Annotated in this window: 436 protein-coding genes, 5 tRNA genes, 2 other RNA genes, 2 pseudogenes, 3 riboswitches and 3 other annotated features (2 of these 451 only partly in view); of the genes and pseudogenes, 70 read left to right on the forward strand and 375 right to left on the reverse strand. The window is 42.0% G+C overall.

Features of this window, described 5'->3' with window-relative positions; all coding sequences use genetic code 11:
* The 5 genes from hisD to pepT all read left to right on the forward strand — a co-directional run.
* A protein-coding gene (hisD, locus tag FAY33_RS01650) for a histidinol dehydrogenase (protein WP_143319021.1) crosses the window boundary here: on the forward strand, window positions 1-480 show its 3' end. 822 nt of this gene lie to the left of the window's left edge; only the last 480 of its 1,302 coding nucleotides appear in the window; its start codon lies off the left edge, out of view; its stop codon occupies window positions 478-480.
* A 17-nt stretch (window positions 481-497) separates the two neighbouring features.
* Window positions 498-1,085, forward strand: a complete 588-nt coding sequence (hisB, locus tag FAY33_RS01655; protein ID WP_143319022.1) for an imidazoleglycerol-phosphate dehydratase HisB — start codon at window positions 498-500, stop codon at window positions 1,083-1,085.
* Between the two features lie 12 nt (window positions 1,086-1,097).
* Window positions 1,098-1,841, forward strand: coding sequence for a 1-(5-phosphoribosyl)-5-[(5-phosphoribosylamino)methylideneamino]imidazole-4-carboxamide isomerase (gene hisA / locus FAY33_RS01660; RefSeq protein WP_143319023.1), 744 nt, complete (start codon window positions 1,098-1,100; stop codon window positions 1,839-1,841).
* On the forward strand, window positions 1,841-3,118 hold the full coding sequence (gene hisIE / locus FAY33_RS01665) for a bifunctional phosphoribosyl-AMP cyclohydrolase/phosphoribosyl-ATP diphosphatase HisIE (protein WP_185967457.1): 1,278 nt from the start codon (window positions 1,841-1,843) through the stop codon (window positions 3,116-3,118). The genes hisA and hisIE overlap by 1 nt, the downstream gene beginning before the upstream one ends.
* 127 nt (window positions 3,119-3,245) lie before the next feature.
* The gene (gene pepT / locus FAY33_RS01670; RefSeq protein WP_143319025.1) at window positions 3,246-4,472 is read left to right on the forward strand and encodes a peptidase T; all 1,227 of its coding nucleotides are present in this window, start codon (window positions 3,246-3,248) and stop codon (window positions 4,470-4,472) included.
* Between the two features lie 28 nt (window positions 4,473-4,500).
* On the opposite strand, the gene FAY33_RS01675 is transcribed toward pepT, so the two are convergent.
* From FAY33_RS01675 to FAY33_RS01690, 4 genes are all read right to left on the reverse strand, one after another.
* On the reverse strand, window positions 4,501-5,508 hold the full coding sequence (locus FAY33_RS01675) for an ATP-binding cassette domain-containing protein (protein WP_143319026.1): 1,008 nt from the start codon (window positions 5,506-5,508) through the stop codon (window positions 4,501-4,503).
* Entirely contained in the window at window positions 5,505-6,206 is a 702-nt protein-coding gene (locus FAY33_RS01680; RefSeq protein ID WP_143319027.1) for a GTP-binding protein, read from the reverse strand. Before FAY33_RS01680 ends, FAY33_RS01675 begins: the two co-directional genes overlap by 4 nt.
* Window positions 6,203-7,456: an ABC transporter substrate-binding protein gene (locus tag FAY33_RS01685; protein ID WP_143319028.1), complete on the reverse strand. Its 1,254-nt coding sequence runs from the start codon at window positions 7,454-7,456 to the stop codon at window positions 6,203-6,205. Before FAY33_RS01685 ends, FAY33_RS01680 begins: the two co-directional genes overlap by 4 nt.
* Window positions 7,457-7,648: 192 nt before the next feature.
* Window positions 7,649-8,539, reverse strand: coding sequence for a LysR family transcriptional regulator (locus tag FAY33_RS01690; RefSeq protein WP_143319029.1), 891 nt, complete (start codon window positions 8,537-8,539; stop codon window positions 7,649-7,651).
* 443 nt (window positions 8,540-8,982) lie between these two features.
* Here FAY33_RS01690 and FAY33_RS01695 point away from each other — a divergent pair, with 443 nt between their 5' ends.
* The 11 genes from FAY33_RS01695 (at window position 8,983) to FAY33_RS01745 (ending at window position 19,978) form a co-directional block, all read left to right on the forward strand.
* Complete coding sequence (locus FAY33_RS01695) at window positions 8,983-10,434, forward strand: non-oxidative hydroxyarylic acid decarboxylases subunit C (protein ID WP_143319030.1); 1,452 nt, start codon at window positions 8,983-8,985, stop codon at window positions 10,432-10,434.
* 14 nt (window positions 10,435-10,448) lie between these two features.
* On the forward strand, window positions 10,449-10,655 hold the full coding sequence (locus FAY33_RS01700) for a non-oxidative hydroxyarylic acid decarboxylases subunit D (protein WP_143319031.1): 207 nt from the start codon (window positions 10,449-10,451) through the stop codon (window positions 10,653-10,655).
* A 51-nt stretch (window positions 10,656-10,706) separates the two neighbouring features.
* Window positions 10,707-11,078, forward strand: a complete 372-nt coding sequence (locus tag FAY33_RS01705; RefSeq protein WP_143319032.1) for a hypothetical protein — start codon at window positions 10,707-10,709, stop codon at window positions 11,076-11,078.
* 24 nt (window positions 11,079-11,102) lie between these two features.
* The gene (locus FAY33_RS01710; RefSeq protein ID WP_143319033.1) at window positions 11,103-12,830 is read left to right on the forward strand and encodes a methyl-accepting chemotaxis protein; all 1,728 of its coding nucleotides are present in this window, start codon (window positions 11,103-11,105) and stop codon (window positions 12,828-12,830) included.
* A 37-nt stretch (window positions 12,831-12,867) separates the two neighbouring features.
* A riboswitch (cobalamin riboswitch) is annotated at window positions 12,868-13,072 on the forward strand.
* A gap of 196 nt (window positions 13,073-13,268) precedes the next feature.
* A complete protein-coding gene (locus FAY33_RS01715) occupies window positions 13,269-13,733 on the forward strand; it encodes a hypothetical protein (RefSeq protein ID WP_143319034.1) in 465 nt (154 codons plus the stop codon).
* Entirely contained in the window at window positions 13,697-14,278 is a 582-nt protein-coding gene (locus FAY33_RS01720; RefSeq protein WP_143319035.1) for an ABC transporter substrate-binding protein, read from the forward strand. Before FAY33_RS01715 ends, FAY33_RS01720 begins: the two co-directional genes overlap by 37 nt.
* 11 nt (window positions 14,279-14,289) lie before the next feature.
* A complete protein-coding gene (locus tag FAY33_RS01725; protein WP_185967458.1) occupies window positions 14,290-15,345 on the forward strand; it encodes an iron ABC transporter permease in 1,056 nt (351 codons plus the stop codon).
* 23 nt (window positions 15,346-15,368) lie between these two features.
* Complete coding sequence (locus tag FAY33_RS01730; RefSeq protein WP_185967459.1) at window positions 15,369-16,121, forward strand: ABC transporter ATP-binding protein; 753 nt, start codon at window positions 15,369-15,371, stop codon at window positions 16,119-16,121.
* 120 nt (window positions 16,122-16,241) lie between these two features.
* Window positions 16,242-18,107 carry a TIGR03960 family B12-binding radical SAM protein gene (locus FAY33_RS01735; protein ID WP_143319038.1) on the forward strand — a complete coding sequence of 622 codons (1,866 nt, stop codon included), beginning with the start codon at window positions 16,242-16,244 and terminating at the stop codon, window positions 18,105-18,107.
* On the forward strand, window positions 18,091-18,801 hold the full coding sequence (locus FAY33_RS01740) for a TIGR03936 family radical SAM-associated protein (RefSeq protein WP_143319039.1): 711 nt from the start codon (window positions 18,091-18,093) through the stop codon (window positions 18,799-18,801). Before FAY33_RS01735 ends, FAY33_RS01740 begins: the two co-directional genes overlap by 17 nt.
* Entirely contained in the window at window positions 18,794-19,978 is a 1,185-nt protein-coding gene (locus FAY33_RS01745) for a ribonuclease E/G (protein ID WP_143319040.1), read from the forward strand. Before FAY33_RS01740 ends, FAY33_RS01745 begins: the two co-directional genes overlap by 8 nt.
* Window positions 19,979-20,003: 25 nt before the next feature.
* Here FAY33_RS01745 and FAY33_RS01750 read toward each other — a convergent pair whose 3' ends face one another.
* Window positions 20,004-21,188 (reverse strand): MFS transporter, encoded by a 1,185-nt coding sequence (locus tag FAY33_RS01750; RefSeq protein ID WP_143319041.1) that lies wholly within the window; start codon window positions 21,186-21,188, stop codon window positions 20,004-20,006.
* Between the two features lie 229 nt (window positions 21,189-21,417).
* Here FAY33_RS01750 and rplU point away from each other — a divergent pair, with 229 nt between their 5' ends.
* The 8 genes from rplU to rsfS all read left to right on the forward strand — a co-directional run bounded on the left by rplU (window position 21,418) and on the right by rsfS (window position 25,717).
* Window positions 21,418-21,726 carry a 50S ribosomal protein L21 gene (gene rplU, locus FAY33_RS01755; protein WP_143319042.1) on the forward strand — a complete coding sequence of 103 codons (309 nt, stop codon included), beginning with the start codon at window positions 21,418-21,420 and terminating at the stop codon, window positions 21,724-21,726.
* A 2-nt stretch (window positions 21,727-21,728) separates the two neighbouring features.
* Window positions 21,729-22,067 (forward strand): ribosomal-processing cysteine protease Prp, encoded by a 339-nt coding sequence (locus tag FAY33_RS01760; protein WP_143319043.1) that lies wholly within the window; start codon window positions 21,729-21,731, stop codon window positions 22,065-22,067.
* A 3-nt stretch (window positions 22,068-22,070) separates the two neighbouring features.
* Window positions 22,071-22,361, forward strand: a complete 291-nt coding sequence (rpmA, locus tag FAY33_RS01765; protein WP_143319044.1) for a 50S ribosomal protein L27 — start codon at window positions 22,071-22,073, stop codon at window positions 22,359-22,361.
* Window positions 22,362-22,522: 161 nt separating this feature from the next.
* Entirely contained in the window at window positions 22,523-23,803 is a 1,281-nt protein-coding gene (gene obgE / locus FAY33_RS01770; protein WP_143319045.1) for a GTPase ObgE, read from the forward strand.
* 14 nt (window positions 23,804-23,817) lie between these two features.
* Window positions 23,818-24,114 (forward strand): ribosome assembly RNA-binding protein YhbY, encoded by a 297-nt coding sequence (gene yhbY / locus FAY33_RS01775; protein ID WP_143319046.1) that lies wholly within the window; start codon window positions 23,818-23,820, stop codon window positions 24,112-24,114.
* A gap of 33 nt (window positions 24,115-24,147) precedes the next feature.
* A complete protein-coding gene (nadD, locus tag FAY33_RS01780) occupies window positions 24,148-24,765 on the forward strand; it encodes a nicotinate-nucleotide adenylyltransferase (RefSeq protein ID WP_143319047.1) in 618 nt (205 codons plus the stop codon).
* Window positions 24,762-25,355: a bis(5'-nucleosyl)-tetraphosphatase (symmetrical) YqeK gene (gene yqeK, locus FAY33_RS01785; protein ID WP_143319048.1), complete on the forward strand. Its 594-nt coding sequence runs from the start codon at window positions 24,762-24,764 to the stop codon at window positions 25,353-25,355. Before nadD ends, yqeK begins: the two co-directional genes overlap by 4 nt.
* Window positions 25,355-25,717 carry a ribosome silencing factor gene (gene rsfS, locus FAY33_RS01790; RefSeq protein WP_143319049.1) on the forward strand — a complete coding sequence of 121 codons (363 nt, stop codon included), beginning with the start codon at window positions 25,355-25,357 and terminating at the stop codon, window positions 25,715-25,717. The genes yqeK and rsfS overlap by 1 nt, the downstream gene beginning before the upstream one ends.
* 160 nt (window positions 25,718-25,877) lie before the next feature.
* Here the strand turns inward: rsfS and lexA are convergent, their stop codons facing one another.
* On the reverse strand, window positions 25,878-26,498 hold the full coding sequence (lexA, locus tag FAY33_RS01795; protein WP_143319050.1) for a transcriptional repressor LexA: 621 nt from the start codon (window positions 26,496-26,498) through the stop codon (window positions 25,878-25,880).
* A gap of 172 nt (window positions 26,499-26,670) precedes the next feature.
* Between lexA and FAY33_RS01800 the strand changes: the two genes are divergently transcribed.
* The 5 genes from FAY33_RS01800 (at window position 26,671) to FAY33_RS01820 (ending at window position 32,385) form a co-directional block, all read left to right on the forward strand.
* Complete coding sequence (locus FAY33_RS01800; RefSeq protein ID WP_143319051.1) at window positions 26,671-26,976, forward strand: LysM peptidoglycan-binding domain-containing protein; 306 nt, start codon at window positions 26,671-26,673, stop codon at window positions 26,974-26,976.
* 112 nt (window positions 26,977-27,088) lie between these two features.
* A complete protein-coding gene (locus tag FAY33_RS01805) occupies window positions 27,089-29,038 on the forward strand; it encodes a TetM/TetW/TetO/TetS family tetracycline resistance ribosomal protection protein (protein ID WP_143319052.1) in 1,950 nt (649 codons plus the stop codon).
* Between the two features lie 124 nt (window positions 29,039-29,162).
* On the forward strand, window positions 29,163-30,224 hold the full coding sequence (gene ytvI, locus FAY33_RS01810) for a sporulation integral membrane protein YtvI (protein WP_143319053.1): 1,062 nt from the start codon (window positions 29,163-29,165) through the stop codon (window positions 30,222-30,224).
* Between the two features lie 575 nt (window positions 30,225-30,799).
* Window positions 30,800-31,357 carry a GNAT family N-acetyltransferase gene (locus tag FAY33_RS01815; protein WP_143319054.1) on the forward strand — a complete coding sequence of 186 codons (558 nt, stop codon included), beginning with the start codon at window positions 30,800-30,802 and terminating at the stop codon, window positions 31,355-31,357.
* Window positions 31,358-31,788: 431 nt separating this feature from the next.
* Window positions 31,789-32,385 carry a 50S ribosomal protein L25 gene (locus FAY33_RS01820; RefSeq protein ID WP_143319055.1) on the forward strand — a complete coding sequence of 199 codons (597 nt, stop codon included), beginning with the start codon at window positions 31,789-31,791 and terminating at the stop codon, window positions 32,383-32,385.
* Window positions 32,386-32,475: 90 nt separating this feature from the next.
* Here the strand turns inward: FAY33_RS01820 and FAY33_RS01825 are convergent, their stop codons facing one another.
* From FAY33_RS01825 to ugpC, 10 genes are all read right to left on the reverse strand, one after another.
* The gene (locus FAY33_RS01825) at window positions 32,476-33,531 is read right to left on the reverse strand and encodes a tyrosine-type recombinase/integrase (RefSeq protein ID WP_143319056.1); all 1,056 of its coding nucleotides are present in this window, start codon (window positions 33,529-33,531) and stop codon (window positions 32,476-32,478) included.
* Window positions 33,532-33,785: 254 nt separating this feature from the next.
* Window positions 33,786-34,454 carry a hypothetical protein gene (locus FAY33_RS01830; RefSeq protein WP_143319057.1) on the reverse strand — a complete coding sequence of 223 codons (669 nt, stop codon included), beginning with the start codon at window positions 34,452-34,454 and terminating at the stop codon, window positions 33,786-33,788.
* A 501-nt stretch (window positions 34,455-34,955) separates the two neighbouring features.
* A complete protein-coding gene (locus FAY33_RS01835; RefSeq protein WP_143319058.1) occupies window positions 34,956-36,440 on the reverse strand; it encodes an LCP family protein in 1,485 nt (494 codons plus the stop codon).
* Between the two features lie 142 nt (window positions 36,441-36,582).
* Complete coding sequence (locus FAY33_RS01840; RefSeq protein WP_143319059.1) at window positions 36,583-38,193, reverse strand: NlpC/P60 family protein; 1,611 nt, start codon at window positions 38,191-38,193, stop codon at window positions 36,583-36,585.
* 91 nt (window positions 38,194-38,284) lie between these two features.
* Window positions 38,285-39,142: a Cof-type HAD-IIB family hydrolase gene (locus FAY33_RS01845; RefSeq protein ID WP_143319060.1), complete on the reverse strand. Its 858-nt coding sequence runs from the start codon at window positions 39,140-39,142 to the stop codon at window positions 38,285-38,287.
* 1 nt (window position 39,143) lies between these two features.
* Window positions 39,144-39,884, reverse strand: coding sequence for a glycerophosphodiester phosphodiesterase (locus tag FAY33_RS01850; RefSeq protein ID WP_143319061.1), 741 nt, complete (start codon window positions 39,882-39,884; stop codon window positions 39,144-39,146).
* A 25-nt stretch (window positions 39,885-39,909) separates the two neighbouring features.
* Window positions 39,910-41,292, reverse strand: coding sequence for an ABC transporter substrate-binding protein (locus tag FAY33_RS01855; protein ID WP_143319062.1), 1,383 nt, complete (start codon window positions 41,290-41,292; stop codon window positions 39,910-39,912).
* 46 nt (window positions 41,293-41,338) lie between these two features.
* Window positions 41,339-42,241 (reverse strand): carbohydrate ABC transporter permease, encoded by a 903-nt coding sequence (locus tag FAY33_RS01860; RefSeq protein WP_143319063.1) that lies wholly within the window; start codon window positions 42,239-42,241, stop codon window positions 41,339-41,341.
* Entirely contained in the window at window positions 42,241-43,107 is an 867-nt protein-coding gene (locus tag FAY33_RS01865; protein WP_143319064.1) for a sugar ABC transporter permease, read from the reverse strand. Before FAY33_RS01865 ends, FAY33_RS01860 begins: the two co-directional genes overlap by 1 nt.
* Before the next feature lie 11 nt (window positions 43,108-43,118).
* The gene (gene ugpC / locus FAY33_RS01870) at window positions 43,119-44,219 is read right to left on the reverse strand and encodes a sn-glycerol-3-phosphate ABC transporter ATP-binding protein UgpC (protein ID WP_143319065.1); all 1,101 of its coding nucleotides are present in this window, start codon (window positions 44,217-44,219) and stop codon (window positions 43,119-43,121) included.
* A gap of 469 nt (window positions 44,220-44,688) precedes the next feature.
* Here ugpC and glmS point away from each other — a divergent pair, with 469 nt between their 5' ends.
* Window positions 44,689-46,506 (forward strand): glutamine--fructose-6-phosphate transaminase (isomerizing), encoded by a 1,818-nt coding sequence (glmS, locus tag FAY33_RS01875; RefSeq protein WP_143319066.1) that lies wholly within the window; start codon window positions 44,689-44,691, stop codon window positions 46,504-46,506.
* A gap of 77 nt (window positions 46,507-46,583) precedes the next feature.
* On the opposite strand, the gene FAY33_RS01880 is transcribed toward glmS, so the two are convergent.
* From FAY33_RS01880 to FAY33_RS02150, 55 genes are all read right to left on the reverse strand, one after another.
* Complete coding sequence (locus tag FAY33_RS01880; RefSeq protein ID WP_143319067.1) at window positions 46,584-47,225, reverse strand: cytidylate kinase-like family protein; 642 nt, start codon at window positions 47,223-47,225, stop codon at window positions 46,584-46,586.
* 83 nt (window positions 47,226-47,308) lie between these two features.
* The gene (locus FAY33_RS01885; protein WP_143319068.1) at window positions 47,309-48,223 is read right to left on the reverse strand and encodes an RluA family pseudouridine synthase; all 915 of its coding nucleotides are present in this window, start codon (window positions 48,221-48,223) and stop codon (window positions 47,309-47,311) included.
* On the reverse strand, window positions 48,220-48,741 hold the full coding sequence (gene lspA / locus FAY33_RS01890; protein WP_143319069.1) for a signal peptidase II: 522 nt from the start codon (window positions 48,739-48,741) through the stop codon (window positions 48,220-48,222). The genes FAY33_RS01885 and lspA overlap by 4 nt, the downstream gene beginning before the upstream one ends.
* A gap of 10 nt (window positions 48,742-48,751) precedes the next feature.
* Window positions 48,752-49,840 (reverse strand): 3-dehydroquinate synthase, encoded by a 1,089-nt coding sequence (gene aroB / locus FAY33_RS01895; RefSeq protein ID WP_143319070.1) that lies wholly within the window; start codon window positions 49,838-49,840, stop codon window positions 48,752-48,754.
* A 158-nt stretch (window positions 49,841-49,998) separates the two neighbouring features.
* The gene (locus FAY33_RS01900) at window positions 49,999-50,520 is read right to left on the reverse strand and encodes a cell division protein SepF (protein ID WP_143319071.1); all 522 of its coding nucleotides are present in this window, start codon (window positions 50,518-50,520) and stop codon (window positions 49,999-50,001) included.
* Window positions 50,517-51,221, reverse strand: coding sequence for a YggS family pyridoxal phosphate-dependent enzyme (locus FAY33_RS01905; RefSeq protein ID WP_143319072.1), 705 nt, complete (start codon window positions 51,219-51,221; stop codon window positions 50,517-50,519). Before FAY33_RS01905 ends, FAY33_RS01900 begins: the two co-directional genes overlap by 4 nt.
* Window positions 51,222-51,233: 12 nt before the next feature.
* The gene (locus FAY33_RS01910; RefSeq protein ID WP_143319073.1) at window positions 51,234-52,673 is read right to left on the reverse strand and encodes an HlyD family efflux transporter periplasmic adaptor subunit; all 1,440 of its coding nucleotides are present in this window, start codon (window positions 52,671-52,673) and stop codon (window positions 51,234-51,236) included.
* A 101-nt stretch (window positions 52,674-52,774) separates the two neighbouring features.
* Window positions 52,775-53,194 carry a twitching motility protein PilT gene (locus FAY33_RS01915; protein WP_143319074.1) on the reverse strand — a complete coding sequence of 140 codons (420 nt, stop codon included), beginning with the start codon at window positions 53,192-53,194 and terminating at the stop codon, window positions 52,775-52,777.
* A gap of 89 nt (window positions 53,195-53,283) precedes the next feature.
* Window positions 53,284-54,252, reverse strand: coding sequence for a D-alanyl-D-alanine carboxypeptidase family protein (locus FAY33_RS01920; protein WP_347562639.1), 969 nt, complete (start codon window positions 54,250-54,252; stop codon window positions 53,284-53,286).
* A 13-nt stretch (window positions 54,253-54,265) separates the two neighbouring features.
* The gene (locus tag FAY33_RS01925) at window positions 54,266-54,661 is read right to left on the reverse strand and encodes a methylglyoxal synthase (RefSeq protein ID WP_143319075.1); all 396 of its coding nucleotides are present in this window, start codon (window positions 54,659-54,661) and stop codon (window positions 54,266-54,268) included.
* Window positions 54,662-54,677: 16 nt separating this feature from the next.
* Window positions 54,678-55,802 (reverse strand): FtsW/RodA/SpoVE family cell cycle protein, encoded by a 1,125-nt coding sequence (locus FAY33_RS01930; RefSeq protein ID WP_143319076.1) that lies wholly within the window; start codon window positions 55,800-55,802, stop codon window positions 54,678-54,680.
* Between the two features lie 2 nt (window positions 55,803-55,804).
* On the reverse strand, window positions 55,805-56,083 hold the full coding sequence (gene minE / locus FAY33_RS01935) for a cell division topological specificity factor MinE (protein WP_143319077.1): 279 nt from the start codon (window positions 56,081-56,083) through the stop codon (window positions 55,805-55,807).
* An 11-nt stretch (window positions 56,084-56,094) separates the two neighbouring features.
* Window positions 56,095-56,886: a septum site-determining protein MinD gene (gene minD, locus FAY33_RS01940; RefSeq protein ID WP_143319078.1), complete on the reverse strand. Its 792-nt coding sequence runs from the start codon at window positions 56,884-56,886 to the stop codon at window positions 56,095-56,097.
* Window positions 56,887-56,919: 33 nt separating this feature from the next.
* Window positions 56,920-57,588 (reverse strand): septum site-determining protein MinC, encoded by a 669-nt coding sequence (locus FAY33_RS01945; protein ID WP_347562640.1) that lies wholly within the window; start codon window positions 57,586-57,588, stop codon window positions 56,920-56,922.
* 18 nt (window positions 57,589-57,606) lie between these two features.
* The gene (locus FAY33_RS01950) at window positions 57,607-60,471 is read right to left on the reverse strand and encodes a penicillin-binding transpeptidase domain-containing protein (RefSeq protein ID WP_143319079.1); all 2,865 of its coding nucleotides are present in this window, start codon (window positions 60,469-60,471) and stop codon (window positions 57,607-57,609) included.
* Complete coding sequence (mreD, locus tag FAY33_RS01955; protein WP_143319080.1) at window positions 60,464-60,982, reverse strand: rod shape-determining protein MreD; 519 nt, start codon at window positions 60,980-60,982, stop codon at window positions 60,464-60,466. The genes FAY33_RS01950 and mreD overlap by 8 nt, the downstream gene beginning before the upstream one ends.
* 14 nt (window positions 60,983-60,996) lie before the next feature.
* Complete coding sequence (gene mreC / locus FAY33_RS01960) at window positions 60,997-61,893, reverse strand: rod shape-determining protein MreC (protein ID WP_143319081.1); 897 nt, start codon at window positions 61,891-61,893, stop codon at window positions 60,997-60,999.
* A complete protein-coding gene (radC, locus tag FAY33_RS01965; protein ID WP_143319082.1) occupies window positions 61,894-62,589 on the reverse strand; it encodes a DNA repair protein RadC in 696 nt (231 codons plus the stop codon). It abuts the gene before it with no gap.
* 50 nt (window positions 62,590-62,639) lie between these two features.
* Window positions 62,640-62,891 (reverse strand): DUF4321 domain-containing protein, encoded by a 252-nt coding sequence (locus FAY33_RS01970; RefSeq protein WP_143319083.1) that lies wholly within the window; start codon window positions 62,889-62,891, stop codon window positions 62,640-62,642.
* A gap of 89 nt (window positions 62,892-62,980) precedes the next feature.
* Window positions 62,981-64,261, reverse strand: coding sequence for a methionine gamma-lyase family protein (locus FAY33_RS01975; protein WP_143319084.1), 1,281 nt, complete (start codon window positions 64,259-64,261; stop codon window positions 62,981-62,983).
* Window positions 64,252-65,217: a tRNA (adenosine(37)-N6)-dimethylallyltransferase MiaA gene (gene miaA / locus FAY33_RS01980; RefSeq protein ID WP_347562641.1), complete on the reverse strand. Its 966-nt coding sequence runs from the start codon at window positions 65,215-65,217 to the stop codon at window positions 64,252-64,254. The genes FAY33_RS01975 and miaA overlap by 10 nt, the downstream gene beginning before the upstream one ends.
* Complete coding sequence (gene mutL, locus FAY33_RS01985) at window positions 65,214-67,145, reverse strand: DNA mismatch repair endonuclease MutL (protein WP_143319086.1); 1,932 nt, start codon at window positions 67,143-67,145, stop codon at window positions 65,214-65,216. The genes miaA and mutL overlap by 4 nt, the downstream gene beginning before the upstream one ends.
* A 21-nt stretch (window positions 67,146-67,166) precedes the next feature.
* A complete protein-coding gene (mutS, locus tag FAY33_RS01990) occupies window positions 67,167-69,818 on the reverse strand; it encodes a DNA mismatch repair protein MutS (RefSeq protein WP_143319087.1) in 2,652 nt (883 codons plus the stop codon).
* 28 nt (window positions 69,819-69,846) lie between these two features.
* Window positions 69,847-71,295, reverse strand: a complete 1,449-nt coding sequence (gene miaB / locus FAY33_RS01995) for a tRNA (N6-isopentenyl adenosine(37)-C2)-methylthiotransferase MiaB (RefSeq protein ID WP_143319088.1) — start codon at window positions 71,293-71,295, stop codon at window positions 69,847-69,849.
* Between the two features lie 63 nt (window positions 71,296-71,358).
* On the reverse strand, window positions 71,359-72,873 hold the full coding sequence (abc-f, locus tag FAY33_RS02000) for a ribosomal protection-like ABC-F family protein (RefSeq protein ID WP_143319089.1): 1,515 nt from the start codon (window positions 72,871-72,873) through the stop codon (window positions 71,359-71,361).
* A 283-nt stretch (window positions 72,874-73,156) separates the two neighbouring features.
* A complete protein-coding gene (locus FAY33_RS02005) occupies window positions 73,157-73,855 on the reverse strand; it encodes a flagellar motor protein MotB (protein WP_143319090.1) in 699 nt (232 codons plus the stop codon).
* An 18-nt stretch (window positions 73,856-73,873) separates the two neighbouring features.
* Window positions 73,874-74,680 (reverse strand): MotA/TolQ/ExbB proton channel family protein, encoded by an 807-nt coding sequence (locus FAY33_RS02010; protein WP_143319091.1) that lies wholly within the window; start codon window positions 74,678-74,680, stop codon window positions 73,874-73,876.
* A 156-nt stretch (window positions 74,681-74,836) separates the two neighbouring features.
* Window positions 74,837-76,081 (reverse strand): glutamate-5-semialdehyde dehydrogenase, encoded by a 1,245-nt coding sequence (locus FAY33_RS02015; RefSeq protein WP_143319092.1) that lies wholly within the window; start codon window positions 76,079-76,081, stop codon window positions 74,837-74,839.
* Between the two features lie 17 nt (window positions 76,082-76,098).
* A complete protein-coding gene (locus tag FAY33_RS02020) occupies window positions 76,099-76,647 on the reverse strand; it encodes a 5-formyltetrahydrofolate cyclo-ligase (RefSeq protein WP_143319093.1) in 549 nt (182 codons plus the stop codon).
* A complete protein-coding gene (locus FAY33_RS02025) occupies window positions 76,625-76,846 on the reverse strand; it encodes a DUF896 domain-containing protein (RefSeq protein ID WP_143319094.1) in 222 nt (73 codons plus the stop codon). The genes FAY33_RS02020 and FAY33_RS02025 overlap by 23 nt, the downstream gene beginning before the upstream one ends.
* Window positions 76,847-76,856: 10 nt before the next feature.
* Entirely contained in the window at window positions 76,857-77,720 is an 864-nt protein-coding gene (gene proB, locus FAY33_RS02030) for a glutamate 5-kinase (RefSeq protein ID WP_143319095.1), read from the reverse strand.
* A gap of 65 nt (window positions 77,721-77,785) precedes the next feature.
* Window positions 77,786-79,381: an FAD-dependent protein gene (locus FAY33_RS02035; RefSeq protein WP_143319096.1), complete on the reverse strand. Its 1,596-nt coding sequence runs from the start codon at window positions 79,379-79,381 to the stop codon at window positions 77,786-77,788.
* The gene (locus tag FAY33_RS02040; protein ID WP_143319097.1) at window positions 79,374-80,594 is read right to left on the reverse strand and encodes an NAD(P)/FAD-dependent oxidoreductase; all 1,221 of its coding nucleotides are present in this window, start codon (window positions 80,592-80,594) and stop codon (window positions 79,374-79,376) included. The genes FAY33_RS02035 and FAY33_RS02040 overlap by 8 nt, the downstream gene beginning before the upstream one ends.
* Window positions 80,595-80,612: 18 nt before the next feature.
* Window positions 80,613-80,999 carry a hypothetical protein gene (locus tag FAY33_RS02045; protein ID WP_143319098.1) on the reverse strand — a complete coding sequence of 129 codons (387 nt, stop codon included), beginning with the start codon at window positions 80,997-80,999 and terminating at the stop codon, window positions 80,613-80,615.
* 54 nt (window positions 81,000-81,053) lie between these two features.
* A complete protein-coding gene (locus FAY33_RS02050) occupies window positions 81,054-82,730 on the reverse strand; it encodes a polysaccharide biosynthesis protein (RefSeq protein ID WP_143319099.1) in 1,677 nt (558 codons plus the stop codon).
* Window positions 82,717-83,862 (reverse strand): DUF3048 domain-containing protein, encoded by a 1,146-nt coding sequence (locus FAY33_RS02055; protein ID WP_143319100.1) that lies wholly within the window; start codon window positions 83,860-83,862, stop codon window positions 82,717-82,719. The genes FAY33_RS02050 and FAY33_RS02055 overlap by 14 nt, the downstream gene beginning before the upstream one ends.
* Window positions 83,859-84,356, reverse strand: a complete 498-nt coding sequence (gene ybeY, locus FAY33_RS02060) for an rRNA maturation RNase YbeY (protein WP_143319101.1) — start codon at window positions 84,354-84,356, stop codon at window positions 83,859-83,861. Before ybeY ends, FAY33_RS02055 begins: the two co-directional genes overlap by 4 nt.
* On the reverse strand, window positions 84,346-85,362 hold the full coding sequence (locus tag FAY33_RS02065; RefSeq protein WP_143319102.1) for a PhoH family protein: 1,017 nt from the start codon (window positions 85,360-85,362) through the stop codon (window positions 84,346-84,348). Before FAY33_RS02065 ends, ybeY begins: the two co-directional genes overlap by 11 nt.
* Window positions 85,349-86,590 (reverse strand): sporulation protein YqfD, encoded by a 1,242-nt coding sequence (gene yqfD, locus FAY33_RS02070; RefSeq protein ID WP_143319103.1) that lies wholly within the window; start codon window positions 86,588-86,590, stop codon window positions 85,349-85,351. Before yqfD ends, FAY33_RS02065 begins: the two co-directional genes overlap by 14 nt.
* A 25-nt stretch (window positions 86,591-86,615) precedes the next feature.
* A complete protein-coding gene (locus FAY33_RS02075; protein ID WP_143319104.1) occupies window positions 86,616-86,882 on the reverse strand; it encodes a YabP/YqfC family sporulation protein in 267 nt (88 codons plus the stop codon).
* A gap of 140 nt (window positions 86,883-87,022) precedes the next feature.
* Complete coding sequence (gene rpsU, locus FAY33_RS02080) at window positions 87,023-87,199, reverse strand: 30S ribosomal protein S21 (protein ID WP_008975787.1); 177 nt, start codon at window positions 87,197-87,199, stop codon at window positions 87,023-87,025.
* A gap of 140 nt (window positions 87,200-87,339) precedes the next feature.
* On the reverse strand, window positions 87,340-89,946 hold the full coding sequence (gene alaS / locus FAY33_RS02085) for an alanine--tRNA ligase (RefSeq protein ID WP_243126570.1): 2,607 nt from the start codon (window positions 89,944-89,946) through the stop codon (window positions 87,340-87,342).
* A 228-nt stretch (window positions 89,947-90,174) separates the two neighbouring features.
* Complete coding sequence (locus tag FAY33_RS02090; protein ID WP_143319106.1) at window positions 90,175-91,035, reverse strand: lysozyme inhibitor LprI family protein; 861 nt, start codon at window positions 91,033-91,035, stop codon at window positions 90,175-90,177.
* A 128-nt stretch (window positions 91,036-91,163) separates the two neighbouring features.
* Window positions 91,164-91,640, reverse strand: coding sequence for a ribonuclease HI (rnhA, locus tag FAY33_RS02095; RefSeq protein ID WP_143319107.1), 477 nt, complete (start codon window positions 91,638-91,640; stop codon window positions 91,164-91,166).
* Window positions 91,641-91,655: 15 nt separating this feature from the next.
* Entirely contained in the window at window positions 91,656-93,257 is a 1,602-nt protein-coding gene (locus FAY33_RS02100) for an MBL fold metallo-hydrolase (protein WP_143319108.1), read from the reverse strand.
* 45 nt (window positions 93,258-93,302) lie between these two features.
* Entirely contained in the window at window positions 93,303-94,778 is a 1,476-nt protein-coding gene (spoIVA, locus tag FAY33_RS02105; RefSeq protein WP_143319109.1) for a stage IV sporulation protein A, read from the reverse strand.
* 141 nt (window positions 94,779-94,919) lie between these two features.
* Window positions 94,920-95,630, reverse strand: coding sequence for an ABC transporter ATP-binding protein (locus tag FAY33_RS02110; protein WP_143319110.1), 711 nt, complete (start codon window positions 95,628-95,630; stop codon window positions 94,920-94,922).
* A gap of 13 nt (window positions 95,631-95,643) precedes the next feature.
* Window positions 95,644-96,402 carry an ABC transporter ATP-binding protein gene (locus FAY33_RS02115; protein WP_143319111.1) on the reverse strand — a complete coding sequence of 253 codons (759 nt, stop codon included), beginning with the start codon at window positions 96,400-96,402 and terminating at the stop codon, window positions 95,644-95,646.
* A 2-nt stretch (window positions 96,403-96,404) separates the two neighbouring features.
* Window positions 96,405-97,481: a branched-chain amino acid ABC transporter permease gene (locus FAY33_RS02120; protein ID WP_143319112.1), complete on the reverse strand. Its 1,077-nt coding sequence runs from the start codon at window positions 97,479-97,481 to the stop codon at window positions 96,405-96,407.
* 9 nt (window positions 97,482-97,490) lie between these two features.
* Window positions 97,491-98,372 (reverse strand): branched-chain amino acid ABC transporter permease, encoded by an 882-nt coding sequence (locus FAY33_RS02125; RefSeq protein ID WP_143319576.1) that lies wholly within the window; start codon window positions 98,370-98,372, stop codon window positions 97,491-97,493.
* A 97-nt stretch (window positions 98,373-98,469) separates the two neighbouring features.
* The gene (locus tag FAY33_RS02130; RefSeq protein ID WP_143319113.1) at window positions 98,470-99,678 is read right to left on the reverse strand and encodes an ABC transporter substrate-binding protein; all 1,209 of its coding nucleotides are present in this window, start codon (window positions 99,676-99,678) and stop codon (window positions 98,470-98,472) included.
* Between the two features lie 127 nt (window positions 99,679-99,805).
* Entirely contained in the window at window positions 99,806-100,816 is a 1,011-nt protein-coding gene (locus FAY33_RS02135; protein ID WP_143319114.1) for an NAD(P)H-dependent glycerol-3-phosphate dehydrogenase, read from the reverse strand.
* Window positions 100,817-100,832: 16 nt separating this feature from the next.
* Window positions 100,833-101,474 (reverse strand): glycerol-3-phosphate 1-O-acyltransferase PlsY, encoded by a 642-nt coding sequence (plsY, locus tag FAY33_RS02140; RefSeq protein WP_143319115.1) that lies wholly within the window; start codon window positions 101,472-101,474, stop codon window positions 100,833-100,835.
* A 1-nt stretch (window position 101,475) separates the two neighbouring features.
* A complete protein-coding gene (der, locus tag FAY33_RS02145; RefSeq protein ID WP_143319116.1) occupies window positions 101,476-102,804 on the reverse strand; it encodes a ribosome biogenesis GTPase Der in 1,329 nt (442 codons plus the stop codon).
* Complete coding sequence (locus FAY33_RS02150; protein WP_143319117.1) at window positions 102,797-104,164, reverse strand: DUF512 domain-containing protein; 1,368 nt, start codon at window positions 104,162-104,164, stop codon at window positions 102,797-102,799. The genes der and FAY33_RS02150 overlap by 8 nt, the downstream gene beginning before the upstream one ends.
* Before the next feature lie 198 nt (window positions 104,165-104,362).
* Between FAY33_RS02150 and FAY33_RS02155 the strand changes: the two genes are divergently transcribed.
* Entirely contained in the window at window positions 104,363-105,541 is a 1,179-nt protein-coding gene (locus FAY33_RS02155; RefSeq protein WP_143319118.1) for a ribose-phosphate pyrophosphokinase, read from the forward strand.
* A 64-nt stretch (window positions 105,542-105,605) separates the two neighbouring features.
* Here FAY33_RS02155 and pgeF read toward each other — a convergent pair whose 3' ends face one another.
* The 32 genes from pgeF to FAY33_RS02315 form a co-directional block, all read right to left on the reverse strand.
* Window positions 105,606-106,454 carry a peptidoglycan editing factor PgeF gene (gene pgeF / locus FAY33_RS02160; RefSeq protein WP_243126571.1) on the reverse strand — a complete coding sequence of 283 codons (849 nt, stop codon included), beginning with the start codon at window positions 106,452-106,454 and terminating at the stop codon, window positions 105,606-105,608.
* A gap of 20 nt (window positions 106,455-106,474) precedes the next feature.
* On the reverse strand, window positions 106,475-106,819 hold the full coding sequence (locus FAY33_RS02165) for a YraN family protein (protein ID WP_143319119.1): 345 nt from the start codon (window positions 106,817-106,819) through the stop codon (window positions 106,475-106,477).
* Between the two features lie 22 nt (window positions 106,820-106,841).
* Complete coding sequence (locus tag FAY33_RS02170; protein ID WP_143319120.1) at window positions 106,842-107,483, reverse strand: ribonuclease HII; 642 nt, start codon at window positions 107,481-107,483, stop codon at window positions 106,842-106,844.
* A gap of 56 nt (window positions 107,484-107,539) precedes the next feature.
* A complete protein-coding gene (gene ylqF, locus FAY33_RS02175; protein WP_143319121.1) occupies window positions 107,540-108,382 on the reverse strand; it encodes a ribosome biogenesis GTPase YlqF in 843 nt (280 codons plus the stop codon).
* Window positions 108,383-108,391: 9 nt separating this feature from the next.
* A complete protein-coding gene (gene lepB / locus FAY33_RS02180) occupies window positions 108,392-108,943 on the reverse strand; it encodes a signal peptidase I (RefSeq protein ID WP_143319122.1) in 552 nt (183 codons plus the stop codon).
* A gap of 62 nt (window positions 108,944-109,005) precedes the next feature.
* Window positions 109,006-109,353 (reverse strand): 50S ribosomal protein L19, encoded by a 348-nt coding sequence (gene rplS / locus FAY33_RS02185; protein ID WP_143319123.1) that lies wholly within the window; start codon window positions 109,351-109,353, stop codon window positions 109,006-109,008.
* Window positions 109,354-109,492: 139 nt separating this feature from the next.
* Window positions 109,493-110,239, reverse strand: a complete 747-nt coding sequence (trmD, locus tag FAY33_RS02190; RefSeq protein ID WP_143319124.1) for a tRNA (guanosine(37)-N1)-methyltransferase TrmD — start codon at window positions 110,237-110,239, stop codon at window positions 109,493-109,495.
* 17 nt (window positions 110,240-110,256) lie between these two features.
* Window positions 110,257-110,766 (reverse strand): ribosome maturation factor RimM, encoded by a 510-nt coding sequence (gene rimM / locus FAY33_RS02195; protein ID WP_143319125.1) that lies wholly within the window; start codon window positions 110,764-110,766, stop codon window positions 110,257-110,259.
* A 125-nt stretch (window positions 110,767-110,891) separates the two neighbouring features.
* Window positions 110,892-111,119, reverse strand: coding sequence for a KH domain-containing protein (locus FAY33_RS02200; protein WP_143319126.1), 228 nt, complete (start codon window positions 111,117-111,119; stop codon window positions 110,892-110,894).
* Window positions 111,120-111,134: 15 nt separating this feature from the next.
* Complete coding sequence (rpsP, locus tag FAY33_RS02205) at window positions 111,135-111,377, reverse strand: 30S ribosomal protein S16 (protein ID WP_143319127.1); 243 nt, start codon at window positions 111,375-111,377, stop codon at window positions 111,135-111,137.
* A gap of 78 nt (window positions 111,378-111,455) precedes the next feature.
* Window positions 111,456-112,808 carry a signal recognition particle protein gene (ffh, locus tag FAY33_RS02210; RefSeq protein ID WP_143319128.1) on the reverse strand — a complete coding sequence of 451 codons (1,353 nt, stop codon included), beginning with the start codon at window positions 112,806-112,808 and terminating at the stop codon, window positions 111,456-111,458.
* Between the two features lie 11 nt (window positions 112,809-112,819).
* Window positions 112,820-113,170, reverse strand: coding sequence for a YlxM family DNA-binding protein (gene ylxM / locus FAY33_RS02215; RefSeq protein WP_143319129.1), 351 nt, complete (start codon window positions 113,168-113,170; stop codon window positions 112,820-112,822).
* 71 nt (window positions 113,171-113,241) lie between these two features.
* Entirely contained in the window at window positions 113,242-113,607 is a 366-nt protein-coding gene (locus FAY33_RS02220; RefSeq protein ID WP_143319130.1) for a VOC family protein, read from the reverse strand.
* 94 nt (window positions 113,608-113,701) lie between these two features.
* Window positions 113,702-114,991, reverse strand: a complete 1,290-nt coding sequence (gene serS, locus FAY33_RS02225) for a serine--tRNA ligase (protein WP_143319131.1) — start codon at window positions 114,989-114,991, stop codon at window positions 113,702-113,704.
* A 127-nt stretch (window positions 114,992-115,118) separates the two neighbouring features.
* Complete coding sequence (locus FAY33_RS02230; RefSeq protein ID WP_143319132.1) at window positions 115,119-115,964, reverse strand: pyridoxamine kinase; 846 nt, start codon at window positions 115,962-115,964, stop codon at window positions 115,119-115,121.
* Between the two features lie 8 nt (window positions 115,965-115,972).
* A complete protein-coding gene (locus tag FAY33_RS02235) occupies window positions 115,973-116,560 on the reverse strand; it encodes an ECF transporter S component (protein WP_143319133.1) in 588 nt (195 codons plus the stop codon).
* A 95-nt stretch (window positions 116,561-116,655) separates the two neighbouring features.
* The gene (locus FAY33_RS02240) at window positions 116,656-117,318 is read right to left on the reverse strand and encodes a thiamine diphosphokinase (protein ID WP_143319134.1); all 663 of its coding nucleotides are present in this window, start codon (window positions 117,316-117,318) and stop codon (window positions 116,656-116,658) included.
* Entirely contained in the window at window positions 117,315-117,977 is a 663-nt protein-coding gene (gene rpe / locus FAY33_RS02245; RefSeq protein WP_143319135.1) for a ribulose-phosphate 3-epimerase, read from the reverse strand. Before rpe ends, FAY33_RS02240 begins: the two co-directional genes overlap by 4 nt.
* A gap of 1 nt (window position 117,978) precedes the next feature.
* On the reverse strand, window positions 117,979-118,863 hold the full coding sequence (gene rsgA, locus FAY33_RS02250; protein ID WP_143319136.1) for a ribosome small subunit-dependent GTPase A: 885 nt from the start codon (window positions 118,861-118,863) through the stop codon (window positions 117,979-117,981).
* A 9-nt stretch (window positions 118,864-118,872) separates the two neighbouring features.
* Entirely contained in the window at window positions 118,873-121,029 is a 2,157-nt protein-coding gene (gene pknB, locus FAY33_RS02255; protein WP_143319137.1) for a Stk1 family PASTA domain-containing Ser/Thr kinase, read from the reverse strand.
* Window positions 121,026-121,769 (reverse strand): Stp1/IreP family PP2C-type Ser/Thr phosphatase, encoded by a 744-nt coding sequence (locus FAY33_RS02260; protein WP_143319138.1) that lies wholly within the window; start codon window positions 121,767-121,769, stop codon window positions 121,026-121,028. Before FAY33_RS02260 ends, pknB begins: the two co-directional genes overlap by 4 nt.
* A 15-nt stretch (window positions 121,770-121,784) precedes the next feature.
* Window positions 121,785-122,825, reverse strand: a complete 1,041-nt coding sequence (gene rlmN, locus FAY33_RS02265; RefSeq protein ID WP_143319139.1) for a 23S rRNA (adenine(2503)-C(2))-methyltransferase RlmN — start codon at window positions 122,823-122,825, stop codon at window positions 121,785-121,787.
* Window positions 122,826-122,831: 6 nt separating this feature from the next.
* Entirely contained in the window at window positions 122,832-124,160 is a 1,329-nt protein-coding gene (gene rsmB, locus FAY33_RS02270) for a 16S rRNA (cytosine(967)-C(5))-methyltransferase RsmB (RefSeq protein ID WP_143319140.1), read from the reverse strand.
* Window positions 124,153-124,869: a zinc metallopeptidase gene (locus FAY33_RS02275; protein ID WP_143319141.1), complete on the reverse strand. Its 717-nt coding sequence runs from the start codon at window positions 124,867-124,869 to the stop codon at window positions 124,153-124,155. The genes rsmB and FAY33_RS02275 overlap by 8 nt, the downstream gene beginning before the upstream one ends.
* Before the next feature lie 2 nt (window positions 124,870-124,871).
* Window positions 124,872-125,810 carry a methionyl-tRNA formyltransferase gene (gene fmt, locus FAY33_RS02280; protein WP_143319142.1) on the reverse strand — a complete coding sequence of 313 codons (939 nt, stop codon included), beginning with the start codon at window positions 125,808-125,810 and terminating at the stop codon, window positions 124,872-124,874.
* Between the two features lie 2 nt (window positions 125,811-125,812).
* On the reverse strand, window positions 125,813-126,304 hold the full coding sequence (gene def, locus FAY33_RS02285) for a peptide deformylase (protein ID WP_143319143.1): 492 nt from the start codon (window positions 126,302-126,304) through the stop codon (window positions 125,813-125,815).
* A gap of 16 nt (window positions 126,305-126,320) precedes the next feature.
* Window positions 126,321-128,549, reverse strand: a complete 2,229-nt coding sequence (gene priA, locus FAY33_RS02290; protein ID WP_143319144.1) for a primosomal protein N' — start codon at window positions 128,547-128,549, stop codon at window positions 126,321-126,323.
* Between the two features lie 35 nt (window positions 128,550-128,584).
* The gene (gene murF / locus FAY33_RS02295; protein ID WP_143319145.1) at window positions 128,585-129,955 is read right to left on the reverse strand and encodes a UDP-N-acetylmuramoyl-tripeptide--D-alanyl-D-alanine ligase; all 1,371 of its coding nucleotides are present in this window, start codon (window positions 129,953-129,955) and stop codon (window positions 128,585-128,587) included.
* A 110-nt stretch (window positions 129,956-130,065) separates the two neighbouring features.
* Window positions 130,066-131,532, reverse strand: a complete 1,467-nt coding sequence (locus FAY33_RS02300; RefSeq protein WP_143319146.1) for a UDP-N-acetylmuramoyl-L-alanyl-D-glutamate--2,6-diaminopimelate ligase — start codon at window positions 131,530-131,532, stop codon at window positions 130,066-130,068.
* Window positions 131,533-131,544: 12 nt separating this feature from the next.
* The gene (locus FAY33_RS02305; RefSeq protein WP_143319147.1) at window positions 131,545-133,215 is read right to left on the reverse strand and encodes a formate--tetrahydrofolate ligase; all 1,671 of its coding nucleotides are present in this window, start codon (window positions 133,213-133,215) and stop codon (window positions 131,545-131,547) included.
* Window positions 133,216-133,254: 39 nt separating this feature from the next.
* A complete protein-coding gene (locus tag FAY33_RS02310; protein WP_143319148.1) occupies window positions 133,255-135,999 on the reverse strand; it encodes a DNA translocase FtsK in 2,745 nt (914 codons plus the stop codon).
* Window positions 136,000-136,060: 61 nt separating this feature from the next.
* Complete coding sequence (locus FAY33_RS02315; RefSeq protein WP_143319578.1) at window positions 136,061-136,753, reverse strand: ATP-dependent Clp protease proteolytic subunit; 693 nt, start codon at window positions 136,751-136,753, stop codon at window positions 136,061-136,063.
* Window positions 136,754-137,219: 466 nt separating this feature from the next.
* Here FAY33_RS02315 and FAY33_RS02320 point away from each other — a divergent pair, with 466 nt between their 5' ends.
* Complete coding sequence (locus FAY33_RS02320) at window positions 137,220-138,551, forward strand: citrate synthase (protein ID WP_143319149.1); 1,332 nt, start codon at window positions 137,220-137,222, stop codon at window positions 138,549-138,551.
* A gap of 2 nt (window positions 138,552-138,553) precedes the next feature.
* Entirely contained in the window at window positions 138,554-140,863 is a 2,310-nt protein-coding gene (locus FAY33_RS02325) for a hydratase (RefSeq protein WP_143319150.1), read from the forward strand.
* A gap of 73 nt (window positions 140,864-140,936) precedes the next feature.
* Here FAY33_RS02325 and FAY33_RS02330 read toward each other — a convergent pair whose 3' ends face one another.
* From FAY33_RS02330 to FAY33_RS02365, 8 genes are all read right to left on the reverse strand, one after another.
* Window positions 140,937-142,544 (reverse strand): C40 family peptidase, encoded by a 1,608-nt coding sequence (locus FAY33_RS02330; protein WP_185967462.1) that lies wholly within the window; start codon window positions 142,542-142,544, stop codon window positions 140,937-140,939.
* A 226-nt stretch (window positions 142,545-142,770) separates the two neighbouring features.
* Window positions 142,771-143,568 (reverse strand): ABC transporter ATP-binding protein, encoded by a 798-nt coding sequence (locus FAY33_RS02335; RefSeq protein ID WP_143319151.1) that lies wholly within the window; start codon window positions 143,566-143,568, stop codon window positions 142,771-142,773.
* Window positions 143,569-143,570: 2 nt separating this feature from the next.
* Window positions 143,571-144,485, reverse strand: a complete 915-nt coding sequence (locus FAY33_RS02340; RefSeq protein ID WP_143319152.1) for an ABC transporter permease — start codon at window positions 144,483-144,485, stop codon at window positions 143,571-143,573.
* 138 nt (window positions 144,486-144,623) lie between these two features.
* A complete protein-coding gene (locus FAY33_RS02345; RefSeq protein WP_143319153.1) occupies window positions 144,624-145,643 on the reverse strand; it encodes an ABC transporter substrate-binding protein in 1,020 nt (339 codons plus the stop codon).
* A 216-nt stretch (window positions 145,644-145,859) separates the two neighbouring features.
* Entirely contained in the window at window positions 145,860-146,723 is an 864-nt protein-coding gene (locus FAY33_RS02350) for a YitT family protein (RefSeq protein ID WP_143319154.1), read from the reverse strand.
* Between the two features lie 144 nt (window positions 146,724-146,867).
* Window positions 146,868-148,382 carry a UDP-glucose--hexose-1-phosphate uridylyltransferase gene (gene galT / locus FAY33_RS02355; protein ID WP_143319155.1) on the reverse strand — a complete coding sequence of 505 codons (1,515 nt, stop codon included), beginning with the start codon at window positions 148,380-148,382 and terminating at the stop codon, window positions 146,868-146,870.
* Window positions 148,383-148,460: 78 nt separating this feature from the next.
* Window positions 148,461-148,976 carry a Gx transporter family protein gene (locus FAY33_RS02360; RefSeq protein WP_143319156.1) on the reverse strand — a complete coding sequence of 172 codons (516 nt, stop codon included), beginning with the start codon at window positions 148,974-148,976 and terminating at the stop codon, window positions 148,461-148,463.
* Between the two features lie 11 nt (window positions 148,977-148,987).
* Window positions 148,988-149,491, reverse strand: a complete 504-nt coding sequence (locus FAY33_RS02365) for a hypothetical protein (protein WP_143319157.1) — start codon at window positions 149,489-149,491, stop codon at window positions 148,988-148,990.
* A 155-nt stretch (window positions 149,492-149,646) separates the two neighbouring features.
* Between FAY33_RS02365 and FAY33_RS02370 the strand changes: the two genes are divergently transcribed.
* A complete protein-coding gene (locus tag FAY33_RS02370; protein WP_143319158.1) occupies window positions 149,647-149,997 on the forward strand; it encodes a NusG domain II-containing protein in 351 nt (116 codons plus the stop codon).
* A gap of 4 nt (window positions 149,998-150,001) precedes the next feature.
* Here the strand turns inward: FAY33_RS02370 and FAY33_RS02375 are convergent, their stop codons facing one another.
* From FAY33_RS02375 to FAY33_RS02410, 8 genes are all read right to left on the reverse strand, one after another.
* Window positions 150,002-150,889, reverse strand: coding sequence for a DegV family protein (locus tag FAY33_RS02375; RefSeq protein WP_143319159.1), 888 nt, complete (start codon window positions 150,887-150,889; stop codon window positions 150,002-150,004).
* Window positions 150,890-150,924: 35 nt separating this feature from the next.
* A complete protein-coding gene (locus FAY33_RS02380) occupies window positions 150,925-152,325 on the reverse strand; it encodes an ATP-binding protein (protein ID WP_143319160.1) in 1,401 nt (466 codons plus the stop codon).
* 21 nt (window positions 152,326-152,346) lie between these two features.
* The gene (locus tag FAY33_RS02385; RefSeq protein ID WP_143319161.1) at window positions 152,347-153,036 is read right to left on the reverse strand and encodes a response regulator transcription factor; all 690 of its coding nucleotides are present in this window, start codon (window positions 153,034-153,036) and stop codon (window positions 152,347-152,349) included.
* A gap of 15 nt (window positions 153,037-153,051) precedes the next feature.
* Entirely contained in the window at window positions 153,052-154,713 is a 1,662-nt protein-coding gene (locus FAY33_RS02390) for a Na/Pi cotransporter family protein (RefSeq protein ID WP_143319162.1), read from the reverse strand.
* Between the two features lie 96 nt (window positions 154,714-154,809).
* On the reverse strand, window positions 154,810-155,802 hold the full coding sequence (locus FAY33_RS02395; RefSeq protein ID WP_143319163.1) for a dipeptidase: 993 nt from the start codon (window positions 155,800-155,802) through the stop codon (window positions 154,810-154,812).
* A gap of 127 nt (window positions 155,803-155,929) precedes the next feature.
* Window positions 155,930-156,640 carry a GTP pyrophosphokinase family protein gene (locus tag FAY33_RS02400; RefSeq protein ID WP_143319164.1) on the reverse strand — a complete coding sequence of 237 codons (711 nt, stop codon included), beginning with the start codon at window positions 156,638-156,640 and terminating at the stop codon, window positions 155,930-155,932.
* Between the two features lie 27 nt (window positions 156,641-156,667).
* Window positions 156,668-157,507, reverse strand: a complete 840-nt coding sequence (locus FAY33_RS02405; RefSeq protein WP_143319165.1) for an Mrp/NBP35 family ATP-binding protein — start codon at window positions 157,505-157,507, stop codon at window positions 156,668-156,670.
* Window positions 157,508-157,682: 175 nt separating this feature from the next.
* Complete coding sequence (locus FAY33_RS02410; RefSeq protein ID WP_143319166.1) at window positions 157,683-158,255, reverse strand: folate family ECF transporter S component; 573 nt, start codon at window positions 158,253-158,255, stop codon at window positions 157,683-157,685.
* Between the two features lie 62 nt (window positions 158,256-158,317).
* Window positions 158,318-158,415: riboswitch (THF riboswitch) on the reverse strand.
* A gap of 158 nt (window positions 158,416-158,573) precedes the next feature.
* Between FAY33_RS02410 and FAY33_RS02415 the strand changes: the two genes are divergently transcribed.
* The 3 genes from FAY33_RS02415 to FAY33_RS02425 all read left to right on the forward strand — a co-directional run bounded on the left by FAY33_RS02415 (window position 158,574) and on the right by FAY33_RS02425 (window position 161,171).
* Entirely contained in the window at window positions 158,574-158,945 is a 372-nt protein-coding gene (locus tag FAY33_RS02415) for a CidA/LrgA family protein (protein ID WP_143319167.1), read from the forward strand.
* Window positions 158,938-159,630 (forward strand): LrgB family protein, encoded by a 693-nt coding sequence (locus tag FAY33_RS02420; RefSeq protein ID WP_143319168.1) that lies wholly within the window; start codon window positions 158,938-158,940, stop codon window positions 159,628-159,630. Before FAY33_RS02415 ends, FAY33_RS02420 begins: the two co-directional genes overlap by 8 nt.
* A gap of 227 nt (window positions 159,631-159,857) precedes the next feature.
* Entirely contained in the window at window positions 159,858-161,171 is a 1,314-nt protein-coding gene (locus FAY33_RS02425) for an IS4 family transposase (protein ID WP_243126533.1), read from the forward strand.
* Window positions 161,172-161,344: 173 nt separating this feature from the next.
* Here the strand turns inward: FAY33_RS02425 and FAY33_RS02430 are convergent, their stop codons facing one another.
* The 5 genes and pseudogenes from FAY33_RS02430 to FAY33_RS02455 all read right to left on the reverse strand — a co-directional run bounded on the left by FAY33_RS02430 (window position 161,345) and on the right by FAY33_RS02455 (window position 165,581).
* Complete coding sequence (locus FAY33_RS02430; RefSeq protein WP_143319169.1) at window positions 161,345-161,626, reverse strand: hypothetical protein; 282 nt, start codon at window positions 161,624-161,626, stop codon at window positions 161,345-161,347.
* Window positions 161,627-162,190: 564 nt separating this feature from the next.
* Window positions 162,191-162,811: a manganese efflux pump gene (locus FAY33_RS02440; protein ID WP_143319171.1), complete on the reverse strand. Its 621-nt coding sequence runs from the start codon at window positions 162,809-162,811 to the stop codon at window positions 162,191-162,193.
* A gap of 64 nt (window positions 162,812-162,875) precedes the next feature.
* Window positions 162,876-163,442, reverse strand: coding sequence for a signal peptidase I (lepB, locus tag FAY33_RS02445; RefSeq protein ID WP_143319172.1), 567 nt, complete (start codon window positions 163,440-163,442; stop codon window positions 162,876-162,878).
* Window positions 163,443-163,558: 116 nt separating this feature from the next.
* Window positions 163,559-163,927 (reverse strand): annotated as a pseudogene (locus tag FAY33_RS02450) (sigma-70 family RNA polymerase sigma factor); the annotation flags it as partial.
* A complete protein-coding gene (locus FAY33_RS02455) occupies window positions 163,923-165,581 on the reverse strand; it encodes a recombinase family protein (RefSeq protein WP_243126535.1) in 1,659 nt (552 codons plus the stop codon). The pseudogene FAY33_RS02450 and the gene FAY33_RS02455, both read right to left, overlap by 5 nt.
* A 109-nt stretch (window positions 165,582-165,690) precedes the next feature.
* Here FAY33_RS02455 and FAY33_RS19245 point away from each other — a divergent pair, with 109 nt between their 5' ends.
* On the forward strand, window positions 165,691-165,861 hold the full coding sequence (locus FAY33_RS19245) for a hypothetical protein (RefSeq protein WP_185967463.1): 171 nt from the start codon (window positions 165,691-165,693) through the stop codon (window positions 165,859-165,861).
* Between the two features lie 30 nt (window positions 165,862-165,891).
* Here the strand turns inward: FAY33_RS19245 and FAY33_RS02460 are convergent, their stop codons facing one another.
* The 7 genes and pseudogenes from FAY33_RS02460 to FAY33_RS02490 all read right to left on the reverse strand — a co-directional run bounded on the left by FAY33_RS02460 (window position 165,892) and on the right by FAY33_RS02490 (window position 172,963).
* Window positions 165,892-166,398 (reverse strand): cytochrome b5 domain-containing protein, encoded by a 507-nt coding sequence (locus FAY33_RS02460; protein ID WP_185967464.1) that lies wholly within the window; start codon window positions 166,396-166,398, stop codon window positions 165,892-165,894.
* Window positions 166,399-166,569: 171 nt separating this feature from the next.
* Window positions 166,570-166,845 (reverse strand): annotated as a pseudogene (locus FAY33_RS02465) (sigma-70 family RNA polymerase sigma factor); the annotation flags it as partial.
* Between the two features lie 164 nt (window positions 166,846-167,009).
* On the reverse strand, window positions 167,010-168,188 hold the full coding sequence (locus FAY33_RS02470) for a phosphoribosylaminoimidazolecarboxamide formyltransferase (RefSeq protein WP_143319174.1): 1,179 nt from the start codon (window positions 168,186-168,188) through the stop codon (window positions 167,010-167,012).
* A 10-nt stretch (window positions 168,189-168,198) separates the two neighbouring features.
* A complete protein-coding gene (locus FAY33_RS02475) occupies window positions 168,199-168,909 on the reverse strand; it encodes an IMP cyclohydrolase (protein ID WP_143319175.1) in 711 nt (236 codons plus the stop codon).
* Window positions 168,910-168,963: 54 nt separating this feature from the next.
* A riboswitch (ZMP/ZTP riboswitch) is annotated at window positions 168,964-169,046 on the reverse strand.
* A gap of 51 nt (window positions 169,047-169,097) precedes the next feature.
* The gene (locus FAY33_RS02480) at window positions 169,098-170,447 is read right to left on the reverse strand and encodes an ABC transporter permease (RefSeq protein WP_143319176.1); all 1,350 of its coding nucleotides are present in this window, start codon (window positions 170,445-170,447) and stop codon (window positions 169,098-169,100) included.
* The gene (locus FAY33_RS02485; protein ID WP_143319177.1) at window positions 170,437-172,257 is read right to left on the reverse strand and encodes a hypothetical protein; all 1,821 of its coding nucleotides are present in this window, start codon (window positions 172,255-172,257) and stop codon (window positions 170,437-170,439) included. The genes FAY33_RS02480 and FAY33_RS02485 overlap by 11 nt, the downstream gene beginning before the upstream one ends.
* The gene (locus tag FAY33_RS02490; RefSeq protein ID WP_143319582.1) at window positions 172,244-172,963 is read right to left on the reverse strand and encodes an ABC transporter ATP-binding protein; all 720 of its coding nucleotides are present in this window, start codon (window positions 172,961-172,963) and stop codon (window positions 172,244-172,246) included. The genes FAY33_RS02485 and FAY33_RS02490 overlap by 14 nt, the downstream gene beginning before the upstream one ends.
* A 260-nt stretch (window positions 172,964-173,223) precedes the next feature.
* Here FAY33_RS02490 and pyrB point away from each other — a divergent pair, with 260 nt between their 5' ends.
* Together pyrB and FAY33_RS02500 are read left to right on the forward strand one after the other, a co-directional pair.
* A complete protein-coding gene (gene pyrB / locus FAY33_RS02495) occupies window positions 173,224-174,147 on the forward strand; it encodes an aspartate carbamoyltransferase (RefSeq protein WP_143319178.1) in 924 nt (307 codons plus the stop codon).
* Window positions 174,141-174,566 carry an aspartate carbamoyltransferase regulatory subunit gene (locus FAY33_RS02500; RefSeq protein WP_143319179.1) on the forward strand — a complete coding sequence of 142 codons (426 nt, stop codon included), beginning with the start codon at window positions 174,141-174,143 and terminating at the stop codon, window positions 174,564-174,566. The genes pyrB and FAY33_RS02500 overlap by 7 nt, the downstream gene beginning before the upstream one ends.
* A gap of 74 nt (window positions 174,567-174,640) precedes the next feature.
* Here FAY33_RS02500 and FAY33_RS02505 read toward each other — a convergent pair whose 3' ends face one another.
* The 18 genes from FAY33_RS02505 to FAY33_RS02585 all read right to left on the reverse strand — a co-directional run bounded on the left by FAY33_RS02505 (window position 174,641) and on the right by FAY33_RS02585 (window position 192,648).
* The gene (locus FAY33_RS02505) at window positions 174,641-175,156 is read right to left on the reverse strand and encodes a GNAT family N-acetyltransferase (RefSeq protein WP_143319180.1); all 516 of its coding nucleotides are present in this window, start codon (window positions 175,154-175,156) and stop codon (window positions 174,641-174,643) included.
* Window positions 175,157-175,185: 29 nt separating this feature from the next.
* Window positions 175,186-175,857: an exonuclease domain-containing protein gene (locus FAY33_RS02510; protein ID WP_143319181.1), complete on the reverse strand. Its 672-nt coding sequence runs from the start codon at window positions 175,855-175,857 to the stop codon at window positions 175,186-175,188.
* A 106-nt stretch (window positions 175,858-175,963) separates the two neighbouring features.
* On the reverse strand, window positions 175,964-176,311 hold the full coding sequence (locus FAY33_RS02515) for a hypothetical protein (protein ID WP_243126536.1): 348 nt from the start codon (window positions 176,309-176,311) through the stop codon (window positions 175,964-175,966).
* A gap of 151 nt (window positions 176,312-176,462) precedes the next feature.
* The gene (locus FAY33_RS02520; RefSeq protein ID WP_243126573.1) at window positions 176,463-177,569 is read right to left on the reverse strand and encodes an ABC transporter substrate-binding protein; all 1,107 of its coding nucleotides are present in this window, start codon (window positions 177,567-177,569) and stop codon (window positions 176,463-176,465) included.
* A 17-nt stretch (window positions 177,570-177,586) separates the two neighbouring features.
* Window positions 177,587-177,838: a hypothetical protein gene (locus tag FAY33_RS19855; RefSeq protein ID WP_243126538.1), complete on the reverse strand. Its 252-nt coding sequence runs from the start codon at window positions 177,836-177,838 to the stop codon at window positions 177,587-177,589.
* A gap of 396 nt (window positions 177,839-178,234) precedes the next feature.
* Entirely contained in the window at window positions 178,235-179,275 is a 1,041-nt protein-coding gene (locus FAY33_RS02525; RefSeq protein WP_143319182.1) for a LacI family DNA-binding transcriptional regulator, read from the reverse strand.
* 123 nt (window positions 179,276-179,398) lie between these two features.
* Window positions 179,399-179,745, reverse strand: an RNA gene (gene rnpB, locus FAY33_RS02530) — RNase P RNA component class A.
* Between the two features lie 47 nt (window positions 179,746-179,792).
* Window positions 179,793-181,454 carry a nucleoside kinase gene (locus tag FAY33_RS02535; protein ID WP_143319183.1) on the reverse strand — a complete coding sequence of 554 codons (1,662 nt, stop codon included), beginning with the start codon at window positions 181,452-181,454 and terminating at the stop codon, window positions 179,793-179,795.
* 11 nt (window positions 181,455-181,465) lie between these two features.
* Entirely contained in the window at window positions 181,466-182,260 is a 795-nt protein-coding gene (locus tag FAY33_RS02540; protein WP_143319184.1) for a Nif3-like dinuclear metal center hexameric protein, read from the reverse strand.
* Window positions 182,247-182,945, reverse strand: coding sequence for a class I SAM-dependent methyltransferase (locus FAY33_RS02545; protein WP_143319185.1), 699 nt, complete (start codon window positions 182,943-182,945; stop codon window positions 182,247-182,249). Before FAY33_RS02545 ends, FAY33_RS02540 begins: the two co-directional genes overlap by 14 nt.
* Window positions 182,946-182,966: 21 nt before the next feature.
* Complete coding sequence (rpoD, locus tag FAY33_RS02550; protein ID WP_243126539.1) at window positions 182,967-184,172, reverse strand: RNA polymerase sigma factor RpoD; 1,206 nt, start codon at window positions 184,170-184,172, stop codon at window positions 182,967-182,969.
* Between the two features lie 39 nt (window positions 184,173-184,211).
* Window positions 184,212-185,981, reverse strand: coding sequence for a DNA primase (dnaG, locus tag FAY33_RS02555; RefSeq protein WP_143319186.1), 1,770 nt, complete (start codon window positions 185,979-185,981; stop codon window positions 184,212-184,214).
* A gap of 36 nt (window positions 185,982-186,017) precedes the next feature.
* A complete protein-coding gene (locus FAY33_RS02560; RefSeq protein WP_143319187.1) occupies window positions 186,018-187,028 on the reverse strand; it encodes a deoxyguanosinetriphosphate triphosphohydrolase in 1,011 nt (336 codons plus the stop codon).
* 89 nt (window positions 187,029-187,117) lie between these two features.
* Complete coding sequence (locus tag FAY33_RS02565) at window positions 187,118-187,948, reverse strand: AraC family transcriptional regulator (protein ID WP_143319188.1); 831 nt, start codon at window positions 187,946-187,948, stop codon at window positions 187,118-187,120.
* Between the two features lie 74 nt (window positions 187,949-188,022).
* A complete protein-coding gene (locus tag FAY33_RS02570) occupies window positions 188,023-189,726 on the reverse strand; it encodes a S8 family peptidase (RefSeq protein ID WP_143319189.1) in 1,704 nt (567 codons plus the stop codon).
* A 53-nt stretch (window positions 189,727-189,779) separates the two neighbouring features.
* Window positions 189,780-192,050, reverse strand: coding sequence for a SpoIID/LytB domain-containing protein (locus tag FAY33_RS02575; protein WP_143319190.1), 2,271 nt, complete (start codon window positions 192,048-192,050; stop codon window positions 189,780-189,782).
* Window positions 192,051-192,138: 88 nt separating this feature from the next.
* A non-coding RNA gene (gene ssrS / locus FAY33_RS02580) (6S RNA) lies at window positions 192,139-192,317 on the reverse strand.
* Window positions 192,318-192,366: 49 nt separating this feature from the next.
* Window positions 192,367-192,648: an HPr family phosphocarrier protein gene (locus FAY33_RS02585; RefSeq protein WP_143319191.1), complete on the reverse strand. Its 282-nt coding sequence runs from the start codon at window positions 192,646-192,648 to the stop codon at window positions 192,367-192,369.
* Between the two features lie 223 nt (window positions 192,649-192,871).
* Here FAY33_RS02585 and FAY33_RS02590 point away from each other — a divergent pair, with 223 nt between their 5' ends.
* Window positions 192,872-193,837 (forward strand): pectinesterase family protein, encoded by a 966-nt coding sequence (locus FAY33_RS02590; RefSeq protein ID WP_143319192.1) that lies wholly within the window; start codon window positions 192,872-192,874, stop codon window positions 193,835-193,837.
* A 43-nt stretch (window positions 193,838-193,880) separates the two neighbouring features.
* Here FAY33_RS02590 and FAY33_RS02595 read toward each other — a convergent pair whose 3' ends face one another.
* From FAY33_RS02595 to leuC, 5 genes are all read right to left on the reverse strand, one after another.
* A complete protein-coding gene (locus tag FAY33_RS02595; protein ID WP_143319193.1) occupies window positions 193,881-194,345 on the reverse strand; it encodes a YhcH/YjgK/YiaL family protein in 465 nt (154 codons plus the stop codon).
* A 105-nt stretch (window positions 194,346-194,450) separates the two neighbouring features.
* Window positions 194,451-195,338, reverse strand: a complete 888-nt coding sequence (locus FAY33_RS02600; protein WP_143319194.1) for a cell wall hydrolase — start codon at window positions 195,336-195,338, stop codon at window positions 194,451-194,453.
* Window positions 195,339-195,646: 308 nt separating this feature from the next.
* Window positions 195,647-196,120, reverse strand: coding sequence for a Cys-tRNA(Pro) deacylase (gene ybaK / locus FAY33_RS02605; RefSeq protein WP_143319195.1), 474 nt, complete (start codon window positions 196,118-196,120; stop codon window positions 195,647-195,649).
* A 135-nt stretch (window positions 196,121-196,255) separates the two neighbouring features.
* Window positions 196,256-196,744: a 3-isopropylmalate dehydratase small subunit gene (leuD, locus tag FAY33_RS02610; protein ID WP_143319196.1), complete on the reverse strand. Its 489-nt coding sequence runs from the start codon at window positions 196,742-196,744 to the stop codon at window positions 196,256-196,258.
* A gap of 13 nt (window positions 196,745-196,757) precedes the next feature.
* Window positions 196,758-198,023, reverse strand: a complete 1,266-nt coding sequence (gene leuC, locus FAY33_RS02615; RefSeq protein WP_143319197.1) for a 3-isopropylmalate dehydratase large subunit — start codon at window positions 198,021-198,023, stop codon at window positions 196,758-196,760.
* Between the two features lie 142 nt (window positions 198,024-198,165).
* Here leuC and FAY33_RS02620 point away from each other — a divergent pair, with 142 nt between their 5' ends.
* Window positions 198,166-199,065 (forward strand): LysR family transcriptional regulator, encoded by a 900-nt coding sequence (locus FAY33_RS02620; RefSeq protein ID WP_143319198.1) that lies wholly within the window; start codon window positions 198,166-198,168, stop codon window positions 199,063-199,065.
* Between the two features lie 65 nt (window positions 199,066-199,130).
* Here the strand turns inward: FAY33_RS02620 and ilvC are convergent, their stop codons facing one another.
* The 21 genes from ilvC to FAY33_RS02725 all read right to left on the reverse strand — a co-directional run bounded on the left by ilvC (window position 199,131) and on the right by FAY33_RS02725 (window position 225,694).
* Window positions 199,131-200,141 (reverse strand): ketol-acid reductoisomerase, encoded by a 1,011-nt coding sequence (gene ilvC, locus FAY33_RS02625; RefSeq protein ID WP_143319199.1) that lies wholly within the window; start codon window positions 200,139-200,141, stop codon window positions 199,131-199,133.
* A gap of 109 nt (window positions 200,142-200,250) precedes the next feature.
* Window positions 200,251-200,751, reverse strand: coding sequence for an acetolactate synthase small subunit (gene ilvN / locus FAY33_RS02630; RefSeq protein WP_143319200.1), 501 nt, complete (start codon window positions 200,749-200,751; stop codon window positions 200,251-200,253).
* Window positions 200,752-200,850: 99 nt separating this feature from the next.
* Entirely contained in the window at window positions 200,851-201,456 is a 606-nt protein-coding gene (locus FAY33_RS02635; RefSeq protein ID WP_143319201.1) for a metallophosphoesterase, read from the reverse strand.
* Window positions 201,457-201,460: 4 nt separating this feature from the next.
* The gene (locus tag FAY33_RS02640; protein WP_143319202.1) at window positions 201,461-203,419 is read right to left on the reverse strand and encodes a BMP family ABC transporter substrate-binding protein; all 1,959 of its coding nucleotides are present in this window, start codon (window positions 203,417-203,419) and stop codon (window positions 201,461-201,463) included.
* Between the two features lie 55 nt (window positions 203,420-203,474).
* Window positions 203,475-203,936 carry an SsrA-binding protein SmpB gene (smpB, locus tag FAY33_RS02645; RefSeq protein ID WP_143319203.1) on the reverse strand — a complete coding sequence of 154 codons (462 nt, stop codon included), beginning with the start codon at window positions 203,934-203,936 and terminating at the stop codon, window positions 203,475-203,477.
* A 111-nt stretch (window positions 203,937-204,047) separates the two neighbouring features.
* The gene (locus FAY33_RS02650) at window positions 204,048-205,274 is read right to left on the reverse strand and encodes a Zn-dependent hydrolase (protein ID WP_143319204.1); all 1,227 of its coding nucleotides are present in this window, start codon (window positions 205,272-205,274) and stop codon (window positions 204,048-204,050) included.
* Between the two features lie 24 nt (window positions 205,275-205,298).
* Window positions 205,299-206,804, reverse strand: a complete 1,506-nt coding sequence (gene preA / locus FAY33_RS02655) for an NAD-dependent dihydropyrimidine dehydrogenase subunit PreA (RefSeq protein WP_143319205.1) — start codon at window positions 206,802-206,804, stop codon at window positions 205,299-205,301.
* A gap of 16 nt (window positions 206,805-206,820) precedes the next feature.
* Window positions 206,821-208,188 (reverse strand): dihydropyrimidinase, encoded by a 1,368-nt coding sequence (gene hydA / locus FAY33_RS02660; protein WP_143319206.1) that lies wholly within the window; start codon window positions 208,186-208,188, stop codon window positions 206,821-206,823.
* 23 nt (window positions 208,189-208,211) lie between these two features.
* Window positions 208,212-209,381, reverse strand: a complete 1,170-nt coding sequence (locus FAY33_RS02665) for an ABC transporter substrate-binding protein (protein ID WP_185967465.1) — start codon at window positions 209,379-209,381, stop codon at window positions 208,212-208,214.
* Between the two features lie 28 nt (window positions 209,382-209,409).
* Entirely contained in the window at window positions 209,410-210,219 is an 810-nt protein-coding gene (locus FAY33_RS02670) for an ABC transporter permease subunit (RefSeq protein WP_143319207.1), read from the reverse strand.
* Between the two features lie 11 nt (window positions 210,220-210,230).
* Entirely contained in the window at window positions 210,231-211,046 is an 816-nt protein-coding gene (locus FAY33_RS02675; protein ID WP_143319208.1) for an ABC transporter permease subunit, read from the reverse strand.
* Window positions 211,047-211,048: 2 nt separating this feature from the next.
* Complete coding sequence (locus tag FAY33_RS02680; RefSeq protein ID WP_143319585.1) at window positions 211,049-211,858, reverse strand: ABC transporter ATP-binding protein; 810 nt, start codon at window positions 211,856-211,858, stop codon at window positions 211,049-211,051.
* Window positions 211,859-211,970: 112 nt separating this feature from the next.
* Window positions 211,971-213,122: an iron-containing alcohol dehydrogenase gene (locus FAY33_RS02685; RefSeq protein WP_143319209.1), complete on the reverse strand. Its 1,152-nt coding sequence runs from the start codon at window positions 213,120-213,122 to the stop codon at window positions 211,971-211,973.
* 18 nt (window positions 213,123-213,140) lie between these two features.
* Window positions 213,141-214,466, reverse strand: a complete 1,326-nt coding sequence (locus FAY33_RS02690; RefSeq protein WP_143319210.1) for an aminotransferase class III-fold pyridoxal phosphate-dependent enzyme — start codon at window positions 214,464-214,466, stop codon at window positions 213,141-213,143.
* A 261-nt stretch (window positions 214,467-214,727) separates the two neighbouring features.
* On the reverse strand, window positions 214,728-215,888 hold the full coding sequence (locus FAY33_RS02695) for a PucR family transcriptional regulator (RefSeq protein ID WP_143319211.1): 1,161 nt from the start codon (window positions 215,886-215,888) through the stop codon (window positions 214,728-214,730).
* 43 nt (window positions 215,889-215,931) lie between these two features.
* Window positions 215,932-218,067 carry a ribonuclease R gene (gene rnr / locus FAY33_RS02700; protein ID WP_347562642.1) on the reverse strand — a complete coding sequence of 712 codons (2,136 nt, stop codon included), beginning with the start codon at window positions 218,065-218,067 and terminating at the stop codon, window positions 215,932-215,934.
* A gap of 121 nt (window positions 218,068-218,188) precedes the next feature.
* Window positions 218,189-218,422: a preprotein translocase subunit SecG gene (gene secG, locus FAY33_RS02705; protein WP_143319212.1), complete on the reverse strand. Its 234-nt coding sequence runs from the start codon at window positions 218,420-218,422 to the stop codon at window positions 218,189-218,191.
* 90 nt (window positions 218,423-218,512) lie between these two features.
* Window positions 218,513-219,685, reverse strand: a complete 1,173-nt coding sequence (locus FAY33_RS02710; RefSeq protein WP_185967467.1) for a hypothetical protein — start codon at window positions 219,683-219,685, stop codon at window positions 218,513-218,515.
* Window positions 219,686-219,815: 130 nt separating this feature from the next.
* Window positions 219,816-222,236: a phenylalanine--tRNA ligase subunit beta gene (pheT, locus tag FAY33_RS02715; protein WP_143319214.1), complete on the reverse strand. Its 2,421-nt coding sequence runs from the start codon at window positions 222,234-222,236 to the stop codon at window positions 219,816-219,818.
* A gap of 21 nt (window positions 222,237-222,257) precedes the next feature.
* On the reverse strand, window positions 222,258-223,277 hold the full coding sequence (gene pheS, locus FAY33_RS02720; RefSeq protein ID WP_143319587.1) for a phenylalanine--tRNA ligase subunit alpha: 1,020 nt from the start codon (window positions 223,275-223,277) through the stop codon (window positions 222,258-222,260).
* A 41-nt stretch (window positions 223,278-223,318) separates the two neighbouring features.
* Window positions 223,319-223,565, reverse strand: a binding site (T-box leader).
* A gap of 56 nt (window positions 223,566-223,621) precedes the next feature.
* On the reverse strand, window positions 223,622-225,694 hold the full coding sequence (locus tag FAY33_RS02725) for a methyl-accepting chemotaxis protein (RefSeq protein WP_185967468.1): 2,073 nt from the start codon (window positions 225,692-225,694) through the stop codon (window positions 223,622-223,624).
* Window positions 225,695-226,137: 443 nt separating this feature from the next.
* On the opposite strand from FAY33_RS02725, the gene FAY33_RS02730 reads away from it, so the two are divergent.
* Window positions 226,138-226,446 carry a helix-turn-helix transcriptional regulator gene (locus tag FAY33_RS02730; protein ID WP_143319216.1) on the forward strand — a complete coding sequence of 103 codons (309 nt, stop codon included), beginning with the start codon at window positions 226,138-226,140 and terminating at the stop codon, window positions 226,444-226,446.
* A 66-nt stretch (window positions 226,447-226,512) separates the two neighbouring features.
* Here FAY33_RS02730 and FAY33_RS02735 read toward each other — a convergent pair whose 3' ends face one another.
* The 9 genes from FAY33_RS02735 to FAY33_RS02775 all read right to left on the reverse strand — a co-directional run bounded on the left by FAY33_RS02735 (window position 226,513) and on the right by FAY33_RS02775 (window position 234,700).
* Window positions 226,513-226,704, reverse strand: a complete 192-nt coding sequence (locus tag FAY33_RS02735; RefSeq protein WP_143319217.1) for a hypothetical protein — start codon at window positions 226,702-226,704, stop codon at window positions 226,513-226,515.
* A gap of 49 nt (window positions 226,705-226,753) precedes the next feature.
* Window positions 226,754-227,341 (reverse strand): hypothetical protein, encoded by a 588-nt coding sequence (locus FAY33_RS02740; RefSeq protein WP_143319218.1) that lies wholly within the window; start codon window positions 227,339-227,341, stop codon window positions 226,754-226,756.
* Between the two features lie 24 nt (window positions 227,342-227,365).
* On the reverse strand, window positions 227,366-227,830 hold the full coding sequence (locus FAY33_RS02745; RefSeq protein ID WP_143319219.1) for a hypothetical protein: 465 nt from the start codon (window positions 227,828-227,830) through the stop codon (window positions 227,366-227,368).
* A gap of 301 nt (window positions 227,831-228,131) precedes the next feature.
* Entirely contained in the window at window positions 228,132-228,725 is a 594-nt protein-coding gene (locus tag FAY33_RS02750) for an accessory gene regulator B family protein (RefSeq protein ID WP_143319220.1), read from the reverse strand.
* Complete coding sequence (locus tag FAY33_RS02755; protein WP_143319221.1) at window positions 228,725-228,886, reverse strand: cyclic lactone autoinducer peptide; 162 nt, start codon at window positions 228,884-228,886, stop codon at window positions 228,725-228,727. The genes FAY33_RS02750 and FAY33_RS02755 overlap by 1 nt, the downstream gene beginning before the upstream one ends.
* Window positions 228,887-228,962: 76 nt before the next feature.
* Complete coding sequence (locus FAY33_RS02760; RefSeq protein ID WP_143319222.1) at window positions 228,963-230,306, reverse strand: sensor histidine kinase; 1,344 nt, start codon at window positions 230,304-230,306, stop codon at window positions 228,963-228,965.
* On the reverse strand, window positions 230,293-231,081 hold the full coding sequence (locus FAY33_RS02765) for a LytTR family DNA-binding domain-containing protein (protein ID WP_143319223.1): 789 nt from the start codon (window positions 231,079-231,081) through the stop codon (window positions 230,293-230,295). Before FAY33_RS02765 ends, FAY33_RS02760 begins: the two co-directional genes overlap by 14 nt.
* A gap of 138 nt (window positions 231,082-231,219) precedes the next feature.
* Window positions 231,220-232,968 carry an ABC transporter ATP-binding protein gene (locus FAY33_RS02770; protein WP_143319224.1) on the reverse strand — a complete coding sequence of 583 codons (1,749 nt, stop codon included), beginning with the start codon at window positions 232,966-232,968 and terminating at the stop codon, window positions 231,220-231,222.
* Window position 232,969: 1 nt separating this feature from the next.
* Window positions 232,970-234,700 (reverse strand): ABC transporter ATP-binding protein, encoded by a 1,731-nt coding sequence (locus tag FAY33_RS02775; protein WP_143319225.1) that lies wholly within the window; start codon window positions 234,698-234,700, stop codon window positions 232,970-232,972.
* Window positions 234,701-234,821: 121 nt separating this feature from the next.
* Here FAY33_RS02775 and FAY33_RS02780 point away from each other — a divergent pair, with 121 nt between their 5' ends.
* Window positions 234,822-235,724, forward strand: coding sequence for a LysR family transcriptional regulator (locus FAY33_RS02780; RefSeq protein ID WP_143319226.1), 903 nt, complete (start codon window positions 234,822-234,824; stop codon window positions 235,722-235,724).
* Here the strand turns inward: FAY33_RS02780 and FAY33_RS02785 are convergent.
* Window positions 235,703-236,593 carry a radical SAM protein gene (locus FAY33_RS02785; RefSeq protein ID WP_143319227.1) on the reverse strand — a complete coding sequence of 297 codons (891 nt, stop codon included), beginning with the start codon at window positions 236,591-236,593 and terminating at the stop codon, window positions 235,703-235,705. The genes FAY33_RS02780 and FAY33_RS02785 overlap by 22 nt on opposite strands.
* A 140-nt stretch (window positions 236,594-236,733) precedes the next feature.
* Between FAY33_RS02785 and FAY33_RS02790 the strand changes: the two genes are divergently transcribed.
* Window positions 236,734-237,570, forward strand: a complete 837-nt coding sequence (locus tag FAY33_RS02790) for a YihY/virulence factor BrkB family protein (protein WP_143319228.1) — start codon at window positions 236,734-236,736, stop codon at window positions 237,568-237,570.
* 43 nt (window positions 237,571-237,613) lie between these two features.
* Here FAY33_RS02790 and FAY33_RS02795 read toward each other — a convergent pair whose 3' ends face one another.
* The 4 genes from FAY33_RS02795 to FAY33_RS02810 form a co-directional block, all read right to left on the reverse strand.
* Window positions 237,614-239,107 carry a carboxypeptidase M32 gene (locus FAY33_RS02795; protein ID WP_143319229.1) on the reverse strand — a complete coding sequence of 498 codons (1,494 nt, stop codon included), beginning with the start codon at window positions 239,105-239,107 and terminating at the stop codon, window positions 237,614-237,616.
* 84 nt (window positions 239,108-239,191) lie between these two features.
* Complete coding sequence (locus FAY33_RS02800) at window positions 239,192-240,262, reverse strand: 5'-3' exonuclease H3TH domain-containing protein (protein WP_143319230.1); 1,071 nt, start codon at window positions 240,260-240,262, stop codon at window positions 239,192-239,194.
* 35 nt (window positions 240,263-240,297) lie between these two features.
* A complete protein-coding gene (locus tag FAY33_RS02805) occupies window positions 240,298-240,531 on the reverse strand; it encodes a hypothetical protein (RefSeq protein ID WP_143319231.1) in 234 nt (77 codons plus the stop codon).
* Window positions 240,532-240,555: 24 nt separating this feature from the next.
* Window positions 240,556-241,053 (reverse strand): macro domain-containing protein, encoded by a 498-nt coding sequence (locus tag FAY33_RS02810; protein ID WP_143319232.1) that lies wholly within the window; start codon window positions 241,051-241,053, stop codon window positions 240,556-240,558.
* Between the two features lie 175 nt (window positions 241,054-241,228).
* On the opposite strand from FAY33_RS02810, the gene FAY33_RS02815 reads away from it, so the two are divergent.
* Window positions 241,229-241,672 carry a chemotaxis protein CheW gene (locus tag FAY33_RS02815; RefSeq protein WP_143319233.1) on the forward strand — a complete coding sequence of 148 codons (444 nt, stop codon included), beginning with the start codon at window positions 241,229-241,231 and terminating at the stop codon, window positions 241,670-241,672.
* A 73-nt stretch (window positions 241,673-241,745) separates the two neighbouring features.
* Here FAY33_RS02815 and FAY33_RS02820 read toward each other — a convergent pair whose 3' ends face one another.
* From FAY33_RS02820 to ruvA, 7 genes are all read right to left on the reverse strand, one after another.
* The gene (locus FAY33_RS02820) at window positions 241,746-242,198 is read right to left on the reverse strand and encodes an NUDIX hydrolase (protein ID WP_143319234.1); all 453 of its coding nucleotides are present in this window, start codon (window positions 242,196-242,198) and stop codon (window positions 241,746-241,748) included.
* A 134-nt stretch (window positions 242,199-242,332) separates the two neighbouring features.
* The gene (locus tag FAY33_RS02825; RefSeq protein WP_347562643.1) at window positions 242,333-243,757 is read right to left on the reverse strand and encodes a penicillin-binding transpeptidase domain-containing protein; all 1,425 of its coding nucleotides are present in this window, start codon (window positions 243,755-243,757) and stop codon (window positions 242,333-242,335) included.
* A complete protein-coding gene (locus tag FAY33_RS02830) occupies window positions 243,747-245,072 on the reverse strand; it encodes an FtsW/RodA/SpoVE family cell cycle protein (RefSeq protein ID WP_143319236.1) in 1,326 nt (441 codons plus the stop codon). The genes FAY33_RS02825 and FAY33_RS02830 overlap by 11 nt, the downstream gene beginning before the upstream one ends.
* Window positions 245,073-245,079: 7 nt before the next feature.
* Window positions 245,080-247,257 (reverse strand): DUF3656 domain-containing protein, encoded by a 2,178-nt coding sequence (locus tag FAY33_RS02835; RefSeq protein ID WP_347562644.1) that lies wholly within the window; start codon window positions 247,255-247,257, stop codon window positions 245,080-245,082.
* A 75-nt stretch (window positions 247,258-247,332) separates the two neighbouring features.
* Window positions 247,333-247,701 carry a cell division protein ZapA gene (locus FAY33_RS02840; protein ID WP_143319237.1) on the reverse strand — a complete coding sequence of 123 codons (369 nt, stop codon included), beginning with the start codon at window positions 247,699-247,701 and terminating at the stop codon, window positions 247,333-247,335.
* 82 nt (window positions 247,702-247,783) lie between these two features.
* Window positions 247,784-248,782, reverse strand: a complete 999-nt coding sequence (ruvB, locus tag FAY33_RS02845; protein WP_143319238.1) for a Holliday junction branch migration DNA helicase RuvB — start codon at window positions 248,780-248,782, stop codon at window positions 247,784-247,786.
* Between the two features lie 21 nt (window positions 248,783-248,803).
* Window positions 248,804-249,412, reverse strand: coding sequence for a Holliday junction branch migration protein RuvA (gene ruvA / locus FAY33_RS02850; protein WP_143319239.1), 609 nt, complete (start codon window positions 249,410-249,412; stop codon window positions 248,804-248,806).
* Between the two features lie 154 nt (window positions 249,413-249,566).
* Between ruvA and FAY33_RS02855 the strand changes: the two genes are divergently transcribed.
* Window positions 249,567-250,661, forward strand: coding sequence for a ribonuclease H-like domain-containing protein (locus FAY33_RS02855; protein WP_143319240.1), 1,095 nt, complete (start codon window positions 249,567-249,569; stop codon window positions 250,659-250,661).
* 1 nt (window position 250,662) lies between these two features.
* Here the strand turns inward: FAY33_RS02855 and FAY33_RS02860 are convergent, their stop codons facing one another.
* Both FAY33_RS02860 and FAY33_RS02865 read right to left on the reverse strand, forming a co-directional pair.
* Window positions 250,663-251,472: an AraC family transcriptional regulator gene (locus FAY33_RS02860; RefSeq protein ID WP_143319241.1), complete on the reverse strand. Its 810-nt coding sequence runs from the start codon at window positions 251,470-251,472 to the stop codon at window positions 250,663-250,665.
* A gap of 28 nt (window positions 251,473-251,500) precedes the next feature.
* Window positions 251,501-252,046, reverse strand: a complete 546-nt coding sequence (locus FAY33_RS02865; RefSeq protein ID WP_143319242.1) for a DUF5662 family protein — start codon at window positions 252,044-252,046, stop codon at window positions 251,501-251,503.
* A 213-nt stretch (window positions 252,047-252,259) separates the two neighbouring features.
* On the opposite strand from FAY33_RS02865, the gene FAY33_RS02870 reads away from it, so the two are divergent.
* Window positions 252,260-252,457 (forward strand): cold shock domain-containing protein, encoded by a 198-nt coding sequence (locus FAY33_RS02870; protein ID WP_143319243.1) that lies wholly within the window; start codon window positions 252,260-252,262, stop codon window positions 252,455-252,457.
* 121 nt (window positions 252,458-252,578) lie between these two features.
* Here the strand turns inward: FAY33_RS02870 and hslO are convergent, their stop codons facing one another.
* From hslO to FAY33_RS02930, 12 genes are all read right to left on the reverse strand, one after another.
* Complete coding sequence (gene hslO, locus FAY33_RS02875) at window positions 252,579-253,460, reverse strand: Hsp33 family molecular chaperone HslO (RefSeq protein ID WP_143319244.1); 882 nt, start codon at window positions 253,458-253,460, stop codon at window positions 252,579-252,581.
* A complete protein-coding gene (locus tag FAY33_RS02880; RefSeq protein WP_143319245.1) occupies window positions 253,457-254,221 on the reverse strand; it encodes a class I SAM-dependent methyltransferase in 765 nt (254 codons plus the stop codon). Before FAY33_RS02880 ends, hslO begins: the two co-directional genes overlap by 4 nt.
* A gap of 73 nt (window positions 254,222-254,294) precedes the next feature.
* The gene (locus FAY33_RS02885) at window positions 254,295-254,804 is read right to left on the reverse strand and encodes an SEC-C metal-binding domain-containing protein (protein WP_143319246.1); all 510 of its coding nucleotides are present in this window, start codon (window positions 254,802-254,804) and stop codon (window positions 254,295-254,297) included.
* 84 nt (window positions 254,805-254,888) lie between these two features.
* Window positions 254,889-257,450: a transglutaminase-like domain-containing protein gene (locus FAY33_RS02890; protein ID WP_143319247.1), complete on the reverse strand. Its 2,562-nt coding sequence runs from the start codon at window positions 257,448-257,450 to the stop codon at window positions 254,889-254,891.
* 26 nt (window positions 257,451-257,476) lie between these two features.
* Window positions 257,477-258,241: a DeoR/GlpR family DNA-binding transcription regulator gene (locus tag FAY33_RS02895; protein WP_143319248.1), complete on the reverse strand. Its 765-nt coding sequence runs from the start codon at window positions 258,239-258,241 to the stop codon at window positions 257,477-257,479.
* A complete protein-coding gene (locus FAY33_RS02900) occupies window positions 258,220-258,987 on the reverse strand; it encodes a copper homeostasis protein CutC (protein ID WP_143319249.1) in 768 nt (255 codons plus the stop codon). Before FAY33_RS02900 ends, FAY33_RS02895 begins: the two co-directional genes overlap by 22 nt.
* Before the next feature lie 36 nt (window positions 258,988-259,023).
* Window positions 259,024-259,992, reverse strand: coding sequence for an oligopeptide/dipeptide ABC transporter ATP-binding protein (locus FAY33_RS02905; RefSeq protein WP_143319250.1), 969 nt, complete (start codon window positions 259,990-259,992; stop codon window positions 259,024-259,026).
* Between the two features lie 11 nt (window positions 259,993-260,003).
* Window positions 260,004-260,993 carry an ABC transporter ATP-binding protein gene (locus FAY33_RS02910; RefSeq protein WP_143319251.1) on the reverse strand — a complete coding sequence of 330 codons (990 nt, stop codon included), beginning with the start codon at window positions 260,991-260,993 and terminating at the stop codon, window positions 260,004-260,006.
* Between the two features lie 10 nt (window positions 260,994-261,003).
* The gene (locus tag FAY33_RS02915) at window positions 261,004-261,909 is read right to left on the reverse strand and encodes an ABC transporter permease (protein WP_143319252.1); all 906 of its coding nucleotides are present in this window, start codon (window positions 261,907-261,909) and stop codon (window positions 261,004-261,006) included.
* 2 nt (window positions 261,910-261,911) lie between these two features.
* Window positions 261,912-262,850: an ABC transporter permease gene (locus FAY33_RS02920; protein WP_143319253.1), complete on the reverse strand. Its 939-nt coding sequence runs from the start codon at window positions 262,848-262,850 to the stop codon at window positions 261,912-261,914.
* Window positions 262,851-262,946: 96 nt separating this feature from the next.
* Window positions 262,947-264,596 (reverse strand): peptide ABC transporter substrate-binding protein, encoded by a 1,650-nt coding sequence (locus tag FAY33_RS02925; RefSeq protein WP_143319254.1) that lies wholly within the window; start codon window positions 264,594-264,596, stop codon window positions 262,947-262,949.
* A 392-nt stretch (window positions 264,597-264,988) separates the two neighbouring features.
* Complete coding sequence (locus FAY33_RS02930; protein WP_185967469.1) at window positions 264,989-266,662, reverse strand: S8 family peptidase; 1,674 nt, start codon at window positions 266,660-266,662, stop codon at window positions 264,989-264,991.
* Between the two features lie 170 nt (window positions 266,663-266,832).
* Between FAY33_RS02930 and FAY33_RS02935 the strand changes: the two genes are divergently transcribed.
* Window positions 266,833-268,509: a S8 family peptidase gene (locus FAY33_RS02935; protein WP_143319256.1), complete on the forward strand. Its 1,677-nt coding sequence runs from the start codon at window positions 266,833-266,835 to the stop codon at window positions 268,507-268,509.
* Window positions 268,510-268,525: 16 nt separating this feature from the next.
* Here FAY33_RS02935 and mscL read toward each other — a convergent pair whose 3' ends face one another.
* The 7 genes from mscL to FAY33_RS02970 all read right to left on the reverse strand — a co-directional run bounded on the left by mscL (window position 268,526) and on the right by FAY33_RS02970 (window position 273,049).
* Window positions 268,526-269,050 (reverse strand): large conductance mechanosensitive channel protein MscL, encoded by a 525-nt coding sequence (gene mscL, locus FAY33_RS02940; RefSeq protein WP_347562654.1) that lies wholly within the window; start codon window positions 269,048-269,050, stop codon window positions 268,526-268,528.
* A gap of 185 nt (window positions 269,051-269,235) precedes the next feature.
* Window positions 269,236-269,994: a glucose 1-dehydrogenase gene (locus tag FAY33_RS02945; protein WP_143319258.1), complete on the reverse strand. Its 759-nt coding sequence runs from the start codon at window positions 269,992-269,994 to the stop codon at window positions 269,236-269,238.
* Window positions 269,995-270,186: 192 nt separating this feature from the next.
* Entirely contained in the window at window positions 270,187-270,561 is a 375-nt protein-coding gene (locus tag FAY33_RS02950) for a DUF1634 domain-containing protein (RefSeq protein WP_143319259.1), read from the reverse strand.
* Window positions 270,558-271,391 carry a sulfite exporter TauE/SafE family protein gene (locus FAY33_RS02955; RefSeq protein WP_143319260.1) on the reverse strand — a complete coding sequence of 278 codons (834 nt, stop codon included), beginning with the start codon at window positions 271,389-271,391 and terminating at the stop codon, window positions 270,558-270,560. The genes FAY33_RS02950 and FAY33_RS02955 overlap by 4 nt, the downstream gene beginning before the upstream one ends.
* A 17-nt stretch (window positions 271,392-271,408) precedes the next feature.
* Window positions 271,409-272,128, reverse strand: coding sequence for a GntR family transcriptional regulator (locus FAY33_RS02960; protein WP_143319261.1), 720 nt, complete (start codon window positions 272,126-272,128; stop codon window positions 271,409-271,411).
* 101 nt (window positions 272,129-272,229) lie between these two features.
* The gene (locus FAY33_RS02965) at window positions 272,230-272,562 is read right to left on the reverse strand and encodes a rubredoxin-like domain-containing protein (RefSeq protein WP_143319262.1); all 333 of its coding nucleotides are present in this window, start codon (window positions 272,560-272,562) and stop codon (window positions 272,230-272,232) included.
* Window positions 272,563-272,683: 121 nt separating this feature from the next.
* Entirely contained in the window at window positions 272,684-273,049 is a 366-nt protein-coding gene (locus FAY33_RS02970; protein ID WP_143319263.1) for a molecular chaperone Hsp90, read from the reverse strand.
* 508 nt (window positions 273,050-273,557) lie between these two features.
* On the opposite strand from FAY33_RS02970, the gene FAY33_RS02975 reads away from it, so the two are divergent.
* On the forward strand, window positions 273,558-274,775 hold the full coding sequence (locus tag FAY33_RS02975) for a 6-phosphofructokinase (protein WP_143319264.1): 1,218 nt from the start codon (window positions 273,558-273,560) through the stop codon (window positions 274,773-274,775).
* A gap of 206 nt (window positions 274,776-274,981) precedes the next feature.
* Window positions 274,982-276,658: a sensor domain-containing diguanylate cyclase gene (locus FAY33_RS02980; protein ID WP_143319265.1), complete on the forward strand. Its 1,677-nt coding sequence runs from the start codon at window positions 274,982-274,984 to the stop codon at window positions 276,656-276,658.
* A gap of 74 nt (window positions 276,659-276,732) precedes the next feature.
* On the opposite strand, the gene FAY33_RS02985 is transcribed toward FAY33_RS02980, so the two are convergent.
* The 3 genes from FAY33_RS02985 to FAY33_RS02995 form a co-directional block, all read right to left on the reverse strand.
* Window positions 276,733-276,816: transfer RNA gene (locus tag FAY33_RS02985), tRNA-Leu, on the reverse strand.
* Window positions 276,817-276,956: 140 nt separating this feature from the next.
* A tRNA-Leu gene (locus FAY33_RS02990) sits at window positions 276,957-277,040 on the reverse strand.
* A 47-nt stretch (window positions 277,041-277,087) separates the two neighbouring features.
* Window positions 277,088-277,171, reverse strand: a tRNA-Leu gene (locus FAY33_RS02995).
* Between the two features lie 157 nt (window positions 277,172-277,328).
* Here FAY33_RS02995 and FAY33_RS03000 point away from each other — a divergent pair.
* Window positions 277,329-277,412, forward strand: a tRNA-Leu gene (locus tag FAY33_RS03000).
* A gap of 57 nt (window positions 277,413-277,469) precedes the next feature.
* Window positions 277,470-277,542 (forward strand) — tRNA-Asn (locus tag FAY33_RS03005).
* A gap of 175 nt (window positions 277,543-277,717) precedes the next feature.
* Here the strand turns inward: FAY33_RS03005 and FAY33_RS03010 are convergent.
* Window positions 277,718-277,921 carry a hypothetical protein gene (locus tag FAY33_RS03010; RefSeq protein WP_143319266.1) on the reverse strand — a complete coding sequence of 68 codons (204 nt, stop codon included), beginning with the start codon at window positions 277,919-277,921 and terminating at the stop codon, window positions 277,718-277,720.
* Window positions 277,922-278,090: 169 nt separating this feature from the next.
* On the opposite strand from FAY33_RS03010, the gene FAY33_RS03015 reads away from it, so the two are divergent.
* A complete protein-coding gene (locus tag FAY33_RS03015) occupies window positions 278,091-278,393 on the forward strand; it encodes a transporter (RefSeq protein WP_143319267.1) in 303 nt (100 codons plus the stop codon).
* A gap of 63 nt (window positions 278,394-278,456) precedes the next feature.
* On the opposite strand, the gene FAY33_RS03020 is transcribed toward FAY33_RS03015, so the two are convergent.
* The 5 genes from FAY33_RS03020 to infC all read right to left on the reverse strand — a co-directional run bounded on the left by FAY33_RS03020 (window position 278,457) and on the right by infC (window position 280,584).
* The gene (locus FAY33_RS03020) at window positions 278,457-278,744 is read right to left on the reverse strand and encodes a hypothetical protein (protein WP_143319268.1); all 288 of its coding nucleotides are present in this window, start codon (window positions 278,742-278,744) and stop codon (window positions 278,457-278,459) included.
* Window positions 278,745-279,134: 390 nt separating this feature from the next.
* Complete coding sequence (locus FAY33_RS03025) at window positions 279,135-279,314, reverse strand: hypothetical protein (protein ID WP_143319269.1); 180 nt, start codon at window positions 279,312-279,314, stop codon at window positions 279,135-279,137.
* Window positions 279,315-279,478: 164 nt separating this feature from the next.
* Window positions 279,479-279,835, reverse strand: coding sequence for a 50S ribosomal protein L20 (gene rplT / locus FAY33_RS03030; protein WP_143319270.1), 357 nt, complete (start codon window positions 279,833-279,835; stop codon window positions 279,479-279,481).
* A gap of 29 nt (window positions 279,836-279,864) precedes the next feature.
* The gene (gene rpmI, locus FAY33_RS03035; RefSeq protein ID WP_013272956.1) at window positions 279,865-280,062 is read right to left on the reverse strand and encodes a 50S ribosomal protein L35; all 198 of its coding nucleotides are present in this window, start codon (window positions 280,060-280,062) and stop codon (window positions 279,865-279,867) included.
* A 27-nt stretch (window positions 280,063-280,089) separates the two neighbouring features.
* Window positions 280,090-280,584 (reverse strand): translation initiation factor IF-3, encoded by a 495-nt coding sequence (infC, locus tag FAY33_RS03040; protein ID WP_143319271.1) that lies wholly within the window; start codon window positions 280,582-280,584, stop codon window positions 280,090-280,092.
* A gap of 349 nt (window positions 280,585-280,933) precedes the next feature.
* Here infC and FAY33_RS03045 point away from each other — a divergent pair, with 349 nt between their 5' ends.
* Complete coding sequence (locus FAY33_RS03045; protein ID WP_143319272.1) at window positions 280,934-281,347, forward strand: EamA family transporter; 414 nt, start codon at window positions 280,934-280,936, stop codon at window positions 281,345-281,347.
* Window positions 281,348-281,411: 64 nt separating this feature from the next.
* On the opposite strand, the gene FAY33_RS03050 is transcribed toward FAY33_RS03045, so the two are convergent.
* From FAY33_RS03050 to FAY33_RS03080, 7 genes are all read right to left on the reverse strand, one after another.
* Window positions 281,412-281,726 (reverse strand): DUF1540 domain-containing protein, encoded by a 315-nt coding sequence (locus FAY33_RS03050; RefSeq protein WP_143319273.1) that lies wholly within the window; start codon window positions 281,724-281,726, stop codon window positions 281,412-281,414.
* Window positions 281,727-281,841: 115 nt separating this feature from the next.
* Window positions 281,842-283,803 carry a threonine--tRNA ligase gene (gene thrS, locus FAY33_RS03055; protein WP_143319274.1) on the reverse strand — a complete coding sequence of 654 codons (1,962 nt, stop codon included), beginning with the start codon at window positions 283,801-283,803 and terminating at the stop codon, window positions 281,842-281,844.
* A gap of 80 nt (window positions 283,804-283,883) precedes the next feature.
* Window positions 283,884-284,099 (reverse strand) — a binding site (T-box leader).
* Between the two features lie 67 nt (window positions 284,100-284,166).
* Window positions 284,167-285,078, reverse strand: a complete 912-nt coding sequence (locus FAY33_RS03060) for an AEC family transporter (protein ID WP_143319275.1) — start codon at window positions 285,076-285,078, stop codon at window positions 284,167-284,169.
* Between the two features lie 17 nt (window positions 285,079-285,095).
* Window positions 285,096-286,166: a branched-chain amino acid aminotransferase gene (locus FAY33_RS03065; RefSeq protein WP_143319276.1), complete on the reverse strand. Its 1,071-nt coding sequence runs from the start codon at window positions 286,164-286,166 to the stop codon at window positions 285,096-285,098.
* Window positions 286,167-286,435: 269 nt separating this feature from the next.
* Window positions 286,436-287,584, reverse strand: coding sequence for a lactaldehyde reductase (gene fucO, locus FAY33_RS03070; RefSeq protein WP_143319277.1), 1,149 nt, complete (start codon window positions 287,582-287,584; stop codon window positions 286,436-286,438).
* A 156-nt stretch (window positions 287,585-287,740) separates the two neighbouring features.
* Window positions 287,741-288,310 carry a TetR/AcrR family transcriptional regulator C-terminal domain-containing protein gene (locus FAY33_RS03075; RefSeq protein ID WP_143319278.1) on the reverse strand — a complete coding sequence of 190 codons (570 nt, stop codon included), beginning with the start codon at window positions 288,308-288,310 and terminating at the stop codon, window positions 287,741-287,743.
* A 63-nt stretch (window positions 288,311-288,373) separates the two neighbouring features.
* The gene (locus tag FAY33_RS03080) at window positions 288,374-289,048 is read right to left on the reverse strand and encodes a YoaK family protein (protein WP_243126540.1); all 675 of its coding nucleotides are present in this window, start codon (window positions 289,046-289,048) and stop codon (window positions 288,374-288,376) included.
* 181 nt (window positions 289,049-289,229) lie between these two features.
* Here FAY33_RS03080 and FAY33_RS03085 point away from each other — a divergent pair, with 181 nt between their 5' ends.
* Window positions 289,230-290,630, forward strand: coding sequence for an MATE family efflux transporter (locus FAY33_RS03085; RefSeq protein WP_143319279.1), 1,401 nt, complete (start codon window positions 289,230-289,232; stop codon window positions 290,628-290,630).
* Window positions 290,631-290,696: 66 nt separating this feature from the next.
* On the opposite strand, the gene nrdG is transcribed toward FAY33_RS03085, so the two are convergent.
* The 19 genes from nrdG to coaBC all read right to left on the reverse strand — a co-directional run bounded on the left by nrdG (window position 290,697) and on the right by coaBC (window position 310,807).
* The gene (gene nrdG / locus FAY33_RS03090) at window positions 290,697-291,215 is read right to left on the reverse strand and encodes an anaerobic ribonucleoside-triphosphate reductase activating protein (protein ID WP_143319280.1); all 519 of its coding nucleotides are present in this window, start codon (window positions 291,213-291,215) and stop codon (window positions 290,697-290,699) included.
* 9 nt (window positions 291,216-291,224) lie between these two features.
* Entirely contained in the window at window positions 291,225-293,351 is a 2,127-nt protein-coding gene (nrdD, locus tag FAY33_RS03095; protein ID WP_347562655.1) for an anaerobic ribonucleoside-triphosphate reductase, read from the reverse strand.
* A 117-nt stretch (window positions 293,352-293,468) separates the two neighbouring features.
* Window positions 293,469-294,089, reverse strand: coding sequence for a flavodoxin family protein (locus FAY33_RS03100; RefSeq protein WP_143319282.1), 621 nt, complete (start codon window positions 294,087-294,089; stop codon window positions 293,469-293,471).
* Between the two features lie 15 nt (window positions 294,090-294,104).
* Complete coding sequence (locus FAY33_RS03105; RefSeq protein ID WP_143319283.1) at window positions 294,105-297,254, reverse strand: SNF2 helicase associated domain-containing protein; 3,150 nt, start codon at window positions 297,252-297,254, stop codon at window positions 294,105-294,107.
* A gap of 23 nt (window positions 297,255-297,277) precedes the next feature.
* Window positions 297,278-299,047 carry an arginine--tRNA ligase gene (argS, locus tag FAY33_RS03110; RefSeq protein WP_143319284.1) on the reverse strand — a complete coding sequence of 590 codons (1,770 nt, stop codon included), beginning with the start codon at window positions 299,045-299,047 and terminating at the stop codon, window positions 297,278-297,280.
* 136 nt (window positions 299,048-299,183) lie between these two features.
* Window positions 299,184-299,741: an elongation factor P gene (gene efp, locus FAY33_RS03115; protein WP_143319285.1), complete on the reverse strand. Its 558-nt coding sequence runs from the start codon at window positions 299,739-299,741 to the stop codon at window positions 299,184-299,186.
* A gap of 111 nt (window positions 299,742-299,852) precedes the next feature.
* Window positions 299,853-300,281 carry a type II 3-dehydroquinate dehydratase gene (gene aroQ, locus FAY33_RS03120; protein ID WP_143319286.1) on the reverse strand — a complete coding sequence of 143 codons (429 nt, stop codon included), beginning with the start codon at window positions 300,279-300,281 and terminating at the stop codon, window positions 299,853-299,855.
* A gap of 62 nt (window positions 300,282-300,343) precedes the next feature.
* Complete coding sequence (locus FAY33_RS03125) at window positions 300,344-300,856, reverse strand: YqeG family HAD IIIA-type phosphatase (RefSeq protein ID WP_143319287.1); 513 nt, start codon at window positions 300,854-300,856, stop codon at window positions 300,344-300,346.
* Window positions 300,857-300,863: 7 nt separating this feature from the next.
* Complete coding sequence (gene nrdR / locus FAY33_RS03130; RefSeq protein WP_143319288.1) at window positions 300,864-301,316, reverse strand: transcriptional regulator NrdR; 453 nt, start codon at window positions 301,314-301,316, stop codon at window positions 300,864-300,866.
* Between the two features lie 84 nt (window positions 301,317-301,400).
* On the reverse strand, window positions 301,401-301,661 hold the full coding sequence (locus tag FAY33_RS03135; RefSeq protein ID WP_143319289.1) for a YlmC/YmxH family sporulation protein: 261 nt from the start codon (window positions 301,659-301,661) through the stop codon (window positions 301,401-301,403).
* 61 nt (window positions 301,662-301,722) lie between these two features.
* Window positions 301,723-302,553 carry a DUF975 family protein gene (locus FAY33_RS03140; RefSeq protein WP_143319290.1) on the reverse strand — a complete coding sequence of 277 codons (831 nt, stop codon included), beginning with the start codon at window positions 302,551-302,553 and terminating at the stop codon, window positions 301,723-301,725.
* On the reverse strand, window positions 302,553-302,894 hold the full coding sequence (locus tag FAY33_RS03145) for a DUF4190 domain-containing protein (protein WP_143319291.1): 342 nt from the start codon (window positions 302,892-302,894) through the stop codon (window positions 302,553-302,555). The genes FAY33_RS03140 and FAY33_RS03145 overlap by 1 nt, the downstream gene beginning before the upstream one ends.
* Before the next feature lie 147 nt (window positions 302,895-303,041).
* Window positions 303,042-303,938 (reverse strand): MetQ/NlpA family ABC transporter substrate-binding protein, encoded by an 897-nt coding sequence (locus FAY33_RS03150; protein ID WP_143319292.1) that lies wholly within the window; start codon window positions 303,936-303,938, stop codon window positions 303,042-303,044.
* 44 nt (window positions 303,939-303,982) lie between these two features.
* Complete coding sequence (locus tag FAY33_RS03155) at window positions 303,983-304,648, reverse strand: methionine ABC transporter permease (RefSeq protein ID WP_143319293.1); 666 nt, start codon at window positions 304,646-304,648, stop codon at window positions 303,983-303,985.
* Window positions 304,638-305,660, reverse strand: a complete 1,023-nt coding sequence (locus tag FAY33_RS03160) for a methionine ABC transporter ATP-binding protein (RefSeq protein ID WP_143319294.1) — start codon at window positions 305,658-305,660, stop codon at window positions 304,638-304,640. Before FAY33_RS03160 ends, FAY33_RS03155 begins: the two co-directional genes overlap by 11 nt.
* A gap of 359 nt (window positions 305,661-306,019) precedes the next feature.
* Entirely contained in the window at window positions 306,020-307,423 is a 1,404-nt protein-coding gene (pepV, locus tag FAY33_RS03165) for a dipeptidase PepV (RefSeq protein ID WP_143319295.1), read from the reverse strand.
* Window positions 307,424-307,440: 17 nt separating this feature from the next.
* The gene (locus tag FAY33_RS03170; protein WP_143319296.1) at window positions 307,441-307,893 is read right to left on the reverse strand and encodes a GatB/YqeY domain-containing protein; all 453 of its coding nucleotides are present in this window, start codon (window positions 307,891-307,893) and stop codon (window positions 307,441-307,443) included.
* 39 nt (window positions 307,894-307,932) lie between these two features.
* On the reverse strand, window positions 307,933-309,522 hold the full coding sequence (locus FAY33_RS03175; RefSeq protein WP_143319297.1) for a peptide chain release factor 3: 1,590 nt from the start codon (window positions 309,520-309,522) through the stop codon (window positions 307,933-307,935).
* Window positions 309,523-309,586: 64 nt separating this feature from the next.
* Complete coding sequence (gene coaBC / locus FAY33_RS03180) at window positions 309,587-310,807, reverse strand: bifunctional phosphopantothenoylcysteine decarboxylase/phosphopantothenate--cysteine ligase CoaBC (RefSeq protein WP_143319298.1); 1,221 nt, start codon at window positions 310,805-310,807, stop codon at window positions 309,587-309,589.
* 84 nt (window positions 310,808-310,891) lie between these two features.
* On the opposite strand from coaBC, the gene FAY33_RS03185 reads away from it, so the two are divergent.
* A complete protein-coding gene (locus tag FAY33_RS03185; RefSeq protein ID WP_143319299.1) occupies window positions 310,892-311,662 on the forward strand; it encodes a type III pantothenate kinase in 771 nt (256 codons plus the stop codon).
* A 104-nt stretch (window positions 311,663-311,766) separates the two neighbouring features.
* Entirely contained in the window at window positions 311,767-312,543 is a 777-nt protein-coding gene (sigG, locus tag FAY33_RS03190; RefSeq protein WP_143319300.1) for an RNA polymerase sporulation sigma factor SigG, read from the forward strand.
* 58 nt (window positions 312,544-312,601) lie between these two features.
* Here the strand turns inward: sigG and FAY33_RS03195 are convergent, their stop codons facing one another.
* The 8 genes from FAY33_RS03195 to FAY33_RS03230 form a co-directional block, all read right to left on the reverse strand.
* The gene (locus FAY33_RS03195) at window positions 312,602-313,474 is read right to left on the reverse strand and encodes a DUF3298 and DUF4163 domain-containing protein (protein WP_143319301.1); all 873 of its coding nucleotides are present in this window, start codon (window positions 313,472-313,474) and stop codon (window positions 312,602-312,604) included.
* A gap of 2 nt (window positions 313,475-313,476) precedes the next feature.
* Complete coding sequence (locus tag FAY33_RS03200; RefSeq protein WP_143319302.1) at window positions 313,477-313,971, reverse strand: RNA polymerase sigma factor; 495 nt, start codon at window positions 313,969-313,971, stop codon at window positions 313,477-313,479.
* A 111-nt stretch (window positions 313,972-314,082) separates the two neighbouring features.
* Window positions 314,083-314,823, reverse strand: a complete 741-nt coding sequence (sigE, locus tag FAY33_RS03205) for an RNA polymerase sporulation sigma factor SigE (RefSeq protein WP_143319303.1) — start codon at window positions 314,821-314,823, stop codon at window positions 314,083-314,085.
* A gap of 29 nt (window positions 314,824-314,852) precedes the next feature.
* Window positions 314,853-315,746 (reverse strand): sigma-E processing peptidase SpoIIGA, encoded by an 894-nt coding sequence (locus tag FAY33_RS03210; RefSeq protein WP_143319304.1) that lies wholly within the window; start codon window positions 315,744-315,746, stop codon window positions 314,853-314,855.
* Window positions 315,747-315,938: 192 nt separating this feature from the next.
* Window positions 315,939-318,578 carry a valine--tRNA ligase gene (locus tag FAY33_RS03215; protein ID WP_143319305.1) on the reverse strand — a complete coding sequence of 880 codons (2,640 nt, stop codon included), beginning with the start codon at window positions 318,576-318,578 and terminating at the stop codon, window positions 315,939-315,941.
* A gap of 66 nt (window positions 318,579-318,644) precedes the next feature.
* Window positions 318,645-318,861, reverse strand: a binding site (T-box leader).
* 33 nt (window positions 318,862-318,894) lie between these two features.
* Entirely contained in the window at window positions 318,895-319,710 is an 816-nt protein-coding gene (locus FAY33_RS03220; RefSeq protein WP_143319306.1) for a hypothetical protein, read from the reverse strand.
* Window positions 319,701-320,930: a DUF5716 family protein gene (locus FAY33_RS03225; RefSeq protein WP_143319307.1), complete on the reverse strand. Its 1,230-nt coding sequence runs from the start codon at window positions 320,928-320,930 to the stop codon at window positions 319,701-319,703. The genes FAY33_RS03220 and FAY33_RS03225 overlap by 10 nt, the downstream gene beginning before the upstream one ends.
* A gap of 16 nt (window positions 320,931-320,946) precedes the next feature.
* Complete coding sequence (locus tag FAY33_RS03230; RefSeq protein ID WP_143319308.1) at window positions 320,947-324,519, reverse strand: DUF5717 family protein; 3,573 nt, start codon at window positions 324,517-324,519, stop codon at window positions 320,947-320,949.
* A 142-nt stretch (window positions 324,520-324,661) separates the two neighbouring features.
* On the opposite strand from FAY33_RS03230, the gene FAY33_RS03235 reads away from it, so the two are divergent.
* On the forward strand, window positions 324,662-325,819 hold the full coding sequence (locus FAY33_RS03235) for an NADP-dependent malic enzyme (RefSeq protein WP_143319309.1): 1,158 nt from the start codon (window positions 324,662-324,664) through the stop codon (window positions 325,817-325,819).
* A gap of 39 nt (window positions 325,820-325,858) precedes the next feature.
* Window positions 325,859-326,383 (forward strand): DUF4364 family protein, encoded by a 525-nt coding sequence (locus tag FAY33_RS03240; RefSeq protein WP_143319310.1) that lies wholly within the window; start codon window positions 325,859-325,861, stop codon window positions 326,381-326,383.
* A 268-nt stretch (window positions 326,384-326,651) separates the two neighbouring features.
* Here FAY33_RS03240 and FAY33_RS03250 read toward each other — a convergent pair whose 3' ends face one another.
* From FAY33_RS03250 to FAY33_RS03305, 12 genes are all read right to left on the reverse strand, one after another.
* The gene (locus FAY33_RS03250) at window positions 326,652-327,611 is read right to left on the reverse strand and encodes a D-2-hydroxyacid dehydrogenase (RefSeq protein ID WP_143319312.1); all 960 of its coding nucleotides are present in this window, start codon (window positions 327,609-327,611) and stop codon (window positions 326,652-326,654) included.
* Between the two features lie 38 nt (window positions 327,612-327,649).
* A complete protein-coding gene (locus FAY33_RS03255) occupies window positions 327,650-328,393 on the reverse strand; it encodes an amino acid ABC transporter ATP-binding protein (protein ID WP_143319313.1) in 744 nt (247 codons plus the stop codon).
* Complete coding sequence (locus FAY33_RS03260; protein WP_143319314.1) at window positions 328,394-329,194, reverse strand: amino acid ABC transporter permease; 801 nt, start codon at window positions 329,192-329,194, stop codon at window positions 328,394-328,396. It lies immediately after the preceding gene.
* Between the two features lie 112 nt (window positions 329,195-329,306).
* The gene (locus FAY33_RS03265) at window positions 329,307-330,179 is read right to left on the reverse strand and encodes a transporter substrate-binding domain-containing protein (RefSeq protein WP_143319315.1); all 873 of its coding nucleotides are present in this window, start codon (window positions 330,177-330,179) and stop codon (window positions 329,307-329,309) included.
* Window positions 330,180-330,246: 67 nt separating this feature from the next.
* A complete protein-coding gene (gene yihA / locus FAY33_RS03270) occupies window positions 330,247-330,846 on the reverse strand; it encodes a ribosome biogenesis GTP-binding protein YihA/YsxC (RefSeq protein ID WP_143319316.1) in 600 nt (199 codons plus the stop codon).
* A 12-nt stretch (window positions 330,847-330,858) separates the two neighbouring features.
* Window positions 330,859-333,177, reverse strand: coding sequence for an endopeptidase La (gene lon / locus FAY33_RS03275; RefSeq protein WP_143319317.1), 2,319 nt, complete (start codon window positions 333,175-333,177; stop codon window positions 330,859-330,861).
* Window positions 333,178-333,253: 76 nt separating this feature from the next.
* A complete protein-coding gene (gene clpX, locus FAY33_RS03280; protein WP_143319318.1) occupies window positions 333,254-334,555 on the reverse strand; it encodes an ATP-dependent Clp protease ATP-binding subunit ClpX in 1,302 nt (433 codons plus the stop codon).
* Window positions 334,556-334,644: 89 nt separating this feature from the next.
* On the reverse strand, window positions 334,645-335,232 hold the full coding sequence (gene clpP, locus FAY33_RS03285; protein WP_143319319.1) for an ATP-dependent Clp endopeptidase proteolytic subunit ClpP: 588 nt from the start codon (window positions 335,230-335,232) through the stop codon (window positions 334,645-334,647).
* A gap of 81 nt (window positions 335,233-335,313) precedes the next feature.
* A complete protein-coding gene (gene tig / locus FAY33_RS03290; protein ID WP_143319320.1) occupies window positions 335,314-336,600 on the reverse strand; it encodes a trigger factor in 1,287 nt (428 codons plus the stop codon).
* Window positions 336,601-336,698: 98 nt separating this feature from the next.
* Window positions 336,699-339,689, reverse strand: a complete 2,991-nt coding sequence (locus tag FAY33_RS03295; protein WP_143319321.1) for a GGDEF and EAL domain-containing protein — start codon at window positions 339,687-339,689, stop codon at window positions 336,699-336,701.
* Between the two features lie 3 nt (window positions 339,690-339,692).
* The gene (locus FAY33_RS03300; RefSeq protein WP_243126542.1) at window positions 339,693-341,138 is read right to left on the reverse strand and encodes an extracellular solute-binding protein; all 1,446 of its coding nucleotides are present in this window, start codon (window positions 341,136-341,138) and stop codon (window positions 339,693-339,695) included.
* 14 nt (window positions 341,139-341,152) lie between these two features.
* Window positions 341,153-341,713 (reverse strand): DJ-1 family glyoxalase III, encoded by a 561-nt coding sequence (locus FAY33_RS03305; RefSeq protein WP_143319322.1) that lies wholly within the window; start codon window positions 341,711-341,713, stop codon window positions 341,153-341,155.
* Between the two features lie 229 nt (window positions 341,714-341,942).
* Here FAY33_RS03305 and FAY33_RS03310 point away from each other — a divergent pair, with 229 nt between their 5' ends.
* Window positions 341,943-342,392 (forward strand): CYTH domain-containing protein, encoded by a 450-nt coding sequence (locus tag FAY33_RS03310; RefSeq protein ID WP_143319323.1) that lies wholly within the window; start codon window positions 341,943-341,945, stop codon window positions 342,390-342,392.
* Between the two features lie 78 nt (window positions 342,393-342,470).
* Here the strand turns inward: FAY33_RS03310 and FAY33_RS03315 are convergent, their stop codons facing one another.
* The 39 genes from FAY33_RS03315 to FAY33_RS03505 form a co-directional block, all read right to left on the reverse strand.
* Window positions 342,471-343,469: a beta-methylgalactoside transporter gene (locus tag FAY33_RS03315; protein WP_143319324.1), complete on the reverse strand. Its 999-nt coding sequence runs from the start codon at window positions 343,467-343,469 to the stop codon at window positions 342,471-342,473.
* A complete protein-coding gene (locus FAY33_RS03320; protein WP_143319325.1) occupies window positions 343,466-345,022 on the reverse strand; it encodes a sugar ABC transporter ATP-binding protein in 1,557 nt (518 codons plus the stop codon). The genes FAY33_RS03315 and FAY33_RS03320 overlap by 4 nt, the downstream gene beginning before the upstream one ends.
* A 72-nt stretch (window positions 345,023-345,094) precedes the next feature.
* Window positions 345,095-346,210 carry a galactose ABC transporter substrate-binding protein gene (locus FAY33_RS03325; protein WP_143319326.1) on the reverse strand — a complete coding sequence of 372 codons (1,116 nt, stop codon included), beginning with the start codon at window positions 346,208-346,210 and terminating at the stop codon, window positions 345,095-345,097.
* A gap of 149 nt (window positions 346,211-346,359) precedes the next feature.
* On the reverse strand, window positions 346,360-347,388 hold the full coding sequence (locus FAY33_RS03330) for a galactose ABC transporter substrate-binding protein (RefSeq protein ID WP_143319327.1): 1,029 nt from the start codon (window positions 347,386-347,388) through the stop codon (window positions 346,360-346,362).
* 15 nt (window positions 347,389-347,403) lie between these two features.
* Window positions 347,404-348,366: a substrate-binding domain-containing protein gene (locus FAY33_RS03335; protein WP_143319328.1), complete on the reverse strand. Its 963-nt coding sequence runs from the start codon at window positions 348,364-348,366 to the stop codon at window positions 347,404-347,406.
* Window positions 348,363-350,129, reverse strand: coding sequence for a sensor histidine kinase (locus FAY33_RS03340; protein WP_143319329.1), 1,767 nt, complete (start codon window positions 350,127-350,129; stop codon window positions 348,363-348,365). The genes FAY33_RS03335 and FAY33_RS03340 overlap by 4 nt, the downstream gene beginning before the upstream one ends.
* Window positions 350,129-351,745: a response regulator gene (locus FAY33_RS03345; protein WP_143319330.1), complete on the reverse strand. Its 1,617-nt coding sequence runs from the start codon at window positions 351,743-351,745 to the stop codon at window positions 350,129-350,131. Before FAY33_RS03345 ends, FAY33_RS03340 begins: the two co-directional genes overlap by 1 nt.
* A 31-nt stretch (window positions 351,746-351,776) precedes the next feature.
* Window positions 351,777-352,412 carry a precorrin-8X methylmutase gene (locus FAY33_RS03350; protein ID WP_143319331.1) on the reverse strand — a complete coding sequence of 212 codons (636 nt, stop codon included), beginning with the start codon at window positions 352,410-352,412 and terminating at the stop codon, window positions 351,777-351,779.
* Between the two features lie 12 nt (window positions 352,413-352,424).
* Window positions 352,425-353,960, reverse strand: a complete 1,536-nt coding sequence (locus FAY33_RS03355; protein ID WP_143319332.1) for a cobyric acid synthase — start codon at window positions 353,958-353,960, stop codon at window positions 352,425-352,427.
* Window positions 353,953-355,053, reverse strand: a complete 1,101-nt coding sequence (locus tag FAY33_RS03360) for an aminotransferase class I/II-fold pyridoxal phosphate-dependent enzyme (protein WP_143319333.1) — start codon at window positions 355,051-355,053, stop codon at window positions 353,953-353,955. The genes FAY33_RS03355 and FAY33_RS03360 overlap by 8 nt, the downstream gene beginning before the upstream one ends.
* 32 nt (window positions 355,054-355,085) lie before the next feature.
* On the reverse strand, window positions 355,086-356,084 hold the full coding sequence (gene cbiB, locus FAY33_RS03365; protein ID WP_185967470.1) for an adenosylcobinamide-phosphate synthase CbiB: 999 nt from the start codon (window positions 356,082-356,084) through the stop codon (window positions 355,086-355,088).
* Between the two features lie 15 nt (window positions 356,085-356,099).
* The gene (locus FAY33_RS03370) at window positions 356,100-356,489 is read right to left on the reverse strand and encodes a bifunctional adenosylcobinamide kinase/adenosylcobinamide-phosphate guanylyltransferase (protein WP_143319334.1); all 390 of its coding nucleotides are present in this window, start codon (window positions 356,487-356,489) and stop codon (window positions 356,100-356,102) included.
* Between the two features lie 17 nt (window positions 356,490-356,506).
* On the reverse strand, window positions 356,507-357,301 hold the full coding sequence (locus FAY33_RS03375) for an adenosylcobinamide-GDP ribazoletransferase (protein ID WP_143319335.1): 795 nt from the start codon (window positions 357,299-357,301) through the stop codon (window positions 356,507-356,509).
* Window positions 357,302-357,454: 153 nt separating this feature from the next.
* The gene (gene hydF, locus FAY33_RS03380) at window positions 357,455-358,651 is read right to left on the reverse strand and encodes a [FeFe] hydrogenase H-cluster maturation GTPase HydF (protein ID WP_143319336.1); all 1,197 of its coding nucleotides are present in this window, start codon (window positions 358,649-358,651) and stop codon (window positions 357,455-357,457) included.
* A 31-nt stretch (window positions 358,652-358,682) separates the two neighbouring features.
* Window positions 358,683-360,098, reverse strand: a complete 1,416-nt coding sequence (hydG, locus tag FAY33_RS03385) for a [FeFe] hydrogenase H-cluster radical SAM maturase HydG (RefSeq protein ID WP_143319592.1) — start codon at window positions 360,096-360,098, stop codon at window positions 358,683-358,685.
* Between the two features lie 94 nt (window positions 360,099-360,192).
* The gene (locus FAY33_RS03390) at window positions 360,193-360,444 is read right to left on the reverse strand and encodes a TM1266 family iron-only hydrogenase system putative regulator (protein ID WP_143319337.1); all 252 of its coding nucleotides are present in this window, start codon (window positions 360,442-360,444) and stop codon (window positions 360,193-360,195) included.
* Between the two features lie 168 nt (window positions 360,445-360,612).
* Window positions 360,613-361,158 carry a bifunctional adenosylcobinamide kinase/adenosylcobinamide-phosphate guanylyltransferase gene (locus tag FAY33_RS03395; protein WP_143319338.1) on the reverse strand — a complete coding sequence of 182 codons (546 nt, stop codon included), beginning with the start codon at window positions 361,156-361,158 and terminating at the stop codon, window positions 360,613-360,615.
* Window positions 361,155-362,237, reverse strand: a complete 1,083-nt coding sequence (gene cobT / locus FAY33_RS03400; RefSeq protein ID WP_143319339.1) for a nicotinate-nucleotide--dimethylbenzimidazole phosphoribosyltransferase — start codon at window positions 362,235-362,237, stop codon at window positions 361,155-361,157. Before cobT ends, FAY33_RS03395 begins: the two co-directional genes overlap by 4 nt.
* Entirely contained in the window at window positions 362,234-363,625 is a 1,392-nt protein-coding gene (locus FAY33_RS03405; RefSeq protein WP_143319340.1) for a cobyrinate a,c-diamide synthase, read from the reverse strand. Before FAY33_RS03405 ends, cobT begins: the two co-directional genes overlap by 4 nt.
* The gene (cbiT, locus tag FAY33_RS03410; protein WP_143319341.1) at window positions 363,609-364,190 is read right to left on the reverse strand and encodes a precorrin-6Y C5,15-methyltransferase (decarboxylating) subunit CbiT; all 582 of its coding nucleotides are present in this window, start codon (window positions 364,188-364,190) and stop codon (window positions 363,609-363,611) included. The genes FAY33_RS03405 and cbiT overlap by 17 nt, the downstream gene beginning before the upstream one ends.
* Window positions 364,191-364,193: 3 nt before the next feature.
* Window positions 364,194-365,651 carry a precorrin-6A reductase gene (cobK, locus tag FAY33_RS03415; RefSeq protein ID WP_143319342.1) on the reverse strand — a complete coding sequence of 486 codons (1,458 nt, stop codon included), beginning with the start codon at window positions 365,649-365,651 and terminating at the stop codon, window positions 364,194-364,196.
* A complete protein-coding gene (gene cobJ, locus FAY33_RS03420; RefSeq protein WP_143319343.1) occupies window positions 365,644-366,378 on the reverse strand; it encodes a precorrin-3B C(17)-methyltransferase in 735 nt (244 codons plus the stop codon). The genes cobK and cobJ overlap by 8 nt, the downstream gene beginning before the upstream one ends.
* Window positions 366,375-367,412: a cobalt-precorrin 5A hydrolase gene (locus FAY33_RS03425; RefSeq protein WP_143319344.1), complete on the reverse strand. Its 1,038-nt coding sequence runs from the start codon at window positions 367,410-367,412 to the stop codon at window positions 366,375-366,377. The genes cobJ and FAY33_RS03425 overlap by 4 nt, the downstream gene beginning before the upstream one ends.
* Window positions 367,409-368,176, reverse strand: coding sequence for a precorrin-4 C(11)-methyltransferase (cobM, locus tag FAY33_RS03430; RefSeq protein ID WP_143319345.1), 768 nt, complete (start codon window positions 368,174-368,176; stop codon window positions 367,409-367,411). The genes FAY33_RS03425 and cobM overlap by 4 nt, the downstream gene beginning before the upstream one ends.
* 2 nt (window positions 368,177-368,178) lie before the next feature.
* The gene (gene cobI, locus FAY33_RS03435) at window positions 368,179-368,856 is read right to left on the reverse strand and encodes a precorrin-2 C(20)-methyltransferase (protein WP_143319346.1); all 678 of its coding nucleotides are present in this window, start codon (window positions 368,854-368,856) and stop codon (window positions 368,179-368,181) included.
* Window positions 368,857-368,887: 31 nt separating this feature from the next.
* A complete protein-coding gene (cbiD, locus tag FAY33_RS03440) occupies window positions 368,888-370,066 on the reverse strand; it encodes a cobalt-precorrin-5B (C(1))-methyltransferase CbiD (RefSeq protein WP_143319347.1) in 1,179 nt (392 codons plus the stop codon).
* A 69-nt stretch (window positions 370,067-370,135) separates the two neighbouring features.
* The gene (locus tag FAY33_RS03445; RefSeq protein WP_143319348.1) at window positions 370,136-370,357 is read right to left on the reverse strand and encodes a small, acid-soluble spore protein, alpha/beta type; all 222 of its coding nucleotides are present in this window, start codon (window positions 370,355-370,357) and stop codon (window positions 370,136-370,138) included.
* 81 nt (window positions 370,358-370,438) lie between these two features.
* A complete protein-coding gene (locus FAY33_RS03450; RefSeq protein WP_143319349.1) occupies window positions 370,439-370,630 on the reverse strand; it encodes a PspC domain-containing protein in 192 nt (63 codons plus the stop codon).
* A 21-nt stretch (window positions 370,631-370,651) separates the two neighbouring features.
* On the reverse strand, window positions 370,652-371,542 hold the full coding sequence (locus tag FAY33_RS03455) for a hypothetical protein (protein ID WP_143319350.1): 891 nt from the start codon (window positions 371,540-371,542) through the stop codon (window positions 370,652-370,654).
* Window positions 371,539-372,273, reverse strand: coding sequence for a DUF1700 domain-containing protein (locus FAY33_RS03460; protein ID WP_143319351.1), 735 nt, complete (start codon window positions 372,271-372,273; stop codon window positions 371,539-371,541). Before FAY33_RS03460 ends, FAY33_RS03455 begins: the two co-directional genes overlap by 4 nt.
* On the reverse strand, window positions 372,270-372,590 hold the full coding sequence (locus FAY33_RS03465; protein WP_143319352.1) for a PadR family transcriptional regulator: 321 nt from the start codon (window positions 372,588-372,590) through the stop codon (window positions 372,270-372,272). The genes FAY33_RS03460 and FAY33_RS03465 overlap by 4 nt, the downstream gene beginning before the upstream one ends.
* A 43-nt stretch (window positions 372,591-372,633) precedes the next feature.
* A complete protein-coding gene (locus tag FAY33_RS03470) occupies window positions 372,634-372,873 on the reverse strand; it encodes a PspC domain-containing protein (protein ID WP_143319353.1) in 240 nt (79 codons plus the stop codon).
* Between the two features lie 238 nt (window positions 372,874-373,111).
* On the reverse strand, window positions 373,112-374,152 hold the full coding sequence (locus FAY33_RS03475; RefSeq protein ID WP_143319354.1) for a TRAP transporter substrate-binding protein: 1,041 nt from the start codon (window positions 374,150-374,152) through the stop codon (window positions 373,112-373,114).
* A 63-nt stretch (window positions 374,153-374,215) separates the two neighbouring features.
* A complete protein-coding gene (locus tag FAY33_RS03480; RefSeq protein WP_143319355.1) occupies window positions 374,216-375,289 on the reverse strand; it encodes an ABC transporter substrate-binding protein in 1,074 nt (357 codons plus the stop codon).
* 24 nt (window positions 375,290-375,313) lie between these two features.
* Window positions 375,314-376,363 (reverse strand): ABC transporter permease, encoded by a 1,050-nt coding sequence (locus tag FAY33_RS03485; protein WP_143319356.1) that lies wholly within the window; start codon window positions 376,361-376,363, stop codon window positions 375,314-375,316.
* Window positions 376,364-376,365: 2 nt separating this feature from the next.
* Window positions 376,366-377,889 (reverse strand): sugar ABC transporter ATP-binding protein, encoded by a 1,524-nt coding sequence (locus FAY33_RS03490; RefSeq protein WP_207705998.1) that lies wholly within the window; start codon window positions 377,887-377,889, stop codon window positions 376,366-376,368.
* 206 nt (window positions 377,890-378,095) lie between these two features.
* Window positions 378,096-378,884 carry a response regulator gene (locus FAY33_RS03495; protein ID WP_143319358.1) on the reverse strand — a complete coding sequence of 263 codons (789 nt, stop codon included), beginning with the start codon at window positions 378,882-378,884 and terminating at the stop codon, window positions 378,096-378,098.
* Window positions 378,885-378,891: 7 nt separating this feature from the next.
* Complete coding sequence (locus FAY33_RS03500; RefSeq protein WP_143319359.1) at window positions 378,892-380,373, reverse strand: sensor histidine kinase; 1,482 nt, start codon at window positions 380,371-380,373, stop codon at window positions 378,892-378,894.
* 134 nt (window positions 380,374-380,507) lie between these two features.
* Window positions 380,508-381,734: a D-alanyl-D-alanine carboxypeptidase family protein gene (locus tag FAY33_RS03505; RefSeq protein ID WP_143319360.1), complete on the reverse strand. Its 1,227-nt coding sequence runs from the start codon at window positions 381,732-381,734 to the stop codon at window positions 380,508-380,510.
* A gap of 184 nt (window positions 381,735-381,918) precedes the next feature.
* Between FAY33_RS03505 and FAY33_RS03510 the strand changes: the two genes are divergently transcribed.
* Window positions 381,919-383,256: a polysaccharide deacetylase gene (locus tag FAY33_RS03510; protein ID WP_143319361.1), complete on the forward strand. Its 1,338-nt coding sequence runs from the start codon at window positions 381,919-381,921 to the stop codon at window positions 383,254-383,256.
* A gap of 74 nt (window positions 383,257-383,330) precedes the next feature.
* Here the strand turns inward: FAY33_RS03510 and FAY33_RS03515 are convergent, their stop codons facing one another.
* From FAY33_RS03515 to lgt, 35 genes are all read right to left on the reverse strand, one after another.
* Window positions 383,331-384,284, reverse strand: a complete 954-nt coding sequence (locus FAY33_RS03515) for a GTP-binding protein (RefSeq protein ID WP_347562645.1) — start codon at window positions 384,282-384,284, stop codon at window positions 383,331-383,333.
* Between the two features lie 16 nt (window positions 384,285-384,300).
* Entirely contained in the window at window positions 384,301-385,470 is a 1,170-nt protein-coding gene (locus FAY33_RS03520) for a CobW family GTP-binding protein (protein ID WP_143319362.1), read from the reverse strand.
* A gap of 181 nt (window positions 385,471-385,651) precedes the next feature.
* Window positions 385,652-385,837, reverse strand: coding sequence for a FeoB-associated Cys-rich membrane protein (locus FAY33_RS03525; protein ID WP_143319363.1), 186 nt, complete (start codon window positions 385,835-385,837; stop codon window positions 385,652-385,654).
* Between the two features lie 99 nt (window positions 385,838-385,936).
* Window positions 385,937-386,956 (reverse strand): LCP family protein, encoded by a 1,020-nt coding sequence (locus FAY33_RS03530; RefSeq protein ID WP_143319364.1) that lies wholly within the window; start codon window positions 386,954-386,956, stop codon window positions 385,937-385,939.
* Window positions 386,957-387,018: 62 nt separating this feature from the next.
* Complete coding sequence (locus tag FAY33_RS03535) at window positions 387,019-387,672, reverse strand: HAD family hydrolase (protein WP_143319365.1); 654 nt, start codon at window positions 387,670-387,672, stop codon at window positions 387,019-387,021.
* An 86-nt stretch (window positions 387,673-387,758) separates the two neighbouring features.
* Window positions 387,759-389,666: a fructose-specific PTS transporter subunit EIIC gene (locus FAY33_RS03540; RefSeq protein WP_143319366.1), complete on the reverse strand. Its 1,908-nt coding sequence runs from the start codon at window positions 389,664-389,666 to the stop codon at window positions 387,759-387,761.
* Complete coding sequence (gene pfkB / locus FAY33_RS03545; RefSeq protein ID WP_143319367.1) at window positions 389,666-390,583, reverse strand: 1-phosphofructokinase; 918 nt, start codon at window positions 390,581-390,583, stop codon at window positions 389,666-389,668. Before pfkB ends, FAY33_RS03540 begins: the two co-directional genes overlap by 1 nt.
* Before the next feature lie 255 nt (window positions 390,584-390,838).
* The gene (locus tag FAY33_RS03550; RefSeq protein ID WP_143319368.1) at window positions 390,839-391,693 is read right to left on the reverse strand and encodes a MurR/RpiR family transcriptional regulator; all 855 of its coding nucleotides are present in this window, start codon (window positions 391,691-391,693) and stop codon (window positions 390,839-390,841) included.
* Between the two features lie 68 nt (window positions 391,694-391,761).
* Window positions 391,762-392,667 carry an EamA family transporter gene (locus FAY33_RS03555; protein WP_207705991.1) on the reverse strand — a complete coding sequence of 302 codons (906 nt, stop codon included), beginning with the start codon at window positions 392,665-392,667 and terminating at the stop codon, window positions 391,762-391,764.
* Between the two features lie 327 nt (window positions 392,668-392,994).
* Window positions 392,995-394,164, reverse strand: a complete 1,170-nt coding sequence (locus FAY33_RS03560; protein WP_143319369.1) for a cyclopropane-fatty-acyl-phospholipid synthase family protein — start codon at window positions 394,162-394,164, stop codon at window positions 392,995-392,997.
* Window positions 394,165-394,317: 153 nt separating this feature from the next.
* Window positions 394,318-394,911 (reverse strand): 4'-phosphopantetheinyl transferase superfamily protein, encoded by a 594-nt coding sequence (locus FAY33_RS03565; RefSeq protein WP_143319370.1) that lies wholly within the window; start codon window positions 394,909-394,911, stop codon window positions 394,318-394,320.
* A gap of 75 nt (window positions 394,912-394,986) precedes the next feature.
* Window positions 394,987-396,285: a phosphopyruvate hydratase gene (gene eno / locus FAY33_RS03570; RefSeq protein ID WP_143319371.1), complete on the reverse strand. Its 1,299-nt coding sequence runs from the start codon at window positions 396,283-396,285 to the stop codon at window positions 394,987-394,989.
* 17 nt (window positions 396,286-396,302) lie between these two features.
* Complete coding sequence (locus FAY33_RS03575; protein ID WP_143319372.1) at window positions 396,303-397,940, reverse strand: FAD-dependent oxidoreductase; 1,638 nt, start codon at window positions 397,938-397,940, stop codon at window positions 396,303-396,305.
* 12 nt (window positions 397,941-397,952) lie between these two features.
* Window positions 397,953-398,516 (reverse strand): alkyl hydroperoxide reductase subunit C, encoded by a 564-nt coding sequence (gene ahpC, locus FAY33_RS03580; RefSeq protein ID WP_143319373.1) that lies wholly within the window; start codon window positions 398,514-398,516, stop codon window positions 397,953-397,955.
* A gap of 175 nt (window positions 398,517-398,691) precedes the next feature.
* Window positions 398,692-399,777: a tryptophan--tRNA ligase gene (gene trpS, locus FAY33_RS03585; RefSeq protein ID WP_143319374.1), complete on the reverse strand. Its 1,086-nt coding sequence runs from the start codon at window positions 399,775-399,777 to the stop codon at window positions 398,692-398,694.
* A gap of 54 nt (window positions 399,778-399,831) precedes the next feature.
* Entirely contained in the window at window positions 399,832-402,276 is a 2,445-nt protein-coding gene (locus FAY33_RS03590) for a homocysteine S-methyltransferase family protein (protein ID WP_143319375.1), read from the reverse strand.
* Window positions 402,277-402,297: 21 nt separating this feature from the next.
* A complete protein-coding gene (locus FAY33_RS03595; RefSeq protein WP_143319376.1) occupies window positions 402,298-402,948 on the reverse strand; it encodes a vitamin B12 dependent-methionine synthase activation domain-containing protein in 651 nt (216 codons plus the stop codon).
* A gap of 74 nt (window positions 402,949-403,022) precedes the next feature.
* Window positions 403,023-403,880, reverse strand: coding sequence for a methylenetetrahydrofolate reductase [NAD(P)H] (gene metF, locus FAY33_RS03600; protein WP_143319377.1), 858 nt, complete (start codon window positions 403,878-403,880; stop codon window positions 403,023-403,025).
* 72 nt (window positions 403,881-403,952) lie between these two features.
* The gene (locus FAY33_RS03605) at window positions 403,953-404,825 is read right to left on the reverse strand and encodes a protease modulator HflC (RefSeq protein ID WP_143319378.1); all 873 of its coding nucleotides are present in this window, start codon (window positions 404,823-404,825) and stop codon (window positions 403,953-403,955) included.
* Window positions 404,822-405,814 carry an FtsH protease activity modulator HflK gene (gene hflK / locus FAY33_RS03610; protein ID WP_347562646.1) on the reverse strand — a complete coding sequence of 331 codons (993 nt, stop codon included), beginning with the start codon at window positions 405,812-405,814 and terminating at the stop codon, window positions 404,822-404,824. The genes FAY33_RS03605 and hflK overlap by 4 nt, the downstream gene beginning before the upstream one ends.
* Window positions 405,815-406,120: 306 nt before the next feature.
* Window positions 406,121-407,026: a hypothetical protein gene (locus tag FAY33_RS03615; RefSeq protein ID WP_143319379.1), complete on the reverse strand. Its 906-nt coding sequence runs from the start codon at window positions 407,024-407,026 to the stop codon at window positions 406,121-406,123.
* Between the two features lie 11 nt (window positions 407,027-407,037).
* Complete coding sequence (locus tag FAY33_RS03620) at window positions 407,038-407,364, reverse strand: helix-turn-helix domain-containing protein (RefSeq protein ID WP_143319380.1); 327 nt, start codon at window positions 407,362-407,364, stop codon at window positions 407,038-407,040.
* A 62-nt stretch (window positions 407,365-407,426) separates the two neighbouring features.
* A complete protein-coding gene (gene ftsZ, locus FAY33_RS03625) occupies window positions 407,427-408,764 on the reverse strand; it encodes a cell division protein FtsZ (RefSeq protein ID WP_143319381.1) in 1,338 nt (445 codons plus the stop codon).
* 118 nt (window positions 408,765-408,882) lie between these two features.
* Window positions 408,883-409,608, reverse strand: coding sequence for a cell division protein FtsQ (locus FAY33_RS03630; protein ID WP_143319382.1), 726 nt, complete (start codon window positions 409,606-409,608; stop codon window positions 408,883-408,885).
* Entirely contained in the window at window positions 409,605-410,855 is a 1,251-nt protein-coding gene (murA, locus tag FAY33_RS03635) for a UDP-N-acetylglucosamine 1-carboxyvinyltransferase (protein ID WP_143319383.1), read from the reverse strand. Before murA ends, FAY33_RS03630 begins: the two co-directional genes overlap by 4 nt.
* A gap of 69 nt (window positions 410,856-410,924) precedes the next feature.
* Window positions 410,925-412,076, reverse strand: coding sequence for an FtsW/RodA/SpoVE family cell cycle protein (locus FAY33_RS03640; protein WP_143319384.1), 1,152 nt, complete (start codon window positions 412,074-412,076; stop codon window positions 410,925-410,927).
* A 42-nt stretch (window positions 412,077-412,118) separates the two neighbouring features.
* The gene (gene murD / locus FAY33_RS03645) at window positions 412,119-413,465 is read right to left on the reverse strand and encodes a UDP-N-acetylmuramoyl-L-alanine--D-glutamate ligase (RefSeq protein WP_143319385.1); all 1,347 of its coding nucleotides are present in this window, start codon (window positions 413,463-413,465) and stop codon (window positions 412,119-412,121) included.
* Window positions 413,466-413,477: 12 nt separating this feature from the next.
* Window positions 413,478-414,446, reverse strand: a complete 969-nt coding sequence (mraY, locus tag FAY33_RS03650) for a phospho-N-acetylmuramoyl-pentapeptide-transferase (RefSeq protein WP_143319386.1) — start codon at window positions 414,444-414,446, stop codon at window positions 413,478-413,480.
* Window positions 414,447-414,521: 75 nt separating this feature from the next.
* Complete coding sequence (locus tag FAY33_RS03655; protein WP_143319387.1) at window positions 414,522-416,282, reverse strand: penicillin-binding transpeptidase domain-containing protein; 1,761 nt, start codon at window positions 416,280-416,282, stop codon at window positions 414,522-414,524.
* A 75-nt stretch (window positions 416,283-416,357) separates the two neighbouring features.
* Window positions 416,358-418,544 (reverse strand): penicillin-binding transpeptidase domain-containing protein, encoded by a 2,187-nt coding sequence (locus FAY33_RS03660; protein ID WP_347562647.1) that lies wholly within the window; start codon window positions 418,542-418,544, stop codon window positions 416,358-416,360.
* A 40-nt stretch (window positions 418,545-418,584) separates the two neighbouring features.
* Entirely contained in the window at window positions 418,585-419,070 is a 486-nt protein-coding gene (locus tag FAY33_RS03665; RefSeq protein WP_143319389.1) for a cell division protein FtsL, read from the reverse strand.
* A gap of 18 nt (window positions 419,071-419,088) precedes the next feature.
* Window positions 419,089-420,027 carry a 16S rRNA (cytosine(1402)-N(4))-methyltransferase RsmH gene (rsmH, locus tag FAY33_RS03670; RefSeq protein WP_143319390.1) on the reverse strand — a complete coding sequence of 313 codons (939 nt, stop codon included), beginning with the start codon at window positions 420,025-420,027 and terminating at the stop codon, window positions 419,089-419,091.
* The gene (gene mraZ / locus FAY33_RS03675; protein ID WP_143319596.1) at window positions 420,024-420,449 is read right to left on the reverse strand and encodes a division/cell wall cluster transcriptional repressor MraZ; all 426 of its coding nucleotides are present in this window, start codon (window positions 420,447-420,449) and stop codon (window positions 420,024-420,026) included. Before mraZ ends, rsmH begins: the two co-directional genes overlap by 4 nt.
* A 315-nt stretch (window positions 420,450-420,764) precedes the next feature.
* Window positions 420,765-420,917, reverse strand: a complete 153-nt coding sequence (locus FAY33_RS03680) for a Spo0E family sporulation regulatory protein-aspartic acid phosphatase (protein ID WP_243126545.1) — start codon at window positions 420,915-420,917, stop codon at window positions 420,765-420,767.
* Window position 420,918: 1 nt separating this feature from the next.
* Window positions 420,919-421,797 (reverse strand): prolipoprotein diacylglyceryl transferase, encoded by an 879-nt coding sequence (gene lgt / locus FAY33_RS03685; RefSeq protein ID WP_143319391.1) that lies wholly within the window; start codon window positions 421,795-421,797, stop codon window positions 420,919-420,921.
* 206 nt (window positions 421,798-422,003) lie between these two features.
* Here lgt and ychF point away from each other — a divergent pair, with 206 nt between their 5' ends.
* From ychF to FAY33_RS03700, 3 genes are all read left to right on the forward strand, one after another.
* A complete protein-coding gene (gene ychF, locus FAY33_RS03690; protein WP_143319392.1) occupies window positions 422,004-423,101 on the forward strand; it encodes a redox-regulated ATPase YchF in 1,098 nt (365 codons plus the stop codon).
* A gap of 137 nt (window positions 423,102-423,238) precedes the next feature.
* Entirely contained in the window at window positions 423,239-423,907 is a 669-nt protein-coding gene (locus tag FAY33_RS03695; protein ID WP_279231695.1) for a formate/nitrite transporter family protein, read from the forward strand.
* A 115-nt stretch (window positions 423,908-424,022) separates the two neighbouring features.
* Window positions 424,023-424,826, forward strand: a complete 804-nt coding sequence (locus tag FAY33_RS03700) for an MBL fold metallo-hydrolase (RefSeq protein ID WP_143319394.1) — start codon at window positions 424,023-424,025, stop codon at window positions 424,824-424,826.
* Between the two features lie 51 nt (window positions 424,827-424,877).
* Here FAY33_RS03700 and FAY33_RS03705 read toward each other — a convergent pair whose 3' ends face one another.
* Entirely contained in the window at window positions 424,878-425,816 is a 939-nt protein-coding gene (locus tag FAY33_RS03705; protein ID WP_143319395.1) for an AraC family transcriptional regulator, read from the reverse strand.
* Between the two features lie 149 nt (window positions 425,817-425,965).
* Between FAY33_RS03705 and FAY33_RS03710 the strand changes: the two genes are divergently transcribed.
* Window positions 425,966-426,703, forward strand: a complete 738-nt coding sequence (locus FAY33_RS03710; RefSeq protein ID WP_143319396.1) for an SDR family oxidoreductase — start codon at window positions 425,966-425,968, stop codon at window positions 426,701-426,703.
* A 41-nt stretch (window positions 426,704-426,744) separates the two neighbouring features.
* On the opposite strand, the gene FAY33_RS03715 is transcribed toward FAY33_RS03710, so the two are convergent.
* The 16 genes from FAY33_RS03715 to FAY33_RS03790 form a co-directional block, all read right to left on the reverse strand.
* On the reverse strand, window positions 426,745-428,232 hold the full coding sequence (locus tag FAY33_RS03715) for a glutamate synthase subunit beta (RefSeq protein WP_143319397.1): 1,488 nt from the start codon (window positions 428,230-428,232) through the stop codon (window positions 426,745-426,747).
* Window positions 428,233-428,245: 13 nt separating this feature from the next.
* Window positions 428,246-432,805 carry a glutamate synthase large subunit gene (gene gltB / locus FAY33_RS03720; protein ID WP_143319398.1) on the reverse strand — a complete coding sequence of 1,520 codons (4,560 nt, stop codon included), beginning with the start codon at window positions 432,803-432,805 and terminating at the stop codon, window positions 428,246-428,248.
* A gap of 403 nt (window positions 432,806-433,208) precedes the next feature.
* Complete coding sequence (locus FAY33_RS03725; protein ID WP_143319399.1) at window positions 433,209-433,475, reverse strand: HPr family phosphocarrier protein; 267 nt, start codon at window positions 433,473-433,475, stop codon at window positions 433,209-433,211.
* Window positions 433,476-433,574: 99 nt separating this feature from the next.
* A complete protein-coding gene (locus FAY33_RS03730) occupies window positions 433,575-434,204 on the reverse strand; it encodes an epoxyqueuosine reductase QueH (protein ID WP_143319400.1) in 630 nt (209 codons plus the stop codon).
* Window positions 434,205-434,274: 70 nt separating this feature from the next.
* Entirely contained in the window at window positions 434,275-435,417 is a 1,143-nt protein-coding gene (gene rpoD, locus FAY33_RS03735; protein WP_143319401.1) for an RNA polymerase sigma factor RpoD, read from the reverse strand.
* A 105-nt stretch (window positions 435,418-435,522) separates the two neighbouring features.
* Window positions 435,523-436,425, reverse strand: coding sequence for a YegS/Rv2252/BmrU family lipid kinase (locus FAY33_RS03740; protein ID WP_143319402.1), 903 nt, complete (start codon window positions 436,423-436,425; stop codon window positions 435,523-435,525).
* Window positions 436,426-436,430: 5 nt separating this feature from the next.
* A complete protein-coding gene (gene mutY, locus FAY33_RS03745) occupies window positions 436,431-437,525 on the reverse strand; it encodes an A/G-specific adenine glycosylase (RefSeq protein ID WP_143319403.1) in 1,095 nt (364 codons plus the stop codon).
* A gap of 2 nt (window positions 437,526-437,527) precedes the next feature.
* Window positions 437,528-438,505 (reverse strand): biotin--[acetyl-CoA-carboxylase] ligase, encoded by a 978-nt coding sequence (locus FAY33_RS03750; RefSeq protein ID WP_143319598.1) that lies wholly within the window; start codon window positions 438,503-438,505, stop codon window positions 437,528-437,530.
* A gap of 5 nt (window positions 438,506-438,510) precedes the next feature.
* Window positions 438,511-438,819, reverse strand: coding sequence for a DUF6637 family protein (locus tag FAY33_RS03755; protein ID WP_143319404.1), 309 nt, complete (start codon window positions 438,817-438,819; stop codon window positions 438,511-438,513).
* Between the two features lies 1 nt (window position 438,820).
* Complete coding sequence (argF, locus tag FAY33_RS03760; RefSeq protein ID WP_143319405.1) at window positions 438,821-439,756, reverse strand: ornithine carbamoyltransferase; 936 nt, start codon at window positions 439,754-439,756, stop codon at window positions 438,821-438,823.
* 85 nt (window positions 439,757-439,841) lie between these two features.
* Window positions 439,842-440,990: a patatin-like phospholipase family protein gene (locus tag FAY33_RS03765; protein WP_143319406.1), complete on the reverse strand. Its 1,149-nt coding sequence runs from the start codon at window positions 440,988-440,990 to the stop codon at window positions 439,842-439,844.
* Between the two features lie 81 nt (window positions 440,991-441,071).
* A complete protein-coding gene (locus FAY33_RS03770; protein WP_143319407.1) occupies window positions 441,072-441,998 on the reverse strand; it encodes a stomatin-like protein in 927 nt (308 codons plus the stop codon).
* 1 nt (window position 441,999) lies between these two features.
* Window positions 442,000-442,440 carry an NfeD family protein gene (locus FAY33_RS03775; RefSeq protein WP_143319408.1) on the reverse strand — a complete coding sequence of 147 codons (441 nt, stop codon included), beginning with the start codon at window positions 442,438-442,440 and terminating at the stop codon, window positions 442,000-442,002.
* 116 nt (window positions 442,441-442,556) lie between these two features.
* Entirely contained in the window at window positions 442,557-443,336 is a 780-nt protein-coding gene (locus FAY33_RS03780) for an RNA methyltransferase (protein WP_143319409.1), read from the reverse strand.
* A gap of 14 nt (window positions 443,337-443,350) precedes the next feature.
* On the reverse strand, window positions 443,351-445,261 hold the full coding sequence (locus FAY33_RS03785; RefSeq protein ID WP_143319410.1) for an NAD(+) synthase: 1,911 nt from the start codon (window positions 445,259-445,261) through the stop codon (window positions 443,351-443,353).
* A complete protein-coding gene (locus FAY33_RS03790; RefSeq protein WP_243126547.1) occupies window positions 445,258-446,634 on the reverse strand; it encodes an MATE family efflux transporter in 1,377 nt (458 codons plus the stop codon). The genes FAY33_RS03785 and FAY33_RS03790 overlap by 4 nt, the downstream gene beginning before the upstream one ends.
* A gap of 168 nt (window positions 446,635-446,802) precedes the next feature.
* Between FAY33_RS03790 and FAY33_RS03795 the strand changes: the two genes are divergently transcribed.
* Window positions 446,803-447,243: an Rrf2 family transcriptional regulator gene (locus tag FAY33_RS03795; protein ID WP_143319411.1), complete on the forward strand. Its 441-nt coding sequence runs from the start codon at window positions 446,803-446,805 to the stop codon at window positions 447,241-447,243.
* Window positions 447,244-447,399: 156 nt separating this feature from the next.
* Here the strand turns inward: FAY33_RS03795 and FAY33_RS03800 are convergent, their stop codons facing one another.
* From FAY33_RS03800 to FAY33_RS03835, 8 genes are all read right to left on the reverse strand, one after another.
* Entirely contained in the window at window positions 447,400-449,766 is a 2,367-nt protein-coding gene (locus FAY33_RS03800; protein WP_143319412.1) for a ribonucleoside triphosphate reductase, read from the reverse strand.
* 135 nt (window positions 449,767-449,901) lie between these two features.
* Window positions 449,902-451,173 carry a GTPase HflX gene (gene hflX / locus FAY33_RS03805; RefSeq protein WP_143319413.1) on the reverse strand — a complete coding sequence of 424 codons (1,272 nt, stop codon included), beginning with the start codon at window positions 451,171-451,173 and terminating at the stop codon, window positions 449,902-449,904.
* 13 nt (window positions 451,174-451,186) lie between these two features.
* The gene (locus FAY33_RS03810; protein WP_185967471.1) at window positions 451,187-451,954 is read right to left on the reverse strand and encodes a tetratricopeptide repeat protein; all 768 of its coding nucleotides are present in this window, start codon (window positions 451,952-451,954) and stop codon (window positions 451,187-451,189) included.
* Window positions 451,955-451,988: 34 nt separating this feature from the next.
* Window positions 451,989-452,426: a dUTP diphosphatase gene (locus FAY33_RS03815; protein WP_143319415.1), complete on the reverse strand. Its 438-nt coding sequence runs from the start codon at window positions 452,424-452,426 to the stop codon at window positions 451,989-451,991.
* A 22-nt stretch (window positions 452,427-452,448) separates the two neighbouring features.
* Entirely contained in the window at window positions 452,449-453,036 is a 588-nt protein-coding gene (scpB, locus tag FAY33_RS03820; RefSeq protein WP_143319416.1) for an SMC-Scp complex subunit ScpB, read from the reverse strand.
* Window positions 453,029-453,850: a segregation/condensation protein A gene (locus tag FAY33_RS03825; RefSeq protein WP_143319417.1), complete on the reverse strand. Its 822-nt coding sequence runs from the start codon at window positions 453,848-453,850 to the stop codon at window positions 453,029-453,031. The genes scpB and FAY33_RS03825 overlap by 8 nt, the downstream gene beginning before the upstream one ends.
* A gap of 83 nt (window positions 453,851-453,933) precedes the next feature.
* Window positions 453,934-454,839 carry a metallophosphoesterase gene (locus tag FAY33_RS03830; RefSeq protein ID WP_347562648.1) on the reverse strand — a complete coding sequence of 302 codons (906 nt, stop codon included), beginning with the start codon at window positions 454,837-454,839 and terminating at the stop codon, window positions 453,934-453,936.
* Window positions 454,840-454,862: 23 nt separating this feature from the next.
* Window positions 454,863-455,081: a hypothetical protein gene (locus FAY33_RS03835; RefSeq protein ID WP_143319418.1), complete on the reverse strand. Its 219-nt coding sequence runs from the start codon at window positions 455,079-455,081 to the stop codon at window positions 454,863-454,865.
* A 93-nt stretch (window positions 455,082-455,174) separates the two neighbouring features.
* Here FAY33_RS03835 and FAY33_RS03840 point away from each other — a divergent pair, with 93 nt between their 5' ends.
* On the forward strand, window positions 455,175-455,438 hold the full coding sequence (locus tag FAY33_RS03840) for a helix-turn-helix transcriptional regulator (protein ID WP_143319419.1): 264 nt from the start codon (window positions 455,175-455,177) through the stop codon (window positions 455,436-455,438).
* A gap of 45 nt (window positions 455,439-455,483) precedes the next feature.
* Here FAY33_RS03840 and FAY33_RS03845 read toward each other — a convergent pair whose 3' ends face one another.
* A complete protein-coding gene (locus tag FAY33_RS03845) occupies window positions 455,484-456,809 on the reverse strand; it encodes a serine hydrolase (RefSeq protein ID WP_143319420.1) in 1,326 nt (441 codons plus the stop codon).
* Between the two features lie 180 nt (window positions 456,810-456,989).
* On the reverse strand, window positions 456,990-457,694 hold the full coding sequence (locus tag FAY33_RS03850) for an NUDIX hydrolase (RefSeq protein ID WP_143319421.1): 705 nt from the start codon (window positions 457,692-457,694) through the stop codon (window positions 456,990-456,992).
* A 410-nt stretch (window positions 457,695-458,104) separates the two neighbouring features.
* Between FAY33_RS03850 and FAY33_RS03855 the strand changes: the two genes are divergently transcribed.
* Window positions 458,105-458,767, forward strand: coding sequence for a phosphatase PAP2 family protein (locus FAY33_RS03855; protein ID WP_347562649.1), 663 nt, complete (start codon window positions 458,105-458,107; stop codon window positions 458,765-458,767).
* A 31-nt stretch (window positions 458,768-458,798) separates the two neighbouring features.
* Here FAY33_RS03855 and FAY33_RS03860 read toward each other — a convergent pair whose 3' ends face one another.
* Together FAY33_RS03860 and FAY33_RS03865 are read right to left on the reverse strand one after the other, a co-directional pair.
* Window positions 458,799-459,818 (reverse strand): glycosyltransferase family 2 protein, encoded by a 1,020-nt coding sequence (locus FAY33_RS03860; protein ID WP_143319422.1) that lies wholly within the window; start codon window positions 459,816-459,818, stop codon window positions 458,799-458,801.
* Window positions 459,815-460,567 carry a type II CAAX endopeptidase family protein gene (locus tag FAY33_RS03865; protein ID WP_143319423.1) on the reverse strand — a complete coding sequence of 251 codons (753 nt, stop codon included), beginning with the start codon at window positions 460,565-460,567 and terminating at the stop codon, window positions 459,815-459,817. Before FAY33_RS03865 ends, FAY33_RS03860 begins: the two co-directional genes overlap by 4 nt.
* 211 nt (window positions 460,568-460,778) lie before the next feature.
* On the opposite strand from FAY33_RS03865, the gene arcC reads away from it, so the two are divergent.
* Window positions 460,779-461,373 carry the 5' portion of a carbamate kinase gene (arcC, locus tag FAY33_RS03870; protein WP_143319424.1) on the forward strand. It continues 341 nt past the right edge of the window, so only the first 595 of its 936 coding nucleotides appear in the window; it begins with the start codon at window positions 460,779-460,781; the stop codon falls past the right edge of the window.

Genomic DNA, 461,373 nt, shown 5'->3' on the forward strand with positions numbered 1-461,373 from the left:
ATGGAACTGGCACAAAAAGTGTTGGCACAAGCGGAGAAATTTGCAAATGAATTATCCCGCTCCGAGATAATCAAAAAATCTCTGGACCAATATGGCTATATTCTTGTGGCTGATTCCATGGCTGAGGCAATTGATGCAGTGAATGAAATTGCACCGGAGCATTTAGAGATTGTAACCAAAAATCCCTTTGAAGATATGACAAAGATCAGCCATGCAGGAGCCATCTTCATTGGAGAATACAGTTCAGAGCCTCTGGGAGATTATTTTGCAGGTCCAAACCATGTTCTTCCTACCAACGGAACAGCAAGATTCTTTTCTGCTTTAAGTGTTGACGATTTTATAAAGAAATCAAGCATTGTTTATTACTCCAAAGAAGCACTGAAAGAAGTTCATAAAGAAATTGAAGCATTTGCCAATGCGGAATCATTAACTGCTCATGCCAACTCCGTAAAGGTACGCTTTGAAGAATTGGATTCTTAATAGAGAGGACGAAGAATATGGGACGAAGCTGTGAAGTTTCACGAGTAACCAGGGAAACAGACATTCAGATCCGTCTGAACCTTGACGGCAGCGGAAAGGCAGAGATTCATACGGGGATTGGTTTTTTTGATCATATGCTTAACAGTTTTGCACGCCATGGTTTTTTTGATCTGGAACTATCGGTGAAAGGAGATTTAGAAGTAGATACACACCACACCATTGAGGATACGGGAATTGTTCTGGGAACAGCCATTAAAAAAGCTCTTGGAGACAAGAAGTCCATCAAACGTTATGGGAGCATGATTCTTCCCATGGATGAGACCTTGATTCTCTGTGCGGTTGATTTGTCAGGAAGACCGTTCTTTCAATTTGATGTTCCATTTACCGTAGAACGGGTGGGATCAATGGAGACAGAGATGGTAAAGGAATTTTTCTTTGCGGTTTCTTATGCTTGTGAAATAAATCTGCATATTAAAAAACTGTCAGGAGAGAATAATCACCATTTAATTGAAGGCATTTTTAAAGCATTTGGAAAAGCATTTGACGAAGCAACCAGGGTGGATGAAAGAATTATCGGAGTTTTATCTACAAAAGGGACATTATAGAGGAGAATCCATATGCAGCTATATCCAGCGATTGATTTAAAAGACGGGAAATGTGTCCGTCTGAAACAGGGAGAATTTAAGGATATTACCGTATATTCTGATAAACCGGAAGAAATTGCACAGTTGTGGCAGTCTCAGGGCGCTACATATCTCCATCTTGTGGATTTGGATGGTGCCTTAGCTGGTCATTCCGTCAATGAAGATGTAATAAAACGTATTACAGATGCGGTTTCTATTCCAATTGAGATAGGAGGAGGAATCCGGAGTGAAGAAGCAATTGAGTCCATGCTTTCTCTTGGTGTATCCAGAGTCATTATTGGAACAAAAGCGGCAGAGAATCCGGAATTTATCCGTGACATGGTGGGTAAATTCGGACAGGAGCGCATTGTTGCAGGGGTAGATGCCAAAAACGGCATGGTAGCAGTGGAGGGCTGGGAAAAGTTAAGCAATCTTTCTGCCTCAGAACTTCTTTCTCAAATGAAAGAATATGGAGTAAGGCATGTGGTATATACTGATATTGCGAGAGACGGTATGCTATCGGGACCCAATGTGGAATATACAAAAAAATTGACAGAAGAGACAGGAATGGATATTATCGCTTCCGGCGGAATGTCTTCTATGGAAGATTTAAAGCAATTATATGAAGCAGGGGTACAGGGTGCCATTATTGGAAAAGCACTTTATGAAAAACGAATTGATTTGCGTGAAGCGGTTGATGTTTTTGAAAGGCAGAACCATCAGGGGAGGACAAATTGATGGAATCTAAAAAACTGATTGCAGGTTTTGGTATTTTACAAGGCAGGGCGGTTTCATTGCATGATTTTAAAACCTGCTATGAGGAAGATTTGCTGACACTTGCACGCTATTTTGGTGATAGCGGTGCTGATGAACTTTTTCTCTATGATTTATCCGAGACAGAAGAAGATCATGAAAGAACCATAGGATTGATGAAAGAAGCGGCAAGATTATCCGACATACCAGTTATTGCAGGCGGAAAGGTCAAACGTCTGGAAGATGTGAAAAAATATTTATATGCTGGTTCCAAAGCTACATTTCTTAATGTATCAGTTGATGATAATGTAGACCTGATGAAAGAAGCGGCAGACCGGTTTGGAGAAGATAAGATTTATGCCTATCTGCCGAACCCTTCTTATCTTACGGGAGTCAGAGAATATACTCAGCTTGGTGCATCTGTAATGGTGTTAGGCGGGCTGGAGATGACGAAAGAGGTCACGGATGCGATTACTTCCTGCGAAGAACGTTTTTTACTTATGGGAGAGCAGCGTCTGACTTCGGATTGTTTAAAGATTCACAATGTGGATGGTTTTATCACCTCCATGGAAAATGATTGTGTCTGCATGGATTTAAAACAGGAATTAAAGGTTCAGGGGGTTGAAGTGGATACCTTTGAAAGTGCCATTGCATTTGAGGAGTTTCAGTTAAATTCTGAAGGTCTGATTCCTGTCATTACACAGGATTACCGTACAAAAGAAGTCCTGATGCTGGCTTATATGAACAAAGAAGCTTTTGAAGAGACATTAAAGACTGGCTGTATGACTTATTATAGCCGCAGCCGCCAGTGTCTTTGGAAAAAAGGGGATACCTCCGGTCATTATCAGTATGTGAAGTCTTTATCCTTAGATTGCGACAACGATACGCTTCTTGCCAATGTGAATCAGATTGGAGCTGCCTGTCATACAGGAGAGAGAACCTGTTTTCATAAGAACCTGTTTAAGAAAGAATATCAGGATTCCAATCCCCTTAAAGTATTTGAAGAGGTTCTTCAAGTAATTCTTGACCGTAAGGTTAATCCTAAGGAAGGTTCTTATACCAACTACTTATTTGATAAAGGGATTGATAAGATACTGAAAAAGCTGGGTGAAGAAGCAACGGAAATCATTATTGCTGCTAAGAACCCCAATCCAGAAGAAGTGAAGTATGAGATTTCAGACTTCTTATATCATATGATGGTTTTAATGGCTCAAAAAGGGGTGACATGGGAAGACATTACAAGGGAACTTGCCAATCGGTAAATCTCTGGGATTTTACTATTGCCGGGGAATCGTAGACACTGGGATTTCTCTATGATATAATAAAATAATTGTAATGAGGGAAGTCTATGGAAGAACACGAATAAACGAAGAAAAAGAGGCGATAGTGATGTCAGAAGTATTAAACCATTTTTTGAACTATATTTCCTTTGATACTCAGTCAAAGGATGAAGTTGAGGCAATACCAAGTACAGAAAAACAAAGAGTGCTGGCAGAAGAACTGGCAGGAGAACTCCGCAGAATGAATGCAACGGATGTGATGGTTGATGAACACAGTTATGTTTATGCAACCATTCCAGCTACAGTGGACAGATCCCTTCCTGTCCTGGGTTTTGTATCTCATATGGATACTTCCCCGGCTTATTCTGGAAAAGAGGTAAAACCTCAGATCATAAAGAATTACGATGGGACTGATATTCTCATGAACAAGGAAACCGGGCTGACCATGAAAATAAGTGATTTCCCGGATTTATTAAAATATAAAGGTCAGGATATTATAACCACAGACGGAACCACGCTTTTGGGTGCGGATGATAAAGCAGGCGTTGCCGAGATCATGACCATGGCAGAGCATCTGTTATCCCATCCGGAGATTCCTCACGGAACCATTCGTATCGGCTTTACACCAGATGAAGAAGTAGGAAGAGGCGCGGATCTTTTTGATGTAAAAGGATTTGGTGCTGATGTGGCTTATACAGTTGATGGAGGCGGTCTGGGTGAACTGGAATACGAAAACTTTAATGCGGCTTCAGCAAAGGTACAAATTAACGGCGTAAGCATTCATCCAGGTTCTTCTAAGGGGAAGATGAAGAACGCTCTTTTGCTGGCTATGGAATTTCACCATATGCTTCCTGTTTTTGAGAATCCCATGTATACAGAAGGATATGAAGGGTTCTTTCATCTGGACTCCATGGGGGGAACAGTAGAAAGTGCCCATATGGATTATATTATCCGGGATCACAGCAAAGAGAAGTTTGAAGAAAAAAAGGTTTTGATCCAGCAGATTGCGGATTATCTCAATGTCCGTTACGGAGCGGGTACCATTGAGTTACTGCTAAAAGACAGTTATTATAACATGAAGGAAAAGATAGAACCTCATATGTATCTGATTGATATTGCAAAGTCTGCAATGGAAGATTTAGACATCGAACCTCAGATCACTCCAATTCGGGGAGGAACAGACGGAGCACGTTTGTCTTATGCAGGTCTTCCCTGTCCAAACCTTTGCACCGGAGGTTATAATTTCCACGGGAAATTTGAATTTATTCCGGTACAGTCCATGGAAAAAGTGGTAGAACTTCTTCTTAAAATTGTAGAAAAGTTTGCTGACAGATAAAAAAGAAAGGCGAAACCGCCTTTCTTTTTTATTCCAGAATCTCGCAGGATAAAGTACTTCCTTTTCTAAGCTCCTGTCTTGCATGCTGTATCTTTGAATCCATTGTTTCAAGTTCAGCCAACAATCTTTTTTCTTCTTCGCTGGTTTCTATGACTTTGCTGATACCACCATTTTTAATGATGATCCGTTTATCTGCCATAAGCGCCAGAAGTGGATCGTGAGTTGCCATTAATACAATCTTATCCGAAGAAACTAACAAATCTAATGCCTTTTTCCGGTCAATTCCAGCATTTTCAATCTCATCAATCAATACAATTGGAGAAGAACTTAAGATGGCAGTATCGGCAATCATAAGAGCTCTTGACTGTCCGCCGCTTAAGCTGGTAACCGGAGTGTTTAAATCGAATTTCTCTCCAGCGAGATTATTTGCAGATTTAATAATGTTATCAATAACAGACTGGGGGTCTTCTACCAGCCGGCTGACTGCGTGCATGTTTAAGAATTCCTGCACGGTCAGGTCCATAACAAAGTTCATATTTTGAGAAAGCTGTGCCACCAGGCGGTTATTGGAAGAAAATCTCCATTTGTTATCCGGAACTTCTCCATTAATTAAAATGCTCCGTCCGGTGGGGGTATCGTTTTGTGCTGCCCATTCAATATCAGCCAGAAGACGGCTTTTCCCGGAACCAGTAGGTCCTACAATGGAGATAATCTGTGAGGTGAGAGCCGTCAGCTCTTCAAATCCTTCCGGTGTTCCGGATTTATCATGACCAGCAACAATGGTCAGGGACATGACCTGGCTGGTAGCCTGGTTAAGACCTAGAAAAGCCTGCATCTGCTCGATATATACTGGAAAATCCGAGAGAATCTTTTCTTTATCAATTGCCTGGTCTTCTAATTCTTCTTCTGTAAAATGATCCAGATACTTAGAAAATGTATTCTTCTCATACCCGGAGATATCAAGCTTATTCTGTTCAAAGTAAGAAGAAGCAAAAGGATAATCCGTTAATATTTGTTCCAATGTCAGGTTTATCATGACTTATCAGCCCCCAAATCAATTTTTTTGATGTTGCCCATCTGATAGGCTTCTCCGATTCTCGTTTCGCCAAGGCAGTAAGAGCACAGGGCAGATGGCATGGCAAAACGAAGTTTCATGCCCTGAACGGATTTAATATCCTGGCTTTCATCGTATAAAAGACTGCCCAGTTCATACGCACCTTGTCCGGTAAGTCCGTTGACGTGCATGGTAACTGCCCGTGGATTGACGGAGCTTACGCAGGAGGCAAAGACTTCCCGTTCTGCCTGGGATACAATATCTCCTTTTGTAATGACTACAAAATCAGCAGCCTTTAACATTGGGCCAATCTTTTTTGGAGTGTTAATGCCTGATAAATTATCAATGACACAGACCCCTTTAATATCTTTTAAATAAGGGGAGCATCGGTTACACAGACCGGCAGATTCCGTAATGAGAAGATCCAGGTTTTCCTGATTGCCCCAATTTACGACTTCCTCAATGTTGGAGGCAAAGAAATGATCCGGGCAAAGAGCGCCAGACAATCCCTTTTTCACAGGAATTCCTGCTTTTTCATATGCCAGGTCATCGTCTGTGTATAAACAGTCAAACTTTACAACGCCTACTTTGATATTCCTTCTGCTGTAAGATGCAATTACTTTTAAAATAATCGAGGTTTTCCCAGAAGAGGGAGGTCCCGAAAAAATAATCAGATTCATAAATTCTCCTTTTCTGAAGCCTGATAGAATTTAGCCTCTATGGTTTTTATCAGTTCGCCGATATCGTGATTGTGGATAAAGTCCCAGCCAATCCACATGAAATTCTGATCCTTGGTCAGGTGATTGTCAACCAGTGGGTTTGTGGAAGGGAATTTTCCGCTGGCGGAAAGAACTTCTCCTACTTCCCTGGAGTAAAGGAAATCCACAAAAGGTTTTACCTTATCTTTGTTCTTTGCTCTTGCAAGAAGAAAGATAGGGCTGATAATTGCGCCGTCTTTTGGCCATACGGGGCGCATGGGGCTCTTTTCATCTACCATACTGGCAAAGAAGTAAGGCGTAACGGTTATAGCCGGAGCTTTTAAGTCGCCTTTTGCCATATGGGACTTTACCATCTGTGCCGGATGCATGCTGCGCAGAAGGGCTTTGCCCATTTTCTCAACGCCTTCTTCTCCATAATACCGGTAGATATGAAGCAAAAAGGCATTAAACATATCTAAGTCTTTCATTGGAAGACTGATGCTGTTTTCGAATTCCGGCTTCATTAAATCTGCCCAGCTCTCAGGCATGGGGCGGTCGCCCAATACCTTTGTATTCACCATGAAGATGGCAGCAACCACGCCGATAATGGCATATTGTCCTTTGGGATCTTTTAAACAAATCTCTTCATTGTCGAAATCAGAATTGATCTTATCCAGCCCTGAAATATCCTCAAATTCTCCAGCTTCCCGGTAACGTCCCATGAGACCTTTGTCAAAGAACAGATCAAATCCTGCGGATAAATATAAGTCAGAGAGGGCATCGGCATTACCGTTTGCAGCAACAACCCGTTCTTTTACATCATCGAGACCTAAATTGGCAGATTTTAAGTTATAGTCAACCGTATAACCAAGAGAATCTTTTTTACTTTCCAGCCAGCCTTCAAACTTTTCCATAAGAGGAAGCCGGATCGGGCAGGGAAGAACACCTTCAATCCGGATATCGCCGCCGGATTCTTTTTTCATGGGAGCAAGTCCGGTTGAAGTATCTGGTGCTGTTTGTTCAATTACTTCCGTCAGTTTCTGGATAAAAGCATCCGGATTCAGTTTTCTCATGTTAAGTGCCATGGCAAGTGTAACGGTTTTACCAAGAGTTTTCCTCATAACAGGATTATTTAGTTGTTCAAAGCCGTTGGATACAAAAAAGCTGATGGTCTCCGGGTATTTTTCTGTAATATCATATATAGTATCTGTAACTTTTACATAGTTTGACATAAGATCTTCCTTTCTATATTAAAAAATAAATGTTCCCTGCTTCATGTGCTGTTATCATAACACAAGTATGACCATTTGTTTGTTGTAAATACAACGAAGCTTTCAAGGATTGTTGATACAAATTATTATGTATCATAATAATAACCCTCAATTTCTTATAAGAAAAGAAATTAAGGGTTTTGAAAAAAGAAATTAAAGATTTTTAAAAAATTTCAATAGAACGCTGGATTTTTCATATAAAGTGGGATTATCATTGCCAGGGCATAATTTTGCAATGCCAATCTGTGTCTTCACTGCATTTCTTATGCGGAAATAGGTAAGCTGGGGAAACATCTGCAAATTAGCCAGTTGTCTCGGCAGAATAGCACAACCGCCTTTTTGCACCAGAAGAGGATAAATCATCATATGTCTTGGAAATGTCCCTGCAAAATCTTTTTTAAATCCAATGCTGTTTAACTGGACTCTCGCTAATCTAAATATGTCAGAATCGTTTGTAATGGTATAGATATGTTCTAACTTTACTCCTGCCAGATCAATCTCACTCCCCTGCTCAAACGGAAATGCTTCTTTGTTGCAGATTAAAACCATCTCGTCTGTAACAAGAGGAACCGTTTCATATTGGGTCCGGGAAAGAGAATCCAGACGGCAGATCGCAGCATCAATCTCTTTTTGGAATAATTGTTTTAGCAGATGGTTCTGGTCAGATTCCTGTATGTCCAGGGAATAATTACTGTAACACTCCTGAAATCGGAGAAGCGGTTCCATGATTCCGCTTTCAGCCAGACATGGAATAGTACCGATGGATAACTGGCAGATACATGGAGAAATACCGTATTTGTTTAATTTAAACCGCAGCTCATGAGAGAACTTACGGATGTTAAGCGCATATTCCAAAAAAATATTTCCTGCTTCCGTCAGTTCTGCTTTGGTATTGCTTCTTATAAACAATACCACACCCAGTTCATTTTCGATTGCTTTAATGTGTTTTGATAAAGCTGATTGTGAAATATAGATGCTGTCAGCGGCGGCTGAAAAATTTTTGTATTCAGCTAATGCCAGGAAATCATCAATCCATTTTGTCATACGTATTGCCCCCCTCCTGCTTTAAATATCGTATAAAGCAGTCTGTATAATTATATCGCGACAAAAAATGCGGTTTTAAGGGAAATTTTGTCACCAGATACATTATAATACAGAATGAGCAGAAGTAGAATACGAATTTACTTTTTCTTTTGACATTTTCGAATGATTCATCATAACTGTTTCGACAAAACACGACATGGTATTTTCCCTGTTTCTGTTGGTTTCCTCTATATTTTTCTTATTATATTCTCTTTTTTTGTCTGAATGAACAGTCTCTAAATATTATGAAATTATCCTTTTCTATTTTGGAATATTGTAATTCCTTTTTCGAATTGCAAGCCTGTTTTTTTGTGTTTATAATCAAGCCAGTTGATATCCGGTTAATTAAATACCGGATATTGTAATAGATAAACCTTCAAATAACAGTAACAGGAGGAAGTATCATGGCAAAAGTATACCAGGATTTACGCAGTTTCCTTTCCACATTGGAAGAAAACGGCCAGTTAGTACGAATAAAAGATGAAGTTAATCCAGAACCAGACATTGCTGCGGCTGGCAGAGCGGCAGCGAATATTGAGAATGCACCTGCCGTACTTTTTGAAAAAGTAAAGGGATATCCATATCGTGTAGTTACCAATGTCCATGGTTCCTGGGCAAATCATGCCCTTATGCTTGGAATGGATAAAATGGCTACAACAAAGGAACAATTTCATGAGATAAACCGCCGTTGGGACCGATTTCCTGTAAAACCCGATGTCCTTACCAGATCTGATGCACCTTGTAAGGAGAACACCATTGAAGATCCCGATAAGGTGAATCTATTCGAGATCCTGCCTCTTTACCGGATTAATGAGCAGGATGCAGGCTTTTTCCTTTCCAAAGCCTCTATTATTACAGCAGATCCCAATGAACCAGATAACTTCGATAAGTTAAATGTCGGTACTTACCGAATTCAGGTAAAGGGGAAAAACCGTGTAGGAATTCAGGCTCTTGCATTCCATGATATTGCGGTCCAGTTAGAAGCCGCAGAACGGAAAAATGAAAAGGTTCCTATCTGTATTACCGTAGGAAACAGCCCACTGGTAACTTACATGGCTTCCACTCCGGTTATGTACAGCCAGAATGAATATGAATTTGTAGGAGCATTGCAGGATGGGGTGCCAACCCAGATCGTGAAATCGGATCTTTATGACAATCTTTATGTTCCTGCAGGGTCAGAAGTGGTTTTGGAGGGATACATAGAACCCCGCGTCCGTGAAGTAGAAGGTCCTTTTGGTGAATTCCCAGGTTCTTACTCCGGTTCCAGGCGTCAATGCGTGATAACAATTACTCATGTAACTCATCGGACCAATCCAATCTTTGAGAATCTCTACCTTGGTATTCCGTGGACAGAGATTGACTACTTAATGGCGCTGAATACATCAGTTCCCCTTTATCAGCAGATTAAACGGGATTTTCCAGAAGTGCAGGCAGTTAATGCCATGTATACCCATGGAATGGGTTGTATTATTTCAACCAAAGTCCGTTTCGGAGGTTTTGGAAAAGAGGTGGCATTCCGTCTTCTTTCCACTCCCCATGGAGGTTCATACAGTAAAATCATCATTATTGTAGATGAATTTGTGGATCCGTTTAACCTGCCTCAGGTTATGTGGGCGGTTACAACCCGTGTTCGACCGGATAAAGATGTGGTGGTCATTCCCAACTGTCCTGGAATGCCTCTGGATCCTTCGTCTTATCCTGCTGGAATTCATTCCAAGCTTATTATTGATGCTACCACACCAAAAGACCCGGAACCCAACCCCCGTGAAGTGGAACTGTTAAAGCCGCCAGCCGGCTATGGGAACTATGAAGCGCTGATCCGCCAGTTGATGTCCAGTCAGCAGCCACAAAAGTGAAAGGAGAACAGATCATGAAATGTCCCCGCTGTGATGGAAATAAGATTGAAGTAATTGCAACTTCACCAGTAGGCAATGTATGGGAAGTGTATGAATGTATGGACTGCTTTTATTCCTGGCGTTCAACCGAAACTCCTCATGTCCACGAAAAATTCAAACTGACAAAAGAGCAGATTGAGACTCTTCCGATGATCCCGCCCATTCCTCCACTTGATGAATGACGCTTTGTGGATTATTATGTGAGAAATAAAATATAGAAAGGCTATATTACGATGATAGAGGAAACTTATGGAAAAGGAAAATACCGTATTAATTTAAGTGTCCATGCTACCAGTGGCTTTGGTCTTGCTGTGTTTATAAGAGGAGGGGACAGACCTCATCTTGGAGGAGTTGCCCTGGCTTCTCCTGGTGCACGACTGGAAGGAGAGGCCTTATCCAGTTGTGATCTGTGGACAATTACCGTCCCCGGTCATAAGGATTCGGAACTGGCACAAGATGTGGCAAAAAAAATATGCAAAGCATCAGGTGAACCTGTATCCGTAAGCCTGGGAGTGCATATACAGGATGCAAAAGAAAGTGATATCAAACAGATATGCGAAAATACAGATAAAGTAGTCGCTCTTTTTTTAGAAAAATATCTATAAAGAGTACAGATAAGAGGGATAAAGATGGGTGAGAATAAAGCGTCAAAAGTTTTGTTGAAAAGTCTTTCCGTGAAAGGGAAGCTGATTGTAGGATTTGGGATTGTATTTGCAATATTACTGGTGTCTCTTGGGACTTCTGCATTAAGCATAGCAAGCATAGGAAAGGAAGTTCAGATGTATTCCAGATATACCTATCCTCTTACCAGTTATAATCTTTCTGCACAGGTTCATATGGTTTCTGTACAGCGTTATCTGGTTATGGCGATTTTTGATAAAGAATCAGGAATGGACTATCAGGAATCTCTTGCCCTGTCTGATCAGAGTGTAGAAGGCTTTAAGAAAAATATGGAAGCATTTGCTGCTCATCAGCGCAGCGGGGCAAATAAAGATAATATTGCCCAGGTGATGCAGCATGTGACTGAGGCAGAAGAAGCCCGTAAAGAGATTATTGATCTGATTAAGGATCCTTCCAAAAAAGACACGAAGAAAGCTTACGATATATTTCAGAATAAGTTTGTTCCAGCCTTCAACCAGATTTCCCAGATCATGGATGATATGAATGCGGTTGGTACTCAGAAAGAGGCAGTACAGAGCCAGACTACAAAAATGATTGTTTCCCGGTCATGGGTGATTCTGGCAGTGGTTTTAGTCAGCGCCATTCTGGCTACCATTGGTGTGATTATAGCGCTGGTACGTGCAATTTTAACTCCTGTAAAAGAGATTGAAAAAGTTTATGAAGAAATGGCAAAAGGAAATCTTCATTCCACGATTGACTATGAAAGCAATGACGAATTAGGGCGTATGGTGGAAGGAATCCGGAATACCAATGAGAGACTGACTGCCTATATTGAGGATATTATTGAGAAACTAACCCTTCTTTCCAGGGGAGATATGCGTATTTCCATGGATTTGGATTACATTGGAGACTTTGCTGTGATCAAACAGTCTCTGATAGAGACAACAGCTTCCCTTAATTCCACTATGCTGGTGATACAGAATTCTGCAGATCAGGTCAATACAGGAGCAGGACAGGTTTCTGATGGGGCACAGGCGCTTGCTTCAGGTGCAACAGAACAGGCAGCAACCATAGAAGAATTAACATCAGCCATTCAAAGTGTTACTGAAAAAGCTGAGAAAAATACAGTTTCTGTACGAAAAGCAACAGAATATGTGGCACAGGCAGGGCAGGGTGTAAATAAAAGTAATGACCGCATGAAGAATTTAAATACGGCAATGCGGGAGATCGGAGAATCTTCCGAAGAAATCTCCAAAGTCACAAAGCTGGTAGAAGACATTGCGTTTCAGACCAATATACTTGCTTTAAATGCAGCCGTAGAGGCAGCACGTGCCGGAGAAGCCGGCAAAGGATTTGCTGTTGTTGCAGATGAAGTAAGAAATCTTGCAGCCAAATCTGCTGAAGCGGCAAAACAGACGGCAACACTGATCCAGGAATCAAACCAAAAGGTTGCAGAGGGAGAAAAGATTGCCAGTGATGCTCTTTTACTTTTAAATGAGGTTGCCGGGAAAGCCACATTGGCAGATGAAGCGATTAAGGAAATTGAAGCGGATTCCATGGATCAGACCAATTCCATCGTGCAGATCAACCAGGGCTTGTCACAGGTGTCCTCTGTTGTCCAGACCAATGCAGCAACCGCAGAAGAAAGCTCTGCCTCCAGTGAAGAACTGACCGCACAGGCTCATATATTACGTGATGAGCTTTCAAAGTTTAAGCTGACGGGTAATCAGGCTTGACATTCCAGGACAGATCAGTTATCATACCAATAAATTTGTAGTTTCATAGAAATACGGTTCAGCCTTTTGCTGATTAATAGAGAAGTCAGGTGAGATTCCTGCATAGTCCCGCTGCTGTGATAGTGTGGATGTTTTATGGAGTATTCCGGCCACTGAGAGAGATCTTGGGAAGGTTTAAGCATCCGCTGATGAAGAATCAGAACACTTAAGTCAGAAGAACTGCCGTATTTTTTAATGATTTCCTCGCGGATGACGATGGGAACAGCATGATAGAATCAATTCAGGGATGGCAAGATGTTATTTTGGTATGTCTGATTTTGAATTGTTGTTCGATAAAACGCCCCTAGTATTTGCGAATCAGGCAGATATCAGGGGCTTTTTATTTGCATAAATATAAGACATTACCAAAGAGTAAGGAGAAAGAAATGAAAAAAAAGTTTGATTGCCCTGACGATTGCCCTGGCACTGCTTACTGTAGGTTGTTCCCCAGCGGGCACCGTCAGCAAAAACACGGTGGAATCGGTTTCAGCGGAAACAGTATCACAGAAAGAAGTAAAAGCAGATGATTATGAGGAAGTAGTTATTCAAAATGGAGACAGAACGATTACCTTTTCATCCATGCCGCAAAAAGTATTGTGCTGTAATCTTTACAGTGCCGAAAATATGGTAATGCTTGGACTTGAAGATTACATAGCAGGAAAGAATGTACCTGCAAGTAAGGCGGAAGCACCACTTCCCGAACTGGCAGAGAAGTTTTCTTCAATTCCGGAAGTAGAAGTATCTCATGAAAATGCAGTGGCACTGGATACCGATCTGATTATTGGTCAGATCAGTGCATTTCAGGAAAGCAAATGGGGCAGTTATGAATGTTTGACAGCAAAGGCATTAACTGCTACACCATAACCGGAACCATTGAACCGGATGAAACCATCGAACACGTTTATCAGGATATTGAAAATCTCGGAAAAATATTCAAGGTAGAGGATCGCGCAGAGGGTTTGATTCAATCAATGAAACAGGAAATCTCCGGCATACAGAAGGCTGCATCCGGTGTAGAGGAAAAAGATAAATTAAAAGTATTTGTATTAGACAGTTTTAAAGGAAATGAGATTTATACAACATCAGCAGGACTTCAAAGCAATCTGATTGAACTGGCAGGAGGAATTAATTCTACCAGAAATATGGCAGATTCCCGCTGGTTTAACACCAGTGTAGAGACACTTGTAAAGGCAAATCCAGATGTCATTATCTTTAATGATTACGGGCAGCAGTCCATAGAAGATAAGATCTCCTTTGTAACCTCCAACCCAGCACTTTCTGATGTTACTGCTGTAAAGAATCAGGCATTTTTAACCATGCCTTTGGTGTCTGTAATGCAGGATATCCGCGGGGCAAATGCCTGTAGAACCATTGCAGAGTATTTATATCCAGACCTTATGGAACAATGAGGCTGATCAATATGAAAGAGTTCCGGGGAATACTTTTGTTTCCATTATTAATTGCGGCTCTATTTGCTACTATTGTGTTTGTAATTGCAAAAGGGTCTACGGATATTCCGTTGTCTACTGTATATGGTATCTTAACGGATCAGATTTTTCACGGGGGAAAGGAACTGAAAGAGGGATTATGGGCAAGGCCGGATTACCAGATCATCTGGAACATCCGGCTTCCCAGAGTGCTGTTTGGTGCTCTGTGCGGTGCAGGTCTTGCCCTGTGTGGTGCAGTCATGCAGGCACTTGTACTTAATCCGATTGCGGACCCATATATTCTTGGAATCTCCTCTGGTGCATCATCAGGAGCGGCTTGTGCCCTTCTTCTCCCCATTCCTTTCTTCCATGGACCGTATCAGACTGTAATTATGGCGATGGCAGGGGCTTTATTGTCCTCTGCGTTTGTCTATACCACGGCAAGGATTTCCGGAGGAGGGACCTTGCGTCCTGTCACTTTGCTCCTTTCGGGAATGGCTGTCAATGCGGTCATGAGTGCGGTTACTGGCTTTCTTATTTTTGCAGCAAAAAGTTCTGAAAGTATTGCCGCTGTATATAACTGGCAGATGGGTAGTCTGGCAGCAGCCCAGTGGACCACTTTGCCAGTTCCCGCCTTGGGAGTTTTGTCAGGAATCTGTATCTGTGTATTTCAATCTGGAAAATTAAATTTGATGATGATGGGAGATGAAGATGCAGCGGCACTTGGACTTTCTGTAAAACATTTTCGTGTGGGTATGTTTATTATCTGTTCTGTTATTGTTGCTTCTCTCGTTTGTGTAACAGGAATCATCGGATTTGTAGGTCTGGTTGTGCCTCATGTAGTGCGGATGCTGATCCGTTCCAGCAACAACCGGCTTGTTCTTCCTCTCAGTGCACTTTTGGGAGCCATTTATCTCTTATGGGCGGACAGTGCAGCACGAAGTGCATTTCATGCAGCAGAACTGCCCATCGGTGTTATTACAGCTTTTGTAGGCGCTCCATTCTTTTTATACTTAATGGTGAAAAAAGGGTATGAAAGTAAGGATTAGGCTGAAAGGATAAAACATAAGTGATGAAGATAGAATATCAGAATATAGGAGTTACCCTTGGGGGAAAAACAATCCTTTCCGGGATCAGCCTGACTGCAGAGCCTGGAAAAATAACAGGAATTGTGGGACCTAACGGATGTGGAAAATCAACTTTATTAAAAACAACCCTGGGCATTTATCCCAGGGACAGCGGAGACATTCTCTTAAATGGAACTTCATTAAGCCAGATAAGCGGTGCTGAAAGGGCAAGGCTCTATGGATATGTGGGGCAGGAGAATAACAGTATTTTTGATTTCTCTGCATATGAAGTTGTTTCCATGGCAGTTCACAAAAAAAGAACCAATAGAAGAAACAAAGAAAATGACATTGTTATGAGTGCTCTGGAACAAGTGGGAATTGTTCATCTGAAAGACCGTAATATTAAAAATCTCTCAGGCGGAGAACGTAAGCTGGTTTTTATAGCCAGAGCTTTTGCTCAGGAGGTAGATACCATTCTGCTGGATGAACCCACCAATCATTTGGATATTAAGCACCAGTTATTTATTCTGGATACATTAAAACAAAGCCGGAAAACTATTTTAATTGTTCTTCATGATCTCCGGCTGGCGGCTCATTACTGTGATACTCTTTATCTGATGGATCAGGGAAATGTTCACTCTTTTGGCTCACCAAAAGAAGTTCTTTCCAAACAAAAGGTACGCCAGGTGTTTGACGTAGAAGGAGCAGTCTCTGATAAGGGAGAGGGAGCTTTGGATTTTGATCTTAAAATGGGCTGACTTTTTAAAGATGATTGGATTGGTGTTGATTAATCCGGGAAAGTCCTTTATAATTATTCCGTATATCATTATGGATTAATTATAAAATGTGATCGTTTCACATGTAAAAAAGGAATCAGAATGAAAAAATTAGCGTTAAGTGATGAAATTTTATTAAAGATTGAGAAGCCCGCCAGGTATATTGGCAACGAAGTGAATATGGCGAGAAAAGACCCAAAAGCGGTAGATATCCGTTTTGGTATGTGTTTTCCTGACGTCTATGAGATTGGTATGTCCCATTTGGGGATGCAGATTTTATACGATATGTTTAACCGCAGGGAAGATATTTATTGTGAACGGATTTTTTCTCCGTGGACGGATTTGGATCAGATTATGAGGGACCAGAAGATCCCTCTTTTTGCGTTAGAATCACAGGATCCCATCAAAAATTTTGACTTTATCGGAATCACGCTTCAATACGAGATGTGCTATACGAACATTCTACAGATTCTTGATCTCGGTCAGATTCCGTTTCACAGCAAAGACCGGGGGGAGGATGACCCGCTGATTATAGGGGGAGGACCCTGTGCATATAATCCGGAACCTCTGGCTGAGTTTTTCGACTTGTTTTATATCGGAGAGGGAGAAACCGTTTATTTTGAACTGATGGACCGCTATAAGGAAAATAAGAAACAGGGCGGAACCCGGAAGACGTTTCTTGAGATGGCAGCAGAGATTGAAGGGATCTATGTACCTTCATTTTATGATGTGGCATATAAAGAAGATGGCACCATAGAAAGCATAATACCTAATAATCCCCATGCAAAAGAGAAAGTAAGAAAACAGCTTGTAACAAGCTTAGATGATGCCTGGTATATTGAAAAACCAGTTGTTCCTTTCATAAAAGCAACTCAGGACAGGGTGGTATTAGAGATTCAGAGAGGCTGTATCAGAGGCTGCCGTTTCTGTCAGGCAGGTAATGTGTACCGCCCATTGAGGGAACACAGTCTGGAATATCTAAAGGATTATGCCTATAAGCTTTTAAAGAGTACCGGACATGAAGAGATTTCTTTAAGTTCTCTAAGTTCCAGTGATTACACCTATCTGGAAGGAATCGTTAATTTTCTTATTGATGAATTTAAGGATAAGGGTGTGAATATTTCCCTTCCTTCCTTAAGGATTGATGCGTTTTCTCTGGACGTTATGAGTAAAGTTCAGGATATAAGAAAGAGCAGTCTGACTTTTGCACCAGAAGCAGGATCTCAGCGACTTCGTGATGTTATTAACAAAGGGTTGACGGAAGAGATTATTTTAAAAGGAGCCAGAGAAGCATTTGATGGCGGCTGGAACCGTGTAAAGCTTTACTTTATGCTGGGACTTCCTACTGAAACCGTTGAAGATATGGAGGGAATTGCAGAACTATCGGAAAAAGTGGCAGAAGAATACTACGAAATCCCGAAAGATCAGAGAAATGGAAAAGTCCAGGTGGTTGCAAGCTCCTCATTTTTTGTTCCTAAACCGTTTACACCATTCCAGTGGGCAAGAATGTGCACCAAAGAGGAATTTTTGGAACGGGCTTATATTGTTAAGGACAAGTTCCGTACCATGCTGAATAAGAAGAGTTTAAAATACAATTATCATGAAGCAGACTTAACTGTTCTGGAAGGTGTTCTTGCACGTGGGGATAGAAAAATTTCATCGTTAATCGAAGAAGTTTATAAAAATGGTGCTTTGTATGATTCATGGTCCGAGCATTTTAAAAACGATATCTGGATGAAAGCATTTGAGACCTGTGGTCTGGATCCGGACTTCTATACAGTAAGAGAAAGAAGTCTGGAAGAAATATTCCCCTGGGATTTCATTGATTCGGGTGTAACAAAAGAATTCTTAAAAAGAGAATGGCAGAATGCCATCGGCGAAAAAGTAACTCCTAACTGCCGGCAGCATTGTACGGGCTGTGGAGCAATGAGTTTCAAAGGAGGAATCTGCTATGAAGATAAGATTTAAATTTTCAAAACACGGACCGGTAAAGTTTATTGGACATCTGGATATCATGCGTTATTTTCAAAAAGCCATGCGAAGGGCAGAGGTTGATATCAAATACAGTGAAGGATTCAGCCCTCATCAGATTATGTCTTTTGCTGCTCCTTTGGGAGTAGGTCTTACCAGCAATGGAGAATATATGGATATCGAAGTAAATTCCATGTCTGATACAAAAACTATGCTGGAACAGCTCAATGCAGTTATGGTGGAAGGAATTAAAGTTACCGAATGTCATATTCTCAGTGATCAGGCGAAGAATGCCATGTCCTTAGTAGCAGCAGCCGACTATACTCTTGCGTTCCGGGAAGGAAAAGAGCCTGATAACCTGGCAGAATTTTTTAACGGTCTGAAAACATTTTTAGATCAGCCTCAGATTCTCATAACAAAGAAGACAAAAAAAGGAGAAAAAGAGGTTGATATTAAACCATGGATTTATGACCTTTCCGTTGAAGATGAAACAATCTTTATAAAAGTCTCTGCTGGCAGTTCTGACAATTTGAAACCGGAACTGCTTATGGAAGCCTATTATAACTGGTTAGGAAAAATAATGCCGGAGTTTGCCTTTGAGATTCAAAGGGAAGAGGTTTATGGAGATGTGGGCGATGAAGAAAAACGTGTTCTTTTGCCTCTGGGGCTGATCGGAGAAGCCTGTGAGTAAACTTGTTATAACGAGATGGAACGGTGCAGTTATTACCCTTCTTCATTCTGGAAAAGAGGCAGTTCAGATTTACATTGAACCGGAGGATGAGAAGCCTGTTCTAGGTAATATTTATATTGGAAAAGTAAATAAGGTTGTTAAAAACATCAATGCAGCTTTTGTTGATATTGGCAAAGGGCAGATGGGGTACTTAAATCTGGGTGATGGCATGGTTCAATATTCTGACGGACGTCTGTGTGACAGAATGCTGCGTCAGGGAGATGAGATTCTGGTTCAGGTGGAGCGGGATGCGGTTAAATCCAAAGCCCCTGTTCTCACGGGGAATCTAAACATTACAGGCCGCTATTTTGTAGTAACATCCGGAAAAAAACACATTGGTTTTTCTTCTAAAATTACAGACCAATCATGGAAGTCTACGATGAAGGCCAGACTCTCAACCATAAAAGGGGATAACTTTGGCATTATTGTCCGAACCAATGCTTATAATGCTTCTGAGACAGAACTGGAAGCAGAATTGAAGCGCCTTTCTGAATGTCTTGATAAAATATATGAAGATGGAAAGTTCAGAACCTGTTTCAGCCTTTTGCATAGTGCAGAGCCTGCTTATTTATCCGGGTTGAGAGACAGTTTAAAGTCTTCTCTTGAAGCTGTTATCACAGATGAAGAGGATATTTATGAAGCAGTAAGAACTTATTTAAACCAGAATCAGCCAGAAGATTCCAGCCTTCTGATCCGATATGAAGACTCCCTTCTTCCTCTTTCTAAGCTATACCGGATTGATAAAACCATGGATGAGGCATTAGGGAAAAAGGTATGGTTAAAGTCTGGGGGATATCTGGTAATTGAGCCTACAGAAGCCCTTACGGTTATTGACGTAAATACTGGGAAATATTCAGGTAAGAAACAGCCCCGTGATACCATTATGAAGATAAATCTGGAATCGGCAGAAGAAATCGGGCATCAACTGCGCCTGAGAAATTTATCGGGAATTATAATTATTGATTTCATTGACATGGAGACTGAGGAAGATAAGAAACTTCTGGTAGCCAGATTAACTGAGATTTTCTCAAAAGATCCGGTTCAGACTACGGTTGTAGAAATCACAAAGCTGAATCTGGTGGAAGTCACCAGAAAAAAAATCAGAAAACCTCTTCACGAACAGGCAGCACAGATATAAAAAAACGGATAGGTGATTGAAACAATCAGCCTATCCGTTTTTTTCTGTTATTTCTGAAATTGATGATGGAAAAGATCATTACAAAAATCATATTAACACTCAAAATACCGATTGCGGCAACAATACCCATGTGATCAGCCGCACCACCTACCATCTGTGGAGCAATGATACCTCCAAGTGCAGAGATTGCTGTCAACAGAGACATTCCCGCGGTAGAGCCTTTAATAAGAGGACCTGCGTTGGCAATACAGGTGGGATAGATTCCAGAAAGAAAGAATCCCATTCCCAAAAGGGCAAACGTGATAAATGGAAGGCTTTTGCATGTAATCAACAGGAAGAAACACAATGCGCTTCCAAAAGATAAAATAAGAATCATAAGACTTTTTTCCAGTCTTTTTGACAGAGCTGCGCACACCAGCCGGCCAGCCATAATGACCAGCCAGGTAAAGGATACCAGAGTTGTAGCATAACTCAGGCTCATAACACCGGTATTTTGCAGATAGGTCACAAACCAGCCGTTGATACAGTTCTCAATGCCCAGATAAAAAAATAAAATTAAAGCAATGCAGTAAAAAGGAAAAGATTTGAGGAAAGATCTCGAGTGATCCTTTTCCTCTGGTACTGATTTGTCTTTTTTGCTGGTTGTTTTTAAAAGCGTATCATCCATGGTGCCATAAGAGATGGCGGTTGTTGCAGTCAGAAACAAAATGACATATAAAATTGCTTTCCAGTCAAATCCCAGCCTCATCAGTACGGCTGTAAGAAAAGGAGCAAGAAATGCACCGATTGCAAAGCTGCAGTGAAGCAGATTCAGTTTTCCAGTGGCTTTATCCCCGAAGATGTCATTGACCGCACCATTATTTAAAATAGTAACACTTCCACGTACCAATCCATACACCAGCATGGTTCCATATATTACGGGAAAAGGAGGAAGTATGCTTAAAATCAGCAGACACACAGGCGCTAAAAGGGTGATGAAAAAGATTGCCGGTTTCCTTCCTGTCCGGGATACAATCATGGGAAATAAAAAACTGGCGCTTAAATTGCCGATTGCCATTCCGGACAGCAGACTGCCTGCAGCCAGAAAACTGATCCCAGCCTCTTTCATGATCGAGGGCAGAATTGCTCCAATAACAAGAACCGCCATGCCGCTGACCGCATATCCATAGCAACAGCGGAAAAAAATGTGATTAGATCTGTCTGTTTTCATAGATAATACTCCTTTGCAGTTTCAAATACTTCTATTATACTAAGAGTGACCGGGAATAACAAGAAGAAACTTCCATGGAAAGAAAATTATAGATTATTTTATGATAAAAAATATTGACATAACTGCTATGGAATGTTATATTAAACAAGTATGCCGCACAATGAGGTTAAAAGTTTTCATATTTTATGAAACACCGAAGTTGGCGAGTAATGATAATAGGAGGTGCCATATGTACGCGATTATTGCAACAGGTGGTAAGCAGTACAAAGTAGCGGAAGGCGATATCATTAAAGTTGAGAAGCTTGGTGTTGACACTGGTGAAGCTGTCACATTTGACCAGGTTCTTGTTGTGAACAATGGAGATTTATCAATTGGCTGCCCGACTGTAGCAGGTGCTACCGTAACAGGTACAGTTGTAAAAGAAGGCAAAGCAAAAAAGATCATTGTTTACAAGTATAAGAGAAAAACAGGATACCATAAGAAAAATGGTCACAGACAGTCTTATACACAGGTTAAGATCGAAAAGATCAATGCTTAATTATGATAAGAGTAACCGTATTTGTTGATTCAGAGCAACATTATACAGGAATTAAAATGTTGGGACATGCCGGTTTGGCGGATAACCATCAGGACGGACAGGAACTTGTCTGTGCAGCGGTTTCTGCGCTTACCTTTAATATGTCTAACAGTGTAGAGCAATTTACAGAAGATTCCTTTGAAGTGGATCAGGAAGAAAAGACAGGTACTTTTCATTTCCGTTTTACCTCGACCGTGAGTTCCGAATCACAGCTCCTTATGAATTCTCTTATATCCGGTTTGCAGGATATTGAGGAGGAATATGGAGAACCATATATTAAAATCCTATTTAAGGAGGTGTAAGCTATGTTGAAAATGAACCTTCAATTTTTCGCTCATAAAAAGGGTGTTGGTTCTACAAAGAACGGTAGAGATTCCGAGTCTAAAAGATTAGGTGCCAAAAGAGCTGATGGTCAGTTCGTATTAGCAGGTAACATTCTTTACAGACAGCGTGGAACTCATATTCATCCAGGCATCAACGTAGGCCGCGGCGGTGATGACACATTATTCGCTAAGGTGGATGGTGTTGTTAGATTTGAGAGAAAAGGCAGAGACAAAAAGCAGGTTTCTGTTTATCCAAAAGTAATTAACGAATAATTGGACCGGCTTCATACCTTGACGTATGGAGCCGTTTTTTATCTCATGGGTAATTTTCCTATGAGATAAAAGCCCTCTGGGTATATTTCGTTTTGATAAAGCGGAAGATATCTAATTGAAACCTGTATTTTTAATAGAATAGAAAGGAAACAGGTGAATGAATGTTTGCTGATAGAGCAAAAATATATATTAGATCCGGTAAAGGCGGCGACGGTCATGTCAGCTTTCGGAGAGAACTTTATGTTCCGTGTGGCGGACCTGACGGTGGGGATGGCGGCCGTGGCGGAGATATTATTTTTGAAGTAGATGATGGTCTGAATACCTTAACTGATTTCCGACACATTCAAAAATATGCTGCAAAAGACGGTGAAGCTGGTGGAAAACGCAGATGCCATGGAAAAGATGGACAAGACCTTATCATTAAAGTGCCGGAAGGCACGGTAATTAAGGAATTTGAATCGGGAAAAGTAATTGCGGATATGTCTTTGGGAAACCGCAGAGAAGTTATTTTAAAAGGTGGAAGAGGCGGGCAGGGAAATATGAATTTTGCAACGCCTACCATGCAGGCACCTAAATATGCACAACCCGGACAGGCCTCCCAGGAACTATGGGTACAGCTTGAATTAAAGGTGATTGCAGATGTGGGTCTGGTTGGATTTCCAAATGTTGGAAAATCTACACTGCTGTCAAGAGTCAGCAATGCAAAGCCAAAGATTGCCAATTATCATTTCACAACCTTAAACCCTCATTTGGGAGTGGTAGATCTTGATGGCGGCGGATTCGTAATGGCTGATATTCCCGGACTTATTGAAGGCGCTTCCCAAGGCGTAGGACTGGGACATGATTTCCTTCGTCATATCGAACGAACAAGAGTTCTGGTTCATGTTGTGGATGCAGCATCTACAGAAGGCAGAGATCCCATTGCGGATATTCATGCCATTAACAAAGAGTTAGGTGCTTATAATCCAGAGCTGCTTGAACGGCCCCAGATTATTGCTGCCAATAAGACTGATGTTATCTTTGCAGAGGATGAAGATCCTGTTGAGAAGCTGAAAGCTGAATTTGAACCAAAGGGTATCAAGGTTTATCCTATATCTGCGGTAAGCGGAAAAGGGATAAAAGAACTGTTATATGCTATTAGTGAAATGCTGAAAACAGTGAATTTATCACCGGTAATCTTTGAAAAAGAATTTGATTTAAAGGGACTTGCCAATATATTACTTCCTTATTCTGTAGAAGTAACAGAGGATGGTGTTTATGTAGTGGAAGGACCACGGATTGATAAGATGCTGGGATATACGAATCTGGAATCAGAAAAGGGATTCCAATTCTTCCAAAAGTTCTTAAAGGATAACGGAATACTGGAAGAACTGGAACAGGCCGGAATTAAAGAAGGAGATACGGTTCGCATGTATGGTCTGGAATTTGACTATTACAAGTAAACAAGGAGAATATTATGACAAGTAAGCAGAGATCCTATTTAAAAGGATTGGCGATGAATATAGATCCGATTTTCCAGATCGGGAAATCAAGTCTGACACCGGAGATTACAAATGCCATTATCGAAGCTTTGGAGGCAAGGGAATTAATAAAGATAACTGTGCTTAAAAACTGCATAGATGATGGAAGCAGTATCGCAGCCGTTCTTTCAGAGAGAACCCACTCCGAAGTTGTTCAGGTAATTGGAAGGCGTATTGTCCTTTATAAACGGGCAAAAGAGGAAGCAAAAAGAAAGATTGAGCTTCCAAAGTAACTCCTTTATTTTAAAACCACGGAGCCAAAGATTATGGGTAAAATAGGAATTATGGGTGGAACATTCGATCCGATTCATAACGGTCATATCATGCTTGGAGAACAGGCGTATAAAGAATACCAACTTGATGAAGTTTGGTTTATGCCCTCTGGGCATCCGCCCCATAAAAAAAATCATCATGTAACTGCTCCCCAACTGCGCCTTGCCATGACCGGAAAGGCCCTTCAGGGACGGCAGGGGCTTTTCTGTTCAGATTTTGAGGTGAAACGGGAAGGGAATACCTATACCGCACAAACATTGCGGCGGCTTCATAGAGCTTATCCGGAACATGAATATTACTTTATTGTAGGTGCAGATTCTCTTTATGAAATTGAGAACTGGTATGAACCGGAACAGGTGTTGTCATTGGCAGTTATTTTGGCTGCTTCAAGAAAATATGAGGATGAAGATCGTTCCATGGGTCAGCAGATTGATTATCTGACCTGTAAATATCATGCAGATATCCGTAAACTTCATTGCAAAGAGATGAATCTTTCTTCTGCTGAGCTGCGTGATAAAGTTTTTAAGGGAGAATCCATTAATCCGTATGTTCCTGCAAGTGTCGTGAATTATATTCAGGTTCATGGATTATATCAGGAGATAAAAACATGAAAGAGTTAATCTTTAATCTGAGAAAAGATCTGATGGATAAGTTAAGTCCACAAAGGTATGAACATACAATTAGTGTATCATTTATATCGGTTGCTCTTGCAATGCGGTATGGAGGTGATCTGGAACGTTCGGAATTAGCAGGGCTTCTTCATGATTGCGCAAAGTTTTTTAAAGATACCGAACTGGTAACACGATGCAGGGAACAGCAGATTCCGTTAACTGCAGACGAAACCAATGCTCCGGCGGTACTTCATGCACTATATGGAAAATGGCTGGCACAGCATAACTATAAAATTGAAGATGTACAGGTACTTGATGCCATACGATGGCATACCACCGGGCGACCAAAGATGTCTTTATTGGAAAAGATTATTTTCGTTGCGGATTATATTGAACCAAGACGTGATAAGGCTGCAGACCTGGATTTGGTTCGGTCCATCGCTTTTGTAGATTTGGATGAGTGTGTTTATTTGATTTTAAGGAGTACTCTGGAATATCTAAGAGGAAAAGAACGTTTTGTGAATTCTATGTCTGAACAGGCATATGCTTACTACGAGCAGATTCACAAGGAAAAGAAGGGAGAGCAATAATGAATCAGTCAGTTGAGATGGTGAAAGCAGCATATAATGCGTTATCTGATAAAAAAGGCGAAGATATCAGTATTATTGATATCCGTAATGTATCAGTTGTAGCAGATTATTTTATTATTGCCAGTGGTACAAATACAAGCCAGGTACAGGCAATGGTTGATAATGTGGAAGAAGAGCTGGGCAAAAAAGGCTTTGTCTGCAAGCAGATGGAAGGATACCGGACTGCAAACTGGATTTTAATGGATTATGGTGATATCATTGTCCATGTGTTTGATCGGGATAACCGTTTATTCTATGATCTGGAAAGAATCTGGAGAGATGGAAAGACGATTGAGATGAAAGATTTGGATTCAATGGAATAAGTCTGAATGAAAAAGCGGCTTAAGTGTAAGCCGTTTTTTATGTATCAGTGAATAAAATATATCTTGTTTTAAGCCGGCTGTACTGGTTGACATAAAAATATTATGTCAACCAGTACAGCCGGCTTTCGTATGCCACAGGGATTTGTTCTTTCTGCAGTTTTTAGTGGATACCAATGCGGAAAAGCCCAATAACTTTTCCCAGAATCTCCACATGGTCTACAATAATCGGTTCCATAGAATCGTTTTCTGGTTGAAGTCTATAGTGTCCATCTTCTTTAAAGAAACGCTTGACAGTGGCAGAATCATCTACCAGTGCAACCACAATCTCTCCATTGGCGGCAGTGGGACAGTGCATAACAATAATCTGGTCCCCTTCCAATATGCCTGCATTAATCATGCTGTTGCCTCTTACCTTTAACATAAAGGTCTCTTCGTTGGGAAGCAGATCAGAGGGTATTGGATAGTAATTCTCAATATTTTCCTCAGCATAAAGAGGCTGACCGGCTGCGACTGTTCCCAATACAGGGACATTCACGACCTCTCTGCGGGTAAGATTAAAGCAGTCATCAATAATCTCAATGGTTCTGGGCTTTGTCGGATCTCTTCTTATGTATCCCTTTTCTTCCAATGTCTCAAGATGAGAGTGAACGGAAGAGGTAGACTTTAAATGAACTGCCTCGCAAATCTCCCGGACTGCGGGGGGATAACCCTTCTTTAATATCGTCTCTTTTATATATTCTAAAATTTCCTGCTGCTTGGGTGTAATTTTCTCTTGTGCCATCGCACAGCCTCCTCAATCCTTTATCATTAACACTATAGTAACATATGTTCGAACAAAATGCAAACCTTTGTTCGAAAAAGCGGAAAAGGAATTGACAAACATATGTTTGGGTGCTATTATTTCCATATAACAAGAACACATGTTCTTAATTCGTTTTACAGGAGGCATCCGTATGATAAAAAAGTTTATTATCTTGTTGCTTATGATGGTGTTGGGATCAGGAATACTTGGCTATTCCATGGGGAATCAGCCCGCTGAGGCTATGGGCGCGGAAGCAGTAGAGAAGTATTATACCAGCATTCTGATCAAGCAGGGAGACAGTCTATGGAGTATTGCAGGAAAGTATAGGGAACACAGCGGCTTAACAGTGGAACAATATGTAAAGGAACTAAAGAATATGAATGGATTAAAGGAAGATGTGATTCACAGTGGTCATTATTTGACAGTTATGTACTTTACTCCAGGTGAGAATCCCTAATATGTTGCATTACACTTAAATTTGTTGATTTTTTAAGAATAATCACTTAGAATAAATACAGTGCCTTTAGATTTCTTCTAAAGCATGATTTTTCAGAAAAAGGTTGATAAAAATGAAAATAACATTTGGCATCCTGGCTCATGTTGATGCGGGCAAGACTACGTTTTCTGAACAAGTTCTTTATAAAGAGAAGGTAATTAAGACCCCTGGCCGTGTTGATACTAAAAGTTCATATCTGGACCATGATGAAATCGAAAAAGCAAGAGGAATTACGATTTTTTCTGACATTGCTGTTTTTACCCATCACAGCAATACTTACTATCTGGTAGATACCCCAGGGCACATGGATTTCTCGTCAGAGATGGAGCGAACATTGGAAATTATGGATTATGCCGTGTTGGTGGTCAATGGCTCTGACGGCATACAGGGACATACGGAAACTATATGGAATCTGCTGAAACGTTATGATATTCCAGTCTTCCTGTTTATTAATAAGCTGGATCTGGATTCTTCTTCCTATGAACGAACAATATCTGAGGTTCAAAATCAATTTTCAACCAACATCCTTGATTTTAATCAGGTTCATCTGGAAGCTGGAGGAGAGGGAACCTTTACGGATGATCTGATTAATAATCTTTCTGAGGATAAGGAAGATCTGCTGGATCAATGGTTGGAAGGTACTGTTCAATATGAAGATTTGCTCGAAGTCTTAATTTTGCGGATAAAAGAGAGGAAGTTGTTTCCGTGTTTTGGCGGAAGTGCTCTGAGCGGAACAGGAATTGATTTATTCCTTCACGCTTTTTATGAATTTGCGAAGACTTCTTATAAATCCAATGATACTTTCAGTGCCAGAATCTTTAAAATCCGCTATGACAATCAACAGGAACGCATGGCTTTTATGAAGATTCTAGGTGGATCTCTTAAAGTCAGAGATTCTATTCTTGGATCTGAGAAGGTCCATCAGATTCGTATTTTTAATGGAGAACGGTTTCAGACCGTTTCTCAGGCCTACGCTGGAGATATCATTGCAGTTACTGGATTAGAAAGCACATTGGCAGGACAGGGGATTGGTGCCTGTTCAGATAATGCGATACCCGTCCTTGCCCCGGCACTTCAGGCAAAGGTGCTTTATTCGAAGGATATACCGAATCAGTCTGTTATAAAGATCTTTCATCTTCTTCAAGAAGAAGATCCGTCATTAAGAATGGACTGGGAGGAGTCTCTACAGCAATTAAAGGTTAATTTTATGGGTAAGATACAGTTAGAGGTGCTGGAGCAGTCTGTATTAACACGTTTTCAGATACCGGTAACTTTTGGACCGCCAGAAGTTCTGTATATGGAAACCATTCGGCAACCAGTCACTGGTTATGGTCATTTTGAACCTCTTCGGCATTATTCAGAGGTTGCATTTCGTTTAGAACCTGCACCAAGAGGTGCTGGTATTCTATTTAAGAGTCAATGTCATGTGGACCGGCTTGGAATCAATTACCAGAATCTTATTTGCACCCACGTATTTGAAAAGAATCATAAAGGAGTCTTAACAGGCGCGGTGCTGACTGATGTTAAGGTTATCCTAATTGATGGTATTTCCCATATTAAACACACGGAGGGCGGAGATTTTCGGGAAGCTGTCTATAGGGCAATCAGACAGGGGCTTATGAAGGCGGAATGTATGGTATTAGAGCCATATTACAGGTTTCGGCTACTAGTACCAGAGGAACTGTGCGGAAGATTATTAAACGATATTTTAAGACGTCATGGTACATTTGAACCGCCAGTCATTGAGGAAAAAGGGCGAGCTGTTATAGCAGGAATCGGACCTGTATCCTCTTTTATGAATTACGGAGAGGAACTAATGATAATGTCCGGAGGAAGAGCAGGCATTTCTATGACATTTTCTCATTACGATATCTGTCATAATGAGGAGGAAATCATTGCTGACAGCCAGTACAATCCAGACGCAGATATTGAGAATCCATCTGGTTCTGTATTTTGCCAAAAAGGAACTTCTTTTGTGGTGAATTGGGATGAGGCAGAACAATATATGCACACACTTCGATGATAACTGGATCTATAGATTGATTTATGGTAATAAATTTAAAAACATGGCAATACTTATATTGAGTTCAAATAAAAAATCAAGTTTTCCTACCTACTAAAGTATAAGCAGAAAGGTATCAAAATGTATGAATTTAGAAAAACAGAAAGCATTTATTATTCATTGTATATTCGCCTTTATTTTATTAATCATTTTATATGTTGGACTTAAATATGTATTCCCTCTTTTAATGCCATTTGTGATTGGACTTGTGATTGCAATGTCATTTCGAAGATTAATTGATCTATTAAGTGAAAAAACAAAAATTAAAAGGGGTATCATTTCAATCTTAGTGTTGTTGGTGTTTTATAGTATCGTAGCATTAATTCTTTCTTTTATTGGTGCAAGCTTTTTTGGATATATTAGTAATTTGTTTTATGAACTTCCAACCATTTATAAAGAAACCATTCAACCTTCTTTACTTGCTTTTACAGATAGTTTATCTGAGCGTTTTCCAAGTGTAAAAGTTTATATGGATGATTTCATTAACAACATTGGTCAATCAATTTTTGCATATATTTCTAATATTTCTGCTAAAGTGGTATCTGTTGTAACAGGTCTGGCAGGACAAGTACCTAATTTATTAATAAAAGTACTTTTCACAATTGTTTCTTCCTTCTTTTTTACAATTGATTATTATAAGATAACTAGATTTCTGGTTCGTCAGTTCGGTGAAAAACGCAAAGGAATTATGCTTCAATTAAAAGATAATGTGATTGGCTCTCTTGGAAAATTCATTAGAGCTTATGCGCTGATTATTTCCATTACATTTATTGAATTATCCATAGGCTTTTTAATTATAGGGATTCCGACACCATTTCTTATTGGATTTGTAGTTGCTATCATTGATATACTTCCGGTTCTTGGGACAGGAACTGTATTACTGCCATGGTCAATTATTGCTTTTTCTATGGGAGATACCCGTGTTGGACTTGGAATGTTGATTCTTTATATCTTTATAACAGTCATAAGACAGATCCTTGAACCTAAAATAGTAGGACAGCAGATTGGTCTTCATCCAATAGTAACTTTAATCCTAATGTTTGTAGGTGTCCAATTGATGGGAATTCTAGGATTATTCATGCTTCCTATTATTGCTACGATTCTGGTGAAGCTTGACAAAGAAGGCAGTATCCATATCTTTAAATAGTTAAGAAGAATCCTTATCTAATAGTTGAACTGCTTCCCGTCAAGTAGACAATTAAAAAAATATAAATCTTTTCTGCCAGCAGGTTGATATGCTCCCTTCTAGGTAGACAAGTTTTATTATTTCACTTGTCTACCTAGAAGGGAGCATATCAAGTTCCAGGATAAGGATTCTTCTTAATGTTTTTAACATGAGATTAAAAAAGTTCTTTACAATCAATTAACTTTATAACTTAAAATCAGCGACAAAATCTTTAAGTACCTAATTTCCTTGTACATGGTGGTCAGAGGGAGGGTGTTGCTAATTAATAAAAACGACAGAACATAGCAAACGACATTAAGCTGCGGATCTTATTTGTCGTTTTTTTCTTTTTGTAGACCGGTGATATTTATCAACAATTTGATTTATCACTACTTTTCACGATGATAAAAAATTATATTATCCTAATAAGTAAAATGAATATAATTAAGTGAAGAATATATTACTTAAAGTATAGGGGAACGCAAACTTTTCATTATATTTATGATATATGGCATGGTATGTAGAAAATTTATATTTAGTATTGGAGGAACAAACATTTGAAGCATAAAGGAACACAAGCAATAAAAACTACACGATTGACTTTACGGAAACTCGAACTTACTGATGCGGAAATGATGTTTAACAACTGGGCAAGCGATGATGAAGTTACACGCTTTTTGCGATGGGACGCACATAAAACAATAGATGAAAGTAAAAACATGATTCAAATGTGGGTTAGCAACTATCAATCTGATTCCACTTATTACTGGGGAATGTATCTAAAAGACGGTGAAATGATTGGCTCAATTGGTGTCATGATAACCTCAGAATATGATTTTAAGGCTGAATTAGGTTACAAGATTGGTAGCCGTTGGTGGGGGCAGGGATATACTAGCGAAGCGGCAAGTGCAGTTATCGATTATATGTTCAAAAATACGGATATTGAACGAATTGAAGCATATAACTCGGTAGAAAATCCTGCTTCAGGAAAAGTGATGCAAAAGGTTGGAATGCGCAAAGAAGGTTTTTTACGACACAACTATAAAACTCGTGACGGCTTTCAGGATTGTACTATATTCGGAATAATACGTAATGAATGGGAACAAACAAAATAAGCATTTTGTGAAATGAGCTTGGAAGAGTATTTTGGCAAAATGAAAAACAGTTTAGCAAATGTCAATTTGTAGGGAGTAAGACCTTTCCATTATATTCTTTTAATCGTTTCATGAGGAAAAATTTCTGTTATAAAAATCGAAAACTTGACAATTATCAGATTTATACTATACTATTAAGTGTATGTGATTTAAAATCCTATTATATTTTAAAAATAATAGCTAAAATAAGTTGTGTTAAAGAAATAAATTCAAATTTTATTTTGTTATAACTTATTTGGAATACATTTTATTTTAGAAGTGTATTTTATTTATGAATTTATATTTTGTTATGTTAAATCACATTCAAATTTAGGTAACAGATAATCATCATTAAATCATAAGATTTTAGATGATTACCATAATATATTTATAAATCAAGGAGGCTTACAACTATGGAAAATACTGAAGTTATTAACGTTGAGTTAAGAAAAAGTACCAGAAAGGGTGATAATAATCAGTTAAAAAGAGAAGGCTATTTACTGGGAAACATATCTGGTAAAGGTGTTGATTCAATCTCAATAGCTGTTAAGAAAGATGTATTTAGAAGATCAATGAAAAAGCATGGCAGGAATGGCATTTTTAAACTGGCTATTCCTGATGGTCAGAGTTATACCGTAATGGCAAAAGAAATACACATTGAACCTATTAAGAACGAAATCTCTCATTTGGATTTTCAAATAGTATCTTTTTCAGAAAAAATCAAACAAGAAGTGGCTATAAAACTTACCGGAGCAGAACTTCTTGAGTCAAAAAGATTGTTGATCAACAGTACCATAGATTCAATTATACTGGAGGGCTTACCCCAGGATATTCCCGATGAAATAGTAATTGATGTTTCTAATATGGAGGCTGGTGAAAGTATTCAATTTAGTGATATTAAACTTCCGAAAGGACTTACCTCAACGATTGATCCGGAACAAAAAATGATAACAGTTGTTGGCTCTAAGATACGAGAAGCAGCTGAAGGTGAAGAAGATACCGAAAGCTAAGAAGGAATAACGGCATTTCATATGGATTTTAAGTGGTATCAGGATATTGAAATGAATGAATGTTTATTTGAGAGAAACATCATTTTATATTCAACTTTCTCTTAATTTCACTTTGTTTCTGGCACTTCTACGTCGGTCATCCTCTATAGCAGCGTAGTGCTTTTTCGTTGTGTTAACATCAGAATGACCAAGAACATCGGCAACCAGATAGATATCACCGGTTTCTTTATATAAGCTGGTGCCATAAGTGCTGCGGAGTTTATGAGGTGTTATCTTTTTAAGCGGAGTTACCAGTTTGGAGTATTTTTTCACCAGATTCTCTACACTCCGGACTGCAATACGTTTTTTCTGAAGGGAGAGGAAGAGCGCGTTTTCATGACCTTCTTCCGCAATGATCTGTTTGCGTTCTTCCAGATAGTCCAGGAGTGCATCCTCAACTTCAGAACCAAAATAAACCATAACCTCTTTTCCGCCTTTTCGAATAATGCGTATTCCGCCATTTTTTAAGTCAATATCATTAATATCCAGGCCAACACATTCTGAAACACGAATTCCTGTGCCTAAAAGCAAGGTTAAAAGTGCGAGATCACGAATCTTTGTTTTTGCGTGATAAGACTTTTGCTTATCAGTAAGGGCTTCCCCATTTTCCACTTGATCAAGCAGAAGCGCAACCTCATCTATATCCAGCCGAATAATTTCCTTTTCATGAAGCTTTGGCAATTGCACAAGTGCTGCAGGATTGTTTTGAAGGCGTTCATTCCGGTAATAATAGTTATAGAAACTTTTAAGTGATGAGATTTTTCTCATGATTCCTCGTTCTTTATTGGTTATTTCCTTATTTTTCTCATTGAAGCGATATTTTAAATATTCCATATATTCTTCAATATCAACTACCTTAAGGTTATCCAGATGATCCAGGGAGATGGCTTTTGTTTCCAATTTGTTTAGGAAAGAATTTTCCTTTTGTAAAAAATCAAAAAACACCTTTAAGTCGTATGCGTAGGCAATTCTTGTACGGGAAGAGGTTCGGGGTTCAATTCCACGAAAGAAATCACCGCAAAATGGGGGGAGTTCTTTTATTAAATCACGTAAGTGTTTTACATTTTCAATGTCCTTTTGTTGATGATAAGATAAAGTGGAAGTCATAAAATCCCTCGTTTCTTTATGTTTGTATGTGCAGAAAGCGTATTACATAAATAAGTCGCATTGTGATTATTGTCTTATAAAAGAGTGTAAAGTACATTGTGTATATAGGTTAGGTAATGAAGCATAGATACATGAAATTATATTAAGCCTTAAATACAAATAATTGGTTGTAACGTTCATCCCTTCCCCCAACTATTCGTTAAACTAGGCTTTCGCGAATAGTTCGAGAGAAAAGCGTCATATCTACAAACAGCTTATTCATACCAGTCAATCCAATTCTCACCGCAATATTCTTCTATAAGTTTAACAACTCTAGAAATATATTTTTTAGATGCATCCGTTTCATTATTTGCCGGATACCATATATTGGCTTGACCAAATCCAAATCTATTTTCTTTTGTCCTTGGTGCCCACCAGTCAGTCTTTTTGAATCTAACACTCCTAGGGAGTAAGACAACATTCTCTTTTTTTCCTAAAATATTATACCATTTAGTAAACACTTCGCCATCTTCATACTGTAACTTTACTGCCTGATGCTTTCGATAGACCGTGGCATGTTGATACCAGCCGACAATATGTGAATCTGTTTTCTCGTGCCCACGGTCCGGCTTTGCACAAAAAATGACCAATACGTCTTCAACAGATGAATCATCTACCATTCCCGCACAGCCTTCTATATTCTCAATACGTAATTCATTGTGCTGCTTTTCGTCAAATAATTTATCTGGTTTTCTATTAAACTTTGTTTCCACATACCCATAACAATAATGGCATCCGTCATCTGCGTCAATAGGATAAAAATTGTGTACTTCTCCCCCAGCCTTATGTTCTGTAATATAGGAGCCCCCGTTCACCGGAATGTCCTGATCAGTTACTCCCTTATAGTATTTCATCCATGCAATATTACATAATAGAATTCTCACTTATACTCCCCCATTCTTATACATTCTTATATAATGTATTTTGGTGATTGTAAGGAACGCGGCATTTAGATGTGTGTAGCTATAGTTCTGATCCGGTGCTACCTATGCTTCCATAGTTTTGTCGGAAAATTTTTGGTTATAAAAACGTTCATTGTAACTCTGCTGTTTTCACCATGAACTTTATCATATTTAGCGCACTATCTCTTACATCTATTTATGTGCTATAACAATGAACCGTTATATAAAATATTATATCACATGTTCAAAATAAACTCCAATAATCTGTGTAATTTATCTTTGGTCTATTTTCACGATTCACTTCATACATCATTTCTTACTACAAGTTCAAAATCATCTATGACCAATGCGTATTCATAATTTGTTAATTAAAATCATTAAAAGTCATACCAATAAAACAAAACCCTAATAAGTATATGAAAACTAAATAGACCAATCGATCAGTTTTCAGACATCATAAGGGTTTTGTTAAACAGTTAAATCTTAAAAACCTCCTGGTCCAACCACTTCCTGAACTGGAACTTCTGATGATTCGGCAGGTGTCTCTCTTGATTGCATTGTTTCATTACTCTTTTCTTTTTTGCTTTCATCTGTTTCCTTTATATGAGCTCCAGGACCTATAAGACTTCCATCGTCATTGGTTGCTGCGTTGGCAGGTTCCTGTTTTGTTGTCTCTGGATCTATGCCCTCTGTCTCCGTAGAAGTGGTTTCCGGCGCAGTTTCTTCTTTTATCTCCTCAGAGGACGCCGTTTCCTGTACTGGTGTTTCTTTTGGGGCTGAGGAAGCTTTCTTTTTCTTGCTGCCACTCCCCCCTCCTGTTGGCGCGTTTTTGCCTGGTTCTGATAAACCGGTTTCTTTTGCTATTCTGGCACTGATACTTTTTACCGTCCCTGATGGCGTATAATCCGTCAGATCGTATAAAAATTGCTGAAGCTGCACCACATTGCTTTCCAGCGTGGTGGCAACAACGCAGTCCATTCTGCCAATTCTCATTGATGTACGGGAAAATGGAAAACCGGCTGTTTCCCCAATGTGGTACTTGCTGATTCCTTTCATGATGGGCAGAATGTCGTCAACACCAATAGTCGTTGATACCTGGGGAAATACAGCGGAAACCAGGGTGCTTCTGGTTGCAAAGTCCGCGTTTTTGGCTTTTTCCATTGCAAGATTCACTACTTTTCTCTGCCGTTCTGTCCGGTTGTAGTCAGTATCCATAAGACGAAGTCTGGCATATGCTACTGCTTGTACCCCATCCAGGTGATTCATACCTGCATGTTTTAGCTGATAAGAACCAATCCCTGTTGAATTAACCGTTTCGGTAATAAATCCGTTTATGTAAGCAAACTCTGAATCCGTGATTTCAAGATCAATTCCTCCTAAAATATTAATGGCATCTGCTACTGATTTCCAGTTAAAGGTAGCATAATCATCAATATTTAGATCCAGATTTTCATTTAATGCTTCAATCCCCTGTTTGTGGCCTCCTTTAAAGTAAGCTTCATTAATTTTATGAAATGTTCCTTTTTTGTTGATCTTTAAATAGGTATCCCGGTAAACAGATACCAGTTTTATCTCACCAGTGGCTTTATTAATATTGCAGAGCATGATTACATCGGATAAAGCACCTTTGTCCAGTTTTCCATCCCTGGAGTCTACTCCAAAAATGGCAATGGTCCAAAATCCTTTTTGGTGAGTCCGCTGTTTAAACACAAAAAAAGCTCCTAAAAGAAGGATGATCAAACAAATGATTTTGAAAAGAAAAAGACGTCTTTTATTCTTTTTCTTCCTACGCTTTTGTGAATGTTTTTTCTGATTGCTTTTTTGATCCGTATAGCGGGATCTGGGGTTTCTTCCATCTCCCTGGCTGTAATATGACCTGTTTCCTCTTGAAGCCGGCTGAGAGTGATTTCTTGCATTCCCCCGCTTTTTCCGGGCACGCATCCGGTCTAATTCATCCTCATCATTCATGACTGAATATCTATCCTTTCCTGGAGCTTGTCTTAATATAGTTTTGAAATTGAGAAGTGTACCGATACACCCCAAATGATTTTAGGCATACTAGTTTATTTTACCAGAAAACGGATAGATATTCCTTGCTTTTCTCTTAATTTTATTCTTCCACCAGTTTTCGATAATAAGACCAGTCGGCTTTCATGGTTGTTACGGTTACATTATCAACCAGAGCGCTTGATTCATGTATAACCGTCATATCTCCATTGCTTTCCCAGCACAGAAACATAACAACATGCCCTTCCGTTCCTGTTCTTACAATAATATCCCCCGGCTGCAGATCTTTTCTCTGAATACCTGTTCCAAGGGTTGTCAGACCTGCTGTGCTTTCAGAAGAAAGATGTTTCTGGAGAGCAGACCAGTATATCCAACTGATCCAGCCAGAGCAATCCAGTCCTTTTAAAGACCTCCCCTTTTCATCCGGAGTAACAGGTGCACCAAAATGATTTTTATCATATCCAGGAGAACCTGGTTTTCCGCCCCAGTAATAGGGCACTCTCCCTACAGAAGATAAGGCATAATGGATTAACCTGCGCCTCTCTTGAGATAGAGATTCCGGCAGATGGTTCATATAATTATCTATTTCCTCATAGCTAAGGGGACTGGAAATAAAGGAGGGGGTTAAAGTCAGACCATATGCCTCCATCCAGTCCTGGTCAGCCAGATTTTTTGCAACATTTTTATTCTCCTGTGTCCAACCGGTCCAACCGGCTTCTTTCGGTTCCATATTACCGATGGAATCCAAAGAAAACAGGCTTTTAGATGACTGGGATAAACCAGTAATTACGGCTTTGATATGTAGATCTGCGTGTCCATGGCATATGGGAAGTTCATGGACGTTCTCTGTCTCCATTGGTTTTGATTCTTCTATGGATTCTACTTCTGTTGTAGGAATTCCAGGTCCCATTTGTCCGGTTCCTTTAATGGATTCTGGTTCTTCCTTTTTCACTTCTCCTGATTCATCATTGCTTTCCAACGGGAATTCGGAAACAGCAGATGTTTCTGGAAGAAGCTCTTTTGCTGCCTGAGCCGGAGAAGCAATGCTTTTTAAAGGCAAATCAACGATTTCTCCGTCCAGAGATCCATCACAATAATAGATATCGCTAATGGAATAGCTTAAGCTATGGGACTTCTCCCATAGCTGCATGGAGTACTCTAAAAAGCCATCATATTCCTGTGGAGCATGATAATAAAAATAGGTATTAGCCATGGACAGAATTTCCTGAATATTTGATCTGGGAGAAATCCTTTTCCCGTCTTCGTCATAAAAGGAAATGTCCACTTTATGAAAAGAAACTCCTTGAAAAGATTGGGAAGGCAATTGCAGCTTTGCTGCAAGCTGTTCCGGACGTTCCTCTGCCAGTTGGTAGATGGAGGAAATCCATTTTGAATCTTTTTCTGACATCACTCTGGTGATTTCCTCTCCAAGACTGATCTCCTGACTGTCTCCCTCTCCATAAAGGGAAGCCAGATTAAAAGAGGTAAGAGACGGAATATAAGATGCAGGTGCATCCTGCACAGTTTCTGAAACGAAATCAGAAACTGTTGCTGACGGCTTTTCAGCCCTTGACAATTGATGATCTGGAGCGGTAATTAATGGTTTATCGTAAAAGGAAATATAAGATTGGGAAAATCTGCAAAGGCTGACTCCCAAAAGAGCCATTATCATGGCTGCTGATATCTGTATGTTCATCGTTTTTTTTCGTTTCATCTACTATCGTTCCTGTAAAAATTTTCTAAAATAGAATATAGCATAATAAAACGGTAAAATACAGACAAAAAGATTTAATAGTTTATTAAGATTAGCTGCTAGCTGCTGCCTCTGAAAGAATCAGGGCTTCGATCGCATATGCTACACCGTCTTTTTCGTTACTTCTGGTAATCAGACGAGTATGTTTCTTTACCAGTTCAGAGGCATTTCCCATGGCAACGGTATATCCAATTGGCAGCCGCAGCATGGATAAATCATTTTCACTGTCTCCTATGGCTAGAATTTCATTTGGTCGAATTTTATTTCTTACTGCGTATTCCATAAGGGCAGATCCTTTTTGTGCTTTTGCATGAGTTAATTCCAGATTGTTTGGAGCGGAAGAAGCAATGGATATTCCCTCTTCTTTTTCAAGGAGTAAACGGATCTCCTGTAAAAACTTCTGGTTTTCATGGACAACAGACATTTTATAAATATCCGTGTCAGAACTTAATAGTGAAGATTCTGTTGTGAAAGCAAAGCGGCTTTCAATGGTTTCGAATGTGTGCTCCTCCGAAAGCATGGAAAGAAAAATATGATTTTCAAAACTACGTTTAAGTTCTTCACGGCTGGCAGTGGTGGTACTGCCCTCTTCTGTCATAAAATCATAAATAACAGAATAAGGACGGCATATATTTAAAATGGCATGAACCTGGCTTTTTAGTAAAGGCTGGTTTCTAAGCTTTTCTCCATTTCGATCAAAGACGGCGGCGCCGTTCATACAGATGATATCACAGGAGATGCCTGCTTTTTCAAGAGGTTCATAGGCATCTGGGTAGTTTCTTCCTGTGCATACGACGATGCCCACCTGTTTTTGTTCCAGCGCCTTAATTGCGGCAATATTTTTTGGAGAAATTTCTCCCAATGGATTTAACAGCGTTCCGTCCATATCCGAAGCGATTAATCGAATCATATTAAGTTCCTTTCTTATTCTGGTCTACTACATTTCTGGCAACATCAGGGTAATTGGTTATGATTGCAGAAACCTGCTGCTCTGCCAGGTAGTTCATCATAGGTTCATCATTTACAGTCCATACATGAAGGGGAAGCTTGCTTTTCCTGGAAGCTTTGATCAGTTTATCATTTTTCAACTGATATACCGGTGGATGAAGTGCATCCGCTCCGATTAGTTTTGCGTAGGCGGTTATATGAATCCACCCATCCGAGTATAAAAGTCCGGTAACTGCATGAGGATTTAATCTTTTGACTTTTACAATACTGGGATGGTGAAAGGAAGAATAGATTACTCTATCTTCCATTCCCATATTTTTTACCAGCTTCAAAACTCGTTTTTCCATTCCTTTATAACGGAACAAGCCTGTCTTTAATTCAATGTTAACAGTGAGGACGGTTGGTTTTAAGAGGTTTAAAACTTCCCACAGTTCAGGTATAACTGCATTTTTATACTCCGGATGAAGTTTATTGCAATGGAAGGATTTTAATTCCGCTAATGTAAAATCTTTTACATATCCAGTTCCATCACAGGTCCGGTCAATGGTTTCGTCGTGAATCACCACCAGCTTTTTATCTTTTGTCATCTGTACATCCAGTTCGATTCCATCTGCCTTTTGTTTGACTGCAAGCTCAAACGCCTCCAGGGTATTTTCCGGCGCATAAGCAGAAGCACCTCTGTGTGCCCAAACCTTTGTCTTCATTTGCTGATATCCCTTCTAAGTGTCTTTAATTATTTAATAAGTTATAATCCGCAATGGATTTATTTATGCTTTCTGCCATTTTTTTCACCGTATTTTCTGGTGTTTCATGGTTGTTGATCATATTTTCAATCTCTGTCTCCACAATCTGTCTTGCTTCCGGGAATACGCTTAAAAGTCCGCCTGCAGACTGGGGGGTGGAGTCATGGAGCTGATCAATGGCTGTTTGAAACTGAGGATATTTTGAAATGTTATCTTTAAAAACAGGCTCGTCATGAGCAGCTGTGGTAACAGGAAAGTATCCGGTCTGGGAGTTCCAGTATGCCTGACTCTCCGGAGATACAAGAAACTTTGTGAATTCCCATACTGCTTTCTGTTTTTCCGGATCTTCGTTATTTAATGCCCATAAAGAACCGCCTCCGATGGATACGCCACCCTTATCATCATCACTGATTTTAGGGAAATATGCAGTACCTACTTCAAATTTTCCATTAACATCATTTAAGATTTGTTTTAAAGATGCAGTTGAACCTAAAGTCATTGCAGATTTCCCTGCACTGAAATCAGCAAGTCCAGCATCTCCTCCTCTTCCCACATTGGGAGCATATCCTTCATCGGACAATGCTTTCCATGCGGTTAAAGCAGCAACACCTGCTCCGTTTTTATCAAAATCAACGGCTGTAGCAGCGGCTTCCCTTCCATTTCCATTGTCTGCATATGCAGCCTGCTGCTTGGACATAAACTGCTCAAAAAACCAACCGTAGATTCCAAGAGAAATTACTTCTCCTGCACCGCCTTTGTCCATAAGATCATTTCCCACCCCTGCAATCTTTGGAAAGCTATCAGGAATTTCAGAAATTCCAGCTTTTTCAAAAATGTCCTTGTTATAATAAAGAATGGGGGTCGAGGAGTTAAATGGCATGGAATACAGTTTAGCATCCACAGTATAATAAGCAGCAATGTTAGGCTCCAAAAGACTTAAATCCCATTGATCTTTGTCGATTAAATCCTGCATTGGAACTACCCAGCCGGAATCAATCATAAACCTGGTTCCAATGTCATAGATCTGCACCAAGTCAGCTCCCATACTGCCGATCTGTGCACTTTTCAGTTTGTTGATCGCATCATCATAACTTCCCTGATATTGGGCAGTTACATGAATATTAGAAGTGTTTTCCGTATTGAATTTTTCTACAAGTGTATTAATTGCATCTCCATTTACACCGCCCATAGAATGCCAGAAGGTGATTTCTGTATTACCAGCGCTCTTTGTTTCTTCCGTCTCAACCGCTTTTGCAGACGATTCACCAGAACTTTGTGCGTCTGTTCCTGCTTTGGCTCCACAGCCAGAAAGAAGTCCTGTTGCTGCCATCATGATAGCCATACTTAAAGCGAATGCTCTTTTTTTCATTTTCTTTCCTCCAGGTTGAATGATATCATATTTATTCTGAACCAGGTCAGCCCTTTACAGCTCCTGAGAACATTCCTCTGATTAACTGACGCTGTCCGATCACAAAGATGGAAATGGAAGGAACAATAATCATGACGACTCCTGCCACCATCATCGAAATGGACTGGGAATCAACACTGTCTAACATTCCAATTCCAATCTGAACGGTTCTCATGCGGTCGGAACCTGTTACCAGGAGCGGCCACATGTACATATTCCATGCATTTATAAAGGTGTAAACAGCCATTGCCCCAATTGCTGATTTTGTAAGGGGAAGCAGGATGCTGTGAATAAATCTTAAGTTGGAACAGCCATCAATTTTAGCTGATTCATATAAAGAAACCGGAAACGTTTTATAAAACTGCCGGAACAGGAAGATTCCCATGGCAGAAGTTAAATAGGGAATAATAAGTACCTGGTAACTGTCAAGCATTTTAAGTCCGCTAACAGTCAGGTAATTGGAGATAATGGTGGCTTCTCCTGGAATCATCATGGTTGCGAGTACAATCATAAATAAAATATTTTTCCCTTTAAAATTTAGAAACGAGAAGGAAAAAGCTGCCAGAGAACAGGAAATGATCTGCCCTATGGTAATGAATCCGGCAACCAGAAAGGAGTTTATAATAAATCGTCCCAAAGGAATCTTAATCATTGCCTGATGATAATTCTCAAGAGTTGGGTGAACAGGAATCAGGTTCATACTGGTTGTAAACAACTCTCCCGAAGGCATGAAAGAGATGCTTACTGCGTAAAGGAGAGGAAGCAGTATAAAGACAGCCATGATAATATTGGCGGTAATAAGAACCAACCGTTCTGCTCTTTTTCGAACCAGCGCTTTTTTACTAGCAGAACGTTTTAACTCCTCCAATGCACGTTTATCTTTTGCTGTATTTTGTATTATGGACTCCATCAGTAGTTTACCCCTTTCTTTTCTAACCGAAACATGCACAAGGTAAGAATCATTATAATCAGGAACAAAAGAACCGACTGTGCCGCCGCGCTGCCAAAGCGGTAATTAAAAAATGCATCCCGGTAAATCGAATATACGATTAAATTCGTAGATTCTCCCGGTCCTCCCTGTGTCAGGACTTTTACCTGACCAAATGATTGAAAGGACTGAATGATATTAACCACCAGTGTATAAAACATAATGGGGCTTAATCCTGGAAGTGTCAGATGAAAAAATTTCTGAAAGGAATTTGCTCCGTCTACCGATGCCCGTTCATAAATAGTTTCATCAATGTTACTTAATCCTGCACTGAAATAAAGAAAGTTGATGCCGCTGTTTAACCAGGCAGTAAGTAAAGCCACACATACCAGTGCATATTTCGGGTCGCTGATCCAGTTAATATTCCATCCCAGGATCTTATTAACGATTCCGATAGAAGGATGAAGCATGATTTTAAATATCATGGCAGCCGAGCTGGAGGCAATTGCCATGGGCAGTGCATAGGCAGTGCTGAATATGCGAATTCCGGGAAATGTTTTATTGCATAAGACAGCTCCTGATAATCCCAGCAACATGCTGACCAATACAACAATAACAACAAATATACCCGTTACCAGCAAGCTGTTAAAAAAAGAAGCTGATTGTAACAGTTCCTTATAGTTACCCATTCCAACAAAAAGCTTTGCCTGTCCCATTTTATTGGTTTTAAATAAACTTAGATACAGGGTTTTAAAAAACGGATAAAACAGGAATAATGCAAATACCAGCATGGCTGGAATAAGATAAGCATAGGGACCTGTCCTTCTCAGTGCTGTTTTTATGTTCATAAGAAAACTCCTTAACGGTATAATATATTCTGATCCTGATCCATATCAAATAAGTAGATCCGGTCCATATCCACATAGACGAAAAGACTGTCTCCTGCTCCTGCCTTCACACCAGGCTTTAACCTTGCACAGACTTCTGAACGCTTTATCTGCCCATGCAAAAGAATCTCAGATCCTAAAACTTCCCGGATCTCTACATCCAGGCTGAGCCTATGTTCTTTTTTCCCATCTTCATGAAGATCCTCAGGTCTTATTCCAAGCCAGACTCTTTTTCCGATATAACCATTTTCCATTAACCGGCTGGCGCAAAAATCGTTTACAGGTAATCTCTCACTGTGAAATTCCAGCCAGACCCTGTTCTCTTTTTGTTCCACCCAGACGGGAATGAAATTCATGGAGGGGGAACCAATAAAGCCGGCAACAAAGCGGTTTATGGGATTGTGATAAATCTCGTAAGGAGAAGCAGCCTGCTGAAGCTCTCCCTTATTCATGACCACAATCCGGGTTCCAAGAGTCATTGCCTCTGTCTGGTCATGTGTTACATAGATAATGGTTGCACCAAGATTCTTATGTATTTTAGAAAGCTCCACACGCATTTGAGTTCGCAGCTTTGCATCAAGATTTGATAAGGGTTCGTCCATCAGATAGGCTTTCGGCTGCCGGACAATGACGCTGCCAATGGCAACTCTCTGTCTCTGTCCTCCGGATAATGCAGATGGTTTTCGGTCAAGCAAATGACTGATATGGAGAATATCTGCCGCTGCCCGCACTCGTTTGTCGATTTCTTCTTTTGGCACCTTATTCACTTTTAATCCAAATGCAATGTTTTGATAGACAGTAAAATGGGGATATAGTGCGTAGGATTGAAAAACCATGGAAAGATTTCTTTTCTGAGGGCTTGTCATATTCATAAGCTCCTTGTCAATCCATAGCTCTCCATCTGAAATATCCTCAAGTCCTGCAATCATTCTTAAAGTAGTTGATTTTCCGCATCCAGAAGGACCTACTAATATAAGAAATTCCTGGTCTTTAATTTCCAGGCTGAGATTTTTAACTGCATCCTGCCCGTTTTTATAGGTTTTGTAAATATTAATTAAAGATAGATCTGACATTTTTTCACTTCCTTTTCTTCAATCCTGTCTTCATTGTATGGGACAGATGTAAAATAAAAAAGGAACTTTTCGTAAAAAGGATGTAAATCCTGGTATTGACTCACAAACCAACAAAGGATATAATAAACTAAATTTATGAAGGAGGCATAGATTCTTAATAGCAAAGCTAAGCGCCAGGCACCTTTTGATACGAACGGGAACGTTTTTTATGAAAACGGTATGAAAGGTTAACGAGGTGAAAGGTTATCGAAAATTCGGCGGATGCCTTTCCATGCCCTCTCCGGGCGTGTGATCCATCGTGAAATATGCGGGTAACTGCAAAACAAGCACGTTGGAACCGGAGTGACACAGCATACAACAGGATAAAACGAAATGAGACGCTGCCTTAAAGGATAAAACAGACAGCCTGCTTTTATTTGCCATTTTATGGTAACAGCTTATATTGAAACGATAAGGAGATCAAACAATTATGTGTGGAATTATTGGATATACAGGACCTTTAGACTCAAAGAAGATTTTACTGGAAGGTCTTTCCCAACTGGAATACCGGGGCTACGACAGCGCAGGAATTGCTCTTTGTATGGAAAATTCCCATATCCGGCTGGTACGTCATACCGGAAAAGTATCGAATTTAAAAGAATGCAGCAAGGACATTACAGAAGTATCCCACTGCGGGCTCGGCCATACCAGATGGGCAACCCATGGAGGCGTTACCACAGAAAATACCCATCCCCATCAGGCAGGAAAGATTACTTTAGTCCATAATGGCATCATAGAGAATTACCACCAGCTTACTACTGATTTCCATTTGGAGGGAAAGCTTCGTTCAGAGACAGACAGCGAGGTAGCTGCCTGGGTGCTTGATTCGATCTATCAGGGAGATCCAATCCGGGCAATTGCAAAGTTTGTGACCTATTTAAAAGGCTCTTACAGCTTCTGTATGATGTTTGAAGATCACCCGGGTGAAATCTATGCCATCCGTAACGTAAGTCCTCTGGTAGCGGCATATACACGTTCTGGTTCCTTTCTGGCATCAGATCTGACCGCTCTCATCCCCTATACCAGACAATATTTTGTAGTTCCGGAGGATCACATTGTAAAACTGACTTCCTATCAGGTCTCTTTATTTGATTTAGATCAGAAAGAGCAGCTTCCAGAATTTTTAGAGGTAAACTGGAATATGGAATCAGCCATGAAGAACGGATTTGAGCATTTCATGCTGAAAGAAATTCATGAGCAGCCCGATGCTTTGAAAAATACCATTCTTCCCCGTTTGGTAAAGGGGCTTCCTGATTTCCAGGATGATCAGATACCAGACCGTTTGTGGAAAGAATGCAGCCAGATTCATATTGTGGCGTGTGGTACTGCCATGCACGCAGGAATGGCAGCCAGGGCATTGATGGAGCCGCTTTTGAGAATTCCGGTTACCGTCTCCATTGCTTCGGAATTCCGCTATGAAGAGCCGCTTGTAGATAAGAATACACTGGTAATTATTATCTCCCAGTCAGGAGAGACAATTGATACTTTAGCAGCCATGAGACTGGCAAAGAATTATGGTGCTGCCACATTATCCGTGGTTAATGTAAAAGGGTCAACCATAGCCAGAGAAAGCGATTATGTATTCTATACTCATGCAGGTCCTGAGATCGCCGTTGCCAGCACAAAAGCATATTCCGTACAGTTGGCTGCCCTGTATATGATTGGCTGCCGTATGGCTTATGTGAGAGGCTGCTACAGCCAGGAAGAAGCAGAAGAATTTATAAAAAATCTGCTGGATGCAATTCCGGCAATGGAATCCATGATTGAGAAGAAGGAAGAAATAAAAAATCTGGTATCTCATCTCATTCAGAAACCAGATGCTTTTTTCATTGGACGGGGGCTTGATTATGCTTTTTCCTTAGAAGGAGCATTGAAATTAAAAGAGATTTCTTATATTCATGCAGAAGCATATGCTGCAGGGGAATTGAAACATGGCACCATTGCCCTTATTACAGATGATGTTCCCGTAATTGCCATTGCTACCCAGGAAAAGGTGTTTTCAAAAACCATCTCTAATATCAGGGAAGTAAAAGCAAGAGGTGCTTTTGTTATTTTACTGACAAAAGAAAAAGCAAAGATTGAAAAAGGTGTTGCAGACATACAGATCAATATTCCAGACATTGGCGACAGCTTTACTGTATTCCCTATTGCAGTGATTTTACAGTTGATTGCCTACTATGCCTCTGTTGGTAAGAACCTGGATGTGGATCAGCCAAGGAATCTGGCGAAATCTGTAACTGTAGAATAAAATATCATGAATAAAAAGTAAGTAATAAAGCGGACATTTCAGTTATTCTGAAAATGTCCGCTTTATTACCTTTATGATTACTGATGATTATTTAACAATTCCGTTTTTGCAGAAACAAATTCTTTTATCACCTTCACAGCACCATCTACCCCCACAGCGCTCTGATTGATGCAAAGATCATAGTTTTTCCTGTTCCCCCATTTTTTATTGGTATAATAATTATAATAGCTGGAACGCTTTTTATCTGCTTTTACCATGTAATCTTTTGCTTTTGCGTCATCAAGATGATGCAATTCTTTCAAGGACTTTACCTTATCCGGTTCATCCGCAGAAATAAAGACAGACACAAGATTTTCATACTCTGCCAGTGCATAATCCGCACATCTGCCTACGAACACACAGGATTTCTCTTCTGCCAACTGCTTTATAACTTCAAATTGTGCTAAAAACAGTTTATGGTCAATGGGCATATCAATCTGGCCGGAAGTATTAAAACCAAATGAATAAGTATCCATAACCAGAGAATACAGTAAACTGTTGGTGGGCTTTTCCTCATGTGCTTCAAAAAGGTCTTCATTCATGCCGCTTTTTTTAGCAGCAATGGCATATAATTCTTTATCATAACACGCTGCACCTAATTCTTTTGCCAGACGTTCACCAATAACCTTCCCGGAACTTCCAGACTGCATCTCAATTGCAACCACTGGGTGTTTGCTCATATTGATCCCTCCTTCTTGTTCTTTATAATCCTATTATACACGGAAATCACTGTAAAAACCACAAAAACCACTCAGACATTCCTCTAAGTGGTTCTTAATTTTCTCAATAGATCCTCAAAATAATCAGGTAAGGGTGCTTTGAATTCCATATACTCTCCGCTTCTGGGATGTACGATTCCAAGAACTCCGGCATGTAAAGTCTGTCCAGTCAGACGAAACGGACATTTTGCAGGTCCGTAAACGGAATCTCCCAGGAGAGGATGACCAATGCTTGCCATATGAACACGGATCTGATGAGTCCGGCCTGTCTCAAGCTGACATTCCACATAGGAAAACTGAGCAAACTGTTCAAGAACACGAAAATGTGTGATTGCATCTCTTCCATTCTTCTCATTAATACTCATCTTTTTCCGATCTACGGGGTGACGTCCAATGGGCGCATGAATGATTCCTTCATCCTCTTTTAGACGTCCATGAACAATCGCATAGTATTTTCTCGTAATGGAATGTTCTTTTAGCTGGCTGGCAATGGAATTATGGGCCATGTCATTTTTACAGACAATCAGAACTCCGGTTGTATCCATATCAATGCGATGGACAATGCCAGGACGCATCACCCCGTTAATTCCGGAGAGATCACCGCGGCAGTGCGCCATAAGACCATTAACAAGAGTTCCGCTATAATGTCCGGCGGCAGGATGAACCACCATTCCTTTGGGTTTATTAATCAGTACAATGTCTTTGTCTTCGTATATGATATCAAGATCCATCTCCTCCGGCGTTATCTCCGGTTCTACCGCCTCCGGGATGCATAGCACAATCTGATCTCCAGAATTTACTTTATAGTTGCTTTTTGTTGTCTTTTGATTTACAAGTACACTATCATCCTTTAAAAGTTTCTGCAGATAGGAACGGGATACTTCACTGCATTTTTCAGACAAATATCGGTCAATCCGTATTCCCGCATCTTCTGCTGTTACAGTAAACTCCAGATTCAATTCTCTGCCCCTTTCTTCTTACCAATGGACAAACAGTTTAAATCTTCTTCTTTATAAACAAAGAAAAAGAACATCATAAAAAAGAACATGGAAACAGTAACATAACAGTCTGCCACATTGAAAATAGGAAAATCAATTAATTTAAAATAAAGAAAATCCACCACATAACCTCTGGTAAAACGGTCAATCATGTTTCCAACAGCACCTGCAGAAAGAAACATGGCAATCAGGTGAAGCGGGAAATACTTTTTACCAGCAGGCATACGGATAATTGCAAATAAAGCGGCTGACAGCACAACAAGTGCTACAACCAGAAAAAAGAACTGCTTTCCCTGAAACATCCCAAAAGCAGCCCCTCTGTTTTCGGAATATAATAACTCAAAAACACCATCCCAGATCTTGTAGGTGCTCTGGTTCATAAGATGTTTAACTGCAAGAAGCTTTGTCCATTGATCCACACCAATGGCTATTAAAAAACCAATAATTAATCCACAGATTAGTTTTGTCTTCTGATTCATGAAACTCTCCTTATTCTAAAATTGGTATAAGCCCATCCGCCATCTCTACTTCTGTAACGGATTTATCAACGTAGGCTTCTCCAATCTGTTTTAACAGAATAAACCGTATAATACCGGAATCCATCTTTTTATCACTCTTGGTGAGCAAAATAATATCACTGGCATCAAGTCCCCTGACCGAAACAGGCATATGAAATTCTTCCATGATTTTATAAAGAGAGGAAAGTTCAGATGGAGAAATCATTCCTCTATTGATAGAGATTGCCATTGCACCGATACATCCAAGCCCTACGCAGTGACCATGCAGTAATTTAAAATCTGCCAATTTCTCAATGGCATGTCCCAGCGTATGTCCCAGATTTAAAAGGGCGCGGTCTCCCTGTTCAGTAGGATCCTTTTCAACCACTTCCCGTTTGATGTGATTGCTGATTTCCACCATTCTCATAAGGGACTGACTGTCTTTATTCCAGATCTGGGCAGCATGTTCTTTCAGCCACTTATAGTATTCCTGATCACGGATTAATCCATGCTTGATTACTTCCCCCATTCCAGAAGAAAACTGATCATCAGGAAGAGTCTTTAACGTGGAGATATTGGAGTAAACCAGTTTAGGCATGTGAAATGCACCAACCATGTTTTTATAAGCATCAAAATCAACTCCTGTTTTCCCTCCAATGCTGGAATCTACCTGGGAAAGCAGGGTTGTCGGAACCTGGATAAAAGAAATCCCTCTTAAATAAGTAGCTGCAGCAAAGCCGCACAAATCACCAACCACACCACCGCCCAGAGCAAGAAGATAGTCATGACGGTCAAATTTATTTAAAATCAGAGTCTCGTATAAATTACGGACTGTATCCAGATTTTTGTTCTCTTCTCCAGCCGAAAAAACGAATGGGAATGTTTCCTGGCAACAGGAAGAGACAATTGATTCCACCTCTTTTAAATAGAGGGGCGCAACATTAGAATCGGTAACAATGCAGACTCTGCGGTCTTCTAATTGAAATCTTTTCAACTCTTGCTGCAGTCCTGCAAAGGACTGTTCCATAACAATATCATACATAGCGGTTCCATTGACGTGAACCGGAATTCTGTTTTCCATAAAGCGATTCCTCCGTCGTACATTTTAAATTCCTACATGATGGAAGAAAGCAAACAACTTTCCCACTCACTGCCCTCTGACAGGCTGTTAAGTGTAAAATGGAAAATTGTCTGCTTGTACCATTCTGAATAATTCTTTATTCCTTTTAGGAAACGCTGCTAAAGGTGCAGGTTCATCCCACCCATATCTAAGCTTCCGTTATTTAACAGGTCCTGGAAATCACCAGATAACTCAACTGATTCTGGAGTAGCTATGAATATGTAATTTGATATCTTCTGCAGATTCCCATTCATGGAATAGGTGGCACCTGAGGTGAAATCAATGATTCTCTGAGCAACTTCTGTATGAATCCCTTCCAAGTTAAGAACAACCGCTTTTCCAGACAACATGTGATCACATATCTCCTTCGCATCTTCAATGGAGGTAGGTTTCACCATAGATACTTCCATTGTTCTTGACTGTTTCATAGGAACTACCTTGGGAGAACGGGACAGGAAGCGAGGTTTCTGCTCATATTCCTCTTCATCATCGTAGTAATCATCCTCGGCTTTTTTAGAAAAGAGTGTCTTCTTTGCAGGTTTTTCTTTTTCCTCTTCGTAATCATCATCCAAGTAATAATCGTCATCATCATCTGTATCATTCAAGCGCATGCTATCCATCAGTTTGCCTAAAATGCTCATACTTCATTCTCTCCAATCTTATATCTTGTACCGAAAATTCCAGTACCGACTCTAACAAGAGTTGCACCTTCTTCTATGGCAACTTCATAGTCTCCGGTCATACCCATTGAGAGCATATTCATATTAACATTATCAATGTTTTTGCTTTGCATGTCAACATATAATTGTCTTAATTTTTTAAAAACAAAACGATTTTCCTCAGAATTTTCTACAAAAGGTGCAATAGTCATGAGACCTTTTATCCTTATATGGGGGAACGAGGCGATTTTACGAATTGCGGGTTCGACTTCCAGCATCTTGAATCCAAATTTACTTTCCTCTTCTGCCACATTTACTTCTAAAAGGATATCCACTATCAGATCTTTTTTTGCGGCTTCTTCTTCAATTTGCTCCGCCAGACGGACAGAATCTACACTATGAATTAAGACTGCTTTCCCAACCACCTGTTTCACTTTATTACGCTGCAAATGACCAATCATATGCCAGCGAATGTCTGCAGATAGTTTTTCGTGTTTTTCACACAATTCCTGGACTTTATTTTCTCCGAAATCCCGGATTCCGGCACTGTATGCTTCTTCAATCATGGAAACTGGTTTTGTCTTGCTGACAGCCACCAGGGTTACTTCCTCCGGATCTCTTCCTGCTCTTTCGCAGGCAAGTAAAATCCGCTTTTTAACATCTAAAAGATTTTCCAAAACCAAATTAATCACCTCTTATTGATATATTAATTCCCCTTCGTTGACGGACTCTGCGTTTAAAACAATATGATCATAGACAGACAGTCCATAAGTCATGTTCTTTTTAATTGTATAATATTCATCATTGGATGACAGAATATCAATCTGCTTAAAAACAGCATACCCCTTATTGATGTTGTATACACCCTGTAAAGATGCACTTGGGCCGAGCTGATACCGATCTGTGGAATTGGGCTTAACAATATAGTCTCCTGCTTTCAACCCGTTTTTTTCATCTGCTTCAATGTAATAATTATTTCCTTCAGAATAGTAAATTTCTGTTGGGACAAAAACCACAGAAGTTCCTGACTGTGCATAAACTTCCTTATTAAACCCATTTTCCGTGCTGTCTCCTCCCGGGGTCATATAATCCGTCGGTACCAGTAAAAAATCCTTCTTTGTCACGGAACTTACTGGGATCTTAAGACCATCTGCACGGTCTGAAATAATTTCAAAATTAACATAGCGGTCAGAAGCAAATTGAACCATGTATTTATCAAAGTCCAATTTTCCAAATGTTTTGCCATCGGTACCTGAAAACACAGAGAAGTTTCCAGAAATCTTTAAATCCTGATTCGGAAATTGGACAGAAAGGCTTGTCTTGTCTCCGTAAACTTTCGCATCCTCATCGGTTAAAGGGAAAATCACGGACCATAAATCAGAGGTGATGACTTTATAAACAGGCAGCCCTTTTTCAATCAGACTTCCGGATTTTGTTATGGATCTTTTGTACTTGCTGCGGTCAAATACACTTTCTGATATTGCAGATGGATCCAGTGTTTCATAGGTATCAATACCGTATGAAATTATACCGGCCTGGTCTGTTCTTACCTGCTGGAAATTGACGCCAGCCTTGTCCATCTTATCTCCAAGACCGTCCAGGGTATTAAAGTTCATGTATTCCAGAACTTCTGCGTCCAGGGACAACTTGGTGTCGTAAACAGAACGGAAATGATCGCTGTCATAAGCAAGGCTGAAACCAGTTAATTGCTTTTTTAGTCCTGATAAATTCTCGGGTTTTAATGCCACCTCGTCCTGTCCATTTTCTGCAAGAAAGGCTGCAATCTTTCCAGTTTCATCAATGGAGTACACCCGGGTTCCATTGGAAGCCCGCTTGCCCTCTCTGACATAGTAATTCACATATCCGGAACGATCTGTGGTCTTTACCTCTTCCTGCCGGAGTATAATGCCTGTCTGTGTTTTGTTGTTGACAATACTGCCTTCCTGTACTTCATAAAATTGTACTTTATCTCTTCGAAAGTAAGCGGTCACACTGAACACCATATAGACGAAAATCAATGCAAAGATAATCATGCCAATATTAAGATTAAGAGGCTTTCGGTACCGGATGATCTTTTTATTCTTTTTCGGGTGGACAGTTCTTTTTTTCTGCCGGGGAGTCTTCTGTCTTGCCAAGTTAGCGCCTCCTTTCCCTCTACACATTATAAAAGGAAATTCCTTAAATTTCAAGAAAAATAAAGGGGACCGACATGCAGCCCCCTGTTTAAGATCTATGATTATAATGAAACAATCACATCGGCCTTAGCATTCTCCGGCAAATGTTCTATATCTGCCGAAATGCTGAGAACAAACGTTACGTGATACTTTTCACCGATTTTTTCCAAAGTTGCAATGGTTTCAGATACATCTTCCCCTTCTAAACAGGACAATTTTAAGAAACTGTCAAGAAACATCATTTCCAAATCATGATCCTGGGAGATAATTCCACAAATAAAACCTATGAATCCCTCACTTGATGTGATCGGATACTCATTCACATTAATAAGGCGAATTTTGTTGCTTAATTCATACATGTGTTTAGAACTTTTATCCAAGTATACGATGGAGCCTTTTGAGTTTGTTACAGCGAAGTTGGCTCTGTCTAACAGATGCTTCGTCTTTCCCTTACCCTTTTTTCCAGCTATAATCTGAACCATAGCAATCTCCTCCCTACATTATATAATTTGTATAAAAAGTCTATTCGGATTAATGTAATTATAGTACAAATCCATAGGAAAGGCAATGACTATTCTACAATTTTATTTAACATATTTGTCATGTTATCATATAGACCAACATGATTAGGAGCTTTTAATACTACAGAAATATATTCGCGTTTAGAGGAATCAGAACTTCCCATAATCAAACAGCTTCCAGCCGCCTGAGTTGTTCCCGTCTTTCCGCCAAGGGCAGTAAGACCAACTGGCATCTTCCGCTCTCCGGTCAGATACCAGTTGGTATCTTTCCAAGTTACATTGACCGGCTTTCCTGAATCATGCTGATAGGTGGTGGTATATTTTTCTGTTCCTACGATCTTCCGGAATTCTGGATATTTCATCGCTTCATTAAAAATTAAATACAGGTCATAAGCAGTTGTATAGTGATTTTCATTGTTCAGTCCATGAGGATTCATGAAATGGGTGCCGGTTGCTCCAATTTTTATAGCTTCTTCATTCATCATCCTGGCAAAAGCTTCTTCTCCTCCTGCAAGATGTGTTGCAATCGCAGCCCCCGCATCATTACCTGATGGGAGCATAAGACCATATAAAAGCTGTTCTAAAGTCAGCTTATCTCCTGGCTTGATTCCACAAAGGCTGGCACCGGATTCTGTAATAACCGCATCACTTGTAACAGTGACTTTATCCGTTAGGTTTCCGTATTTTAAGGCAACCAATGCTGTCATGATCTTTGTAGTGCTGGCAGGATACATACGCTCAAATGGGTTCTTGGCAAACAAGACTGTCTTATCCGAAAGATCAAAGACTGCGGCTGCCTGGGCAGTCACTTTGCTGTCTTTGTCTGAAACATCATCAGGAACAACACAAAGATCCTGGGCAAAGGCTGCTGCTTTTGCCTGATCATTGTCGGATTGATACAATTCTGTTCTTTCCGAATAAATATAGGGATCGTCAAGTCTGCTGAAATTCGTACAGCCAGTTAAACATGCAACCGTTAATAAGATGCATCCTGATGTTACAAACGCTTTTCTCTTCACAAGCATTCCCTCATCATTTATACATTTCACGCCATTCCAGATCACCACGCTCTAAAGACTTAATTAAAAGTTCTGCTGTAGCCAGATTCGTAGCAAGTGGAATATTGTGCATATCGCAGGTTCTCATAATATTTACAATATCAGGTTCATGAGACTTTGGTGTAAGCGGATCTCTTAAGAAAACAACCAGATCAATCTCATTATGCTCAATCTGGGAGCCTAACTGCTGTTCTCCGCCCAGATGTCCTGCCAGATACTTATGGACATTAAGATTGGTTACTTCTTCAATCAGACGTCCTGTAGTTCCTGTTGCATATAACATGTGTTTACTTAAAATACCTCTGTAAGCAATGCAGAAATTCTGCATGAGTTTTTTCTTTGAATCGTGCGCAACTAATCCTATATTCATAACGATATACCTCCTTTTAATTACCCATTTTTCGTTGCAATCCAACATTCAGCACCAGTCCCATACCCATAAATATACTAATAAGAGAACTGACTCCCGAACTGATAAACGGAAGCGGGAGGCCTGTATTAGGGAAAATCTGTGTAGCCACAGCAATATTAGCAAATGCCTGGAAACCAATTAAAGCAGCCATGCCGGTACCGATCAGCTTACCGGATAAATCTCTGGCACGTGCAGCCATATAGAGGCATTCAAATACAACCAGACCAATAAGTAAAATGACAATGATGCTGCCTCGAAACCCCATTTCTTCACCTATAATTGCGAAAATGAAGTCGGTTTCTCCGGCTGATAAGAAATTCCCATCTTTGACTGATGCGATGGTCGTATTAAAAAGTCCCTTGCCTTGAAGCTGGCCGGAACTGATTGCCATAATTGAATTTTTTTGCTGGTACAGATTTTCAGCATATTGCTCTGCATGTGGGTAAATCCATGCGAGAATTCGTCTTGCCTGATAGTCATGAATAAAAGGAATTAGTCCCTTTGTCAGCAGGAAAATAAAAAGCGCAACTGCCGGAACCGCAACTGCAAGAACTCCAAAAATCCACCGGTAACTAATGCCCGCAGAATACACCATACAAAGAATAATGATGGTAACTACCAGGCTGGTGGATAAATTCGGTTCTGCAAAAATAAGGCCTATAGGAATGGCTGCAAGTCCGGCAGCCATTCCTATCATGACCGGCATATTCATCTTCTCCTGGTGTTTGTTCCAATACCAGGAGAAAAATATAATCAATCCAATTTTAACAAATTCGGAGGGCTGGATCCGCCCGATGCCTGGAAGGTTAATCCATCTGGTGGCACCTCCGGCAGTATGTCCCATAACAAGAACTGCACCCAGTAAAAGAATGCAGCCTGCATAAACCAAAGCGTACAATTTTGTAATATGATGGTAGTCTATGATGGATATTCCAACAGCCAGGGCAAATCCAACGGTGACCCCAATAATCTGTTTGGTCACGGTAGCTGAATCCTGGTTGGATGCACTGGCTACTACAAGAATTCCAATCACAGAAAGTGCAATCATATATATAATTAAACGGTAATTATAGTGCTTAAAATTAAATTCTGAAAACATAATTAGTATATCCCCTTATCAGGTACATCACGGATAGGGATGTTGGCATAAAGCACCGGTGTAAAACGCTCACAATCCGACTGCTTCTGCTTCTTCATCTGTATCTCTATTCTGTCGGAATCAATATCCATGTATCTTGATACTACACGGATCATATCGTCTTTTATCATCTGCATAATCTCAGGAGAACAGTCCGCCTTGTCCGCAACCAGCAAAAGCTTCAGACGATTTCTTGCAATTTCTCCTGAATTCTTCTTGCGGAATACAGGAAACAGGCTCATATCAACCCCTCCTATGCTCTCTTTAAGAGATTGGAGAGTTTGAAAAACAGACCTTCTCTTGTAGCTGGATTCTGTATGGGGATATTTTCCCCGATAATCCGTTTGCAGATATCCATATAAGCCTGTCCAGCCGGAGTTCCCATACCTACAAGGGGTTCTCCCTGGTTTGTGGAAATGACGATGTCCTCATCATCCGGTACAGCTCCAATAATATCAACTGCAAGAATATCCATGACATCATCCAAAGACATCATGTCCCCGCGTTTGACCATATCAGCTCTTATCCGGTTAACAATCAGTTCAATGTTTCCCATATCGGCAGCCTCCAAAAGTCCGATGATACGGTCTGCATCCCGGATGGCAGAAACTTCTGGTGTTGTAACAACAATAGCTCTTCCTGCTCCCGCTATGGCATTTTGAAAGCCCTGCTCAATTCCAGCAGGACAATCCAGAAGAATGAAGTCAAAGTCTTCCCTTAAATCGTCAACCAGCTTCACCATCTGACCTGGAGTAACAGCAGTCTTGTCCCTCGTCTGTGCGGAGGGAAGTAAAAATAAATTCGGGTATCTTTTGTCTTTAATCAGGGCTTGCTTCATTCGGCAATTCCCTTCCACCACGTCTACTAAATTATAGACAATACGGTTTTCCAGACCCATTACAACATCAAGGTTGCGCAGTCCGATATCTGTATCAATCAGAACTACCCTTTTTCCAAGAATCGCAAGTCCGGTACCGACGTTGGCAGAAGTTGTTGTCTTGCCTACCCCGCCTTTTCCAGAAGTGATTACGATGATTTCACACATACAATATCCTCCTGTTTTATACCTCTTTCTATTTTACCTTAATTTACGGAATATTTCCATACTTTTTTTCATTGGTTTTATAATGACTTTGTTATTTTCTAAGTAAGCCTTCATAGGACCTCTCCCAAGGCGCTTTCCCCTTCCGTCAAGACCAGAGGTACAGTCAGCGATCCGAAGCTGTGTAGGAGCCATCTCAAGTGCCGTAATAAGGGCTTCTTTGTTACCAGCTACACCGGCACATACAGTACCAGTCAGTCTTCCCAGCACAACCACATTGCCTTTGGCGATCACTTTTGCGCCTTTGCACACATCACCAATAATAACAATGCTGGCTTCTGATTCCAAAGTCTCTCCGTTTTGCAGATTACCTTTAAAGAACTGTCCTGTTTGACAGGATAATTCCATCAGTTTCTCATTCAGTGCCTTTTCACATCGTTCCAGACGGTTTGCATCTGTATCCATCAGACAGATAATCTCCACATTGGAGTTTTCTGTAATCTGATTGACGATTGCGAATTCTTCTTCTGAAGTCAGTTCCCGTCCCTCTAAGGTCAGGGTCATTTGTACAGATCCCCAGAATTTGGAGTTGTCTCCAAACTTTTTCCCGATATCAGAAAGAAGCTGAGGGAAAGGGATATCCGGGTCCAGGATGACAATCATACCTGCTCTGTTGCTCTTAATCACTACGGTATTATGCATCATATTCACCTCTTATCCTAGTTAATCGCGAATGTTAACTTTCGCTGCATCCAGGGCACCCGCATTGACAATGGATTCCAAGTCTGTATAGCCATAATAATACTTATAGACGTTCTTCGCTATATTAGCTGCATTGGATGAGGAATAACCATAAGGAATATTCACGGTAACGCAGATCTCCGGATTGTCATATGGTGCATAAGAAATGAAGAAAGCATGGTTTGGTTTGTTGCGGGCTTCCTGAGCGGTGCCTGTCTTACCTGCAATCTCCACTTCAAGGTCAGCAAACAACCTCTTTGATGTACCACTTGCAATCACTTCTCTCATTCCCTGTTGTACAGTATCCCACGTTGTAGCCGCCGCGTCAATATGAGAAGAAATCTTAGGGGTATAATCTTTTATCAGATTACCTTCAGAATCCGTTGTTTTGTCCAGCAGGCTAAGTTCAAATACAGTTCCCCGGTTTGCAATGGCTGCCACATATCTGGAAAGCTGTACATTGGTATAGGCATGGCTCCCCTGTCCCATGGCAGAGCGCTCCGGAGAATCTTTTGAGATCTGAGGATCAAGTTCTGCAATTTCCACGCCTGACTTATGGTCAAGTCCAAACTTCGTTGCATATGAGCGCAGAGCATCAAGACCAACTTCCGGTGAATAGGTTCCATTTGCACCCAATGACAGACGATGTCCTAAATCTGCAAAGAAGATATTGCAGGAATTTTGTATTCCTCCAACAATATTAAGAGGACCATGGTAGCCAGGATAAATCCAGCATTTAATTGGAGGTTCCACATCACGATAGATACCGGTACAGTTAATGGTCTCATCAATTGTAATTGCATGTTCTTCCAATGCTGCGACTGCTGTAATTGGTTTAAATGTAGAACCTGGTGCTTTTCTCGTCTGGGTTGCATTATTATAAAGCGGAAGTGACATATCCGCCTGAAGCTGGCTGAAATAAGCACCGTCTCCAATCCGGTTATTATCATATCCCGGATAAGAAACCAGGGCAAGCACTTCTCCTGTTTTATCGTTTGTTACAACAACTCCTGCATTACAGGGAGACAATGCCAATTGTGCCGGAGTGATCTCCAGATTATATAACTTTCTCAGTAAAAATGTGTACGCATCCCCGGTTGCCAAAAGCTCAGAACGATCTTTTCCATCATCCTCTAATACGCCCTGCTCATATAATGCCAGACACAATTCCTGACCTGTTATGGTGTTGTCGTTAATCAGATAACGGTATATCCTTTTTGTAAAATTACGGTCACTTTCTAAATTATCAAGCACATAATTGACAAGCTGTTCAAAGGTGTCATCAGCGCTGGAATATTTAGAGCCTGTCTCCAGTTTTGTAGTATCCACCCATCCGTTAGCAATTCCATAATAGAGATAGTCTCTGAGACTGATCTCATCCGCTTTCCATGCCTGGTATTCTTCACTGGAAGTATCAATGAGATCCTCTTTAATAATTCCAACAGTAGGTCCTGACAAATAGGAATATATGTAGAACATATATGCTTTCATATCTTCCGGCAGGTCCTGCATGACAGTAGAATGACTGCTCATCAGTTCATTCTTTAAACTTGTAAATATCCTTGTCTGCGAATACGCATACTTCCCGTAAATAGTTTTTTCTATCTCTGAGGCATCTTCCCTCTCAAGGATCTTCAGGGAAAGCACATTGTTATTAATAAGCTGGTAATAGGCATCCTTAACCGGAATCTTCATATTGGAGCCATCGGTAGACGCGCCTGCCTGATAATCTTCATTCACAATGGTTTTAATCAATACTCCGGCAAGAGACTGTTCAATAAGGTGATAAATTCCTTTTTGCAGTTCTGCATCAAGTGTAAGGTAGACATCATTTCCCGCAGAAGCATCGGTTGCATCTTTGGTTTCACGGATTCGTCCAACGCTGTCTTTATAGATAGTCTTTCTCCCTTTTGTTCCTTGAAGATCATGCTCCATGGTATATTCAATTCCTGTCCGTCCCACGATATCGTTGATGTCATAATCTTCTTTTTTCTGCTGAAGACCTTCTAACTGTTCCTCAGGAACTTTTCCTGTGTAGCCAAGCACCGGAGCAAAAGGAATGCTGTCATTATAAGCCCGGATGGTGGTTTCCTCCACACTGACTCCCTGCATATCACTGATGTGCTCCAAAATATCTGCAACCGTTTCCTCGGATACCTGGGTTGAGACGGTGGTTGATTCATACTTCCGGTAAGACATCAGGCGCAGAGAATACTTAATATTAATGATATCAAGAGCTTCCTGATCAGTTAAAGTTAAGGCATGTCCATCTTCATCTTTTAAATCCATAAGACCATTGTCCTTTTTCGCACGCTCAAACAATTCCTGAGCACTTAAATTAGAAGGATAAAGTCCTTTTGCATCATCCAGATCTTCCACTCTTTTTATTCCATAATAATCCCGTAAAAAACGTTTTCTGGCTGCTTCTGAGGCTGATGTATAAACCATCTCTCCATTGGAATCAATAGCAGTTTCAAACTTTCCCTGGACCATCTCTCCGTGGCGGCTAAGAATCTGTACCAGTTTTAAGTACATATTATTCCTGGAAACAGGATCTTTGTATGCACCAGTATCCTGAATAGCGACAGAGTAGGCAAGCTTGTTATATGCTAAAACCTTCCCCTTGCGGTCGTAGATATTACCTCTGGTTCCAGCCGTTGTTATAGTTTGTTCCGTCAACTGCAGATATTCGTTCAGCGCCTTTTCTCCATTGATAATCTGCATATGGAATAATTTGCTGATCAGACCGGCATACATGGCAAAACAGATGACTCCCAGAACGAAAAGCCGTGAAATCATCGCTTTCTTTAAAAATTCTGTTATGATTTCCAATAAATCTCTAAACAATATTCGAATCCCCTTTTTTTCCTATTTCTTCCAAATGGCGGTTCAGAATCAGGAATACCCGATAAAGAAGCAATGTTGTCACAACCGTAAATATGATTTCCGGAAGTACAATATTGATAAAATAATATCCGATCCGTATCTTTTGACGGATCAGGAAGCGGAAAACATAAATATAAAAGTTGTAAACCAATTCATTTAATACACTAAGTATTAATGGAAGGGTAATGTAATCCTCATAATAATATTTCGTGCAGATCCCATTGACGTATCCGACAAATAGAAAAATCAATGTATAAAAGCCGAAGGGACCTGTGTAAAACAAATCCATCAAAAGTCCTGCCAAAAGTCCGTAATACATCCCGGCTTCTTTCCCATGCATAAAGCCAAAGGAAAAAGTGAGAATCAGAAGCAGATTGGGAGAAGCTGATAAAAATGGCAGCAACGGGAATATGCAGCTTTGGACGGTAAACGCCAGTATAATCAGCAGTATATTGAAAATTATACGTCTCATGTTACTCCTTTTCGCTATTGAGCGGTACTTTCTGCCGTCTGTGGTTCTGCAGAAGGTGTCTCTGTGGAAGCATCTTCCTTCATCATATCTGATTTTAATTTGGTAATGACCAATACTTCCTGCAGACTGTCAAATTCTGCAGCCGGAATGAGATATCCAGACTTGGTGACATTATTGGTATCATTGGTAATATCAGCGGCATAGCCAACCAAAAGACCAGGAAGGAAGACAGAACTGATATTGGAGGTCACAATTTTGTCCCCATCTTTTAAATCACTTTCTTTTAACACATTGGTAATTCTAAGTCTGCCTTCTTTAAACAGCGTCAGATCTCCGGCAACAATGCAACTGTCACCAGATTGCATTGCCATACCGCTCACACGGCTGGAATCGTCGATTATGGAACGGACGGTTGCATAGTTGGCACCCACATCGGTTACAATTCCGACCAGACCGCCTCCTGCCATCACATTCATATCCACAGCGATGCCGTCTTTTGATCCTTTATCAATCCGGAATACCTGAAACCAGTTGCTGGAATCATTGGCAATTACTCTGGCACCTACCTTTTCGTATTGACCGTATTGCTGGTCTAAGTCATAGAGTTTACGAAGGCGCGTAAGCTCCATCTCTTCTGACTGAAGTCTGGTATTTTCTTCCGTCAACTGTGTGATAATATCTTTCATTTCCTTGTTCTCTTTTTGTGCATTGTGCATCTTTGTCAGATCTGCGATTCCGTCATAAATAGTGGAACCCGCAGAATTAACTCCTGATTGTACCGGAATCAGAAAGTATCCCACTCCGGTCCGAAGCGGGGTCAGCCATTCATCATGAATGGAAGTCAAACCAATCAAAAGAACACAAAATACGGTTAAAGATATAAGAACATACTTACTACGCTTTGATTCCATCTATAAAACTCCCCGTTCTTTCAAACTGATATAGGAATTATCTCCTATAATAATATGGTCCAACAGCCGGATTCCCAACAGCTCTCCAGCTTCTTTTACCCGTCTTGTAAGATGAATATCTTCTTTGCTGGGAGACGGATCTCCGCTTGGATGGTTATGAACAAGTACCAGACTGACAGCATGGTACTTAACCGCTTCAATAAAAATCTCCCTAGGAGAAACTACGGAAGCATTCACCGTTCCCTGAGAGATCATTACGTCCTTAATCAGGACTCCTTTTGTATTTAAGAACATTACATAAACCTGTTCCTGCTCTCTGTGGCGCATGTCCTCCATAAAGTAATTGACAATATCCACAGGATGATGGAAAGAAACTGTCTCCAGGCTGGCTGTCTTCTTCCATATTCTCCGGGAGAGTTCGCCAATGCACAATAACTGCGCTCCCTTGACTCTGCCAATTCCTTTAATCTGCATAAGTTCCTGCATGGAAAGGTGCAAAAGCCCTAAAATACCCTTTCCCGGATAATTTAAGGCCAGTATCTTTTGTGCCAGCATCAGGGAATTCTCTTCTCTGGTGCCTGTACGGATAATTACGGATAAAAGTTCCGCATCGCTTAAGCCCTGAACCCCGTCATTCAGACATTTCTCATAGGGTCTCTCATCCGTTGGGATGTCTTTCATGGTTATACGTTTCATATGCCTCCTGACGGTTACTCTCCAGGTACGAAAAAAGACATATGTAAGAATCAAATGAATCGATACATAATGAGTGCTGCTGCAACTCCTATAATGCCGGCAAGGGTTATCTTGATGTTAATACCAAAAGTAATAACCAGAATACCAAAGTTCACCACAAGAGGAGTATCAAATCCAAAGGATTGTCCGGCATTCAGCCAGGACAACCAGGATATCCCCTGAGTAATGTTCCCGATAAATCCGCCCAGAACAACACCTGCAAGCATAAGAAGAAGCAGTACCCAGCAGTTTTTTTGCTTCATCTGCTCTGCTACCCCTTTTGATTTAATGGCAGGAATCTCCATACCTATCAAAACATTTTAACATAGATTTCCATTTGTGTACACCTTTTTTATAAATCAATTAATCCACTTTCAAAAAGCTTCTGTAAAGACATAAGGATCCCAAGTTTTGCATGGTACCAGGTAAGTCCCCCTTGAAAATACACCGCATATGGAGGTTTAATGGGACCATCTGCACTTAATTCTATGGAAGATCCCTGGACGAATGCTCCTGCAGCCATAATAACTGGCGCATCGTATCCAGGCATATCCCATGGTTCCGGGGACACAAAACTATCTACCGGAGCGGCAGCCTGAATTCCCTGGCAAAAAGCAATAACACCTTCTGCCGTTCCAAAAGTAACTGCCTGGATAATGTCATGACGGGATTCTTTTCCATTGGGAACCACATCAAACCCCAGCTTCTCATAAACATTTGCCGCAAAAACAGCTCCCTTTAATGCACTTGCAACAACAGTTGGTGAAAGGAATAATCCCTGGTAAAAAGACTGGTTAAGCCCAAGGCTGGCTCCCACCTCCTTTCCAAGACCGGGTGCAGTCAGACGGTAAGAAGCCCGGTCAATACACTCTTTCTTTCCGGCGATATATCCGCCAATAGGAGCAAGACCTCCTCCCGGATTCTTAATAAGAGAACCAACAATCATGTCCGCTCCAACGTCAGACGGCTCCATTCGTTCCACAAATTCTCCATAACAATTGTCCACCATACAGATTACATCCGGTTTTATGTTCTTTACAAATGAAATCAGCTCGCCAATTTGGGTTACAGAAAATGTTGGTCTGGTATCATACCCTTTGGATCTTTGAATTGTAATAAGTCTGGTTTTTTCATTTATTGCCTTTTTAATTGCATCATAATCAAAAGTTCCATCGGAAAGAAGTTCTACCTGGCGGTAGGAAATCCCATATTCCTTCAAAGAACCAGTGCTTTCCCGGATTCCGATTACTTCTTCCAGCGTATCATAAGGTTTACCCGCAGGAGAAAGCAGTTCATCGCCTGGACGAAGATTTCCAGATAATGCAACAGACAGCGCATGGGTTCCGCTGATTAAATTGGGTCTCACTAAGGCAGTCTCCGTATGAAAAACGCTTGCATAAACAGCTTCCAGGGTATCCCGTCCCAGGTCATTATAGCCATATCCGGTTGTAGCTGCGAAATGAATGTCGCTGACCCGGTTGTCCTGCATAGCCTTTAATACCTTCATCTGATTGTATTCTGCATTTTCATCAATCCTGTCAAAACGATCTTTTAACTTTGCTTCTATCTTCTTTCCAAAGTTCAGTACAGCCTGACTGATTCCAAGTTTTTCATACATTGTATCTATTTCCATGTTGCTCTTTTCTCCAATCCATACTGTTTATCAACTATTTCCATCATCTCTGCAAGTGCCTTATCCGGGTGGTATCCATAATCCGGAAGAGAAATCCATGTTACATCTTTTTCCCGTTTAAACCATGTGATCTGACGCTTTGCGAAATGTCTTGTATCTCTTTTCAGGAAGTAAATGGCTTCCTCCAGAGAACAGGTTCCATCCAGATAATCAAGGATCTCTTTATATCCAAGTCCCTGCATGGAAACCAGCTCTCTGGTACAGCCCATAGACTTTAATCTCTCAACCTCTTTCACCAGTCCCTGTTCCACCATCTGGTCCACCCGGCTGTCGATCCGCTTATAGAGTGTATCACGGTCCATATTTATTACAAAGTATAAAAAGTCATAGGGAGATTTCTTTTCCCGTTCCCGTTTGTTGTGTACAGAAATCTGCTCACCTGTCTGACGATAGAACTCAATGGCACGAATAACCCTTTTTACATTGTTCGAATGAATCTGTTCTGCGGATTCAGGATCAATATTTCTGAGAATCTGATGAAGATACTCTCCGCCCTTTTCTTTTGCCAATGCTTCCAGTTCACTTCGCAGGGAAGAATCCTCTTTTGTCTCCGTAAAATCTATGTCATATAATAGTGCCTGGATATAAAAGCCGGTTCCTCCTGTCACAATGGGAATATGTTCTCTGGAATAAATCTCGTCCATCGCCTTTTTTGCCATTGACTGAAATATGGTTACATTAAATTCCTCCTGCGGCTCGAGCACATCAATCAGATGATGGGGAACACCTTCCATCTCTTCTTCTGATATCTTTGCAGAACCAATATCCATGTGACGGTATACCTGCATGGAATCCGCACTGATAATCTCTCCGCCAATAGCTTTTGCAAGATTAATTGATAATGCAGTTTTTCCGACTGCTGTAGGTCCAGTTAAAACAATCAGTGGTTTCATCACACAATCCTCTTGAATTTCTTTTCCAGTTCATATTTACTCATGGAAATAATGGTTGGCCTTCCATGGGGACAGGCATAAGGATTCTCAAGTCCCAGAAGCTGATCAATTAACTCATTGGCTTCTGCAAAGGAAAGACGGTTTCCGCCTTTTACAGCGGCTTTGCAGGACATGGTTGCAACCCGGTCATAAATAATGTCAGGATTGCTGGCAGCCCCTTCTTCTGACAGTCCGTCAATCATCTCAATAAGCAACTCTTTTTTTGCAATGGAGAATAAATTGGCAGGAACACCTCTGACCGCATATTCCCTTCCTCCAAACGGCTCAATCTCAAATCCCATCTGGGTAAAGTAGGTTAAGTGCTGCTGCAGAAGAACTTCTTCATTCCGGTTAAGGGTCAGTATAATCGGAGGACTGACCAGCTGGGAAGTATACTCCCTGGTTTTAAGTGTTGCCATTGTCTTCTCATATAAAACCTTTTCATGTGCAGCATGCTGATCAATAATATAAAGCTGTTCGTTAAACTCAACCAGCCAGTAAGTATCAAATAATTGTCCAATCAGTTTGTGCATGGAGCGGGCTTTTGGTTCTAATAATTTCCCATCAAAAAGATCCATCTGACCAGCTTTTGTCTCTTCTTGTTTTAATTCTTTCTTGTGATCACTTGCCGGAAGAGGGTTAGAAGCGGCAGATTGAGGGAGCCAGTTTTTCAGAAGATCATCCGGTTCTTTTACCTGTTCCAAGATTGGAGTCTGGGGAATCAGCCGTTTCTGAAATTCAGGCACAGAAGGACTCTCATTTATCTCCTTTGCGGCGGCCTGTTGCTGCATCGCCATGAGTCGTCTCTTTTCAAACGGTTCCGGAGCGGGTTCCAGCTTCTTTCCCGGCATATGCAGAGCATTCTCTTCTTTTCTTTTCTCCAGCTCCACCTCAGGAATCAGTTCCTTATGGGCAAGTGCATTTGCAACCGCCTGATACACCATATGATATACCATGTCTCCATCCCGGAAACGCAGCTCCATCTTTGTAGGATGAACATTGACATCAAGCGTCTCCGGCTCAATGGTAAAGTGAAGCATGGTAAATGGATACTTATGCTGCATCATAAATGGCTTATAAGCTTCTTCAATGGCACGGCATATAATACTGCTTTTAATATACCTTCCATTGATAAAATAATTTTCATAATTTCGGTTTCCTCTTGCAATTACAGGTTTGCCAATGTACCCCCGAATGGATACTTCCGGTTGTTTCACGGATACTTCCAACAGGTTGGAGGCAATCTCCCTGCCAAAAACCGTATAGACAATATCTTTTAAATTATGATTTCCAGAAGTATGAAGCTTATTCTGGTTATTCTGGATAAACCGAATCGAAATCTCCGGATGGGACAGAGCCAGTTTTTCCACCAGGTCGGATACATGTGCGCCTTCTGTCATCGGTGTTTTTAAAAACTTTTTTCTGGCGGGTGTGTTGTAAAACAGGTTTCTGGCAATAAATGTCGTTCCCTCCGGAGCACCGATTTCTTCCAGATTACGTTCCTCGCCGCCCTCAATCTGGTAACGGGTTCCGGTCAGACCTACACTGGTCTTTGTAATAAGTTCTACCTGGGATACTGCAGCAATACTTGCCAGTGCCTCTCCGCGAAAACCTAAAGAAGAGACTGTAAATAAATCCTCTACGGATTTGATCTTACTTGTGGAATGGCGAAGGAACGCCAATGGGACTTCCTCTTTTGAAATTCCGCAGCCATTATCCGTTACCCGGATAAAAGAAGTACCGCCTTCCTTGATCTCCACGGTTACGGCAGTTGCTTTTGCATCAATCGCATTCTCCAGCAACTCCTTTACAACCGAAGCAGGCCGTTCAATTACTTCACCGGCAGCAATCTTATTAATGGTATTTTGATCCAGTACAGTTATATTAGGCATGACATCAGCTCCTTTTTCTTGTTACCAGCGGTTTTTCAGCTTTGTCTGTAAACGGTATAAGGTATTGAGCGCATCAATGGGAGTCATGGTGCCAAGTTCCAGATCTTCCAGTTCTTTAATAATGTCATTGTCTTTTACAGTGTCAAACAGTGAAATCTGTTGTAAATCCACTTCGTCTGGCTTTGGAACGACTTTTCTCTGGGGAAGGTTGCTGTTACCTTCAGCAATCTCCTTGGCTTTTACCGTAATATCTGCATCACTCAATTCCGCCAGAAGCTCTTTTGCTCTGGTTATGACAGAATCGGGAACACCTGCCAGCTTGGCTACCTGAATACCGTAACTTTTATCGGCACCGCCTTTTATGATCTTTCTTAAAAAGACGATATCATCTCCCTGTTCCTTTACTGCAATACAGTAATTGTTGACCCCGCCCATGGTTCCTTCTAATTCAGTCAGTTCATGGTAATGGGTTGCAAACAGAGTCTTTGCTCCAAGAATCTTGGAGTTGCTGATATGTTCCACAACTGCCCATGCAATGCTGAGACCATCAAACGTGCTGGTTCCACGTCCAATCTCATCAAGAACAATCAGACTGTTCTTTGTTGCATTCCGAAGAATATTGGCAACTTCCGTCATCTCAACCATAAACGTACTTTGACCGGAAGCCAAATCATCCGATGCTCCTACTCTTGTAAAGATGCGGTCGCAGATTCCAATATTGGCTTCTTCTGCCGGAACAAAACTCCCGATCTGTGCCATGAGAACAATGAGTGCAGTCTGCCTCATATAGGTTGATTTACCAGCCATATTGGGACCTGTTATAATAGATAAACGGTTTTTGGCATTGTCCAGATAGGTATCATTGGAAACAAACAGATCATCTCTCATCATCTTTTCAACAACCGGATGCCGTCCGTTCTTTATATCAATCAATCCCTTTTCATTGATGGAGGGCTTTATATAATTATTCTTTGTTGCAACTGTAGAAAGAGAGGTAAGTACATCAATTCCCGCAACAGCTCTTGCTGTTTTCTGAATACGCAATACCTGATCAGCAACAGAATCTCTTACCTGGCAAAACAACTGATATTCCAGGGAAAACAGCTTATCCTCCGCTCCAAGAATCACATCTTCCAGTTCTTTTAGTTCATCGGTGGTATAACGCTCGGCATTGGCAAGGGTCTGTTTTCTCACAAAATAGTCAGGAACAAGGTCTTTAAAGGAATTAGTGACTTCAAAATAATAGCCAAAAACTTTATTAAACTTAACCTTTAAATTCTTAATTCCTGTCTTTTCTTTCTCCCGTGCTTCCAGTTCAGCCAGCCAGTTCTTTCCCTCTGTTTTTGCGTGGCGAAGTTTATCCGCCTCTTCCTGAAAACCTTCTTTTATGATTCCGCCTTCCCTTATGGTAATAGGCGGATCATCCACAATTGCCCTTTCAACCAAATCTTTAATGTCATCAAGCGGGTCCAGTTCATTGTGTAGCTCCATTAACATATCACTATTAAATTCACCTAAAATATTTTTAATATGAGGAAGCATTTCCAGAGAGTTTTTAAACGCAATCAAATCCCTGGGGCTGGCTGTCTTATAGCTGATTCGCCCAATCAACCGCTCCAGGTCATAAATAGGATTTAAATATTCACATATTTCTTCTCTTGAAATGTAATTCATATTCAGCTCTTCCACCGCTGTTTGTCGTTTTATAATATCTGCTTTGTGGATGAGGGGCTGTTCAATATAGGTGCGGAGAAGTCTTGCACCCATAGCTGTCTTTGTTCTGTCCAGAACCCATAAAAGACTTCCCCTCTTTTGCTTTTCTCTGAGAGTTTCCAAAAGTTCCAGATTTCTTCTGGTGGAAGTATCAATGATCATGAACTGACTGGTGGAATAAGGGGTAATGGTGGTGATATGGGATAAGCTGTTTTTCTGTGTCTCATACATATATTGCATCACAGCACCGGAAGCAATAATCCCAGTGTCATAGTCCTCAAGCCCAAGTCCAGAGAGAGAGCCTACCTTGTAGTGCTCTTTTAGAATGTTCCGACAGATTTCGTCCGAAAAGAAATGATTATCCAAAGAAGAAATAACTGCGTGATAACGGTTTCTGATCTCTTCGATATCAACTCCGGAAACATAAAATGCCTCGTTGCAGATAATCTCTGAGGGGGAAAATTTATTGATCTCATCGGTTAACTCCCGGTCAGATCCTACCTCAGTCACAAGAAAATCTCCAGTAGTAATATCAGTAACTGCAATTCCAAACGTTTCCCCTATGTAAACAATTCCCATTAAGTAATTGTTTTTTGTTTCATCAAGAGCCATTGCACTTGTGACTGTACCAGGAGTGACAACACGGATCACTTCTCTTTTAACCAGCCCTTTTGCCTGCTTTGGATCTTCCATCTGCTCGGCAATTGCAACTTTGAACCCTTTTTGAACCAAACGGTTTAAATAGGTCTCTACGGCATGATGAGGAACGCCGCACATGGGTGCACGTTCCTCTAATCCGCATTCTTTTCCTGTTAGTGTAATCTCCAATTCTCTGGAAACAGTAACTGCGTCATCAAAAAACATCTCATAAAAGTCTCCCAGCCGATAAAACAGAAGACAATCCGGATATTCTTTTTTTGTTTCCAGGTAATGGGTCATCATTGGTGATAATCCAGCCATGGTACTTTGTTTCCTCTTTTCTCTATGTTTATGCTCTTAAAGTTCCCATATAATAAAATCCTTTGGATTCATCCAGATACACATCCACGATCTTACCGATAAGAGAAGGGTCTCCTTTAAAGTGCACGGTTGTATTATTCCCCATCCGTCCAGTCATAAGGCCTTCCCCATGATCATTTACTTCTTCAACCAGTACCTTCTGTACGGTGTGTTCATCCTTTCCGCATACCTCGGAAGAAATTCTCTGTACTTCAGTCAGTAAGCGGTCAAAACGGTTCTTCACGTCCTCGTCTGCAATCTGACATTCCATTTTAGCTGCCGGAGTTCCGGTACGTTTGGAATAAATAAAGGTAAATGCACTGTCAAAACGCACTTTTTTAACAACATCAAGTGTCTCTAAAAAGTCTTCCTCTGTCTCTCCGGGAAAACCAACAATAATATCTGTGGTCAGAGAAATATCAGGCATGGCTGTCCGGATCTTTTCCACAAGCTCCAGGTATTTTTCCTTTGTATAACTCCGGTTCATAGCTTTTAGAACACGGCTGCTTCCTGATTGGAGAGGAAGATGAATATGACGACAGACCTTCTTCGAATTCTTCATGGCTTCAATCAACTCATCAGAAAGATCCTTTGGGTGAGAGGTCATAAAACGGATACGCTCCAGCCCCTCAATCTTGTCCACTTGCGTGAGAAGTTCTGCAAAGCTTACGGGTTCATCAAGATTCTTTCCATAAGAGTTCACATTCTGTCCCAGAAGCATGATCTCAACAACCCCATCTTCAGAGAGTCTGGTTATCTCGTCCACAATATCTTTGGGATTACGGCTCCGCTCCCTTCCTCGCACGTAAGGAACAATACAGTAGCTACAGAAGTTATTGCAGCCAAACATAATATTAACCCCTGATTTGAACGGGAATTTGCGGTCCGTAGGAAGATCCTCTACAATGCGGTCTGTTTCCTTCCATATGTCAACTACCATCTTTTTCTTATCCAGACGCTCTGCCATCAATTCCGCTAATTTAAATATGTTATGAGTACCAAAGATAATGTCCACAAAGCGATAGCTTTTCTTTATCTTTGCAACCACTTCTTCTTCCTGCATCATGCAGCCGCAAAGAGAAATCATCATATGAGGATTCTTTTTCTTTAAACTGTTTAAATATCCCAAACGGCCATAGACCCTCTGATTTGCATTCTCCCTGACTGTACAGGTATTATAAAGAACAAAATCCGCTTCTTCCGATTCTGTTTCCACAAAACCGATTGCTTCTAAAATACCCTGTAGTTTTTCAGAATCCCTGGAATTCATCTGACAGCCAAATGTAGCAATATGGAAAGTAAAAATTTCTCTCCCGGCAGCCTCTTTTATTTTTTCAAGCAGAGCCTTACAATATTCCATAAAAAAATACTGTCTTGCAGGTTCATCCAGTGGTGCATATTGGCAGGCATCATCATAAGTCATATTTATATAATTCATCTACTTAACCTCTTAATTTTATTCGATTTTTCCATTATAGCATAAATAATATTGATTGCAAAGTTAAAAATCCACTTGTTCCAGAAGCACCTTACCCGTAGCAATTTTTCCAGTAAATACCTCATCATGCTCCACAAATAGCATTGTTGGCTTAAACTGCTGAATCAGATTTTCAATCTGAATTCTGGAATAAACATCTATAAAGTTCAGCGGTTCATCCCATATATAGAGGTGGGCTCGTTCACAAAGACTCCGGGCAATCAGTACTTTTTTCTTCTGTCCTTCACTGTATCTTTCCATTGGCATTTCAAACTGTTCCCTGGATATATCAAGTTTTTTCAAAACTGATTTAAAAAGAGACTCTTCGATTCTGCATTCCCTTGCATAGTCAGTCAAACTCCCCGTTAAAAAGGAGGTATCCTGGGAAACATAAGAAATCTTTAGTCCGCTTGCGGTCTCTAAGGTTCCCTTGTATTTCATTTTCAGATCCAGATGTTCTTTTTCCAGAACCAGCTTCAGTATCGTGGATTTTCCGCTTCCATTTCGCCCTGCAAGACAGACTCTCTGCCCTTGTTCCAGATCAAATGTTACCGGCCTGCACACTGGTTTTTCAAAAAAAGGAGTCACTTCTTTCAACGAAAGAATCCGGTTCGTATGGTGAATTTCAGGATAAAGTTTTAATGATTCTGCTTCTTCCACGTTTTTCAAGAGATTTTTCTTTTCGTTAATTGCCCGTTCCTGCCTATGTTCCAGATTCTTTCTTCGCATCTGCATACGCCTTGACTTCTCTCCCACGTATGCTCTTGTGTCAATGGATTTTTCATGGACAGCAGACTTTTTACCAAGTTTCGTGGATTCTGCCTGATCTGCCCATTTCTTTGACTGTTTTGCGGCTATTTCCAAATGACGGACTTCTTTTTTCAGTCTCTCTTGTTCTGCCTGTTCATATTGATCGGTCTTCTGTTTGTTTTCATACCAGGTACTGAAATTTCCCCTCTGAACTTCTATATTTGTTTTATTAATAGAAAGAATGTGATCAACACAATCATCAAGAAACTTTCTGTCATGGGATACAAGAATAAAGCCATTTTTACTTTTTAAGTATCTGCTTACTGCTTCTCTTCCTTCCACATCAAGATGATTGGTTGGTTCATCAATTAAAAGAAAACTGTTTTCCTTTAAAAACAGTGCTGCCAAAAGAACTTTTGTCTGCTGTCCCTTTGATAACGTAGAAAAAGGACGATACAATATTTCTTCCGAAACCTGCAGACGGGATAATTCCCTTTTGATCATCCATATCTCCCCAGATTCCAGCAAAGAATCCACAATATCCAGAGTATTCCTTTCCTCATCTGGTATGAAAAATGGGAAATACTCAAATTTTACGCTGGAATGAATCTTCCCTGTATACGGATAACGTTTCATCAGCAGATTTAAAAACGTAGTTTTTCCTCTTCCGTTCCTTCCGGTGAACCCGATTTTCCAATCCGTATCAATTTGAAATGTCACATGCTCAAAGACAGGCTCATAGCTTCCATCATAGGAAAAAGACAGATCCGTAACTTGTATTAATGACATAAACAACCCTCCGTAGCTGTCTCATGACAGCATCTGTATAAAGTGATTGCAAGATATCAGATTCCATAGCTGCAGATCCATGATGAAGAAATACCGCACAAAAAAAAGAGCCTGAGAACGGAGTGATATCCTTGCAAGATTAACACAACAAAAAAATATGGTACCCATACTTTTTCATTATGCAGTTCCTTTCGCAAGAATTATAACTCCATTCTTTCACCTCTCTCTGTCTAAACTATTCTTAGCCTATCATATAAGGCACAAAAAGTCAAACCTGTAAATATCAATTTGCACTGCCCGTAATTGTAATCTCAACTCTACGGTTTTTGGCTCTTCCTTCATCGGTATCGTTGGTAGCAATCGGATTATAATGGGAGTTGCCTTCAATTGACATCTTCTCTGCCTGCAGCCCCATGGAAGTCATATAATTGAGGACAGTAACCGCACGGTTTACAGATAATTGCCAGGAATCCGCCTCATTGGCTGCATCCCTATTCCCCAGGTCAGCAGTATTCCCTGTAATGGTAATGTGATTAATATCCGGATAGATCGCCTCTAATGTATTGGCTATCTCCTCAATAATCGGCTTGCTTCCCGGTAATAAAACAGCGGTATCCGGTTTAAACAGCATCGCATCTTTCATACGGATGGTAATGCTGGAACCACTTGAAGTCACGTCAATGGTCTGATCCAAATCCCGTTCTTTTATGTAAGCCTGTAAGCTTTTATAAACACTTTCCAGATTATCAGTAGAAATATTCCCTCCACCGGCACCAACCCCGGTTCCGGCTTTTGAAGCACCATGATTCAGCGCCTGCTCCAATCCCTGAGACATTTCCTTTACTTTTTGAGAATCAACGGAACTCATACCATACATGATAATAAACAAAGCCAGGAGCAAGGTAATCATATCGGAATAAGTAAGAAGCCAACGGTCTGAATTTTCTTTTTCAGGTTCTGGTTCAATTCCTCTTCTGCCCATCTTTCATTCCTCCTTTGTTTAATTCTCAATTCCCTGTTTGTATTTTTTTCCTCCATCTGAAAATGCCTGAAAATAAAGGGCAAGTTCATTCTCAATATTCCGTGAGGTGCTTCCTCTTGCAATCATACAGACACCATCCACAACCATCTCTTTTTGAATATGCTTTCTCTTTAACTGAGTCTTTAATTTGGTGGCAATAGGAAGGTAAACGATATTTGCCAAAAAAACACCGTAAAGAGTCGCAATAAACGCAGTACCAATGGAACCAGCAAGTTTGGAAGGGTCATCAAAACCTGATGCCAGTACCATAATCAGTCCCATAACCGTACCAATAACACCCATGGTAGGAGAAAATCCTGCGGCTGCATCAAACACGCTCGCTTCAATACTCCTTTGCTGCACATAAGCTCTGATATCGGATTCCAGAGTATACTGTATGGCTTCCGGGGTCTTCATCTCCTGGATCAGAACCAGTCCTTCTTTCAGAAGAAGATATTCCTCCTGGTTCAGCTCCGGATCACGGCTGATATCTTCCAGACAGGTTACTCCGTCGGTCCTGTACCTCGTGGCAATCATGGCAATCTTGGATATCATCCGTTCCATACTGCCGGAATGGGGATGATTAAAACTTTTTACCATAGCTTTTAAAGCCATACCAATGTCATTCAGTGAAAAGGAGGCTGTCACGCATCCCACTGTTCCTCCAAATACGATGACGAAAGGACTAAGTAAAAACAACGATGATATGACACCATGTTCCAGCACATAACCTGTTAAAAGAGCTGCCACACCAATAATAATTCCAATAATCAGCGAAAAATCCATAATATTCTCCTTTGTAACCACTAATATGATTTATAAATTTATTTTATCACGTTATGTGGAATTAAAACGCTAAAAAAATGCTAATTTTGGTTTCACTTTTTGTAATAAATATCAAATATTCCTCTCATTTGTAACTCAGAGAAGATATTTTCCTCATTACGGACGAACCTGACCATTTCCATAAATAATATATTTGGTGGTTGTGAGTTCTTTCAATCCCATCGGGCCTCGTGCATGAAGTTTTTGGGTGCTGATGCCAATCTCTGCACCAAAACCAAATTCAAATCCGTCTGTAAATCTTGTGGATGCATTGACATAAACGGCTGCGGCATCAATTTCATTGAGGAATTTCTGCGCATGATCGTAATTGGAGGTAATAATCGCCTCGGAATGTCCTGTATTATAACGGTTAATATGGTGAATCGCCTCTTCCACAGACCCTGCCACTTTTAACGATAAGATATAATCTAAATATTCTGTTCCCCAGTCTTCTTCACTTGCCAAGACAAAATCAGGAACAATGGAGCACGCCTCTTCATCAGCCCGTATTTCAACAGACTTAAGAGACAGCCGTTCTTTTAAAAGAGGGAGAAAACGAGGCGCAATGTCTCTATGGATAACAAGTGCTTCACAGGCATTGCATACACCTATTCTCTGTGTCTTCGCATTGAAAATAATATCCAGCGCCATATCAAAATCTGCTGAGTCGTCCACAAAGATATGACAGTTTCCGGTTCCGGTTTCAATAACCGGTATGGTGCTGTTGTCCACCACAGCTTTTATTAATCCGGCACCGCCTCTTGGGATTAATACATCCACATATTCCCGAAGAGACATGAACTTTCTCGTCACTTCCCTGTCAGTATCTGTAATAAGCTGGATAGAATCCTCAGGAAGACCCGCATCCTTAAGTCCCTTTTTTAACCATCTTACAATTTCAATATTGGATGCAAGAGCATCGCTTCCGCCTTTTAAAATCACAGCATTTCCAGATTTAAAACATAACCCGAAAGCATCTGCGGTTACATTGGGTCTTGCTTCATAGATAATCCCAACAACGCCTAAAGGAACTCTCTTCTGACCGATGGTAAGCCCATTGGGTCTTACCTTCATGGAAAGAACTTCTCCAACCGGGTCTTCTAAAGCGGCAACGGACAAAAGACCGTCTGCCATAGCCCTCACTCTTTCTGAAGTCAGCTTCAAACGGTCTACAAGCCCTGCACTCATACCTGATGCTACTGCTTTATTCACATCCGTTTCATTGGCAGCAAGAATCTCTGTTTCTCCCTGAAGCAAAGCTTTTGCCGCAGACTTTAAACCTTCATTCTTTTTTTCAGAACCAAGGATATTTAATACACCTGTAATATCTTTTGCTTTTTTTCCTATCTCAACAATGGTCATAGAATTATCCCCCAATCTTATTTCAGCGGCGTAATAATCCGGTCTACCCTTTTGTCATGGGATTCGGCCGGAATCTGGTCAAATATCTGAAAATCATATGCGATCGCCAGACGGGGATGGGACGGCTCATCTTCAAAAAACCGGTCATAATATCCGCCTCCATATCCCAGACGGTTTCCCTTTTTATCAAATGCAATTCCAGGGACTACCACAGGGGCATGAGGATCACATAATTTTAAACAAGTCGCTTTTGGTTCCATGATTCCCATGGTTCCCTCTTCTAGATCCTTCTTTCCGCTTATTGCGTAAAAATCCATGCGTTTTCCTGTGACTTTCGGCACAGCTATGTATTTGCCCTGTTCCAGCAATGTCTCCATGAATTCCCAGGTTCCTGCTTCTCCATGAAAAGATGCATAACAGTACACACAAAATGCCTGCCGGATCTCCAAAAGATTCAAAAGTTTTTGGCAGATGATGTCATTCCAGACATTCTGGGTTTCTGCATCAAGTGCCAGCCTCTGTTTTTTGATAGATGCTCTTATCTCATTCTTTTTCCACATTTCCATATTTTTTACCCAGATCAGTTACTGTACCGTCTTTTTCCTGAATTGAAATGTTATCTAAATTTCCTCTTAAACTTCTGCGGATTGATTCAATATATTCTTTTCGTAACGCAGCCTGTTCCGCTGTCTCCGCCTCGCTAAGTCCCACTGACTTGGATTTATGGTAAAGAACATTAATACGGTCAATTTTCTCCTGATTCATCTGTTTCTCCTTAATACTCGTAATTAATATAGTTCATCAAATCAAAATCATGGTTAGGATGGGCAATAAACAAAGTTCCCTTTTCTTCTCCAGACATGATCTGTTGTATTACTTCTACCTGATCTCCATTGGCAATAACCATATCAGAACCGCCATCCGTTGCAATCCGCGCTGCAGCCAGCTTGGCTGCCATTCCTCCTGTTCCAACGTCACTTCCGGAAGTGGATTTCCCCATCAAAAGAAGCTCTGGGGTGATTTCCTTTACCAGTGGGATAAACTTTGCATCTGGATTCTGCCTTGGGTCATCGGAATACAGACCATCTATATCAGACAGAAGAATCAGAAGATCTGCTCCGATTAATGCGGCTACAATCGCAGACAGCCGGTCATTATCTCCGAAGTTATCCACAAGAGGAATCTCAGAAGTAGAAACAGTGTCATTTTCATTGACAACCGGAATGGTTCCCAGTTTTAAAAGTTCATCAAATGTGTTTTGTGCATTGTAACGGTTGGTGTCATGAATCATGGTATTCTTTGTCAGAAGAACCTGTGCTGCAATCTGATTATATTCTGCAAAAAGTTTCTGGTATACCATCATAAGCCTTGCCTGGCCTACTGCTGCAAACGCCTGTTTTTCTGCAATTGTATCCGGTTTTGCCTGATGTCCCAGTGCCTGTCTTCCTGCAGCAATTGCACCAGAAGAAACCAGCACAACTTCCTTGCCTTCTCCCTTTAAATCGCTGATTACCCGGATGAGCTTTTCAATCTTTAACAGATTTAAATCTCCTGTATGGGGATGGGTCAGGGAGGAAGACCCGATTTTAATTACAATCCGTTTCTTATCTTTTAGCTTCTGGCGCTCTATGATGCTCATTTTTCCATCTACTTTCTTTCGTTGTTTTCATAAATATCTTACCTCATTTTTTATGATTCGTCAATTTATACAGAAAACCTTTGAAATCTGGAAGCAATGGCTTCGGCAACCTTTATTCCATCCATGGCAGCGGAAGTGATGCCTCCTGCATAACCAGCCCCTTCCCCACAAGGATAAACGCCCTTTACCCTGCTTTCAAACAGCTCATCTCTTGAAATACGCACAGGAGAAGAAGTCCGGCTCTCCACCCCTGCTAAAATGGCATCTGGTCTGGCAAATCCGTGAATTTTCCGGTCGAAGGCTTCTATCCCTTCAATCAGGGACTTGGAAAGGTAAGGAGGAAGAAATCCGCTGATGGAGGCAAATTCATACTGCCCTTTTACTGCCGGTTCCACATTTCCAAAGGATGCAGAAACCTGATTCTTTTTAAAATCTTCATAAAGCTGAACCGGTATTTTTCCACAACCGCTTAAATAAGCAGCACGTTCCAGCTTTCTTTGATAAGAAACGCCGCTAAGAGGACCTTCTGCACCAAAATCATCAGGGGTAACGGTAACAATCAAAGCACTGTTGGCATTAACTCCTGCTCTGTCATGGTAGCTCATTCCATTAACAGCAAGCATCTCTTTTTCTGATGAAGCATTAACAACATATCCTCCAGGGCACATACAAAAGCTATATACCCCTCTGCCATTGGAACTTTTGTGCGTCAGTTTATAATCGGCAGGTCCCAGGAGGGAATGGTTTTCAGGACCATACTGGGAAGTATTAATGCTTTCCTGGGGATGCTGAATTCGAATACCTACCGCAAAGGATTTGGATTCCATTGGAACCCCTCTCTTTTCAAGAACCTGGAAAGTATCTCTGGAACTGTGGCCAATGGCAAGCACCAGTACCCGGGTAGGAATTTCTTCCTGTTCCTGAGTCACCACATGGGATATCTTACCAGAAGTCAGAATAAAATCTGTGACCCGGCAGTTAAATCGTACTTCTCCGCCAAGGCGGTTGATTTCTTCTCTCATTCTTTTTACAATGCCGCTCAGCACATCCGTACCGATGTGCGGTTTGTTAATATAAAGAATGGAGGGATCCGCACCGAATTCTACAAATAGTTCCAACACTTTTTTATTTCTCATGAAAGAATCTTTCACCAGGGTATTTAATTTTCCATCAGAAAATGTACCGGCTCCGCCTTCTCCAAACTGAACATTAGAGTCTGGTTTTAACGTTCCGTCTTTCCAAAATTCATCGACTGTTTTTCTCCGCTGATCCACTGATTCTCCCCGCTCTAAAATAAGAGGACGGTATCCATTTCTGGCAAGCATGACTCCGCAGAACAGCCCTGCCGGACCAGCACCAATAATAACAGGACGCTCTGGCATTTTCTCAGAACCAGCAGGCGGGAACGCGTATTCTTTTTTCTCCACGGATAAAACATTGACATTCTTTGCTCTATGTATAACAGCTTCCTCATTTGGCATATTCACGTCAATGGAATAAATAAAATGAATTTCATCTTTTTTTCTGGCATCAATGGATTGCTTTATAATCTGAAATGATTTAATTTCTTCTGATGGAACTCTTAATATTTTTGCAATCTTTGATCGCAATGCCTGTTCGTTGTGATCAATTGGCAGCTTTAACTGATTGATTCTAATCATTTTTTCCTCTTCCTGCATGTGTTCCAGCTAATACACCGGTAGTCCATGCCCACTGTAAATTGTATCCGCCGCAGATCCCGTCAACATCAAGAATTTCACCTGCAAAATACAATCCTTTTATTTTTTTTGATTCCATGGTCTCCGGGTTAATTTCTCTGGTGTTGATTCCTCCGCTGCACACCTGTGCCTGTTCATAATTATTGGTTGCAGTTATGACTGTCTTCATTTCCTTTAATGTATTGGCAAGTTTTTTTATCTGTGCCTGGGAAAGTTCTTTTACAGTACCTGATTTTATCCCCGATTCCTGCAGAAGGACCGGAATCAGTTTCAAATTCATAATTCCATTTAAAAAGTCCACTACAGAACGGGAACCAAAACGCTTCTTCCTTTCCATAAGCAGCTCTTCAGTCTCCGTCAAACTTATAACTGGCAATAAATCAAGTTCTGCTTCCACCTTTTTTTTATCATGGACTGCTCTCGCAGCAAACCGGCTAATCTGAAAAACCGGAATCCCGGATATTCCATAATCTGTAAACTGCAGTTCTCCCCGGTCTGAAGCTGCCTTTTGCCCATCTATTTTTAATGTAACAATTCCTTCCGTCCGCACCCCTGACACCTGTTTGTACCATTTTTCCTGGCACCTGAGCTGTACCAGTGCCGGCAGAGGTAACACGACATGATGCCCCAGGGCTTTGGCAAGTTCATAACCGCTGCCATCTGACCCTGTTTTGGGAGCTGCCATGGAACCTGCTGCCAGGATTACCGCATCAGCCCGTTTTTTTCCGTCGGATGTTAAGAGGGTTAAATCAGACCGAATCTTTTTCACTTCACATTCTGTTATAATTGACACTCCTAAGCGCTCCAGTTCAAATAAAAGTCCGTTAAGAACTGTCACTGCCTGACCGGAATAGGGATAAACATAACCATTTCGTTCTGTAAACATAATTCCCAGATTTTCAAAAAAAGAAAGCGTCTGATCTACCGGGAATTTTTTCAAAACAGTCTGTGGAAATTCCGGCTGAGCGCTGCGATAAGCACCTTCTGGAACCACTAAGTTTGTCAGATTGCATTTTCCATTTCCCGTGGCTAAAAGTTTTTTCCCAGGCTTCTTGGAATGTTCGATGATTGTAACAGAAGCTCCCGATCGGGCAGCCATAACGGCCGCCGTAAGACCGGAAGCACCTGCTCCTACAACGATTACTTGTTGTTTCATAAATCCTCCTGTTATTCTTTAGCTTGTATAGGATTCTAAATAATTAAACACTTCTATCATAGAAGTGAACCAGATGCCTTCCATCAGCTTTCCCCGCTCTTCTTCAGGGAAATCAGTAACTGGCATATGAGTATAAAGACAGATTGTTGTCTTGTCCTGATAGAGGACGAGTAAATATCCGTCCTCTGATACAAGATAATATTTTTCTTTCCCTTTTGCATTGGCAGGCTTCACATCTTCCTGATTTATCACAATCTGCGCTTCTGTCACCGTTTCGGTTTCCAAAGTGGCACCAGGCAGTGCCTCCTCCGGCTTCACACTGTCTTTTGTTATGATAAAGCCAACTCCCAGACAGATGGCAGATGCCGCAACAAACAAAAGAAAGCAGAACATATACTTCTTCATGAAATGATACCTCCTTCAAGTAAGTATAGTATCTGCCTTCTTTCCCATTTTTAATCACAATAAATGGAATTTTCTTGCAATATCCACGATTCTTCTGCCTCCGGGCAGGCTGTTCAGTTCTTTTTCGTCAATGCAGCGAAGCTTCAAAAGTAAAACCCCGTATACTGCCATCGCTATTATAATAGCAGCGATAACCCCCAGAAAATTGCTCTTTGAGATCAGATGAATCAGAACATATATTCCATACGCAGCCGCTCCCATTACAGCAGAAGCGAACAGCGGAAGTAAAAATGTCTTTATAACCTCCTGCCTGTATCTTAAATACTTTCCAATTGCCAGGCCATTAAAGATACACATGGTAATGGCAAATAAAACATTGGAATAGAGGACTCCGTATATTCCCATTTTAAACACAAAGAGCATTACACACAGAATTCCCACATGAAGGATAAGAGAAATAACAGCATTCTTCAGTGGAGTCTTCATATGATTGATTCCCTGAAGAACAGCATTGGTAACCGTGGAAAGTGAGAAAAATGCCACGGCGGAAGATCCATATACCATCATGCTAATTAAGGCAGTATTATCGCTTTTTGCAAACAGCAGATTACAGATCGGTGCAGCCAGTACTGTCAGCCCTATTGTGGAAGGAATGGAAATGATCATGGAAAAGCGAATGACCATGGAAACCTTCCGGACGATCTGTCCTCTGTTTCGTTCCGCAACCGCCTGTGACAAAGAAGGAATCAGCGCTGATGCCAGAGAGTTGGCAATGGCAACAGGAATATTAAAAAGCAAACGGTATTTGCCCGAATAAACACCCCAGTTCGATGCAATCTCAGAGGCATCCATGCCAAGAGCCGACATGCCAATTCCATAAATGCTGTTGTCAATTACAATGCTGATATTATAGGCAACGCTGCTTAAAACAATGGGGAAGACTGTCAGAATTAAAATTTTTGATATACTCTCGTAGGTCTCCCGATATCGACTACGGTCTCTTCTCGCCTGTTTTTTTATAACCGGCCTGTAATTGAACAAAATAAATGCAAGGAACAGTAAAGCAGCGAATGCACCTACGCCCGTTCCAATGGTTCCACCTGCCGCACCAAACGCATAAGAATATTCCGTTGCTCCATGAAGTATATTGGATTTAAGACCTGCCTCAAAAAGTTTTGCTGCAGCATATATGCTGACGGCTGCATTGACAATCTGTTCAAAAACCTGAGAGATGGCAGTGGGGAGCATGGTTCCCAGTCCCTGGAAATACCCTCTGATAACACCAAGATAAGCAATAATCCAGATAGTTGGAGCCAGAGTCTTTAACGCATAGCTTGTATAGGGCATTTTTAAGAACTGATTGGCAAACACATCTGCTCCGAACCATAGAACCGCCGCTCCGAGTCCGCCCACTACTGTTCCATAAAACATGGACACCTTCAGTACCCGAAACGAATTTACATATTCTTTTTTTGCAATCCTCGTAGCAACCATTTTAGATACAGCAGTTGGAAGGCTATAAGAGGATACGATTAAAAGAATGGAATAGATTGAAAACGCGGAACTGTAATAGCCATTTCCTTCATCCCCAAGGATACTTGCCAGAGGAATGCGGTAAAACATTCCGATAATGCGTACAACAATTCCTGCAACTGCCAGAATCGTTCCCTGAATGAGGAAATTCGATGCTCCCTTTTTCTTTATATTTTTTCTAGTACTATTGTTTTCCATAAAATTCCACATTGGGAGAATCCTGTGCAGAAATAATGCAAACCCAGGTTTTACCCTGGTTCAGGATAATCTCATTATTCTCCATGTCGTAATAATGTGTGGGTCCAAATTCATTGTCTTTAGACCACTTAACCGGTATTGCTCTTCCTTCGGTAATAAATGTTCCAAAAGAATCACTCTGAACATTAATATTTAAATAATCTGTGGTAGCGTAATGAGCGGTGGGGCAATATTGTAAAATAATATTCTTCACTTTTATCTGCCCTTCATCTCCCTTATGTGCTGCCCCGTATTGGAACCGGTAATAAAGACCATCATCTTCATGATATTCAAACCAAGGTTTATTAAGCTTGTACCCAGGATAAACCTTATAGGCATCTTTTACATCTTTTGCATTCTCCAGGGTCACCTCTTTCCCTGTTTTTGCAAACTGGTAATGTCCCTTGTAAGAAGAATCAAATTCCTGGGAAAATCCCATCTCTTCCATGGCTTTTTTCAACCTCTTTCCGCTGGTATAAGCGTTATGAGGGGCTTTTTTATCCTTTGACCGGAAATACGCAACATTTCCAATTCCTTCAACTCCATTAATGTGATCCACATTGACAAGGTATGGTTTTGCAAATGTACTTTGACCATAATGGGCATATATTGAATCAAATTCACGGGCAAAGTATGTATAATAGGTTCTGCAGCTTCTAACGGAACCGATGCGTTCCAGATTATCATAGTCTTCAATCAGTGCCATATACCGGTTCATACCGCCCTCGGCAGGTGCCTCATAAACAACACCTGCCCGGTTTATGCCGTATTGAGGGAGTGCTTCTTTATCATTGCTCATCATAACAGCGACAGGTCTGCGGTTTCCGATTGCTGTATCTACCATTTCACCGGTTAGATAACTTCTTATTTTTCCATCTTTTTCCTGTCGTTCAGAAAAGGTATAGTAATCTCCGGGGCTTTCTTCCTCTGTCTGATTGGCAGGCGCAGAGCTATTTATAATAATTTCTTCCGTGCTTACCTCTTCAGTCCGCGGTTCTGTTACAGATACTGCTTCATATCGTTTTGTACAGCCAGATAAAAATGCAGAAGACAGCACCAGAAAAGCAAGCCCAAACCATACCCTTTTTATCATCTCACGTATCCCCTCCGTTTTAAAATCTCATCCTGTTTCTTTTCCATGACCAGGCGTTCTTCATCCTCCATATGGTCATAGCCAAATAAATGAAGCATACTGTGCGCCACCAGAAATGCCATCTCCCTGGTCTGGGAGTGACCATATTTTACAGCCTGTTCTTCTACTTTGTCAACAGAGATTACAATATCCCCCAGTAAAAGCTCCCCTGTCTCCGGATTAAAAGAATCAAAAGCCATCTGTTCCAGAGCTTCAAAATCAGAGGGAGACTGGTACTCCACCATAGGAAAAGAAAGAACATCCGTAGGGTTGTCTATATTCCGGTATTCCCTGTTAATCTGCCGGATATCTTCATTATCTGTAATGAGCACATTGACCTCCGCTTCATAGGGGCAATTCTCATAATCCATAGATTCTTCCACCACCTGGTTAATAATATCCTCATATGGAATCTCCAGCTTTTTTTCTGCTTCGTATTCAATATTAATTGTCATAATGTGCCTTTCTTCCTTTGACATTCCTGGTCTTTTTATCTTCTGCCTTTTTCTTTGATTCAAATTCATCGTAAGCCTGTACAATTTTTTGAACAAGAGGATGACGTACCACATCGCTGCTTGTCAATTGACAGAAACTGATGTCTTCAATCCTCTTTAATATTCTCATTGCCGTATCAAGTCCTGAAACTGCTCCTGTTGGAAGATCCTTCTGAGTCTGGTCTCCAGTAACAATAACCTTGGAACCAAAACCAATTCTTGTAAGAAACATCTTCATCTGTGCAGGAGTAGTGTTCTGTGCCTCATCAAGGATAATATAAGCGTTGTCAAGGGTACGTCCTCTCATATAAGCCAGGGGTGCCACTTCAATCAGCCCTTTCTCCGAATTATGGAGAAAACTTTCCGCACCCATGATCTGATAGAGCGCATCATAGAGAGGTCTTAAATAAGGATCAATCTTGCTTTGAAGATCGCCAGGCAAAAAACCCAGCTTCTCTCCCGCTTCAATAGCTGGTCTTGTCAATATAATCCGGTTTACTTCCCCGTTTTTAAATGCCTGGATCGCCATCGCCATTGCAAGGTAAGTCTTGCCTGTTCCTGCAGGGCCAATTCCAAACACAATCATCTTCTTTCTGATCTGATCCACATACTGCTTTTGACCAAGAGTCTTTGGTTTTACTGGTTTTCCGGCAATGGTCCGGCAGATAATATCCTTATCTATCTCCAGAATCTGGTTGTCATTCTCAGAAAAAGACAGGGAGAGGGCATAATCTACATTCTGTTCTGTAATGGTATTCCCTCGTTTGGACAGTTCGATCAGATTGCTGAATACACTTTTTGCTTTTTGGACCATCTGCTCTGGTCCTATAATCTTAATGGCACCATCTCTTCCAATTATGGTAACGTGAAGTGTCCGCTCAATCTTTTTTAAGTAGTTGTCAAACTGTCCGCATACATTCTTCTCGTGTTCTACTGGGATATCTATCATTGTCTCAATTACGCTCATCTGATTGATTTGTCTCCTCCGGTTCTACTTGTTGGATCTCCAGACCTTCCTGCCGCCCCACAGGCTCTTCCGTAACAAAGTCTATGGCGATCTGGCACAGAGATTCATTATCTAGTATTTTAACATGATTTTCCAGAATTTGTACCCCTTTTTCCAATAATTTTTTTTCGTACTCCTGATTCATCTTATCAGCAAGTTCCTGCTTCTCATTGTCCCTGTAAGGACGCTCATAGGAAATGTATTCTTTTGCCGTTATATTGCCTACATAAATGGGGAGGTAAAAATTCTCAAACAAATGAAGTTGATTCTCTTCCATAGTCCGTTTCCAGCTGGTTCCTTTGGGTTTTGGAAGCATGAGCATAAAAGAGGAATGGAAGGCTTTTATATACCTGCCCTTACGCACTCTTCCTGTCTCCACGTCTATTTTACGATACAAAGGGATCTGCCTGGTAAACTGGTAACTGGTTTTAGCATATATATCAGCATCAGAATGAATATAGTGGGTGTTTATGACTTCTTCACTGTCTCCAATAATCGGTATAGCACCATGGACCAATACCTGTCCTTTGGTAATCTCGTCACCAATCGAAACCATGGGAATTCCGCTTCGGACAATCATGGAAGTAATAACACCATCTTTTTCTGCCACAAGGTTACTTGGGGTTTCATCCTTTACAGGGACATGAGACAACACTTCATTTTCCTTTATCTTAACCAAAAGCCTGGTTCCTGATACCCTTGCCGATACCCAGGTGATTTCTGGAAAAGCAGTTCGAAGGGACTCTTCCAGATTGTCGCAGTCAATCTTTGATTTTCTCATTCCATAGTTTATCTGCTGGGACTCGCAATATTTTAGCAGAGTGTCGTATGTATACATCCGGTTTCCATCAAATTCAATATCCCAGATAAATAAAGAAAGGACATATAAAATCAGAAAAAAACCAAAAAATCCGACACCATAGAATTTGCGTTTTCTGTTACGATATAAAAAAAAAGGAAGTCCAAACTTTTTTAAAATCCTAAGTCTGACCTTCGATTTACGGACAAGGGGCTTTATTTTCCGAAACCCTGGAACAGTCATGAAAAATTGATAAGTCTGACCGGAATTAACAACTTGCCATAATTCAATTTCATGAACCGTACACATATTTAAAAACCGTTCCGGTGAAAACCCGGACATTTCTATAAAAAGATAACCGAAAAAACGGCGGCTCAGCCAGTCAATCACGTTCTTACACCTCCAACTCCCTGCATCATTCGAATTCCAGGGATTTTATAAATCCATTGATTTTCATTTCTTCATTGGTGTAATACTCGATCATCAACCGGCTTCCAGAGATGATTACACGGCAATTCTTTGCCTGGAGCTTAATAGAGGAATCCGTATACAGGATAATACTCCGGTAATTTTCAATTACAACACTTCGGCGCCCGAGAAAAGACACAAGCACCTCTCCAAGAACGACATCTTTGGGGAGTTTTAAGGTGGAAGCAGCTTTTTCCTTTGATTCTTCCAACATATCTTCTCTGCCCTTCTCTCTTATATTCCTTTATACTATATGCAAAAAAGGAAGGGAAAATTCTATATTCTGTATGCCTGCAAAACTAGAAAAAACCCCTGGTTATGCCTTAGCCAAACCAGAGGTTCATCTTTTAACAATTAGTTATATTTACGTTTTCTTGCAGCTTCAGACTTTTTCTTACGTCTTACGCTTGGCTTTTCGTAATGCTCTCTCTTACGAATTTCCTGTTGGATACCTGCTTTAGCACAGTTTCTTTTGAATCTGCGTAAAGCGCTATCTAAGGTCTCGTTGTCTTTAACGATTACATTGGACATAGCTCACACCTAACCTCCCTCCAGTTGTGTACTTGTGCATAATACAACTGTTTGGGTATTTTATAGCACTGATATGATTATAGCATAATTTTGCCATACGTCAAGAAAAACTTTCATAATTTTTCGTATTTCAACAACAATTAGCTTAACTGCTGGGCAGCCACTTCCACTGCTTTCTGCAGGCACTGATCAACGCCGGAAGGATCTTTTCCTCCTGCCTGCGCCATATTGGGACGACCGCCGCCGCCGCCGCCCACAAGGGCTGCAATGGCTTTAAGGAGATTACCTGCATGAGCTCCCTTTTTCTGAGCTACTTCGGTTACTGCCGCCATAAGATTTACTTTTTCTCCCTGGACAGAAGCAATTACAATGACACTTTCTCCCAGTTTATCCTTTAACTGGTCTCCTAAATTACGGAGTCCGTTCATATCCACATCCATTACTTTTGTCGCAAGAACTTTAATGCCGTCTATCTCCTGAATCTGCTCAGTCACATTACCGAGAGAATCTTTTGCCAGCCTGCTCTTTAATTTCTCATTCTCAGAATGAAGCATTTTGATTTCTTCCAGAAGAGATTCAATCTTGGAAGTAAGGGAAGACGGAGTGGTCTTGGCTGCTTTAGCAGCTTCATGCAGCTCTCGTTCTGTCTCTTCATAATAGCGCATAAGCCCATCACCAGTTAAAGCTTCTATTCTTCGAACACCTGCAGCAATACCTGCCTCGGAAAGAATCTTAAATGAGCCCACTACACCAGTATTGGAAACATGGGTACCGCCGCAAAGCTCTGTGGAGAAATCTCCCATCTTCACAACCCTTACGCTGTCTCCATATTTCTCACCAAATAATGCCATTGCGCCAGATTTCTTGGCTTCATCCAAGGACATAATTTCGGTTTTTACCGGAAGTGCTTCTTTTATCTTCTCGTTGACAAGAGTTTCTACTTTATTGATCTCGTCTTCTGATAAAGAAGAGAAATGTGTGAAGTCAAAGCGAAGTCTGTCTCCATCAACGAAAGATCCTGCCTGTTCCACATGTTCGCCGAGTACAGTTCTCAATGCTTTCTGGAGAAGATGTGTGGCACTGTGGTTCTTCCCTGTATTCTGGCGGTTCTTTTCACAAACTTTCAAGGTGATTTTGTCACCAGTCTGAAACATCCCCTTAACCATCTTTCCAACATGGCCAACTTTGCCGCCTAACAGATTAATGGTATCTTCCACCTGAAACTCACCGCTGTCGCTGATGATGGAACCCACATCTCCCTGCTGTCCGCCCATGGTTGCATAAAATACGGTCTCTGCAGTTATTAAAGTTCCGGCTTCTCCGTCTGTAAGCGCTTCTACCACCTCTGTTTCTGAGGTAAGTGCTGTAATAACAGAATCACAGACTAACTTGTCATATCCGACAAATTCAGTGGTAAGAGAAGGATCAACAGACTGATAAACAGTAACATCGGCACCCATATAATTGGTGGTCTTTCTTGCATTTCTTGCAGTCTCCCGTTGCTTCTGCATCGCAGACTTAAAGCCTTCCTCATCTACACCAAATCCTTTTTCAGAAAGAATCTCCAGAGTCAGATCAAGAGGAAATCCATAGGTATCATACAGCTTAAATGCCTCTTCTCCTGAAAGGACAGTCTCCTTGCCTTTTTTCATGGACTCTTCCAGTTCTCTTAAGATTGCAAGCCCCTGATCAATGGTCTTGTTAAATTTGTCTTCTTCCTGAGTGAGAACTTTTAAAATCATAGCCTTTTTCTCTTCCAGCTCCGGATATCCATCCTTTGAAAGATCGATCACAGTTGCAGACAGATCAGCAAGGAATTTACCTTCTATGCCTAAAAGACGTCCGTGACGTGCAGCCCTTCTAAGAAGACGGCGAAGTACATAACCTCTTCCTTCATTAGATGGCATAATTCCATCAGAAATCATAAACGTGCAGGAACGCACATGATCAGTAATCAGGCGAAGGGATACATCCACATCAGAATCCTTTTTGTATTCCGTATGAGCCAGATCTGCCACACGGTTTAAAAGTGCTTTTATTGTATCTACATCAAAGATAGAATCCACATCCTGAACTACAACAGCCAGACGTTCCAGTCCCATACCGGTATCAATATTCTTCTGCTGTAATTCTTCATAATGTCCATGACCGTCATTCTCAAACTGAGTAAAAACGTTGTTCCATACTTCCATATAGCGGTCACATTCACAGCCTACGGTGCAATCAGGCTTACCACAGCCATACTTCTCTCCCCTGTCATAGTAAATCTCAGAACAGGGTCCACAGGGGCCTGCCCCATGCTCCCAGAAGTTATCTTCTTTTCCAAACCGGAAAATCCGTTCCGGTTCAATTCCAATATCTTTATTCCAGATATCAAATGCCTCATCATCTTCCAGATATACAGAAGGGTAAAGTCTGTCAGCATCCAGACCAACCACTTCGGTCAAAAATTCCCAGGACCAGTGAATGGCTTCATTCTTAAAATAGTCACCAAAGGAAAAGTTACCAAGCATCTCGAAGAAAGTGCCGTGGCGTGCGGTTTTGCCTACATTTTCAATATCTCCTGTCCGAATACACTTTTGGCAGGTTGTCACTCTTTTTCTGGGAGGAATCTCCTGACCTGTAAAATACGGCTTAAGCGGAGCCATACCTGAGTTGATCAACAACAAGCTGTTATCATTATGAGGAACCAGGGAGAAGCTTTTCATCGCCAGATGTCCCTTACTCTCAAAAAATTCAAGGAACATTCTCCTCAGTTCATTCACACCATAGTTCTTCACGTTACTGTCCTCCGTTAGTTATATTGTCTATTCTGACAAAATGCCGCCAAATCCGGCATTCATTGATTTTGGTATTTTCCATCTAAATACACAATATCATTTATCTTACTATCCTATCATATGGTTTTTTATTTATCAAGATGTTCCAATGGAATTTTTTTCATTCCAGAAAAAAAGCACGGCTTTCGCCGTACTTTACTGATCCGCAGAAGAAGATAGCACATTCATGTATTCTTTTACAAGTTCATATGCCCTTGCTCTGGTAGACTCCGTCAAAGATGCCGTATATTCAAGACCTTCCAGGGTTCCACCGCTATGTTTTTTCGCTGCTTCCTCCGCCTTTGTATCCCGGGTCTTTAACCATGCCTGCTGGGATTCTTCCAAAGATTTCTTATCTTCCTCAGACAATCTTTTAGAAATTGCATCATAGATGGTATTCTGCTCCAAATTCCATAATTTCAGTTCCTCGGCAGCAAGCGCTTTCATGGAATAAGTGGTTGGGTCCGTGGATTCTTTTCTGATCTTGCTGATCTGTTCATCCAGACTTTCCAGATGTTTCTGGTAATAAGCCGCGCCTTCAGAGGGAGAAGGTTCATTGAAAAACTTAACCTTGGCATCGGGATTTTTAGGGGAAATAACGGTTTCCGGCACTGTTGTCTGGACCTTTGGCTCCGGAGCGATCTGTGGTTTTTGTTCTTCTTGCTGGGAAACGTCAGATCTCCTCAATGAAACTTTGTTCTCTAAGGGAGTGTTATCCGGTTCCGCTATTACGGTATTTTCATTGTCTTCTTTTGAATCAGCAACCCTTTGGTTTGTATTTTCGTTAGAAACAGAAGCATGCACCTCTGGCTTGCCAGCAGTTGAAAAAGATTCCTGACCGGAATACTTCTGTTCTTCCCTGTCTGAAGCTAATTCATCATTGGGCATTATCTGGTTCTCCAAAGAATACGGTGTAACTTCCTGATTTTTTATAAAATTGGTGGTGGCAGTTGTCACAAGCACACCTGCCACCAGAATACTACCAATGGTTATCCATATTCCGCTGTTTTTATTCATGAGCGATCATCCTAACATGATTTGATGAAGTTACCATATCACAAATAAAAAGGAAAGAAAATAGGAATCCGCATTTAGTAAGACATCGTAAGAGATATGTAAGTTTTTGACATCCCTTCTCTTTCTTTTTATATTCCCTCATCAACCAAAAGATTATCTCCGTCTGCCGCAGCAGTTGCCAACTGATCACACCGTTCATTCTGCGGATGGCCGGCATGTCCTTTTACCCAGTGGAATGTCACATCATGAGGTTCTTTGGCTTTTAATAATCTTTTCCACAGATCAATATTCTTGACAGGACCGCTTTTCCCGCGTTTCCAGTTATTTTTAATCCAGTTATCAATCCAGTGCTGATTAAAGGCATCAATCACATATTTCGAATCTGAATAAAGTTCTACCTGGCATGGTCTTGTTAAAGCTTCCAGACCTGCGATTGCTGCCATTAGTTCCATCCGGTTGTTGGTTGTCTTTACATAACCTGCGGACATTGTTTTTTCATGAAGCTGTCCTTTTGAATCTGTAAATTGCAACACCGTACCGTAGCCGCCCGGGCCATCTGGATTCCCCCTGGCAGCTCCGTCTGTAAATAATAATACTTTTGTCACGTTATGTTTCTCTCCTTATCTGTCCCATTTATCACATAATGAATTAATCTGATCTGCAAATTTTGCCAGATCTTTATTTGCTCCGCCCTCATTATGACGAATAACTTGTAAAAGTCTTTCTCCTGCAGCAAACAGCCTTCCATATACACCTGCAGGTTTCTTAAAGGGTTCCAGTGCTCTCACAACTTCAACACCGTCTGCTTTTTTCAGCCATTTTCCGCTTGCCAGATCATAAATGGATCCCGAATGAGGAGCTGTTACCTGAAATCCATATTCTTCTTCAAGAAGCTGTTCAAAAGAATTGCAGACCCTGTCATCTCCATGAACCAGAAATACTTGTTTGGGTTTCTCTTCAAACGCATTCAACCAGCCAATCAGTCCTTCCATATCTGCATGGGAACTCATCCCGTCCATTCGCTCTATTTGGGCTTCCACCTGAATGGTCTCACCAAACAGCCGGACCTCTCCTGCACCATCAATAAGAGTTCTGCCAAACGTCCCTGACGATTGGTATCCGGTAAAGACAATGGTGCACTGAGGTTTCCACAAATTATGTTTCAGATGATGCCGGATTCGCCCGGCATCACACATCCCCGCTGCCGATATAATCACTTTTGGCTTAGGATTAAAATTAATGTTTCTGGAATCTTCACTGGTAACAGAAAGCTTAAGTCCCGGAAAAGAAATTGGGTTAACCCCGCGTAATACCAGTTCTTTTGTCTCTTCATCATAGCAGTCCACCAGATTGTCTTTAAAGACCTGCGTGGCTTCTACGGCAAGAGGGCTATCGACATAAACATTAAATCCATCATGTCCGGTAACCCTCCTTTCTTCTTTAATGCGTCGGAAAATATAAAGCAGTTCCTGGGTTCTTCCCACCGCAAAGGCAGGAATCACCACATTTCCCCCTCTGTCAAGGGTTCTCTGCACAATATCTGAGAGAACGGATACATGGTCTGGAACAGGCCCGTGCAACCGGTCACCATAAGTACATTCCATCACTACATAATCCGCATCTTCAATATACTGGGGATCCCGTATTAAAGGTTTGTTACGGTTTCCGATATCACCAGAAAAAACAATCTTCTTAAAAACTTCATTCTCGTTGATCCAGACTTCAATAGAAGCTGAACCAAGGAGGTGCCCCACATCAATAAAACGAATTGAAAGCCCCTCCTCCAGTTCTGCTCTTTCATTATAAGCATAGGAACGAAACTGTTTTAAAACACCTGTTACATCATTAATTCTGTATAACGGTTCCTCTTCCGGTAACCCGGCACGTCTTGCCTTCCGGTTTCTCCATTCTGTCTCGGACTCCTGAATATGAGCGCTGTCTTTTAGCATAATTCCACACAAATCAGCGGTTGCTACCGTGGAAATTACTTTCCCCCGGAAACCTCTCGCATAAATAAAGGGGAGCATACCTGCATGGTCAATATGCGCATGGGTTAAAAAAACGTAATCAATCTCCGCATAACTCACCGGTAATTCTGCATTCTGAAATCGATCAATCCCCTGCTCCATACCGCAGTCCACAAGGATCTTTAAACCGGCAGCTTCCAGATAATGACAGCTCCCTGTTACCTCGTGGGCTGCACCAATGAACATCAATTTCATACCAGCCCTCCTTTTGTATCTGTTTTTTCGTATTATACCATTAATTTAGATAATAATGCAAATCATACCGCCATTACTATCATTAATAATTTTTTGGAGGGTATCCTGGAGTTTTAATTGACAGTCTTCTGTCAATTGAGACACTTTTGCTTGTATGCCGTCTTCCACAATTTGTTCAATGGACTTTCCAAAAATATTGGTACTCCAGATTCCTTCCTCACTGTCCCTTGCATTTTCCTTAATATAGGCAATTAAATCCTCTGCCTGCTGTTCGCTGCCTACAATGGGTGCAATTTCTGTCTGGATATGGGCTTTGATCAAATTAATGGAAGGTGCTTCTGCCCGCATCTTTACGCCATATTTATTGCCATGTTTAATAACTTCTGGTTCGTCAAGCATGATCTCAGACCGTTCTGGTGTTACAACCCCATATCCTTTTAAACGTACCTGGCTCATTGCCTGGTTCACCTTTTCATACTCCGCTTTCATTTTGGCAAGCTCACTGAGGGTCTGCATAAGCTGATATTCACCTTCAATGGGAATCCCTACATAGTCGCTTAAAATCTGATAATAATAACTGTCATCCACATCCATGCCTACGGCAACGCTGCCGTCTGCCATGTTCATGTTCTGAACCTTGATGGCGTGAATACTTTCCACCGCTCCATCATAAATGTCACTTGCGACATCTTTCATATGGGTTACTTTTTTTACCATGTTCTTGGTAGCATCAATAACCTGGGCTTTCAGCCAATGGGTTGCAGGGAGAATCTCAAGCCACTTTGGGATGAAAAAATCCATCTCTGTTACCGGAAATTCTTTTAAGACCCGTTCCAGAATGTTATTTACGTCCTCTTTCTTTAACTGTTCACAGTTAATAGGAAGAACGGTTACGCCGTATTTCTGGCTCATTTCTTTGGAAAGTGCAGTTGTTTCCTCTGAATAAGGCTTTGCAGAATTTAAGAGAATAACAAACGGTTTTCCAAGGCTTTTCAATTCCTGTACCGTTCTCTCCTCGGCTTCTATGTAATTCGGGCGTTTCAGTTCCCCAATGGAACCATCAGTGGATATAACAATACCAATGGTTGAATGGTCATTAATGACTTTTCTGGTCCCTATTTCCGCCGCTTTTGTAAATGGAATCTCGTAGTCAAACCATGGCGTTTTTACCAGACGTTCTTCATCGTTTTCCACATGACCAGTTGCCCCCTCTACCATAAAGCCTACGCAATCAATCAAACGCACTTTGGTTTCAATTTCGTCACCAAGACGAATGGTTGCTGCCTCCTTCGGAATGAATTTAGGCTCTGTGGTCATAATCGTTTTTCCTGCCGCACTTTGGGGCAGTTCGTCCCTTGTCTGAGTTTTCTGGTGTTCATCCTCCATCCCAGGTAATACCATCAATTCCATAAAGCGTTTGATGAAGGTTGATTTTCCAGTCCTTACCGGTCCCACCACTCCGATGTAGATTTCTCCATTGGTCCGGGCTTTAATATCATTGTATACGTTATAATTGTCCATAAAGATTCCCCCTTCTGTGCTGTTACACTATATGCAAAGGAGGAAAGATTATTCCGTTTTCATAAGTTCAAACATAGAAAAAACTCCCTGCACACGGATGGTTTATAAAAACCATATACAATGTACGGGAGCGTTTTTTCTTTATTCACTTAAATAAGCCTTTTTAACAGAAGCATTATTCATAAGTTCTTTTGCATCTCCATTTAATACAATACCGCCTGTTTCTAAAACATAAGCACGGTTTGCAATGGACAACGCTTTTTTTGCATTCTGCTCCACCAGCAAAACTGTTGTTCCTGATTTGTTAATTTCCTGGATGATGTCAAAAATCTCACTGACATAAATAGGAGAAAGACCCATAGATGGTTCATCTAATACAATTACTTTGGGATGGCTCATAAGCGCTCTTCCCATAGCAAGCATCTGCTGTTCTCCACCGCTTAATGTTCCGGCGGGCTGATTTTTTCTCTCCAAAAGTCTAGGAAAGCGTTTATAAATCATCTGAAGGGTTTCTTCGATCTCATCTTTATCCCGTCTGGTATAAGCACCAAGCTTTAAATTCTCATATACACTTAAAGATGCAAACACACGGCGTCCTTCCGGAACATGGGCCATTCCCATGCCTACAATTTTATCTCCGCGTATTTTTGTAATATCATGACCATCAAATTGTATGGTTCCGGAAGCTGCCTTTATAAGACCAGTTATGGTATGGAGGGTAGTGGTCTTTCCAGCGCCATTGGCACCGATTAATGCCACAATCTCGCCTTCATTCACTTCAAAGGAAATTCCTTTCAGTGCCTTGATAATACCGTAATATACTTCCAGATTGTTCACTTCAAGTATTGCCATGTCATAAGCCTCCTTATTCGCCCAGATATGCTTTAATGACTTCCGGGTCATTTAACACATCTGCTGTTTTACCCTGGGTAAGAACCTGACCAAAATTCAGCACGGTCAGCCTCTGACAAATGCCGGAGACAAGCTTCATATCATGTTCAATCAGCAAAATAGTCATATCAAAATTATCCCGGACAAACCGAATGGTATCCATAAGCTCAGTCGTTTCATTGGGATTCATTCCTGCCGCAGGTTCGTCTAAAAGCAGAAGTTTGGGACCAGTGGCAAGGGCACGGGCAATCTCCAGCTTTCTCTGTTTTCCATAAGGAAGATTAGAGGCCAGAACATTTTTTTCTTTATCCAGATCAAATACTTTCAAAAGCTCAATCGCCTTTTGATTCATTTCCTTTTCCACTTTATAATAGGCAGGAAGACGAAGGATACCGGCAACAGTTGAATAAGGATACTGGTTATGAAGACCAGTTTTTACATTATCAAGTACGGTAAGATCCTTAAACAGACGGATATTCTGGAACGTTCTTGCGATTCCCGCTCTGTTAATATCCACTGTCTTTTTTCCTGTAATATTCTCTCCATCTAAAAGGATGGTTCCTGCATTTGGCTTGTATACACCAGTCAATAGATTAAAGATGGTTGTCTTTCCTGCTCCGTTTGGACCAATCAGACCGTACAATTGTCCCTTTTCAATGGTAATACTGAAATCATCAACGGCACGCAAGCCACCGAAAGAAATACCAAGACTTTTAATTTCCAGCAATGCCATAATTACACCCTCTTCCTTTCTGCCTTGTTCTTATGAAAATACCGTTTTCTGAAGTCAATCAGCTTCGGACTCCAGTTAAAGATCATCAAGGCAATGAGAACGATGGCGTAAATCAGCATTCGATAAGCATTCAATCCACGCAATAACTCGGGCAGCAATGTGAGAATCACAGCAGCAATCATAGATCCCCGGATATTACCAATTCCTCCAAGTACTACAAACACAAGAATCATAATGGACTGGTTATAGCCAAAGTTTTTTTGTGTAGCAGTAAGAGAAGACAGATTATGGGAGTACAACACTCCTGCAACTCCTGCAAGAGAAGCGGATATGGTAAAAGCCATAAGCTTATATTTCGTAATATTAATACCAATGGATTCTGCCGCAATACGGTTATCACGAACAGACATTATGGCACGTCCAGATCTGGAATGAACCAGATTGATTACAATTAGCAAGGTAATAATCACCAAAATAATTCCAATTAAAAAAGTGGAGTTTTTAGGCGTTCCTGTAATTCCCTGAGCACCGTTTAAGATAATGTTCCCATCACTTTCCATGTTCAGTGCCATGGCATTCTTCATGGAAAAATGAAGTCCTTTGGAATCTTTGCCTATATAGATAACATTGACCACGTTCTTAATGATCTCCCCAAACGCAAGGGTTACAATTGCCAGATAATCTCCTCTCAGTCTTAATACAGGAATCCCAACAACAATTCCTGCCGCTGCTGCTGCTGCTGCACCGATGAGAAGCGCAAAGAAAAAACGAATTCCCGCATTAGGTATGGTCTCAAGCATGGAGACAGAGAATAGAGCGCTGGTAAATGCACCGACACACATGAAACCAGCATGTCCCAGACTTAACTCTCCAAGTATTCCTACTGTTAGGTTTAAAGAAATCGCCATAATGGAATAAATGCAGAGAGGCACCAAAAGACCTTTCATCAAACTGCTGACCTGACCTGCATTTACCAATGTCTGGACAATGATAAAAGCGGCAATGACAATTCCATAGGTGATCATATTGCTCTTTAATGTTTTACTTAAATGAATCTTCTTTTGATTGCTTTTTTCCATTTGTTCCACCTATACTTTCTCGCTCATCTTCTTACCTAGTATTCCAGTAGGTTTAACAAGAAGAACAACAATAAGAACTCCGAATACGATGGCATCGGATAACTGGGAAGAAATATATGCCTTACTTAAATTCTCAATAATTCCCAGTAAAAGTCCTCCGATTAAAGCTCCAGGTATGGAACCGATCCCACCAAATACTGCAGCAACAAATGCCTTAATTCCTGGCATAGAGCCTGTATAAGGTGTTAATGTTGGATATGCAGAGCATAAAAGAGCGCCAGCAATCGCAGCCAGAGCAGAACCTATCGCAAAAGTAAGCGCAATGGTTCCATCTACATTGATTCCCATTAACTGCGCTGCGCCCTTATCCTCTGATACCGCTAACATTGCCTGTCCTGCTCTTGTCTTTTTAATAAAAGCAGTCAGACAGATCATAATCAGAATACAGCTAACGATTGTAACAATTGTCTCACCTGAAATAGTCAGCTTTCCATCAGCCAGTTTTAAAGCAGGAACAGTTACTACAGAAGTAAAAGATTTCGGATTGGAACCGAAAACAAGCAGTGCGATGTTCTGAAGCAGGTAGCTCACACCGATTGCCGTAATCAGAACTGCAAGAGGACTTGCCATACGCAAAGGCCGGTAAGCGACACCTTCGATGACCACACCCAGAACAGTACATAAGACAACTGCAAGTAAAACGCCCGCAACCGGACCAAGGCCCATCGTGCTGACGACTGTGAACACCACGTATCCTCCAATCATAATTACATCGCCATGAGCAAAGTTCAGCATCTTGGCAATGCCATATACCATGGTATATCCTAAAGCAATGATTGCATATACACTGCCCAGGCTTAAACCATTAATAAAATAGGATATGAAACTCATCATACCAACGCACCTCATTTGTCGTTTATTTTAAAAAGAGGGTCGTCCCTTGGACGACCCTCCATTGGGTCATTTACCAAATAATTATTGCTTAAAATTACATTGCGTTATAGACACCATCTACAATCTTAACCGCTTTTGGTGCTTTTTCCGGTTCTCCATCAGCAGTCCATTTCATGTTTTCACCTGTTAAACCGTTGATTGTGATTTCAGTCATGGCTTTCTTAAGACCATCACAAATAGCAGAAGCATCCATATCTGGAGTTAAAGCAGCTTTTTCAGCCGCAGCTTTAATTGCATAAACTGCATCGTAAGCATCTGCTGCAAACTGGTTTGGAGTCTCTTTATACTTTTCTTTATAAGAAGTTACAAAATTCTGTGTTAAATCATCTGTAGCATCTGCTGCAAATGGAGTTAAAAGCATAACATCTTCTGCCAATGTCTTGTCAAAATTCTCTACTGTCAAAAGACCATCCAGTCCGTCACAGCCAAAGAATTCTGTATCAAATCCCATCTGTTTTGCCTGAGCAAGGATCAGGGCTGCCTGAGAATAGTAAATAGGAAGAAATACTAACTCAGCACCAGAATCCTGTGCTTTCTGAAGCTGAACAGAGAAGTTCGTGTTGTTATCAGCCGTAAAAGCTTCATCCGCAACAACTTCGATTCCCTGATTCCCCGCTTCAGAAATAAACTTATCATGGATACCACTGGAATATACGTCAGAACTATCATATATCATTGCAACTTTCGTTGCCAGTTTATTCTCACCAATATATTGCGCAGAAGCAACTCCCTGATTAGGGTCAGAGAAACATACACGGAACTGATTCTCAAACTTTGTACAGTCTACAGCAGAGCCAGATGGAGTTAACTGAAATAAATTATCATTGTTTGTCTCGGTACCCAGTGCAATTGTAGGAGCAGAGGTAACAGCACCCACTAAAATCTGAATGCCCCAGTCTTTTAACGTATTATAAGCATTGACTGCTTTTTCAGTGTCACCTTCGTCATCCTGAAAACTGTAATCAATCTTAGCTCCGTTGATTCCACCGTCTGCATTGATTTGGTTAACAGCAAGCTCTGCACCGTTTTTAACAGCCTGTCCATAAATTGCAGTGCTCCCTGTAATTGGTCCAATACCACCGATTTTAAATACGGCTTCATCAGAAGCGCCTGCTTCTGTCTTATCACCTGACTGAGCTGCAGATGAATTGGTATCAGGACCTTTTCCCCCACAGGCAGTCAAGGATGCTGCCATAGCAACTGCCATGGTAACACTCAATAACTTCTTTAAAGATTTTTTCATAATCCATTCCTCCTCATGAAATGTTTTGATACACAGTCCCTCAGACTGAATATACATAGTGTTAATAATAGAATGGCTTTAAAAAAATGTCAACTGCTTTTCCTTTAAAACGCAAAAAATAAGTTATTTAATTTTCCCAGGGCAGATCCGAACTCTCGATGGTTTTATCTCTGAGCATCAGATCTTTAACCGCATCAGATGCAGATTTATCATAAAAGAGAACCTCATTAACCTGTTCTACAATGGGCATGGAAATATCAAATTTCTTAGACAGGGCAAGTGCTGCTTTTGCAGAATAGATTCCTTCTACAACCATGCTAACTTCTTCTGTTGCTTCCGCCATTGATTTTCCCTGTCCGATTAAGATGCCGGCTCTCCGGTTTCTGCTGTGCATACTGGCACAGGTTACAATCAGATCCCCAATACCGGAAAGTCCGCAGAATGTCTGGAATTTGCCGCCCATGGCAGTGCCGAGTCTTGATATTTCTGTAATCCCTCTTGTAATGAGAGCCGCTTTTGTATTATCTCCATATCCCAGGCCATCTGCAATTCCCGCTGCTAAAGCGATAACATTTTTTAAAGAGCCACCAATCTCAATGCCCTGGATATCAGGGCTTGTATATACACGAAAAACTTCATTCATGAATATCTCCTGAATGTATTCCGCTGTCTTTCTGGTACGGGCACCTGCAACACAGGTTGTGGGCAGCCCTTTGCTCACCTCTTCCGCATGACTGGGACCAGACAAAACAGCAACATCAGCCATAGGAAGTTCTTCTTCCAGAATCTCAGAAAGCGTCATCAGCGTAACTTCTTCAATTCCTTTTGCAACATTTACAATCACCTGACCATAACGGCAGAAAGGCTTCATCTTCTGGGCTGTAGAACGGACATAGATTGACGGAACCGCTGTAACAAGAATATCCTGCCCGGTCATAGCCTCCTCCATGCTGTCTGTAAAGATCATATCATCGGGAAGAACCAGCTCGGGAAGTGTATGATGCCGTCTTTGATCCGTCATCTGCCGGATCTCTTCCGGAATCGCAGACCACACTGTCACCTCATGATGATTATTATATAGAAGAGATGCCAAAGCAATTCCCCAGCTTCCTGATCCTATGATTCCAATTTTCCCCATTTTTTCTCACCTCATTTTATTTTTTACCAAAGTTTGCAGATATTTTATTCTCTGTACCACGGACAAGACGGCCAATATTGGCACGATGTCTCCAAAACGCCAATCCGCTTATGACTGCCGCAACTATGTAAAATTCCGGAAGCAGCCCTGGTGCCAGCCCATAAGCTCCCATACCCGCAAAAACAGCCAGCCATACAAACAGAATGGTTGCAACGATTAAAGAACCAAGGGAAACATAACTGGTAACAATAACAATGACAAGAAAGGCAATGATACACAACAGCGTCATCCGAAGATCTGACGCAACAATTAAACCTGCTGTAGCAGCAATTCCTTTTCCACCTTTAAAATTAAGGTAAAAGGGATAATTGTGTCCTAAAATCACACCCAGACCTGTATATAGAATGAAAAGATATATCATCTCCGGTTTATCGGCAAAGATGACACGGACAAGAAGGCAAGGCAGAAGTGCTTTTAGAAAATCTCCAAAAAACACCACCGCTCCTGCTTTTGGTCCCATAACTCTTAAAGCATTGGTTGTACCTGAATTTCCACTTCCGTGTTTACGGATATCCATCTTATGGACTCTTCCGTAAAAATAACCTGACTGTATTAATCCAAACAAATAGCCTGCTAAAAGACAGATGATTCTTTCCATGTTATTGATCCTTTCCGCTTCTTTCTCTGTAAATAAATTTAAGCGATGTTCCCTTAAAACCAAACGCTTCCCGAATCCGGTTTTCTAAATACCTGGTGTAGGAAAAATGTGTCAGTTCTTTATCATTCACAAATATTACAAATGTCGGCGGTTTTACAGCTACCTGAGTAATATAATAAAGTCTCAGCCGCTTTCCCTTATCAGACGGTGGCTGCTGGAGAGCCACTGCTTCTGTCATAATCTCGTTTAACACTCCAGTGGCGACCCGAAGGGTCTGATTCTGCCTTACCATATCAATTAGCTCATACAATTTATTCATTCTCTGACCTGTTTTTGCAGAAATGAATATATATTCAGCATAAGGCATAAAGGACAAGGTATTCTTAATCTTATTGGTATATTCGTAAATGGTCTTGTCATTTTTTTCAATGGCATCCCATTTATTCACTGCGACAATAATTCCTTTTCCACGCTCATGGGCAATCCCTGCAATTTTGGCATCCTGTTCTGTGACGCCTTCTTCTGCATCAATGACAACAACCACCACATCTGCCCGTTCTACTGCCGTTACTGTACGGATTATACTGTAACGTTCCAACTCTTCTTTAATCTTATTCTTTCTTCTAAGACCAGCCGTATCAATAAATATATATTCTGTTCCATTGTGAAAAATCTCTGTATCCACTGCATCTCTGGTTGTTCCTGCAATATCGGAAACAATTACCCGGTTTTCACCTAAAAGCTGATTGATAATGGAAGATTTTCCCACATTGGGTTTCCCAACAATGGCGATACGGGGGCGGTCATCTTCCTCATCTTCTGACTCCGGTTCCCCAAAGTGCTTGATCACCTCATCAAGTAAGTCTCCAAGACCAAGTCTGGAAGCCGCCGATACTGCAAACGGATCTCCAATCCCCAAATTGTAGAACTCATAGATATCATTGCCGAACTTTTGGAAACTGTCTACCTTATTCACTGCCAGTACAATAGGCTTTTTAGACTTCCTTAACATATCAGCAACTTTAGAATCTGAATCCACCAATCCCTGACGAACATCCACAATAAATACAATGACATCCGCTGTCGCAATGGCAATCTCCGCCTGCTCACGCATTTGAGACAAAATCACATCACTGCTGTCCGGCTCAATTCCTCCGGTATCAATTAATGTGAAATTCCGGTCAAGCCAGGAACAATCTGCATAAATTCTGTCTCTGGTTACTCCTGGCGTATCCTTAACAATTGAAATGGTATCGCCCGCTAAAACATTAAACAGCGTAGACTTTCCCACATTGGGACGGCCTACGATGGCAACTACTGGTTTACTCATATATTATCTCCTTTAATTCGTATCCATCATAAGAAGCTTCATTCTCTTTTACAGAACCTAAAACAGCCTGCACAAAATCCTGACCGCTTGATTTTACAATATCTACCTGTACTTGTAAAGCCTTTTGTACATCGGTTCTTGTGATATCATCAAGAAAAACCTCTTCGCCGCTTCGAAACATACACTCTGGAAGCAAAAGTCTGCTTCCCAGCTTCTGATCCTTAAGCTGATTAATTAAATCCTGCCCAGTAATCAGACCGGCAACGGTAATCTGTTCTCCAAAGAATACATTGCGAATGGTATAGACATGTATCTTTCGTCCCGGAAACTTGTCCATAACTTTTCTTGCATGGCTTTTGATATAAGGCGCAGCCAGTTTTCCAGTGGCGATGGAGATTTCCTCCGATACTTCGTCTTCTTCTATAACTTTAAGAGCGGCTGTTACCTCTTCTTCTAAAATGCGGATCATACCTACTCCGTTTTCCAATTGGATATATCCATCATATTGGGACGCTGGCGGGATCGGCAATTCTGCCAGAATATAAAATTCATCACTTGCATGAATGAAATGACTGCCGTGTTCTTTATAAAGTTTACTCTGCCACCGACCTACAATGTCTAAAACTTTTTTCGCGTCTTCCTTTTGAAAAGCTTCTAATGGATATAGCCCTTCCCGGTACTTTGATACGCCTACAGGAACAATGGAAATACTTTCCATATATGGAAGATACTCTGACAGATCTCTTATGGTACGCTCTAGTTCCTCTCCGTCATTCACACCCTTGCACAAAACAATCTGGCCATTCATGGGAATTCCCGCGTCATAGAGCTGACGTATCTTTTGAAGTGCTTCTCCTGCAAAGCGGTTATGCAGCATCTTGCATCTTAAGACCGGATTGGTGGTATGGACGGATATATTAATAGGAGCAAGCTTAAATTCTATAATCCGTTTAATATCGTGATCGCTCATGTTGGTAAGGGTTACATAGTTCCCCTGGAGAAAGGAAAGTCTGGAATCATCGTCTTTAAAATAAAGAGTTTCCCTCATTCCAGGCGGCATCTGGTCTATAAAGCAGAAGATACAATTGTTTTTACAGGACCGGTATTCACTCATTAAACCGTTTTCAAAGGTGATTCCAAGATCCTCATATTCATTTTCTATCTCTAATTCCCATTCTTCTCCATTCATCTTCCTTACAACCATTAAAATGGATTCACTGTTTATATAATATTCATAATCAAAGATATCTTCCAGTACTTTGCCGTCAATGGAAAGAACTATATCTCCTGGTTCCAGCTCCAACTGCTCGGCAATAGAGCCCGGATCAATCGCTTTAATAATATGTCCTCTTTCGCTCATATTTTTACCTTTCTATCACTATCTTATATATCATAACAAGATTGTTTCTCTTTGTAAAGGAACCCTTTTTTGTTTTTTTCACAAAAATATAACAAAGGTTATTGACGCATTCTGTCATTCAATGGTATAAAAGGGGTAAGATTAGAAAACAGGCAGATTTTTATCTGGCTGTTCATTCATTATGGAGGAATCTTTGTCATGGCAAATGATTATGTATTTAAAGATCAGCTTCCTGTTGCACCTTTAAAGATTGCAGCTTTAGAAAGCTGTCAGGAACTGGCACAAAAAATTAATGACCATATTATTGGTTTTCGGAAAAATGATATTGAGGAGCTAAAGCGCAGAAAAGCAGATCTGCTCTATCGGGGATATGACGTTAATTCCTACCTTCTCAATTGTTCCTGCCCACGTTTTGGCAGCGGCGAAGCAAAAGGCATTATAAAAGAATCTGTCCGCGGTACAGATATTTTTGCAATGGCTGATGTAACGAATTACAGCATTCCCTATACTGTGAACGGTTACATCAATCATATGTCGCCAGATGATCATTTTCAGGATTTAAAACGGATCATTGGTGCAGCCAGTGCAACCGCACACCGTGTAAGCGTAATCATGCCATTTCTCTATGAAAGCCGTCAGCATAAAAGGACAAACAGGGAATCCTTAGACTGTGCAATGGCTTTAAAAGAGCTGATTGACATGGGAGTCAGCAACATCATTACATTTGATGCCCATGATCCCAGAGTTCAGAATGCTATCCCACTGAATGGATTTGATAATTTCATGCCCACCTATCAGTTCATCAAAGCTGTGCTTAAGCGTTATCCGGATTTAAAGATTGACAAAGAGAATCTCATGGTGATCAGTCCTGACGAAGGAGCTATGGACCGGGCTGTCTATCTGGCCAATAACTTAAGCCTTGACATGGGCATGTTTTATAAGCGAAGAGACTACTCCCAGGTTATAGACGGACGCAATCCAATTGTTGCCCATGAATTCCTCGGTACTTCTGTAGAAGGCAAAACAGTCTTGATCGTTGACGATATGATCTCGTCTGGGGAAAGTATGCTGGATACAGCCAAGGAACTAAAAGAACGCAAAGCAAACAAAGTAATTGTATGCTGTACATTCGGATTGTTCACCAACGGTCTTGAGAAATTTGATGACTATTACCGGAAAGGCTACATTGACTGTGTGGTTACTACTAATTTAAACTACCGCCCACAGGAATTATTTGACCGGGAATGGTATGTAGAGGCGGATATCAGCAAATATATTGCTGCAATCGTGAATTCTTTGAATCATGATGTATCCATCAGCACTGCCCTCAGTTCCACCGATAAAATACAGAAACTATTAAAAAAATATCGGGCATAACTTAAAAGCTGCAGCACATGAAAAGCAGAAAGCCATTCATGTGCTGCAGCTTTTTTTACACATCTTATTCTGAAACACAGAGAAATGCAGCAAGGTTTCCTCTCTCATTTCCGGTTGTCCGGTGGGAAAACAGATAATCAGAATTACAATGTGTACAAATATCTGTAACCTGTATCCGTTCTTTTTTTAGACCTGCTTCTAAGAGAATTATCTCATTGGCTCGCCAAAGATCCAGCAGATATTTTCCATTCTTCTTCTGCTCAAGAATATCTCCCCAGTATTTCTCCTGAAATCCATTTTTAAATTCCTCAGCAACTTCAGTACCTACTTCATAACAGGTCTTGCAAATACTTGGACCGATACATGCAATCAGATCTTCTGGTTCAGTTCCAAATGCTTCTTTCATCTTTTTCACGGTTACTTCACCCATGCGGTTTACTGTACCGCGCCACCCGGAATGACTCAGTCCAATCGCTCTATGTACCGGATCAAGAAAATAAAGAGGAACGCAATCTGCATAAAAGGTTACAAGAGTAATTCCTGGAACATTGGTGATCAGTCCATCTACATCTTTGTATTCCCGCTCCTTTACAATTCCCTTCCCAGCATCAGATTCCGTGACCTGACGGACATTGGTTGTATGGGTCTGATAGGACAAAACCATTCGTTCCGGGTTCACATCAAGCGCTTTCCCCATCCGTCGATAATTCTCAAGCACATGTTCCGGGTTATCACCTCTTGTAAACGTAAAATTCATCGTAGCGAACTTTCCCTGGCTTACGCCCCCCATCTTTGTTGAGAACCCATGTTTTACCATGCCTGTCTGTTCTAACATGGGAAAAGACAGGTAAGGAACATGATTTTTAATTTTATTATTAAGTACTTTTTCCAGTCCCTTTCGTTTCCACATCATATCCATCCAGCTATCCTCCATTAAAATGCGTCCTGTATCAAACGAATGTTCTGCCCTGTAATTGCAACAACATCAAACCTGCATGGAATTTCCTGGGACAGATGATGATGGTACAGGTAACCTCTTGCTCCATTTCTGATTCTCATCTGTTTTTTTGCATCCACTGCTTCCGCAGGATCTCCCTTAGAAAGGTTCGATCTATACTTAACTTCAATAAAAACAAGATAAGACCCATCTTTTGCAATAAGATCAATCTCTCCCTGTTTATCCCTGTAATTCTTCACCAGTATTTCATATCCCAGCTTCTGCAAATAGGAAGCTGCAATCTCTTCCTGCTTATCTCCTATGGCTCTGGTATTTGTCAAAGACGCCTCATCCTTTCCCTGATCACCCACAAAAATTCTTGATGAAAGTACGTCTGTGAATCGGACATGGACCCAATTCCTTTAACACACTGATATGGGCAGCCGTTCCATAACCTTTATGTTTTCCAAAATTATATTCAGGAAATAATTGGTCGTACTCTTTCATCATATGATCTCTTGTAACTTTTGCCATTACACTTGCAGCAGCGATAGACACACTTTTTGCATCTCCCTTTATAATGGATACCTGTTCCATGCTAAGACCAGGAATGGTTACAGCATCATTTAAAAGAATCTCAGGTTTCATATCTAACTTTCCAACAGCCAGCCGCATTGCCTCATAAGTTGCTTGAAGAATATTGATTTCATCAATGCGTTCTGGTCCAACCACTCCAACTGCATAAGACAGAGCTTTGTCCTGAATCTCCAGATACAGCTCTTCCCGTCGCTTTTCAGACAGTTTTTTAGAATCATTTAAATAGAGGATCTGACAATCCTTTGGAAGAATTACAGCCCCTGCCACTACAGGACCAGCCAAAGGTCCTCTGCCAGCTTCATCAATGCCGCAAATTAAAATGCGGTCTTCGTACTGGTGTTCATATTCTCTCATTTTATCCAGGCGTTCCAGTTCTTCCTGAAGTTTCTCTTCTGTTAATTTTCTCATTTATTCTACTCCCAGTGCAGTGAAAAATAGGGCTGCTCAAAGAGCTGCCCTGTGTTTTAATCGGAAGGAAATTCCAAAGTCATACGACCCAGTTTTCCGTTTCTGAAATCATCAATTAACAAATGGGAGGCTTTCATAAGGTCAAGCTCCCCGCCTTTTGCAAGACAGGATCTGGCCCTGGCAACCTCTTCCAGAATCTGATATGGTTCTCCCTGTCCGACTGTATAACGGTCCAGAAGCACTTTGGGGTATTCCTTTTGAATAAAACGGATCAATTCAACTGCCAGCTCATCTTTATTCAAAATCTGATCGTTGATGGAACCGATAAAAGCCAGTTTTAAACCAACCTGCTGATCTTCAAATCTAGGCCATAGAATTCCGGGAGTATCCAAAAGTTCCAGACTTTTATTTAAACGAATCCACTGGTTTCCTTTTGTAACACCTGGCTTATTACCAGTCTTTGTGCATGCTTTACCAGCAAAAGAGTTAATAAAAGTGGATTTTCCCACATTAGGAATTCCTACTACCATAGCCCGCACCGGTCGATTTAAGATTCCCCTTCTGCGGTCTCTTTCAATCTTCTCCTTACAGGCTTCCTGAACGACACCATTAATCTGCTTTAATCCAGAACCATTCTTTGAATTCACTTTTACAACGTGACAACCCTTTGCCTGGAAATACTCTGACCACGCATTATTAAAACGCTCATCTGCAAGATCAGACTTGTTAAGCAGCACCATCCTTGCCTTACCGGCTCCCAGTTCATCAATATCAGGATTCCGACTGCTTAAAGGCACTCTCGCATCTACAAGTTCTATAATTAAATCAATTAATTTAATATCTTCTTTCATTGCTCGTTTGGCTTTGGTCATATGACCTGGATACCATTGTATATTCATAACATTCCTCTATTTCGAACGAATTAATTCCATTTTCACAAAGGGCAGAACCCGAATCCAGACTTTTCCCTGGATCTGACTGCCGCTTACATTGCCTATATTGGAAAACCTGCTGTCTTCACTGCTGTCTCTATTATCACCCAGCAAAAAATATTCATCTTCTCCCAATCTTATGGGCTTTTCTGCCAGTCCCGAAAGAGAAACTCTTCCAAGTCCAGACGGTTCTTTTAGCTTCTCACCATTAATATAAATCTCATCGTATTTAATCTGCACAGTTTCCCCTGGCAGACCAATGACACGCTTTACATTCATCTTCTGGTCATCTCTTTGAAATACTACCACATCAAATCTTCCCGGGGTTCCAAAATCATACGCAAGACGATCCATTAGCACCACATCCTCCGACGAAAGAAGGGGATACATCGAATGACCTGCAATCACAATCTGAGTACCGTAAGCATAGACCAGAAACCATGCAAACGCAATCACTACAATAATGTCAACAATCCAGTTGACAACATGGCGGAGCTTACTATTGTCTTCACTATGATAAAAATCCATATCAAACACCCCACCTACTAAAGAAAGGGACAATTTGCATTGTCCCCTCGCCTGTTCCGGAATTATCTAACTAATTCTTTAACCTTAGCAGCTTTACCGATTCTGTCTCTCAAGTAATTCAGTTTTGCTCTTCTTACTTTACCCAATCTTACAACTTCAATATTGTCTACGGAAGGGGAATGTACTGGCCATGTCTTCTCAACGCCGATACCGTTAGAATTCTTTCTTACGGTAAATGTTTCTCTTGCGCCGCCGTTCTGTCTTTTAATAACAGTACCTTCGAAGATCTGGATTCTTTCACGGGTTCCCTCTTTGATCTTGTTGTATACTTTTACAGTATCACCAACGTGGAACTCCGGTACGGACTGCTTTAACTGAGCTGCTTCGATATTCTTAATAATTTCGTTCATTGTGTGAACCTCCTTGATATTATTTGATGTTCTTAATACTTCATCTAAGAATCCGTAACAGAGGACCATCTCCTTGTCATCACAACATTCTACATTTTATCATAAAGGACTTTGGAATGCAAGTCCTTTCTATCCTAAATTATGCCCGGTTTTCCTGGTCATTTTCAAGCTTTTTCAAATATTCTGACTCTTTTTTTGAAAGAACCGCATCCTTTAAAAGATCTGGTCTTCTCTCTAATGTCCGCTTAATTGACTGTTCCCTTCTCCAGGCATCAATATTCTTATGATGACCGGACAAAAGAACCTCGGGAACACGCATTCCCTTATACTCTTCCGGTCTTGTGTACTGCGGGTATTCCAGCAGATTATCATGAAACGATTCAAACTCTGCGGAAGTGTCGTTATTCAAAACTCCAGGTACCAGTCTGGAGATGCAGTCAATCATAACCATAGCCGGAAGTTCTCCTCCAGTCAGCACATAGTCCCCAACCGACACATAATCGGTTGCAATTAATTCCAGTGCTCTTTCATCAATTCCTTCGTAATGACCGCACAAAAAAACAAGATCTTCTTCCTTGGCAAGTTCCTCTGCAATCTTCTGGTTAAACACACGGCCCTGAGGGGTCATATAGATGACACGGGGCTTCTTGCCCGTTCTCTCGCAAAGGGCATCGTAAGCATCACAAATAGGCATCGGCTGCATGACCATCCCTGCTCCGCCGCCATAAGGCGCATCATCCACATGGCGGTGCTTGTCCGTAGAATATTCCCGGATATCAATGGCTTCAATGGATAATAAGCCTTTTTCGACTGCTCTTCCAATGATGCTGGTGTGAAGTCCATTTAAAACCATATCAGGAAACAGGGTCAATATGTGATAATTCATCTGTTCTATCCTCCATCTTAATCCAGAAGTCCTTCCATGATGTGGACAATAACCGTTCCTTTTTCTATATCTACCATGCGCACACATTCCCGAATTGCAGGAAGCAGAACTTCTCTGCCTTCTGATGTTTTCACTTCATAAACATCATTGGCTCCTGTTATTATCACATCGGTCAAAGTTCCAAATTCTGTTCCATCTTCTAAAAGAACCTTTAATCCGATTAAATCAACAATAAAATTCTCGTCCGGACCGAGTTTTACTGCCTGGTCTCTTGTTACAAGTAAATCTTTCCCTTTATACTTTTCTATATCATCAATGGAATCATACCCTTTAAATTTCAGGATCACCATGTTTTTAAAAAATTTCACGCCCTGGATTTCTAAATCCATCTGCTCTCTGCCAGTATCTAAAATCACCTTTTTCAAACTTTTAAAACGACTGGCATCATCTGTGGTAGGATAAACCTTTACTTCTCCTTTTACCCCATGGGTAGAAGAAATCACTCCAACTCTCAACAAATCGTCCATCTATCTCTCCATATCATACAAAAGAAACCGGATATTACTACCCGGCTTATCTTTGGATATCTGCATACTGCCTTAGGAAGAACAAAAGAAGACCGTCTCCACGACAGGTCGGCGGTCTTTTCAAATTACTGAATCTCTACAGTAACCTTTTTGTCTTCTTTGGAAGCTGCTGCTTTTATTACAGAGCGAATCGCTTTTGCAATTCTTCCCTGCTTGCCAATAACCTTACCCATATCGGAAGGCGCAACCGTAAGCTCAAGGATGATTTCATCATCCTTTACAGTCTCAGTAACAGCAACCTGATCGGGACTATCAACCAGTGCTTTTGCAATTACTTCTACTAATTCTTTCATATGCTTCACCTCTCACTACTGGATACCGGCGATCTTTAAAAGCTTGCTTACAACTTCTGTTGGCTGAGCACCTGTTGCTAACCACTTCTTAGCGTTCTCTTCGTCAAACTTGATTACGCTTGGTTCTGTGTTAGGATCATAGTAACCAATTTCTTCGATAAATCTGCCATCTCTGGGAGATCTGGAATCTGCAACTACAATTCTATAAAAAGGAGCCTTTTTCTGACCCATTCTTTTTAATCTCATCTTTACTGCCATTGTGAAATTCACCTCCTTAAACCTTGGATTTTAAAACTATCTATAGCCAACGCAGTAACCTGCCTTGCTAACAAACAACTAAAACGGTAATTTCAGCTTGCTGAGCAATCCGCCTCCATGGCGTTTGCCCCCTCCCATTAAACCAGGAAGCTGTTTCATCATCTTTTTCATCTGATCGAACTGTTTCACAATCCGGTTTACTTCGCCAATGTCTACACCGGCACCGCTTGCGACCCTCTGCTTTCTTGAAGCATTCTTCATAAGTTCCGGGTTCGTCCGTTCTTTTGTTGTCATGGAAAGTATAATGGCTTCTACACGGTCCATGGCTTTTTCGTCAATATCCATATCTTTCAACTGACCCATGCCCGGCATCATGCTCATGATGCTCGCCATTCCTCCCATATTCTTAACCTGATTCATCTGCTCTAAAAAGTCGTTATAATCAAACTCTGCTTTTCGAAGCTTCTGTGATAATTCCTTTGCCTTTTCCTCGTCCACCTGGATCTCTGCCTTCTCAATGAGAGAAAGAATATCTCCCATACCAAGAATTCTCGAAGCCATACGATCGGGATAGAACTGTTCTAAATCAGAAAGTTTTTCTCCCATGCCGACATAAAGGACCGGTTTACCGGTAACTGCACGAATGGAAAGTGCCGCACCGCCTCTTGTATCACCATCTAATTTTGTAATAATAACGCCGTCAATTCCAATCTTATCATTGAACATTCCGGCAACATTAACCGCATCCTGCCCGGTCATTGCATCAACCACCAATATGGTTTGATCAACTTCCACCGCTTCCTTAATCTCAATCAGCTCATTCATCATATCTTCATCAATATGAAGGCGGCCTGCTGTGTCAAGAATTATTACATTCTGATCATTTTTTTTAGCAGAGGCAATCGCTGCCCTTGCAATGTCTGAAGGCTTGTGGTTTTCTCCCATGGAGAATACCGGAACCCCTTGTTTCTCTCCGTTAATCTGGAGCTGTTTAATCGCCGCAGGACGATAAACATCGCAGGCGACAAGCAGCGGTTTTCTGCCCTTTGCTTTCAACTTCCCTGCAATCTTAGCAGTCGTTGTGGTCTTACCTGCGCCTTGAAGACCTGCCATCAATATAACGGTCATATCGGTGGCTGGCTTTAACTGAATCTCTGTGGTCTCAGATCCCATCAGATTAACCAGTTCTTCATTTACTATTTTTATAACCATCTGTCCTGGAGTCAGGCTGTTCTGGACATCCTGTCCAATTGCCCGCTCCTGTACAGCACTGATAAACTGTTTTACAACCTTAAAGCTTACATCAGCCTCTAATAAAGCCATCTTTACTTCTTTAAGAGCTGCTTTTACATCAGCTTCGGACAAACGTCCTTTGCCTCTTAAATTCTTAAATACATTCTGTAATTTGTCGGATAAGCTCTCAAAAGCCATCTAACGCCCTCCTAATGAGCTTCCAGCTCGATGATTTCGCCCGATATCTCTTCGATGCGACGGATCAGATCCATATTCCTGCTCTCAGAAAATTCTTTGGTCAGGCTTTGGATTTCTCTGGCCAGTTTTTTTGTCTGATCAAACTTTTCCACAAGATGAAGCTTTTCCTCATAACCGTCCAGAATCTTATTGCACCGTTTAATAAGGTCATGAACCCCCTGACGGCTGATTCCCTGTTCCTCTGCTATCTCACTTAAAGACAGATCATAAAACACCACATCTTCGTAGATATGTCGCTGGTGTTCTGTCAGAAGTGCTCCATAAAAATCATAAAGCAATCCCTGTCTTGCAATCTTTTCCATATCATCACCTGTGATATCATACAACACTTTTTCCCTGGTGTCAAGTATTTTCTCTTTACACCAATTCTTCTTTATCTGGCAGGAACAAGCTCAATCCAGTAACCATCCGGATCCGTAATAAAATAAATGCCCATTCCCGGATTTTCAAAGCAGATTACACCCATTTCCTGATGTTTTTTGTGAAGCTCCTCAAATTCATCTACATGAAATGCCAGGTGGAATTCACATTCACCAAGGTTATAAGGTTCTTTTCTGTCTGTAAGATAGGTCAGTTCCAATGTAAAATCGCTTTTCCCATCTCCCAGATATACCAGCTTAAAGGAACCATCCTCTGCGACTTTCTCTCTTACAGGAGTAAGATTCAGTGCATCCTTATAAAACTTTAAACTCTTTTCCAGATCTAAAACATTGAAATTAAAATGGTTAAATTTAATCATACTTTTATTCTCCTTTTCTATTTTAAATAAGGGCTGCTGCAAAATGAAGATCGGAATATAGTTATCTGCATTCTGCAACAGCCCTTTAACAGGACTATTTCTTTGGCACAAGTGCTTTCATTCCGCCCATATATGGCTGTAATGCCTCAGGAACTCGAACAGAGCCATCTGACTGTAAATTATTCTCCAGAAATGCAATGAGCATCCTTGGCGGAGCTACAACAGTATTATTAAGGGTATGAGCAAAATATTTCTTGCCATCTTCCCCTGCAATACGAATCTTCAATCTTCTCGCCTGGGCGTCTCCCAGATTGGAGCAGCTTCCCACTTCAAAATACTTTTTCTGTCTTGGAGACCAGGCTTCCACGTCAACAGACTTCACCTTTAAATCTGCCAGATCACCGGAACAGCATTCCAGAGTTCTCACCGGAATATCAAGAGACCGGAATAAATCCACGGTATTCTGCCATAACTTGTCATACCAGTCCTTGCTTTCTTCCGGCTTGCAGACAACGATCATCTCCTGCTTTTCAAACTGGTGAATTCGGTATACGCCTCTCTCTTCCAGTCCGTGTGCGCCCTTTTCCTTACGGAAGCAGGGGGAATAGCTGGTAAGTGTCTGTGGAAGCTTTGTCTCTGGAAGAATGGTATCAATAAATTTTCCGATCATGGAATGTTCGCTTGTACCAATCAAATACAGATCTTCTCCCTCTATCTTATACATCATGGCATCCATCTCGGCAAAACTCATAACACCAGTTACCACTTCACTGCGGATCATAAAAGGAGGGATACAGTAAGTAAATCCACGGTTAATCATGAAATCTCTTGCATAAGAAATAACAGAGGAATGAAGCCTTGCAATATCACCCATCAGATAGTAAAAGCCGTTGCCTGCCACTTTTCTCGCACTGTCAAGGTCAATGCCGTCAAAGCTCTCCATGATCTCTGCGTGATAGGGAATTTCAAATTCCGGTACTACCGGCTGTCCGTAACGCTGTACTTCCACATTCTCACTGTCATCTTTTCCAATAGGAACACTTGGATCAATGATATTCGGAATGGTCATCATGATCTTTTTAATTCTTTCCTCTAACTCACGTTCTTTTTCTTCCAGAGTTGCCAGATGATCAGAAGCATCGGTTACTTTTTTCTTCATCTCCTCTGCTTCGTCCTTCTTCCCCTGTCCCATTAAGGCCCCGATCTGTTTGGAAAGTTTGTTGCGCTCTGCTCTTAAGGCATCCCCTTCCTGCTTTGCCGCACGGTTCTGCTCATCAAGTGCAATGACTTCATCCACCAATGGCAGCTTGCTGTCCTGAAACTTATTTTTAATATTCTCCTTTACAAGTTCAGGATTTTCTCTTACAAACTTTAAATCTAACATGGTATTCCTCCTGGTTTCTTAATCAATATTCTTTTGCGGAAACAGATCCACATCATAATCTGCCGTTGATTATACTACAAAAAAAGGGCAAAGAAAAGCCCCTTTCCTAAATTATCCTCTTACAACTTCATTCCCGATGCCTGATAAGCAATGAAAGCAACTCCTCAAAACATACTCCATTTTCTTTTGGTATGTTTAACTCATCGGATTTTAAGATACACTGCTTTACAAAACCGGCTGCTTTTTTTACACTTTGTTTCAATGGAATGCCTCTTACTGCCTGTGCCGCAATAATACTGGAAAAGACATCTCCCGTACCAGGTCGTTCACTTCCAACTCTGAACGAACGAAGGAAATGAGTGGTCCCATCCACTTCCAGCACTGCATTGGTTAAGTATCTGCCTTCATTGATGCCGGTAATCACAACCGCTTCCGGACCAAGCTTTTGTATCTCAAGTGCCATCTCTCTAAGCTCCGCCCTCTTCCAGCCATCTTTTTTATATTCACATCCAGTTAAAATACATGCCTCCGTTAAATTAGGAGTTACAATGTCCCCCAGACAAACCAGATCCTTCATTCTGCTGCACATTGTTTCGGTATAGGTCTGATATGCTTTTCCGTGGTCACCCATGATCGGATCTATAATCACCTTTGTGCCGGAAGCAGAGAAATCCTGGATCATATCAATCACAATCTGAATCTGGGCTTCTGATCCTAAAAATCCGCTGTAAATTCCATCAAAAGTAAGATTCAGTTTTTTCCAGTGTTCGATATAATCTGGCATCTTCCCGGTATAATCATCGAAAAAATAAGTTGGAAATCCAGTATGGTTCGATAGAATCGAAGTCGGCACCGGACAGCACTGTATTTTTAACGCGGAAAGAATGGGTATGACTACGGTCAGGGAACAACGGCCGTACCCGGAAAGATCATTGATGACAGCAATCTTTTTTTGTTGTTTATCTGATGTCATAAAAACTCCTAATAAATTTTTGAGAACAAGCCGGCTTTAACCAGGGCATTCCGAACAGGCAGGTAAATCAGTACAGATACAATTAATGAGGTTACTGCATTCACAGACGTTGCCGCTATGTTCCATGCAAGAGCAACCTGGGCGGCAGGTCTTCCAAGAATCAACAGCTTATAATAATAACCGATCAAAGGATCAAAGATCACATTAAATAAAAGTCCCCCTGCTGCTGCCAAAACGGTCCAGATAAGAATATGACTTTTATCTGATGATCCCCCTATTTTTCCTATCTTATGAGCAATCAGACCGGTAATGCAACCAATGCATAATTTTAAAAGAAAAGTTTTTGGCGCATATACAATATAAACCGGGTCTAAAAGGTCCCCTATAGTCATTCCAACAGCTCCACCAAGACCGCCATATAACCCTCCAAGCAGCAATGCCCCTAAAACACAGACCGCATTTCCAAGATGAATGGAAGTGGCATCTCCTCCGGGCAGAGTGATTTTAAACTGCAAAAAAGTAAACACCACATAGGACATGGCTGCAAACAATCCGGTAAGCGCAACTTTATAAACTCTTTTACTGGTAGTATTCATGAATCATTTCTCCTTTGCTGCATTTATTGATCCATATCTTACCATGCAGGTGGAGTGATATAAATATCCAGTTTTGACTTTTTAAGTCATACCAGTTAGTCGCAGGACTCTACACAGATTAAAACTCCGGAATCAAACTCTATCTTTCCTGCCGGCTCGGTCAGTTCATTGCTGATACACAGACTGGTCCCAATGGATATATTCTTCTTAAAAAGAGGATATTTAAACCCGGTTAACGTGATTCCTCTCACCTCCTCGGTTAAAGGAAGAAAAGAAATATAGGTTCCAAAAGACTTGTCCTCTTCAAACACATAAGTTTTGTCTATTACCATTATCCGGTTTTTTTCATCCACAATCCAGGCTTTAATTCCCTGTTTTAAGCAAAAATAAAGCAGATGAAGATTCCCCAGGAAATGGTCCTGCCTTCCACCAGTAGCCCCCAGAAGAACAAGCGAAGTACATCCGGACCGAATGGCTGTGTTAATAGCAAGTTCTGTATCAGTCTCATCTTTTTCCGGCTTATGAATCTCCCAGATGGATTCAGGCGTACGGCTTTTATAATCATGGAGAAGCGATTGGTCTGCTGAATCAAAATCTCCTACGATTGCATCTGGTTTCAGTGAAAGTTCAAAAACCGCATCCAGTCCACGATCCACGGCAATGATCTGATCAAACTCTTTTCTATTTAAATAGTCCTGGGCAAAAGAAATATTCAAAGGACCTCCTGTTACAATCAACCCGGTACGATCTTTTTTCACTGTTCATATTCCTCGAAGATCTTTAAAAATTCTTTGGTTTGCTCAACTGCATCTCCTTTAAAGATTGCAGAACCTGCTACAAATACATTGGCACCAGCCTCAATCAGTTCCCGAAGATTGCTGCATGTTACACCGCCGTCAACCTGAATATCCGTGTTTAGTCCCAGTTCATCACACATCTTCCGCAGCGACTTAATCTTCTTTAAGGTATAGGGGATGAATTTCTGCCCTCCAAAGCCTGGATTTACAGACATAATCAGAACCATATCCACTTCTGGCAAAATACATTCAAGCACAGACAAAGGCGTAGCAGGATTTAACGCCACCCCCACTTTGAGTCCCGTCTCTTTTATCTGATTTACCGTACGATCCAGATGAGTACATGCCTCCGCATGAACACAAATCAAATCAGCTCCCGCAGATTTCATCTCACTGACATACCTTCCTGGTTCCCCGACCATCATATGAACATCAAAGATTCGATCTGTACAGCTTCTTAAACTGCTGATTACCGGCATTCCAAATGAAATGCTTGGCACAAATGTGCCATCCATCACATCCAGATGAATATAGTGAGCACCTGCTTTGGATACATCTGATACCTGCTGTCCAAGATTCTTAAAATCCGCAGCCAGTATTGAGGGGGCTAGTTTTAACATGTTAATATCTCCTTTTTTCTTTCAATTCCTCATAGAAAAGCCGGTAATTATCATAACGTACCTGGCTGATCTTTCCTTCTTTTACAGCTTCTTTCACACCACAGACTTTTTCTCCAATGTGAACGCAGCCAAGAAATTTACAATTTTCCTCAAATGCTTGAAATTCCGGAAAATAATTTTTTAAATAACCGCACTCCATATCTTCTATATACATGGAACTAAATCCTGGAGTATCCATCATATAAGTCTGAAAGCCCATTTCAAAAAGTTCTGAGTGCCTGGTCGTATGTCTTCCTCTTTGTATTTTTTCACTGATGGCTGCAGTCTCCATCTCAGCCTGTGGATATAAAAGATTGGTAAGAGAGGATTTTCCAACACCAGAAGGACCTGCAAGAACTGTGGTTTTCCCCTTGATCAAGGTTTTTATCCTCTCAATTCCTTCCCCACAGTCTTCACAGGTACTTGTAAAATACACGGGATATCCGGCTGTTTCATATATTTCTTTCAAGTTTCTCATCGCGTCTTCACAAGATAAATCAACCTTGTTAAAGCAGATATTCACAGGAATCTCCTGAACCTCCATCATAACAAGGAACCGGTCCAGAAGATTAAAGTTAGGCTCTGGCTGGGTTACAGAAAATATAACCAGAGCCTGGTCCACATTGGCAACAGCGGGTCGGATCAGTGCATTTTTACGAGGAAGTATCTTATCAATATTCCCCTTTTGTTCCTTTTCGTCTAAAATGGAGATCTCCACATTATCTCCTACCAAAGGCTTTACATTCTTGTTGCGGAAAATCCCTTTTGCCTTACATTCGTAAATATTTCCGTCAAAGCCGTGTACATAGTAAAAGCCTGCAATTCCTTTCAATATTTTTCCTATCATATATCATCCTTACGATTGAGGAACTGGAATGAATGTAATCGAATAAGAATTAATCACTTCTCCAGTCTCTACATTTACGATCTCTACAACTCCGCTTGTTACACCGTATGCTCCTTCTATATTCTTAAAGGATACAGGAAGCAGCTGATCTCCATTCATGGTTACAGGTCCCATAAGCTCCCTTACCTCATCCTTGCCATTAACGGACTGGCGCAGTTGTATCTTCAGTGTAAGCTGAGTACTGCCCGATCCTGGACCAATAATATTTTGAAGAGAGTACGATTTATCAATGGAAGCCAAATACTTATATTTTGCCTGCTGGGCTGTTCCGCTGCTGACCACAAGATTCACGGCTGTTCCTGCTTCTACCTGACTTCCTGCTTCTGACGATTGGCTGATAACCATTCCCCTGGCTATGGTTTCAGAAACAGTCTCAGTAACCGAACCTTCCACCAGCCCTGCATCCGCAAGCATTTCGGCGGCAATTTCACGGTTCTGCCCTGTAACATTGGGCACTGCTACCGGATTCACAAGAGCAGGACCTATACTAATTACAAGCGTTACCGTATCATCCTCTTTTGCCTCACTGGGACTGTAACTGATCACATAACCTTTGGTTACGCTTTCGCTGTTTTTCTGCTCCAGTTTCACTGTAAATCCTTTTTCCTCAAGAGTTTTTTTTGCGGTCTGTCCTTCCATCTTTTCAAGCCCCAGCTTGGTCAGATCCACCATGACGTATTCCGGTCCCTTGCTGACAACAACGTAAACTGCTGAATATTTATCTACAACTGTTCCCGCAGCCGGATCCTGAGATACGATGTCTCCTTCTGGAATTGTATCCGAAAACTCATAGTCACTGGTTTTCATATACAGACCACCGCTTTCTTTCAGCTTCTGCGCTGCAAGATCAGCGGTCAAACCGAGAACTTCCGGCATTTTTACACTTTTCTCTCCCAAAGCTTCTTCTACTGACGCATTGGGAGGTGATTCAGAAGTTTTTGAAGAACCGGATCGGAACAGCCCGCCTATTTTAGCAAATACAACCATTAGAATAATTACAATAATAATGGCAACAGCCACTCCGGCAGCGGTGAGAAGTTTTTCAATCTTTGGATTAATATCTTCTCCTGATTCCTCTTTCTGACGCTGCTTGGGAGACTGCGCATTCTTATTTCTGCCAGAACGCCGTTCCCCTCTTTGATCTTTGCTGTAACCACCAGATAAATCAGGAGACTGGTCTGGATGGATTTTTCTGCCGGAGCGGATCTGTTCCAGTTCCGGTTTCCCAATGATTACAGTCTGGGAATCGTCCACATGAGGATTATGTAAAACGAAATCCCCATCCGGTTCAACCAGAGCACGGCGCAAATCCGCTATCAGCTCGTGCATGCTTTCGTACCGGTATTCCGGTTTCTTCTCTGTGCTTTTAAGAATAATATTTTCAAATCCAACTGGAATGTCTTCATTATAATAACTGGGAGGTGTAATCGGAGTCTCCAAATGAGCAAGAGCTACAGTTACCGTATTATCTCCCTGAAAAGGAACTCTGCCTGCCACCATCTCATACATGGTAATTCCAAGAGAATACACATCACTTCTTACATCGCTGTATCCCCCTCTTGCCTGCTCCGGGGATATGTAATGGACTGATCCTACAGCTGTGGCACTTAAGGTCTGTGAAGACGCTGCCCTGGCAATACCAAAGTCTGCAACTTTTACTTTTCCATCTCTGGCAATAATAATATTCTGTGGTTTAATATCTCTGTGTATAATTCCCTGTTCATGGGCAGCCGCAATTCCCTGAGCCACCTGCATGGCAACACCAATGGCTTCTTTTGTATCAAGACAGCCTTTTTTTGAAATATAATTCTTTAAAGTAATTCCTTCGATCAGTTCCATTACAATATAATGAAGACTGCCTTCATCCACAACATCATAGATATTTACAATATTTGGATGGGAAAGACGTGCAGCCGCCTGGGCTTCCATCTTAAATTTACTGACAAATCCACTATCTGAACTAAATTCTGATTTTAATAATTTTATGGCAACAGGGCGGTTTAATTTATGGCACAGGGCCTTAAACACATACGACATGCCTCCGGAACCAATCTGTTCCAGTATCTCATATCTATCCTGTAAAAATGTGCCAGGTCTTAGAATCATAAGCTTCCCTCCCCGCCAACTTCCGGATCAATTAAAACAACTGCAATGTTGTCTTTCCCACCATTATCATTGGCTACTGTTATCAATTTCTCGGCCTTTTCTTTCAATTCCAGTTCCGAACAAATAATCTCTTCCATCTCAGCATCCTCAAGCATGTTGCTGAGGCCATCGGAACACATGAGGATATAATCCCCCGGTTCCAGGCTGACTTCGAAAAAGTCGATCTCCAGCTTATCTTCTGTACCAACTGCTCTTGTAATAATATTCTTTTTTTCGCGGTAATTTTTACTTCCCCGCTCCATCTGCCCCAGTGAAACAAGTTCTTCCACATAGGAGTGGTCTTTTGTAATCTGCTTTAACTGATTCCTGATCAGGTACAGACGACTGTCTCCCACGTTGGCTACATAAGCGGTAGAATCCTCAATTACAGCCGCCACCAAAGTGGTTCCCATGCCATTTAATTCTGTCTTCTGATGGGATTCCTGATACAGCATGTGATTCACTTGTTCAATGCCTTCACGAAGAAGGGATATTACCCCAGTATCTTTGGTATTCTCAAAATATTCTACCAGATGTTCTGAAATATATCTGGAGGCGTAATCGCCGGCCTGATGACCACCCATACCGTCCGCAACCAGAAAAAGATTAGGCAGCACACCCACAGACCTGTCAGATGCGTATACATAATCCTGATTGGCTGTACGGACTCTTCCAATATCGGTCATAGCGCAAACCTTCATCTTTATCCCCTTTCCTTATTGCTCCTGATTAATAAAGCTTTTTCTGAGCTGTCCGCAGGCACCGTTAATATCGCGCCCCATCTCTCTTCTTATAGTAACATTAATTCCGTTTTTTTCAAGATGATTTTTAAAATCCAAAATTGCTTTCCGTTCTGACTGTACATAATCCCGTTCTTTAATAGGATTGACCGGAATCAGGTTCACATGTCCATGCATCCCCTTTAAAAGCGTGCAAAGAGCCGCGGCTTCTTTTAGATTATCGTTCACTCCGCTTACCAGACTGTATTCAAAGGTAAGTCTGCGCCCAGTCTTTTCAAAATACGTCTTACATGCTTGCAATACCTCCGTAAGGGAATAACGGTTTGCAACCGGCATGAGACTTTTCCGCACCTGGTCATTGGGTGCATGAAGAGAAAGTGCGAGGGTGATCTGCAAATCTTCCTCTGCCAGTTTAAGAATTCCCGGCACAATACCGCAAGTCGATACTGTAATATTACGCTGACTGATATTAAGACCATTCTCATCAGTAAGGAGACGGATAAACTGAATTAAATTTTCATAGTTATCCATCGGTTCGCCAGACCCCATCACAACGACATTGGATACTCTCTCCCCTGTAAGCTTCTGAATCCGGTATATCTGGTCAAGCATTTCGGAAGCAGTCAGATTCCGTTCCAGACCGTCTAAAGTCGATGCACAGAAACGGCAGCCCATACGGCAGCCCACCTGGGAAGAAATGCAGACAGAATTGCCATGTTTATATTTCATTAAAACACTTTCGATTATATTTCCATCAGAAAGACCGAATAAATACTTTCTTGTACCATCTATAGCTGATATCTTTTCCTCTACAACTGTAAGGGAGGTAAATGCTGCTGACTGCAGCAGTTTTTCTTTCAGAGATTTTGAAAGGTTTGTCATCTCATCATAATCAGAAGCCAGTTTTTTATGCATCCATTCATAAAGCTGTTTTGCACGGAATGGTTTTTCTCCAATTGACTCCATATAGGATGTTAATTTCTCCAAATCCAGAGATTTTATATCTGTTTTTTCCATCTGATTTTACCTTTTTATAAATGCCGAAAGAAAGAATCCGTCACAAGGATTAATTCCCGGCAATAACTGGACGTACCCCTGTTCCATGGTATCCGACTGAACCATCTTTCCCATTTTTCCAGTTAAATCAATGGGATCATAGGAAAACTGGTTCAGAAACCAACGGACATTGTCTTCGTTCTCTTCATGATTAATGGTGCAGGTGCTGAATATCAATTTCCCGCCTGGTTTGACATATTGCTGAACCACGGAAAGAATCTCCCGTTGAAGGGCAGCCAAAGATGAAAGATCCTCTGGTTCCAGCCGGTACTTAATGTCCGGTTTTCTACCAATTACACCTAAACCGGAACAGGGCAGATCTGCAATTACAATATCAGCCTTTCCTATCGATTCTTCATCCAGTATCAGAGCATCCTGAACCTTTGCCCTTATGTTGGTAAATCCACACCGCTCAATATTCTCCTGAATCAGAGACACTTTATAATCTGTTAAATCCCGCACTTCCACCATGCCTGTTTCATGAAGCTGATCTGCAAGGTGAATGCTCTTTCCTCCAGGTGCGCCGCATACATCTATGATATAGTCGCCTTTTTCTGGTCCGGCAACTTCTCCAACAAAAACAGAACTGAGATCCTGAACCTGAATGGAACCATTTTGGAATGCCAGAAGCCCCTCCAGATGGTCATATCCTTCCAGATACAGCACTTGTTCTGATATTCCGGATTCGGTTACAGTTACACCCTGTTCTTGCAAACTGTTTAAAATCTGTTCTTTGGAAGCCTTTGTTAAATTACAGCGCACAGTCAGCCTGCGATTCTTTAAAAAAGCAGCCATCATAGTTCCTGACACAGCTTCTCCATAGGATTTCTTCCATCTGGAAACAATCCATTGGGGCATGGAATAGCGAACCGAATCATCGGGCCATTCTATGTTTTCTTTATTTCTTGAGATATTTCTAAGAACACCATTAACAAAACCCTTTAAACCGGTAAACTTTCTCTTTGCTGCAAGCTTTACTGCCTCGTTGCATACAGCGGAATCCGGAACCCGGTCCATATATAATAATTGATAAACCGACATCCGCAAAACTGTGCGAATGACAGGCTTCATCTTCTTAACTTTTGTACTGGAAAAAGAATCAATGACATAGTCAATCTGGATCAGATATTCCAGCGTTCCTTCCACAGTCCGGGATATAAATGACCGCTCCGCCTTATCCAGATACTGGAACTTGTTCAGTGCCTGCCGCAGAATAATATGGCTGTAACCGCCCCGTTCCAGTATCTCCATAAGAATATCATGAGCGATCTCCCTGCTGTCTGTCTCTTTAGTCATCGCTTCTTCTTCCTCCAAATAAAAATACAAGCCTTGCAAGCTGCAGTACGGTTGCCGCTAAAGCAGCCACATAGGTAAGAGCTGCAGCTCCCAGAACTTTTCTGGTATGCCCCAGTTCTTCACTTCCCAGGATTCCAACTTCTCCTAACAGCGTAACAGCTCTGCGCGAAGCATTAAATTCCACAGGAAGAGTTACAAGCTGAAACAGAACAGCCAGAGAAAATAAAAGCAGTCCGATATTAACCAGAGGAGAGCCAACTCCGCCAATAAAAAAGCCTAACAGGATAATCGGAAAAGCTGCCTGGGAACCAATATTGGCTACGGGCACAATCACACCTCTGAATTTTAAGGGAATGTATCCGTTATGATCCTGCATTGCATGACCGCATTCATGAGCCGCAACTCCAATGGCTGCAACAGAAGTAGATCCAAAAACAGTATCGGATAAATTCACAGTCTTACTTCTTGGATCGTAATGATCCGTTAACTGCCCGCTTACCTGCCGGACCTGGACATCATAAATTCCCTGAGAGGACAACAGGCGCTTCGCAGCTTCTGCACCCGTCATTCCTGACATGCTTCTTACTTTTGAGTATTTCCGGTAAGTGCTGTTTACTCTGGCTGATGCAGCCATGGATAAAATTGCTCCAATGATCACAAAAATCAAAGTCGGGTCGTAATAGTACCCCATCATTCCTCCAAAAAACATAATCAGACACTCCTTTCAAAAACAGTTCCTTCCACAATCTGGTATCCGCGTAAAAATGCGCTGATATCCATGCGCTTTTTTCCTTGTAACTGCAGTTCTCTGATAGACAAACCACCTTTTCCAGTCTTTATGATCAGATGATCACGGTCAACTACCACTGCCTGACCGAAGATTCCTTCATAATCCTGTTCTACAACTGTTGCCTCCCAGATCTTTAACACTTTCCCATTCCAGCTGGTATAGGCACTGGGCCAGGGATTCAAGCCCCGGATGAGCCTTTCAATGGTTTCCGCGTCCATAGACCAGTCAATATCACCCATGGATTTTTTTATTATGCCTACATAGTTATGCCGGGATTCATCCTGAGGGATACGGACTGCAGTCCCTTCCTCCAGCTTTTTTAATGTCTTTACAATCAATACACCGCCTACGGCACTTAATCGGTCATGGAGAGTTCCTCCCGTCTCTTTCGGGTCAAGAACCACCACTTCCTGATCCAGCATATCTCCCGTATCAAGAGCTTCCGCCATCATCATAGTGGTAATTCCACTTTCTTTTTCTCCGTTAATCACTGCGTACTGGATCGGAGCCGCTCCCCGGTATCTGGGAAGCAGGGAAGCATGAATGTTTATACAGCCGTACTTTGGAATGTCCAGAATGCGTTTTGGCAGGAGCTGGCCAAATGCAGCCACTACCATAGCATCCGGAGCAAGGTCTTCCATGATTTTTATAAACTCCGGATCTTTTGCCTTTACCGGCTGATAAACAGGAATTTCATACTCCAGAGCCTGTACCTTAACAGGAGGCATCTGAACCTCTTTGCCTCTGCCCTTTGGTTTATCTGGCTGTGTCACAACAGCGACAACCTCATGCCCTGCTTCTACTAACGCTTTTAAAGCAGGTACAGAAAAATCAGGGGTTCCCATAAAAATAATGCGCATACTTATTCCTCAACCTCCATCTCTTCCAGAACATCAGAGACATCTTCTAATTCGCCTTCCACTTTGTCTACGTATAAGTCTCCGCTTAAATGATCACATTCATGACAGATGGCACGGGCTAATAATTCTTCTCCCTCTAATTCAAAGGGATTCATCTCAATATCAAAAGCTCTTACTTTCGCATAATTAGGTCTGGTTACGGTCCCGGACTTTCCCGGAACACTCAGACAGCCTTCTGGTCCGGTCTGACTTCCGGAGGTCTCTATAATCTCCGGATTGATGAGAACATACTGATTGCCGTCGTCCACATCAATGACAACAATCTGTTTTAAAACTCCCACCTGAGGAGCTGCAAGACCGACTCCGTTGGCTTCGTACATGGTTTCAAACATATCTTCAACCAATTCTATGATTCTTGGTGTGATTTCCTTTACGGGTTTGCATTTTTTTCTTAATATATCGTCTCCAATGGTTCTAATCTTTCTAATAGCCATCTTAATATCCTCTCATTTATGAAAAATCATATTGTATCATTATCTGGTTAAATAATTCTGGATGTGTTTCTGAAAAACCGTCAATCTGATCCCTGATTTTTATTAGTATATCATAGTTTTCATGTTTCAAGTATAAAATTTTTCTATATATATCATTAATTTTGTATACAGAAGCCTCTGCCGGACCGATTATCTGTGCCTTTGCCTGCTCCGCCTGAGGCGTAATAAAATCAGCCGTCTTTGAAGAAGCCAGAGTTAAAATTTCTTCTCTGGCAGAAGAAAACTGAATGGTCAGTAATACATTTTCAGGTGGATATTTCATGAGACGCCGGTATGCAATTTCCTGCTTGTAAAAGGTTTCATAGTCCTGTTTAGCGGCGGTTACAATGCTGTAATGCTCCGGACTGTATGTCTGAATGATCACATCCCCATGTTTTAAATCTCTTCCCGCCCTTCCTGCTGCCTGGGTCAAAAGTTGAAAGGTTCTTTCTGCTGAACGATAGTCCGGTGTATTTAATGAAAGGTCCGCAGCCAGCACTCCCACCAGAGTTACATTAGGAAAATCATGACCTTTCACGATCATCTGGGTTCCAATCAGAATATCTGCTTCTCCCTCGGCAAATGCAGTTAAGATCTTTTCATGTCCACCCTTCTTCTTCGTGGTATCCAGATCCATACGGAGAACCCGGGCAGTTGGAAACATCTTTTTCGTCATCAGTTCGATTTTTTGTGTTCCAACTCCAAAATTAGCAATATAAGGGGAACCACAGGCAGGACATTTATCCGGCATCGGTACAGAATGGCCGCAATAATGGCAGACAAGACGGCTGTTATGATGAAGGGTCAGTGTCACATCACAGTGGGGACAGCGTATGGCTTCTCCACAGGAGCGGCAGGAAACAAAATTGGCATAGCCTCTCCGGTTCATAAACAGCATGATCTGCTCTTTTTTCTCCAACCGGTCTTTCATAAATGTCTGGAGAGATCTGCTAAATATAGATTTGTTTCCCTCTTTTAACTCCTGTCTTAAATCTACAATGGATACCTCCGCAAGGGTGCTGTCTTTTTTTGCCCGTGTTGTCAGATGAAAAAGCTCATATTCTCCTCTTAATGCCTTTGTGTACGCTTCCAAAGATGGAGTCGCTGAACCAAGCACTAAAGACGCTCCCTGAAGAGACGCTCTTTTTTCGGCAACCTCTCTTGCATGATATCTGGGTACCACTTCACTTTTATATGCTCCCTCGTGTTCCTCGTCAATAAGAATCAATCCCAGACGGGAAAACGGAGTAAAAAGAGCGGAACGGGGACCGATCATAATGTCAATCTCCCCTTTTCTGGCTCTCTCAAACTGATCGTAACGTTCTCCTGCTGATAGTCTGGAATTAATAATTGAGACACGGCTGCCAAATCTTCCATAAAAACGCATAACAGTCTGATAAGTCAGGGCAATCTCCGGAATAAGAACAATCACCTGCTTCTGATCCTGAATGACCCGGTTTATTAATTCCATATAAACCTCTGTTTTGCCGCTTCCCGTTACCCCGTGGATTAAATAGGTTTTTCGGACATTGTCAGAATAGTCCCGGCAAAAGCTGTCAACGATCACCTGTTGTTCCTGATTTAAACAGATTCTGGCTTTTTTTTCTAACTCCATGTTTATGGGATTGCGGTATACTTCCTCGGATTCAATGCGTACATATTTTTTCTCTACTAAAGGTTTTAAGGTAGCTGCAGAAAGATTCATCTGATTGGAAGCAATCTCATATGGAATCATCGGATTCTCTATAAATGCTTCAAATAAGCGGACTCTGGCTTTGTAACTTTTTTTCTCTGCTTCCTCCAACGCCTTTAAAAGCTCAGCTTTTGACAAAAGACAGCGAAGCACCTTTTTTTCTTTTGGTTTAATCTTTTGCTTAACCGGGAGCACCGTTTTCAAAGCCTGATTCATCGTGGAACCATACTGTTCTTTCAGCCACCAGGCAAGGGAAATAAGCAGGGATTCTGCGGTTATACTGTCCGTCACAACCCCTGCTACTTCTTTAATTTTATCCCTGTCATAATCTGCATTGGAAGTAATACCCACTACATACCCTTTTCGCATGGAATTGCCTTTGCCAAAAGGGATCAGAACCAGTGAGCCCACAACTACCTCTTCATAAAGCTTTTCGGGTATCCGGTAATCAAAGATTCTATCAACTTTTTCATGAGAAATATCAATGATAATCCGTGCATATCGTTCTGCCATGCCTTCACCTGTTTCTATCTTATATCTTTCGTTTGTCAATCTAAATGGAACTGATCCGCCACCTGGGTAAGTTTCATACTGTTCGAGCCTTTAAAGAGGACACCGTCTCCCTCTTTTAATTCCTCTTTTAAATAAGCAACTAGTTCTTCTGGGTTCATAAATTCTTTTACCAGAATATCCGGCGATTTTTCTTTTACCGCCCTTGCAATCTCTCCGGCTAACGCTCCCAGTGTTACCACTTCCTGAACCGGATGTCTGACAATGTATTCTCCGATCTCATAATGGTATAAGGGCGCATCCGGTCCCAGTTCCTTCATATCCGCCAGAACAGCAATCTTTCTTCTTATTTTTGTTATGGAATTTAAAACCTCTAATCCGGCTTTCATGGAAACAGGACTTGCATTATAAGTATCATCAATAATGGTCATTCCACCCGCTTCATAAATCTGCTGTCTGTTCTTAAACCCAGCAAATCTGCTAAGGCAGTCAGCCGCTTCCTCCAATCCAATACCGCATTCGGCTGCAACAGCCAGAGAGACCAGGGCATTCAATACGTTGTGGCTTCCCATAACCGAAAGCCTGACAGGAACTCTCTGATCTTTGCACACTGCAGTAAAGACAGGAAACCCTTCTTCTAAATGAATGTTTTCTGCCCGGTAGTCAGAATTGCTGTGAGTGCCGTAATAGACTGTCCGGCATCCTGCTTTGGCTTTTGTATCCCTTAGCAGGTCGTCATCTCCATTAAGAAAGAGGATGCCGCCTTCTGTAAGCCCATCCTGAATGGTAAGCTTTTCTTTATAAATATTCTCCCTTGAACCAAGCTGTTCAATATGAGTTACACCGATATTCGTTATGACAGCCATCTGAATTCTGGCAATTTTAGCAATCACTGTCAGCTCTTTGGGTTCACTCATACCCAGTTCAATCACACCAATTTCATCCTGCGGCAATATCTCAGAAATGGTAATGGGAACTCCCACCTGGCTATTGTGATTTCCAGGAGTTTTATAGACTTTAAAACGGGCAGAAAGCGCACAGGCGACCATTTCTCTGGTGGTGGTTTTCCCCACGCTGCCTGTTATGCCAACCAAAGGAAGCGTCAGACGCTCCCGATAAAAACTTCCAATTGCCTGCAGCGCTTTTTTTGTATCTTCTACCCTGATCCATGGCTTTTCTGAATCCATGGAGTCATGTTCACTGGTGAGAGTTGCCGCTGCCCCCTGATCCAATGCCTGTTTAATAAAGCGGTGTGCATCCACACGTTCACCAATTAAAGGAACAAACAGGGAATTTTCTTCGTTATTTCTGGAGTCAATGCTTATATGTTCCAACACGGTATGCTCGCTTCCACACAGAAGCCGGCCCCTTGTTGCTAAAAGTATTTCTTTTACTGTTATATCTACCATTATTTCCTCCATTTTCTGTACATCTAAACTGCACAGTCCTGCCATTGTTTCGTGGAAAAGCCGAAAGCCACAATCCAGCTTCCGGCGTTTTCATTTCTATTTTATTGATTTTAACGATTTAAGGTCTCTACCACTTTCAGCACTTCTTCCCTGTCTGAAAAATGATGCCGGACACCATTCATCTCCTGGTAGTCCTCATGACCTTTTCCAATAACAGCGATCATATCACCTGGTTTTGCATTCATAATGCTGTATTCAATGGCTTCTCTCCGGTCAGGAATTTCTATAAAGCTTCCACCAGTCTTTTCAAGGCTTCCTCTGATGTCTGCAATAATATCCTCGGTCTTTTCAAACCTGGAATTATCCGCAGTTATAATGGTAAAGTCCGCCAGACGTCCTGCGCTGTCTCCCATAGAATAACGTCGGTCCTTCGCCCGGTTTCCTCCGCAGCCAAAGACACAGACAAGGCGTTTGGGCTTATAGTCTCTCAAGGTTGTAAGAAGGCTTTCCATGCTGACTGCATTATGTGCATAATCCACAATTACAGTGCAAAGATCAGAAGTATATACGATCTCCATCCGACCATTCACACTTAAATGTTCCAAACCATGGCAGATTCTTTCTTTTGGAAGATCAAGAAAGCTTAAAACACTGACAGCACCAAGGGCATTGGCAACGTTGAAGCGCCCTGGGATGTTCAATCTCACAGAAAGGGGGTACCTCCCTTTCACATCAAACTCCACACCCACAAAATCGGTCTGGGACACATAATGAATATTGTCTGCTTTAAAATCCGTATTTTCTTTATCCAGGGAAAATGTATAAAGATCACATGCCGCATCCGCTGTTACCTGTTCAAAATGGGAGTCATCCCGATTCATGATCCCGGTTTTTGAGCAGTGGAAAATCCGTGATTTATAACGAAGATATTCTTCAAAATCTTCGTGTTCATCCGGGCCGATATGATCCGGGGAAATATTAGTAAAGAGACCATAATCAAACATAATTCCATCTACCCGGTGCATCTTAAATGCCTGGGAAGACACTTCCATCACCATGTACTCACAACCGGCATCTGCCATGCTGCGAAATGCCTGATGAAGTTCATAGGATTCTGGAGTCGTATTTTTTGTAGGTGTCACCGTCTGATCTATGACGATTCCAGTGGTTCCGATCATACCAACCTTTTTTCCGCAGGCTTCCAAAATGGTCTTGATCATATGGGTGGTGGTGGTCTTTCCTTTGGTCCCGGTCACTCCAATTGTAATCATCTTCTCAGCCGGATATCCAAATCTCGCCGCCGAAAGTTTTGCCAGAGCTTCCCTTGCATTATGTACAAGAATAACAGTCACTCCTGCCGGAACTGTTACCCGCTGCTCAACCACCACGATCCTGACTCCTGCTTCCACTACGGAAGGAATGAATTCATGGGAATCTATTCTGGTTCCTTTCATACATACAAATACGGCGCCTTCTTTTGCCTTTCTGGAGTCATAGATCACTTCTTCTGCCTGCACATCAAGATCGCCCTGTATGAGCTCATATTCTAAGTCTTTTAACCATTCACTGAATTTCATAGAACCTCCCAATCAGAACAATCCGGTGATTATTCCATCGTTATTAATATCAATACTATTTGCTGCCGGCTTTTTTGGAAGTCCAGGCATCGTCATAATTGCACCCGTTAAAACCACCACAAAACCAGCTCCTGCACAAACAAACGCATCCCGGACCGTAATTTCAAAGCCTTCCGGACGTCCAAGTTTCGTCTGATCATCAGAAAGGGAATACTGTGTTTTTGCCATGCACACAGGCAAATTGCCAAATCCCATTTCTTCAAATTTTTTAAAGGCTCTTTGGGCAGCCGGTGCATATGTTAAATCCGCTGCACCGTAAATCTCTCTGGCAATGGTTTTAACCTTTTCTTTTAATTCCATTTCATCTGGGTAAAGAGGGGCAAATTCACTCTTTTTATGTTCCAGTGTGTGAAGCACTTTTTCTGCCAGCTCCACTCCTCCTGCTCCACCTTTTTCCCATACTTCCGAAAGGGCAAACTCACAGCCCCTTTCTTCACAGAAAGTCTTGACAAACTCATATTCTGCCTGGGTGTCTGTAAGAAAAGAATTCAGGGTAACAATGACTGGGACTCCATACTTGTGCATATTTTCAATATGCTTTTCAAGATTGACAATTCCTCGTTTGAGAGCCGGAATATCTTCCTCATTTAACCGGTCCTTTGGTATTCCGCCATTATATTTCAGAGCTCTTATGGTTGCTACCAGCACAATGGCATCCGGCTTTAAACCTGCTTTGCGGCATTTAATATCCATAAATTTCTCTGCGCCTAAATCAGCACCAAATCCAGCTTCCGTGATTACAATATCCGCCAGCTTCATAGCTGTCTTTGTAGCGCGTACGCTGTTACAGCCATGTGCAATGTTGGCAAAAGGTCCTCCATGAACAATGGCGCCCGTATGCTCTAATGTCTGAACCAGGTTGGGCTTTAAAGCGTCTTTTAATAAAACTGCCATAGCACCTACTGCTTCCAGTTGAGCGGCTGTCACAGGTTCTCCTGCATAATTATATGCTACAATAATCTTTCCTAGGCGTTCTTTTAGATCTGCCATATCATCTGCCAGACATAAGATAGCCATAATCTCTGATGCTACCGTAATAACAAAATGATCTTCTCTCACAAACCCGTCTGCTTTGGCTCCAAGCCCTATCACTATATTGCGCAATGCACGGTCATTCATATCCAGACAGCGTTTCCAGAGAATCTGACGGGAGTCAATATTAAGAGCGTTGCCCTGTTGGATGTGGTTATCCAGCAAAGCTGCCAGAAGATTGTTGGCAGAAGTAATGGCATGAAAATCACCTGTAAAATGCAGATTTAAATCTTCCATGGGAACAACCTGGGCATAGCCGCCTCCTGCCGCACCGCCTTTGATTCCAAAACAAGGTCCAAGAGATGGTTCCCTAAGTGCCACAATAGCCTTTTTCCCCATGGTTCCAAATGCTTCTCCCAGACCAACTGTAGTGGTAGTCTTTCCTTCGCCTGCAGGAGTCGGATTAATCGCTGTAACCAAAACAAGTTTCCCATTATTTCTTTCTTTTACCTGATTCCAAAGCTCATCAGACAGTTTTGCCTTGTATTTCCCGTAAAATTCCAAATCATCTTCTGTAATTCCATAAGATGCTGCAACCTCTTTAATTGGTATCATTCTGGCTTCCTGTGCGATTTCGATATCTGTCTTCATCTGTATGATCCTCCTTTTATGTAATGATATCGTTCTATATCAATACCCCTGCTCCAATAACTCCTCAAATTCTTCTGTACTCATCAGTACTTTTCTTGGCTTTGTTCCTTCTTCTTCGCCTACCACTCCGGCTTCCGCCAATTGATCCATAATTCTGGCAGCCCGGTTAAAGCCAATCTTAAACATTCGCTGCAGCATTCCGATAGAAGCCTTATCTTTTTCAATAATAAATTTACCTGCCTGAACAAAGTATTCATCCCGGTCACTTCCCCCGCCTTTTGCATCTCCCTGGACGGGTGCCGAGGCAATCATACTTTCCACTTCCATATCATAAGATGGAGTCATACCTTGTTCGGTTAGAAATTCCACCACTTTTGAAACTTCTGTATCCGATATAAAAGCACCTTGTACCCGCATAGGTTTGGGATAACCGGCCGGATAAAAGAGCATATCTCCTTTTCCAAGAAGTTTTTCTGCCCCGTTCATATCAATGATGGTTCTGGAATCCACACCAGAAGAAACAGCAAATGCAACCCTGGAAGGCACATTTGCTTTAATCAGTCCTGTAATAACGTTGACAGACGGCCGCTGAGTCGCAATGACCAGATGAATTCCGGCTGCTCTTGCCAACTGTGCAAGACGGCAGATCGCATCTTCCACCTCTCCCGGAGCAACCATCATAAGGTCTGCAAGCTCATCAATAATAATAACAATCTGCGGCATCTTTTTCGGTTTGTTTTCATCCTCTATCTCTTTCAGGCTTTCCACTTTCTTATTATAACCCTTAATTTCCCGGACATTGTACTGGGCAAACTTGTTATACCGGTCCGTCATCTCAGCCACTGCCCAGTTAAGGGCGCCAGATGCCTTTTTCGGATCAGTAACCACAGGAAGAAGTAAATGGGGAATTCCGTTATACACACTCAGCTCCACCACTTTCGGGTCCACCATAATCAGCTTTACATCCTCTGGATCAGCTTTAAAAATAATACTCATAATCAAGGTATTAATACACACTGATTTACCAGAGCCTGTGGCACCTGCAATTAACAGATGGGGCATCTTTGCAATATCCGTAACAACTACCTGTCCTCCAATATCCTTTCCAACTGCAAAAGCAATGCTTGATGGATGAGTCTTAAAGTTGTTAGCTTCCAGAATATCCCGCAGATAAACCACATTATTCTCCTTATTGGGAACTTCGATTCCCACCGCTGACTTTCCTGGAATCGGTGCCTCAATCCGGATATCTGCAGCGGCAAGGCTTAGCTTAATATCATCTGCCAGACTTACAATCTTACTGACTTTCACTCCCTGCTCCGGATGAAGTTCATATCTTGTCACAGAAGGTCCACAGCTAATATTAGTTACAGTAACTCCAACTCCGAAATTCTGTAGTGTCTGCTGAAGTTTAATGGCAGTCTTTCTATATTCCTGATCAGAAAATACGGCTGCTTTTCCTTTTTTCAGCAGAGTAATTGGAGGAAACTTATATTCCGGCTTGGCAACCTCTTCTTTTTGCTTGATCTGCTGGGTAACACTTAAATCTCCATTCACGGCTGCTTCTTCTCGTTTTTTAACCAGCTTTTTCTGCAATGCCTCTGTATCCGTATCAATCACTTTACCGGAAGCAGTAACAACCTGCTTTGGTTCTTCAGGGATGGAAAACACTTCTTTTTCCTCTTCCTGTTCACGCTCAGGTTCCTCCGACAGAATCTCCATCTCCTGCAAGGTCCGGTTGTCTTTCTTCCTATATATAGACGGTTCTTCCACTTCCGGCATCACAGGTTCTTCTTCCCAGTCATCCGGAACGAACGGAACCATATCTTCTTCTTTTTCCATCTCTTCTACAGGGGAAATGCTTCCCGAGAAAATGTCTGCAAAATTCCGTGGTTCAACCTCACCTGCTGTTACAGCAGCCAACTGACCTGCATGAATCTGAGGATCACCGGACAGTTCTTCCGTCTCTGAACGATCTTCCTCCATCAGCTCCGCTTCAAAATCCAACGACATTCGTTCAGAAAAATCTTCCGAATGTGCATCAGACAAATCTGTGGCTCCCAGATTTACCCCACGAAGCTTCTGTTCTTCTCTCCGGCGTCTTCGCTCCTCCTGCCGCTCTGCATGGATTTCTCGGTGTACATCAAGATTCTCTCTTGCATGCTGATAAGCTTTTCCACCGCTTTTTTTCACGATATTGACAAAGGAGCGTTCCGTAATGCAGACAGCGGAAATGATCAAAAGAACCAAAATCACCAGATAAGCGCCAACCACGCCAATCACTGCTGTCAGCCCCTCTGCCAGCAGTCCGCCGATCAAACCGCCGCCTCTGCCATCCGCAGAAGATTCCATATAAATATCAATCAGTGACGTTCCTCTGCCATCGCTCATACCAAACAAAAGCTGCAAAAAACCACACAAAGAAACCAGCGCCAACAAAAAAGACGCTAGTTTAAATGTTGCTCTGGGATTCCCCTGGTTCGAAAAATAAAACGCAGTGCCCGCAAATAAAATAACCGGTGCAATATATCCGATTCCTCCAAAGATGCCAAGCTGCACACTGCGTAAAAAGCTTCCTACGATACCGCATAACCCAAAATTGCTTAAAAAGAGGATTGCCGCAGCGGCAAATGACATCATAATAACGATTTCTGAGTGGATGAATTCCGGTTCTGGCAGGACCACTTTATTCTTAGAGCTGTTATTTACTGCTCTTTTTCTTCTTCCGCTTGTCCCTCTTGTCCCCTTTTTTTCTGTTGTCTTCTTTTTTGTAGTCTCAGGCACAATACTTCCCCCTTCTATCCATTGGTATCAGTATACAAAAAAATCGGGGAAATTGCAATGATTAACAGGAAGCAGTTTCCATCAAATCGTATAATTTTTGCAGCGCATCTTTAATTCCGCCCACTTCATCAATCAATCCTTCTTTTACGGTTTCTTCTCCAACAAGCATGGTTCCAAGGTCTCTTGTCAGCATCTCTGTGTTTAGCATAAGACGTTTTAACTGGTCATAGGCGATTTTTGCATGTCCGGAGACAAAACTTAAAATACGATCCTGAATCATCTCAAAATATTCATAAGTCTGGGATGCACCAATTACCATCCCTGTCATGCGGACTGGATGAATCATCATGGTTCCTGTAGGAACAATAAAAGAATAATCTGTACAGACAGCCAGAGGAACCCCAATGGAATGGCTTCCGCCAAGAACCAGGGAAACCGTAGGAATACTTAAGGATGCAATCATTTCTGCAATTGCAAGTCCTGCATCCACGTCTCCACCAGAGGTATTGAGAAGAATCAGCAGCCCTTCCACGGAATCATCATCTTCAATCTCAGCTAATTTAGGCAGAATATGATCATATTTTGTTGCTTTACTATTACTGGAAAGATTCTCATGACCTTCAATTTCTCCAATAATGGATAGCAGATGGATTTTACGCTTATTGGCGTTGTCATCCAAGGTCATCTGACCATATTCCTCCAGTTTCTGGTCCTCTTTCTGCTCTATATCTTTTTCGGTTTTCTTTTCATCCAGATTTTCTTTCTGGTTGTTATCTGTGGAAAGATTTTCATTATTTTCGTTGTTTTGATTATTTTCGTTATTCTGGCTATTTTCGTTATTCTCATTATTTTGAGCCTGATTCTGATTGCTATTTTTATTTTGATACTCTCTCACCTTAAAAACCTCCTGTTTGATCTGATTTTGGTAGTTTCCTTATGATGTGGAGAAAACAGCAAAAATATGCTTGCATCCACCAAAACATAAGATCAATGTCGAAAATTGTCTGTCTTTGTTCTTTTGACTAACAATATTTTAATTGTGATCATAACAAGTTATTGACTTTGATACTTTTCCATGTTAAACTATCAAACAATAAAAAAGCCAGTTACATTCGATTGCCAATGAAGGCAGCGCCGGAGATTCCGTATGCGCTGCTTTTGTATAAAAGTATTCCGACCCTGAGCTTTGGCTTAATCTGAAAAAAAGGAGAGAGCATCGTATGAACAACCTTTTCATTGCACAAACGTTTGGTAAGTCATCCAATTACACCGATATTCCCAATCATTTATTTAAGGAACATGATGTAAAAAAAGGACTTCGAAACGAAGACGGAACCGGGGTTATTGTAGGTTTAACCCGTGTATCCGATGTTGTAGGCTATGAATATCAGAATGGGGAAAAAGTGAATGTTCCCGGAAAATTATACTACCGCGGAATCGAGATCAGCGATCTGGTTAACGGGAAAGGCAATGACCGCTACGGTTATGAAGAAACTTCCTTTCTTCTACTCTTTGGATATCTTCCGTCAGATAAGGAATTAAAAGACTTCACAACAGTTTTACAGCAGTTTTATCCTCTCCCCAACGAATTCTTCGAAAGGAATATGCTTCGTACACCATCAAAGAATCTAATGAACAGTCTTCAAAAAAGCATTCTTGCTCTTTATGATTATGACAATGATCCGGATAATACCGATCCCTACCAGATCCTTTTAAAAGGAATTAATATTCTGGCAAAACTTCCAACCCTTGCTGTATACGCATATCAAAGTAAAATTCATTATTACGACAGGGAAAGCCTTGTTATTCATTATCCGAAACCAGAATATTCCATTGCAGAAAACATTCTCTATCTGCTGCGCCACGATGGAATTTTCACTCCCCAGGAAGCCAGCCTTTTAGATGTGATGCTTATGATTCATGGAGATCATGGCGGTGGAAACAACTCAACGTTTACCAATGTTGTGATTTCTTCTACGGGAACGGATATCTATTCCGCAATCTCCGGTTCCATCGGATCTTTAAAAGGTCCCAAACATGGCGGTGCAAATATCCGATGCAGCGAGATGCTGACTGCTGTTAAAAATGAGATCGGACTCCAGGCAACAGAAGCCCAGATGAAAAAAGTCCTTCAAAGAATCCTTTCCAAAGATTTTTATGACAATTCAGGTCTTGTATATGGTCTTGGCCACGCAGTGTATACTATGTCTGACCCTCGTGCAGATCTGTTAAAGATATGCTGTGAAAAACTGGCAAGGCAAAAGGACCGGGTAGAGGAATATGAATTCCTTGCAAAATTTGAATCTGTTGCCAAGGCCTATCTTGCAAGAAACGGAAAAACACTTTCTAATAATGTAGACTTCTACAGCGGTTTTGCTTATAATATGCTGCAAATTCCAGAGGAGATGTATACTCCCCTGTTTGTCTGCGCAAGAATGGCTGGCTGGCTGGCACATAACATAGAAAATAAGATGTACGACGGAAGAATCATGCGTCCGGCAACCAAATACGTGGGTGAAACAAATCCCTACATAAACAGAGAGGAACGATAATTATGGTAAACTTATATGAAGGCGGAGCTTATCTTTTAAATGGTACAGAACTGATTCCGGAACATGAATCCCAAAAAGCTGCCGCAATAACAGGAAAAGAAATCAATAAAGAAGAAGCAAAAAAGGGAACCATTGCCTATTCCATTTTACAGGCACATAACACAACCGACAACATGGAACATTTAAAGCTGCGCTTTGATTCCATGGCTTCCCATGATATTACATTTGTAGGAATCATTCAGACAGCACGGGCTTCCGGACTTAAGGAGTTTCCTATTCCCTATGTTATGACCAACTGCCATAACTCCTTATGTGCGGTAGGCGGTACTATTAATGAGGATGACCATGTATTTGGGCTTTCTGCTGCCAAAAAATACGGTGGAATTTTTGTTCCTCCCCACATTGCAGTTATTCACCAGTATATGAGGGAAATGATGGCAGGATGCGGCAGGATGATCCTTGGTTCTGACAGCCATACCCGTTACGGAGCATTAGGAACCATGGCAATTGGAGAAGGCGGCGGCGAACTGGTAAAACAGCTTCTTTGTGATACTTATGATGTGGCTTATCCCGGTGTTGTGGCAATTTACCTGACTGGAAAACCTTCTCCTGCAGTGGGTCCTCACGATGTTGCCCTTGCAATCATTGGAAAAGTATTTAAAAATGGCTATGTAAAAAACAAAATTATGGAATTTGTAGGTCCTGGAGTAGCTTCTATGGATACTGATTACAGAAACGGTGTTGATGTTATGACAACAGAAACCACCTGCCTGTCTTCTGTATGGAGAACCGACGAAGATACAAAAGCATATTTAACGCTTCACGGCAGAGGCAATGATTATAAGGAGCTTAATCCGGCTGACGTCACCTACTACGATGGGGTTGTTACCGTAGATTTAAGCGCAATCAAACCGATGATCGCACTTCCATTCCATCCAAGCAATACCTATGAGATTGACGAATTAAACAACAATCTGGAGGATATTCTCCGGACTGTAGAAAAAGAAGCAGCTCAGTTTACGGAAAACTCTGAGGCAAGCCTGTCTCTCACCGATAAAATTGTTAACGGTAGATTAATGGTTCAGCAGGGAGTTATTGCAGGCTGTGCAGGAGGTAATTATACGAATGTCATGATGGCAGCCCATATTTTAAATGGCAAGAACTGCGGCAACGATGTATTTAACTTATCCGTTTATCCATCTTCCCAGCCTGTCTATATGGATCTGGTGAAGAAAGGTGCCATTACGGAATTAATGGCTACTGGTGCCACCATCCGTACAGCATTTTGCGGTCCCTGTTTTGGTGCTGGAGATACTCCTGCCAATAATACCTTAAGCATTCGTCATACTACAAGGAACTTCCCAAGCCGAGAGGGATCAAAGCCTGGAAGCGGTCAGATCTCCTGCGTTGCCTTAATGGATGCCAGATCAATTGCTGCAACCGCTGCAAATGGAGGTTATCTGACCTCTGCCGAAGAATGTATGGATAATTATGAAGTTCCTGCTTATGAATTTGATCCTTCTTCTTATGAAAGAAGGGTTTATCAGGGCTATGGCAATCCCCAGGGTGAATCTGAGCTGGTAAACGGACCAAACATTAAAGACTGGCCTGCAATGAGCGCTCTGACTGAGAACATTCTGCTTCGGGTATGTTCAAAGATCATGGACCCTGTTACTACTACCGATGAACTGATTCCTTCCGGCGAGACTTCCTCTTATCGTTCGAACCCTCTGGGTCTTGCAGAATTTACTCTTTCACGGAGAGATCCAGAATACGTGGGACGTTCAAAAAAAGTAAATGAACTGGAACAGGCACGAAAAAGCGGCACTTGCCCATTAACCGTAAGTGATGAATTAAAGGATGCGTTTGAGGCTCTTCGTCTTTATTTAAACAATCCTGATTTAAGTGCTTCTGAAACAGAAATAGGAAGCATGATCTATGCGGTGAAACCTGGCGATGGATCTGCCAGGGAGCAGGCTGCAAGCTGCCAAAGAGTTCTTGGCGGTCTTGCCAATATTGCTCACGAATATGCAACCAAACGTTACCGCTCCAATGTTATGAACTGGGGAATGGTTCCATTCCTTCTTGATGAAGATCCCGACTTTGAAGTAGGTGATTTCATCTACGTTCCTGGCATCCGGACTGCTCTTGACGGAGATATGGAACATATTCCAGCTTATGTAATCAGGAATACAAAAGGCAATCCAATTCATGAAATGAAGCTTCACATCGCAGAGATGACACCAGAAGAACGGGCAATTGTTAAATCCGGTTGTCTGATCAATTATAACCGGGAAAAAGCAGGAAAATAAAATAAAGCAAAAACAGAAAAGCCCCTGAGAAGACTGGAATTACCAGTTCTCTCAGGGGCTTTCTTTTCACATGCTAATTGCCGATTATATTGCGTATCTTTACTGGTTTACGGTAATTCCAGGTGGAAATCTTAATACCGCTGCGCCGGCTGGCGGCATGTACAATCTGTCCATTGCCAATATACATGGCTACATGATTCACCGTTCCACGGCTGTTGGCATAGAACAGCAGATCTCCCGGCTTCATCTCAGCCGAAGTAATGGATTTCCCCATATTAGACTGGGCACCGGAATAATGGGGTAAACCGATTCCAAATTTGGAATAAATGGACATGGTAAACCCGGAACAGTCCGCGCCTTTTGTAAGGCTGGTTCCTCCCCATACATAGGGGTTGCCAAGGTATTGGAGGGCATAATTGACCATCTGGGTTCTGGCAGAAGTCTGTGCATTACTCTTTTCTTCCAAAGGTGAAAACTTGATTGCCTGGGGAAGTGCATAACGCACGTCAACAAAGTCAGAAGATACATAAGCATTGCTGTCCTCTTCCAGCTCAATCTCAACCCAGCCGTCGATCTGCTTTAAAACCGGATATCTCTCATTATTGGAAACCTGGGTCCAGATCTTGGATTCTGTGGTTGGCTCTGAACGCGCATTGAGCATATCTGTATTGACAATTGCCATCAGCTCTGCCACCTGTAACGCTTCATCTTTGGCTGCCTGCCCGGTTAAAATATAATCAGATTTCACATAGCCAGTTATACTGCCTGACTGAATCTTATACCAGCCATCATCTGTAGTCTCTAAAATATTACCTGCAGCTTTACTTGGCATCTTCGCAATGATTTTCCCATTCTCATTGGGTTCTTCCCTTACATTCAAATAGTTATCAACATCGGAAATACCAATATTCTTATAATAATTAAATACCATTGCCTTTAAATCCAGTTTTCTCGCTTCATTAAGGGAATATTCCAGCTTCACATATTCAGAGGACAGATATCCGGATGCAATCTGAATCCAGCCATCGGTCTGACCAAGGACTTCATACCTCTCATTGATAAGAGCCTGTCCAACCGGGTTAGAGCTTTTGGAGGGTTCCTGTCTGATATTCATGCTGTCCGCCTGAATAATGGCTCTTAATTTCACAAGGTCTTCCGCCTTTTTCTTCGCTTCATTTCCTGTCAGCACATATTCAGAATGGATATATCCCTCTATGCCGCCTGAAGATATCTTATACCACTCCTGATCCGTTTTCTCCAGAATCTCACATGCCCCGTCTCCCTGAAGCTTTCCAATGACATCTGCATCGGTGCCTGGCTCTTTTCTGACATTCAGATAACCAGTTGCTTTTACAATTCCCAGCTCCTTATAAGAACTGATTACTCTCTCCCGCTCTTTTGCTTCCTTTTTTATCTCTTCCGGCGATTTACCGTCTTCCCTGGCTGAGGCCTCCAGGGAATCCACTGCGTCTGAAGGGCTGGCATCAGATGCAGTCGCAGGACCCACAGGAGCCGTCTTATGATTTCTGATTGCAGATGCTCCCCCCGCAATGATAACGGCTGCAAAAAGGACACCTGCACCTCCTACAATCAAAATCTTTTTATAGTCATTCTTACTGCGCTTCTTTCTTGCTTTATCCAAACGAATCACATAATCTTTTTTATCACTGTTATTTTCCATGTTGTGTATTCTCTCCATCTCATGTTTACTACCGGAATATTGATTCAGACCATGGATCATGAGTCTATTCGCCTAAGTATAGCATATTCTGACAGGATTTGCGATATTGGACATATAAAAAAAGTATTAAGATTCTATTACATTTTGAAACATATTGTACCATTATTTCGATTCTATACAAAAAAATGTGGGGTACTGCTGACTGGTCAGCTTTCACCCCACATTTTTATTTTGCCAGCATCATTCGGTCATTGGTAAATTCTTCGCCGCTTGCTTCTTCAAATTTCTTTAACAGATCTTCCACTTCAAGATCTTTCTTCTCATCTCCTGATATGTCGTATATAATACGGCCTTCGTGCATCATAATGAGCCGGTTGCCGATCTGGATGGCATCCTTCATATTATGAGTGATCATCAGTGTAGTAAGATTCTGCTCTTCCACAATTTCTTCGGTGATCTCAAGAACCTTTCTGGCAGTCTTCGGATCAAGTGCTGCTGTATGCTCATCTAAAAGAAGAAGCTTTGGTTTTTGCAGTGTTGCCATCAAAAGCGTGAGTGCCTGTCTTTGTCCTCCCGATAAAAGTCCTACTTTATTGGTCATACGATTTTCAAGTCCAAGCCCAAGTTTTGTCAATGCTTCCTGATAAAATGATTTTTCACTGATTTTAATTCCCCAGGCAAGACTTCTTGCTTTTCCTCTGCGGTAAGCAAGAGCCATATTCTCCTGAATCTCCATTCCAGCCGCTGTTCCCATCATGGGGTCCTGAAATACACGACCAATGTACTGGGCACGCTTAAATTCAGGAAAACGGGAAATATTGACCCCATCAATCTCAATCTTTCCAGAGTCAATGGGATACACACCGGCAATCATATTAAGGGTGGTTGACTTTCCAGCTCCGTTTCCGCCTATTACCGTAACAAAATCACCTTCGTTCAGATGAAGATTGATTCCATTTAATGCTTTTTTTTCGTTTATTGTATTTTTGTTAAACGTCTTTTTTACATTTTTAATATCCAGCATGATTATTCCCCTCCTTCTGTATAGGACGCTTTCAATCGCCATTTTCGAATAATAACAGGGACGCAGAGTGCAACTGCTACAATCACAGCAGATAAAAGTTTCATATCATTGGCATTCATTCCCATTCTAAGCACCACGGCACGAATGACAAAATAAATGACAGAACCAACTACGGCTGAAACCAGCTTGCTTCCAAAAGAACGAAGCTTTCCCATAAGCACTTCGCCGATGACAATCGCTGCAAGACCGATAACAATGGCTCCTGTTCCCATTCCAATATCCGCATATTTCTGACTTTGACTCACCAGGCCGCCGGAAATACCCACCAGACCATTGCTGATCATAAGAGCCAGAAGCTTTGTCGTGTTGGTGTTTACACCCTGAGCACGGATCATGGCTTCATTGTTGCCGGTTGCTCTCATGGCACTTCCGATCTCAGTTCCAAAAAACCAATACAACAGTACAATAATAACGACTGCAGCACCGACTCCAATCACTAAAGCAGCAGACTGCTTTCCAAGTCCTGTTACATCAATAAACTTTGAAACAACCGTATCGGTCTTTAAAAGGGGCACATTGCTTTTTCCACTCATAATTCTTAAATTAATAGACCAAAGACCAATCTGAGTCAAAATGCCTGCCAGAATTGCAGGGATTTCAAAGACGGTATGTAACAATCCGGTAACTGCACCTGCTGCCATTCCCGCAATTCCTGCCACAAGCAAAGCAATCCATGGGTCCATCTTGAAAACAAGAACCATAACCGCACATACACAGCCACCCGTTGCAAAACTTCCGTCAACCGTCAAGTCTGCTATATCCAAAAGTTTATAGGTAATATAAACTCCCAACACCATAACACCCCATAAAACACCTTGTACAACTGCATCCTGTAAGGATACCAGCAAACCACTCATTTATTATTCCTCCACTTATGTTCTCTTTTCCAGGCATAAATGCCTTACATAAAAAATGTCAGTTTCATCTCTTATGTAAAGCATCTATGAGGAAGAGGCGGACGATTCTTCCTATGTCCGCCTTATTCCCGTAAATTTTTATTTTATGTTGGAAACATCAATTCCCAATGTCTTTGCAGTCTCCTGGTTAACAGAAAGCTTGCATTTTTCTAATGAAAGGTATTCGATTGGCATTTTGGATATATCTTCCCCATCCTTTAAAATCTTTACTGCCTGCTCTCCTGTTAAATAACCCAGTTCAAAATAATCAATTCCATAAGTGGCAAGTCCTCCTGCATTAACCATTCCTTCTTCACCGCAGATGGTTGGAAGCCCATTCTCATTGGCAATCATGGCTACCGTTGTCATGCCTGCCGCAATGGTATTATCCGTGGGAGCATAAATTGCATCTACGTTCCCTACCATAGAGGTAACTACAGTCTGGATCTCATTCGAACTGGATACGGTATAATCTACGGCTGTCATCCCGGCAGCTTCAATGGCTTCTCTCGCCATATTTGCCTGAATCTCGGAGTTTGACTCAGAAGAAGCATAGAGGATTCCCACTTTTTTTGCCTCTGGAAGAATCTTCTTTAAAAGTTCAATCTGTTCTTTTACCGGAGTTAAATCAGAAGTACCGCTTACATTGTTCCCAGGAACTTCATTGCTTTCTACAAGCTCAGAAGCCGCAGGATCTGTGACAGCCGTAACCAGAACCGGAATATCACTGGTCGCTCCAGCCACTGCCTGTGCTGCCGGGGTTGCAATGGAAAGAATCAGGTCATTGCCATCGTTAACAAGCTTACTGGCAATGGTCTGACAGGTAGACTGATCCCCTGCTGCATTTTGCTGGTCCACTGTATAATTAATTCCTGCATCATCAAGAGCTTTAATAAATCCTTTGTTTGTTGCGTCAAGAGCTGTATGCTGTACCAACTGAAGAACACCAATCTTATACTGCTTTCCTTCTGCTGTTTTCCCCTCACTGGTTACACTTTCCTCTGATGCGGTTGTATCTGCCTGCCCGCCCTTTTCTCCCTGTGGGTTACCACATGCAGTCAGGGACATCATCATAACACCGGCAAGAATCAGTGACAATACTTTCTTCGTTTTTTTCATAATCGGGTCTCCTCTACCATCTAAAATCTTGTCCTGTTTTGAACTTATTTGGTATCATACTACAAAAAACACGCCTCGTCAATTTTATTACTTTAATTTTATGTATTTTTAAAGTGCTAAAGTGCTTTTTTGTAAAAAATGCACGAAAAGACTTTTGATAATTTTGTATTATTACCATTAAAAAAGACCGGAATGCATCCACACCCGGTCTTTCGGTTAATTAGTCAGGAACCCCTTTCCAATAATTTCACTGGAATTGGAAATCAATACAAATGCGGTAGGTTCCACCCTGCGTATGTAATTTTTAAGTTTCATTGCCTGAGAACGGTTCATTGTGGTTAAAATCACCGTCTTCTTATGATGACTGAATGCGCCTTGCGCCTCATAAACAGTGGCACTCCGGTTTAGTCCATGAATAATGTAATCACAGATCGGGTCCGGTTGATCACAGATAATGCTGAAGCATTTACACAAATTAATATTCTCTATAATATCATCAATAACCAGTGATTTCGCCATCAGTCCCAGAGATGAAAACAAACCGGTCTGAGGACCAAATACAAAATATGCCATAATCACACCTGTCACATCCACCAGTAAAAGAACCGTTCCAATATTAAAGCTGGTATAGCGTTTTAATATCATGGCGATGACATCAGTTCCGCCGCTGGAAGCACCTACATGAAACAGAATTGCCGAACCGACTCCGGGCAAAAGAATTGCAAAAATCAGTTCCAGAAGGGGTTCTGTGGTAAGAGGTCCTGTCACAGGAAATAGCCGTTCCAGAAAATATAAAGAAACAGACATCAGAATCGTGGCATAAACCGTCTTAATTCCAAATCCATGACCCAGGAACACAAATCCCAGCACAAGTAAAATAAGATTTGCAATATTGGTAAACTGACTGGCTGACCAATGGGTCAATGCACTGATAACGGTCGCAAATCCAGTAACACCTCCAAAGGCAAAATTATTAGGAAATTTAAAGAAATAAACTCCTATTACCATAACCCAGATACTGAATGTAATCAGCCCATATTCCGTAAGAGTTCTCAGTGATTTGTTTTCTATCTGCTTCATGACTGTCTTTTTTGTCTCCCTCCGGCTCATCATGTCCGGTCTATTCATTCATAGTGAGTCAAGATCTTTCTGACTCCCAATAGAATATACCTCAAAGGGAAACGAATTACAAACATCAATCTGTCTGAACATATCACAACATTTCTATTGTGAAACAGGAGTAAACCCAACTGCAGTCAGAAACCTTCCAAATCCTTTGTGCCCTTCCTCATTGCACTTATAGACTCCTGCATCTTCTAATACCTGCTCGAAGGCAAGTCCAACTTCCTGTTTTAAGATTTCCTCTGCCTTGTCTTTGGTGATGGTTCCATATTTTGGAAGAAAATTTTCTACCCAGTCCCCATGTTTTTTAATTTCTTCTCTTGACCGGATATCTTTTCCTTCTGTTATGTATTCTGCGAGCAGAGTCAGCTCACTTTTCAGCCTGGAAGGAAGGACTGCAAGACCCATAACTTCAATCAGTCCAATATTCTCTTTCTTAATATGGTGAAGATCCTGATGGGGATGGTATAAACCCAGAGGGAATTCTTCTGTTGTTATATTATTTCTTAATACCAGATCCAGTTCATATAAGCCATTCTTCCATCTGGCAATAGGCGTAATGGTATTATGGGGTTCTCCGTCTGTTTCGGCAAAGACAAACGCTTTCTCATCGGTATAGCCTCTCCATACACCTAAAATCTTTGTACCAAGTTCGATCAGCTCCTCTGGATCTTTGCTTCTTGTCCGCAAAACAGACATGGGCCATCTTACAATTCCAGCTTCAACGTTCTCAAAACCTGCGATTTTATAAATCTTCTCTAAGGGAGCTTTTGCCATTGGAAACTCGTAGTTTCCGCCCTGAAAATGATCATGGGATAAAATAGAACCTCCTACAATAGGCAGGTCCGCATTGGAGCCAAGGAAATAATGGGGAAACTGTTTTACAAAATCAAACAGCTTTACAAATGTCTCCTGCTCAATCTTCATTGGAACATGCTGTCCGTTAAACACAATGCAATGTTCATTATAGTAGACATACGGAGAATATTGAAATCCCCATTGACTGTCATTGATGGAAATACGAACAACGCGGTGATTGCTGCGACCAGGGTGGTTTATTCTGCCAGCATATCCTTCATTCTCTATACAAAGCTGGCACTTGGGATACCCGCTTTGCTTTGTCAGTTTTGCAGCGGCAATGGCTTTTGGATCTTTCTCAGGTTTTGACAGGTTTACCGTTATATCCAGATCCCCGTATCTGGTATGGGTAATCCATCTCATATCCTTTTTAATCCGGTATCGCCTTATGTAGTCAGAATCCTGGGACAGCTTATAGTAATATTGTGTAGCCGAAAGAGGCGATTGACTATACAACTCCCAAAACCGTTTGTCCACGTCACTGGGTCTTGGCATCAGGCAGTTCATTAACCGGGTATCAAACAGATCACGGAAGGTAACCGTATTCTCTTTTAAAAGACCACGCTCCCATGCGTAGTCCAGCAATTCTTTTAAAACAGCCTCCAGATCAACTTCTGAAACTTCTTCTTCCGGTTCTTTATACTCATCAAGCTTCAGCACATCAAGAATCTGATTGACCGCATAATATTCGTCTGCTTCTTCTAATAATCCTGTAGATCGTCCATACTGTACCAGCTTTTTTATTGCCAAACAAATCATCCCACTATTCCTCCCATTTCCCTTTGTCCCTAATTATATCCCCGACGATCTGGTAAAACAATAGAATATCTTTTGATCTTACTGCAATTTTTTAAGATATTGGCTGACACGCACCACAATCAAGTTTCCTAATATGCCGATTACAAGTCCTGCGGCTGTTCCGGCAGCCAAAAGAACCGGAAGGTAATAAAATACCCCTGCCTGCTTCACAATCCATGCTGCCATACATATCTGCCCAATGTTGTGGGCAACACCTCCCGCAATGCTGATTCCTACAGTTCCAAGCCACTTCTTTTTCTTTAAAACAATCATAACCACAATGCTTAGAAAAAAACCGGCAAGGCTGTAAAAGACTGCAAACAGATTGCTGAAAGTAAATCCGGTCAGAATAATTCTTACAAAAGCAACCGCCACAGTCCCCTTTGCTCCTATGGTATAAAGACCTACCATGGTTACCAGATTGGACAGTCCAAGTTTTACTCCTGGAATTCCAAGAGAAACAGGGATTAACGTTTCAACAAAGCTGAGAACAAAGGCAAGTGCAATGAGCATCCCATAAAGTGCTGCCATATATGCGGTCCTTTTTCTCTTCATAAATACCGTCCTCACTGGGGAGAAGCCTGAGTCAGACAATCCTTTACGCCATTTACAAAGCCAAATAAATTAATGCTCACGGAAGCTACAGAATCCGTATAACCTTCTGAGTTAATCAGTCCGTCTACCCCCTGATGCTCCAAAACATAATTTACCACAGATTCTGCCTGCTCGTGCCATTTTGGTCCGTTCTCTGTCATCTGATAATATCCGTCCATGGAAAGCCTGCTTTTTTTTGTTCCATCTTCCTTTATGCAGTCCCAGGTAAGACTAGTAATGGTACTGTCTTTTACCGTTAATGAAACCTGGTCTTTAAATCCATTCCCATCAAATTCCGGGGATTCATAAGAATACGTTCCATCACTGGTTCCTGTCAGGTGACGTCCTGCAGCCACACGACTGTCTATGGCTTTATACAGGGGATCAGACCCAAAGACAGTTGCTCCTGCCAAAAGAATCATTACACCCAGCCCGATCAGCCCATTTCTTCTGATTTTTACATTTCCTTTTTTCATAGTTCCCTCCCAGCTCATTAAGTTTGATTATATTTTAACATAGTGTATCCGCATGATTCAATGGTTTTATTGATTATTTATCCTTGGAAAGAAAAGAAATTATATGATATAATAAAAAAATCTGTTTTTAGAAAAGAAAAGAAGGACCTTACGATATGAATATAAAGCATTACAAAAAAGAACTTATGCTGGCAGTCGGAATCCTGATTATAGCCGGAATCCTGTTTTTTGCAAATCAGATTATATTTTCTAAACCAGCCAAAAATGCGGTAATATCTGTTGATGGCGAAGTGGTGAAGACCCTGAATCTAAACAAGGATGCAGACATGACCATCACCGGATATTCAGGCGGAACCAACCGTATTATCGTTAAAAATGGAGAAATCCAGGTATCTGAGGCTTCCTGCCCGGATAAAGTCTGTGTACATCAGGGCTGGGTAAAGCATACGGGCGAAAATATTGTATGCCTGCCCAACCATATGATTGTTCAAATTGTGGGAGATTAATTGCCTATGGGGTTCTCCTGTCACCAAAAAAGAATAAGGCAACAGTTCCCGGTCCGGTGTGGGAACCGATCACAGTTCCTACACTGTTAATCACCACAGGACCAGATAGATTTGCAAAGCGCTCTTCAACCAGTTTTGCCACTTCTTCTGCATCATTTTCACAGGCGGAATGGGAGATAAAACATTTTCCCTTATAATTGATTCCCTGGTCTGCATGCAGTTCCATCATTTTTACAATCTCCTGAATGGCACGCTTCTTTGTCCTGATCTTCTGGACTGCAACCAGTCGTCCGCTGTCATTGATATTCAACAGGGGACAGATGTTAAGCACGGTACCAAGCATTGCAGAAGTGGCAGAAATGCGCCCTCCTCTTTTAAAGCTTGTTAAATCGGTAGAAAAGAACCAGTGATGCACAAAAAGCCTGTTATCCTCTGCCCAGGCTGCGGCATCTGGTAACGATATCTCCTGATCCCTTAAATCCGCCACTTTATCTACAAGAAGCCCGTACCCGGAAGAGGCCCCAAGGGAATCAATGATTTCTATGGTTCTGTCCGGATATTTCTCTTTCATCTCTTCTCTTGCTACACATGCAGAATTATGGGTTCCTGATAATCCGGAAGAAAGAGTCAGATGAAGAATGTCTTTTCCCTCTTTTAGAAATGGTTCAAAAAAATTACAATACTCTTCTACATTGACCTGGGAAGTCACAGGTGCGGCACCTTTTGCTATCCGGTTGTAAAACTCCTCAAACGAAACGCTTTCTCCCAAATCATCGGGATAAGTCACTCCGTCAATTGTATAATGAAAGCAAACATAAGGAATCTGGCGCTGCTTAAAATATTCTCTGCTTAAATCTGCAGTCGAACAACAGGTCAAAACAAATTTACCCATTCATACACCTCCTGTTAACATTTGCTTTCATAGTATCACACTTTTACTTCATTGGGAATCCTTACTATAAATTCTGTTCCCACTTCAAGCTCTGACTGTACGGTAATCGTTCCATGATAGAAATTTACAATATGTTTTACAATGGACAGACCCAGTCCTGTTCCTCCCTGCCGTTTGCTTCTTCCTTTATCCACACGGTAAAACCGTTCAAAGATCCGTCCCAAAGATTCCCTGGGAATTCCCATTCCATTATCTTTCACCTGGATAATCACATCACGGTTTTCTTTTGTCACTTTTACCCATACTTTGCCACCTGGTTTGTTGTATTTGACTGCATTGGTAATAAGGTTGCCCAACAATTCCTTTATCTGCTGACCATTGGCATAAATACACAAAGGTTTACAGTCCAGGTGAATGGTTACTTCATGGGAATCAGAGAGAGGTTTCAATGATTCGATGATGTCATCCAGAATAATAGAAAGCCGGATGTCACTTTTTAAAACTTCCGTTTCTTTTGTCTCCAGCTTAGAAATCATTAAAATGTCATTAATTAAATTATTCATATTAACTGCTTCTTTTTTGATTCTCTTAACAAACTCCTTTTTCTGCCCTTCCTCTTCAATGATTCCGCTTTCCAGAAGCTCTGCATAACCCTGAACGGAAGTGATGGGAGTCTTTAACTCATGGGAAGCGTTACTGAAAAATTCCTGGCGGATCTGTTTTTCCATCTCGATCTGATTGAGATAGTCTTTTACATTCCTGGACATCTTTGTGGTGGTTTCTGCAATAATATTGATCTCCGGATATTGATATGTTTCAAAGGACAGATCCGTATAATCACCGTTTACCTTTAACATCTCCTGTGATATCTCTTTTAAAGGCTTTGTAATGGAGCCGGCAAAGCTGTCCGCAGAAAAAGCAGAATACAAAATCGCCACAAGAAAACTAAGCCACACAGCAGGAAGCAGAAGCAAAACATATTCTTTCATTCCTGTATAAGGTATTGCCATGCGCAAAATATAATCAGATTCACTGGAATGGATCGCCACATAAAGCATGGTTTCTTTCAGAGTATCCGAATAACGCCTGGAATATCCAACCCCTTCTTCTTTTGCCTCCTTGACTTCTTCCCTCTGGGCATGATTATCAAGAGAAGAAACCGGCACATCTCCTGTATCAGCAACAACCGTTCCATCTGAACGGATAATGGTAAACCGGCTCTTTTTTTCATTTAATACCCTTTTCAGTTTACCGACTTCCGACGTTATATCTCCATTATAATCCAGAACTTTATCAATGGCATCTAAGGTATAGCGCATATCTTTTCTGGAGTTTTTTAAAAGAGCACTGCTGGCTGCAATATAAAATATAAAAGTACTTAACAGCAGGACTACTAAAATAACCTGGAGAAACTTTGCAAATATTGCCTTTCTCATAGGAAACCTCCGTTCCACTTTTTATTCTTCTGTTTTCATGAAACGGTACCCTACGCCGCGGACTGTCTTGATGCAGGCACTGCCTTTCTCTCCCAGTTTCTGACGCAAAGTTCGGATGTGCATGTCCAGAGTTCTTGTTTCTCCATCATAATCATAGCCCCATATCTGATTAAGCAGTTCGTCTCTTGTGACCACCTTATTATGATTTTCCATCAGATATTGAAGCAGTTCAAACTCCTTTAAGGTCAGCTCCACCTTTTTGCCATCGCAGTAAACTTCCCTGGTTTTTTTATTCAGATTCAGATAATAAAGATCCAGTACGTCATCAACCGCATTGGCTCTTGTACTCCGCCTCAAAAGACTTCTGATTCTGGCAGCAAGTTCCATAACCCCAAAAGGTTTTGTCATATAATCATCAGCGCCGCCATCAAGACCTGCCACCTTATCAAACTCACGGTCTTTTGCCGTAAGAACTAAAATGGGAAGATCCTTTAAGCATTCAATTTTACGAATCTTACGGATTGCCGTCAATCCGTCCATGCCTGGCAGCATTAAATCAAACACAGCAAGAGAAGGGCGGTCCGTTTCAATCTGCTTCAAACATTCCTCCGCCATCTCAAATGCAGCCACTTCATAGCCAAATCCTTCTAAAGCAATCTTTATTAAGTCTCTGATATTGTCATCATCTTCAATTACATAGATTTGTTCCATATGCCCTTCCTTTCTCTACATTTCCTCTCTTACATAACCAGCCACATTATGTGCATGGTCTGAAATACGTTCCAGATTGTTTAAAGCATCTAAGAAAATAACCCCGCTCTCAGGCCGGCAGATCTTTAAAGATAAGCGTTCAATATGACGCTCTCTAAATTCTTCTTCTAAGTTGTCCACAATCTCCTCGCTTCGGACAACTACACGAACTTCTGACATATCTGAGGCTTTCCTGGCATCAATCGCATGTTGAAGCGAGCTTCGGACAGCCAAAAACATTTCCTCCAGCTCCTTGTCCGCCTCCCGGGAAAAAGAAATAGCCCGGCGAGATTTTTCAAGAGCCAGCTCCGAAAGATTCTCACAGTGATCACTGATGCGTTCAAAATCGCTGACCATATAGAAAAGGTTCTTCACAATTAAATGCTGTTCTTCGTTTAATGACTGATTACTGATCTTGATTAAGTAATCCGTGAGTATCTTCTCATATTCATTAATGGCCTGTTCCATCTTTTTGACTTCTGTGGCTTCACTTGCAGCGTTATCCAGTAAAACATGGGCTGTAAAGTCGAAATTCTGAAGCACAGCATATCCCATCTCAACCGCCTCATGGCTGGCACTTTCTATGGCAAATGAAGGTGTTTCAAGAATTCTGCTGTCCAGATGGCGTTTCATCCGTTCTTTTAAATCTGCCGAAGCCAGGTTCGACTGCTTGTCTTCCCTTACAAGTATTCCCGATAATCGAACCAGACAACCTGCAAAGGGGAATAAAAAAATGGTGTTAGAAACATTAAACATGGTATGAAATATGGATATATTCACGCTGGTCACCGGAGAAAGGGCAAAAACAGGATTCATCCGGAATACACCAGTCATGATAACGCCAAAGATCAAAGCTCCTGCCACATTAAAAAGGAGATGGATCATTGCCGCCTGTCTGGCTGTACGATTTGCTCCAAAGCTGGAATGAATGGCGGCAGCACAGGAGCCAATATTCTGCCCCAGATTGATAAATACTGCAGTCTGCCAGTCCACCATCCCATTCAGTGCAAGCACCTGCAGGATGCCTACGGATACAGAGGAACTCTGAAGCAGACCGGTAACCAGAAGTCCGGCAAGAATTCCCAAAAACGGATATCTTCCCATGGCTGAAAATGTATCCAGAAAAAATGGATTTGTTCGGTAATACCCAGAGGAAACGGACATAAACTGAAGCCCAATAAACAAAAGGCCGAATCCCACCATCACCTCCCCGATCTGCTTTCTCTTTTCTTTCTTTGAAAGGAAACCCAAAAGTGCCCCTGCCACAATAAGAACAGAGGAGAACCATTCAGGTTTCAGCATCTCCCCCCACTCATTCATGGACACAATCCAACTGGTAACAGTGGTTCCAACATTGGCACCCATAATAATTCCCACCGCCTGGGAGAGATTTAAGATTCCTGCATTGACAAATCCCACCACCATAACTGTGGTTGCAGAACTGCTTAAAATAATAGCAGTAATTCCTGTACCCATCAGTATTCCCATAACCCGGTTCCCGGTCAGTGCGCCTAAAAACTGCTGCATCTTATGGGCGGCTGATTTTTGAAGCCCATCTGCCATTCTGTCCATTCCATAGAGAAACACTCCAAGTCCTCCTAAGAACTGGATCAGTCGTTCCAAGTCTTCCATCGACATAGTATTCCCCCCGATCTTACTGCATGTCTTGTAAGTACTATATCAAATCTATGTAAAGTATCCTATATCAAAGAGTAAAATCTCTGTAAATTTTTATCATTGTAAAATTTCTTTGTATACACGGAGAACATTTTTATAAAAAACAGCTTCTATTTCACTGTCTGAAAATCCAGCTTTTTTCATGGCCGCTTCCAGCATCGGCAGGTCTTCTGGAGATTTCAGTTCCAAGTCTCCCCCAATTCCATCAAAATCAGAACCAAGTCCGATACACTGGATTCCCCCCACCTGTTTTATATGCCTGATATGAGAGATCATATCTCTGACTCTGCTGATCTCATGCTCTCCTTTTTTCCAATCATAAAGAAAGGCAGCACAATAATTAAGTCCCATGACACCCCCTCGCTCAGAGAGCCGTCTGATCATGTCATCCGTAAGGTTTCTTGGACAGGAGGTAACGGTTCTGGCATTGGAATGGCTGGCTACAAACGGTTTATTCGTATATCGGAATACATCTTCGATTCCTGCATCTGATAAATGGGATACATCTACGATGATTCCTAAATCCTCCATCTCCTTTAAGAATTCGATTCCTTTTTCTGTAAGCCCATGTTCTGTATCCGGCTCAAAAAATCCCACTCCGTTTTCTTCCCATATGCGGTTTGGATGGGCAAGTTCATTCTTATAATTCCAGGTAAGTGTCATCATTCGGACACCCAGTCTGTAAAAGTCTCTTAAGAAAGCAAGTTCTCCCTGACAGACGCCGCCTTCTTCAATCGTCAGCATTGCGGACATCTTTCCTTCCTTCCGGTTTCGTTCGATGTCATCATAAGAAGTAACCACACCAATCAGTTCTTTCTGTTGTTCCATTTCCGTATAAAAAAGATCCACAAGTTTCATGCAATATTCAAATGGCCGTTCATGACTGGATAATTCTGTAAACAGGGCAAAATTCTGAAGATAATAGTCTCCCTTTTTCATCCGCTCCAGATCAATGTGACAATCATTTTTTAAAAGGGAATAGTCTTTTCCCTCTTCTCTTCTATAAAATAACTCTGAAATAGTATCACAGTGCATATCTATCACTTTCATACATTAAACCCTTTCCTGTCTCATGATTTTTGTATACGCAGAAGGAGCAACCCATAATGAGCCACTCCTTTTGTAACTATGCAAATAGTAACGCTGTTATGTTACATTTTAACAAAATATTCTATTGTTATTTTGTAATTGCAATTCCCTGCGCTTCAATCTTCTTTCTGATATTAAGCATCCGTTCGTCCGTATTGGCAATGATATCTGCACATTCCCGCAGTTCTGCACTGATCTCTTCCGAATGATCCTGCATTTCTTTTTTATACTTTAACTGATGATCAAGACTTGCCCAAAAATCCATGGCAATGGTACGGATCTGAACCTCCACCCGCATCCACTTTTTCTGTTCGGAAAAGAAAACAGGAATCTCCACAATCATATGATAGCTGCGGTAACCATTGTTCTTAGGGTTGGAAATATAGTCTTTTATGGCAATGATATGAACATCATCCTGTCTGGTAAGCATCTCTGCAACTGCATAGATGTCATCAACAAAAGAACAGATCACACGGACTCCTGCAACATCATCAAGATGTTCCATCATGGATTCCAGGGAAACCGGATAACCTCTGCGCTGAAGTTTTTCCACAATACTGATAGGTTTTTTCACTCTGGATTTTACCATCTCAATCGGATTTCTGGAATTCCTTACAGACAATTCATCGTTTAAAACTTCTAATTTTGTTTTAAGTTCCCTGATTGCGCAAGTATACATCATCATTGCTTCCTGAAATTGATATGCCTGCTTGATTAAAGGATCCGGAACCTGAACCAGGTTTGGGACATTTACAATGGACTGAATCAATTCACTATTAGGGTTCATGCTTATATTCATCTTTATACCTCGTGTTAAAAAAGATTATTAAGCCTTCTCCGCCGCCACAACAGCAGCATCAAGCCAGGGGGCATCTAAGTACTCAACTGTGCCGCCATCCACTGCAGCGGCGATCTTTGGTTCAATAGGAATCTTGGCAAGAACAGGCAGCTTATGCTCTTTCGCCACCTGATCAATATGGCTTTCTCCAAATACTGCAATTTTCTTTCCGCAGTCCGGACAGTTTAAATAACTCATGTTTTCAACAAGTCCCAAAATAGGAATATTCATCTTCTTTGCCATATTCACTGCTTTTGCAACAATCATAGACACCAGTTCCTGGGGAGATGTTACAATCATAATACCATCAAGGGGCAATGACTGGAACACAGTCAGCGGAACATCACCCGTTCCCGGAGGCATGTCCACAAACATATAATCAATGTCCTGCCATAACGTCTGCTGCCAGAACTGCTTTACTGTTCCTGCAATCACCGGACCTCTCCAGATCACCGGATCTGTCTCATGATCTAATATAAGATTGGCTGACATCACTTCAATTCCTGTTGCCGTTGTTGCCGGAATCATCAAACCATTCTGTGCCATTCCCACGCCTGCATCCGAGAGACCAAATGCTTTTGGAATGGAAGGACCGGTAATATCCGCATCCAAAATGGCTGTTTTATATCCTTTTGCTTTCATGCGGACAGACATCATGGTGGTGACCAGTGATTTACCAACACCGCCTTTTCCGCTTACAATACCAATTACCTTTTTTACTGAACTGTCGGCATGAAGGGGCTCTAAAAAACTCTTTGGTCCTTCCTGTCTGACTGCACAGCTTTCTCCGCAACTATTACAATTATGAGTACAATCTGCATCACTCATGATTCATTCCTCCTAACGAAAACCATATCAACAATTAGAGGGAAGTTACATAAACTTCCATGGCACATCTTAAATTATAGTATGAAAAAAGAATTCTGTCCATGGATTTTATGCAGACTGCTTTAAATTATCTGGCAGAAAAGCCTGTGACTTCAACGAAATCACAGGCTTTTTCTCACTTTGTCTTAACAGTCCAAGGCGTCTGAATCATACGAAATACGCCGATTCCGCCTAATGCTTTAATCACCGTATAAAATACAATGGAATCAATGGGCCACATAACAAGATTTTTCAATGCCCTTGCAGGTAAAAGGATCATAAACCCTTTTCCGTAAAGAATGGATAAACATAACGTGTTCAAGAGCACATTACAGATTATCATAACCACCAGCTTGGAAATCAAAACCCGCTTTAAGGTTATGGTCCTCTTGTAATAGAGGCAGCCATACAGGATTCCTGATAACAGAGTTACCAGTGTCAGTCCCGGGAAAAAAGCTCCGTTAGGCTTCATTAAATATTTCAGCACGTCCAAACTTGCTGAAAAAAGACCGCCTACTACGGGTCCAAAGAGATACGCGATCATCCCATTTGGAATTGATGCAAAGCCCAGCCTGATATAATTGCCAAGATTAATGGAAAACATTCCAAGAATGATTGCAATTGCACCAAACATGGCGGCAGTGGTAATGGTTCTTACATTCTTTAATTCCCTGTAAGAATCGGTGAACAAAGTAACGAATTTTTTCATAAAAAAATACCTCCTTTGCAGACCTCAGACTACAACCGGAGATAATCGTACTTATCTTCTGATGCAGCGGGATGCAACTCGTGTACCGCAAGAAAATCTTTTCGTCCAAATGACAACTCCCTGTTCATCCGGCACTTAACGCACACAAGTCTACTCTGCGACTTTTCTATTTTATTTATAACTTCACCAGTATATCATAGATTCTTAAAAATGCAAATATTTTTTCGGAACTTGCAGAAAATCATTTGACAAGCTGCAAAATTAAGTTTAGGATAAACCATAGCTGAGAATTCGACAAAAAACGCAGGAGGCGTAGCTATGAAATACTTAAGACAATTCAGCATTATTCTTCTTATTTCTTTAATAGGAGAAGTCATCCATTTATTTATCCATCTCCCTATCCCCGCCAGCATTTACGGCTTGCTGATTATGCTGATCGGGTTAATAACAAAACTCATTCCTTTAAATGCGGTGGAAGACGCCAGCATATTTCTGATTGAAATCATGCCCGTCATGTTTATCCCTGCAGCGGTTGGACTTTTAGATTCCTGGGGTATTCTTGGACCTATTTTAGTTCCTTTTATTGTGATTACCCTGTTTTCCACGATTGCGGTCATGGCGCTCACGGGAAAGGTGACACAATTTTTTATCCGGATTGACAAAAAAAGGAAGGAAAAAGACCATGAGTAATACAGTAAACAGTTTTTTATTTTTCGGTGCGGCAATCAGTCTTTTGGGATATGAACTGGGTGTTCAGTTAAAAAGAAAATTTAAATCTCCCATTTTTAACCCATTATTAATCTCCATTCTAGTGGTCATGGGATTATTGTCTCTGTTTAAAATCAAATATGATGTCTACAACCAGAGTGCAAAATACATCAGCTATCTTCTTACACCTGCTACCATCTGCCTGGCGGTTCCTTTATACCGGCAGATTGAACTGCTGAAAAAACATTCTAAAGCGATTATCGCCGGAACACTGACAGGCGTGCTCACTACCATGAGTACCGTGCTTCTTCTGGCACTTATCTTCGGGTTGAATCACCAGGAATATGTTACTTTCCTGCCAAAGTCTATTACAACGGCAATTGCCATGGGTGTCTCTGAAGAAATGAAAGGATTTGTTACCATTACTGTTGCCAGCATTATTATTACGGGCATCCTTGGAAGTATTATTGCAGAAACGGTCTGCCGGATCTTTCGCATAACAGAACCGGTTGCCGTGGGGATTGCCATTGGTTCCGCAGCTCATGCCATTGGAACAACAAAAGCACTGGAAATAGGCGAAATTGAAGGTGCCATGAGCAGTCTGGCGATTGCAACCTCAGGACTTTGTACTGTAATTTTTGCATCTATATTTGCAAATTTTTTATAAATTGTTCTTTATAAGCCTAAAAAAAAGAGGTCACAGACCCAATGTCATTAAGTTAAGATGAATAATTAAGATCTCTATATCAGAAATGGTATGGGGGTCTTTTTTATTTTGTAAAAATACTTGACATTATGATTCAAATGTGCGGCCGCTCTCGCTACTGATTAATTTAATTAGTTGCGAGAGCGGCCCTTGTAATTAAGAAACAGCTTAATTTCGAGGAGGAATACATGATGTCATACTTTATTGAAAACACTACAAAGTTACTTGAAACAGTGGTATCAGAATTAGCAGATAATCCATCACTTTTTCTTAGAAATCCTAATGCTGATTTTTCAAGAAACAGAAAAATTGATTTTAAAACTTTCATTGGAATCACTATGAATTCCGGGGGCTGTACAATGAGCAAGGAATTACTAGACTTCTTTGATTTTAATGTAAATGCACCTACCGTATCTGCTTATTCGCAGCAACGGTCTAAGGTTTTACCCGAAGCATTTGAATTTATATTTCATGAATTCAATTTGAAAAATCAAAGTAAAAATAAGAAGCTCCTCGCCGGCTATCAACTGCTGGCCTGCGATGGGAGTAATCTAAGCATTGCCTCAAATTCAAAAGACGCTGAGACTGCATGGAAACATAATCAACTCGGCGGTATTACAAATCACCTTCACCTAAATGCCTTTTATGATGTTTTAAACCGAGTTTACACAGATGCAATTGTTCAAACAGCGTCAGAATATCATGAACAGAGAGCCTGCATCCGAATGCTGGAACGGTCTGCAGAAGAACAAGTGATACTTGTTGCAGATAGAGGGTATGAAAATGATAACATCATAGCTCATGCAATAAACAAAGGATGGAACTTTGTGATTAGAATGAAAGATATAAAAAGTAATGGGATTGCATCTGGCTTAAATCTACCCAGCAATAATTCTTTCGATACGGATATCGATATGACACTTACAAGGAGACAAGCTAAAGCTAAAAAACAAGCTGGATATAAATTTATGCCCACTGTTCAAACCTTTGATTATCTTCCGATTGGAAGTTCTGAGGACTATCCATTGTCATTTAGAATTGTAAGATTTAAAATTTCAGAAGATTCTTATGAATTGGTCATTACAAATCTTGATAGATTTCGATTTCCACCCAACAAACTGAAAGAAATTTATCAGTTACGATGGGGAATTGAAACATCTTTTAGAGAACTAAAATATGCGATTGGATTGACAAGTTTTCATTCTAAAAAAGTAGATTATATCAAACAAGAAATATTTGCTCGATTAACACTTTATAACTTTTGCGAATTAATTACATCTTATGTAGTGGAGCAGCGTAATATATCTGGCAAAACAAAACAGGTGAACTTTACCATTGCCATTTACATTTGCAGAGAATATCTGAGAAGGAAACGCCAATTAAGTCCACCTGATGTGATTAAGCTCATAGAAAAACATACATTACCAGTAAGACCTGGACGGCGAGACCCTCGGAAAGTCAAAGCCCAAGCTTCCGTCAGTTTTCTATATAGAGTAGCATAACCAACAATGATTATATATGTTTTTTGGCAGATGAGCAATCTGTCTTTTTGTAATACAATAAAAAAGAGATTTTGCAATCTGATGATAATATATCATCTAAACAAAATCTCTTTTCAATGTCTGTCATCAAAATAATACATTAACTTAATGACATTGGTCACAGACCTCTTTTTTTAATAAGCTCCAAACCTTGAAGCAAGCGTTGCAAACGCTACAAAATATAAAATAGTACATACTACGGATAAGATAACAGAAACAATCAGATATGCTCTGCTTAAATTTTTTCGGTTCTCATTTCCATCAGCAAATGACCACACCAATGCCATGATAAAGTTAATACATGGGATTGAAAATACAATCAAAGTGATTACAAACTGTCCCATAGATAATACACTTTTGTTTGGATCTGTTGATACAGAATTCTGGGTATAACTTACATTGTTCTCGTTTTCCATACTAATCCTCCTTGGTAAAATGTTCCTTTTATTAACTTCAACAGTATACCATAGATATTCCTGATTGGATAGTTCAATTTTATTATTTCTACAATCCTCTTCCCTGTAGCATGTTTAAAAGACGAAACATTAGGCTTTTTTCATAAAAAACATAAGGTTCCCGGTAAGGGAAATATAACTTCATCCTTATTATATAGACAATCAGAGAAAATACAACACTGGAAACCAGTAATATTGCTGCAAGCTTTTTATTTCCTCGTTTAAAATATCCAATACGGATTTCATTGAGGATACATAAAAAAAGAAAGGGTGCCGATGGGTTAAAATAAATGGAACCAGACAGATCACCTTTTGCAAGACGTAAGATTGATCTGGTTCCTCCACAGCCCGGACAGGGAATTCCAAACAGTCCCCGAAAAGCACATACACCGCCTGTAAATATATACAGTACAGTACAATAAACGCAAAAAAGAAATAGTAAGAATAAGCTGACCTTCGTTTCTTTTGTAATTTTCATAATTATATACCGGAATATTCCGCATTCCTTCCTTTGTTTTCAATCATTTATAACTTCCCAAAAGCCAGAAACAAAAATAATATTCCGCTTACCCAGGACAAATCCCAATTTTTTCTTGCTGCAAGCTCATGTCCCAGAAACAGTCCGACATACATGACACAGATTCCCATTAGGAGGGATATAAGAGAGGTCAGACCTGGGGGCATCAATAAAAATCCCGATAAACCGCCAGCTACCAGACTGTCAATGGACATGGCAAAAGAAAACATCACGGTCTCCTTCCACGACAAAGATTTGGATTCATCCCAGTCTGCTGCCATCGGATTGCCATAAATATTAATAATAATACTAAGACCGGAAATCGAGAATGTCAGATCTTTGCGCACATTCACATGTTTATTAATATATTTTTTTATTGAATAATCCAGAAGTTTTATGATACCAAGAAAAAACAGGCACGCAAACCCCAGCCCCTTTGCAAAAGCTTCCGGCACAAGTTCACTCATAAAACTGCCAAACAGCAGGGCTGCACCCAGACAGCCGCTGCAGATAAGGTTTACTGCAATAACCTTCGCCGGTGAGATCCGCAGCCGGTTTGCCCCATAAGCAATGCTTGCAACAAAACTGTCCGTAGAAAGTGCAAGAACCAGAATCAATATATCACGCATATGCCACTGAACTTACCTTTTTCTTTTAATATATTCACTTCTGCCTTGTTTGGGACCCAAAAAACTACCGAATCATCTTAATCCCGGGATAATACCGGACAAGCACCTTGGCAAGAATCTTATTCTTCGGCACATATGGATCAGGCCAGTATCTGGCATCTGCGGAATTATTCCGGTTATCTCCCAGCATGAGATAAGACCCTTTTGGTACTTCAAAATGATAATCTTCCGTTTCCATATATTCTGACAGATATGGCTCCTCAAGCGGTTTTTCGGACTGATTGATGTATATTTTATTATTCCGGATATCCACAGTCTCTCCCGGAAGGCCCACAATTCTCTTCACCAGATGGATCTTCTTGGAAGCTGGCCCTGTTGCATGATCGAATATAACAATATCACCTCTTTTGGGATCTTGTCCAAAGGTGTATGCCAGCCGGTATCCAAATACACGGTCTCCGGTCATTATGGTTGTTTCCATGGAACCAGAGGGCACTCTGCTGTTGGCAATGATAAACGTATTGATACAAAATGCTATGACAGAAGCCATAACAATGATTTTAATCCATTCAAAAAGTTCTTTTTTCCAGTTAAGGGGTTTCTTTTCCTGGTCATTCTTAATCTCATCCATCTTACACTTGTCCTTTTCCTGATTATTTCCTTTATTGTACCAAATATAAAATTATGGTTCAAGCTTAATTTGGTACAGGGAAAAAGCAGGGATTAAAAGTATCCCTGCTTTGCAGCCTACACTCCATACTTTTTCAGTTCTGATCGCAGCCGTTCCAGCGCCTTTTTTTCAAGCCTGGAAACATATGATCTGGAGATTCCCATTAATTCAGCAATTTCCCTCTGGGTATATTCTTTTCCGCCCAAAAGACCATAACGCATACCAATAATGGTCTTCTCATTGTCTTTGAGACAATTGTCAAAGGCCTGGTACAGTTCTTTAATATCCTGCTTTAAAATAATGGTTTCCAGAGCTTCTTTATTTTCCATTTCAATTACATCAACAAGGCTTACAGTTTCTCCATCCTTGTCTACGCCGATGGGTTCAAACAAAGAAACTTCTTTTGAATATTTTTTATTTGCACGGAGAAGCATTAGGATTTCATTTGCTATGATCTCCTGACGGCTCTTCCGCTCCAAAAAAATATAGATGGACATTTTCCCCATCCCAGACTGCTTTTTTTACCAGGCTGCGGATTGCCATACGTTTTTGCTCTACATCCATAATATCCACCATACTCTTAAAAGAAGAAAGGATTTCTTTTAAAAGTTTTTCCTGACCAGAAGGCAGTATTTCTTCCGATACGGTTGTTTCCATCTGAATGATACTCTTTTGATATTTCTCTTTTCTTTTATGAAGCAGCTCTATCTGTTTTACAATGTAATCCTCTGCAGCAGTTCCCTCTGCCCTTTTTAAGGCTGATACCAGACCTGATATTTCCTCTTCTACAGATATTTTTTCTTCCTTTAATTGAATTACATTCATCTCAAGCGATTCCTTGTCCTCTTGAAGCGTCTTTCTGCCTTGATTTAGCTGCTGTAAAAACTGTTCTTCATCTTCCGGTATCTTCTTGATTTCCTGTACCACCAGTTCATCCAAAGCATTTCCTCTGGCATTTTTCATATTACAGCACTGCATACGGCTTTTTTCCTTCATGGAGCACAAGTAAGAATAGGTCTGCTCCCCATTGGAATTCTTTCGACCTGATAACTTGGGACGCATATAACTGCCGCAGGCACTGCAGAATAACATTCCTGACATAAGAGCCACATTGCTGCGGGGCTTTTTATAGTTCTTTGATTTATTCCTCTCCAGCATCTTCTGAACCTGAACCCAGGTAACGCCTCTGATGATCCCTTCATGTTTTCCAACTGCTACAATCCATTCCTCCATCTCCCTCATCTCATGAGTCTTTCCAGGCTTTTGAATGGTTCTGTTATATGCAATCACTCCATAGCTGCCATCAAATTGTTCCTTCTCCCCAAATAAATCCACCTTTTTTTCTTTTAGATAGGCGTATGCCTGCGGATCGGCTATCATATAAACAGGATTAGTCAGAATTCCTTTTATAGCAAATCGGCTGAATTGCCGGTTGTATTTTGTCTTATATCCATTCTGGATTAAATATGTTTCCGTTCTGGTTAAAGACCCAGTCTCCAAAAATTTTTCAAAAATCAGCCTTACCAGGGCGGCTTCTTTGGGTAACAGCTTTAATTGATACATTTTTTTTGATTTACCCTCAATTGTGATGGACGAAACACTTTCTGATTCATAACCTGTAGGCGTATTTCCTCCCAGCCATCTTCCGCTTTTTGAGAGTTCCAGCATATTATCCCGAATTCGTTCCGCAATGGTTTCTCGCTCTAACTGGGAAAAAACAGAGGCAATATACATCATAGCCCTTCCCATAGGCGATGCCGTATCAAACTGCTCCTTAATAGAAATAAAAGAAATATGAAGATCATTGAGTTCTTCAATCAGACTGGCAAAATCTCCGATATTACGGCTTATCCTGTCCAGGCGATAGCAAACGATAGCAGTAAACTTCTTCTTTTCTGCCTCTTTCATCATCATCTTAAACTGGGGCCGTTCCAGATTGCCGCCGGAAAACCCTTCATCCTCATAAATATAAGCACTTTTGGCACAGGCACTTCCATAGTGTACTGAAATATACTGTCTGCATAATTCTATCTGATTTCCAATGCTTTCTCCCTTTCCGGTAAATTTAGACTTTCTTGAGTAGATTGCAAACTGATCCATATCTCCCCTCCCGCTGTCAGATAATCCTTTCGGGCAAACTCCTTTTCTCCACATACCGGACACGCCAGACAACATACATTGTATTAATTACATTTAGAAAGTATCTATCATGAACATGATCCCATATCATCCAAAAAACAAGGAAGATCAGAAAGAATTAGAAAAAAAAGCAGCCATCCTGCATAGCCAGGCTGTCTTACAATATGTAAAACAACTCTCCTGTCCCACCAGTCAGAAACAGGATCTCATTCATGCGGTTACCGGTCATACCCGTTCTTGAGACGGGTGTGACCGGACGAGTTCTAATCTGTTACTCCGTTTCTGCTGCCAGTGTTCCCACTACCGGAAGTACGCTTAACACCATTGCACCCGGGTGGCACATGGCAAATTCATTGCTCAAATCCCTTCCTGCACTCAGTCCGAAGAAATGATTCCCTCCTGCCCATAGAGGATTATCCGTTACATTATAAACCACTCCATTGACCGCCACATAGGCAGGTGCACCATTTTGTCCATTGTACTGCGCAAGCTCTTCCAATGTAAAAACCCTGGTTTCTGGTTCCGGTTCCGGAATCAGGGGTTCTTCTGGCTCCGGCTGTTCTGGCTCTTCCGACGGCAACTCAGGTTCTCCCACTTCCACAGCCGCCTGATTAATCTGACTAAAGTACTGGATATGATTTTCCAGCATAATGACTTCACTGCTTATATGATCCAATACGTCATTATTGTTATACAGATTTGATCGGATTTTTTCCACATCAGAGTTGATCATCCTTAAGCTGTTGCCTACATAGTTCAAAAATAGTTCCAATTCCATATCAATACCTCCATAAAATACAGAGCTCTGTCATCTTTGTCCTTATTTCTCTGCTGATACTGCTATATATATGAAAAACAGACCTGATTATTCTATAAATGAAACCATCTTATCCACAAATATAAAAAAGCAGAGTAGCAATTGAGACAATGAAACCATGAGCCGCTGTGACAGGATAGCATTTTCCACACATTTGGCTGCATATGTGGCTAACCTGGAGCCTCTGTCTGGATGGAAGGTATTAACGGCTTTAATCAGTCCGATGGTTCCCACAGAGAGAAGATCTTCCATATCATAATCTGTATTTTGATATTTTTTTGCTACATGGGCAACCAGACGCATATTGCGCTCGATGAGTGTGGCTCTTGCCTCCTGATCCCCTTCCTGGTATCGTTCCAGACACTCTCGTTCCTCTCGCGCAGTTAAAGGTTTGGGAAAAGTTTTCACAGAAAGCCACCTTAAACTTACTTACTCTCATTTTATGCTCTCCTGCCCATGAAAGTGCTTTTACAATAAATATTGGCTGGTACTTCTTTTTTCTCCTTCAAAAACACAAAAAAACAACCAGACAGGAGGCAAAAAACAATGGAAAAGCCTGTCTGGTTGTTTTATTAATGGTGGAACAGCCGGATTCCGGTAAATGCCATAGCCATACCATATTTATTACAGGTTTCAATTACCTGGTCGTCACGGACAGAACCGCCAGGCTGTGCTATATAAGTTACCCCACTTTTATTTGCTCTGTCAATATTATCGCCAAAGGGGAAAAATGCGTCAGAGCCTAAAGAAACGCCGGTAAGCTGGTCCAGCCACGCCCGCTTCTCTTCTTTTGTGAATACAGGGGGCTTTATCTGAAAGATTTGCTCCCATCTTCCATCTGCCAGAACATCCATATATTCTTCTCCAATGTAAACATCAATGGCATTATCCCTGTCCGCTCTTTTAATTCCCTCCACAAAGGGAAGGTCAAGAACCTTGGGTGCCTGGCGAAGAAACCAGTTATCTGCTTTGCTGCCCGCAAGTCTTGTGCAGTGAACTCTCGACTGCTGTCCTGCTCCGATTCCGATTGCCTGTCCGTCTTTGACATAGCAGACAGAGTTGGACTGGGTGTATTTTAAAGTAATCAGTGAAATAATCAAATCTCTTTTGGCATCGTCCGGAATATTGTGATTGTCCGTAACAATTTCCTTTAAAAGCTCTTCATTGATCTTTAACTCATTCCTTCCCTGTTCAAATACAATCCCATAGACCTGCTTTCTCTCCAGAGATTCCGGTACATAAGACGGATCAATCTCAATTACATTATAATTCCCGTTTTTCTTCGCCTTTAATATCTCAAGAGCTTTCGGTTCAAATCCAGGGGCAATCACGCCATCAGAAACTTCTCTCTTAATCAGCTTTGCAGTATCCACATCACAAATGTCAGACAGGGCAATAAAATCTCCAAAAGAAGACATACGATCCGCTCCCCTTGCTCTGGCATAAGCGCTTGCAAGAGGCGTAAGCTCTTCCATATCCTGGACCCAGTAAATGTTCTTCAACACGGAATTGAGGGGAATTCCTACTGCCGCTCCTGCAGGGGAAACATGTTTAAAGGAAGTTGCTGCAGGTAGCACAGTGGCTTCTTTTAGCTCTTTTACAAGCTGCCAGCCGTTAAATGCATCCAAAAAGTTAATATATCCAGGACGTCCGCTTAATACTTTAATCGGAAGCTCAGCTCCCTCCTGCATATAGATTCGGGACGGTTTCTGATTGGGGTTACAGCCATATTTTAATTCTAATTGGTTCATTCTCATTCTCCTATTGATTCTTGTTTACGATCCTGGTTTCATAGGAACGGGTCTTTATATCCATGTATCTCACAAACAGGGATACTTTATTCTCTTCATTTAAGCTTTCCCATATCATTTTAGTAAATGTATCAATATCATCATCCATACCCACCAGCCTGGGTTCCCCCTCAAAACTTTTTAGGGGATTTCCATCATGTAAGTAGGTGTGAATGAAATGTCCCTCTCCTGCTGCTGGATTCTCATAAGTAAAGGTATAGCGATTGCATGAATCAGGATTTCCATGATTGCTTTTAAGGATAGACATGGCATAATAAAAACCGCCATCTACATGAAGCAGTCCAGATATACGGGGGGTGTAATTAGGGCAATCCGGCTCAAACCGTCTGGAACGAAGAGACTGCTCAAAGGTAAGTCCTTTCGTTAATCCCTCGTAAACCGTATCCGTCTGATCTCCATTGGTTACAATGGTTTCATTCCCCAATACCCGTACCGGTGCATAAATAATAAGACTTGGGTCAGTGAGCCTGGCAGGATCAAACGCCTGGGTGCGGATTCCTTCCCCATCTTCCACAAATACACGGTTCCTGCTGTTCTCACTTCTACCCATAATAAAATACGCAGACACAGCCTTTGTTCCATCCGGTGTTCTTCCAATCACAATTCCTCTTCCCGGATAACAATTGTTTTTTAAGTCGTCTTTTAAAGAAATCAAATTCATATAATTTGGTCCTCCTTCATCGCTTGCACGCAAAAAACCGCCTGGGCATCCCAATAGCGGTGCCCAGGCGGTCGGCTTTAAAATGTATCGTGCTCCCCGTGGTTATCTCCACTTATCCGCCAGTCGCACGACCTTGTTAAACATCATATCGTATCCTTATATAAAATGCAAGTATTTTTTGCACTTTCCTAATCGTTGCGTATTGCTGCCAGCGGACTTAGCTTCATGGCTCTCAGTGCAGGGAAAAAGCCTGCTGCCATTCCAACCACAACAGCAAATCCAATTGCCATCATAGTCAGCCAGAGAGGAATTCTCGATAATCCTCCTGCAAGATCGGTCATATGACCGGAGACAAATTTATTAATAATAAAGGAAACACTGTAACTGAATATAATTCCGGTCACGCCTCCCATAAAACCAATAAAGCCTGACTCCAGAAGAAACATATTTCTGATATTGTTCATATCACATCCCAGAACCTTTAAAATACCAATCTCTTTTGTTCTCTCATAGATGGACATCATCATGGTATTGGCAATTCCAATCGCTGCGACAAAAAGAGAGACTGCTCCAATTCCGCCTAAAAGCGCCTGGACCATCTTTGCCTGCTTCTGGGACTGTTCCAGCCATTCCATATTACTATTTGCCTGAAATCCCATATCAGTAATGATTTTTTGTACCTCTGTCACATGGCTCATATCATCTACCTGGACAACTGCCTGATTATAAATAAAATAATTATAAGGCTTTCCTTTTTTTGTTGTGGGCTGGTTAGGAATTGGCTTTTTCTTAAAAACCTGCTTTAACTGGGTTTTTAATGCGTCAATATCCGTATACACATCATAGCTGTAAGTGTTATAATCTTCCTCACCACCTTCTACCAGACCACTGGCTGGAAGCAGGTATTTCTTTGGTGGTTTTACCGGGTTTTTTTCATCGGAAGCTCCCCCGCTCTGGGACTGATAATATGCGTCCATATCAAAAATAACAAAAAGAGGACGATTCATGAAATCAATATCCGGAATGCTGGAAGGATCATCATAATAATTCTTATTGCTTTTCGGATTGGAAAATCTTCTTGCAACCATATTGCCAATAACCAACTGAACTTCTTTTTTGCCTGCCTCTGGTAGTTTCCCCTCTTTCAGCGGAATGTTTTTCAAGTATTCCTGGGTAACTCCTATCAGGGTTATATTGGCCTGATAAGCACCTTGTTTGATCAGGATATCCGACTCAAGCAGCGGTGATACAGAGGTGACATATTGAATTCCTTCAAACTGTTTTATCACATCATCGGTCATGTAGTCCGGATCTTTTCCTCCATCTGCCTGACCACCATTGGAATAAATAGATATCTCTGTCAGACTTCCGGAAGAAGCAATCTGTTCCATGGTAAGCTGATTAAAACCAATTCCCAAAGATACCATAACCACAATGGAAGCAGTCCCGATCAAAACACCCAGTACGGTTAAAAACGTTCTCAGTTTTCTGCGCCTTAGATTGTTGACACTCATGGTCAGCAAATCGCTAAATCTCATCCTCTACGCCCTCTTCTGCTTCTGCCTTTTTCATTTTACGCTTCTTAAGAATAATCACTGCACCGGTAAGTCCTGCCGCCAGAATCACAATTACAGCACCAATAATAATTCTTCTGTATCTGGCAATTCCCTGTGGAGCTGCATCTGCCGGAGACACTCCAATATCTTCCATACCGGTATCAATGTCCGACGCTTCCGTGACTGTAAGCGTAATTTCTTTTTCAATGGGATCACTGACCACACCATTTTCATCTTCATAGGTAATTAAAACCTTAATCTTTCCATCGTCTGCAGTGGCTGCGGAGCCAGTGACCATGGCATCTACGTTGCCAGTCTCGCCTGGCTTTATATTTCCAACATAAGTGCTGGTCTGCTGAATGGTATCGCCTACAAAATTAACCATAACATTATAAAGAAGAACCTTACCTGTATTATTAATAGGGAACATCACATTTGTTTCTGATCCTACACTGATGCTGTCTGGCATAATATCAATAGTACCGGTATTAAGGCGTGCTTCCTGCCTGACAGGAATGTTTACAGAAACCTTCTCTTCTGCATTCTTAAATTCAGGGCTGTCGTACTTCTCATTGATGGTGAGGCTATAGGTCCGTTGGTCAACCCAGGCTCCTGCACGCATCTTCACCTTAACATCCGTAGTCTGACCTGCCCCCAGAGAATTTACCACAATGGCCGAAGAGCTGGAATCCGTGGTGAATACAGCACTGTCTGAAACCTTTTCTGATTCCAGACTAAAAAGAATATTGCTGGCAGCCACATTCTCAGAAGCATTTTTCATATACAGCGTCAGTTCAAATTCATCACCTGCGTAGACAGTCTCCGGATTGGTCTTAAATCCATCTACAATCAGCCTCGCTTTTGTTCTGTCGTTGGCATTGAATTCTTTTGTATCTTCTTCCTTTTCTTTATTCTGTATCTTGACATAGAAAGTCCCCTGTGCCTTCTGAACATCTCCTTCTGTACTGTCCCGGTATTCAATGGTAAAGGCAATGGGATAATATCCGCTGTATACTTCCTTCCGGATGCTTAAGCTGTAAGGCACTGCCACAGTCTCTCCGCCGCCAATCCGGTCATAGTGCTTTGTATAATTCCCATCATTGATATCAAAAGGGAATTTGGTGCTGTCCTGATCAAGAGTCATGCGGATGTTTACATCAAATGCTGTAAGCTCTGAGGAGTTCCTTACATTCATGTTGTAATCCATGACACTGGGATAGGTTCCAAAAGGAGTGCTCTGGTTCTCTCCCAGTTCAAACTGAATGGTTCCGTCCGTACTTCCTGATGCAGTGGTGCCTGAGGATTTGGTGATCCAGATATTAACTCTTTCCCGTCTGAACTCATCGCCGCCGGTTTTAATTAAAAGGGGAACGGTATAATATCCCTCGGAGAGATCCCGCCTCACCCTTGCCGTAAGGGAAAACGTCTTGGAACTGTCCTGTTTTACGGTTCCTAAGATTTTAGCATCAAAGGTGCTGGAACTGATCTCAAAAGGAAACATGGAGCCATTGCTGACTGCGGTCTCTTCAGCAGCATCGGATGTTGCTTCAAATTCATCTCTCGCAACGCCTTTATCGAACATGACTGCAACACCTTTTAAATCATACCCTGCTTTATTGGTAAAAATAAGATTCAGGGTTGTCTTCTCCCCTGTTTTTCCAGATAACGTTTTTCTGGCATCAATATATGTATTCTGGCTCACATCGTACTGGGCAAATGCAGAACCGGGAACGGCTGAAATAATCATGACCAACGTAAGCAGCCACAAAACACCCTTTCTAACTTTGTTCATTTTTATTGTCCTCCTTTGTGTCTTCATGATGCTGCTCCTCAATCTTAAATATTTTTCCGTCTACGATATGGAATTGTCTGTCTGCAAATTTTGCAATATAGTTATCATGAGTAACCATGACCAGGGTCTGATTCTGTTCCCTGACAATCTTCTGCATGAGATTCAGTATTTCTTTTGTAGTCTTGGAATCCAGATTGCCGGTGGGCTCATCCGCAAATATAATCTTTGGATCGGCAGCAAGCGCCCTGGCAATTCCCACTCTCTGCTGCTGGCCTCCAGACATCTCATTTGCCATATGCTTCATTTGCTTTTCAAGTCCTACAAGCTTTATATATTCTCTGGCCTTTTCGTTCCTGGTTTTTCTTGGAACCCCACGGAAGGAAAGAGGCATTGCCACATTCTCTTCTGCATTTAACGTCTTAATCAAGTTATAGGACTGGAAGATAAAGCCTACATGCTTTCTGCGAAAAGCAACCAGTTGGTTCTCTGTCAGTTTTTCTATGTGATGACCGCCTATGACGATCTCTCCCTTTGAAGGTTTTTCAAGACCTGCCATCATATTAAGGAGCGTGGATTTACCGGAGCCGGAAGGACCGACTATCGCACAGAATTCTCCTTTATATATGGTAAAGTCCACACCGTTTAGCGCATAGACTTTGGTATCTCCAACTTTGTACACCTTAAAAAGATTTTTTACTTCAATCATCGGTGTCTTTTTTTCCGCCAATACAGTTACCTCCTAACATTCTTTTGCACTCACATTATACAACATGCTTTCGCTGTTGGTCATAGGTTATTTTCTTAATCTTCCTTACATCTTCCTTACAGCACCAAAGGAAAAAATTGGTTTTTTCCTTTTAAAAAGGATTATAGCATAATTTTAAAAAAAGTGTGGAAATATTCCAGTGAATACTATATAATGGGATAGAATTTGAAATCATAACTCAGTGGATAAAGGAGATTCTTATGAGACATTTACTTAACCCGTTAGACTTTAGCGCGGAAGAAACCGGGAAGCTTTTAGATCTGGCAAAAGATATTGAAAATAATCTTCCCAAATATTCCCATGTATGTGATGGAAAAAAATTAGCGACTTTATTCTATGAGCCAAGTACAAGAACCCGTTTAAGTTTCGAAGCAGCAATGCTGAATCTGGGGGGTAGTGTACTGGGCTTTTCTTCTGCTGATTCCAGTTCTGCCGCAAAAGGGGAAAGTGTTTCCGATACCATCCGGATTATCTCCTGCTACGCAGACATCTGTGCCATGAGACATCCCAAAGAAGGTGCTCCTTTAGTAGCCGCCAGACATTCTGGTATTCCGGTCATCAATGCCGGAGACGGCGGACACCAACACCCCACCCAGACACTTACTGATCTGCTCTCTATCCGTTCTTTAAAAGGCCGTTTAAATGATTTAACCATTGGATTATGCGGTGATCTTAAATTCGGGCGCACCGTTCATTCTCTCATCAACGCACTGGTTCGCTACGAAAACATTAAATTCGTCTTAATCTCCCCTCCTGAACTGCGTATTCCGGAATATATCCGGGAAGATGTATTACAGGCCAATCATATTGAATTTGTTGAAATGGACAGTCTTGACGATGCCATGCCGGATTTAGATATCCTTTATATGACCAGAGTTCAAAAGGAACGTTTCTTCAATGAAGAAGATTATATCCGTTTAAAAGACTGCTACATTCTGGACACGAAGAAGATGAAACTGGCGAAAGAAGATATGTATATTCTTCACCCTCTCCCAAGGGTTAATGAAATATCTGTAGAAATCGACGAAGATCCAAGAGCCGCTTACTTTAAGCAGGCGCAGTATGGGGTTTATGTGCGAATGGCTCTGATCATGACATTACTGGAGGTAGAAAAATCATGTTAAATATAAGCGGATTAAAAGAAGGGATTGTATTAGATCATATTGAAGCCGGAAAAAGTCTGGATATCTATTATAATCTGGGACTGGACAAGCTGGACTGTCAGGTGGCAATTATAAAAAATGCCCGGAGCAACAAAATGGGAAAAAAAGACATCATAAAGATCGAAGGTGGATTAAACCACATTGATTTAGATATTCTGGGCTATATTGATCATAACATTACGGTTAATATTATCCGGGATAACGAAATTGTTGAAAAAAAGGCGCTTAGCCTTCCTCAAAAAATCACCAATGTTATTCCCTGTAAAAATCCACGCTGTATTACCTCCATCGAACAGGGGCTGCCCCAGATCTTTTATCTGTCCGATGAAAAAAAGGAAACTTACCGCTGCATGTACTGCGAGGAAAAATATACAAAATAGCAGAAAACCCGGTGAAGCTGATCTTATGTCAGCCTGTGCACCGGGTTTTGAATTTCAGAGTTAAACTGCTTTTCTTATATTCTTTTCAATAGGATATCCCTGAGAAATCCCCCATATTTTTCTTTTGTTGCCATTACTTCATACCCCTGACGAATCGCATTGTTTTTGCTGAACTGGTTATCCGGATGAATGGTACACATCAGATACTGGTATCCTCTTCGTTTTAACTCTTCTTCTCCCTCCAGCATCAGCCTGTACTGCAAACCATGTCCACGGTACTCCGGAAGAATGGCAACCGATTCCATATGGGCAACTTTGGGAAGCTCTTCTTCTGAAATCCCTATATCCTTCCCCATATTTTCTTCTCCTGCCCCGGGAAAAGCAACGAAAAGCACTCCTGCCAGTGCTCCCGATTCCTCTTCCACCGCCTGATATCCCAAGCCATTCCCTTCCTCTAACAGAAGCCGTAGATTCTCAGGATCATCGGCAACAAACCAGTCTTTATTGTTGATTTCCAGCCACACAGACTGAATCACATCAGCCATTGCCTTATAGTTATGTATATCTGCTCTTTTCATTACAAAATTCATTCACAAACCTTTCTCTCTAAAACGAACAGCTACGCATTTTTAGTAAACCGGCAACTGGGGTAATTGGTACAGCCATAAAAATCCCCAAATCTTCCGCTTCGTTTTCTAAGTTCCGATCCGCATTGAGGACAGATTTCTGCAGCCTTTTTCTCTCTGGGAAGCTTTCCCATCCGCTCAAAGCATTGCTGATTCATTGCACAATCATTCAACGCCCTGTGAGCACCCTGCGTATCAATATGAAAATAAGCAGAAATATCAACAAGCCGGTGACGTCTGAGCTGGGGCAGACACTCTCTTGCCATAAAAAGTGTATCCACATAATCGTTGACCACTTCTTTCTCCAACAACTCTTTTGCAGCTTTATAAATAAATGGGAGATCAAAAGACTGAATATTATGTCCTACTAAAACCTCTCCTTCAATAAAAGAAAGGAAGTCCGGAAGCACTTCGTGAAGCATGGGTGCAGAACGGACCATATCATCGGTAATTCCATTGACATTAGTGGCTCCCGCCGGAATATGAGTCCCGGGATTCACAAGAGAGGTGAATTCTTCCACCGGCTTTTGTCCCTTTACCTTGATTGCTGAAATTTCAATAATGGTATCTTCCTGAACACTGATTCCTGTTGTCTCCAAATCAAAAACAACATAATCTGTTACATATTCATTCAAACGCCTGCCTGTTATCTGTCTGACAGCCATAGTCTCCTCCGATCTGTATAATAGATATTGTTATGGATTATAACGCCTCTATTATACCGTCAGAAGAGGAATCCTTCAAGCTTCCCTGGAAAATTCTTTCTTTTTCTTATCCTTTTACCGCTCCCGCCATCATTCCCTCTACAAAATATTTCTGAAATGCCACAAACAGAAGAAAGATAGGAATAACAGAAAAAACAGATCCCACAATCAGAAGGCGAAAGATGGTTCCTGCTACCACAACCGAAGTCAGTGCCGGTATAAAATAAACAGATTTAAAGAAGTCTGTTCTTTTCATCAGTTTACTGTTGAGCAGTGTTGCAAATAACATGGGAAAGGGAATTAACAAAGCAAGGGTTCCCAACATATACTTAAAGCTGTTCCATAATGCTTTTACAAAGATCTTATCCGACAGCAGTCGGGCATAATTATCAAATCCCACCCACTTTTCTTTCAAAACATCCTGAAAGCTCAATAAAATGCCATTATAAACTGGAACAATCCAAAACAATAACACGGTTAATACAAAAGGACAGAGAAACACATAAGGAGCAATCTTTTTTTTTAAAGAATTTTTTTCATTTTATATCCCTCTTTTTCAATACAAACTACTTTTCTTTAAATTCGTTATCCAAAGTTTCCTGGGATCTTTTCAGTGCTTCTGTTACATCTACTCCATCTTCAAAAATACTGTTAAGCGTTACATTGCAGAATTCATTATTAATAGAAGGGTATTTTTCATCCGTATACGCCTGCAATATGCCGATACTGTCCTTGGTTTTAAGCAGAGGATCAAAGGGCGCATTGGAAAAATACTGGATATACTGATTATCTGGATTCTGTGTCAGTTCTTCGTCTGTCCACACAGCCGTATTAACCGGATCAAAACCAAGAACATTCCAGACTTCCCTGTTGGATTCTTCTGAGAGATTAATAAAAGCCATAACCTCTGCCGCCAATTGCGCATGTTTACCTGATTTTATAATGGCTGTTCCAGTGCCTCCTCCTCCAATGGTTTTGACTTCCCCGTCATTTTCATTCCATACGGGCACATTGGCAATTGCAACCTGCTTCTTTAAATCACCGATATAATTGACGTATCTGGAAGTCTGCCAAAACGGCATGATCTGAACCGCATATTCCCCAGAGTTATAAAACGGATATGCCTCTTCATTGTCCGGCTGCCCTCCGGGAATGGTGGCAAATGCTCCAGTCTGCTGCATTCCTTTTATGTACTCCAGAACTTCTGTCATCTCTTTGCTGGTCAGATTAAGCCTGCCATCCGGATCAATATAATCTCCTCCTTTTTGTGCCAGCATAAGATTCACCATCCACTGAGCCGACGTCTCCACACAGGAGAAGTATTTTCCCGTAACTTCATGATACTTTACACCCGCTTCTTTAAACTGATCCCAGATTTTTATCTCCTTATAATCAATTCCGGCTTCTTTTAACAGCGTTTCATTATAAAAAGCCACCGTAGTTCCCACATGAGTCGGCAGCCCATATTCTTTCTCAGCCTTGGTATAGATGTCCAATCTTGATTTTACAATATTTTCTCTATATGGATCTAGGCTATTGTTCAGCTCCATAAGACCAATGTTTCCAACCATAAATGCCGGAAACTTTCCAAGCTCAATATCCACCACATCCGGTGCTCCCTCTCCCGATTCCAGAGCAAGAGATAATTTGTTGTGCATATCATCATAAGGCATGTTACTCAAAACCAGTTTCACCTTTTTATCCGGATGGGCTTCATTCCATTTTCAGCCATTGCAACATAAAAATCCTGATGAAGTTCGATGAACGTCCAGACATTTAATTCTGTCACATCATCCCCTCCCACTTCCATGGATTTCTTTCCGGCGGATGACACGCCTTTATTGGAAACAGCCGCATCCTCTGATTTTCCATTGCCGCAACCAACCATTACCGATGCAGTCAGCCCCATACACAGTAAAAATGCTAATCCCCATTTTTTCATTTATAAACCTTCCTTTCCCCAATCACTCTACCAATCCAGATCCGTATAATCCGGATGTTTTCTTTTCTGCTTCATCCTCCTTCCTTCTTAGGTTAAACGTTTAATATGCTATATAAATATTCTGATTATTGATTGTATATTCTGATATTTTGATCGTCATTATCACTATTAAAAGCTGTAATAATTGTATAATATCACACACTTTTTATTATGTAAAGTATATATGCACAATACAGTTGTAGTTTTAATCGTTTAACAATGTAGACTTTTCACATATATTGTAATAATTTGTAGCATAGTCACATGGATGCTTTTTCCTTCTTCCCATTAAAAAAGCAGGGAGGTTATCTGGCAAAATCCAGCTACTCCCCTGCTCTAATTATATTCATTGATTCATTATGTAATGTCTTTTACTGATTCCCGGACAAGCCGCTGGCATTCCACGTAGCAGACATTCTCAGAATCCGCATCCACACTGCCACCTTTTAAAAGCTCAATCATCAGCTGGCTGGCTTTATATCCGATATCATGAAGAGGAAGGCGGATGGTAGTAAGAGGAGGACGATAATATGCGGACAGTTCCCGATCATCGTATCCAGCCAAAGAAATATCTTTCCCTGCTTTAAGCCCCAATTCCTCCATTCTGTCATAAACTCCGCCAGCCATCAAATCATTCATGCAAAAAATTGCGGTTACTTCTTTTTTCAAAAGCAGATCTGTGCACCGGTATCCAGACTCTCTGCTCCAATCTCCTTCTGCTATCAGTCCGGGATCATATAAAATCCGGTTTTGAAAAAGAACCTGCTGATATCCAATCAGCCTTGCCTGGGAATGCAGACTATCCGTTTTTCCTGTTATTACACCGATTCTTCTATGGCCCTGTTCCACCAGATATGTGAGTATCTCCGATGCGCCATGAACATCATCGACAACAACAGAGGGAATCTTATTGCTTTTGGAATATCCATAAGCCATGACTGCAGGAATCGGCAGTGTTTCAGGGATACAGCGAATCACCCGTTCATGAGCTGCAACATAGATAATCCCTTCCACCTGTTTCTCCATCAGTTTTTTAATCTCAAGCCTGACTTGTTCATAATACCCTTCCTGATCGTAATAGGTATCATTGTACTTTTTAAATAATCTTAAATTTGTCAGCAGAATCTGATACTCCTGTTCCTGACAATAGTGGGTAACCCCATCAATGATATCTGGAATGCTGAATATGGTCATATCCTCTGCAATAACACCAATGCTTCTTGTCTTTTGGAGCTTTAAATTTTTTGCAACAATATTGGGAGTATAATCCAGCTTTTCAGCCATCTCCAATACCATCTTTCTCGTCTTCTCGCTTGCCCCAGGTTTATGATTCAATATATTCGATACTGTGGCAACGGATACACCGCAGCATTTTGCCAGTTCTTTTATTGTCGCCATGGTCTGCCTCCAGATGCTTTTCTATTAATTAACTCAGATTTTCTTCTGATTGTCAAGAGCATAAAAAAGGTCATGAGAGGAAAATCCCATGACCTTTATAATGTCTGATATGAAAATTTTAATGTTCTGAGTAAGACGATAAGCCGGGTTATGTCATTGAATGGCCATCTATCTAGGCCTGCCGTCACCAGCAGGCTCAAGCGACCTACCCGGGAGCAGACGGGCAGCCTTATGCTCCCTGTTCGGTCTTGCTTCGGATGGGGTTTACATGGCCTCTCCTGTTACCAGGAGAGCGGTGGTCTCTTACACCACCTTTCCACCCTTACCGCATAAAGCGGCGGTATATTTCTGTTGCACTTTCCCTGGAGTCACCTCCGCCAGACGTTATCTGGCATCCTTGCCCTGCGAAGCCCGGACTTTCCTCACCTGCAGCCTTTCGGCTCAGCAGCTGCGACCATTTGTCTTACTCAAAACTATAATAGCTTATCACATATTTTTAACTTTGTAAAGCAATACCTTAAACCCTGAAACAACTTCCTCCAATAAATTCACGGACAATGGAGTTGCGTGGAATGTCTTCGCTGTTTACCCCAAGAAAATAATCCAGGAATTTCAAAAGCCGTTTTGCTTCCATATATTCCGGTGACTCTCTTGGAATTCCAAAAAGCAGAGGCTCTGCAAACTGTTTAAGAACCGCAAGTTCATAAACAGTAGCCGAATTAAACATCATATCTGCCGACTCCTGGAAAGGAAAGATATAGGATTCTTCTCCATGGCGGACTCCCGGCCACATCCGGATGGTATCCTGGGCAGAAGCGCCTCGTGTTCTGGCATCTCTTACCATTCTGCGGATCAGACGGCAGTCTGTGGTAGGAATCCGGTTGTGCTCATCAATATTAAGCTGAGTCAAAGCGCTCACATAAACTTTAAATTTACTTTCTTCCGGAAGGGAATAAGACAGCTTGTCATTGAGACAATGAATTCCTTCAATCACCAGGATATCATCTTTTCCAAGTTTCAAATAATCTCCATGGTATTCCCTGACACCTGTTTTAAACTGATATCTGGGCATTTCCACAGTCTTTCCTGCAAGAAGATCGACCATATCCTTATTAAACTGCTTAATATCCAGACTTTCCAATACCTCAAAATTGTAGCTTCCATCGGGATTTTTCGGACTGTCCACCCGGTTTACAAAATAATCGTCTGCTGCAATTGGGTGAGGAATCATTCCCATTGCCTTTAACTGCACCGATAAGCGATGGGAGAATGTAGTTTTTCCAGAAGATGACGGACCTGCAATCATAACGAACTTCTTACTTTTATCGGAACCAATCCGTTCCGCAATTTCCGCAATTTTCTTCTCCTGAAGTGCTTCCTGAATCAGGATTAAATCACTAATATTGCCTTCTGCAATCTTTTCATTGAGCGCACCTACATGGGAAACATGAAGCCGTTCTCCCCACTTCACACTTTCTTTTAATACCTGGTAAAGTTTATGCTTTTTTTCCACTTCAAAGGGAGGAATCTCTTTTGGTTTTTCTTTGGTGGGAAGCATCAGCATAAATCCTTCATCAAACAAAATCAGATCAAACACTTTAATATAACCGGTATTCTGTACCATGTATCCATAGTAATAATCTTCAAAACTGCCGATGCTGTAAATATTGACCCGGGAAACCCGGCGATAACGGAACAGACGTTCCTTGTCATACATCCGGTGCTTATGAAACAGATCAATCGCATCGTCTGTATTCTCACTTCTCTTCATAATGGGGATTTCCTGACTTACATATTCTTTCATCCGTTTTTTTACCCGTTCTATCAATTCCTCTGTCAGAACAAACTCCCCATGGGGTTCAATATAATATCCCTTGCCAATTGTAAAATCAACCGTTACCTTTTCCACCTTTTCTGTACCAACCACATCATAAAACGCTTTCATCATAAGAAAGATCGCACTTCGATGATAGGTCCGTATTCCAGGCTGGTCATTGGCTGTGAAAAAATGAAGATTGCAGTCAAACTGAACCGTCTTATGAAGTTCTCGCAACTTACCGTTTACGCTGACCAGCAAAATATCATTTTCATATTGGGGCTGATATTCCCATGCTATCTCCTGATAGGTGGTTCCTAAAGGGTATTCCTTTGCAATTCCCTGAATCGTAACAATTGCCATATGCTGCCTCCTTATATCAATGTCTGAGGAAATAGGACACCAGCCTTTTTAATGGTCAATGATGTGACCTGATTCTTTAAATAATTCTCCATAAAATCAAGAAAAAGGTATTCCAGCCCATAATGACCGGCATCAATCACTGCCATATGGCTGGCTGCCGCATCAATCCCGCTGTGATGCCCTATATCTCCTGTTATAAGCACCTGTGCTCCTGCTTCTAAAGCAGGAGCAATCATGCTTTCTCCTGATCCGGGGCTGATAGCCACAAAATCAACAGCCCCTTCCAGAGCACTCTCTCCATATATAGTAACAAACGGAAGAGCAAACCGCTCTTTCACGAAACCAGCCAACTCCCGTATTGTCATTTTCTTTTTTAAAAATCCGGTTCTGCCAATGCCGTAGGCATTCTCACCCAATGTGCCTTCCAGTTCTAAAATGTTTGTTCCTGTCAGGTCCAGCTTTTTTGCCGCTGCGTCTGCCATGCAGCCAGGGGCAGAATCAAAGTTGGTATGCATGGCATAGCAGGATATATCATTTGCAACCAGTTTTAAAACCCGTCTTCCTATGAAATCGGTATCACTGATCTTCTTTAATGGTTTAAAAATCAGTGGATGATGAGTGATGAGCATATCAGCTTCCCACAGGATTGCTTCTTCTATGATTTCATCGGTGGCATCCACTGCAAGAAAGACTTTTTTCACTTCCTTATTGCATCTTCCTGCCAAAAGCCCTACATTATCCCAGTCACATGCACAGTTTAAGGGCGCCAGATGTTCCAGTTCTTTCATTAAATCATCGCATCTCATCTTGTGCCTCCTTATTCCATGACAGCTCTTTTTCAAGCTCTGCTATTCTCTTTTTTGCTGACTCACTGTCTTTTACAGTAAGTTCTCTGAGAATGGTGTTTATCTGTTCTTCTTCTTTTTCTAAATACTCTTTCAGCACCGAATCTTTTGATCTGAGTAAATCAGATCCATACCGATATGAAATTTCCCTGTCATCTGAGGTCAGCCCTTGTCTTCTCACTGCCCCCATCACAATATAGTATTTTCCATCTTCCTTTATCATAATCTCCTGTTCCACGGAAAATGACTGTTCCATCAGAAACTTTCTCATCTTATGAAGTTCGGACTGAGGGGAGAATACCCAATAAGGAATGTGATCCCATAGTCTTTTTCCCTGCTCCAGAATATGTATCATCAATTCCCCGCCCATTCCGGCAATGACGACACAGTCTGCTTCATCTTTTTCTAACATTAAAAGTCCGTCGCTTAAACGGACTTCAATGGCTTCAGTAAGGCCAGCTTCTTCAATATGGGACCTGGCCCTTAAAAGAGGTCCAGGTCTTACATCCATGGCAATGGCGTGTTTCGCCTTTTTTTCCTGCACCAGATGAATGGGAATATATCCATGATCGGTTCCAACATCAGCAATCCGGCTTCCTTCCGGCACAAATGAAGCGATGGTTTCCAAACGCTTTGATAATTTCATCCTGAACTCCGCCTTGTATCTTTAATCATCCAGATAATCTTTCAATTTCTTGCTTCTGCTGGGATGGCGCAGTTTACGCAATGCTTTTGCTTCTATCTGTCGTATTCGTTCTCTTGTAACATTAAATTCTTTTCCAACTTCTTCTAAAGTCCTGGGTCTGCCGTCATCAAGTCCGAAGCGCAGTTTAAGCACCTTTTGTTCTCTTTCTGTAAGCGTGTCCAGCACTTCCATCAACTGTTCATGAAGCATGGTAAAGGTGGCTGCATCAGCAGGAACCATCACCTGGTCATCCTGGATAAAATCACCCAGGTGACTGTCTTCTTCCTCTCCAATTGGTGTCTCTAAGGAAACAGGTTCCTGAGATACTTTCATGATTTCTCTGACACGTTCCACCGGCATATCTGCCCTGGCAGCAACTTCCTCGGGCACCGGTTCCCGTCCAAGCTCCTGTAAAAGCTGTCTGGAAACCCGAACCAGACGGTTAATGGTTTCCACCATATGGACCGGAATCCGAATCGTACGCGCCTGATCCGCAATGGCTCTTGTAATTGCCTGTCTGATCCACCAGGTTGCATAGGTACTGAATTTATAACCTTTTCTGTAGTCAAACTTCTCTACAGCCTTAATAAGACCAAGATTGCCTTCCTGGATCAGATCCAGAAACTGCATTCCCCGCCCCACATAACGTTTTGCAATGCTGACAACCAGACGAAGGTTTGCCTCTGTCAGCTTTTGCTTTGAAATATCATTGCCCAGTTCTATATTCTTGGCAAGCTCAATCTCGTCTTCGCTGGAAAGAAGAGGAACTTTTCCAATTTCTTTCAGATACATTCGGACAGGGTCTTCTACACTGACGCCTTCAGGAACAGATAAGTCGATACTTTCCATATCAATCTCTTCCTCTTCCTCAATATCCTCCTCCACAAAAAGGTCTTCATCAAGTTCTAATTCTTCCGCATTGATCTGAAGAACATCCACTTTATTCGAATCCAGAAAATCAAAGATCTGATCCAGCTTGTCCGAATCCGGCTTATCTTCAGCAAAGAAATCAAGAATCTCCTGATTCTCCAGCACATTCCGTTTCTTTTTTGCCAGCAGCAAAAGCTTTCCTAACTTTTCCTCAAATTCCGCAGCTAATTCTTCTGTCTTCTTTTCTGTAATCTGCTCCTCTTCGGTTTTTCCTGACCCCACCATCTTATCTGCTGTCTTCTTCACATTTTCGTCCATGTTTTTCCATCCTTCCACAGCCTGCCTATAGTGTACACCCTAATCAAGCGAAATATGCAAATCCTTTAATGCAGCCTGTTCCTTTATAATTCTTTGCAGTTCTTCAATTCCTTCTGCACGACGGCTTGCATGATCCAGACTGTTCTTCTTCACTTTCATAATCGTTTCCGAAAACGCTTTTTTCTGTTCTTCATTATTCAGGGACTCTTTTAAGCTCGCATGAAAAAGACCTGCGACTGCCCGGTATTGATCATCGTCATTAATGAAATGATTTAAAATCTCAGCCGGATTTAAAGTTCCGGCAGCGTGTCCGTCAAAAACCATCCGTGCCACCTTATAATACAGTTCTTCTATAAAATCTTCCGGAGTAATTACCCCTTGAATCTTATCAAATAGTACCGGATCTTCAATCAGCCAGGTAAGAAGCAGCCTTTGAGACTGTTTCACCCCATCTTCCTTATCCTTCTTTTTCTGGCCCTTTAGACCTGTCTCCTCTCTGCGGTAAGACTGATTTACCGGTGATAGAGATGCTCCAAGTCGATTAACCAGACGTTTCAAATCTTCATAATTAATAAAATATTCTCTGGAAACGGCTTCCAGATAATTATCCCGCTCCAGTGCTTCCGGAAATTCCAGCAGTTTTTTTGCAACCTGATTATAAAATTCGGTCTTCTGTTCGGGATCATCCATCTGATAATTTTTTCTTAAAACCTGGATTTCAAACAGAAAACTGTTCTGGGCTTCTTCAATTCTCTGACGAAAGGCATCTGCTCCCATATTCTTAATGAATTCATCCGGGTCCTTATAAGGCTGCATATTCAGCACTTTTATAGATATCCCCGCCTCTTTTAAAATGGGAATTGCCCGCAGAGCTGCCTTGGTTCCTGCACCGTCGCTGTCATAGGTGAGAACAACTTTATCCGTGTATCGTTTTAAAAGCTGGGCATGCTGGGTTGTAAATGCCGTTCCAAGAGACGCCACCGCATTGGTGAATCCAGCCTGGTGCATGGCAATTACATCCATATAACCCTCACAAATCAATATGTACTTTTCCCTGGAGGTCCTGGCATAATTCAGCCCATATAAGTTACGGCTCTTATCGAAAAGTTTTGTCTCAGGGGAGTTTAGATACTTTGGCTCTCCGGCACCCATAACCCGTCCTCCAAATCCAATGACCCGGTTATTCACATCCATAATTGGAAACATAACCCGGTTCCAGAACTTATCATAAGTTCCCCGCTCTTCAATCGTTGCCAGACCTGTCTGTTTCAGTATATTATCATCGTAGCCTTTTCCCTTTAAGTACCGATACAGATCATCACTTGTTTTGTTGGAATACCCAAGACCGAAATGGACAATCGTTTCATCTGTCAACTGCCTGTCTTTTAAATACTGGTATCCGGCTTCTCCCTGAGGTTTTTTAAGCTGGTAATAGAAATAGCTGGCAGCCAGTTTATTAATATCCAGAAGGGTAGCTCTTAAATCTTCCTGTGCTTTTGCTTCTTTGCTGTACTCCGGCGCCGGAAGTTTCACACCAGCTCTGTCTGCTAATACTTTTAATGCTTCGAAAAAGGAGTAGTTTTCATATTCCATAACAAAAGTTATGGCATTGCCGCCTGCACCACAGCCAAAACAGTAATACATCTGCTTCCCCGGTGAAACGGAAAAAGAGGGGGACTTTTCATTATGAAAAGGACACAGACCAAAATAGTTACTGCCTTTTTTCTGCAGCTTCACATATCCTGAAATCACATCGACGATGTCATTTTTCATCCGGACTTCTTCAATTACATCTTCCGAATATCGCACGAAGCCTCACTCCTCCTTCCACAAACTCAATTCTGTTTAAATGGCTTTCCATGCTTTCGGAACAAACAATTTTTCAAATTTATCAATGGCATAGCTGTCGCTCATACCAGCAATATAATCACAGACCGCCCGTTCTTTACTGGCTCCATCTTTATCCTTAAAATAGCGGTATTCCTCCGGAAGTCTGTCAGGTTGATCCATATAATACTGGAACAGCATGACAATCAGATTCTGGGCTTTGCCTTCTTCCGCTTTTGGAATCTCATTTTTATAAACATTGTTAAACATCCAGGTTCGCAGTCCCTGCATGGCTTTTTCCATGTGAGGGGACATAATAATTTCATTCTTTCCAAGGCTGTTGCCAATAATGTCATGAATCAGATTATTCAGCCTTTCCCTGACGCTGTGTCCCAGCACATCTGTATAACATTCAGGAAGTTCCTCTTCCACAAACATCTTTGCCCGTATGGCATCGTCAATATCATGATTGATATAGGCAATCTTGTCAGACAAACGAACGATACAGCCTTCCAGCGTGGAAGGCTTACCACTGGTCCGGTGATTTAAGATTCCGTCTCTCACTTCCCATGTCAGATTCAGACCCATACCGCCTTTCTCCAATACTTCCACCACACGGACACTCTGTTTGTAATGTTCGAATCCTTCCTTACAGATCTTATTAAGAACCGCTTCCCCGGAGTGACCAAAAGGAGTATGTCCCAAATCGTGTCCCAGAGCAATGGCTTCTGTCAGATCCTCATTCATACGAAGAGATTTGGCAATGGTTCTGGCAATCTGAGATACTTCAAGAGTATGGGTCAGTCTGGTGCGGTAATGGTCGCCCTCCGGCGCCAGAAAAACCTGGGTCTTATGCTTTAATCTGCGAAATGCCTTGCAATGAATGATCCGGTCTCTGTCCCGCTGATAAGAAGTCCGGATATCACAGGCGTCTTCCATACGTTCCCTGCCTTTACTGTCCTTGCTCAAAGACGCATAAGGGCTTAAATATGCTTCTTCCCACTTTTCCGTGGATTCTCTGATATTCATTCACTCACATCCTTTGCCCAAAGTTATGTTACATTATATCATATTTTCTGTGATTTTAATACCCTATATTGAAATATTTGCAATTCATATCACCGGTTTCCGGATATGTTTTTTCTATAAGCGCTGGGCAGGCAGCCATACCGTTTTTTAAATGCTTTTGAAAAAGATCTGCTGTCCGGAAAACCATGATTCATGGCAATCTCGCCGATCTCATGATCGGTTCCTACCAATTCTCTGACCGCATATTTCACACGCAGGTCAATTAAGTAAGTGCGATAATTAACCTGCGCATATTTTTGAAAGATTCTGGATAAATAGGTGGGGCTGAATCCAAAGCGCCCTGCAACTTCCTCAAGCTTTAACTCCTGATCATAATTGTCCCGCATATACTGCGTAACATCAGAAAGCTTATCAAGCTGCTTTTTCTGCCTGATAACTTCTTTATCCATGGTTTCCGTCTTAAATTCTGTGACCAGAAGGTACAGCAATTCATAAAAACGGCTCTTTACCTGTAAGCGGTAACCATAATCCTGTTTTTCATAGATAGAAAACATGGAATTGACCAGATCTGTAAGCATCTTATTAGAAACTTCATCCTTTTTTTCAAAATTAATATATCCGTCTTCTCCCAGATATTCTTTAAACGTATCCCCAGGAATCTGTAATACCACCGTTGTGTTCGGTTCTGGACATGCAATGGAGTGAATCTCATTGGAATTCACCAATACAAAATCCTGTCTGCCAAGAGGTAAATGGCGGTTGTTAATATAAAAATCCATCCGGCCTTCCTGGACCAGGAATATCTCCACGGAATGATGCCAGTGTTTTGTGACCTTATAATTACCTTCTCTGCCTTCAAAGACAAATAATTTAAAAGGCAGATCATCATTTGGAATAATCAGTTCATACCGAACGTCCATCAGACACCTCCCGAAAAAGTTCTGCTCTTATTATAAATCATTTTCGATAAATTTCCAATGGATTTTCCAATATGCTACACCGGAAGACTGTCACTGACACATAAGACCCCATAACCCAGTTCCGGATTTGGATACTGCTCGATTCCAGGCAGTTTTCTTGTTCCCCGGATCAAATATGCCTTTACCTTTTCCCCGAATAAAAACGGATCTCTGCCGTCTACAATTCCCCACTGCATTAAAAGAGCAGAACTTCCTGTAACAAAAGGGGTTGCAAAAGAAGTTCCCGTAACCGTATCATATCCTCCTCCCGCTTTTGCAGCAATAATTCCTACTCCTGGCGCCGCCAGATCTGGTTTTACCTGATTGGTTCTTCTGGTATAGCCTCTTCCTGAGAAATCAGCATAAGACTGGAACGTGTCATCATAGGCACCTACAGAGATCACTTTTGCTGCGGTGGAAGGAATGGTCAGTGTGGTTTCCGGTGTTGCCCGCAAAAAACGGGTGGACTCATTTAGCACGCCTGCTGATGGAAGCCACAGATCATATTTCCCCTCTACAATCTGCCTTGGCGTCAGACGGAATTTCCAGATTCCGCTTTCTATGTAAGTATCAAGAGGGATGAAATCCATATAGATCTCCTGAGCCACACTGTAAGGTCCCGGTTTTCCGTAATACAGTAAAATCCGGGTATCCCTGTAATTAATGGTCTGGGGACCAAGCCGGCTGCTAATGGGACCAATCACTTCCCCGGAAGGTGTAATAATGCTGATGTCAAAAATATCTGCATACGATTTCCATAGCTGAACGCTGAAACTCTGCTGGTATCCACCCACACCTAATTCCACCTCTTCCGGTGCCGCCATGGTCAATGCACCGGAGATATGCCCGCCTGCCACACCTTCGTTGCCGGTTCCTGCTACAATTACAGTTCTTCCGTAATTGGAAATATCATCAAGAAATGTTTCTAAAAGGCTGGTACCGTCATGGGAACCGTAAGTATTTCCAAAACTCAGATTAATGGCAACCGGCATCTGCATCTCCACCGCTTCTCTCACCACAAAATTTACTGCTTTCATCAGCTCCGTTGTCCTGGGGAATCCGCCTTCCTGCGGTATGCCAAGTTTTACAACCAGGAGAGGACTTTCATAAGCAATTCCTCTGTACTGCCCTCTGTTCTCTCTGCCGTTTCCCGCCGCAATGGATGCAACGGCCGTTCCGTGACCGCTTATATCCACAGAAGGCACCAGCGCTCTTGCACCTGCCCGGCTTCCGGTTGCCAGTGCTTCGTTGATTTCCTCTGCCGTAAATACCCGGTCAAGAGTCTGGTCCCACAGCTTGACAATTCTTGTGGTTCCATCTTCATTACGAAAATCCTGATGGTAATAATCAATTCCAGAATCAATAACAGCCACCAAAACTCCTCTTCCATTGAGAATGCTTCTTCCCTGTTGGACCAAATTGACGCAAGAGGCCGCTTTTGCCTGGTTAATAGCAAAAAACAGCCTCTTTGGTTTTTCCACATATTCAATTTGCGGCAGACGGCTCAGGGTATCTATATAAGATTCCGGAACCCTTAATATAGCATATTCATTGAGCATAGGCTCTACCACAATTCCCACTGCCGAAAGCCCGCTTATGTCGCCGGAATATTTTACAATCACATCCCAGGCATTCTCTTCCGGAACATATCCTACATTTAAATTACCCGATTTCTCCCGCTCCTCAGGGGTGGAACTGAGGGCAAGATTCAGCAGATTCTCCAGCTTCTGATCCTGCATATGTTATTCCTGTGCTTTTTTATCATCCTACGCAGGAATCACCGATCTCATGACTATCCCTGATCCGCTTCTCTTACCTCTGCCCCGTTATAGAAAAACTTCAGAATATCTTCATAGGTTTTCCCTTCCTTTGCCATTGCCTGTGCCCCATTCTGGCTCATACCCACTCCATGTCCGTATCCTCCCCCGGAGATATGAAATGTTGTAATGTTTTTATCATCAACCCCAAGATTATCAATGGCAATGTAAGCGCTTGGCAGGGAATCAAAATTCTTCATTGTGCTTCCATCTTTTTTAGTGAGAACCATATATTTGTTCCCCAGCCTTGCTCTCACCTGACCTTCTCCGCTGATGGTCATCACACCTTCAGAACCTTCAACCCGAAGTTTTTTTACGATTCCACCAACCCCTCTTTCTGTAACGGTTATATTCAAAATAGAACCTACTTCTGTAATCTCTTCCTCCAACTGGCGGTTGGTCACCGTGGTCTCCCACCGGTACATGGGATAAGAAGAGTCATAGGAAGGATATTCTTTGTTCTTTATAAAAGTTTCAAAATCCCCATTGGTAGACAGATTCAACACACCTCTGTTATCCTGTAAAAGACTGCCATCCAGATAAGGGAAACGGGAAGGGTCGCCTCCCCAGATACTGCCGTCTGTGGTGTGACCGCAGGACGTGGAAAAATAAAATGCCTCTATAGGAGTCTGGTCATAAAATAATAATTTGCCATAGGTTTCCTGAACCGCTTCCTGGGTCTTTGACCCGGTAGGAAGATTATTATATACCTGGAACCTGGTACTGTCATCCACATGTGCGCCGTACCTGCTGTAGGAATTGCTCTGAATCTGGCGGTAAGCATAAGTCCTGGCACAAACAGCCTGGGCTTTTAACGCTTCTTTGTCATAACTGTTAGGCATCTCACTGGGCACCACTTTTGTCAGATAATCTTCCAGATACAGTTCATTGACAAGAAGAAGACCTTGCTGGTCTTTGCGAATCTCAATGGTTCCGTTATAGGACGGAGTCCCATAGGATCTGGTGATAGAATTAACAGCAATGGAATCTCCCGGCTCCACAGGTTCGGCAACTATTCTTCCGTCTTTCAGACGATCATCCGAAGGGGAAATAACAACCTCTGCTCCAGCAGGAAGTGAGACATTCCCATCTCCATAAGTCAACACAAGACCGCTTTTTGCAGACAGTGTCACTGACGGATGGAAAATCGACTGGAAATCAGAATTCATCAACAAAACCCTGATGCTCTTTGCATCAAATTCCCTTACCAGCAAAGCAGCACACAACTTCCCATGGGCTACAACAAAATCCTGAATGTCATAGCCTACCAGAACATCAGAAATGGATCGTTCTTCAAACTGTCCATACAGCCGGTATACTTTAAAGTCTTTATCCAGTTTCAGGTTTCCATAACCCTCAATTTCAATGGAATTATCTTTCACTGCCAATACTTTTCCGGAAATTCTTTTTTTCTTCATGGTGACTTTTAAAAGGGTTCCCTTTTTCATTGTCACATCCGCCAGATTATTGGCAAAATCCTCTGGCCGCCCCATGGAAGCATCGAAAGGCAGATTCCTTTCTACGGATCCCAGGTGCAGTAAAACTGTGCCAGGCTCTGCCGTTGTAAGCCAGACGTTTTTATATGTAACGGTATCTGTAACTGCCTCTCTCATGGCAATGATCTCATCGCCTCTGACCACCACTTTTACTTCCCAGTCAAGATAGGAATCCAGACTGATTCCTTCAAAACGATAATTCCCCTGGCTTGTGTAAGCCGTCCAGGGAGTCGCTGCGGGTATATTGGTAGGTGTACCATAAAGGAGAACATTCAAATCTTTTACATTGCCCTCTTTGTCAAGAGATTTTCTCAGTTCTTCATAAAGGTTCCACCACTGATCGGCAGATACCTGCTTATTCTTTTTCTTTTTCCCTGTTTTAAAATCTTTTCCCGAACCCGGAACCAAAGATTCCGCAAGGTTTCGTGCATCCTGGTAGGTCAGAAAGCCTTCTGCAGTTTCTTTTCTTGCAGGCACCTCTTTCTGATCCAAATAACCTTTTGCGTAAAGGTAACTCATATATTTTACATACCAGTTGTCCTTTTCCGTCTTAGAAAAATAATCCTGCTTTTGATCCGCCAGCGTCTTCTCACAACTTTCCCGGTCTATAAGAAGCAGAACTGCGGATTTATAAGCAAGTCCTCTTGATATTCCTTCCGGTTCCGGTTCATTAATCAAAATAATCACAATGAGAAACAAAACCAAAAGAGGAATTCCCACAATAAATCCAATAAATGTCTTTTTATTCATGTGCTCCTCTTAATCCATCCTATTTTCTTATACTCAATCATCCTCTGAGTAAAGTTAAAGCAGCGATCGCTCGCTGCTTTTTTTCTTTGGTAACCCCAAAATGCCGGTTCTTACTTATTGACGCCTAGCTTTGCTAGGTGGGCGACCTCACTCAGATTTCTGCCTTCCACTGCAATGGAGGCCTGACATCCATCTGAAAATATTGGAATCCCAAAAGTCATAATGTAGGTTCAAAAAAGGTAAGAGTATCGCACATTCCAGGAATTACATTCCATTACTTCTATGGCATTTAGTATACACCAATTTAATTTAATTTTCAAGTTCCTTTTGTTGTCAGTTTTGGATTTACATTTCTGCCCATCAGTCTGGCATGATCCACATAAAGTTCCAGGTGTTTTAAAAGAGGTTCACAGGAATCTTCCTGGATCATCAGCTCCAGTCCTTCAACTGTCGCCAAAGAGAGTACGGAAAGCAATGACTTTGCATTGACTATACTATCACCGCACACCAGTAATATGTGTTCTTTAAATTTACTGGCAATGGCAACAAATTCCAGAATGGAATCCATCCCCCAAAAGCCAATCTCCACCTTCCTCATCTTTCGTATCCTCCTGACTGGTTGATCTAGGGCGTGTAGATTGAATCAATGAGTTTTCAACCATGCCCTAACAGCAAAAAAATCTTTTATACAAGTAGAGACCTAGTATAGCATACCAGAAAATATTCTGCAAATCAAAAATCGTTTCTCTTGCAAATTTTCTATATATTGTTTATATTTATAATATGTTTTGCATTTTGTACACAAAGAAAGAAGGGACATTATGATACATATTTCACAGGATGGAACCGGAGATTTTAAAACCATTACAGATGCTTTGAATTCTCTTCCAAAAAACAACACAACCGAACAGATTCTTTATATTCATAAAGGGATTTATGAAGAACAGATTACAGTAAGCGTTCCATTTGTAACTTTTGAAGGAGAGGATGCCGATAATACGATCCTGTCTTATGGTCTTTATGCCAGAATGCTCATGGAAGACGGAGAAAAAAGAGGAACCTTCCGTACTTACTCCAGTCTCATTGACACACATGATTTCACAGCAAGAAATCTCACATTTGAAAACAGTGCGGGAAAAGGCACTGACGTGGGACAGGCACTTGCCCTTTATGCGGACGGGGACCGGCTGGTTTTTGAAAACTGCCGTCTTTTAGGAAATCAGGATACTCTGTTTACCGGACCTCTTCCGGAAAAAGAAATGCAGGTTAACGGATTTATCGGACCAAAACAGCATGATCCCAGAATCAATGGACGCCAGTATTACAAAAACTGTTATATTGAAGGAGATATTGACTTTATCTTTGGAAGTGCCACTGCATATTTTGAAAACTGCACATTTTTTTCTAAATACACTGGAAAAGAAATCAGCAGCTATGTTACTGCCGCTTCAACTCCAAAGGGACAGAAATACGGTTACGTTATGGATCACTGCCGTTTTGAAAGCAATTGCCCGCCTGATAACGCTTATCTTGGACGCCCATGGCGGGAATATGCAAAGACAGTTCTGATCCATTGCTTTATGGACGATCATATTTGTAAAGAGGGCTGGCATGACTGGGGAAAAGAAGCCGCTCATGAGCATAGCTTTTATGCAGAATATAAAAGTTATGGTCCCGGTGCAGTCATGGAGAAACGGCCGGACTGGATTCACCATTTAAAAAATGAAGATCTTCCCACCTACACAAAGGAAGCTGTGTTAGGCGGCAGTGATCACTGGAGACCATAAAAAAACAGGATTCGGTCACTCACTCTGGACCGAATCCTGTTTTTTAGTTTTCCCTGATCTTAACAATTACTTTTTTAATTGGTGCAGGCTCTCCAGCCGCTGCCTTTGGCTTATGACCATCCCATGGATTAAATATCATATATTCCCCGGCCTTTACAACTACCTTTAAGCCCGGATTTTCATTGTCGTAAAATACAACATCTTTTTCTTCGTTATAAGGTACTTTAACATTCAACTCTTCAACGGGTGCATATGTCATAGTCTCAGTACCGGATATCATATATTGAATATCGGAATAATCACGATGTGTCTCGTATTTTGCCTCTTCCCAGGGAAGGGTTGTATACTCAACTACGTTCGCATAAACATTCTTACCGTCAATCTCATACTTACCTGGTGCCAGGCTCTCTAAATCGGTATTCTTAAGAAAATCAATTGCTTTTGCATATCTTCCTTCTACTCCAAGGTTTCTGTAAAAATCAAGGTTCTTTGTTAAATCAAAAATCATAATATTACTCTCCTTTTGTGTATAATATCCTTCCAATACTGTCCTTTTTCAGGATTCAGCCAGACAACTATAGTATACACCTAAAGCGGAGATTTTCACAATGCTTTATTTGAAAAATTCGTGATTTTCATGCTGAAATAAATAAGTCAGTCTGGAATCAAACCAACGGACTGCTCCATTTTTTGATCCTCTCCGGTTCATAAAAAACAATGCACCTTCGGAATAATCCTCTCCTGACAAAGCCCGGTCAACACACTGCCTGGTATCCTCTGTCACTTTCACGGTATTGATTCTGCCGTTTGATACTGGGGAGAACTGGGAAGGGGAATAAACAACTCCTCTTACCGTATCCGGAAATTTACCGCTTTTCACACGGTTTAATATTACATTCGCTACAAGAATTTTACCCTTGTTATCGCATACCCCTGCCTCTGCCTGAACGATCTTTAAAAGGACCTGATAGTCATCCTGTGACACAGACATGGCATGGACCGCCTTTTCTTCTTCGGCCTTTCTGGCTGCCTCTTCTGCTGCTTTTCTTTGTTCTTCTGCTATTCTAGCCGCTTCTTCTGCCTGCCGTTTTGCCTCTTCTTCTTCAGCGATCTGGGTATGAACCAACTTGATACGGGCCTGGGATTCCTCTTCCAGCTCCTGTTTCTGAACAACCTCTTTAACCAGTAAGTTACCGGCTAACTGATGCGCTTGCATTCTGGCTTCGGTAAGCGTAATTTGTACTTTTGCTTGTGTAGCTGTTTCCTCTTCTTCAACCGTTTCTTCTTGTGTATCGGCGCCTGGAGCTGGCGTTTCAGCAAATGCCGTCAACGCATTTTTACCGCCGCTTCCAAATCCTGTCGAAGTAAACGCAACAACAGTAATGACAGCCGCTCCCGTCATAAAAACCGCAGACGAACGGTACATCTTCTTCGTGACTTTTACAGCCATTCCCCTGAAGAACTGACATATCTGTTGAAGGATAGAGCGTAGTGTAAGCATACATACTCCTCTTCTCTTATCTCACTTGCCATGACTGGGAGTTTATTTCCCAGCCGTTTCCGGGTGACAGCCGTAATTATAGAAGAAGCATGTTAAAAAAGTCAATGGGGATTTAACAATTTTGTGATATTTTAACTTTTGACTTTTTATGCGTTTTTATTTTTTAGAAGTATTGCACTATTTTTCATGCCATTTCAGCCTGTTTTATATGTTATTTTTCCTTTTACATTTTACAATAGTATTACATTTCTGTTAACTATTCACGTTTCCAAGAAAAGCCAGTCCACTGGTTTTATGTTTTATGTAAACTAATCCTGTGTTAATGATGCAAATTCACCTTTAATAAAGTCTATGAGAGTCTGTGGAGACACCATAATCTGCTGTCCCCTCATGCCTGCGCTGATCGCAATTTCAGAATAATCCAGAGCGGATTTATCTATAAATGTAGGAAAATGTTTTTTCATGCCGACTGGAGAACAGCCGCCTCTGATATATCCTGTAATTTTCTGCAGATCTTTCATGGGAATCATCTCTACTTTTTTATCGGAAGCAGCCTTTGCCGTTTTCTTTAAGTCCAGTTCCTTATCCACAGGAATGCAGCAGACAAGAAACCCTGTTTTTTCTCCTTTTAATACAAGCGTTTTAAAAACGCTGCCATGATCCACTCCCATCATATCCGCCGCATGACTTCCAGATAAGTCATGTTCGTCTACCTCATATTCCCCGGTATGATAAAAAATACCTGCTTTGTCAAGAATTCTCATTGCATTTGTTTTAACCATAAATTTACACTCCCTGTATTTTTTTCTAATTATAATACTGTTTTTCTATAATTTCAATGACAAGGAGGAAAGGAGTCCATAAACATCAGATACAAAATCTGACATTTACGGACTCCTTTTCCATGGAAAATACATCTATTTCTTCTTATTAATATAGGGAAACAATCCACCTGCTGAAATTATCTCCTGCATAAAGGGAGGAAACGCCTGACCTTCAAAGGTTTCCCCTGTAGTCTTATTGGTAATGATTCCGCTGTCAAAATCCACCGCCACCTCATCACCTGCTTTAATTGCCCTTGCCGCCTCAGGACACTCTATAATAGGAAGTCCAATGTTGATTGCATTGCGATAAAAAATCCTTGCAAATGTTTCGGCAATTACGCAACTCACTCCCGCACATTTGATCACAAGCGGAGCATGCTCCCTGGAAGAACCACATCCAAAGTTCTTATTTGCGACAATAATATCACCTTTTTTAACAGTTTTTATAAAATCTTTGTCAATATCTTCCATGCAGTGCTTTGCCAGTTCATTCCCGTCTGTAATATTCAAATACCGTGCCGGTATAATAACATCCGTATCCACATTATCCCCATACTTAAAAACAGATCCATGTGCATTCATCTCTGCATTCCTCCTATAATCCTAATTCTTCCGGTGCTGAAATATGACCGGTCACTGCACTTGCAGCCGCCACTGCAGGACTTGATAAGTACACTTCTGATCCCACATGTCCCATGCGCCCTACAAAATTCCGGTTTGTGGTAGAGATACATCTCTCCCCATCTGCAAGAATTCCCATATAACCGCCAAGACAGGGACCACAGGTCGGTGTGCTGACTACTGCTCCCGCCTCAATAAATATCTCTAAAAGCCCTTCCTTCATGGACTGCAGATAGATCTCCTGTGTGGCAGGAATAACGATACAGCGCACATTCTTTGCAACTTTATGCCCTTTTAATATGGCTGCTGCAATCCGCATATCTTCCAGCCGTCCATTGGTACAGGAACCGATCACTGCCTGATCCACCCTTATCTCATCAAAGGTGCCAAAGGTTCTGGTATTTTCAGGAAGGTGGGGGAATGAAATAGTTGGTTCTAACTTTGACAAATCTATGGTGTACACTTTTTCATATTCCGCATCTTCATCCGCTTCATAAACTTTAAAATCCCGTTTGGAATGATCCTTTATATATTCAACCGTTAATTCATCCACTGGGAAAATTCCATTTTTACCACCGGCCTCTATTGCCATATTTGAAATGGTAAAACGATCATCCATGGAAAGATGTCTGATTCCCTCGCCGGAAAACTCCATGGACTTATAAAGTGCACCATCCACGCCGATCATGCCTATAATATGAAGAATTACATCTTTTCCTCCAACCCATTTCGACGGTTTTCCTACCAGTTCGAATTTAATTGCAGATGGAACTTTAAACCAGGCTTTTCCAGTGACCATACCTGCTGCCATGTCTGTACTTCCCACTCCTGTGGAAAAAGCCCCCAGTGCTCCGTAAGTACAGGTATGGGAATCCGCTCCAATCACCACATCTCCGGCAACTACCAGACCTTTTTCCGGAAGAAGGGCATGTTCAATTCCCATCTGGCCAACATCAAAATAATTGGTAATGTCATGGGTACCTGCAAAGTCACGGCAGCATTTGCAGTTTTCTGCAGACTTAATGTCTTTATTCGGAATAAAATGATCCATGACCAGAGCAATCTTATCTTTATCAAAAACGGATTCCTTCTGGAACTTTTCCATCTCTTTAATTGCAACTGGCGACGTAATATCATTACCCAAAACCAGGTCTAAATTCGCTTCAATTAACTGTCCAGCTTTCACCTCTGAAAGCCCCGCATGAGCCGCCAGAATTTTCTGGGTCATCGTCATTCCCATAGTCTGATCCTCCTGTTGGTTCCTTAGAATGAACCTCTGTTATTTTACTGCTTTACATTCTAACATACTTATTGATATAATAGAAATACATAATATGAATATTTACTATAATAGTTAGTTATAGGATGAGAGGGAAAGGAACATGGAACAAAATTTATCCCAGTACAAAATCTTTTATGAAGTTGCCAAGGCTGGCAACATCTCCAAAGCAGCAAAAGAATTATACATCAGCCAGCCGGCTATCAGCAAATCCATTAGCAAGCTGGAAGGAAATCTGGGTGTCTCTCTTTTTACCAGAAACTCCAGAGGGGTACAGCTTACAGAAGAGGGCAAGCTGCTGTTTATTCACACAAAGTCAGCATTCGAAGCCCTGGCACAGGGTGAACAGGAATTAAAGCGTATCAAAGATTTTCACATTGGACACTTGAGAATTGGTGTGAGCAATACTCTCTGTAAATATATTTTGCTTCCTTATCTAAAGGGCTTCATTGAGAAATACCCTCACATTAAAATTACCATTGAAAGCCAGTCAACTGCTCAGACAGTCACCATGCTGGAGCAACAGAGAATTGACCTTGGTCTGATTGCAGAACCATCTAACCGACGCCCCCTTTCCTTCACTCCTGTCATGGAGATTCAGGATTCCTTTGTTGCAACAAAGTCCTATCTTGATAATCTTTATTTGAGAGAGGGAAAGGATGCAGATCTGTTTCAAACCGGGAATATCCTTCTGCTAGACAGAAACAATATGACCAGAAAATACATTGATGAATATCTCAATGAAAATCAGATTGTTCCCAATCAGATTCTGGAAGTTACCACCATGGACATGCTTATTGAATTTGCTAAGATCGGCATGGGAATCGGCTGTGTGATAAAAGATTTTGTTCAGAACGAACTGGATCAGAAAAAACTGATTTTAGTGCCTGTTAAAACAGAGATCCAAAAAAGAACTGTAGGATTTGCTTATAATTCCGGCACAATGTCAACGGCAATGGAGAATTTCTTCGATGCCATGAAGGTAGAAATCAAAAGATCATAAATAAAAAGCAGGAAACCGGATAATTCATCCAGTCTCCTGCTTTTTATTTTCTATCTCCGATGAAATTAGTTATCAATCAGCTTGCCGCCATCATTCCAGCTATAAAGCTTACGAAGTTCAGCGCCAACTTCCTCTAATTTATGAGATGCTTCTTTGTTTCTCATGGCATGGAAATGAGTTCCGCCAACCTGATTCTCTAATAACCAGTCTTTTGCAAATGTACCATCCTGAATATCAGTCAGTACCTGCTTCATGGCTTTCTTTGTCTCGTCTGTGATGATCTTTGGTCCTGTGATGTAATCACCGTACTCAGCAGTGTTGGAAATAGAATATCTCATTCCTGCAAATCCGCTTTCAAAGATTAAGTCAACGATCAGTTTCATCTCATGAATACATTCAAAGTAAGCATTCTCTGGTGCATAACCAGCTTCAACAAGTGTCTCAAAACCAGCTTTCATAAGAGCACATACACCGCCGCATAACACTGCCTGCTCTCCAAAAAGATCTGTCTCTGTCTCCACTTTAAAGGTAGTCTCTAAAACACCTGCTCTGGCACCGCCTAAAGCTAACGCATATGCAAGGGCTTTGTCGTTTGCCTTACCAGTATAATCCTGATGAACAGCAACCAGACAAGGGGTTCCTCTGCCCACTAAATACTCGTTCCGTACTGTATGTCCAGGTGCTTTTGGTGCGATCATGGTAACGTCAACATTCTTTGGTGGAATAATCTGTCCAAAGTGAATTGCGAAACCATGAGCAAACATCAGCATATCCCCGTCTTTTAAGTTTGGCTCAATGGATTCCTTGTAAAGAGCAGCCTGCTTCTCATCGTTGATGAGGATCATGATGATATCGGCTCTCTTTGCTGCTTCTGCTGCAGTATAAACGGTTAATCCCTGTGCTTCAGCCTTAGCCCAGGAACTGCTTCCCTCGTAAAGTCCAACAATGACATCGCATCCGGACTCCTTTAAATTAAGCGCATGGGCATGACCCTGGCTACCGTATCCAATTACTGCTATGGTCTTACCTTCCAATAAAGATAAGTTGCAGTCTTCCTGATAGTAAATCTTTGCCATCTTTTTATTTCCTCCTCAATCAATTGACTCGTAATGTATTTTGTTAAAGGAACCATGCCGACGACTCTCTGTCCGCCTTTGGCAATACCTCTAGCCAGCAAAATTGCAGTTATGGCAGAACACGAATGTCGCCAGACCCTCTTGATAAACCGGTCAGACCGGTTCGGGCCAATTCTAAAATCTCATAATCTTCAAGCAGGTTAATGAGCGCATCAAGCTTTGACTGATCCCCTGTGAGCATAACGGTTAAAGAATCTTTCCCCACATCCACAATGGTTGCTCTGAATATATCAGCAATCGCACTTACGGCCTGACGTTGTCCGGAATTAGCACGGACCTTGACCAAAATCAGTTCTCTGAATACAGAACTGCCTGGCTTTAATTCTTTTATGTCCCTGACATCTTCTAATTTCCTCAGTTGCTTTTCAATCTGGTCTAATATCTCCTGATCGCCGATGGACACCACTGTCATTCTGGAATATCTCTCATCCGCGGTCACACCTACTGTCAGACTTTCGATATTATAGCCACGGCGGCTGAATAATCCAGCTACCCTGCTTAATACGCCAGAGGTGTTATCAACCAACAATGATAATACGATTCTTTCCATCCTTATCCCTGCCTTTTTGTATAGTGATTTTAATAATAACAATGGTTGTTCTATTTGTCAATTAAATAAAAGGAATGTGTATTATAATTTAAAGTTATATCATACACAGGTGGGATAATCAATGATGTAATATTCATAAGCATTGATTACAGTTGTCTCCCCATATCGGTCTTCCCGCTTAAACCCCTTCCCATAATTGGCATGAACATGACCATGAAGAAAATACTGGGGCGCATACTTATCCAGCAGATCCTTAAAGCAGGAAAATCCTGTATGAGGCAGATCAGGCAGATCGTTAAGCAGATAAGCCGGCGCATGGGTGACCAGAATATCAAATCCTTTATTCTTTTTGATCTTCCACCACATCCGGCGGATTCTCTGCTCCATCTTCCGTTCTGTGAACTGATTGGGCGCATCCGGTATGTATTCCATGGAACCTCCCAGTCCCATGATCCGCACTCCGTTAAAGGTGACAATGTTGTCTTCAATGCAGACACAGCCTTCCGGCGGACAGTGGGAGTACTGGCAATCATGGTTTCCACGGACATAAAACACCGGAGCGCGGGAAAATGTAGCAAAAAATGACAAATATTCCGCTCTTAAATCTCCGCACGAAATGATTAAATCAATGTCTTTGATCTTTTCCGGTGCAAAGAAATCATACAGTGACTTGGACTCCTGATCAGCCAATACCAGAATTTTCACGCTCTTACTCCTCCATATCTATTTTCTCGTAAATTGCCTGGCCCTGGAGACGTACCAGAGACCGTGCTTCTTCTGTAAGTTCTTCATAGTCAGGGATTTTACCGACTACGTTTTCTGCCAGCCAGTTCATGGTTGTAATCTCTTCGGGAGTCAGACTCTCTCCTTCTTTGCAAGGAACTTTTCCAGTCTGGGAATAAATGGTTCCAACAAAGGGCTGAAAACTCCCTGCACAGATAGAGTGCTTTAAGAAATTAAGCAAACGTCTGGTTCCATGAGGAAGACTATTGGAACAAATAACATCAATCACATCTGCCGACATTCCCCACCAGTAATTAATTGCCTGTTTTCCCTTCAACTCCTTCCGGTCAGAAGCACCATGACAGGTAATATTCACCATCTTTTCATAGAACTTTCCCCAATGGCACAAAGGTGATGCCAGATTTTTTAAAGAGCCGTCCGGAAGCTTCTGATGAAGCCCGAATTCTCTGCTGGGGGTCTTTGGGGTGATCATATCATCACCAGATATAAATGTAATTCCTTCCTTCTCAAGTTCTTCATGAGGATCACGGTTCTTGACTCTGGACCACTCTAAATGAACAAGTGAATAGGGATTGATCATCTTTGCTCCAAGGGCAAAGGCGTTGATGTTGGCAATGGTGCCGTAGATGGGATAATCTGCTATATATCCCAGCTTGTCATCTCTTGACATGGAGGCAGCCAATGCGCCCATAAGGAACTTGGATTCATACATTCTTCCATAATAGGTACAGATAGAAGAATAGGACATATTCACAGAACAGTTAAATATCTTTACTTCCGGGTGGTCAATGGCGGTCTTTACCGATTGGTTAATCATGGTGGAGGCTGTTGTAAAGATCATATTACAACCTGCTTCCAATGCTTCTTTTAAAGCCTTTTCCGTCTCTTCCTTCGAATCTGCATGAAAAAACGCCATGGTCTGTAATTTATGGTCAAATGCCTGCTCCAGGTACATTCTTCCCAGTTCGTGTCCATAGGTCCAGCTTGAAGTTTCCGCTGACTTGGCATGAATAAAACCAATCTTTAACATATGAGGTTCAATCATCTGGAAAGGAAGAAGCCAGTTTATAATCTTTAAAGGACCGTTCTCCCCTATCTCCTCTGCGTCTTCCGGCTGGTCAAGCAAAGCGATCTTATTCCCTCTGGAAGCAAGAAGCAGCTCATCCTTAATCTTAACAAGATCCCTTTTCATCTGTCTCTCTACCCGGTCTTTTACCGTCCGGTATCCAAACAGTTCCACATATATAAGGAAGGCATCGGAACAGGTCATGTCATAATCATCACCGCCAAAGGCGTGAAATGCCTTGGAAAAGCGATCATAGGAGGACTTAAACACAATTCTGTCCTCGTCGCCCCACTGCTCCCCTGGCTGCTTATTCATTGCCTTTATAAGCTTGTCATAGCTTCCCTCTTTGCTGAACCAGATATCAATATTAAAGGACACCTGATAAAAGTCCAGGAATTCATAATACAGCCGGTTGTTTAAATCATCCGTTCTTCTCGGAATCAGACGGATTACAGAAGCCGCAATGCTGAATGCCCCCACATACTTCAACACGCTGACCCGCTTATTGCCTTCCTGCACATAATACTGATTCATGAACTCATAGACAGCAATGGGATCATGAATTCCTTCTTCAATCTGATGATCGTAAAGGTATGCCCATTTCGCGCCAAATTCTGACTTTTCAGAAAGCAGCGGCATGAAATTATTGGCAAAAGCACTGGTTCTGCCTTCTGTCTTTGTCCCCACAATCTTCTCAAGCGGAATATCCATAATTCCAAGATTCACTTCTGAAACAATATCCGTATAAGACAAAATATCTTCAAGAACCGGAAGATACGGATATTCCCCCTTTGCTACAGAAGCCTGATACTGCCTGCGCCCTCTTCTTACAGCCCCCACATAATCATATAGTGCCATCCGCTCGCTTCTCCTCTCCTTCGTCACTGCGGTTTCTTGTGAAAATGCTTATTAATTACAGATTTCTTACTTTAAATTCCCGTTCCAGTTCTCTCTTCTGATCCTTTTTGGCAATGTCCTCCCGTTTGTCATAGAGTTTCTTTCCTCTTGCAAGTCCGATTTCTACTTTGACAAGACTTCCCTTAAAATACACCTGGAGCGGTACCAGAGTGTAACCTTTTTGTGCAATCTTTGCATCCAGCTTGCCAATCTCTGCCTTGTGCAGCAAAAGCTTTCTCACCCGCAAGGGATCCTTGTTAAAAATGTTGCCTTTTTCATAAGGGCTGACGTTCATACCATAGACATAAACTTCTCCCTTTTCAATCTTTATAAAAGATTCCTTCACGCTGCATTTTCCCATGCGCATGGACTTTACTTCTGTACCAGCCAGCTCCACACCGGCTTCGTACTTTTCATCAATGAAATAATCATGATATGCCTTTTTATTGTTGGCTATGAGTTTTATTCGTTCTCCCAAATCAATAACCTCCGTTGTTACGTTTCATATATGATACTACATTGTTTATTCTAAGTAAAGGTCTAATGGCGAAAAAGGAAACTGCCCCTAAGGGAGTTTCCTCTTCTATTCTTACTGCCTGTCAATATGTAAAATTGTATTTAACAGTACATTTGCCCCTTTCAGGCAGTTCTCCACAGGTGTGTATTCAATCTCACAATGGCTGTGTCCTCCCACACTTGGTACAAAGATCATGGTAGTTGGAATGAGATCAATAACAAACTGGGCATCATGACCGGGACCGCTGTAGATTCTCCGGTTGGAATAGCCGCATCCCTGAGCACTCTTTTCCACGTAATCAACCAGCTCTGAGGTAAAGCTTACGGTCTTTCTCGCCCAGGCTTCTTCGTAGGTTACCTTACATTGTTCCACTGTACCTGGAATCTTTTTGATGACTGCAAGCACCTGTTTGATCACTTCCGGGTCCTGGTGTCTGGCATCCAGGGTGAATCGGACTTCATCCGGAATAATGGTGTGAATGTTGGGATGTGCAGAGATCTTACCTGTGGTATACACCAGCTTGCCATCTAGCTGATCCAGTTCATCATGAAGATACTGAATGGTCTTTACAGCTGCGTAAAGGGCATCTTTACGGTATTTCATGGGCGTGGTCCCTGCATGGCCTGCCTGACCGGTAAAGGTAAACTCATAATTGATCATTCCACAGACCCCTTCTACAATCCCAATGTCAATTCCCTCTGATTCCAGGACCGGACCCTGTTCAATGTGAAGTTCCACAAAAGCTTTGGCACTTGAAGAACTCAAACGGTTTTCTTCTTTTCCTTTAAATCCGCTTTGGTCAAGAGCCTCAGAAAACGTATATCCAGGAAGGTCTTTTGCTTCGGAAGCCAGCATGGCAGCTTTGTCAAACTTTCCGCAGATGACACCGGAGGACATCATAGCCGGTTCAAACCTTGCTCCTTCTTCATTGGTCCAGACCATTACAGTAATCGGATGTCGATGAGGAATGTTCTCTTTTACAATGGTTTCTGCCACTTCCATTGCGGTTAAAACACCTAAAATCCCGTCATAATTCCCTCCCTGACGGACAGAATCCATATGGGAGCCGGAGTAAATAGCAGGAAGATTTTCTGTTCCCGGAATGGTTGCGTAGATATTTGCCATATCATCCGTAACCACAGAAGCTCCAATGGCTTCCATGCGTTTCACAAATTCTTTTCTTGCGGCAACTGCTTCCTCTGATAAAGAAAATCTGGTAATCCCACCATTTCCCGTGTCACCAAACTGACCAAAGGTTTTAATTTTATCTTCCATTCTATCATAATTACACTGAATCATCTTCTCTTCCTCCTTGAACACAGATTATTTTTTCTTTTTCACTCTGGCACCTGGTGAAATTGCATTTGCAGGGCATACCAAAGCACAAAGATGACAGCCCACACACTTTTTCCCATCCATCACAGGCTGCCCGGTTTTCTCATCCTGCCTTAATGCCTGATGCCCGCCATCATAGCAGGACAGATAACATCTTCCGCATCCAATACATTTTTTACGGTCGAATTTAGGATAACATATGGAATCCCGGTCCAGTTCATCGGTTGGTATGGTGTGGACAAGAGATTTTCCTACAATCTCGCTGATACTTTTATAACCATGGGAACTTAAATAATGTTTCATCCCTTCAATCATGTCCTCAATAATGCGGTATCCATATTGCATGACTGATGTGGTCACCTGAATGTTCTCACAGCCAAGAGCCATAAATTCAAAGGCATCCCTCCAGGTTTCAATTCCTCCCATTCCGCTGATGGGAATGCTGGTAAGCCCTTTGTGGGTCTTCATGGAATGAATGAAACGGAGCGCAATGGGTTTAACGGCTTTTCCTGAATATCCGCCCACGCTGGTTTTTCCTGCTACAAAAGGTCCCGATACAAAAGTATCTGTATCAACATTCATAATGCTTTTAATAGTGTTGATGGCAGCAATTCCATCCGCTCCTGCTTCTACTGCGGCGAGTGCAGGAATCTCCATATTACCAATATTCGGCGTCATCTTTGCCAGAACCGGCAGATGAGTTCCTCTTTTCACAGCCCTGGTATAAGCAGCCACCAGTTCCGGATTCTGTCCCACATCGGATCCCAGCCCGTCTGCTGCCATGTGAGGGCAGGAGAAATTACATTCGATCATATCCGCTCCAGCTTCCGTAACAGCTTTTGCAAGATAAGTCCACTCTTCTTCGGTCTGCCCCATGATGGACGCAACAAAGATTTTGGTTTTATAGTCTCTTTTCAAATCCCGGATAAAGGAAAGGTTCTCTTCTAATGTGTGATCGGAAATCTGTTCTATATTTTTAAATCCCACAAAAGGAACGGCTTCTTTCTTCATTGCGTCAAATCTAGGTGAGACTTCATTCGGCACAAAGACTCCGATGGTTTTAAATGCCACACCAGCCCATCCCATATCAAATGCTTTCGCCACCATCTCATAATTACTTCCTACCACAGAAGAGGACAAAAAGAATGGATTTTCACAAGGTATTCCGCAGAAATCAATGGAAAGATCCACCTCAGCCAGATCTTCTTTTTCATAGGAAGCAATCTTTTCAAATATTCCTTTCACCGGCACCGGATTGCTGATCTTTCCTTTCAGACAGGCAGACATACAAGGCGTATCTTCACATGTTTGGCACGGGAGTTCTTCCGGCTGGCGGTTTGCCGCTCCTGTTTTATTCTCAAACCGGTAGGAACGAATGATTTTATCCACTTCCAGTTCATATGGGCATGCCTTCCTGCAAGGTGCCTCATTGCATAAAAGGCACCCTCCAGTCTCCTCTAATAAGGAAGTTTCTTTATATAATAACTGATTCATATGATCACTCCAGACTCTATTTTTGCGGTTTTCGTTTTACATAGGTTCCAAATCCCGGAGTTCCTACAAATTCCCCATTGTCATATACCAGATGTCCTCTTACATACGTCTGCACCGGATATCCGTGTACCTTGATTCCTTCCCATATGGTGTGGTCGCAGTCTGAGTGCATGTTATCTGCGGAAATGGTCACATCCTTATCCGGGTCATAAATAACAATATCTGCATCCTTTCCAACGGTCAAAGAACCCTTTTCGCTGCATCCAAAGATCTTTGCGGGATTGGCGGCACAAAGTTCAACAGCCCGGTTAAAGCTGATTTTGCCTTCATTGGCTTTGGACAGCATATATGGATATAAATTCTCGATTCCTGCACAGCCGTTTGGAATCTTTGTAAAATCATCTTTTCCCCAATCTTTTTCATAACTCTGGAATGGGCAGTGATCGGTTGCTACTGTATCAATGCTCCCATCCATAATTGCTTTCCAAAGAGCGTCCTGGCTTTCCTGCGCCTTAATCGGAGGAGAACATACGAAATTGCGTCCGTCTTCTCTTTTATAGACATCACTGGTGAACTCCAGATACTGAGGGCAGGTTTCAATATAGATCGGATGCCCTTCCCGCTTTGCAGCAACGGCTGCCTCTAAACCTTCTTTATTTGCCATATGGACGATGTAGAGAGGTGCTTCCACAGACTTTGCCCAATGTACGGCACGTTTATCTGCCTCTGCTTCCACATACTCTGGTCTGCTTAAATAGTGATACCAGGCAGAGGTTTTGCCTTCTGCAAGAAACTGCTCAATGTTTAAATCAATCACATCGGGGTTTTCCGCATGAATGTTGGTAATGGCTCCTGTTTCCTTTGCTTTTCTTAATATACGGACCAGGGTTCCGTCATCGACCATCATGCCTTCTTTTTTGTATACAAGGAAACATTTAAAACTGGTGATTCCGTAATCCACAGCCGCTTCAAACTCATCTAAAATAGTTCCTCCATTCAGATCGGTAATACAGCAGTGAAACGCATAATCCACACACGCCTCGGGATCGCATATGTTTTTTCGTTCCTCAACCGTTTCCACAAGCCCTTTTCCTTTTCTCTGGATGGGATAATCAAAAACTGTGGTTACTCCGCCGCATGCCGCTGCCCTGGTTCCGGATAAATAACCGTCTGAGGAAACTGTTCCGCCAAAAGGCATTGCCAGATGGGTATGAACATCAATGGCTCCAGGTAAAACCATTTTCCCGGATGCATCTATTACTCGTTCTGCTTCTATTGTCAGATTAGTTCCAATACATTGAATTTTTCCGTCTTTTACTGCAATATCACCTGTAAATGTCTCTTCCGGTGTTACAATTGTTCCATTCTTAATCAGTAAATCCATTCTTTTTCCTCCTTGACGTTCTGTTATTGATTTACTTTATATACAAGGACTAATCCAGATCTCTGATATACCTGGGCTACTGCAATCAAATCCATTCCTCCGGCATTGGCTGCAATCAGGTTGGCATCCCAGGTTACTCCAAAATCAACCTGACCAGAATTAACTGCAGTTGTTTCTCCAATGTCTCCGCCGCCTGGTGTAATGGTTACATTTAATCCGGCATCTTTATAATATCCTTTGGCTTCTGCCACATAATATCCCATAAACTGTGCCTGAGGCAGCCATTTTAACTGAATGGATATATCTGTTTTTTCCGGTGCTCCCAGTTCTTCCCCGCTCATGGCAGCTTTCCAATAGGAGGTATCCCTGAAATCATCCAAAGTTAAGGTCTGTAACTTCTGTGCTGCTGCACTGTCATCTAATTTGATGTACTGTTTTGCCAGATCAAGGGTCTGCTGGAATGCTTCTTCATCCATGTTGCCAAGGTCTGTTACTTTGTTTCCTTTTGTATCCGTTTCCACCAGCTTTACAACTTCTTCTGCCATATAAGCCTGATGGTCACTGGATACTGAAGAACCTGCATGAAATACGATCTCTGCCGCTTCTTCCGGATTGGCACAGGCATATTCCCAACCCTTCATGGAAGCACGGACAAAGGCTTTTACGGTGTTTGGATTTGCCTCTGCAAATTCTCTTGTGGTAAAGATGTTATCTTCCAGCATGGCTACGCCTTCATCATTCATATCAATGGTCTTGACCGAATCTCCGTAAGCATATCCGCCTTTGTAAGTATTTTTTACAAGGCCCAGCTCATTAAAAGTCATTGCAGAAGCCAGCAAGATGGAGTCATCATCAAAACCGTCCATATCAAATGCCTGACTTAAAAATGATGTATCCTGCCCATATTTGGTCAAAAGAGCCTGAACTTCATATTCATTTCCAAGTCCCCAGTTTCCTATCTTTCCTTTGCTTGCAGCATCGGCAATCACTTCCTGTGCTGTGGCATCTGCCAGATAATATTCTCCGCCTGTTTCTGTTTTTGGTGCGGCGGCTTCTTTTGATGTTGTGCTTTCTGCTGCCGAAGTTTCCTGAACGGTTTCACTTTCTTTGTTTCCTGCACAACCCGTTACTGCTGCAGTGGTAAGGGCAAGAGTTACTGCCATTGCGGTTAAAGTTTTTGTCTGTTTTTTCATAAATGATTCCTCCTCATATTGGTTGTGACTATTTTCTTCCTTTCAGCAAAGCACTTTCTGCTGCAAGCAATATTCCATACAAAATGATTCCCATGGCACATGCCACCACAATGTAGGCCCAGGCTGTTGCATATTGGGCAAGCACAATGTTTTCACGGATCTGTCTGCCTACTCCAATGATAAATTCAGCAAAATATTCGCTGACTAAAGCACTGATGATGCTGGCTGGTACACTGACTCTCAAAGCTACAAATATATAGGGAACACTGTTTGGAATCCTCAATTTTAAAAACACCGTTGTTTTCCCTGCCGCATAACTCTTCATCAAATCCAGGGAAAATGGTTTTAATTCATTCAGCCCTCTGTATGCGTTGATGCACATGGCTGCGGTACAGGTGATGGTAACTACAATCATTTTTGCTAACATACTTCTTATGTTGGCATCTTTGCTGAAATCCTTTGTTAAATTGTTTAAAATCGGAGCAATTGCAATGATGGGAACTGCACTGACTGCAGAAGCAATGCTAAGACCTCCTGCTCCCCATTTTGGAAAAAATGTTGCAATAGCACCCAACAGATATCCAAAAACAGAACCAAATAATAATCCTCCCATGGCTACAATCATGGTTGCCTGCACATTCTTCCAGACAGCCGGACCATTATCCATAACAATCCGAAGGATTCTGCCAGGTAAAGGAAGGGTAAATGTGTCTGCTCCGATTATTTTGTGTAAAATCTGTGTCTGCCAGAAAATCAGCAAAAGGATACCGAACAGCACAGGATAGAGCACTGTTTTTGCAGACTGTTTATCCCATTTAAAATGTCTTTTTCTCTTCATGTCCTCTCCTTCTACTTTTTCTTCTTTTTCTTATAGGGGGATATGGTCTGTTCCAATAACACCATAACGTAAAAACTTGCAATTCCTATTACTGCACTTAAAAATACAATCTGCCAGAATATATAAATAGTTGTGGCGTGTTTTAAAGACTGGGACAGTGCAGTTCCAAGTCCAGCTCCGCCCTGAAGGGTATCCACAAGAATGGCGGCTGTAATTGCCATTGGTGCAGAGATCTTCAATCCGGTAAAGAAATAAGGCAGGGAAGACGGAATTAACAACTTCCGGTATATCTCATATCTGCTTGCTGCAAGGGAATACATCAGTTCATGTTTTTCCTTTGCAACGGACTGAAATCCGGCTAAGGTATTGGTTGCCACCGGATAAAAAGTTAAGATGGCGGCAATGATGATCCTGCTTTTGTCAATATCTTTGGTGATGGCAAGAACAATTGGTGCCATACCAAGAATGGGAATCATCTGGATCATCATCAGATAAGGAAATAAAATCTTTTCAAGCGGTAAGAATAAACTCATGAGAAGGGCAAGTAAAAATCCTGCTCCTGCTCCTATGACAAAACCAGTTCCTGCCCTTAAAAGCGTGATTCCTGCATTGCTTAACACCATCTGAAAGGCAGTCTGGGTTCCATTTACCTTCTGTGTATCAAAGACCGAATCCAGAATCTGATACAGGTGGGGGAGCACATTCTCAGGAGTTCGTTTGGTTCCCTCTATTACGGCTGCGCCTATTTCCCATACAACAATAAGTCCAATCACCCAAACAAGGGTTACCATGTATCTGGAGGACAGTATCTTTTTCATCTGAGTCATACTTATACCCCCTCAAAGCTGTTTCGAACCTTAGATACGAGAGCATTAAATTCCGGAGTTTCCTTCATTTCAACAGGTCTTGGTCTTGGAAGGTCAATATCCACAACTGCCGATACACGGCCAGGGTGCGGGGAAAGGACCACCACACGGTCTGAGAGATAAACCGCTTCCTGAATATTGTGGGTTACAAATAAAATGGTCTTATTGGTCTTCTGCCAGATCCGGAGTAAATCTTCGTGAAGCTTTTCTTTTGTAAATTCATCCAGCGCGGAAAATGGTTCATCCATTAACAGAATCTCAGGACGAATTGCAAGAGCCCTTGCAATGTTGACTCTCTGCTGCATTCCACCGCTTAATTCGTGAGGGTACTTTTCTCCAAATTCCATAAGCCCTACCAGTTCAAGCATCTTCGTAACTCTTTTTGTTCTGTCTTTTTTTGGCATGCCCAGAAGCTCCATAGGCATACACACATTTCTGCGGACCGTTCTCCACTCATACAGAACCGGTGACTGGAACACAATTCCGTACTTTTTTTGCAGGCGGATCTCCCTGGGCGTCAAACCACGAACTGAAATGGTTCCAGATGTCTTTTCCTGTAAATCGGCAATGGTTCTAAGCAGGGTGGTCTTTCCACAGCCTGATGGTCCAAGAAGGGAAATAAATTCTCCCTGTTTGATCTCCAGATTCACATTGCTTAAAGCCACAATCGGTTCTCCCCCGTCTTTATCCGGGAATTTTACACTCAGATTTTCTATCTTAATCTCTGTTTCCCTTGGAAGAGAGGCATCTCTTTCTTTAAATTCTTCATCCATGATTTCTGCATTCATCATTTTAATCCTCCTGTTATGCAAACAAGGACGTAAAGCTTTTGCCTTACGCCCTTGTAAGTTTTGAAATATTTGTAGGAAGTCTTATGATCTAAATCTAAAACAAACTACCGTATATGGTTAATATATCTTCTTTTGATATCTCTTTTCTGGAATTAGAAGGACTTCCGCTTGCCATTGCGTCCTCTGCCATCTTTTCTGCAACAGCTAAAAATTCTTCTTTTTTAATTCCATATTCATAAAGCGTTGGGATCCCGCACCGGTTGCAAAGCTGATCCAATGCCTGTAAAAAAGCTTCACTGGCTTCCTTTTCTCCCATGCTCTTGTCACACACACCAATCGCCTTTGCCATCTCTGAAAACCGGTCATAACAGCCATCGGTCACATAAGATAAGCATTTGGTAATGAGCATGGCGTTTGATATTCCATGGGGAACATGGAATAATGCACCAATTGGACGGCTCATTCCGTGAACCAGGGTTACAGACGCATTGTTAATACACACGCCGGCTTCAAAGGCGGCTATTGACATCTCTTCCCTCGCCTTTGAATCACTTCCTTGCTCATAAGCCAGAGGCAAATACTGAAAAATACGTTTCATTGCAGATAAGGCAAAGAGATCGGTCAAAGGATTTGCCTTTTTGGAGATGTATGACTCCACCGCATGGGTCAGCGCATCCATACCTGTTGCTGCGGTAATGCTCTTTGGAGCCGTCCGCGTAAATTCCGGATCAATGATTGCCACCTGGGGAAGCAGATCTTCTCCCTTTAAAAGCATTTTTATCCCTTTTTCCTTATCCGTAATAATCGTGAATTTCGTTGTCTCGGAACCAGTTCCTGCTGTGGTTGGGATCAGAACCAGAGGAGGAAATTCCCCGGTGATTTCTTTTCCCATATAATCTGCGATGGAACCCTCTAGTACTGCCATGGCCGCAATTGCCTTGGCACTATCCAAAGGACTTCCTCCGCCGATTCCAATCAAGAAATCACATCCGGACTCCTGATATTCCTTTACTCCTGCAAGTATCATCTCATCCGTAGGTTCACCAGTAATATCATTAAATATCTTATATTCCACGTTCCACTGGTCCAGATAATTGGTGAGGATTGATACGGTTCCCATCTTTGTAACTATTTTTCCTGTTACAATAAACGCTTTCTTTCCCAGTTTTTTTATTGCTTCTTCACTGCTCTTTAGCGCATTGTCACCAAGAATGGTTCTTCCTGGTAGTGTAAATTGAGCTGCCATCCTCCACCTCTTTCCGGATTATAAAAATTCCTTATCTACGATTGCCAGTACCTCTTCCACTTTGACCAGTCCTTCTTCCAACTGCTCTTTTGTGATGATTAACGGGGGTGCAATCAAAATCATATTTTCGTGGGTATAAGTCATAAATTTCCGTTCTTTTAAAAGGCCAAGAATCTTTCCCATAATTCCTTCCGGATCCTTTCCGTAAGGTACCAGTGCCTCTTTTGTTTCCTTGCTCTTTACCAGCTCAATGGCAGAAAAGAGTCCAATATAACGAACATCTCCCACACAGGCATAGGTTTTTTTCATATCTTCCAGCCTTTTTCCAAGAATCTGTCCCACACGGTTTACATTTCCTAAAATATCCGCTTCTTCATAGTAGTCGATACACGCAACACCTGCTGCGCAGGAAAGTGGGTGACCGCTGTATGTAAGTCCGCAGGATAATAAATTCTCATCAAAGTAGGAAGCAATTTCCTTGCTGACTGCCACTCCTCCAAGAGGAACGTATCCACAAGTAACACCTTTTGCAAATGTCACAATGTCCGGCTTGATATCAAAGTGTTCAAAAGCAAACATCTTTCCTGTTCTGCACCAGCCGGTCATAACTTCGTCACAAATCATTAAAATACCATATTGATCGCAAAGTGCCCGGACACCTGGTAAATATCCTTTTGGAGGAATGATGATTCCGTTCGAACCTGTAATGGTTTCCAGAACAATCGCTGCAATGGTATTGCCGCCTTCATACTGAATCTGTTCCTCTAATTTTGCCAGATAGTAGGCAGTTGCCTGTTCCTCTGAGTCAAACTCAACAGCTTCCCGGTAAACATATGGATCAAAAAATTTAACAAATCCAGGAACTCCAGGTTCCAGAGTATATCTTCTCGGTTCACCAGTTAAATTACCTGCTCCAAATGATGATCCGTGATAACTTCTGTAACGGCTGAAAACTTTATTTTTTCCGGTAAACATTCTTGCAATCTTTACCGCATTTTCATTGGATTCCGCTCCTGCATTGGTAAAGAATACTTTTCCCATGTTATCCGGCATCAGCTCAATGATCTTTTTGGCAAGTTTCGCTCTGGATTCTGCCCCGTAAGACGGTCCTACAAAACAATACTGGTCAACCTGATCTTTAATTGCCTGCCCAATCGCCTTGTTTCCAAAACCCAGATTCATGTTCACAAGCTGGGAAGACATATCGCTGTAGCGGTTCCCTTCATAATCCCAGAAATAAATGCCATCTGCTTTTTCTACTGGAATTGGATTTAAATTCTTTTGTTTGCTCCAGGACTGCAAGTTATATTCTTTTAATGTACTTTTGATTTCTTCACCATTCATGATCATTTCCTCCTACAAAAAAAGCAGCGGACCGATGGCTTTATAGCATCGTCGCTGCACTTGTTATTGATATGAGAAGTAAAATACGATTTGTTCCCGCTGTATTTCCTTCTGTCTTTGACATGGTAGTATTATAATCACATCAAACCAGGAAATGCAACCAGCAAGTGAACAAACATAATTGTGCAATCGCACAACCAATCGCCTTTTTCATGGAGTTGAGCGTTCCTGCAAATGGGATAATTTGGGCATAAACCCATATCAGAGAATATCTCCAATATAAAACCCCAGATAGAACTTCACCTTGTCCTCTAATTCCAGAGGGTTGAAACCTGTAATCTTCTCAATTCTCTTTAACTGATTGGTTACGGTATTGCGGTGAATGTACAATTTTTCTGATACCAGTTGAAGACTCCCGTTGTTCTCCAAATAAGTTTTCAACAGAATCGTCAGTTCTGTTTTATTCTCTCTGTCATATGCCTCCAGCAAACCAATGGTATCATTGTAAAAACTTCTTAACAAAGTTTTTTCCTTTACTCCATACAGTATTTTGTATACACTTAACCGATCGTAATAAAGAACCGCATCCTTCTGTTTTTCCGCCATTTCCATGGCTGAAATGGAACGTTCAAAATTCTGCTCCTGGTTATAGATTCCAGGCTGATTGGAGCTGATTCCCATATGAATCATGGTGTCATTTTTTTCTTTTTTACCAAATTCCAGAAAATCTCTTACAAAGCTCTCAATCTCTTCATCTGTATAATCCACCAGCACAAATACAAGGTTCTCCTGATAGGTAAAGGAAATAAATAATTCATGAATCTTCCTTGCAAGTTTTTCGGCATATATGGTCAGCCGTTCTAAATATTCTTCAAAATGTACTTCTTCTCTTTTCTCTGCCAGTACGCTGATGAAACAGAAAGAAGAATTTCTTTTATAACCATAACGCTCCATCTGAAGAATCTGGGACTCTAAATCGCCAACGTGAAAAATAATATTCTTAATGGTGGTTGCCATACTGTTTTCCACATTGTCGTTCATCATAATCCGCCGGCAGAAATCCCTTGTCATATCAACCATCCTGGTCTCCCAGGGAATGGTAAACAGAGGCATATTTATTTCATCGCAGTAAGCGGCAACTTCTTTTGGAATCTCTTTTGTATGAGGACCTAGATTCACCACAAATGCACTGACTCCTGAGGCATGAAGTTTTTTCGCAAACTCCAGCAGCCAGTCCTCTGACTGGTTTAGAATTCCGGCTGTAAACACCAGCTCATAACCATGCAAAAAAGGGCTGACTGCATCGTCTTCAATGATATGAACCCACTGAACCAGGTTATTCATCCCATTCCTTCCGGCAACCAATTCCATCTTATATAAGAAATATGCGTTCTTTACTAACTTTTTTACAACGATTGCCATAGAAATCTTCCCTTCTGGGATAATTTAATAAACCATGCCATTTTTAAGAAAGGTCATTGGCAGGAATAAAGTCAATGGTACGAAGAAGCTTATCCGTGTTTGCCACAACAACCCGGATGGGCTGACCTAATTTATAAGTCTTTCTGGTCATCTCTCCCACAAGCTCGTAGTGCTCTTCATCAAAATGGTAATAATCATCCTGGAGCTGGTTCACATGAATCAGTCCTTCCACTGTGTTTGCCAATTCTACATAAAGCCCCCAGTTGGTCACTCCGGAGATGACTCCATCAAACTCTTCTCCTATATATCTTGACATATATTCACACTTTTTCAGCTTAATGGTCTCCCTCTCTGCTTCATCTGCTCTTCGTTCCATTGCAGATGTCTGGACAGATACCTGACCTAAAATCTTATCATAGTGTCGGATTCTCTTCTCGCTCAGCCCTGCCCTTAAATTCTCCTTTATAATCCGGTGAATCTGCAGATCCGGATATCTTCGGATTGGAGAAGTAAAATGGGTATAATACTTGGCAGCAAGACCAAAATGCCCGGTATTGGTTACGGTATACTTCGCCTGCTTCATGGACCGGAGCGCAAGACGACTGATTAAAGCCTCTTCCGGGGTATCCTCTGCATTAGCAAGAAGCTTCTGAACTTCTTTTGGGTAAACATCACCGTTATGAAGCCGGATGGAATATCCAAAGTTATTGATTAACAATGCCAGGCTCTTCATCTTTTCCGGGTCTGGATTATCATGGGTCCGGTAAAGGAAGGGGATCTCCTGCCAGAAGTAATCTTCTGCTACGGTTTCGTTTGCCATCAGCATAAAATCTTCAATAATCTTAGTGGCTGCGTTGCGGTCATAAGGTTTGATGTCCACAGGTTTTCCACGTTCATCAAGAATCACCTTTGTCTCAGGGAAATCAAAATCTATGGACCCTCTGTTTTTTCTTTTTTCCCTTAATATATCCGCCAGTTCCTTCATCTGCAAAAACATGGGCACAAATGCCTCATATTCTTTCATTGTCTCTTCATCCTGATCCGTTACGATGGCATTGACTGCAGTGTAGGTCATTCTCCTGTCTACACAAATCACAGTCTCTGCAATCCTATGGCCAATGACGGTTCCGCTTTCATCAATATCCATGATGCAGCTTAATGCCAGACGGTCTTCTCCCTGGTTTAAGGAGCAGATTCCGTTGGACAGCTTATGAGGCAGCATAGGGATTACACGGTCAACCAGATAAACACTGGTTCCCCGCTTTAAAGCTTCCTCATCAAGGGCACTGTGCTCTGTCACATAATTCGTCACATCTGCAATATGGACGCCTAAGGTATAGACATTTCCTTTTTTAGAAACAGTAATGGCATCATCAAGATCCTTGGCATCTTCCCCGTCAATGGTAACGGTCTGAAGATTTCTCAGATCAAGCCGTCCCTGCATGTCCTTTCCATCAATGGAATCCGGTACTTCCGCCACCTGCTTCATAACTGCGTCCGGAAATTCTTCCGCAAGACCGTAAGCCCGGACAATGGAGAGAATATCTGTTCCCGGATCGTTAACATGTCCAAGAATCTCCGTAATAATTCCTTCCGGCTTCTTGTCCGGTCCGCCAAAATCAGTTACTCTCACCACTACTTTATGTCCGTTTACTGCCCCTTTATCTTTTCCCTGGGGAATAAAAACATCCTTTGACAACTTCTGGTTATCCGGAATCACAAATCCAAAGTTTTTATTCTTCTGATAAAAACCAATGATTTCACCATTGGCATGTTCCAATACTTTAATAATATGACCTTCCGCCCGTTTGCCGTTTCCAGATTTACTCTCTACCCCGATTAAAACCGTATCCCCATGAAGGGCTGAACCAGTTTTATCTTCCGGAATGAATACATCCTGATCCATTCCTTCTACGGAAACAAATCCAAAGCCTTTTGGATGTCCTGAAAAAACGCCTGCAATAGAACCCAACTCCGGTTTCCCGTACTTTCCCTTTTGTGATATACCGATCTTGCCTTCCGCCAGCAGTGCGTCAAGCACTTCCTTTAATTCTTCCTTCTGATCCTTTGGAATGTTAAGGAGAATTGCAATCTCCTTTAATTTCATCGGTACATAGGCAGGGTCTTCCAACAGCGCTAAAAGCATGGCTTTACGCTGCATTAACTGCTCTCCTGTCATTTCTTACCTCTCTTTATTTTTTCTTTTTATATGCTTATTTTCATTTTTCTCTTTTTTTAATACTTTATCCAATTATGCGAAAAAAACACCCTTGTTCTCATACCACAAGAGTGTTTAATCTTTACAGTATATTCAGATTCAGTACCAATGACAAAATGAAAAAGAGAAATGCTCCGTACTTTGTAAACTTCTCTAAATTTCCTTCCATGGACCGACCCTTGTTCCGTCCCCAGTAAGTATCTGCCATACCGCCAATGGCACCAAGTCCCTGGCTCTTTCCTTCCTGTAACAGGATAATCGCTGATAAAGCGATACATATAATAACAAAAATGATTGATAATATAATCCTGATCATGTCTTCCACCTCCTATAATCAAACAAAAACATCATACCATAATCTTCCCTTAAATACAAGCCACTTTTATTATTTATGACTGATTAAACCTTATCCCATGGACTGCTTCCTGTTATAATAAAACTCTTCCAGCCGAAGAAGTTCATTATATTTTGATGTGGATTCTCCTCCTGATGGTGCACCAAATCTGATATAATCCGCACCTGCTGCAACTGCCAGATCTGCAACAAAGGATTCTTCTGTTTCGATCAGATCACTGGTTATGACAACCTTCTGTCCGGCACATTTTGCCTGTCTGACCCGGTTTAACGTCTCAGTTACCGTGCCTGCCCGACGCATACCAATCACTGCTGCATGGGAACAATCCAAATCCTGAAAGGCAAGACAGATCCGGTGTCCCAACATTCCCTCCACCTGTTTCCTTTCTTTTTCCGCCTCTCCGCTAAGACCGTTAAAGAGAAAAGAAATAGGGAATCCATCCGCAAGTCTTAAATAATAATCCATCATATCCTTCTGGTCTCTGTTGATTTGAATTCCATTATGTCTGCTTTCTTTAAAAAAACAATACACTCCATCTTCTTTTTTATATAAATGGTCTGCCTCTGCCCAGATTCCAATCTTAACATCAATTCCAGGCTCATAACCTGCACATACAATCGCATTTTGGATATAATGCAATGCCTCTTCTCCATGTTTTAAATCTGCTGCAAAACCTCCAAAATCTCCTGTAGAGATATCAAATCCATCTTTTAATAATATTTTTTTTAATGCCTGATAAACTTCCGTTCCCATACGAAGATGTTCTCGAAACGAAACTGTATTCTGGGGAATCACCATCAGATCCTGAAAATCAATCCCTTTTTCTTCTGTTTCACCGCCACAGATCATACTAAGCATAGGAACAGGAAGAATGGGAGCTTTCGTTCCTCCCAGATATCGGTAAAGCGGTAAAAACTGTCCTGCTCCTGCTGCTCTTGCAACTGCCATGGAAAGAGCCAGTACACCAGCACTTTTGCCATATTCCCTTAACAGCAGCCGATCTATATCCGCCTGACCGGAGGCGTCCCGGAGAAGAACGGTCTGTGTCAAACATTCCCGGATCTTTTCCTCTTCTGTTTTGGCTTCTGTTTCTCCCGGGGCAGATACCATCGCTCTCCCATGTGCGCCGTTTCTCAGAATTACTTCTGCCTCAATCCCCGGATTTGCCTGTGAATCTATAACCATTCTCCCTGTTACTTCTATAATATCCAGATTTCTTTCCAAACTTTTTGCCTCCCTGTCATTTCCATCTTTAACAAAAGGATTGACCGGAATATCTCTATCCATGCAAACGGAATGAAAAAATGCCAGAGTTGGATCTCCAACCTGGCATCTTCCCTATTTCATATCTGGCTTATGCACGAAGCTCGATTCCCAGCCCCTGCAATCCATTCAGAATCTTTTTCATGACTGCAGACACTTCCTGATCTTCCAGTGTATGGTCTCCAGCACGAAATGTGATAGAATAAGCAACTGATTTATAGCCGTCCCCAATCTGTGCTCCTTCGTAAATATCAAAAAGTTCATAGTTTTCCATGATTTTACCGCCACGCTGTTCGATTACGGTTTCAATCTGTCCTACCATAACCTCTTTTGGTACTACCATGCTGATATCTCTGGTCACAGCAGGGTATTTTGCGATTCCTACATATTTGCGGTCAAAATCTGTAAACGGAATCATAGATGGCATATCAATGACAGCAACATAAGTTCTGTCCCCGATTTTATATTGATCTGTAACTTCCGGATGTATCTCTCCCAGATATCCAATGGTTACACCCTCATAAATGATATCAGCAGCCCTACCCGGATGAAGAAATGGCTTTTTGGCGGCTGGCTGATAATGAGGTTTCTTGTGCATGCCGGTTTTATCAAATAATTCTTCCACCACGCCTTTCATATCAAAGAAATCCCCGTCTCCATAAAATCCAAAAGTCATCTGCATCCTCTCATCCGGCAGTTCAGTAAGGGGAATGGACTTTGGAAGGTAGATATTTGCCAGCTCATAGAGCCGCACATCCTTATTACGGCGGTTATAGTTGGTAGAAAGGGAGTTGAGCATTCCATGAAGCGGAGAAGTCCTCATCACACTAAAATCTTCACCAAGGGGATTTAAGATGTTGACGGTCATTCGGAGAGGGCTGTCTTTTGGCAGTAAAAGTTTATCAAAAACTTTAGGGCTTTCAAAAGAGTAAGTCATTCCCTGTGAAAATCCACAGAACTCTGCCACATCTCTTGCGATTTCTTCCACTCTTAATTTATAGGAAAGTTTTCCTGTCGTAGCCTCTCCATTGGGAAGAGATACTGGAATCTTATCATATCCGTAAAATCTTGCCACTTCCTCCGCAAGATCAGCCATACACTCCAGATCCTGACGGAAGGTTGGAATCACAATCTGGGAAGCAGCTTTGTCGTATCCAAGTTCCAGCTTCTCATAATATTCCAGCATGGTTTCTGCGGAAATATCAGTTCCTAACAGCCGGTTCATCTTCTCCGGTTCAAAAGGAATTCTCTTTTCTTCTCTCTTTGCTGGATAAAGATCAATTACTCCACCAACCACTTCCCCTGCTCCCAGTTCTTCGATTAACTGACAGGCACGATTCATGGCTTCCATGGCATTATTGGGGTCAAGACCTTTTTCGAACTTACCAGAAGCATCCGTTCTCAGTCCCACCTTTTTGGAAGACAAACGAATGTTGGTTCCATCGAAGCAGGCGGACTCAAATACCATCGTCTTTACATCGTCTGTAATTTTGGTATTTTCTCCTCCCATGATCCCTGCGATTCCGATTGCTTTTTCTCCGTCATGAATCATCAGAACCGAATGGTCCAGTTTTCTCTCCTGTCCATCGAGCGTCTGGAACGTATCCCCATCGTTTGCACAGGCAACCACGATCTCGTGACCTGCAAGCATGTCATAATCAAATGCGTGCATCGGCTGACCATACTCTTCCATTACATAGTTGGTAATATCCACAATGTTATTAATCGGACGGATTCCACACGCTGCAAGACGTCTCTGCAGCCAGACCGGGGATGGTGCGATCCGAATATTTTTTACGACTCTTGCACAATAACGAGGACAAAGGCGGCTGTCTTTTACAGTCACTTTTAAATAATCTTCCACCTTCTCCTCATTGCCTGTCTCCGTTATAATAGGAGGCTGAAACGATTTACGGAATGTGGCTGCTGCTTCTCTTGCGATTCCCACTACGCTGTAGCAGTCTACACGGTTTGATGTGATTTCATACTCGAATACAGAATCCCGAAGTCCCAGAAGTTCAATGGCATCTGCACCAGGTTTCGCATCCTCCGGCAAAATATAGATTCCGCTTTCCGGAGCATCAGGATACATGTCACTTGTACATCCCAGTTCTTCAATGGAACACATCATGCCGCAGGATTCAATTCCTCTTAACTTTCCTTTTTTAATCTTGATACCTTTTTCCGGCAGGGGACCGCCGTCATGACCGCCTGCCACTTTTCCTCCATCTAATACAACAGGAACTTTATCTCCTACCTTAACATTGGAGGCACCTGTTACAATCTGAACCGTCTCAGATCCTGCGTCCACCTGGCACACAATCAGTTTATCCGCATCGGGGTGGCGCTCAATGGATAAAATATGACCAACAACGATCTTCTCTAAATTTTTATCCAGACATTCAAATCCTTCAACCTTTGTTCCAGTCAGTGTCATGGCATCTGTGTACTCCTGAGGTGTCACATCTAGATCTGGAACGTATGCTTTAATCCATGATAATGGTGTATTCATTGATTCTCTCCCTTTCTGTTCCTAAAACTGCTTTAAGAATCTGATATCATTTTCGTATAACAATCTCATGTCGTCAATTTCATATTTCAGCAATGCGATTCGCTCTAAACCAACACCAAATGCGAAACCAGAATATTCATCAGGATCAATCCCGCTCATAGACAGTACATGAGGATGAACCATTCCACAGCCTAAAATCTCAATCCAGCCAGAGCCTTTGCAGAAACGGCAGCCTTCACCCCCGCATTTAAAGCAGGTTACATCAACCTCAGCACTAGGCTCGGTAAAAGGGAAATGATGAGGACGGAATTTTACTTTTGTCTCCGGCCCAAAGAGTTCCTTTGCAAATTCTGCAAGAGTTCCCTTTAAATCTGCAAATGTTATGTTTTTATCAATCACCAGACCTTCAATCTGATGGAAAGAAGGGGAATGGGTGGCATCCACTTCATCAGAGCGGAATACTCTTCCCGGTGCAAGCATTCTAATAGGAAGTTTTCCTTCTTCCATGGCACGAACCTGTACAGGAGAAGTCTGGCTTCTTAAAACGATGCTGTCGCTGATATAAAATGTATCCTGCTCATCTCTTGCTGGATGATTTTTCGGAATATTCAGCTTTTCAAAGTTGTAGGAATCGTATTCCACCTCTGGTCCTTCCATGACTTCATAACCCATTCCTACAAAGATTCTCTCCACTTCTTTCAAAGCAATGGTATTTGGATGAGAATGACCAACTTTGCTTCGTTTTGCAGGTAAGGTCACATCAATGACCTCTTTTTTCAATCGTTCCTGTCTTGCTTTTTTCTGCAGAGCCATCATGGTCTCTTCTAACTTTCCCTCGATTAAAGAACGGGCATCATTAACAAGCTGCCCTACCTTTGGCCTGTCTTCCGGGGCAACATCTTTCATGCTCTTTAACACATTGGTCAATTCACCCTTTTTTCCAAGATAAGCAACCTTAATCTCATTGAGTTTTTCCAATGCCTCGGACGCTTCTATCTGTTTTAGAGCTTCCTGTTTGATCTTTTCCAATTGATCTTTCATCATGTTCTCCTTCTTATTATACTAAAAAAAGCCCCGCCCCAAAAAGGGACGAAGCTATATTCGCGGTACCACCCTGCTTCCTGTGTGAACACAGGCACTCAGTATACTTAACGTGTATAATCCGTCATAACCTACCCGCCAAAAAGTCCTAATTGCACCTTACTGGTTTCAATTATGCTGCTTCGGTGCGAAATTCGATCTCTTATCTGAACTTAAAAGGGCTTACAGCCGATGACCCTCTCTCTCTGAAAGAAAATAAGTATCTACTAACACCATCTTTGCATTTTCATGTATATTGTCGCATTTCTTATTATTGTAATGAGAGATAACAAAAATGTCAAGGACTATTTTAACTTAAAACCTGAAACAACGGTGTTCAGCTCTTCTGCAATTCTTTCCTGTTTTTCAGACATCTTGGATATATCTGTTACAACATCATAAGCCTTTTCAACGGTGGAAAGTACCATATTGCTGTTTCCTGCCGTTGTCTGTACAGATTCTGAAACATTTTGTATGGCATCCCGGACTTCCTGCATTACATGACTGATGTTCTCTGCCATCTCTGCAATTTCATTGGAAATCTCTTCGATGGAAACCGCATCACGTCCATACTGCTGTCCAACATCCACAAAATTGTTGTAATCAGGAGTAACCGTCTCTTTCAAGAATCTCAGCGTTGATTCTGAACCATCAAGCATCATGGCAAATGCTTTCTGTACGTCTTCAATGGTCCCCTCAATTTCTTTTACGATATCAGAAGTATCTTTTGCCAGTTTGCCGATCTCCCTTGCTACAACAGCAAACCCTCTGCCTTGCTCCCCAGCTCTTACCGCTTCAATTGAGGCATTAAGAGAAAGAAGATTGATCTGAGATGCGGTATTGGATATAATCCTTGCCATGTCTCCAATCTTTTCTACTACCTTGGCATTCTCTACGGCAAGAACCAGATCCTGTTCCCGTTGTTTCGAAATCACAGTAGCACTTTCATAAGCATCCCGGCTGTTCTTCTCTATGACCCGTGCCCGTTCCATGATCTCACTTGCCATTTTACTGCTTTTACCCGTTTCCTCTGCAAGCACCTCAACGGAAGAATTCACCTCAGACATAGAAGCATTTACTTCCTCTGTTGCGGCGCTGGAAGACATCATCGCTTTATCCACATCTCCCATATAATCCTTGATATCACCGAACTGGTGCAGCAGATCATCAGAAGCAGCATTCAATCGGATGCTGGCATCGGTAACGCTGCCTGCCTGTTCAGAAATCTCTTCAATCACAGATTTATTGCTGTTAAACATATGGTTTAAAGAGCTGCTCATCTGACCAAGTTCATCTCTACTTTTTGCTTTCAAAGGTTTAATTGTAAAATCTCCTTCTGCCAGTGAACCAGCAAACTTCTTCACTCGCTTTAAGCCTGAAGCAATAGCTGTTACCTGGAGAAGAACTGCTACAACACAGAGTACCAAAGCAACCCCACTGAGCTGTAACAGCTTCGCATTAAGTGCAACAATCGGTTCTTCCAGTTCTGACTGAGGCATCTTAATCATAATCACCCAGTTAAGATCAGGAACCTTATCATAGTAAAGATTATAGGTTTCTTTTCCTTCAACGTAGGTAACGTTTCCTCTCTCATTGGAAATCATGGTCGCTCCTGCGGCTGCAAGAGATTGATTCTCGTCCTGAGTAATGTTCACACTATTTGTGACCTTGTCCGCATCTGTCCCGCAAAGATAGGTGCCTGATGCAGATGTCAGCATTGCAGTTCCATTCTTGCCAACCCGAATGGACTGGATTAAACTGTTGATATCGCTAAGCTGCATATCAACGGTCACCGCACCGACAAACTTGCCGTTTGGATCATAAATAGGTGCCGTACAGGATGCCATAGTGGTGTTTAAGGTAGGGTCGAAATAAGGGTCTGTTATAATGACTTTTTTCCCACCACTGGCTGCGAGTTTATAATACTCCTGATTAAAATAATCATAGTCGGCATTGCTGTATTCGTATGATAACTCCGTCTTGTCTCCGTCTTTATGCCAGTAAGGTCCTACATATTTTTGCTGGCTGTCGTAAACATTTGGTTCAAACCATATGCCGCTTCCAAGGATTAAATCGTTCCCCCTGATAATATCCGTAATTGCAGCACCGTAAGTATCAATCTCTGTTGACTGGTAGGAAGCACCTACTACATGTGCAATATTTGTAGCGGTTGTCTCTACCTGATTCAGATAATCATTGATGCTATTAACATTGGCCTTAAGTTCTGACTGCATTGTGGAATTGCTTTGCTCTGTGATTAAATTACGGCTTGTGGATTCACTGATCCTTGTTAGTAATGCTAACGCTAATACCACTACAGGCAAAATTCCAAGTAACATCTTGATTCCAATACTTCTAATTCCAATTTTCCTTCCCATACTATTCTCTCCTGTATTCGTATTTTCGACCTTACGCTTCATCTGTCGACACGAACTATCAATAAGATAACACTTTGACGGGTTAAAATTTCAGACCAGCAGTATTGCAACAGAAATCTTAACATTGCAAATTCCATCTTCTATTTTCTAATTTTTTAAGCTTTATAAAGTTATTATTACAAAATACAGAGGATAATTCTATGTATCACATAGTAAAACCATATAGTGTTGAAAATTCCCAATAGACCAGAATGGGAGCACCAGATGTTTTCTACGTTTTATTATTCACTATCTTTTTTGGATTCTCAAGATCTATAATAGCAACTGCTATTTATTATACTATTCATAGTTTAATTATGCAATATAATTATTTTACATATTTTAATCGTGTATTTTATCTTTTCTATTGTCATACAATACATGTATAAGGAGAGGTGAAAAACATGGAGCATAACTATATAAATAAGCGGATTACAGAACTACGGATTAAAAAAGGGGTAGCGGAGCATAAGATGAGCATTGAACTGGGGCACAGCAGAAGTTACATACAAAGTATTTCCAGCGGCAGGAGCCTCCCCTCTATGACTGAATTTATCGCGATCTGCGATTACCTTGGGGTGACCCCAAAGGATTTTTTTGACGACGAAAATTCCAATCCCCCTTTAATAAGGGAAGCCATTGATAAACTGAAACTGCTTTCCAACAGCGACTTACTTTTAATTCTTACAATGATCAACAGACTTCAATCTTAATCCCGCCGTCTAAACAAACAAAAAGCCCCTGCTTGTGCAGGGGAATTCTCTTAATGCTCCCAACTTTCATGAACCAAGCATCCGGTCGGATGTGTTGGTTCCGGATGGACTCAAAAGTTCTATGCTCCCTTTCAGACTTCCGAGATCTGGTACCGCACCCAATAGCTGACCATATAATTCATCCATTGTTCCTCTGGTCATCATACCGCAAAAATATCCATATAAATCCTCAAAATTTTCTTTTCTTGTTTTAGCCATTATTACCTCCCACTATCCCTATACAGCACCTCATGTCAACATCCAATCCTTAGCAAGTCTCCATCTTCTTATTCCCACATAAAACTACACTCTTCCTGATCTGTGACAAACATTTTAACCAATCTCCTCTCTTTTCAAAAGGACAATTAAACATGGTCATCAATGTCTTTTCTCCAAACGGATATATGGTCAGCACATTATAAATATTTTCATTCAAAGCATTGCTGATAAATTCCATCCAGGCACTTGGAGTTGGATTATCTGGCTCTGAACCAGTTTCGAGACAAACACTCATGGGTTGAAAACGCTTTAAAACACGATACATATCTTCAATTACTGCCTCTAACTGATCTGTATTCACGCTTTTTTCAATTAAGTTAAAGCAGAAATTAACCGATCCATCCTCATTCGTCTTTATCACATCCGGACGCTGTTCTGAAAAATACTTCCGCTTAGCATCCTCTGGTTTCATATCTCTAAATGTAACAGGAAGAGAAACTCCCAGTTCATCATTGAATAACATTGTTTTATGAAACTGAATTAATTCTCCATCAACATACATCCCTGTTTCAATACTTGTAAAACGGTTAATCCACTCAAGATGTCTGGCAGCAACTACTTTTTCATCATCTAACATTATTTTTCCTCCGTAAATATTATACTATTCTTCCTCAACCAACACATGTTTCTCTGACTCATTCTGGTTTTTAGGAAAAATATTACTCTCTGGTTCCTTAGCAAAAATGCCATTTTGTTCTGCTATGACAGAAGACTTTGCCATATTTAAAAAAAGAAGTATGAGCATTTCTATAATAAGCAGTATTCTTTTTATCAAAGTTCCTGACTTACTTTTCTGACAGTCCGATTTATAAGTATATCTTGGAATGAGTACCAGTTTTTCCTGTATGATCTTGCACTTAACATTCCTGCTATCTTTGGCAGCCAGGGCATACAACAGATTCTGGCTTTTTTTCAAATAGTAAAAACGATTCCAAAAATAAAGATCTCCGTAAAGAATATCTGTGTCAAGCTGGTACTTTTTTATCTTTTCCGTTCCATCTTCTCTGCGAATACAACAGCTTGCTCTATATTGATAATAGCTTTCATTTAATCTTTTTGTCCGCACCTTCTGGTCATCCTTTCATTTCCGCCGCACTTTTTTTCATATAAATATTATTCTACATCGAAAAAAAGTATTTTCAACACAAGTTCCAAAATTGTACATATTAGGTGCCGAAATTTGCACAACCTTGTACGAACTCTCTGGAAGGATCAGGAAAAAGCAGGATTATATGACACTTATCTAACGAATATAAACGGTTTTTCATAACCTGTTCACAGACAATTTTTCTGTTGCTTGATTACAGCAAAACCTGTTTTTGTATAACAAAGACCACCAGAGAATTTCTCTGATGGTCTTTGTTACATCATGTTACATCATGAACACAATCCGTTCTATTCTTAAACACCCCATAAACCAACATAAGAGACAAGATAACATGACTGATTCCAATCACGATAGATGCTCTTAACCCAAAATACCAAAATCCCATACCAATTACAGCTTCTAACAACCAGACAACTCTGCTTCTAAGTCGGTAATGAATGGTTTCCAGCTCGTCCAATGGCTTGTTCTTATCTGGAGCAGGCGCATATCTAAAGATCAGTGCTCCCGAAATCACAAGACACATGGGCGGCAATAAGACAGCTAACTCCCCAGTTATTGTCCGTTCCACCAAACAAACAAGTACAATTAAAAATGATGATACGACGGTACAGCCACCGTTTGTTTTAGAATGATGCCCACCGCAATAGGCTCTTAAAGGCAGGTAGCTAACTAAAAAAAGAAATACTATGACAGGAGCATTAAGTAAAATTGCAATTAAAATCGCAATTAATAAATTAATCGTTTGATTTATCATCACTTCATACGCGTAATTATACAAAGCACGCTGTTCATCCGTCAATACTTTCTTTTCTATTTGCCAGCTAACAATAATCTCTGATAAACGGCGAATCATTAAAACTTTCTAAAACGTTTTGCATCTTCAGGTACATCCGGCTGATGATGAAACCAATAGCAAGCGACATTAATTGTGTAAGCAGCAAGAGCAAGAGCACATACATTTGCAATTTTTACAAATGAAAATTTACCACTCAAAAAACTTATCCACCTTTTCATATTTGACCACTCCTTTTTTTCTTCATCATATACTTAAAAGCATCTTTTTTCAAGCCTAATTCCAAAATTATACATCTTAAGTTCCAAAATTTGCATCTTCTACATTTCCGAATGTAGATACAGTAAGCGTAGTAATAAAGATCCCGTCTCTTTCTTCCAGATTTAAAGAACCACCATACTTTTCGGCGAGAGAAGATACAATTCCAATCCCCAAACCGTGGTGCTTGGAATCTTCTTTTGTAGACAACAATTTTGTGCCTTCCTTCTTCGCAGAAATAGTAAAACTATTTTCTATATAAAAAATCAGAAAGTAATTCGTACCCATAAATAATTTTACATTAATATTTCTATTGTTTATATTACATTTCGCTGCTGCCTCTATAGCATTATCCAATAGATTACCAAACATTGAAATTATATCTGCATCCGAAATAAAATCTATTTTTAGAAATTTCTCTACAAAAAGAGAGATTTCAACACCAAGTTCTTTCGACTTTGAGACTCTTTCAGAAAGAACCGCATTCAAGACAGGACTGCCATTATATATAATAATATCTGTTTCTTTTTGTATCTTTCCTTTTAACTCATCTATTATTTCAACTATCTTTTTATTCTCTCCGTCCAAAGCCAAGAATCTAAAACTATTAAAATACGAATTAATATCGTGCATAAAGAGCCTATAATGTTCATTGATTTTCAAAATATTTTGAAAATACTCATTTTCCATCTCTTTCTTCACGGTTATAAGTTCAGCATATTTAACCTTATTCATAACTTCTGTATATCTCTCTAAAATTATAAATATTGCCGCATTACTTAAATAAAGCAAAATAGCACTAATACATACGAAAGCTTCAATTGCAACTGAATAAGAAAAATCAATAAAAGAGAAACTGGTTAAGATCATTAGAGTCAAAATTGGAACAATAAGTAAATACCAAGAAATAATGTTATCATTTCTTATGTTTAGCTTTTTGATATATTTTTCGATATATAGAATAAATAACATTCCAACAATATATTCTACTAATAGAAAGTATACTCCTCCCGCAGTAAACCAGGGAGGTATGTAAAACGGAAGAACATTTGACATGAAGCGGTATAAAAATTCAAACACTACTTCTCTACCACCTACAAAAGTGAAAAATATAATCATATAAGCTATTGCATTTGTTAGTGACACCTTAAAAGTTACCACAATATATACGTAAGAAAAAATTGGTACAGTTATAAGATTTAAAGGTATGTTTCCAATAGCATTCTCAAAAAATATCAATAACCCAGTAACGACACTGGCTATGATTCTTCTTTTCCCAACCCACTTTTGTTGAAAAATGGCAGAGAAGAAGCGGTAAAGCATATAAACATCAGCCGCACAGAAGAACAGTCTGCTGACTGACAGCATATCATTTCCCATCATAATCGGATTCCTTATATTTGGACAGCATAAAAGCTTCCTTTAACTGGTTAAATTCCTGGGATTTACTCCTTGCGATCTGAAAGGAATCTTCCACGTTCTTTAGTTTCAATATCTTACTGGTGCAATAAACCAGATACTTTAAGTTCACAAGATAACTGTCGTGGGGATATCCAAATCCATGACTTTTCAGTTTTTCATAGATCTTCTCTAACTTTTCCGGAATCCGGATATCAGGCAGCAGACCATTTTCATCCGGTTTTACACCGTAGATTCTTAAAGATGTTTCTGAAAGGTGCACTCTGGTGTTTTTCTTATACTTTTCAATATAAACAATATCATCTGCTCTTAAAAACAGTCTTTCCCGATTCATATTAGCCGTAAGAAAAGGAGCCTGACTGAACTCAACCATCTTATCTAAAGAATCCTTTATGTAACGGTCCATAATATCTTCCCGCATGGTTTTCATAATATAACGATACGGCTGTACTTCAAAGCTGCGTGGAGATGGTTCTACAAATCCTGTGTAGAATACTAAAATCACATTATTATCCAGTTCACGAATACGGATTGCAGTCTCTTCTCCATCAATGCCCTCCATCTGGACATCAAGAAATACGATCGAGAATCGAGTGCTCTTCATTGCCTCTAACAGCAACAGACCAGAATCATATTCATGAATTCTGATTTTTTCTACTTCAGGCATATTCTTTTCAATACGTTCCGTTAAACGTTTCCGATCTCCTGCATTATCATCACAGATTGCAATCTCAAACATAATTCTACCCCTTTGTAAAAGTCGATTTACCTAAATTATCGGTTAATTTTCATTGATTCATAAGAAAAAGTAAATAAAAGATGCCAGAAAACGATATAAAATACAATCTTCCGGCACCTGTCTGACTATCATTCTTTTTTACGATACAGCAAACTGGCTATTATAAAGCTGTGCATAAAATCCATCCTGAGACAATAGGTCTTCATGGGTTCCCTGCTCAATGATATGCCCATCCTTCATAACCAAAATAACATCAGCCTCTTTGATTGTGGACAAACGGTGAGCAACGATGAAGCTTGTTCTGCCTTTCATCATTTTGTTAAATGCCTTTTGAATCTTTATCTCTGTTCTGGTATCAATGGAAGATGTCGCTTCATCAAGAATTAACATTGGCGGAAGACACAGCATCACTCTGGCAATACACAGAAGCTGTTTCTGACCCTGGGACAGATTTCCTCCATCTTCTGTAATGACAGTATGATAGCCTTCCGGCATTCGCTCAATAAAACTGTGAGCATGGGATTCTTTTGCTGCAGTAATTATCTCCTGGTCTGTTGCGTCCGGTTTTCCATAAGCAATATTCTCCCTGATAGTGCCCGATTTTAACCAGGTTTCCTGTAACACCATACCGTAATTGGTCCTTAAGCTTTCTCTTGTTATATGCCTGATATCAGTTCCATCAACCTGAATGGAGCCTGAATCCACATCATAAAAGCGCATCAGCAGATTGATCACCGTACTTTTCCCACATCCGGTAGGACCTACAATCGCAACCCTCTGCCCGGGCTGAACCAACAGATTCATATGCTCAATCAGAGAAACTTCCGGGTTATAGGAGAAGTTCACATCCTGTAAAAGTACCTCTCCTCTGGCATCTTCTAAAACAACTGCATCTTTATCATCGGCAATCTGAGGTTCTTCATCAATCAGCTCAAACACCCTTGCTGCACAGGCAAGTGCATTCTGAAGTTCTGTAACGACACCAGATATTTCATTAAAAGGTTTTGTATACTGGTTAGCATAATTTAAAAAGCTGGTAAGCTGCCCCACTGTTAACAGTCCATTGACCGCTGCAAAAGCACCTGCAATCCCCACACACGCATAGACAAAGCTGTTTACAAAACGGGTTGAGGGGTTGGTGAGAGAAGAAAAAAATGTAGCCTTTAATCCCCATACACGCAGGGTCTCATTAATGGATTCAAACTGATCCTGAGCTTCTTTTTCATGACCAAATGCCTGCACTACCTTTTGATTACCCAGCATCTCTTCTATAAGGGAAGTGAGTTCTCCCCGGGTCCTGGACTGCATCTGAAAGAGATGATAAGTTTTTTTAGCAATAAAACTGGCTGCAAACAGAGAAACCGGAGTTACGATGACCACTACAGCAGCAATAATGGGATTAATGTAGAACATAAAGAATAATGTTCCAATTATGGTTAAAACACCGGTAAATAATTGGGTGAATCCCATTAATAACCCATCCGAAAACTGATCAATATCTGCAATGATTCTACTTATTATATCACCATGCGAGTGAGAATCAATATATTTCAGAGGAAGAATCTCTAATCTTTTAAACGCCTGGGTTCTTATGTCTTTTACTACACGATAAGAGATCCAGTTGTTGCTGTGGCTCATAATCCACTGAAAAACGGCTGTCAAAAGGATTACAACTCCCATTTGCCTTAAAACCACCCACATGCCCGGAAAGTTAACATCGCCCTTCCCCACAATGCAGTCAATGGCACGGCCGATAAGAATCGGTACATAAAGAGTGAGAAGCACCGTAAAAAGTGCACAAAGCAGGGAAGCAGCAACAGCCCATTTATAACGGGCAATACAATCCAATACCCGTCTGATGGTTGATTGATGTTTTTTAATTCCCATATTACTGTACCTCCTTTTCGGATAACTGGGATAAACAGATCTCCCTGTATACTTCACATGACTGCAGTAACTCTTTATGAGGTCCGCACCCTACCATCTTTCCATCATCCAGAACAATGATCTGCTCGGCATTCTTTATGGTAGAGGCCCTTTGTGACACGATAAATACCGTCATATCTTCCGTTCCTTCTTTGATGGCTTTACGAAGTCTCGCATCTGTAGCAAAATCAAGAGCAGAAGCACTGTCATCCATAATAAGTATCTGAGGGTTCTTCACAAGGGCTCTTGCTATTGTAAGTCTCTGCCGCTGTCCACCTGATAAGTTTTTGCCCCCTGCCTGAATTATGAAATCAAGACCTTGTCCCTTTTCTTCCACAAAATCTTTTGCCTGAGCGATTTCAAGAGCCTTGAAAATCTCTTCATCTGTAGCATCCTTTTTGCCCCACTGCATATTTTCCCTGAGAGAACCTTTAAAAAGAACTGATTTCTGAGGTACCATACCAACCATTTCACGGAGCTGCCCCAGAGGATATTCTCTTACATCTCTTCCGCTTAACCGGACAGAGCCTTCGGTTACATCATAAAACCTGGGAATGAGATTAACCAATGTGGTTTTTCCTGATCCCGTACCACCGATAATTCCTATGGTTTCACCAGTCTTCACCTGAAAAGAGATATCACTGAGAGCTGGAGCTTTGGAACCGGAATAGACAAAATTCATATGATCAAATACGACCTTTTCTGACTTGGGTTCCTCTTTTATTAAAGCGTGGCTGGTTTCTACAATTCCGGGTTTTTGTTTAAATACAGTACTGATCCGGTTTGCACAGGCAAATGATTTGGAAATGGTGATGATTAAATTCGCAAGTTTCACCAGCTCTATAAGAATCTGAGACATATAATTTACCAAAGCCACAACCTGCCCCTGGCTAAGCGCCCCCTGCTCCACTCTTCCTGCACCAGTCACAATTAAAACAATAATTCCAAGATTTATAATGACATAAGTAAGAGGATTCATAAGTGAGGATATTTTTCCCACAAAAACCTGGAACTCAACAAAAAGGCTGTTCTCTTTTTCAAACCTCCGGACCTCATCCTCCTGTCTGTTAAATGCACGGATTACACGAACTCCCAAAAGATTCTCTCTGGCAGTGAGAAGAACCTGGTCCAGTTGCTTTTGTACTTTCTTATATAATGGCATACTAAGAATCATAATTCCAAATACAACCAAAGTTAAAACAGGAATTGTCACTACAAAAACCATCGCTGCTCTGGCATTAATCGTGAAAGCCATAATCATTGCGCCAAATACCACAAAAGGAGATCTTAAAAACAGGCGCAGGAACATATTCACTCCTGACTGTACCTGATTTACATCACTGGTCATTCTGGTAATCAGAGTGGCAGTACCCATGGTATCAATCTCCTGATAGGAAAGACTGTTGATATGCTTAAACAGATCATTTCTTAAAGAAGTTCCGAAACCAGCCGCTGCTTTAGCTGCAAAATACTGGGCAGTTATGGAACAGGCAAGTCCAATAAGCCCAAGAAGAACCAGCAGACCACCCATTCGCAGGATATAGGAGGTGTCCTGATTTTTAATCCCCACATCAATGACTTTTGCCATCACAAGAGGTACCAATAATTCAAAACTGGCTTCCAGAAGCTTAAATAAAGGCCCCAGAATGCTTTCCAGTTTATACTTTTTTAAATACTTTAGGAGTTCCTTCATTCTAAATTCCTCCGCTTTACCGATGATATATTTTAGGAATATTATATTGTATTATTATACCAAAATGATATAATAATACAAGTATTAATAGCGAAACAATATAAATTAAAGGATGTGCCAAATGAATCCAATTAATTCAAAACAACTTTATTATTTTATAACCGTTGCAGAGACTGGCAGCTTTACTGCCGCCTCAAAAAAACTCGGTTTGTCGCAACCTCCCTTAAGCAAACAGATTATGCTGCTTGAAGAAGAACTTGGACAAAAACTGTTTGAGAGAGGTCACAAAAAAACTGATCTTACACAAGCAGGATCCTTCCTCTATTCCCGTGCCAAAGATATTTTGTCTATGATGGAAGGACTTACAGAAGAACTTCTTCATTTTCCTTCTTCTGCCAGAGGAATCTTAAAGCTTGGAACCATTTCCTCCTCAGGGAATGTTCTTCAAGTTTTTTTAAAAAAGTTCTGTTCTTCCCACCCCAATGTAAAATTTGAAATTATAGAAGGAAACACCTATGAACTGATGGAAAAGATGAAAAACGGGATTATTGAATGCGCCATCGTGCGAACACCGTTTCAATCAGAGGGCTTTGAATGTATCTACGGACAAAAGGAACCTCTTATGGCTGTTGGAGCACCTGGTTTCTTTTCAGAACTATCATCTGGAGATATACAATTAACGGAACTTTCCGGGAAACCGCTGATCTATTACCGCCGTTTTGATTCCATTATCTCCACTGCTTTCCAAAACATTGGTCTGGAACCCAATACATTCTGCCGGAGCGATGATGCAAGAACCTGCCTGCAATGGGCGGAAGCAGGACTTGGAATCGCCCTGGTCCCCTTTTCCATCAGTCAGATGGAACAGCATGACGGTCTTGCCATCCGGCAGATTCAATCAGAATATACCCAGACTCAGATTGCCGCCGTATATAAGAAAAATGGATATGTATCCAATATTGCCAGAGAATTTATTACTTGTTTTGGGGAACAGATCTGCGCTCAATCGAACAGACTTAACTGACTGATCTCATAATTCTTCCGGTAAGCGTGAATGATATCCGTCATCTGATACAGGATGCCATAACGCTGGCACTCTTCTGAAAACACTTTCCACAGCTTTTTATGAGCCGGACTTGTACATTGGTAGCTGTTCTTATATTGCTGAATGTATTTTGTCACCAGGTCCTCCTGAGGAAATGCCTCCCGCAGACGGTCAAAATACCATTCTCTCTGATTGCCGCGGAGTGTTACCCCAAAAGAAGGGTAGATAAAATCTGCACCTGTTTCATGAGCACCTTTGATAAGAGAGCGGATATTTTCCTCATTGTCTTCTAAAAAAGGAAGAAGGGGCATCATCAAAATCCCTGTAAATATTCCTTTATCTTTTAAAGACTGTATTAAATCAAACCGTTCAGAAGGAGAAGACACATGGGGTTCAATTTTACCCGCCATACTGTCATCTGCTGTTGTAATGGTTATTTTGCATAAAACAGGGGAATGCTTCATAATTTCAGACAACACGTCAATATCCCTCTCTAACAATTTACTCTTCGTAGCAATTGCGGCTCCAAAGCCAAGGGAGTCCAGGAGTTCAAGGGCATTGCGTGTCAGTTTTAATGTTTTTTCAAAAGGATTGTATGGATCACTCATAGCTCCGGTTCCCACCACACTGGATCTGGCTTTGCGCCTTAATTCATCCCGGATGATGCGCAGGGCATCTTCTTTTACCCGCACCTTATCAAAATGATCAATACGGTAACACTCGGAACGGCTGTCACAATAAATGCAGCCATGACAGCATCCTCTGTAAATATTCATGTTATAATCAATTCCAAACCACTGGTCGCTTCCAGACCTGGTAACGATGGTTTTTGCTGGAATGCACTCCATTACTTCCTCCTTTTTTCCTTCTAAAAGCAAAAAATGCAATGCCTTGATCTTTTTTTTGTCCCATGGTAATATTCATATAGCAGTAAGCTTGCTTGCTCTGTCTTTCACAGAAAACAGAGCATCAATGGAAAGGAGATCTTATGGTTCAATTTCTTTTACGCTGTAAAGGCATTTATGATAAATATAGCAAAGATGAGATGACTGTGTATGCTGCACAGGCTTCCTTTTTTTCAATTATTGCTGCATTTCCTTTTATGATGCTTTTGCTGGCTCTGGTGCAATTCATTCCACCGATTACAAAAGCCAACTTATTGCAGCTTGTCATTACCATTATTCCAAATACCATGCAGATGAACAGCATCATCGTGACAGTTATTGACGATCTTTACACTACCACTCCCCTGGCGGTTCTGTCTGTTTCCGCAGTGGCTGCAGTCTGGTCTTCTTCCAGAGGAATGCTTAGCATCGAACGGGGGCTTAACCGGGTCTACGGGCAAAGGAAAAAAAGAAATTATCTTGTAACCAGGATTATATGCGCGGGATATACCATCATTTTCATGGCAATCTGCATCTTAACTCTGGTCCTTCTTGTTCTTGGAGGAACGATACAGAGCTTGCTGGACCGCCATCTTCCCCTTCTGGCAGAAATCACACAGTATATCATTACATTTCGAACCATGTTATTTTTCATTCTTACCTTTTGCTTTTCAATGCTCTACACTTATGTTCCATCAAAAAAACAGAGTTTTTGCAAACAACTTCCCGGAGCTGTCTTTTCCACTCTGGGCTGGATGGCTTTTTCTGCTTTGTTCTCCATTTATTTTAACAACTTTGGTAATTATTCTGTTATGTACGGAAGTCTTGCCGCAATTGTCCTGTTAATGCTTTGGCTTTATACCTGTATCTGTATTCTTTTTTTCGGAGCAGAAATCAACGAAGCCTATTCAGAATATGTCAATGAATCAAAAAGCAGATGATAAAAGGGCATCTTTTGGACGCCCTTTTATCAAATGTTGCTTATCATAACTCATATAGTTTCCCGTATTTTTCTTTTAAGTACTGGATAAAATAACCGGGGTTAAAATCCTCACCTGTCACATCTCTTAATATCTCACGGCTGGTCTTTAATTTCCCATATTTGTGAATATTATCTCTTAAATAGTCACGGATGACACTGATCTTTCCAGTCCGAAGAAGTTCTTCAAAATCCATCTCTTTTTTCATATGATAATAGAATTGTGCTCCAAAAGCATTGCCAAGGGCATAAGATGGAAAGTATCCAAAGGAGCTCTGAGACCAGTGAATATCCTGAAGAATTCCTTCTGAGAACTTTTCGGGGCGCACACCCAGATATTCTTCGTATTTATCCGCCCAGATCTGGGGAAGCTTCTTTAAATCAATCTCATCATTTATAATCATCTTTTCAATCTCATAACGGATCATAATGTGAAGACTGTAAGTCAATTCATCCGCCTCAGTTCTTATAAGACTGGGTTCTACTTTATTAATTGCCTCAACAAATTGTGTTCTGGAGATATCCTTTAGCTGATCTGGATAGAGTTCCTGCAATTTGCCATATAATGGTTCCCAGAATGCACCGTTTCTTCCGATAATATTCTCAAAGAACCGGGATTGGGATTCATGCATCCCCATAGAAGTTCCCTGTCCAACTAAAGTCTGGGTAATATCATCTCCTATTCCCAATTCATAAAGACCATGTCCAGCTTCATGGATGACAGAGAACATGGAACTATCCATCTTATCATGATAGCTTGTTGTAATACGGACATCACGGTTATGAAGATTGGTAGTAAAGGGATGGGCACTTATGGAAAGAACTCCTTTTTTAAAGTCAAAGCCCACGTACTCAGCAAGAAATCCTGCCATCTTTTTCTGTTTTTCCACAGGATAATTGCCAGTTAAAAAAGAAGCATCAATGGTCTTTTTGCTTTCCGTGATCTTTTTAAGAAGCGGAACGATCTCTTCTTTAAGCTGTCCAAAAAATTCATCAAGAAGCTCCGTATTAAAATCCTTTTCATTCTCAGCCAGCATCACATCATATAAAGGCTGATTCTCTTTTTGGCGGTAACTGGCAAATTTTTTCTTAAAACTGATCACCTTTTCAAGAGTCGGTGCAAAAGAGTCAAAATCCTCATCGGTTCGGGCTTTTGACCAGACCTTTGCCGCTTCTGCTACCAGTTGGGCATTCTCTCTGTATTCCTCAGAAGGAATGCAAATCAGATTCTCTCTCTCTTCCTTTGCCGCTTTTACAATGGCACGTTCCACAGGGAAAAGACCTTCTTCTTTCTCACAGGCACTGATGGCATTGCCTATCTCTTCTCCTGTAAGAATTCCATAGTATTCTCCGGAAAGAGTTCCGATCACTCTTGCTGTATAAGAGCCGGCATCTTCCGGCGCAAGGGTTTCATTATCCCACTCAAAAAGTATTAAAGCCGTCTGTAATGCCATGGTTTTTTCCAGTAAAGAGGTCAATCTTCCATAATTCTTATTCATAGTTTGTTCTCCTTTATCAAATACAGACATATTCCCTATGAGTGTGTCCAAAGAGTCCAAAAAAATACTTTTGCCTCATCACATTCATGCTCCAAATATAGATGCTTCTTTTATGTCAAGTTTTTTCAGCCAGGCAAGAACCCTTTCTTCATCAAAGGATTCCGCTGTAAAAGCAGATAGTTCCAAATCAATCGGAATATCTGTCTTAATTGTAGCCAGAGTTTTGGACAACATTGCTGCCTTTTCCCCACATAATTCTTCTTCACTGGTTTTTGTCAGTGCCTTAAAAGGAGAACGGGAAATTCCCAGTTCCTGTTTCCAGAAATCCTGTAATTCCTTTAAACGTTTTTTATCATTCTCCACTTCATGTATGGCACGATAGATCTCTTCCACTGTCCCATACTCCCGAAGCAGCGGAGGAACTGCACTGCTTACCCCTTTCACTCCCGGAATATTATCAGAAGAATCCCCCTGGATTGCTTTTAAGTCCACAATCTGCTCCGGTCTGACCCCTTCTTCATATAAAACAGTGCGGGAGGTGTATTCAAATACCTTTTCTGGAAGATTAACCTGTTGTTTCTTCACACCATAAAAGGTATAGTATCTCTGGTAAAGCTCGTCTGCTTTTTCCTGACGGGACTGAACCATCCACGCACGCACATTGTATTCATCGCTTACCAGTTGCAGATAATCGTGGTCTTTTGTTAAGACAATCATGGGAATCTCTTCTCGAAACTTCATAACAAGACTTCCTGCATAATCATCTGCCTCATACCGGTCACTGTAAAGCACTTTAAAGCCCACATCTTCCAGTATTTCTTCCATCAATACAAACTGGCTCTTTAAAGGTTCTGGTGTGACTCCTCTTGTCCCTTTGTATTCTGGATATAATTCCCTGCGAAATGTATCCCTTGTTTTGTCAAACACAAAAGCAATATGATCCGGCTGCTGCTTTTTCATCAGAGAAACCACCATCTTTAACATGCCGAATATGGCGTTTGTATATGTGCCGTCTTTAGCATGAAGAATCTTTTCATAATGCCTCTGCTTTTCCTCCTCTGTCTTGGCAAACATAATCTCCCTGGGCAAAACCGCATAATAGCATGTAGACAGCATTGAGGAACCATCAACAACAATAAATTTTCTTTCTGACATGTAATTCTCCATTCTTTCACCGGTTCATTTAAGGATCAAGTGAAATAATCCAGCAACTCCATTTCACTTTTCGAACCGGAACGTTTCATAATCTCCCGACGTTCCTGAGAAGATAATCCTTTCCAGAGTTTCTGCACTCTGGGATCGGAAAATCCAATATAAGGAATCTCATTCACATCACATTCATAAGATGACAAGTAATGATTAAGGGCGCTCCATTCCACATAAAATGTATTAATACTGCGGCTCAACGAGCTTACTTTTGCCATATTCCTTCCTCCCGGATTAAAATGCTATTTCACCTTTTCATAATTCCAGATCTGAACTTCGCCTTTGTAGCCTTTAAATACCCGTTCCAATATTTCCTTTACAATCTCCCAGTCACCGCCGGCATTGCCGCAGCCCATTTTGAAGGGAAATGCAACTTTTTCCTGTTTACTTCTTACATCAACAAAATCCCGGATCTCCTGCACTGCCTTTTCTAAAGCTTTATAATCTGTATAACGACCACTCTTACCGTAATCATCCTGTCCATACAGATTGGCAATTAAAAACCAGCGATCGCCCTGCTTTACCGGTTGGGCAGAAACGCGGCCCAGCAATTCTGAGGTCTTCCCGCCTGACTGATCCTGCCATTGTTTCGTTAATATTCTATATGTTTTCTCAACTTCCGGAAACATCTTTTTAATCTGCCCGTTAAGCCCGCGTTCAAAAACTCCCTGGCAATTTACCTGATGGCAGATGATATCTGCGTCAGAAGTGAATATATCTCCTTCATAGTACTTTATCATTTTTTCCCTCCTAACGAATAAAATCCGATACCTCTTATCATTATACCCCGGTTTTCCGGTTATTCATAGTCTATAATCACGTTTTAAAACATATTTTTCCTCAAAAGCCGTTGAACTATATGGAAATAAGTTATATAATGACAACTAAAATACAAAGGAAAAGGTGAATATAGAAATGAAGAGTGACATTAACTGTCCATATATCTTATTTACACTGGCTGAATCACTTTACTGCATAAACGGTGAACATGTATCAACAATTGTACAGGTCTCTGACTATACCCCGATTCCTGCGGCTCCCCCTGATGTTATGGGAATGTTCAAACACAGAAACCAGGTGATACAACTGCTGGATCTGTGTAATACCCTTGGAATCTCATCAGATTCTTCCCAAAAGATGGCTCTTATATTAGATAACACCCGTTGGGGAATTGTAGTTGATGAAATTATAGCGGTGGAAGAACTTACCATAATCGAAGACAGAAGCCAGTCAACGCTGGTGAACCCCTCCTCCTTAATCAGGAATGTCATGGAAAGTGAAAAACGGAACGGTCTTATCTTTGAATTAAATGCAGAGAACTTACGGACCAGATTAGAAGGACTGGAAGGCTCTTATTAATCATACATACTGCTTGGAATATATAAGAGCCGTAAAAGTCTTATTCACTTTTACGGCTCTTATCCTCATCTCTTCAGAAATACTTTTTATTGCCCCATAAATTGCTCTTCTTCAAATCCAGATATTCATTATAGGCTTTCTCCAATATCTGCTTTTCATTGGAGAATTTAAGAAGATGATAGGCTTCATGAAACTTATAATATCCCGAATCAATAAAATATTCTTCCCGCTGTGGTTTACTGTAATAGCTGTCAGCCATCATTAGATACCAGTGTACATCCTTTTCCACCATATCCTGGGGTGTGTTAAAAGAGTACCGGCTCTTGCCGATGTACTTGATAATGGACGCACTGACTCCTGTCTCTTCTTTTACTTCCCGCAGTGCCGTCTCCTTATACTCTTCACCCGCTTCTACCGTTCCCTTTGGCAAAACCCAACCTTCATATTTGTTTTTATAATTCTTATACAAAACCAGAATTTTACCTCGAAAAATAACCACACCGCCACAACTCGTTGCTTCTATCATTGCAATTCCTCCAGAGTGAACCGGATATTCATCAAAATTCCGATTTTGGTGTGTCTCATAGACTGGCTATAGTATACCTCTTTTTGTCCCTATATGCAAGACTGTAATCTTCGAAAGCAATATCATATCTTTCATCATCTGGAAAAATATAAGTCAAAAAGCCCTCTGGCTATAGGAGCTGCTGCCTTTCCGCCCGAACCGCCTTCTTCCACAATTACGCTGACAACCACTTTCGGATGCTCTGCAGGGGCGAATCCGATAAACCATGCGTGGGTTTCTTTTCCTGTTTCAAACTCTGCGGAACCGGTCTTTCCTGCTACTGTATAGGCATCTGTCCGAAGCGCAGAACCGGTTCCATCCGTTACCACTGCCCTCATAAACTCAGTCAGACCTTCTGATTCTTTCGCTGTCATCAGATTGCCATAAGCTTCAGGCATAAACTTTTTAATCACATCTCCGCCGTCATTTTCCACACGGTCAAGGAGATAAGGCTTCATCAGAGTTCCTCCATTTGCAATGGCTGATGTGATCATGGCATTGTGTATCGGGGTTATCTGAGTCTGTCCCTGACCAATCGAAGTCTGGAGAATCTGCCAGGTATCGGCACCGGAAGCCATGGAATAAGAACTCCTGCTATATGCCACAGGAAGATCCAGACTGGAATTAAATAAAAGCTGGTCCGCTGTACTTTTTAAATTAGTCAGATTGAGAGATAAACCAAGATTCGCAAATGCTCCATTGCATGAATTAGCAAATGCCTGTTGGAAATTCTGATGACCATGAGCAGTCTCATGGTAACATTTAATTGCATATTCCCCGTTTCTGTAGATTCCGCTGCAATCAAACGTATAATCCCTGTAATTATCGGGATGCTCTTTCATGTATTCCAGTGCTGTCACAACTTTAAACGTTGACCCCGGGGGATACAATCCCTGGGTAGCACGGTTTAGGAGCTGACCGGAAGTATTCTCCTGCGCGATAAGCTGATCCCAATCCGCAAGAAGGGTATTGGGATTATAATCCGGCTTTGAAACCATGGCCAGAATCTTTCCTGTATCCGGTTCCATGACCACCACAGCACCATTCCGTTTTCCGAGGGCATCATAGGCTGCTTTTTGCAGAGCCACATCAAGGGTAGATACCACATGATCTCCCTGATTTTTGACAGAAGATAATTCATTGACAGCCTGTTCTATGATGTTTACATGGCTGCTTAAAAGGTAAAAGTTGGAAAGCGATTCCAACCCGGTCTTTCCTTTTGAAGAATATCCTACCACATGGGCAAAAAGAGCATCAAAGGGATAAACTCTTGTTTCATTGCCTTCTCCATCCACATCCGTCCTGGCAAGAACCTGGCCGTCACTGCTCCGGATCTCCCCCCGCACAACCCTATCTGCAAACCTGTCCAGTCTGGGATTATAAGAATTGTTAATTACTCCATCACTTTTCGCAAAAAGGAAATAACTATAATATGCTGTCAGCCCCAGAAACAGGAGCACAACTCCATAGGTAAGTATTAACATATGACGGTTTGCTTTTGGATTTGGACTAGTCTTCATATTCCTCTTCTTCCTCTTCATTGCGTTTTAATATATACAGTCCCTGGATAATACCAAAGATTACAAATGTACTCAGCACAGAACTTCCTCCATAGCTTACAAGGGGAAGAGTTACTCCTGTGGAAGGAATAAACTTTGTAACACCCCCCACGGTCAGAAACACCTGAATAATATAGATGGTGCCCAGACCAAATGCAATCAGCTTATAAAATACCGCCTGCATCCGTCCTGCTATCATCATAAACTGCAAAAAACATCCGAGACAGATAAACAAAAGGCACAACGCAAACACAGCTCCCAGTTCTTCTGAAACTGCCGCAAAAATAAAATCTTTTTCCACCACCGGGATCTTTCTTGGCATCCCCTGATATAGTCCCATGCCAAACCAGCCTCCTGTTCCGATTGCAAACAAAGACTGCGTGATCTGATACCCTTTTCCCGCAATATCACTCCAAGGATTTGACCATGCCGCCACTCTGGTTCTGACATGTCCAAATAACTGAAACGCCAATAATGAAGCAAGGGTTCCTCCGCCTGCGCCAGCAAATAGATACAGCCAATTCCCCGTAGCCACAAACAGCATAAAAACATATGTCACAAATAAGATGAGGGCACTTCCCAAATCCTTTGATACCACAAGAATCAAAATATGAAGAGAAGCAATTCCAGTGACAAGGAGCACTGTTTTAAAACTGGTTGAGCGGTAAAACATGGTTGCAATAAAGAATACATAGCTGATCTTTACAAATTCTGACGGCTGAAAGGAAAACCCGCCCACTCCGAAAGAAAGCTGTGCACCATAACTGCTGTTTCCCGCAATAAAGACAAGAAAAAGGAGAACAATCCCACCGATACCATAGACCCATGGAATCTTACTTAACTGCCATACTCTGTCAATAACAAAGGGAATGATCCATGTAATCAGAGCTGCCGCTGCCACGATAACAAACTGCTTCATGGCTCGGTCAAAGGAAATCCTGGTCAGCATGATAAAGCCTATTGTAAGCAGCATACACATATTATTTACCAATAACCTGGATACGTTTCGGTAAAAGAAACGGTAAAGAAAGATATAAATAACAAAGAACAAAACCTGCGCCAGATAAAAGGCAAGAATCCGCTCGTCTTTTGTTTCAAACCAGATGATGATATAAGCCAGAAGATGAATCAGGAACATGACCAGGTTCTGCTTTCTGCATATTCTGTTTTTTTTCCATTGATCTTTCGTGGAAAACACACGAAAATTAAAATATGTGTATATTGCAATCAACAATATCATCAGATATCTGGATGCATCAATTATCAGATTAATCATATACCACCTATTCTACACCGCGTTTAAAATGACCTCTTGTAAACTCCTGAAAAGGCAGTCTTTCTTCCTGCCTGTCATAAAATTCTCCGGAAAAATATTGAATCACTTCTTTGGTTTCTTCCAGGTCCTCTATTGTAAACTGAAGCCGTAAAGAAGAAGGAGACAAAGCCATAACTCCGTCGTAAAGTCCATGAAGGGATAATGGGGCTGAATTGTATATGGAATTATAGCAGAATCTGCAGTGATTCTTCACCGGAAATTCTTTTCCCTTCCGGTCTTTCATCATTAAAACAGAAGGAAGCTTATCACACCGCTCCAGACCTTTATGAATACACTGGGCGGATACCATCATTGGCAGACGTCCATATAAGAGAAGCTCTCCGGGAATCTTTAGCTTTCCCAGTTCCCTGCTATTCAATTCCACAGGCAAGGTAAGTTCATCTGCTCCCATGTCCATAAGCATGTCCTGAGACCAGTGATTCATTCCATACACGTCAAAATCGAAAATAAAACGCCCTTTGATTTCTTTTTGATTCAGATATCCGGCTTCTTCAAGAGACCGGATCAGGTAACCGTCAAAAGCCGATTCTTTCAGTTCTCTGATATGCTGGTCAAAAAACTGTTCCCCATTGTTTCGAAAGATATGAGGCATAGTAAGCATACACTCTTTTCCATTTTTGTGGCACAGATCCACACAGGCTTTCCAGTGCTTGGGATCAAACTCTGCCGAATCAATATACACCCGTCCCACTTTACCGCTCTCAACAACCGCCTCCAGACAATCCGTCCGCTCCAGGGAAACAGTCAGAAGTGGAGTTCCGGAATGATGTTCCTTTTTGTAAATAGATCTTTCTTCCGTCTGAGCCATCACACCTTCTCTGTAGTACTGACCTAAAACTGCATTCTGGATCTGTTCCAGCCCGGTCCTCCTGAGCTCATTTAAAGCCTGTACTGGAATAAAAACATTTCCTTCCCGCTCCACTTGAAGATTATCAAAATAAAAAGGGGTATTCCCGGTTTTCTCCAGTTGTTTCCTTACTTTTTCTTCTGTCATCGGTTGATTTTTGGCAGATTGTACTTGAGCACCCATAACCTTTACGGTATGCCCCTGGCAGATGAGTTCCAGAGAAGCCTCCTTCCCTTCCTTTAAGTATACGGCTGCCTGTACTGGTTGTTTCATCTCTTTGTTTACATAGTTCTCATCGAGATAATCAAAAAGGACCTGATTGCCTTCCCGAAAGGATGGTTTTTCTTTCCATACCACCATATCCCTTCCATTATGCTGCTTATAATACCCGTCTGTCTGTCCGCCTCTGTCAAACAGATCCAGCAGTGCTTTCCGGTCTTCTTCCTGAACCCGGTATCCTTCTCTGCCCTTATTTATATAAAGATCCGCATATTTACGGTAAATACTCACAACACCAGCCGTATATCTGGGGCTTTTCATTCTTCCTTCAATTTTCATAGAGTAGATACCGGCTTCTATCATATCGGGAATTAAATCTAATGTACTTAAATCTTTCAGGCTGAGGCAGTAGCTGTCATCCTTTTTCCCAATGGCTTTACCATCGCGTTTCACCTCATAAGGAAGCCGGCACGTCTGGGCGCACCTTCCCCTGTTGCCGCTGCGGCCTCCAATAAGACTGCTGAACAGACATTGTCCTGAATAGCAATAACACAGCGCCCCATGCACAAAACTTTCTATCTCTACATCTACTTTTTCATGAATCCGCTTAATCTCAGACAACGAAAGTTCTCTGGCAGTCACCACCCGCTCTGCTCCTAGTTCCTTTAACATGCCTGCACCGTAAGCCCCTGTAATGGTCATCTGCGTACTTGCATGAAGGGGAAGATCCGGAAAATTCTTTCTAATAAAAGAAAAGACTCCCATATCCTGAACAATCGCCGCATCAAGCCCCTGTTTATAATAAGGGAGAAGATATTCAAAAAGTTCATCCATCTCCTGTTCTTTCATGAGAGTGTTTACAGTCAGATATAATTTCTTTCCATGAAGATGCACATAATCAATAGCTTCCATGAGTTTGTCCTCATCTGGGTTCTGGGCAAAAGCTCTGGCTCCAAACCTGCTTCCACCCATATAAACCGCATCCGCACCTGCTGCAACAGCCGCCTTCATACTTTCAAACGATCCTGCCGGGGCAAGAATCTCAACCGCTTTCTTCACATAAGCCTCCTGTATCTATCTATTGATGAAAAAGAGGATGTCACATGGCTCTGCCATAAAACATCCCCTCCTGAGTTATTCCTTGTTGCCAGAATCTGCATGTCTCTGCACTTCTGCCAGTTCCTTTTGTGCTGCTTCCAGCTTGATCTGAGTCGCTACCAGTTCATGCTTTAAACTGTACGCCTCTCTCTCCATCTCCGCTTTCTGCTCTTCTAATCTGGCTATCTGTTCTCTGGCTTTAAAATAATCATCTGCCATATTCAGCTCTATCATGACATTCTGGTACTCTGCGCTTTGCTTTGTAAAACCTTCCTGACGCTTTAGTGTCAGAGTCATCTCATTAATATAACTTGCCAGGCGTTGGATGTATCCCTCTTCTTCACTTCCGGCTAATGTATAAATCTTGCCATCTATTAAAACTTCAGTATTATGTTTGGAATCCATGTTGTTCTCTCCTGTTATCATTTGCTCTCTGTTTACTATATCACATTTTATAAACTTAGGAAAGTTCTAAAATTCAGGCAGATCATGGCTCCATTACAATTCCAAGATGCTGATACGCCCGCTCTGTGGCAACCCGTCCTCTGGACGTCCGGTTTAAGAAGCCATTCATCAGCAGATATGGTTCATATACATCTTCCAGCGTTCCCGCATCTTCTCCCAGAGCAGCCGCCAGAGTGTCCAGTCCAACAGGTCCCCCGGAAAACTTCTCAATCATCATCAGCAGAATAGACCGGTCATTATAATCCAGTCCAAACTTATCCACATCGAGAATATCCAGAGCAAAATCTGCCACATCCTTTGTAATAATACCATCGTACTTCACTTGTGCAAAATCACGGACTCTCTTCAACAGCCGGTTGGCAAGTCTTGGCGTTCCTCTGGATCGCTTGGCAATCTCAGCCGCACCTTCGTCTTCAATCTCTACCTGAAGAACTTTAGCGGAACGGCAGACAATAATCTTCAATTCCTGAGGGGTATAAAACTCCAGCTTCTGCACCACCCCGAAACGGTCTCTTAAAGGGGCACTTAAAAGCCCTGCCCTTGTTGTAGCTCCAACAAGGGTAAACTTGGGAAGATCCAGCCGGATGGACCTGGCTGCGGAATCCTTTCCCAGCATAATATCAATGGCAAAGTCCTCCATGGCAGGATAAAGCACCTCTTCCACCTGACGATTCAGTCTGTGAATCTCATCCACAAACAGCACATCCCCTTCCTGAAGATTGTTCAGAATAGCGGCAATCTCGCCTGGTTTTTCTATGGCAGGTCCTGACGTAACCTTCATATTAACCCCCATCTCATTGGCAATGATTCCCGAAAGAGTGGTTTTGCCAAGTCCGGGAGGACCATAAAACAGCACATGATCCAAAGATTCTCTTCTTGCTTTTGCCGCTTCAATATATACTTTTAAATTGGTACGGATCTTCTCCTGCCCAATGTATTCCTGCAGACATTTAGGCCTTAGATTTGGCTCAATCTGCTTATCTTCTTCGATTGCTTCTGTGGTTATTATTCTACGTTCCATCTTTACTTTTACCCGTTATTCTTATATAAATGCCAAATGCTTTAAAGATGCCTTCAGCACATCTTCTGCTGTCATGGATTCTGTGATCTCCACACGCTTAACAGCTCGTCCTGCTTCTGCCAGAGTATAGCCAAGCGCCGTCAGCGCATCAATTGCCTCTCCTTCCACACCTTCCAGGATCGGAGCAGTAGAAGGCTCGCTGGAAAGACCGGACAACAGACAGTCCGCCATATCAATCTTATCCTTCAGATCAAGAATAATCCTCTGAGCAGTCTTGGCACCAACTCCAGGGGCTTTTGAGATAGCTTTTGCATCACCAGAAATAATTGCTTTTCTTAAATTGTCAGGAGTGAGAGCAGAAAGAACTCCCAGTGCTCCCTTAGGACCGATTCCGTTCACACTGATCAACTGTTTAAACATCTGCAGATCCTGCCGGTTTAAAAAGCCAAAAAGGCACATGGCATCTTCCCTTACCTGAAAATAGGTGTAAAGCTTCGCTTCCTTACCTGCTTCAGGCAACTGCTGAAGCACGGATATGGGAACATGCACTTCATAACCTATACTTCCACACTCTATGATCACTGTATCACCAGTGATCTCGACCAGAGGTCCTTTTACATAAGAAATCAAATCTTCTCGTCTCCTTTTGGCTCATATATCATGATTTAATCATAGCATACGGAATGTTGTTATGCAAGCAGATAGTCGAACAAATATTCTGTTTTGATTGACGAAAGAACTGCCTTCCGCTATAATAATTTTGAAAGAAAGGACGGAATCATGTATGATTACCTTACATAAAACTATTGAATTTATAGAAACTTATCCCCTGGACCGGATCGGTAGCCGGGAAGAGCTTCTTTTCTTTGATATAGAAACCACCGGATTCTCCGGAGAATACTCTACTGTGTACTTAATTGGCTGTGTCTTTTATCGGGACTCTTCCTGGAATCTCACCCAGTGGTTTGCCGATAGTCTTGATTCTGAGCAGGAACTTCTTCGGACCTTTTTTGATTTTTTAAAAGATTTCCGGACAGTTGTTCACTTTAATGGGGACGGGTTTGATCTTCCCTACCTTTTAAAGCGTTGTCATGCTCATGGACTTCCCTTTGATTTTTCCTGCGTGGAAAGTTTTGATATTTATAAAAGAATCCGGCCCTATCGGAATATTCTGGGTCTTACCAGCATGAAGCAAAAGGCGATTGAAGAATTTTTAAAGGTTGAAAGAACAGACCTTTATTCCGGCGGGCAGCTTATTGAAGTGTATAAAGACTATTTAATAACTCACGAAACATTTCTCTTTGATCTTTTGATTCTTCATAACGAAGACGACTTAAAGGGAATGCCCCTCATTCTTCCCATACTTAATTATCCTGATTTTATAGAAGAGGACTTCTGGCTGGAGGGACAGGAACTTTCCTCAAACTGTGATATCTTTGGTCAGGCACAGCCTGTCTTACAACTATTTTGCAAAAACGGTTGTTCCATTCCCGCCGGTTTTTCAAGATCCAACTCTCTGGTATGTATGGAAGCAGAGGATGATACCCTGACCATCACCATTGATCTGTATGAAGGGGAATTAAAATACTTCTATCCAGATTATAAAAATTACTATTATCTGATTTACGAAGACCGGGCGATACATAAAAGTGTTGCGGAATATGTGGATAAGGAAGCCAGAATGAAAGCGACTGCAAAAACCTGCTATACCAGACAGAACGGTCTTTACCTGCCCCAGTTTTCTCCCTTATGGACACCGGCACTGCAAAAAGAATATAAAGACAAGATTACCTACGTTTCCTATGAAGAAGATCTGTTTAAAGACAGTAAAAATGTCCGCAGCTATATCAGACAGCTTCTGAACAGTCTGCGAAGATAACCTATACAAGCCCCTGCATATTCCGGTATGTTCTTGGAGAGACTCCTTTGACTTTTTTGAACACATCTCCAAAGTAATTACCATCTCCAAAGCCACAGGCAACCGCAATCTCAGTAATAGATCTGGTAGAATTTAACAGCATGCCGGAAGCTTCTCTGATCCGTATATTTGTTAAATACTCTTTGTATCCAAAACCAGTCACTGCTTTAAACTTTTTGGAAAAGTAAGCAGGACTCATATGAATCCGCCCTGCAACTTCTTCCAGTGTGATCTGGGTGTCATAGTGATTATAGATATATTCAGCAGCTTCCTCAATTGCCTTTTCCGCTACCGGAAGCCTGACTGGTTCCTGCCTGGTTTCCTGACATCTGGATAAAAAAACCAGCAGCTCATACAGATAACTCTCAATCATCACACCAGAGTAACCATCCTGTCCTGCTGACTCATATTCTATCTTCTTAATCAGATCCTCTGCATAGAGCTGCCTTCCTTCCGGTATGGATATCTTGGAATTTCGGAACAGATACTGGGTCAGCTCTCTTCCGCACTGCTCCTCCATGGGTTTTAGATACTCTTTGTTAAAACTTAAAGTGATTCGTTCATTCACCGGGCTGGAATGATAAGTGGTTCGGTGAATCTCTCCTGGAGGAATGAGGATAAAATCACCTGGTTCTACATAATGCAAGGTATGATTGATAAATATTCTGCAATGTCCGGATACCAGATAAAACAATTCATAACATGGATGCCAGTGACTGACCGGCATGTGAAAATCAAAAGATCGTCTGGTTCTGCTTACTGTAAACTCCATAATCTGATCTGCTCCTGCTTTGTTCCTGTTAATAATCCCCTTTTTTCAATAATTTTCTCATATGTTCAAACAGCTTTTCTTCCCCCTCTTCTTTCAGCAATAAAAGAAGTTCTTCAAGAAGCGCTCCTGTCTCAGGCGCAATAACGGAATAAGGTTTTGTAAGAATATAATATTCCCAGGGGGAAGCATCGGTATAATCTTTTCCTTTATAGGTCTGAGCCGCCGCCATCCGGTCAATTACCATCTCGATCACATAATTTAAGGGCATTTTTAACCCTACCAGCCCTTGGGAATAATCACTGGAAAAGTCGATCCAGTATTCATCATGGTGTTTATTCCTGCCTTTATGATGAAGCCATGCTCCCGAATAACCCTTTTCTTCCCGTTCAGCCGCATTAGGACTTCGGTTTCCCTGATAATAATGAACCCCCGCTAAGAATTCCTGGGGGCTGTACTTTGATAGATCATGAAGAAGCCCCTGTTTATAAAGCCCCACACGGAAGCAGTTTTTCATAACTCTTATTTTGTGGGAACTGATGGTAGAAAAATGTCCCCAAAAATTTCTGACTTTCATTGTCTGTCCCTTCTTATCCTATATCACAATCTTCCCTCATTCTACCACATTTTTCGTTCTTTTTGCCACTTGTTTTTTACCTGAATTTATTTTTAAGATTTCTTATTTTTTGAAGCGGAAAATGTTTGACACTTTCTAGGTTTTATGCTATTCTTAGGGAAGTTACAGATATCCTGTAATAGTATAATTTTTATTTCGTTTTGGAGGTATCATATGAAAGGTACAGTTAAGTGGTTTAACAACCAAAAGGGTTATGGATTTATTTCCGACGAACAGGGCAACGATGTATTCGTTCACTACTCAGGTCTTAGCATGGAAGGGTTTAAGTCTTTAGATGAAGGCGTAGCTGTTGAGTTTGATGTAGTAGACGGAGCCAAAGGACCACAGGCTACAAACGTTACCAGATTATAATCATTGACTCATCAGTGTACCTTTTTTCAATATATAGGAAGAAGTTATATTGTTTCGCATGATTACGATCAGAGCCATCCATTCGGATGGCTCTTTTTGATGCTCCCAAATGCGGGAGCACTTAACTTCTCGCTTTTTCATAAAGTTCGGAAAGCTCTTCCACTGTAAATTCGTAATTTTTGTTGCAAAAATGGCAGTTTACCTCTATATTTTTTCCCTCATCAATCATTTCAAGAAGCTCTTTTTTCCCAATGCTGATTAAAGCTCTCTCCACTCTTGACTTTTCACAATTACAGTGGAACCTGGTCGGTATCTTTTCCATAATATCAAGACCAAATTCTCCAAGAATATGTTCCAGAATCATCTCTGGTGTATTCCCTTCATCCAGAAGTGAGGTGATTGCTGTAATCTCTCCAAGCTTTTTTTCAAGCTTTTCCACCATCTCTTCTGAAGCACCAGGAAGAAGCTGAATAATAAAACCACCTGCCTGCTTTACTGTATTATCCTTATTCATCAAAACTCCTAAAGCAACAGAGGATGGAGTCTGTTCCGAGTTGGCATAATAATAAGTAAGATCTTCTGCGATCTCTCCGCCTACTAAAATCGTCTGACCCACATAAGGCTCTTTTAAACCAATATCCCTGATAACACTTAAGACACCCTCTCCTACCGCTCCGCCTACATCCAGTTTGCCTGCTTTACTTGGCGGGAGCATGACTCCGGGATTAAATACATAACCCTTTACATCGCCTTTGGAGTCCGCTGTTACCGTAAGACCTTCAATAGGACCGCTGCTTTGAATCTTAATGGTAAGAAGATCCTCCCCCCCTTTCATCATAATTCCCATCATAGCACCTGCTGTCAGAAGTCTTCCTAATGCCGCAGTCGCAATAGGGCTTGTATTATGAGCCTGTCTGGCGTGTTCTACCAAATCTCTGGTGGTTGCTGCAAAAGCACGGATCTGGTGATCTCCTGCTGTTGCTCTCACAATATAATCTGTCATGTCGTAGCTCCTTTTCCGTGTTCTCTCGCGATAATATAAATCCGCTCACTGGTTTCCTTTGCCGGTTCTCTTGTAAAGGCATCATATGCTGTTACAAATTCCATGCCGGCTTTTGTTATGGCTTCTTTTATTTCCTCTATGGAATAGGATCTCTGATAATGGTATTCGGTATACTTACGATATAAATTATCTTCCTCCCTGATAAACAGGGAAAGACCATATTCATTGACCCTGGTTTTCCTGTCATAGTAATTATCCCATATAAAACTGCATTCTTCCCGGTCCTCTGCAATGGTGGAATCACCTAACATCGTCTCATACTTATAAGCAGTGTTTAAATCAAATATAAAGATTCCCTCCGGGTCCAGATAATTATTTACAAGAGAAAATATCTGAATCAGATCTTTACTCTCCAGAATGTAATTCATACAGTCACAGATACTAAGAACTGCCCGCACCGTTCCGTATAATTCAAATTCTCTCATATCCTGCAAAAGATAAAGAATATCCTTTCCAGATTCAGCCTTCTTCTCCATGGCAATCTGGAGCATGTCCTCGGAATTATCCACACCGATCATGTCATATCCCTGATCAGCCAGTAATTCTGTCAAACTTCCGGTTCCACAGCCAAGATCTAATAAAAGACCGTCTTCAATTCCATGCTCTTTCAGCAGGCTGCCTACATACTGGCTCCATTCCTTATATGGAATGTTGTCCATAAATAAATCATAGACTTCTGCAAAGCTTTCATAAGCTTCCATTTGGGATTCCCTTTCCGCTCTCTATTCTAAAAACAAAGCAGGTAACCCCTAAGAGGTACCTGCCTTCCTGTTTTTACAGGCCGCTTCCGCAGCATTTTTTATATTTCTTACCGCTTCCGCAAGGACATGGATCATTTCTTCCAATCTTTTCTCCTTTAACGATGGTGCCGGAAGCTTTCTGCTTTTTGTAAAGTTCTTTTTTCTTCTCTTCTGTCAGGATCTCATCCCAATAAGGAAGATTATAAAGCCACTCTGCTTTCGCCTCTACCATATTGTAGTAAAGTTTCTCCGGATCAATCTCAATCTTGACCTTGGTTTTCTCATCCATTGTCTCAATTGGGTTTTCATAGCCTTTCAGGCTTTCGTTAATTCCATCTAAAAATCCAGTCATGGTCTGAATATCGGTACCATATCTTTTTGCCAGTTCTTCTACTGTTCCTTCAATCACTTCTTCCGGCTTAGAAAGAATGTGCTCATAAATTCCTTTTTCTATCTTGAAATACTCCGTCCATAACTCTTCTTTGCCTTTATCATCCAGCCCGTCGCCATATGCCAGATTTCTCCAATTTTCTAAAATAGTCATGCTTAAACCATCCTTTTATCTCTTAATTTCTGGTAATACTCCATCAAACAGTATATAACATCTTGATGAATTTTGCAAGATATCTTATTTTGCTGCTAACAGTACCAGAAGTTTTGCCATAAGATCTACACTTCCTACATTATAACCGCTGCATCCATACACAGCAGTTAAACCTGGATTTGTAACAATTAACAAAGGAAGTTTGTCAGGATCAACATACATTCTCCGTGCCAGTGGTTCAATTCCGTCATCAAAATTCATATATCCGATCCGAATAGCTGGAATTTCATTTAAAACTTTTTGAAGGGTCTTGTTTTTCAGAGAATCCCGACTTCTTAAAAAGAAAATAATCTGGGCATCAAGAGTTTTTAATGTGTCCTTCTGGTCCAGCATTTCATTTAATACATGTTCGGTCGGTTCTTCTCCTTCTGATAAAAACGCCAATATATTAGATCGGCCCTTTACTACAGAAGAAATCATAACCGGCTCTGTCTTTTCTCCATGAGAAAACTCCGCTTCAAAGTCATCAAGAGTATTGGATACCAGCATGTCTTCCAGATTTCCTTCCCGAAGGCTCATGGATATGTCCTTTTGTTCTCCCGGATTTAATCGGAATACATAGGAACTGGAATGCTGGTCTCCCCCTGGCATTCGTGCAGAAGTAATGATGCGATAGGTCCCTGGTTCGAGAGCAAGCGTTAATTGGTGACCGGAAAACTTCACATCTGTATAATCCAGAGTCATAAACCTGTTATCCTGTAACCGCCCAATGGTCCATGTCTGATAATAAGTCCACCAGCTATCCTTTTCTGTATGCAGTATTACAGTCTCCTTTGCAGAACTCTGCTTCTTTTCATTTTCTGCAGAAACAGCATAAAAAGAACCATTGTCATAATACTCTGCTTCCAAATTGATAACATTGACTCTTGCCGGAATTCCAAGCGTCCGGCAAATTGCTGCAAACAGGATTCTCTGGCTGAGAGGATTGGCATATCCAAGTTTTAAACTTCCTGCAGGCGTGGAACAGATCGTGCTGTAATCAAGCTCTGAATTATATTTTATGTGTGTTTTTATATAATCCCATACCAGTAACGGCTTCTTTTTAAACGCTTCCTTTTCCGCCTGAGAAAAATGAGTCTCAATTACACCGGAATAATCCGTCAGTTCTTCCAGGTGGATTCTGGGGCAGAGAATATATTGTCCGTAAATATCCAGTTCCCCTTTGTCCTGCCACTGGCTCCTGTATTTTCCTGCCGTCTCCAGATGTTTTTCTAATATTTCTGCTTTTGCATCTTTATAATCCTTTGCAGAAAGACAGGAAAGCATTCTGAACCGATCCGGATTCTCATCCTTTTTGAGAAAACTCATAATTTCTTCAAAGTTTCCTGCGGACAGTTTTAACATCTCTTCTGCCTCCGGATAATAAAGAGCTTCGGCTTCTTTATAATAGCTGTGAATTCGGCTCTCTCTCATTTCATTGGACGTTTGAATCCGGTTCCGGTTTCGGTCTTTTTGCTCCTTTGTAAGAGTCACCGGGTGCATGGGATAATCTTTTGGTGCTGTTACATCTGCAGGAATCCATATCTCTTCTTCTGTTTCCTCACCATCAAACACCATCTCCAGACGATCCGTATCCTTCGTGCTGGTCCACAGTTCTTTTCTCTTACTTCCTTTTACCGCACGAACGTGAATATCTCCCATACCAATGGTTATGGAAACAATTCCTTTTTCATTGGTTATCAAAGTTGCAACCGGACAATATTCTGCCATATTTAAAATTTCAATGAAGACCGTTGCTTCTTTTTGAGGAATCTTGTGTTCGTCTAATATCAGGATTTCATAGGTCTTTGTTTTTGCATAAGTTCTGGTTCCATTATAATAAACCAGCAGATTTTCTTTTCCTACACATTCCAGATCACTATCCAGGGAATAATCCGAAAAGGTTCTGGTATGGATCAGTAATGCTCTGGAGGAGGCGTTGCTAAACCACCCTTTATTTAAAATTGCTTCTGGTTCACATGCCCCAAGAAACTGCCATTTTCCATCGGCATATACCTCAACCCAGGCATGATTATCATCACAATGCGCCCATCTTGGGGTATAAACCTGTCTGGCAGGAATTCCCACACTGCGAAATGCAGTTACTGCAAAGGTAGACTCCTCTCCACAACGTCCTTTGCCAGAACGGTATAAGGTCATGGGAGATATGGTTCTGTTATCCGAAGACTCATAGGTTCCATTTTCCGCACACCAATAATTAATTTCCAAAACCGCTTCTGTAATAGAAAGCCCTTTAATCCGATCTTTTAACTGATCATAGAAAAAACTTCGGCAGTCTTCTATATTTTCTGTATTAACTCTATAATATAAAATATGGTGCAGGAAGATATCTTCCGGGATCTCCCGGCACCATTCCATTGTCGTATATACCAGAAGGGAATGTCTTACAAAGCCAAGAAACACAGAAAATTCATATTCTCCTGCATCACGCAGAGGCATGGTCCCGTATAGAAACTTCATTAACACCTGCTCATCCGGAGTGCACCCCATCATCTCTTCTTCTATTTTTTCTTTTAAAGGTTCCAGGTAAGGAAGCCTTCCCAGGTACTTCTTCTGGGCATATGTCTGCAAATGTTCTGAAAACATTGAAATTCTCCTTTATGTAAGCAGTTTTATGCGAAAATCCGCACTCCTGCAGAATCAAGCCTTCTTGCTGTAGCCTCATCAGGCATGGAATCTGTGATAATACCGTCAATATCGTCAAAATGAGCAAATTTATAGGAATCATTAAAGTAAAACTTATCCTTTTCCATAACCAGATACTTATGTCTGCTGCTTGCAATGGCAGCTCTTTTTGTCAGCCCGTCTTCTACACCCAGAGTTGTAATCGAATTATCCGTAAGGTCCAGTCCGCAGGTTCCAATAAAGGCACGGTCAAAGCTGTACTGACGGATCATCTCAATCGCCGCTGCTCCCATGAATCCATTGACGGTCCGGTACATGATTCCTCCTGTTCCAATCGCTGTAATTCCAGGATTAACTGCAAGAGTCTGCATAATATCAACCATATTAGTCACTACGGTCACACGCTTATGAGATCCTGCCAATTGCTCTGCCACCATAATATTGGTCGTGGAAATATCCAGAAAAATAGTTTCGTGGCTGCTTATGAGTTCAAATGCTTTCTGGGCAATTAATTTCTTTTTCTCAATATTGGTATCTCTTCTGTCGATGACATCCCTTTTCAGAGGATAATCCTGGGACAAAAGCGCACCGCCATAGGTTCGTTTCAGTTTTCCTGCATTTTCAAGACTTTTTAAATCCTTTCTTATACAGTCTTCCGTAACTTGAAACAGAGAACTTAATTCCTTTACCTTTACCGTTCCCTGATCCTGTAAAAGCTTTAAAATTTTGTCTAACCGTTCTTCTGTAAACATGCCTTCCCCTCCATAACCTGTTTTGCCCGAAGAATTTTTCCTGAATCGGTCCGGTAAATATGATACTCTCCCATTCCGGGAATTCCCATATTCACTCCTTCTTTTCTATAACGCATTTTGCTGTCTGTCAGTTCCTTTCCAGACATGTGGAAACTTTGGATTTTAGATGATTCCATAAGACAGGAGATTGCGTTTGCATCCACTCCGCTTCCTGCCATGATCTCTATATGACCCGCTGCAAGATAAGCCAGTTCTTCTAACAGCTTTTTGCCTTTTATACAGGTGTCCTGCTGTCCGGAAGTAAGTATGGTATCAATTCCCATGTCCACGGCTTCATGAAGCGCCTCATATGGGTCCCTGCACACATCAAATGCCCGATGCAGGGTCATCTTTCCCTTTTCTGCAATCTTCCTGAGTGTTTCAAGGCGTACCCTGTCCAGATTGCCATCCGGGTCCAGAACTCCTACCACAATTCCATCTGCCCCAAGGTCTAAAAACATGGCGGCATCTTCACAGATCATCTGAAATTCATAATCCGTATATAGGAAATCACCATACCGGGGGCGCACCAATACGTTAATCGGAACCTCACAGACACGGCGTATCTGCTTAAACTGGCTAATTCCAGGAGTTGTTCCCCCAATTACCAGATTTGCACATAGTTCCAGCCGGTCAGCACCTCCACTTACTGCCTCTTTGGCAGATTCCACGGAATCAACGCAGACCTCCAAGATATAGTCTTTCATTATTTTCTCCTAAATATATATTTTCATCGCCTGGCTTTATCCAACTTTATGACATGCAGCATAATGCCCTGGCTTTATTTCTTTCCATTCCGGTAATGAGTGACGGCAGATTTCTTTTGCATAAGGACAGCGGGAAGCAAACCGGCAGCCTCCTTCCAGACTGATAGGGTTTGGAAGACTACCCTCCAGCATAATGCGGGTGCGCCCTTTTTCCTCATCCGGATCCGGGATAGGAATTGCAGAAAGAAGAGCCTGGGTATAGGGGTGAAGGGGATCTTCAAACAGTTCTTCACTTTCTGCAAGCTCTACAAGCCCTCCCAGATACATAACACCAATACGGTCACTGATATGCTTCACCATGGAAAGATCATGAGCAATAAAGAGGTAAGTCAGTCCTCTCTTTTCCTGTAATTCCTTTAAAAGATTAATAACCTGAGCCTGAATGGAAACATCAAGAGCTGAAATCGGTTCATCACAAATAATAAATTCCGGATCAACAGCCAACGCCCTTGCAATCCCGACTCTCTGTCTCTGCCCCCCCGAAAACTCATGAGGAAACCGGTTTGCATGTTCTTTAGAAAGGCCTACTGTCTTTAATAATTCCAGCACCTTTTCTTCCCGCTCTTTTCCGGAATAAAGTCCATGGGCATCCATTCCTTCTGCTATAATATCCATTACTTTCATTCGGGGATTTAAAGACGCATAAGGGTCCTGGAAAATCATCTGCATCTTTCTGGAAAATTGACGCCTTTTCTCATGGGATAAGGCAGAATCTATGACCTGACCATCATACAGCACATGACCGGTGGTGGGTTCATAAAGCCTGATAACGGTTCTTCCAAACGTGGATTTTCCACAGCCGCTTTCCCCAACCAAACCAAACGTTTCTCCCCTTAAAACTTCTAAAGAAACATCATCCACTGCTTTTAATGTCTGATTTTTTCCTATTTCAAAATATTTTTTTAAATGTTTTACTTCTAGTAACGCTTTCTTTTCTGTCGACATTATGATCCCCCTTATTCTCTGAGAGCATCTGCCCGTTTGTCAAGAAGCCAGCACCGGGCACGATGTCCATTTTCCCAAGACGTTTCTTCCGGCACATACTCCTGGCAGACGAGCATGGTGCTTGCACAGCGGGCAGCAAACGGACAGCCTTTTGGCGGCTCCATCAGATCAGGGGGCGTTCCTGGAATTGCCGTCAGTTCCCTTCCTTTATCCGATGCTTTTGGTATGGAAGCAAGAAGCCCTTTGGTGTAAGGGTGCTTTGTCCCATAAAACAATTCTCTTACTCCTGCTGTCTCCACCAACTGTCCACCATACATGACCGCAACCCTGTCAGCAATATTAGCCACTACTCCAAGGTTGTGCGTGATAATGATGATGGAAGTTCTGATCTTCTTCTGTAAATCTCTCAACAGATCCAGAATCTGCGCCTGTATGGTCACATCCAAAGCTGTTGTAGGTTCATCGGCAATTAAAATGCGGGGATCGCAGGCCAATGCGATGGCAATCACCACCCTCTGTCTCATTCCGCCGGAAAGCTGATGGGGATACTGATTGAATCTCGCTTCCGGATTGGAAATTCCAACCAGAGAAATAAGCTCCACTGCCCGCTCCTTCTTTTTTTCATTGCTCATATCTTTCCGATGTTCTTTTAATACCTCCATGATCTGTTTGCCTACTGTCATCGTTGGATTTAAAGAAGTCATAGGGTCCTGAAAAATCATGGATATGTCGGAACCACGAACTTTTCTCATCTGACTTTCTTTTATTTTCGCCAGATCTGTTCCCTGAAACAAAATAGAACCTTCTGATATTTTACCATTTTTTGGAAGAAGTCCCATAATGCTTTTTACCGTAATGGATTTTCCAGATCCCGATTCTCCTACGATTGCAAGAGTTTCCTGCTCATCAAGATAAAAATCAACCCCTCTTACCGCCTGTACCACGCCATGCTGGGTTTCTATATTCACATGTAACTGATTTACTTCTAACAACCTGCTCATTCTGTTTCACCTACTTTCTCATTCTTGGGTCCAGTGCATCACGCAGTCCATCTCCGAGAATACTGAAACAAACCATGATAAGAACAATCACAACCGCAGGAAAAATCAACACATGGGGGAAGTTTTTCAAAACCTGATACCCGTTGTTAATCAAGACTCCCAGGGAAGCTTTTGGTTCCTGCATTCCAATTCCAATAAAGCTTAAAAAAGCTTCCGTAAATATGGCAGAAGGAATGGTAAACATGGCATTGATTACAATAACACCAACTGTATTTGGAATCAGATGTTTCCATATAATAGAAGAAGTGCTGGTTCCAAGAACACGGGCAGCCAGAACAAACTCCTGATTTTTAAGTTTTAAAATTTCTGCACGGACCAGACGTGCCATGTTGACCCAGCCGGTAATGGAAAGTGCCATGATAATTGTCCAGATACCAGCCGGCATGATCATCATTAATAGAATTACTATAATCAGGTTGGGGATTCCTACCAACACCTCTATAATACGCTGCATAACCGCATCCACTTTTCCACCGGACAGAGCAGAAACAGCTCCATACGTAACTCCAACTGTCAAATCAAGTACAGCAGCAATCAACGCAATCAACAGAGAGATTCTTGTTCCCATCCAGATCCTAACCCAAAGATCCCTGCCAAACTGATCCGTTCCAAATAGATGAGCCAGGGATGGTGTCTGATAAATAATGTCGTAATTGGTTTCTTTAAAAGAATATTTTGAAAATTCAGGTGCAAAAATAGCAAGAACACCAATTGCAATCAGAGTAAACAAAGAGACAACTGCCGCTTTATTTTTCTTAAGACGAAGCCAGCCATCCTGAAACGCCGTAAGATTTGGTCTTGCAATGTGTTCTTTTTCAGATTCTTCCACCTGAACCTTTACAAATAAATCATCCATGATCATCCCTCCTTACTTGCTGCCAGACGTATCCTGGGATCAATCAGGGAATACGCAATATCTACGATCATTACCACCAATATGTAAAATGCACTATAAAAAATAGTGATTCCCATAATGGTTGAATAGTCATTGGATTTGATGCTGTCTACAAACAGGCTTCCAATTCCAGGAATGGTGTAGATGTTCTCCACTGCCAGAGAACCGGTAAGCAGATTTACAACAATGGGACCAAGAATTGTCACGACTGGAATGATGGAGTTTCTTACGGCATGGCGCATCAGAACCTTCAAAGGACTAAGCCCTTTTGCTTTTGCTGTAACAATATAGTCCTGTTCCAGAACCTCTAACATCTCTGTCCTGATAAATCTTGCCACCATAGCTGTTGCAGAAAAAGACAGGGCAATGGAAGGAAGAACCGAGCATTTCCATTCTGTCCAGAACCCCACAGGCAAAATCCCCCACTTCAATGCTATATAATACTGCAAAAGTGCTGCAGCAACAAAGTTTGGGACCGAAACCCCTAAAACTGCCACAATCATGGTTACATAATCAATTCCGCTATTATGTCTCCATGCAGCGATAATTCCTAAGGTTAATCCCACACCCAGACCAATTAACACCGCCTGAACACCAATCAGGGCTGAAGGACCGATTCTTCCGCCTATGACAGTTAATACTTTCTGACCTGAATAGGTAAAGGATGTACCAAAATCTCCATGAAGGATATTCTTCATATATTTTACATACTGACGGGGCAGAGATTCATTTAATCCATACTGTTCCAATATGGCCTGCTGCTGTACTTCTGACATTAAGTTAAACCGTTCCGCATCAAAAGGAGAACCTGGTAACTTTTTCATCAGAAAAAAAGTGGCAGTGACAATGACCCAAAGTGTAACCACCAGATATCCAAACCGTTTTAAGATATATTTTATCATGCTGCAGCCTCCTTTGCATTGATATTGTCATAAGTTCTTTGAAAAGAGCCATCCTTTTTCTTATATAAAGAGAAGGATGGCTGATCTCACGCTGACTTACTCAAAATAAGCGTATTTAAATTCTACTTCCGGACCAAATGGGTGATTAATTAATCCTTTTACATTGGACTTTGTAAGAGTTGCAGAGCCTCTGTGGAACAGCGGAGCAACAACCACTTCATCTTTTACCAGAATCTTCTCTGCCTCAAGAAGCATATCAAGACGCTTTGCGTCATCAGTTTCTGTTCTTGCACCGTTTATCAGTTCATTATATTTCTCATTCGTATAAGAACCACGGTATGGTGTTCCATTCGTCCATAAATCCAGATAGGTCATCGCATCATCATAATCAGCACCCCATGCAGTTGAGGCGAACATATAATTACCGCTGTCCATTAATTCATTTCTTGCCTGAACCGTCTTCGTGTCAATTACAATATCAATTCCCAGATTCTTATTCAGTTCGCTTTGAATGTAGGTAGCAATTGCCTTGGTTACGGAATCATCCCGGACTAACAGAGTAAGGGTTGGTGTTTCTCCCAGCTCCTTTACGCCGTCTTCCCAGTATTTCTTTGCCTGTTCTTTATCAAAAGGACTTATATTTCCATTTAATTCACGGAACGTTTTGGAATCATTTCCATACATTCCTTCTGCAATTAATCCAGCACTTGGAGAAGATCCATCAGCCAGAATTGCTTTCGCAAGAGTATCTCTGTCAATTGCCATGGATACGGCACGGCGGATATTTTCATTTGCCATTACAGGATTCGTGAGGGAAAACTGAAGGTATTCTGTTCTGAATTCACTTTCTGAGTGGAACTCGGGATCATTTTCATAAGCAGCTACATTAGAAGAATCAAGCTTTACCTGGCTTAATTCATTGGCAAGGTATGCGTTTAATGCAGCGGCTCCATCTTTCATAACACGAACCTGGGCATTGTCAACTTTTACTTCTGCCGCATCCCAGTATTTCTCGTTCTTCTTCAATGTCGCACCAACTGCCGGATCATAGCTGGTGATGGTATAAGGACCGCAATAGATCATATTGTCTGCCGACAGACCATACTGATCTCCTTTTTCTGTTACATAAGCCTCATTAAGAGGAAAGAACTGACAAAGCGTTGTCAAACGGGGAAAATATGGAGTCGGCGCTTTTAACGTCACCTGCAACGTCTTTTCATCCAGAGCTTTTATCCCTACTTCTTCTCCTTTTACAGTTCCTTCGTTGTATTCAGCACCATTTACAATATAGTCTGTCATAATAAAACTATATCCATTGGTTGCTTCGGTGCTCATCTGTTTTAACCAGGAAAAGACAAAATCTTCTGCTGTCAGAGGAGTTTCGTTACTCCATACAAGCCCGTCCCTTAAATGAAATGTATAAGTAAGTTTATCATCGGAAACATCATAACTTTCTGCAAGTGCCGGCTGTGCCTCGCTCTTCTCATCCAGACGGAGCAGACCTTCAAAAGCATTGTTATTGACCATAGCAGACTGGCTGTCAGAAGCCGCCCACTGTACCAGGGTTTTAATCTCCGCATTTGCATACACGCTGAGTACCTGGCTGCCAGATTGAGTGGTATCCTCTTTTTCGGAAGCAGATTCACTGGCCGCAGTACTTTCTTTGGAACCGGTAAACCCACAACCGGTCAACATACTGATGGCGAGACATGCCACTGAGCCTAATGCCAAAACTCTTTTTTTCATCTTTCCTCTCCTTTATACAATTGTTTTCTCTTGTTTCGTCTTAATTTACAGGCATTTTACCTATCAAATTATTAGAATTATACATAAGTTCTATTTTTAAGTCAATATTTTTTTATTATTTTATCTTGTTTCGAATTGTTTCAATTCGTCATCTGTAAATTTCGTATTTTTTTCCTGGTTTATTTAAGAATCTTTTGTAAAAACCTTACTTTCTTCTGTCTCCCAGCCGCAAAGCAAAAAAAACACCCCATCTGCAACGCCTTTGTCACAGACAGGGTATTTAAAAAGGGGAGGATAAGTATTCACTCATCTTTGGTATAATCTTATTATGACCCATTCTGGGAATATTATTCAAAAAAATTTTTTTTATGGTATGTCCCTTTTTTTCTATTTCAAATATTAGTCAATCGTTCAAATAAAGTATTGATCTGGATCTGTCCAAACCCCCATACGTTATTAGGATAGGTAAAAGAAGGATTTCTCTGCGCCCCTCTGATAATCAGGCGGTTTACATCATTTCCGGTTATATTCATATAATTTCCTCTCGGCACCGCCCATTCAAAAACCATTGCAACAATTCCCGCTGCTTGAGCCGCTGCGCACCCAGTTCCTGTTATGGTACCGTAGCGGTTTCCCGGTACTGCACATGCCAGTTGAAATCCTGGGGCAGAAATATCCGGCTTAATTAAACCAGTTCTGGTGTAACCCCTGCCTGATTCCGGCAGAATGCTGTCATTAAACTGATTATAAGCAGATACTGTCAGCGGATAGGTTGCATTACCGGGAGAGGTAATCGTCGTATCCGGATCCGGATTCAGAAAAAAAGTATTATCTGAAATCAGATCTCCGGAAGGAAGCCAGGCATGAAAGGAAAAAGCCTCATTATCCAGATTTGCCACACGGAGGGACCAGATACCAGGAAGAGGATTCTGAAAGCGCATTAGTATTAACTGGTCCCCGGTCTCCTCTTCAAATATATAATTATTAACCCATACCCCACTTTCATTGAAAGAAAATGTGAATTCCCTGCATTCTCCAAGAGATGGCAGAACAATTCCTGTAGACTCCTGATTCGGTGCAATAATCTCAACGGACAGCCTGGCAGGAGCAAAGGGCCAGAGCTCAATGGAAAATACAGTATCATTTTCTCCCACACTTAATTCAAAGGTATCCACATAAGGCTCTGTCACTGTATTCCTAAAATAATGTCTGTTTTTATTCGCCTCATTTCCTGTCGCAATAATTATCCCTGTATGGGGCTGCTGTGCCAGCAGATTTGTATAATAGCTGGTTGCTCCCCTTCCGTCATGGCTTGACTGACTGGTCCCCATTGCAATACAGATTACCACTGGGCGGTTAAGCCTTAATCCCATGGAAACCACATAATTAATGCCAATGATTAAATCGGATTCCTGATAGCATTCCGCGTCTTGGGGAACAAAAAAAATCCGTTTTAAGTTTTCCTTGGCAGGCTTTAATTTCACAATTACCAGATCGGCTTCTGGAACCACACCGCTAAACGACTGTTCCAGGTTCGGTTTTCCGGCAATCACACTTGCGATTCCAGTTCCATGACCATTGGTATCAACAGAAGGCACAATGGAAAGCGGATTTTCTGATCGCAATGCCACGTTAATATGTTCTCTGGTATATTCCGTACCATATGTAAACCCTTCAGGAGGAGGTCCTGTCTGTATGGTCTGATCCCACAAAGACAAAATTCTTGTAGTACCATCATTATATAAAAATGCCTGATGCTGATAATCAATTCCAGTATCAATCACTGCCACAAGAATGCCTCTTCCAAATAGGGCAAGATACGGATTCCTCTGAACAGTTCCGATTCCGGATTTTTCAAGGCTGATGGCTGAATTCAGGGTGAGAACGGAAGGAAAAGAATTATAGGGATAAGTTCCCAGATCACACGGCGCCCCAGGAACACTGGAAATATGAGCAAGGGAATGCCTCAGATTCATGTTTGTAATGTTGTCTCCTGTATCATAATTTGGAATCAGCACATTGCTGATTATCAAATCATAATAGTTTTCATCTACTATTTTCTCCACGGCCAGGCCTCCCATCTGCCACTATGGCACATATGGTATATTTTATGCAACCGGACTTCTATTATGAGCACAAGAATGATGGCAACTATCATAAAAGGAGATTCATATCAAAGACAGAATCGCATAAAATATATCAAATGTCTATAAGACCGGAAGTGGGAGGAAGAAAAATGAAAAAAATATTGGACGACAATTACTACGATCTGATCATTAATAATTCCTTGATCCCTGAATTCAGCAGCGGAGATAATATTACATGGTTGAACACGGATTATTCTCTCCTTCATATTACAAGAGCCGATAAACAGCCCTGCGATCTGGGGTTTTACCCATATTATGTTTTTTCTTCCTTATATACTCCAACCTCTGTGATTACTCCAGATGCACAGCCAGTGCAAGGCACCCGGCAGCCAGACCATTTCCCCCTCATGGGACAGGGGGTATTAATTGGGATTGTGGACACTGGTGTCGACTACCGGCACTCTGCTTTTCTAAACAGAGACCGGACTACCAGAATCATCTCCATCTGGGATCAGACGACACAGACCGGTGCTCCTCCCAATGGTTTCACTTTCGGAACGGAATATACCAGACCAGTAATCAATGATGCACTCCGTTATGCCGAACCTTTGTCCGTCTTGCCTTTCACAGACCTGACCGGACACGGTACAGCAATTGCCAGCATTATCGCCGGTTCTCCTAATGAAAATCAGTCCTTCTCCGGAGTTGTTCCCAACTCAGAACTGGTTATTGTAAAGCTGAAAGAAGCGAAAAATAACTTAAAAATGATCTTCAAGGTTCCAGAGGATAAACTATGCTATCAGGAGTCAGATATTATTCTTGGTGTCCGGTATCTGATCTCTGTCGGACAAAGGCTGAAACGCCCCATTGTTATCTGCCTTGCCATGGGCAGCAATCAGGGAAGCCACGATGGAAGAAGTGCACTTAGCACATTTCTTGAAAATGTAGTCCAGATTCCAGATATCGGTATTGTCATATCCGCTGGAAACCAGGGGAACACCAACCGCCACTACTTCGGACAAAATTATTTTTCTCCTCATGTCAAAGACTTTCAGTTGAATATAAGCCCGGAAGATTCTATGTTTTCGATGGAAATATGGCCTCACGTTCCAGGAAGACTCTCCATCGAAGTAACCGCACCTAACGGAGAGCTGATCTCTCAGATAAATCCTTCTTTTGACGCCTGTGAGCAATATACTCTTCAATCAAGTGACAGTATTTTATGGATCAACAATATGGCTTTTGAACGGGGAACCGGAGATCAGCTAATCTTAATCCGTTTTCAAAAACCACTATCCGGAATCTGGAATTTTCATCTGGAAAGTACAGATGACGAACCTTTTTCCATTCACTCCTGGCTCCCCGGCGGAGATTTGATTTCTGAGGGTACTTTTTTTCTCCTGCCCAATCCGGATACCACCATTACGGCTCCTGGCAACGCCTGGCATCCCCTTACCGTAACAGCTTATAACCAGCTCACGGAAAACATTCTGGACAGTTCCGGCAGAGGCTATACCAGAAGCGGTATCGTAAAGCCAAACGTGGCTGCCCCTGGATATGAAATTCTCTGTGCACTTCCAGGAAACCAGTATGGAAAGCTGACCGGAACCGGCGCTGCTGCTGCAGGTGCTGCAGGCGCATGTGCCATTGTTTTTGAATGGACACAAGGGAAAGGCAACTTTACTTATATTGCCGGTGACCAGATCAACCTGATGCTCATGAGAGCCGCAAGAAGACCCCCTTCTTATAACTATCCCAATAATATCTGGGGATATGGAATTGTTGATGTATACAAACTGCTGGACCGTCTTTCCAGTGACAGGTAACCAGGCTGTATAAAAATTATTGCTGGCTATTGCCGGAAGAACCGCTCTGCTCATTTTGCTCATTCAACTGACTGGTACAATATGGGCAGCGGGTTGCATTGACAGGAATCTGTTTATAGCAATGAGGACATTGTTTCTCCTGGGAAACCATGGCATTGGCCGATTGCCCTTTCTGCGGCTGCTGAGCAATAATCTGCTGGGTTTTTCCTCGCAATTTATTAATTGCTTTTACCATAAGGAAAATAACAACTGCCATAATAAGAAAATTAATTACAGAAGTAATAAATGCTCCATATGCAAATACTGGTCCCAGAGAACTGGCTGCAGCCAGAGTTGAAATATCAGCGCCTTCCTGTGGTGTATAAAGAAGTAGAAACTTATTTGTAAAATCTACTCCACCAGTAATAACACCGATCATCGGAGAGATAATATCCTTTACCAGCGAATTAACAATTGCCTGAAAAGCGGCTCCAATAATGACGCCGACTGCCAGATCAATTACATTGCCTCTCAATATAAATTCTTTAAACTCATTTATCATTGGCTTTTTTTTGCTCATAGTCCTTATTCCTTTCCCATTTTTATTCCGTCTCTTCCCCGGAAACATTCTTTTTTATCATGTATAAATGCAAAGAAAAATATTCATTGGCTTTCTCTAACAAAATATGATGTACCTTCCTTAAAAAAGAAAAAGTCTGCAGCCGCTGACGGCTGCAGACATGAATCTTAAACAGCAGTATACCCTCCGTCCACCGGCAAGATCACTCCAGTCACATAAGAAGATTCATCACTTCCTAAAAAGATGGCGGCTGCATTGAGTTCTCCTTCTTTTCCATACCTGCCTAACGGAACAGTTGTCTTCATATAGCTGGTAAATTCTGATGTATTCAATGTATCCACGGTCAGTTCGGTTGCAAAATATCCAGGGCAGATGGCATTGCATGTAATATTATGTTTTGCAAGTTCCGCTGCAACTGCACGGGTAAAGTTAACCACACCTCCCTTGGAAGCATGATAGGCAACTGTATCAATGGCTGTATTTCCAACCAGACCATACATGGAAGCTATATTAATAATTCTGCCATATTTCTTTTCTATCATATGCCTGGAAAAAGCTCTGGTAACCTTAAAAACACTGGTCAGATCTGTATCAATCGTAAAATCCCATTCATCGTCTGTCATTGTCACAACGCCTGCATTCTTTGCAGAGCCTGCGCAATTCACAAGTATATCAACCTTGCCGAACTTTTTAATCACAGCTTCTGCTGCTGCATCGACGGACTCTGTATCCGTAACATCACATCGAACGGACAGCACCTCTTTGCCAAAAGATCTGATTTTTTCTGCCACCTGTTCAAGCTTTTCCACTCTTCTTGCCATAATTACCACATCAGCCCCCTGTGCAGCAAACCCTTCTGCCATCTGTGCGCCAAGACCGGAGGAAGCACCAGAAACAACACAAACCCTTCCATTTAAGTCGAACATAATTTTACCCCTTTCTATACGAACACCTGTTATTTTCTGTTATTTACAATATTTTACCTTATTGTGTTAGATATGTCAATAAATTATAGCAAGTATAGCCATCATTCCTCAACTTATTATCACTTATGCAACAGTTCTTGTATGAAACCAATTATTAATGCACAAAAAGAGCAAGCAGAGTTTAAACAGATATCATTCATTATTACCCATTAAGAAACTAATTATTAAAATAACAAACACAGTCGCTGTAATGACCACATACAAATAATCCTTTTCTCTAAAAAAAGTAACGATGGACACCCCTACCCTTATAACGGGAGTAAGTACTAATACAAACAAACCACTTAAAATAACTGCATATGGTTTAAGGTCTAAAAATCCTTTGCCAATCTCAAGCATGGAAGTTGGAAACGTTGCTCCGGGATAACCACTATTACCCGTTATCAAAAACAATACCAGTCCCAAGGCAGTAATGCCTGCACTAACTGCTACACCTATTCTCAACGTTTTGCTGATCAGGATCTCTGCATCTTCAAGATTCTTATCTTCTAAGTCTCTTTCACTCATAGCCTTATACCTTTCATAATCATCTCAACGGAAACGTAAAACAGAACCGGAATAAAAATCCATCTTAAAGTTGTACTTTTCAAGCGCTGCATAATCCTTGTCCCAAGTGCAGCTCCTAAAAGGACTCCAAGTGCCACAGGAGCCGCAACTTTAGGATCCATATTCCCTCTTGCCAGATAGATCGCGGCACTTGCTGCTGCCGTAACTCCAATCATAAAATTGCTTGTGGCAGTGGAGACTTTCATCGGAAGCTTCATAAAGGAGTCCATTGCCATCACTTTGAATACGCCGCTTCCAATTCCTAAAAGCCCGGAGATTACTCCAGCAGCATACATCATGGAGAAGCCGCCAAATACACCTGTCACATGGTAATCCACAGGCTGATGAAGCGCTTTGTCATAATAACTTCCATTCAGTCTCAGCTTGTCTGCCATAGGACTGGAAGAAAAGCCCTGAGGAAGTTCCTGCTTCCTCTTTTGAAACATATGAAAAGCAGAATACAGCAATAACAGTCCGAAAATCAAGTACAGTAACTTTGTACTGACAAACCCTGCAATCATAGCTCCTGTCAAAGCTCCTGTTGTAGTTGCAATCTCTAAAAACATCCCGACTCTCACATTGGTTATCCTGTCTTTTAAGTATGCAATTGCAGAACCGCTTGAGGTTGCAATCACAGACACAATACTTGCACCAATGGCATATTTAATATCAATGCCAAGAAGAAGTGTCAGAGCCGGAGTGATAATTATTCCTCCTCCAAGTCCCAGCAGGGAACCGATCAATCCTGCTAATACCGATAATAGCAGAATCTCAACTGTCATAGAAATCATCTTATTATATCCACCTTTTATCTTAATTTCAAATCTACTGAAAATGTAAATTTATCGCTTCTTATCACAGACACACGATACTCTATAGGCATGTCCTTCAAATCATAAGTGATGCGCTTTATTAAAAAACCTGGCATTCCCTCACTGATCTCCAATAATCTGGAGTAATAAGAATCTGTGATACACGCATCAAGGGATTCCTTTGCCCTGGAAATCCTGCATCCATAGGTATCTTCCAGCAGATCATAAATAGACATATGTTCCAGATCATATGTCTCAATGGCTGGAACAAGTTCTGAGGGAATATAGGAATCTTCAACAATTACGGGAGAATAATCCAGCTTCCTGATACGGGTAATCCGCCTCACCGTATGATCAGAAGAAAGCTGAAGTGCCTTCTGTGCTTCTCCATCTCTTAATTCTTTTATTCCCAGAAGTTCTGAATTCTTATTTAATTCACCATGGTCTCTTCCAAAACTATAGAACTTAAACAGGCTCTGTTCAATCTTTGGCTGGCTTACATAGGAACCCTTTCCCTTTTCTGTAATAATCAATCCTTCACTTTGGAGCTTTTTCACTGCATTCCGTACCGTAGCCCTGGTAACCCCAAATTCTTTAACAAGTTCATTCTCTGATGGAATCGGCTGGTTGGGAAGATATGTTTTCGAAAGGATTCTTTCCAGAAGTTCATGATATATCTGCAGATAATAGGGAAATCCATTATTTTTTTCAATCATAGAATCACCTCTTGATTACTTGTGTATACATGTTATATTATAACATGTTTTTCCTTTTCGTCAATATCAAAGAGACGCCTTATAGACGTCTCTTTGGTTAATTAGTATTTTCCTAATTTCATATGTCCTGCAAGTTCTGTTTTACATCTCTGTTTGATTACCCATGCCTCGTTCTTAGCCTGTGTAAATGCAGCCAGACATTTTGGATCTAAATTATCCTCAATTCCTTCTTGACTGAGCTTAATAATCTTCTCTGCCAATGTAATAACTTCCATATGGATTGCATTGGTGCGGTCAGAACGATAGATCTTTTCTGAGTCCTCTGCACTAACTTCCTCGAACTTGTCTGCTCCCATATTGCATTTTGGACACTTTTCCGGAGCAGTCTCTCCCTCATAAACATAGCCGCATACAGTACATCTGAATAACTTCATATAAACATGCCTCCTTATATTGAAAAAATTAATCACTTTCTGATCAATATAAGTATCACTCACGATGACTTATTTGTCAATCACTGGGATAAAATTTTATACAATATTTTTGGCTGCCTGATTAAGCATGTCCCAGGATGGCATCTTTCTTTTTCAGAATTGCATCTACTGCAGAGCAGGCTTCACAATCACAATATTTTCCGCCGGCAGATTTAATTTCTTTTGCATGGTCCAAAATGGATTTTGCAGTTTCTGCACCAAAGACCTGAATGCCATCTTCGGATCCGGCAAATCCGATCAAACCATCAATTAATTCAATATCCTCTTCCAGTTCTTTCATATACCGTCTGGTCTCGGCTTCTTCATTTTCCGTTCCCACAGCCGCCAGCCAGGCCTCTGCCGCTTCCTTTGCTTCACTGCAGCATGAGGGAGCCTTCATCAATTCACGGTTTTTTTCAACTACATAATCTAACATTTCTTTTTCCATAAGGGATATGCCTTCTTTCTTTTAAATTTCCCCTATAATTTAGCATAATTATTTTAGTATTGCAATCTGAGGATGAATTTAATCGTTAATCCTCCGCATACTAATACTGTTTGTTAAGTAAATGAAACCGCACAATTAACATTAAAACTCATTCACATTTTCTTAACAAAATACAAAAATTATTTACAAGTTCTACAAACTCTTTTCATATCTATCCCTTATACTTATATTCATAAACAAGAGCAACCCAATCCCTTGTTTTAATAAAACTTTTTTTCATAACTCGCCGGTGAAACCCACATTTCACCGGCTCCTCCCTTTTAGGGTCTTTATTATTCTGATCTACCTGTCCTGTTTTCCCAGTCAAAAACAATCATATTAAGAAATTCTTCTTCAATTCTTAATATACATAAGCCATTATTGCAGGGATGACCGTTGCAAAGATCTGCGTTCTATTATAGAATAGGAAGCGTGCCTGTGGCATATGCAAATCTGGAGGACATTATACATGAAGAAAAATGCAATCGTAGGACAATCAGGCGGCCCTACCGCTGTGATTAACGCAAGCCTTTACGGAATTATTAAAGAAGGAATGGCTCACAAGGATATTGACCGGATATTTGGCATGATCCACGGAATCGAAGGATTTATGTCTGGTAACTATATGGATTTAACGAAAGACTTAACAACAGAAGAACTGGAGTTGCTAAAACTTACACCTGCCGCTTATTTAGGCTCCTGCCGCTATAAGCTTCCTGATGACCTTTCCTCTCCTTTCTACCCGGCATTATTTGAAAAGTTCCGTGCCATGGAAATTGGATACTTCTTTTACATCGGGGGAAATGATTCCATGGATACCGTCAGCAAGCTTTCCAAGTATGCCGCTCATCATCAGAGTGACATTCGTTTTATTGGAATACCAAAAACCATTGATAACGATCTGATCTTTACTGATCACACTCCCGGATATGGTAGCGCTGCCAAATATGTGGCAAATACAGTTCGTGAAATCGTTCTTGATGCGTCTGTTTATCAGCAAAAATCTGTCACTGTCATTGAAATTATGGGGCGTCATGCGGGCTGGCTGACCGCGGCGGCGGCAATGGCAAGAAAGTTTAAGGGAGATAACCCGGTACTAATCTACCTGCCTGAGTCTGATTTTGAATTTAAGAAATTTGCTGCTGATATTGAAGCTGCACTCTCAAAAAACAACTCTGTTGTGGTATGTATCTCGGAAGGAATCTCTGATTCTAACGGAAAATTCATCTGCGAGTATGCGGATGATGTCCCAACTGATTCTTTCGGACACAAGATGCTGGCTGGAAGTGGTAAGGTTCTGGACAACTTTATCCGCAACCGTTTTGGAGTAAAGGTACGCTCCGTCGAATTAAGCGTCAGCCAGCGGTGCAGCGGAATGCTTGCATCTGCTGTTGATATTGAAGAATCCGTTCAGGCGGGCTCAGAAGGCATCAAGGCCGCATTAAAAGGAGATACGGGTATCATGATCGCCTTTGAACGCACAGCCGCCTCTCCTTATTCCATGAGGTGTGTGGCAGTTGATGTCAATCAGGTCTGCAATAAGGAAAAACAATTTCCATTGGAATGGATCAACGATGAGGGAACTGATGTTACTGATGATTTTCTCACTTATGCTCTCCCGCTTATTCAAGGCGAACCACAACGGCAGATATCACAGGGACTCCCACTCTACCTCTGCCGAAAATAGACAATCTGCATAACAATTGAAAAGAACCGGATCATCTGACTGTTATAATAACTGCAGACGATCCGGTTCTTTCAGTTTCGAATAACAGATCGAATAAAATATTTTTTTGTTTTTTGTAATTATTGTTGCATGTTTTCACTGCATGTCTCATATATTCTTAATAAAGCCTATTTATATTTGATAAGCACTTATGGGAGAAAGTGAAAATGAACGGAGAATCTCTTTTAGACCGCATACCCTGCGGCATACTCAAGCTAAGTGTTCAAGAACCTTTTACAATTCATTACTGCAACCAAGCCATTAAGACCTGGTTTCACTCGCCCACAGTATTAAAAGATCTGGTGTATGGAACCGATTATGCAGCTCTTGCCAGTGACATTCAAAACCATCTTTCAGAGGACATCCATCGTTTCCTATTAGAATTTAAAACTACAGGGGGAAAAAACTGCACCTGGTTTTCCATGGAAATAAATTTTATATCCGAGGAAAACATCTTATATTGTGCCGTTACAGATATTACAGAAATAAAACAATCCCAGGAACGTCTTCAACTCAGGGAAGAACAATATCGTCTTGCAACCCAGCACTCAAGCTGTCTTGTGACTATTTATGATATCTCCTCCCGCACTATTTTTCCAACTCCTGAGTTTTCCAGAATCTTTCCAGCCCCCCATGCCCAGCCGCTTCAACCAAAACTGCTTATTGAAAAGGGTGTGATACATAAGGAAAGTACCGATGACTTTTTAACTTTTTTTCAATCCATGGAAAATGGAAAACCTGAAGGAAAATGTATGATACGGCTAAAAACCGAAGATTCTTTCCGTTGGTTTTCCACCCGCTATTCCCTTGTATACACAAAAAAACAAGATCCTGTCCGAAGCATTATTTCTTTCCAGGATGTCACTGATGAATACGAAAAAGAACTGGCATACCAGCAGTGGATGGAATATATGGAAGAAGAGAAAAAAGACTGCATTGGATATTATGAGTATAATCTAAAATTAGATCTCTTTGAGGAAATAATCGGAGAATTGACAAACAAATTACCCCCTCATACCACCAATTCTTTTTCGGATATTATAGGTATTCTTGCAGAACAATATATCTATCCAGAGGATCAGGAAGCCTATCTTCACTTTTTTAACAAAGATCAGTTGCTGTATCATTATTACAGGGGCAACCGCTCCCTTCGCCTGGAACACCGCCGGCTTTCAAATGACGGCAGAACCTTCTGGGCTCTTGCTACCGTGCAGATTGTTCTGGACCCTTACACCGATGCTATTAAAGCATTTATTCTGGTCAAAGATATTGATGCCACCAAACGGGAAGCTATTACCTTGCAGGAATTGTCGGAAATGGATTCCTTAACCGGATTGCTAAACCGCGCCACTGCCATCAGAACAATCCGACATACCTTGAAGAATTCCCAAAATCACCATATTCTTATCATGCTGGATATCGACCGTTTTAAGCAGTTAAATGATAACTATGGGCATCAGTTTGGGGATAAGGCACTTCGCCGTGCTGCTTCCAGATTAAAATCCGCTTTGAGGCGGGAAGATATCTTCGGTCGTCTTGGAGGGGATGAATTTGTTATTCTTTTAAAGGGCGTTTCTTATGACATGGACCTGTATTCGCGTTTGGAAAAACTATGTAATTTAATAGAGAGTGCACTGGAACCGGAAATCCACATCTCAGGAAGTCTTGGAACCGCTTCCTATCCAGAAGACGGAACCACCTTTGAAGAGCTCTATGAAAAGGCTGACATCGCCCTGTATCACGCAAAAAAACACGGTAGAAACCAGTATTCTGTTTATGAAACCGGAATGTGCATGAAAGAATCAGATCCGCTAAATGCGGTTACCGAAGCGTTGCCGCTCTAAGGTTTAGAGACATGGAATCAAATATAAGATCTTACACAAAAAAAGTTCTGTGGAATCCACAGAACTTTTTTCAATGCAGAAGAAGGGACTTGAACCCTCAAGGTATTGCTACCACACGGACCTGAACCGTGCGCGTCTGCCAATTCCGCCACTTCTGCTGAACAATTGTATTAATTGAACAATCAATTGATACAAATATGGTACTATACTTTTTCAAATTAATCAAGCACTTTTTTAATCCTTTTACTTCCTGTAAGATAAAAAAAGAATCTCTTGCTTAGAGATTCCAAAAAAGTAATGCGGGAGATGGGACTTGAACCCACACGATCATACAACCACAAGATCCTTAGTCTTGCCTGTCTGCCAATTCCAGCACTCCCGCATGTCATTAAGAAAAACCAAACAGCCATGACATTCTGTAAGGCTTCGTGCAGAAGAAGGGACTTGAACCCTCAAGGTATTGCTACCACACGGACCTGAACCGTGCGCGTCTGCCAATTCCGCCACTTCTGCATTCGTTGTGCTCTTTCGCAACAACATAAGCTATTATATTATACAAGCATGTTTCTGTCAACATCTTTTTCCAAATATTTTCAAATTCTTTTTTTGTATATATTTTTTTAAAAACATTGACAATTTCTTGCAGAAGTGGTAAGATAACATTCGTTGCGCGGGAGTGCTGGAATTGGCAGACAGGCAAGACTAAGGATCTTGTGTCTGTATAGACGTGTGGGTTCAAGTCCCATCTCCCGCATTTTTTTATTTTTTACCCTTGACATCTTTTTAGATGCGAGTATAATAGGTCATATATTCCTCGATAGCTCAGTTGGTAGAGCAAACGGCTGTTAACCGTTGGGTCGTAGGTTCAAGTCCTACTCGGGGAGTTTTATCTTAATCACACCAGAATCTGGTGTGATTTTTTGTAAATAAACATATTTCTTCTAATAAGCGAATAATATAAAACGTACATACCTGTCAAGGTGGTACTTAGAAGTCTTCAGACTTCTATACTGCAAAGCGGAAAGCCTCCATCTCCTGTAGGTTTTCCGTTTTTCCATTTTAGCAGCAGTCATTATTATTGTTCTGGTTTTTCCAACGGCATTTCGGATCATTACAGCCATCACGATATCCGGCAAGGTATGCTTTTCTCTTAGCTTCTTCCCAGCTATTGTTGTTGTCACACCCGCAATCATGATTCCCATTGTTTCCGCAGTTATTATTACAGTTCCAGCGATTATTGCAAAATCCCCAAAAGCAACCCATCGTATAAACCTCCTTTCTTTTTCATACTTTATTATATGAAAACCTTAGACAAGGCGTGAATTCATGTCCTTTTCCATCAAAAAATTTATAATTTAATCCCTCTTTTCATTAACTTCATCCCACATTACTCATATATTATTAGTATCAAAAATAAAAAGGATGGAATCTTATGCCCCCATTTTTTCCGAATAACCGGCCAGGAGGCAATGCCGCACCAATGGGTCCCCCTCCATCACGGGCTCCGCAAAAGCCTGCACAAACACGTTCCAATACACGAATGGTGGACTCTGGCTCTATCATGTATTGCACCGGGCGTTTCACCTATATATGGCTTCGTAATGGCCAGGAATTCTGGTTCTTCCCCATTCAGGTCTGGAGAAATACCATATCGGGATTCCGGTGGGACCGGAGATTTGGCTGGTCTTATACTGGAATTTCTTTAAATCGAATCGACATGTTCACCTGTTCTTGAAACATTTCTAAAAATCAACAAAGCGGAAGGCTCATTTACACAAGCCTTCCGCCTATCTTCCTGCTACTGGTTATTCGTTTCCTGGCAGGTGTAATTTGGATTATAGTTTGGATCATAGTTATAATCATAGTTATAGTCATAGTCATAGTTGTAATAGTTATTGTAATCATTGCATTCACTGGAATCATTTATCTGACCGCACTCATTGCAATCATTTGAATTATCAGACCAGTTACACGGAGCATTTCTGCAACCGTCTCTATATCCGGCACAATACGCTTCTCTCAGTTCTCGTTGATTCCAGTTATTCCTGCAGTTACTTCTGCAGCCTCCCCAATTAAAACAACACATATCTTTCACTCCCTTTTATATTTATTTACACTACATTATATGGGACAAAAACGCAGGGTGTGAAAGCGCTCCTTATGGTTAATCCCATCGGTCTATTTTGTATATAACAGTTCCTGTTTCTGATTCCACCTTAAATATTTCATTCCACTCACTTCCGCCATAAAGTTTTATCCCGCAGGCAGATGCAGATTCAAATCCATCTATTTTTTCATTCTTTGAATAAGCTTCAATGGTAGCTCTGATTTAAAATAGCTCTGATTTAAAATCTCCGGAAATAATCCATTGCTCTCTCTCCCATTGATACCATACCTGTCTTTCGCTCCTTTTAACATAAAATGAACCACTTGTTATCTTATTCATAGGGTTCTCCTTATTGTCTTCAAAGCTAAACTATATGATTATATTTCCCAGCAATAAAGCCACTCCAAAACCATTGTCTCCTACACCATCTCCATTATAATGGGCTTCTGCTTTCCCCTTCTTCTCTTGTCCACATCCTACAAGAAGAAGTGCTGCAGTCAATAAAATCATAGAGACTCTATATTTTTTATTCATTATTTTCAAATTCATATATTCTCCTTTTTACATATTCAATCACTTACCTCATATAAAACATATGTTACTCACAACCACTTAGTATACTCTCCCAACTCTTTCCTTTATTACCTTTTTCTTTCTTTAAAGATACTAAAAAAACCCCGCAGACATAATATCTGCGGGGTATCTATATACAATTAAGCAATTTTTGTCTTTACTAATTCTGCTAACTTTGCAAATCCTTCTGCATCATTTACAGCCATATCAGCTAAAACTTTTCTGTTTAAATCAACACCAGCTAATTTTAAACCGTGCATAAATACGCTGTAAGATACACCGTTGATGCGAGCTGCTGCATTAATACGAGCAATCCATAACTGTCTGAACTGTCTCTTTCTTTCTTTTCTACCTGCATATGAGCTTGTTAATGCTCTCATTACAGACTGTTTTGCTACTCTATACTGTTTGGAACGAGCGCCTCTATAGCCTTTAGCCATCTTTAACACTCTGTTATGTCTTTTTTTAGCGTTCATACCGCCTTTAATTCTTGCCATCGGTCTTTCCTCCTTCTTAACTTAAAATCCTATAAATATGGTAAAATCTTCTTCATTACTTTTGCATTCGTTGCATCTGTAACAATATCTTTTCTAAGGTTTCTTTTTCTCTTAGTGGATTTCTTAGTTAAGATGTGAGATTTGTAAGCTTTATTTCTTACAAGCTTTCCCGTTCCTGTAACTTTGAAACGTTTTGCAGCCGATTTGCTTGTTTTTAATTTAGGCATTGTATTTTCCTCCTTGATAATGTTCTTTTAGCGTTTTGCGGATAAAAACATAACCATGCTTCTTCCTTCTACCTTAGATGGCTTATCAATTGTTGCAATATCCGCTAATTTCTCAGCGAAATCTTCCAGAATATATCTGGACTTTGACATATGTGCCATCTCACGACCTCTGAAACGTAAGGTTACCTTAACTTTATCTCCCTTTTCGAGGAACTTCCTTGCGGCGCTCATCTTTGTATTCAAATCATTCGTGTCAATATTCGGAGATAAACGAACTTCTTTTATTTCGATTACCTTCTGTTTCTTTTTAGCTTCTTTTTCTTTTCTCGCCAGTTCATATCTATATTTTCCGTAGTCAATAATTTTACAAACCGGTGGTTTTGCTGTTGGAGCGATCTTAACTAAATCGAGTTCTGCTTCCTTCGCCAGTTGCAGCGCATCTTTCAAAAGCATTATTCCCAGTTTCTCTCCATTTTCACCAATCAACAGAACTTCTTTATCTCTGATCTGTTCATTAATCATTAAATCGCTAATTGTCGTGCACCTCCATTATATAGTGTGTGTTGGCCGGAATCCACATTGCTTGCCATAGGCATAAAAAAAAGTAGATAGACAAACGCTATCCACCACCAAAGTCTCTACACAGTATACCTATGTATCAAAGGCTATTAACCAGGGACACTTACTCGTGCCATGGTGAGGCGGATACCTACTTTCCTGTCTGTTGTTTCCACAACTTAGATTATAATACTATAAATCCTTCCATCTGTCAACATGTTTTTTACAGGTTACAAAATCCTTTGTTCTTGTATTATACCACAGACAGCGCTACAATACTATTGGATCATTTAAATAAAAGGGAGGTCTTTCTATGTGGTTTGTTTTAGCACTTCTTTCTTCTGTTTTTGCTGCATTCACTTCTATTCTGGCAAAAATGGGAATTGAACATGTAAACTCCAATCTGGCTACTGCCATACGGACATTTGTAGTCTTAATTATGGCATGGGGAATTGTTTTTTTAACCGGCAGCCAAAGCGGTATCTCTGAAATCAGCAAAAGAAGCTGGCTTTTTCTCATCCTATCAGGTCTTGCAACCGGAGCATCCTGGCTTTGTTACTATAAGGCAATACAGATCGGAGAGGTATCAAAAGTTGTTCCTATTGATAAATTCAGTATTGTACTTACGGTCTTTCTTGCTTTTCTTATTCTGCATGAGCAGATAACACTTTATAAGCTTATAGGTATTGTCCTGATTACCGCAGGCACCTTTATTATGATTCTATAGATTTCGTCTTTATGAAACAGAAAAGATACGCCAATCCCACCTCGTAGCGTATCTTTTCTGGATTCTATCTGGTCTTAAATGTGGAGCACTCCGTATGCTCTGACTGGCTGGCGCCGTCTCCTGCGATTCCGATATGCTCTGCGGAACAGTGACGTCCTTCATTATAAACACAGTTTACCGCTTCGCAATCTACTTCCAGCCGACTCTCCGGTGTCTGAAATAAATTATGAAAAGAACCATCTTTATTCTCATCAAAACTTCCACAGCATGTATCATAGGTATCTTTTGCCTGAGAACCTTCTACAATAATTGCAGATTTACAGCAAAAATTATCAGAATTGTGAAGGCAATTTGTTACATTACAATCTAATTTTGTCATTGCATCTTTCCTCCTGGCATTCTTATTGAGATATTCTTTCAGGAAGTAGTATGCACAGCAGGAAAGGAAACTATTCTAGTGAAATTGTTCCTTCCCTGCCAGTAAACATTTTAATTTATTTTCCTTCTTCTACCACAGCTACTTTTTTGATTTCTTTTGTTCGAATTTCACGACAAATTTCATCCATAAATTCATTAAGCGGACGCTGACCTTCATCACCATGAAAGCGGCTGCGGACAGACACAACTTGTTCCTCTTCCTCTTTCTGACCAACAACCAGCATATATGGAATCTTCTCAAGACGTGCTTCCCGGATCTTATATCCGATCTTTTCTGCACGTTCATCAACGGTTGCAAGAATTCCATTATCCTTTAAACCGGCAACAACCTTCTGGGCATAATCATGATACTTCTCTGAGATTGGAAGTACACGCACCTGCTCGGGGCATAACCAGGTAGGGAATGCAGCCTCATATTTTTCAATCAGCCATGCAAGGGTTCTTTCGTAACAGCCAATGGAAGTTCTGTGAATAATATAAGGACGTTTTTTTGTTCCGTCTTTATCCACAAAGCTCATATCGAAACGTTCTGCAAGGAACATATCAAGCTGAATGGTAATCATGGTATCTTCCTTACCATACACATTCTTTGCCTGAATATCAAGCTTTGGTCCGTAGAATGCAGCTTCTCCAACTGCTTCTGTATACTCAATTCCAATATGATCAAGAATCTTGCGCATCATATCCTGCACTTCATCCCACATCTTAGCATTGCCCATATAGTGGCTGGCATTATCCGGATCCCATTTGGACATCTGATAAGTTACATCGCCCTCCAGCCCCAGAGTGGTCAGACAATATTTTGCCAGATCCACACAGCCTTTGAATTCCTCTTCGATCTGATCTGGGCGAACAACAAGATGACCTTCGGAAATAGTAAACTGGCGGACACGGGTAAGACCGTGCATTTCTCCAGAGTCCTCGTTACGGAACAAGGTAGAGGTCTCGCCATATCTGCATGGCAGATCCCGATAGGACTTCTGGCTTTGTTTATATACATAATACTGGAATGGACAAGTCATGGGACGAAGGGCAAATACCTCGTCATCCTTTTCCTCATCCCCAAGGACGAACATTCCTTCCTTATAATGATCCCAGTGATCAGAAATAACGTATAAATCTTTTTTTGCCATGAGAGGAGTCTTTGTTCTCATGTAGCCTCTCTTTTCCTCTTCATCCTCAATCCATCTCTGCAGAGTCTGAATAATCTTTGCTCCCTTAGGCATGAGAAGTGGAAGACCCTGGCCGATTACATCAACGGTTGCAAAAAGTTCAAGATCCCGTCCCAGTTTGTTATGGTCACGGTTTTTGATGTTTGCCAGATATTCCAGGTATTCATTTAATTCATCTTTCTTCGCAAAAGCAGTTCCGTATACACGTGTCAGCATGGCATTTTTCTCGCTGCCTCTCCAGTAAGCACCAGAAGAGGATGTTAGTTTAAATGCCTTAATAGACTTTGTACTCATCAGATGAGGTCCTGCACATAAATCAGTAAAATCACCCTGGCGGTAAAAAGAGATCTCTTCTCCCTCAGGAAGATCCTGGATCAGCTCCACTTTATATGGCTCACCCTTTTCTTCCATGAATTTAACAGCTTCTTCTCTTGGAAGAGTGAAGCGTTCAATCTTCGCTCCTTCTTTTATGATCTTTTTCATCTCTGCTTCGATTTTATCAAGGTCTTCTCTTGAAAAAGAAGGAATATCAAAGTCATAATAAAAACCATTTTCAATGGAGGGTCCAATGGCAAGCTTTGCTTCCGGGTAAAGTCTTTTCACTGCCTGAGCCAGAATGTGACTGGCGGTATGACGGTATGCAGAAAGCCCTGCCGGATCACTCACGGTTAATATACTTAAATTACAGTCGGTATCAACGACTGTTCTCAAATCTACTACCCTTCCATCTATTTCACCTGCGCAGGCATTTCTTGCCAGGCCTTCGCTTATATCAGAAGCGATTTCGATCACTGATAAAGCATGTTCATACTCTTTGACTGAGCCGTCTTTTAATGTAATCTTCATTTGCCATCAATCTCCTTTACATTGTTGTGATATATTCCATATCTAAATAAAAAAAGTCCCTTTCCATATGCTTCCATACAGAAAGGGACGATTAATCATAATAAATCGCGGTTCCACCCTAGCTTGAGTGAACAAAAAATGTTCAAACCACTTCATTTGATGATAACGGAATCACCGTTCCCGATTAAGGGACACTCCAAGATGGTCTTCTCATAACATTCCGGTAAAGCACTTTCACCAAATGTGCTTCTCTCTGGACGTTCCTGTAATGATACTGTTCTTGTCAACGTATTTTCTTATTCTTTTCTATGTCTAAATTATAGCATGGTAAAACAGTTTGTCAAGCTTCGTAAAATATTTTTCTTATAAAAGCAAGATCAACGCCGTTGTAATCGTTACAATACTGATAATTATGGACAGGGAATTGACAGCACTGGCTGTTCCCACATCTCCTTTTAATGCCCCGGTAAACGCAGGTGCAACAGAGGATACCGGTCCTAGACTTACAATCGCCAGAGCCCTTCTGATTTCCAGATCAAAGGGTGCCAGGAGAAAAAACGACATGGACACCAAAATTGCAATAAAATATCTGGCTGACAAAAGCTTGATGATCTGAGCCATCTTTTCTTTTTCCATTCTTACCTCAAAACCAATGCCTAACATGAAAAGAGCCAAAAAAGCATTGGCACTTCCAGCCGTATCGGAAAGGCTGATAATTACATCAGGAAGCTTAATATTTAATATGCTTAAACCTGTCATAATGACATAAGTATCAAACGGAGCGGAAGAAAACAGCTTTTTTGCCATCTTTTTTATGGAGGGCTTCCCATCTTCTCCCAAGACCATTCCTGCCATAGAATAAGTCATTCCTGTACACATTACTGAGTTTCCAGCATCAAAAAGACTGGTAACCGCAAATCCTACCGGACTTAAAAAGCTTTGCACAAAGGGCATGGTGAAATTCCCCACATTATATCCAGACATGTTGAGCATGGCAAATGCCTTATCTTCTTTTGATCTCCTTAAATTCATCAGATATCCTGCTGCAATGGTTAATAAATTACATAGGATTCCAATCACGCACACAAACAAAAGAGAGTTTTCCATGGTGATCTTGCTGAAATTGGAAATAATGGCTGCCGGAAGCGTAATTTTAATCACAATTCTGGAAATCAGATAAAAATCCTTTGCCTCAAAAAAGCCCACACGCTTGAGTGAATAACCTATGATAATGATCGCAACAAATGCAACCGCTTTTGTAATAACTTCCGCCATACCCTACCCTGCATCCTTTATTTTACTTCTACGCTCCAGCCTTCTGGTCCGCTTATCTCTCCAAGCTGAATTCCGGTAATGGTGTCATAAAACTTCTGGGTCAATTCCCCGATTTTTCCACCGCCAATTGCCATATGGTCCTCTTCAAACCGAAGTTCTCCCACAGGGGAAATTACGGCTGCTGTACCAGTCCCGAAACACTCTTCCATTGTTCCGTTCTTTGCTGCTGCTACCACTTCATCTACAGATACCTGCCGTTCTTCCACAGGAATGCCCCATTTACTGCAAAGGGCAATAACAGAATTTCTTGTTACACCAGGAAGTATACTTCCGTTTAACTCAGGAGTTATAACTACCCCGTTAATTTTGAAGAAAATATTCATTGCTCCTACTTCTTCAATATACTTTCTGTGAACCCCATCCAGCCAAAGCACCTGGGAATATCCCTCTTCATGAGCTTTTACCTGAGAGGCAAGAGAGGCAACATAATTTCCACCTGTCTTCGCTTCTCCGATTCCTCCTTTTACTGCCCTTACATATTCATCTTCAATCCAGATCTTAACAGGATCAAGACCGCTGGCATAATAAGCACCAACTGGCGACAAAATAATCATGAATTTATAAGTATGTGACGGTCTTACACCAAGAAATGGGTCAGTTGCAATGACAAACGGGCGGATATAAAGAGAGGTTCCAGGCTTTGTTGGAATCCAGTCCTGATCTGCGCTCACCACTGCTTTCAATGCCTCCAGAAACACCTCCTCCGGAATCTCAGGAATACAGAGCCTGTGGTTGCTTCTGTTGGCACGCTCAATGTTCTTGTCTGGACGGAATAATAAGATTCTTCCATCAGCAGTTTTATAAGCCTTTAACCCTTCAAACATTTCCTGTCCATAATGAAACACCATGGAGGAAGGATCCAGTTCCAACTTATGGTATGGTACCACTCTTGGATCATACCAGCCTTTTCCTTCTTCATAGTCCATTTCAAACATGTGATCCGTAAATATGGTTCCAAATGTCAATGGATTGTCTTCGCCTGGCTTTTCCTTCGGGCAAGTTGTTTTTTCAACTCTGATCTTCTGCATATTTGTACTTTTCCTTTCCCACACCGGCATATCTGTCAGTTTTATAATTGTTTATCATTATGTTCTAAAAAATGCGTACTGTCAAGATTTTTCAGCTTTTATCCTCTGCCGAATTGGAATTCATTCCATAACCTGCAGTTATATTTCACCAAAAGACCGTTTCATTTCTCCCTCTGTCTAAGGAAAAAGAACGAAACAGACGCAAAAAGGACGCCCGCTGTGAATAAAATCTCAGGCGTCCGGTAAGATATCGTTGTGCTTGGTTTCTCTTACATAAGTGACTGATAAAGCTTTATAATCTCATCCAGACTGGCATCTCTTGGATTGCCAGGTGCACAGGCATCTGCAACGGCAGACTCCGCAAGGAACTTAAGATCTTCTTCTTTTACAATCTCTTTTAAATCAGCAGGAATTCCTACATCAGAAGAAAGTTTTTTTACTGCATCCACAGCAGCTTTGCGATATTCCTCACAGGTCATGTGCTCTGTACCCTCTACACCAAGAGCGCGTGCAATATCCCGGTACTTTTCTCCGGTCTCACTGGCATTAAACTCCATAATTGTCGGAAGCAGAATCGCATTTCCTACTCCATGAGGGGTATCATAGACAGCGCCAAGAGCGTGTGCCATGGAGTGAACAATTCCAAGACCGCAGTTGGAAAATCCCATACCGGTAATGTACTGCCCCAGAGCCATGCCCTCTCTGCCTTCCGGAGTGTTATCCACAGCTCCACGCAGACTTTTTCCAATCAGCTCCACCGCTTTTATATTAAACATATCTGTGATCGGATTCGCTCCTTTTGTAATGTATCCTTCAATGGCATGAGTTAATGCATCCATACCAGTGGCTGCAGTCAGCCCTTTTGGCATACTGGACATCATATCAGGATCCACAACAGCAACTACAGGAATGTCATGTGGGTCTACGCAGACAAACTTCCGTTTTTTCTCCACATCCGTAATAACATAATTAATGGTAACTTCCGCTGCAGTTCCTGCAGTTGTCGGAACTGCAATAATCGGGATGCTGGGATTTTTAGTCTGGGCTGCTCCCTCCAGACTTCTCACATCAGCAAATTCCGGATTGGCAATAATAATACCGATTGCTTTTGATGTATCCATGGAAGAACCGCCGCCTATGGCAATGATATAATCAGCACCTGATTTTTTAAACGCCTCTACCCCATTTTGAACGTTCTCTATGGTAGGATTTGGCTTAATATCCGAATATATTTCATAATCCATTCCGTTTTCCTCTAAAATTTCCGTAACTTTAGAGGTAACATGAAACTTAATTAAGTCAGGATCAGAAGAAACAAAAGCCTTTTTAAACCCTCTTGTCTTTACTTCACCCGGAATTTCATGGATTGCACCTGCTCCGTGATAGGAAGTTTCATTTAATACAATTCTGCTTGCCATAATAACCTCTCCTTTTCTCCCAAATAATAATTTGCTGCTTCTGTTATTATTTTAACAAATTCACTTTAAAAAAGAAAGTTACAATCCCATATCTTTGTAACAAATATTACACAAAACAGGATTTGTAACTTTCTTTCTGTACATATCTGCTATATATCAAACCAGACCTGCCTCTGAAAATACCAAAGCCAGTCCGGGAGGCATTGCATTTGTCAGACTTTGCGCCATCTCTGCGGGACTTTGTTTCATACCGGATAACACCCATTTCACCGTCATAAAAACAGACCCTCTGCAATACATCTCCAAAAGGAACTCCATATTCTCCGAAAGGGGTTCTTGCCTTTTTCTGGTAAGCAGTTCCGTATAAAACCCCATAATCAGTTCAAAATCGTGTTCTTTTAAAGAATTATAATCATCAGAACGGAATGCTTCTGTAAAAAACACCTTCTCTTTTTTTATAAATTCAAACTTCTCACACAGGCTCTGGCACACCGTCTTCTCCACACCGATCTGCCGGAACGATTCCAGCACCAGCTTATCAAAGTACCAGTTTATCAAATCATACTTGTCCTTAAAATTGCGATAAAAGGTCTGTCTGGTCATCCCACAGCCATCTACAATATTCTGAACTGTAATTTTATCTACAGGTCTGTTTTTCATGCAGTCCTTTATGGAGTCAGCCAGCCGGTATTTGGTTTTCTCAATTTTACTCAGAATCTCTGCCATATTCCGCTCCTGTCCTCTTTTTATAAATTATTTTACCATACAAAAATTAGTTCTGCTCTAAAACTACTGTTTTTTTTCCTCAATGAACATCATCAAAAATACGGCTGCCAGAAGCCCGCAGGAAAACCAGATTGTTTTTTCTGCAAAATACGGAGTCAGATAACTTCCAGCCGCCGCACCTACTGCAAAAAACAAAATAACACCATAATAGCGCAGGCTTTTTACAAGGCTCTCTCTATCCTTTGTATGGCGGTAACGGTACAGCATCTCCGTCGCACTTCTCAAATTACCTATGCACATAGTGCTTGCGAATGTATTTCCCTGCACTTTCCGAAATGCTTCAACCTGCATGGCACAGACAAAAGACACCAGGGCATTGGCCGCAGTATTAAGGGACTGGGGAAGCAGCCCAACAAAAAACAGCAGCAGAATCTCAATTAAAACAACCACCTGCCTCCAGTGAAGCAGTCTGTATTCTTTAAAAATCCCCCGTATGGTCTCCGATATATAAATTCCAGCAGCAAATGCCAGAATTGGAAGCAGATACCGCAGTGCCATGTGGAAATCCCGCTTCATGATATGGTAACCAAAAATAATCACATTGCCGGTCTGGGCATTGGCAAATACCTCTCCTCTGAAATAATAAGTATACGCATCCTGAAGACCCCCTGAAAGCGTGAGAAGTATGGCAGTCGGCATTGCCTCTGACATCTGCCCCCTTGCCCAATCTTTAAACATTTGTATCACCAGCCTTTCAAAACAATAATATACCACATTTCATTCTGAATGGGAACTTGGATTTGCCTATATCGCAAAATATCTGTAGTTCTCTCAAAATTCAGCCAAATATTCGTATCTTTTTTTCTTCATTTGAATTATGCTTACTATACTAGAATGATCTACAAAAAGGAGATATAACATGTCACCCAAAGCAAGCTTATCCGCCAAGGATGAGAAATTCCGCGTTTTTGCACTGCATGCCAGCATGTGGAGAGTTGTCCTCTACGTCGGCGCTCCTCTGGCACTATACCAGAGTCTGAACCAGTTTTTTAAGATTTTTGACTCCATGATGGCAGCCCATATCAGCGCCAACTCTGTTTCGGCAGTGGCTTATTTATCTCAGATCAATCTGACTCTTTCTGCTCTTGGGGGAGGACTTGCCATTGGTTCCAGCTTAAAGATCAGCGAAGCCTATGGAGCCGGTGATTTTGAACTGGTTAAAAAAAGGGTAAGCAGTCTCTTTGCCATGTGCGGGATTCTGGGCGCTGTTATACTGCTTATTTTAATTCCTGCTGCTCCCCAGTTTCTTAAACTTGCCAAAACACCAGACATCTTTATTGCAGAAGGAACCCAGTATTTCCGGCTGGAGCTGATTGGAATGGTTATTAACTTTTTTAATAACGTCTATATTGCCATTGAAAGGGCAAGAGGAAACTCAAAACGGATTCTTCACTTAAACTTAGGGGTGATTGCCATAAAGCTGGGAATGACTGCCCTGTTTGTATATGTACTGGAGGCAGGAATCAATATGATCTCTACAGCAACCATCATATCCCAGTGTTTCCTGCTTTTTGCAGCAGTCATTAATCTGAATCAAAAAGACAACGCATTTGGGTTTTCCTTTCACAGTATCAGCTTAAAAGCAGAAACAACGAAACCGATGATAACCCTTTCCATTCCTATCATTATTGAAAAAATAGCTTTTTCCTTTGGAAAAGTTATCATTAACTCCATGAGCACGATTTACAGCGCTCTGACCGTGGGAGCACTTGGAATCTCCAACAATATAGGCGGCATCACAACCATGCCGCAGAACGGGTTTCAGGAAGGCGGCTCTGCCATCATCAGCCAGAACATGGGCGCAGGAAAACCAAAAAGGGCATTGAAAGCCTTTTTGTGTATTCTGATTATTAATATCATAATAGGGACAGTACTCATGTCCTTTTCCCTGGTGTTTTTAAACCAGATCAGTACCCTTTTTGCCGGAGAAGACGCAGAATTCAGAGACATGATTTCCTCTATCTACCGCTATGAAGCTTATGGTGCCATTCCCCTTGGCATCAATGCGTCTGTATTGGCACTGCTCTATGGTTTTGGAAAAACCAGGATTACCCTGGCAATTAACTTCTGCCGTATATTTATCTTCCGGGTTCCTGTTCTATGGTTTTTACAAAGTTTTACGGACCTTGGAAGTGCCAGTTTGGGAATTGTTATGGGATTTAGTAATATTGCCACGGGATTAATGGCTCTTATTATCGGAATCCTTGAAGTTCTCAGAATCTGTAAGAAATACCAGATAAGCAGACCTTTTAAAGATTAAAGATTCTCTATACAGCAAAACAGGACGTTTTACCGGCTGAAAAAGCCAAAGTAAAACGTCCTGTTTTTATTCCCATAATATCACATTTCCTGCCGTCAGGGATTCCTGTACTTTTATAATCCGCTGATTGGATGATCCTTTAAAGCGGAGTTTTAAATCTTTATGTTCCAACTGAAACTTTCCGTCAACCATAACATCAAAACAGGAAAGCAGCCTTTTGGTCTCGGGAAAACGTTGTGCCATATCTCCAACAATGTCTCTTTCAAAATTATATCCGGTATAACACCAGATTGTCTTTTCAGGAAAGCATTCCTTTACTTTTTCCACAAGAGGAACAAGGGCTTTTTGATTATCCGGATGCATGGGTTCTCCCCCAAGAAGACTGAGACCTGAGATATAGCTGTGATCTAGATTCTTCACAATCAGCTCTATGGTTTCATTGGTAAATTCCTGCCCATACTGGAAATCCCATGCCTCTGAATTAAAGCAGCCTTCGCACATATGGGTGCACCCGCTGACGAACAAAGAAACCCGGACCCCTGGTCCATTTGCCACGTCTGTAGGCTTTATCGTTGCATAATTCATATCATCCTCCTACAGGTGCAGAACCCTGGATTTAATTTCCTTTGTTTTGCCTGTATTCCAGAAATTCTCTCCAAGATAACCGCAGGTTCTTCTGGTTACATTCATCCGGTCTTTGTCTTTGTTGTGGCACTGGGGACATTCCCATTCCATATCATCGTTAATAATAATCTCACCATCAAATCCACATGCCTGGCAATAGTCAGATTTTGTGTTGAATTCCGCATACTGGATGTTGTCATAAATAAATTTAACGACTTCTTCCATTGCTTCCAGATTGTTGCTCATATTCGGAACTTCCACATAGGAAATCGCACCTCCGGAAGAAATAATCTGGAACTGGCTTTCAAACGTAAACTTGGTAAAAGCATCAATATGCTCCCGCACATCTACATGATAGGAGTTGGTATAGTATCCTTTATCAGTAACATCTTCAATTACGCCGAACCGCTCCCGGTCAATCTTGGCAAACCGGTAGCAAAGAGACTCTGCCGGTGTTCCGTATAAACCAAACCCAAGACCAGTCTGTGCCTTCCACTTCTCCACAGCCTCATTCATATGATTCATAACACGAAGTGCAAATTCTTCTCCTTCTTTGGTTGTGTGGCTCTTTCCCTTCATCACCTTGGTGGTTTCATAAAGACCGATATAACCAAGGGAAATAGTAGAATATCCATCCTTTAAGAGACGGTCAATCTTCTCTCCCTTTTTCAGCCTTGCAATGGCACCATACTGCCAATGAATCGGACTTACATCAGAAAGTGTTCCTTCCAGAGATTTGTGTCTGCACATAAGGGCTTCGTAGGAAAGTTCCAGACGTTCATCAAGAAGTTTCCAGAACGTATCCTCATCACCATTTGCAAGAATTCCGATCTGAGGGAGATTGATACTGACTACCCCCTGATTAAATCTTCCTTCAAATTTATAATTTCCATTCTCATCTTTCCAGGGAGACAAAAAGCTTCTGCAGCCCATACAGCTAAACACATTGCCTTCGTAGTTCTCTCTCATCTTTTTCGCTGAGATATAATCGGGATACATGCGTTTAGAAGAACATTTAACAGCAAGTTTTGTAATGTAGTCGTATTTACCGCCTTTTAAGCAGTTATTTTCATCAAGTACATAAATCAGCTTTGGAAATGCAGGCGTTACATATACTCCTGCTTCATTCTTAATCCCTTCAAGCCTCTGGCGGAGAATTTCTTCTACGATTAAAGCATTTTCCCTGATGTACTCGTCCTTTTCGTCAAGGAATAAAAACAGAGTGACAAATGGAGCCTGACCATTGGTGGTCATTAGGGTGTTGATCTGGTACTGAATGGTCTGCACACCTGACTTTAATTCATCATGAAGACGGATATATGCCATCTTCTCCACAATCTCCGGCGAAACCGTATTGCCGAACTCTTCTTCGATCTGCTTGCGGAACTTGTCGTTGCTTTTTCTTAAATATTTTCCCAGATGACGGATATCCACAGACTGTCCGCCATACTGGTTGCTGGCAACCGCCGCAATAATCTGGGTCATAACAGTACAGGCAACCTGAAAGCTCTTAGGGCTTTCAATCATCTTCTCGTTCATCACGGTGCCATTGTCTAACATATCTCCAATATTAATCAGACAGCAGTTAAAAATAGGCTGTACAAAATAATCAGCATCGTGAAAATGAATGGCGCCCTGCTCATGGGCAAGAGAAATCCGCTCCGGAAGCAGCATTCTCTTTGTTAAATCCCTGGAGACTTCTCCCGCTATGTAATCTCTCTGGGTAGAAGCTAAAATCGTGTTTTTATTGGAGTTTTCTTCTGCAAGCTCTTTGTTCTCATTCTTGATCAGCTTTAAAATGGATTCATCCGTTGTATTGGCTTTTCTAAGCAGCGCTCTCTGGTAACGGTATATGATATACTTTTTGGAAAGGGTATACTTGTTTCGTCTTACAAGTTCACTCTCAATCATATCCTGAATGGTTTCCACGTTTGTTATATCTCCGGCATGGTCTTCAACAAAATCGAGAATGGCATGAATCATGGTTTCTCCAGCCTGTTCAGAAAGTTCAACTTCTGCATTCGCCTTTTGTATTGCTTTAATGATCTTTTCTCTATCATATTCTGCAATTCTGCCATCACGTTTTTGAACTTTAATCATTCCTGTCACCTTAACCTCTTCTATATTTTGTATTCACAATATTATTAACACAACATGTAGTGCTTTTTTATTATACACTACAAGAAAAAAAAGTAAAGAGGCTTTTTGCTTCTTTTAACGGACAAAATTCGTCCACATCCTCTCTTCCTGTTTTGGAAGGCTGATTCCTGCTGCTTTTCCTGCCTCCAGACACTTGAGCATCCATGCCATATTTTTTCCCAGAACTCTCATTACCTGCAGCCCTTCCAGATCTTGTTCCACATCAGAAGCGGTTGCTCCATGAACCATGTTCCAGTAACAGGAGGAAACCACAGGCATCTGGGAAATGGTGAAGTACTTATTCAGTGCATCAAGGGTTGCTGTTGTTCCTGCGCGGCGGGCAGAAGCAATAGCAGCAGCCGGCTTATAAGCAAAGTTTCTTCCCGCATAAAAAAGCCGGTCAAGAAGAGAGAATAAAGAACCATTCGCCGAAGCATAGTAAACCGGTGAACCCACAATCATGCCATCCATACGTTCCACCTTATCCAAAATTTCATTCACCAGATCATCATTAAAAATACACCTGCCGGTTTTGGCGCATTTTCCGCATGCAATGCAGCCATGAATCGCTTTGTTTCCAATGTGGACCACTTCCGTGTTCACACCCTCTGCCCTAAGCTCTTTCTCTACCTCTCTGAGTGCCCGGTTTGTACATCCTTCTTTGTGTGGACTTCCATTAATCAGCAATACATTCATTCTTTCCCCATCCTTTCAATCATTTAATAAATCAAGCAGATCATCCCGGCTTAAATTGCTAAGTGAAATGGTTCCTTCGGTAATAATCTGTTCCGCAAGATCTTTCTTTGACTCCTGAAGCTTTAAAATATTCTCCTCAATTGTTCCTTTGGTAATTAATTTAAACACAGATACCTGCTTCTCCTGACCAATGCGGTGCGCACGGTCTGTTGCCTGATTCTGGGCTGCCACGTTCCACCATGGATCAAAGTGTATTACAATATCCGCTGCCGTGAGATTTAATCCGGTTCCTCCCGCTTTCAGGGAAATAAGAAACAAAGGAATTTTATCATCCTTAAAAGAATTTACCATACGAAGACGTTCTTCCTTTGGCGTAGCTCCTGTAAGAATATAAAATGGAATTTCTTCTTTTTGGAGACGCTCCCCTATAATTTTCAGCATAGAGGTAAACTGGGAAAACAAAAGAATCTTATGTCCTCCCTCCACCCCATTTTTTACAAGATCAATGCAGGTCTCAAGCTTTGCCGACTCTCCATTGTAATTCTCATAGCATAAATGGGGATCACAGCAGATCTGTCGCAGTCTGGTGAGTTCAGAAAGGATCTGAATGCTGTCCTTCCCTGTTTTGCCCTCCATGCGTTCCAGTTCTTTCTTTAAATGAAACGCGTTAGCTGTGTATAGATCCTTCTGTTTTTTATCAAAAGCAGAATAAACTACCGTTTCAAGCTTATCCGGAAGCTCTTTGAGAACATCTTTTTTTAATCTGCGCAGAATAAAGGGTCCGATCAGCTTGTGAAGATTCTGCAGCGCAGGAAGCTCCTGATCTTTTACAATGGGCTGCTCATAATCTTTTTTAAATTTCTGGTAACTGAACAAAAAACCAGGCATCAGATAATCAAAAATGCTCCACAACTCGGATAAGCGGTTTTCGATGGGAGTGCCGGTCAGAGCAAAGCGGCTTCCGGCATCAATAGACTTGACCGCCTTCGCGCTCTGGGTAGAAGCATTTTTAATATACTGTGCCTCATCAATGATCTGATATCGGAACGATCTGTCTTTATAAAAGTCAATATCTCTTTTTAATAAGTCATAAGAGGTAATTAACACATCATGCCCTGCATCTGTCTTCAATATCTCTTCCCGTTCTGCGGCTGTTCCAGTCACCGTGAGCACGTCCAGTTGAGGAGCAAATATCCGTATCTCATTCTCCCAGTTGTAAACCAGAGAAGCAGGACAGACAATCAAGGACCGGGACGATTGTTTCTTTTCTTTTTCATCAAGAAGCAGGGAAATAACCTGTATGGTTTTCCCAAGCCCCATATCATCTGCCAGAATTCCTCCAAAACCATAGTGATCCAAAGTCTTAAGCCACCGGTATCCGGTCTTTTGGTACTCTCTTAAAACGGGTTGTAAAGGTTCTGGAATCTCAAAGTCACTGTCTTCCACCGACTTCATTCCCCGGACTACGGCTTTAAAAAGCTGATCCCGGTAAAGAGTTATGCCACTGCCTTCTTTTAACATGCTGTCCAGATAAAGAGCTCTGTATTTCGGCAGACGAAACGACTTGTTCTCCAGCTCCGATATGCTTACAGACATATCTTCGATCAGCTTTGCAACAGAAAGAATTCCATTATCATCAAGCCTTAAAAACTCTCCGTTCTTTAATCTATAGAATTTTTTCTTCCGGTTATATTCGGTCAGAAGCTGTTTTAGCTCCCTTCCGGATAACCCTCCTGTATCCACATCAAGCTCCAGCCAGTTTCCCGCACTACGGATGCCCACCGATATTTTGGGAGGGGGCAGAACTTTCAGTTTCTTAAAAGAGTCAGAAAAATACACCTCTCCAGATGCCATAAAATCCTGTAATCCTTCTGTCAAAAGGCGATAAACAGCCTCTTCATCGTTGCGGATTGCCGGATAAGAAGATTCGTATTCCCGGTATTTAAAATATCTGGTAATAAGCTGGCTGATCCGGAATTCACCTGGCACATCCCGGCATACCGTCCGGGGCAGTCTCTCATCCTCCACAGGCTGGAACGAGTAATCTCCGTAAGAAAGAGTTGGTTTTAAGACCAGGCTGTCAGGTCCGTCAGAGTCAAACTCGAAACGAGCCTTTAATTCCTCCGGCTTATAGTTTTCCAGATTTAAGTCTCCAGAATCAATCGTGCAATAGGAAGCTATCTTTTTTAACACACGCTCGTAAAAAAGAGGCATGTCTTTATTGTTTATTTCAATTTCATATCTGGTCCCATATCCTTCCATCATCTGTCTGAAAAAAACCAGCAGTGACTGGCTGCAGGACTGGTCACAGCAGTACAGATACCTGGAATCACAAAGATATAAATAGCGTTCGCCTTCAAATACCATAATCTCCCGGTCAATGGATACGGACACACCTTCTCTGCCTTTTCGTTTGACCGTGACTGTAATGGCAGGAGGCTGGTCTGTTATTTCAACCTGACGCTTTTGCCCTCTGTAATCTTCGATCTCCAGATTGTTCCCTTTCATAATATGAAAAAAGCGGTCAATATTGGTACGGCTTAAATTCAAAAAACGCATGACAGGGCTTGCAGTAAAAGACCCTTTTTGAAATTGCTCATGATGTTCCAGATAAGTATTTACAACCTCTAACACAAATTCCAAAAGAGGACGGCTTTCCTTTAAAAAAACAGGAATGGTATGATGAAAAGACAGATTCTTCCCATACTCAACATAAGTCCCATTCTCCACTGCTTTCGCAAAAACAGACAAATCCTTTATCATATAAAGCCGGTCTTTTCCCAGTTTAAATTCAAGCTTTGTCTCTTTTCTGCTGGCAAGCATTGATACAAAAAGGCGGATCTGCTCCTGTTCCCCCTCGCTCATAATATTGGCAACTTCCCGGTTGGTATATTCCCGGATCATGGCTCTTGCCTGCTGGGAGGTGGCAACAAGCCTTCCCGGCTGATCTGTTTCCTGTTCTTTATAAGCCTGAAACAGTGCCTGACCATGGGCACACATCCCCCGGTAAGAATTCCCTCTGGCACAGGAACAAGAGTAGTCAATGACTTGACTACCCTTGATATGCAGACTGGTTATATATTCCCTTCCCTGATCCTCTACTGATGCTCTGACGCCTGATTCACCTTTCCAAAAGGTATTGACCGTCATATGCGATACTTTCATAGATCCTCACATCCGTTCGACGTTTACATTCGTTCCGGTGCTTCAATTCCCAACACATTGATGCACTCATTTAATACATCTCTGGTCAGACTGATCAAACGCACCCAGGAAGCCTGCCGTTTTTTATCTTCTTCTGAAATAATCTTTGTATCATGGTAAAACCGGTTAAACACATTGGCAAGCTCGTACACATACTGGCATACCTTATGAGGTGCCAACTCTGCAAAACTGGTTTCCATAACCTCATTGTAACGGGAAAGCTGCAGCATTAAATCCTTTTCAGCACCTGATCGTGCAGAAAGAATTCTTGCTTCTCCCTGATATTTTTCTTCCACAGTTTCGTACTTAGCCAGAATGGACTTAATCCGCACAATGGTATAAAGAATATAAGGCCCGGTATTCCCCTCAAAGGACACAAACCGATCCATGTCGAAAACATAATCCTTTGATGCCTGATTGGATAAATCACCGTATTTTAAAGCGGCAATTCCCACGATCCTTGAAGTTGCCCTTGCTTCTTCTTCTGAAACCGTACGATTCTCCAGAATCTTTTCATAAGCCGCCTGACAGATATCTCCGATCAGACTTTCCAGACGCATGACACCACCGTCTCTTGTCTTAAATGGTTTTCCATCTTTTCCGTTCATAGTACCAAAACCAAGGTGGGACATCTTCTTCTCAGGTGCTGCAAAGCCTGCTTTTTTTGCCACACGGAACACCTGGACGAAATGAAGTTCCTGGCGCTTGTCCGTAATATAAATATACCAGTCCGGATTGATATCCTGCTCCCGCTCTATAATGGTTCCCAGATCTGAAGTGGAATAAAGAGCGGCACCGTCTGACTTTCTGATAATGCAGGGAGGAAGTTCTTTGGAATCTCCTTCTTCTTCAATATCCACAACCAAAGCGCCCTGACTCTCATAAGCAAGTCCTTTTTCTTCCAGTTCTTTAATCAGACCTGGAATATAAGATTCTGCATCACTTTCCCCTTTCCATAAATCAAAGGTAACATTAAGGCTGCCGTAATTCTTTTTCAAATCCGTTACAGACACTGCCAAAATATGCTGCCAGATTGCCCGGTAAGGACTGTATCCGTTCTGCAATTTAAGCGTCGCATCATGAGCCCGTTTGCTGAATGCCTCGTCCGTCTTGGATTTCGTACTGGCGGCTGGGTAGATCTCCTCCAATTCTGTAATGGTAAAAGGCGGCTCCTTGGGATATTCCCCTTTAAATTCTTCATCAAAATAAGGCAGATCCGGTTTTCTGTCTTTTAACTCTTCAATAATTAATCCCATCTGAAGTCCCCAGTCTCCAAGATGAACATCTCCAATAACCGTATGACCAAGAAACCGGCCCATCCGTTTTATGCTTTCTCCAATGACAGCGGAACGAAGATGACCTACATGGAGAGGTTTTGCCACATTGGCCCCGCCGTAATCCACTACAATTGTCATGGGCGCTTCCGACTTCTTCACGCCGCACTGGTCCTCCCCTGCCATATCATTCATATATTCTGCCAGATAATCGGAATCAAGCTTTAAATTGATAAATCCTGGCATTACGGCATCTACCGCTGCAAACACTCTGCTTCCGGAAATCTTTGCCACAACCTCTGATGCAATATCGAAGGGTTTCTTTTTGTATGCTTTCGCCGCTGCCATGGCTCCGTTGCACTGGTACTCGCAAAGATCAGGGCGGTTGGATAAGGTAACCTTCGCATAGGCTTCCTCATATCCGCAATGCGCAAATGCTGCTTTCATCTCTGCCGTAATTAAATCAAGAATTTTTTCCATCCGTTCTGGCCTCCTCTTCCTATATATCCAGATATTACTAAGCTAAATATTAATTATATTACAAATAAATCCAAAAATCAAATCATTCTTTATAACAGCAAAAAAGACCGGGTTTGCCGGTCCTTTTTCATCAGGATTAAACTCTGGACATATATTCACCAGTACGCGTATCAATCTTAATCTTATCACCCTGTTCAACAAACAGAGGTACATATACAACAGCTCCGGTTTCAACAGTCGCTGGCTTCGTGGCTCCCTGTGCAGTATCTCCTTTAAACCCTGGTTCCGTATCTGTAATAACCAGTTCTACAAATAACGGAGGCTCTACAGAATAAACCTTTCCACTAAATGAACATACTTTCACGTTTTCATTCTCTTTCACAAACTTCAAGGCATCGCCGATCACGTCAGGACCTAATGCCACCTGCTCGTAAGTATTTGTATCCATAAAGTTATGAAGATCTCCATCGGCATACAGATACTGCATGTCTGTTCTGTCGATTCTTGCCTGTGGAAACTTTTCTGTCGGGCGGAATGTGCGTTCTACAACGCCGCCGTTTACCACATCTTTAATCTTCGTTCTGACGAACGCAGCACCCTTTCCAGGTTTTACATGCTGGAACTCCATAATCTGATAGACAGTACCCTCGATCTCCAATGTGATACCGTTTCTAAAATCACCCGCTGATATCATAAATGATATTCCTCCTTGAATTTCTCTTCTTAACCTTTTATATTCTATACTATAATAAACGCATTTTCAACCGTTTTTTTGCAAATATCTCCATTTCCTGCCTGGAACTGCTTATCTTCCGGTTAAAAAGTCCATAGCAAGCGCATAACCCTTTAACCCAAGCCCAACAACTTGTCCGGTGCAGACAGGTGCGGTTACCGATACATGACGGAATTCCTCCCTTTTATGGACATTGGATATATGGACTTCTACCTTTGGTATATTCACAGAGCCAAGAGCATCTCTGACCGCATAGCTGTAATGGGTAAACGCTCCCGGATTAATAATAATCCCTTCTGTCCCATTGTGGTATGCTTCCTGAATCTTATCAATCAGACCGCCTTCATAATTGCTCTGAAAGACTTCCAGTTCATGTCCTTCCTTCTGTGCCTTATCTGTAAGCAAGGACACCAGATACGCATAATCCTCCGTTCCATAAATCCCTTTCTCACGAATTCCCAGAAAATTAATATTAGGTCCGTTTAACACAAGAATCTTCATCTTTCCTGTTCTGCCTTTCTCTATTATATCCGAAAACCTTACTTTTACCCGAAATGATTCTCTTAAATTCCGAGCCTCCTCTTCCTTCTCCGGTAAAAATACAGTACAACTGCTTCTAAATATCTCTTTAATACAATCTGAATCTCTTCTTTTGGATTAATAGGTTTTACCAGTATACTGTATATTCCAGTCCTTTTTGCACCAAAAACGTCTGTAAAAAGCTGGTCACCCACGAAAACGGTGTTCTCCCTTCGGGTTCCCATTAACTCCATTGCTTTTTCATATCCTTTTTTTGAAGGCTTGTTTCCTTTGAATATATACTTAGCTCCTCCCACCTGTCCGGCAAAAGAAGCTACCCTTGATTCCTTATTATTGGAAAGAAGACAGATATCAAATCCAATGTGACGCAAACGTAAAAAAAGCTCTCTGGCTCTTTTATCTGCAGGTGCACCATGAGGAACCAGAGTATTGTCAATATCAAAAATCAGACCTCTGATGCCAGTCTCATATAAATGTTCAAAGGGTATCTGATAGGTGGATGCCACATCGTCATCCGGATAAAATACATTTAACATAAATCTCCTACTTCTTCAACAGTTTGCCGATCTCTTCAATGAACGTGTTCACATCTTTAAACTCCCGGTATACAGAGGCAAAACGGACATATGCCACCTCATCAATCTCCTGGAGCTTTTTCATTACAAGTTCACCGATGACCGTGCTTTCCACTTCTTTTTCTTCCCGGTTAAACACCTGGGTCTCCACCTCATCCACCATAGAATCAATCTGTTGGGAAGATACAGGTCTCTTATGGCAGGAATGGAGGATCCCGGATTCTATCTTCGAACGGTCATAGACCTCTCTGGAGCGATCCTTCTTAATTACCATGAGAGGCATGGTCTCCAACTTCTCATAAGTAGTAAAGCGTTTCCCGCATCGTTCACACTGCCTGCGCCGCCTGATGGAACTATTGTCATCCGCTGGTCTGGAATCAATGACTTTTGTATCTGCTTCATTGCAAAATGGACATTTCACGCCTCTATCCTCCTGTCTTACGGATTGTATTTTTATTATGTATATCATAACTTACATTCCGTAGATTCGCAAGCCTATCTTCCACTATATTCCGCATTTTTCCGTGGCTTTATCAAGATCCACGTTGACAAGGATAATATCCGGACCTACCTGTCTGATATCACAAAAAGGAATCACATATTCTTTTTCCCTGACCAGAAAACCGCAAAAACAGCCAGGTCCCGGTACAATAATTGCCAAAAGGCAGCCTGTTTCCATATCAAAATCCACGTCTCCCACATAGCCCAGACGTCTGCAATCACAAATATTAATCACTTCTTTTGTCTTCAGATCAGAAATGCGCATAGATACACCTCCTATATTGCTTAGTGTATTCTATGCGCATAAAAAACCCTTTGACACGGTTTTACTGCCGTTTTTCCTGATTCCACATAGATTCAAAAGACGGATCTGCAAGCTGCTCTACGACTTTTTTAGCCTGCTGCGCTTTTAAGTCCAGATAGAATTCGGTAAGAGTCGTTCTCATATAAGGAAAAATCCATAAAAATCCAATATAAGCGGAACAATATCCCAAAATAATCATTCCCGTAAAACTCAGATAGAGATAAAACAGGCGTCCCTTGCTGCCCTTCATCATCTGCACGCTTTCCATAATGGATTGAATGACGCCTTTGTCCGTAGATTCCAGAAGAATGAACATAGACTGGGACATATAGATATTGATCACCAATACCCCTGCAAGCATAAGGATGTACATAAGAACCAGAAGAACAACCATAATAGGAATAAAGTCCGTAATCACGCCTGCAATCATCACCACTATATAGGGAATTGCACAAACCAGACCCACAATTAACTGAATCCCATAAAGCGCCAGAAATTTTAATGGTACATTCTTTACGCCAAAAAGAAGATTGGAAATCTCCGGATTTTTTTCAACCGCAAGGTTATAGTAAAAACGGAGCAATCCCGGTCCCATAAGTGCCATAACCACCAGAAACAAAATATATATAACAAAAAACAAGGTAACTGTAATAACGGTTCCAATGTCTGATTGGTTGAAGGAATAATAAAACATATCGCTTGCAGCGGCTATAAAAAACAGAATAAAAAAGAACATTATTATAAACCCGACTACAATCGCCGTCGCAACAAGCTCTGCGCCCACACAGGAACCATATCTGCCTTTCAGTTTTGCCTTCGCCCGCCTCTTCAGTTCTGCTGATGTAGTTTTCATCAATAAGCACCTCCTGTCTGAATATACTCCACAAGTCCAAGCGCCATGATAAAGATCATAATAATCCCAAATATACTAACTGCAATAATGGAAGTAATAAGCCCTGCTTTTGCATAGTTTTCAAATTTTTCTTCTGTTTTAGAAAGCAGTGCAAACAAAATTCCCAGACTCCCAAATATAATTCCGCCGTAAACACAGCAGGTTGTCACAATCCCCAGAATCCCCATTACAAGCGAGGCAAGAGCCAGGCGGCTTTGCTGAGGTTTGGCAACAGGCGGCTGTGTGGAGATCTGATAATTCCAGTTCCCAGCCTGATCCTCTCTTTGATTATCTTGATCCATATCCTATCAACTCCCTTTTATCGTAATGTTAAAATTATACATTATATTTCATAATCTGTAAAATTATATTTTTTTCTTTCTTTTTCTAAAAAAAACTGCGAAACCAGTCGTTTCCGGTTTCGCAGCATTAGAATCGCCTCTGTTTAATTAAAAGGAAGGAACAACTGCACCTTCATAAGTATCCTCAATATATTTTTTAACAGAGTCACTTGTCAGAGCTTCTACGAGAGCTTTGGTCTTTTCACTTGTATCTTCTCCTGTACGGACTGCAACGATGTTGCTATAAAGGGTGGCTGCCAAAGATTTGGCATCTTCCGTTGCCAGCGCTTCTGAAACCTTTAATCCTGCTTCAATTGCATAGTTACCATTGATAACTGCAATATCCACATCGCCTAATGAACGGGGAAGCTGTGCAGCTTCAACTTCAATAATCTTAAAGTTTTTTTCATTTTCTACAATATCGTTCTTGGTTGCATCCAGTTCTACGCCTTCTTTGAGTTCAATTAAACCATTGTCTGCCAATAACAGAAGGGCTCTTGCCTCATTGGAAACATCATTAGGAACTGCAATCTGTGCGCCATCAGGAAGGTCTTCAAGACTCTTTATCTTACCTGCATATATACCAAACGGCTCATAATGAATGGCAGCGGCGCTGACAAGATCTGTCTTTTTCTCTTCATTGAACTGGTCAAGATATGGTTTGTGCTGAAAATAATTGGCATCCAGATCTCCGGAATCCAAAGCAAGGTTTGGCTGGACATAATCTGTATATTCCTTTATCACCAGATCATATCCCTTTTCTTTTAACACCTCTTTGGCTGCCTTTAAAATCTCTGCATGAGGGGCTGGACTTGCACCTACTACGATTTCTTCCAAATCGCCATCTGTTTTGCCTGTTTCACTTATCTTTGCAGTATCCGCTGCTGTTGAAGCCTCTTCCTTTGTTTCTGCTGCTGTTGTCGGAGCTTCTTTGGGTCCGGAACATGCGGTCAGGGCACCTGCCGCAAGAAGTGCTGCTGTGAGTACATAAAAAGTCTTTTTCATAATATCTCCTCCTTAAATTTTATATGTAACGCCTTTGGCGGTTACTATCTGATTCGCTTATCACTGATCCTGGAAAGCTTCATACCTGCCTCCTGAATGATCTGCACAATGATAACAAGGATTGCTACCGTGGCAAACATCATGCCGGTCTGATAACGGTAATATCCATATTTAATCGCAATATCTCCCAGTCCGCCGCCGCCTACAAAACCTGACATGGCGGAATAACCGAGAATGGTGGTAACCGACAAGGCTCCTCCGATTAAAAGAGATGGCTTTGCTTCCGGAAGAAGAACCTTCCAGATAATCTGAAACGTAGAGGCACCCATGGATTTCGCCGCTTCCACCACGCCGGCATCCACTTCTTTAAAAGAAGATTCCACCACTCTCGCCACATATGGCGCAGAGGCAAATACCAGAGGAGGAATAACTGCCTTGGCACCCAGAGTCGTTCCCACGATCATCTTTGTAATAGGAATTACCATGATCAACAGAATAATAAAGGGAACAGAGCGGAGCAGATTAATGGCAAGACCAAGGATTCTCTGGAGCAAAGGAAGAGGATAAATGCCATCCTTATCCGTAACAATCAGTATAATACCAAGAGGAACTCCGATTAAATATGCAAACAAGGAAGAGGTGAACGTCATAAACAGCGTTTCCCATATTCCAAGTTTGAGCATGTCAAAAACAGACGCATCAAATACCATAATCTTTCACCTCCTCATGGGTAATCTTTGCTGTTTTTAAGTAATTTAATATCCGGTTCTGATCCACTTCATCTTCCGGAAGCTGAATGACCATCTGACCCATGGCAGTTCCGTTAATATCCTTTGTCTCTGCATGAATGATATTTACTGGAACTTTGCATGCAAGAATCAAATTAGAAACCACCGGTTCAAAGGAAGACCTGCCGTCAAATGTAATTCTGACACGTTTGGAATTCCCGAATTTCACCACATGTTCAGCCGCCTCACCCAGGATAAGCTGCCGTCCAATCTTTGATTTTGGTTCTGAAAAAATATCTGCAACACTTCCAACCTCTGCAATATGGCTCTGGTCAATGATCGCCACCCTGTCGCAAATCGCTTCAATAACAGCCATCTCGTGGGTAATAACAACCACAGTTACCCCGAGAGTCTTATTAATCTCTTTTAAAAGGCTGAGTATGGACTTTGTGGTATTCGGATCAAGGGCACTAGTTGCTTCATCACAAAGTAATATTTTAGGATTGGTAGCCAATGCCCTTGCGATGGCCACACGCTGCTTCTGACCTCCGGAGAGTTGGGATGGATACGCCTTAATCCGGTCCTTTAACCCTACCATCTCAAGAAGTTCCATGGCTCTTTTTGTCGCTTCGTTCTTTTGCACCCCGGCAATTTCAAGAGGAAAACATACATTTTGAAGAACATTTCTCTGTGCCAGTAAATTAAACTGCTGAAAGATCATTCCCATGGACTGTCTGGCAAATCTTCTCTGGCGCGGTCTCATATCGGATAAACTTTTGTTCTCAAAAAGTACGGTTCCGGAGGTTGGTTCCTCCAGATAGTTAATACAGCGGACCAGCGTGCTTTTTCCTGCACCGCTGAGGCCTATAATTCCAAAGATTTCTCCCCGTCCGATGGACAGGTTAATATCATCCAATGCCTTGATGGGACCATTTGACGTACGAAATTCTTTGCCTAATCCCACCAGTTCTATGATTGGCTCTGCTGACTGCATGTGTCTGTTTCCTTTCTTTTCGGTTGAAGGCTGATATCCTCCGGTGAAACAAAAAAAGCCGCAAGTCCTGCACAGACTTGCGACCTGATACTTCCGCCTTTCACTGCCTTTGCGAATTCAATCACAACCCATACAACTCAATATAATTATGGTTTTTTTGAACAATCTGAAATACAACACCTTTTACACATGTTGTTCAACCGATCCATATTCATCTGCATTGCATAGGATTGATTCATGGCAGTTACTCCTTCCCTGATTCCTATAGTAAAGGTAGGGATTACTTTATAAGGCGTATTCTACGCTTCTTATCTGCATTTGTCAATGCTATATGGAAATATTAGAATAACTTGTAGTATTTAAGAGCAAAGATCTACAATTACCTGGGCAAATATCTTTGCACTTACAACAAGTTCTTCTACAACTGCATATTCATCGGCACCGTGCATGCGGTTATCGGTCTCTGGCATAGAAGCTCCAAAAGCAACACCATTCTTAAGATGATGGACATAGGTTCCCCCGCCCATGGAAATGCACTCACCTTTTCGCCCGGTATAACTTTCATATGCTTCTAAAAGAGTTTTCACAAACGGCGAATCTCCATCTACATGGTGAGGTGGATTCATGGAATCATTATGGATCGTAAATCCTTTATCCGCCATGTTTCTTTTTACCACGTTCAGGACATTCTCTTCTGTGGAACAGATGGGACAACGGCTGTCAAAAGTTCCTTCCAGACCAGAATCCCATACTTTTAACAAACTAAAAGCAAGGGTCAGATCACCGGAGATTTCGTCACCCATGGCGATTCCCAGTGCCCTTCCAGATGTATCCCCGTGAGGAATGAGGGAAAGAAGCCTGCGCAGCATGAATACCTGGCCGCATTCTGCGAGAGGAAGTTTCGTCAGATAAGTAAGAAGTCCTGTCAGAGCATTGTTCCCTTCTTCCGGAATAGAAGCATGAGCACTTTGCCCGATTGCTGTAATAAAAGCATGCTCCCCTTCCCGGCGGATCTCAAAACGGATTCCTGTCTTATTGGTACAGTCCTTTGCAATCTGCTCCAGAACATGTTCTTCCAGTCCGGCTACTACTGCATTCGCTTTGCCGGGAACTACATTAACCTTAATTCCCGCTTCCAGACTTACCAGCCTGGGAAGTCTCTCAGAAGGTTCCCAGTCCGCAGTAAAATGACCGCTTAAACTTCCTTTTTCCGTATTCACCACCGGAAAGGCTCCGTCAGGAGAAAAAGTCATGGGGGCTTCCTTCTCTACTGCATAATAATGGGCGATGTCGGAACTTCCGCACTCTTCATCCGTTCCCAGAATAAGCCGCACATTCTTGCTGAGAGGAATATTCAGTTCTTTGACCGCTCTCATGGCATAAAGAGCTGCAACTGCAGGTCCCTTGTCATCAGAGGTTCCCCGTCCAAATAGCTTCCCGTCCTTTACTATGGGCTCAAAAGGTTCGGTCTCTTTCCAGCCTTCTCCTGCGGGAACCACATCAAGATGTGCCAGAATATCAAGCTGCTGCTCCTTATGGTTCATATCCACAGTTCCTACATAATTATCATAGTTACGAATGGAAAAACCATAAGATTCTGCCATGGTCAAGGCTTCCGTCAATGCCTCAAAAGCTCCTGGACCAAAGGGCATCCCTTCTTTGTAAGGCATCTTCTCACTGTTGATTCTGCAAAGAGAGCAGATATCTTCAATCATCTCCTGCTTATGTGATTCGATATATGCCTCTATCTCCTTTTTATACATAAAATCGCATCCCTTCTTTACTTCATCATTGCAGCCAGAATCTCATTTACAACCTTGCCATCTGCTTTTCCTTTTACTTTCGGCATGAGAACCTTCATGATCTTTCCCTTGTCAGCAGCCACAGGAGCTTCAATTCCCAGTTCCTTGAGAACCGAATCAATAATTTCCTTAATCTGGTCTTTTCCCATATCTTCCGGTGCAAATTCCTTATAAACAGCAATGCGGGCAGAGGCTTCTTCTCTGATATCATCTCTGTCTGCCGGTGCCAGTTCATAGGTTTCCTGGGTCTGCTTAATCTCCTTTTTCACAATGGCATTTGCCTCTTCTTCTGTGATTGGAGTATGATCCTTTTTGTCAATCTCAAAATTCTTCAACGCTGCAAGAAGCATGGACAGCGCATCTTTTCTCTGCTTGTCTTTCGCTTTCATGGCTTCTACCATAGCGGCTCTTACCTGGTCAATCTTACTCATTTTTGTTCCTCCTTCTATCTCTATCTTACACAAATCAATTTAATTATGACCGAACTCAGAAAGCTGCAGTTCCGGATTACGCTCCAAAACCATTCCTACACTCCAGCTGTTAACAAATAACAGAAGAGGATTGTCCTTTAAGTCCTTAATCCGCTTCATATCAGAAGTTCCCTGGATCTTGGCAATATCAATCTCATTCTTATTCTGAATCCAGCGAATGTGTTCATATGGAAGCTTCTCAAGCTTTACCTCCACATTGTACTCATTCTCCAGACGGTATGTTAATACCTCGAACTGCAGTTCTCCCACCACTCCTACAATAATCTCTTCCATTCCTGTATTAAATTCCTGGAATATCTGAATGGCACCTTCCTGGGCGATCTGATTCACACCTTTAATAAACTGCTTTCTCTTCATGGTATCCATCTGCCGTACCCGGGCAAAATGCTCCGGTGCAAAAGTGGGAATTCCTTCAAACTCAAACTTTTCACCAGACTTGCAGAGAGTGTCTCCAATGGCAAAAATGCCTGGATCAAACACACCGATGATGTCTCCGGCATAAGCTTCTTCCACGATCTTGCGGTCCTGTGCCATCATCTGCTGGGGCTGGGAGAGACGAAGTTTCTTCCCACCCTGCACATGATTCACTTCCATACCTGCCTCAAACTTTCCAGAAACAATCCTCATAAATGCAATCCGGTCTCTATGGGCTTTGTTCATATTCGCCTGAATTTTAAAAACAAATGCGGAAAAATCTTCCTCAAAAGGATCTATGACACTGGTGGTCGTTAACCTTGGAAGCGGAGAAGTGGTCATCTGAAGAAAATGCTGTAAAAATGTTTCAACACCAAAATTAGTCAATGCAGAGCCAAAAAATACGGGAGATAAATTTCCTCTGCTTACCCGTTCCATATCCAGTTCATCACTGGCTCCATCTAACAGTTCGATCTCATCAACAAGCTGTCTGTGGAATGCTTCTCCAATAAGAGAATCCACTCCGTCGTCTCCCAAAAGGACCTCTGTTGCCTTTACTTCTTTCTGTCCGTTCAATGTTGACTGGAAGGTGGTGATGGTCTTGTTAAAGCGGTCGTAAACGCCTTTGAAATCCCTGCCGCAGCCAATCGGCCAGTTAACGGGGCAGGTGCGGATTCCAAGCACTTCTTCGATTTCATCCATCAGTTCAAAAGGATCTCTGGCTTCCCGGTCCATCTTGTTCACAAATGTGAAAATGGGAATATGGCGCATCACACATACTTTAAACAGTTTAATGGTCTGTGCCTCCACACCTTTGGAACCATCAATTACCATGACTGCTGAATCTGCAGCCATAAGGGTACGGTAAGTATCCTCTGAGAAGTCCTGATGTCCAGGCGTATCTAAGATATTAATGCAGAATCCATCATAATTAAACTGCAATACAGAAGAGGTAACAGAGATTCCTCTCTCCTTTTCGATCTCCATCCAGTCAGAAACTGCATGTTTGGCACCTTTTCTTCCTTTTACAGTACCAGCCAGATTGATGGCACCTCCGTACAGAAGAAACTTCTCTGTCAGTGTAGTCTTTCCCGCATCTGGATGGGAAATGATGGCAAATGTTCTTCTCTTTTTAATTTCTTCCGCTATATTCACAAAAATAGTTCCTCCAAATTATACGTCTAAGTCTTGTCTATTGTAGTATGATTTTTCCCATAAGTCAAGATTCTCTCTCTTCCAAAGCGCCCTTCTTTTCCGGGAAAAAGATCTGGTCCAAAAGGTGGTGTGCCACTTCGTCTTTTGTCATTTTACCAAGCTCTGTCTCTTTTTTTCTGGTAATAATCGTAACTACATTGGTGCTTGTTCCAAATCCCGCACCTTCCGTTTTTAAATTATTGGCAACAATCATGTCAATCTTCTTTTTTTCCAGTTTCAGGCGGGAATTTTCCAGCATATTCTGTGTCTCCATGGAAAATCCGCATAAAAACTGCCCTTCTTTCCGGTGTCTGCCAAGCCAGCTTAAGATATCATCTGTCCGTTCCAGTTCAATGGTCATGTCCCCATCTTTTTTCTTCGTTTTTTCCGTGCCCACCTGCTTTGGTCTGTAATCGGCGACCGCTGCAGCTTTAATAACCGCATCCTGATCTCCATAATGGGCGGTCACAGCCTCAAACATGTCCTTTGCACTTTCAATTTCAATAATATTTGCAAAAACAGGCTTTTCAGTCTCTGTCTTTCCCGTAACCAGAGTTACCTCTGCTCCTCTTAAGGAAGCTGCATTTGCAATGGCATATCCCATCTTTCCGCTGGAATGATTGGTAATATAACGAACCGGATCAATGGCTTCCATAGTCGGACCTGCTGTTACAAGAATCTTCTTTCCTGCAAGATCTTTTTTAAATCCGATTTCTCTCTCAATGTAACGATATAAAACTTCCGGTTCAGGCATCTTGCCGGCACCAGTATCTCCGCAAGCCAAATACCCTACTGCCGGATTGATCACTTCCATCTCATAAGACTGACAGATTCTTAAATTATCCTGGACAATCTGGTTCTCATACATATTGGTGTTCATGGCAGGGGCGATGATTTTTTTGCATTTACAAGCCAGAATTGTAGTTGTCAGCATATCATCGGCAAGACCATGAGCAATTTTTGCAATGACATTGGCACTTGCCGGAGCAACCATAACCACATCAGCCATCTTTGCAAGAGAAACATGCTCCACACTGTACTGAAAATTACGGTCAAAGGTGTCCACCAGACATTTGTTGCCTGTTAATGTTTCAAATGTAATAGGATTGATGAAATTCGTCGCATGTTGGGTCATGATAACGTGGACATTACAGCCTTTTTTTACCAACATGCTGGCAAGTGATGCTATTTTATAGGCAGCAATGCTTCCTGTTACTCCTAAAATTATATTTTTTCCTTTCAGCATAAGCGCCTCCCGTTGTTTTTCGACTTAAAATATGATACTCTACAGTATAGCATAAGAAAAAAAAGTTGGAAAGGAGTTCCCTCTATGATTTTAGCGATTGATTTGGGAAACAGCAATATCGTCATAGGAGGTATCGACAGCACAAAGACTTATTTTGCAGAGCGTGTTACCACCAACCACGGAAAAACAGAACTGGAATATGCAGTTAATATAAAAGATGTTATGGAACTTAACCATTATCCGCTTTCTTCTATTGAGGGAGCAATTATTTCTTCTGTAGTCCCTCCGCTGACAGAGGTGGTCATTTCGGCAGTTAAAAAAATTACAGGAAAAACACCCCTTGTGGTTGGTCCAGGAATGAAAACCGGACTGAATATTAAAATGGACAACCCAAAAGCCGTTGGAAGCGATCTGGTTGTTGATGCGGTGGCGGCTTTAAAGGAATATCCCTCTCCCATTATTATTATTGACATGGGAACTGCTACTACCATATCTGTGATTGACAAGTCCGGCAATTATACTGGCGGCATTATTTTCCCAGGCATGAGAGTATCCCTTGATTCCTTAAGCAGCCGGGCGGCACAGCTTCCTTATATTGGTCTTGAAAGACCTGGGAAAATCATCGGAAAGAATACCATTGACTGCATGAAAAACGGAATTTTATATGGCAATGCTGCCATGATTGACGGAATTATTGACCGGATGGAGGACGAAATTCCGTCTAAACCAACCATTATCGCAACCGGAGGACTTGCTGCCGCAGTCATTCCCCTGTGCCGTCATAAAATTCATTATGATGAAGAACTTTTATTAAAAGGATTATGGATCTTATACGAGAAAAATAACCAGGAATGAGCAAGCCCAAAAACTGGAAATAATTTTTAACCCTTCCATCGTATAAAAGCCCTCGAATGAGTACATCATTTCTTTAGAGAATAAAATGATGCGGAGGGAAAGATATGTCTGGATACAAAGTAGAAATTTGTGGCGTTAATACTTCCAAACTGCCTCTTCTGAGCAACGAAGAGAAGGAAGTCCTGTTCAAACGGATACTTGACGGGGATAAAAAAGCCCGGGAAGATTACATCAAAGGAAACTTAAGATTGGTTCTCAGTGTCATACAGCGTTTTTCCGGCAGCAGCGAAAACGTAGATGATTTATTTCAGATTGGTTGTATTGGTCTGATTAAAGCGATTGACAATTTTGATATTACGCAGAATGTGCGCTTCTCCACCTATGCTGTTCCAATGATTCTTGGAGAAGTAAGGCGCTATCTTCGGGACAATAACTCGATCCGCGTCAGCCGTTCCCTGCGTGATACCGCTTATAAAGCGATTTATGCAAAAGAGAATTTAATGAAACGAAACTTAAAAGAACCGACTCTGATGGAAATCTCTGATGAGATCGGAGTCAGCAAAGAAGACATCACATATGCGCTGGATGCCATACAAAGTCCGGTAAGTCTCTATGAACCGGTCTATTCCGATGGAGGAGATCCTCTGTTTGTTATGGACCAGATCAGTGATAAGAAAAACTTAGAAGAAAACTGGGTGGAAGACATTTCTTTAAATGAAGCCATGAGCCGTCTGCCGGAAAGAGAGCGTCATATTATTGATATGCGTTTTTTTGAAGGCAAAACCCAGACAGAAGTTGCAGAGGAAATCCATATAAGCCAGGCACAGGTAAGCCGTCTGGAAAAGAACGCTTTGAAAGCAATGAAAAATTACCTTTCTTAATCTTATAATAAATTTTAAGCCCACCTTTCTAAATTCAAAGGCAGGCTTTTACATAAAATCAGATTCCGGTTACGGATTTTGGTATGGTGAATTCTACCGCTCCCATATATCCCGGAGCTACTTCATATTCGTCAAATACAATTACAATTTCTCCCTTTCCATTAAAGTAATAGCTTTCTTCTCCCGTAATTCCTTGAAAACCTTCTTCCGTATTGTCCCCCTCTTTTTGGTAAAAATAGGTCTTAGAATCATCGGCTGCCATCTGATCTGCCATTTGCTTTCTAATATTTTCCGAAATGCGGTCCATCGCCTCTTTCTCTTCTCCAAGCAAACCATGCAAAGTAACTACATTTCCAGTGGCTTTATTAATCGTGAATATTTTGACATATTGGGTGCCACTTGCCATGATTACCGTTGTGTTGATTCTCAAAGACAGGTATTTTTCATTATCCGTTACAACTTCATATCCAGAGTTCACTAAATAATGTCCTTTTCCCGCTAAACCTTCCGTGACCTGCCGCTCATACTCCTTAATCAGCTTATTGGCATAAGCTTCAATGGAAACATTCACATTCGTGGTATCATTATTTTCCATTGCCACTTTGGGGACCTGAATCTTTGCCTCATAATGATCCTTTCGATCTTCATAAGTGCGGAACGTTACAACTCTGGTAATCGCTCCAAGAACAGGGATTTTTTCCATGGCACTTGCTGCATCCGGGCTGACATTTGCCATAACTGTAATGATAGCGGCGGCTGCTGCTGCGGTCACCCCAGTCTTTTTAAAGCCTTTTATCACGTTTGCTTTTCTTTTTTCTTTTTTCCCTCTGTTTATTCCCATTAAAACTGCTTCTCTTGCTGCTTCCGGCACAGGAATATCCTGATATTTGTCCTGCATATTTACCAGATTATGATTCTTGTTGTCTTCCATGTTTAGCGGCTCCCTTCTTCTGTGAATTCCGGTTCCAGTGTTATCTTTAATTTTTTCAGTGCCCTGTACAATCTGCTTTTTACAGTGCTTACATTCATATTCATAATTTCTGCAATCTCTTCCAGCTTTCGCTCTTCCAGATATTTTAAAGTGACGATGGCACGATCCTTATCCTCCAGAGAGGATAAAAGTCTCAGTGGATCTTCTGTGTGAAAATTCTCTTCATAGGGAATCTCTTCGCCCAAAAAAACAAAATTTTCTCTTTTCCTTTTTCTCAGGCTGTCTATGGCAGCGTAAATCACAATCCGGTAAATCCAGGTAGAAAGATAGGAAGGCTCTTTTACCTGACCCACCTCCCGGATCACCCGGTATGCACTTTCCTGGACAACATCAAGGGCATCCTGTTCATTTCCCACATAACTGTATGCCAGCCGGTAATATCTGTCGTAATTTTCAATCAGAATTGTCTCTGCTTCTGCTTCAATCATTTGTTTCATCTCTTCCTCCTCTCCGATATACTATTATTTAGACGCTCAAGCCCTTTAAAAAGTTTCATATTTTACAAAAAAAGAAAGACTCTTTTGAGCCTTTCCTTTTATTATACCCTCTTATTCAAACCGGACAATTTCTTTTTTCAGCCGTTTCATAATCTTTTTCTCCAGTCTTGAGATATAGGACTGGGAGATTCCAAGTAAATCTGCCACTTCTTTCTGCGTCATCTCTTCCCCTTCCTCATCCGTAAGACCAAACCGCAGTTCCACGATCTTTCTCTCCCTTGGACTTAAACGGCTGATGGCTGTATTTAAAAGGTTCCGCTCCACCTCTGTCTCCAAATCCTTATAAATCACATCCTCATCAGTTCCAAGAATGTCGGAAAGCAAAAGCTCATTTCCATCCCAGTCTACATTTAAAGGTTCATCAATGGATACTTCCATCTTGGTTTTGTTATTCCGCCGCAGATACATGAGAATTTCATTTTCAATACACCGGGAGGCGTAGGTAGCAAGCTTGATATTTTTTGTTGGATTAAAGGTATTGATTGCTTTAATCAGTCCAATGGTTCCAATGGAAATCAAATCTTCCACTCCAACACTCGTGTTATCGAACTTTTTTGCTATGTATACAACCAGGCGGAGATTGTGTTCGATTAACTCTGATTTTGCCCTGTGGTCATCGTCTCCGCCAAGAAGAGCAATGACCTGTGCCTCTTTTTCGCTGTCTAACGGCGGCGGCAGTATATCTGCACCTCCGATGTAATGGACTTCCCCCTGAGACGGCATCATAAACGTCCTGAATGTAGGAATTGCCTTAAACTGGAAACGATTTGGAACGGAAACTTTTATAATCATGTCGATACTCTCTCCTTTACATCTAACATTTACTCTTCATGCAGCAGCATCTGGTACTCTCCGTTTACGGACAATGCCTTTTTACAGACAGCTACCAGAGGCTTAATCATTATCTTTACTTCATCTCCCTGACGTACCTCCATCTCGTCTAAATATATTCCGGGCATAACCCCACTGCTTTTCCCCACACTTCCAAAAGGAATATAAACAACCTCTGATACGGTTTCACATATTTCCTGTACAGCTTCATAGGTCACAACATGGACGGGCCGACGGCTTACCGGTTCATACAGCCGGTTTCCGGTATCAAGCAAAGCCGTTATCTTTTTTTCTTTTCCCTTATAACGCATTGTGACTTCGAAAAAGTTATTTCTTTTCTTCCACATTCCTGGAATCCACCAAAGCAGATAGCGAATTCCAAAATAAGCTCCTGCTGCAAGGAAAATCAACCGATATAGAGGCATTGCCTTTGTTCCATTTCCTCTAAGAATTTGTTCTATATAATAGCCGGCTTTCGTATGTTGGTATAGGGCATTCATAATTCCTGCCACCACTATGGCAGCCAGATAGAGAGCTCCCACCGCTTTGCAGATTTCTTTTCCCTTTTTTACATCAAAAGCCATTATCACCATCAGGGTACTTATGATCAGATAGGTAATTGCCAGTTCAAACAGCAAAGGCAATATGGGAAAAGCGGCAGCAAATACGGCCCATGCAGCCCCAATCATTGCCCCCAGAATCATTCTCCACCAGACGAAGCGGTATTTCATCCCCCGCCTTACAATGGATAATACCAGAAAATCCATGGTGAAATTAATAAAGAACAATACATCAATATACAGGTTTATCTCCGTTGCTGCATTCACCTCCCGCCCTGTAGGAACATTATAGCCAGTATATCTTTCAGAATTTGTCAAAACCATGGGGTTAATTCCACTTTTTCATCGCCTTTTTCCATCCTGCTGTGTCATAGAATGACATATTTTTACAGCCTGCATTGTCCAAAAAGAACGCTGTTTAAAAAGAGAATCAAAAAAACAGCCGTAACATGGGGGTTCATCCATGTCCGACTGTTTTCTTAAGGTTGATTCAATTGTCGATCTATAAAAAAGTCTTTATGAGAGCTGGTTCAGTCTTTCTCTCACCTGTTCCATCATCTGGGCATACTTTTCAAGCTTTGCCTTTTCTTCTTCAATTTTAGCTTCCGGAGCCTTACGTACAAATTTTTCATTGTTTAACATTCCGGTTACACGTGCCAGTTCTTTTGTCAGACGTTCTTCTTCTTTCTTTAACCTCTCGATTTCCTTTTCGATATCAACCAGTTCAGCAAAAGGCATATAGATCACAGCCTGAGGAATTACTGCTGACACCGCATCCTCAGAGATTCCGTTCCGGTCCTTCTGCAAAGATACTTCTCCTGCATATCCAAGGGTTGCAAAGAATACTTTACTTTTTTCAAAAATATCTAAAAGTTCCTGATTTTCAGAAACAATATACACCTTTGCCTTTTTGCTTGGGGGAACGTTCATGGAGGTTCGTACATTACGGATTGCCCGTACCGCTTCCTTAATCGTCTCTACCGCGTGTTCTTCTGCTTCAAAGTTCCAGGCCTGATCATACTCCGGCCACTTGGAGATCATAATGGATTCTTCCTGATCCTGAAGATTACAGAAGATTTCCTCGGTTAAAAACGGCATATAAGGGTGTAAAAGTTTCAACGACTGAATCAAAACGGTCTTTAAGGTCCAGATGGCTGCTGCCTTTGTGGTATCCTCATCGTTCCACAGCCTTGGTTTCACCATCTCAATATACCAGTCACAGAATTCTTCCCATATAAAGTCATAAACCTTTTGAAGAGCAATTCCCAGTTCATATTTATCCAGATTATCCGTCACATCTTTTGCCAGAGTGTTGACCTTTGATAAGATCCATTGATCCGCCATGGTCAGTTCGGACAGCACTGCATCTGTTTTCGGTGCCTTTTCAATATTCATCATAATGAAACGGGAGGCATTCCATACCTTGTTTGCAAAGTTTCTGCTGGCTTCTACTCTCTCCCAATAAAAACGCATATCATTTCCAGGTGCATTTCCCGTGATTAAGGTCATGCGAAGTGCGTCTGCTCCATATTTTTCAATCACCTCTAACGGATCAATTCCATTGCCCAGGGACTTACTCATCTTCCTGCCTTCGGAATCTCTTACAAGACCATGAATTAAAACGGTATGGAATGGAAGTTTTCCCGTGTGCTCCACACCAGAAAATACCATACGGATTACCCAGAAGAAAATAATATCATATCCTGTAACCAGCACATCGGTGGGATAGAAATAATTGAGATCCTCTGTTTTATCCGGCCAGCCTAAGGTGGAAAATGGCCAGAGGGCGGAAGAAAACCAGGTATCTAATGTATCTTCATCCTGTGTTAAGTGGGTGCCATGGCACTTAGGACACACTTGCGGCAGCTCTCTTGATACTACAATTTCTCCGCAGTCATCGCAGTAATAAGCCGGAATCCGGTGTCCCCACCAGAGCTGTCTGGAGATACACCAGTCACGAATGTTATCAAGCCAGTTAAAATAAATCTTGTCAAAACGGTCCGGAACAAACTTTAAAGAACCATTCTTTACTGCTTCCACTGCTGGTTTCGCCAGTTCCTCCATTTTTACAAACCACTGCTGTTTTACCATTGGTTCCACGGTTGTACCGCAGCGGTCATGGGTTCCAACTGCATGAGTATGAGGAACTACCTTTACCAAAAGCCCCAACGCTTCCAGATCTTTTACAATGGCTTTTCTTGCCTCATACCGGTCCATTCCATTGTACCTGCTTCCAGGAAGATCAATGGTTGCATCATCGTTCATAATGATCCGTTCTGGCAGATTGTGTCTTTTTCCAACTTCAAAGTCATTGGGGTCATGGGCCGGTGTAATCTTAACACATCCTGTTCCAAATTCTTTATCCACATAAAAATCTGCAACCACGGGAATCTCACGGTCCGTGAGCGGAAGCTTTAACATCTTGCCAATCAGATCCTGATACCGTTCATCGTCTGGATTCACTGCTACTGCAGTATCACCAAGCAAGGTCTCTGGTCTTGTTGTTGCAATCTCTACAAATCTTCCCTCTTCCCCTGCAATCGGATAATTGATGTGCCAGAAAAATCCGTTCTGATCTTCATGTTCTACCTCTGCATCAGAAATGGAAGTCTGACAGACTGGACACCAGTTCACAATTCTGGATCCCTTATAAATAAACCCTTTTTCATGAAGGCGGACAAACACTTCCTGCACGGCATCGGAGCAGCCCTCATCCATGGTAAAACGTTCTCTTTCCCAGTCAGCAGAAGAACCTAATTTATGAAGCTGGTTGATAATTCTGCTGCCATACTCTTTTTTCCAGTCCCAGCATTTTTCAAGGAATCCATCTCTGCCAAGATCCTCTTTGTCGATCCCCTGCTTCTTTAAACTCTCAATGACCTTTACTTCTGTTGCAATGGCTGCATGGTCGGTTCCCGGCTGCCATAATGCTTCAAAGCCCTGCATTCTCTTATAACGGATTAAAATATCCTGCATGGTATTATCAAGAGCATGACCCATATGAAGCTGTCCTGTAATATTGGGCGGAGGCATTACAATGGTAAAAGGCTTTTTATCCTGATTTGGTTCGGCATGAAAATATCGCTTATCCAGCCACTTTTTATAAAGTTTTTCTTCAATCCCACTAGGATCGTAAGTTTTTTCCAACTCTTTCATATTCTTCTCCTTTATTCGTTCCATCCTTTGTCATAAAAATAAGAAAAGCCCCTTGCATCATAACATGCAAAGGGCGAATCAACGCGGTACCACCTTTTTTCATGGCAGAAACTGCCATATCTCAGAGCTTTTAACGCTGCCATGCGTGAACGCTTACGGGTATACTTTCAGCGTCCCGGTTCCAAAGCTACCTTCCGCACACACTTCCTTAACCGTCTTTCAGCCGATGAACGGTACTCTCTTTCAGGGTTATGAACGTACTCCTCTTCTTCTCAACCTTTCTCAATAATAATATTAGTGTGTTTTCTTATTTTTGTCAAGACATAATCTTTCTGTATTCCTGTTTCCATTTCTGGACAAGTTCTCCGGCACCCTGCAAACGCTTAATGGGATCCTTCTGAAACAATTTTTCCAATTCCAGAAGACTGTCTGCCCCACCTGCCGTCTCTTTTGCCTGTGCCCGGTCCTGTTCAGACTCCTGCTGTAATTCTTCTGTCAGCAGGGCTTTTACCCTCTCATTTAGTCTGAGACCGGAATTCCAACTTGCCAGATGGCAGATCCGTTTTAACACTTCTGAACTTTTTACCAGATCAAAAGACCGCTGATATGCCTCACAGGCTTTATCTGTCATAAACAGTCTGGCATAGGAAGCACCTAAATTATTATAAACTCTGGCACGAAATCCTTCTTTTAAGGAACTGCCTTTCGGATTATCCAGTATCTTCTGATATTCCGTAATCGCCTTTCCATACTGCTTTAGAGAAAAAAGATAATCTGCTCTTTCTTTCAGAAATTCGGCCTCCGGCATCTTCCGGTAAGCACTGAGCTTTTGCCGGAACCGGTTTACTTCGGCTGCATGGTAATAATCGCACTCCTGCAGAATCAGAGCAACCAGTTCATCATGATCCTCGCCGCTCTGTTTCCATTTTAAAAGTTTGACGGCAAGAAATGCCATATCAAGATCATTCTGAATAAAATCTATAAGAGGCTGATCTACAAACTCCTCCATAACAAGAAGCGGATTATTATAAATGGCATAACAAAGCTCCTGGGAAGAATACAGGCGGATTCCCAGACCTTCGAAATAATAAGGATGTTGTACCGGTTCCTGCCGGCAAAGAATCAGACCCATAGCATAACCTCTTGTTTGATTACTGCATCTGTGGCAGGAAACAACTCTCCAAAGCCTTTGTCTTTCAGCACTACTGCCATTGTTTTTTCATCCAGAAATCCAAAACTGAGTCCCAGCCTCGTGGTTTTGTTTGGTCTTTTGGGAAATCCCTCTAAGTCAATTTTCACCAGGCGCTTTTGTTTCGGGTCCATGGGTGTTACCATAAATTCCACATAGTCCTGATTATCCAGAATCAGATCCACACTGCTCTTTGATTCATACCAGTTATCACCGGCTGCTGCTACCACAAGCTGACTCTCCCGCTCCTTATGGAGCACTTTCATGGAGACAGTGGAATGAAGCCTTCCTTCACAGATACAGGTAAATGGATAAGCAGTTTTTTCTTCCGTATAATCCATCCCTTTAAACGCTGCCCCTCTGGCAAAAAGTTCCGGTTCCATATATACCTTTCGGCGTGAGCATAAAATCTTCATGGATTCAACTGCCCAGTCATGGCGCTCAAACCCTTTTCCAGTGAGAAACACAGAAGAGAAAAGTTTCTTCTGGAGAAGTCGGTCAGCGCAGGAACTTAAAATTTTATCCGCCAGTCTGCCGCCGGAAGCCGTATCCAGTATATCCAGATTAAAACTTTCCTCCAGTGCCTCATCTTCTGCAATCACTACGGTCTTTCTAAGTCCTCGCTGCACTTTCAGTTCGTGATAATGAAAAGAATCTTCAGACAGATCAAATACGCCAACCTGATTGCTCCACACTTCCTTTTTCTGACTTAAAGTATAATACACAAAGCCTTCTGTATGGCTGATAATGTGAACACGTTCCCTGGGAATCCCCATGGAATCTGCACATTGCATCAGGGAGTCCATCAGCCTCACATCCACCTTTTGCATGGTAATCACCAATTGCTTTACTTCTTCGCTGAAAAATTCCTCCATGGGAAACTTCAAAATCTTTTCTAAGAACAGGGTTAAAAGTTCAAGCCCTTCATATTTAATACCGCCAAGAGTTGCGGTTCCTTTTTTTCTAACCATTTTTATCAGCTTGTCTACAATAATGCCGTCTCCCACAAGAGTCTGGGCATAAGCCTCTTCACCTATGAACCAGGAATCTCCATCCTTTTTACGGCAGATAACCGTAGGAATACACCATGACTTTTCTCTGTCATAACAGCATATCCGGGTATAGGCATCGCAAAGATCAAGCCCTATTATCAGTCCGTCCATCGACAGCCCCCTTATCTTACATCAGTGGAAATAATTCTTCTGCTTCTGCATTCTTCTGCAAATATTCCTGCATCCGCCTTTTTAGTCCTGTCTCATCTTTTAAGCTTAAAGACAGGCTCATCTCATTGAGGCAGGCAAACCGGCTGTCTGAATCCTTACTGGAATCTCCGGCATCACAACTGACACTGCCTTCCTTTTTCAGTACCCATTTCTCCTCAATGAATTCACTGATCTTGTACTCCATGATCTCGCCTTCAAAAAGTATCTTCTGCTTGATAAACACTCCCTGATACATGCGTGTCATATCTTCTACGCAGAATTCTTCTTCATCGGGAAGAATCCGTACCTCAAGCTGAATCTTGGAATCCTTTTCTCCGCAGTACTGAATCATGGCTTTGTCAAGAATCTCTTCCGGCATGGGAATATGATGAGCCAGTTCTTTAAAGTGAGGGAACACATACCCCTCTTCTAAAAGAAATCCGGCAGTCTCTCCGCACAATTGCTTTTGTTCGTCGGAAAGTTGCGGCAGATTGGCATAATACTTTGTTATGGCAAGAAGATAAATGGTTGGAAGGCGGCCTTTTTGGGATGCCGCTTTTACCACGCCCTCAAGATAGGCAAAAACTTTCTCTTCCGGTTCCTTATCTCCCATGAAATATTCCGTACATTTAATAGTAAAATACGCTTTTACAATATTATCCCCAGGTTCTTTCCTGCTTCTGTAGAGATAAAACACTTTATCCAGTTTCGCCATATTTCCGCAAAACATCATCTGGGCAGTCAGCCGTTCTTCCAGATCATAGGTCTCAACTCGCTGTGAAATTCCCTGCATAAGTACATGATACATCTGTTCCGTAAGACCGTTAAAATGTTCACACAAATAATCCAGAATTACACTGTCAAGCTTTCCACTTTGAAATACCTGATAAGATAGATACAGCAGCAGAGGATCCTCATCAAACAGATTCTGTAGGATCATCCCGGAAGATAGTTGATAGAGGCGGTCTATGCTAATCCCTTCACAGCCAAATTCCCGGATCATCTGAAAGGCTTCTTCCATATATCCATTATGAATCAACGTGTTGCAGACACCGGTACGCTCTGCTCTTGTCAAAACTTTCTTATCCAGTTTCAACAAATATCCGGCACCTTTTTCGCCCTCTTTGACAACCTCCATCTGATTCTCATAAAACTCAATCACCTTGGATAATAAAAGTCTCTGATAGAACGGACGCAGCTTTGGATCCTCCAGAGTTGCCTCTAATACGTTTACCTCTTCCACATCAGACGCTCCCGCCAAAAGAATCTTTTCGCAGGCACGCAGCCTTAACATGGAATGCTCTGGATAAAGTTCAAAACAACGCTCTTCCAGTTCCGGACGATCCATCACCGGTTCCTTCTCATAAGGAATATTGGCATACCGGTTACCAAAGGCATCCTGGAATAAAAGAATGCTGTGTTCCGAAAACAGCGGTACATAAGCCACTCCATCCGTAAGAATAAACGCATCTTCCTCCGTCATCTCCTCATAACAGACAATCACATACTTCATCTTCCTGTTCTTACATTCCACCCGGTAAGACCTTAAAATGGAAGGAAGAACCGCTGCCATAGGAAGATCAATCACATCCTTTAAGATCATCCGCTCATAAATAGCCGCCAAACGATCATTGATCCTGGATTCAAACAACTGTTCCGTAGCAAACTTTTCTATGATTCGTTCATATGCCTGATATAAGGGGTCCCCAGGTTCTAAATAAACAAGAACATTCTTATAAAGGATTGTTCTGCTGTCCACATCCAGTTCATTCCCGCCATAGGAAAAATAAAGAAGCACTTCTTTTGGAAGAAGATAACAGTAATTCCTGGGAAGGGCGTATAAGTAATATTCATAGAGCCTTGTCAGACTGATTCCTGCCTTTACACCTTTTTCATACCAGGAAAATGCTTCTGCCATAAGACATTCTCCCTTGATTAAAAGACCGCAGACAGCCTCTAACACTTCTTTTTTCGGGTACTCTTCGTAAAGTCTGACCAGCATCCGATAGTGAAGACGGTTAAAATGCTTTGCCGTCAGCGTAAGCTTTGACACAGCAAGAGCCAGTTTCTTACTGATCATTCCCTTTCCTGCACAGTGGTATAGAATCTGAATCTCCATAGGACCAAGGGTCCGTATCAGATCCGGTGCTTCATTCAATATCCTGCAGCCCCACACATATAAAAACGGGCTTCTCACTCCGGCATCGTATTGACGGCGCAGCATGGAAAACAAAGCCGGCATATGGTCAAACAGCCTGGAATCCAGTTTCAGCAGCAATATAAACAGTCCCGAAAGCCTTACGTCTTCTTCCAGATACTTCTTCATAAGACGGATCAGGGATTCTTTCTGATATTCATCAGGCTGTACGCATAGACGGAGATACTGATAATAACAGTATATTACCTTTTCCTTTTCCCGCCGGCCTAATATATCATCCCTGCATTCATCTAAGAGCAAAGCTGCCTTGGAAGGTTTTTTCTCTTCTGCGCAGATCTCTGCCCGAAAAAGTTTGTAAAGAGGCGCCTCTCCCTTCATCAGCTCCAGATCATCAAGAGCCTTTTCCATCTCTCCAAAGAGCTTATCCGGCGAAGTCATTCCCTCCTCAAGTTCCAGGCGAAGCCGCAAAAATCGGCCGAAAGCCTCTTTTGCAAAGGCATCCTCCGCCGATATTCCTCCTCCTGGATTCACAACTGCCGTCACCGGTATCAGAAACTTCTCGTCAATTCCTGTAATTACGATTCTTCCTGAATTCTCCCCCTGGTGCATCCGTTCCGGATGAATCACAAATGGTACGGTGCATTCATCCTGTTCAAAATCCTGTTCACTTACACTCTTCTTTGGTAACTCTATAAAATCACAGTCTGTTGAAACCTCCAGACTGACATATCCCCAGCCTCTGCGCTTTATGACAACAGAGTCTTCTATCATCTCTTCCAGTTCTCCGAATCTTCGTTCCGCCGTTTCTGCTGACAACGTAACCGGTTCTTTTACTTTTAATGCGGAAAGAAACTCTTCCAGTTCTTTCCTTCTATCAGGTCTTCCCTTTAATCCATCATACATGGCTCTTATATGAAGATCCTTCATAAAAGGCGCCGTAACAAAATCGCGGTACTCGAATAAACGAAGAGCCGTGTCCATATCTTTCTTTGCAATCTCTGCAAAATCTTCTGCTGTCTTTAAATCGCTCAGTGCCTTGCCTGACGTACTCAGTTCCACACGGAACGAATAAGGAATCTCCCATTCTCCGCCATTGGTTACCAGATAAAAAGATCCCTTGATCGTATCCCCATCTTCCAGAGAACTTCCGTTTATCTCATAGACCAGATGGTTATATGTACCGCCAAACGCTCCGTTCAATAGCCTGACACGGAAGTTGGAGGAATATACAAGTCCTTTTATGTGCAAATTATTCTCACTGGTAACGACAAGTTCCCGCCTCGTGGCTCCTCCGGAGCGCACCACATCATCAATTCCCGATGGGGTAACCTTAATCTTTGGAATTTCTGAATCAATGATGCCTTTTGCCAGCCTGTTGATTCGTTCTCTCATAGTACCACCTGTATCTTAAATTTCCTTATCTTATTCATTTGTTTTAACTTAATTACTCTATATTCTAACATATTTTCTATTGATTTAAAACCCTAAAATTGGTATGATATATTAAAACTGTTGAAAAAAGGACAAACACATCATGACAACCAACGAGAAAGCACTATTACTCCATAAAGAATGGAATGGAAAACTGGAAATAACTTCCAAAGCTAAAGTAAAAACAAGAGAAGATCTTGCACTTGCATATACTCCCGGAGTGGCAGAACCATGTAAGGTAATTGCCAGTAATCCGGATGCCGCCTATGAATACACCATGAAATCCAATACAGTTGCCGTAGTTTCTGACGGCAGCGCAGTTCTTGGACTTGGCAACATTGGTCCTCTTGCTGCCATGCCGGTTATGGAAGGAAAGGCTGTATTATTCAAAGAATTCGGCGGAATCAATGCGATTCCCATCTGTCTCGATACCCAGGACAGCGAAGAGATTATTAAGACCGTAATCCACATCGCACCTGCTTTTGGCGGGATTAACTTAGAAGACATCTCTGCTCCCCGCTGCTTTGAGATTGAGGAACGGCTAAAAGAACTTCTTCCAATTCCTGTTTTTCACGATGACCAGCACGGAACTGCCATTGTGGTTCTTGCCGGAATTATTAACGCATTGAAAGTAACTGGTAAAACAAAAGAAGATTGTCAGGTGGTGGTTAATGGTGCCGGGTCTGCCGGTATTGCCATAACAAAGCTTTTACTGACTTATGGATTTGTCCATGTTACCATGTGTGACCGTGCCGGAATTCTTTCAAAAGGCATGGAAGGTCTTAACTGGATGCAGGAAAAGATGATGGATGTTACAAACCTGGAGAAAAAGCAGGGCTCTCTGGCTGATGCTATGAACGGAGCCGATATCTTTGTGGGAGTGTCTGCACCAGGAATTGTTACCAGCGAGATGGTCTCTTCCATGAATTCCAACGCTATTTTATTTGCCATGGCAAATCCGGTTCCTGAGATTATGCCTGATGTAGCAAAAGCCGCAGGCGCCAAAGTTGTGGGAACCGGAAGATCTGATTTCCCAAACCAGGTTAATAACGTGGTTGTTTTCCCCGGAATCTTCAAAGGTGCACTGGAGGGACGAGCTACTGCCATCACAGAGGATATGAAGCTGGCTGCCGCTTCTGCCATCGCAGACCTGGTTGCACCTTCTGACTTAAATGAAGACAATATACTTCCGGAGGCATTTGATCCGCGGGTTGCTGATGTAGTGAGCCAGGCTGTGAAGGATCACATCAAACAATTATAAAACAGATCCATCAAAGGATTCTTTTCACTGGAGGTAACTATGCTGTCAGAACCCATGACCCTGTACAAACTGATGATTCTATATATGCTTAAACAGGTAAACTTTCCCCTGACCAGCGCCCAACTGTCAAACTTCTTTCTGGAACATGAATACACCACTTATTTTACGCTGAACCAGGCGTTAAATGAATTGCTGGAAGCCAGACTTCTTCATGTAGAAACCAACCACAACAGCAGCCGCTATGAAATCACGAGAGAAGGGGAAGAAACTCTCACCTTTTTTGGTAACAAAATCTCACCCGCTATCATCAATGATATGGATGAGTATTTAAAGAACAACAAATTCCGTTTGCGCAATGAAGTGGGTGTTACCGCTGATTATTATAAATCCACCAGCCAGGACTATATTGTCCATTGTGAAGTGCGGGAGGGAAAAAGCTGTCTGATTAATCTGGAACTGTCTGTTCCAGACAAAGATCAGGCAGAAATTATGTGCGATCACTGGAAAACCAAAAGCCAGGAGATTTACGCATTTGCCATGAAATCGCTAATGAGTGGTTCCTGACAATTCTGGCAGCAATCAATAAAGGGGGAATTTGCTTGAATCAGTCCGTACGCAGGCAGCAAAAGAAGAAACTATTTCAGTTGAAATTTAAGATAGTTCTGACAATCATCCTGCCGCTTCTCGTTTTCACACTGGGAATTCATGTAATCCGCATGTATATCCGGCTAAAGATGCGCAGAATTTTTGCAAAACCCTTTCCAAAAGACAAAGATTCATAATCCAATGAATTGAAATGGCTGCTGCAGTTTATTCTGCAGCAGCCATTTATTTATGCTTTTACAATATTTCGTTCCTCCCCTTTTAAAAAGGAGATTATATTCTTATGAACTTCTTCCAGACACCTGCTTCTCGCTTCCACAGTCGCCCATGCAATATGAGGTGTGACTATGAGTTTGGTACTGTCTTTCATCCGCAGAAGAGGATTGTCCGGGTGTATGGGTTCCTCACTGATCACATCAAGTCCGGCACCTGCAATCTCTCCTGTCTCTAGAGCGGTTACAAGCGCTTCCTCTTCAATAATCTTTCCCCTGCCAAGATTCAGCAAAACCGCCGAGGATTTCATTCTTTTTAAAGCTTCCATTCCAATGAGATTCTCTGTCTTTTCATTTAAAGGGGCATGAATAGAAACAATATCCGAACGCTCTAAGAGTGTTTCAAAGCTTACCTGCTCCACTTCTGAATTCTGGTTCCTGCCGGAGGTAGAATAATAAATAACGTTACAGCCAAACGCCTTTGCTACTTCTGCCACGCCTCTTCCAATCTCTCCAAGACCGATGATCCCCCATGTTTTACCAAAAAGCTCATGAAACTTTTTGTCGAAATGGCTAAACACATCACTGGCAGCATATTCACCTGATTTTACAAACCGATCATAATGAGAAAGTTTTTCATAGATGTAAAATAACAATGCAAAGGTATGTTGGACCACCGACTGGGTAGAATAGCTTTTCACATTAGCAACGGTAATTCCTCTTTGATTGGTATAATTAAAATCAACAATATTGGTTCCAGTAGCAGTAAGGCAGATCAGCTTTAAATTTTTTGCATGCTTTAAGATTTCTTCATTCATGGGTATTTTATTAACCACTAAAACATCTGCTTCCAGAATCCTTTTTGCATTCTCCTGTACATCGGATCTGGGATACCGGATCACTTCTCCCAAATCATAAAAGGGCGAATAATCCACATCATCTCCCAGAGTATCCGTTTCTAAAAAAACAATTTTCATAAAGACCGCCTTCTCTATCCATATTAAAAAGGAGCTGGTTACCCATTCATAAACCGGTTTAAAAATTCTTTTGTAGAACTCTTCTGCGGATTACCGAATATAGCTCCTGGCTCTCCTTCTTCTTCGATTACACCACCAGCCATATAAACCACATGGTTCGAGACATCTCTTGCAAAAGCCATCTCGTGAGTTACGATGATCATAGTAAGCCCTTCCTTGGCAAGGGTTCTCATAACTGCAAGAACTTCTCCAACCATCTGGGGGTCCAGTGCAGATGTAGGCTCATCAAATAAGAGAATCTCAGGTTCCATTGCCAACGCTCTGGCAATGGCAACTCTCTGCTTCTGTCCACCGGAAAGCTGTCTTGGCTTTGCATGAATATAAGGAGCCATGCCTACTTTTTCCAAAAACATCATGGCTTTTCTTTTTGCTTCTTCTCTGTCTTTTTTGAGCACTTTTACCTGTCCAACGATACAGTTTTCTAAAACCGTCATGTTGTTAAACAGATTAAAGCTCTGAAACACCATACCTACTTTTGTTCTATAAGATGGTACGTTCATCTTTCTGTCCGTAATTTCTACATCATGATATAAAATCTCGCCTGTAGTTGGTGTCTCCAAAAGGTTGATACAGCGCAAAAGAGTGGATTTACCTGATCCGGAAGCTCCGATAATACAGGTTACATCTCCTGCATGAACGGAAAAATCAATATCCCGAAGCACTACATTGGTTCCAAAGGTCTTACTTAAATGGTGTATCTCTAACACTTTTTCATCTGCCATTTATTTTTCCTCCTTGTCTTTCGGATCTGGGAATTTCACCAATCCACTGGTGTAAGCCAGAGTATCTGTAGTTGCCAGATCATAGCTGTCCGGACCGTCCATCTTCTTTTCCCAATAGCGAAGAAGTCTGGAGCAGGCGAATGTGAGAATAAAATAAATGATCATTGTAATGGTAAAGGCTTCAAAGTAGGTATAATAAGCACCTGCCACACCCTTGGTTGTATAAAACAGCTCCACAACCCCAATCACGGAAAGAACACAGGTGTCTTTAATATTGATAATCAGGTTATTACCAATCTGAGGCATGATATTGCGAAGAGCCTGTGGCATAATGACATTTACCATGGTCTGGAAATGTGTCATCCCAATGGCTTTTGCCCCCTCTGTCTGTCCCGGATCAATGGAAAGAATACCGCCTCTCACAGTCTCTGCCATATAAGCACCCGTATTAATGGATACGATAAAATAAGAGGCGAAGACAATGGACATATTAAAATTAAAAAGTGCAGAGGAGCCATAAAATATAAACATTGCCTGGACCATCATGGGAGTTCCCCTGAAAATCTCTACATAAACATTCAATATAATTTTAACAATCTTTAATACAATCCGTTTAATCAGATTGTCATTCTTTGATACAGGAATCGTCTGAACAATTCCTACTGCAAAACCAATGAGACATCCAATTAATGTTCCCACTATTGCAATCGCCATTGTTTTGCCGGCTCCGCTGGCAAAAGAGGGACCATATTCTTTCAGAATAAACATAATTCTGCCTAAAAAATCTGATGGCAAAGACATCGTATCTTCTCCTTTTCACAGTATCATGAAAGCTGGCAAGACAAGCGGCACGGAAACAAGACTCTCTTGTCCTTCCCGTGCCATCATGTCCTGATGCTCTTATGATCTTTAATTACTTTGATAATGGCTGTACGGAGATGGCTTCTTCCATCATCTTATTAAAGTCATCTTTTGTCATCTTGGAAAGCACTCCGTTGATGGAATCCTTTAACTCCGCATTTCCCTTTTTCAGTGAAACACCGATATTAATATCTTCATCGGAAACCTGGAATTCTCCCTCTGTTCCGCTAAAATCAAGAAGCTTAAAATCCGGATAAGCCATTAATGCTGCCTGACCTGTTGGCTTGTCCGTAACTACAACGTCACTTCTTCCGGTACTTAAAGAAACTAACATGGCCGGTGCAGATTCCATTGCCGGCATAATATTGCCCTGGGGAATCTGAGGAAGACAGTTGTCATACCAGATTGTGTTAATCTGAGAGGTTGCTGTTGCACCAGAAAGATCTGCCACACTCTTTGCATTCTCATATTTACTGCCGTTCTTTACCAGCGTTACAATGGTTGCAAAGTAATAGGGATCCGTAAAATCAACAGACTGCAGACGTTCTGAGGTAATGGACTGGCCGGCAATAACACAGTCAACCTTTCCAGACTGAACCGCAGGTACAAGAGAATCCCAGTCTAACTTTACAATCTCCAGTTCATACCCAAGTTCATCTGCAATCTTCTTTGCCATCATAACGTCATAGCCGTACGCATAATCGGAACCGCCTGAAATGGGGACTGCCCCATTCTCATCTGTGGACTGGGTCCAGTTATAAGGTGCATAGCTGCACTCCATGGCAACCTTTAATACTTTTTTGTTTCCTGATTCTCCTGCTGCTGCAGTCGTCTCCTTATTCCCGCTTCCTCCGCATGCAGTCAAAGCTGCTGCAAGAGAAACTGCTAAAAGACCTGCTGCAATTTTCTTTATTGTCTTTTTCATAACAATTCTCTCCTCTTTCCGCCAAAATGAACTCTATGTAATAAATAGGTTCATTATAAAAAGATTTTTATTCCTTGTCAAGACCATTCGCGGAATCTGATATCAGCTCCCATATTTCATCTCTTCCCTGCTTGGTTTCAGCAGAAAAAGGAATCACAGTCACTTCACTTCCGATTCCAAGACCCGTGCGCAGAATTTTTATTGATTTCTGTACCTGGCTTCTCTTTATCTTATCCAGTTTTGTCGCAACAATTACAGGCTGATATCCCTGATATACAATCCAGTCATACATGGTCTTATCATTGTCTGACGGTTCATGGCGGATATCAATCAGCAGGAACACCAGCTTGAGCATAGGGGAATTGTGAAGGTAATTCTCAATCATCTTCCCCCATTTTGCCTTTACTTCAAGGGATACCTTCGCATAACCATACCCAGGAAGATCCACATAATAAAGGGCGTCGTTAATGTTGTAAAAGTTGATTGTCTGAGTCTTCCCAGGCTGGGAAGATGTCCTGGCATAGGATTTGCGGTTCATCAATGCGTTAATCAGAGAAGACTTTCCCACATTGGATTTACCGGAAAATGCAAATTCCGGTTTTGTATTCTCCGGCAGTTTACTGGTGATACCGCATACAGTTTCCAAATCTACTGTTTTAATAATCATATGATTTCCTTTCTATTCCTGGACAAAAGCTTCTTTTAAGACTTCTGACATCTCTTTCACATAAACAATGGTAAGATCTCCTGTGATTTCATCTGACAATTCTAAAATATCAGGACGGTTCTTATAAGGGACCAGAACCTTTTCCACTTGAGCAAGACGTGCAGCCAGTATTTTTTCTTTCAGACCGCCAATAGGAAGGACTCTGCCTCGTAATGTAATCTCGCCTGTCATTGCCACTTTTGCACATACCTTTTTATTCACAACTGCAGATAACATGGCAGTTGCCATGGTAATTCCAGCAGAAGGACCGTCTTTTGGCACTGCACCTTCCGGAATGTGGATGTGGATGTCATGCTTTTCAAAATAGTCATTCTTCACCTCATAAGCAGGACATGCAGAGCGGACATAACTTAAAGCAATCTTTGCGGATTCTTTCATCACATCTCCCATCTGCCCGGTCAATTGTAAATTTCCTTTTCCCGGCATTACGTTGACTTCAATCTGTAGGGTACTTCCACCTACACTTGTCCATGCAAGACCTCTTACAATTCCCACTTCATCGGTTTCATTTACACCTTCAAATGTAACCTTTTCTTTGCCAAGATATTCTTCAATTCCGGATTCTGTAATCTCGATAAACTGGGTACGGTCCTCTAAAAACTGTCTGGCAGCTTTCCTGTAAACAGCTCCAATTCTTCTTTCAAGAGTACGGACACCTGCTTCTCTGGTATAGTTGTGAATAATCTTTTCCAATGCTTTGTCAGAGACAGTAACCTGCTTTTCCGTCAGACCATTTTTTTCTCTCTGCTTTTTAACCAGATAATTCTTTGCAATATGAAACTTTTCATTCTCTGTATAGCTGGTTACTTCAATCACTTCCATACGGTCTAAAAGCGGACCTGGGATCGTACTTACAGTATTAGCCGTGGCAATAAATAATACGTTAGACAAATCAACAGGCAATTCTATATAATGGTCCCTGAATTTCACATTCTGCTCGCTGTCAAGAACTTCCAGCAAGGCAGAGGAGGTATCTCCTTTATAATCCCGGCTTACCTTATCAATCTCATCTAAAAGCATCAGCGGGTTGCTCACTCCAGCCTGCCGCAGTCCTTCTGCAATTCTGCCGGGCATTGCACCTACATAGGTCTTACGGTGCCCTCTGATTTCTGCTTCATCCCGGATTCCTCCAAGACTGATTCTTACATATTGTTTATTCAGTGCCTTTGCCACAGAACGGGCAATGGAGGTCTTTCCTGTACCAGGAGGGCCTACCAGACATAAAATAGGGCTGGTTCCCTTTTTCGTCAGCACCCGGACTGCCAGATACTCCAGAATCCGTTCTTTCACTTTTGCAAGACCATAGTGATCTTCATTCAATACTTCTTCTGCATGAGTGATGCTGTTATTATCTCTTGATACCTTTTTCCATGGAAGATCCAGAACCGTATCAAGGTACATCCGTACAACATTGGCTTCCTGGCTTCCTCCCGGCATGGATTTAAAACGTTCAATCTCTTTGCCGATTTTTTCTCTGATCTCTTTGTCTGCTTTTAAAGACTTGAGCCGTTTGGCATACTCATCGGCATCAGAAAGAGGATTGTCTTCTCCCAGTTCTTCTCTGATTACTTTTAATTGTTCCCTTAAAATATAATCTTTCTGATTTTTATCAATTCGTTCTTTTACACTGGACTGCAGTTCCTTTTTCACCTTGGTCACTTCAATATCCATCAGAAGATGCTTCATAACCAACGCATACCGGTCTTCCAGCATTACATGTTCCAGCACCTTCTGGCGTGTCTTGTAATCCCAGGATAACTGCACTGCAATCTGATCCAGAAGTTCACCAAGATCTGGTATGATCAAAAGACCTGGTATGGCTTCCTTCGCCAATCTGGGGTTTTCCTTACCATATTGGGAAAGCTTATCCCTGACGATCTCCATCATTGCCTGTCTGGTCACATCATCCATGATTCCGTCAACGTCCAGATCGGTGTCAATCTCTCCAACCAGCATTGCACTTTCGCTGCCGAGAGAAAGAAGCTCCGCCCGTTCCAGTCCTTCTACCATGACACGAACCACATTGCCCGGCATCTTGACTAACTGCTTGATAAGAGCCACGGTGCCAATCTGATGAACTCCTTCAAACCCGGGATCCGGCTCTTCCGGGTCCTTTTGCGTAACCAGACATACTTTCTGATCTCCTACCATGGCTTTCTCCACTGCAGCAATTGATTTCTTTCGGCTGATATCAAAATGCAGCATCATCTTGGGAAGAACAGTCATGCCTCGCAGGGCGATAACTGGCATTGTGATTATCTTATCCACCATTTGTGTTCTCTCCTTTGCATCCAAAAAGGTGTTGCAGCAGTTCCTCGCTGTAACACCTTCCCGACTTGTGCAGGATCTATGCGATCTCGCCTGTTTTATCTTTTCTTAATTTCTGGGCCAGTGTTTTTCTGGGTACTGCCGTATCCCGAAAGATGATCTCTGGCTCACCTGTCTTATCTACAACTTCTTTGGTAATTCTGCAGACACCAATGTTGTTGTCAGAAGGCACTTCATACATCAGATCCATCATCACATCTTCAATAATAGAACGAAGTCCTCTGGCACCTGTCTTTCTCTCAACAGCAAGATCTGCAATCCGTTCCACTGCTTCTTTCGTAAGTTCCAGTTTTACATCATCCAGTTCAAATAACTTCTGGTATTGTTTTACCAGAGCATTCTTAGGTTCTGTAAGAATCTGTACCAAAGCGGACTGATCTAACAGCTCCAGTGATACATTAATGGGCACACGTCCAATAAACTCTGGAATCAGACCAAACTTAACCAGATCCTGCGGAAGGGTTTTCTTTAACAGATCATCAAGATCACTCTTGTTCTTATCTACGATTTCCGCATTGAAACCAATGGAACCAGCACTCAGACGGGCTTCAATAATCTTCTCCAGTCCATCAAAAGCGCCTCCGCAGATAAACAGGATGTTGGTTGTATTAATCTGTAAAAGTTCCTGGTGCGGGTGCTTTCTTCCTCCCTGAGGAGGAACACTTGCAACGGTACCTTCTAAAATCTTCAAAAGAGCCTGCTGAACACCTTCACCAGAAACATCTCTTGTAATAGAGACGTTCTCTGACTTTTTCGTTATCTTATCAATCTCATCGAGATAAATAATACCATATTCTGCTCTGCTTATATCATAATCAGCAGCCTGAATCAGCTTTAAAAGAATGTTCTCCACGTCTTCGCCTACATAGCCTGCTTCCGTCAGAGCAGTCGCATCTGCAATAGCAAAAGGAACGTTTAACACCTTGGCAAGAGTCTGCGCAAGGTAAGTCTTACCAGAACCGGTAGGTCCTAACATCAGAATATTGCTCTTTTGCACATCCACATCCAATTTGCTTTTGGAAGTGATTCTCTTATAGTGGTTATATACTGCTACAGACAATACTTTTTTTGCGTTGTCCTGACCAATGACATAGCCGTCGAGAAATTCTTTGATTTCCTTTGGTTTCATCAGGTTAATATCACTAAAGTCAGGGCTTTCTTCCTCATGGCTGTCGAATTCTTCCTCCAATATCTCCGCACATAAATCAATACATTCATCGCAGATATACACATTGTTGGAACCGGCAATCAGTTTCTTTACCTGATCCTGAGTTTTCCCGCAAAAAGAGCATCGAATCTTTTCGTCCGTTCTGACCGGCATACATACACCTCATTCTTTCCTGCTTAATCGCTCATGGTTCTGGGCATAGAGGCTATACCCTAAGGGTACTTCTTTTTCTGTTAAAACGCTTATTTGTTATGGCTGTAAATAATATCATCAATCAGACCATATGCTTTTGCCTCTTCTGCAGTCATGTAATTGTCACGCTCTGTATCGCGCTCAATTACTTCATAAGGCTGACCTGTATTTGCTGCCAGAATATCATTTAAACGTTTCTTTATCTTAAGAATGTTCTCTGCTACGATCCGGATCTCTGTCGCCTGTCCTTTGGCTCCGCCGGAAGGCTGGTGAATCATCACCTCTGCATTAGGAAGAGCAAAGCGCTTGCCTTTGGCTCCGCCGGACAGCAGGAACGCTCCCATACTGGCTGCCATACCCATGCAAACAGTAGAAACATCACATTTGATATAATTCATGGTATCATAAATTGCCATACCAGCGGTTACAGAACCACCTGGACTGTTAATATAAAGGTTAATATCTTTCGTGGGATCTTCTGCCTCTAAGAATAATAACTGAGCCACAATAAGGCTTGCGGAAACATCAGAAACTTCTTCTCCGAGAAAAATAATTCTCTCTTTCAGAAGTCTGGAATAGATATCGTAAGAACGTTCTCCCTTACTGGTTGATTCAATGACATAAGGTACTAAACTCATTTGTCTTCCTCCTGTCTGTTTTCTTATCAAAGTCGAATAGACTCCAGACATTATGCCGGGAATCTACTCGGATCATACTACTTAAACTAATTTTGCTTCAGCAACAAGGAAATCAACGGCTTCCTGTACAGCAAGATCTTCTTTCATCTGCTCAATGCCTTTATCGCCTAAAGCTTCTTTTACCTTATCAGCTTCCATCTGATAAGTCTCAGCCATCTTTGCAATCTCACTCTCAACTGTTTCATCTGAAACAGTAAGATTCTCTGCTTTTACAACTGCTTCTAAAACCAGTCTGGTCTGGATTGTTCTCAGTGCCTGAGGCTTCATCTGGTCTTTTAAGGATTCAATGGTCATTCCTGTAAACTTCATATACTGATCAAGAGAAAGTCCCTGACTCTGCATTCTTCTTGCATAGTCATTCACCATGTTGTTCACCTGACTGTCGATCATCGGCTCAGGAATCTCCATGGTTGCATTCTCTACAACCTTCTGTACTACATTATCTTCATTCTGTGTTGCTGCAGCCTTCTCTTTACTTCCTGCAAGCTTTTCCTTAATGTCCTTTTTGTACTCTTCCAGAGTCTCAAATTCAGATACTTCACTTGCAAATTCATCATTTAACTCAGGAAGTTCTTTTTTCTTGATCTCTTTTACAGTAACTTTGAACAAAGCCGGCTTACCAGCCAGGTCTGTTGCATGGTATTCATTCGGGAATGTAACGTTGACTTCACATTCTTCACCGATGTTCTTTCCGATTAACTGCTCTTCAAAAGTATCAATGAAAGAATGAGATCCGATGGTAAGAGGGTAGTCCTCTCCTTTTCCACCTTCAAAAGACTTGCCATCTACGAAACCTTCAAAATCAATAACCGTCTGGTCGCCGTCTTCTACTGCCCTGTCTTCTACGGTTACCAGTCTTGAATTCTGTTCCTGTACTCTCTTTAAATCTGCTTCTACATCTTCATCTGTCACTTCTGCAGATGCCTTTGTTACTTCGATTCCCTTATATTCGCCTAAAGTTACTTCCGGCTTCACTGCAACAGTTGCTGTGTAAATCAGAGTCTTGCCTTTTTCTACCTGTACAATATCAATCTCCGGTCTGGAAACAATATCCAGTCCGCTTTCTTCTGCTGCATCACCATATGTCGCATCAAGAGCTTCATTCACTGCATCTTCGTATAAAATGCCTGCTCCATACATCTTTTCAATCATGGCCTGAGGAGCCTTCCCTTTTCTGAAACCTGGGATATTAAATCTGCCCTTATTCTTATTGTAAGCTGTAGTAAGAGCCTTATCAAATTCCTCAGCCGGCACCTCTACCGTCAGCTTTGCCATGTTCTTTTCTAATTTTTCTACTTGTAAACTCATTAATGGGTTCCTCCTTGAAATATATGTGAACCGCCATACCGACAGGGCGTTACACTTCAATTTAGCATTATATCATACTCGTCCTGTAAATTCCAGCATTATTTATGATTTGAACAGGTTTTTCCGGAAACCTGCCGCATTTTCTTTACGATGTAAGGATCCAACGGGCGAATCTCCATCTGGGGTCTGGCAATGTAGTATCCCTGGAATAGATCAACGCCGCAATCCATAAGAAATTCCAGTTCCTCCGTTGTCTCCACCCCTTCTGCCAGTACAAGAATATGATTTCCTTCTGCAAAATTAAGCAGATTGCGAAGAATCATCTGCCTGTTGGGATCTTCATGAATTCTCTTGATCAGACTCTGATCCATCTTTACAATATCAGGTTTCATGCGCAAAAGGACCGATTCATTGTTATAACCGGTTCCAAAATCATCAATGGCAGTTTTCCCGCCCCATTTCTTTGCCATGTCAATCTTACGCTGCACAAAGTCCTGACTGGCAGGCTCCCCTTCTGTCATCTCAATAACAATTCTGGAAAGCAGGTCCTTATACTGTTCCTCAATTTCCTTTTGTTCCTCTTTTGTCAGGCAGACACTGGCAATGGAATTGATGAAGAGTTTCTCCACAGATCCAAGATGACCTGCCTCTTCTTCCGCTTTTGCCGCCTTTAAACCTGCAAACCAGGTAAGAATCTCCATCTGAGGCAGTTTCGCCTGTGCTCTGGTAAGATTTAAAACCTCACCGATCCCATTCATATTTAAGAAATCCGGACGCATCAAAAGCTCATATCCATAAATATCACCCTGTCTCGTTGCAATCGGCTGGAATACAAAGCGGACTTCTTTTTTATCCAGCATCCGGTTCAGTTCTTCACTTCCTGTCAACATATAGGAATTATGGATATACTCGGAGATATCAAATTCTTTTACCACACCCTTTACACTATGTTTTACCATATACATGGCAAAGTCGGCATAATTAAAAAGCGTTTCAAAATTTTTTGCATCATCCGGATACCAGGACATGCCTCCTGAGACACGGATGGGGAACTGGTAACCACTTTCCATACTCAGGGTGAACTCTTTGGTATAACTCATGAAATCACGGACCAGAGCTCGTATCTTTTCTTTGCTTCTGCTTTGTAAAAATACAACAAATTCATCTCCGGAATACCGGCATATAATTCCTCCATGTTCCATAAACTTTTTAAGACAATTGGAAAAAAGCACAATATACCTGTCCCCTTCATCATGGCCATAGGTGTCATTGATGTATTTTAGATTATCCAGATCCCACATGATAACCGCGGCAACACGGCCTTTTTGAGCCTTCATTGCTTCATGGGCTTTTTCCCTAAAGGCTCTTCGGTTATAAAGCTCTGTCAGAACATCATAATTACGTTCCCTCTCCAGTTTTTCCTTTTCCTTTACATTAGCGGTAACATCTGTACAGACTCCAAAGACGGTGCCTTTTTTTGATTCTTCCTGGATAATCTCAATCCATTTCCTACCTTCCGGCCGTTCCAGACACTTTAATACCCGGTCTGTTCCAGGATCAAGGACACCAAAAGTCTTCTTCATAAGAACGTCAAATATTTCTGATTCCAGATAGCAGTAAGGCTCTTTTATGGTCTCCCAGCCAAGCATTTCAAAGAGAGATCTGCTGCAAAAAACCCGTTCCTCCCCTTCTTCATATTCAAACACTCCAACCAGTACATTGGCATGTTCCAGAATTCCGTACATTTTAGAGGACGCTCTCTCCACATTTCTGTTTAAAAGTTCAATGGTTTCCGTCAATTCATCAATTTCCCTTACATGGACCCGTTCCAGGGAAAGCCCGCTGCTTCCAGACTTTCTTCTAAGTTCTTCCACCAGCCTCCGAATAGGTTCCGTCACCACTCTTCCGATCATGTAAGCGCCCAGAAGACTGAATAAAAGAGGAACCAGCATAGAACTGAAAAGCATCCGCCTGACCGCATTATAAAACGCCAGGAGATCACCCTCTCTTGCAATTCCAGCAATAACCCATTCCTCATCCCGAAACGGACCATTGCTGGAATACACGTCCAATTCTTTTATGCTGGCATACCATTTTGTTCCGTCCGGTGACTTTAAAGCAGAGATATTCTTTCCTGGTTGATTTTCATATTCCAATTTTGCTGATGCAGCAAAATACTGGTTATAAAGATATCCGGAACTAACCACTGGAACAATGGAACGGGTTTCCTTCTCTCTCATACCCAGAATCCAGCATTCATCGAAACTTCCGTTAATCTGGACCTCTAAAAGAGTCTGTTCTAACTGGTTAACCGTCATTTCAAAACCGCAGACCCCTGCCACTGTCCCATCCTGCAATATAACAGGAATGGAATAAGTAATTACTGGTGTGTCTTTGGGGCTTAAACGAAACGGCTGACTTAAATATCTGTATTCCATCGCCTTATCCTGGCTGATTCTATCCTTCACCGCTGCCTCATAGGGAATCTGATAGAAATTGGCGCCCCCATTTTCTCCATGATCCAAAAAACCCAGTTCCCAGAAAGAATCCAGCGGAAGATTGTATTTTTCAGCAAGAGAAGGAAGTCCCCGCTCCATGAGAATGGATGAATTATCATTAAGATATCCGCCCGGATTGGAATTACGGATATAAAATCCGGCTCTCATTTGCTGGGGACTGTTGGCGGCGGCTGGTCCGTTGAGAACTAGAAACGCGCCCGTTGCATAGCTTAAATGGAGCATTTCGATGGACTTTCCCATAATCCTGTCAACAATTTCACCATTAAGGGCATAATCTGATTTCATGGCAGCGGCTTTCACTCCCTTTTGATCCAGAATCTGCTGAATCTCCTGGGACATAAATTCAGAATTCTTGAGCATGAAGGTCCAATGATGTATGGTCTCCTTCTCTAGCCCTAATTTGGTGTTTCCTGTGTTTTCAGCCAGAATGTTTATTTCGTTGTTCTTAAGCTTGGCAGAAACTCCTCCAAACAAAACAGTGCCGGCTATGACTGCCGCCTGCAATACCAATAAAATGAACAACGGACCAAGAAGCTGGACCCGAATTGATTCACTTCTTTTTTTCTTCATAACTTATTCTCCGGTAATGGTCTCCAACTTCTGCCTGATATCCTCATACCAGTCGTTAAAATTCTCATCGGTGAGAAAGAGGGCAGCCGCTTGTTCTCTTGTTTTCCCCTGGCTCATCAGTTCCCGAACCTTTTCAGAATCTTCCTTTGCTTTCACATTCATGGAATTCTGCAGCAAAGCCCTTGCATGATCTCCTTCTTTAAAAGGCTTTGGTGTATAGAGTCTGTATCTGTTTGCCGTATCCAGTCCAATTAAAAAATTCTGGGAAACAGGGCTGTTAATGCTGTCTTCTTCCAGAAACTTCTTTACAATCTCATCACTTCCAGATACTTTTTTAACAGGCAGATACCCAGATCCCATGGAAAACTTCATGTTCTGTTCCACGCCTGTAAACCATTTTAAAAACACAACTGCAGCATATTCCCTTTTCTTATTCGATTTCAACACCATCATTCCTGCTCCTTGCTGCACTGCATAGGGAGAAGTCTGGTAGAAATTAGGAAGGGGATATAGTTTGCATTTAATTGCATATGTAGTTCCATCTTCTAAAGTAACGGTGGAAGGAAAATAGGCAATCCCACTGCTGGAACCTACATAAGCCACCAGTTTTCCGGTTTTTACATCATCACTTCTGAATCTGCCATAGGAACCAAAGTATCCGCTGACATAAGGAATATAATAATTATCCCACAACTTCCGCATGGTTTCCCGGTCAAAATCCAGGACGGTCTGTCCTGAATTCGTCTGAAAGATCTCATGTCCAAGCTGTGTACTTCCCACGATCATATAGTTGGCAAAGGCATCTCTTCCAAAGAATGCCTTTCCATCATCCGGCTCTTCCGTTAGACTGTCCGTCCATTCATAATAAGATTTTGCCACACGGGCAATGCCTTCCCAGGAAGAAAACGCTTCCTCGCTCTCTCCGGTCGCCTTTGAAAAACGATCCCAGTCTGTCTGGTTTACAGCAAGAATCTCTGTTGATTTTGCCACAGGGAATACTTTAATCGACTGGTCACCGTTGAGTTTTCCCTCTTCTATATAAGCATCCACATATTCTTCCAATTCTTCTTTCGTAAAATATGGTCGTAAATCCACTGCAAGCCCAAGGCTGTCAATCTCATACACCTTGTCTGCATATGCGGAAAACACATCGGGAAGGGATTCTGCTCCAACCTTTTTCTCAATGCTGTCGTTGATCAGACTGCTTAATTCATCGACACTTCCTTTGTTGTATGCTTTTACAATGATTCCCTGTTTCTTTCCTTCGGTCTCATTAAATGACCGTACCTGACGGTCAAATTCTTCTTTTTGTATTCCATTGTAGTAATGCCAGACCGTAATGCTGACTGGCTGTTCTTCTGATAATCCATAAGGATTCTTCTTCTGACAACCAGCCAGCAGCAGAAAAGAAGCTGTCAGCACAAATGGCAGTAGCCACATCTTTTTCATTCATTCACCGCCCATCACATGGGAACCTGATCGTATTGAATTGCCTCCCTGATCTCCATGGCATTTGTTTCGTCTGATAAATATTTTAAAAGTTCGATTCCAAGATCAAGGGCATATCCAAGCCCTCTTGCCGTTGTGATCAGTCCATCCGTTACAACGCCTTTCCTGGTATATAACGCACCTTTTAGTTCTGATTCAAATCCCGGAAAACAGGTTGCTTCTTTTCCTTCCAGAAAACCAAGCTTTCCTAAAATACTGGGAGCGGCACATATGGCTGCAATTCTCTTCTTCTGGGCATACGCCGTCTTCAGTGCTTCTATAAGCCCTGAATGGGCTTCTAAATTCCTTGTTCCTGGCATTCCTCCCGGAAGGAAGTATAGATCCCCATCTCTTACATCTGCTTCTGAAAACTCCAAATCTGCCTGTATTGTAATTTTATGAGCCGTAACCACCTCTCTTTTTCCTGTTACAGAAACCAGGGTTACATCCTGACCGCCTCTTTTTAAAACGTCTACAACTGCCAATAATTCTACTTCCTCTGATCCATCAGCTACAAACGCATATACTTTTCCCATCTTAATATCTCCTTTCAGATTCTTAAAGAAACTCACCCCTGGTGTCTTTTGTGATCCATACGTCTATCTGTATCTGGCACAGACGATCTCTCACATATCTCTACTCTTTTCAATCAACTTTATTTTTCATATTACCACGTTTTCACAGGTTTCGCCACAATCTTCTATTATTTATCCAACTGTGGTATACTATCAGCATCTCACGAATCACCAGAATAAGGAGGCTTATATGGAAATTGAGCGTAAATTCTTAATAGACAGACTTCCGGAAGATGCAAAAGAATACCCTTATCATATCATTGAGCAAGGATATCTTTCTACTGAGCCGGTAGTCCGGGTACGGAAAGAGGACGATTCTTACTACCTTACCTATAAATCAAAAGGACTGTTGGAACGGGAAGAATACAATCTCCCTTTAACAAAAAAATCCTATGAGCATCTGCTAAAAAAGACAGACGGTCATGTGCTCACAAAAAAGAGATATTTAATTCCAATTTCAAATCAGAATCTTACCATTGAGCTGGATATCTTTGAGGGACGGTTTGAAGGTCTAATATTAGCCGAAGTGGAATTCAAAACCAGAGAAGACGCACAATCGTTTCTCCCGCCCGACTGGTTTGGTAAAGACGTTACCTTTTCGGGAGAATATCAAAACAGCAGACTCAGCAGTCAGCCGTAAGAAAAGGAAAGAAAGCGAAAGAAGAACTATAAGCCCATCTCTTCGCTTTCTCTTTTTCTCTTTTCTGTATCTTGATTTTTATTTTTTAGCTATGTACTTTCTAATATCAAGGGCAATTGCTACCACAATAACAATTCCCTGGGCAATGTACTGATAGTTGGTATCCACACCCAGGTACTGGAGACAGGTCTTTAATATCTCAAACACCAGAACACCGATTAAAACCCCGGATACCTTACCGATTCCGCCGTTAACGGATACTCCGCCAATGGTGCAGGCTGCGATGGCTTCCAGTTCCCAGCCCATACCCATGTTAACTGATGATCCGCCTGATTTGGCTCCTACCAGGAATCCGCCAAGGGCATATAAAACTGCTGCTGTAATATAGATGATTATTTTTGTTTTATTGGTATTGACTCCGGATACTTCGGCAGCCTGTTCGTTGCCTCCGATTGCATACATATATTTTCCATGAGGCGTTTTATTGTATACAAACCAGATAATCAGACCTACCGCCAGAGCAATCAGGAATAAATAGGGTATCACACCAAACAGCCTTCCTTTTGCCACAACTGTATAAGCTGGACGGTAGCCGCCGATTGGAGTTGCATTGGTATACACAAGACAGGCTCCGTATACAATCAACTGCATTCCAAGAGTTCCGATAAAAGCAGGAACCTGGAGATAAGAGATGACAAGCCCGTTAATGAGACCAAAGATTGCACAAACACCTACACAGATCAGCAGAACAACGAACACCCACCACACACCAAAGTCAGGCAGATTCGGAAAAAACTTGCCGCTGTAACCAGGTTTCTGCAAGAGAGTTCCGGCAAGACAGGCAGAAAGCCCTACAATACGTCCTGCGGAAAGATCCGTTCCTCTTGTTATAAGGCAGCCGGAAATGCCGCAGGCAATGATAAACCGGGGGGCTACATTTAACGCAATATTCTTTAAATTATCAACAGAACCGAAAGACGGCTGCCTTATAGCCGTAAAAATAGCAAGCAGAACAAGGACAACGATGATTCCATTATTGATAAGAAAATCCTTCAGATTAACCTTCTTAGCTGTCATGACTGAACCTCCTGTGTGGAACTTTCTCCTGTTTTATCGTTTAAATCAAATTTGGTGGCATAAGCCATAATCGTCTCCTGAGCCGCCTCTTCTCCCTCCACTTCTCCAGTAATGCGTCCGCTGCACATAACAATAATGCGGTTTGACATTCCGATTAACTCCGGCATCTCGGAGGATATCATGATAATGGATTTCCCCTGTTTCACAAGATCCACCATAATCTGATAAATCTCAAATTTGGCTCCTACGTCAATTCCTCTTGTCGGTTCGTCCATTATGAGAATATCCGGATTATTGGCAAGCCATCTGGCTATAATCACCTTTTGCTGGTTTCCTCCGGACAAGGACTGGATCTGGGTTTTGTCACTGGGCGTTTTTATGCTTAGTTTTCCAATGCTTTTCTTTACAACTTCTGCAACCTTTTTGCTGTTTATGGTTCCTGCCTTTGTATAATTGCGGTAAGAGGAGATTGCAGTATTATCCGAAATACTCAGACAGCCAAAGATTCCGTTGCCTCTTCTGTCCTCCGTGATCATGCCAATGGAATCATTAATCGCATCCTGGGGCCGTCTGATGGTAACTTTTTTCCCTAAGACCTCAATCTCACCGGAAGCAATGTGGCGCATTCCAAAGATTGCCTCCATCAGCTCTGTTCTCTGGGCACCAACCAGACCTCCAAATCCTAATATCTCTCCTCTTCTGAGTTCAAAGGAACAGTCGTTAAAAGAGCGGCTGTGAATACTGGTTAAATGACTTACCTTTAACAGGACCTCATCCGTTCTGTAATTTCCCTTTTCCGGATACACGTTACCAAGTTCACGACCTACCATCTGCTTAACAATCTCTTCATCGGTAATATCTTTCACTTCCCACGATCCAACATAAGTGCCATCCCGCATAATGGTAATATCGTCTGCGATCTGTCTGATCTCAGCCATCTTATGACTGATATATATCATAGAAACACCTCTGGACTTTAATTCCCTGATAATCCGGAACAGTGCCTCCACTTCATTATCAGTCAGAGAGGAAGTTGGCTCATCAAGAATCACAAGTCTGGCATTCTGACTAACCGCCTTTGCGATCTCCACTGACTGCATTTGTCCGATTGACAGCGTTCCAAGTTTTGCTTTCGGATTAAAATTCATCTTTACATCCTTAAGCCACTTCTGCGCTTCTTCATTCATGGTTTTATGATCCACTACTGAGAGAGGCCCTATCTTTATGAGGGGATATCTTCCCAGATACATATTCTCTGCAATGGAGCGTGCCGGAACCGGTTGCAGCTCCTGATGAACCATTGCCAGCCCTTTATGAAGGGCATCGTCAGGATTGGTAATATTGACTTTGTTCCCGTCAATAAAAACTTCTCCTTCATCCATTTTGTAAATGCCGAAAAGACATTTCATAAGGGTTGACTTTCCTGCTCCGTTCTCCCCCATCAATGCGTGAACAGTACCGGGACGCACTTTTAAGTTAATCTTGTCAAGCGCCTTAACGCCGGGAAAGGATTTACTGACCCCTGCCACTTCCAGTCTGTATTGCTCTGCCATCCCGTTTCTCCTTTCAAACTTTTAAAAACCGGGTGTGCCGGCAAGACACACCCGCTTTAGGGCTGCTGGAACTTATTTTAACTTATCAAGAGTATCCTGTGCATTTTCCTTGGTTATCTTCACATAGTCAACCATATTTACATTGTCAACTGCTTCACCGTTTAAATACTTCACAGCCATGTCACTGGCAGTCTTAGCCTGGGAAAAATGGTCATTAAATACAGTTCCGGTCTGTTTATCATCCAGGACATTCTGTACTGCTTCGGTTAAGGCATCTACCCCTACCAGATAGATATCTTTGTTTACGGTACGGCCTGCAGCTTCAATTGCCTGCAATGCACCAAGAGCCATAGCATCGTTGTTACAGAAAACGACCTCAATCTGATCCCCATACTGGGTCAGAGCATCCTGGGTAATCTGCTGTGCTTTTGCCTGATCCCAGTCCCCGCGCTGTTTTAAAAGTTCTTTCACTTTTGCACCGGAATCTGTAAGTGCCTTTACGGAGAATTCGGTTCTGTACTGGGCATCTACATTTTCCGGGTCTCCCTGAATCATAATGTAGCTGATTACCCCGTCACCGTTGATGTCACCTTTGTTGGAAGTCTCAAGGATTTCTTCTCCCTGGAAGGTACCAGACTGTCTGGCATCGCAACCTACATAAGTTGCATTGATCTTCTCATCTTTCCATCTCTGTTCTTCTTCGGCATCCGGTTCCCGGTTAATGTATACCACTGGAATTCCTGCTTCCTTGCACATATCCGTAATTTCAGGTGCAGAAGAAGCCTGAACCAGATTTAATATCAGCACATCATACTTCTGGGTAATGAAATTCTGAATCTGGTTGCTCTGTTCTGCCTGATCTCCCTTTCCATCCTGGATAACTACATTTTCCTTCTTAAATCCCAGTTCTTCTGTCAGATAACGCTGAAGTTCCGTCCGGTAAAGCGTCATAAAATTATCATCAAACTTGTAGATGGAAATTCCGATCTTTTTGTCGGCAAGGTCGCCTCCTACTGCGTCTTTTACCGCCTTGGCCGTTGTTTCAGCTCCGCTTTCCCCATCTTTTTTTGCTTCTGCTGCTGTCTCAGACTGCGTAGTGCTTTCCTTATTTGCCGAACCGCAGCCTGCCATGGAAAATACCATCGCAGATGCAAGACCTACTGCTAAAACTTTTTTGAGTAATCTCATGAAACATCCTCCCTTAACATGATATAGTTTTGTTATAGGCATATTGCCTTATTGATATGGGTATTATATGGTTTTTTTGGTTACTTTTCCATATAATATTTTTCGTTCCTATATCAAATTTTTTAGATTACCCAAAATTTTCTTAGAATTTATTGCATTTCCACCATAACTGCCTGTTGACTGCATTCATAGTATTTTCCTTCTGACAAATCTATCAGTTTTTTTACATCCTGCCCCATAGATTCTGCTGCTGCAATGCGGAAAATAGTTCTGGCATATTCTTCATTGTCGCATTGAACGGTACCAAACAGTCTTTTTGACCGGATTCCTTCCAGTCCCTGGGGAGTTCCGTCAATCCCCACAATCTTCACCTGTTTTGTAATGTGATTCCGTTCCAGTGCGTCTGCGGCTCCAAGAGCCATATCGTCATTGTTGCAGATCACCAATTCAATCTGATCCGGATACTGGGTCAGCCACTGTTCCATCCAGGCAGAAGCCTGACTTCTGTCCCAGTTGGCAATTCCGCCTGTGATCTTTTCCAGCGGAACATGGCTGTCCTTTAACGTTTGAATAGACCATTCCGTACGGATCAGGGAATCCTGATGGCTGTTTTCTCCCTCCAAAAGAACGTAGCTAACCTTTCCATCTCCATTTAAATCCAGAGAGAGCGGGTCTTTTTTGTAGGCATTCACCAGCATGTTCCCCTGCAAAAAAGCAGATTCTTTTGCATTTTCTCCAACATAATACAGTTTTTCCCATCGCCTCATATCTTCTTCAACCGGCTCTCTGTTAAAAAACACCACCGGAATATCAGCGTCCATTGCCTTTCCAATAATGTTTGAAGCCATGGAGCGGTCTACCATATTTACACAGATTGCATTGCAGCCAAGGGAAATAAACCGGTCTACCTGGCTGTTCTGGGTGTTCTGACTGCCTTTGGCATCTACAACCTCCATAACCACTTTTACACCAGTCTCTTTTTCGTACTCCTTTGCCTGCTCCTCTAAGTTTGAACGGATTGTATTAATAAAAGAATCATCTCCCCGATAAAGAGTTACACCGATTCGAATAGACTTTTTAATCCCCCCTTCCCCTGATTTTAAATGCTGATAAAACAGTGTCCCTAACACCAGCAGCATAACGATTGCCGCTGCAATCACTCCATATTTCCTTCTCATTGTCCCATCCCCCATCTAATCAACTGGATATAACATTTTTTCAAAGCTCCCTTTTCTAAGACTTTCTTTTTTTATGTAATAGGATTCCAATACAATCTGTTCCTGCCCCTGTTTTTTATGAATTGCCTCCACCGCTTTTTCAACACTGCTATAACCCGCATCATACTGATTGATTACCACAAGACCTTTGATTATTCCATTATCCAGTTCCCTTAAAATTCTTGTGGTGCTCCCAACGCCATAAATACCTTTGATATTCCTCTCATACGGCGGATTGTCCGAGATAAATCCTGCTGATCCATTCAGACTTCCCACGTCAATGGCAGCAAGAATTGTCTTTCCTTTTCCAGCGTTCTCCTTGATGCTCCCCTGGATTTCATCTTCGTTTTTTTCCAAAAGGGTTAAGGAAAAACCAGCTTTGTTAAGAACCAATTGAAGACCTGCATACACCTCTTTGTTGTAACCATATTCCAGACCTTCCGTTAAGACAGCCACAGGAATTGAGGAAGAATTCTCTTTCGCAATTGCATGTCCCAGTTTCTCCCCTTCTTCTTCATAATCAATGAAGACACCCCCGCCAGTTCTTTCATCGGAAAACATGTTGCCCATAACCATAACCGGACTGTTTAACACGGTCTCATCCAAAAGTCTGGCACACTCCTGTGGCTTTACCGGAATGACTACCACAGCCGAAGCGCCATCGTTAATCTCTCTCTTTACCAGTTCAATCTGCTTTTTTGCATCTCCTTTTTCAAATAGAGAGATAAAACTCACATCTACGTTGTATTCTTCTGCCGCTTTTTCCGCACCTTTTTTGAAACTGGCAAAATACTCATCACTTGTTTCACTGAGAACCACTGAAATGGGATAAATATCTGTTTTCTTTTCCTTAATGATAAAATCTGTGGAGGACAAAAGATACAAAAGGATCAAAGCTGCTGCAAGAAAGCTCCAGATTCCTTTTTCCCGTCTGGTCATATGGCATTCTCCTTTCCTGGCTCATAAGCAGCTGCCGGAAGGCGAATGGTAATCTCCGTCCCCTCATCCGGTTCGGAACAGATGGTAAGCCCATAAGGTTCGCCAAAGTAGAGCCTGATCCGTTCGCTTACATTCTTCACTCCGATTCCAGACCCCTTTTTGGAATTGGACTGTACCCGGTCAGAAAACAGACCTGCCACCTGTTCTGGTGTCATGCCAAGCCCATTATCTTTTACGGTCATATATAAATCACAGTCTTTCTGGTACACACGCACAAGAATCTCTCCTTCGCCATCCATGAATTCCATTCCATGATAAATGGCATTTTCCACAAGAGGCTGGAGCACCAGCTTCAAACTGGTGAGATTCATACAGAATTCGTCCGCCTGAATTTCATAAGAAAACTTGTTTTTAAACCGCATATGCTGGATCATTAAATAATTTCTCACATGTTCCAATTCGTCCCGGACAGGAATAATACTTTTTCCTTTGCTTAAACTGATCCGGAAAAAACGTGCCAGTGCCGTTACTGCTTTTACTGCTTCTGTCTTTTGTTCGTTTTCGATCATCCATACGATGATGTCAAGGGTGTTATATAAGAAATGTGGATTGATCTGAGATTGAAGCGTGTCAAATTCCTGCTTCCGTTTTGCTTCATGTTCTTTTACGATGTCATCCATGAGAACCCGTATCTGCTTTGCCATGTTTTTAATGGAATTACCCAGATGCTGGATTTCGTAAGACCCGCCAATGGAAATAGAAGCGTTCAAGTTGCCTTCTTCTAAAATTCCTACGGATTTTTCAAGCTCCTTGATCGGATTTGTTATGCGGGATGAAATATAAGAGTTGATCAGAGCTAGAATAGATAAAATTAAAGTAATGAGAAATATGATAAACAGTCTGGTTTTTATGGAATTTAAGGAAACCACATTTTTGGGTGTTACTCCAATGATTTTCCAGCCTGTATACCCTATGGATTTAACGGTTATGTTCCGTTCTTTTCCTTCAAATCTCTCCCGGTGGTTTCCGTCTTTATATTGCGCTGCTGCTATATTATTTTCCTTTAAACGGCCAGAATCAATCTGCTGGATCTTCGGGTGGTAAAGAATCTCTCCGTCATTGCTGATCAGATAGACATAACCTCCTTTTTTTGTAGTTATTCCGTCGAATAAATGTTCCAGACTGGAATAACTTAAATCTACAAGCAAAACTCCCTGAGTCGTAGAAGTCCCTTCCGTCAGTTCCACTGCTCTTGATAAAGAAACCACCCACCGGTACTGGTTTTCATTGCCGTCAAAAATATACTGGACATGAGGATAGGAAAAGTGCTGGTTCTCCGTCTTTTCCAGCGCATTATAAAACCAGTCCTCTTTCTCCACCTGCAAACCACTTTTTACCCTTGCCGCCGGCACTGCTTCTACCATGGAACCAGACTGGGTAAACAAAGCAATATTATCCACATTGTCTTTGTTGTTATCATACAGAAGCGTAATCTGATTGTTAATGGACTCCGAAGAAAGGTCTGCGTTCTTAACCGCACCGTAATAAAGGGAATCCGACAGCTTCATAACCGTACGAAGATAGGACTCCACAGACCTTGCCACCTGATTAATCAGACTTTGATTTTCTGCCATAACCATCTCAGAAACCTGGCTGGACAGCCTCTGGTATAAGGAAAATGTAATTAAAAGGCTGGCGGCTAAAGCTGTCACAGTAAAATATACAAAGATGGTATAACGAATGCTGTTATTTTTCTTTTCCATTACTTTGCCCCACGAAATCTGGTCGGTGATATACCAAACTTTTTCTTAAATACATAGCTGAAATAGTTTTGTTCCTGATATCCTACTTTTGCTGCGATGATATAGGTCTTGTCATCGGTCTTATTCAGAAGTTCCACTGCCTTATTCAGCCTTAAATCCGTTAAATAGGCAGTATATGCCTGACCTGTCTCCTTTTTAAATATGGTGGAAAAATATGCCGGGCTCATATGAAGATGACGGCATATCATCTCTACGGACAGATCAGGATTCTGGTAATTGTTCATAATGTACTGTTTGGCTTCCCAAATAATGTGACGGGTGGTTAAATCCCGTTCCTGATTGATCTTGCAGTTCATCTTCTCCGCCGTCTTAAAAAGCCACTGTCCAAATTCGTCTGTCTTTTTCAGTTTATCAAAGATTTCCAGGTACTCTGTTTCTCCCCCCATGATCTCTTCCAGATCCATATCATACTGCTGCATAAGCTGAATCATACTGTTTAATACCCCGATCATATAGACCTGCTGCTGACGGTGATGTACCTTTGCCGTCTTCATCTTGTCCATGATCTGTTTTACCAAAGCGCCGATTTTCTCTTGAGGACCAAACTTAATAGCAGCAATCAGATCCCCTTCTGTTACGCTGTCAAACTCCAGCTTTCCAACTCCAACCGGCTCCATATCATTGATATAGATGGTACTCCCGATGCCTGCAATCGCCTTATAGCCCAGGGCATCTACACAAGACTGATAGGCTCTTACAATCCCTGCCAGTGATTCACAGCTATGACCAATACCAATGGTAACAGGAACTTTTAAAATCCGGTTTGTCTCTTTGCAGATATCTCCCAGCACATCAATCAGACCTGTAATGGAATTGTCTTCGTCAAGAGCAGCAATAACCACCATATCGGCCTCTGATGCCGATTGAAAGAGGGCAAAGCGGCAATAACCCTCCAGTTTTTCTCTTACGATCTGCATCACAGAAATGGGAATCAGTTCTTCTTCCTCATGAATTGAGAGAGGTTCCTTTACCTCTTTCTGTTCCACATCAACTGCCCCAATGACCCATTTTCTGGCTCCAAGAACAGGGATGTCATATTCTTTAAACTTCTGCTCCGCCAGTTCCTGGTCCAGATGATTGTGAACCAGATCATTAAAGAACTGCTCCCGGATAATCGGAAGAGTATTACGGTACTTTTCTCTTAAACGGCTTAAATTCCGTTTCTCCTCAATCTCCAGATCCAGATTGGCTTTGATCCGCTTCAAAATAGAGGTCAGTTCTTCCACATTGACCGGTTTCAAAATATATTCTGTCACATTAAGCTTGATCGCTCTCTGGGCATATTCAAAATCATCATATCCCGAAAATATAACAATCTTTGTGGATGGATATTTTTGTCTGACTTTTTCCGCAAGCGCCAGACCATCCATATAAGGCATACGGATATCGGTGAGCACTACATCCGGCTCCAGCATCTCGATCTTTTCCATGGCATCTTCTCCGTTTTCCGCATCCCCAATCAGACGGAAACCAGCGCTTTGCCATTCAATCTTTTTCATAATACTCTTGCGGACCTCTTCCTCATCATCCACTAAAATTATGCTGTATAACTCCATACATTTTACCCCTCATAAGAAACTTGTTCTCTTATTTCACCTGATACATCAGTGCGTTGACAATAGCAGCCGCCACATTGCTTCCGCCTTTTCTTCCTCTTGCCACAATATAGGGAACATCCGTCAGGGACAGGATCATCTCTTTGGACTGCACTACATTGACAAATCCTACCGGCACACCAATAATCAGTTTTGGGCGAATAATCCCCTGCTGTACCAGCTCATATAGACGTACCAGTGCCGTAGGAGCATTCCCAATGGCGAAAATGCAATCCTTGGGAAGTCTGGACGCTTTATCCATGCTGGCATGGGCGCGGGTGGTTTCATTCTGTCTTGCCTCCTGTGCCACATCCTCATCTGCCATAAAGCAGTCCACCGTACAATGAAGCCTTTTTAATGCTGCTTTATTAATACCTGCTTTCCCCATATTGGTGTCCGTAATAATGGCTGTGCCTTCTTTCAGCGCCTCTAGCCCTCTTGTCACTGCATGGGGCGAAAAGATCAGATTATCAGCATAATCAAAATCAGCCGATGTATGTATGACCCTTTTAATTACCAGTTCATTCTCCGGGTCCAGTTTCTTACTTCCAAGTTCCTTTGTAATAATCTCAAAGCTTCTCTTTTCTATCTCTTCGGGCAATACCCGTTCCAGTTCGTAATGCTCCATTGATTCCTCCATTTAATCATTCTGTTTTTGTTCCAATCCCATGATTTCATAAATTTTTTCCATGTCAAGACTTTCACGAAGATATTCTGCCAGCCGGTTATACTGTTCTTCTTTATAATCTTCATAGGATATTCCTTCCTCGGGCGAATCAGGAAGCCCTTTTTTCCGTCTCAAAGCTTTTACTATTCTTTGGGCAATGGGTTCCCTGTCAAAAAATCCATGAAGGTAAGTTCCATATACATTCTCTCCCTGACAGCCATCCATCTTCATGGTTTTTGCTCCGGACTGGTATTCTCTTACACTGGTCAGCGTGTTTACGGCACCATATGTCTCTCCCATATGAATCTCATATCCTTCTACTTCCAGACCGGAAAGCTCAAAGAACATACCGCCCACATCCAAAAGATTCCCGATTACTCTGGTTCTGGTCTTTTCTTTTCCAAACACCGTGTGAACCGGAAGAAGTCCCATTCCCCGGATCGGTGACTGGACTGCCTGAGTCTCTACACCCTCCGGATCAGCAAGGCTCTCTCCCAACATCTGAAATCCCCCGCATATTCCAAACACCGGAATTCCTGACGCATGTAATTTAAAAACAGATGCTTCCAGGCCATTCTGCCTCATCCAGAGCAGATCTTCTGTTGTATTCTTGCTTCCGGGTAAGATTATGAGATCTGGATTGCCCAGATCCTTCTCCTTCTCCACAAACCGAAGCTGTACTTCGGGCATGGAAAAAAAGATCTGAAAATCCGTGAAGTTAGAAATTCTGGGAAACCGGATTACCGCAATGTCCACTGCCGTATGCTCCGTCTTACCAGTTCCCATGAGATGTGTTCCAAGGCTGTCTTCATCTTCGATGTCCACCTTCATATAAGGAACTACTCCGGTTACGGGAATGTTTAACTTTTCTTCAATCATCACAAGACCAGGATCCAGAATGGTTTTATCTCCACGGAATTTATTCACAATCAGGCCGGCGATCCGCTCCCGTTCCTCCGGCTCTAAAAGCATCACAGTTCCATATAACTGGGCAAATACTCCGCCCCTGTCAATGTCTCCCACCAAAAGAACAGGGCAATCTGCCATCTTTGCCATTCCCATGTTCACAATATCGTCCTGTTTTAAGTTAATCTCTGCCGGGCTGCCAGCCCCTTCTATAACAATAATATCATAGGCACGGGATAAATGGTCAAAGGCTTTTAAAATCTCCGGTATCAGTTTTTTCTTGTATGCAAAATACTGTCTTGCCGGCATATTTCCAATGGAAATCCCGTTAACAATAACCTGGGAACCTGTGTCATTGGTTGGTTTTAATAAAATAGGGTTCATGGCTGCTTCCGGTTTCACACCGGCAGCCTCTGCCTGCACCACCTGGGCACGTCCCATCTCAAGCCCTTCTTCTGTAATATAGGAATTCAGTGCCATATTCTGGGATTTAAACGGAGCCACCCGGAACCCGTCCTGTTTTAGTATCCGGCATAGCCCAGCCACAATCAGGCTTTTGCCTGCATTGGACATGGTTCCCTGTATCATTATTGTTCTAGCCACAGGTAATGTCACCTTCTTTCCATAAAGATTCTAATACAGAAAGAAATTCTTCATTTTCTTTCCTTTGTTTTACACAGATGCGGTAATAAGTCCCGTCAAGTCCTCTGTAATTGCCGCAGGAGCGAATCAGAACTTTTCTTTCAAGCATCTCATAATATAGCAGTTTTTCTCTTTTTTCTGCAATGGTTCTTGTATCCTTAAAAAATATATAATTTGCTTTGGAATCAAAGACATGAAACCCCAGAGTCATAAGGCGCCCCTTTAAAAACTCCCGTTCCCTGGCAATCAATACTCTGCTCTCCTCTACATAGCGGTTCTCCTTTAAAGCTGCCACTCCTGCCGCCTGGGCAATGCCTGATACCGACCAGGGCTGGCGAATCTTTTGTATTCCATGAAGAACCTGACTGTCTCCGCAGATTCCATAACCGAGCCGGACTCCTGCCATGGCATAAATCTTTGTAAATGCCTTTAGTACAAACACACCGCCGGATTCTTTCTGCCTCAACCGCTCCAAAACAGAATACCGCCATGGCTCATCCAAAAATTCATTGAAACATTCATCAACCACACAGAATATTCCTTTTTTCCTGCAATAATCCAGAATGGAATTTAACTGCTTCTGTTCCAGTACAAAGCCTGTGGGATTATTGGGATTACATAAAAACAGGATGTCAAAAGCAACAGGCTGCTGCTCCAGCCACTGGATCAAGGCATCTTCATGAAGCACAAAGCCCTGTTCCTCTTTTAAATCATAATAAGTGATGTGGCAGGAGATAGAACGAAGTGCCTGCTCATACTCCAGAAATGACGGGGCAATTAACAGTGCCTGTCTGGGGCGGAGCGCCCATGCCACCTGAAAGATCAAATCTGCCGCCCCGTTTGCACAAAGGATTTGTTCCATTGGAATGTTATGAAATCTGGAAAGGTCTTCTCTCAGCAATCTGCACTCGCTGTCCGGGTAGCAAAATGCCTGATCCACGGCATGATACATTGCCTCTTTTACGGATTCCGGAATTCCCTTAGGATTAATATTTGCGGAAAAATCCATTGTGACACAGTTGGTATAAATATCACCGCCGTGTTGATACTCCATATTCTCTCTCCTGTATCTTCTATATTAACTGGTTATCCCATAGCAAAAAACAATATAAAAACCGGAAGCAGCGCAAGAATATAAGTCACTGTCATAAGATGCACAGCTCTTTTAATATCATCATATTCTACGGGTCTGACTGGATCACCTATGGTTGGTTTTTCATGTAATGTTCCAAAATACCAGGCATCTCCTGCCAGTTCAATCTGCAGTACACCACCGCACACTGCCTCGGTCTGTGCTGAATTGGGGCTTTTATGACAAAACCTGTCCCTTAGAAAGATTTTTACTCCCATGGCACCGGAGTAAGGATTTTTCCCGGAACTCCTTAACTGGTAAAAAAACTGACAGATATATCCTGCTGCCATCATCAGCCCTGCTGAAACTCTTGCCGGTATGAAATTGCAAAAGTCATCCAGTTTCGCGGCTGCTCTCCCAAACCAGAGGTAACGGTCATTTTTATATCCGACCATAGAATCCATGGTGTTCACCGCTTTATAAAGGCAGATTCCAATTCCTCCAAAGAAAATCATGGAAAGCAAGGGGGCAATAATCCCATCCGAAGTATTCTCCGCGATTGTTTCTATGGCTGCCTTTGCAATCCCTTTATCCGATAGGAGCTTCGTGTCCCTGCCTACAATCATGGAGACAGCCTGCCTGGCTTCTTCCACATCCTGTTTTAAGAATCCTTTATAGACCTTCATGCTTTCCTTTTTCAGGGAACGCCATGCCATCATCTGATAACACATCAGACTTTCCACCAAAAATCCGGCATAAGGGGAAACAATAAAAGCCAGAGTTAAAACACCTCTTGAAACAATTGCCGTAATAAAAAGTACCAGAATCACCAGCCACCGTCCAGCCGCCAGTTCTCCTTTTTCTCCCTCTGGAAACCAGTTTCTCAATTGTTTTTCCAAACGGCTGATTAAATCCCCGATTGCGCACACCGGATGCCACAGCCATCTGGGATCCCCCAGACAACAATCCAGAAAGCAGCCGGTTAACACTGCCAGTAAATGTAGTCGTATCATACTTTTATCCTTTGTCTATTTGATTCTGTCCGCAATCCCGCATACCACACGGTAAACTTCCCGGGATTTCTTCGCAATTTTGGTAACAGACCTTCCCGTAACTTCCCGCCACTGCCGGTCCTCGGCTAAGACAGGAACGATGCCGCACCCCAGTTCATTGGATATTATAACCACATCAGGATTATCCTGCTCCAAAGAATCCAGCCACTCTTCCACCGATCGTCCTTCCCTGAGCAGCCGGTGTATGTATTCATGGAAACCATGGATTACCACGCATTTTGCAGCGTCGCTATAGGAATCCGTTCTTCCTTCTGCCACAGTAATCGTTTCTATTCCTTTGTCTTTGCATAACTCCCTGGCAAATTCCAGCTTTCCCTGCCATGCTCCTCCAACAATCAGTATCATCTTTCGTCCTTCCTATCTTAAAAATGAGATACCAGTGCAAGTCCTGTTACCAGCGCCAGTTCACAGATCTGCAGAAAATATCCTGCAAGATCTCCGGTAATTCCACCGAATTCCCGTTTTGACATGACATAATAGTACCCATACACAATCGCTGCGGTTATCAGACTGACAGAAACAGCCCGGATTCCTCCAAACCACCAGATTCCGAAAAATGACATAGCAATGTATGCCGCCATAACCCTTCCTACCGCTCTCTTATGTGCAGCACCGGAAAAAGAAGCGGCAAGTCCACTTTTTTTTGCCATGGGAAAGGTGACTACAGCCAGTCCGCTTAATGCCCTGGTAAGCAGATAGACCATGGACACGGCTTTCATCATCTCCGTTTTCATCTCCCAGACTGCTGCCGTATAAAAAAGGAAATAAACACAGCATCCAATGATGGCAAATGCTCCGGTATGAGGATCTTTTAGAATATCCAGCTTCTTTTCCCTGTCCTGATGGGAAGCTTTTGCATCAATCACATCCAAAAGCCCGTCCATATGGATTCCCCCGGTAATCAGAACCGGAATTACCACCGGAAGAATCTTCGCAAAGAAAGGAAAGGAAAACATTAGACTGACCTGAACCAATCCCAAAACAAGCAAACCGATCACTCCGCCAATCAGAGGAAAAAAGCACATGGTATACTTCATCCGCTCCCTGGTCCATTCTACCTGAGGCATGGGAATCCGGGAATACATGGAAAATGCAATCACAAAACTTCCCAATAAGTTGAATCTGCTTTTTGTTTCATCAATAACCGGATCTTTCATAATATCTCCCTGTATGTCTTTGTAATATTCTGTCAAACATTTAAAACTATCATATCACACTCGGTAAAAAATGTCATTTCTATATCAAAAAAGATAAGACCAGCTTCCTGACTCCGGATGCCGGTCTTATCCTTTTTTATTCTTCATTCCTGTTTATGAAAGCATCTTTTCTAACTCCGGAAGCACCATAAGGCTTCTTTTTAAAATTCCCTTCATAAACGCAATGGCAATGCCATAATTGGTAAACGGCACACCTGCATCAGCGGCACATTTTCTGCGGTATTCCATCTCTCTTTCATTGAGCATGCAGCCACCGCAGTGAATGATCAACCGGTATGGGCTTAAATCTTCAGGAAACTCTCTGCCAGAAGTCGTTTCTATGACAAGGTTCTTTTTCGTATACTCATGAATCCATCTGGGCAGTTTTACCGTTCCAATATCATCACACTGTCTGTGATGCGTGCAGCCTTCTGAAATAAGAATCTTATCGCCAGCCTCCAGCCTGGAAAGAGCTGCTACTCCCTTTACCGCATCCGTGAGGAAGCCTTTGTATCTCGCCATGAGAATGGAAAAAGATGTAAGCAGAATATCTTCCGGTGTATCTTTGCTCACCTGGGCAAACGCCTGGCTGTCTGTAATAACCATAGCTGGTTTTGTTCCCAGACGATTAAGGGCTTCCTTTAATTCTGTATCTCTTACAGAAATTGCAATTGCACCAGCTTCTAAAATGTCACGAATGGTCTGCTGCTGGGGCAGAATCAGCCGTCCTTTTGGAGCCGCTTTGTCAATAGGAATAACAAGTACCACCAGATCCAGAGGCTTTAACAGATCACCTACCAGCCTTTTTGTGATGTCACCAGTGTTCACCAGCTTTCCAATCCGTTCTTTTAACTCCTGGATAAACAGACCTTTTTCTGCGCTGACAGACAGTCCGTCGTCATGATCCTGGCTGCCGCTTATATCACATTTATTATAAGCAACCACATAAGGAATGTCTTTTTCTTTAAAAAGTCTTAACAGTTCCTGGTCTGCCTCTGATTTTCCAGCGGTCTCATCCACAACTAAAACGGCACAGTTCACCCTGTTTAAAATCTGTTTTGTCTTTCTGACTCTCATCTCCCCTAAAGTTCCTTCATCATCAAATCCCGGAGTATCAATAATCACTACCGGTCCCAGGGGAAGCAGTTCCATGGATTTATGGACCGGATCGGTGGTAGTGCCTTTTACATCAGATACGACGGAAAGCTCCTGACCTGTCACTGCGTTGACCACGCTTGACTTTCCTGCGTTGCGGCGTCCAAAAAAGCCGATATGTACCCGTTCGGATGACGGAGTTTCGTTAAGTCCCATAGGTTTTACCTCTCTTAAGCATCATAAGTGTTTAGAAGCGGAAATCTCTGATTCCTTCCTGGATTTTCTCCAGATGGTCTTCACAGATTAAGCGTACCTTTTCTTTTGGAATCCGGTCCAGTTCTGCCTTAATCAGTGCCTCACCGATCTTTTTCGTATCATCGGATGCATAATCCATCAGATATTCTTTTAAGGTCATAAGCGCATTGGGCTGACAGCAGTTATGAATCTGACCGCTTTTTAACAGCTTCATGAAACGGTCTCCGGTTCTTCCCTCCCGGTAGCATGCTGTACAAAATGATGGAATGTAGCCAAGATCCATGAGCCAGTGCACCACTTCGTCAAGAGAACGCTGATCAGATACATCAAACTGCTCCGTATCCGTAGGACGTTCTTCTTCCTGATAGCCGCCCACACTGGTTCTGGAAGCACCGCTGACCTGAGATACGCCCAGACGGATTACCTTTTCTCTTACCTTCTGGCTCTCACGGGTGGATACAATCATTCCTGTATACGGAACAGATACACGGATCAGTGCACAGAGCTTTGCAAAGATTTCATCGTCAATTCCGTTGGCAAAAGCAGACGGGTCAATATCGTCAGCCGCTTTGATCCGGGGAACGCTGATGGTATGGGGACCCACACCGTGAACCGCTTCCAAATGTTCTGCGTGCATTAAAAGTCCAGCAAATTCGTACTTATAAAGTTCCAGTCCAAAGAGAACCCCTAAACCAACATCATCCACGCCGCCTTCCATGGCACGGTCCATGGCTTCCGTATGGTAGGCATAGTCATGCTTTGGTCCTGTTGGATGAAGTTTTTCATAGCTTTCCTTGTGATAAGTCTCCTGGAATAAAATATAGGTCCCGATTCCTGCCTCTTTCAGCTTTCTGTAGTTTTCAACTGTCGTTGCAGCGATGTTTACATTCACGCGACGGATGGCACCGTTTTTATGTTTGATGGAATAAATGGTATTGATACATTCCAGAATATATTCAATGGGATTATTAACCGGATCTTCTCCTGCTTCAATTGCAAGACGTTTATGTCCCATATCCTGAAGAGCAATCACTTCTCTCTTCACTTCTTCCTGGGTCAGTTTTTTCCTTGCGATATGTTTATTCTTCATATGGTAAGGGCAGTAAGTACAGCCGTTTACGCAGTAGTTTGAGAGGTAGAGGGGAGCAAACATAACGATTCGGTTTCCGTAAAAATCCTTCTTAATCTGCTCTGCCAGATCGTAAAGCTTTTGTATCTTTTCGGGATTCTCACATGCCAGAAGCACGGAGGCCTCCCGGTGTGTCAGACCTTTTAAAGTTCTTGCTTTTTCAATAATCTGATCAATTAATTCCTCGTTGTGCTTGTTTTTTTCCGCATATTCGAGAGTTTCTAATATTTCTTCGTGTGAAATAAACTCTTCCGCCTTTAGTGACTTTGGATCATACATCATGTATTACTTCCTTTCTTTGGGGTCAGCATCCGCTTCTCCGTCAGTGGTATATTCTTTCATAAAGCCAGTGGCTTTTGAAATACTGGTTCTATCAGCCCCCTATGCCCTGATAGGCCGTCTTGGAACTGATTCCTTTTAGTTTTCCAATCTTGCCTGTTAACGCAGAGATGGTGGTCTGAGGTGCATCCACCGCAATACTTATGATACATACGCCTTTTTTCGGATATGGAATTCCCATTCGTCCAATAATAAAGCGACGGTAATCGTGGAGAATATCATTGAGCAATTCCACTGATTTTTCTTCCTCCACAACAATTCCGATGACAGCAATTCTTGTCTCCATACCTCTTCCTCCGTTTCAATCGTTTGTGTGTGATTATCCGCAAAGAAAAAACCGCACCAAAAAGGTACGGCTAATCATTCCCCAACTGCCGAACCTTCGGCCTCAAACATGGGTTTTTGGTGTCAGGATGCTACTATGTTTTAACAATAGCATATGTGAGGATTTTTTTCAATTAATTACTTTTAAAAATACAGGAATCCCTGCAATTACTTCTATAACCTGATCCGCCATGGCTCCAATTTTCTGGTTAATCAGGGCCAGGGTCTTCCGGTACACATTGGTTTCTTCGCTGTAACAGTCTCCATCAGAGAACACTTCATTGGTGACAATGGTGAAGTGGCGAGTCTGTTCTGCCACCTTTAAAATTCCTGTTATCACCTCTTTTACTACCTGTTCCGAAGAAAATCCCCTTTCTCCATCACCCATACCAAACAGTTCATTTGATACCAGATTAGACATGCACTCTAAAAGAACATCTGGTTTTTTTCCTTCATCCATTAAATTTAAACTTTTTAAATCCCGGTAACATTCCCGGGTTCTGAACTGTTTTTTTTCACGCATCTTCCTGTGCCTGTAAATCCTCTGTTCACATTCTTCATCCCATGGCTTCATGGTTGCAATGTAGATTCTTCTCTCTTCTCCATAACCCTCCACCAGATTTTCTGCATATTCTGATTTTCCGCTCCCGCTTCCACCGATTATAAGAGTAATCAAGACTTTCCTCCCATTGGTTTATATTCTTCAATTTTAATATCATGAAAGGAGCTCATCTTTCCATAAATATCGGCTGCCATAAGAAGAAGAGGTACAGCAGCAACTGCACCGCTCCCCTCACCCAGACACAGTCCTGCCTGAATCAGAGGCACAAGATTCAGTTCCTCAAGGAGCCGTCTTCCTGCCGGTTCCGCAGAAACATGGGAGGCAAGCATGTAGTCACTGCACCCCGGATAGATGTGCTCCGCCGCCAGAGCTGCTGTAGCAGAAATAAATCCATCCACCAGTATGGGAACCCGGTAAACAGCTCCTCCTAAGAACACGCCGGTAAGACCAGCCAGATCAAGTCCGCCTACCATGGATAAGACATCAATCCCGTCATGGCATAAGCAGGCGTAGCGGGAGATTCCTGCCTCAATTACTTCCAGCTTTCGCTTTAATCCCTGATCGCTTAATCCAGCGCCTCTCCCAGTCAGAAGTCCAGGGTCTTCCTTCAATAATATAGAAGCAACGGCACTGCTGGTGGTGGTATTGCCAATTCCCATCTCTCCTGTTGCGATCAGACCATACCCCTTTGATGACAATTCTTCCACGATGGACATTCCCGTTATAATAGCCTTAACTGCATCAGCCCTTGTCATGGCAGGCTCCTTTAAGAAGTTTTTTGTCCCATAAGAAATCTTTTTGTTCAAAAGAGGGTAACGGGTCTTTGATTTTAAATCCCTGGCTACCCCTATATCCACCGGAAAGACATCCACTCCCGCTCTTTCTGCCATAATGCAGACACTGCTGTTGCCATCCGTCATATTTTCAACAACAACGGCGGTTACTTCTTTTCCGGTCTGGGTAACCCCTTCTTCCACAATTCCGTTATCCGCACACATAATAACCAGAGCGCATGGTTCTGATTTTACCTCGGAGGTGCGGCGCATCCCTGCAATCTTTATCATGTCTTCTTCCAGTGCTCCCAGACTGTTCAAAGGCTTTGCCACCTTGCTCCAGCGCAGCCGGGACAGTTCCATGGCATGTTCATCCGGCGGAGCAATCTGGTGTAAATATGGTTCCAGTTCTTTTATCATAAAAGGTGTCCTTTCCGTACCAGAAGATCCCTGCATACCGTTACAAACCGCTTTGGAAGCAAAGGATTGGAGGGATAATAGAAATGAGGGAAGCCTGCAAACAGATTCTGCCTGCCATGGACACAATCCCAGTTTCTTTTCTGACCTGGTTTTTCTGCTCTTAAGTAATCCCCATTGTTTTCGCTGTCCCAGTAATGAAATTCATGACCTTTTATGGATTCTCCCACATGTAAGAAGGACAGATTTTCCTTTGGAAAGGCTTCCACATAACCAAATCTGGACAGACGTTTTGTGGGAAATGTCTTTCCTTTTATTATGCCTGCCATGGGATAAATTCTGTGATCTTCTGTCTCCAGTTCTTCATGAAGGTACATAAATCCACCGCATTCTGCCAGTATGGGAATGCCTTGTTGAAAAACATTTCGTATATCCGAAAGCAAGGAAAAATTTTCTGAAAGTTCTTTTCCGTGAAGTTCCGGATAACCTCCTCCAAAGATTAATCCCGATATGTCTTTTGGCAGATGTTGATCTTTTAAAGGACTAAATGGAACAAGTTTTGCTCCAAACTTCTCTAACAGTTTTAAATTCTCCTGATAATAAAAGCAAAAAGCCTCATCCATGGCAATTCCCACGGACACCGGCATGATTGTTTCTTTCGAAATCACCGCCTCTTCCTTCCCAAAACAAGAAAGGGCAGGTGCCTGGTCAGCAAGAGCGAGAAGTGCATCAATTTCAATGGTCTCTTCTATAATACATGCCAGACCCTCAAGCTGATTTTTCAGCCCCTCTAACTCTGACGGGAGAACCAGTCCAAGATGACGGCTGTCTAAACGTCCCTCTTCACATTCAGGCAGGAAGCCGTATACCTTTACTCCCAGTTTTTCAATCTCCGGCTTCAGCCTTTCAACCATGACTTTCGATGTGCGGTTTAAGATCACACCGGCAATACGACTGTCCTCTTTATAATCCAGAAAGCCCTTTATCACAGCAGCGAGGGAAAGGCTGGCTCCCTTGCAGTCCACGACCAGAACCACCGGCGCATCCAGTGTAGCTGCAACCTCATAAGAGCTTGCCCTGGTCGTATTTCCTCCCACTCCGTCATAATAGCCCATGACGCCTTCAATCAGAGAAATCTCCCCGTCTCCTGGCAGATCCAGAAAATATCTCTTTGCTTTTTCCTGATCCAGAAAATATGTGTCCAGATTGGCACTATCAATACCAAGCACCTGTTTGTGAAACATGGGATCAATAAAATCAGGTCCGCATTTAAAGGAACGGCAAGGAATGTTCCGCAGGGAAAGAGCCGTTAAAAGCCCACAGGTAATCATGGTCTTTCCGCTGCCGCTTTTCGGTGCTGCAATCAAAAGACGTTTATAGGGATTGCTCACGTTCCATTCCTCCCTCTCCTCCAAAAGACAGGATATACACCGGATTCAATCCCATCATCAGATGATAGCTTCCTGCTTTTTTTGCCTTTGATACCTGAACCTGAACCACCTCTGACGAAATACGATGATCTCTTAACCACTCAAGCACCTCTGCCAGGGATTCCAGAGCCAGAACATTGATCACCACACGTACAGCCGGGTTCTTTTTTAAAACCAGATTCAGGATCTCTTTCATGGAACCTGATGTTCCGCCTAAAAACACATGAGTGGGCATCTCCAGACTGCCTAACGCTTCCGGTGCGGTTCCTTCTACCACTTCCAGCCGGTGTGCAGAAAACTTTTCCTTGTTCGCACCGATCAGGCTGACTGCTTCCGGCTTTTTTTCAATGGCATAGACTCTGCCTGAGGGAACCAGAAAGGAAGCCTCAACAGAAACCGAACCAGTTCCAGCTCCCACATCATATAAAACCGAATCCGGAGTTAATTCAAGCTTTGAGATGGAAACTGCCCGAACTTCACTTTTCGTCATTGGTACCGCTCCCCGGATAAATAATTCATCTCTCATATACTACCTCTCAATTAATATTACCGACAGCACATCAAACTCCTGCTCCTTTAAGTCCTCCGGCGTTCCGGTTGTGATCCGCTCCCCGGCATAGGACAGACGCTCTCCAACAGAAAGCTTCACGTGGGAAAGACCTTCTTTTAACAGACTTTTGCAGATTGCATTTACCGTATTGGTGCCATCAAGCAGAGCAAACACCTTATTCCCATGAGAAAGTTCTTTCAAAATATCTCCTTCTCTTCCATGAAAGCTTACCAGGTGCACATCCTGCCAACTGGTTTTCAGTCTGGCACAAAAATAGGACACAGAAGATATGCCAGGCAGTACTTCCACATCATAGCTGCTTTCCAGAGAAGGGTCAGAAAACGCTTCCACCATCTTTTTTGCTCCGCTATAAAATCCCGTATCTCCGGAATAGAGAATTCCTATATTGAGAAACTCCTTATGTTCGTGAAGCCATGGAAGAATATCCGCTGCACTGTACCAGGGAAGCATTTTCCCATGAGAAATTACATCTTCTGCATCCTTAAGCATTCTCCCTGCACCAAACACAACGTCGCATTCCTTTAACACACTGACTGCCTGCCCCGTTAACTGACCTGCTCCTCCCATTCCGGCACCAATCAGGGTGACTTTCCGTCTGAGCGGCTGAAACAAAGAAGTTTTATCGGAAATCCCCACTTCTTCATCAGGCTCATATCCGTCCAGCACTTCTTTCACTTCTTCTGGTGTCATTCCGGTTTCTGGAGCGGGACGTCCGATGACTATGGCAGTAATCTGACATCTGGCAGCAGCTTCCATCTTCTCCTTGAATCCTCCCGCACTGCCGGATTCTTTCGTAACCAGAAAACGGATGTCATACTGCCGGATCATGGCTTCATTCATTTCTGTAGAAAAAGGGCCCTGCATGCCAATCAGATGTTTTCCCTTTATTCCCATATCTGAACAGGAGGATATGACTGGTACAGAAGGAAGCACTCTGGCATAAATCCGTTCTTCAAAGGATTTCAGAGCTGTATATTTTAAAAGTTCCTTGCTGCCCGTTGTGACCAGAACCCCTCCTACTGTATTTTGGAGATATTCCACAGCTCCTTCTACCGAATCAGTCCATATAATATGTCCGTCTTTTGCCGCATCGTTTTTATCTGTCAGGGATTTTCTTATTACACGGATTCTCCGGACTCCTGTATGTTCACATGCCAGCTTAATATTCTCGCTGACCACCGCCGCATAGGGATGGGTGGCATCTAAAACAAGAGTGATCCCATGCTCCAGAATAAAAGTCTCCATCTCTTCCTCATCCATAGGCGTCTGGTGAACAAAAAAATAAGGGCTGTCAGGAAGCACCATCTTCCCATATCCTGTGGCAACACTGATCCACACATTCTTTTTCTGCTCATGGCAGTATTCTGCCAGAAGCCTTCCCTCTGTGGTCCCGCCAAAGATCAGGATTCTACTCATGTCTGTATCCTCTTGGAGTAACCATCTTTCCGTTGATGTTTTTCGTCATGGAATTGCCGATATAAACAGTTGTAAACATATCCACCTGGGTCTCCCTTAACTCTTTGAGGGTCATAACTGCCAGTTCTTCTTTTTCCCTGCCTATATTTTTTGCAATTCCGCAGACGGTCTCCGGCTCCTTGTATTCCAGAACCATATCGCAGGCTTTCTTCAGATAATCTGCTCTTTTTTTACTGGAAGGATTATAAAGGCAGAGAACCATATCCGCTTTTGCTGACAGTTTCAGCCTTTCTTCAATGGACTCCATGGGAGTGAGCAGATCGCTTAAACTGATAACCGCAAAGTCATGGCCAAGAGGGGCTCCAAGAATGGCTCCTCCGCTTAAAGCTGCCGTGACCCCTGGAATGATCTCAATATCCAAATCCGCTTCTGCCAGCTCCAGAATCAAACCGCTCATTCCATATACACCGGAATCTCCGCTGCACACCATGGATACGGTCTTTCCCTTACCAGCCTCCAAAAGTGCCATCTCGCACCGCTCTTTTTCTTTTCGCATAGGCGTTGTAAGAAGTTCCTTTCCGGGAAAATGGTCCCGGACCAGATCTATGTATACAGTATACCCAACAATCACTTCGCTTTTATTGAGGGCATTAACCGCTCTTATGGTCATATCTTCGTAGGAGCCTGGACCGATTCCTACTACATAAAGTTTTCCTGTTTTTTTCATATTCTCACCTTCCAATCAAGAACAGCGGCTGCTACGGTTACGCCGTGAACCGGCTGTTTTTTTATAAAAAGAGAACCTCCTCCCAATTCTCCCATAAAGGTAATGGCTGCCCGTTCACATACATTATCGACCCCTGTCACCTGTTTTACAAAAGGCGAGGGGGTGAAGGTTCCTTCCGCCTCCAAAAGTACCTTTGCCGGATAAGTAACAAAAGGAATTCCATTTATATTGGCAAACCGGCAGATTCCTTCTTCTTCTTTTTTCAAATCAATGCTGGCACATGCTCTAAGACTCTCTTTGCTTATATTCCAGGCTTTAAGCACCTGGTCAACCGCAGATACAATTCCCTCCACCGGAATTCCCTTTCTGCAGCCAATTCCAAGAACCACCACCCGGGGAACCAGCTTTAAGGCATGTTTTAAATTTTCTTCCACCTGGTCTTTGATGGTAATATACAAATCCGTCTTACCAGACTGGCAGAAAGAAAGTCCCTGGGGCAAATTCCCTTCCACTGGAAAATCGCTGAAAAATCCCACCTTTTCTTCATTTAATAAAGCAGAAGAAATCTCTTTGATCATCGGCAGGCGGGTAATATATAGCCCCTGCTCCTGTGCAAAAAGATCCACTGCAAATTTATCATGAATATCCGTAGCTGTAGTAATGACCGCCTGTGCTCCCGTAATCTTCGCTGCCCGTTTTGTCAGTTCATTGGCACCTCCCAGATGACCTGATAAAAGAGAAATGGAGAAATGTCCCATGTCATCAAGCACTACAACTGCCGGATCCTTGTCCTTTCCCTGCAAAAAAGGAGCAATGGCACGAACCGCAATCCCTGCCGCCCCAATGAAAATAATCCCGTCTTTTTGTTCAAACTGTTGTCTGGTCCATTCCTTCAAAGAAGAGCTTACACGAAAAAGCCTATCCTCAGATGGACCAAATCCCTGACACTGATCTCCTTCTTTCGCCAGTTCTTCCATCAGATGTACGCATAACCCGGCTCCTGCCTTTGTAAAGCAGATAAGGGAAAGCTTCATGTAGGTTCACCAGTTCCCTTCCGGTATTCTGTTGTAAAAACAGGATCATAAAGCTTGGACCTTTCGTAAGAACTTTGAGATACGGCATTGCCTACTATAATTAAAGCTGTCTTTTTTATCTTATATCTGTCTGCCTCATCTTTCAGACTTTCAACGGTGCAGACAACCGTTTTCTCCTCTTCCCAGGTGGCTTTGTATACAATCGCAGCCGGAGTTTCGGGGGTATACCCGCCTTTTATCAGTTCTCTTGAAAGTTCTTTTAGCATGCCAGTGCTTAAAAAGATCACCATAGTAGCGCCATGGGCGGCAAAAGATGAGATGGATTCCCTATCCGGCACTGGAGTTCTTCCAGCCATCCGGGTGATTACCACGCTCTGGCTCACCTTGGGAAGGGTATATTCCATCTTAAGTGCTGATGCCGCTCCGCAAAATGAGCTGACTCCCGGACAAACTTCATAGGAGATATGAAGTTTGTCAAGAAGATCCATCTGCTCTCTGATGGCACCATAAATACATGGATCTCCCGTATGAAGCCTTACAGTTATCTTGTTGTCTTGTTCTGCCTGTCCGATTACGGCAATTACTTCTTCTAATGTCATTGCTGCACTGTCATAGACCTGACAGCCTTCTTTTCTCTCATCAAGCAGCACGGGATTGACCAGGGAACCTGCATAGATAATGACATCAGCCTGTTTTAGCAGTTCTTTGCCTCTGACAGTAATTAAATCCGGTGCTCCTGGACCGGCTCCTACAATATGTACCATATCTACCTCACAATCAATAATGAATAATAGCCTGCTGTATCAGGAATCTCTTCCAGGGAGCGGTATACCCGTTCCTCTGGCATTCCGCAGTTTTCCACCATCAGAGCTTCCAAACCGTTTTTTCTGACCTCTTCTTTTACCGCCTTCATCTGCCTTCCTGCCTTCATCAGAACTTTTACTCCCGGCAGTTTCAACGCATCGGAAATCTGGTAAGATGCAGGAATGATGTGAAGTTCCTCTGCTCCTGTGACAAGAGGAATCTGAAGCCTTGCTGCCACCGCACAAAAAGAGGGAATCCCGCTCTCTAAACGGAATTCATAGCCCTCTGCTTCCAGACGTCTGGTTAAATAGGTAAAGGTGGAATAAATACTCACATCACCAAGAGTAATAAACCCCACATTCTCTCCCCGTTCCAGACATTCCATGACCATTTCAGCCGCTTTTTCGTGGCTTTCTTCTAAAATCTTCTGATCTTTGGTCATCGGCATGGGAAGGCTAAGACACCTTTTATCTTCGATCTCCGGCACTGCCTGTCTGGCAATCTGGTAAGCAGTGCATTGCTCTTTGTCACTGTGGGGAATTGCAATCACGTTTAATTCCCGAATCCTCTTTGCCGCTTTTATTGTCATAAGTTCCGGATCTCCTGGTCCCACTCCGATTCCGTACATGATCCCTGCCATGCTGTTCCTCCTGTTGGTTTTATCCTTTGTTTTATCCTTTGTTTTCCTTTGAAAATATTCCGATTAATTCTTTTGCGCCTTTGCTCATGCCAAGGATTCCATAGGAGGCAGAAAATGTAACTACTTCCACGGTGATCCCCTGACTCCAGCCTGTGGCATATTCTTTTATTCTATGTACAACCTCATCCATAACCGGTTTTAAAATCTCATACTCCACTAAGATTCCTGCTGCATCCTCCATGGTATTGGCGCTTAAGATCCGCTGCTTTAATTCTTCATCCGGGCTAAAAATCCCACTGACACAGTCTAAGAGAATCTCCATGCGCCGGTCCCCATATTTGGAATGGGTGTTGAAAACACCGCCAGCCACCTTGATCAGTTTACCAATATGACCCACAAAAAGAATCTTTTCAAATCCTTCTTTTTTTGCCATACCAAAAGCTTCTCCAATAAAATTGCTGCAGATTACTCCATCCTTCATGGAAAGAGCCAGGGTTTCCTTAATAAATGCTTCCCCATAATTGCCGGGAGTTAAGATTACACGCTTTTCCCCCGCTACCGCTTTCATATGGAGTTCCAACTCAATGGTTGCTGTCAGTGCTGCTTCACTCATTGGTTTTACTATACCGGTTGTTCCGAGAATAGAAAGTCCGCCTTTGATGCCCAGTTTCCCATTAAAGGTCTTTTCTGCCAGTTCTTTTCCCTCCGGCATGGATATGGAAATCTTTAAAGAGCCTTCATATCCGGCTTCCCGTCTGGCATCTGAAACTGCCTGAAATATCATGGCTCTTGGAACCGGATTAATGGCAGGCATTCCAACAGGGCAGGATAAGCCTGGTTTTGTCACCCAGCCAATCCCCTCTCCAGCCGTCAGATAAAGGGGGCTGTCCTCATTCGCTTCCCCCTGACTGCAATAGCAGGTCTTTAATGCTTCTGCCTCGTCCTCTCCCAAATATTCCACCGCAGCAAAAACCATGGCATGGTGAGTTACATCAGGATCATCTCCTGCATCCTTTTGTACCGCACACACAGCCTTTCTCTGGTTTATGACAGCATGAAAAAGGGGCAGATCGGCCTCCGTCCCTTTTGGTGTAATAAGCTTCATATGTTGTATATAATTTCCACAAAGCAGCATAGCTGCTGCCGCTTTGGCGGCAACGGCTGCACAGGTTCCGGTAGTAAATCCGCTTCTCAGTTCACGTTTTTCCATTATTTATCCTCTTCGAGGTACATTATAAAATATTTTAGCCTCTGGTGCAAGGATATTCCGGTTTTTCCTCTATGCCTCTTCTGGTTTTTCTAAAACTTCTCTTTTTAGTTCTCTTTTTCTTTTGGTAATCAGACCTCCGATTCGTCCGCTCTCTTTTGCCGTCAGACTGCGCCAGCCCCCGGTTATTACTTTATCACTAAGTCCAAGCTCTGTGGCTATTTCAAATTTAAGTACTTCCTCTGGTTTTAAATTATGGGGATCAAATGGTTCATTTTTCTTTCCTTTTGACATCTCTTTTTCGTCTCCTTTCTTCCATCAGGGTATTTACCCTAGTGAGAGTATACCCCTGAAAAAAGGAATTAAACGTACCCCTTAATATCTTCTTGGAATAATAAGTGCGGCAATAATATATGCCAGGATTCCAGGACCGGAACAGGTTAAAAGCACCCATAAAAGCCGGATAATTGTTGCATCAATGCTAAAATATTCTGCAATTCCTCCGCACACGCCGCAAAGCATCTTATCAGTATCTGACCGGTATAATTTCTTTTGATTGTCGTCCATCTTTGTTCTCCTCCTGTATCATCAGTTTCCATAGTTCACTTTAATTGCGCCTACTTCCACATCTAAATTCATGTCTTTTTCTGCTCCATGATCAAACTGGTTGCTGCTTTCTAAAACAGACATTCCATCCTCTCCCAGCTTCACGGCTCCAAGTTTACAATTTAAATCATAATTAAAATCTTCCTTTTTGCCGCCTGGATTTAATGACACGGCTCCTGCCCTGCATTTGACAGATACATCACCGTTCATGGCTCCTGCAAATGCCAAAGCTCCTGCCTCCACTTCCGACTGAAAGGTTCCGACCTTTCCCTGCTCAATTCTGATTGCACCGCCTCTGGCGGTCAGATCCATCTCAACGGCATTCAGTCCTTTCGCACTCATCGTCAGTCTGGTCACCTGTCTTTTCTGATTCATACCAGAACGGTGTAAATCAAAGTCCACACGGGAAAATTCATAGTTCTTTGGTATATGAATGGTAAAAAGTATCTCGTCTCCCCTCCGGTTCTTCTTTCCTGAACGGTTTGACAGTGTTAATATGCCCTCCTCTTCCGTAATCTCATAACCAGACGCCTCCTGATTGCTGTTTATGGTGATGGTTTCATCTGGAGAATCATCTTTTATTAAAACCATTCCTAAGGTAATGTCCCCATGAAGCTCCTTCACACCTTCTGTGGTATATATGATTTCCCCCTGATCCATATAATATCCAAAATCCTTGTCAGAGAGAAAATCTTCCTGGTCAAATAATTCATTGCTGGAAATATCCCCCAACTGGGTCTTCCACTGCTTCATCGGTTCCGGGAGAACATCCATTACATTCCCTCCAAATGCCGATGATACCACGGCAATTGCTCCGCCTGCAAAAATACAGATCAGCGCTGCCGTCAGACATGCCTTGATAAACCGGTTCATAGACTCCTCCTTTTACGAAATAAGTTCTGAATCAGATTTACACAGCTTTCAAATAAAAACGGGATAAATCTGCCGTAAAACAACCCGCTTAAAGCCAGACCTAAAAATCCGATTCCTAAAATCAATACCCCTGCACCAAGGACCAGAAGTCCGCCTAACGGATGAATCACTGTGGAAACAAATCCAGCCACGATTAAAGCAATTCCCGCGGCAAGAAAAGCCAGCGTAAGGGCACCTACAACCACCACCACTGCAATTAATACTCCAAACAATCCTCCCACCAGTCCAAGCAGCCCGCCTCCGATTCCAAGCAGCATGGGAGATGCTGCCACCAGAAGAAGAATCCATACAATAAGCCTTGCCCGTCGTCCTGCCTCGCGAGGTTCTTCTTTTTTATTTCCTGATTCCGCCTTCCCTCTGTCTTCCATATTCTCTGATGCCTCCGGAAGATCATAGCGGTTGGCTACCTGATAATTAGGATCTTTGAAGCGTTCATCCTCATAACCTTTTTCTGTAAATTCTCCCCCATCCTTTAGGTTGCCTGAAATCTCTGTACGGATAATTGCCGCAATCCGCTCCGGACTTCCGAAATTGCTGATGACCTCTTTTTCACTCTCCGGTCCTGCCTCTTCCAGATAATTCCTGTAATATTCAATGGCATCTGCTTTTTCTTCCTCTGGAATATCAGAAAGCAAATACTCCAGTCTTTCCATAAACTCTTCCATGCTCATATATGTGCCTCCTCAAAAATCCGGGATATCTTCTTGGAATAATTCTCCCACTCCCCTTTATACAGGTTCAACTGGACCCGTCCTTTTTCCGTAATCTTATAATATCTCCGGTTTCTTCCATCAAATGCCTTATCATACACTTCCAGACACTCTTCTTTTTGCAGCCTTCTTAAAACCGGATACAGGGTCGATTCCGAAATTTCTATTACATTCCTCACATCCTGGGTAATCTTATAACCATAGGTGCCTTCTGCGTCTATGGATACTACTGCCAGAACAATGGCATCCAATAAGGCTGCTCCTGTGTTAAAAACCATATGTTCACTCCTATCTCTGCTGGCAAAATACAGCCTCTTCCCTCTAATTCTCCGGCTCCACGGGTATAATTACCGCTGCAATAATATAAACCACCAGACTGGTTCCTACCAGGGAAAGCCCCATCATTGAATGAAACAGCAAACGCCATGACTGAAACATCATAAGGAATATCCAAATCAGTCTTATCATGACCGGATCCACCCGAAAGTACTCTCCAATGCCTCCGCAGATCCCGCAGATCACCTTATTTTTTCTGGAACGGTACAACTTCTTCGGTCCCATAAAAGCCGCCTCTCTTTCTTGTATAAAACAATATATAATATTATTTCATTCTCTATATTATATCGTGTATAGTATATATTATATGTTGTATAATATTGTTTGTCAACTCTTATTACATACTTTTTATAAATCTTCTCAGGCTCATAGCTGGGAAGAAATAAAAAACGAACTCCCACTCAGGCTTATCCTGGTATGGAAGTTCGCTTTTTATTTCATAATATATTATTTTCGGATTCTATTACCGCTCCTGGGCAATCCGGTTTACTACATCAATATAATCGCTGCAATAGGTCTGATACACGCTCATGACTGAAGCCCTGAAACGCACCTGTTCCGAGGGGCTTAATTCTGTCACAATACAGCCCGCTTCTTTCAGCTTTTCCTTTACGGACTCTTCCCTGATTTTCCAAAGCTCTCTTTCATAAAGAGCCGATTCCTCACCGCAGGCTCTGATAATCTCCTGATCTTCTTTCTTTAACCGTTCCCAGGTGGACTGGGAGGCAAGCTGCATCTCCGGAATCCGGCTATGGGCATCTAAGGTAATGTATTTTGCCACCTCATAATGGTTCATGGTTTCATAAGAAGGCCAGTTATTTTCAGCCCCGTCGATAGAACTTGTCTCCAGTGCTGCATACACCTGAGAGTAGGCCATTGGCACCGCCTTTGCCCCCAGGGCTTCCACCATTGCCGCCATCATATCTGACTTTGCAACCCGAATTCGCATTTTTCTTAAATCCTCAATCTTTTCAATGGGGTGTGAAGAATTATAAAAGTTTCTGGCTCCTGCATCAAACCAGGACAAGGCAACCAGTCCACTGCCATTTAATTCTTCTTTGAACTCCTCGCCGATTGTTCCGTCTAAAACCTTCCACATATGAGTTTCATCCCGATAGATATAAGGAAGCTGAAGCACATTAAATTTAGGCTTTATATCGGTCAGCATCATGACCGATACTCTGGCAAAATCAATGCCTCCATATTGAAGCTGCTCTGCAATCTGATTCTCATCTCCCATATTTTCCCCGGAAAATACATTGATTTTAATTCTTCCGTTGGTTCTTTCAAAAACCAGTTGGGCAAATCTTTTCGCTCCCTGTGTGGTGGGATAATCGTCAGGCTGGTTATCTGCATAGGTAAATACATATTCCGGAACGGTGCTCCTGCCGGAAAATAAAGAAAACTCCTCTTTGAATTTTGCATTCCATAACGCCAGGATTCCCATGGCCAGTACCACAATCAGTACCGCCGTTCCCCCTGCCTTTACAATCCGTTTATCCATTTCTTCACCCCCAAAACGCCTCCCCTGGGCACAGAGGAAGCGTTTAAACTTTATGATTATTTTTTATGGATTGATGATTGACTGAACCTCTTTGTCATCTACATTGGTTTTATCAACCATGATAACGCCGGTGTCAATGGTCTTTTCTTTTACGGTTCCGCCTGCTGCCAGTTCCAGAGCAGTTCTTACACCGTCATATCCCATATAAAACTGACGCTGTACCACAGATGCTACGTCGTACTCGCCGCTGCGGATCATGGTCTCGATCTCAGCAGAGAAGTCAAAGCCTACCATGGAAATGTCTGTACGTCCGGATTCAGTAATACCAGTTACAAATCCTACTGTAGAACCATTATTTGGACCAAATACTGCTTTTAAATTAGGATAGGTGGTAATAAAGTCCTGGCAATATCCAACTGCTTTGCTGATATCTCCATCATTGACCTTAATATCATTATTTAAAACCTTCCAGTTTGCAGGAGCATTGGCAGACCAGTATTCATTAAAGCCTTTTACCCTGTCATTGATAGTCTGTGATCCTGTTGATCCTACCTGGATTGCAACCTGTGCTTCTTCTGTTTCTGAAATTCCTTTGTCTTTTAATCTGCGGATCAGTTCATCTGCTGCAGTCTTACCAGCTTCCACATTGTTGGTCAGTAACGCTGCACTGTAATTGTCGCTGTTAATAACTGTGTCCACAAGTACAACTGGAATTCCGGAATTATTTGCCTCTGTAATAGGTGTGTCAAGAGATACACTGTCAAGAGGTGCAATTACAATACCATCTGCCTGCGCAGATACTGCATTCTGAAGAAGAGTCAACTGCCCTTCAATATCAGATTCCAAAGCCGTTCCGATTACAACCACGTTGCAGCCAAGTTCCTTTCCTGCCTGTTCTGCACCTGCCTGGAGAACACTCCAGTACTGATTGCCCAGAACTTTTACGATGACATAAATGGTTTTCTCCCCATCTTTTTTAGCCGGTGTTTTAGCTCCGTCTGTCTTTTCAGATGCTGTTTCTTTTCCAGCACTGCCTGCTACTGTGGTGTTGGTGTCTCCGCCAGACTGGCTTCCACAGCCAACCAAACCGGTAACTGCCATGGCTGCTGCCAACAAAACTGCTGCTACTTTTCTCATTTCTTTCCCTCCTGAGTTTTTACTTTATTTTGTCAAGCCAAAAAACCGCTTGATTGCCCCTAAGTCACCGCTCTTTTTGGCTGTCTGGGAAGCAACTGCAATCAGAAGAATTATACCTACGATTACCTGCTGCCAGAATGAATTGACACCGTTTAAGTTCAGTCCGTTTCGGATCACACCCATCATCAGAGCACCGATTACCGTATTTAAAATCGTTCCTTCTCCTCCGAGAATGGAGATTCCACCAAGTACAGAAGCCGCAATTGCCTCCATCTCATAGCCGTTACCTGCAGTTGGCTGTGCACTGGAAAGGCGGGACGCTACCAGAATTCCGCAGATGGCTGCTGAAAGTCCCGAAATACAATAAGCGAACATACGGGTTTTTACTGCATTAATACCAGATAATTTTGCCGCCTCTAAATTAGAACCGCAGGCATAGATCTGTCTGCCGATACGCATCTTTGCAAGTACAATTCCAAGAATTAAAGCATAGACCAGAGTGATAATAACACTGTACGGAAGTCCGTCTCCGCCGATTCTTCCGCCTCCCAGGATATAGAACTGCTGCTGAACTTCTTTGGAAGGAATGTTGGTTGTGTAAAGGGGCGCTCCGTTTACCAAAACGTTTGCCATACCCCGGTAGACCCACTGGGTTGCCAGGGTGGCAACGAAAGGAACCACTCCCAGAATCTCAATGAAAAATCCGTTCATAATACCAGTAACCACGCCCATTGCCAGGCACAATATAATACATACAATCAGTGGAAGCCCCTGTATTAAAAGAGCTACCATAATGATTCCCGACAGCGCCATAGAAGCACCTGCTGATAAGTCATTTCCGCCGCAGACAAGGCAGAAGGTCAGACCGCATCCGATGATGGTATAAGTTACAATCTGCTGCAGAAGATTCTGCAAATTGGCCGGAGCCAGAAATTTCGCCGGTTGAAGAACCGAAAACAGGATAAACAATCCGATCAGGATTCCCAATGAATAGATTGCCCGCCTTGTTGCCGCATCAAACCTGCTAAACGAAGCGCCTTTCTTTCCCTGTCCTTTTGCTTTTAATGTCACCATTGTTATTCTCCCTCTCTCTTACCTGCACCCGATAACACCGGAGCCGGTTTTCCTTCCAGTTTGTTATACCCTGCTGCCAGATATAAGATTTCTTCCTGGGTGGCAGTCTTTGCATCCAGTTCCCCGTTTATCTCTCCCTGATGAATAACCAGAATCCGGTCACTCATTCCAAGAATCTCCGGCAGTTCTGAAGAAACCATAATAATTGCTACGCCCTGGTCACTAAGCTGGTTAAACAACTCATATACCTCGTACTTTGCCCCTACATCAATTCCTCTTGTGGGTTCATCTACAATCAGGACTTTTACATCATTGCAGAGCCATTTTGCCAAAACCACTTTTTGCTGGTTTCCGCCGGAAAGATTCCTGCATAACTGACGGACACTGGGGGTTTTGGTCCGCATCCGCTTTACATATTTTTCCGCATTCTCAAGACCTGCTTTGTCATTGATGAAGCCAAATCTGGTCAGACTGGGAAGATGCGCCATGTTCGTGTTATATTTAATATCCAGCCCTAATGCCAGACCGTCCCGTTTCCGGTCCTCTGTGGCATATCCGATTCCATGTCCGATTGCCTGGATAACAGAACTAACCTTAATCGGCTTTCCATCCATCCACAATTCCATGGAATCCGGCTGGTCTGCACCAAAGATACATCTCATAAGTTCGGTTCTTCCTGCGCCTACAAGACCTGAAATTCCAAGAATTTCACCTTTTCTTACACAGAAATAATCGGCATTTACCTTTGTTCCTCTTTTTACATTTCTTGCCTCCAGCATGACCTTGCCAATGGTTCGTTTGTGTTTTGGATATTTATCCTCTAAGGAACGTCCTACAATCATATTAACCAGTTCGTCCATGGTAATCTCGTTTAAATTCTTGGTGCCGATATACTGACCGTCACGGATAATGGTTACCCGCTCGCAGATCTGGTTTAACTCCGCCATACGGTGGGAGATGTAAACCATTCCAACCCCTTTTTGTTTCAAACGTCTGATAATTCCAAAAAGCTGGTCAATTTCTTTTTCTGTTAACGTTGCTGTTGGTTCATCAAGAACCAGTATTTTAGAATTAAAGCTGATTGCCTTGGCAATCTCCACCATCTGCTGCTGGGCAATGCTTAAACTGCCTACATGAGTATAGGTATTCAGTTCAATTCCCAGGTCATCAAGAATCTTCTGTGCTTCCTGGTGCATCTTTCCATCATCAATAAAGATTCCTTTTGTATGAGCTCTTCCGATAAAAATATTATCTGCAACGCTTAAATGTCCGCACATATTCAGCTCCTGCATAATAATACTGACTCCAAGCTCATGAGCTTTTGCAACGGAATCTATTGATACTTTTTCTCCTTCAATAAAAATCTCACCGCCATCTGCCTGGTAGACCCCTGACAGAATCTTCATCAATGTGGATTTTCCTGCTCCATTTTCTCCTACAAGTCCTAAAACCTCACCTTTATATACGGATAAACTGACTTGATCGAGAGCCTTGACCCCGGGAAAACTTTTACTTATTCCTTCCATTCGAAATAATTCCTGTTCCACCCTTTATCCTCCTCTCTGCCTGTTGCACACCTGCTGTGTTTAAACTAATTATACTGGTTAAAACCCTCTCTTTCTATGGTATTTTTTTAATATCCTTAGTAATTTTTTAACATATTTCGTTATTAGCCACAAAAAAACACCTGTATTTTTCTCATACAAGGTGCTTTTTGCTAATTATCTTTCTCTTACAGTTCTTTTAGTTTCGTCATTCTGTATTCCGAAGGATTGATTCCTTCCAGCCGTTTAAAAACTTTAGTAAAGTAGTTGGAATCCCCATATCCCACTCTCACCCCAACTTCTTTTACGTTTACATTGGGCTGTTCAAGGAATTTCTTTGCTTTTTTTATCCGATAATCCATCAGATAAGAAGTAAAACTCTGTCCAAACTGTTGTTTGAACATTTTGCAGAAATAAGGCTCGGAATAGCCAATCGCCCTGGCTATCTCATTCATGGATATGTCATTCATGAAGTTGGAACGGATATATTCCTCCACCATGGAAGTCATAACCGATAAACGGTTTCCGGAATAATCCGGTTCTTCCACCGCCAGAGACTCTTCCCTCTCTTTTTCATTCCACTGCCCGGGAAGTACTCCCCGTTCTCCCGTAATCCTGAGTGCTTCTTCCACCACACTGATTACCTCCCTCTGGGAGTAAGGTTTTAAAATATACTCCATGGCTTTTATAGAAATGGCCTTTTTTGCATAATCAAACCGGTCATAGGCTGTAAGAAAGATCAGACAGCAGTGAGGATCTTCCCTACGCATGATCTCTCCCGCTTCTATTCCGTTAATCCCTGGCATTCCAATATCCAAAATCACTACCTGAATCGCTTCCCGCCGAAATGTATCAAGGGCTTCTTTCCCGTTTTGCGCTTCAAAAACCTGACAACAATCTCCAAATTTCTTCTGAAGCATTTTCTTCAACACAATCCGTTCAATCATTTCATCTTCTACAATCATTAACCGATACATTTCATTTTTACCCCTTCTTCCGACCAAATTCAATTTCTACAACAGTCCCCTTATGTTCTATGCTGTCTATAGACACCTTTCCATATTCGTAATAAGCAGAAATTCTTCTGTATATGTTACCAAGACCAATTCCAAGACCTGTCCCTTTTGTCTCCATGGCATGACGAATGGATGCCAGTTTTTCTCTGCTCATTCCATTTCCCGTATCTTCCACGGATATCCACAAAATATCTCCGTTTTTTTTAATCTTAATATGAATGGAACCTCCATTCTCCTTCTCCGATATTCCATGAATTACTGCATTTTCTACAAGAGGCTGGAGCATGAAAACAGGAACCTCCTCCTGATAAAGGGCCCTGTCACAGGATATTTCCCACCGAAACCTGTCCCCAAATCGCATCTGATGAATGTACATATAATCCTTTACCACTTTAAGCTCCTGTTCCAACGGTTCAAATGCGCTGGAGGTACGGAGGCTGTAGCGGAGCAGATTGCCAATTGCAACAAGCATCTCTTCTGTTACTGGTGCTTCCTCCATCTGTGCCATACGGGTCATCATGTTTAAGGTATTAAACAAAAAATGGGGATTTAACTGACTTTTAATAAGCTGGAGCTGTGCCATGGAAAAACGTTTTTCAAGCTCTGCCCGTTCCAGTTCATGACGGTAAAGAGTTTCCTCCATCTGCCTTTTTTCCTCCGTGGCAATCACATAATCTTTTGTAGCATGTTTCATTTTATTAAAGGCACTGACCAGACGCCCGATCTCATCGGTTCCACCCCAGTGCACATCAGGAGAAGAAAAATCATTCTTTTCTATCTTTCCAGACACCGTTGCCAGTTGTTCCAACGTGGTTACAACGCTGCCGGTAATAAACCGGAGCAGTACTACCAGAACCAGAAATGCCATAACGCTGATGGCAACCAGAAGATAAGGCATCCGCTGCAGTGCTGATATCTGGACTTCATAATAATCATTTCCATCCATCAGGACAATCTTTGTCAGTCTTGTGGCATAGATATCCAGATATTTCTGCATGTTATAGGCTTTATATTGTTCTTTGATATAATTTTTCTGCTTTGGTCCCATGGACACAACCTTGTCCCTCTGCTTTTCATAGGTTTCATATCCATTCTTAATATTCCAGGTTACTCCATAACGTTCTTCTCCAATCTGGCCATACTCATAAGGCAGTTCATTTAAATGCGCTTTTGTTTCCCGGCATGCAGCCTGGTAGAAAGTCTCATTCTCAGCCGTGTGGTTCGCCAGCAGATTGGCAAAAAGCTCTCTCTCAGTCTCCAGAGACTCCTGGAATTTATAACATGCCAGATTATCATCCATAATCACTCTTGCACCGTTAATAAAAATATAAGCCACCTTTAAATTAATAAAAATAGAAACACCCATGATGAACCCTACACTAATAATAATCAGATAGAGCTTTTTCTTTAACGTCATTTTATACCAAAGGGCAAGCAAGCGACTTCCCACGTTCTTCCTCCTGTTCCTGCAGTGTGTTTTTGTGCAATAGTCCTAACTTATCTTATACTTTGCAAGAGTTTTTGTCAACATTTTAAAAATAAGAACGTACAGCTTGAATTATGGGCTGTACGTTCTTTCTTTCATCAAAGACCAAACGCATTGATTAACCGTTTAAAGTAATCGAAAAATTTCGCCTGTTTTACGGTTCCCGCTGTAAGAACCGGTACTTCTCCTATCTTTTTTCCGCCCAGAGTATAAACAAGACTTCCTGCCGGCTGGTCTTCTTCCACCGGTGCTTTCATTGACGGTACCAGTTCCAGAGTTTTTTCGATCGTGGAGAAATCTTCCCCTTTCAGACTTAAATAGGAGAAAGACCCGCCATACTTTAAGGCAACTTCCTCTTCCACACCGTTATCTACTACCATGTTCGGCAGTGGAAGCATCTCTTTATCCTCATACAGTTTACAATTTGCATATCCATAATTTAAAAGAGTCTGTGCATCTCCAAACCTGGCTTTGTAATCCGGTGCCGCCATAATGGAGGCAATCAGGCGCACTCCATCTTTTTCTGCTGTAGCGGACAAACAGTACTTTGCAATGGAAGTAGATCCGGTCTTTAAACCAGTTACATTAAAATTCGTTGCCATCTTTAAAAGCTTATTGGTGTTGGATAGACCAAATTCTTTTGTCCCCTGTTTTGTTACATGGGTGATGTTCTCCATCCAGATGGTAGAATAATTATGAATCTGGGGATATTTATTAATCAGCTCCCTTGACATAATTGCGATATCCCTTGCTGTTGTTAAATGGGTGGGCGATTCTGTAAGACCGCAGCAATCTTCAAAATTGGTATTTGTCATGCCAAGCGCTGCCGCCTTTTCATTCATCATCTTTACAAATTCACCTTCTGTTCCCGCTATGTACTCTGCCATTGCTACTGACGCATCATTTCCTGATGCAATTACGATACACTTAATCAGGGTTTCCACTGTCTGGACTTCCCCTTCTTCCAGGAACACCTGGGAACCTCCCATGGACTTTGCATGGGCACTGGTCACAACTTCATCCGTTAGTTTTATCTTGCCGGAATCCAGTGCGTCAAAGATAAGTATTAACGTCATGATCTTTGTTATACTTGCAGGACTCCTTTTTTCATCCGCATTTTTCTCATAAATAATCTGTCCGGTAGATGCTTCCATTAAAACAGCGCTGGGAGCCTGGATGGCAGGACCACCCTCTGCATTCGCTTCCTCTGCCTGTACAATCATATCCGAGGCAACTGCTACATCTGGTTCCTGCCCTGCTGCCGGAATGCAGAAACTGTATAACAGCAGGAAACAGCTTAACATTAATGCCGCAACTCTCTTCATGCCATAACATCCCCTGAAAATTCCTTTGTATCATTGTATGGGAGCATTTCCCTTTCCTATGCCAATTTTTGCAAAAAATTTATCCTGCTTTCGATTTCATCCTACTCTAAAGTATGTTATACTTATAATTAAATGTTGCAAGTATCTGGCAGCAGCCAAATATGAAAACGTAAGGGGTTAAGTTATGAATTCAAAAAAGATCATCGTTGCACTTTTAGGAGTGTCCGCCGTTGCCATCCTGGTATTGGGCGGCATTGCAATCAATAAAAGGCTGGGACCCGGATCCCTTCCTGCCGATTCCTCTGTTGCCGGTTCTCACAGCGGACCTGAAGCCACAGAAAGCGAACCGGTAAGGGAAGATCCTATGGTATCTCTCCTTTCCAGCGCAGAAGGCCTTGCTGCCCAGTATGACTTTGAGGGAGCCATCACCCTGTTGAATTCCGATCCGGAATTATCTGCAAAAGAAGAGGTTAAAACGGCGATTGCCAGTTACGAAGCCCAAAAATCCAGTCTTGTCCGCATGAATCCTACGGATGTCACCCATGTGTTTTTCCATTCCCTCATTATGGATAATAAAAAAGCATTTGACGGAGATAAAAAGCAGGCAGGCTACAATCAGATGATGACCACAAAATCAGAATTTTTAAAGATCATGCAGTCTATGTATGACAAAGGATATGTCCTGATCAGACTTCACGATCTGGCTTATGTAACAAAAGATGAGAATGGCAATGACAAATTTACATACGGAGACATTATGCTCCCGGAAGGCAAAAAGGCTTTTGTGCTCTCCCAGGATGATGTTTGTTATTATGAATATATGAAAGAGGATGGATTTGCCCGCCGCATTGTCATCGGCAAGGACGGATATCCCACCTGTGAGATGGAGCTTGCCGATGGAACCGTTGTCACAGGCGATTACGACCTGGTTCCTCTTCTTGAAAACTTTATAAAGACCCATCCCGGCTTTTCTTATAAAGGAGCAAGAGGAATACTGGCTTTTACCGGATATAACGGCATTCTTGGGTACCGTACCGACGAATCTTATAAGGACACCAATCCCAATTATGAAGAAGACCGCAAACAGGCTGCTCTTGTTGCCCAGAATTTAAAAGACCACGGCTGGGAACTGGCTTCTCATAGCTGGGGGCACCGGAATATGGGAACCATTTCCATGGAACATTTTAAAGTGGATTCTGATAAATGGGCAAAAAACGTGGAATCCCTGATTGGTCCTACTGACATTATTCTCTTTCCATTTGGAAGCGATATTGGAAGCTGGACACCTTATACCAACGACAATGAACGGTTTACTTACCTGGAATCCCTTGGCTTTCGCTACTTCTGTAACGTAGACGCCAGCAAGCCCGCCTGGATGCAGATGGGAACCAATTATTTCCGCCAGGCAAGAAGAAACTTAGACGGGTACCGGATGTATTATTATCCAGACAGTTTAAGCGATCTTTTTCAAGTCTCTGATGTCTTTGACCCGGAACGGCCTACTCCCGTTCCCCCTATGTAAGGCATTCCGGATGACAAATGGCTGCTTCACGAAACATTCCCGTGAAGCAGCCATTTTTATTGAAAATTATAGGGTTAAAACTGGACAAATCCTTTCACAGGCTGAGCTGGCTCTACCAGATCCGCATACAGCACCGGACCTTCTCCTTCATAATCTTTCCAGAATTCGTAAGCCACCTTTGCTTTTACATGAACCCACTGTTTTGTCTCAAGATCCTTTGCCCCTCTTGCCTTTGTAACAAAGCCAAGAAAAGTCATATCATCTTCACAGCAGGTCATTGCCATACGCCCCGGCACAAAATAATTCTTTGGAAAATCCGGTGTTTTCAATACCATAGCAGTGAATTCTACGGTCTTTCCCTCGTATCGTTCTCTTCTCTCCATACAGTCAATATACCAGATTCCATATGCCTCTTCAGAGATCTTTATAACATCAGCATTGATATCATAAGGGAGATCTTCTTCGGAAATCTCGTTGACTTCTCCCTCAGAATCCTCAAATACAATCTCACCCTTTAAAGCCATGGACTTTAAAGTACGGCGATAACCAGAAAGATCTTCGATTCCATCACACCGGTTACAGATAATCAGCTCTGAATTGCGCACCATGGCATAAAGCAATGGCTTCATATTGGCAGAATACACTTCAAAGGTAGTCATATCAATCAGGGAAATCTGCTGATAAACCTTCCAGTCAGCCGGAAGCTTTAGCTCATCCAGATTCCACATTCCGTTCCATTCAATTAATACCCTCTCCGGATTATGGAGAAGTTCCAGTTCCAACAGCCTGTCCGGAGTCATCTCATCAAGACTGTCAATTACTACCATCTCTGTCTTTGTACGGGCAAGAAGATCCGGATCGTATTCATTCTCGCCTTCTTCGCAGACGATTAAGAGCGTCTTTCCCTCTGCTTTAAAATAATCCTGTTCCATGGTGAATTGAAGGAACTGGGTCTTTCCTGATTCCAAAAATCCATTAATCAGGAAGACAGGCATGAAATCATCTTCCATTACATCAGTGTTGCTCATATTATCCTCCATTTGCTTATCGTTTAAAGGCTTTTTCTAATTCCTCTTCCTTTAAATTTGCGCCGATCACGCAGACCTTTCCGGTGTACTCCGGTATTCCGGTTCGGATCTCATACTGTTCTGGTACCAGATCAAAATAAAGCCATTCTCCCTTTTCTTCTCCAGGAATCATGCCCTTTGCACGGAGAACATCTCCATATCCTTCTCCATATGCCAGTTCATCAAGAATCTTGTCCAGATCTTCTTTCTTCATAGAAGCAACATGTTCAAGCCCCCAACTGGTGAACACCTCATCTGCATCATGATGGTGATGATCATGACCGCAGCCACAGCCTTCCCCATGTTCATGATGGTGCTCGTGATGGTCATGATCGTGACCTCCGCAGCCGCAGCCTTCCCCATGTTCATGATGGTGCTCATGGTGTTCATGTCCGTGACCTCCGCAGCCGCAGCCTTCTCCATGTTCATGATGATGCTCATGGTGTTCATGACCGTGACCTCCGCAGCCGCAGCCTTCCCCATGCTCATGATGATGCTCATGATCGTGATGATGTGCTTTCACCTCATTTAAAAGGTCTTCTATCATGGTATCCGGTTTTTCGATAATTTCCATTAACTGTTTTCCGCTCAGTTCATCACAAGGAGTTGTGATGACAGAAGCTTTGGGATTCAATTCCCGGATGATCTCCACTGCCTGGTCTACCTTATCAGCGGCCGCAATGTCTGTACGGCTTAACACAACCGTTCCTGCATTCTCAATCTGGTTGTTAAAAAATTCACCAAAGTTTTTCCGGTACATCTTACACTTTTTAGCATCCACAATGGTAACTGCACTGTTTAAAACCACATCAAGCTCTGCTGCCACATCCACAACAGCCTTCATCACATCAGAAAGCTTTCCTACACCAGATGGTTCAATAATCACCCGGTCTGGATGATACTTGGTTAAGACCTCTTCCAGAGATTTCCCAAAGTCACCCACTAACGAACAGCAGATACAGCCAGAATTCATCTCTCTGATCTCAACTCCAGCATCTTTTAAAAATCCGCCGTCGATTCCAATCTCACCAAATTCATTCTCAATCAGGACAACCTGCTCTCCTGCAATGGCTTCCTGCAATAACTTTTTAATAAATGTTGTTTTACCGGCTCCAAGAAAACCGGAAATAATATCAATCTTTGTCATATCAGCATATACCTCTTTCTTTCCAGAGTTTAACAAGAACTACAACTACTTATTTTGTCACAAACTCAAACATAAGTCAAGCAAAGCCCTCATGGATTCCATTTACATAATACCAAAAAATTATCAGCTCCGCCTAAAAGCAGAACAATATCCGAAGCAGCTTACAGCTCCGGATATTGTTTTACATTGATTTCTTATTCTCTTCCTGCTCTTCTTTCCCGTTTAAATAACATCCGCTGCAATTTCCACAGCAATGACCGCAGCCACCTTTTCTTTTTGTTATCTTTTTTCCGGCTGCAATTACCAAAGCCATAAGAATGAGCGTGATAAAAATGGTCGGTCCATTGACCGAAAACCATAAAAGCATGACAGACCTTCCTTTTGCCCATAGGAAAACTATCATCGGGCAGACATCTTTCACTATTAAGATATTCCGGCATCAGTCATTTGTATCAGATTTTCGTTTTTATTTACCAGTCTGAATCTTAATCTGCCTGCTGATCTCCTTAACCGTCTCAGAAGGTTCATAATCTTCTTCATCAAATAAGAACTGATGAAGATGCTTTACATTGGTGTCCAGGTCGACAGGAACCACGCAATCCTGTTTTTTGATTACAGCATCTTTTAATTTGGAAGGAAACCCTTCTGTGCCGGACAGATGAAACTGATTTATATTTTTTATAAGGGGAAACAGATCTTTTAAACCAATACTGGTGGAGGTCTGGGGCAAAACGGTTGTAACCAGCCGGTTTAAGGTACCAAGATCGGCTTTCCGTGCTTTTTGAAGGACCAGATCCACAACTTCCCTCTGCCTCTCTGTCCGTTTAAAATCCGTATCCATCTTTCTCAGTCTTGCATATGCCACGGCCTGAACTCCATCCAGATGATTGAGCCCCTCTTTTTTCAAATGGTGGGAACCTACACCTGTTGACTCAACCGTCTCCGTAATAAAGCCATTAATCAGCCGGAATTCTTCATGGCTGATATCCACATCAATTCCGCCTAAGATGTTGATGGCGTCTGCAACTGATTTCCAGCTAAAGGAGGCATAATCATCAATGCTTAAATCCAGATTCTCCGTAAGAGCATCAACTGCCTGACCAGGTCCGCCTAGAAAATACGCATCGTTAATTTTGCCATAACGCCCTTTTTGATTCAATTTCAGAAAAGTATCCCGATAAATGGACACCACCCGTATCTCGCCAGTCTCTAAATTTACATTAAAAACCATCTGCATATCAGATCTGGTTTCCTTTCCAAGGGTTCCTTCCCTGGAATCTACACCAAAAACAGCAACTGTCCAGTAGCCTTCCATCTTCTCCTGGGTTTCTATGCTTATATTGGTATTCTGGGCCGGAGGCTGTTGTGCCGTCTTTACAGGCTGAGGAATGTGGGTGCTGTTCCACGCATATCCGATCATAGTTCCTATTAACGCCGCCCAGACCGCTGCAATGACAACAAAGCCCCATTTTAAGTATTTCGTCATGGTCCCTCCCATATTTATCTGCTCATTGTTCTCTCTCCTTAATCTCCCTTTATTTTTAAAAATTATGCAAAAATTTCTTTTATCTTTTCCGGATGATCTGCCATGTATTTGGGGTTAAATTTCATTAACTCTTCCTTTTTCCGAAATCCCCAGGTCACTGCAACGGTATCCATCCCTGCAGCAATGCCTGTCTTCATATCTGTGTTCGTATCTCCCAGATAAAGACAGCGGGATGGTGAAACATGAAAATAATCTGCGGTATAAAAAGCACCTGCCGGATCTGGCTTACAGGCAATTCCATTGCCTTCTCCGGTAATCAAATCAAAGAAACCCGTTCCAAAACAGGACTCCACGCATTCCATTCCCCGTTCATGGCTTTTATTGGTTAAAACTGCAATTTTAATGCCCCGCTCTTTTAAAAACAGGAGCAGATCCAGAATTCCATCATAAGGTTTAATTTTATAAAGACAGTTTTCCTCAAAAACCTTTTCATAAATATCCAGCGCCTCATCATAATGAAGCAGTTTTTCATCTCCCAGATAAATCAGAGAACGCTCTACAAGCTTCTTAAATCCATCTCCCACAAATACTTTGACATGATCCTGATCAACAGCGCCCATTCCCACCTGTTTCATGGTCAGATTCACGCTGTGGGTAATGGATTCAATTGTATCTATAATGGTTCCATCCAAATCAAAAATGCAGCACTGATACATAACTGCTCCTCCTTTGTTTTTCCAGTATTATACCCATTATAGAGCATATTCAGAGTAAAATCCACTTTCTCCTGACAGGCTGTCACTTATTCTGTTCTTAAATTCTTCTTTAGTGTCGCCAGAATCACACAGCCCACCGCCGAACCAACAATTACTGCCACCAGATATCCAATAGGATTTCCAATGGTGGGTAATACAAAGATTCCTCCATGAGGTGCTCTTAACGTACAGTTAAATGCCATAGACAAGCCTCCGGCAACGGCTGATCCTACGATACAGGATAAGATTACACGGATTGGGTCAGCGGCAGCAAACGGTATGGCTCCCTCTGAGATAAAGGAGAGTCCCATAATATAATTAACCAGTCCTGACTGCCGTTCTTTCTGGGTAAATTTCTGTTTAAAAAAGGTGGTACAAAGAGCAATGGCAAGGGGTGGAACCATTCCGCCTGCCATAACAGCAGCCATAATATCAAAATTGCCTTCTGCAAGCTGGGCTGTACCAAATACATAAGCTGCCTTATTGACAGGACCTCCCATGTCTACAGACATCATCCCACCAACGACAGCACCCAGAACAATCTTACTGGTACCGCCCATATGATTTAGCAAACCGGTTAAACCGTCATTGATTGCACCAATAAAAGGGTTAATAAATGTGGTAATAACTGCAGTCAGGAAAATGCCAATCAACGGATATAAAAGCACCGGCTTAATTCCTTCCAGGGATTTAGGAAGTCTGCGAAACCATTTTTTTAACAAAAGAACAATATATCCACCGATAAAACCTGCCAGTAAAGCTCCCAAAAAGCCTGCGTTTACACTTCCGCCTCCTGGATTGGCAAAGGTAGATCCCATTTTAGCAATCAGACCTCCTACAAATCCTACAGCAAGGCCGGGTCTGTCCGCAATGCTCATGGCAATGTATCCTGCCAGAACCGGCAGCATCATGCCAAATGCCTGTTCACCAATGGTCTTTAAATATGCCGCTAAGGGAGTATTTTTACCAAAGTTGGAAGGATCTATGGAATAGTCATCCAGCAAGAATGCCAGTGCAATTAATATTCCTCCGCCAATAACAAAGGGAAGCATATGAGAAACACCATTCATCAGATGTTTATAAATGGACCTGCCGACGCCTTCTGTCTCTTCTTTATCTTCCAACGGCTGTGATGAAGATCCGCTGTAATGAAAGATGGGAGTATCCGAATCAATTGCACGTTTGACCAGTTCTTCCCCTTTTTGGATTCCGTCGGAAACGGTTGCAATGACCACTCTCTTCCCATCAAACCGTGCCATATCCACGTTTTTATCTGCTGCAATAATGATTCCCTCTGCCTGGGCAATCTCCTCTTTGGTCAGGGCATTTCCAATGCCTTCCGCTCCATTGGTCTCAGCCTTTAAAGAAATCCCCATCTGCTTTCCGCTCTTTTCTAAATTCTCTGCTGCCATAAAGGTATGAGCGATTCCTGTGGGACAGGCAGTTACTGCAAGCACCCGGTAACCAGAAGTTTTTATATCTGACTTTTTCTGATACCGTTCAGACTCTTTATCATCAATCAGCTTTAAAAATTCCTCTTTTGATTCTGCATGGATCAGATCTTCTTTAAAGTCTCCATCCATTAAAAGGGTGGACAACCTGGAAAGTGCCTCCAGATGCAGATCTGCCCCTCCCTCTGGTGCTGCAATCATAAAAATCAGATTGGCTGCTGATCCGTCAAATGCTTCGTAATCCACACCATCCGGCACTACAATTGCAGCAAGTCCAGCTTCCTCTACTGCCTTTGTCTTTGCGTGGGGAATGGCAATTCCTTCCCCTACCGCTGTGCTTCCATGAGCTTCTCTTTTTAAAATCTCTTCTTTATATAAAACCCTGTCCTTTAATCTGCCTCCCCGCTCCATTAAAGAAACCAGCTTATCAATGGCACCTTCTTTGTCAGAAACTGTTACATTCAGTTCCACACTATCTGCTTTCAGCAATTCTGTAATCTTCATCAAACGACCTCCTTTGACAATTCATCATACAATTCCATGATTTTCTTCTTATCTGCAAGGCCTTCTGAAAAGGCACTGGCACTTCCTGCTGCACTTCCTAGACGCAGTGCATGTTCATAACTGCCCTGTTCTAAATACCCGGCAATAAAACCGGCAACCATGGAATCTCCTGCACCAACGGAATTCTTTACGATTCCCCGGGGCACTCCCATTCTATATACTTTGTTGTCCTCTGTAATCAATACAGCACCGTCACCTGCCATGGAAACCAGAACGTTTTTTGCCCCTTTTTCCTGAAGACGCCTGCCGTACTCAATGACCTCATCTACCGAATGAAGAACTACATGAAAAATCTCCCCTAGTTCATGATTATTGGGCTTTACCAGAAAAGGCCGATATGGAAGCACGTTAACTAACAAACCCTTTGTAGCATCTACCACAACCCGGATTCTTCTTCCGCTTAAACGAGCCATAATCCGCTCATAAATGTCATCTTCCACAGACTCCGGAATGCTTCCCGACAAAATCAGTATATCTCCCCGTTCTAACTGATCCAGCTTACGGATCAGACTCTTTACGTCCGCCTCCATTATCTTTGGTCCCATTCCATTCAACTCTGTTTCTTCCTCTGACTTTAACTTCACATTAATTCTCGACAACCCTTGCTCCACCCAGATAAAATCTGACTGAAACCCCAGTTCGCCGGTTCTTTTTAAAATTTCCTGTCCGGTAAATCCTGCCAGAAAGCCCAGGGCAGTACTCTCGTGTCCCAAAGTAGCCAAAACTGTGGAAACATTCAGCCCCTTTCCCCCACAATAGATGGTTTCGTGACTGGCTCTGTTAACATTACCCAGAGTGAAGTGATCCACTGCTACGATATAATCCAAAGCCGGATTAAATGTTACTGTGTAAATCAAATGTCACACCTCCTTTTATTAATGAAATTATATTTCATCTCCCTCCTATAATATAATACGATTGTATTATTTCGTCAATATATTTAACCAAGAAATATTATTTCTTCTATACTTTCAGCATGTTGTATAACATTTCACAATTCCACTTGCTAAAACATTATTTTTCTTATAACTTATGCACGAATCAACTTTTTTCACCGCAAAAAAAGAACCAGCTTTTAGCATGGTCCTCTTTCGGTAAAATAAATATGAATTTTATTTTTTATCATCAGAAATTGCAATCTCATGGCGTCTGATGTGGTCATGGGAATCCTTTTTACTTACAGATAAGAATAGGTATAAAATCTCCATCACTGCGGTTGCAGATACTCTTGAGAAACAGAACTCTCCCAGTAAAAGTTTCTCCCTTGTAGCTGTAGTAATATGGTAATCACAGGCTTTTCCCAAAGGGGAAGAAGGATTATTCGTGATGGCGATGGTAGGCGTACGATTTTCTTTTGCCACTGCCATAAGAGTCATAAGCCGTTTGGAAAAACCAGAGTTTGAGATAATAATTACAGCATCATCCTCCTTCAAATTACAGGTATATGCCATCTGTGTCTCCCAAATCGTGCCCGAAACCGTTGGGACTCCCAATTGGTTAAACTTAAAGGAGCCATCAAGAGCTACTGGAATGGTATTGCCTACTGCCACAAGCTGTACAGTCCTGGCACGTTCAATCACCCTAAGAATCTGATCCAGTTCATCCGGGTCCATCATGGAAATGGTCTGTGTAAGCTCTGCCACTTTATTGGCGAGAATATTCTGAAGAGACTGGGACAGATTGTCCCTGCTGATCTCATTGGATATCTCAACCGAATTGCCCCGCTCCTCTATAATTTCTTTTGCCAGATTGATCTTTAAATGGTGAAAGCCATTGAATCCGCATCTCCGGCAGAACCTGGACACAGTAGCATCACTGGTTTTACTTGCCTGAGCCAGCTCGGCAACAGTCATGTCAATAACTTCATTCTTATGAGCAAGAATGTAATCCGCTATCTTTTTTTCCGCCTCAAAAAAGGTCTCATAAGACGAACATAAGACTCCTGATACGTTGATATTCTCCTGCATAAAAGCCCCGCCTTCCGCGTAATTTTATTTCACAATTATATCACGAGAAGAAATGAAATGTAAAGGAATTATGAAGTTTTGCGGGCAGTGAGAAGAAAAATGGTGGAGATGATACAGGCGAATCCCAGCAGATCCATCACTCCAAAACTCACCTTCAACAGCAAAACAGAGAAAACAGTTGCTGCAACCGGTTCAATGGCAGCAAACAGGCTTCCCTTTTTGGGACCAACCCACTTTACCCCTTCCAGATAACTGACAAATGCAATAATGGTACCTGCAAGAATGATAAACGCCATTCCTCCAATTACTTTCCCATCAACAGAAACATGGAATGTCCAGGGCTTAAAGAGAATACAGACGAAGATGCCGCCAATCAGCATCCCCCAGCCAGTCACCAGCATGGAACCGAACTTTTTTAAAAGCCGTCCCGGCTGAACCGTATAAATTGCCAGAGTTACTGCTGAAATCAGTCCCCAAAACAGAGCCTTATGTGATATGGCAAGACTCTTTATGTTGCCATGGGTTGCCAGAAGAACCGTTCCGATTACAGCCAGAACGACAGCAAAAAGCTCAACCTTTTCCGGCGCCTTTCCAGTTCTTAAGGAAATATAAAGCATAACAAGAACCGGACCAATGTATTCCAGCACTGTGGCAGTGCCTGCATTGGAAAAGTGAATGGCAGTAAAATATGTATATTGACACATGCTCATTCCAAATACACCAAAAATAATAACTTCCATTACATCTCTGGGAGACTTAAATACATCGAATATTTTCCCCTTTTTCTTTAATGCACACACAAAAAGTAAAAGTATTCCTGCTAACAGCAGGCGTATGGGAATCAGCCATTCTGCACGAAGTTCTTTCTGCTGCATAAGGTATTGTCCACAGGTACCAGAAAGCCCCCACAAAATCCCTCCCCCCAAAGTCAAAATACTCCCCTTTTTCAGGTTGTGTGCCATTGTTGCGTCCATTTCTGTTATTTCTCCTTCCACATTGGGTATATACTGCTTCCTAAAATAACCATACACCAATTTATCTTAAGGAATCATAACACTTAATCACGATTTGGGCAACCAGAGATTTATTTTCTTAACATCAAAAAACCATCCCTGTCATGCGGTAACAGCGATGGTTTTTTGTAGGAGTTTTTATCTTTCCTCACGGGAAGAAAGATCTGATCAGAGGTTTGGTCTGATGTATAGAATATTCACACGAAGTTAGTATTAACTAACTAGGTACATTTTATCACAGCAGATACATAACTGCAAGATATTTTTTTGAGAATGTTTCTCACTGTTTTAATACCATCTGGTCATTGGAAGATCATTATTTACTCCCTTTGTAATAAGAATCTGATGGAGATCAATAACGCCGTTGTGGAAGGTTGCTGCGCAGGCATTTAAATAAAGATCCCACATGCGGGTAAATTCGGTTCCCATCATCTCCTCAATCTGGGCACGGTGGGAATTGAAATTCTTTGCCCATTGAAGCAAGGTCTTATAGTAATGACGGCGAAGGCTTTCCACATCCAATGTATAAAAGTTATGCTCACTCAGAATATGAATCATCTCACGGAGACTTGGCACCATGCCGCCTGGAAAGATGTATTTTTTAATCCAGGCATCACCGGGATGTTCCCTTAAGGCACTGATATAGTGAAGCAAAAATAATCCGCCCGGATTTAAGACTGCTTCCGCATTCTTTACAAACAGATCATAATGCTCTCTGCCTACATGTTCCAGCATTCCTACGCTGACGATCCGGTCAAAGGTTTCACCGCACTTTGCTAAATCACGGTAATCCATTAGTTCCACACGAACCCTTCCCACAAGGCCTTCTGCTTCAATCTGTTCTTCAAATTTTTTCTTCTGTTCTTTACTTAAGGTGATACCAAGGCCCTTCACTCCATATTCTTTTGCTGCGCGTATAAGCAGATATCCCCACCCGCAACCAATATCCAGAAGTGTCATATCCTCTTTTAAATATAACTTCTTTAAAATCCGTTCTACTTTATTATACTGTGCATCATAGAGGGAATCTTCTTCTGTTTTAAAATATCCACAAGAATAACTCATGGTTTTATCAAGCCACAGGCTATAAAAATCGTTGCCGATATCGTAATGAGAAGTGACTTCCTTTTCCTGATTCTTCTTAGACTGAGAAGAAAAAATCAGCTTCTTAAGCTTCATGTGGTCTGTGGAGAATTTCCCCATCTGTCCCAGGAAGTTGTCCAACGCCTGAAATAAATCGCCTTCAATCTCCAGATTGCCTTTCATATAAGCTTCTCCCAGCGCCAGAGATGTGCTGGTTAAAAGTTCTTTGCTTCCAATGTCTTCTTTTAAATTGACAACAAAAGAAGGGGTTCCGTTCCCGATATGATACGTCTCCCCATGGAGTTTTACATCAAAAGGGTGTTCGTCAAATTTCTGAAGAAAAGAGATTAAAAAATTATCTGTCATGTTTTTCATGGCTTGTCCTCCTATTATTTTCTCTTTACTATATCATTGCCATAAATTTACCAATTTATAAAATAATGGTAGTGGTTATGGTAAGATCAGAAAAGCAGGTCTAAAAAGAGTACAATTATGGGTTGTCTGCTAGGATATTAATTCCAGATAAGATTAAAAAATGAAATTTAGTTTCACGCGAATTTTCTCGCAGCCTGTCTGACACAGGGAAAGAATAAACTCTCCATCTAATATCTGTTGAAAAAATGTGACTCCTTCCCTGGAACAATGAGGAACTCCAGTTTCAACCGACTCAAAGGATATATCAGAAAGAGGCATGACAATTCCTGTTCCAACTGCCTTACCATAACTTTCTTTTAATGTCCAGATACGGAAAAAATATTCTGCACGCTTTGCAGGCGGCAATTTTCTCATAACAATACTCTCAGTTTCTGACATTACTTTCCTTAGTACTCTCTCATTATAACTCTGTATCCGCTCCACATCAACTCCCAATTCTTTATCAGAGAATCCGCAGGCAACAAGTCCCTCCGTATGGCTGATGTTAAAATGGATATGAGGATAATCTTTCAGATACGGTTTTCCACGGGGGCCTTTTTCAATTACAGGCGGCTCCTCTTCTGAAAAATCCATGCCATATTCTCTAAAAAGTCCGGTAAAAAGAAGCTTCTTACCAAGTTCATGCTCCCACTGGTATTTCTTCATACCTTCTGGAGCCAATGCCTTTGCCAGGTATAGATCAATCATCCTGGATCCCCCTTTTGTTTTATGCAAAAAAACCTGCCAGATAAATGACTCATCTGACAGGCTTTTCCGTTATGATTAAGAACGGCGGATATGGAACGCATCCATTCCCGGATAAACTGCACCATCACCCAGTTCTTCTTCAATTCTAAGAAGCTGGTTGTATTTTGCCACACGTTCACTTCTGCTTGGCGCACCAGTTTTAATCTGACAGGTATTAAGTGCAACTGCCAGATCTGCAATCGTGGTATCTTCTGTCTCACCAGAACGATGGGAAGCGACAGCCGTATATCCTGCGCTGTGAGCCATCTTAATAGCTTCCAGTGTCTCGGATACGGAACCAATCTGATTCAGTTTAATTAAGATGGAGTTTCCGCAGCCTTCTTCAATTCCTTTTTTCAGACGTTCTGTATTGGTTACAAAAAGATCATCACCTACAAGCTGAATTCTGTCTCCCAGCTCTTTGGTAAGAAGCTTCCAGCCTTCCCAGTCCTCTTCATCAAGAGCATCTTCAATGGAATAAATCGGATATTTGTCACAAAGATTCTTCCAGTGACCGATTAATTCCTCAGAAGTAAAGTGCTTTCCGCTTTTTGGAAGATGATACTCTCCCTTTTTCTCCGCCTTCCATTCACTGGAAGCGGCATCCATAGCCAGTACAAAATCACGTCCTGGCTCATATCCAGCTTTTTTCACTGCTTCAAGAATCAATTCAATGGCTGCTTCATCGCTTTCCAAGTCAGGAGCAAAGCCGCCTTCATCACCAACAGAAGTTGCCAGACCTTTTGATTTTAAAATAGAAGCCAGACAATGGAACACTTCTGTACACCAGCGAAGACCTTCTTTGAAATCACCAGCTCCGGTTGGCATAATCATGAATTCCTGAACATCGACTGTATTGGCTGCATGAGCACCGCCATTTAAAATATTCATCATAGGAACTGGAAGACGGTTGCCTGAGATACCGCCAAGGAAACGGTACAGGGGAACTCCTGTGCTGATGGCGGCTGCTCTTGCGCAGGCAATGGATACAGCAAGAATGGCATTGGCTCCCAGTCTTGATTTGTCCTTTGTTCCGTCTGCATCAATCATGGCTTTATCAACTGCATAGATGTCAGATGCATCCATTCCCACAAGTGCAAAATGAATTACTGTGTTGATGTTATGAACTGCGTTGAGCACTCCTTTTCCGCCAAAACGGGCTTTGTCTCCGTCACGAAGCTCTAAAGCTTCAAATTCTCCTGTGGAAGCACCGCTGGGAGCTGCACCTCTTGCTATGGTACCGTCTACCAGATGTACCTCAGCCTCTACGGTAGGATTACCTCTGGAATCAATTATTTCTCTTCCTATTACTTTCTCAATCTCCAGATAATTCATTGTGATTTCTCCTTTTCTTAAATGGTTTCCAGTATGTTCAGAAGTTCCTCTACGGATTTCTTCCCAAACTCAATTTTTTCCTGATTTATAATCATACAAGGGACACTCATGATCTGATACCGCTCTTTTAGATCGGGATATAAAGCAAGATCATAAGTCCACGCCTTTACCATTTCATTCTCTGCCGCAATTCTTCCGGCAGACATAACCGTAGTTGGACACATGGTGCAGGATAAAGACACTGCAACCTTAATATCAATCGGTTTTTTAATATTTTTAATGCGCTTTGCTTCTTCCTCTGTAATTGCCTGACCAGGACCTGCTGCATTATAAAGTCCGATCACAAAGGAATTAAATTCATGCCCTCCTGGAATGGCATAAAAACGAAGTCCGGATTCCTTCCCATCTTCCCTGAGTATGCAAAGTGCAGGAATTGTCTCATTAGGAACGGTCTCTTCCGATTCACGGCTGATAACGCACTGTACCCGGTCTGAGATGCCGGTAAGTTCATTTAAAAAACCTTCCATCTGGGTAGCAAGAGGACTTTTATCAAGAACTCCCTTTACCGTTATGGTGCTCTGAAATTTACCAAACAATTCTTTTAACTGTTCTTTCATCTCCGGTGTGACAAAGGATTCGCTTTCTGATCCTTCTTCCTGGTGAACCTGAGGCTTTGGCTTGACTGAAACCGCTTCCTCATCCCTGGAAATTCCAAGTTTTTCCCACATGGCTGCCACATATTTCTCCAGAGAAGTAGCAGCGACCGCACCATCAGAAACGGCAGTTACCACCTGACGAAGCTTTTTCACACACACATCTCCTGCTCCATACACTCCGTCAACATTGGTCATCTGATCCGGATCAGTCAGCAGATATCCATGATCGTTTAAAGAAATCTTATCTTTAATCCATTCTGTATCCGGCACATAGCCTGCAAAAACAAAAATTCCAAAAGTCGTTCCCGGCTCAGACTCATAAAGCCACTCCTCACCGGTTTTTTTATTATAAAATCTTGCTGACTTCAGTAACGTGTCGCCAGCCGCCTCTCTAATCTCGGTATTATAATGAATCTCAATCTTTTCATGTTGTTTTGCCTCATCAGCCACGGAACGGGCACAGGTAAAATCATCATCCCGGACAATGATCGTAACTTTCTTTGCATATTTGGTCAAAAAAACAGCCTCTTCTGCTGCGGCAAAACCGCCTCCAATGACAAATACATCCATGCCGGTAAAGAACTCCCCGTCACAGGTTGCACAGTAAGCTACACCACGTCCCTTATATTCCTGTTCCCCTTTAAATCCGATCGCTCTGGGATTAGCACCCAGGGCAAGAACCAGCCCGAGGGTTTTTAAATCCCCCTTATCCGTTTTAACAATCCGGATATCACCAGACAAGTCCATGTCAATGGCACGAGCCATCAAAAACTCAGCTCCAAAGCTTTCTGCCTGTCTGCGCATCTTCTCTGTCAGGGCATCGCCGCTCACAGATTCAATTCCCGGATAGTTGACAATTTCTGAGGTAATCGTAATCTGACCGCCAAGTTTCTCTTTCTCCAGCACCAGAACCTTAAATCTGGCTCTGGCGGCATAAATAGCTGCGGACAGGCCCGCCGGACCTGCTCCTACAACTATTACATCATACAATTTATCCATATGATCCCGCCTTTATAAAAGTCCTACTAAATCAAGACTTGGTTTTAAGGTTTTTTCACCTGGTTTCCACTTTGCAGGGCAAACCTCGTCTCCATGTTCAGAAACAAACTGGGAAGCCTGAACTCTGCGGAACAATTCGTCTGCATTCCTTCCCACATTGCCTGCAATCACTTCATAAGCTACAATCTTTCCTTCCGGATTGACGATAAAGGTCGCTCTCTCTGCCACACCGGATTCTTCAATCATAACATCAAATCCTCTGGCAAGTACTCCGGTAGGATCTGCAAGCATGGTATAATTAATCTTCTTAATTGTTTTGGAAGCGTCATGCCATGCCTTGTGTACATAATGAGTATCACAGGATACGCTGTAAATCTCACAGCCAATTTTTTTGAATTCATCGTATTTATCTGCAAGGTCTTCTAATTCGGTAGGGCAGACAAAGGTAAAATCTGCCGGATAAAAGAAAAATACCGACCATTTTCCAAGAACATCCTCTTTGCTTACTTCTTTAAATTCACCATTTATAAAACTCTGAACCTTAAAATCAACAATCTCTTTCCCAATAAATGACATATCAACTATCTCCTTTCATGATCCCTATACTGAATTAATATGGCTTGTTTCTAAAATAATTATGAGTTAGTTACTACTAATCATGTATTTATATTAACACAGATGATGGAAAATTTCAATAATGATATTGATAATAATTATTATTTTATTGAGAAATCATAGATTTTACCTTATTTTAACCCTGATACTTCTTTGCCTGCTGTCCGATTAATTCCTGATCATCAAAATAATTGATCTTCATGGCTTCTTTTACATCATGCAAGGTATTCGCTGCCACGGAAGCTGCTTTTTCTGAACCTTCTTTAAGAATCTGGAATACATAAGGAATATCTGCCTCATATTGTTTTCTTCTCTGACGAATAGGTTCCAGTTCTTCCTGGAGAATACTGTTTAAAAATCTCTTTACCTTTACATCCCCCAGACCGCCCCGTCTGTAGTGGTCTTTCAGTTCGTCCAGATTTTTGTAATCCGGCAGATATCTGGCAAAATCTTCATCCTTACAGAAGGCATCAAGATAGGTAAATACCGTATTTCCTTCCACTTCTCCAGGATCTGATACCTGAATGTGGTTCGGGTCGGTATACATGCTCATAATCTTCTTCTTCACTTCTTCTTCGGAATCAGATAAATAGATGCAGTTGCCCAAAGATTTGCTCATCTTGGCTTTCCCATCTGTACCAGGAAGACGCAGACACGCCTTATTGTCCGGAAGAAGAATCTCCGGCTCTACCAGGGCTTCCCCATAAACAGAATTGAATTTGCGGACAATCTCCCTCGTCTGTTCAATCATTGGCTCCTGATCTTCCCCTACAGGCACTGTCGTAGCCTTAAACGCAGTAATATCCGCTGCCTGACTGATGGGATAAGTAAAAAATCCTACAGGAATACTGGTTTCAAAGTTCCTCTGGGTGATCTCAGATTTTACGGTAGGATTCCTCTGAAGCCTTGATACAGTCACTAAATTCATATAGTAAAAAGAAAGTTCCGTAAGTTCTGAAATCTGAGACTGAATAAATAAGGTACTCTTATTCGGGTCAAGGCCGCAGGAGAGATAATCCAGTGCTACCTCAATAATATTCTGACGAACTTTCTCCGGATTGTCCGCATTATCCGTCAATGCCTGAGCATCCGCAATCATAATAAAAATATCGTCAAATTCACCGGAATTCTGCAGTTCCACTCTTCGTTTGAGTGAACCTACATAATGACCGATGTGCAGTTTTCCTGTCGGTCTGTCTCCCGTTAAAATAATCTTTCCCATGTTTGTACCTCCAGATGTATTATCAATTTTATTGTACCATTCATTCCGCATTTGTCAATCAGCACCTTTGGTTTGAAATACACCTTCTGCATAATTCACAGAAGCCATGGCATCACGGCAGTAACGGTCTGCCCCTATGGTGCCTGCATAATCCTCGGTAAGCACAGCACCTCCCACCATAACTTTGGTATCCGGAGATTCTTTATGGAGCAGTTTGATTGTCTCTTCCATACTGGGAACTGTTGTTGTCATAAGGGCACTTAATCCTACAAGCTTTACCTCTTTTTTAACAGCAGTCTCTACAATCAGCTCCGGCGGCACATCTTTTCCAAGATCAATTACATCATAGCTGTAATTTTCCAAAAGCACCTTAACAATATTTTTCCCGATATCATGAATATCTCCCCGGACTGTAGCAAGTATAATTGCGCCTTTTTTCTCTTCAGCCACACCGCTTTTTGCCATCTGTTCTTTGATGACTTCAAAGGCTGCTTTGGCTGCCTCTGCACTCATCAAAAGCTGAGGAAGGAATACAGTTCCTTTTTCAAACCCTTTTCCTACCTGATCCAATGCCGGAATCATCTCTTCGTTGATAATGGTTAAAGGCTCTTTGTCCTTTAAAAGCTCTGTAACAGCGAGAAAAGCACGGTCCTTTAACCCCTTTTTTATGCTTTCTGATAAAGGGATGTCACTGCCGGAAGAATTGCTGCTGCCTGTACTGCCTGGGCGCAACGTATCTCCAAGCGTTGCCACCTGACCGCTGTAAATCGAAATATAGCGGCTGCACTGAGGATCTAAATCAGCCAAGGTAAGGAAGCTTAAATAAGAACGCATCATAGCCTCAGAGTTAGGGTTGATGATAGCTGCACTTAATCCGCTCTGCAATGCCATGGTAAAAAATGCTGCATTTACGATCTCTCTCTGGGGAAGGCCAAAAGAAATGTTGGACACGCCGAGTATGGTCTTTCCCCCCAGCTCATCCCGCACCCTGCGCAGAGTCTCAAGAGTGGTCAAAGCACCTTTGCTGTCTGAGCTTACAGTCATGCACAAAGCATCAATTACAATATCTTTCTGCTCAATTCCATATTCCGCTGCCTTTTGGTAGATTTTTTTTGCCACCTTCACTCTTCCTTCGGCAGTTTCCGGAATCCCGTCTTCATCAAGAGCCAGGGCAACCACCACGCCCCCATATCGCTTCACCAGGGGAAATACGGCTTCCATATTCTCTTTTTTTCCATTGACAGAGTTAATCAGAGGTTTTCCGTTATAAACCCTCATTGCCTGTTCCATGGCTTCAAGATCAGAAGTATCAATCTGGAGGGGAAGGTCAATGATGCTCTGGAGTTCTTTCACAACCTCTACCATCATAGACGGCTCATCAATTCCGGGAAGGCCCACATTCACGTCAAGAACATGGGCGCCGTTGTCCTGCTGGGACACTCCTTCTCTTAAAATGTATTCCAGATTATGATCTCTGAGTGCCTGCTTGAATTTGGACTTTCCTGTGGGATTGATCCGTTCCCCGATAATCACCGGTTCACGATCCATTACCACGGCCTGGGAATAGGAAGATACCACGGTTCTGTTCTTTTTCCGGGGAAGACGGACAGGAAGATCTTTACACTGTTCCACCGTCTTTTTTATATGCTCCGGAGTTGTTCCGCAGCAGCCTCCTGCAACAGATGCTCCCATTGCAACAATCTCTCCCATAACACGGGCAAATTCATCTGCATCAATATCATAAACCGTCTTTCCGCCTTCACTTCTTGGAAGCCCTGCATTGGGGTTTACAATTACCGGCACAGACACCACTTCCATAATATCGGAAAGAATCCCTTTCATCTGAATCGGTCCAAGACCACAGTTAATTCCAAGCGCATCCACTCTCAGTCCTTCCAGCAAAGCAACTGTGGAAGCAACATTTCCTCCTGTTAAGAGTTTTCCCTTCTCATCAAAGATCATGGTCACAAACACAGGCAGGCTGGAATTCTCTTTCGCCGCAAGAATGGCTGCTTTTGCTTCATACCCGTCGCTCATGGTTTCAATCAGAACCAGATCTGCCCCGTTTTTTTCTCCGATCTTCACCACCTGGGCATACATGTCATAAGCTTCTTCAAAATCCAGATCACCAAGAGGTTTTAAAAGCTTTCCTGTAGGACCTAAATCAAGGGCAATATAGCCCTTTTCCTTCCCTTTTGGGTAATTGGCGGTTTCCACGGCTTTCTTTGCATTTAAAACAGCAGCCGAAACCACTTCCTCTAAATCAAATTCAGCCCGTTTATGAAACTTTAATCCATTGGCTCCAAAAGTATTGGTTTTAATGATATCCGCCCCAGCTTCCAGATAGTCCCGGTGAAGCTTTGTAATGATCTCCGGATGTAATAAATTCCAGGTCTCCGGCAGCTCTCCAGGCTTTAACCCATTTGCCTGTAACAAACTTCCTGTTCCTCCGTCAAAAAATACAATCCTCTTTTTGATTTCTTCCAATATCCCTGTCATACATTCCTCCATCTGTATCCCTTACTTTTCATTTCTTCGATAAGCGCAGTCCGTCTTGGCGCAGGACTCACATCCTTTGACTTCACAGCGGTACTTTTTGGAGCTGACTCCCATCACAGCCGTCACAGATTTTGACGGAGCCATCAAAAGGCTGTCGGTAAGGGTAATTCCTATGCGTTTTGCTGTCTCCAGCACCGCAGTAATCTCTCTCTGGCATTCCAGAGCGAAATCTCCGTATCCCGGACTGAATCTGGGTCTTAAATAAAGACCTTTTGCTTCGTATTCCTCTTTTAATCTCTTATTTTCCTCATCACAAACTTCCTCAATCATGGCGGCTGCCGCTGCCTGCATGGTAACCGCCTTGCTCATCTGAAGCTTTGTATATTTATGCAAAAGTACATCCACACCAGTCCCAAGCGTGGCTGCAAATAAGATGACCTGATTGCAGTCCGCCATATTCTTACTTAAATTGCGGCTTCTGGTCCGGAAAACCGTAAAATCAATTTCATAATCCGGAAGCAGTTCCAGGGGATAGACCCTGCTGATGCACTTTGGTGAGGCAGCACCTTCCAGTTCCCGGATGCATTCCTCAACCAGATCATTGACCGCATCATCGCCTTTATGCACTCCATATCCCAAATAACGCAAAACCTCTTTCCGGCTGATCTCCATGACCTTTTCTCCCTCTTAATCCTTCTAAAAAGGGTTCGGCCCTGCAAAGGCGCCGAACCCGGAATAAAACCATATTACAAAATCTCTGACAGATTTTCCTTAATCTTTAATGCCACTTCCGGATTATTCATGGAATACACATGGATTGCATCAACTCCATTGGCAATCAAATCAATGATCTGCTCTGTGGCATAGGCAATTCCTGCCTGCTTCATGGCAGCCGGATTGTCTCCGAACCGATCTACAATCGCCTTAAATCTGGAGGGCAGATAAGTTCCTGAAAGCTGGCAGCTCCGCACAATCTGCCTTACGTTGGTCACCGGCATGATTCCAGCAACCACAGGTACTGTAATTCCCTTTTCTCTGATGCGGTATAAATAATTATACAATATATTATTATCGAAAAACATCTGTGTGGTGACAAAATCACAGCCTGCTTCCACTTTTTGCTTCAAATAATCCATATCAATGGTTTTACTGGCTGATTCCACATGACCTTCCGGATAACAGGCAGCTCCCACACAAAAATCCCCGGCTTCCTTTATCTCACGGATCAGTTCAGACGCATATGTGTATTCCTTTGAAACAGTTCCATCCTTTGGAATGTCCCCTCTGAGTGCAAGAACATTCTCAATTCCCGCTACTTTCAAGTCATGAAGAACCTCCTGCACCTTCTCCTTGGTAGAAGATACACAGGTTAAATGAGCCAGAGGAGTCACATGATACTTATTCTGCAGAGTGGAAGCAATATCAACCGTATAATTGCTGGTTCCGCCGCCTGCTCCGTATGTGACACTCATGAAAGCCGGATTCAGCTTCGCAATCTCCGCCGCCGCCCGTTCTACTGATTCATATTTATCCTCTGTTTTTGGAGGAAATACTTCAAAAGACAATGTGGGCTTTCCCTGGCTTAATATGTCTTTAATCTTCATGCTGTCAGTCTCCTATCTTACGTTTCTTTTATCTTTTAACACTTTACCATAAAAAATTATTTCCTGCAACTATTACTGCCCTGTAAATATCTGTGCCAGAGGAGAATTCTTAGGTAGAATTAAAGTGTTGTTTTTGCTGGTCAGAGAGTTCTTTGCCGCCTCAAGAGAACGGACAAAAGAGTAGAACTCTGCTCTCTGGGGATCATTGTAAGCCTCCGCCAGAATTCTCATATACTCTGCTTCCCCCTCTGCCGTAATGGAAGCCGCCTGTGCCTGGGCATCAGAAATGCTGATGGCGATCTCCCTGTCTGTTGTATTTTGTATAATCTTTGCTTCCGCCTGACCTTCTGCGGTATAGGTGGCAGCGATCTTAGCTCTCTCTGATATCATCCGTTCGTAAACAGCCGCTTTATTATCCACAGGAAGATCCAGTCGTTTGGTCTCTACTGCCAGAAGAGTAATTCCATACTGGCTCATATTATCTCCCACATTTTTCATAATTGCCTGGGAAAGTTCTTCATCCCTGCTGCTTATCACATCATTCTGGCTCATACTGCTTATGACATTCTTTACCGAGTTATAAACAACGGTATCAATTCTTGCTTCTGCATTGACGATGGAAGAATTTAAAGACTGGGCAAATTTGAGGGGATCATTGATCCGCCATAATACATAGCTGTCACTTAACATGGTCTTTTTATCCATGGTAATAACGTCAGACGCTGCCAGATCATAGATAAGAATCTGTTTTGGCAGGGTATCTGCTGTCTGGATAAACGGAATCTTAACGGATAACCCTGCTGTTCCAATGACCCGCTCCACACGCCCGAACTGACGGATCAGCTTATATTCGTTTTCGTTGGTAATGACCAGGGAACCAAATAAAAGAATGATGACTGCAAGTACAGCAATGGCTAAACCAGCTCTTTTTAATATTTTTCTCATTCCGCTTTCTCCTTTTCTCCTCCGGCATCTTTTGCTGCACCATCTCCAGTAAAGCTGTCAAGGGGAAGAATTGTGCTGGTCTTATCTGTACCGTCAATAATAACTTTCATATCAGGCAGAACCTTTTCCATGGTCTCATAAAACATTCGTTTCCTTGTCACTTCCGGATTTTTCTGAAATTCAATATACATGGCATTAAACTTGGCAACTTCTGAATTCGCTTTATTGACTCTCTTTGCTTTTTCAGATTCTGCTTCCTGTAAAATTTTATCCGTCTGAGCCGTAGCTTCCGGAAGTTTTTCATTCCTGTACTTATTGGCATTGTTTATAGCAGTCTCTTTTCCCTGCTTCGCTGTCTCTACCGCTTTAAAAGCTTCCATAACCTCCTGTGTGGGAGGTTCGGAATCCTGAATGGTCACATTCACCACAGTCAGGCCGATATCATGACCTTCCAGCTTTTCCATGATCATCTGTTTTATCTTTGTCTGAATCTCATTTTTTCCCATAGTCAGGACAGAATCCACATCATAGCTTCCAATTACAGTTCTGATACAGCTTTTTGTGATGCTTTGCAAAACCTTTAAAGGGTCTTCCGAAGCATAGACGGACTTAACCGGATCTGCCACTTTATATTCTACAAAAAAATCCACATTTACAAAATTATAATCCTTGGTGATCATCAGAGAATCTTCTTCCTTACTTTCATTATCACCAGGATCATATCCAATGGCAAATCCCTGAATGGTGGTATTCACTTTTTTCACATTCTGGATAAACGGCACTTTAAAATGCAGTCCCGACTGGGTCACAGACCTTGCCTTTCCCATGGTGGTTACCACTGCCTGCTCCTGTTCCTGAACGTTGTATAATGAGCTGAAACCAATAACAGGTACTGCAATCACCAGCACCAGGCCAATTCCTGATCTTTTCATAATACGTTTTACTTTTTGCCACACTTCATTTTTGCGGGGATCAATTGTTTCCATCATATCTCTCCTTTCAATTCCTGCCTCTCGTAATGAAAATCAGAACATGCTTCCTTCACAGAGTACTGCAAACGACCCTGTATAATAAAATAGACTTCTATTGACACCGCTTACGGCATCAATAAAAGTCTTGCAATTTCATAAGGATGCGGGTCAATTACTTTACCGTTCTGACGCAATCTCTTCCAGCAATCTGCTGGCTGCTACTCCCTTTTACGATTGGAATGATTATATCAGATGCCCCGTTTGGTGTCAATCAAAACCCTGTATTTTTATGCCAAAAACCTTATTTTTCCTGTATTCTTTTAATCAGGGAGCATAGTAACCAGCAATTAACCGAACCTCATCCTCATCCTGAAATGCGGAAATATGAAACATTCCTTCTGATAAATCTACATACTGATCCGTGGCAAGCCCAGCTTTCACCTGTTCCATTAAAGACAGAACACTGGTATTAGAAAGCGGTACCCCTGCTTCGGTTTCCGTCACCTTCATAAAATGCTCCAAATAAGCAAAGGATGCTTCCCTGTCTCTTAAAGCTGACAGATAACTGTGCATCTCTGCTGTGGCTGTATCATAATTAATCTCCACATACTGATACTGCTCGTTCTCATCATCTGAGCTTAGCTGGCCATTTTTGTCCTCTTTCAGATAATAGCTGGTAACGGTCTCAAAGTAGGAAGCAGGACCATATTCTCCATTCAGTTCATAATTATCAGAATACATGGTATCCGAGCTTCGCTGATAACTATAAAGATTCTCAGTCACAAATAAATCCATTGCCTCAGCAACAATCTTTCCGTCAACAGGAAAATGGATATAGCCATTACAGGGAATTCCCGCTTCTATGACATCACTTTCTTCATACTCTTTAAAATCAGAATCATCAAAAGGTACTGCTTCCTGAACAGAATCATAGTGATTCAAAAGACGGTCTGCCTTTTTTATCACCCCTGGTGCTGCACCAAGAACAATAAAAAACAGGGTTGCAATGCTTGCCAGTGGAATTCGGAACTTTCCACCATCTTTCCTCACTTCTTTTGCAGGTTGGGAGGAAGGGGACAGTTCCACACGTTTTAAATCTGCAGGAGGTTTCTCATTCAGATAATAATTCGTATCCCACATCAGGGGATGTCTCACGATCTTTTTGCAGTGGGAACAGTAATTGCCAGCACCAACCGGCAGGTCACAGATGGGGCATATCTTTTTCTCCATAATGTTCCCTCCTATCCCAGCACCAGATGTGCTACAGCAATTTCATCATCTTCCCGAAATCCCTGTGCGCAAACCTGTATGTTGTATACATAATCCTGTTGAAGACCAGTAAGCCCTGCAATCTCCTCAATGCTTTTCCCCTCCTGAGCGAGCAAAAGGACCTGGTGAACATCCTTTATGGTTTGCTTTAATCTCTCATCAGAAGGTTCAAAAGAGTGATCCTGTGATTCTTTTTCCTCTGATTCTGATATAAAATCTTCAAGGGACAGCTCTCTTTCATTCCCCTTGTTATTATAATAATCTTCGGAAATCTCCCAGTCGTTTAACTTTTCAGACACACTGTTCTCCTTTCTAAAAGAGGCAGGTTCGTAGGAACCTGCCTGGTATGTAATCCGTATATTTATCTTTTATTTCTTAAAAAATCCGGTATGTTAATCTGAACTTCTTTATTCACAGTCGGACGGTAAGGCTGTCCATTCCCCTGGGGAGCACCCTGAGGACTATTCTGTCCATTATAACCTGGCTTCTGGTAATTGGAACCTGCATAGTTCTGATTGTTGTAATTCGGATTATTATTCTGATAATTCTGACCACCGGCATTATTATAAGCAGGTGCAGAGTAATTACCATTGCTGTAATTCTGATTAAAGTTCTGATTATATCCTGGAGTTGGTGCAGTTGCTGCTGTTTCCTGATTCACTGGCTGACCAGAAGGTGCTGCTGTCTTTGGCTGTTTAAAGTTTGGATTGGAAAAATTAGTCATAACCTTGGATACAGGTGTTTCTGCGTGCATGTCCAGACCAGTGGCAATCACTGTAATGCTTGCTTCATCCTGGGCATTCTCATCATACATGGCACCAAAGATAATATTCGCTTCATCTCCTGCCATCTCCTGTACATAGCTTGCTGCTTCATTGGCTTCAATAAGACTGATGTCACCAGAAATATTAATAATTACATGGGAAGCTCCTTCAATGGTTGTCTCAAGCAGAGGACTTGACACCGCCTGCTTTACAGCTTCCAGTGCCTTTTCATCGCCTTTTGCGCGACCGATTCCAATATGAGCGATCCCCTTATCAGTCATGACAGTCTGCACATCTGCAAAATCCAGGTTAATAAGACCTGGGACATTGATCAGATCGGTAATACCCTGAACAGCCTGCTGAAGAACCTCATCTGCCTTCTTCAGTGCATCTGGCATCGTAGTACGTCTGTCAACAATCTCCAAAAGGCGGTCGTTGGGGATCACAATCAGTGTATCAACACTTTCTTTTAAACGTTCAATCCCGTTAATCGCATTGGTCATACGGGTTCTTGCTTCAAAACGGAAAGGTTTTGTTACTACTCCTACAGTCAGAATACCCATATCCTTTGCTATCTTTGCAACAACAGGAGCTGCTCCGGTTCCGGTTCCGCCGCCCATACCGCAGGTAACAAATACCATGTCAACACCCTTCATTGCCTGAGCCAGCTCGTCCGCATTCTCCTCTGCTGCCTTTTCACCCATCTCAGGTTTTGCACCGGCACCAAGACCTTTGGTTAATTTCTCACCAATCTGCATTGCAGTTGGAGCCTTGCAAAACTGAAGTGCCTGCTTGTCCGTGTTAATACCAATAAATTCCACACCTGCGATATTCTCATCAATCATCCGGTTCACCGCATTGTTTCCGGCACCGCCTACTCCGATAACCAGAATCCTTGCGGCATTGTCCGCCTCATTTATCTTAATCTCTAACAAGATTATATCCTCCTTTAACCATAAACAGCTTACTGTATAAACCTAATTAATATAATATTTGATTTTCACAAAAATATCAACTATTTTTTGAACAAAGTTGCTTGAAAATTATGTAAATTCATTTATCTCTCACAAACCGATAAGAAGTGACTGTATTCGCTTCATCATAAGTATCCAGATATAACGTTCCTTTAAGCCCGTCTAAAACCGGAAGCTGATCCTTTAGTTCAGAGATCTTTCCACTCATCTGATCATTGCTGCCAAGATAAATTTTAATATCTTCCATCGTCAGACAGGCATTCCCCCGGGAATCGTAATGAATCTGGTCCACTGAGATACCATAAGTAGATAAAAGCTGGGTCAGCGTCAGGATCTCATCAAAGATTCGATGATTCTCCACCGGCAGGGGCTGGTGCAGGGCAATATGACCGTAGTCAAGCCCCACAATCCAGGGAACCCCATCAAGTTTTTCACTGGAGCTTTCCACAATGATACCATCTTTATCAAAATACAAATAGCTTCCCATATAGGAAACATAACCAACTACCGTCTTTTCATATACAATCACTTCCACCTTCACCGGGTTTAGGAATACGATTTTATAATCTTCTACAAAAGGAATCTGCGTATGTGGTCTAAACCGGTCCTTGTAGAAACAAAAAATCGCATTCCGGTCCCAGCCGCCTTTAAATATAAGGCTCTCAATCTGTTCCGAAGTATATTGTTTATTGCCGGTGACCGTGATCTCTTTGATCTGAAGTGATAGAAAAATCACTGCTGCCAGCACAGCTACCGCTGCCGCGATTGCCAGTTTCATCTTTCTTCTGCTTTTAAGATATCTCATTCCATCCCTCTGATTGCCGCTCCCAGACTGCTCAGATCACGGCAAATATCCTCGTATCCGCGTTCAATATGATAACATTCATGAATCTCTGTGATTCCCTCACAAGCCAATCCAGCTACAATAAGAGCTGCTCCTCCTCTCAAATCAGGAGATGTTACCCGGTTACCCTTTAAAGGATACCGTCCATGAACAATAGCCTGTTTTTCTGTTATGAATATATCTGCATCCAGCTTTTTCAGTTCTTCTGCGGTCCCAAAGCGCCCCTCAAAAATAGTCTCAATAAGTTTTCCTCTTCCCTTTCCAGATGCCATCACTGCCATGAACTGTGACTGAAGATCCGTAGGAAAACCAGGATAAGGTTCCGTCATTACATCAATTCCCTCCGGCCGCCCTTTCATAGATACTTCCAGACTGTCCGGACCAGTTTTAAGTACTGCTCCCATCTTCTCTGCCGCTACAAGAGCCGCAGTTAAATCTGCCGGACGGATTCCATCAAGTAAGACTTTCCCTTCGGCTGCCATGACAGCCGTTAAATAAGTACCTGCAACAATACGGTCACCTGCAACTCTAAACTCTGAATCATGGAATTCTTTCACACCTGTAACCGTCAATTCTGATGTCCCGATTCCCTTAATATCTGCTCCCATATTGTTTAAGAATTCACACAGTGCAATGATCTCCGGTTCTTTTGCAGCCCCCCGGATGGTTGTAACTCCCTGTGCATAAACAGAAGCCAAAAGCCCGTTCTCCGTTGCTCCCACACTTGGAAACAAAAATTCTATGTCTGCCCCTTTCAGTGCCTTGGCAGAGACAATCAGTTTTTCCTCTTTATCTTCCACTACAGCCCCAAGCTTTGAAAATGCCTTCAGGTGAAGATCAATGGGCCTTTTCCCTATCGAACACCCTCCGGGAAAACTGGTAACCGCAAGGCCGGTTCTTCCAAGAAGCGAGCCTGAAAGTATAATGGAGGAACGCATGCTTTTCATATACTCTTCGGGAATCTCTGCCTGTGTAAGTGTTGCAGCATTAACGATCAGCGTATTGCCTTCCAGACGGCAGATACAGCCAATACGCTCAAGTATCCCCAGCATACAGAACACATCCTGTATCCTGGGGACATTATGAATCACTGTTGTACCTTTATGGAGAACCGCCGCTGCCATCATAGGCAGAACAGCATTCTTGGAACCCTGAATTTTTATCTCACCTTTTAAGGATCGTAACCCCTGGACCTGTATGACTGACAATCCGGTACCTCCCATGGCTTCTTATATACTATCCTATGTTAAAAGTGAGAGTTTGGGTATCAAATCTTACTATTTTTCCAGTTTTATCTGATTTGAAACACTTAAAACCATGCCCATTTCTATCATGAGGAACAATACCGAAGTACCACCGTAACTGATAAACGGAAGGGTAATGCCAGTATTTGGAATGGTATTGGTAACAACCGCAATATTAAGGATTACCTGAATTGCAATGTGCCCCATAACCCCAACAACCAATAGCGCACCAAATAAATCGGGTGCATTGTCCGCAATGAGCATAAAGCGGTAAATCATAAAAAGAAATATAAGGATTACGGAAACCGCTCCAAAAAGGCCAAGTTCCTCACAAATAATAGAGAATATCATATCATTCTGCGCCTCAGGCACAAATCCCATCTTCTGTATGCTCTCTCCCAGTCCCCGTCCCACCAGTCCGCCGGAGCCAATGGCATATAAGCCCTGGAGCACCTGATAGCCGCCTGTCGAGGGATAAGCTTCCGGTTCCATCCAGACCAGTATACGGCCAAGCTGGTAATCATGAAGAATATTCATCTTCTCAAGCACCGTTGCCAGGGGACCGGCAACAGCCAGAAGACCGACTCCTGCAAATCCGCAGGCAAAAAACGGCCACTTTTTCTTACATGCCACAAACAGCATAACAAAAGCAATTCCAACGATAATAATACCAGAGCTTAAATTGTTTGCAGCAACGATTCCCGCAATGGGGATTGTCATTACAATAATCAGAAGAACTCCATTTCTGGTGTTGATCTTTTTGCCCATCTGGACAATCAGCATCGCAAGCATCACGATTAACGCAATTTTAACAAACTCTGTTGGCTGAAAGGATAAAGAACCAACTCCCAGCCATCTCCTCTTTCCATTTACCCGACGGCCAAATAAGGAAACTGCAATCATAAGAACATAGGAAAGGACATATGCAAACGCTGCAACCTTTCCATACCAGTGATAATCCAATCTGGATATGACCACCATAAGGGCAAACCCTGCAAGCGCAATCTTTGCCTGCCTTGTCATGAAGTAAGCGGCACTGCCGAATTTAATCTGTGCAGCATAAGAACTGGAACTGTATATCATAACCAAACCAAAGACGCTAAGGAAGATTACGGTAAACAAAAGGCTGTAATCATAAAAACGGCGCGGTTTGTTCTTTTTCTTCACTGGCCTTTTTTCTGACATATCACTCCTCCTCACCAACCATACGAAAGCGTACAAACAGCTTTAAAGATTGCGGACACACTCTTTAAATACCTCTCCGCGTTCTTCATAGCACTGAAACATACCCCAACTGGCACACGCCGGTGACAGGAGCACATAATCCCCACTATTGGCATAAGAGGCACAGACACTGACAGCCTCCTGCATATCTTCCGCATACATTACATTGGTAAAGCCGTATCTCGAGGCGCATTCTGCAATCTTTTCCCGTGTCTGCCCCAGCAAAACCATATATCTTACTTTTCCATCAAACGATCTGATCCACTCATCATATTCTGAGTTTTTATCATAACCTCCTGCAATGAGAATGGTCGGTCCCGGCATAGCCTTGATCGCCTGTATGGCTGCATCAGGATTGGTGCCTTTTGAATCATTGTAATACTTGACCCCGGCTTTTTCCGCCACAAACTCAATCCGGTGTTCCACTGCTTTAAACTGACAGATCACCTGCTGTATCACCTCCATGGGAACTCCCATCTCCACGGATATTGCAATTGCAGCCATAACATTCTCATAATTATGGCGTCCAAGAAGCTTTAAATCATGGATAGACACAATCTCCTGCCTCTCGCCTTTATGATTGCAGATAATCATATCCCCATCCATACAGTAGCCTTCTTCAATCAGCTCTCTGCTGCTGAAATAAACAACACGAGGCAGCAGGCTTCTCCCAAACTCGCGGAGCACTGTATCATCATAATTCAGAATACAGCAATCTGACTCTCTCTGGTTCTGGGTAATGCTTTCTTTAACTTTTATGTAACAATCCAAAGTTTTATGACGATTTAAGTGATCCGGCGTGATGTTAAGAATGGCGCTGATATCCGGCTTAAAGTCGGTAATCGTCTCTAACTGGAAGCTGCTGATCTCTGCAACCGTCACAGAATCCTCTTTTGTCTTTAACACTTCTTCCGTATAAGGAATTCCAATGTTTCCCACCACAAAAGCATGAGCATAGTAAGCCCTCATAATCTCTCCAGTAAGAGCTGTGGTGGTGGTCTTCCCATTGGTTCCCGTGATCGCCGCAAGTCTTCCCTTTGCATGATGATATGCCAGCTGGATCTCGCTCCACACAGGAATACCGGCATCGTTTATCATAGAAACAAAAGGTGCATCCAAAGAGATACCGGGACTGATTACACAAAGTTTTATATCTGCCAGATCATCTTTTTTCAGTTCACCCAGCAAAACTGAAACCCTTTCCCTCTCTTCAAATCTGCTTAACAGCTCATCCTCTTTCAAGGCGGAATTGCTGTCATAAAGCACAACTTCATCCCCCGTCTTTAGAATTAACCTGGAGGCGGCGATACCACTTTTTCCACTGCCGGCAACTAAAATTTTCTGACTCATATGGTTTCTCTCCTATAATCCAAGGTATGCAAGCAGGCAAAGAACCGCTGTTACAATAGCAAACACAGCAACCACCCGGGTCTCCGACCAGCCGCTAAGTTCAAAATGATGATGGATGGGTGCCATCTTAAAAATTCTTTTCCCGCCTGTTTTTTTAAAATAAGTCACCTGCATGATGACTGATAACACTTCCACTAAATAAATAAAACCGATAATAGCAATAAAAACAGGAATCTGCATCATGAATGCACTGGAAGCCACAAAGCCCCCCAGTCCAAGTGATCCGGTGTCTCCCATGAAAACTCTCGCCGGATAAACATTAAACAGCAAAAATCCCAGGAGACTTCCTACAACCGCTCCCGTAATAGGGCTGATTCCAGTCTTCTCTCCTATGGCAACCACCGTTAAGAAAGTCGCAACCAGAATTGTAACACTGGTGCACAGCCCATCAAGACCATCGGTAAAGTTCACCCCGTTATCGGTTCCTATTACAATGAAAAACACTGCTGGTACAAAAAAGATACCCAGGCTTAAATAAAGCCCCTTATCAAAACCTCCGGTAAACGGAATAAGCATACTGGTGCCTACATCTTTGGAGTGAAGGAGATAATAGGCAAAAATTCCTGTGATGATTAACTGCCCTGCCATCTTCTGAACCGGTGTAAGTCCCTCTGACCGTTTCATCACAATCTTAATGTAATCATCAAGAAATCCGACGATTCCAAATCCAACGGTCATAAAAAGTATGGGAATGATCTTCGGATAATCCCTGATATAAAACAGGGATGTGATGATAACACTGGTCAAAATAATGAGTCCCCCCATAGTCGGAGTACCCTGTTTTTTCAAATGACTCTCCGGCCCTTCCTTTCGGATTTCCTGACCAAATTTCAGTCTGTGGAGAAATGGTATTACAATGGGACACAGCATGGCGCTGATAGCAAAAGCTATGATAATTGCCAGAATCGTTTCGTTAATCATGTCACACCTCAATATTTTATGTATTGGTATATCAAAAGTACACAGTAAGTAGTATACGTCTTTTTTTCCGAATAATCAACCACTGATTCGAATCGTCGAAACAGTTTTTTCCTCTGTTGGGTCAATCCCCAGATATGGAAGAATATTCTTAAAAATATCTGCAATCACCGGAGCAGCAATGGTTCCGCCGTAATAAATGCCTTGAGGTTCATCAATGGTAATAAGTGCAATTACCTGGGGATTGTCAGCAGGAGCAAATCCCACAAAAGAAGAAATATACTTTTTTAAACTTCTGGGAAGCTTCTCAGAAGTGGCTGTTTTTCCTCCAATGCGGTATCCTTCCAGCTTTGCTTTTTTACCGCCGCCTTCTGATACCACCTGTTCCAGAATGTAGCGCATGGTCTCACTGGTCTGCGAGGAAACAATTCCTTCTCTGACCGGATAATCAAATGTATGAACCGATTCTCCGTCAGCAGCGGATACCTTTATGCCAAAGTGAGGGGTAATTCTGTTTCCACCATTAACAATTGAAGCGGAAGTGGTGATTAACTGCGTAGGTGTGATCTGAAATGACTGACCAAAGGAAACGGTTGCCAGTTCCACAAGACCCATATTTTCTTTTTTATGCATAATGGTAGATGCTTCGCCAGGAACGTCGATTCCTGTCTTTCCATTTAAGCCAAACTGTTCAAAATATTTATAGTAATTATTTACGCCAAGCCGCTGTCCCACATCAATGAGAACCGGATTGCAGGAATTCATCATTCCCTGTAAAAAAGATTCTGACCCATGGCCTCCCACTTTATGACAGCGGATCTTACGGTCCTCCACCACCCGGAATCCGGGACAGGAAAAGTGATCATCAAGTTTTACCACGCCTGCCTCTAATCCGGCGGCAGCCGTTATGATCTTAAAAGTAGATCCTGGCTCATAGGTATCGTTAATGCTTGGATTTCTCCACATCTGATTAAGCATATCCTGTTTTTCTTTGCTGGAAGCAGGAACTTGTGTACCTGTGCTTAGTGTAAACGGATCATTCAAATTAAATTCAGGTGCATTGACCATAGCCATTATTTCCCCATTTTGAGGATTCATGACAATAATTGACACTTTTTTTGCACCTTTTTTCTCCATTACCTGATAAGCGGCCTGCTCACAGTATTTTTGAATGTTTACATCCAGACTAATCTGCAGATCCTGCCCTGGAACAGGTTCAATTCTATCTTCTGCCGCATTCTCGATTTCTATTCCAGCCGCATCAGACATGGTGAGAATCTTCCCGTTATTTCCTTTTAAATACTCTTCGTATTTGACTTCCAGACCAATAATTCCCTGATTGTCTCCTCCCGTAAACCCAAGAACCTTAGAAGCAAGGGTGTCATAAGGATAGTAACGTTTGTAATCCTCATCCACCTTCACACCTTCCAGATGATAAGTCCTTATCTGATCTCCTAATGCCTTGTCTACATTGGTTTTAATAATTTCTCTGGAACTGTATTTTTCCACTTTTTTTCGTACCTCAGCTTCATCAACTCCCAGTTCTTTTGATAAAACCGCAACCACCTCATCCGGTTTTTTTATCTGGTTGTGAATAACTGAAATCGTACATACCGTCCGGTTGGTTGCAATGACGGTACCATTGGCATCAATGATGTTTCCTCTTGCTGCCTTTATGGTTCTTTCCCTTTCATGGAGATCTTCAGCCATCGCACTATAATGCTCCGAACGGAATACCATTAGAAAAATAAGCCGCCCCATTAATCCTGTCATGGCAAGAAATAACAGGAAAAACAGGAGGGCTATTTTCTCTCTGTGATGTGTTTTGTTTGTATTCATACACTGCTCCACCGTCATGATTGTTACAATATATGAATCTTTGCTCTTTTTATGAGCCAAAGAAGGGATATTTCCCTACTGGGCTGCGGTTTCTTCTTCCTGGGAAGGCTGGGTCTCCCCTGTCTGTTCATCCTCTCCGGGAATACCCGCAGGCACAGCCGCGTCATCTCCCTCCTGCCTGTTCACATATTCTTCGGAAGGATTTAAATACTCTTCCGGAACTGCCTGCCCATTCTCCATGGTCGGTGCAGGTGCCTGGGATTGTGCTTCACTCTCCTGTTTCACTTCCTCCTCAGAAGAGGCACCGGACTCTTTTGTGATGCCTTCCTGCTGCGGAAGCCCTGATACATCATCAGTGGGAAGTGTCCCTTCTGTATCGGTCTCAGGGAATATATTTAAATAAGGAAGAATCTCTGACATAATCTTTTGAAAGATATTGCTTGCGTAAGTGCTGCGAGGCTGATCCTCTACATGGGGTTCATCTACCACCACATAAACTAATACCTGCGGATTATCTGACGGAGCATATCCGCAGAAAGATACTACATAGTTTGTCTTGTCCCTTGGTATCTTCTCTGCTGTACCGGTTTTTCCCGCCACTTTATATCCTGCCACCTTTGCCGCACCACCTGTTCCGCCTTCTGCGTTAACGGTTTTAAAAAGTGCTTCATTAATAAATCTGGTTGTGGATTCAGACACCGTTTCACGCACCAGCACAGGATCTGTCTTTTTCACAACAGCTCCCTGTTCATTTAAGATCTGTTTTACCACATGAGGCTCATAATAAGAACCACCGTTGATAACCGAACTATATGCAGCCGCCATCTGAATCATGGTGGTGTTGAAGTTCTGTCCAAAGGAGTTGGTGGCAAGATCTGTGGGGCCTGCATTATCTACAGTATAAATCGTGGTTTTGTTATCCGCTTCTCCCGGAAGATCAATTCCTGTCTTTGCTCCGAATCCAAAGATCTGCTGGTACTTATAAAACTTTTCTTTTCCAATCTGCTGGGCAATCCGCATCATAACTACATTGCAGGATTTCATAAGTCCCTCTTCTACTGTGATCCGACCATGTCCATATCTGCTGGCACAGTTTATCTTATGTCCGCCTACTTCCAGAAATTTGTTGCATTCATATACGTCATTGCCTGTAATGGCACCTTCTTCTAAGGCCGCAGAAACGGTAAATATCTTCTCTGTTGATCCCGGCTCATATCCATCACTAATGGTAAAATTACGCCAGGTCTGATTCCATGCCACCTGGGTCCCCAAAGACATAATCGTCTTATCATCATAGTGTTTTAATACCGTTTCCTCTGTCAGAGGTTCTGCATCTTTGTTCTTACGTTTATAGTCATCCATGGCTTCCTGGATTCCAAGCTGACGCAAAACATCATCTGTGTATTCCGGTCTGAGCTTACGGGGATTGTTTAAATCAAATGATTTATGATCCGCCATAGCCAGAACCTCCCCATTATTGGGGTCCATAACAATGACACCGATTTTCTTGCTTCCTGTCTGCGCTTCCCATTCATTTATGTACTTTTCAACAATTTTCTGTATATTTACATCAATGGTAGAGACTACGGTATTGCCATTGGAAGCCGGTTTTATTACCCGCTCTAAATTGGAATCGTCATTTAAATAACCATATTCCCTGCCGTTTATTCCCATAAGAGTTGAATTATAAAACTGTTCAATTCCACCGGTTCCAGCCATTCCGTCTCCGTTGGCAAATCCAATTACCTTGCTGCCCATACCATTGTAAGGATACACTCTTTTGTACTCATCTTCAAACCAGATTCCTTTAATATCTTTCCCTGTTTTTTTTAATTCTTTCATTTTATCCGTTTTGTATTTTTCGTACTTATTTTTATCCTCATAAGACAATTGTTTGGCATACCGCACATACTGTTTGTCTTTCTTTTCCTGAATAAGATTCATAATCTCTGTCCGGTCATAGCCCAGACATTCGGTCAGTGCTGTAACAGAAGGTTCCAAGTACGCATCCGGATTTGTCATGATCTGTTTGGGGTCAAGAATTAAGTTATAAACTTTCTCACTTGCAGCCAGATATGTTCCGTTCCGGTCCATAATATCCCCTCTTTTAAAGGGAATGATACGACTGTCATACTCTTGCTGGGATAATACAATCTGGTTATAATCCTCCTTTTTGTTTGTCATCAGATTATAGAGAATTAAAACCAATGCAAACAAAGCCAGCGTAATTACAAGAACTGTAATCGCCAGCTTTTCCTGCATATAACGCGGAAATACTTTATTTTTTCTATTTTTATTTTTATCAGTGTTTCGGGATATCCTCATTCTGTCTTACATACTCACTTTCTGTTTTATCGTAATGAAGGATCTGGCCTTTTTGGGCATAGACCATACCAAGCTCCTCAGTGGCTACTTTGTACACATGATCCAAATCAACAGAAGTGTTAATGCTCATTTCCAGTGCGTTGTTCTCCGTTCTTAGTTTTTCCAGTTGTGCCTCATGGATCTCAATTTGGTGAATATTAGTTGTAATCGAGGACTGTAAATGGAGGTATTTTACGCACAGAAATAAGGTGCACACCACTGCAGCCGTCAGCATCAAAACATAGGGCAGATCCATCTGCAGAGCTTTCTCCCTGTTTCTTCTTACCCGGTGATTTACATTCGGTCTTCGAACTTCTTCTGGTGTATGAACCGGCCTGTTTGCCGGCATGGTTTTACGAACCGCACTTCCGTGCACATAAGCAGCATGATTCCCGTAGGAACGGACATTTTTTTTGGCAGCCACTGAAACTTCCTCCCTCAACTAATTTCGTTCAAACACCCTGAGTTTCGAACTTTTTGAACGTTTATTCTCTTCAATCTCTTCCTCTGTCGGCACAATGGGTTTCCTCGTAATGACTTTCCCTTTACTCTTTCTTCCACACACGCAAACTGGGAAGTCCGGAGGGCATATACAAGGATTTTCATTGGTTCTAAATCTGGTTTTCACCATTCTGTCCTCTAAGGAGTGAAACGTGATGATGGACAAACGTCCTCCAGGATTCAACAGATCAATCATCGTATCAAGAGACTGGTTTAGCACTTCCAGTTCCTTGTTCAGTTCAATCCGAATAGCCTGAAACGTCTTTTTCGAAGGGTGACCTCCAACTGCCCGTACTCTTGCCGGAATTGCGTCTTTAATAACCTCAGATAATTGTCCGGCAGTCTCAATAGGACTTGTCTCTCTTACTCTTACAATGTGTTTTGCAATATTCTTAGCAAATTTGTCTTCTCCGTAATCACGAATCATACGGTATAATTCAAATTCTGTATAACCATTAATAATGTCGGCAGCCGTCTGATCGTTTCTCTGATCCATACGCATATCCAGAGGTGCCTGGTCTTCCCGGTAAGTAAAGCCCCGCTCCGGCATATCAAGCTGGTAAGATGATACTCCCAGGTCCAGATAAATTCCATCTACCTTTTCAATTCCCAAATCTGCTAAAACAGTCTGTATATTAACGTAATTGCTCCTTACTACGGTAACCTTATCCTCAAATACCTTAAGCCGTTCCGTAGCTGCCTTAATGGCATCTGCATCCTGATCAATTCCGATTAATCTTCCGTATTCACCGAGTCGTCTGCATACTTCAAAAGCATGTCCGCCGCCTCCTAAAGTCCCGTCCACATATATTCCGTCGGGTTTTATATTCAGGCTGTCAATGGTTTCATAAAGCAGCACTGACTTGTGTTCAAACATCATATCCCAAGTCCTTCCATCGCTTCCGCAATCTCTTCCATGTCGTCATAAGTGTTGGCCGCCATCCATGCGTCCTTGCTCCAGATCTCAATCCGGCTTCCCACACCTACCAGTACTGCATCCTTTTCAATGCCTGCATGTTCCCTGAGAACTGACGGCAGCAGAATTCTCCCCTGCTTGTCCACTTCACAGGAAGTTGCACCTGCCAGAAAAAATCTGGAAAACTTTCTGGCATTGGTATTGGTCAGCGGCAGGCTTTTCAGTTTTTCTTCCAGGGCTGTCCACTCACGATTATCATACACAAATAAACAGCCGTCCAAGCCCTTTGTCACAACGAACTCTTCACCAAGCTGTTCTCTGAATTTTGATGGGACAATCAAACGTCCCTTCGCATCCACTGTATGATTGTATTCGCCCATGAACATACCAATCACCTGCTTGTACACAGAGGGGTCAGGATCCACATTCCTACCATTTCCCTCCACTTTGTACCACTTTCCTCCACTTGTAATCTAATTTTAGTACATTTACCAGGAAATAGCAAGGAATTTTTCGAATTATTTTCACTGATTTTTGTGCTGTAGAGGCATTATTTCCAACATATTCCAGAATGTTTCGCCCTTCGACAAATCGTTTTTCTTCTTATTATAATAAACATTATTCTCAAAAACCCAGAAGGCATTCATGCAGAAAAAAAACACGGAAAGGTTTCCCTTTCCGTGTTTTAAAATTTCCGGCTGTTAATAGCCGGCTTCAATATATTTTTCAATTAATTTATCCAGTTCCACACTCCTAAGATAAATAACATCTCCGTCGTCATGATCAATGCTTTTATTCAATTTTTCTCTTGCTTCCTCGATATTTCGTATTAACTCTTCTTTTGAAATCATCATATCATGTTTCTCCTTTGCTCTTTATTCTAATCTGTCTGTGTCGGAAGAAGAGCACAAGAGCTGATATCACTACCAATATTAATGACAGTGCCTGAGACACTGGAATGCCGGTACTAAAGAATATTAGCTGATCCGTACGGATTCCCTCTATCCATACCCGTCCCAAGCCATAACCTAGCAGGTAGATAAGAAAAATTTCACCATCAAATTGTTTGCGTTTTCTGTACCAGAGCAAGAATACAAGTAAACAAAGATTCCACACAGACTCATATAAGAAAGTTGGATGAACCTGTATATACTCCACTCCGTCTTTTACAATTAAATGGTTTAAAAGTTCTTTCGATATCATATTCTCGTTAACCAGCGCCCTTCTGATTCTCATAGCAAACAGGCTGTCTGTATATCCGCCAAATGCTTCGCAATTAAAGAAGTTTCCCCATCTTCCTATAATTTGCCCGGTTATCAGTCCCAGACATCCTGTGTCTGCCAGTGAAAGAAAAGAAAGCCTCTTTCTTCTGGTGTAGACGACCAGAGTGATTGCAGCGCCTATAACGCCTCCATAAATTGCCAATCCTCCTGCCCTTAAATTGAAAATCTGTAACAGGTTATCTTTATAGTTAGCCCAGTCAAATATTACATAATAAATCCTGGCACATATAATCGATACTACGATTGCATACAGGGCAAAATCCAGATAAACTTCCGGGTCTTGTCCTCTTCGTTTTGCATCATTCGTTGCAACCCAGAGGCCTGTTAAAATTCCAATCCCAATGATAATCCCGTAGAATGCAATGCGGAACCCAAATATCGAGATACTGTTTCGCAGATGGTCAATGGTAATACCCAAATGCACAAAACTAATATCTGCCGTATTTGCCATTCGTCTTCTCCTTTCGATGTTTTCTTTATTTTACCCCGTGAAAACACAAAAATCAAACAGATTCGCCCGACATATTCAACTATTTTTCGACAAAGGCTATGATTCTTGCGATTTTCTCTTTTTTTTTTAAGGATAATATGCTATTCTATATTAGTTGCAGAAAAAAATCAACCATGAATATAAACAATATTAGGAAGGTAATTGCTATGAAATTAGGTATTGTCGGATTACCGAATGTAGGTAAAAGCACTTTGTTCAATTCTCTTACAAAGGCAGGTGCAGAATCTGCCAATTATCCATTCTGTACCATAGACCCAAACGTGGGCGTGGTTCCTGTTCCGGATGTGCGTCTGGGACAATTAGCAGAACTATATAATTCTGAAAAGATCATGCCGGCTGTCATTGAATTTGTAGACATTGCCGGGCTTGTAAAAGGAGCTTCCAAAGGGGAAGGTCTGGGAAACCAGTTTCTTTCCAACATCCGGGAAGTGGATGCCATTGTTCATGTGGTACGCTGTTTTGAAGATCCCAATGTCATCCATGTAGACGGAAGCGTAGACCCACTGCGTGACATTGAAACAATTGACCTGGAACTGATCTTTTCTGATCTTGAAATCCTGGATCGGCGCATTTCAAAATCTACCAAGGGTGCGATGAATGACAAATCTCTTGCAAAGGAACTGGATCTCTTAAAGAGGATTAAATCCCACTTAGAGGATGGCAATCTGGCAAGAAGCATGGATATAGAAGATACAGACGAAATCGCTTTCCTCTCAACCTTAAATCTTCTTACTTATAAACCAGTCATTTTTGCTGCCAACGTTTGCGAAGACGATCTGGCTGACGACGGTGCCGCCAATTCTTATGTAGCAAAAGTACGGGAATTTGCAAAAGAAAACAACAGTGAAGTATTTGTAATCTGTGCACAGATCGAACAGGAACTTTCAGAATTGGAAGAAGACGAAAAAAAGATGTTCCTGGAAGACCTTGGTCTTACCGAATCCGGTCTGGAAAAACTGATTCGTGCCAGCTACCATCTTCTTGGTCTTATCAGCTATTTAACAGCAGGTCCTATGGAAACCAGAGCATGGACCATCGAAGAAGGCACAAAAGCACCTCAGGCTGCCGGTAAAATCCATTCCGATTTTGAGCGCGGCTTTATCCGTGCAGAGGTTGTCAACTTCCAGGATCTTTTAAACTGCAAGACATATAATGCCGCAAAGGAAAAAGGTCTTGTCCGTTCTGAAGGAAAAGAATATGTTGTAAAGGATGGAGATGTTGTTCTCTTCCGTTTTAATGTATAAGATAGAAAAACCGGCGCTTAGACGCCGTTTTTTTATCTTTTTTTCAGTGGTTGATAAATTATTTCAATAGTCCGATTGTCCTTGTAAACTCTTTTTCATATGCTATAATATGACATGTCCAAGGGGAAATATGTCACATTTTCTCCAGACAGAAGGTACGAAAGAGAAGGAGTATTGAAATGAAAACATTTATCAAAGCAATCGCTGCAGGAGTTGCCATTGCGCTGGGGGGAACCATTTATCTGACTCTTGATAACCGCATTGCCGGTTCTTTTTTATTTTCCATCGGTCTGTTCACCATCTATACCTTCGGCTTTTTTCTATTTACAGGAAAGGTCTGCTATATTATCTCGGAAAAACCTTCCTATCTGGTGGATATTCTGATTGTATACATAGGAAATCTGGTGGGAACGGTTGGATGCGGTTTATTATTTCATGAGACCAAACTTTTAAATTTAACAAAACATGCTTCAGAAATTGTAGAATTAAAATTATCCGATACGTTATTGAGTACTTTTATTATGGCATTTTTCTGCGGTGTAATGATGTGCATTGCTGTAGTAGGATTCCAGACCATTAAAGACAGTGTGGGCAGACACCTTGCACTCATTCTGCCGATTATGGTGTTTATCCTCTCGGGATTTGAACACAGCATTGCAGATATGTTTTATTTTACCATGGCAGATGCCTGGAGTGAAAAAGCAGCCCTCTATATTCTGGTGATTTCCATCGGTAACCTGGCAGGCGGAATTACAATTCCATGCCTGAAAAAGTATTTCAGGGAAGAGCTTTCTGTTTCGCATTAACTCTTCGTTAATTTCACCTGCTTTTCAAAGTATTTGCAGAATCATCTGCTTTTTCTGTTTTTTTATGCTATAATAGGAATATTCATAATTAAACAATGTTCATTCAGGAGTTCTTATGCAGATAAAAATAGTTGTAGACAACCATGTTATTGATTCCCTTTACAGAGGAGAGCCAGCCGTAAGTTTTTACATAGAAGTCGATGGATTAAAGCTCTTATTTGATACCGGCTTTTCTGACCTGGTGATCTCCAATGCCCGTAAAATGGGAATTGAATTATCCGAGTTAACCCATATCGTCCTGTCACATGGTCACAACGACCATACCAACGGGTTAAAGTATCTGGATCAGACCGTTTCTCTGTCCGGGTTAAAGGTTATCTCCCACCCTCATTGTTTCTATCCTAAAAAAGCAGCAAACCAATTCATTGGAGCTCCTTTTACAGTGGAAGAGATGGAAGCAAAGTGCAACTACATACCTACTAAAACCCCTTTATTCATTTCAGATCATTGTGTGTTTTTAGGACAGATTCCAAACCGGTTTGATTTTGAGCCAGCCACATCTTTTGGAAAAAAAGAAATAGACGGCATCTGGGAAGATGATTATTTACCTGATGATTCCGCCGTGGTTTTAAAAACTTCCAAAGGGCTGTTTATTGTTACCGGCTGTTCTCACAGCGGAATATGCAATATTGTAGAGTACGCAAAGGAAATCTGCAAAGAGGATAAAATTGCCGGAATTTTAGGAGGACTTCATCTGCTGGATGTGGATGAACGTCTTGCTCGGACCATAAAATATATGGAGAGCTGTCATATTGGCAGACTTTACCCCTGCCACTGCGTGTCTCTTCTTGCAAAAGCAAGACTGATCGGCGCACTTCCTGTTGGAGAAGCAGGAGTTGGATTAACGATTAATTTATAAGATAAAAAGAAGGAGACCAGCCACGATCTCCTTCTTTTTTTACCTTAACACTTATATCATAGTGAGATGAAAAGCCAAGGAATCCTTGAGTCTCTTTCTGTCACTGATTGGAGGAAGCCCAAACATTCGTGCATATTCCCGGCTGAACTGAGAAGGACTTTCATATCCCACTTCAAATCCCACATCTGCCGCATCCCGGAAAGAATCGGCCAGCAGCAAACGGCGTGCTTCCTGAAGCCGCATCCTCTTTTGATACTGCAAAGGACTCATAGCTGTCACACGTTTGAACTGGCTATGCAAAGAAGAAGTACTCATATTTGCTTTTTCAGCCAGTTCATCAATACGCAGCGGCTTTGCAAAATCTTCATTAATGAGTTTGATTATTTTGCCCACGGAATAGGATTGGCTTCCGCTCATGGCAAATTGCTTAATAACATTTCTATGGTCATCCTGTAAAATCCGGTAAAGGATCTCACGGATAATGAAAGGAGCAAGCACTTTTATATCCTCAGGAGAATCCAGAAGACGTACAAATCTGACAACCGCATCCATTAATAGATCATTGGTTTTATTGATGACAAGCCCTCTCCCAAAATCTGATTTGCCATCCCATGCCTGATCAGTCTCTTTTATAACATCCATGACCTGATCAATAGTGAAATTAATCTGTACACATAGATAAGGCTTCTGGGGACTCGCTTCTACAATTCTTCCAACAATAGGGAGATGAACCGAGGACACAAGATAGGAATTGGAATCATATTGATAAGATTCATCACCAAGAGTCACAACCTTGGAACCTTGTGCAATCACAATTAAAGATGGCTCATATATGGAATGCAGGTATTCCGACACACTGGTGGTTCGAAGCAACTGCAGATTGGGTAAAACAGTATGCTGTTTTCCTTCAACAATGGTATGACTGGTAATTAGCGAAGCAAGCTCTGCCCGGGACTGTTCGAATTTATGATTTCCGTTTTTTAATTCCATTCCACATTCCTTCTTCATTAAATAATTTAATAATTATACCATTAGCTGGAGGATTAGGCAATGATACAGGAAAAACAGACTACCGTAGAAGATAATCGGGATACTATAATATAGTTGTAAACATTGTATTCTAAGGAGGGATTTTTATCATGAATAATAAAAGAGAACGTGTAGCATTAATTACCGGAGGATCAGGAGGCATCGGTCATGCAGTTGCCCTTCGTCTAGCAAGAGATGGCATGGCTATCGGCGTGCATTATGCCGGCAGTAAAACCAAAGCCGATGAAACTGTTTCTGCAATTGTCTCTAATGGCGGAAAAGCAATCGCCATTTGCGGAGACGTGGCAGATGAGAAAGAGATGACCACTGTATTTGACACGATGGATGAAACATTCAGCGGAATTGATGTGGTAGTCAACACTGCCGGGATCATGCTGCTGTCACCAATTACAGAACTGAATCTTGAGGACCTGGACCGAATATACCGCACCAATATCCGGGGCACATTTGTAGTCTCCCAACAGGCGGCGCGGCGGCTTAAGAGCGGCGGTGCAATCATCAACTTTTCCACAACAATTACACGCCTTCAATTCCCCAATTACGGAGCCTATGCCGCAAGCAAAGGTGCTGTAGAAGCCATGACTCTGATACTTGCCCGGGAACTGCGGGGAAAAGATATTACTGTCAATGCCGTAGCTCCCGGACCAACCGCAACTCCCCTGTTCCTTAACGGAAAAGAGGAAGCTGCAATTGAACAACTCTCTCACGCTGCACCCCTTGAACGTCTTGGTATGCCGGAAGACATTGCAGAAACGGTTGCTTTCCTTGCAGGTCCCGCCCGCTGGATTAACGGGCAGGTACTTTTTGCAAATGGCGGAATGGGTTGATGGAAGTGAGGCCAGGGAAGTTGTTGTGTATCACGGATGTGTTACGCCAGATTGGAATACCCCATCAGGTTCTGATCCACTTCCCTTGCAACCTCACGCCCTTCCCGTATCGCCCAGACTACCAGGGACTGACCTCTGTGCATATCTCCTGCTACAAACACTTTGTCAACATTTGTTTTATATTTTCCTGCAGGTGTTTCCACATTGCTCCGCTCATTTAATTTCACGCCAAACGCTTCTGCCACATAACTCTGCGCTCCCAGAAACCCTGCTGCAATCAATACAAGATCTGCCGGGATTTCCTTTTCACTTCCATTTACAGGAACCATTGCCATGCGCCCTGTCTTTTCATCCTTTTTCGGTTCCAGATTAATCAGAACAGCCTTAACCACTTTTCCTGACTTATCCTTTATAAATTCTTTTACCGTTGTCTGGTAAAGTCTTGGATCTTTGCCAAACACTGCGATGGCTTCTTCCTGACCATAATCAGTTTTAAGCACCTTAGGCCATTGAGGCCATTGATTATCCGGAGTTCTCTTTTCCGGAAGTTTCGGCATCATCTCCAACTGAGTGACAGAAGCACAGCCATGGCGGATTGAAGTTCCGACACAGTCATTACCCGTGTCTCCTCCTCCTATCACCAGAACATGTTTTCCTTTTGCAGAAATATAAAGTTTATCCTGCAGATCGGAGTTTAAAAGGCTCTTTGTGGTGGACTTAAGGAAATCCACCGCAAAATAAATCCCTTCCCCATCTCTGCCTGGAACTTTCAAATCTCTGGGATTCGAAGCACCACACGCTAAAATTACACGGTCATAATCCTTTAACAGTTCTTTGGCCTTCTGATTTTTTCCTGCATCAGCACCAGTCACAAATGTAACACCTTCCTGTGACATAATCTCCACTTTTCGATCGATAATATGCTTCTCCAGCTTCATATTGGGGATTCCATACATTAAAAGTCCCCCAATACGGTCTTCCCGTTCAAAAACAGTGACGCTGTGTCCCCTCTTGTTCAGTTGATCTGCCGCCGCAAGCCCAGCAGGACCGGAACCAATCACCGCGATCTTCTTTCCTGTTCTGATCTGAGGAGGAACAGGGCCGGCAAGCCCTTCCTGATATGCCTGTTCAATGATGGCATATTCATTTTCCTTAATGGCAACCGGATCCCCATTGAGACCGCAGGTACATGCTGCCTCACAGGGTGCCGGACAGACTCTTGCCGTAAATTCCGGAAAACTGTTGGTCTTTTTCAGCCGGTTAAATGCCTGCTGCCAGGTACCGTTATAAACCAGTTCATTCCACTCCGGAATAAGGTTATTAAGAGGACACCCCGACACCATTCCTTTGATGATTACTCCAGACTGGCAGAAAGGCACACCACAGTCCATGCAGCGGGCTCCCTGGCATCTTTGTTCTTTTTCGGAAAGAGGCAGATGAAACTCGTTATAATTCTTCATACGAGCCTTGGGGTCTACCGTTTTTCCTGTTTCTCTGCTATATTCTAAAAATCCTGTTGGCTTTCCCATTGTCTACTCCTCCTTACCCTTTTGTATTGGCATAAAATGCTTCGATCTGTGCCTGTTCACTGCTTAATCCCTTTTCTTCCATCTGGACAATCGTATTCATCATCCTTCTGTAATCATGAGGCATAATTTTTTTAAATCTGGGCAGATATTCTCCAAAATTATCAAGGATATCTTTTCCCTTAGCAGAATTGGTATAAGCCACATGTTCTTTGATCATGTCTTTCAGTTCCAGAACGTCGTATTTGTTCGTTACTTCTTCAAAAGAAACCATCTCTTTATTAAGCCTTTTATAAAGATCGGTATTCTCATCCAGAACATAAGCGATTCCACCGCTCATTCCTGCTGCAAAATTCTTGCCTGTAGGGCCAAGGACCACAACCCTTCCGCCGGTCATATACTCGCAGCCATGGTCTCCCACTCCTTCCACAACCGCTGTTGCACCGGAGTTGCGGACACAAAATCTTTCACCGGCAATTCCGCAGATAAAAGCTTTTCCGCTGGTAGCCCCGTAAAGAGCCACATTGCCGATTACAATATTATCTTCTGCTTTAAACTTTACGCCCTGAGGAGGATATACCACCAGCTTTCCGCCGGAAAGTCCTTTTCCAAAGTAATCGTTGCTGTCGCCTACCAGTTCCAGTGTCAGGCCTTTTGGAATAAATGCTCCAAAGCTTTGACCGCCGCTTCCGGTACAATTAATGGTGAAAGTATCTTCTGCCAGCCCATCGGGATAAAGTCTGGTGATTTCAGAGCCAAATATGGTGCCAAGTGCACGGTCCGTATTGGAAACATCAATTTGAAGTCCCTTTTTCTGCCCTGCCAAAAGCGCCTGTTTTAATTTCTTTAAGAGAACCTTTTCATCCATGGTTTTATCCAGTTCAAAATCATAAACCTGCTTTTTGTCATAACCAGCAAGCTTTTGCCCTGCATATGGATTTCCCAATATCGCTGAAAAATCAACCTTGCGGGCACGTTCTGACGGAAGATTGTCTTTCTTTTTTAACAGATCCGTTCTTCCAACCAGCTCATCCAATGTGCGAATTCCCAGTTTTGCCATATGCTCTCTCAATTCTCTGGCTATAAAGAACATGAAGTTAACCACATACTCCGGTTTTCCTTTGAAACGCTTACGGAGTTCGGGATTCTGAGTTGCAACACCAACCGGGCAGGTATCTAAATTGCAGACACGCATCATCACACAGCCTAAGGTTACTAAAGGAGCAGTCGCAAATCCGAATTCCTCCGCGCCCAGCATACAGGCAATTGCCACATCTCTGCCTGTCATAAGTTTTCCGTCTGACTCAAGAATAACCTTGTCACGAAGACCATTCATAATAAGGGTCTGATGCGCCTCTGCCACACCAAGTTCCCATGGAAGTCCTGCATTATAAATGGAGTTTCTTGGAGCCGCTCCGGTTCCTCCGTCAAAGCCAGAGATTAAAATCACCTGAGCACCTGCCTTTGCAACACCAGCAGCTACGGTACCAACCCCTGTTTCAGAAACAAGCTTCACAGAAATCCTTGCGTATTTATTGGAATTTTTCAAATCGTAGATTAACTGTGCCAGATCTTCGATGGAATAAATATCATGGTGTGGAGGCGGGGAAATCAGTCCCACCCCTGTTGTGGAGTGTCTTGTTTTTGCTACCCATGGATAAACCTTTTGTCCGGGAAGCTGTCCGCCTTCGCCTGGTTTCGCTCCCTGCGCCATCTTGATCTGAATCTCTTTTGCACTTACCAGATATCTGGAAGTTACACCAAACCGTCCGCTTGCCACCTGTTTGATGGCGGAACAGCGGTTAAGCCCGTCAGTTCCTACGGTAAGGCGTTCCAGGCTTTCACCGCCTTCACCGCTGTTTGACTTGCCATGAATCCGGTTCATTGCAATTGCCAATGTTTCATGAGCTTCCTGAGATATGGAACCATAAGACATCGCACCTGTTTTAAACCGTTTTACAATGGACTCTTCGCTTTCCACTTCTTCTATTGGAATTTCTTTCGTTCCTGAATAATCAAATTCCAGAAGACTTCTTAAATTTACAGTCTGCCCCTCTTCAGTCAGTGCATGGCTATACTCTTTAAAAGTCTCATAGCTTCCTGTTCTGGTGGCTTCCTGAAGCAGATGAATGGTAAGAGGATTATATAAATGTTCTTCCTGCCCTGCCCGCTCCTTATGACTTCCCACACTGTCCAGAGTCAGATCCACATCAAGTCCCAGAGGATCAAATGCGGAGGAGTGAAGGGCATCTACCTCACTGGCAATGTCTCCCAAAGTGATTCCCTCTACTCTGCTGACTGTGTCGGTAAAATATTTATTGATTACATCTTTGGAAATTCCCACAGCTTCAAAAATCTGCGCTCCCTGATAGGACTGAATGGTTGAAATTCCCATCTTTGATGCTATTTTTACGATTCCGTGAAGAACAGCCGAGTTATAATCTTCCACAGCCGCATAATAATCCTTATCCAACATTCCGCTTTCAATCAGATAGTGAATGGATTCCTGAGCCAGATATGGATTAATGGCACATGCCCCATAACCTAGTAATGCTGCAAAATGGTGAACTTCCCTGGGTTCTCCGCTTTCTAAAATCAAAGCTACGGAAGTTCTCTTCTTCGTCTTAACCAGATGCTGCTGAAGCGCTGATACTGCAAGAAGAGAAGGAATGGGGACATGGTTTTCATCAATATCACGGTCAGATAAAATAATGATGTTCGCTCCATCCCGGTGTGCCCTGTCAGCCTCCAGAAACAGTCTGTCAATGGCTTTTTCTAATGAAGTATTCTTATAATAGGTAATGGGAATCACTTCTACTTTAAAGCCTGGTTTTTTCATGTGCTTAATCTTTAACAGATCTGTACAGGTAAGAATCGGATTATTCACCTTTAAAATCTTGCAATTTTCAGCACTTTCTTCCAGAATGTTTCCTTCTTCGCCTACATACACTGTGGTGGAAGTAACAATTTCTTCCCGAATGGAGTCGATAGGCGGGTTGGTAACCTGTGCAAAAAGCTGTTTAAAATAATTAAAAAGAGGCTGATGTTTTTTACTTAAAACAGCCAGGGGACTATCCGCACCCATAGCAGAAACCGCTTCTGCCCCGCTAAGAGCCATAGGGAGAATCATGGTTTTATATTCTTCATAAGTATAGCCGTAAGTTTTCTGCATTCTGGCTCGCTCATCCCGGTTCATAACCGGAACCCCTTTGTTGGGTATCTGAAGATCTTTCAGTTCAATCAGATTGGAATCAAGCCATTCCCCATAAGGTTTTCTGCTGGCGTAATGCTCTTTTAATTCTTCATCCGTAATCAGACAGCCTTTTACCGTATCAATCAGAAGCATTTTACCTGGGCGGAGACGTTCTTTTCTCACCACATGGTTCTGCTCAATATCAATCGCACCAACTTCTGATGCCAAAATCATCTGATCGTCATCGGTAATGTAATATCTGGAAGGGCGAAGGCCATTTCTGTCCAGCACTGCACCAACCAGATCCCCATCGCTGAATACAATGGAGGCAGGTCCATCCCACGGCTCCATCATGGTGGCATAATAACGGTAAAAATCTTTGATTTCCTGAGGCATAGACTTATCATGCTCCCATGGTGCCGGAATGGTTACCATAACCGCCAGGGGAAGGTCCATACCGCTCATCATCATAAACTCCATGGCATTGTCAAGCATGGCGGAGTCAGAACCTTCCTGGTTGATAATAGGAAGAACTTTGTGCATATCATTCTGGAAATATTCGGATTCCATATTCTCTTCCCTTGCCATCATCTTATCCACATTGCCCCGGATCGTATTAATCTCGCCATTGTGAACAATCAGTCGGTTCGGATGTGCTCGCATCCAGCTTGGATTGGTGTTGGTACTGAAACGGGAGTGAACCACTGCTATGGCAGATTCATAATCCTTATCCTGCAGGTCAGCAAAGAATTTTCTCAGTTCTTTTACCAGAAACATTCCTTTATATACAATGGTTCTGCTGCTTAAAGAAACCACATAGGTATTATCATTGCTCTGCTCAAAAATTCGTCTGGATACATACAGTTTCCGGTCAAAATCAAGTCCTTTTTTCAAATCAACCGGTTTTTTTACAAATCCCTGTGCAATATAAGGCATGCAGTCCACTGCTTTTTTTCCGATCAGTTCCGGATGAATGGGTACATTTCTCCAGCCAAGAAATTCTAGCCCCTCTTTCTGCACAATAATCTCAAACATTTTTTTTGCCTGATTTCTCGCAAGTTCGTCCTGAGGAAAGAAAAACATGCCTACTCCATATTCTCTTTCTTCTCCAATCTCAATGCCCAGGGGCTTTACTGCTTTTTTGAAGAATTTATGGGAAATCTGAAGCATAATGCCTACGCCGTCTCCAGTCTTCCCTTCCGCATCTTTTCCTGCCCTGTGTTCCAGATTCTCAACAATGTGAAGAGCCTGCTCAACCGTCTTATGGGTCTTCTCGCCTTTCATATTGGCAACCGCACCGATTCCACAGTTATCGTGCTCAAAGCGGGGATCATAAAGTCCTGGGGTTACTGTTTTTTTAGGGGAGTATAAACTCGTATCCATAATCTCATCCTTTCCCAATTGCCTCGTATACTTTCTAGTGCTAAAGTGTAACAGTAAATTTTAATTGATGATACTACATTTTTTTCCGTTTGTAAAATGTGTTTTATTTCCATATTGTCAGATAATTAGACATCTATTGTAGCTCAATTGTTTTTTCAGAATAATATAACATCAAGACAATTATTTTTATCAAATCAAGAACAATTTTACCGTGAATTTCATAGCCCCTGGAAAATTCCTAATTATCTTAAGTATTAGCTTTTCATCATTAAGTTCACTTTCTTTTATTTACTGAAATTATGATAATATTAACGTTTTTTCATGTTTTGGGCACAAAAAAGCCTTGGAATACAAACATATCCCAAGGCTTTAAAATATAAAGAATTTTCAATTATAATACAAATTACATCTCACCAAGACCGCTCTCAATCGCTTCAGATATGGTCTTCATAGCTGCTTCTTCGTCTTCTCCATCGCAGATTAACGTAATTTCTGCACCGCTTTTAATCCCGGCTGCCATCACATTCAGAACACTCTTTGCTACGATTCTCTTCTCGCCATATTCAACAACAATGTCAGATTTAAACTTCATAGCTGTCTGAGACAGAACTCCTGCTGGTCTCAAGTGAAGCCCGGATGGATTTATTACAGTCAGTTTTTTTGATAACATATATTTTTCTCCTTTATCCTCAATATTAATATACTCCTAGTGTTAATTTTATTATAATATCCACTTTGTGTCAAGCCAAACCCATATCTCTTTTATATTTTAAACAGAGACAGACTCCTTCTCTCTCTGGGAAAAGACACAGCCGCAATAATCCTGCCGGTATAATCCATATTCTTTTGACAATTCCACAGAACGCTTGTAACCGTTCTTCTTTTTAAAATCAGAAGAGAGATAAGAAACCCTGTACTCTTTCGCCAGTTTTTCACCTATTTCATTTAATTTCTGTGCATTTTTTAAAGGGCTGATGGATAGCGTGGTCGTAAAGTAATCAAACCGCTCTGCCTGGGCAACTTTAGCCGCCTCCTGCAAACGCAGCTCATAGCACTTAAAACACCGTTCTCCGCCTTCTGGTTCCTGTTCCAGTCCCTTTACAATCCCATAGAACTCCTGGGGCTCATAAGCTCCCTGCTGTACGGTAACCGGGTGAACAAAGTTCATGTCGGCTGCCAGGCGCTCCTGTTCCACCACTCTTCTCCCATACTCCTCAGGCGGGTAGATATTGGGGTTATAAAAGTATATAGTGATAGAAAAGTACTGGGACAGATATTCCAGTACATAACTGCTGCAAGGCGCACAGCAACTGTGGAGCAAAAGCCTGGGGACTTTCTGCTGTTCCTCTAATCCAACGATAATTTGATCCAGTTCCCTCTGATAATTCCTTTGGTTCATGATGTCTTCCTTTCGCTGTATAAAAAAACGCAAAAAAGGCGTAGAAATATCCTGCTACGCCTCTTATTGCTTATAAGAAGTCCCGAATCCGCTTGCTGCGAACTGGATTTCTTAACTTTCTGAGTGCCTTTGCCTCAATCTGTCTTATTCGCTCACGCGTAACATTAAATTCTTTTCCTACTTCTTCCAATGTACGCGGATGACCATCTTCCAATCCAAACCTTAGAACAATAACCTGACGCTCTCTCTCTTTTAAATCGCCAAGAAGCGCATCAATATGCTCTCTTAACATAACCGATTCCACATTGCCTTCCGGAGTCACCACATTGTTATCTGCTACAAAATCACCAAGGTTTGAATCATCTTCCTCACCGATAGGTGTCTCCAATGAAGCAGGTTCCCTGGCTATCTGCATGATCTCCATGACCTTGTCCTCTGTCATGTCAAGGGCATCTGCAAGCTCTGTTACAGACGGTTCATACCCAAGCTCCAAAGTCAGCTTTCTTTGCATCTTTGACATTTTATTAATTGTCTCAACCATATGCACGGGCACACGAATCGTTCTTGCCTGATCAGCAAGAGCGCGGGTCACAGACTGACGTATCCACCAAGTAGCATATGTACTTAATTTATAACCTTTGGTATAGTCAAATTTTTCGACACCTTTAATAAGCCCTAAATTGCCTTCCTGAACCAGGTCAAGAAAACTCATTCCGCGGCCGGTATAACGTTTGGCAATGCTGACTACAAGGCGTAAGTTCGCCTCAATGAGGCGTTCTTTTGCGATGGGGTCACCATCTGCTTTTCTCTTAGCAAGGCGAAGTTCTTCCTCTGCGTTTAAAAGTGGTACTGTACCAATTTCCTTTAAATACATGCGGACAGGGTCTTCTGTGCCGATGCCTTCGAGCAGATCAATAGCGTCAAGATCAATGTCTTCTTCCTCAGCTTCCTTTTCGAAACCGTCATCAAGATCATCATCCAATAGGATTTCCCCAGACATGAGCACATCCTCAGCTAAGACGGAATCGTCAATGACCGGAATCACGTCTACGCCGCGATTCTCCAGGTACGCATAAATCTGATCCATCTGCTCTGTCGTCAGTTCTTCTCCTATAAAGAAGTTATTAATCTCCGTTACGTCCAAAGCATTATGCTTTGTTTTTGCAAGATCGACAAGCTTCCCCAGCTTCTCTAAAAAATTATCCTTTTCCACTTAATAACGTCCTTTCGCTAAGAAGTATACATAAAGCCCACACAACTTTTCATTATATACTAACAGTCCCCATATTTCAACATAATTCTCAAGAAAAATTTGGTTTTAATGCTTTTTTTGCGGATTTCTTAATATTTGAATTTTTTTCTTTCTATTCTTAATTTCTACTTCTCTCCTGGTTCCGCCAAATTCTCCATCCAAAACCCAGTCAATGGGTTCTTCCGGGAAGAAATTTATGGAACTTGTCCGAAGTTTATGAACATATTCGTTGGGTTCTTCTTTGAGAAACATGTAGTTAATAATATTGGTAAAATCCAATGGGGTTTTCGGTGTGCGGATCAGCAAAACTTCAAATTCCCCGTCATTAAGCGCCACATCCTGGGTAACCAGCCCCTTAAATCCGCCAACACTTACCGTATTGGTTACCATTCCAAAAATGAACTCCCCTTCTAACTCCACCAAATCACATTTCACCCGCATGTAATAGGATTTTATGGAAGTAAGACTCTTCATTCCTTCCAGCATATAGGCCTGATGTCCCAAAACATTCTTAAAATCCTGGGGAGTTAAATAAGCAACCTCTGTGAAAGCACCAAAAGCTGCAATATATACAAAATGCCTTTCCTTGCAGAAACAGCCGATATCCACAGAATAAGGTTTCCCATACACAATGGCGCGTGCTGCCGCTAACATATCTCTTGATATCTTAAGACTAGAGGCAAAGTCATTGGTAGAGCCTGCCGGTATATATCCAAGCCTTGGAATCCGTTCCAGCTTCATAAGACCGTTTATGGTCTCATTCAATGTTCCATCGCCTCCGCTGCATACAACCAGTTCCATTCCATTGCCATAACGCTCCACTGCGTCCATGGCATCTCCTGGTCCCTGGGTGATGTGCACCAGAAGTTCATATCCGGCTTTTGCAAAGATATCAAGAATATCCATTAATTTATTTTTAATCTGTGCCTTTCCGGAACGCGGATTAAATACAAAAAGCATCTTTTTCATTATAATCACCTGATCAACTTTGTATACGCTTTAAACGCACCTGGCAAAGAATAAGTTTTTTTCAGTTCTTCTGGCGTAACCCAGAGATAGTTCTTTTGGGGGCTTTCCCCCAGTTCAATCCAATATCCTGCCATATGCCATTCCACATGGCTAAAGATATGTTTCGATTCAGGAAGAGCCGTGATCTTTCCTTCCCTGACGCCAAGAGCAGAAAATATATCTTCTTCTGGAACTTTTCCTTCCAGATTGGGAAATTCATAAAGAGAAGCTAAAAGCCCTGTGTCTTCTCTTTTTCTTATGGCAACTTTCCCATTCCTCCACAGCAGTAAAATGGTCTTTTCTTCTGTCTTCCTCGGCTTCTTAGGCGTTTTAACCGGTATAATTCCCGTCAAATCCTCTGCCCTTGCAACGCATAAGGAGGAAAGAGGACATTGCTCACACAAAGGTGCACCGTTGGGAACGCAGACAATGGCGCCAATCTCAATCAATGCCTGATTATAAGAACCTGTCTTGCAGGAAGGCATGACTGCCCTGAGCTTCTCTTCAATCGCCTTCTTTACAGACTGTTTTAGAATATCATCTCTGCTTCCTGTCACTCTTGAAATCACCCTGAGCACATTCCCATCCACAGCGGGTACAGGAATCTGGAACGCAATGGATGCAATGGCACCTGCGGTATAGGAACCAATCCCCGGAAGCTTTTTTAGCTCCTCATAGGACGCCGGAAGTTTTCCTCCGTACTGTTCTACAAGAAGCTCTGCTGTTTTCTTTAAATTCTTTGCCCTGCTGTAATATCCAAGACCTTCCCAAAGTTTTAAAAGTTCATCTTCCGGCACAGAGGAAAGATCAGCCACAGAAGGAAGAGCTTCCATAAAACGTGCAAAATAGGGTTTCACCGCTTCTACCCTTGTCTGCTGGAGCATAATCTCAGAAATCCAGACCCGGTAAGGCTCCGGGTTCTCCCTCCACGGAAGAATCCTGGCATGTTCCTCATACCAGGAAAGCAACGGTCCCTCCATTGCACGTAACCGTTCCAATTCCTGTAGCTTCACACCTTCCGGTTCCAGAATCTGTAACTTATTGTATAATAACTGATTCATTCTTACACATATCCATAGAGTCCCCGGACCGATACTTCTCCGGAAATCACATGTTTCACCTCTCCTGATTGCATTTCAACAAGAAGTTCGCCCTTCTCATTGATTCCCAATGCTTTACCGGTGTAATCGCCGGAACTTTCAAGGATCTTAACTTCCCTGCCTGCATTGACCATATATTGATTATAGACACTTTTCAGCCCGGATAAATCACCCTGGACCATAAATTGTTCATAATATGCCTCAAAACTCTCCAAAATCGAAGCAATAAGGGGACTTCTTCTCACCTTACTTCCTGTTTCCAAAAGTAAAGACGTTGCAACGGGGCGGACCTCCTTTGGAAATTCTTCCATATTAACATTAATTCCAATGCCTGTTACCACATAATGAATCCCTTCCAGTTCTGCACTCATCTCTGTGAGAATTCCACAGACTTTTCTGCCATTGGATACAATATCATTCGGCCATTTAATGCTGGTTTCAAGACCGGTCTCACGCTTAATTCCGTCGTGAACTGCAAGTGCCGCCACCAAGGTAAGCATGGAGGCGGAACCCGGAAGAATATCCGGTCGTAAGATCAGGCTCATAAACACATTTTTGCCGGAAGGGGATACCCACTCCTTCCCCCTCCTGCCTCTGCCTGCCATCTGGCAGTCAGCCACAACAAGAGTTCCTGACTGGGCGCCTTCCTCAGCCAGACGCCTGGCTCTTATGTTGGTGGAATCAATGGTGTCATAATATTCTGTGCTTTTACCAAAGGTTCCCCGGATGCAACTTTCTATCTCTGTTTTCGTCATTATATCACAGGAATCGATGAAATGATACCCTTTATTACGAACCGCCTCGATTTTGTAGCCTTCTTCCTCTAGCTGCCGTATGACCTTCCATATTGCCGTTCTGGAAACACCGAACCGTTCACAAAGCTCCTGTCCCGACACATATCCATCGTCTTCTTTTAACAGTTTTAATATCTCAGACTTCAATGCCATCACCCCCACCAGATGCTGACCGCACTGATGAAAGAAAGAATCATCAGCAGAATTCCAAAAAAAGTAACCGTCATTCCAGCCGCCTTCTTCTTTTTTTCCCTTCCACTCAGTCTGACCCGATAGATTCCATGAATCAGATTCAATATTCCTGCAAGGAAAAAGATAACCGGCAGAAGAATCATGAATTCTTCCGATTTCAAAAATGCAATAACTGCAAGCACTACAATCAGAATTCCAACTATAATGTGAACCAAATCAACAATCATGGAAGCATTTCTTAAATTTCTTCCTCGTTCCTGTATATACATTTTACTCTCCTAAAGTTGCAACCATAACTGCCTTAATGGTGTGCATTCTGTTCTCTGCTTCATCAAAAACCACTGATGCACTGGAGTCAAAGACTTCTTCTGTCACTTCATTGCCTTTGACTGCAGGAAGGCAGTGCATAAATATAGTCGTATCTTTGCCTGTTTTATTCATTAGCCCTTCATTGACCTGGAATGGTTTTAAAAGGCTGATCCGTTCTGCCGCCTTTTCTTCTTCCCCCATGGAACACCACACATCCGTATAGATCACATCTGCATCCTTTGCAAGATCTATATCCTCTGTGATTTTAATGGTGCTTTTGCTTTCTTTTGCATACTCTTTGCATAGCTTTACCAGTTCTTTGTCAGGCCAAAGACTTTCTGGTGCAAGAATCGTGAAATTTACTCCCATCTTGCTCATGCCAATCATCAGGCTGTTTGCCATATTGTTGCGGCCATCTCCTGCATATACGAAATTCAGCCCTTTTAAATAGCCAAAATGTTCTTTCATGGTAAGAAGATCTGCAAGAATCTGTGTGGGATGATCATCATCAGTCAGACCATTCCAAACAGGGACACCCGCATATTTTGCCAGATCTTCCACCGTTTTATGCTGAAATCCACGGAATTCAATCCCATCAAAAATTCTTCCAAGAACCTTTGCCGTATCTTCCACACTCTCCTTATGACCAAGCTGAATATCATCCTTTCCCAAATACTCGGGATGAGCCCCTTCATCTACAGCCGCTACTACAAAAGAACACCTGGTACGGGTTGATGGTTTTTCAAAAATCAGGGCGATGTTCTTTCCTTTTAAAGAATTCCCGGTTATCCCTTGCTTCTTCTTCTCTTTTAATTCAGCTGATAAATCAAGGAGATAGCTGATCTCTTCGGCTGAATAATCTTTTAACGTTATAAAATTTCTCCCTTTTAAATTCATGGTATTTCTCCCTTTTCTCGTATTTTTATACATTATTATAGTTTATCGTGTATAAATATGCAAGTTCTTTTTCATCTGTGCTTTGCTACTGCATCCATTCCGACTGCTTGATCTTTTTTCGGATTTCAGCAAAAAAAGATTCAACCGTATAAATCTTAAATCGTCTGATCTTTAACCGCTTTGCCAGATCTTCCAAAAGTCCCAGATACAGTTCTTTATAATCCCAGCCTTCTTTCAGCTTTAATTCTTCTGCCAGCCTTGGAAATACCTTTTCCGTAAAAGTCCGGTAACCGGTTAAGGTTTCCATTCCCTCTTCAGTTACAACATCCTTTATATAATATTTTAACAGCTCCATCTCCGACATCATCTTATCAAAGTAATAAGGTTCTGTATTTGGTGCATCCAGATAATATACACGCCCGGAAAGACCGTACAGAAAACGCTTTGCATCATAATAACCCATAGTCATGTTTCTTCTGGCCAACTTTTTGTCAAATTCCAGTATTCCACCCAGATCCTGCCTTGGTGCAATGTGAGAAACGGTAACATCGTCTGGAATTTTGACCACCCTCTCTTTATCAAATCCCCAGCCATAGATCCGGATCACAATAATATCCTTATATCCATGATCCAGAAGAACATTAATGGGAACGTTGTTAAAACCTCCTCCATCCATATACCGCTTTCCACCCAGCTTTTCATTTTTAAATGCCATAAAATATGCACTGGCTAAAAGCATGTCTTTTATGGTCCCTGGCTCCTGGGCACGGATATCCACAGCCAGTTCTTTTCTGTCTGACACAGAATAAGTGACGGCATAGAGTTCTCTTTGTGAACTGCGGATTTTTTCTTCATCCTCTACAACTTCTGCAATTAAATTCTTTAGAGGGGCAATATCAAATCCTCCGTCTTTCACAACCTGCAGTCCGCCATTAATCAGCTCCGGAAGATTTAAGGATTTAAAATCTTTATTTTTTAAGGCTTTCATGGTCTCATCGCTGACAGCCATGACTTTTGAGTAATCAATATTCTTCCAGATCTCTTCTGCCCGTTCTAAATCATCCATGCAGATCAGCGCTCCATTTAAAGAGCCTACAGAAACTCCTGCAACCCCTTTAATCTTTACTCCTGCTTCCTTAAGAGCTTTCCAGGCTCCAATCTGATAAGCTCCTTTGGCTCCCCCACCTTCTAAAACAAGACCATATTCCTTTTCCAAATCCAGTTTCAGCTCCATAAAACCTCCTAAGCATTCCAGCTACTGCAAAAACGCAGCAAGAGACATATACCTCTTGCTGCGGTGTACTAAAACTTCTGATTATTCTGAATCTTTAGGAATCTCCGTAATGGAAGATACCAGTCCTGCCAATCCCTGAATCTCAGACGGGATAATAATCTTTGTAGCTTTTCCGTCAGCGGCTGCTTTAAACGCTTCCAGGCTCTTCATAACCAGAACTGCTCTATCTGCTCCAGCTTCCTTGATCATACGGATACCATCGGCATTGGCCTGCTGAATCTTTAAGATTGCTTCTGCCTGACCCTCTGCCTCGCGAATCCGTTTCTCTTTTTCAGCTTCTGCACGAAGAATTGCGGACTGCTTCTCAGCCTCTGCATCCAGAATGGAAGATTCTTTATTACCTTCTGCAACAAGAACGGTAGACTTCTTCTCTCCTTCTGCACGAAGGATTGCCTCACGCCGTTCACGCTCTGCCTTCATCTGTTTTTCCATGGCATCCTGAATGGCTGCTGGAGGCATAATGTTCTTCAGCTCCACACGGTTAACTTTAATTCCCCATGGATCAGTTGCAATATCAAGGGTTTCTCTCATCTTGGCATTGATGGTCTCTCTGGAAGTAAGGGTCTGATCCAGTTCCAGGTCACCGATGATATTACGAAGGGTAGTTGCCGTTAAGTTCTCAATCGCCATAATGGGATTCTCCACACCATAGGCATAAAGCTTAGGGTCCGTAATCTGGAAAAATACTACGGTATCAATTCTCATGGTAACATTATCCTTGGTAATAACCGGCTGTGGCGGGAAATCAGCTACCTGCTCTTTTAAGTTTACTCTTTTTGCCACCCGGTCAAGGATTGGCAGTTTAATATGAACACCAACGGACCATGTCTCTAAAAATGCACCTAAACGTTCTACAACCAGCGCCTGTGCCTGAGGCACGATTCTTATACATGACGCCAGCAATGACAAAATAATAATAAGTATTATAATAACTAAAACAAATCCCATACTATTGTTCCTCCTCGAACTTACTCACAATCAGCTTCACACCTTGTATATCTTTTACTTCCACCACGGTGCCTTCCGGATAAATATGTTCATCCTCATATGCTCTTGCTGTCCACTCCTGACCATTTAATACAACAGCACCCTTTGCTTCCATGTTGTTAATCTCGGCTGTAACTTTTCCATGTCTTCCAATCAGACTGTCCAAATTGGTCTTCACAGTATTTTTATTCACAAACCGAAGCGCAAAAGGTCTGGTGAAAAACAAAAGAACAAAGGACACAATTACAAACGCAGCCAACTGAACCTGCACATTGGCACCTAGTAAAGCCAGCAGAAATGCAACAAGTGCTCCCCCTGCAAACCAGACGGTGGTAAGAGCCATGGTAAGTGCTTCAATTCCCAAAAGCACTACGAAGGCAATCAACCAATAGATCGCTTCCATCTTATCATTCCCCTTCCCTGCCGTTATCGGCAAATATATCTGTACTACTATCATACTATATGTTTGAAAATTTAACAATATTTCTGACTATGAAAACCCTTACTTTTTTCTGACGATTATTGTCGGCGCTGTCTCGCTGCTTCAAACATCAAAACAGAAGCAGCAACTGCCGCATTCAAAGACTCTACGTTTCCCTTCATGGGGATTTTTACAAAAGCATCCGCCAACGCTGCAATTTCAACCGTCAGCCCATTTCCTTCGTTTCCAATTAAAAAGCCTGTATCAACAGTATAATCCTCTTTTTCATAATTATTCCTGCCATCTAAGTGAGCCGCATAAAGCCGCACTCCAGCCGCCTTTAGAGATCGAAGCATACCTGGCAGATCTTGTGTATAAAGAAAAGGAACGCGGCAGACAGAACCCATGGTGGAACGGATGACTTTCGGGTTATAGATGTCTGCTGTTTTGTCATCCATAACAATTCCGGTAATCCCAGCCCCTTCTCCCGCCCTGATGATGGTTCCAAGATTTCCAGGGTCCTGAATGTTTTCCAATATCATTAAAAATACAGGACCCTCTCCTTTTTTCAAATCCTCAATCCCATAAGAATACTGTTTTGCAAGGGCAAGAATTCCCTGAGGTGTCTGTGTGTCTGACATGGTGGCAAACACCTCATCAGCAACCGTTTCATATACCAGTCCGTTTAAAAGTTTCTCATGCTCAGGTTTTTTCAGAAAACTTTCGGAAACAAAGACGCTTTCGATATGATCTTTGGGAATCTCCTGAAACATCCGAATTCCTTCTGCCACATAAAGGCTGGTCTGCTTCCTTGCCTTTGGCTTTTTAATCAGGTTCATAACCTGTTTTACTTTCGCATTGGCACTGCTGGTTATCATCTTGTACCTCTCTTCTATAAATTCTCCAGTTCATCCAGCCACAAACGGCTGACCGCATCACTTGGCATCCTTAAATCTCCTCTCGGAGATACGGCAACAGATCCTACCTTTGGTCCGTCCGGCATACAAGAGCGTTTAAACTGCTGGCTGAAAAATCTGCGGTAAAATACCTTTAACCACTTTCGGATGATTTTTCCTTCATACTGACCGGAAAATGCGTATTCTGCCATACGGTAAACTTTTTCCGGACGATATCCAAACCTTAAAATCTGATAAAGGAAAAAATCATGAAGTTCATAGGGTCCCACCAGATCTTCTGTCTTCTGGGCAATCTCCCCATCCTTTGGAGGCAAAAGCTCGGGACTTACAGGCGTATCAAGAATATCCAGTAAAACTGCTCTTAATGCATCTTCCCTGCAGGTATCGGCACAATACTGCACCAGATGGCGCACCAGGGTCTTAGGGACAGAGGCATTCACTCCGTACATGGACATGTGATCACCATTATAAGTCGCCCAGCCAAGGGCTAATTCTGACATGTCTCCGGTTCCGATGACAAGACCGTTATATCGGTTTGCCATATCCATAAGAACCTGGGTCCGTTCCCTTGCCTGGGAATTCTCATAGGTTACGTCATGAACCTCCATACTCTGTCCAATATCCTTAAAATGCAGACTGACCGCTTCTCTGATATTGATCTCTGTCAATTGGGCATTCAGTTTCTCTGTCAGAAGACAGGCATTTTGATAGGTTCTGTCTGTGGTTCCAAAACATGGCATGGTCACAGCCTGAATCTGATTTCTTGGTATTTCCAGCATGTCAAATGCCCTGGCTGTTACAAGAAGTGCCAGCGTGGAGTCAAGCCCTCCTGAAATACCGATAACTGCATGATGACAGCCTGTATGCGAAATTCTCTTTTTCAGTCCCATGGCCTGAATGGAAAGAATCTCCTCACATCGCCTGTTTCTTTCTTCTTCATGATCCGGCACAAACGGTCTTTTATCAATATAACGTTTTAACTCCAAGGGCTCCTGTTTCAGGTGAAAAGAAACCACCTGGTAACCGTTTTGATCTGCTGCAGGAAAGGTAGTCAGTCTGCGGCGTTCGTGGTTCAGACGTTCAAGGTCCATATCTGCGTATACGGTTTCATTCCCAAAACGTTTTGATTCTGCCAGTAAAGTTCCGTTTTCCGAAATAAGGTTTTGTCCGCCGAACACAAGATCCTGAGTGGATTCCCCCTCTCCTGCATTGGCATAGATATACCCGCAGACCAGATTGGCAGAGTGGCCGGTGATTAAACTTCTGCGGTAAATATCCTTACCTGTAGTCTCATCACTGGCAGAACAGTTGGCAATAATGGTTGCACCTGCCATTGCATGGCGGATGGATGGAGGATTGGGAACCCATGCGTCTTCACAGATTTCTGCAGCAACTATAAGATTCTTCATTTCTTCACAGGCAAATATGAGATTGGTTCCCATGGGAATGTCCTGACCTTCCCACCGCACAGTTTCTGTGGTCTCGTTGCCCGGCTCAAAATAACGCCGTTCATAAAATTCGGAATAATTAGGCAGATTCCTTTTCGGCACGATTCCAAGCAGCCTGCCGTCTTGTATTACTGCTGCTGTGTTGTAAAGCTTCCCTTTATTCTCCCACGGCATTCCCACAAAGACTAAAAGATCATGACCTTTTGTTTCTTTTAAAATTTCTTTTAATTCCTGCCGGGTCTTAATCAGCAGTGCATCCTGCGCAAACAGATCACCGCAGGTATAAGCGGTAAGACATAATTCCGGAAAAACCATAAGTTTTACATGTTCTTTTATTCCTTTGCGGATCAGCTCGCAAATCCGCTCCCTGTTAAACGCAACGTCTGCCACTTTCACATCTGGGGTCGCTGCTGCAACCCGGATATATCCATGTTTCATCTGTTCTCTCCTATCTGTTTATCAATACCTTCCGGTATCCATTTTGTTTTTAACGTATATACCAGGTCCATAAGCATGGTTGTGATCCATGTGATCGGATAACACCACATCACCGCTTCAAAACTGGGGAAGTATGGAACCAGCAGATTAATGTATATCATGCGCAGAATACACATATTTCCTACACCAATCAACATGGAAACCAAAGTTCTTCCACTTCCCCGGATACTTCCCATTAAAATCTGATGAATTGCCATTGTCCAATAAAACGGAAGAAGAATTCTCATTGTTGTATCTCCGAAAGCAATTACATCCCGGTCTGGAGAGAAGATACCAAGAACCCGGTCGGAATCAAGAAAAAGTATGACCGAAATCAGTGCTGTATAAGCAACACTGATTATAATACCCTGTGCCATTCCCTGTTTCACTCGTTTCCATTTTTTAGCGCCGATATTCTGCCCGGTAAAAGTGGTTGCTGCCAGACAAAAACTCTGCAGCGGCAGCATTGCAAATCCGTCTATCTTGCTATATGCCCCGTATCCCGCCATCGCCGCCGTTCCATAAACATTCACATTCGCCTGTACGATTACATTGGAAAGAGAGATAATGGACTGCTGTATCCCGCTTGGAATTCCCAGTTTTAAAATCCGCTTCATCATCCTTTTGTCAATACGGATTGCAGAAGGTATCAGCCGGTAACTCTCCCTGGTTTTTATCAGCGCTCTTAAAATCAAAACCGCAGACACTGCCTGGGCTGTTACTGTTGCAAAACCGGCTCCTGCAGTCCCCATACCAAATCCTACAACAAAAACCATATCAAGTACAATATTGACAATGGAAGAGACACAAAGGTAATAGAGAGGTCTTTTGGAATCTCCCACCGCCCTCAGCACCCCGGCACCCATATTATAAACCAGATTAAACACAGATCCTAAAAAATAGATTCTTAAAAAAGAGATGGAGTTTGGAAGAACCTCTTCCGGAGTTCCCATCCAGATCAGAAGAAGAGGGGACATCGCCACTCCAATGACTGTCAGCAAAATTCCTCCGATAAAACTGAGAGCGATTGAAGTGTGAACTGCCCAGTGAAGCTTCTGGTCATCCTTTGCTCCATAATACTGGGATATGATAACCCCTGCACCAGTTCCAATCCCCATGGACATACCAATAATCAGATTAATAAGAGAATTACTGGAACCAACGGCAGCCAGTGCATCGCTTCCAACATAATTGCCGACCACAATGGAATCTGCCGTATTGTAAAGCTGTTGGAACAGATTACCAATTAAGAGGGGCATGGAAAAAGCAAGAAGCTGTTTCCAGATGACGCCTTCTGTCATGACTACCTGATTTGTCTTTTGTTTCTTTCTCACAAATATCCCTCCTGCTTTGAGCAAATTCTCCAATGTGTATTAGTATACATCCATTTTTCCAAATTGGGAAGCCGGATATTGGAGGTTTACTTTTCTTACTGTTTCGTGTAGAATATTCTAATATCCTACTAAACAGATAAGAATAATTGGGAAGGAGAATTTTTAGCAATGACATTTTCTACCAAAGGGCGGTATGCTCTTCGTATGATGCTGGAATTTGCACTCCATCCGAACGAGTGCACAAAGATCAATCAGGTGGCGGAACGCCAGGAAATATCGGACAAATATCTGGAGCAGATTGTAACCATCCTCAGCAGGGCGGGTTATGTAAAAAGCCGGCGAGGGGCAAAAGGAGGATACTTTCTCACAAAATCCCCCGCTGAATATACTGTGGGTATGATTCTGCGCACAGCAGAAGGCAGTCTGGTTCCTGTGGCGTGCATGGAGGATGAGGTCAATCACTGCCATCGCGCCGATATCTGTGCAAGTCTTATGGTGTGGAGAAAGCTTGATGAGGCAATCTCTGGGGTTATTGACAGCATCACCCTTGCTGATTTGGTGGAAGAACAGAAAAGGCTGGATGGGGAATACCACCATTACCAGATATAAACAGGGCTGCTCTAACGTAACGCTGTGACAGCCGTTTATACCAAAATTAAATAACGTGACAATACGCCTTGGTATGGATCATAACAGCCCATACCAAGGCGTATCTGTGTGCTTCTTTTTCGTTAAAGCCAAGTTGCCGAAGCCTCTGTCAGCAGTTTATACACCTGCCCGCTCTGCATATTTTCTGATATCTGAGGCATTGGTAATCTTTTGAACCAGACCGTCCTTGACTAAAACAAGGGTAGGTGCCTGCATGATTCCAAGCTTTTCTGCCAGTTCTGCATTCTCCTGTGCATCCACAGTCTGATAATCCACATGCTGTAAAAACTCTTTTGCTGCCAGGCAGTTGGGACAGGTTCTTGTGGTGAAAAGATATGCTCCGGAAGGGATCTCTGTTTTCTTTTCAGACGCCTTTTCCTGTTTTTCTGCCTTTTCCAGGTTCCGGGGCGCAGAGTTTAAAATCTGATAAAGGGTTCTGTTTTTATATTCCTGGGTCTTTCCCTCATTCCAGTTCTGCACCGGACGGTAATAACCAGTTATCCTGCTGTAAACTTCCGCCCTCTTTTTGCAGATGGGACAGATGCTGTGCTCCCCTGCAAGGTAGCCATGCTCCGCGCAGATGGAATAGGTTGGAGACAGCGTATAATAAGGCAGTTTATAATTGGCTGCAATGGCCTTTACCAGTTTTGCAGCAGCCTGCCAGTCCGGAAGCTTCTCCCCTAAAAAGGCATGAAATACGGTTCCGGAAGTATAGAGCGTCTGTAAATCATCCTGGATATCAAGTGCATCAAAGATATCTGCAGTATAGTCCACAGGAAGATGAGAACTGTTGGTATAATAAGGAGTATCTCCCTTTTTGCCTGCTGTGCGAATCATGGGATACTGTTCCTTATCATGCTTTGCCAGACGGTAAGCCGTGGACTCTGCCGGTGTTGCCTCCAGATTATACAAATCCCCATACTGCTCCTGGTAATCAGAAAGTCTTTCTCTCATATGGTTTAACACCTCTTTTGTAAACTTCTGGGTTTCTGCCTTTGATAAGTCAGCTTTCAACCATCTTGCATTTAACCCTGCCTCGTTCATGCCGATAAGACCTATGGTTGAAAAATGATTTTCAAATGTTCCAAGATACCGTTTTGTATAAGGATAGAGTCCCTGGTTTAAAAGCTTTGTAATCACTTCCCGTTTTACTTTCAAAGACCTTGCAGACAGGTCCATCATATGATCCAGACGGCTGTAGAATTCTTTCTCATCTTTTGACAGATAAGCAATCCGGGGCATATTAATGGTTACCACTCCAACGGAGCCGGTACTTTCTCCTGATCCAAAGAATCCGCCGGTCTTGCGTCTCAATTCCCGAAGGTCCAGCCGCAGACGGCAGCACATGCTTCTCACATCGCCTGGTTCCATATCGCTGTTTATATAATTGGAAAAATAAGGGGTTCCGTATTTGGAAGTCATCTCAAAGAGCAGCCGGTTATTTTCCGTGTCAGACCAGTCAAAATCTTTTGTTATGGAATAAGTAGGAATGGGATACTGGAAGCCGCGTCCATTGGCATCCCCTTCAATCATGGTTTCAATGAAAGCCTTGTTCACCATATCCATCTCATTTTTGCAGTCCTTATATTTATAATCCATCTCTTTCCCGCCTACAATGGCATTTAATTCTGCCAGATCGGAAGGAACCGTCCAGTCCAGGGTAATATTGGAAAACGGAGCCTGAGTGCCCCATCGGCTTGGAGTATTCACGCCAAAAATAAAAGTCTCAATGCACTTTTTCACTTCTTCATACGATAAGTTGTCGGCCTTTACAAAAGGGGCAAGATAGGTATCAAAGGAAGAAAACGCCTGGGCTCCTGCCCATTCATTCTGCATGATTCCAAGAAAATTAACCATCTGATTGCATAAAACAGATAAATGCTTTGCTGGAGAAGAGGTAATCTTGCCAGGGATTCCTCCCAACCCTTCTAAAAGAAGCTGTTTCAATGACCAGCCTGCACAATATCCGGTCAGCATGGATAAATCATGAATATGTAAATCTGCACTTCGATGGGCATCTGCAATCTCCTGATCGTAAATCTCTGACAGCCAGTAATTGGCTGTAACGGCTCCGGAATTGCTTAAAATCAGTCCTCCCACAGAATAGGTGACAGTGGAATTTTCTTTCACCCGCCAATCTTCTACCTTCACATAATTATTCACCACATCCTTATAGTCTAAAATGGTGTTTTTCATATTGCGGATCTTCTCCCGCTGCTTCCGGTATAAGATATAAGCCTTTGCCACATCAGTATATCCTGCCTGCTCCAATACATGTTCTACGCTGTCTTGAATATCCTCCACTGTTATCTGTCCCTCTGCCATCTTCTTCTGAAAATCAGCAGTCACCCGGAGGGACAGCAGTTCAAGAATTTCATCACTGTAATCCTTTTTCGTTGCCTTTAACGCTTTTCTGATTGCTTCTGAGATCTTAACCAGTTTGAATTCCGCTATTTCCCCGTCTCTTTTAACCACCTGGATCATCAAAACCAAACTCCTTTCCTCTGAGAACCCCTTAATAACTTTACTTTTAAACACAATTGATATTATAACAGAGCAAAACAAAAAACACAATATGTAGAAATTTTCTTAACATCTTTTCTACATATTGTGCTTTATTCAGTCGACAATTTCATCGGCACTGCCAGCAAGACCAGCAAACAATTCTGATGGAACATAGGCACTTACGAATATGCCGTCTTCTCTGTATTCTTCTGTTAATAACTGACCGTACTTTCGAATAAGCTGGATCTTTCCTGCTTCTTTATAGGAATACGTCTTTTCCAGATATATCTTCTGGTTTCTTAAAATGCTCTCCAAAAGGTTTAAAAGTTCATCGAGTCCTTCTCCGGTCCTGGCAGAGATCTTCACCTGATGATCAGATGTCACATCCCGGAGAGTAACTTCCTGGTCTGCTGCATCTATTTTATTAAATACAGTAACCACAATCTTATCCGCAACTTCAAGTTCCCGGAGAGTTTCATAGACCACATACATCTGCATCTCCCTCTGGGAATTGGAAGCGTCTACCACATGAAGGATTACGTCACTATACTTTGCTTCCTCCAGTGTGCTCTTAAATGCCTCGATCAGGTGGTGGGGCAGTTTTCTGATAAAGCCAACCGTATCAGTTAAAAGCACCTTTTGGCCTCCCGGAAGGGTCAGATTCCTGGTAGTAGGATCTAAGGTGGCAAACAGCTTGTCTTCCGCAAGAATTCCTGCATCAGTAAGGCGGTTAAGGAGAGTGGATTTTCCGGCATTGGTATAGCCTACGATGGCGGCAACCGGAACATGATTCTTATCCCTTTGCTGTCTCGCCACATCCCTGTGCCGCTTTACGTCTTCCAGTTCGGATTTTAAAATGGAAATCCGGTCGTGAATCAGTCTGCGGTCCATCTCCAGTTTCTTCTCTCCAGGTCCTCGGGTACCAATTCCCCCTCCCAGACGGGACAAGGAACTGCGAAGGCCAACCAGACGGGCGGCACGGTATCTAAGCTGAGCCAGCTCCACCTGAATCTTTCCTTCTCTTGTAGTGGCTCTGGAAGCGAATATGTCAAGGATTACCATGGTTCTGTCCATGACCTTAATATCCAGTGATCCCTCCAGGTTCCGCAGTTGGGCAGGAGATAATTCATCGTCACATACCACACCTGTGGCACCCAGTTCCCATATCCGTTCTTTGATCTCCTGAATCTTGCCTTTTCCAAGATAAGTTCCCGGGTGAATCCGCTCTCTGTTCTGTATCACCTTATCAACGGCAACCGCTCCTGCCGTTTTTACAAGTTCCTCCAGTTCATCAAGAGATGCTTTTGTATCGTTCTCATCTTCTGTGCTGACGGCAATCAAAATAACCCGTTCTTCTACATCTTTTAATTCAATTAATTCTGCCATAGATTCTTCCAACCTATCTCGTCTTTAAAAATGTGATCTCCCGTTCCGCCTTCTCATCAGGACCATGAACGGAGATATACTCCTGCATCAATTTAAGGGCCTCTTTAAATTCTCCCTTGTACTCTTTTGCAACCGCCTTATTAAACAGTAAATCCGGCACTTCCTGATTATCTTTTGCCAAAAGTCCCTGGTCAAAATAGCCCTCTGCCGAATCATAATCTTCTTTTGCCATACTGCACAGTCCCAGCCGGTTTAATAAACGGGCACTGGTATCATCTCCGTCAAGAGCCGCCTGATAAAGCTTCATGGCATCATCAGCAGAACCGTTTTCCTCCATAGACGCTCCGATCAACAGCAGTGCTTCCAGCCTTCCGGGCGCATGATTGTCTTTATCCAGTTCCGTGCTTTTGTGATAATCCTTTTCCGCTCCTTCCAAATCTCCGGTTTTCGCTTTGGAAAGGGCACGCAGATTATAATATTCCGGCTTTTTCCCGTCCGCTTTGATCAGTTTATCATAAACCTGAATTGCTTCCTGGTAATTGCCGGACAGATATTCTGCTTCTGCCCGGTATTTTAAAATATCAATATCCACCTTTTTAACCAGACCCTTTTTCGTATAAAGGGCTTTGTCAAAGGCTTCAATGGCTTCCTCATATTTTCCTTCTTTTAAGGCTGTAATTCCTGCTTCCCGGTAAGTATACCGGCTGTCATTCCCACAGGCAGTCAGCAAGGAAAGAATCACAAATAAAATTGCTGCCAGTAACCGCTTGTTTCTTCGCATGCTATTATCTCCAACTTTATAAAAGCTATGAATACTATTGTTTTCCTGTACTTCCATGACCGCCTCTGTCTTCATCAGACAACTTGTCCACCTGTGTAAATTCAATAACAGGCTGATGCTCCATAATGCGGAACTGGCAGATTCTGTCATTAAGGCGGATTACAGTATCCCGAAGAGCATAAGCCGGGAAAAACCACTGGTCATTATCCCCGCAATAAGACTCATCAATAATTCCCATACTGTTAGTCTGGATAATACCGTAATTTTTAAATGTACTGCTTCTTGGAACAACATGCGCCTCATAACCGTTCGGAAGTTCCATCCCGATTCCCAGCGGAATGAGTTTAAACTCTCCTGCCTTCATCTCCACTTCTTCGGCTGCCCGCAGGTCAACCCAGTCCGACTTTCCTCCGATATAGCAAAGACGCTCTATGCTGTCTGTAAAATATTTTATTTTAATGGCTTTTGTCACCTTATATCCTCCTGAAACTCATTTATTTTTCTTCGATAAAATCTCCGCTTTCGGATAGTTCCTCTTCCACTTCCATCCGGATCTCTGCTGCTACCACCGGATCTGCAACAGGCAGATTCTGAGTGGAACCAATTCCAAATCTTCTTAAAAATTCTTCTGTTGTGGCAAACAATGCAGGACGCCCTGGTGCATCCATGCGTCCAACTTCATATACCAGATTATATTCCACAAGTTTATTCACCGCATGATCAGACTTCACACCGCGGATCTTTTCGATCTCAAGCTTTGTAATCGGCTGTTTGTAGGCAATAATGGAAAGCGTCTCCAAAATAACATCGGACAGCACCTGCTTTTTGGGTGCAGCCGCCACCCGGATAAGATTCTCATAGTATTCCGACCTTGTGCACATCTGGTAGCTGTTCTCCAGCTCAATGATCTGCATTCCCCTCTTACCGGTATCATAGCGCTTTTTCAGACGAAGAACTGCTTCTCTTGCCTTATTCTCATCCTCACCGATCGCTGCCGCCAGACGGCTCAGTTCCACAGAGTTCCCCATAGTAAAGAGGACTGCCTCTATAATCGCCTCCTGAACCTTTTCTTCTTTATCCATCTGTTTCTCCCCTGAATTCTTCTCCGTCATCCATAATATCCACAAGATCCAGATCGTCTTCCTCCCCTTCCGGCTCAAGGGTTTCAATGAACATGTCATCAAACAAATGCTCCTGGGTCAAACAGATCTTTCCGATCTTCATAAGCTCCAGAAGCGCTAAAAATGTTACCACAACCTCAACCTTGTCAGTCTGCCGTTCAAGCATTTTACGAAAGGAAAACTTCCGGTGTACTCTTGCGTAGTCCATGACAGATTTTATTTTATCTTCTAAACTTACGGATTCCTTCCGGATATTGCCAAAACGGCTTCTGATGGGATCCACCCGGTCTGATTTACGCTTTGTAACCGCGCGGAAGATCTCCTGTAATTTCGCAAGCGTAAGTCCGTCGAGGAGCTTGTCTAAATCCACCGGTGGCTCATACTTTGCCACTTCCGCCGGCACGGTAGCTTCTTTGTAAAGAAGACGGTCCGCAGTAACTTCCCGGTCTTTTAGTTCCATGGACATGTATTTGTAATATTTATATTCCAAAAGCCGTGCCACAAGCTCTGCTCTTGGGTCCTCTTCTTCCCCTTCCTCGTTGACTTCTTTGGGAAGGAGCATGCGTGCCTTAATGTCAATCAGAGTTGCCGCCATCACAAGAAACTCGCTGACAATATTTAGATCCTCCGTCTCCATATGGTTGACATAATCCAGATACTGTTCCGTAATAATCACAATGGGAATGTCATAAATGTTCACTTTATTCTTTTCAATTAAATGCAGGAGCAGATCCAACGGCCCCTCAAAATTATCCAATTTGTAAGAGATTCCCATAAATTCCTCCAAAACATATGTAACGCACCATGGACTAGTATAACAAATCCTTTCTCATCTGTAAATATATGCCAGACCCAAAATCATGATTTCGGTTTTAAATCCACAACTACCAGTTGGGGTTTGTTGTTGAGACGCACATTAATGGAATGGGTTCCAAGACCTCTGCTGACTATCATATATTTATCTTCTTTTTTAAAAAAGCCTCCACAGTAAGGGTTGAAAAACTGAAACTGGGGAGTCATAACTCCGCCTAAAAATGGAATTCTTATGGTTCCTCCATGAAAATGTCCAGACAAGGTTAAATCAGCTCCCCAATCCCTGCAGCCACCAAAATAAAGGGGGGAATGACAAAGAAGTACCTGAAACTGTTCCTTCGCTGCCTTTCCCACCTTTTTCTCTATTTCTGGTCCAGTCAATTCTGCATGAGAAAACTTTTTATAGAAAACAGGCTCTAAATCAATGCCTGTTACAGCCAGATCCTCCCCTATCCTTACGGTATCATTCTCAAGAACAATTATGCCCAGATCTCTTAAGCTGTCTCTGTAATGCTCATACTGCTGTCCATAGACAGATCTCTCCCACTGCATCCGGTTTTCATGATTCCCATTGCCGCATATAACCGGGTATCTGTCTTTTAATTGTTTTAATAAGTCAAAAGGAACGGCAGTATCTGCCATTCCTTTGCTGACCAGCATATCACCGCCTGCTATGATGAGATCCGGATTGATCTGGTTCACTGCATCAATCAGTTTCTGGTTGTTCTTACCAAACTCATGGTTATGAAGATCAGAAAGAAATAAAATCCTTCGTTCCCTGCTGATCTTATGGTTCTTTAACGCAATCGTTTCTATAGAAAGCTGTTCTTTTTCATATTCTGAACGCAGAAGCAAACCTGCGGCAATGAAAAGACAGAAAATTCCGGCAGTAACTATCATCTGATTCCCCTCAACTTCTATCCATTTTCCTGTTGTCTTTTCATCATACAATGAAGAGCCGGTCTCCGTCAAGCCTAAGAAAACCAGTCTCCAGCCAGATATTCAATTACAAGACTTGGTAAAACCACAAGCAGCCCTATGCCAACGCTCATAACAATGGTGCTGATCACATATTCCCGATATCCCGGTCCATTGGGCTCCGGGGGAATCGTCAGTGCAAGCCGGTAAACAGAACAGCAAATGATTAAAAAACATCCAAGATAAAAGATAGCATTAAATAGATTTCTTCTCATATGTAAATTCCTCCTTTTTCATAATATATACCAATTATGGATAATATGCAATACCAGATACACAAGGTTTAATAATGATTAGAGGTGACACACATGATTATTTACGACAGATTATGGGAAACCATGAAAAAGAAAAATGTCAGTCAGTATCATTTAATCAAGTATTATAAAGTTAGTGCAGGGCAAATCGGCAGACTTAAAAAGAATAATTTTGTATCCACTCACACCATTGATATGCTTTGCAGAATTCTTGATTGCAGTGTGGAGGAAATCATGGAATATAAGGCTGATATCTGCGAAAAAACAGATGAAGTCGCCCAGAACGAAAAACCGGACGAGCCAACGAAAGATGAATGAGCTGATGCAGAATGACATAAAAAAAGAGCCATAAAGGCTCTTTTTTTATGGAGTCCAGACTCCATCAGAATTCACCGGATATCCATCAGGTGTAACGGTATTCCTTACCATTGCTCCATTGGAACCTAAGTAATACCACTTGTTATTTGTCTCTACCCAGTAATTTTGTGCCTTGGCACCGCTGGAACGGAAATAGTACCAGACATTGCCGGGAAATTCTCTCCAGCCATTGACCATGGTTCCATCGGAATCAATATAATAATCAACTCCGTCAACGGTCAGCCATTCCTGGCTCGCATTGGTTCCATTCTGCTTTTTATAGTTCCACCTGGTACCATTCTTAATCCAGCCGGAAGAAGCAGGGGATATGGAAGTTCCTTCTGCTTTAAGAGCAAAGCCATAGTCAAACAAAGCCCTGGTATCGGCATAATGAGTGGATTTACTCTTCATAATCACTGCAATCAGACGCACCCCATTCTTTTCTGCACAGGTAACAAGGGTATTGCCCGCCAATGATGTGTAGCCTGTCTTACCGCCGATTACTCCCGGGTAATAGCGGGAATCAGAAACCTGAATCATCTTATGTCCCATGGTTACGGTTCTCTTCCCGGCATTTTTCGTGGCTGGAATCTGGTAAGTTGACGTGGAGACAACCTTTCTTACCTTCTCATTATTAAATGCTGCTCTGGCGATGAGAGCCATATCATGAGGAGTCGTATAATGACCAGAATTATTAAGCCCATTGGGATTGACAAAATTAGTGTTGGTACAACCAAGTTCTCTGGCACGGGCATTCATCAGTGCTGCGAACCCTCCTACACTGCCGGAGACATGTTCTGCCAGCCCATTTGCCACCTCGTTGGCTGACTTAAGCATGAGACCATAAAGACTCTGCTCCACAGTAAGCCTGTCTCCTTCCACAAGTCCCAGAGTGACCGCCCCTGACTCCAGATTGGTGGTTGCAGACTTTGAAAAAACAACCGTATCTGATGGATTGGTCTTTTCCGCTACCAGAAGTGCTGTCATCAGCTTTGTTATACTGGCGGGATAATATCTTGTCTCTGCATTCTTTCCATAAAGAACGGCTCCGGTTGAAGCATCTAAAAGGATAGCTCCTTCTGAATGAATCACTGGCTGAGCCACATTTTCAGACTCAGCACCTGACTGAGTCTGGGAATTAACAGAAGCTTCCGGTTTCTGACCAGACATTGCTGCACCAGGTCCTGTTACCTCCCCGCTACTTGTATCTCCCGTCTGACTTGAAGCTGTCGGAAAGGGTTGTACAACGGCTGCTTCTCCATAGGCAGGAACGGCTGCGAGTAAGGTGAAACTGATTACCAGACTCCACAGTCTGCGTGATTGATTGATCATTTCTATTCATCTCCTGTGTCTTTTAAATACAACGATATTTTCTTTCAACAGTATAACACAGATATCCATTATTTTCCGTTTAAGTTTTTCTTACAAAGTGCTGTAAAAAACTGGAAGTGATTAAAAATAGGATTCGTATAATGAAAGAACGCATCATCCCGTCAGGATAATGCGCTTTCATCAAAAGATCTGTTCTCTATATTCTTTTTCCAGTTCCTCCAGCCTGTCCATCGCCAGATTTAAAATATCTGCGTGGTCAAAGGCAAGCTTCTCCTGATCAATAATATCAATGGCTGGCAGCAGTTCAATCTCAACATCTTTCTTCCACATCAGCCCCTGCCGTTCATAAGTCTCTGTAACCCGGTAAGTCATATAAATATGATCTTCTTCATTCTCAATAGTAAGAGAGTAAGTAGATCCGTTCTCCAGATCAGAAAGTTTCTTTTTTACAACCTTAAACCATGCCGCTTCCTGTGCGTCATCGGCTGCTACAGGATTTAACTCATCCTTTGGCACCGCTGCAATATAGGATACGGAGATCACTCTTGTTCTGGGGTCACGCTTAACATCTCCATAAGTATAGAGCTGTTCCAGCCAGATATCTTCTAATCCGGTCTCTTCATAAAGCTCTCTTGCTGCCGCCTGCTCCAGGGATTCATCCATATCCGCAAATCCGCCTGGAATTGCCCATTGCCCAATATAAGGGTGATTCTTTCTCCGGATGAGTAAAACTTCTGCCTCTGCTTCAGTCTCCTCTTCCTCTGCTTCTGGATTCACCGCAAAGATCAGCACATCAACCGTTACAGAAGGACGTTCATAGTCTCCGGGCCGGTACTGGGAGAGAAACTCCTTCTCCGTCAATCCATCTTCATTCTTTCGTTCCATTGTATCCTTCTTCCTACCAGAATCTTAGAATGCCATGGACAAACACCTGACGAAAGCACGCCTTTGACACAGCCAAAATACTGGATTTTCTATCGTTATCAAACACGCAGGCCACGAAAGCGTTATCTCGCTTCTGGCTGCAATTTTACCCCGTTATGTCTTCCTGAATTCATTCTCTGCTCACAAAAGTCTGCTTATATACTATACACAAAGATTGCGTCAGTATCAACCTTTTTATAAAAAGATTATAATTAGATGCCCCTTCCCCTGCTCAGATACTGACAGAAAGATTAAGCTTCTCCGAATAAAACATTAACATTTCTGAAATACTATTGTACAGTTAAAATGAGTATGATATAATCCTCGGAAGTTGATCAAATAAATCCTGACTATTAGAATGGAGAATGGTGATGGATATGAAAACCTTAATTAAAAAATACGGGCATGTCTGGCTGCTCGGCTATGCCTTTATCTATCTTCCCTGGTTTATGTACCTGGAAAAAAACGTTACTGATAATTACCATATTATGCACGTTGCCCTTGACGACCTGATTCCTTTTAATGAATACTTTATTATTCCTTATTTCTTCTGGTTTATCTATGTGGCTGGTGCCGTAGGATACTTTTTCTTTGCCGATAAAAAGGACTATTACAGGATTTGTACCATGCTTTTTACGGGAATGACCATCAGCCTGTTAATCTGCAGCGTATTTCCCAATGGGACTGATTTCCGTCCTGTTGTTGATCCTGAAAAGAACGTGTTTTCAAAGATGGTTTCCATGCTTTACTCTGCCGATACCTGTACCAACGTCTTTCCAAGCATTCATGTGTATAATGCGATCTGTGTACACCTGGCAGTAATAAAGAACAGGAAGCTGAGTAAATTACCAATTATTAAATATGGCTCTCTTATCATTATGGTTTCCATCTGTCTTGCAACTGTTTTCTTAAAACAGCATTCTGCATTTGACGGATTAGGCTCCATATTAATGGCTTATATTATGTATCACTTTGTATATGGAGAAAGCCTTGAACCAGGCAGAAACGAAGTCTCCCAAAAAGCAATTGGTTAAGCAAAACCCCCGGCAAACAGCCGGGGGTTTATTAATTAAATCCAAAAAACTTCTGGGTCATTTTATAAATGGCAATGGGGAACTGCCTTCCGCTTTTGCCTGGAAGATTCACTCCCTGACCTAAGAATCCCCATCGGAGCCGCAGATACAGTTTCAGATTCTGCTTACGCAGATGCTGCCATAATTCTTTTTTCTTCTCCATGTTCTCATCAGTTCCTGATTTAATTGCAAGAATTGAGGAGATGGTCATCATAATCTCTAAATATCTTACCATATAATGGCGCAGCTTTCTCTGCCTGATTCTGGTTACATCATAATAGCCAAGCATGAGTGTTGTTACACGGATCTGCTGGTCAATTCTTCCTATCATTATATTCTCATTGACCGACTGGTCTTCTCTTCCGATAAAATACCGGTAGAAGTTTACATCCAGGTAATACATGGTCTTTACATGAGGCAGGGGCTGGTAGACAAAGATGTTGTCCACATAAAATGTATGCCTCGGCAATTCCAGTCCGCACTGCTTTAAAAGTTCGGTCCGGTAAATTACAGAGTGCATCAGAATGTACTGTCCGAGCATGAAAACTTTCACATCATCCCAGTCAAACAGTTCGTTTTTAGGAAGTGCACTGCGGTAGTGCATAATCTTCTTTCTCTTTGCCCCCTGTTTTTCATATACGAAGTTGCTGACAAGCATGTCCAGAGTTTTTTCTCCATATACAAACCCTCGTAAAGTATCTAATATCTTCCTATATGCAGACAGATCCACCCAGTCATCGCTGTCTACCACTTTAAAATAGATTCCTGTGGCATGTTTTAATCCTGCGTTAACGGCAGCTCCATGCCCTCCGTTCTCCTGATGAATGGCACGGCAGATGCCTGGATATCTGGTTTCATATTCATCTGCAATCTTTGCAGTCCCATCTTTTGTGGAGCCGTCATCTACAATGAGAATCTCCACCTCATCTCCTCCTGGAAGAAGCGAGTCAATACAGTGCCTCATATAAGCTTCAGAATTATAGCAGGGAATCGCTACAGATAAGAGTTTCACACCATATCCTCCTTTTTATTGTTTTTCTTATAAATCCGGATTACACATCCTGCAGACAGCATAAGGAGAAAAAGAGAATAGATCACTTTAATTCCTTTATTTTCTATCCCAGACAAAACAGCCCCATAAGTTGTATGGGTCACAAAAAGTGACAGTAAATTGGCTGATATATGGAGAAGGCAGGGAGCCAGAAGGGTCTTTCCGGTTTCATAAAGCCAGGCCGCCGCCACTCCAATTAAAAATGCGTATACTCCCTGAGGAAGGTTGCCATGATAAAGAGCAAACAGTCCTGCAGACAAAACAGCAGCAAGCCACAAAGGCAGCCTGTCTCTGAGAGAAGCAAAGTACATTCCACGAAAAATCAGCTCTTCTATGACTGGAATTAAAAAGCCGGAAGCCATAACCTGCACAAAAACAGGAGGCTGATAAAGAGCCTGCTTTACCTTCTCATAAGCCTGGGATTTTGGAATCTGAAAAAGACTTCCCACAATCTCATTTCCTAATATGCAAAGAGCTGCTCCCAGAATGAGAATCGTAAAAAAACAACCTTGAAGCTTAAAACTGATTGCTGGTTGAATTCCCCGTTTTCTCTGATCTGCCCTGTAAATAATATAGAAAAAAGGGAGGCAGATTCCGCCGGATAAAGCGGTTGCACCCAAAATATCAAGCGGAAAAACCAGAAACAAAAAACTGGTCACTCCAGAATATAAAAACACGGGAACAATCAGATTCCGGATCAATCCTGTCATGGTATCATGTCCTTTCCTTTGGCTTCTTCCTAAACATTATACCACCTGCTGTTAAGATATCCACAACTATTTTTTTAATTCTTTCCAAATAATAGCGGGTATTTTTTCTTATATTTTTCTAAGAAGGAAAACCTGTTGCTTTTTTCTCTGCCTGATACTATAATATCCTTATATTTTCTGATAAAACTACATCGAACTGAGAGGAACTGAGATGGCAAAAAAACGTATTGTTATGGCTTTGGGACATAACGCTTTAGGAACAAATCTTCCTGAACAGAAAGAAGCAGTCAGCGCAACTGCCAAAGTGATTGCAGACTTTATTGAAGCCGGATGGCAGGTTGCCGTCACCCACAGCAACGCTCCCCAGGTTGGCATGATCCATACAGCTATGAATGAATTTGGAAAACAGCATGACGGGTTCACTTCTGCCCCCATGTCCGTATGTTCTGCCATGAGCCAGGGCTATATTGGTTATGACCTTCAAAACGGCATCCGGGCAGAGCTTATGAAACGGGGAATCTACAAATCGGTTGCTACAATCCTGACCCAGATGATGGTCAACCCTTATGACGAGGCTTTTTATACTCCTATGAAGCCGATTGGACGGTTCATGTCTGCCCAGGAGGCAAAAGAGGAAGAAGAAAAAGGCAATTATGTAGAAGAAGTGCCAGGTAAGGGATTCCGAAGAATTGTAGCTTCTCCAAAACCAGTTTCCATTGTGGAGATTGATATTATCAAGGCAGTTATGGAGGCGGACCAGATCGTTATTGCCTGCGGAGGCGGCGGAATTCCTGTCATGGAACAGG

Source organism: Clostridium sp. HBUAS56010 (genome assembly GCF_007115105.1).
Lineage (GTDB): Bacteria > Bacillota > Clostridia > Lachnospirales > Lachnospiraceae > Lacrimispora.

Coding starts and splice junctions, on each gene's coding strand:
- FAY33_RS02820 (WP_143319234.1), bottom strand. CDS start 242,198: ATGATAGAAGCAACGAGTTGTGGCGGTGTGGTTATTTTTCGAGGTAAA.
- FAY33_RS02125 (WP_143319576.1), bottom strand. CDS start 98,372: ATGAGTTTCATATCCTATTTTATTAATGGTTTAAGCCTGGGCAGTGTA.
- ytvI (WP_143319053.1), top strand. CDS start 29,163: ATGAATTTAGAAAAACAGAAAGCATTTATTATTCATTGTATATTCGCC.
- FAY33_RS03315 (WP_143319324.1), bottom strand. CDS start 343,469: ATGACAGCTAAGAAGGTTAATCTGAAGGATTTTCTTATCAATAATGGA.
- FAY33_RS02360 (WP_143319156.1), bottom strand. CDS start 148,976: ATGAAGAGAAAAAGGACCGCATATATGGCAGCACTTTATGGGATGCTC.
- FAY33_RS03265 (WP_143319315.1), bottom strand. CDS start 330,179: ATGAAAAAGACAATAAAGAAAATTGCAGCAGGTCTTTTAGCAGTTTCT.
- FAY33_RS02395 (WP_143319163.1), bottom strand. CDS start 155,802: ATGAAAGTGATAGATATGCACTGTGATACTATTTCAGAGTTATTTTAT.
- FAY33_RS02350 (WP_143319154.1), bottom strand. CDS start 146,723: ATGAAGCAGATAGAAAACAAATCACTGAGAACTCTTACGGAATATGGG.
- FAY33_RS02780 (WP_143319226.1), top strand. CDS start 234,822: ATGAATCCAATTAATTCAAAACAACTTTATTATTTTATAACCGTTGCA.
- FAY33_RS03850 (WP_143319421.1), bottom strand. CDS start 457,694: ATGGAACGAAAGAATGAAGATGGATTGACGGAGAAGGAGTTTCTCTCC.
- hydF (WP_143319336.1), bottom strand. CDS start 358,651: ATGGGACTTAACGAAACTCCGTCATCCGAACGGGTACATATCGGCTTT.
- FAY33_RS03460 (WP_143319351.1), bottom strand. CDS start 372,273: ATGAGCATGGAAGAGTTTATGGAAAGACTGGAGTATTTGCTTTCTGAT.
- FAY33_RS03050 (WP_143319273.1), bottom strand. CDS start 281,726: ATGACAAAATTAGATTGTAATGTAACAAATTGCCTTCACAATTCTGAT.
- FAY33_RS03845 (WP_143319420.1), bottom strand. CDS start 456,809: ATGATCAATCAATCACGCAGACTGTGGAGTCTGGTAATCAGTTTCACC.
- FAY33_RS02800 (WP_143319230.1), bottom strand. CDS start 240,262: ATGTCAGAAAGAAAATTTATTGTTGTTGATGGTTCCTCAATGCTGTCT.
- rpmI (WP_013272956.1), bottom strand. CDS start 280,062: ATGCCTAAATTAAAAACAAGCAAATCGGCTGCAAAACGTTTCAAAGTT.
- FAY33_RS02640 (WP_143319202.1), bottom strand. CDS start 203,419: ATGGCACTATATGATTATGTGGGGGCTGTAAGAAGAGGGCGCAGGCAG.
- der (WP_143319116.1), bottom strand. CDS start 102,804: ATGAGTAAACCAGTAGTTGCCATCGTAGGCCGTCCCAATGTGGGAAAG.
- FAY33_RS03150 (WP_143319292.1), bottom strand. CDS start 303,938: ATGAAAAAGACTTTTTATGTACTCACAGCAGCACTTCTTGCGGCAGGT.
- FAY33_RS03260 (WP_143319314.1), bottom strand. CDS start 329,194: ATGTCTTTGCCATCAGATTTTTTAGGCAGAATTATGTTTATTCTGAAA.
- FAY33_RS02650 (WP_143319204.1), bottom strand. CDS start 205,274: ATGATTCAGTGTAATTATGATAGAATGGAAGATAAAATTAAAACCTTT.
- FAY33_RS03080 (WP_243126540.1), bottom strand. CDS start 289,048: ATGTTTAAAGATTGGGCAAGGGGGCAGATGTCAGAGGCAATGCCGACT.
- FAY33_RS02810 (WP_143319232.1), bottom strand. CDS start 241,053: ATGATAAAGTACTATGAAGGAGATATATTCACTTCTGACGCAGATATC.
- FAY33_RS02600 (WP_143319194.1), bottom strand. CDS start 195,338: ATGCTTACACTACGCTCTATCCTTCAACAGATATGTCAGTTCTTCAGG.
- FAY33_RS02925 (WP_143319254.1), bottom strand. CDS start 264,596: ATGAAAAAAAGAGTTTTGGCATTAGGCTCAGTGGCATGTCTCGCCATC.
- leuD (WP_143319196.1), bottom strand. CDS start 196,744: ATGAATGCACATGGATCTGTTTTTAAGTATGGGGATAATGTGGATACG.
- FAY33_RS02960 (WP_143319261.1), bottom strand. CDS start 272,128: ATGATTGAAAAAAATAATGGATTTCCCTATTATCTGCAGATATATCAT.
- FAY33_RS01835 (WP_143319058.1), bottom strand. CDS start 36,440: ATGAATGATGAGGATGAATTAGACCGGATGCGTGCCCGGAAAAAGCGG.
- ugpC (WP_143319065.1), bottom strand. CDS start 44,219: ATGTCAGATCTATCTTTAATTAATATTTACAAAACCTATAAAAACGGG.
- FAY33_RS03015 (WP_143319267.1), top strand. CDS start 278,091: ATGCCCCCATTTTTTCCGAATAACCGGCCAGGAGGCAATGCCGCACCA.
- mutS (WP_143319087.1), bottom strand. CDS start 69,818: ATGGCTGGATTATCACCAATGATGACCCATTACCTGGAAACAAAAAAA.
- FAY33_RS03655 (WP_143319387.1), bottom strand. CDS start 416,282: ATGAATACAAACAAAACACATCACAGAGAGAAAATAGCCCTCCTGTTT.
- FAY33_RS01850 (WP_143319061.1), bottom strand. CDS start 39,884: ATGAAGACAAAGGTTTGGGCACACAGAGGTGCTTCTGCTTATGCGCCG.
- FAY33_RS03640 (WP_143319384.1), bottom strand. CDS start 412,076: ATGTCAGAAAAAAGGCCAGTGAAGAAAAAGAACAAACCGCGCCGTTTT.
- FAY33_RS03455 (WP_143319350.1), bottom strand. CDS start 371,542: ATGAACCGGTTTATCAAGGCATGTCTGACGGCAGCGCTGATCTGTATT.
- yhbY (WP_143319046.1), top strand. CDS start 23,818: ATGACAAGTAAGCAGAGATCCTATTTAAAAGGATTGGCGATGAATATA.
- FAY33_RS02370 (WP_143319158.1), top strand. CDS start 149,647: ATGAATATAAAGCATTACAAAAAAGAACTTATGCTGGCAGTCGGAATC.
- FAY33_RS03770 (WP_143319407.1), bottom strand. CDS start 441,998: ATGGGATTTGTTTTAGTTATTATAATACTTATTATTATTTTGTCATTG.
- FAY33_RS02365 (WP_143319157.1), bottom strand. CDS start 149,491: ATGAAAAAAGGAAATGTAAAAATCAGAAGAAATGGGCTGATCGGGCTG.
- FAY33_RS02685 (WP_143319209.1), bottom strand. CDS start 213,122: ATGGCAGCTCAATTTACACTACCAGGAAGAACCATTCTTGGTGACAAT.
- pheT (WP_143319214.1), bottom strand. CDS start 222,236: ATGAATACACCATTATCATGGATTAAAGCATACGTTCCAGATCTAGAT.
- FAY33_RS01860 (WP_143319063.1), bottom strand. CDS start 42,241: ATGGAGTCCATAATACAAAATACAGCAAAAGATAAACGTGCATTGGAG.
- coaBC (WP_143319298.1), bottom strand. CDS start 310,807: ATGCTGAAAGGAAAAAATATAATTTTAGGAGTAACAGGAAGCATTGCT.
- FAY33_RS03320 (WP_143319325.1), bottom strand. CDS start 345,022: ATGGCAGAGCAATACAGACTGGAAGTGGCAGGGGTCAGTAAATCCTTT.
- hisA (WP_143319023.1), top strand. CDS start 1,098: ATGCAGCTATATCCAGCGATTGATTTAAAAGACGGGAAATGTGTCCGT.
- cbiD (WP_143319347.1), bottom strand. CDS start 370,066: ATGGAAAAACGTGAACTGAGAAGCGGATTTACTACCGGAACCTGTGCA.
- mscL (WP_347562654.1), bottom strand. CDS start 269,050: ATGATAAATGAGTTTAAAGAATTTATATTGAGAGGCAATGTAATTGAT.
- FAY33_RS03485 (WP_143319356.1), bottom strand. CDS start 376,363: ATGGTGACATTAAAAGCAAAAGGACAGGGAAAGAAAGGCGCTTCGTTT.
- FAY33_RS03230 (WP_143319308.1), bottom strand. CDS start 324,519: ATGAGAGAACGAATCAACAGGCTGGCAAAAGGCATCATTGATTCAGAA.
- FAY33_RS02330 (WP_185967462.1), bottom strand. CDS start 142,544: ATGGAAAATAACAGTGATAAAAAAGATTATGTGATTCGTTTGGATAAA.
- FAY33_RS03425 (WP_143319344.1), bottom strand. CDS start 367,412: ATGAAGCTTTCCCTTATCTGCTTTACAAAGGCAGGAGCCGGGTTATGC.
- eno (WP_143319371.1), bottom strand. CDS start 396,285: ATGAATTATCTGGAGATTGAGAAAGTAATAGGAAGAGAAATAATTGAT.
- FAY33_RS03240 (WP_143319310.1), top strand. CDS start 325,859: ATGCTGTCAGAACCCATGACCCTGTACAAACTGATGATTCTATATATG.
- cobM (WP_143319345.1), bottom strand. CDS start 368,176: ATGGTACATATTGTAGGAGCCGGTCCAGGAGCACCGGATTTAATTACT.
- FAY33_RS02200 (WP_143319126.1), bottom strand. CDS start 111,119: ATGAAAGAATTAGTAGAAGTAATTGCAAAAGCACTGGTTGATAGTCCC.
- FAY33_RS02905 (WP_143319250.1), bottom strand. CDS start 259,992: ATGTCGACAGAAAAGAAAGCGTTACTAGAAGTAAAACATTTAAAAAAA.
- FAY33_RS02380 (WP_143319160.1), bottom strand. CDS start 152,325: ATGAGAAAGGCAATATTTGCAAAGTTTCTCCAGGTTATTTTAGTAGTC.
- FAY33_RS03795 (WP_143319411.1), top strand. CDS start 446,803: ATGACATTTTCTACCAAAGGGCGGTATGCTCTTCGTATGATGCTGGAA.
- mreC (WP_143319081.1), bottom strand. CDS start 61,893: ATGGAATCAAAGCGTAGTAAGTATGTTCTTATATCTTTAACCGTATTT.
- FAY33_RS02155 (WP_143319118.1), top strand. CDS start 104,363: ATGGCAAATGATTATGTATTTAAAGATCAGCTTCCTGTTGCACCTTTA.
- FAY33_RS02345 (WP_143319153.1), bottom strand. CDS start 145,643: ATGAAAAAAACGAAGAAAGTATTGTCACTGATTCTTGCCGGTGTTATG.
- FAY33_RS01845 (WP_143319060.1), bottom strand. CDS start 39,142: ATGATTCGATTAATCGCTTCGGATATGGACGGAACGCTGTTAAATCCA.
- FAY33_RS01915 (WP_143319074.1), bottom strand. CDS start 53,194: ATGGTTCAGATTATAGCTGGAAAAAAGGGTAAGGGAAAGACGAAGCAT.
- lexA (WP_143319050.1), bottom strand. CDS start 26,498: ATGGCACAAGAGAAAATTACACCCAAGCAGCAGGAAATTTTAGAATAT.
- trpS (WP_143319374.1), bottom strand. CDS start 399,777: ATGGGAAAGATTATTTTAACGGGAGACAGACCGACAGGAAAACTGCAC.
- FAY33_RS02755 (WP_143319221.1), bottom strand. CDS start 228,886: ATGAAAAGGTGGATAAGTTTTTTGAGTGGTAAATTTTCATTTGTAAAA.
- FAY33_RS03785 (WP_143319410.1), bottom strand. CDS start 445,261: ATGAAACATGGATATATCCGGGTTGCAGCAGCGACCCCAGATGTGAAA.
- FAY33_RS02050 (WP_143319099.1), bottom strand. CDS start 82,730: ATGGAAAACAATAGTACTAGAAAAAATATAAAGAAAAAGGGAGCATCG.
- FAY33_RS03200 (WP_143319302.1), bottom strand. CDS start 313,971: ATGAAACAAATGATTGAAGCAGAAGCAGAGACAATTCTGATTGAAAAT.
- FAY33_RS03300 (WP_243126542.1), bottom strand. CDS start 341,138: ATGAAAAAGATGTGGCTACTGCCATTTGTGCTGACAGCTTCTTTTCTG.
- FAY33_RS03630 (WP_143319382.1), bottom strand. CDS start 409,608: ATGAGATATCTTAAAAGCAGAAGAAAGATGAAACTGGCAATCGCGGCA.
- rplT (WP_143319270.1), bottom strand. CDS start 279,835: ATGGCAAGAATTAAAGGCGGTATGAACGCTAAAAAAAGACATAACAGA.
- FAY33_RS03160 (WP_143319294.1), bottom strand. CDS start 305,660: ATGCAGTCAGCAGAGCCAATCATAGAACTGGTGGGATTAGGCAAAGAA.
- FAY33_RS03755 (WP_143319404.1), bottom strand. CDS start 438,819: ATGTATATACAGGAACGAGGAAGAAATTTAAGAAATGCTTCCATGATT.
- FAY33_RS03560 (WP_143319369.1), bottom strand. CDS start 394,164: ATGAAAAACATGACAGATAATTTTTTAATCTCTTTTCTTCAGAAATTT.
- mutL (WP_143319086.1), bottom strand. CDS start 67,145: ATGCCTAATATAACTGTACTGGATCAAAATACCATTAATAAGATTGCT.
- FAY33_RS03220 (WP_143319306.1), bottom strand. CDS start 319,710: ATGGGTCTGATTCTTTGCCGGCAGGAACCGGTACAACATCCTTATTAT.
- FAY33_RS02235 (WP_143319133.1), bottom strand. CDS start 116,560: ATGAATACTACCAGTAAAAGAGTTTATAAAGTTGCGCTTACCGGATTG.
- yihA (WP_143319316.1), bottom strand. CDS start 330,846: ATGATTATTAAAACAGTAGATTTGGAAACTGTATGCGGTATCACCAGT.
- FAY33_RS03255 (WP_143319313.1), bottom strand. CDS start 328,393: ATGGCAGATGAAAAAGTGTTAGAGATACACCATTTAAGTAAGACCTTT.
- FAY33_RS01970 (WP_143319083.1), bottom strand. CDS start 62,891: ATGAAGCAAAAAAACTGCTGGGTACTGCTTCTTCTTATGCTTGCAGGT.
- FAY33_RS02750 (WP_143319220.1), bottom strand. CDS start 228,725: ATGATTCGCCGTTTATCAGAGATTATTGTTAGCTGGCAAATAGAAAAG.
- FAY33_RS03700 (WP_143319394.1), top strand. CDS start 424,023: ATGCAGATAAAAATAGTTGTAGACAACCATGTTATTGATTCCCTTTAC.
- FAY33_RS02075 (WP_143319104.1), bottom strand. CDS start 86,882: ATGTTGGAAGAATCAAAGGAAAAAGCTGCTTCCACCTTAAAACTCCCC.
- cobT (WP_143319339.1), bottom strand. CDS start 362,237: ATGATAAAAGAACTGGAACCATATTTACACCAGATTGCTCCGCCGGAT.
- FAY33_RS02675 (WP_143319208.1), bottom strand. CDS start 211,046: ATGACTCAGATGAAAAAGATACTGTCCTCCAGATACATGGTAACCCTT.
- FAY33_RS01710 (WP_143319033.1), top strand. CDS start 11,103: ATGGGTGAGAATAAAGCGTCAAAAGTTTTGTTGAAAAGTCTTTCCGTG.
- FAY33_RS03810 (WP_185967471.1), bottom strand. CDS start 451,954: ATGCGAAGAAACAAGCGGTTACTGGCAGCAATTTTATTTGTGATTCTT.
- FAY33_RS03740 (WP_143319402.1), bottom strand. CDS start 436,425: ATGAAAAAGATGCTTTTTGTATTTAATCCGCGTTCCGGAAAGGCACAG.
- FAY33_RS01800 (WP_143319051.1), top strand. CDS start 26,671: ATGATAAAAAAGTTTATTATCTTGTTGCTTATGATGGTGTTGGGATCA.
- fmt (WP_143319142.1), bottom strand. CDS start 125,810: ATGCGCATTATTTTTATGGGAACCCCTGATTTTTCTGTACCTGCTTTA.
- FAY33_RS01930 (WP_143319076.1), bottom strand. CDS start 55,802: ATGTTTTCAGAATTTAATTTTAAGCACTATAATTACCGTTTAATTATA.
- FAY33_RS02920 (WP_143319253.1), bottom strand. CDS start 262,850: ATGATAAAATATATCTTAAAACGGTTTGGATATCTGGTGGTTACACTT.
- nrdG (WP_143319280.1), bottom strand. CDS start 291,215: ATGAATTATGCAACGATAAAGCCTACAGACGTGGCAAATGGACCAGGG.
- ilvC (WP_143319199.1), bottom strand. CDS start 200,141: ATGGCAAAGATTTACTATCAGGAAGACTGCAACTTATCTTTATTGGAA.
- FAY33_RS03325 (WP_143319326.1), bottom strand. CDS start 346,210: ATGAGATTACTCAAAAAAGTTTTAGCAGTAGGTCTTGCATCTGCGATG.
- FAY33_RS03800 (WP_143319412.1), bottom strand. CDS start 449,766: ATGATCCAGGTGGTTAAAAGAGACGGGGAAATAGCGGAATTCAAACTG.
- FAY33_RS02120 (WP_143319112.1), bottom strand. CDS start 97,481: ATGGAAAAAAGCAATCAAAAGAAGATTCATTTAAGTAAAACATTAAAG.
- FAY33_RS02825 (WP_347562643.1), bottom strand. CDS start 243,757: ATGAAGACTAGTCCAAATCCAAAAGCAAACCGTCATATGTTAATACTT.
- FAY33_RS03025 (WP_143319269.1), bottom strand. CDS start 279,314: ATGAATTTGAAAATAATGAATAAAAAATATAGAGTCTCTATGATTTTA.
- FAY33_RS02890 (WP_143319247.1), bottom strand. CDS start 257,450: ATGTTTTCAGAACATTTGCAGACATATGCCCAGAAGAAGTACCTGGGA.
- FAY33_RS03370 (WP_143319334.1), bottom strand. CDS start 356,489: ATGATACTGATTGTTGGAGGAGCATGGCAGGGAAAGCTGGAATTTGCC.
- FAY33_RS02805 (WP_143319231.1), bottom strand. CDS start 240,531: ATGGCAAAAGTAAGCTCGTTGAGCCGCAGTATTAATACATTTTATGTG.
- FAY33_RS01925 (WP_143319075.1), bottom strand. CDS start 54,661: ATGAATATAGGATTAGTTGCGCACGATTCAAAGAAAAAACTCATGCAG.
- FAY33_RS02575 (WP_143319190.1), bottom strand. CDS start 192,050: ATGAATAAAAAGACATTTATTGGATTTATTGTGGGAATTCCTCTTTTG.
- FAY33_RS03135 (WP_143319289.1), bottom strand. CDS start 301,661: ATGCGCATTTCTGATCTGAAGACAAAAGAAGTGATTAATATTTGTGAT.
- aroB (WP_143319070.1), bottom strand. CDS start 49,840: ATGGAAAACAGAATTCCGGTTCACGTCAATGGAACCGCTATGTATGAT.
- FAY33_RS03185 (WP_143319299.1), top strand. CDS start 310,892: ATGATTTTAGCGATTGATTTGGGAAACAGCAATATCGTCATAGGAGGT.
- lspA (WP_143319069.1), bottom strand. CDS start 48,741: ATGAATCAGAAGACAAAACTAATCTGTGGATTAATTATTGGTTTTTTA.
- FAY33_RS03575 (WP_143319372.1), bottom strand. CDS start 397,940: ATGGATAAATTGTATGATGTAATAGTTGTAGGAGCAGGTCCGGCGGGC.
- FAY33_RS03480 (WP_143319355.1), bottom strand. CDS start 375,289: ATGAGAAAAGTAGCAGCAGTTTTGTTGGCAGCAGCCATGGCAGTTACC.
- trmD (WP_143319124.1), bottom strand. CDS start 110,239: ATGAATTATCACATATTGACCCTGTTTCCTGATATGGTTTTAAATGGA.
- FAY33_RS02425 (WP_243126533.1), top strand. CDS start 159,858: ATGATGTCATACTTTATTGAAAACACTACAAAGTTACTTGAAACAGTG.
- pepV (WP_143319295.1), bottom strand. CDS start 307,423: ATGTATAAAAAGGAGATAGAGGCATATATCGAATCACATAAGCAGGAG.
- FAY33_RS02055 (WP_143319100.1), bottom strand. CDS start 83,862: ATGATAAAAAGGGTATGGTTTGGGCTTGCTTTTCTGGTGCTGTCTTCT.
- FAY33_RS02015 (WP_143319092.1), bottom strand. CDS start 76,081: ATGACCATTGTTGAGATAGGAAAAAAAGCAAAAGATATTACAGGTGTA.
- FAY33_RS02965 (WP_143319262.1), bottom strand. CDS start 272,562: ATGAAGTTATTCAGATGTACTGTATGCGGCTATGTTTATGAGGGAGAG.
- rsmH (WP_143319390.1), bottom strand. CDS start 420,027: ATGATGTTTGAACACAAGTCAGTGCTGCTTTATGAAACCATTGACAGC.
- FAY33_RS03615 (WP_143319379.1), bottom strand. CDS start 407,026: ATGGAGAAAAAGATATGCCCCATCTGTGACCTGCCGGTTGGTGCTGGC.
- ruvB (WP_143319238.1), bottom strand. CDS start 248,782: ATGGAACGTAGAATAATAACCACAGAAGCAATCGAAGAAGATAAGCAG.
- murD (WP_143319385.1), bottom strand. CDS start 413,465: ATGAGTCAGAAAATTTTAGTTGCCGGCAGTGGAAAAAGTGGTATCGCC.
- FAY33_RS02100 (WP_143319108.1), bottom strand. CDS start 93,257: ATGAAATTGATGTTCATTGGTGCAGCCCACGAGGTAACAGGGAGCTGT.
- FAY33_RS02220 (WP_143319130.1), bottom strand. CDS start 113,607: ATGATTAAATTTAACCATTTTAATTTCAATGTTTTAGATCTGGAAAAG.
- FAY33_RS01865 (WP_143319064.1), bottom strand. CDS start 43,107: ATGAACATAAAAACAGCACTGAGAAGGACAGGTCCCTATGCTTATCTT.
- miaB (WP_143319088.1), bottom strand. CDS start 71,295: ATGAATTATATAAATATGACTTATGATGATGCCTGCCAATATGCACCA.
- pgeF (WP_243126571.1), bottom strand. CDS start 106,454: ATGATGTGGAAACGAAAGGGACTGGAAAAAGTACTTAATAATAAAATT.
- minD (WP_143319078.1), bottom strand. CDS start 56,886: ATGTGTGAAATCATCGTAATCACTTCTGGAAAAGGCGGGGTAGGCAAG.
- FAY33_RS02570 (WP_143319189.1), bottom strand. CDS start 189,726: ATGCAGGATCAGAAGCTGGAGAATCTGCTGAATCTTGCCCTCAGTTCC.
- FAY33_RS03710 (WP_143319396.1), top strand. CDS start 425,966: ATGAATAATAAAAGAGAACGTGTAGCATTAATTACCGGAGGATCAGGA.
- FAY33_RS01750 (WP_143319041.1), bottom strand. CDS start 21,188: ATGAAAACAGACAGATCTAATCACATTTTTTTCCGCTGTTGCTATGGA.
- ybeY (WP_143319101.1), bottom strand. CDS start 84,356: ATGACAATTAATATTGAATACGAAGCAGAAAAAAAGCTGGAGATTCCA.
- FAY33_RS03140 (WP_143319290.1), bottom strand. CDS start 302,553: ATGAAAACTACATCAGCAGAACTGAAGAGGCGGGCGAAGGCAAAACTG.
- FAY33_RS02970 (WP_143319263.1), bottom strand. CDS start 273,049: ATGGAAAAAGAAATGTTAGATTATGTAGTTGAAAAAAACCGTGAATTG.
- FAY33_RS02320 (WP_143319149.1), top strand. CDS start 137,220: ATGAACAACCTTTTCATTGCACAAACGTTTGGTAAGTCATCCAATTAC.
- FAY33_RS03125 (WP_143319287.1), bottom strand. CDS start 300,856: ATGTTAAATGTATTTTATCCGGATGACGATGTGGCATCCACCTATCAG.
- mraZ (WP_143319596.1), bottom strand. CDS start 420,449: ATGTTCATGGGCGAATACAATCATACAGTGGATGCGAAGGGACGTTTG.
- FAY33_RS02975 (WP_143319264.1), top strand. CDS start 273,558: ATGAAGAAAAATGCAATCGTAGGACAATCAGGCGGCCCTACCGCTGTG.
- FAY33_RS02170 (WP_143319120.1), bottom strand. CDS start 107,483: ATGAGAAAATTAACAGAAGAGAAACTTCAGGAAGAACTGGAACGCCTG.
- FAY33_RS19855 (WP_243126538.1), bottom strand. CDS start 177,838: ATGAAAAAATGGGGATTAGCATTTTTACTGTGTATGGGGCTGACTGCA.
- FAY33_RS02680 (WP_143319585.1), bottom strand. CDS start 211,858: ATGGATGAAGAATTTAAAGAAAGAGATGCCTCTCTTCCAAGGGAAACA.
- FAY33_RS02390 (WP_143319162.1), bottom strand. CDS start 154,713: ATGTCGATGGAAGACTTGGAACGACTGATCCAGTTCTTAGGAGGACTT.
- pknB (WP_143319137.1), bottom strand. CDS start 121,029: ATGATTCTAAGACCTGGCACATTTTTACAGGATAGATATGAGATACTG.
- FAY33_RS02400 (WP_143319164.1), bottom strand. CDS start 156,640: ATGAATATAAGCATGAACCCTAATAGTGAATTGATTCAGTCCATTGTA.
- FAY33_RS02045 (WP_143319098.1), bottom strand. CDS start 80,999: ATGAAGAAGTATATGTTCTGCTTTCTTTTGTTTGTTGCGGCATCTGCC.
- FAY33_RS02485 (WP_143319177.1), bottom strand. CDS start 172,257: ATGAACAAAGTTAGAAAGGGTGTTTTGTGGCTGCTTACGTTGGTCATG.
- FAY33_RS03590 (WP_143319375.1), bottom strand. CDS start 402,276: ATGACAGGGATATTGGAAGAAATCAAAAAGAGGATTGTATTTTTTGAC.
- FAY33_RS03010 (WP_143319266.1), bottom strand. CDS start 277,921: ATGGGTTGCTTTTGGGGATTTTGCAATAATCGCTGGAACTGTAATAAT.
- murF (WP_143319145.1), bottom strand. CDS start 129,955: ATGGTAGATATAACAGTAAAAGAAATACTTTTAGCAACAAGGGGCCGG.
- FAY33_RS02740 (WP_143319218.1), bottom strand. CDS start 227,341: ATGTTAGATGATGAAAAAGTAGTTGCTGCCAGACATCTTGAGTGGATT.
- tig (WP_143319320.1), bottom strand. CDS start 336,600: ATGAGTTTACAAGTAGAAAAATTAGAAAAGAACATGGCAAAGCTGACG.
- FAY33_RS02540 (WP_143319184.1), bottom strand. CDS start 182,260: ATGAGATGCGATGATTTAATGAAAGAACTGGAACATCTGGCGCCCTTA.
- rsfS (WP_143319049.1), top strand. CDS start 25,355: ATGAATCAGTCAGTTGAGATGGTGAAAGCAGCATATAATGCGTTATCT.
- FAY33_RS02590 (WP_143319192.1), top strand. CDS start 192,872: ATGATACATATTTCACAGGATGGAACCGGAGATTTTAAAACCATTACA.
- FAY33_RS03155 (WP_143319293.1), bottom strand. CDS start 304,648: ATGGTATTTGATGCGTCTGTTTTTGACATGCTCAAACTTGGAATATGG.
- rpsP (WP_143319127.1), bottom strand. CDS start 111,377: ATGGCAGTAAAGATGAGATTAAAAAGAATGGGTCAGAAAAAGGCTCCT.
- FAY33_RS03855 (WP_347562649.1), top strand. CDS start 458,105: ATGGATATGAAAACCTTAATTAAAAAATACGGGCATGTCTGGCTGCTC.
- FAY33_RS03490 (WP_207705998.1), bottom strand. CDS start 377,889: ATGGAAGGAATAAGTAAAAGTTTTCCCGGGGTCAAGGCTCTCGATCAA.
- FAY33_RS01685 (WP_143319028.1), bottom strand. CDS start 7,456: ATGTCAAACTATGTAAAAGTTACAGATACTATATATGATATTACAGAA.
- FAY33_RS02980 (WP_143319265.1), top strand. CDS start 274,982: ATGAACGGAGAATCTCTTTTAGACCGCATACCCTGCGGCATACTCAAG.
- FAY33_RS02375 (WP_143319159.1), bottom strand. CDS start 150,889: ATGGGTAAATTTGTTTTGACCTGTTGTTCGACTGCAGATTTAAGCAGA.
- radC (WP_143319082.1), bottom strand. CDS start 62,589: ATGAAACGTATAACCATGAAAGACATCCCAACGGATGAGAGACCCTAT.
- ylqF (WP_143319121.1), bottom strand. CDS start 108,382: ATGAATATACAATGGTATCCAGGTCATATGACCAAAGCCAAACGAGCA.
- aroQ (WP_143319286.1), bottom strand. CDS start 300,281: ATGAAGATTCTTGTGTTAAACGGACCTAATATTAATTTTCTGGGAATT.
- FAY33_RS01740 (WP_143319039.1), top strand. CDS start 18,091: ATGAAGATAAGATTTAAATTTTCAAAACACGGACCGGTAAAGTTTATT.
- FAY33_RS03360 (WP_143319333.1), bottom strand. CDS start 355,053: ATGGAGTATCAACACGGCGGTGATATTTATACCAACTGTGTCACAATG.
- FAY33_RS03475 (WP_143319354.1), bottom strand. CDS start 374,152: ATGGATAAACGGATTGTAAAGGCAGGGGGAACGGCGGTACTGATTGTG.
- FAY33_RS03390 (WP_143319337.1), bottom strand. CDS start 360,444: ATGGAGACAAGAATTGCTGTCATCGGAATTGTTGTGGAGGAAGAAAAA.
- hslO (WP_143319244.1), bottom strand. CDS start 253,460: ATGACAGATTATATTGTGAGAGCAACAGCAGGAGATCACCAGATCCGT.
- FAY33_RS02665 (WP_185967465.1), bottom strand. CDS start 209,381: ATGAAAAAACAGACAAAAACTTTAACCGCAATGGCAGTAACTCTTGCC.
- FAY33_RS03765 (WP_143319406.1), bottom strand. CDS start 440,990: ATGGAGCTGAAACTGGATTTGGAAAAGGAATATGGTCTTGTTTTAGAA.
- proB (WP_143319095.1), bottom strand. CDS start 77,720: ATGAGCATCATAGAGCGCCAGAAGCTAAAAGATAAGAAACGGATTGTA.
- FAY33_RS03045 (WP_143319272.1), top strand. CDS start 280,934: ATGTGGTTTGTTTTAGCACTTCTTTCTTCTGTTTTTGCTGCATTCACT.
- FAY33_RS03605 (WP_143319378.1), bottom strand. CDS start 404,825: ATGAGAAAAATATTAAAAAGAGCTGGTTTAGCCATTGCTGTACTTGCA.
- FAY33_RS02695 (WP_143319211.1), bottom strand. CDS start 215,888: ATGGCAATCGTTGTAAAAAAGTTAGTAAAGAACGCATATTTCTTATAT.
- FAY33_RS03310 (WP_143319323.1), top strand. CDS start 341,943: ATGGAAATTGAGCGTAAATTCTTAATAGACAGACTTCCGGAAGATGCA.
- FAY33_RS03715 (WP_143319397.1), bottom strand. CDS start 428,232: ATGGGAAAGCCAACAGGATTTTTAGAATATAGCAGAGAAACAGGAAAA.
- FAY33_RS01840 (WP_143319059.1), bottom strand. CDS start 38,193: ATGAAACGAAAAAAAACGATGAACATACAGATATCAGCAGCCATGATA.
- FAY33_RS02260 (WP_143319138.1), bottom strand. CDS start 121,769: ATGAAGGTTTGCGCTATGACCGATATTGGAAGAGTCCGTACAGCCAAT.
- rplU (WP_143319042.1), top strand. CDS start 21,418: ATGTACGCGATTATTGCAACAGGTGGTAAGCAGTACAAAGTAGCGGAA.
- FAY33_RS02545 (WP_143319185.1), bottom strand. CDS start 182,945: ATGAAATTATCAAAGCGTTTGGAAACCATCGCTTCATTTGTGCCGGAA.
- rpe (WP_143319135.1), bottom strand. CDS start 117,977: ATGTTAAAACTAGCCCCCTCAATACTGGCTGCGGATTTTAAGAATCTT.
- FAY33_RS02535 (WP_143319183.1), bottom strand. CDS start 181,454: ATGGCAATTGTTACGATTCAGGGAATTGCAAAGGAATACCCTTTAGGA.
- FAY33_RS03195 (WP_143319301.1), bottom strand. CDS start 313,474: ATGGAAGACAACAAGAATCATAATCTGGTAAATATGCAGGACAAATAT.
- FAY33_RS01760 (WP_143319043.1), top strand. CDS start 21,729: ATGATAAGAGTAACCGTATTTGTTGATTCAGAGCAACATTATACAGGA.
- FAY33_RS03335 (WP_143319328.1), bottom strand. CDS start 348,366: ATGACCAGACGGGAAAAAGGAATCTGGAGCTTTCTTGCAGCAGCTTTG.
- cobJ (WP_143319343.1), bottom strand. CDS start 366,378: ATGAAAAAAACAGGAAAACTTTATGTAGTAGGAATCGGTCCAGGCTCC.
- FAY33_RS03295 (WP_143319321.1), bottom strand. CDS start 339,689: ATGAAGAAAAAAAGAAGTGAATCAATTCGGGTCCAGCTTCTTGGTCCG.
- FAY33_RS02620 (WP_143319198.1), top strand. CDS start 198,166: ATGGAACAAAATTTATCCCAGTACAAAATCTTTTATGAAGTTGCCAAG.
- spoIVA (WP_143319109.1), bottom strand. CDS start 94,778: ATGGACAATTATAACGTATACAATGATATTAAAGCCCGGACCAATGGA.
- mreD (WP_143319080.1), bottom strand. CDS start 60,982: ATGAGACGTATAATTTTCAATATACTGCTGATTATACTGGCGTTTACC.
- rsgA (WP_143319136.1), bottom strand. CDS start 118,863: ATGATAGGAAAAATATTGAAAGGAATTGCAGGCTTTTACTATGTACAC.
- FAY33_RS03510 (WP_143319361.1), top strand. CDS start 381,919: ATGAATTCAAAAAAGATCATCGTTGCACTTTTAGGAGTGTCCGCCGTT.
- FAY33_RS01695 (WP_143319030.1), top strand. CDS start 8,983: ATGGCAAAAGTATACCAGGATTTACGCAGTTTCCTTTCCACATTGGAA.
- FAY33_RS02480 (WP_143319176.1), bottom strand. CDS start 170,447: ATGAGATTTAGCGATTTGCTGACCATGAGTGTCAACAATCTAAGGCGC.
- FAY33_RS02035 (WP_143319096.1), bottom strand. CDS start 79,381: ATGATTAGAATCAATCAGTTAAAGCTGCCAATTGATCACAACGAACAG.
- FAY33_RS03350 (WP_143319331.1), bottom strand. CDS start 352,412: ATGGAGCATTACGAACTGGAACGGGTATTGCCCGAAGAGATAGAAAAG.
- FAY33_RS02870 (WP_143319243.1), top strand. CDS start 252,260: ATGAAAGGTACAGTTAAGTGGTTTAACAACCAAAAGGGTTATGGATTT.
- FAY33_RS03100 (WP_143319282.1), bottom strand. CDS start 294,089: ATGAATGTATTGCTGATTAATGGAAGTCCACACAAAGAAGGATGTACA.
- FAY33_RS03465 (WP_143319352.1), bottom strand. CDS start 372,590: ATGGTTTTTAACACAGGAGCAGCCTTATTGGATGCCATTGTTCTGGCA.
- FAY33_RS01900 (WP_143319071.1), bottom strand. CDS start 50,520: ATGAGCATTTTAGGCAAACTGATGGATAGCATGCGCTTGAATGATACA.
- FAY33_RS02765 (WP_143319223.1), bottom strand. CDS start 231,081: ATGTTTGAGATTGCAATCTGTGATGATAATGCAGGAGATCGGAAACGT.
- cbiB (WP_185967470.1), bottom strand. CDS start 356,084: ATGATACGACTACATTTACTGGCAGTGTTAACCGGCTGCTTTCTGGAT.
- FAY33_RS02725 (WP_185967468.1), bottom strand. CDS start 225,694: ATGGGAAGGAAAATTGGAATTAGAAGTATTGGAATCAAGATGTTACTT.
- FAY33_RS02305 (WP_143319147.1), bottom strand. CDS start 133,215: ATGAAGACAGATATCGAAATCGCACAGGAAGCCAGAATGATACCAATT.
- FAY33_RS01720 (WP_143319035.1), top strand. CDS start 13,697: ATGTTTGACAGCAAAGGCATTAACTGCTACACCATAACCGGAACCATT.
- hflK (WP_347562646.1), bottom strand. CDS start 405,814: ATGATGGAAACAATTGATCCCCGCAAAAATGAAGTGTGGCAAAAAGTA.
- FAY33_RS01975 (WP_143319084.1), bottom strand. CDS start 64,261: ATGGAAATAGATACAATGTATGAAAAACTTGGAATCAGTCAGGCTGTA.
- FAY33_RS02410 (WP_143319166.1), bottom strand. CDS start 158,255: ATGAAAAAATTCGTTACTTTGTTCACCGATTCTTACAGGGAATTAAAG.
- FAY33_RS02815 (WP_143319233.1), top strand. CDS start 241,229: ATGAAGAGTGACATTAACTGTCCATATATCTTATTTACACTGGCTGAA.
- FAY33_RS02935 (WP_143319256.1), top strand. CDS start 266,833: ATGAAAAAAATATTGGACGACAATTACTACGATCTGATCATTAATAAT.
- rpoD (WP_243126539.1), bottom strand. CDS start 184,172: ATGGACGAAAATGTGAAGAAGACAGCAGATAAGATGGTGGGGTCAGGA.
- mraY (WP_143319386.1), bottom strand. CDS start 414,446: ATGATTAACGAAACGATTCTGGCAATTATCATAGCTTTTGCTATCAGC.
- lgt (WP_143319391.1), bottom strand. CDS start 421,797: ATGGCAAATACGGCAGATATTAGTTTTGTGCATTTGGGTATTACCATT.
- FAY33_RS03020 (WP_143319268.1), bottom strand. CDS start 278,744: ATGTGTTGTTTTAATTGGGGAGGCTGCAGAAGTAACTGCAGGAATAAC.
- lon (WP_143319317.1), bottom strand. CDS start 333,177: ATGGTGGATAAGATAATCACAATGCCAGTTATCGCCCTGCGAGGCATG.
- FAY33_RS03680 (WP_243126545.1), bottom strand. CDS start 420,917: ATGATGATTTCAAAAGAAGAGTTAATACGAAATATCGAGGAAGCAAGA.
- FAY33_RS03235 (WP_143319309.1), top strand. CDS start 324,662: ATGACAACCAACGAGAAAGCACTATTACTCCATAAAGAATGGAATGGA.
- FAY33_RS03450 (WP_143319349.1), bottom strand. CDS start 370,630: ATGGACGACAATCAAAAGAAATTATACCGGTCAGATACTGATAAGATG.
- FAY33_RS01675 (WP_143319026.1), bottom strand. CDS start 5,508: ATGATAAACCTGACATTGGAACAAATATTAACGGATTATCCTTTTGCT.
- FAY33_RS01805 (WP_143319052.1), top strand. CDS start 27,089: ATGAAAATAACATTTGGCATCCTGGCTCATGTTGATGCGGGCAAGACT.
- serS (WP_143319131.1), bottom strand. CDS start 114,991: ATGTTAGATTTAAAGTTTGTAAGAGAAAATCCTGAACTTGTAAAGGAG.
- FAY33_RS01705 (WP_143319032.1), top strand. CDS start 10,707: ATGATAGAGGAAACTTATGGAAAAGGAAAATACCGTATTAATTTAAGT.
- ilvN (WP_143319200.1), bottom strand. CDS start 200,751: ATGGAAAGAATCGTATTATCATTGTTGGTTGATAACACCTCTGGCGTA.
- rpsU (WP_008975787.1), bottom strand. CDS start 87,199: ATGTCCAATGTAATCGTTAAAGACAACGAGACCTTAGATAGCGCTTTA.
- def (WP_143319143.1), bottom strand. CDS start 126,304: ATGGCTATTAGAAAGATTAGAACCATTGGAGACGATATATTAAGAAAA.
- cobK (WP_143319342.1), bottom strand. CDS start 365,651: ATGAGTAGAATCCTGATCTTTGGCGGGACCACAGAGGGAAGGCTTCTG.
- alaS (WP_243126570.1), bottom strand. CDS start 89,946: ATGTTCCTTGAATTTTTTGAGAGTAAGGGACATCTGGCGATGAAAAGC.
- preA (WP_143319205.1), bottom strand. CDS start 206,804: ATGAATCAGTTATTATATAAAGAAACTTCCTTATTAGAGGAGACTGGA.
- FAY33_RS01700 (WP_143319031.1), top strand. CDS start 10,449: ATGAAATGTCCCCGCTGTGATGGAAATAAGATTGAAGTAATTGCAACT.
- FAY33_RS02405 (WP_143319165.1), bottom strand. CDS start 157,507: ATGAGTGATGCAGATTGTACTCATAATTGTAATAGTTGCGGAGAAAGC.
- FAY33_RS03075 (WP_143319278.1), bottom strand. CDS start 288,310: ATGGCAGAGATTCTGAGTAAAATTGAGAAAACCAAATACCGGCTGGCT.
- FAY33_RS02735 (WP_143319217.1), bottom strand. CDS start 226,704: ATGGCTAAAACAAGAAAAGAAAATTTTGAGGATTTATATGGATATTTT.
- FAY33_RS03865 (WP_143319423.1), bottom strand. CDS start 460,567: ATGACAGGATTGATCCGGAATCTGATTGTTCCCGTGTTTTTATATTCT.
- FAY33_RS01725 (WP_185967458.1), top strand. CDS start 14,290: ATGAAAGAGTTCCGGGGAATACTTTTGTTTCCATTATTAATTGCGGCT.
- ffh (WP_143319128.1), bottom strand. CDS start 112,808: ATGGCTTTTGAGAGCTTATCCGACAAATTACAGAATGTATTTAAGAAT.
- clpX (WP_143319318.1), bottom strand. CDS start 334,555: ATGCCGGTCAGAACGGACGAAAAGATTCGATGCTCTTTTTGCGGGAAA.
- FAY33_RS02565 (WP_143319188.1), bottom strand. CDS start 187,948: ATGGACGTTCGGTATGAACTGATTATTCCAAATGATGATCTGCCTTTT.
- clpP (WP_143319319.1), bottom strand. CDS start 335,232: ATGAGTTTAGTACCTTATGTCATTGAATCAACCAGTAAGGGAGAACGT.
- FAY33_RS03515 (WP_347562645.1), bottom strand. CDS start 384,284: ATGAGCAACACTGATGTAATGGAAGATGATTTCATGCCTGTCTTCCTG.
- hisB (WP_143319022.1), top strand. CDS start 498: ATGGGACGAAGCTGTGAAGTTTCACGAGTAACCAGGGAAACAGACATT.
- rlmN (WP_143319139.1), bottom strand. CDS start 122,825: ATGGAAAAAACAGATATAAAATCTCTGGATTTGGAGAAATTAACATCC.
- pheS (WP_143319587.1), bottom strand. CDS start 223,277: ATGAAAGATCAATTGGAAAAGATCAAACAGGAAGCTCTAAAACAGATA.
- FAY33_RS02430 (WP_143319169.1), bottom strand. CDS start 161,626: ATGGAAAACGAGAACAATGTAAGTTATACCCAGAATTCTGTATCAACA.
- FAY33_RS02955 (WP_143319260.1), bottom strand. CDS start 271,391: ATGATTTCTATGACAGTTGAGATTCTGCTATTATCGGTATTAGCAGGA.
- FAY33_RS03660 (WP_347562647.1), bottom strand. CDS start 418,544: ATGCAGGAAAAGCTGGCGATTACAGTTCTTGTAATTACGCTGGCTTTG.
- FAY33_RS02900 (WP_143319249.1), bottom strand. CDS start 258,987: ATGAAAGACTATATCTTGGAGGTCTGCGTTGATTCCGTGGAATCTGCC.
- FAY33_RS02880 (WP_143319245.1), bottom strand. CDS start 254,221: ATGGAAGCTTATGAAAGCTTTGCAGAAGTCTATGATTTATTTATGGAC.
- rplS (WP_143319123.1), bottom strand. CDS start 109,353: ATGAACGAAATTATTAAGAATATCGAAGCAGCTCAGTTAAAGCAGTCC.
- FAY33_RS02950 (WP_143319259.1), bottom strand. CDS start 270,561: ATGAGTGAAAGAGACTTAGAAGATAAGAATCTTGAAGATGCAGAGATC.
- scpB (WP_143319416.1), bottom strand. CDS start 453,036: ATGGATAAAGAAGAAAAGGTTCAGGAGGCGATTATAGAGGCAGTCCTC.
- FAY33_RS02440 (WP_143319171.1), bottom strand. CDS start 162,811: ATGCGTGATATATTGATTCTGGTTCTTGCACTTTCTACGGACAGTTTT.
- FAY33_RS02490 (WP_143319582.1), bottom strand. CDS start 172,963: ATGATTGAAGTAAAAAATCTTTTTAAGGTGTACAAAGTTGGAGATACC.
- obgE (WP_143319045.1), top strand. CDS start 22,523: ATGTTTGCTGATAGAGCAAAAATATATATTAGATCCGGTAAAGGCGGC.
- FAY33_RS02770 (WP_143319224.1), bottom strand. CDS start 232,968: ATGGGAATTAAAAAACATCAATCAACCATCAGACGGGTATTGGATTGT.
- FAY33_RS03225 (WP_143319307.1), bottom strand. CDS start 320,930: ATGGACGGACTGATAATAGGGCTTGATCTTTGCGATGCCTATACCCGG.
- FAY33_RS01680 (WP_143319027.1), bottom strand. CDS start 6,206: ATGAATCTGATTATTTTTTCGGGACCTCCCTCTTCTGGGAAAACCTCG.
- FAY33_RS02730 (WP_143319216.1), top strand. CDS start 226,138: ATGGAGCATAACTATATAAATAAGCGGATTACAGAACTACGGATTAAA.
- FAY33_RS02790 (WP_143319228.1), top strand. CDS start 236,734: ATGGTTCAATTTCTTTTACGCTGTAAAGGCATTTATGATAAATATAGC.
- hflX (WP_143319413.1), bottom strand. CDS start 451,173: ATGGCAGAATTAATTGAATTAAAAGATGTAGAAGAACGGGTTATTTTG.
- FAY33_RS02760 (WP_143319222.1), bottom strand. CDS start 230,306: ATGATGGGAAATGATATGCTGTCAGTCAGCAGACTGTTCTTCTGTGCG.
- FAY33_RS01735 (WP_143319038.1), top strand. CDS start 16,242: ATGAAAAAATTAGCGTTAAGTGATGAAATTTTATTAAAGATTGAGAAG.
- FAY33_RS02505 (WP_143319180.1), bottom strand. CDS start 175,156: ATGAATTTTGTAATGAAAAGAGCAGATATACATAACTATAAGGCAATG.
- FAY33_RS02945 (WP_143319258.1), bottom strand. CDS start 269,994: ATGTTCGACTTAAATGGAAGGGTTTGTGTTGTTTCTGGTGCTTCCTCC.
- FAY33_RS03730 (WP_143319400.1), bottom strand. CDS start 434,204: ATGAACCAAAGGAATTATCAGAGGGAACTGGATCAAATTATCGTTGGA.
- FAY33_RS02325 (WP_143319150.1), top strand. CDS start 138,554: ATGGTAAACTTATATGAAGGCGGAGCTTATCTTTTAAATGGTACAGAA.
- pepT (WP_143319025.1), top strand. CDS start 3,246: ATGTCAGAAGTATTAAACCATTTTTTGAACTATATTTCCTTTGATACT.
- FAY33_RS02135 (WP_143319114.1), bottom strand. CDS start 100,816: ATGGGGAAAATTGGAATCATAGGATCAGGAAGCTGGGGAATTGCTTTG.
- FAY33_RS03215 (WP_143319305.1), bottom strand. CDS start 318,578: ATGAAAGAGTTGGAAAAAACTTACGATCCTAGTGGGATTGAAGAAAAA.
- FAY33_RS02275 (WP_143319141.1), bottom strand. CDS start 124,869: ATGTTTTTTGGAGGAATGATGGGGTACTATTACGACCCGACTTTGATT.
- FAY33_RS03145 (WP_143319291.1), bottom strand. CDS start 302,894: ATGGATCAAGATAATCAAAGAGAGGATCAGGCTGGGAACTGGAATTAT.
- FAY33_RS02910 (WP_143319251.1), bottom strand. CDS start 260,993: ATGAGCAGGTTGTTAGAAGTAAATCAGTTACATGTGAATATAGAAACC.
- sigG (WP_143319300.1), top strand. CDS start 311,767: ATGTCTGGATACAAAGTAGAAATTTGTGGCGTTAATACTTCCAAACTG.
- pyrB (WP_143319178.1), top strand. CDS start 173,224: ATGAGACATTTACTTAACCCGTTAGACTTTAGCGCGGAAGAAACCGGG.
- FAY33_RS02795 (WP_143319229.1), bottom strand. CDS start 239,107: ATGAATAAGAATTATGGAAGATTGACCTCTTTACTGGAAAAAACCATG.
- FAY33_RS02470 (WP_143319174.1), bottom strand. CDS start 168,188: ATGAACCAATTAGAATTAAAATATGGCTGTAACCCCAATCAGAAACCG.
- FAY33_RS03060 (WP_143319275.1), bottom strand. CDS start 285,078: ATGGCGGAAGTTATTACAAAAGCGGTTGCATTTGTTGCGATCATTATC.
- rimM (WP_143319125.1), bottom strand. CDS start 110,766: ATGGACGATTTGTTGAGAGTTGGAGTGATTTCTTCTACCCATGGGGTA.
- FAY33_RS01690 (WP_143319029.1), bottom strand. CDS start 8,539: ATGACAAAATGGATTGATGATTTCCTGGCATTAGCTGAATACAAAAAT.
- cobI (WP_143319346.1), bottom strand. CDS start 368,856: ATGGCAGGGATCATGTACGGAATCGGAGTGGGACCAGGAGATCCGGAA.
- minE (WP_143319077.1), bottom strand. CDS start 56,083: ATGAGCCTGTTTCCTGTATTCCGCAAGAAGAATTCAGGAGAAATTGCA.
- FAY33_RS03170 (WP_143319296.1), bottom strand. CDS start 307,893: ATGAGTAAGATTGACCAGGTAAGAGCCGCTATGGTAGAAGCCATGAAA.
- FAY33_RS03105 (WP_143319283.1), bottom strand. CDS start 297,254: ATGAAAGTATCGCATATGACGGTCAATACCTTTTGGAAAGGTGAATCA.
- cbiT (WP_143319341.1), bottom strand. CDS start 364,190: ATGAGAGATGAATTATTTATCCGGGGAGCGGTACCAATGACGAAAAGT.
- argF (WP_143319405.1), bottom strand. CDS start 439,756: ATGAATTTAAAAGGGAGAAATTTTATAACGTTAAAAGATTATTCAGCC.
- FAY33_RS19245 (WP_185967463.1), top strand. CDS start 165,691: ATGAACATGATCCCATATCATCCAAAAAACAAGGAAGATCAGAAAGAA.
- hydG (WP_143319592.1), bottom strand. CDS start 360,098: ATGTATGATCCAAAGTCACTAAAGGCGGAAGAGTTTATTTCACACGAA.
- ychF (WP_143319392.1), top strand. CDS start 422,004: ATGAAATTAGGTATTGTCGGATTACCGAATGTAGGTAAAAGCACTTTG.
- FAY33_RS02865 (WP_143319242.1), bottom strand. CDS start 252,046: ATGAAAGTCAGAAATTTTTGGGGACATTTTTCTACCATCAGTTCCCAC.
- FAY33_RS03540 (WP_143319366.1), bottom strand. CDS start 389,666: ATGAAGATTACAGAATTGCTGAAAGCAGATAGTGTGGAACTGAATGTA.
- rsmB (WP_143319140.1), bottom strand. CDS start 124,160: ATGACTAAAGAGACAGACAGCAGGGAGATCGCTCATGATATTCTTATG.
- plsY (WP_143319115.1), bottom strand. CDS start 101,474: ATGGAAAGAATCATCTGTCTTTTAGCAGGCTATTTGTTTGGATTAATA.
- FAY33_RS02840 (WP_143319237.1), bottom strand. CDS start 247,701: ATGGATTCCAAACATAATACTGAAGTTTTAATAGATGGCAAGATTTAT.
- FAY33_RS02915 (WP_143319252.1), bottom strand. CDS start 261,909: ATGGATGATTTATTTGTAAAGGTTCAGGTGGAAGAATCTGAAAAAGAA.
- rpmA (WP_143319044.1), top strand. CDS start 22,071: ATGTTGAAAATGAACCTTCAATTTTTCGCTCATAAAAAGGGTGTTGGT.
- FAY33_RS02830 (WP_143319236.1), bottom strand. CDS start 245,072: ATGATTAATCTGATAATTGATGCATCCAGATATCTGATGATATTGTTG.
- lepB (WP_143319122.1), bottom strand. CDS start 108,943: ATGGATTTTTATCATAGTGAAGACAATAGTAAGCTCCGCCATGTTGTC.
- ahpC (WP_143319373.1), bottom strand. CDS start 398,516: ATGTCATTTATTGGGAAAGAGATTGTTGATTTTAAGGTTCAGAGTTTT.
- FAY33_RS02300 (WP_143319146.1), bottom strand. CDS start 131,532: ATGAAATTCAGTGAATGGTTAAAAGACTTAGAATATGAGCTCATACAG.
- ybaK (WP_143319195.1), bottom strand. CDS start 196,120: ATGGTTAAAACAAATGCAATGAGAATTCTTGACAAAGCAGGTATTTTT.
- FAY33_RS02065 (WP_143319102.1), bottom strand. CDS start 85,362: ATGAGCGTAATTGAGACAATGATAGATATCCCAGTAGAACACGAGAAG.
- FAY33_RS03835 (WP_143319418.1), bottom strand. CDS start 455,081: ATGAGAAGAAATCTATTTAATGCTATCTTTTATCTTGGATGTTTTTTA.
- nadD (WP_143319047.1), top strand. CDS start 24,148: ATGGGTAAAATAGGAATTATGGGTGGAACATTCGATCCGATTCATAAC.
- FAY33_RS03085 (WP_143319279.1), top strand. CDS start 289,230: ATGTCACCCAAAGCAAGCTTATCCGCCAAGGATGAGAAATTCCGCGTT.
- FAY33_RS02090 (WP_143319106.1), bottom strand. CDS start 91,035: ATGAATAAAAACAGCGGAATATGGATAACCATTGGTAGTATTCTGGTG.
- FAY33_RS03840 (WP_143319419.1), top strand. CDS start 455,175: ATGATTATTTACGACAGATTATGGGAAACCATGAAAAAGAAAAATGTC.
- yqeK (WP_143319048.1), top strand. CDS start 24,762: ATGAAAGAGTTAATCTTTAATCTGAGAAAAGATCTGATGGATAAGTTA.
- FAY33_RS03705 (WP_143319395.1), bottom strand. CDS start 425,816: ATGGAATTAAAAAACGGAAATCATAAATTCGAACAGTCCCGGGCAGAG.
- FAY33_RS03535 (WP_143319365.1), bottom strand. CDS start 387,672: ATGTATCAGTGCTGCATTTTTGATTTGGATGGAACCATTATAGATACA.
- FAY33_RS02670 (WP_143319207.1), bottom strand. CDS start 210,219: ATGAAGAGAAAAAGACATTTTAAATGGGATAAACAGTCTGCAAAAACA.
- FAY33_RS02025 (WP_143319094.1), bottom strand. CDS start 76,846: ATGAATCAGGAGAAAATTGACCGTATTAATGTTCTTTACCATAAATCC.
- FAY33_RS03065 (WP_143319276.1), bottom strand. CDS start 286,166: ATGCAGAAGATCAGAGTTGAAAAAACAACTTGCCCGAAGGAAAAGCCA.
- FAY33_RS01730 (WP_185967459.1), top strand. CDS start 15,369: ATGAAGATAGAATATCAGAATATAGGAGTTACCCTTGGGGGAAAAACA.
- FAY33_RS02130 (WP_143319113.1), bottom strand. CDS start 99,678: ATGAAAAAATCTTTAAAGAAGTTATTGAGTGTTACCATGGCAGTTGCT.
- FAY33_RS01820 (WP_143319055.1), top strand. CDS start 31,789: ATGGAAAATACTGAAGTTATTAACGTTGAGTTAAGAAAAAGTACCAGA.
- FAY33_RS03775 (WP_143319408.1), bottom strand. CDS start 442,440: ATGGAAGCGATCTATTGGTTGATTGCCTTCGTAGTGCTTTTGGGAATT.
- mutY (WP_143319403.1), bottom strand. CDS start 437,525: ATGAATCAGTTATTATACAATAAGTTACAGATTCTGGAACCGGAAGGT.
- argS (WP_143319284.1), bottom strand. CDS start 299,047: ATGGAAAAAATTCTTGATTTAATTACGGCAGAGATGAAAGCAGCATTT.
- FAY33_RS02115 (WP_143319111.1), bottom strand. CDS start 96,402: ATGGCATTGCTGGAAATTAAAAGTCTTGGTATTTCTTTCGGTGGCTTG.
- FAY33_RS02475 (WP_143319175.1), bottom strand. CDS start 168,909: ATGAATTTGATTTCTTTAAAAGACGACTTAAAAAACAATTGTTATCCG.
- FAY33_RS02150 (WP_143319117.1), bottom strand. CDS start 104,164: ATGAGCGAAAGAGGACATATTATTAAAGCGATTGATCCGGGCTCTATT.
- FAY33_RS02110 (WP_143319110.1), bottom strand. CDS start 95,630: ATGGCAATACTTGAAGTGAACAATCTGGAAGTATATTACGGTATTATC.
- FAY33_RS02230 (WP_143319132.1), bottom strand. CDS start 115,964: ATGACATCAGATAAACAACAAAAAAAGATTGCTGTCATCAATGATCTT.
- FAY33_RS03725 (WP_143319399.1), bottom strand. CDS start 433,475: ATGTTATCAAAAAAACTGACTGTAATAAATCCATCCGGGCTTCACTTG.
- FAY33_RS02775 (WP_143319225.1), bottom strand. CDS start 234,700: ATGAAGGAACTCCTAAAGTATTTAAAAAAGTATAAACTGGAAAGCATT.
- FAY33_RS02040 (WP_143319097.1), bottom strand. CDS start 80,594: ATGAAACAACAAGTAATCGTTGTAGGAGCAGGTGCTTCCGGTCTTACG.
- FAY33_RS02420 (WP_143319168.1), top strand. CDS start 158,938: ATGAGTAATACAGTAAACAGTTTTTTATTTTTCGGTGCGGCAATCAGT.
- FAY33_RS02010 (WP_143319091.1), bottom strand. CDS start 74,680: ATGGATTTTTCGCTGATTATTGGAATTATTATTGGTGTGGCAGCTCTT.
- abc-f (WP_143319089.1), bottom strand. CDS start 72,873: ATGTCATTAATACAAGTTACGGATCTGTCTTTTTCCTATGATGGAAGC.
- FAY33_RS02510 (WP_143319181.1), bottom strand. CDS start 175,857: ATGGCTGTCAGACAGATAACAGGCAGGCGTTTGAATGAATATGTAACA.
- FAY33_RS03565 (WP_143319370.1), bottom strand. CDS start 394,911: ATGATTGATCTATACCTGGCAAAGGCATTGGCTCCAGAAGGTATGAAG.
- FAY33_RS03520 (WP_143319362.1), bottom strand. CDS start 385,470: ATGACAAAGATTGATATTATTTCCGGTTTTCTTGGAGCCGGTAAAACA.
- rnr (WP_347562642.1), bottom strand. CDS start 218,067: ATGACAGGAGAGCAGTTAATGCAGCGTAAAGCCATGCTTTTAGCGCTG.
- FAY33_RS03555 (WP_207705991.1), bottom strand. CDS start 392,667: ATGGACGCAACAATGGCACACAACCTGAAAAAGGGGAGTATTTTGACT.
- FAY33_RS02340 (WP_143319152.1), bottom strand. CDS start 144,485: ATGAGTGGTTTGCTGGTATCCTTACAGGATGCAGTTGTACAAGGTGTT.
- hydA (WP_143319206.1), bottom strand. CDS start 208,188: ATGGATTTACTGATTAAGAATGGAACAATTGTAACACCGGAAGAGACA.
- FAY33_RS02785 (WP_143319227.1), bottom strand. CDS start 236,593: ATGGAGTGCATTCCAGCAAAAACCATCGTTACCAGGTCTGGAAGCGAC.
- FAY33_RS01945 (WP_347562640.1), bottom strand. CDS start 57,588: ATGATGCATAATACCGTAGTGATTAAGAGCAACAGAGCAGGTATGATT.
- FAY33_RS02885 (WP_143319246.1), bottom strand. CDS start 254,804: ATGACTATTTTAGAAAATTGGAGAAATCTGGCATATGGCGACGGGCTG.
- FAY33_RS03470 (WP_143319353.1), bottom strand. CDS start 372,873: ATGGGACCGAAGAAGTTGTACCGTTCCAGAAAAAATAAGGTGATCTGC.
- secG (WP_143319212.1), bottom strand. CDS start 218,422: ATGATCAGGATTATATTATCAATCATTTTTGTTATTATATGTATCGCT.
- efp (WP_143319285.1), bottom strand. CDS start 299,741: ATGATATCAGCGGGTGATTTTAGAAACGGTATCACATTGGAGATCGAG.
- FAY33_RS03530 (WP_143319364.1), bottom strand. CDS start 386,956: ATGACGAAATACTTAAAATGGGGCTTTGTTGTCATTGCAGCGGTCTGG.
- priA (WP_143319144.1), bottom strand. CDS start 128,549: ATGGCAGAACGATATGCACGGATTATCATTGATATTTCTCATGAAAAA.
- FAY33_RS02860 (WP_143319241.1), bottom strand. CDS start 251,472: ATGGAGTTTACAGTAAGCAGAACCAGACGATCTTTTGATTTTCACATG.
- FAY33_RS02005 (WP_143319090.1), bottom strand. CDS start 73,855: ATGGGCAGAAGAGGAATTGAACCAGAACCTGAAAAAGAAAATTCAGAC.
- metF (WP_143319377.1), bottom strand. CDS start 403,880: ATGAAGATTAAAGACATATTAAGCCAGGGAAAGCCCACATTGTCTTTT.
- FAY33_RS01825 (WP_143319056.1), bottom strand. CDS start 33,531: ATGACTTCCACTTTATCTTATCATCAACAAAAGGACATTGAAAATGTA.
- FAY33_RS02385 (WP_143319161.1), bottom strand. CDS start 153,036: ATGGAACAAATCTATGTAATTGAAGATGATGACAATATCAGAGACTTA.
- fucO (WP_143319277.1), bottom strand. CDS start 287,584: ATGGCAAGCAGAATTGTATTAAATGAAACTTCCTATCACGGAGCAGGT.
- thrS (WP_143319274.1), bottom strand. CDS start 283,803: ATGAAGATTACATTAAAAGACGGCTCAGTCAAAGAGTATGAACATGCT.
- FAY33_RS03330 (WP_143319327.1), bottom strand. CDS start 347,388: ATGAGAAGGAAATATGGAGTGATTGCAGCGGCAATCGTTATGCTGCTG.
- lepB (WP_143319172.1), bottom strand. CDS start 163,442: ATGGATGAGATTAAGAATGACCAGGAAAAGAAACCCCTTAACTGGAAA.
- FAY33_RS03505 (WP_143319360.1), bottom strand. CDS start 381,734: ATGAAGAGAGTTGCGGCATTAATGTTAAGCTGTTTCCTGCTGTTATAC.
- FAY33_RS03250 (WP_143319312.1), bottom strand. CDS start 327,611: ATGAAAATTGTTTTTTTAGAAACGGATACTCTGGGAGATGATGTGGAT.
- FAY33_RS02855 (WP_143319240.1), top strand. CDS start 249,567: ATGATTACCTTACATAAAACTATTGAATTTATAGAAACTTATCCCCTG.
- FAY33_RS03375 (WP_143319335.1), bottom strand. CDS start 357,301: ATGAAAGATCCGGTTATTGATGAAACAAAAAGCAGATTCAACTTATTG.
- FAY33_RS02560 (WP_143319187.1), bottom strand. CDS start 187,028: ATGAATATCAGAGAATCCACGGAAAAGTGGGAAGAAGCATATTTAAGC.
- FAY33_RS02520 (WP_243126573.1), bottom strand. CDS start 177,569: ATGCCTTATGATGATATGCACAACAAATTATCTCTTGCTCTGGAATCG.
- FAY33_RS03495 (WP_143319358.1), bottom strand. CDS start 378,884: ATGTATCGGTTAATGATTGTAGAAGATGAAATGATTGAACGGATTGTG.
- FAY33_RS02020 (WP_143319093.1), bottom strand. CDS start 76,647: ATGGAAATGTGGAAAAAGAATGAGATAAGAGCATCTATCAAAAAACAG.
- FAY33_RS02585 (WP_143319191.1), bottom strand. CDS start 192,648: ATGAGGAAGGTGGAGATTGGCTTTTGGGGGATGGATTCCATTCTGGAA.
- galT (WP_143319155.1), bottom strand. CDS start 148,382: ATGATTTGTTTGGCAATAAAAAAGCTGGTACAGTATGGACGATCTACA.
- FAY33_RS03445 (WP_143319348.1), bottom strand. CDS start 370,357: ATGTCAAAAGGAAAGAAAAATGAACCATTTGATCCCCATAATTTAAAA.
- infC (WP_143319271.1), bottom strand. CDS start 280,584: ATGATTAATGAACAGATCAGAGATAAAGAAGTTCTGTTGATTGGTGAA.
- FAY33_RS02895 (WP_143319248.1), bottom strand. CDS start 258,241: ATGTTTACAGAAGAACGGTTAGACAAAATTTTAAAGCTTTTACAGGAT.
- FAY33_RS03780 (WP_143319409.1), bottom strand. CDS start 443,336: ATGATAACCAGCAGTGCCAATGCGAAAGTAAAACAGGTTATGAACCTG.
- FAY33_RS03345 (WP_143319330.1), bottom strand. CDS start 351,745: ATGGAGTTATACAGCATAATTTTAGTGGATGATGAGGAAGAGGTCCGC.
- FAY33_RS03825 (WP_143319417.1), bottom strand. CDS start 453,850: ATGGGAATCTCTTACAAATTGGATAATTTTGAGGGGCCGTTGGATCTG.
- FAY33_RS02455 (WP_243126535.1), bottom strand. CDS start 165,581: ATGGATCAGTTTGCAATCTACTCAAGAAAGTCTAAATTTACCGGAAAG.
- ylxM (WP_143319129.1), bottom strand. CDS start 113,170: ATGGAAAAGATTGCAAGACAGGGATTGCTTTATGATTTTTATGGAGCA.
- gltB (WP_143319398.1), bottom strand. CDS start 432,805: ATGGATACGAGTTTATACTCCCCTAAAAAAACAGTAACCCCAGGACTT.
- FAY33_RS02595 (WP_143319193.1), bottom strand. CDS start 194,345: ATGATTTTTGATTTAACAAAGAACCTTGATTTTTACAGAAACCTTGGA.
- FAY33_RS03340 (WP_143319329.1), bottom strand. CDS start 350,129: ATGGAAAAGAAAAATAACAGCATTCGTTATACCATCTTTGTATATTTT.
- FAY33_RS01880 (WP_143319067.1), bottom strand. CDS start 47,225: ATGAGCAAACACCCAGTGGTTGCAATTGAGATGCAGTCTGGAAGTTCC.
- FAY33_RS01855 (WP_143319062.1), bottom strand. CDS start 41,292: ATGAAAAAAAGAGCATTCGCTTTAAGTATGGCTATCATGATGGCAGCA.
- FAY33_RS03305 (WP_143319322.1), bottom strand. CDS start 341,713: ATGGGAAAAGTATATGCGTTTGTAGCTGATGGATCAGAGGAAGTAGAA.
- FAY33_RS02525 (WP_143319182.1), bottom strand. CDS start 179,275: ATGGCGACAATAAAAGAACTGGCAAAATGCTGCGGTGTATCCGTTGCC.
- hisIE (WP_185967457.1), top strand. CDS start 1,841: ATGGAATCTAAAAAACTGATTGCAGGTTTTGGTATTTTACAAGGCAGG.
- FAY33_RS03550 (WP_143319368.1), bottom strand. CDS start 391,693: ATGCAGGAGAATATCAACGTATCAGGAGTCTTATGTTCGTCTTATGAG.
- leuC (WP_143319197.1), bottom strand. CDS start 198,023: ATGGGAATGACGATGACCCAGAAAATTCTGGCGGCTCATGCGGGGCTT.
- sigE (WP_143319303.1), bottom strand. CDS start 314,823: ATGATTATAAAAGTTTCCGTTCCAAATCGTTTCCAGTTTAAGGCAATT.
- FAY33_RS02460 (WP_185967464.1), bottom strand. CDS start 166,398: ATGGAATTGGAACTATTTTTGAACTATGTAGGCAACAGCTTAAGGATG.
- FAY33_RS02500 (WP_143319179.1), top strand. CDS start 174,141: ATGTTAAATATAAGCGGATTAAAAGAAGGGATTGTATTAGATCATATT.
- FAY33_RS02335 (WP_143319151.1), bottom strand. CDS start 143,568: ATGCTGGATATTAAAAATGTAAAAAAGACGTTTAACAAAAATACAATA.
- FAY33_RS03525 (WP_143319363.1), bottom strand. CDS start 385,837: ATGCTTTTATGGTTTTCGGTCAATGGACCGACCATTTTTATCACGCTC.
- glmS (WP_143319066.1), top strand. CDS start 44,689: ATGTGTGGAATTATTGGATATACAGGACCTTTAGACTCAAAGAAGATT.
- FAY33_RS03595 (WP_143319376.1), bottom strand. CDS start 402,948: ATGGAGATCAGCCGGAAAGAGGTTTTGCGTTATTTGGGATATGGAGTG.
- FAY33_RS02415 (WP_143319167.1), top strand. CDS start 158,574: ATGAAATACTTAAGACAATTCAGCATTATTCTTCTTATTTCTTTAATA.
- FAY33_RS02690 (WP_143319210.1), bottom strand. CDS start 214,466: ATGAATGGTGAAGAAATCAAAAGTACATTAAAAGAATATAACTTGCAG.
- FAY33_RS03210 (WP_143319304.1), bottom strand. CDS start 315,746: ATGGTTTTGACAAATTCTGAAAGATATACTGGCTATAATGTTCCTACA.